At 69.8% G+C, this 364,951-nt stretch carries 327 protein-coding genes, 3 tRNA genes, 4 pseudogenes and 1 riboswitch; of the genes and pseudogenes, 145 read left to right on the top strand and 189 right to left on the bottom strand.

The genetic code is table 11. The features are described 5' to 3' along the window. Positions 1-302: 302 nt before the first annotated feature. The 23 genes from murA to argS form a co-directional block, all read right to left on the bottom strand. Positions 303-1,583 carry a UDP-N-acetylglucosamine 1-carboxyvinyltransferase gene (gene murA, locus QC180_RS24640; RefSeq protein WP_278265178.1) on the bottom strand — a complete coding sequence of 427 codons (1,281 nt, stop codon included), beginning with the start codon at positions 1,581-1,583 and terminating at the stop codon, positions 303-305. Between the two features lie 78 nt (positions 1,584-1,661). Next, positions 1,662-2,240 (bottom strand): cob(I)yrinic acid a,c-diamide adenosyltransferase, encoded by a 579-nt coding sequence (locus tag QC180_RS24635; RefSeq protein WP_278265177.1) that lies wholly within the window; start codon positions 2,238-2,240, stop codon positions 1,662-1,664. After that, positions 2,237-2,665 carry a DUF2550 domain-containing protein gene (locus QC180_RS24630; RefSeq protein WP_278265176.1) on the bottom strand — a complete coding sequence of 143 codons (429 nt, stop codon included), beginning with the start codon at positions 2,663-2,665 and terminating at the stop codon, positions 2,237-2,239. Before QC180_RS24630 ends, QC180_RS24635 begins: the two co-directional genes overlap by 4 nt. Before the next feature lie 175 nt (positions 2,666-2,840). Continuing rightward, complete coding sequence (locus QC180_RS24625; RefSeq protein WP_278265175.1) at positions 2,841-3,218, bottom strand: F0F1 ATP synthase subunit epsilon; 378 nt, start codon at positions 3,216-3,218, stop codon at positions 2,841-2,843. Between the two features lie 6 nt (positions 3,219-3,224). Beyond that, a complete protein-coding gene (gene atpD, locus QC180_RS24620) occupies positions 3,225-4,673 on the bottom strand; it encodes a F0F1 ATP synthase subunit beta (protein ID WP_278265174.1) in 1,449 nt (482 codons plus the stop codon). Between the two features lie 24 nt (positions 4,674-4,697). Beyond that, positions 4,698-5,669 carry a F0F1 ATP synthase subunit gamma gene (locus QC180_RS24615; RefSeq protein WP_278265173.1) on the bottom strand — a complete coding sequence of 324 codons (972 nt, stop codon included), beginning with the start codon at positions 5,667-5,669 and terminating at the stop codon, positions 4,698-4,700. A gap of 61 nt (positions 5,670-5,730) precedes the next feature. After that, entirely contained in the window at positions 5,731-7,371 is a 1,641-nt protein-coding gene (gene atpA, locus QC180_RS24610; protein ID WP_278265172.1) for a F0F1 ATP synthase subunit alpha, read from the bottom strand. A 56-nt stretch (positions 7,372-7,427) separates the two neighbouring features. After that, positions 7,428-8,240 (bottom strand): F0F1 ATP synthase subunit delta, encoded by an 813-nt coding sequence (locus QC180_RS24605; RefSeq protein ID WP_278265171.1) that lies wholly within the window; start codon positions 8,238-8,240, stop codon positions 7,428-7,430. A 19-nt stretch (positions 8,241-8,259) separates the two neighbouring features. Beyond that, positions 8,260-8,817 (bottom strand): F0F1 ATP synthase subunit B, encoded by a 558-nt coding sequence (locus QC180_RS24600; RefSeq protein WP_278265170.1) that lies wholly within the window; start codon positions 8,815-8,817, stop codon positions 8,260-8,262. Between the two features lie 5 nt (positions 8,818-8,822). Next, positions 8,823-9,071: an ATP synthase F0 subunit C gene (locus tag QC180_RS24595; RefSeq protein ID WP_278265169.1), complete on the bottom strand. Its 249-nt coding sequence runs from the start codon at positions 9,069-9,071 to the stop codon at positions 8,823-8,825. 78 nt (positions 9,072-9,149) lie between these two features. After that, entirely contained in the window at positions 9,150-10,004 is an 855-nt protein-coding gene (gene atpB / locus QC180_RS24590) for a F0F1 ATP synthase subunit A (RefSeq protein ID WP_474646526.1), read from the bottom strand. Between the two features lie 286 nt (positions 10,005-10,290). Next, positions 10,291-10,749 (bottom strand): Cg1360 family ATP-synthase-associated protein, encoded by a 459-nt coding sequence (locus tag QC180_RS24585; RefSeq protein ID WP_474646525.1) that lies wholly within the window; start codon positions 10,747-10,749, stop codon positions 10,291-10,293. A 28-nt stretch (positions 10,750-10,777) separates the two neighbouring features. Further along, on the bottom strand, positions 10,778-11,908 hold the full coding sequence (locus QC180_RS24580; RefSeq protein WP_278265166.1) for an MraY family glycosyltransferase: 1,131 nt from the start codon (positions 11,906-11,908) through the stop codon (positions 10,778-10,780). Between the two features lie 13 nt (positions 11,909-11,921). After that, a complete protein-coding gene (locus tag QC180_RS24575; RefSeq protein WP_278265165.1) occupies positions 11,922-12,584 on the bottom strand; it encodes an L-threonylcarbamoyladenylate synthase in 663 nt (220 codons plus the stop codon). Between the two features lie 201 nt (positions 12,585-12,785). After that, the gene (prmC, locus tag QC180_RS24570; RefSeq protein ID WP_474646524.1) at positions 12,786-13,682 is read right to left on the bottom strand and encodes a peptide chain release factor N(5)-glutamine methyltransferase; all 897 of its coding nucleotides are present in this window, start codon (positions 13,680-13,682) and stop codon (positions 12,786-12,788) included. Positions 13,683-13,721: 39 nt separating this feature from the next. After that, positions 13,722-14,801 carry a peptide chain release factor 1 gene (gene prfA, locus QC180_RS24565; RefSeq protein WP_278265164.1) on the bottom strand — a complete coding sequence of 360 codons (1,080 nt, stop codon included), beginning with the start codon at positions 14,799-14,801 and terminating at the stop codon, positions 13,722-13,724. Positions 14,802-15,018: 217 nt separating this feature from the next. Further along, positions 15,019-15,249 (bottom strand): 50S ribosomal protein L31, encoded by a 231-nt coding sequence (gene rpmE / locus QC180_RS24560; protein ID WP_022567395.1) that lies wholly within the window; start codon positions 15,247-15,249, stop codon positions 15,019-15,021. 205 nt (positions 15,250-15,454) lie between these two features. Beyond that, entirely contained in the window at positions 15,455-17,503 is a 2,049-nt protein-coding gene (gene rho / locus QC180_RS24555) for a transcription termination factor Rho (protein WP_474646523.1), read from the bottom strand. 264 nt (positions 17,504-17,767) lie between these two features. Beyond that, positions 17,768-18,697: a homoserine kinase gene (thrB, locus tag QC180_RS24550; RefSeq protein ID WP_278265162.1), complete on the bottom strand. Its 930-nt coding sequence runs from the start codon at positions 18,695-18,697 to the stop codon at positions 17,768-17,770. Between the two features lie 25 nt (positions 18,698-18,722). Further along, positions 18,723-19,817, bottom strand: a complete 1,095-nt coding sequence (thrC, locus tag QC180_RS24545) for a threonine synthase (protein ID WP_278265161.1) — start codon at positions 19,815-19,817, stop codon at positions 18,723-18,725. Further along, positions 19,814-21,214, bottom strand: coding sequence for a homoserine dehydrogenase (locus QC180_RS24540; RefSeq protein WP_474646522.1), 1,401 nt, complete (start codon positions 21,212-21,214; stop codon positions 19,814-19,816). The genes thrC and QC180_RS24540 overlap by 4 nt, the downstream gene beginning before the upstream one ends. Further along, a complete protein-coding gene (gene lysA / locus QC180_RS24535) occupies positions 21,211-22,632 on the bottom strand; it encodes a diaminopimelate decarboxylase (RefSeq protein ID WP_278265160.1) in 1,422 nt (473 codons plus the stop codon). The genes QC180_RS24540 and lysA overlap by 4 nt, the downstream gene beginning before the upstream one ends. Before the next feature lie 34 nt (positions 22,633-22,666). Further along, positions 22,667-24,328, bottom strand: coding sequence for an arginine--tRNA ligase (argS, locus tag QC180_RS24530; RefSeq protein ID WP_278265159.1), 1,662 nt, complete (start codon positions 24,326-24,328; stop codon positions 22,667-22,669). A gap of 89 nt (positions 24,329-24,417) precedes the next feature. Between argS and QC180_RS24525 the strand changes: the two genes are divergently transcribed. The 8 genes from QC180_RS24525 (at position 24,418) to QC180_RS24490 (ending at position 29,813) form a co-directional block, all read left to right on the top strand. Beyond that, entirely contained in the window at positions 24,418-25,302 is an 885-nt protein-coding gene (locus QC180_RS24525; protein WP_278265158.1) for a DUF3105 domain-containing protein, read from the top strand. Beyond that, a complete protein-coding gene (locus QC180_RS24520; RefSeq protein WP_278265157.1) occupies positions 25,302-26,006 on the top strand; it encodes a DUF305 domain-containing protein in 705 nt (234 codons plus the stop codon). The genes QC180_RS24525 and QC180_RS24520 overlap by 1 nt, the downstream gene beginning before the upstream one ends. Positions 26,007-26,118: 112 nt before the next feature. Further along, positions 26,119-26,191, top strand: a tRNA-Arg gene (locus tag QC180_RS24515). Between the two features lie 104 nt (positions 26,192-26,295). After that, a complete protein-coding gene (locus QC180_RS24510; RefSeq protein ID WP_278265156.1) occupies positions 26,296-26,895 on the top strand; it encodes an Rv0361 family membrane protein in 600 nt (199 codons plus the stop codon). 70 nt (positions 26,896-26,965) lie between these two features. Then, entirely contained in the window at positions 26,966-27,958 is a 993-nt protein-coding gene (locus QC180_RS24505; RefSeq protein WP_278265155.1) for an extracellular solute-binding protein, read from the top strand. Positions 27,959-28,027: 69 nt separating this feature from the next. Continuing rightward, positions 28,028-28,102: transfer RNA gene (locus tag QC180_RS24500), tRNA-Cys, on the top strand. Between the two features lie 38 nt (positions 28,103-28,140). Further along, positions 28,141-28,704 (top strand): MarR family winged helix-turn-helix transcriptional regulator, encoded by a 564-nt coding sequence (locus QC180_RS24495; protein ID WP_278265154.1) that lies wholly within the window; start codon positions 28,141-28,143, stop codon positions 28,702-28,704. Between the two features lie 50 nt (positions 28,705-28,754). Next, positions 28,755-29,813: an Hsp70 family protein gene (locus tag QC180_RS24490; protein ID WP_278265153.1), complete on the top strand. Its 1,059-nt coding sequence runs from the start codon at positions 28,755-28,757 to the stop codon at positions 29,811-29,813. Here the strand turns inward: QC180_RS24490 and QC180_RS24485 are convergent. Continuing rightward, positions 29,810-30,604 carry an enoyl-CoA hydratase gene (locus QC180_RS24485; RefSeq protein WP_278265152.1) on the bottom strand — a complete coding sequence of 265 codons (795 nt, stop codon included), beginning with the start codon at positions 30,602-30,604 and terminating at the stop codon, positions 29,810-29,812. The two genes, QC180_RS24490 and QC180_RS24485, sit on opposite strands and share 4 nt — an antisense overlap. Before the next feature lie 120 nt (positions 30,605-30,724). Between QC180_RS24485 and QC180_RS24480 the strand changes: the two genes are divergently transcribed. Continuing rightward, the gene (locus QC180_RS24480) at positions 30,725-31,273 is read left to right on the top strand and encodes a hypothetical protein (RefSeq protein WP_278265151.1); all 549 of its coding nucleotides are present in this window, start codon (positions 30,725-30,727) and stop codon (positions 31,271-31,273) included. Between the two features lies 1 nt (position 31,274). Here QC180_RS24480 and QC180_RS24475 read toward each other — a convergent pair whose 3' ends face one another. After that, positions 31,275-32,234 carry a DUF2157 domain-containing protein gene (locus QC180_RS24475; RefSeq protein ID WP_278265150.1) on the bottom strand — a complete coding sequence of 320 codons (960 nt, stop codon included), beginning with the start codon at positions 32,232-32,234 and terminating at the stop codon, positions 31,275-31,277. Positions 32,235-32,366: 132 nt separating this feature from the next. Between QC180_RS24475 and icmF the strand changes: the two genes are divergently transcribed. Continuing rightward, positions 32,367-35,588, top strand: coding sequence for a fused isobutyryl-CoA mutase/GTPase IcmF (gene icmF / locus QC180_RS24470; protein ID WP_347567347.1), 3,222 nt, complete (start codon positions 32,367-32,369; stop codon positions 35,586-35,588). On the opposite strand, the gene QC180_RS24465 is transcribed toward icmF, so the two are convergent. Next, entirely contained in the window at positions 35,585-36,235 is a 651-nt protein-coding gene (locus QC180_RS24465) for a TetR/AcrR family transcriptional regulator (protein ID WP_278265148.1), read from the bottom strand. The two genes, icmF and QC180_RS24465, sit on opposite strands and share 4 nt — an antisense overlap. 103 nt (positions 36,236-36,338) lie before the next feature. Here QC180_RS24465 and QC180_RS24460 point away from each other — a divergent pair, with 103 nt between their 5' ends. The 4 genes from QC180_RS24460 to QC180_RS24445 are packed head-to-tail and all read left to right on the top strand — an operon-like array spanning position 36,339 to position 40,181. Further along, complete coding sequence (locus tag QC180_RS24460; RefSeq protein ID WP_278265147.1) at positions 36,339-37,175, top strand: SDR family NAD(P)-dependent oxidoreductase; 837 nt, start codon at positions 36,339-36,341, stop codon at positions 37,173-37,175. 26 nt (positions 37,176-37,201) lie between these two features. Continuing rightward, complete coding sequence (locus QC180_RS24455; RefSeq protein WP_278265146.1) at positions 37,202-38,125, top strand: ferritin family protein; 924 nt, start codon at positions 37,202-37,204, stop codon at positions 38,123-38,125. Next, positions 38,122-38,673, top strand: coding sequence for an NAD(P)/FAD-dependent oxidoreductase (locus tag QC180_RS24450; protein ID WP_278265145.1), 552 nt, complete (start codon positions 38,122-38,124; stop codon positions 38,671-38,673). The genes QC180_RS24455 and QC180_RS24450 overlap by 4 nt, the downstream gene beginning before the upstream one ends. Then, on the top strand, positions 38,670-40,181 hold the full coding sequence (locus QC180_RS24445; protein ID WP_278265144.1) for a flavin-containing monooxygenase: 1,512 nt from the start codon (positions 38,670-38,672) through the stop codon (positions 40,179-40,181). The genes QC180_RS24450 and QC180_RS24445 overlap by 4 nt, the downstream gene beginning before the upstream one ends. Here the strand turns inward: QC180_RS24445 and QC180_RS24440 are convergent. After that, complete coding sequence (locus tag QC180_RS24440) at positions 40,165-40,668, bottom strand: hypothetical protein (protein WP_278265143.1); 504 nt, start codon at positions 40,666-40,668, stop codon at positions 40,165-40,167. The genes QC180_RS24445 and QC180_RS24440 overlap by 17 nt on opposite strands. A 248-nt stretch (positions 40,669-40,916) precedes the next feature. On the opposite strand from QC180_RS24440, the gene QC180_RS24435 reads away from it, so the two are divergent. Both QC180_RS24435 and QC180_RS24430 read left to right on the top strand, forming a co-directional pair. Beyond that, positions 40,917-41,981, top strand: coding sequence for an amidohydrolase family protein (locus QC180_RS24435; RefSeq protein WP_278265142.1), 1,065 nt, complete (start codon positions 40,917-40,919; stop codon positions 41,979-41,981). Between the two features lie 39 nt (positions 41,982-42,020). After that, complete coding sequence (locus tag QC180_RS24430; protein WP_278265141.1) at positions 42,021-42,428, top strand: DUF3224 domain-containing protein; 408 nt, start codon at positions 42,021-42,023, stop codon at positions 42,426-42,428. On the opposite strand, the gene QC180_RS24425 is transcribed toward QC180_RS24430, so the two are convergent. Both QC180_RS24425 and QC180_RS24420 read right to left on the bottom strand, forming a co-directional pair. Next, positions 42,425-43,174: an SWIM zinc finger family protein gene (locus tag QC180_RS24425; RefSeq protein ID WP_278265140.1), complete on the bottom strand. Its 750-nt coding sequence runs from the start codon at positions 43,172-43,174 to the stop codon at positions 42,425-42,427. The genes QC180_RS24430 and QC180_RS24425 overlap by 4 nt on opposite strands. Beyond that, positions 43,174-46,032 (bottom strand): DEAD/DEAH box helicase, encoded by a 2,859-nt coding sequence (locus tag QC180_RS24420; protein WP_278265139.1) that lies wholly within the window; start codon positions 46,030-46,032, stop codon positions 43,174-43,176. The genes QC180_RS24425 and QC180_RS24420 overlap by 1 nt, the downstream gene beginning before the upstream one ends. A gap of 154 nt (positions 46,033-46,186) precedes the next feature. On the opposite strand from QC180_RS24420, the gene QC180_RS24415 reads away from it, so the two are divergent. Further along, positions 46,187-46,549 carry a hypothetical protein gene (locus tag QC180_RS24415; protein WP_278265138.1) on the top strand — a complete coding sequence of 121 codons (363 nt, stop codon included), beginning with the start codon at positions 46,187-46,189 and terminating at the stop codon, positions 46,547-46,549. Positions 46,550-46,586: 37 nt separating this feature from the next. Beyond that, a complete protein-coding gene (locus QC180_RS24410) occupies positions 46,587-47,276 on the top strand; it encodes an HNH endonuclease family protein (RefSeq protein ID WP_278265137.1) in 690 nt (229 codons plus the stop codon). Between the two features lie 77 nt (positions 47,277-47,353). Here the strand turns inward: QC180_RS24410 and QC180_RS24405 are convergent, their stop codons facing one another. Further along, positions 47,354-48,160, bottom strand: a complete 807-nt coding sequence (locus QC180_RS24405) for a sulfurtransferase (protein ID WP_278265190.1) — start codon at positions 48,158-48,160, stop codon at positions 47,354-47,356. Positions 48,161-48,514: 354 nt separating this feature from the next. Between QC180_RS24405 and QC180_RS24400 the strand changes: the two genes are divergently transcribed. Further along, positions 48,515-49,717, top strand: a complete 1,203-nt coding sequence (locus QC180_RS24400) for a benzoate/H(+) symporter BenE family transporter (RefSeq protein WP_278265136.1) — start codon at positions 48,515-48,517, stop codon at positions 49,715-49,717. Between the two features lie 203 nt (positions 49,718-49,920). Here the strand turns inward: QC180_RS24400 and QC180_RS24395 are convergent, their stop codons facing one another. The 4 genes from QC180_RS24395 to pdhA all read right to left on the bottom strand — a co-directional run bounded on the left by QC180_RS24395 (position 49,921) and on the right by pdhA (position 54,162). Further along, positions 49,921-50,547, bottom strand: a complete 627-nt coding sequence (locus tag QC180_RS24395) for a hypothetical protein (protein WP_278265135.1) — start codon at positions 50,545-50,547, stop codon at positions 49,921-49,923. 225 nt (positions 50,548-50,772) lie between these two features. Further along, on the bottom strand, positions 50,773-52,095 hold the full coding sequence (locus QC180_RS24390) for a dihydrolipoamide acetyltransferase family protein (protein ID WP_278265134.1): 1,323 nt from the start codon (positions 52,093-52,095) through the stop codon (positions 50,773-50,775). Positions 52,096-52,111: 16 nt separating this feature from the next. Then, positions 52,112-53,083 carry an alpha-ketoacid dehydrogenase subunit beta gene (locus QC180_RS24385; protein ID WP_278265133.1) on the bottom strand — a complete coding sequence of 324 codons (972 nt, stop codon included), beginning with the start codon at positions 53,081-53,083 and terminating at the stop codon, positions 52,112-52,114. Further along, the gene (pdhA, locus tag QC180_RS24380; protein WP_278265132.1) at positions 53,080-54,162 is read right to left on the bottom strand and encodes a pyruvate dehydrogenase (acetyl-transferring) E1 component subunit alpha; all 1,083 of its coding nucleotides are present in this window, start codon (positions 54,160-54,162) and stop codon (positions 53,080-53,082) included. Before pdhA ends, QC180_RS24385 begins: the two co-directional genes overlap by 4 nt. Positions 54,163-54,333: 171 nt before the next feature. Between pdhA and QC180_RS24375 the strand changes: the two genes are divergently transcribed. Together QC180_RS24375 and QC180_RS24370 are read left to right on the top strand one after the other, a co-directional pair. Further along, positions 54,334-54,828 carry an Lrp/AsnC family transcriptional regulator gene (locus QC180_RS24375; protein ID WP_278265131.1) on the top strand — a complete coding sequence of 165 codons (495 nt, stop codon included), beginning with the start codon at positions 54,334-54,336 and terminating at the stop codon, positions 54,826-54,828. Positions 54,829-54,868: 40 nt separating this feature from the next. Continuing rightward, entirely contained in the window at positions 54,869-55,675 is an 807-nt protein-coding gene (locus tag QC180_RS24370) for an SDR family oxidoreductase (protein WP_278265130.1), read from the top strand. Here the strand turns inward: QC180_RS24370 and QC180_RS24365 are convergent. Next, on the bottom strand, positions 55,672-56,088 hold the full coding sequence (locus tag QC180_RS24365; RefSeq protein WP_278265129.1) for an acyl-CoA thioesterase: 417 nt from the start codon (positions 56,086-56,088) through the stop codon (positions 55,672-55,674). The two genes, QC180_RS24370 and QC180_RS24365, sit on opposite strands and share 4 nt — an antisense overlap. 32 nt (positions 56,089-56,120) lie before the next feature. Continuing rightward, positions 56,121-57,071 carry an AraC family transcriptional regulator gene (locus tag QC180_RS24360; RefSeq protein WP_278265128.1) on the bottom strand — a complete coding sequence of 317 codons (951 nt, stop codon included), beginning with the start codon at positions 57,069-57,071 and terminating at the stop codon, positions 56,121-56,123. Positions 57,072-57,211: 140 nt separating this feature from the next. Between QC180_RS24360 and QC180_RS24355 the strand changes: the two genes are divergently transcribed. After that, on the top strand, positions 57,212-58,045 hold the full coding sequence (locus QC180_RS24355) for an NAD(P)H-binding protein (protein ID WP_278265127.1): 834 nt from the start codon (positions 57,212-57,214) through the stop codon (positions 58,043-58,045). A 123-nt stretch (positions 58,046-58,168) separates the two neighbouring features. Further along, positions 58,169-59,563: an MFS transporter gene (locus tag QC180_RS24350; protein ID WP_278265126.1), complete on the top strand. Its 1,395-nt coding sequence runs from the start codon at positions 58,169-58,171 to the stop codon at positions 59,561-59,563. Positions 59,564-59,574: 11 nt separating this feature from the next. On the opposite strand, the gene QC180_RS24345 is transcribed toward QC180_RS24350, so the two are convergent. Further along, a complete protein-coding gene (locus QC180_RS24345) occupies positions 59,575-60,720 on the bottom strand; it encodes a DUF5925 domain-containing protein (RefSeq protein WP_278265125.1) in 1,146 nt (381 codons plus the stop codon). A 120-nt stretch (positions 60,721-60,840) separates the two neighbouring features. Here QC180_RS24345 and QC180_RS24340 point away from each other — a divergent pair, with 120 nt between their 5' ends. Beyond that, positions 60,841-62,403: an MFS transporter gene (locus QC180_RS24340; RefSeq protein WP_278265124.1), complete on the top strand. Its 1,563-nt coding sequence runs from the start codon at positions 60,841-60,843 to the stop codon at positions 62,401-62,403. Positions 62,404-62,506: 103 nt separating this feature from the next. On the opposite strand, the gene QC180_RS24335 is transcribed toward QC180_RS24340, so the two are convergent. Beyond that, positions 62,507-63,226, bottom strand: a complete 720-nt coding sequence (locus QC180_RS24335; RefSeq protein ID WP_278265123.1) for a DUF8020 domain-containing protein — start codon at positions 63,224-63,226, stop codon at positions 62,507-62,509. Positions 63,227-63,381: 155 nt separating this feature from the next. Here QC180_RS24335 and QC180_RS24330 point away from each other — a divergent pair, with 155 nt between their 5' ends. From QC180_RS24330 to QC180_RS24300, 7 genes are read left to right on the top strand one after another with little or no spacing between them, the layout of a single operon-like run. Then, complete coding sequence (locus QC180_RS24330) at positions 63,382-64,380, top strand: FecCD family ABC transporter permease (protein ID WP_278265122.1); 999 nt, start codon at positions 63,382-63,384, stop codon at positions 64,378-64,380. After that, positions 64,377-65,429 (top strand): FecCD family ABC transporter permease, encoded by a 1,053-nt coding sequence (locus QC180_RS24325; RefSeq protein WP_278265121.1) that lies wholly within the window; start codon positions 64,377-64,379, stop codon positions 65,427-65,429. Before QC180_RS24330 ends, QC180_RS24325 begins: the two co-directional genes overlap by 4 nt. A gap of 8 nt (positions 65,430-65,437) precedes the next feature. Beyond that, positions 65,438-66,250 (top strand): ABC transporter ATP-binding protein, encoded by an 813-nt coding sequence (locus QC180_RS24320; RefSeq protein WP_278265120.1) that lies wholly within the window; start codon positions 65,438-65,440, stop codon positions 66,248-66,250. A gap of 46 nt (positions 66,251-66,296) precedes the next feature. Continuing rightward, complete coding sequence (locus QC180_RS24315; RefSeq protein ID WP_278265119.1) at positions 66,297-67,292, top strand: ABC transporter substrate-binding protein; 996 nt, start codon at positions 66,297-66,299, stop codon at positions 67,290-67,292. Then, a complete protein-coding gene (entS, locus tag QC180_RS24310) occupies positions 67,289-68,515 on the top strand; it encodes an enterobactin transporter EntS (RefSeq protein WP_278265118.1) in 1,227 nt (408 codons plus the stop codon). The genes QC180_RS24315 and entS overlap by 4 nt, the downstream gene beginning before the upstream one ends. Further along, positions 68,512-69,351 (top strand): siderophore-interacting protein, encoded by an 840-nt coding sequence (locus QC180_RS24305; protein ID WP_278265117.1) that lies wholly within the window; start codon positions 68,512-68,514, stop codon positions 69,349-69,351. Before entS ends, QC180_RS24305 begins: the two co-directional genes overlap by 4 nt. 3 nt (positions 69,352-69,354) lie before the next feature. Next, positions 69,355-69,570, top strand: coding sequence for a phosphopantetheine-binding protein (locus QC180_RS24300; protein WP_278265116.1), 216 nt, complete (start codon positions 69,355-69,357; stop codon positions 69,568-69,570). A 40-nt stretch (positions 69,571-69,610) separates the two neighbouring features. Here QC180_RS24300 and QC180_RS24295 read toward each other — a convergent pair whose 3' ends face one another. Further along, a complete protein-coding gene (locus QC180_RS24295; RefSeq protein ID WP_278265115.1) occupies positions 69,611-71,266 on the bottom strand; it encodes a (2,3-dihydroxybenzoyl)adenylate synthase in 1,656 nt (551 codons plus the stop codon). Positions 71,267-71,353: 87 nt separating this feature from the next. Here QC180_RS24295 and QC180_RS24290 point away from each other — a divergent pair, with 87 nt between their 5' ends. From QC180_RS24290 to QC180_RS24265, 6 genes are all read left to right on the top strand, one after another. Then, complete coding sequence (locus QC180_RS24290; protein ID WP_278265114.1) at positions 71,354-72,226, top strand: SDR family oxidoreductase; 873 nt, start codon at positions 71,354-71,356, stop codon at positions 72,224-72,226. After that, on the top strand, positions 72,223-73,371 hold the full coding sequence (locus tag QC180_RS24285) for an isochorismate synthase (protein WP_278265113.1): 1,149 nt from the start codon (positions 72,223-72,225) through the stop codon (positions 73,369-73,371). The genes QC180_RS24290 and QC180_RS24285 overlap by 4 nt, the downstream gene beginning before the upstream one ends. Positions 73,372-73,402: 31 nt before the next feature. Then, complete coding sequence (locus tag QC180_RS24280; protein WP_278265112.1) at positions 73,403-74,059, top strand: isochorismatase family protein; 657 nt, start codon at positions 73,403-73,405, stop codon at positions 74,057-74,059. A 168-nt stretch (positions 74,060-74,227) separates the two neighbouring features. Then, positions 74,228-82,837, top strand: coding sequence for an amino acid adenylation domain-containing protein (locus QC180_RS24275; RefSeq protein ID WP_278265111.1), 8,610 nt, complete (start codon positions 74,228-74,230; stop codon positions 82,835-82,837). A 35-nt stretch (positions 82,838-82,872) separates the two neighbouring features. After that, the gene (locus tag QC180_RS24270) at positions 82,873-83,871 is read left to right on the top strand and encodes an ABC transporter substrate-binding protein (protein ID WP_278265110.1); all 999 of its coding nucleotides are present in this window, start codon (positions 82,873-82,875) and stop codon (positions 83,869-83,871) included. A 131-nt stretch (positions 83,872-84,002) separates the two neighbouring features. Beyond that, the gene (locus QC180_RS24265) at positions 84,003-84,203 is read left to right on the top strand and encodes a hypothetical protein (protein ID WP_278265109.1); all 201 of its coding nucleotides are present in this window, start codon (positions 84,003-84,005) and stop codon (positions 84,201-84,203) included. 187 nt (positions 84,204-84,390) lie between these two features. On the opposite strand, the gene QC180_RS24260 is transcribed toward QC180_RS24265, so the two are convergent. The 3 genes from QC180_RS24260 to QC180_RS24250 are packed head-to-tail and all read right to left on the bottom strand — an operon-like array spanning position 84,391 to position 87,247. Beyond that, a complete protein-coding gene (locus QC180_RS24260; RefSeq protein WP_278265189.1) occupies positions 84,391-85,809 on the bottom strand; it encodes an NAD(P)(+) transhydrogenase (Re/Si-specific) subunit beta in 1,419 nt (472 codons plus the stop codon). Between the two features lie 17 nt (positions 85,810-85,826). After that, the gene (locus tag QC180_RS24255) at positions 85,827-86,129 is read right to left on the bottom strand and encodes an NAD(P) transhydrogenase subunit alpha part 2 (protein WP_056818017.1); all 303 of its coding nucleotides are present in this window, start codon (positions 86,127-86,129) and stop codon (positions 85,827-85,829) included. Continuing rightward, positions 86,129-87,247: a Re/Si-specific NAD(P)(+) transhydrogenase subunit alpha gene (locus QC180_RS24250; protein ID WP_278265108.1), complete on the bottom strand. Its 1,119-nt coding sequence runs from the start codon at positions 87,245-87,247 to the stop codon at positions 86,129-86,131. Before QC180_RS24250 ends, QC180_RS24255 begins: the two co-directional genes overlap by 1 nt. 284 nt (positions 87,248-87,531) lie before the next feature. Here QC180_RS24250 and QC180_RS24245 point away from each other — a divergent pair, with 284 nt between their 5' ends. The 3 genes from QC180_RS24245 to QC180_RS24235 are packed head-to-tail and all read left to right on the top strand — an operon-like array spanning position 87,532 to position 89,488. Continuing rightward, complete coding sequence (locus tag QC180_RS24245; RefSeq protein ID WP_278265107.1) at positions 87,532-88,008, top strand: HIT family protein; 477 nt, start codon at positions 87,532-87,534, stop codon at positions 88,006-88,008. Continuing rightward, complete coding sequence (locus tag QC180_RS24240; protein WP_278265106.1) at positions 88,005-88,847, top strand: maleylpyruvate isomerase N-terminal domain-containing protein; 843 nt, start codon at positions 88,005-88,007, stop codon at positions 88,845-88,847. The genes QC180_RS24245 and QC180_RS24240 overlap by 4 nt, the downstream gene beginning before the upstream one ends. Next, complete coding sequence (locus tag QC180_RS24235; RefSeq protein WP_278265105.1) at positions 88,847-89,488, top strand: Type 1 glutamine amidotransferase-like domain-containing protein; 642 nt, start codon at positions 88,847-88,849, stop codon at positions 89,486-89,488. The genes QC180_RS24240 and QC180_RS24235 overlap by 1 nt, the downstream gene beginning before the upstream one ends. Positions 89,489-89,490: 2 nt before the next feature. On the opposite strand, the gene QC180_RS24230 is transcribed toward QC180_RS24235, so the two are convergent. After that, a complete protein-coding gene (locus tag QC180_RS24230; protein WP_278265104.1) occupies positions 89,491-89,778 on the bottom strand; it encodes a hypothetical protein in 288 nt (95 codons plus the stop codon). Here QC180_RS24230 and QC180_RS24225 point away from each other — a divergent pair. Then, positions 89,726-91,066, top strand: coding sequence for an MFS transporter (locus tag QC180_RS24225; protein WP_347567349.1), 1,341 nt, complete (start codon positions 89,726-89,728; stop codon positions 91,064-91,066). The genes QC180_RS24230 and QC180_RS24225 overlap by 53 nt on opposite strands. A 39-nt stretch (positions 91,067-91,105) precedes the next feature. On the opposite strand, the gene QC180_RS24220 is transcribed toward QC180_RS24225, so the two are convergent. Together QC180_RS24220 and QC180_RS24215 are read right to left on the bottom strand one after the other, a co-directional pair. Further along, complete coding sequence (locus QC180_RS24220) at positions 91,106-91,585, bottom strand: GtrA family protein (protein WP_278265103.1); 480 nt, start codon at positions 91,583-91,585, stop codon at positions 91,106-91,108. 63 nt (positions 91,586-91,648) lie between these two features. After that, positions 91,649-91,960: a hypothetical protein gene (locus QC180_RS24215; RefSeq protein WP_278265102.1), complete on the bottom strand. Its 312-nt coding sequence runs from the start codon at positions 91,958-91,960 to the stop codon at positions 91,649-91,651. 325 nt (positions 91,961-92,285) lie between these two features. Between QC180_RS24215 and QC180_RS24210 the strand changes: the two genes are divergently transcribed. Together QC180_RS24210 and QC180_RS24205 are read left to right on the top strand one after the other, a co-directional pair. Further along, positions 92,286-93,650 carry an FAD-binding oxidoreductase gene (locus tag QC180_RS24210; RefSeq protein ID WP_278265101.1) on the top strand — a complete coding sequence of 455 codons (1,365 nt, stop codon included), beginning with the start codon at positions 92,286-92,288 and terminating at the stop codon, positions 93,648-93,650. Positions 93,651-93,685: 35 nt separating this feature from the next. After that, complete coding sequence (locus tag QC180_RS24205) at positions 93,686-93,970, top strand: GNAT family N-acetyltransferase (RefSeq protein ID WP_278265100.1); 285 nt, start codon at positions 93,686-93,688, stop codon at positions 93,968-93,970. A 2-nt stretch (positions 93,971-93,972) separates the two neighbouring features. Here QC180_RS24205 and QC180_RS24200 read toward each other — a convergent pair whose 3' ends face one another. Then, a complete protein-coding gene (locus QC180_RS24200) occupies positions 93,973-94,692 on the bottom strand; it encodes a hypothetical protein (protein WP_278265099.1) in 720 nt (239 codons plus the stop codon). Between the two features lie 64 nt (positions 94,693-94,756). Between QC180_RS24200 and QC180_RS24195 the strand changes: the two genes are divergently transcribed. Further along, positions 94,757-95,704 carry a T6SS immunity protein Tdi1 domain-containing protein gene (locus tag QC180_RS24195; protein ID WP_278265098.1) on the top strand — a complete coding sequence of 316 codons (948 nt, stop codon included), beginning with the start codon at positions 94,757-94,759 and terminating at the stop codon, positions 95,702-95,704. A 65-nt stretch (positions 95,705-95,769) separates the two neighbouring features. Here QC180_RS24195 and QC180_RS24190 read toward each other — a convergent pair whose 3' ends face one another. Next, positions 95,770-96,927, bottom strand: a complete 1,158-nt coding sequence (locus QC180_RS24190; protein ID WP_278265097.1) for an acyl-CoA dehydrogenase — start codon at positions 96,925-96,927, stop codon at positions 95,770-95,772. A gap of 165 nt (positions 96,928-97,092) precedes the next feature. Further along, complete coding sequence (locus QC180_RS24185) at positions 97,093-97,752, bottom strand: TetR family transcriptional regulator (protein WP_278265096.1); 660 nt, start codon at positions 97,750-97,752, stop codon at positions 97,093-97,095. A 188-nt stretch (positions 97,753-97,940) separates the two neighbouring features. Here QC180_RS24185 and QC180_RS24180 point away from each other — a divergent pair, with 188 nt between their 5' ends. Both QC180_RS24180 and QC180_RS30405 read left to right on the top strand, forming a co-directional pair. After that, positions 97,941-98,399 (top strand): helix-turn-helix domain-containing protein, encoded by a 459-nt coding sequence (locus tag QC180_RS24180; RefSeq protein WP_278265095.1) that lies wholly within the window; start codon positions 97,941-97,943, stop codon positions 98,397-98,399. Further along, a pseudogene (locus QC180_RS30405) lies at positions 98,399-98,548 on the top strand (hypothetical protein); the annotation flags it as partial. The gene QC180_RS24180 and the pseudogene QC180_RS30405, both read left to right, overlap by 1 nt. A 32-nt stretch (positions 98,549-98,580) precedes the next feature. Here the strand turns inward: QC180_RS30405 and purE are convergent. Beyond that, complete coding sequence (purE, locus tag QC180_RS24175; protein WP_278265094.1) at positions 98,581-99,087, bottom strand: 5-(carboxyamino)imidazole ribonucleotide mutase; 507 nt, start codon at positions 99,085-99,087, stop codon at positions 98,581-98,583. A 153-nt stretch (positions 99,088-99,240) separates the two neighbouring features. Beyond that, positions 99,241-100,467 (bottom strand): 5-(carboxyamino)imidazole ribonucleotide synthase, encoded by a 1,227-nt coding sequence (locus QC180_RS24170; protein WP_278265093.1) that lies wholly within the window; start codon positions 100,465-100,467, stop codon positions 99,241-99,243. 39 nt (positions 100,468-100,506) lie between these two features. Here QC180_RS24170 and QC180_RS24165 point away from each other — a divergent pair, with 39 nt between their 5' ends. Then, positions 100,507-101,055 (top strand): GtrA family protein, encoded by a 549-nt coding sequence (locus QC180_RS24165; protein ID WP_278265092.1) that lies wholly within the window; start codon positions 100,507-100,509, stop codon positions 101,053-101,055. Here the strand turns inward: QC180_RS24165 and QC180_RS24160 are convergent. From QC180_RS24160 to QC180_RS24150, 3 genes are read right to left on the bottom strand one after another with little or no spacing between them, the layout of a single operon-like run. Continuing rightward, entirely contained in the window at positions 101,052-102,359 is a 1,308-nt protein-coding gene (locus QC180_RS24160; protein WP_278265091.1) for a sensor histidine kinase, read from the bottom strand. The two genes, QC180_RS24165 and QC180_RS24160, sit on opposite strands and share 4 nt — an antisense overlap. A gap of 6 nt (positions 102,360-102,365) precedes the next feature. Beyond that, positions 102,366-103,067, bottom strand: coding sequence for a response regulator transcription factor (locus QC180_RS24155; protein WP_278265090.1), 702 nt, complete (start codon positions 103,065-103,067; stop codon positions 102,366-102,368). A 41-nt stretch (positions 103,068-103,108) separates the two neighbouring features. Further along, positions 103,109-103,642: a PH domain-containing protein gene (locus tag QC180_RS24150; RefSeq protein ID WP_278265089.1), complete on the bottom strand. Its 534-nt coding sequence runs from the start codon at positions 103,640-103,642 to the stop codon at positions 103,109-103,111. 127 nt (positions 103,643-103,769) lie between these two features. Between QC180_RS24150 and QC180_RS24145 the strand changes: the two genes are divergently transcribed. Continuing rightward, positions 103,770-104,738 (top strand): acyl-ACP desaturase, encoded by a 969-nt coding sequence (locus QC180_RS24145; RefSeq protein WP_278265088.1) that lies wholly within the window; start codon positions 103,770-103,772, stop codon positions 104,736-104,738. A 161-nt stretch (positions 104,739-104,899) separates the two neighbouring features. Here QC180_RS24145 and QC180_RS24140 read toward each other — a convergent pair whose 3' ends face one another. Next, positions 104,900-105,697: a biotin--[acetyl-CoA-carboxylase] ligase gene (locus QC180_RS24140; protein WP_278265087.1), complete on the bottom strand. Its 798-nt coding sequence runs from the start codon at positions 105,695-105,697 to the stop codon at positions 104,900-104,902. Between the two features lie 124 nt (positions 105,698-105,821). Here QC180_RS24140 and QC180_RS24135 point away from each other — a divergent pair, with 124 nt between their 5' ends. From QC180_RS24135 to QC180_RS24125, 3 genes are all read left to right on the top strand, one after another. Further along, positions 105,822-107,462, top strand: a complete 1,641-nt coding sequence (locus QC180_RS24135) for an acyl-CoA carboxylase subunit beta (protein ID WP_278265086.1) — start codon at positions 105,822-105,824, stop codon at positions 107,460-107,462. A 163-nt stretch (positions 107,463-107,625) separates the two neighbouring features. Next, positions 107,626-107,955: an acyl-CoA carboxylase epsilon subunit gene (locus tag QC180_RS24130; protein WP_278265085.1), complete on the top strand. Its 330-nt coding sequence runs from the start codon at positions 107,626-107,628 to the stop codon at positions 107,953-107,955. Positions 107,956-107,960: 5 nt separating this feature from the next. Continuing rightward, positions 107,961-108,596 (top strand): Maf family protein, encoded by a 636-nt coding sequence (locus tag QC180_RS24125; protein ID WP_278265084.1) that lies wholly within the window; start codon positions 107,961-107,963, stop codon positions 108,594-108,596. Here the strand turns inward: QC180_RS24125 and QC180_RS24120 are convergent. Then, on the bottom strand, positions 108,522-109,277 hold the full coding sequence (locus QC180_RS24120; protein WP_278265083.1) for a helix-turn-helix transcriptional regulator: 756 nt from the start codon (positions 109,275-109,277) through the stop codon (positions 108,522-108,524). The two genes, QC180_RS24125 and QC180_RS24120, sit on opposite strands and share 75 nt — an antisense overlap. A gap of 148 nt (positions 109,278-109,425) precedes the next feature. Here QC180_RS24120 and QC180_RS24115 point away from each other — a divergent pair, with 148 nt between their 5' ends. From QC180_RS24115 to QC180_RS24100, 4 genes are all read left to right on the top strand, one after another. Next, positions 109,426-110,316: a sulfurtransferase gene (locus QC180_RS24115; RefSeq protein WP_278265082.1), complete on the top strand. Its 891-nt coding sequence runs from the start codon at positions 109,426-109,428 to the stop codon at positions 110,314-110,316. Between the two features lie 188 nt (positions 110,317-110,504). After that, positions 110,505-112,304 (top strand): acetyl/propionyl/methylcrotonyl-CoA carboxylase subunit alpha, encoded by a 1,800-nt coding sequence (locus tag QC180_RS24110; protein ID WP_278265081.1) that lies wholly within the window; start codon positions 110,505-110,507, stop codon positions 112,302-112,304. A 146-nt stretch (positions 112,305-112,450) separates the two neighbouring features. Continuing rightward, the gene (locus QC180_RS24105; protein WP_278265080.1) at positions 112,451-113,419 is read left to right on the top strand and encodes a patatin-like phospholipase family protein; all 969 of its coding nucleotides are present in this window, start codon (positions 112,451-112,453) and stop codon (positions 113,417-113,419) included. A 58-nt stretch (positions 113,420-113,477) separates the two neighbouring features. Then, complete coding sequence (locus QC180_RS24100; RefSeq protein WP_278265079.1) at positions 113,478-113,819, top strand: hypothetical protein; 342 nt, start codon at positions 113,478-113,480, stop codon at positions 113,817-113,819. Between the two features lies 1 nt (position 113,820). On the opposite strand, the gene lat is transcribed toward QC180_RS24100, so the two are convergent. Both lat and QC180_RS24090 read right to left on the bottom strand, forming a co-directional pair. After that, complete coding sequence (lat, locus tag QC180_RS24095) at positions 113,821-115,161, bottom strand: L-lysine 6-transaminase (RefSeq protein WP_278265078.1); 1,341 nt, start codon at positions 115,159-115,161, stop codon at positions 113,821-113,823. A gap of 65 nt (positions 115,162-115,226) precedes the next feature. Further along, positions 115,227-115,679 (bottom strand): Lrp/AsnC family transcriptional regulator, encoded by a 453-nt coding sequence (locus QC180_RS24090; RefSeq protein ID WP_278265077.1) that lies wholly within the window; start codon positions 115,677-115,679, stop codon positions 115,227-115,229. Positions 115,680-115,791: 112 nt separating this feature from the next. On the opposite strand from QC180_RS24090, the gene amaB reads away from it, so the two are divergent. Together amaB and QC180_RS24080 are read left to right on the top strand one after the other, a co-directional pair. Further along, positions 115,792-117,315: an L-piperidine-6-carboxylate dehydrogenase gene (gene amaB, locus QC180_RS24085; RefSeq protein WP_278265076.1), complete on the top strand. Its 1,524-nt coding sequence runs from the start codon at positions 115,792-115,794 to the stop codon at positions 117,313-117,315. A 53-nt stretch (positions 117,316-117,368) separates the two neighbouring features. Then, a tRNA-Met gene (locus QC180_RS24080) sits at positions 117,369-117,442 on the top strand. A 49-nt stretch (positions 117,443-117,491) separates the two neighbouring features. On the opposite strand, the gene QC180_RS24075 is transcribed toward QC180_RS24080, so the two are convergent. Then, positions 117,492-118,031 (bottom strand): histidine phosphatase family protein, encoded by a 540-nt coding sequence (locus tag QC180_RS24075; RefSeq protein WP_474646521.1) that lies wholly within the window; start codon positions 118,029-118,031, stop codon positions 117,492-117,494. A 137-nt stretch (positions 118,032-118,168) separates the two neighbouring features. On the opposite strand from QC180_RS24075, the pseudogene QC180_RS30400 reads away from it, so the two are divergent. The 3 genes and pseudogenes from QC180_RS30400 to QC180_RS24065 form a co-directional block, all read left to right on the top strand. Further along, positions 118,169-120,013: pseudogene (locus QC180_RS30400) on the top strand (DEAD/DEAH box helicase); the annotation flags it as partial. A 297-nt stretch (positions 120,014-120,310) separates the two neighbouring features. Continuing rightward, positions 120,311-123,283 (top strand): annotated as a pseudogene (locus QC180_RS30395) (Lhr family ATP-dependent helicase); the annotation flags it as partial. A gap of 4 nt (positions 123,284-123,287) precedes the next feature. Beyond that, positions 123,288-124,070 (top strand): Fpg/Nei family DNA glycosylase, encoded by a 783-nt coding sequence (locus QC180_RS24065; protein ID WP_278265073.1) that lies wholly within the window; start codon positions 123,288-123,290, stop codon positions 124,068-124,070. Between the two features lie 115 nt (positions 124,071-124,185). Here the strand turns inward: QC180_RS24065 and glpD (QC180_RS24060) are convergent, their stop codons facing one another. Next, positions 124,186-125,976, bottom strand: coding sequence for a glycerol-3-phosphate dehydrogenase (glpD, locus tag QC180_RS24060; RefSeq protein WP_278265072.1), 1,791 nt, complete (start codon positions 125,974-125,976; stop codon positions 124,186-124,188). 203 nt (positions 125,977-126,179) lie between these two features. Between glpD (QC180_RS24060) and glpK (QC180_RS24055) the strand changes: the two genes are divergently transcribed. After that, positions 126,180-127,676 carry a glycerol kinase GlpK gene (gene glpK / locus QC180_RS24055; protein ID WP_278265071.1) on the top strand — a complete coding sequence of 499 codons (1,497 nt, stop codon included), beginning with the start codon at positions 126,180-126,182 and terminating at the stop codon, positions 127,674-127,676. Between the two features lie 4 nt (positions 127,677-127,680). Here glpK (QC180_RS24055) and QC180_RS24050 read toward each other — a convergent pair whose 3' ends face one another. The 4 genes from QC180_RS24050 to QC180_RS24035 form a co-directional block, all read right to left on the bottom strand. Then, positions 127,681-128,856: an aminotransferase-like domain-containing protein gene (locus QC180_RS24050; protein WP_278265070.1), complete on the bottom strand. Its 1,176-nt coding sequence runs from the start codon at positions 128,854-128,856 to the stop codon at positions 127,681-127,683. A gap of 93 nt (positions 128,857-128,949) precedes the next feature. Further along, positions 128,950-130,194, bottom strand: a complete 1,245-nt coding sequence (locus QC180_RS24045) for a DUF8176 domain-containing protein (protein ID WP_278265069.1) — start codon at positions 130,192-130,194, stop codon at positions 128,950-128,952. Positions 130,195-130,266: 72 nt separating this feature from the next. After that, positions 130,267-131,259: a hypothetical protein gene (locus QC180_RS24040; protein WP_278265068.1), complete on the bottom strand. Its 993-nt coding sequence runs from the start codon at positions 131,257-131,259 to the stop codon at positions 130,267-130,269. Positions 131,260-131,552: 293 nt separating this feature from the next. Continuing rightward, the gene (locus tag QC180_RS24035) at positions 131,553-132,953 is read right to left on the bottom strand and encodes an NAD(P)H-quinone dehydrogenase (RefSeq protein WP_278265067.1); all 1,401 of its coding nucleotides are present in this window, start codon (positions 132,951-132,953) and stop codon (positions 131,553-131,555) included. Between the two features lie 249 nt (positions 132,954-133,202). On the opposite strand from QC180_RS24035, the gene QC180_RS24030 reads away from it, so the two are divergent. Further along, positions 133,203-133,664 (top strand): gamma-glutamylcyclotransferase family protein, encoded by a 462-nt coding sequence (locus QC180_RS24030; RefSeq protein ID WP_278265066.1) that lies wholly within the window; start codon positions 133,203-133,205, stop codon positions 133,662-133,664. Positions 133,665-133,668: 4 nt separating this feature from the next. Here QC180_RS24030 and QC180_RS24025 read toward each other — a convergent pair whose 3' ends face one another. The 3 genes from QC180_RS24025 to QC180_RS24015 form a co-directional block, all read right to left on the bottom strand. After that, positions 133,669-134,832 (bottom strand): M20 family metallopeptidase, encoded by a 1,164-nt coding sequence (locus tag QC180_RS24025; RefSeq protein WP_278265187.1) that lies wholly within the window; start codon positions 134,830-134,832, stop codon positions 133,669-133,671. Between the two features lie 125 nt (positions 134,833-134,957). Beyond that, positions 134,958-136,160 carry a M20 family metallopeptidase gene (locus QC180_RS24020; protein WP_278265065.1) on the bottom strand — a complete coding sequence of 401 codons (1,203 nt, stop codon included), beginning with the start codon at positions 136,158-136,160 and terminating at the stop codon, positions 134,958-134,960. Positions 136,161-136,209: 49 nt separating this feature from the next. Then, on the bottom strand, positions 136,210-136,911 hold the full coding sequence (locus QC180_RS24015; protein ID WP_278265064.1) for an enoyl-CoA hydratase-related protein: 702 nt from the start codon (positions 136,909-136,911) through the stop codon (positions 136,210-136,212). 95 nt (positions 136,912-137,006) lie between these two features. Between QC180_RS24015 and QC180_RS24010 the strand changes: the two genes are divergently transcribed. Continuing rightward, positions 137,007-137,786 (top strand): purine-nucleoside phosphorylase, encoded by a 780-nt coding sequence (locus tag QC180_RS24010; protein WP_278265063.1) that lies wholly within the window; start codon positions 137,007-137,009, stop codon positions 137,784-137,786. Then, entirely contained in the window at positions 137,787-139,289 is a 1,503-nt protein-coding gene (locus QC180_RS24005; RefSeq protein ID WP_278265062.1) for a phospho-sugar mutase, read from the top strand. 28 nt (positions 139,290-139,317) lie between these two features. Here QC180_RS24005 and upp read toward each other — a convergent pair whose 3' ends face one another. Further along, positions 139,318-139,941 carry a uracil phosphoribosyltransferase gene (upp, locus tag QC180_RS24000; protein ID WP_278265061.1) on the bottom strand — a complete coding sequence of 208 codons (624 nt, stop codon included), beginning with the start codon at positions 139,939-139,941 and terminating at the stop codon, positions 139,318-139,320. 144 nt (positions 139,942-140,085) lie between these two features. On the opposite strand from upp, the gene QC180_RS23995 reads away from it, so the two are divergent. From QC180_RS23995 to QC180_RS23975, 5 genes are read left to right on the top strand one after another with little or no spacing between them, the layout of a single operon-like run. Beyond that, the gene (locus QC180_RS23995; RefSeq protein WP_278265060.1) at positions 140,086-140,415 is read left to right on the top strand and encodes a hypothetical protein; all 330 of its coding nucleotides are present in this window, start codon (positions 140,086-140,088) and stop codon (positions 140,413-140,415) included. Next, positions 140,412-141,560, top strand: a complete 1,149-nt coding sequence (locus tag QC180_RS23990) for a C40 family peptidase (RefSeq protein WP_278265059.1) — start codon at positions 140,412-140,414, stop codon at positions 141,558-141,560. The genes QC180_RS23995 and QC180_RS23990 overlap by 4 nt, the downstream gene beginning before the upstream one ends. Beyond that, complete coding sequence (locus QC180_RS23985; RefSeq protein WP_278265058.1) at positions 141,557-141,910, top strand: hypothetical protein; 354 nt, start codon at positions 141,557-141,559, stop codon at positions 141,908-141,910. Before QC180_RS23990 ends, QC180_RS23985 begins: the two co-directional genes overlap by 4 nt. Next, the gene (locus QC180_RS23980) at positions 141,907-142,260 is read left to right on the top strand and encodes a YbaB/EbfC family nucleoid-associated protein (RefSeq protein ID WP_278265057.1); all 354 of its coding nucleotides are present in this window, start codon (positions 141,907-141,909) and stop codon (positions 142,258-142,260) included. Before QC180_RS23985 ends, QC180_RS23980 begins: the two co-directional genes overlap by 4 nt. A gap of 20 nt (positions 142,261-142,280) precedes the next feature. Then, a complete protein-coding gene (locus QC180_RS23975) occupies positions 142,281-143,519 on the top strand; it encodes a primosomal protein (protein WP_278265056.1) in 1,239 nt (412 codons plus the stop codon). Positions 143,520-143,574: 55 nt separating this feature from the next. On the opposite strand, the gene QC180_RS23970 is transcribed toward QC180_RS23975, so the two are convergent. From QC180_RS23970 to QC180_RS23960, 3 genes are all read right to left on the bottom strand, one after another. Continuing rightward, on the bottom strand, positions 143,575-144,672 hold the full coding sequence (locus tag QC180_RS23970; RefSeq protein WP_278265055.1) for an adenosine deaminase: 1,098 nt from the start codon (positions 144,670-144,672) through the stop codon (positions 143,575-143,577). Positions 144,673-144,864: 192 nt separating this feature from the next. Then, positions 144,865-146,151 (bottom strand): thymidine phosphorylase, encoded by a 1,287-nt coding sequence (locus QC180_RS23965; protein ID WP_278265054.1) that lies wholly within the window; start codon positions 146,149-146,151, stop codon positions 144,865-144,867. Positions 146,152-146,189: 38 nt separating this feature from the next. Next, positions 146,190-146,591 (bottom strand): cytidine deaminase, encoded by a 402-nt coding sequence (locus QC180_RS23960; protein WP_278265053.1) that lies wholly within the window; start codon positions 146,589-146,591, stop codon positions 146,190-146,192. A gap of 290 nt (positions 146,592-146,881) precedes the next feature. On the opposite strand from QC180_RS23960, the gene sdhC reads away from it, so the two are divergent. Genes sdhC through QC180_RS23940 form a run of 4 tightly spaced genes read left to right on the top strand, consistent with a single transcriptional unit; the run spans position 146,882 to position 150,278 of the window. Beyond that, positions 146,882-147,286 (top strand): succinate dehydrogenase, cytochrome b556 subunit, encoded by a 405-nt coding sequence (sdhC, locus tag QC180_RS23955; RefSeq protein ID WP_278265052.1) that lies wholly within the window; start codon positions 146,882-146,884, stop codon positions 147,284-147,286. A gap of 1 nt (position 147,287) precedes the next feature. Further along, the gene (locus tag QC180_RS23950) at positions 147,288-147,722 is read left to right on the top strand and encodes a succinate dehydrogenase hydrophobic membrane anchor subunit (RefSeq protein ID WP_278265051.1); all 435 of its coding nucleotides are present in this window, start codon (positions 147,288-147,290) and stop codon (positions 147,720-147,722) included. A 34-nt stretch (positions 147,723-147,756) separates the two neighbouring features. Next, positions 147,757-149,508, top strand: a complete 1,752-nt coding sequence (sdhA, locus tag QC180_RS23945; protein WP_278265186.1) for a succinate dehydrogenase flavoprotein subunit — start codon at positions 147,757-147,759, stop codon at positions 149,506-149,508. Continuing rightward, positions 149,508-150,278 carry a succinate dehydrogenase iron-sulfur subunit gene (locus QC180_RS23940; protein WP_278265050.1) on the top strand — a complete coding sequence of 257 codons (771 nt, stop codon included), beginning with the start codon at positions 149,508-149,510 and terminating at the stop codon, positions 150,276-150,278. The genes sdhA and QC180_RS23940 overlap by 1 nt, the downstream gene beginning before the upstream one ends. An 89-nt stretch (positions 150,279-150,367) precedes the next feature. On the opposite strand, the gene QC180_RS23935 is transcribed toward QC180_RS23940, so the two are convergent. Both QC180_RS23935 and QC180_RS23930 read right to left on the bottom strand, forming a co-directional pair. Further along, positions 150,368-150,763 (bottom strand): hypothetical protein, encoded by a 396-nt coding sequence (locus QC180_RS23935; protein WP_278265049.1) that lies wholly within the window; start codon positions 150,761-150,763, stop codon positions 150,368-150,370. Beyond that, a complete protein-coding gene (locus tag QC180_RS23930; RefSeq protein ID WP_278265048.1) occupies positions 150,760-151,776 on the bottom strand; it encodes a fructosamine kinase family protein in 1,017 nt (338 codons plus the stop codon). Before QC180_RS23930 ends, QC180_RS23935 begins: the two co-directional genes overlap by 4 nt. Positions 151,777-151,959: 183 nt before the next feature. Between QC180_RS23930 and QC180_RS23925 the strand changes: the two genes are divergently transcribed. From QC180_RS23925 to QC180_RS23915, 3 genes are all read left to right on the top strand, one after another. Further along, positions 151,960-153,189 carry a cytochrome P450 gene (locus QC180_RS23925; RefSeq protein WP_278265047.1) on the top strand — a complete coding sequence of 410 codons (1,230 nt, stop codon included), beginning with the start codon at positions 151,960-151,962 and terminating at the stop codon, positions 153,187-153,189. Between the two features lie 28 nt (positions 153,190-153,217). Continuing rightward, positions 153,218-153,952: a TetR/AcrR family transcriptional regulator gene (locus tag QC180_RS23920; RefSeq protein WP_278265046.1), complete on the top strand. Its 735-nt coding sequence runs from the start codon at positions 153,218-153,220 to the stop codon at positions 153,950-153,952. A 65-nt stretch (positions 153,953-154,017) separates the two neighbouring features. After that, on the top strand, positions 154,018-155,196 hold the full coding sequence (locus QC180_RS23915) for a DUF1444 domain-containing protein (protein ID WP_278265045.1): 1,179 nt from the start codon (positions 154,018-154,020) through the stop codon (positions 155,194-155,196). Here the strand turns inward: QC180_RS23915 and radC are convergent. Both radC and QC180_RS23905 read right to left on the bottom strand, forming a co-directional pair. Further along, entirely contained in the window at positions 155,193-155,864 is a 672-nt protein-coding gene (gene radC, locus QC180_RS23910) for a RadC family protein (RefSeq protein ID WP_278265044.1), read from the bottom strand. The two genes, QC180_RS23915 and radC, sit on opposite strands and share 4 nt — an antisense overlap. 81 nt (positions 155,865-155,945) lie before the next feature. Beyond that, the gene (locus QC180_RS23905; protein WP_278265043.1) at positions 155,946-156,131 is read right to left on the bottom strand and encodes a type II toxin-antitoxin system VapB family antitoxin; all 186 of its coding nucleotides are present in this window, start codon (positions 156,129-156,131) and stop codon (positions 155,946-155,948) included. Between the two features lie 258 nt (positions 156,132-156,389). Between QC180_RS23905 and QC180_RS23900 the strand changes: the two genes are divergently transcribed. Together QC180_RS23900 and QC180_RS23895 are read left to right on the top strand one after the other, a co-directional pair. Continuing rightward, positions 156,390-157,286 (top strand): phenylalanine 4-monooxygenase, encoded by an 897-nt coding sequence (locus tag QC180_RS23900; protein ID WP_278265042.1) that lies wholly within the window; start codon positions 156,390-156,392, stop codon positions 157,284-157,286. Positions 157,287-157,440: 154 nt separating this feature from the next. Beyond that, positions 157,441-158,124 (top strand): ester cyclase, encoded by a 684-nt coding sequence (locus QC180_RS23895; protein ID WP_278265041.1) that lies wholly within the window; start codon positions 157,441-157,443, stop codon positions 158,122-158,124. Here QC180_RS23895 and QC180_RS23890 read toward each other — a convergent pair. Beyond that, on the bottom strand, positions 158,121-158,729 hold the full coding sequence (locus tag QC180_RS23890) for a TetR family transcriptional regulator (RefSeq protein ID WP_278265040.1): 609 nt from the start codon (positions 158,727-158,729) through the stop codon (positions 158,121-158,123). The genes QC180_RS23895 and QC180_RS23890 overlap by 4 nt on opposite strands. Continuing rightward, a complete protein-coding gene (locus QC180_RS23885; RefSeq protein ID WP_278265039.1) occupies positions 158,719-160,227 on the bottom strand; it encodes an MFS transporter in 1,509 nt (502 codons plus the stop codon). The genes QC180_RS23890 and QC180_RS23885 overlap by 11 nt, the downstream gene beginning before the upstream one ends. A 108-nt stretch (positions 160,228-160,335) precedes the next feature. Between QC180_RS23885 and QC180_RS23880 the strand changes: the two genes are divergently transcribed. Continuing rightward, on the top strand, positions 160,336-161,649 hold the full coding sequence (locus QC180_RS23880) for a D-alanyl-D-alanine carboxypeptidase family protein (RefSeq protein WP_278265038.1): 1,314 nt from the start codon (positions 160,336-160,338) through the stop codon (positions 161,647-161,649). Between the two features lie 9 nt (positions 161,650-161,658). On the opposite strand, the gene yhjD is transcribed toward QC180_RS23880, so the two are convergent. From yhjD to QC180_RS23865, 3 genes are read right to left on the bottom strand one after another with little or no spacing between them, the layout of a single operon-like run. Next, the gene (yhjD, locus tag QC180_RS23875; RefSeq protein ID WP_278265037.1) at positions 161,659-162,681 is read right to left on the bottom strand and encodes an inner membrane protein YhjD; all 1,023 of its coding nucleotides are present in this window, start codon (positions 162,679-162,681) and stop codon (positions 161,659-161,661) included. A gap of 40 nt (positions 162,682-162,721) precedes the next feature. Then, entirely contained in the window at positions 162,722-163,753 is a 1,032-nt protein-coding gene (trpS, locus tag QC180_RS23870) for a tryptophan--tRNA ligase (protein ID WP_278265036.1), read from the bottom strand. A 22-nt stretch (positions 163,754-163,775) separates the two neighbouring features. Further along, positions 163,776-164,720, bottom strand: a complete 945-nt coding sequence (locus tag QC180_RS23865) for an oxygenase MpaB family protein (protein WP_278265035.1) — start codon at positions 164,718-164,720, stop codon at positions 163,776-163,778. Positions 164,721-164,823: 103 nt separating this feature from the next. Here QC180_RS23865 and QC180_RS23860 point away from each other — a divergent pair, with 103 nt between their 5' ends. Next, a complete protein-coding gene (locus QC180_RS23860; protein ID WP_278265034.1) occupies positions 164,824-165,462 on the top strand; it encodes a TetR/AcrR family transcriptional regulator in 639 nt (212 codons plus the stop codon). 9 nt (positions 165,463-165,471) lie between these two features. Here the strand turns inward: QC180_RS23860 and QC180_RS23855 are convergent, their stop codons facing one another. The 3 genes from QC180_RS23855 to QC180_RS23845 form a co-directional block, all read right to left on the bottom strand. Further along, positions 165,472-165,726 (bottom strand): hypothetical protein, encoded by a 255-nt coding sequence (locus QC180_RS23855; protein ID WP_278265033.1) that lies wholly within the window; start codon positions 165,724-165,726, stop codon positions 165,472-165,474. Between the two features lie 112 nt (positions 165,727-165,838). Next, positions 165,839-166,321 carry a barstar family protein gene (locus tag QC180_RS23850; protein WP_278265032.1) on the bottom strand — a complete coding sequence of 161 codons (483 nt, stop codon included), beginning with the start codon at positions 166,319-166,321 and terminating at the stop codon, positions 165,839-165,841. Continuing rightward, positions 166,321-166,818, bottom strand: coding sequence for a guanyl-specific ribonuclease (locus QC180_RS23845; RefSeq protein ID WP_278265031.1), 498 nt, complete (start codon positions 166,816-166,818; stop codon positions 166,321-166,323). Before QC180_RS23845 ends, QC180_RS23850 begins: the two co-directional genes overlap by 1 nt. A gap of 90 nt (positions 166,819-166,908) precedes the next feature. Between QC180_RS23845 and QC180_RS23840 the strand changes: the two genes are divergently transcribed. Then, positions 166,909-168,339: an ATP-binding protein gene (locus tag QC180_RS23840; protein ID WP_278265030.1), complete on the top strand. Its 1,431-nt coding sequence runs from the start codon at positions 166,909-166,911 to the stop codon at positions 168,337-168,339. A gap of 10 nt (positions 168,340-168,349) precedes the next feature. Here the strand turns inward: QC180_RS23840 and QC180_RS23835 are convergent, their stop codons facing one another. After that, positions 168,350-169,129 (bottom strand): exodeoxyribonuclease III, encoded by a 780-nt coding sequence (locus tag QC180_RS23835; RefSeq protein WP_278265029.1) that lies wholly within the window; start codon positions 169,127-169,129, stop codon positions 168,350-168,352. Positions 169,130-169,199: 70 nt separating this feature from the next. On the opposite strand from QC180_RS23835, the gene QC180_RS23830 reads away from it, so the two are divergent. Next, the gene (locus QC180_RS23830) at positions 169,200-170,054 is read left to right on the top strand and encodes an alpha/beta fold hydrolase (protein ID WP_278265028.1); all 855 of its coding nucleotides are present in this window, start codon (positions 169,200-169,202) and stop codon (positions 170,052-170,054) included. A 37-nt stretch (positions 170,055-170,091) separates the two neighbouring features. Here QC180_RS23830 and QC180_RS23825 read toward each other — a convergent pair whose 3' ends face one another. The 4 genes from QC180_RS23825 to glpK (QC180_RS23810) all read right to left on the bottom strand — a co-directional run bounded on the left by QC180_RS23825 (position 170,092) and on the right by glpK (QC180_RS23810) (position 174,879). Continuing rightward, entirely contained in the window at positions 170,092-170,613 is a 522-nt protein-coding gene (locus QC180_RS23825; protein ID WP_278265027.1) for a hypothetical protein, read from the bottom strand. A 113-nt stretch (positions 170,614-170,726) separates the two neighbouring features. Then, complete coding sequence (locus QC180_RS23820) at positions 170,727-171,491, bottom strand: SDR family oxidoreductase (protein ID WP_278265026.1); 765 nt, start codon at positions 171,489-171,491, stop codon at positions 170,727-170,729. 166 nt (positions 171,492-171,657) lie between these two features. Continuing rightward, on the bottom strand, positions 171,658-173,337 hold the full coding sequence (gene glpD / locus QC180_RS23815; RefSeq protein WP_278265025.1) for a glycerol-3-phosphate dehydrogenase: 1,680 nt from the start codon (positions 173,335-173,337) through the stop codon (positions 171,658-171,660). A 33-nt stretch (positions 173,338-173,370) separates the two neighbouring features. Beyond that, a complete protein-coding gene (gene glpK, locus QC180_RS23810; RefSeq protein ID WP_278265024.1) occupies positions 173,371-174,879 on the bottom strand; it encodes a glycerol kinase GlpK in 1,509 nt (502 codons plus the stop codon). 121 nt (positions 174,880-175,000) lie between these two features. Here glpK (QC180_RS23810) and QC180_RS23805 point away from each other — a divergent pair, with 121 nt between their 5' ends. Then, on the top strand, positions 175,001-175,828 hold the full coding sequence (locus tag QC180_RS23805) for an IclR family transcriptional regulator (protein WP_278265023.1): 828 nt from the start codon (positions 175,001-175,003) through the stop codon (positions 175,826-175,828). Between the two features lie 61 nt (positions 175,829-175,889). Further along, complete coding sequence (gene glpK / locus QC180_RS23800; protein ID WP_278265022.1) at positions 175,890-177,386, top strand: glycerol kinase GlpK; 1,497 nt, start codon at positions 175,890-175,892, stop codon at positions 177,384-177,386. Here glpK (QC180_RS23800) and QC180_RS23795 read toward each other — a convergent pair whose 3' ends face one another. The 3 genes from QC180_RS23795 to QC180_RS23785 form a co-directional block, all read right to left on the bottom strand. After that, a complete protein-coding gene (locus tag QC180_RS23795; protein ID WP_278265021.1) occupies positions 177,387-177,674 on the bottom strand; it encodes a hypothetical protein in 288 nt (95 codons plus the stop codon). It lies immediately after the preceding gene. Between the two features lie 187 nt (positions 177,675-177,861). Beyond that, positions 177,862-179,010: an MFS transporter gene (locus QC180_RS23790; protein WP_474646529.1), complete on the bottom strand. Its 1,149-nt coding sequence runs from the start codon at positions 179,008-179,010 to the stop codon at positions 177,862-177,864. A gap of 259 nt (positions 179,011-179,269) precedes the next feature. Then, positions 179,270-180,502 (bottom strand): NADP-dependent isocitrate dehydrogenase, encoded by a 1,233-nt coding sequence (locus QC180_RS23785; RefSeq protein WP_278265019.1) that lies wholly within the window; start codon positions 180,500-180,502, stop codon positions 179,270-179,272. A 258-nt stretch (positions 180,503-180,760) separates the two neighbouring features. Beyond that, positions 180,761-180,871: riboswitch (SAM riboswitch) on the top strand. 80 nt (positions 180,872-180,951) lie between these two features. On the opposite strand from QC180_RS23785, the gene QC180_RS23780 reads away from it, so the two are divergent. Both QC180_RS23780 and metX read left to right on the top strand, forming a co-directional pair. Continuing rightward, the gene (locus QC180_RS23780) at positions 180,952-182,268 is read left to right on the top strand and encodes a bifunctional o-acetylhomoserine/o-acetylserine sulfhydrylase (RefSeq protein ID WP_278265018.1); all 1,317 of its coding nucleotides are present in this window, start codon (positions 180,952-180,954) and stop codon (positions 182,266-182,268) included. Further along, positions 182,265-183,413 (top strand): homoserine O-acetyltransferase MetX, encoded by a 1,149-nt coding sequence (gene metX, locus QC180_RS23775; RefSeq protein ID WP_278265017.1) that lies wholly within the window; start codon positions 182,265-182,267, stop codon positions 183,411-183,413. Before QC180_RS23780 ends, metX begins: the two co-directional genes overlap by 4 nt. 13 nt (positions 183,414-183,426) lie before the next feature. Here the strand turns inward: metX and QC180_RS23770 are convergent, their stop codons facing one another. Continuing rightward, complete coding sequence (locus QC180_RS23770; protein ID WP_278265016.1) at positions 183,427-184,068, bottom strand: TetR/AcrR family transcriptional regulator; 642 nt, start codon at positions 184,066-184,068, stop codon at positions 183,427-183,429. Positions 184,069-184,213: 145 nt separating this feature from the next. Here QC180_RS23770 and QC180_RS23765 point away from each other — a divergent pair, with 145 nt between their 5' ends. Then, positions 184,214-185,167 (top strand): oxygenase MpaB family protein, encoded by a 954-nt coding sequence (locus tag QC180_RS23765; protein WP_278265015.1) that lies wholly within the window; start codon positions 184,214-184,216, stop codon positions 185,165-185,167. 47 nt (positions 185,168-185,214) lie between these two features. Here QC180_RS23765 and QC180_RS23760 read toward each other — a convergent pair whose 3' ends face one another. Beyond that, positions 185,215-185,541 (bottom strand): DUF3017 domain-containing protein, encoded by a 327-nt coding sequence (locus tag QC180_RS23760; RefSeq protein ID WP_278265014.1) that lies wholly within the window; start codon positions 185,539-185,541, stop codon positions 185,215-185,217. Between the two features lie 84 nt (positions 185,542-185,625). Between QC180_RS23760 and QC180_RS23755 the strand changes: the two genes are divergently transcribed. After that, positions 185,626-186,090 carry a tRNA (cytidine(34)-2'-O)-methyltransferase gene (locus tag QC180_RS23755; RefSeq protein ID WP_278265013.1) on the top strand — a complete coding sequence of 155 codons (465 nt, stop codon included), beginning with the start codon at positions 185,626-185,628 and terminating at the stop codon, positions 186,088-186,090. A gap of 4 nt (positions 186,091-186,094) precedes the next feature. Here the strand turns inward: QC180_RS23755 and QC180_RS23750 are convergent, their stop codons facing one another. The 4 genes from QC180_RS23750 to QC180_RS23735 are packed head-to-tail and all read right to left on the bottom strand — an operon-like array spanning position 186,095 to position 191,295. Continuing rightward, positions 186,095-186,319 carry a DUF167 domain-containing protein gene (locus tag QC180_RS23750; RefSeq protein ID WP_278265012.1) on the bottom strand — a complete coding sequence of 75 codons (225 nt, stop codon included), beginning with the start codon at positions 186,317-186,319 and terminating at the stop codon, positions 186,095-186,097. Next, positions 186,279-187,220 carry a DUF4349 domain-containing protein gene (locus tag QC180_RS23745; protein WP_278265011.1) on the bottom strand — a complete coding sequence of 314 codons (942 nt, stop codon included), beginning with the start codon at positions 187,218-187,220 and terminating at the stop codon, positions 186,279-186,281. The genes QC180_RS23750 and QC180_RS23745 overlap by 41 nt, the downstream gene beginning before the upstream one ends. A 44-nt stretch (positions 187,221-187,264) precedes the next feature. Continuing rightward, complete coding sequence (locus QC180_RS23740; protein ID WP_278265010.1) at positions 187,265-190,786, bottom strand: error-prone DNA polymerase; 3,522 nt, start codon at positions 190,784-190,786, stop codon at positions 187,265-187,267. A gap of 53 nt (positions 190,787-190,839) precedes the next feature. Beyond that, entirely contained in the window at positions 190,840-191,295 is a 456-nt protein-coding gene (locus QC180_RS23735) for a hypothetical protein (protein WP_278265009.1), read from the bottom strand. Between the two features lie 120 nt (positions 191,296-191,415). Here QC180_RS23735 and QC180_RS23730 point away from each other — a divergent pair, with 120 nt between their 5' ends. Beyond that, positions 191,416-192,372 carry an SDR family NAD(P)-dependent oxidoreductase gene (locus QC180_RS23730; protein ID WP_278265008.1) on the top strand — a complete coding sequence of 319 codons (957 nt, stop codon included), beginning with the start codon at positions 191,416-191,418 and terminating at the stop codon, positions 192,370-192,372. Between the two features lie 207 nt (positions 192,373-192,579). On the opposite strand, the gene QC180_RS23725 is transcribed toward QC180_RS23730, so the two are convergent. The 3 genes from QC180_RS23725 to QC180_RS23715 form a co-directional block, all read right to left on the bottom strand. Then, on the bottom strand, positions 192,580-193,515 hold the full coding sequence (locus QC180_RS23725; RefSeq protein ID WP_278265007.1) for a sucrase ferredoxin: 936 nt from the start codon (positions 193,513-193,515) through the stop codon (positions 192,580-192,582). Between the two features lie 64 nt (positions 193,516-193,579). Then, positions 193,580-195,148, bottom strand: coding sequence for a DNA polymerase Y family protein (locus QC180_RS23720; protein ID WP_278265006.1), 1,569 nt, complete (start codon positions 195,146-195,148; stop codon positions 193,580-193,582). Positions 195,149-195,304: 156 nt separating this feature from the next. Continuing rightward, on the bottom strand, positions 195,305-196,051 hold the full coding sequence (locus QC180_RS23715; protein ID WP_278265005.1) for a hypothetical protein: 747 nt from the start codon (positions 196,049-196,051) through the stop codon (positions 195,305-195,307). Positions 196,052-196,306: 255 nt separating this feature from the next. Here QC180_RS23715 and QC180_RS23710 point away from each other — a divergent pair, with 255 nt between their 5' ends. Further along, positions 196,307-197,443, top strand: a complete 1,137-nt coding sequence (locus QC180_RS23710) for a serine/threonine-protein kinase (protein WP_278265004.1) — start codon at positions 196,307-196,309, stop codon at positions 197,441-197,443. On the opposite strand, the gene QC180_RS23705 is transcribed toward QC180_RS23710, so the two are convergent. Both QC180_RS23705 and QC180_RS23700 read right to left on the bottom strand, forming a co-directional pair. Further along, entirely contained in the window at positions 197,444-198,121 is a 678-nt protein-coding gene (locus QC180_RS23705; protein WP_278265003.1) for a response regulator, read from the bottom strand. A gap of 84 nt (positions 198,122-198,205) precedes the next feature. Continuing rightward, entirely contained in the window at positions 198,206-199,531 is a 1,326-nt protein-coding gene (locus QC180_RS23700; RefSeq protein WP_474646528.1) for an ATP-binding protein, read from the bottom strand. 622 nt (positions 199,532-200,153) lie between these two features. On the opposite strand from QC180_RS23700, the gene QC180_RS23695 reads away from it, so the two are divergent. From QC180_RS23695 to QC180_RS23675, 5 genes are all read left to right on the top strand, one after another. Continuing rightward, positions 200,154-200,780, top strand: coding sequence for an MspA family porin (locus tag QC180_RS23695; RefSeq protein WP_278265002.1), 627 nt, complete (start codon positions 200,154-200,156; stop codon positions 200,778-200,780). Between the two features lie 84 nt (positions 200,781-200,864). Beyond that, entirely contained in the window at positions 200,865-204,713 is a 3,849-nt protein-coding gene (locus tag QC180_RS23690; RefSeq protein ID WP_278265001.1) for an nSTAND1 domain-containing NTPase, read from the top strand. Positions 204,714-204,780: 67 nt separating this feature from the next. Beyond that, on the top strand, positions 204,781-206,496 hold the full coding sequence (locus QC180_RS23685) for a PspC domain-containing protein (protein WP_278265000.1): 1,716 nt from the start codon (positions 204,781-204,783) through the stop codon (positions 206,494-206,496). Next, a complete protein-coding gene (locus QC180_RS23680) occupies positions 206,489-206,692 on the top strand; it encodes a hypothetical protein (RefSeq protein WP_278264999.1) in 204 nt (67 codons plus the stop codon). The genes QC180_RS23685 and QC180_RS23680 overlap by 8 nt, the downstream gene beginning before the upstream one ends. A 75-nt stretch (positions 206,693-206,767) precedes the next feature. Then, complete coding sequence (locus tag QC180_RS23675) at positions 206,768-206,932, top strand: hypothetical protein (protein ID WP_278264998.1); 165 nt, start codon at positions 206,768-206,770, stop codon at positions 206,930-206,932. A 57-nt stretch (positions 206,933-206,989) separates the two neighbouring features. Here the strand turns inward: QC180_RS23675 and guaA are convergent, their stop codons facing one another. Further along, positions 206,990-208,564: a glutamine-hydrolyzing GMP synthase gene (gene guaA / locus QC180_RS23670; RefSeq protein ID WP_474646520.1), complete on the bottom strand. Its 1,575-nt coding sequence runs from the start codon at positions 208,562-208,564 to the stop codon at positions 206,990-206,992. Between the two features lie 81 nt (positions 208,565-208,645). Here guaA and QC180_RS23665 point away from each other — a divergent pair, with 81 nt between their 5' ends. Beyond that, positions 208,646-209,446: an alpha/beta fold hydrolase gene (locus QC180_RS23665; RefSeq protein ID WP_278264996.1), complete on the top strand. Its 801-nt coding sequence runs from the start codon at positions 208,646-208,648 to the stop codon at positions 209,444-209,446. Here QC180_RS23665 and QC180_RS23660 read toward each other — a convergent pair. Together QC180_RS23660 and guaB are read right to left on the bottom strand one after the other, a co-directional pair. Next, positions 209,443-210,597 carry a GuaB3 family IMP dehydrogenase-related protein gene (locus QC180_RS23660; protein WP_278264995.1) on the bottom strand — a complete coding sequence of 385 codons (1,155 nt, stop codon included), beginning with the start codon at positions 210,595-210,597 and terminating at the stop codon, positions 209,443-209,445. The two genes, QC180_RS23665 and QC180_RS23660, sit on opposite strands and share 4 nt — an antisense overlap. A 310-nt stretch (positions 210,598-210,907) precedes the next feature. Then, positions 210,908-212,452: an IMP dehydrogenase gene (gene guaB, locus QC180_RS23655; RefSeq protein ID WP_278264994.1), complete on the bottom strand. Its 1,545-nt coding sequence runs from the start codon at positions 212,450-212,452 to the stop codon at positions 210,908-210,910. A gap of 219 nt (positions 212,453-212,671) precedes the next feature. On the opposite strand from guaB, the gene QC180_RS23650 reads away from it, so the two are divergent. After that, positions 212,672-213,085: a DUF5319 domain-containing protein gene (locus QC180_RS23650; protein ID WP_022567296.1), complete on the top strand. Its 414-nt coding sequence runs from the start codon at positions 212,672-212,674 to the stop codon at positions 213,083-213,085. A gap of 120 nt (positions 213,086-213,205) precedes the next feature. Here QC180_RS23650 and QC180_RS23645 read toward each other — a convergent pair whose 3' ends face one another. The 3 genes from QC180_RS23645 to QC180_RS23635 form a co-directional block, all read right to left on the bottom strand. Continuing rightward, complete coding sequence (locus QC180_RS23645) at positions 213,206-214,327, bottom strand: anti-sigma-D factor RsdA (protein ID WP_278264993.1); 1,122 nt, start codon at positions 214,325-214,327, stop codon at positions 213,206-213,208. Continuing rightward, a complete protein-coding gene (locus QC180_RS23640) occupies positions 214,320-214,898 on the bottom strand; it encodes a sigma-70 family RNA polymerase sigma factor (protein WP_278264992.1) in 579 nt (192 codons plus the stop codon). The genes QC180_RS23645 and QC180_RS23640 overlap by 8 nt, the downstream gene beginning before the upstream one ends. A gap of 157 nt (positions 214,899-215,055) precedes the next feature. After that, entirely contained in the window at positions 215,056-215,799 is a 744-nt protein-coding gene (locus QC180_RS23635; protein ID WP_278264991.1) for a hypothetical protein, read from the bottom strand. A gap of 712 nt (positions 215,800-216,511) precedes the next feature. Here QC180_RS23635 and QC180_RS23630 point away from each other — a divergent pair. The 3 genes from QC180_RS23630 to QC180_RS23620 all read left to right on the top strand — a co-directional run bounded on the left by QC180_RS23630 (position 216,512) and on the right by QC180_RS23620 (position 217,798). Then, positions 216,512-216,805, top strand: coding sequence for a WhiB family transcriptional regulator (locus tag QC180_RS23630; protein WP_278264990.1), 294 nt, complete (start codon positions 216,512-216,514; stop codon positions 216,803-216,805). Positions 216,806-216,930: 125 nt separating this feature from the next. Beyond that, positions 216,931-217,548, top strand: coding sequence for a sigma-70 family RNA polymerase sigma factor (locus tag QC180_RS23625; RefSeq protein WP_278264989.1), 618 nt, complete (start codon positions 216,931-216,933; stop codon positions 217,546-217,548). A 1-nt stretch (position 217,549) separates the two neighbouring features. Then, on the top strand, positions 217,550-217,798 hold the full coding sequence (locus QC180_RS23620) for an RskA family anti-sigma factor (RefSeq protein WP_278264988.1): 249 nt from the start codon (positions 217,550-217,552) through the stop codon (positions 217,796-217,798). A gap of 58 nt (positions 217,799-217,856) precedes the next feature. On the opposite strand, the gene groL is transcribed toward QC180_RS23620, so the two are convergent. After that, positions 217,857-219,467, bottom strand: a complete 1,611-nt coding sequence (groL, locus tag QC180_RS23615) for a chaperonin GroEL (protein WP_278264987.1) — start codon at positions 219,465-219,467, stop codon at positions 217,857-217,859. An 84-nt stretch (positions 219,468-219,551) separates the two neighbouring features. Further along, the gene (gene groES, locus QC180_RS23610; protein ID WP_278264986.1) at positions 219,552-219,851 is read right to left on the bottom strand and encodes a co-chaperone GroES; all 300 of its coding nucleotides are present in this window, start codon (positions 219,849-219,851) and stop codon (positions 219,552-219,554) included. A 363-nt stretch (positions 219,852-220,214) separates the two neighbouring features. On the opposite strand from groES, the gene QC180_RS23605 reads away from it, so the two are divergent. Next, a complete protein-coding gene (locus tag QC180_RS23605) occupies positions 220,215-221,768 on the top strand; it encodes a DUF7159 family protein (RefSeq protein ID WP_278264985.1) in 1,554 nt (517 codons plus the stop codon). Positions 221,769-221,869: 101 nt separating this feature from the next. Here QC180_RS23605 and tsaD read toward each other — a convergent pair whose 3' ends face one another. The 6 genes from tsaD to alr all read right to left on the bottom strand — a co-directional run bounded on the left by tsaD (position 221,870) and on the right by alr (position 226,884). Next, positions 221,870-222,916, bottom strand: a complete 1,047-nt coding sequence (tsaD, locus tag QC180_RS23600) for a tRNA (adenosine(37)-N6)-threonylcarbamoyltransferase complex transferase subunit TsaD (protein WP_278264984.1) — start codon at positions 222,914-222,916, stop codon at positions 221,870-221,872. 40 nt (positions 222,917-222,956) lie between these two features. Continuing rightward, positions 222,957-223,451, bottom strand: coding sequence for a ribosomal protein S18-alanine N-acetyltransferase (gene rimI / locus QC180_RS23595; protein ID WP_278265184.1), 495 nt, complete (start codon positions 223,449-223,451; stop codon positions 222,957-222,959). 29 nt (positions 223,452-223,480) lie between these two features. After that, positions 223,481-224,173 (bottom strand): tRNA (adenosine(37)-N6)-threonylcarbamoyltransferase complex dimerization subunit type 1 TsaB, encoded by a 693-nt coding sequence (gene tsaB / locus QC180_RS23590; protein WP_278264983.1) that lies wholly within the window; start codon positions 224,171-224,173, stop codon positions 223,481-223,483. A 65-nt stretch (positions 224,174-224,238) separates the two neighbouring features. Further along, the gene (gene tsaE, locus QC180_RS23585; protein ID WP_278264982.1) at positions 224,239-224,694 is read right to left on the bottom strand and encodes a tRNA (adenosine(37)-N6)-threonylcarbamoyltransferase complex ATPase subunit type 1 TsaE; all 456 of its coding nucleotides are present in this window, start codon (positions 224,692-224,694) and stop codon (positions 224,239-224,241) included. Next, on the bottom strand, positions 224,687-225,745 hold the full coding sequence (locus QC180_RS23580; RefSeq protein WP_278265183.1) for an alpha/beta fold hydrolase: 1,059 nt from the start codon (positions 225,743-225,745) through the stop codon (positions 224,687-224,689). The genes tsaE and QC180_RS23580 overlap by 8 nt, the downstream gene beginning before the upstream one ends. An 11-nt stretch (positions 225,746-225,756) precedes the next feature. After that, positions 225,757-226,884: an alanine racemase gene (alr, locus tag QC180_RS23575; RefSeq protein WP_278264981.1), complete on the bottom strand. Its 1,128-nt coding sequence runs from the start codon at positions 226,882-226,884 to the stop codon at positions 225,757-225,759. Between the two features lie 99 nt (positions 226,885-226,983). Between alr and QC180_RS23570 the strand changes: the two genes are divergently transcribed. The 3 genes from QC180_RS23570 to QC180_RS23560 are packed head-to-tail and all read left to right on the top strand — an operon-like array spanning position 226,984 to position 229,039. Beyond that, complete coding sequence (locus QC180_RS23570; protein ID WP_278264980.1) at positions 226,984-227,295, top strand: hypothetical protein; 312 nt, start codon at positions 226,984-226,986, stop codon at positions 227,293-227,295. Next, the gene (locus QC180_RS23565; RefSeq protein ID WP_278264979.1) at positions 227,292-228,488 is read left to right on the top strand and encodes a WXG100 family type VII secretion target; all 1,197 of its coding nucleotides are present in this window, start codon (positions 227,292-227,294) and stop codon (positions 228,486-228,488) included. The genes QC180_RS23570 and QC180_RS23565 overlap by 4 nt, the downstream gene beginning before the upstream one ends. Then, complete coding sequence (locus tag QC180_RS23560) at positions 228,485-229,039, top strand: hypothetical protein (protein WP_278264978.1); 555 nt, start codon at positions 228,485-228,487, stop codon at positions 229,037-229,039. Before QC180_RS23565 ends, QC180_RS23560 begins: the two co-directional genes overlap by 4 nt. 36 nt (positions 229,040-229,075) lie before the next feature. On the opposite strand, the gene QC180_RS23555 is transcribed toward QC180_RS23560, so the two are convergent. Further along, positions 229,076-230,599, bottom strand: coding sequence for an NAD(P)H-hydrate dehydratase (locus tag QC180_RS23555; RefSeq protein WP_278264977.1), 1,524 nt, complete (start codon positions 230,597-230,599; stop codon positions 229,076-229,078). A gap of 69 nt (positions 230,600-230,668) precedes the next feature. Between QC180_RS23555 and QC180_RS23550 the strand changes: the two genes are divergently transcribed. Next, a complete protein-coding gene (locus QC180_RS23550) occupies positions 230,669-231,094 on the top strand; it encodes a cupredoxin domain-containing protein (protein WP_278264976.1) in 426 nt (141 codons plus the stop codon). 47 nt (positions 231,095-231,141) lie between these two features. Here the strand turns inward: QC180_RS23550 and glmS are convergent, their stop codons facing one another. Then, positions 231,142-233,022 carry a glutamine--fructose-6-phosphate transaminase (isomerizing) gene (gene glmS / locus QC180_RS23545; RefSeq protein WP_278264975.1) on the bottom strand — a complete coding sequence of 627 codons (1,881 nt, stop codon included), beginning with the start codon at positions 233,020-233,022 and terminating at the stop codon, positions 231,142-231,144. Positions 233,023-233,058: 36 nt separating this feature from the next. Here glmS and QC180_RS23540 point away from each other — a divergent pair, with 36 nt between their 5' ends. Both QC180_RS23540 and QC180_RS23535 read left to right on the top strand, forming a co-directional pair. Continuing rightward, positions 233,059-233,913 carry a poly(ethylene terephthalate) hydrolase family protein gene (locus QC180_RS23540; RefSeq protein ID WP_278264974.1) on the top strand — a complete coding sequence of 285 codons (855 nt, stop codon included), beginning with the start codon at positions 233,059-233,061 and terminating at the stop codon, positions 233,911-233,913. A 3-nt stretch (positions 233,914-233,916) separates the two neighbouring features. Further along, on the top strand, positions 233,917-235,011 hold the full coding sequence (locus tag QC180_RS23535) for a hypothetical protein (RefSeq protein ID WP_278264973.1): 1,095 nt from the start codon (positions 233,917-233,919) through the stop codon (positions 235,009-235,011). 4 nt (positions 235,012-235,015) lie between these two features. On the opposite strand, the gene QC180_RS23530 is transcribed toward QC180_RS23535, so the two are convergent. The 4 genes from QC180_RS23530 to QC180_RS23515 form a co-directional block, all read right to left on the bottom strand. Beyond that, positions 235,016-235,381, bottom strand: a complete 366-nt coding sequence (locus QC180_RS23530; RefSeq protein ID WP_278264972.1) for a hypothetical protein — start codon at positions 235,379-235,381, stop codon at positions 235,016-235,018. 31 nt (positions 235,382-235,412) lie between these two features. Next, positions 235,413-236,819: a hypothetical protein gene (locus QC180_RS23525; protein WP_278264971.1), complete on the bottom strand. Its 1,407-nt coding sequence runs from the start codon at positions 236,817-236,819 to the stop codon at positions 235,413-235,415. Positions 236,820-237,027: 208 nt separating this feature from the next. Then, positions 237,028-237,408 carry a hypothetical protein gene (locus QC180_RS23520; RefSeq protein WP_278264970.1) on the bottom strand — a complete coding sequence of 127 codons (381 nt, stop codon included), beginning with the start codon at positions 237,406-237,408 and terminating at the stop codon, positions 237,028-237,030. A gap of 96 nt (positions 237,409-237,504) precedes the next feature. Further along, positions 237,505-237,813: a DUF6802 family protein gene (locus QC180_RS23515; protein WP_278264969.1), complete on the bottom strand. Its 309-nt coding sequence runs from the start codon at positions 237,811-237,813 to the stop codon at positions 237,505-237,507. A 157-nt stretch (positions 237,814-237,970) separates the two neighbouring features. Here QC180_RS23515 and QC180_RS23510 point away from each other — a divergent pair, with 157 nt between their 5' ends. Next, entirely contained in the window at positions 237,971-238,306 is a 336-nt protein-coding gene (locus QC180_RS23510; RefSeq protein ID WP_347567346.1) for an RNA-guided endonuclease InsQ/TnpB family protein, read from the top strand. A gap of 85 nt (positions 238,307-238,391) precedes the next feature. Here QC180_RS23510 and QC180_RS23505 read toward each other — a convergent pair whose 3' ends face one another. Then, complete coding sequence (locus QC180_RS23505; protein WP_278264968.1) at positions 238,392-238,583, bottom strand: PspC domain-containing protein; 192 nt, start codon at positions 238,581-238,583, stop codon at positions 238,392-238,394. A 145-nt stretch (positions 238,584-238,728) separates the two neighbouring features. Between QC180_RS23505 and QC180_RS23500 the strand changes: the two genes are divergently transcribed. After that, complete coding sequence (locus QC180_RS23500; RefSeq protein WP_278264967.1) at positions 238,729-240,369, top strand: ABC-F family ATP-binding cassette domain-containing protein; 1,641 nt, start codon at positions 238,729-238,731, stop codon at positions 240,367-240,369. Between the two features lie 4 nt (positions 240,370-240,373). Beyond that, positions 240,374-240,799, top strand: coding sequence for a hypothetical protein (locus QC180_RS23495; protein WP_278264966.1), 426 nt, complete (start codon positions 240,374-240,376; stop codon positions 240,797-240,799). Here the strand turns inward: QC180_RS23495 and QC180_RS23490 are convergent, their stop codons facing one another. The 6 genes from QC180_RS23490 to QC180_RS23465 all read right to left on the bottom strand — a co-directional run bounded on the left by QC180_RS23490 (position 240,800) and on the right by QC180_RS23465 (position 247,955). Then, positions 240,800-241,150: a hypothetical protein gene (locus QC180_RS23490; RefSeq protein ID WP_278264965.1), complete on the bottom strand. Its 351-nt coding sequence runs from the start codon at positions 241,148-241,150 to the stop codon at positions 240,800-240,802. A gap of 207 nt (positions 241,151-241,357) precedes the next feature. Next, on the bottom strand, positions 241,358-242,695 hold the full coding sequence (gene glmM / locus QC180_RS23485) for a phosphoglucosamine mutase (protein WP_278264964.1): 1,338 nt from the start codon (positions 242,693-242,695) through the stop codon (positions 241,358-241,360). 167 nt (positions 242,696-242,862) lie between these two features. Then, positions 242,863-243,381, bottom strand: a complete 519-nt coding sequence (rpsI, locus tag QC180_RS23480) for a 30S ribosomal protein S9 (RefSeq protein ID WP_278264963.1) — start codon at positions 243,379-243,381, stop codon at positions 242,863-242,865. Further along, on the bottom strand, positions 243,378-243,821 hold the full coding sequence (rplM, locus tag QC180_RS23475) for a 50S ribosomal protein L13 (RefSeq protein WP_022567307.1): 444 nt from the start codon (positions 243,819-243,821) through the stop codon (positions 243,378-243,380). The genes rpsI and rplM overlap by 4 nt, the downstream gene beginning before the upstream one ends. Before the next feature lie 176 nt (positions 243,822-243,997). After that, complete coding sequence (locus QC180_RS23470) at positions 243,998-245,314, bottom strand: hypothetical protein (protein WP_278264962.1); 1,317 nt, start codon at positions 245,312-245,314, stop codon at positions 243,998-244,000. Positions 245,315-245,396: 82 nt separating this feature from the next. Then, on the bottom strand, positions 245,397-247,955 hold the full coding sequence (locus QC180_RS23465) for an FHA domain-containing protein (RefSeq protein ID WP_278264961.1): 2,559 nt from the start codon (positions 247,953-247,955) through the stop codon (positions 245,397-245,399). A 107-nt stretch (positions 247,956-248,062) separates the two neighbouring features. Here QC180_RS23465 and QC180_RS23460 point away from each other — a divergent pair, with 107 nt between their 5' ends. Continuing rightward, positions 248,063-249,508, top strand: a complete 1,446-nt coding sequence (locus QC180_RS23460) for a neutral zinc metallopeptidase (RefSeq protein ID WP_278264960.1) — start codon at positions 248,063-248,065, stop codon at positions 249,506-249,508. A gap of 2 nt (positions 249,509-249,510) precedes the next feature. On the opposite strand, the gene QC180_RS23455 is transcribed toward QC180_RS23460, so the two are convergent. Further along, entirely contained in the window at positions 249,511-250,827 is a 1,317-nt protein-coding gene (locus QC180_RS23455) for an FHA domain-containing protein (RefSeq protein WP_278264959.1), read from the bottom strand. A gap of 145 nt (positions 250,828-250,972) precedes the next feature. Here QC180_RS23455 and QC180_RS23450 point away from each other — a divergent pair, with 145 nt between their 5' ends. The 13 genes from QC180_RS23450 (at position 250,973) to QC180_RS23390 (ending at position 264,520) form a co-directional block, all read left to right on the top strand. Next, positions 250,973-252,169, top strand: a complete 1,197-nt coding sequence (locus QC180_RS23450; protein ID WP_278264958.1) for a DUF7373 family lipoprotein — start codon at positions 250,973-250,975, stop codon at positions 252,167-252,169. A gap of 222 nt (positions 252,170-252,391) precedes the next feature. After that, the gene (locus tag QC180_RS23445; protein WP_278264957.1) at positions 252,392-253,597 is read left to right on the top strand and encodes a DUF7373 family lipoprotein; all 1,206 of its coding nucleotides are present in this window, start codon (positions 252,392-252,394) and stop codon (positions 253,595-253,597) included. After that, entirely contained in the window at positions 253,594-254,841 is a 1,248-nt protein-coding gene (locus tag QC180_RS23440) for a DUF7373 family lipoprotein (RefSeq protein WP_278264956.1), read from the top strand. Before QC180_RS23445 ends, QC180_RS23440 begins: the two co-directional genes overlap by 4 nt. Positions 254,842-254,929: 88 nt before the next feature. Further along, positions 254,930-256,453, top strand: coding sequence for a serine/threonine-protein kinase (locus tag QC180_RS23435; RefSeq protein ID WP_278264955.1), 1,524 nt, complete (start codon positions 254,930-254,932; stop codon positions 256,451-256,453). Positions 256,454-256,545: 92 nt separating this feature from the next. Then, the gene (locus QC180_RS23430) at positions 256,546-257,730 is read left to right on the top strand and encodes a DUF7373 family lipoprotein (RefSeq protein ID WP_278264954.1); all 1,185 of its coding nucleotides are present in this window, start codon (positions 256,546-256,548) and stop codon (positions 257,728-257,730) included. Between the two features lie 9 nt (positions 257,731-257,739). Beyond that, positions 257,740-258,984 (top strand): DUF7373 family lipoprotein, encoded by a 1,245-nt coding sequence (locus QC180_RS23425; protein ID WP_278264953.1) that lies wholly within the window; start codon positions 257,740-257,742, stop codon positions 258,982-258,984. A gap of 67 nt (positions 258,985-259,051) precedes the next feature. Next, entirely contained in the window at positions 259,052-260,302 is a 1,251-nt protein-coding gene (locus QC180_RS23420; RefSeq protein WP_278264952.1) for a DUF7373 family lipoprotein, read from the top strand. Between the two features lie 3 nt (positions 260,303-260,305). After that, entirely contained in the window at positions 260,306-261,565 is a 1,260-nt protein-coding gene (locus QC180_RS23415) for a DUF7373 family lipoprotein (RefSeq protein ID WP_278264951.1), read from the top strand. Between the two features lie 474 nt (positions 261,566-262,039). Further along, complete coding sequence (locus QC180_RS23410; protein ID WP_278264950.1) at positions 262,040-262,363, top strand: WXG100 family type VII secretion target; 324 nt, start codon at positions 262,040-262,042, stop codon at positions 262,361-262,363. Between the two features lie 36 nt (positions 262,364-262,399). Beyond that, positions 262,400-262,699, top strand: coding sequence for a WXG100 family type VII secretion target (locus QC180_RS23405; protein ID WP_278264949.1), 300 nt, complete (start codon positions 262,400-262,402; stop codon positions 262,697-262,699). A 618-nt stretch (positions 262,700-263,317) separates the two neighbouring features. Further along, positions 263,318-263,710 carry a hypothetical protein gene (locus tag QC180_RS23400; protein WP_278264948.1) on the top strand — a complete coding sequence of 131 codons (393 nt, stop codon included), beginning with the start codon at positions 263,318-263,320 and terminating at the stop codon, positions 263,708-263,710. A gap of 162 nt (positions 263,711-263,872) precedes the next feature. Then, positions 263,873-264,169, top strand: a complete 297-nt coding sequence (locus tag QC180_RS23395) for a helix-turn-helix domain-containing protein (protein ID WP_278264947.1) — start codon at positions 263,873-263,875, stop codon at positions 264,167-264,169. Positions 264,170-264,247: 78 nt separating this feature from the next. Further along, the gene (locus QC180_RS23390) at positions 264,248-264,520 is read left to right on the top strand and encodes a helix-turn-helix domain-containing protein (protein ID WP_278264946.1); all 273 of its coding nucleotides are present in this window, start codon (positions 264,248-264,250) and stop codon (positions 264,518-264,520) included. 9 nt (positions 264,521-264,529) lie between these two features. Here QC180_RS23390 and QC180_RS23385 read toward each other — a convergent pair whose 3' ends face one another. Both QC180_RS23385 and eccCa (QC180_RS23380) read right to left on the bottom strand, forming a co-directional pair. Further along, positions 264,530-265,972: a type VII secretion-associated protein gene (locus QC180_RS23385; protein ID WP_278264945.1), complete on the bottom strand. Its 1,443-nt coding sequence runs from the start codon at positions 265,970-265,972 to the stop codon at positions 264,530-264,532. Continuing rightward, positions 265,969-270,006 carry a type VII secretion protein EccCa gene (gene eccCa, locus QC180_RS23380; protein WP_278264944.1) on the bottom strand — a complete coding sequence of 1,346 codons (4,038 nt, stop codon included), beginning with the start codon at positions 270,004-270,006 and terminating at the stop codon, positions 265,969-265,971. Before eccCa (QC180_RS23380) ends, QC180_RS23385 begins: the two co-directional genes overlap by 4 nt. A gap of 210 nt (positions 270,007-270,216) precedes the next feature. Between eccCa (QC180_RS23380) and eccD (QC180_RS23375) the strand changes: the two genes are divergently transcribed. Together eccD (QC180_RS23375) and mycP (QC180_RS23370) are read left to right on the top strand one after the other, a co-directional pair. Then, a complete protein-coding gene (gene eccD, locus QC180_RS23375) occupies positions 270,217-271,659 on the top strand; it encodes a type VII secretion integral membrane protein EccD (protein ID WP_278264943.1) in 1,443 nt (480 codons plus the stop codon). Further along, the gene (gene mycP, locus QC180_RS23370; RefSeq protein WP_278264942.1) at positions 271,656-273,068 is read left to right on the top strand and encodes a type VII secretion-associated serine protease mycosin; all 1,413 of its coding nucleotides are present in this window, start codon (positions 271,656-271,658) and stop codon (positions 273,066-273,068) included. The genes eccD (QC180_RS23375) and mycP (QC180_RS23370) overlap by 4 nt, the downstream gene beginning before the upstream one ends. Before the next feature lie 196 nt (positions 273,069-273,264). On the opposite strand, the gene eccB (QC180_RS23365) is transcribed toward mycP (QC180_RS23370), so the two are convergent. After that, a complete protein-coding gene (gene eccB, locus QC180_RS23365; RefSeq protein WP_278264941.1) occupies positions 273,265-274,743 on the bottom strand; it encodes a type VII secretion protein EccB in 1,479 nt (492 codons plus the stop codon). Positions 274,744-274,856: 113 nt separating this feature from the next. On the opposite strand from eccB (QC180_RS23365), the gene eccE (QC180_RS23360) reads away from it, so the two are divergent. Next, complete coding sequence (gene eccE / locus QC180_RS23360; protein ID WP_278264940.1) at positions 274,857-276,500, top strand: type VII secretion protein EccE; 1,644 nt, start codon at positions 274,857-274,859, stop codon at positions 276,498-276,500. On the opposite strand, the gene QC180_RS23355 is transcribed toward eccE (QC180_RS23360), so the two are convergent. After that, positions 276,497-277,057 carry an NADPH-dependent FMN reductase gene (locus QC180_RS23355; protein ID WP_278264939.1) on the bottom strand — a complete coding sequence of 187 codons (561 nt, stop codon included), beginning with the start codon at positions 277,055-277,057 and terminating at the stop codon, positions 276,497-276,499. The two genes, eccE (QC180_RS23360) and QC180_RS23355, sit on opposite strands and share 4 nt — an antisense overlap. Positions 277,058-277,123: 66 nt before the next feature. On the opposite strand from QC180_RS23355, the gene QC180_RS23350 reads away from it, so the two are divergent. The 3 genes from QC180_RS23350 to QC180_RS23340 all read left to right on the top strand — a co-directional run bounded on the left by QC180_RS23350 (position 277,124) and on the right by QC180_RS23340 (position 279,617). Continuing rightward, positions 277,124-278,143: an NADP-dependent oxidoreductase gene (locus tag QC180_RS23350; protein ID WP_278264938.1), complete on the top strand. Its 1,020-nt coding sequence runs from the start codon at positions 277,124-277,126 to the stop codon at positions 278,141-278,143. 34 nt (positions 278,144-278,177) lie between these two features. After that, positions 278,178-278,558: a MerR family transcriptional regulator gene (locus tag QC180_RS23345; protein ID WP_278264937.1), complete on the top strand. Its 381-nt coding sequence runs from the start codon at positions 278,178-278,180 to the stop codon at positions 278,556-278,558. Between the two features lie 81 nt (positions 278,559-278,639). Further along, positions 278,640-279,617: a GAF domain-containing protein gene (locus tag QC180_RS23340; protein ID WP_278264936.1), complete on the top strand. Its 978-nt coding sequence runs from the start codon at positions 278,640-278,642 to the stop codon at positions 279,615-279,617. 1 nt (position 279,618) lies between these two features. On the opposite strand, the gene QC180_RS23335 is transcribed toward QC180_RS23340, so the two are convergent. Then, entirely contained in the window at positions 279,619-280,428 is an 810-nt protein-coding gene (locus QC180_RS23335) for an S-methyl-5'-thioadenosine phosphorylase (RefSeq protein ID WP_278264935.1), read from the bottom strand. Positions 280,429-280,558: 130 nt separating this feature from the next. On the opposite strand from QC180_RS23335, the gene QC180_RS23330 reads away from it, so the two are divergent. Continuing rightward, a complete protein-coding gene (locus QC180_RS23330) occupies positions 280,559-280,885 on the top strand; it encodes a metal-sensitive transcriptional regulator (protein ID WP_278264934.1) in 327 nt (108 codons plus the stop codon). Positions 280,886-280,888: 3 nt separating this feature from the next. Here QC180_RS23330 and QC180_RS23325 read toward each other — a convergent pair whose 3' ends face one another. The 12 genes from QC180_RS23325 to infA form a co-directional block, all read right to left on the bottom strand. Then, complete coding sequence (locus QC180_RS23325; protein ID WP_278265181.1) at positions 280,889-281,788, bottom strand: nitrilase-related carbon-nitrogen hydrolase; 900 nt, start codon at positions 281,786-281,788, stop codon at positions 280,889-280,891. A gap of 200 nt (positions 281,789-281,988) precedes the next feature. Beyond that, a complete protein-coding gene (locus QC180_RS23320; protein WP_278264933.1) occupies positions 281,989-282,951 on the bottom strand; it encodes a helix-turn-helix domain-containing protein in 963 nt (320 codons plus the stop codon). Between the two features lie 117 nt (positions 282,952-283,068). Beyond that, positions 283,069-284,031: an AraC family transcriptional regulator gene (locus tag QC180_RS23315; protein WP_278264932.1), complete on the bottom strand. Its 963-nt coding sequence runs from the start codon at positions 284,029-284,031 to the stop codon at positions 283,069-283,071. Between the two features lie 20 nt (positions 284,032-284,051). Then, positions 284,052-284,426, bottom strand: a complete 375-nt coding sequence (locus QC180_RS23310; protein ID WP_278265180.1) for an SHOCT domain-containing protein — start codon at positions 284,424-284,426, stop codon at positions 284,052-284,054. Positions 284,427-284,567: 141 nt separating this feature from the next. Continuing rightward, positions 284,568-285,407: a tRNA pseudouridine(38-40) synthase TruA gene (gene truA / locus QC180_RS23305; RefSeq protein WP_278264931.1), complete on the bottom strand. Its 840-nt coding sequence runs from the start codon at positions 285,405-285,407 to the stop codon at positions 284,568-284,570. A gap of 76 nt (positions 285,408-285,483) precedes the next feature. After that, positions 285,484-285,987 (bottom strand): 50S ribosomal protein L17, encoded by a 504-nt coding sequence (gene rplQ, locus QC180_RS23300; RefSeq protein ID WP_278264930.1) that lies wholly within the window; start codon positions 285,985-285,987, stop codon positions 285,484-285,486. Between the two features lie 44 nt (positions 285,988-286,031). Further along, entirely contained in the window at positions 286,032-287,090 is a 1,059-nt protein-coding gene (locus QC180_RS23295; RefSeq protein ID WP_022567324.1) for a DNA-directed RNA polymerase subunit alpha, read from the bottom strand. Positions 287,091-287,213: 123 nt separating this feature from the next. Continuing rightward, positions 287,214-287,819 carry a 30S ribosomal protein S4 gene (rpsD, locus tag QC180_RS23290; RefSeq protein WP_218717566.1) on the bottom strand — a complete coding sequence of 202 codons (606 nt, stop codon included), beginning with the start codon at positions 287,817-287,819 and terminating at the stop codon, positions 287,214-287,216. A 22-nt stretch (positions 287,820-287,841) separates the two neighbouring features. Then, the gene (gene rpsK / locus QC180_RS23285; protein WP_019045110.1) at positions 287,842-288,255 is read right to left on the bottom strand and encodes a 30S ribosomal protein S11; all 414 of its coding nucleotides are present in this window, start codon (positions 288,253-288,255) and stop codon (positions 287,842-287,844) included. Between the two features lie 9 nt (positions 288,256-288,264). Further along, complete coding sequence (rpsM, locus tag QC180_RS23280; protein WP_019045109.1) at positions 288,265-288,636, bottom strand: 30S ribosomal protein S13; 372 nt, start codon at positions 288,634-288,636, stop codon at positions 288,265-288,267. Positions 288,637-288,818: 182 nt separating this feature from the next. Next, complete coding sequence (gene rpmJ / locus QC180_RS23275; RefSeq protein WP_011207363.1) at positions 288,819-288,932, bottom strand: 50S ribosomal protein L36; 114 nt, start codon at positions 288,930-288,932, stop codon at positions 288,819-288,821. Positions 288,933-289,080: 148 nt separating this feature from the next. After that, positions 289,081-289,302 (bottom strand): translation initiation factor IF-1, encoded by a 222-nt coding sequence (infA, locus tag QC180_RS23270; protein ID WP_003418601.1) that lies wholly within the window; start codon positions 289,300-289,302, stop codon positions 289,081-289,083. A gap of 240 nt (positions 289,303-289,542) precedes the next feature. Here infA and QC180_RS23265 point away from each other — a divergent pair, with 240 nt between their 5' ends. After that, positions 289,543-293,919 carry a nucleotide-binding protein gene (locus QC180_RS23265; protein WP_278264929.1) on the top strand — a complete coding sequence of 1,459 codons (4,377 nt, stop codon included), beginning with the start codon at positions 289,543-289,545 and terminating at the stop codon, positions 293,917-293,919. Between the two features lie 15 nt (positions 293,920-293,934). Here QC180_RS23265 and QC180_RS23260 read toward each other — a convergent pair whose 3' ends face one another. Continuing rightward, positions 293,935-294,285, bottom strand: coding sequence for a DUF4254 domain-containing protein (locus tag QC180_RS23260; protein ID WP_278264928.1), 351 nt, complete (start codon positions 294,283-294,285; stop codon positions 293,935-293,937). A 323-nt stretch (positions 294,286-294,608) separates the two neighbouring features. On the opposite strand from QC180_RS23260, the gene QC180_RS23255 reads away from it, so the two are divergent. Together QC180_RS23255 and QC180_RS23250 are read left to right on the top strand one after the other, a co-directional pair. Continuing rightward, positions 294,609-295,418: a GntR family transcriptional regulator gene (locus QC180_RS23255; RefSeq protein ID WP_278264927.1), complete on the top strand. Its 810-nt coding sequence runs from the start codon at positions 294,609-294,611 to the stop codon at positions 295,416-295,418. Continuing rightward, positions 295,415-296,002: a GNAT family N-acetyltransferase gene (locus QC180_RS23250; protein ID WP_278264926.1), complete on the top strand. Its 588-nt coding sequence runs from the start codon at positions 295,415-295,417 to the stop codon at positions 296,000-296,002. Before QC180_RS23255 ends, QC180_RS23250 begins: the two co-directional genes overlap by 4 nt. 2 nt (positions 296,003-296,004) lie before the next feature. Here the strand turns inward: QC180_RS23250 and eccCa (QC180_RS23245) are convergent, their stop codons facing one another. The 3 genes from eccCa (QC180_RS23245) to eccD (QC180_RS23235) are packed head-to-tail and all read right to left on the bottom strand — an operon-like array spanning position 296,005 to position 302,938. After that, positions 296,005-300,060: a type VII secretion protein EccCa gene (gene eccCa / locus QC180_RS23245; protein ID WP_278264925.1), complete on the bottom strand. Its 4,056-nt coding sequence runs from the start codon at positions 300,058-300,060 to the stop codon at positions 296,005-296,007. Between the two features lie 11 nt (positions 300,061-300,071). Continuing rightward, on the bottom strand, positions 300,072-301,481 hold the full coding sequence (gene mycP / locus QC180_RS23240; RefSeq protein ID WP_278264924.1) for a type VII secretion-associated serine protease mycosin: 1,410 nt from the start codon (positions 301,479-301,481) through the stop codon (positions 300,072-300,074). Beyond that, positions 301,478-302,938 (bottom strand): type VII secretion integral membrane protein EccD, encoded by a 1,461-nt coding sequence (gene eccD / locus QC180_RS23235; RefSeq protein ID WP_474646519.1) that lies wholly within the window; start codon positions 302,936-302,938, stop codon positions 301,478-301,480. The genes mycP (QC180_RS23240) and eccD (QC180_RS23235) overlap by 4 nt, the downstream gene beginning before the upstream one ends. A gap of 158 nt (positions 302,939-303,096) precedes the next feature. Between eccD (QC180_RS23235) and eccA the strand changes: the two genes are divergently transcribed. After that, a complete protein-coding gene (eccA, locus tag QC180_RS23230; protein WP_278264922.1) occupies positions 303,097-304,929 on the top strand; it encodes a type VII secretion AAA-ATPase EccA in 1,833 nt (610 codons plus the stop codon). On the opposite strand, the gene eccB (QC180_RS23225) is transcribed toward eccA, so the two are convergent. Beyond that, complete coding sequence (eccB, locus tag QC180_RS23225) at positions 304,930-306,438, bottom strand: type VII secretion protein EccB (protein WP_278264921.1); 1,509 nt, start codon at positions 306,436-306,438, stop codon at positions 304,930-304,932. A gap of 117 nt (positions 306,439-306,555) precedes the next feature. Between eccB (QC180_RS23225) and eccE (QC180_RS23220) the strand changes: the two genes are divergently transcribed. After that, positions 306,556-308,292 (top strand): type VII secretion protein EccE, encoded by a 1,737-nt coding sequence (gene eccE, locus QC180_RS23220; protein WP_278264920.1) that lies wholly within the window; start codon positions 306,556-306,558, stop codon positions 308,290-308,292. A gap of 55 nt (positions 308,293-308,347) precedes the next feature. Here the strand turns inward: eccE (QC180_RS23220) and QC180_RS23215 are convergent, their stop codons facing one another. The 23 genes from QC180_RS23215 to QC180_RS23105 all read right to left on the bottom strand — a co-directional run bounded on the left by QC180_RS23215 (position 308,348) and on the right by QC180_RS23105 (position 342,842). Then, the gene (locus QC180_RS23215) at positions 308,348-308,641 is read right to left on the bottom strand and encodes a WXG100 family type VII secretion target (RefSeq protein WP_278264919.1); all 294 of its coding nucleotides are present in this window, start codon (positions 308,639-308,641) and stop codon (positions 308,348-308,350) included. Positions 308,642-308,690: 49 nt separating this feature from the next. Next, on the bottom strand, positions 308,691-309,029 hold the full coding sequence (locus tag QC180_RS23210; protein ID WP_278264918.1) for a WXG100 family type VII secretion target: 339 nt from the start codon (positions 309,027-309,029) through the stop codon (positions 308,691-308,693). A 43-nt stretch (positions 309,030-309,072) separates the two neighbouring features. Beyond that, on the bottom strand, positions 309,073-309,861 hold the full coding sequence (locus QC180_RS23205; protein WP_278264917.1) for an ESX secretion-associated protein EspG: 789 nt from the start codon (positions 309,859-309,861) through the stop codon (positions 309,073-309,075). Continuing rightward, entirely contained in the window at positions 309,858-310,838 is a 981-nt protein-coding gene (locus QC180_RS23200; RefSeq protein WP_278264916.1) for a PPE domain-containing protein, read from the bottom strand. Before QC180_RS23200 ends, QC180_RS23205 begins: the two co-directional genes overlap by 4 nt. Next, a complete protein-coding gene (locus QC180_RS23195) occupies positions 310,838-311,140 on the bottom strand; it encodes a PE family protein (RefSeq protein WP_278264915.1) in 303 nt (100 codons plus the stop codon). The genes QC180_RS23200 and QC180_RS23195 overlap by 1 nt, the downstream gene beginning before the upstream one ends. Positions 311,141-311,165: 25 nt before the next feature. Next, on the bottom strand, positions 311,166-312,506 hold the full coding sequence (locus QC180_RS23190; protein ID WP_278264914.1) for a hypothetical protein: 1,341 nt from the start codon (positions 312,504-312,506) through the stop codon (positions 311,166-311,168). Further along, the gene (locus QC180_RS23185) at positions 312,503-312,820 is read right to left on the bottom strand and encodes a type VII secretion target (protein WP_278264913.1); all 318 of its coding nucleotides are present in this window, start codon (positions 312,818-312,820) and stop codon (positions 312,503-312,505) included. The genes QC180_RS23190 and QC180_RS23185 overlap by 4 nt, the downstream gene beginning before the upstream one ends. Positions 312,821-312,887: 67 nt before the next feature. Next, positions 312,888-313,217 (bottom strand): YbaB/EbfC family nucleoid-associated protein, encoded by a 330-nt coding sequence (locus QC180_RS23180; protein ID WP_278264912.1) that lies wholly within the window; start codon positions 313,215-313,217, stop codon positions 312,888-312,890. A 59-nt stretch (positions 313,218-313,276) separates the two neighbouring features. Continuing rightward, a complete protein-coding gene (locus QC180_RS23175; protein ID WP_278264911.1) occupies positions 313,277-313,609 on the bottom strand; it encodes a hypothetical protein in 333 nt (110 codons plus the stop codon). Between the two features lie 10 nt (positions 313,610-313,619). After that, positions 313,620-314,399: an ESX secretion-associated protein EspG gene (locus QC180_RS23170; RefSeq protein WP_278264910.1), complete on the bottom strand. Its 780-nt coding sequence runs from the start codon at positions 314,397-314,399 to the stop codon at positions 313,620-313,622. Beyond that, positions 314,396-316,255, bottom strand: a complete 1,860-nt coding sequence (locus QC180_RS23165) for a hypothetical protein (protein ID WP_278264909.1) — start codon at positions 316,253-316,255, stop codon at positions 314,396-314,398. Before QC180_RS23165 ends, QC180_RS23170 begins: the two co-directional genes overlap by 4 nt. A gap of 163 nt (positions 316,256-316,418) precedes the next feature. Beyond that, positions 316,419-317,177, bottom strand: coding sequence for a toxin-antitoxin system YwqK family antitoxin (locus QC180_RS23160; RefSeq protein ID WP_278264908.1), 759 nt, complete (start codon positions 317,175-317,177; stop codon positions 316,419-316,421). Beyond that, positions 317,174-318,292, bottom strand: coding sequence for a hypothetical protein (locus tag QC180_RS23155; RefSeq protein WP_278264907.1), 1,119 nt, complete (start codon positions 318,290-318,292; stop codon positions 317,174-317,176). The genes QC180_RS23160 and QC180_RS23155 overlap by 4 nt, the downstream gene beginning before the upstream one ends. Beyond that, positions 318,285-319,727 carry a hypothetical protein gene (locus QC180_RS23150; RefSeq protein WP_278264906.1) on the bottom strand — a complete coding sequence of 481 codons (1,443 nt, stop codon included), beginning with the start codon at positions 319,725-319,727 and terminating at the stop codon, positions 318,285-318,287. Before QC180_RS23150 ends, QC180_RS23155 begins: the two co-directional genes overlap by 8 nt. A gap of 23 nt (positions 319,728-319,750) precedes the next feature. After that, a complete protein-coding gene (locus QC180_RS23145; RefSeq protein ID WP_278264905.1) occupies positions 319,751-320,191 on the bottom strand; it encodes a TY-Chap domain-containing protein in 441 nt (146 codons plus the stop codon). Then, positions 320,188-320,664, bottom strand: a complete 477-nt coding sequence (locus QC180_RS23140; RefSeq protein WP_278264904.1) for a DUF6301 family protein — start codon at positions 320,662-320,664, stop codon at positions 320,188-320,190. The genes QC180_RS23145 and QC180_RS23140 overlap by 4 nt, the downstream gene beginning before the upstream one ends. Then, positions 320,661-320,942 carry a hypothetical protein gene (locus QC180_RS23135; protein WP_278264903.1) on the bottom strand — a complete coding sequence of 94 codons (282 nt, stop codon included), beginning with the start codon at positions 320,940-320,942 and terminating at the stop codon, positions 320,661-320,663. Before QC180_RS23135 ends, QC180_RS23140 begins: the two co-directional genes overlap by 4 nt. 25 nt (positions 320,943-320,967) lie before the next feature. Continuing rightward, positions 320,968-340,320 (bottom strand): WXG100-like domain-containing protein, encoded by a 19,353-nt coding sequence (locus tag QC180_RS23130; RefSeq protein WP_278264902.1) that lies wholly within the window; start codon positions 340,318-340,320, stop codon positions 320,968-320,970. Positions 340,321-340,335: 15 nt separating this feature from the next. Continuing rightward, a complete protein-coding gene (locus QC180_RS23125; protein ID WP_278264901.1) occupies positions 340,336-340,815 on the bottom strand; it encodes a YbaB/EbfC family nucleoid-associated protein in 480 nt (159 codons plus the stop codon). Positions 340,816-340,833: 18 nt separating this feature from the next. Beyond that, positions 340,834-341,154: a hypothetical protein gene (locus QC180_RS23120; protein ID WP_278264900.1), complete on the bottom strand. Its 321-nt coding sequence runs from the start codon at positions 341,152-341,154 to the stop codon at positions 340,834-340,836. 66 nt (positions 341,155-341,220) lie between these two features. Further along, a complete protein-coding gene (locus tag QC180_RS23115; RefSeq protein ID WP_278264899.1) occupies positions 341,221-341,778 on the bottom strand; it encodes a hypothetical protein in 558 nt (185 codons plus the stop codon). Continuing rightward, a complete protein-coding gene (locus QC180_RS23110; protein WP_278264898.1) occupies positions 341,775-342,467 on the bottom strand; it encodes a hypothetical protein in 693 nt (230 codons plus the stop codon). Before QC180_RS23110 ends, QC180_RS23115 begins: the two co-directional genes overlap by 4 nt. A 24-nt stretch (positions 342,468-342,491) precedes the next feature. Continuing rightward, positions 342,492-342,842, bottom strand: coding sequence for a hypothetical protein (locus tag QC180_RS23105; protein WP_278264897.1), 351 nt, complete (start codon positions 342,840-342,842; stop codon positions 342,492-342,494). A 127-nt stretch (positions 342,843-342,969) separates the two neighbouring features. Here QC180_RS23105 and QC180_RS23100 point away from each other — a divergent pair, with 127 nt between their 5' ends. Genes QC180_RS23100 through QC180_RS23090 form a run of 3 tightly spaced genes read left to right on the top strand, consistent with a single transcriptional unit; the run spans position 342,970 to position 348,570 of the window. Continuing rightward, on the top strand, positions 342,970-343,284 hold the full coding sequence (locus QC180_RS23100) for a hypothetical protein (RefSeq protein ID WP_278264896.1): 315 nt from the start codon (positions 342,970-342,972) through the stop codon (positions 343,282-343,284). Between the two features lie 35 nt (positions 343,285-343,319). Beyond that, positions 343,320-343,802 carry a YbaB/EbfC family nucleoid-associated protein gene (locus QC180_RS23095; protein ID WP_278264895.1) on the top strand — a complete coding sequence of 161 codons (483 nt, stop codon included), beginning with the start codon at positions 343,320-343,322 and terminating at the stop codon, positions 343,800-343,802. A gap of 25 nt (positions 343,803-343,827) precedes the next feature. Then, on the top strand, positions 343,828-348,570 hold the full coding sequence (locus QC180_RS23090; protein WP_278264894.1) for a WXG100-like domain-containing protein: 4,743 nt from the start codon (positions 343,828-343,830) through the stop codon (positions 348,568-348,570). Here QC180_RS23090 and QC180_RS23085 read toward each other — a convergent pair. Genes QC180_RS23085 through QC180_RS23075 form a run of 3 tightly spaced genes read right to left on the bottom strand, consistent with a single transcriptional unit; the run spans position 348,542 to position 352,423 of the window. Next, positions 348,542-349,705, bottom strand: coding sequence for a hypothetical protein (locus QC180_RS23085; RefSeq protein ID WP_278264893.1), 1,164 nt, complete (start codon positions 349,703-349,705; stop codon positions 348,542-348,544). The two genes, QC180_RS23090 and QC180_RS23085, sit on opposite strands and share 29 nt — an antisense overlap. Next, positions 349,698-350,495: an ESX secretion-associated protein EspG gene (locus tag QC180_RS23080; protein ID WP_278264892.1), complete on the bottom strand. Its 798-nt coding sequence runs from the start codon at positions 350,493-350,495 to the stop codon at positions 349,698-349,700. The genes QC180_RS23085 and QC180_RS23080 overlap by 8 nt, the downstream gene beginning before the upstream one ends. Then, on the bottom strand, positions 350,492-352,423 hold the full coding sequence (locus QC180_RS23075) for a hypothetical protein (RefSeq protein WP_278264891.1): 1,932 nt from the start codon (positions 352,421-352,423) through the stop codon (positions 350,492-350,494). The genes QC180_RS23080 and QC180_RS23075 overlap by 4 nt, the downstream gene beginning before the upstream one ends. 155 nt (positions 352,424-352,578) lie before the next feature. Here QC180_RS23075 and QC180_RS23070 point away from each other — a divergent pair, with 155 nt between their 5' ends. Beyond that, complete coding sequence (locus tag QC180_RS23070) at positions 352,579-354,114, top strand: hypothetical protein (RefSeq protein WP_278264890.1); 1,536 nt, start codon at positions 352,579-352,581, stop codon at positions 354,112-354,114. 44 nt (positions 354,115-354,158) lie between these two features. Beyond that, positions 354,159-354,602, top strand: a complete 444-nt coding sequence (gene dtd, locus QC180_RS23065) for a D-aminoacyl-tRNA deacylase (protein WP_278264889.1) — start codon at positions 354,159-354,161, stop codon at positions 354,600-354,602. A 143-nt stretch (positions 354,603-354,745) separates the two neighbouring features. Here the strand turns inward: dtd and map are convergent, their stop codons facing one another. The 10 genes from map to QC180_RS23015 form a co-directional block, all read right to left on the bottom strand. Beyond that, on the bottom strand, positions 354,746-355,543 hold the full coding sequence (gene map / locus QC180_RS23060) for a type I methionyl aminopeptidase (RefSeq protein WP_278264888.1): 798 nt from the start codon (positions 355,541-355,543) through the stop codon (positions 354,746-354,748). Positions 355,544-355,564: 21 nt separating this feature from the next. After that, the gene (locus QC180_RS23055) at positions 355,565-356,110 is read right to left on the bottom strand and encodes an adenylate kinase (RefSeq protein WP_278264887.1); all 546 of its coding nucleotides are present in this window, start codon (positions 356,108-356,110) and stop codon (positions 355,565-355,567) included. Further along, complete coding sequence (gene secY, locus QC180_RS23050) at positions 356,107-357,429, bottom strand: preprotein translocase subunit SecY (protein ID WP_278264886.1); 1,323 nt, start codon at positions 357,427-357,429, stop codon at positions 356,107-356,109. The genes QC180_RS23055 and secY overlap by 4 nt, the downstream gene beginning before the upstream one ends. A gap of 134 nt (positions 357,430-357,563) precedes the next feature. After that, entirely contained in the window at positions 357,564-358,007 is a 444-nt protein-coding gene (gene rplO, locus QC180_RS23045; RefSeq protein WP_232996647.1) for a 50S ribosomal protein L15, read from the bottom strand. Position 358,008: 1 nt separating this feature from the next. After that, positions 358,009-358,188: a 50S ribosomal protein L30 gene (gene rpmD, locus QC180_RS23040; RefSeq protein ID WP_019045070.1), complete on the bottom strand. Its 180-nt coding sequence runs from the start codon at positions 358,186-358,188 to the stop codon at positions 358,009-358,011. A 2-nt stretch (positions 358,189-358,190) separates the two neighbouring features. Then, positions 358,191-358,841 (bottom strand): 30S ribosomal protein S5, encoded by a 651-nt coding sequence (rpsE, locus tag QC180_RS23035; RefSeq protein ID WP_278264885.1) that lies wholly within the window; start codon positions 358,839-358,841, stop codon positions 358,191-358,193. A 31-nt stretch (positions 358,842-358,872) separates the two neighbouring features. Further along, positions 358,873-359,280 carry a 50S ribosomal protein L18 gene (gene rplR / locus QC180_RS23030; protein WP_278264884.1) on the bottom strand — a complete coding sequence of 136 codons (408 nt, stop codon included), beginning with the start codon at positions 359,278-359,280 and terminating at the stop codon, positions 358,873-358,875. Positions 359,281-359,282: 2 nt separating this feature from the next. After that, the gene (gene rplF / locus QC180_RS23025) at positions 359,283-359,822 is read right to left on the bottom strand and encodes a 50S ribosomal protein L6 (RefSeq protein ID WP_278264883.1); all 540 of its coding nucleotides are present in this window, start codon (positions 359,820-359,822) and stop codon (positions 359,283-359,285) included. A gap of 15 nt (positions 359,823-359,837) precedes the next feature. After that, entirely contained in the window at positions 359,838-360,236 is a 399-nt protein-coding gene (gene rpsH / locus QC180_RS23020) for a 30S ribosomal protein S8 (protein ID WP_067491077.1), read from the bottom strand. Positions 360,237-360,483: 247 nt separating this feature from the next. After that, positions 360,484-361,152 (bottom strand): YoaK family protein, encoded by a 669-nt coding sequence (locus QC180_RS23015; RefSeq protein WP_474646527.1) that lies wholly within the window; start codon positions 361,150-361,152, stop codon positions 360,484-360,486. 327 nt (positions 361,153-361,479) lie between these two features. On the opposite strand from QC180_RS23015, the pseudogene QC180_RS30265 reads away from it, so the two are divergent. Both QC180_RS30265 and QC180_RS23005 read left to right on the top strand, forming a co-directional pair. Further along, positions 361,480-362,229 (top strand): annotated as a pseudogene (locus QC180_RS30265) (alpha/beta hydrolase); the annotation flags it as partial. A gap of 439 nt (positions 362,230-362,668) precedes the next feature. Beyond that, positions 362,669-363,100 (top strand): alpha/beta hydrolase, encoded by a 432-nt coding sequence (locus QC180_RS23005; protein ID WP_347567348.1) that lies wholly within the window; start codon positions 362,669-362,671, stop codon positions 363,098-363,100. 294 nt (positions 363,101-363,394) lie between these two features. Here the strand turns inward: QC180_RS23005 and QC180_RS23000 are convergent, their stop codons facing one another. Further along, on the bottom strand, positions 363,395-363,634 hold the full coding sequence (locus QC180_RS23000; protein WP_278264881.1) for a hypothetical protein: 240 nt from the start codon (positions 363,632-363,634) through the stop codon (positions 363,395-363,397). Positions 363,635-363,796: 162 nt separating this feature from the next. On the opposite strand from QC180_RS23000, the gene QC180_RS22995 reads away from it, so the two are divergent. Both QC180_RS22995 and QC180_RS22990 read left to right on the top strand, forming a co-directional pair. Then, a complete protein-coding gene (locus QC180_RS22995; RefSeq protein WP_278264880.1) occupies positions 363,797-364,030 on the top strand; it encodes a CopG family transcriptional regulator in 234 nt (77 codons plus the stop codon). Further along, positions 364,027-364,473 (top strand): PIN domain-containing protein, encoded by a 447-nt coding sequence (locus tag QC180_RS22990; RefSeq protein WP_278264879.1) that lies wholly within the window; start codon positions 364,027-364,029, stop codon positions 364,471-364,473. The genes QC180_RS22995 and QC180_RS22990 overlap by 4 nt, the downstream gene beginning before the upstream one ends. A gap of 5 nt (positions 364,474-364,478) precedes the next feature. Here QC180_RS22990 and QC180_RS22985 read toward each other — a convergent pair. Then, positions 364,479-364,951 (bottom strand): type II toxin-antitoxin system VapC family toxin (locus QC180_RS22985; RefSeq protein ID WP_278264878.1); only part of this gene is annotated, 473 nt, incomplete at its 5' end.

Below are 364,951 nucleotides of genomic sequence, written 5' to 3'. Positions count from 1 at the left end.
CCTCAACCGGGGGGTATGAGAAGCGGAACCAATATAATAATTGGCACTGACATTCATCGACACACTATTGAGTTCTCAAAGAACACACGCACAAGCTTCGACCCGCAACGTTTCGTAGGGGCTTCCGCAGGGCAACTGTTCCAACCTAACGCAGACAACCCAACCGAAGCAAGTTCGGAAGGAGTGAGTCTGGCTAGATGATCAATCAGGCGCTCAGCGTGACTCCGTGGGAGTCCGTGTCGCTCTGACTCGAATAAAGTTACGTGGCGACAAACGGGAAGTCAAATCGCCTGGTCAGGAGGCTATTTCGGCGCACCGACGCGTTCGACCCGGCCGCCCAGCGCCTGCATCTGCTCGACGAAGTTGGGGTAGCCGCGGTCGATGTGGAAGACGTCGTGCACCTCGGTGACACCGTCGGCGACGAGTCCGGCCAGCACCAGACCGGCGCCAGCGCGGATGTCGGAGGACCAGACCGGGGCGCTGGACAGGCGCGGGATGCCGCGGACCACGGCGTGGTGGCCGTCGGTGCGGGCGTCGGCGCCGAGCCGGATCATCTCCTCGACGAAGCGGAACCGCGCCTCGAAGACGTTCTCGGTGATCATCGAGGTGCCGTCGGCGATGGCGGCCAGGCCGATCGCCATGGGCTGCAGGTCGGTCGGGAAACCGGGGAACGGCAGGGTCGCGAAGTTCACCGCGCGCGGGCGCTCGGGCTGCACGACACGGAAACCGTTGGGCTCGTAGGAGATCCGCGCGCCCGCGGCACGCAGCTTGTCCAGCACCAGGGCCAGGTGTTTGGGGTTCACCCCGGTGACGCGCACGTCGCCGGTGGTCATCGCGGCCGCGATCCCCCAGGTCGCGGCGACGATGCGGTCGCCGATCACCCGGTGCGTGGTGGGCGAGAGGCTCTTGACGCCCTGCACCGTGAGCACCGAGGAACCGGCGCCCTCGATCCGGGCTCCCATCTGCACCAGCATCTGGCACAGGTCGACGATGTCGGGCTCGCGCGCGGCGTTGTCGATGACCGTCTCCCCCTCGGCCAGCACCGCGGCCATCAGGATGTTCTCGGTCGCGCCGACGGACGGGAAGTCCAGCCGGATGCGCGCGCCCTGCAACTCGTCGGCCTTGGCCACGACACAGCCGTGCTCGATCTCGCTGGTCGCGCCGAGCAGGCGCAGACCCTGCTGGTGCATGTCCAGCGGGCGCGAGCCGATGGCGTCGCCGCCGGGCAGCGCGACGACCGCGCGCTTACAGCGCGCCATCAGCGGACCGAGCACACACACCGAGGCGCGGAACTGGGTGACCGCCGGGAAGTCGGCGTGGTACTTGGGTTCGGGCGGGGTGACGATCGTGCAGACCGAGCGGTCGCCGCTCTCGTCGTCGGAGATTGTGACATCGCAGCCGAGACCACGCAGCACATCGGCCATCAGCGGGACATCGAGGATGTCCGGGCAGTTGGTGATGGTGGTCGTACCCTCGGCCAGCAAAGCGGCGGCCATCAGCTTCAGCACACTGTTCTTCGCGCCGCCGACCGCGACCTCGCCGACGAGCTGATTACCGCCGGAGACCAGAAACCGTTCGCTCACCCCGCCAGCTTATCGACCGTTGGGTGCCGACACGCCCCCGACGCCAAACCGACCGATACCGACGGTGGCGAATCGCGGTCAGCGCTCGCGTCCGCCGCCGGGCTGCCAGAGCACATCGCCCTCGGGATTGGTTGCCCGGCTGAGGATGAACAGCAGGTCCGAGAGCCGATTGAGGTACTTGGCCGGGAGCACGCTGGTGTCGTCGGGATGCGCCTCGACGGCGGCCCAGGCCGCGCGCTCGGCGCGTCGCACCACAGTGCGCGCGGTGTGCAACAGCGCGGCCAACGGGGTGCCGCCCGGCAGGATGAACGAATTCAGCGGTGCCAGACCATCATTGAACTCGTCGCACCACGCCTCGAGGCGGTCGATATAGGGCTGGGTGATCCGCAGCGGCGGATACTTCGGTTCGGCGACGACCGGGGTGGACAGGTCGGCGCCCGCGTCGAACAGGTCGTTCTGGATCTGGCGCAGTACCGCGAGCACGGCCGGTTCCGGCGCGCCCAGCGCCACCGCGACGCCGAGCGCGGCATTGGCCTCGTCGCAATCGGCGTAGGCGATCAGGCGTGGGTCGTTCTTGGGAACCCGGGAGAAATCGCTGAGACCGGTGGTGCCGTCGTCGCCGGTGCGGGTGTAGATCTTGGTCAGGTGGACGCTCACGCCGGGCCTCCTCGGGTACGGCGGGCCCGGTCCGAGGGACGAGACTCCATCCAGGACAGAAAAGCCGCCATCGATCCGCGGTCGAGCGCGAGCTCGAAACTGTTGTGCGGGTCGGTGACGGCTACGACGACCAGGTCCTCGGTCATGATGTCGAATTCATCGCCTCGCGGTGCGCGGCGTTCGACGATCTCGAGCCCCTGCCGGTGCACGGTGCTGTCGGGTCCGAACTTCAGACTCGTCAGCTTGAAGAAGACCAGTCGGTCCTCCTCGTAGCGGATGAGGCCGTGTCGCCAGCCCTGGCCCCCGCGCGCGGGCAATACCCGCAGCAGCGCGGCCGTCCCCCCACGGCGCAGCATGACCAGCCGATAGGTGGAAGCACCGGCGACGAACACGAGCGTCAGCACCAGAATGATCAGCAGAACCATCCCGGTTTGCAATGCCGTACGCCCTTTCGCTCTACCCGGTGCCGGAAGACACCCCCATCCGACATTCAATCACGCCGGAAACGGCTGCCTTCGCCGGGTTCGCGGATCCCGGCGGATACAGCACTGCCGGTGGCGAACCGAAGTTCGCCACCGGCAGTGGGCAGTGCGTGTGCGATCAGGCGGACGCGGTGGCCTCCACCGCGCGCACCTGGCCCTGCGCGACGCGCAGCTCCACCTCGGTGGCGCTGTCGTCGGAGAGGACCCGGCGGGCCTCCTCGATGTCGACCTCGCCCGCGAGATCCGCGGACTCGGCCAGCACCCGCACGGTGTCGGCGGTCACCGAGAAGAAGCCGCCGTGCACCGCGGCGACGATCGTCTCACCGTCGGTCGACACGATCTTGACCGTGCCACCCTCGACGAGCTGACCGAGCAGCGGCTCATGGCCCGCCATGATGCCGATCTGACCCTCGGTGGTCTGCGCGCTGACGAACTTGGCCTGGCCGGACCAGAGCTTGCGTTCGACTGCGACCAGATCAACTGTCATTTCCGCCATGGATGACTACTTTCCGGCGATCTTCTTGGCGGCCGCCTCGACGTCGTCGAGACCACCGCAGGAGTTGAACGCCTGCTCCGGGAAGTGGTCGAACTCGCCCTTGCAGACGCGATCGAAGTCGTCGATGGTCTGCTCCAGCGGCACGACCGAGCCCGGCTGACCGGTGAACTTCTCGGCCACGATGAAGTTCTGGCCGAGGAACTTCTCCAGACGACGGGCGCGACCGACGAGGACCTTGTCCTCTTCGGAGAGCTCGTCCATACCGAGGATGGCGATGATGTCCTGCAGTTCCTTGTACTTCTGCAGGATCCGCTTCACCTCGTTGGCCACGCGGAAGTGACGCTCGCCGACGATCGAGGCCTCGAGGATGCGCGAGGTCGAGGTCAGCGGGTCGACGGCCGGGTAGATGCCCTTCTGCGAGATCGGGCGGGAGAGCTCGGTCGTCGCGTCCAGGTGGGCGAAGGTGGTCGCCGGGGCCGGGTCGGTGTAGTCGTCGGCGGGGACGTAGATCGCCTGCAGCGAGGTGATCGAGCGACCACGGGTCGAGGTGATGCGCTCCTGGAGCTCACCCATCTCGTCCGCCAGCGTCGGCTGGTAACCCACGGCCGAGGGCATACGACCCAGCAGGGTCGAGACCTCGGAACCGGCCTGGGTGAAACGGAAGATGTTGTCGATGAACAGCAGCACGTCCTGGTGCTGCACATCGCGGAAGTACTCCGCCATGGTCAGCGCGGACAGGGCCACGCGCATACGCGTGCCCGGCGGCTCGTCCATCTGGCCGAAGACGAGGGCGGTGTCCTGGAGGACGCCCATCTCTTCCATTTCCAGGTGGAGGTCGGTGCCCTCACGGGTACGCTCACCGACGCCCGCGAACACCGAGGTGCCGGAGAACTCGCGAGCGATACGGGTGATCATCTCCTGGATCAGCACGGTCTTGCCGACACCGGCACCACCGAACAGACCGATCTTGCCGCCCTTGACGTACGGGGTCAGCAGGTCGATGACCTTGACGCCGGTCTCGAGCATCTCGGTCTTACCCTCGAGCTGGTCGAAGCTCGGGGGCTTGCGGTGGATGCCCCACTGCTCGCCGTCGCGGCCGAGGCCGGGCGAGTCGAGGCAGTCGCCCAGGGCGTTGAACACGTGGCCCTTGACGATGTCGCCGACGGGCACCGAGATCGGCTTGCCCGAGTCGGTGACGCTCGCGCCACGGACCAGGCCGTCGGTCGGCTGCATCGAGATGGTGCGCACGATGTTGTCGCCGAGGTGCTGGGCGACCTCGAGGGTCAGCGTCTTGGCCACCGACGCCAGCTTGATATCGGCGTGCAGAGCGTTGAACAGCTCGGGGATGGCGCCACGCGGGAACTCGACGTCCACGACGGGGCCGATGACACGGACGACGCGACCGGCGGTTGCGCCCGCCTTGCTCGCGGTGTCCTGAGTGACAGCTGCGGTCATTAGATTGGTTCTCTTCCTGCGCTTCTAGTCGCGGTCCGAGCTCGACGCCAGCGCGTTCACGCCGCCGACGATTTCGCTGATTTCCTGCGTGATCTGGGCCTGACGCACCGAGTTCGCCTCGCGCTGGAGCACACTGGCCAGCTCGTTGGCGTTGTCGGTGGCCGCCTTCATTGCGGTGCGCCGAGCCGCGGACTCGGATGCCGCTGCCTCGAGCAACGATGAGTAGATACGCGTGTTGATGTACTTGGGCAGCAGAGCGCCCAGCAGCACATCGGCGTCCGGCTCGAATTCGTACTGCGCCGTGACCACCGCGTTCGGCGAGTCCGACAGCATGTCGTCACCGAGTGCGAAGTTCTCGTCGACGAAGCTGACCTGGATCGGCGCCAGGCGGCGCACCTCCGGGTTCTGGGTCAGCATCGAGACGAACTTGGTGTACACGATGTGCAGCTCGTCGACGCCCGCGATGGTTCCGGTGCCGTCGAGCGAGGCGACCTCGCCGTCGGACCCGGCCATGAAGGCCTCGACCAGGTGGCCGCACGCCGCCGAGGCGTCGGTGTACTTCGGCTGCTGCGAGAAGCCGGTCCACGAGGCCTGGAACGGCCGGTTGCGGAACTTGTAGTACGTGAGGCCCTTGTTGCCCATCACGTACAGCACCGGCTCCTTGCCGTCGCCACGCAGGGTGGTCATGAGCTCCTCGGCGCGCTTGAGCACGTTGGAGTTGTAACCACCGCACATACCGCTGTCACTGGTAATGACCAGCACGGCGGCCCGCTTCGGGTTCGGACGCTCGTTGAGCAGCGGGTGCGCCAGGTTCTTCGACGCGCTCGCCAGCTCACCGAGGACCTTGGTGATCTCCTCGGCGTACGGCTTGGCCGCGGCGACCCTGGCCTGGGCCTTGGAAATTCGCGAGGTCGCGATCAGTTCCTGAGCCTTGGTGATCTTCTTGATCGAATTCACACCACGAATACGGGAGCGCAATTCGCGCAAACTTGCCACTAGCGGTTCACACTCCCTTCATTCGCCAGATCGGAAATTGCCGACATCAGTTCTGCCCGGCTTACTTCTCGACGTGCTTGCGGGTGACCGACAGCGACTCGACCTCTTCGTGCTCCAGGTCGCCAGCGGCGGCCTCGTTCACGACGCGGCTGCCGTCGGAAGCCAGGAAGCCCTGCTTGAACTTGTCGGTCTCGGACTTGATCGCGTCGGCGGCCTCGCCGTCGAGCGGCTTGCGGCCACCCTCGAGGGCGTCGAAGGACGACTGGGTCGAGCTGTGCAGGTACTCGAGCAGCTCGGCGGTGAAGCGACGCACGTCGCCGACCGGCACGGAGTCGTAGTAACCGGCGTCGACCAGGTAGATCGAGACGACCTGATCCTCGACGGCGACCGGGGAGTACTGGTTCTGCTTGAGCAGCTCCACCCAGCGGGCACCGCGCTCGAGCTGGGCCAGCGACGCGGCGTCCAGGTCGGAGGCGAAGGCGGAGAACGCCTCCAGCTCGCGGTACTGGGCCATTTCCAGACGCAGCGAACCGGCGACCTTCTTCATGGCCTTGGTCTGGGCGGCGCCACCGACACGGGAGACCGAGGTACCGACGTTGATCGCCGGGCGGACACCCTTGTTGAACAGGTCGGACTCGAGGAAGACCTGGCCGTCGGTGATGGAGATGACGTTGGTCGGGATGAACGCCGAGACGTCGTTGGCCTTGGTCTCGATGATCGGCAGACCGGTCATCGAGCCAGCGCCCATCTCGTCGGACAGCTTCGCGCAACGCTCCAGCAGACGGGAGTGCAGGTAGAAGACGTCACCGGGGTACGCCTCGCGGCCCGGCGGACGACGCAGCAGCAGCGAGATGGCGCGGTAGGCCTCGGCCTGCTTGGTCAGGTCGTCGAACACGATCAGGACGTGCTTGCCCTGGTACATCCAGTGCTGGCCGATGGCCGAACCGGTGTAGGGGGCCAGCCACTTGAAACCGGCGGAATCCGACGCGGGGGCCGCCACAATCGTGGTGTACTCCATCGCGCCGTGCTCCTCGAGCGCGGTCTTGACGCCCGCGATGGTGGAGCCCTTCTGGCCGATCGCGACGTAGATGCAGCGAACCTGCTTGCTGGGGTCGCCCGACTCCCAGTTCGCCTTCTGGTTCAGGATCGCGTCGACGGCGACGGCGGTCTTGCCGGTCTTACGGTCGCCGATGATCAGCTGACGCTGGCCGCGGCCGATGGCGGTCAGCGCGTCGATCGCGGTGATACCGGTGGCCAGCGGCTCCTCGACCGGCTGACGCTCCAGCACGGTCGCGGCCTGCAGCTCGAGCACGCGGCGGTCATCGGCCTCGATCTCGCCCAGGCCGTCGATCGGCTGGCCGAGCGGGTTGACGACGCGACCGAGGAACTTGTCGCCGACGGGAACCGACAGCACGTCGCCGGTGCGACGGACCTGCTGGCCCTCTTCCAGCGAGGCGTACTCGCCGAGGATGACGGCACCGATCTCGGTGTCCTCGAGGTTCAGCGCGACGCCCAGGACGCCGCCCGGGAACTCGAGCAGCTCGTTGGCCATCGCCGAAGGCAGACCGCTGACGTGCGCGATGCCGTCACCGGTGTCGGTCACGGTGCCGACTTCTTCGATGGAGGTTTCCGGGGTGTAGCTCTGGGTGTAGCTCTCGATCGCGCTACGGATCTCGTCGGAGGAGATCGTCAGCTCCGCCATGTTGTTCCTGCTCTCGCTGTGGTCTCGAATGTCGGGGGTTGGAGTAGAGCTGCTGGTCAGGACAGGGCCCGGCGCAGCTTCTCCAGTCGGCCGGTGGCGCTGCCGTCGATGACGTCGTCTCCGACGCGCACGACGACGCCGCTCAGCAGCGTCGGGTCGACCTGCACGTGCACGGTGACCGCCTTGCCGTAGATCCGCTGCAGGGAAGCGGCGAGCTTGCCCTTCTGCTGATCGGTGAGCTCGACCGCGGCGTGCGCGTGGGCGACGATCTGGTCACGACGGGCCGCCGCCAGATCGGACAGGGCGCCGAAGGCGACGCCGATGTTGTTGGTCCGCAGTCGGGTCACCGCCTGCTCGGCCAGCGTCAGGGTGATCGGCTCGGCCTTGCCGGTCAGCAGCCGCTCGATCAGCTCGCGCCGCGCCGTGGCGGGCTTGCTCTGATCGGACAGTGCCTGCTCCAGCTGCGGGTTGTCGGCGATGATGCGACCGAGCCGGAACAGCTCGTCCTCCACCGCGTCCAGCCTGCCCGCGTCGGCGGCCGACTCCAGCAGAGCCTCCTGCCCGAGCAGCACCAGGGTGTCGACCAGATCGCGGGTGCGCGACCAGTTCTGGGCCACCGCGGTGGTCAGCACTGCCTGCGTGGCAGCGCTGACCTTGCCGCCGAAGATCCGCTCACTGAGTTCAGCGCGCGCCGAACCCGGCACCGACACGTCCGCGAGCGCCACACGCAGCGAACGCTGGTCGTCCAGCACGGCGACAACGGCGAACAGTTCCGACCCCGTCGTGGCCGCAACAGTTTCGCTTCCGGTCAGAGCGGCCCGAAGCGCCTCCCGGGACCGGGAGCTGGCCTCGCGGCTCGCTGCGTACATGCTTCTCACTTTCGCGTCGTTACCTTCCGACCCCGATGGCGTCGGTGTCGTCGAGTTCGCTGAGGAACTTGTCGATCGACGCCGCCTGCTTGGCCTCGTCCGAGACCGACTGACCGATGATCTTCTCGGCCAGGTCGACGGCCGTACGGCCGACCTCGGAACGCAGCTCTGTCAGGATCTGCTGGCGCTGGGCTTCCAGCTGGGAGTGACCGGCGGCGACGATACGGTCGCTCTCGGCCTGGGCATCCGTGCGCATCTGCGCGAGGATCTGCTGACCCTGGGTGCGAGCATCCTCGCGGATCTTCGCGGCCTCGAGCCGGGCGTCGGCCAGCTGCTGCTGGTACTGCTGCAGCGTCTGCTGTGCTTCTTCCTGGGCTGCTTCGGCCCTGGCGATACCGCCTTCGATCTTGTCGGCACGCTCGTCGAGGGTCTTGGTCACACGTGGGATCACGTACTTCCAGAACAGCAGACCGATGACGGCGACGCAGACGATCGACCAGACGATGTCGTACGTTTCGGGGATGAGAGGATTCACATCCTCTCCCCCTTCGGCAGCGAGCGTGATGAGTTCGCGCATCGGAATCAGAAGATGAAGCCGGCGACGAGGCCGATCAGCGCCAGGGCCTCGGTGAACGCGATACCGAGGAACATGTTGGTACGGATCTGGCCGGCCAGCTCGGGCTGACGCGAGAAGCCCTCGATGGCCTTACCGACGACGATACCCACGCCGATGCCGGGGCCGATCGCGGCGAGACCGTAGCCGATGGCGCCGAAGCCCTTGAAGGTGCTCTCGGTGTTCGCGGCTTCCTGGGCCAGGTAAGCGAGGCTCATGAGTCTTCTTTCCCTTTCTGTTGCTCACCCGCCGGTCGGCGTGTGTAGCAGGTTTGGCAGTACTGGTGTGGAAACAGGTCAGTGGTCGGCAGCGTGCTGAGCGAGGCTGATGTACACCGCGGTCAGCAGGGCGAACACGTACGCCTGCAGGAAGATGACCAACAGTTCGAACAGCGTGAAGCCGATGCCCGCGAGCAGCGAGAAGGGCGAGAAGACCTTCATCCACGCGGTCGCATCGAAGAGGAAGTACCAGGTGGCGCTGAAGAACAGCACCAGCATGATGTGGCCCGCGAGCATGTTCGCCATGAGTCGCACGGTGAGCGTGAAGGGGCGCAGGATGAAGGTCGAGACGAACTCGATCGGGATCAGCAGCACGTGCAGGGCGGGCGGCACGTTCGGCACGACGATGCTCGAGCGCAGGTACTTGAAGAAGCCGTACTTCCGGATACCGACGAAGTTGAACGCGACGTAGGCGATCACCGCGAGCACCAGCGGCATGCCGACTCGCGCGTTCGAGGAGATGTTCAGGAACGGCACCACACTGGAGAAGTTCAGGAACAGCACCGTGAAGAAGATCGTCGCGATCAGCGGGAGGAACTTCTTACCGGTTTCCTTGCCGAGTACCTCGTCGCAGATCTGCTCCTTGACGAAAACCACCGCGGTTTCCATCAGGTTCTGCAGGCCGCGCGGCACGATCTTCGGCGAGCGGAAAGCCAGCACGAAGACGAGCACCACAACGGCGGTCATCAGCAGCCGGATCAGCATCAGGCGATCGAGTTCGAACGGCGTACCCTCGAACAGCACTGCTGGAGGGAAGAAGTCGGACAGCGATGGCGCGTGGAACTCGCCCGCCGCCAAAGTGATGACGCTCAGCGTTCTCTCCCGTGTTCGGGCCGCGGGTACGACGGTCATTCCCGCGGTTCGATCGGACATTGACGATCAATGGGGTCGACTCTGGTCGGCTCGAAATTCGACAGCTGCTCATACGGTGTAACCCATATCGCTGCTGTTCGGGCGTCGGCGACATCGTCGACATGCTTCAACCGGGCACATTCCACCCGGATCGGCAGTAAGCATAGCGGCACCGGGCAGGATCTGGGCGATCCCCCCTGGCAACCCGAGGCAATGCCCTGAGTCCTCCCGGGCAGCGCCTCCAGCTTGGGTGCTTGCTTACCAACACTTTACCAAGCTATCTACGACGTTGTGTAGCTGGGTGGGATTATTCCTGCTCGGAAGCCGTTTCGCCGTCCCCCGCGCGTGTCGTGACATACGGAACCTTCACGCTCACAACGCCATACGTCTCCGCGCCCAGCACCACCAGCAGGGCTCCCACCACGGTGAAGAACAGCGCGGGCCTGCTGTAGAAGTCGAACTGGTTGAGCACACCGACCACGACCAGCGCCACCAGCAGCTTTCCCACCCAGCTGACCAGCATGACCAGGCCCGCCGTGCTCGGCGGCAGCTTGGCGCCGAGCAGCACGGCGACCACGGTGGTGAGGATGAACCCACCGCCGATGGCCGAGCCGAGCAGGGCGCCCCACAGGCCGGGCGTCCCGGCGGCGAGGGTGGCGATCACCACCGAGGCGACCACGAGGACGCCCAGGCCGATCAGGCCGTAGCGCAGCGCGGCGCGCAGCGGGGCGTCGGGGCCGGGCACGGTTTCCGGTGTAAAGCTCACGGCCCGCACTTTACCTTGCGGCCGCGGGTCACCGGTTGGCCGACTCCACCCGGCGCATCGATGGGATCGCGGTCACTACCAGCGCGAACACCAATCCACCCGCCACCAGCAACACCACCAGCCGCCGGTCCATCAGCGAGGTGCCCACCGCGCCGAAGGCCAGCACGCCGACCCACAAATAGATGAGCAGAACCACGCGCCGCTGAGAATGTCCGATCTGCAGCAATCGGTGATGAAGATGCATTTTGTCCGGTGTGGAGAAACTCACTCCGGCGCGCACCCGGCGCACGATCGCGAGCAGAAGATCGAGCACCGGAATGAACATCACCGCGCCCACCAGCAACAGCGGCGAGAGCAAACCCACAATGTCGCGCGGGCCGTAGCCCTGCAGCGGAATTCGCCCGGAGGCGCCGGTGGAAACGGCGGCCAGCATCAAACCGATCATCATCGAACCGGTGTCGCCCATGAATATCCGGGCCGGTGAGAAATTATGGGGAAGAAATCCGAGGCAGGCACCGGCCAACGCGGCGGCCAGCAACGCGGGCGGATAGGTGTCCACCGAGCCGCCCTGGTCGTAGAGCAAACCGATGGAGAACGCGAAAACCGCGACCGCGCAGATCAAACCGAGCCCGGCGGCCAGGCCGTCGAGACCGTCCACGAAATTCATCGCGTTCACCAGGGTGACGGTGATTCCGACGGTCACCAGACCGCCCTGCAGCGCGTCGAGGACCACGGTGGTGTCGTTGAACGGGTCGTAGATGACGTACCAGCTCAGGCCCATCACGGCCATCACACCCGCCGCGGTGACCTGGCCGACGAATTTGGTGAGCGCGTCCAGGCCCCAGCGGTCGTCGACGATGCCGACCAGCACGATGATCGTCGCCGCGACCAGCACGGCCGGGATGTCGGGGGCGTAGTCGAAGCCGCGACGCAGCGCGGGCAACTGGTGCGCGAACAGCACCGCGGCCACCACGCCGACGTACATGCCCGCGCCGCCCATGCGTGGGATCGGCTTGACGTGCACGTCGCGTTCCCTCGGCACCGCGACGGCGCCGAAGCCGATCGCGAGCAACCGGACACCACCGGTCGCCAGGAAGGTGACGGTGGCCGAGACGAGCAGCACGAGCAGCAGCTCGCGCAGGGGAACGACCGTACTCATCGGATGCGTGCGATCACCGTTGCGGGGAGTTGGTCAACGCCTCGGGCATCATCCCGAGCACATCGGCGATGTCGGCCAGCGGCACCGCGCCCTCGCGCAGCACGCGCGGCTGGTCGGCGGTGAGGTCGACGATGGTGGAGGGCACCGCGTGGGTGGCCGGGCCGCCGTCGAGGTACACACCGGCCAGCGACCCGAGTTGCTCGCGGGCCTGTTCGACGGTGGTGGCGGGCGGCTGCCCCGAGACGTTGGCGCTCGACACCGCCAGCGGGCCGACCTCGCGCAACAACTCCAGCGCCACCGGGTGCAGCGGCATGCGCAGCATCACCGTGCCACGGGTGTCACCCAGGTCCCAGGCCAGCGACGGAGCGGCCTGCACGACCAGGCTCAGCGCGCCGGGCCAGAAGGCGCGGATCAGCTCACGCGCCTGCGGGCGCACCGAGAAGACCAGGCCGTCGATGGTGTTCCACGAGCCCACCAGCACCGGGACGGGCATATCGCGGCCGCGGCGCTTGGCGGCGAGCAGGTCGGCGACGGCCGAGGAGTCGAACGCGTCGGCGGCCAGGCCGTACACGGTGTCGGTCGGCATCACGACGAGCCGTCCGGACTTGAGCGAGCTGGTCGCGGCCGCGATCCCCGCAGTCCGAGACCCCGCATCCGCACAGTCGAAGACGCTCATGGTGTTCCGCCTCTCCGGGAATTTTTTCCGGTCGTTGGGTGCGCGGGAGAGTTTAGCCTCCGGATCCGAGGTCCTCGAGCCGGGGACTTTTGGGCGTACCCGCCGAGTTACCCGTGTTCTTCCGAGACCGGTTGGCTCGAACGGCGCTCGCGATATCCGCGCGGACCCCTCGACCGGATGACCACGCGATTCGGTCGACGCTCAGAGTTTGCCGGGCGCGGTGGCCACGACGAAGCGGGGCTTGCCCGCGAGGTCGGGATGTTCGGTGACGGCGGTGAAGCCGTGCTCGCGCAGCAGCGCCGCGACACCGGAGCCGTGGGAGTCGTCGTGTTCGATGCCGGTGGCGCCGCCGGGACGCAACAGCCGGGCGATGGCGGGGATCATCGCGCGGATGACGTCGAGACCGTCGGGCCCGCCGAAGAGGGCGCGGTGCGGGTCGTGGTCGGCGACCTCGGGCTCGAGGACGGCGGCGTCGGGGATGTAGGGCGGGTTGGAGACCACCAGGTCGACGCGGCCGGACAGGTCGGCGAGCAGGTCCGGGTCGGTGACGTCACCGGAGTGCAGGGTGATGGGGGTGTCGCCGTCGGCGATGCGCGCGTCGGCATTGCGCCGGGCCCAGGTCAGGGCCTCGGGATCGAGTTCGACGGCGTGCACGGCCGCGTCGGGGCGGGCGTGTGCCAGGGCCAGCGCCAGGGCGCCGGTGCCGGTGCACAGGTCGACCACGATCGGCGCGTGATCGTGCGGCAGCGTCTCGAGCTGGGCCAGTGCCCAGGCGAACAGCAGCTCGGTCTCCGGGCGCGGCACGAAGACACCGGGGCCGACGGCGAGCTCGATCTCCCCCATCGCCGCGGTTCCGGTCAAGTGCTGCAACGGGATTCGCGCGGCGCGCTGGGCGACGAGCTGTTCGAAGCGCTCGGCCTCGGCCGGTTCGATCATCGGCACCATCGCCAGGCGCATCCGGTCGGTGCCCAGGACGTGCGCGGCGAGGGTCTCCGCGTCGGGCAGGGGTGAGCCCACCCCCGCCGCCGCCAGCCGTTGCGCGGCCGCGACGATCAGGGGACGCAGGCGCGGACGTTCGGTCATCGCGTCATCCGGCATGCTCGACACTCTCCTCGGTCTCGTCGGCGCTCCCGGCCGTTACTCGGCGGCCATGCGCGCGTCGCGGTCGGCCTTGCCGAGCGCGTCGAGCAACGCGTCCATGTCCCCGTCGAGCACGGCGTCGAGATTGTGGGCCTTGAAGCCGATGCGATGATCGGCGATCCGGTTCTCCGGGAAGTTGTAGGTGCGGATGCGTTCGGAGCGGTCGACCGTGCGGATCTGGCTCGCGCGCCCGGCGGCGGCCTCCTGCTCGGCCTGCTCCTCGGCCAGCGCCTGCAACCGCGCCGCGAGCACCTGCATGGCGCGGGCCTTGTTCTGCAGCTGGGAGCGCTCGTTCTGGCAGGTCACCACGATGCCCGAGGGCAGGTGGGTGATGCGGACCGCGGAGTCGGTGGTGTTGACGCCCTGGCCACCCTTGCCGGAGGACCGGTAGACGTCGATGCGCAGGTCGGTCTCGTCGATCTGCACCTGCTCGACCTCGTCGGGCTCGGGGTAGATGAGCACGCCCGCCGCCGAGGTGTGGATGCGGCCCTGCGACTCGGTCACCGGCACGCGCTGTACCCGGTGCACGCCGCCCTCGAACTTGAAGCGCGACCACACGCCGTCGCGCGCGGCGTCGCGGCTCTTGATCGACAGCGTCGCGTCCTTGTAGCCGCCCAGGTCGGAGTACGTGACGTCGAGCGTCTCGACCTTCCACCCGTGCCGCTCGGCGTAGCGGATGTACATCCGCGCCAGGTCGGCGGCGAACAGCGCCGATTCCTCGCCGCCCTCGCCGGACTTCACTTCCAGGACCACGTCGTCGCCGTCGTGCGGGTCGCGCGGGGCCAGCAGGTCGGCCAGCGTCTGTTCCAGCTCCACCAGCTGGGCTTCCAGCCCGGGCACCTCGGCGGCGAAGGCGGAATCGTCGGCGGCCAGCTCGCGGGCAGCCTCGAGATCGTCACGCACCGTCTCGAGCTTGCGGTAGGTGCTCATCACCGGGGCCAACTCGGCGAAACGCTTGCCGACACGCCTGGCCGCACCGGCGTCGTTGTGCAACGCCGGATCCGCCAGCTGCGTCTCCAGGCCCTGATACTCGGCGAGGATGTCGTCGATGGCGGAGGGAGCCGTCTGATCGGCCATTGCGGTGAACTCCTACTAGGTAATGGCCGAGGAGTCTTTCCAGGGCCGTAGGCCCGTTCTCGGCCGCCTCGATTCTGGACTGACGGAGAGAAGGAGCGAAGCGACTGAACGGAGGAGGGAAGAATCGAGGCCCAAGGGGCCGAGAACCACGCGGCGCCCGCGCCGCCAATAAGCAACGCCCGGCCTGCTGAGCAGAACCGGGCGTCGGAGGAGGCAACTAGGAGGCGTCGGCCTTCTTGCCCGCGCGCTTGCCGTAGCGCGCCTCGAAGCGAGCGACGCGACCGCCGGTGTCGAGGATCTTCTGCTTGCCGGTGTAGAACGGGTGGCACTGCGAGCAGACCTCGACGGTGATCTGGCCGGACTCCTTGGTGGAGCGAGTCTGGAAGGTGTTGCCGCAACCACACACGACGGTGGTGTCGACATACGTGGGGTGGATTCCTGCCTTCATGGGCGTCCTCTCGATAATGGTCGCCGGGTCGCACACCGCTGGAGCGCGGGATACGTGAACCGGAACCGACTAGGCGGGATGTCTGCGAACGCGCAGACACACAGCGAGCCAGTATGCCAGATCTGCTCACTGCCTCCGAAAACGCCCCCGGCCCGGTATTTGTTCCGGAACGGAAAAGGCCCCGCCGGAGCGGGGCCTCTTCTCGTCACTCGTCCAGAGCGCCCGGTGCGGTCTTGGAGACCTGCATCAGGAATTCCAGGTTGTTCTTGGACTTCTTCAGGCGGTCGATCAGCAGATCGATGGCCTGATGCGAGTCCAGGCCCGAGAGCACCCGGCGCAGCTTGTGCAGCACCGCGGCCTCGTCCGGGGACATCAGCAGCTCGTCCTTGCGGGTGCTCGACAGGTTGACGTCGACCGCGGGGAACACCCGGCGCTCGGCGATCTTGCGATCGAGCTTGAGCTCGGCGTTACCCGTGCCCTTGAACTCCTCGAAGATCACCGTGTCACCGGTGGACCCGGTCTCCACCAGCGCCGTGGCGATGATGGTGAGCGAGCCGCCGTTCTCGATGTTGCGCGCCGCGCCGAGGAACCGCTTGGGCGGGTACAGCGCGGTCGAGTCGACACCACCGGAGAGGATGCGGCCCGAGGCGGGCGAGGAGTTGTTGTACGCGCGGCCCAATCGGGTGATCGAATCCAGCAGCACCACAACGTCTTTGCCCATCTCCACCAGGCGCTTGGCCCGCTCGATGGCGAGCTCGGCGACCGAGGTGTGGTCGGCCGGGGGCCGGTCGAAGGTGGAGGCGATGACCTCACCGCGCACCGAACGCTGCATGTCGGTGACTTCTTCGGGACGCTCGTCGACCAGCACCACCATCAGGTAGCACTCGGGGTTGTTGGTCGCGATCGCGTTGGCGATGTCCTGGACGACCGTGGTCTTACCCGCCTTGGGCGGGGACACGATCAGCGCACGCTGGCCCTTGCCGATCGGCATGATCAGGTCGATCACGCGGGTGCTCAGCTTGTTGGGCGTGGTCTCCAGGCGCAGGCGCTGGTTCGGGTACAGCGGGGTGAGCTTGGTGAAGTCGGGGCGGCGCTTGGCCGCGTCCACCTCGCCACCGTTGACCGTGTCCAGGCGCACCAGCGGGTCGAACTTCTGGCGCTGGTTGCTCTGCTCGCCGTCGCGCGGGGCGCGCACCGCGCCGGTGATCGCGTCACCGCGGCGCAGGCCGTTCTTGCGGACCAGGTTCATCGAGACGTACACGTCGTTCGGCCCGGCCAGGTAGCCGGAGGTGCGCACGAACGCGTAGTTGTCGAGGACATCGAGGATGCCCGCGACCGGCTGCAGGACGTCGTCCTCGCGGATCTCGAAGTCGCGGGCCTCGCCGCCACCGCCGCCGGTGCCACCGTCGCGGTCACGCCCACGACGACGCTCACGGAACCGGCGGCCACGGCGGCCACGGCCGCCTTCCTCGTCGTCACCACCACGGTCGTCGCGGGGGCCGCGATTGCCGTTCTGGTTCTGATTCTGGTTCTGGTTGCGCTCGGCACGGTCGCCGCCCTGACGCTCACCGCGCTCGCCACCCTGGCGGTCGCGACGGCGTTCGCCCTGCTCACCGGCCTCGGGCTTGTCGGCGGGAGCCTGCTTGGTCTCCTCGGCGCGGTTCTCGGCGGGAGCGTTGTCGCCACCACCGGAGCGAGCCTGGTCACGACCACGACGCTGCCGTCCACGCCCGCGCTGGCCGCCCTCGCGGGCGGTGTCCTCACCGGACTCGGCGGGCGCGTCGGCCTTGGCCTGCTCGGCCGGAGCCTGTTCGGCCGGGGCCTGCTCGGTCACGGCCTGCTTCGCGGCGGCCTTGTCGGCACGCGCGGCGCGCTCGGACTTGGCGGGCGCGTCACCCTGCGGAGCCTCGCTCTTGGCGGGGGCCTCACGCTTGGCCGGAGCCTCGGACTTCGCGGGCGCGTCGGCCGTCACGGCGGCGGCCTGGGCGGGCTTGTCCGCTTTCGCCGGAGCACCGGCCTGATTTTCCTTGATGGCGGCGATGAGATCGCCCTTACGCATGCCGGAGGTGCCTCGGATACCGAGTTCCCCCGCGAGTGCGCGCAGCTGCGGCAACAGCATTCCAGTCAGCCCCGATCGTGCGACGTCGGTGTGTTCGCTCATTGTCGAAATCTGTCCGGATTCACTTTCGCGGCCGCCCGAGTTCGTAGGGTCGGAATCCACCCCGGGTGTCGCGAGCAGGTCCGTTTCTGTCACGGAAGTCCTTTCCTTCCCTCGAATGCCGTGTGCTGAGTCGAGGGTTCGTTCCGTAGACCCGGCACCACATGCCGAGCTCGGATTACGCGTCCAGCAGGACGCCTGTGCCGTACTACCCGCCCCGCCGGACCGGAGGCTTCGCCACCAGAGGAAAGTGGTAAGGGGAGCGATTGCCCTGATGAAGCACCGGCGTCTGATGCGCACGATGTACGGACTTGCACAGAATAGCTGCCCATTGCGAACAACGGCAAGGCAGGCACGCCGTCAGTCGATCAGCACGCCGTCCGCGATACCCGGCTCGACGACCCGGAGCCCGTCGGATTCGGCCTCTTTGCGCAGGTCATCGGGGAAATCCTCGGTGGTCAGCGCGAGGATGGTCGGACCCGCGCCCGAGACCGTGGCCGGGATGCCCGCGGCGCGCAGCCGCTCGATCCAGGCGGTGGTCAGCGGTAGCGCGGGCGCACGCTGGGTCTGGTGCAGCCGGTCGGCGGTGGCCGCCATGAGCAGGTCGGGACGCTCGGTCAGGGCCACCACGGCCAGCGCCGCCCGGCTGACGTTGAACGCCGCGTCGCCGTGCGGCACCAGCTCGGGCAGCAGCCCTCGGGTGTGCGCGGTGGAGGAGCGTTCCTGCGGGATCAGCACCACCGGGCGCAGCGCGGCGGCGGGGTCCAGGCGCACGGCCCGGTAGGACCGGGTGAGGTCGGCGTCCTCGGTCTCGGTCCACGACACCACGATTCCACCGAGCACGCTGGCCGCGGCGTTGTCGGGATGACCCTCGAACTCCGAGGCCAGCTGCACCATGCGGTCGGCGTCCAGGCGCAGCTCGGGGTCGAACTTCGCGGCCAGACCCGCACCGGCGGCCAGGCCACCGACCACGGCCGAGGCACTGGACCCGAGCCCGCGCGAGTGCGGAATCACGTTGCGGCACACCACGTCGAGACCGTCGGCCCAGACGCCCAGCGACTCCAGTCCGCGCTCGATCGCGCGCACGACCAGATGCGTTGGGCCCCAGGGCACGTCGTCGGCGCCCTCGCCCTCGACCCGGATCTCGAGGCCCGATTCGGTCGTGCGCACCACGATCTCGTCGTAGAGGCCCAATGCCATTCCCAGGCAATCGAATCCAGGGCCGAGGTTGGCGGTGGACGCGGGAACACGCACGGTCACTTCGAGACCGGCGGGCAGGGTCGCTGTCATCAGCCTGCTCTCGCGTGCGCTCAACTCAGGCCAGCTCGAGTTCGCGGGCGATCGCCACGGAGTCGACGGCCACCGGCTTGACCTCGGGCATTCCGGCCAGCGCGTTGTCGGGGTCCTTGAGACCGTTGCCGGTCACGGTGCAGACCACGGTCAGGCCCGAATCCAGCCAGCCCTCCGCGCGGGCGGCCAGCAGACCGGCCACACTCGCGGCCGAGGCGGGCTCGACGAACACGCCCTCGGTGGCCGCGACCAGGCGGTACGCCGCCAGGATCTCCTCGTCGGTGGCCGCGCGGAAGGCGCCACCGGACTGATCCTTGGCCTCCATCGCGCCGTTCCAGGACGCCGGGGCGCCGATCCGGATGGCGGTGGCGACGGTCTCGGGGTCGCGCACCGGCGCGCCGTTGACCAGCGGCGCGGCACCGGCGGCCTGCACACCGAGCATGCGCGGCAGGCCCGAGGTGATGCCGTCGGCGTGGTATTCGCGGTAGCCGCGCCAGTAGGCGGTGATGTTGCCCGCGTTGCCCACCGGCAGCACGTGCACGTCGGGCGCCTTGCCCAGGACGTCGCAGATCTCGAACGACGCGGTCTTCTGGCCCTCGATGCGCGCCGGGTTCACCGAGTTCACCAGGCCGACCTCGGGGAAGTCGGAGGTGACCTTGCGGGCCAGCTCGAGACAGTCGTCGAAGTTGCCCTCGACCTGGATGATCTTCGCGCCGAGCATCACGGCCTGGGCCAGCTTGCCCATGGCGATCTTGCCCTGCGGGATCAGCACCGCGCACTCCATGCCCGCGCGGGTGGCGTAGGCGGCCGCCGAGGCCGAGGTGTTGCCGGTGGAGGCGCACAGCACGGCCTTCTGGCCGCGGTACTTGGCGTCGGTCATGGCCATGGTCATGCCGCGGTCCTTGAACGAACCGGTGGGGTTGGCGCCTTCGACCTTGAGGTAGACCTCGCAGCCGGTCAGCTCCGACAGGTGCGTCGCGGGGACCAGCGGGGTACCACCCTCGAACAGGGTGACCGGCTCCCAGTTCGCGGCACCTTCGAGTCGATCACGGTAGGCCGCGATCAGACCCGGCCAGCGCGAGTGCACGCCGAGCTGGGGGGCGATGCCAGTGGTACTCATGATTCTTCGGTGCCTTCCAGTCTGAGAACGCTGGTCACAGAGGTGACGGAATCCATCTCCGCCAGTACCGCGACAGTATCGGCCAGCGAGGACTCCACCGCATGGTGGGTCACGACCACGAGCCTGGCGCCTTCGCCATGACCCTGCTGACGCACGGTGGAGATGCTCACGCCGTGCTGGGCGAAGGTGTCGGCGACCGCGGCCAGCACGCCGGGACGGTCCGCGACCTGCAGGTTCACGTGGTAGCGGGTGGGGGTGTCGCCGATCGGGGCGATGGGCAGCTCGGCGTAGACCGATTCGCCCGGCGCCCGACCGCCGTAGAACTTGTTGCGCGCGGCCATCACGAGGTCGCCGAGCACGGCCGAGGCGGTCGGCGCGCCACCGGCGCCCTGCCCGTAGAACATCAGGCGACCGGCGTTGTCGGCCTCGACGACCACGGCGTTGAACGCGCCGTTGACCGAGGCCAGCGGGTGCTTGCGCGGGATGAGCGCCGGGTAGACGCGCACCGAGACGCGGTCCTTGCCGCCCTCGGCGGAGCCGGGCTCGCCCGGACCGGACGGGACGCGCTCGCAGATGGCGAGCAGCTTGACCGTGCAGCCCACTGCCGAGGCGGTCTCGAGATCCTCGGCGGTGATCTTGGAGATGCCCTCGCGGTACACATCGGCCGCGGTCACGCGGGTGTGGAAGGCCAGCGAGGCCAGGATGGCGGCCTTGGCGGCGGCGTCGAAGCCCTCGACGTCGGCGGTCGGGTCGGCCTCGGCGTAGCCCAGCGCGGTGGCCTCGGCGAGCACGTCGTCGTAGGCGGCGCCGGTCTCGTCCATGGCGGAGAGGATGAAGTTGGTGGTGCCGTTGACGATGCCGACGACTTTGTTCACCCGGTCACCCGAGAGCGACTGGATCAGCGGCCGGACCACCGGGATGGCCCCGGCGACGGCGGCCTCGAAGTACAGGTCGGCCCGGCTGGCCTCGGCGGCGGCGGCGAGCTCGCCGGTGTAGTCGGCCAGCAGCGCCTTGTTGGCGGTGACCACGGACTTGCCCGCGCTCAGCGCGGCGCCGATCAGCGCGCGGGCCGGGTCGATGCCGCCCATGACCTCGACGACCAGGTCGACGTCGTCACGGGTGACCAGCGCCTGCGCGTCGGTGGTGAGCAGCTCGGCGGGCAGGCCGCGGTCCTTGTCCAGATCGCGCACGGCCACTCCGCGCAGCACCAGCGGCGCGCCGACGCGCGAGCGCAGGTCCTCGCCGTTGTCGCGCAGCACGCGCACGACCTCGGTACCGACGGTGCCCATGCCGAGCACGGCCACACCCAGCGGACGTCCCCCGTCTCCGTTGTTCACGGTCAGCCCACCCGTCACCCGGCCGCCACCCCTCACGGAATCGCTGTGCGATGCGGTCATTGTTCTACCTCCAGGCTCAGCAGGTCCGCCACCGTTTCCCGGCGCAGTATCAGTCGCGACTCCCCGTCACGCACCACGACCACGGCGGGCCGGGTGAGCTGGTTGTAGCGGCTCGACATCGAGTAGCAGTACGCGCCGGTCGCCGCGACGGCCACCAGGTCGTCGGGGGCCACGTCGGCGGGCATCCAGGTGTCGCGGATGACGATATCGCCGCTCTCGCAATGCTTTCCGACCACGCGCGCGACGACCGCGTGCGCCTCGGAGGAGCGCGAGACCAGACGGCAATCGTAGTCGGCCTGGTAGAGCGCGGGGCGGATATTGTCGCTCATCCCGCCGTCGACACTGACGTAGCGGCGGCGCGCGCCCCCGTCGAGTTCGACGTCCTTGATGGTGCCCACCTCGTAGAGGGTGACGGTGCCGGGGCCCGCGATGGCGCGACCCGGCTCGACGGCGATGACCGGCTCGGGCAGCCCGGCGCGGGCGGCCTCGGCCGCGACCAGCTCACGCAGGCTGGCGGCGAACTCGTCCAGCGGCGGCGGGTTGTCGGCGGGCAGGTAGGAGATGCCGAGGCCGCCGCCCAGGTCCAGGGTGGCGATCTGGGCGGTGCGCTCGATGCCGAACTTGTCGATGGCCTCGCGCAGCAGGCCGAGCATGCGGCGCGCGGCGATCTCGAAGCCGTCGATCTCGAAGATCTGCGAGCCGATGTGGCTGTGCAGGCCGACCAGGCGCAGGTTGTCGGTCTCGAAGACCCGGGCCAGCGCCTCCATCGCGTCCCCACCCGCGATCGAGAAACCGAACTTCTGGTCCTCGTGGGCGGTGGAGATGTACTCGTGGGTGTGCGCCTCGACGCCGACGGTGACCCGGACCAGCACGTCCTGGACCACGCCCGCCGCACCGGCGACCGCCTCGAGCCGGTCGATCTCGTAGAGCGAGTCGACCACCACGTGCCCGACCCCGGCGGCGACCGCGGTCTCGAGCTCGGGCACCGACTTGTTGTTGCCGTGCAGAGCGATGCGCTCGGCCGGGAAACCGGCGTTGAGCGCCACGGCCAGCTCGCCACCGGAGCAGACGTCGAGCGAGAGGCCCTCGTCGCGGATCCAGCGCGCGATCTCACCACACAGGAACGCCTTGGAGGCGTAGTGCACGCGGGCGTTGGGGCCGAAGGCGGCCACCATGTCGCGGCAGCGGGTGCGGAAGTCGTCCTCGTCGATGACGAACAGCGGCGTGCCGTACTGCTGGGCCAGCTCGGTGACCGGCACTCCGGCCAGCCGGACCACGCCGTCGTCGCCACGAGTGGCGTTGCGCGGCCAGACGTTGGCGGGCAGGTCGATCATCTCCTGCGGGTCGCTGGGACGCTCGGCCAGGCTCGGCGCGTGCGGGATCTCAGCGTGCCGGGGACCGGCGGGGTGTGCACTCATCTCGGTGCGTCCTTCCTGGAAAGCTTGCCGGTGTTCACATGCGCTCCGGTGCGCTGACGCCGAGCAGGGCGAGGCCGTTGGCCAGAACCTGGCGGGTGGCCTTGACCAGTTCCAGCCGGGCGGCGTTGAGGGGGGTGACCGCGTCGTCGCCCTTGGGCAGCACGCGCATGTCGTCGTCGGACTGGAACGGGTGGTAGACCCCGGCCAGTTCCTCCAGGTAGCGGGCGATGCGGTGCGGTTCGCGGGTTTCGGCGGCGGTGGCGACCACGCGCGGGAAATCGCCGAGGGTGCGGATCAGGTCGCCCTCGCGGGCGGAGTTCAGCAGCGCGAAGTCGGGTTCGACGCTCGCGAACTCGGCGAACTTCGCGGCGTTGCCCAGGATGCTGTTGGTGCGCGAGTGGGCGTACTGCACGTAGTAGACCGGGTTCTCGCTGCTGGCCTTGGTCCACAGGTCCAGGTCGATGTCGATGCTCGAGTTCACCGAGGAACGCACCAGTGAGTAGCGGGCGGCGTCGACGCCGATCTGCTCGACCAGGTCGTTGAGGGTCACCACGGTGCCCGCGCGCTTGCTCATCTTCACGGCCTGGCCGTCGCGGACCAGGTTCACCATCTGGCCGATCAGCACCTCGACGGTGTCGGGGTCGTCACCGAAGGCCGCGGCGGCGGCCTTCAACCGGCCGATGTAGCCGTGGTGGTCGGCGCCGAGCATGTAGATGGCCAGGTCGAAGCCGCGGGCGCGCTTGTTCTGGAAGTAGGCGATGTCACCGGCGATGTAGGCGGCGTTGCCGTCGCTCTTGAGGACCACGCGGTCCTTGTCGTCGCCGAAATCGGTGGAGGCGATCCACCAGGCGCCGTCCTTCTCGTACAGGTTGCCGGAGTTCTTGAGCTGTTCGACGGCCCGTTCGACGGCACCGGAGGCGAACAGTTCGCTCTCGTTGAAGTACACGTCGAAGTCGGTGCCGAAGTCGTGCAGATCCCGCTTGATCTGGGCGAACATCTGCTGCACGCCCTCGCGCCGGAACAGCTCGTGGCGCTCGTCGGCGGGCAGGCTCAGCGCGTCGGGATGCGCGGCGACGATGCTGGCGCTGATCTCCTGGATGTATTCGCCCGCGTAGCCGTCCTCGGGGGTCGGCTCGCCCAGGGCGGCCGCGACCAGCGATTTGGCGAAGCGGTCGATCTGGGCGCCGTGGTCGTTGAAGTAGTACTCGCGCGTCACCTCGGCGCCCTGAGCGGCCAGGATGCGGCCCAGCGCGTCACCGACCGAGGCCCACCGGGTGCCACCGAGGTGCACCGGACCGGTGGGGTTGGCGGAGACGAACTCGAGGTTGATCTCGGTGCCCGCCAGCGCGGCGGCGGTGCCGTACTTCTCCCCCGCGGCCAGGATCTGGCTGACGATCGCGCCCTGCGCCGAGGCGGCGAGACGGATGTTCAGGAAGCCGGGGCCTGCGACATCGGCCACATCGATGGCGTCGGTCGCCGCGAGCGCCTCGGCCAGCCAGCCCGCCAGTTCGCGTGGATTGGTTCCGACCTTCTTGGCCACCTGCATCGCCACATTCGTGGCATAGTCGCCGTGTTCGGGGTTGCGCGGACGCTCCACTGTGACCTGCTTGGGCAGGACCGACGAGTCCAGTCCACGTTCGACAAGCACCTTCGCGGCGGTGGTGCGAAGGAGATCTGCAAGGTCAGCTGGAGTCACGAGTCTCTATCCTATTGGCTGGGCGCCTCGCAACCACGACCGCCCGGTACGAACGTCCCGATCCACACGTCGAAAGAGCACATCCAGCGATGCCGAGCAGGACCAGCGCCACCTCAGCCAAGGCCGTCCGCGCCGCGGGGAAATCGTCTCCGTCGCGCAAACCCGGTAAGGGAAAGCTTCCCGGGAAGAAGCGGGAAGTTCCGTGGGCGCTGCTCGGCGCGGGTGTCGCCATCGTGGCGCTGATCGGCCTGCTGGCCTACAGTCTGGTGCCCAAGTACCTGGACCAGGCCGCGATCCGCGAGGCCCAGACCGACCTCAAGGAATGGGTGCCCTCCAAGGACAACCAGGACCCGTCGGCCAAGATCGAGGGCGTCGTCAAGCAGGACTACCCGGCCGGTCTGCACGTCACCCCGGAGCAGCGGGTGGCCTATGACAAGTCCCCGGCCTTCGGCGGCCCGCACGACGGCGCCTGGGCCAACTGCACCGGCACCGTCTACGCCAAGCCGATCCGCATGGAGAACGCGGTGCACTCGCTCGAGCACGGCGCGGTCTGGATCGCCTACAACCCCGACAAGGTCGACAACGCCGGGGTGGAGAAGCTGTCGAACTTCGTCAAGGGTCGTCAGTTCAGCCTGATGTCGCCGTACCCGGGCCTGGACTCGGCCATCTCGCTGCAGTCGTGGGGCCACCAGCTCAAGCTGGAATCCGCCGACGACGCGCGCATCAAGCAGTTCATCTCCGCCCTGCGCGAGAACCCCTACGCCTACCCCGAGGTCGGCGCGAGCTGCTCGAACCCGATCTTCGACGCGAACAACCCGCCGCCGTTCGACTCCTCGCCCTACGGCCCCGAAGCGGTGCCGATGGACGGCGCGGGCCTGACCCAGGACCAGTCCGAGCTCGCCGGTGCGGGCGGCGGCGGCATCCCGGGCATTCCGAGCATCCCGATGCCCGGCGGCCTGCCCTCGGGTCAGTAGTGAGCACCGAGACCGAGGTCGAGCCCGAGGAGACCGGCACCCGCCGCCCCGCCGGGGCGGTGCTGGTGCTCGGCGCGATCGGCCTGCTGCTGCTCGGTGCGGTGGCCGGGGTGCTGCTGCGGATGCCGCTGGACAAGGCCGACGACCCCGCGCCCGGCCCGGTCGACATCGGCTTCAGCCAGGACATGGCCGCCCACCACGCCCAGGCCGTCGACATGGCGGGCGTGGCGCTGATCGCCTCGACCGACAACGACGTGCGCAGGCTCGCCTACGACATCCTCACCACCCAGCAGAACCAGATCGGCCGCATGCAGGCCTGGTTGCAGCTGTGGGGCGAGACCAACCAGAACGTCGACGGGTTCATGGGCTGGATGAGCGAGCACGGTGACGGCGCGCACGGCCACGGCGGCGCCACCGCGCACGAGATGTCGGGCCCGATGACCACCATGCCCGGCATGGCCAGCCAGGAGGAGATGACCGCCCTGCGCAAGGCCACCGGCCCGGCGCTGGACACCATGTTCCTGCAGCTCATGCTGCGCCACCACCAGGGCGGCGCGCCGATGGCCGAGTACGCGGCCGAACACGCCGACGTCGCGGCGGTCCGGCTGCTGGCCCAGCAGATGGCCAACGCCCAGGCCAGCGAATCCGCGCTGATGACGAGCATGCTCGCCGCCCGCGGCGCCACCCCGCTGCCGCTGAACTGACCCCGGTGCCGGACCGGGTCAACCACCCGGCCCGGCACCGTTTTTGGCGCACCGCACTCCATGCGATACGCTGTCGCTGCCCGATCGCCCCACAGCGACCGGCCACTATCCCGCCCTCGTAGCTCAGGGGATAGAGCGTCTGCCTCCGGAGCAGAAGGCCGCAGGTTCGAATCCTGCCGAGGGCACAGCAGTTCGAGGTCCCGTCCGTTCGGTCGGGGCCTCGTTTGCTTTGAGTTCGGTTCCACAGCGGTTGCGGGGGCCATGCCCCCGATGACATCAGGAGCGGGCCATGACCAATCCCCCCGAGGGACAGCAGCCACCGAACATTCCTTCCGGGCCGCCGGGATATCCGCACGCCGGATTCGAGCCGGGCGCCCATGCCGTGCCGGGAGCGCCGGGCGATCCCGATGTGTTCCCGCCGCCCCAGCCGCCGAAGAAGAAGCGAACCGGCCTGTTCGTAGGCCTGGGCATCCTCGCGCTGGTGGTGATCGGCGCGGTGATCACCGGCGTCGTGCTCACCCTGCAGGGCCGTACGCCGCTGTCCTCGGACGAGAAGAAGATCGAGGTCGCCATCCGCGACTTCTACGACACCCTCGACTCCGAGGGCTTCATCGCCGCCGCGGCCCTGGCCTGCACCGCCGACCGCACCGAGATCGACAACCTCTCCGACGAGCAGCGCAAACAGTTCGACGCGGCCACCGTCGCGGTGACCATCGACGACGTGAAAGACATCGTCGTCACCGGCGACACCGCCAAGGCCACCGTCACCGGCCAACTCACCCTCTCGGTGGAGGGCGAGGAACCCAACACCGAGAGCAGCACCGAGGAACACCTCGCCAAGGAAGACGGCACCTGGAAGATCTGCTCGGTCCCAGCCACCAAACACTGACCGAACCTCCTTGCCGCCCGGGGTATTTTGCTGGAGGAAGCCTCGATTCCCCGGGGCGGGAAGGGCGTTGATGATCGTGCGCGGCGGGTGGGTGCTGGCGGCGATGCTGGTGGTGGTGTTCGGGGTCGGGGGGTGTGGGTCCTCGGCGGGGCGCGATGAGATCACCGTGTACAGCGGGCAGGACGTGGGGCTCGTGGCGCAGTGGGCGGCGGCGTTCACGGCGCGGACCGGGATCGAGGTGATCGTGCGGTCCGGGGGTGATGCCGGGCTGGGTGAGCTGGTGCTCGCCGAAGGCGACGACTCCCCCGCCGATGTCTTTCTGAGCGCGAACGCGCCGGTGATGACCCTCGTCGAGCGCGCCGGGCTGTTCGCCGAACTCGACCGGGCCACCGTGGATCAGGTCCCGGAACGCTATCGACCCGCCTCCGACGACTGGGTCGGAACAACCGCGCGCACAACAGGTTTCGTCTACAACGTCACCAGCCTGCCGATCGCCGAACTGCCCGCCTCGATGCTGGATCTGGCCCAGCCCGCCTGGCGGGGCCGCTGGGCCGCGGCCACCGCGAGCTCGGATTTCCAGGCCATCGTGGCGGGTCTGCTGGCACAGCGCGGCGAGGACGCCACCCGGGCCTGGTTGCGCGGCGTGCGAGCGAACGCGGTGACGCTTCCCGACGGCGCCGCCGTCGTCGCGGCGGTGAGCACGGGCCGTCCCGAATCGGGGCTGGTCTTCGGGAGTTCCTGGGCGACCGAACGGCAGCCGAGCACCGCGCTGCGCGCGTATTCCGGACGCGATCCCGGCGCGTTCCTGAGTGTCGCGGGCGGGGCCGTGTTGCGCTCGAGCGCGAAACAGGAACAGGCGCGGCAGTTTCTCGCCTTCGTCACCGGAGGAGCGGGTCAGTACATTGTTCGCGACGGCGGTTCGATGCGGTATCCGGTGGCGGCCGATATCGACGCCGATCCCGCGCTGCCGCCGCTGACCGACCTGTCGGTGCCGGTCATCGATCCCGCCCGACTCGACGCCGTGCGGGCCGACGCGCTACTGACCGAGGCCGGGTTGCGCTGAGCGGAGTTCGGATCAAGCTGATCCCAACTCTCGTCCGCGAGACCCGAACCCGGCACTATCAATGGCGAGGCGGGCGTGGCTGAGTGGTTGAGGCAACGGTCTGCAAAGCCGTTAACGCGGGTTCAATTCCCGCCGCTCGCTCCAACGGGGAAAGCGGTCCCGGCCGTGAAATGATCGGATTCATGTCACGACCCGGACCGCTTTCCCAGGACCCCATCGCCGAGGCGTATCGACAGTGGATCGAACACGGCTGGGGTTCGGTGGCCGATGGCATGGCGCTGGTGACCTCTCTGGTGCGCGCCCAGCAGATCGTGATGGCCAGAGTCGACGTGGCACTCAAGCCCTCCGGACTCACTTTTTCCCGCTACGAGTTGCTGCAACTGCTCAGCTTCAGCAAGACCGGCGCCCTCCCGATGGCCAAGGCCAGCGCCCGATTGCAGGTGCATCCGACCAGCGTGACCAATACCGTCGACCGGCTCGAGGCCGCCGGGCTGGTGCACCGGGTGCCACATCCCACCGATCGCCGGGCCACCCTGATCGAGATCACCGATGCCGGAAGGGCCTCGGTGGCCGCGGCCACCGAGGCGCTCAACAGCCAGGTCTTCGCCGAACCCGGTCTGCCGCCCGAGCGCGGACGCGAGCTGCTGCATCTGCTGGCGCAGTTCCGTCACGACGCGGGCGACTTCGAGACCGACGATCCGGAAAACCTCGCATTCCACGCGAACTGGCCGTCTGACCAGGAATAACCTCGGGCCGCCCCTTGGCAGCGGGGGCAAAAAACGTCACCATGGACCGCATGGTGCTGGTCCTGGGGGTCTCGGCGGGTGCGGGCGGTGCGCGCGCTGTGCTGACCCACTCCGATCAGCCCCAGCTGCCGCCCCTGGACCGGATCAGGGTGCCGCGTCGGCCCGGCGCCGCGGTCGCGGAATCGGTGCTGACGGCGGTGCGCCGGATGCGGGTGGCCGCGCTGGCCCGCGACGAATGCGTCACCGACACCGTGGTCACCTGCCGGTCGGAACTGCACGCCGACGCGGTGCGCGCCGCCGCCGGACAGTCGCTGGCCATCGTCGACGAACCCCTCGCGCAGCTGCGCTACCTGCGCTTCACCGGTCAACTGCCCGCCGCCGACTCGGTGATCCTCTACGACCTCGGCGCCTCCGGCCTGACCATCACCCACGCCGACTGCCGCACCGACACCATCCTGGCCAGCCGACGCAGCACCGTGCTCAGTGGTGACGGCTACGACGCGCTGCTGCGCTGGCAGCTGGCCCGCGACGGCGTCGCCACCGACGCGCGCACCAGCCGCGCGCACCGCGAATCGCTGAGCGAGGAACGGGTGGTCACCGCCACCGACACGGCCACCGGCGAGCGCGCGGTGGTGACCCGCAGCGACCTGGCCGGACTGTGCGGGGAGGGGCTGCGGCATTCGGCCGGTTTCGTGCGACAGCTGATCGCCGAGACCGGGGTGACGCCCGGCGCGCTGGTCCTGGTGGGCGGGTGCACCCGCAATCCGACACTGCGCGCGGATCTGGCCGCTCTGGTGGGGCTGCCGGTGGTCTACGACCCGGAACCGGAGTACGTCTCGGCCAGGGGCGCGGTGCTGTTGGCCGCGCGACGGCCCTCGGCGCGCCTGCGGATGACTCGCCTGCGCGCGGGCGCGGCCGAGGCGGCGCGGGCCGGTCAGCAGCGCCCGGCCCGGCGCAGACTGCTCGCGGCGGTGGCGGTCACCGCCACCCTGGGCGGCGCGGTGGCCGGGTTGATCGGCACCGACAGCGCGCCGCGGTCCCCAGAGAAGGGGACCGCGCCGCCGACCGCGCAGTTCCTCGAAGGCTCGCCGCTGTGGAAGCCGAACTAGCTGTTGGTGAAGTTCGCCGGACGCTTCTCGACGAAGGCGGCCATGCCTTCCTTCTGATCGTCGGTGGCGAACAGCGAGTGGAACACCCGACGCTCGAACAGCAGGCCCTCGCCCAGGGTGGTCTCGAAGGAGCGGTTCACCGCCTCCTTGGCGATCATGGCCACCGGCAGCGACATCGAGGCGATGGTCTGGGCGGTCTCGAGCGCGGTGTCGAGCAGCTGGTCGGCGGGCACGACGCGCGAGACCAGACCGGCCCGCTCGGCTTCCTCGGCGCCCATGTTGCGGCCGGTCAGGATCAGGTCCATGGCCTTGGCCTTGCCGACCGCGCGGGTCAGCCGCTGTGAGCCGCCGATGCCGGGGATCACGCCGAGCTTGATCTCGGGCTGGCCGAACTTGGCGTTGTCGGCGGCGATCAGGATGTCGCACAGCATGGCCAGCTCACAGCCACCGCCGAGGGCGTACCCGGCGACGGCGGCGATGGTGGGCTTGCGGAAGTTGGCCAGGCGGTCCCAGCGGGCGAAGAAATCGGCCATGTACATGTCCATGTACGACTTGGGCGCCATCTCCTTGATGTCGGCGCCCGCCGCGAAGGCCTTCTCCGAGCCGGTGATCACCACGGCGCCGATCGAGTCGTCGGCCTCGAGCTCGTCGAGCGCGGCGACGACGTCGTCGAGGACCTGGGCGTTGAGGGCGTTGAGGGCCTTGGGCCGGTTCAGCGTGATCCAGCCGACCCCGCCCTTCCCGTCCGCGCCGCCCTTGCGCTCCAGCAGAATCGTCTCGAATTCGGTCACGACACCCTCTTGTTCCTCAGTGGTCACGGATGGTCCGAACGATACCGAGCCGCGACGACGCTCGCGGCACGCCCCGTTGCGCGACCTTCCGTTCGCCACCGGCTGCGGCACAATCGGGACATGGGCACCGACCACTTCGTGCGGATCAGCCGCCTGCGGGCACTCATCGACCACGAGAACACCGGCGCGGGCGAACGGGCCACCGCCCAGCGCATGCTCGACCGCCTCCTGCGCAAGTCGCCCGCCGGGCCCGCCGCCGCGCACCCCGATCGCGTCTACGGCGCCCGCCACGACCGGCCGGGCAGGCACGCGAGCACGTCCTCGATCGTGGAGTCGGTGCGCGAGGACATCACCTTCGCCCGGCTGTTCTCGATCGCGGGTGAGCCCGGTGAGCTGCGCGTGCACAGCCCGCTGGCGGCCGCGCCCGCCGAGGTCACCGTGTCGGTGAGCACGCCGTTCGCCGACCAGATCGTCGTCACCATCGACGACATCCCGCCGGAGTGGGGCTGGGAGTCCGACGAGTTCGAGCGCACCACCGCGACCGCCGACCTGCGCGGTTTCGCTGAGGAGCTGGCCGAGATCATCGACAGCTACAACCACGACGGCAGCGATGTGGGCCCGCGCTTCTTCCGCACGATCCGCGCCCAGCAGCGGACACTGCTGCGCTGAGCTACCCGGGCCCCGGACGCAACACCAGCACGATCAACCCCCCGGTGAGCACCACCGCGCCGATCGCCAGCACCAGACTCGCCACCGCCGGACCGCCCTGGGTGCGTTCGGCCACCAGCTGACCCACCGCGATCGCCACCGTCGCCGCCCCGCCGAGCACCAGCACCGGTTCGCGCCGCAGCGCGTAGAGCCCCAGGCACGTCAGCCCGATCAGTCCGGTGAGCGCGGGCGGCCACAGCGAGTCGCCGAAAGCCACCGACTGCGCGCCGACCACCGCGACCACCCCGCCGAGCACATACCCGGCCCACTCGGCGACCAGCAGCCGCGCCCAGGCCAGCCCGAACCACATCGCGCCGAACACCAGCAACGCGATGCCCTGCCACGGCGCGCGCACGCCGAAGACCGCATCGGTCACCTGGAACACCGCCGCGACCCCGAACACCACCACCGCGACCATCCCCAGCACGCTCGGCACCATCAGGTAGCCGAGCACCGCGACCAGCAGTCCGGCGAGCACGGCCGGACGCGCCGCGGCACCGTGCTCGTCGAAGGCCGCCGCCACGGCACCGGCCATCGCCCCGGCCGCCAGCACCAGCAGCACCGCCGCCAGCCGCACCCGCCCGGCCCCGGCGATCGGCACCCGCCGGAACACCCCGCGGCACCCGCCCGCCAGCACCACCGCCCCGCCGATCGCGCACCCGGCCACGACCGCCAGCAGCACCACCCGCCCCGACTGCGCCACCTCGTTCCACGCCTGCCCCAGGAACAGCGCCAACCCGGCCGCCACCAGCGCCGCCCCGACATAGGCGACGATCTCCGCCGCGATCCGCCCCGCCGGTGCCCGCCGGGCGCGTTCCTGCTCGTCCACCGCGCGCAGCACCGCCGCGCGCTGCTCACCGCTGATCACCCCCGACGCCACCAGCCGTTCCAGCGCCACACCCACCCTGTGCTCGCGAACCATCCGAGAAGTATGTCGATCCGCGCCACGAATCCGGGCCCATCGGGGCGGTTTCGGGGCACAGTGACCCCGCTCACACTAGAATTGGTTTGATGTCCGAGTATCGGGCGTGCGACCAGTCGGCGGAGGAATGCCATGGGCGAGTCCAGCGCACTGCATGTCCCTGTTCATCCGGTGCGATTCGTGACGTCGGCGGCGCTGTTCGACGGCCACGACGCCGCGATCAACATCATGCGCCGCATCCTGCAGAGCCAGGGCGCCGAGGTCATCCACCTGGGCCACAACCGCTCGGTCCGCGAGATCGTCGACGCGGTGCTCGAGGAGGACGTGCAGGGCGTCGCGGTGAGCTCGTATCAGGGCGGGCACCTCGAATTCTTCGAGTACCTGGCCCAGGCCCTGCGCGAGGCGGGCGCCGGTCACGTGCGGATCTTCGGCGGGGGCGGCGGCGTGATCGTCGCCGAGGAGATCGAGCGGCTGGCCCGCGCCGGGGTGCGCATCTTCTCCCCCGAGGACGGTCAGCGCCTCGGCCTGCCCGGCATGATCAACGAGCTCGTCCGCGCGTGCGATGTCGACCCGGCCGCCACCGGACCCGATCTGGACGCCCTCTACACCGGCGACCGCGCCGCCCTGGCCCGCACCCTCACCTGCCTGCAGCAGGGCGCGCTCACCGAGCCCGACCGCGCGGCGATCCTGGCAGCGGCGCAGCGGCGCCGCGTGCCCGTGCTCGGCATCACCGGCACCGGCGGCTCCGGAAAGTCCTCGCTCACCGACGAATTGGTGCGTCGGCTGCGCACCGACCAGCAGGACAAACTGCGCGTCGCGGTGCTCGCGGTGGACCCCACCCGCCGCCGCGCGGGTGGCGCGCTGCTCGGCGACCGCATCCGGATGAACGCCCTGGACGGCGCACACGTCTATTTCCGCTCGCTGGCCACCCGGGGCAATCACGAACTCCCCGACGACATCGACACCATGATCGCCGCGTGCAAGGCCGCCGGATACGACCTGGTCGTGCTGGAGACCCCGGGCATCGGCCAGGGCGACGCGGGCATCGTCGACCACGTCGACGTGGCGCTGTACGTGATGACCCCGGAGTTCGGCGCCGCCTCCCAACTCGAGAAGATCGACATGCTCGACTACGCCGATGTGGTCGCGGTCAACAAGTACGAGCGGCGCGGCGCGGCCGACGCGGTGCGCGACGTGGCCCGCCAATTGATCCGCAACCGCGCCGAATTCGGTGCGTCCCCCACCGACATGCCGGTCTTCGGTACCAGCGCCGCCACCTTCGACGACGACGGTGTCACCGCCCTCTACCAGCACCTGAGCGGCCTGCTCACCGAGCACGGCCTGCACCTCGAACCCGGCGCGCTGCCCCGCGTGGACACCAAGGTCTCCACCCGCTTCGCCCAGCTCGTTCCCCCGGCCCGCGTCCGCTACCTGGCCGAGATCGCCGAGACCGTCCGCGACTACCACGCCACGACCGCGACGGAAAGCGCGGCGGCTCAACGTGTTCAGCGGTTGCGCCTCGTGCACGACGAACTTCCCGACGACACCGCCGTCACCGAGCTGCTCGATCGGGCGCGCGCCGCCCTGGCGCCCGAATCCACCGCTCTGCTGGCGCAGTGGCCCGCCGTGGCCGAGAGCTATCGCGGTGACGAGCAGGTGGTCCGCGTGCGCGACCGCGAACTGCGCACGCCGCTGCGTCGCGAATCCCTGTCCGGCTCCAGCATTCCGCGCGTGGCCCTGCCGCACTACACCGACCACGGCGAACTCCTGCGCTTCCTGCGTGCCGAGCACCTGCCCGGCCGATTCCCTTTCACCGCAGGCGTTTTCCCGTTCAAGCGTGACAACGAGGACCCCGCGCGCATGTTCGCCGGTGAGGGCGACCCGGCGCGCACCAACCGCCGCTTCAAGGTCCTCAGCGCGCACGCCGAGGCCACCCGGCTCTCCACCGCCTTCGACTCGGTGACCCTCTACGGCCACGATCCCGACGAACGCCCCGACATCTACGGCAAGGTCGGCACCTCGGGTGTCTCGGTGGCCACCATCGAGGACATGCGCACTCTGTTCGACGGTTTCGACCTGTGCGCGCCCACCACCTCGGTGTCGATGACCATCAACGGCCCGGCCCCGACCATTCTCGCCTTCTTCCTCAACGCCGCGATCGACCAGGCGCTGGACCGCTTCACCGACACCGAGGGTCGCGCGCCCACCGCGCCGGAGGCCGCCGACATCCGGGCGCGCACCCTGTCGACCGTGCGCGGCACCGTGCAGGCCGACATCCTGAAGGAGGACCAGGGCCAGAACACCTGTCTGTTCTCCACCGAATTCAGCCTGCGCATGATGGCCGACGTCCAGGAATGGTTCGTGCGCAACGAGGTCCGCAATTTCTATTCGGTGTCCATTTCCGGCTATCACATCGCCGAGGCGGGCGCGAACCCGATCAGTCAACTCGCCTTCACCCTGGCGAACGGCTTCACCTATGTGGAGACCTATCTCGCGCGCGGCCTGGCGATCGACGATTTCGCCCCGAATCTGTCGTTCTTCTTCTCCAACGGCATGGACCCGGAATACACCGTGATCGGCCGGGTCGCGCGCCGGATCTGGGCGATCGCGCTGCGTGACCGCTACGGCGCGGGCGAACGAGCGCAGAAACTCAAGTATCACGTGCAGACCTCGGGCCGCTCGCTGCACGCCCAGGAAATGCAGTTCAACGACATCCGCACCACCCTGCAGGCACTCATCGCGGTCTACGACAACTGCAACAGCCTGCACACCAATGCCTTCGACGAGGCCGTCACCACCCCCACCGAGGATTCGGTGCGCCGCGCGCTGGCCATCCAGCTGATCATCGCCAAGGAATGGGGTCTGGCGATGAACGAGAATCCGCTCCAGGGCAGTTTCGTCATCGACGAACTCACCGATCTCGTCGAAGAGGCAGTGCTGCTGGAATTCGAGCGGATCAGCGAACGCGGCGGGGTGCTCGGCGCGATGGAGACCGGCTATCAGCGCGGCCGTATCCAGGACGAATCCCTGCGCTACGAACAGCGCAAACACGACGGCACGCTGCCGATCGTCGGGGTGAACACCTTCCGCGGCCGCGACGACGACGCCGCGCACGGCCCGCTGGAACTGGCGCGCGGCACCGAGGCCGAGCGGCAGTCCCAGCTGACCCGCCTGCGCGAATTCCGCGACGAACACAGCGAGGCGTCCCATCGCGCGCTGGCCCGGCTCACCGAGGTGGCCCATACCGACGGCAACATCTTCGAGGTACTCATGGACACCGCCCGGGTGTGCACCTTGCAGCAGGTCACCGACGCGTTCTTCGCGGTGGGCGGGCAGTACCGGCGCACCGTCTAGCCGCCGATGATCTCCGGCGGCAGGAAGGCGGCGCCGAGCTGCACGGCGATGGCGGTGGTGTGCTCGACCAGACGGTCGGCGTCGACGTCCAGCGCGCCGCTGCGCCAGGCGGTGAGCAGCTCGATGAAGCCGCCGATGCCCGCCAGGGTGCTCATCCGGAACGCCGTCTCGTCGACGCCGTCGCGCAGGTAGGGCCAGGCGACGGCGGTCAGCAGGTCGGTGGAGTCGGTGAGCATGCTCTGGCGGCGGCGTTCGAGTACGGCGCTGCCCGCGTGCTCGGCCAGCAGGATGCGGGCCCGGCCGCGCTGATCGGTCTGCAGGGCCACCGCCTTGGTGATGGCCGCGTGCAGGATCTCCAGCGGGGTGCGCTCAGTGTTCTCCGCGACCACCACCGCGAGCTCGGCGAACACCTCCGCGCAGACCTCGTCCCAGGCCACCCCGAGCAGTTCGTCGCGGTCGGCGAAGCTCTCGTAGAAGTACCGGTCGTTGAGCCCGACACGCTGGCACACCCCGCGCATGGTGACTGCGGCCCACCCGCTGTCGAGCCAGACGTCCAGCGCCGCGGACACCAGCGCTTCGCGCCGCTGGGCCCTGCGCTCGTCGGCGGTTCGCCCACCCCACGTCCGGGCCGGTGCACGTACATCCATGGTTGACAAAGTACTCCGTCACGCGCCTAATTGGTGTCAGGTGCGGCCAATGGTGGCAGACGCCACCAGTTGAGAACCGGCACCGGGCGAACCGGGAGTTGCCATGCGACTGTTTCCCTTCGGCGGTCCCCGCCGGACCACCCGCGCCGATGCCGTGGTCACCGGCGCGGGCAGCGGCATCGGGCGCGCCTTCGCGGTGGAACTGGGCAGGCGTGGCGGGCGGGTGCTCTGTTCCGACATCGATTCCGAACGCGCCGCCGACACCGCCGACCTGGTCGAGGCCGCAGGCGGCAAGGCGATCGGCGCTGGCTGCGATGTCACCGCGATCGCCGAGGTCAGCGGGCTGGCCGAGACCGCGCGGGACTGGTTCGGGGACGCACCGACGATCGTCATCAACAACGCCGGGATCGGAGCGGGCGGCCCGCCGGTCGGCGAGTTCGGCCTCGACGACTGGCAGCGCACGCTCGGAGTGAACCTGTGGGGTGTCATCCACGGCTGTCACGTCTTCGCGCCGATCCTGCGCGCGGCGGGCCGGGGCGCGCTGGTCAACGTGGCCTCGGCCGCGGCCTTCGGCGCCGCGCCACGCATGGCCGCCTACAACGTCAGCAAGGCGGGCGTGCTCGCCCTCTCGGAGACCATGGCGGCCGAACTCGCCGGAACCGGCGTCGGCGTCACGGTGCTGTGCCCCACGGGCGTGAAAACCGGCATCATGCAGGCGGATTCGCCGATGGACGAGACGGCCGAACGGCTCGGCGGTCTGCTGCTGCGCTGGACCGGCCGTTCCCCCGACACCATCGCCCGCGCCACCCTCGACGCCGTCGACCGCGGCGATCTCTACGTCGTTCCCCAGCTCGAGGCCAAGCTGCTCTGGCAGGCCAAACGCTGGATGCCCACCACCTACACCCGTACCGCGGGCCTGCTGGAGCGGGTCGTGCGCTGATCCACCATCGAAGAGGAGGTCGAACAATGACGTTCGCGTATCCCGACATGCTCGCCACCGTGCGAGCCCGGCAGTGGGCCCTGGCCGACATCGACTGGGACGCACCCGGTGCCGAGACCATCACCGACGAGCAACGTCCCCGGCTGGCCGCGTTCATGGCCGATCTGGTGTGGATCGAGCACGTGGGCGCGCGCGGTTTCGCGGCGCTGGTGCGGCAGGCGCCGCCGGGCGCGCTGCGCGAGATCTACCGGCACTTCCACGCCGAGGAACAGAAGCACGCCAATGCCGAGCTGGCGCTCATGCGCCGCTGGGGCATGCTCGACGGCGACGCGATGCCGGTGCCCAACAAGAACATCCGCCTGGTGATCAGCTGGCTGGACCGCTACGCCGAGGGCCTGAGCCTGCCGGTGCTCGGCACCGTCATCCCCTCGCTGGAGACCGCCCTGGACGGCGCGCTGGTGAAATTCCTGCTCGACGAGGTCCAGGACCCGGTGTGCCACCAGGTGTTCCGGCACATCAACAATGACGAATCCCGCCATCTGGCCGTCGGTTTCCAGGTGCTCGAACAGCTCGGCGCCGGACCGCTGCGCAAGATCGCCATCGAGACAGCGGGTTTCGCGGTGCGTCCGTCGTTCATGCTCGGCGCCCTGCTCTACGCGCCGCTGCTCTCGCGCATGTCGACCAATATCATCGCCCTCGGCCTCGACGAGGAGAAGCTGTGGCAGGCGGTGCGCCGCTACGAGAACGTGGGCGAGCGCAGCCCCGATATCCGCAGGCTGCCGCTGTATCACGTGGTGAAGATGCACGGGAAGGCCACGATTCACCGGCGCCAGCCGTTCCAGTTGCTCGCCGATGTGTCCAATGCCTGCATCGACCGGTTCCCCGTCCGGATTCTCGGGCACCGGCCGTCCTGGTCGAGGGAACTCACCTACGAACCGGTGGCGAAATGATCCCGCCGCACGCCGACACGTTCACCGGACGACAACGGCACCACACGGCGTTCCGGCCGCGCCACGAGTTCACCGGCCAGCGGGTCGCCGTCATCGGCTCCGGCGCGGCGGCCGCCCGGCTGCTGCCCGGCATCGCCGCCGAGGCCGCCCGGGTGACGGTGTTCCAGACCGACGCGGTCTGGATCCTGCCCCGCACCCCCGCACCGGCCCTGCTGCGCCGCCTGCCGCAACCACTTCTGCGCACGGCCGCCCGCGTGAATCTCCGTGTCCAGGTGCGTGATTCGTGGCTGCGCCATCGACTGACCCCCGACGACGACGCGGGCCTGGCCCTGCACAACAGCTACTACCGCACCCTGCGACAGCCGCACTGCACGCTGGTCACCTGGCCGATCGCCCGGCTGGCGCCGCGCGGCGTGCGCACCGTCGACGGGATCGAACACCGCGTGGACACCATCGTCTACGCCGACGACAACGGCCACGTCGTGCGCAGACTGGCCGCGCCCGGCCGCCTGCACGCCTCGGCCGACCGGGTGAAGGAGACGGCATGACCACCGGCATCGATCACGAGATCATCATCGTCGGCGCCGGGTTCTCCGGTATCGGCGCGGCCATCGAGCTGCGCAAGGCGGGGTTCGAGGATTTCCTGATCGTCGACGAGGCCGACGGCGTCGGCGGGACCTGGCACTGGAACACCTATCCCGGTGTCGCCGTGGACATCCCGTCGTTCAGCTACCAGTTCTCCTTCGAACAGCGCACCGACTGGTCACGCGTCTACGCGCCGGGCCGCGAGCTCGCGGCCTACGCCGAATCGTGCGTGGACAAGTACGGGCTGCGTCCACGCATCCGGTTCGGCACCACCGTGCTGTCGGCCGATTTCGACAAGACGGGCGAGCGCTGGGTGTTGCGCACCGGCGACGGCACGGAGCTGTCGGCACGGTTCGTGATCAGCGCGACCGGGGTGCTCACCCGACCCAAACTGCCCGAGATCGCGGGCATCGAGCAGTTCGCGGGCGTCACCATGCACACCTCGCGCTGGGATCACACCCAGGACCTGCGCGGCAAGAGGGTGGCGATCATCGGAACGGGCGCGTCGGCGGTGCAGGTCATCCCGGAGATCGCGCCGCGGGTGCAGCGGCTGACCGTCTTCCAGCGCACCCCCATCTGGTGCCTGCCCCGCCCCGACCTGCCCCTGCCCACGGCGGCCCGCCTGGCGCTGAAGGTGCCCGGTGGCCGCTTGCTGACCCGCCTGCTCAGCCAGGCCTATGTCGAGTTCACCTTCCCGCTGGCCGCGCACTACTACACCTCGCTGCCGACCGCGGCGATCGGCGAGCGCGCGGGCTTGGCGCACCTGAAACGGCAGGTCGAGGACCCGGCCGTCCGCGCCGCCCTCACCCCGGAGTACGCGCTGGGCTGCAAACGGCCGAGTTTCTCCAACGACTACCTGGCCACCTTCAACCGCTCGAATGTCGCCCTCGAGACCGACGCGATCGCCGAGGTCACCGCCACCGGTGTGCGCACGGCCGCGGGCGTGGAACACCCGGCGGAGGTCCTCATCCTGGCCACCGGCTTCAAGGTGATGGAGTCGGGCAATATGCCGACCTACGATCTGCGCGGCGTCGGCGGGCGTGACCTGGAGAAATGGTGGGACGAGAACCGCCTGCAAGCCTACGAGGGCGTGAGCGTGCCCGGTTTCCCCAACTATTTCTCCATCATCGGCCCCTACGGCTACAACGGCGCCTCGTACTTCACCCTGATCGAGAACCAGACCCGCCACATCCTGCGGGTCCTCCGGCACGCCCGCGAACGCGGCGCCGCCCGGGTGGAGGTCACCGAGCAGGCCAACGACCGCTTCTTCCGCGAAATGCTGGCCCGCCGCGGCGGCCAGGTGTTCTGGCAGGACAGCTGCACCCTGGCCAACAGCTACTACTTCGACGCCCACGGCGACGTCCCCCTCCGCCCCTCCTCCACCGTGGAGTCCACCTGGCGCAGCACCCACTTCCCCCTCGACGACTACCGCTTCACCGGCCGATCTGCCGAGGTCACCGGCCCCAGGTAGTTCGGGTGGACTTTCCGCGATGCGCAGGCGCGCCCTCAGGCGATACCGAGATCGTCGAGGGTGTCGGCCGACAACAGCCGACCGGTCCACGCGTCGAGCTGATCCTGACTCGCCGTGCGCATCGCGTCCACGACCCGAGCTGGGATCGGCCCGAACTTCTGGGCATCAATTGCATGAGCACCTCAACACGCCCCTCGGCGCGGCCCTGGGCGCGAAGCTGACTCGCAGTGGACATATAGGTCTCCTTCGCCTCGGGGCCGATGTCATCGACCAGGGTCTGCACGTCATCCGCGACAGTCTCGCCCTCACTGAGAATGCCGGGGACGAGTTTGAGCACGACCTGGAGAACGCGGGCCCCGGGGGCGCGGGCCGCGAGAGTCGGCGCGACGGCTTCCACGAGCGGCCGGGCGAGCGCGGCGGCGTTGTCGGGCTTACCCAGCATGTGCTTGACCAGACCGTCGTGAGGGTGGTGCAGCGAATCCGCCATAGCGACAAGCTATCTCAATGGTTCGACCGATCTGTCATCGGCGGAGATCGGCGCGGCCGGTTCCGTCCGCTGGCGCGCCCTGGCCGGAATCTGCTGGTGGGATCAGCGCTGTCGCGTTCCGGGCTCCCGGCTGATCGTGCTGGTCGCCGCTGTGGTTTGAATCCCCGGCGCGTCGGGTGAACGGGGACGGACCGGGTCGGGGCGTGTGACAATCGCCAGGAGGATTCGGCGGCGATGGGACGCACAGTATGGATTTGGCCGGGCTCGACATCATCGATGCGCACATCCACCAGTGGGATCCGCACGCGACTCCGCGCGAGTTCAGCGGGTTGGCCAAGCTCATGCGCAGGCTTCCGGTGCCGGTCGAGCTGGCGGCCAGGCTGGCGCCGCGGGCCGATCGTGAGTTCGTCGGTGATCCGCGCGCTTATCTCGCGCCGTATCTGCCCGCGAACTATCGGGCCGACCTGGGCACGACGGCGGTGGAGTCGATCGTGCACATCGAGGTCGAGTGGGCGGGCTGGAAGCCGGACGAGACGCGCTGGGTGGCGAGTCTGCCGTTCGGTGTCGACACCCCGGCGCTGGCGGCGGTGATCGGTGCGGCCGATCCCGCCGCCGTGGAGGTCGGCGCGGTCCTCGACGCGCACCAGACGGCCTCACCGCTGTTCCGCGGCATCCGCGCCATGGTCGCCCACCACCCCGATCCCGCCGTCAAGTCCTTCGCCGCCGACGGCGTCCTCACCGCCCGCGCCTTCCTGCACGGCTTCGCCCAGCTGGCCCAGCGCGGACTCTCGTTCGAGGCGTGGGTCTACTCGGGACAGTTGCCTGAGGTCACCGCGCTGGCCGCGCGCTTCCCCGAGGTGCCGATCGTGCTCGACCACCTGGGAACCCCGGCGGGCGCGTTCGGCCCGGTCGGCAAGCACACCGGCCACACCCCCGCGCGGCGCCGCGCCCTGCTGGACCGCTGGCGTGACGACCTCGCCGAACTGGCCACGCGACCGAATGTGGTGGCGAAGGTGAGCGGTCTGATGATGCCGGTCCTCGGCCATCCCCTACCCCCACGCGGCACGCCGACCCCGGTGCCCGACCTGGTCGACCGCACCGGACCGCTGCTGGCGCACGCGCTGACGGTCTTCGGCGCCGACCGGCTGATCTGGGGCTCCAACTTCCCGGTCGACAAGCCGTTCACGACCATCACCGGCGCGGTCGACACGGTGGCGACCGGACTCACCGCCGCCGGTGCCACGGCCGATGACCTGCGAAAAGTCTTCCGCGACAACGCCCTGCGCGTCTACCGGATCGACACGAGCGCCTGAGTCCGCGAGCTGTCGGTGCCCGGGTCTAGCATCGCGCCCATGAAGGCAACCGGCACATTCGAGATCACCGCGTTCGACCCCACCGATCTGCAAGCCCAGCCGACCGTCACGACCGGGCTGCCGGTGGGGGTGTCCACCATGACCAAGGCGTACGCGGGCGAGATCGAGGGGCAGTCCGCCACGCTGTTCACCGCCGCGTTCGACATCACCAGCGGCGCGGGCACCTATGTCGCGATGGAGTCGTTCGAGGGCGCGCTGCACGGCAAGGCGGGCGCGTTCAACTTCGTGCACTCGGCCACCACCGGCGGCACCGATCGCACCGACGAGTTCTTCCACATCGTCCCCGCCAGCGGCACCGGCGAACTCACCGGCATCACCGGCACGGGCGCGCTGTATGTCGATGAGCGCGGCGGCCACCACATCTGGTTCGAGTACGAGCTGGCCTAGCTGTCGAATTCCTGGTAGAGCGAACGCAATTCGCGTAAGCCGGTGGCCGCGAGCTGTTCGTCCTCGGCGGTCATCCGCAGGGCACGGCGCAGCGGCACCGGGTCGAGATCCTCGATCACGGCGTGGAATTCGACGCGGGGCAGCTCCGGCAGGGTGAGCGCGTCGCCGTAGGGGTCGCCGGAATCGGCGGTGCGCGCGGCCTTGGCCACACCGCCGATGAGGGTGTCGAGGTTCAGGCCGCGCAGGGTGAGGATCTCGCCGGGCTGCTCGTCGAGGCGTTCGGCGAGCAGATAGCAGACCGCGGCCACGTGCTTGCACGGCCAGCCCATGTCCGGGCAGCTACAGGAGAAGTCCAGCTCGGAGGCGGTGCTGGGCAGCAGGTGCGGGCCGAGCGCGGGTGGCAGCGCGCCGGAGGCGATCTCGGCGAGCATGCCGGGCGCCTCGCGGATGTCGGCCAGCAGCAGCTCGATTTCCTCGTCGCGCAGCGGCCGGATGCTCAGCACCGAGGTGAACGGGCTGGGCTGGCTGCCCTGCACCTCGGCGGTGACCGCGCCGCGCTCGATGCGGTAGTTCACCACCTGCCCCACCCGGGCGTAGGTGCGCCCGCGCGAGAGTCGGCCCGCGTCGGCCACCTGCTCTACCGCGTCCAGCAGGGCCTTGCCCCACCAGGTCCGGCCGAAGCCGCCGCGCGAGCGCGCACCGCCGGTCACCGGTCTGCGCGGCCCGAACTGACTGAAATCGGCCATCACTCCCCCACCGCCTCGGCACCCAGGATGAACAGATCGCGCAGTTCCTCGGTGCTCAGTTCGGTGATCCAGTTCTCCCCGGCGCCGACGGCCAATTCCGCCAATTGCCGCTTGCCGCTGATCATCTCGTCGATCCGCTCCTCGATGGTGTCGACGCACACCAGCTTGCGGACCTGCACCGCGCGCCGCTGCCCGATTCGGTAGGCGCGGTCGGTGGCCTGGTTCTCCACCGCCGGATTCCACCAGCGATCCAGGTGGACGACATGATTGGCGGCGGTGAGATTGAGTCCGGTGCCGCCCGCCTTGAGCGAGAGCAGCATCAGCGGTGGGCCGTCGACGCGCTGGAAGGCGGTGACCATGTCGTCGCGGCGCTGCTTGCTCACGCCGCCGTGCAGGAACGGGATCGGGCTGCCGAAGCGTTCGGTGAGATAGGGCAGCACCAGGTCGCCGAACTCGCGGAACTGGGTGAACAGCAGGGCCTTCTCGCCGTCGGCGAGGACGGACTCCAGGATGTCCTCGACCAGGGCGAGCTTGCCGGAGCGGTGACCGCCGCGGCGCAGGATCGGCGAGCCGTCGCCCAGGTAGTGGGCCGGGTGGTTGCAGACCTGTTTGAGCCTGGTCAACGCGCCGAGCACCGCGCCCTTGCGGGCCATGCCCTTGGCGTCTTTCAACTTCTCGAGCATGTCGTCCACCACCGCCTGGTACAGCGCGGCCTGTTCGACGGTGAGGTTGGCCCGCACCGTCATCTCCAGCTTCTCGGGCAGGTCGCTGATCACCGCCGGGTCGGTCTTGAGCCTGCGCAGCACGAACGGGTCGGTGATCAGGCGCAGACGGTCGATGGCGTGCTGGTCGCGTTCGCGTTCGATCGGCACCGCGAAGCGCGCCCGGAACGATTGCGGGCTGCCCAGCAGTTTCGGCATGGCGAAGTCGAACAGGGCACGCAGTTCCTCCAAGCGGTTCTCGACCGGAGTTCCGGTGAGCGCCAGACGATGTCGTGCCGGAACGGCCCTGGCGGCGCGGGCCTGCCGGGTGACGGCGTTCTTGATGTGCTGGGCCTCGTCGAGCACGATGCGTTCCCACCGCTGCTCGGCCAGCAGGGTGACATCGCGGGCCAGCAGCGCGTAGGTGGTGACCACGAGATCCGAATCCCGCACCGCCGCCGCGAATTCCGCGCCCTTGCGCCGGGCCGCGCCGTGATGGACCAGGACGCGCAGGTCCGGTGCGAAACGTTCCGCCTCACGCTGCCAGTTGCCGACCACCGACATCGGGCACACCAGCAGGGTCGGGCCGACCCGCCGCCCGTTCCGGCCTGACGCGACAGCAGCGGATGGTGTACCCGGCGCGGACTCGGCCTCGGTGTGGACCGTTTCGCGTTCGTGGACCAGCAGCGCCAAGACCTGCACGGTCTTGCCCAGGCCCATGTCGTCGGCCAGGACCGCACCGCAGTTCAGCCGGTTCATCGTCGCCAGCCAGCTCAGGCCGCGTTCCTGATACGGGCGCAGCTGCGCCTTCAGACCGACCGGCACCGGGACCGGCTCGGGTTCGCCCTCGCGCGCGAACAGTTCGGCGGCCCAGCCCACGGCGGTGACCTCGGTGACCGGCACATTGTCGACGCGTTCGGCCGCCAGCTGACCGATCATGTCGGCCAGCGTGATCGGCGAGTCGTCGGCGTGCAGCGCCACATAGCGCGCGGCCGCGGCCAGTGCCCGGTGATCGGCCTGCACCCACTCGCCGCGCAACTGCACCAGATCGGACTTGCCGCGCACCAGCCGTTCCATCTCGGCCGGGGTGAGGACCAGATCGCCCAGCGCCAATTCCCACCGGTAGGACAGCAATCCGCTCAATCCGACGGTGGATTCGGCGGCGGCCGGGCTGCTCACGCGCAGACGCATACTCGGTTCGGCGATGTTCCAGGCGCGCGGCAGCAGCAGGCGGATCCCGGCCTCCTGGAGGGCACCGGCACCGTGGGCGACCAGGTCGGCGACGACCTCGGTGGGCAGCAGCAGGTCGAGGCCGCGCGGGTCGGTGGGCAGGTCGCGCAGGCGGGGATACGCCTTGCGGGCCTGGGCCAGTTTCTCCGCGGCGGTACGGACCAGGACCGGGTCGTCGTCGAGGGCGACCGGCTTGGGCGCGTCGTCCACAGGGCGCAGGCAAACCTGCAACCGCCACAGCGCGACGGCTTCGTCGTCGGTGCCGAACTCACCGTCGGGTTCGCACAGTCGCAGCACGAGTTCGGGTTCGTCGGCAGCGTAGCCCTCGCGCCACTGGGTCAGGGTCTCGGCTAGGCGGTAGGAGCCCGCGTCCAGGGGGCTGTCCTCGATGAGGGCGGTGAGCAGCGGGTGGGTGAGGTTGCGGTGGGTGACGTACTCGCGGGCGATCGGGTCGGTGAGCTCGGTGATCAGGTCGTCCAGAACGGCCGCTGGCGCACCGGCCACCCGCAGTGCCGGGGGCATGGCGGCGGCCAGCTCGGCCAGCCAGGCGCGCTGGCGCTGCCCGCCGACCAGCCGCCAGCGCACCCACCACTGTCCGTCGGCGCGCTCGACCTGCGGCACCACCCGCCCGGCCCGGACCCAACGCTCGATCCCCCGGGCGACATGGGCGAGAAAGCGCAGGTCACCGGCGATGTTCTCGCGCGGCAGTCGGCTGCGCAGCACGACGGCCGCCGTGGGCGGCGCGAGCGCGTGCGCGCGCACCTCGGCGGTGTCGGACTGCCCCGCGGCGTCGACGACGAGCACCTGCGCGCGATGCCGGAACCGGGCCCGATCCAGGATGTCGCCCAGCACCGACCCCACCGCGACCGGTTCCCCGTCGTGCCACAGCAGCAGCCCCGAGCCGGGTGACCACAGAGCGTGCAGCATGGGGTCCATCCAAGCAGGCGGCACCGACACCTTCGGCGCGGGCCGGACCGCTGGATTTCTCACCGCGTCCGGAACATACTGGGATATCCCCTGGTCACGGGCCGGTCCACCGATCGGTGCCGAACCACCCCCAAGTACTGTGCGGAGGGCAGCGATGACGATTCTGCTCCAGGTACTCGAGCAGAGCTATACCCCGGCAACCCCGTGGGAGCGGCGCAAATTCACCTTCGTCGACGCCGGGAAGATCGTCGGCATGCGGCTGGACGGACAGTCCGGCGTCTGGCTCGATCTGTCCCGTCCCGGCGAGTCCCAGCGGTTGGCGCACACCGCCGACCCGGGTGAGTCCATCACCTTCCTGCTCACCGTCTTCGCCAAGATCGCCGAGTGCGAGGACCGTGGCGGCTCCTGGCTGATCGGCCACGACGGCACGCGCGTCGCCTCGATAGCGGCCACCCGTTTCCCGCCGCGTGCCAGCGAGGTCGCCGCCGACGACATCCTGGCCCGCGCCTGGCTGTAGCCGAACCTGTCGGTACCACCCGCTACAACCTGCGAGTATGGCGAAACTGACGTGGTTGCTCGTGACGGTGCTCGCGACCGCGGGTTGCGCCGTGCTCACGGCCGATCCGGTGCGTCCGGCGCCGGGCAATCCCACCCGCGCGGAACTCACCGCGCTACTCGACCAGGTGCGCGTCATCCCCAGTCGTCCACACCCCGGCGGCTACGAACGCGGCTGCAAGACCGGCCAGGGCTGCGTCTTCGGTCCCGCCTGGTCCGACGACACCGACGCGCCGGGCGGGCACGACGGCTGCGACACCCGCAACAATGTGCTGGCCGCGCAGCTGCGCGAGGTGGTGCTGCGCGGGCGGTGTGTGGTGATCGAGGGAACGCTGAACGATCCGTACACCGGGACCGAGGTCGTCTTCCGCAAGTCCGAGGGCGGCCGGATCCAGATCGACCACGTCTATCCGCTGGCCGCCGCATGGGACATGGGCGCCGCCGCATGGCCCGCCGACCTGCGTCAGCGGTTCGCCAACGACCTCACCGTCAACCTGCTGGCCACCGACGCCGCGGCCAACCAGGCCAAAGGTGACAGCACGCCGAGCACCTGGCTACCCCCTGCCGCCGCCAACCACTGCTTCTACGCCGCCAAGTATCTGACCGTCGCGGTGACCTACGCCTTGCCCGTCACCACGGCCGACCACACCGCCCTGACCACCATCGCCCATACCTGCCCCAGTGGATGAGGACGTGACCGCCACCGCCGTGGTCTCGCCGATCGCGCGTGGCGGGCCGCCCGGCACCACCGTGGTCGGGTTCGGAGCTACTCGCCGGTGGCGACCGGGCGTTTGGGGTTGTTGGACCACTGGGACCATGAGCCCGGGTAGAGGGCGGCCGGGATGTCGGCGAGGGCGAGGGCGGCGATCTGGTGGGCGGCGGTGACGCCGGAGCCGCAGTAGACGGCGACGGGGCCGGAGCCGAGGTCCGTGAAGCGGGCGCGGAGTTCGTCGGGAGTGCGGAAATGGCCGGTGGCGTCGAGGTTTTCGGCGGTGGGGGCGCTCACGGCGCCGGGGATGTGCCCGGCGCGCGGGTCGACCGGTTCCACGTCGCCGCGGAAGCGTTCGGCGGCTCTGGCGTCGAGGAGCAGGCCGGGCCAGGTCGCGGCGGCGTCGGCGTCGATGACGGGCAGGCCGCCGGGGCGCACGATCAGGTCGCCGGGTTCCGGGTCGGGTTCGGCGCCGGTGGCGAGTTCGCCGCCCGCGGCGGTCCAGGCGGGTAGGCCGCCGTCGAGGATGCGCACGTCGGACACTCCGGCCCAGCGCAGCAGCCACCAGGCGCGGGCCGCGGCCATGCCGCCGGTCGCGTCGTAGACGACCACCGCGTCGCCCTCCCCGAGTCCCCAACTGCGGGCGCACTTCTCGAAGGTGCCGGGGTCGGGCAGCGGATGGCGGCCGCGCGCCGGAGCGGGGGCGGCGGCCAGTTCGGTCTCCAGGTCGACGAACACCGCGCCCGGGATGTGACCGTCCAGATAGTGCTGCGGACCATCCGGGTCCCCTAGCGCCCAGCGCACATCGAGCAGATGAATCCTCTTGTCCGCCAGCTCTTCCCGCAGCTGTGCCGCCGAAACCACCACCGCGCCCACGCCCACTCCTCCTAGCCGGATCTAGCCCCCGTAGCGCCAGCCTACGCACCCCGCCCCACTCACCGGAACCGAATCCGCACCCACCGCCACGAGCATCAGTCATCAGGCACCGACACCAAGCACCGGGCACGAGGCACCAGACGTCGGGCACCAGGTACCAGGCACCGGACACCAGGCACCAGGCACCGGGCACCAGGCACCAGGCACCAGGCACCAGGCACCAGAGATCGGGCACTGGCATGGGGCGCCGGGCAGCGGGGCTTGCCGCGGTCAAAGGCGATCAGGCCAGTTTCGTGGCACTGGCCTGCGACGTCGGGGGCGGTGGGCGGCAGGATCTGGACAATGTCGCAGGTCTCCGCCACTGAACCCGAGGTCGCCGACGAGCGGGCGGGGGTCGCGCAACCGCTCGGGGCGGGGGCGATCACGGCGTTGGTGGGGTTCACCAGTTCGTTCGCGGTGGTGTTGAGCGGGTTGCGGGCGGTGGGGGCCAGTCCGGCGCAGGCGGCGTCGGGGCTGCTGGTGCTGTGTCTGACGCAGGGCATCGGCATTCTGCTGCTGAGTTTTCGGTATCGGATTCCGATCACGCTGGCCTGGTCGACGCCGGGTGCGGCGCTGCTGGCCAGTACCGGGCTGGTCGCGGGCGGCTGGGCGGGCGCGGTCGGGGCCTTCGTGGTGACCGGTGTGCTGATCGTGGTGACCGGGTTGTGGCAGCGGCTCGGGGCGCTGGTCGGCGCGATTCCGGTGCCGCTGGCCCAGGCCATGCTCGCGGGTGTGCTGGTGCCGTTGTGTCTGGCGCCGGTGCAGGCGCTGCGGACCTCACCCGCGGTGGTGGTGCCGGTGATCGTGATCTGGCTGGTGTTGCAGCGGTTCGCGCCCAAGTGGGCGGTGCTGGTCGCGTTCGCGACGGCCGCGATCGGCACGGGGATCGATATCGCCGTCAGCCATCGGCCTCTCGATCTCGCGGCGATGGTGCCGACGGTCGAATGGACCGTGCCGCACTGGCAGTGGCAGGCGGTGGTCGGCATCGCCGTGCCGCTCTACATCGTCACCATGGCCTCGCAGAACATTCCCGGTGTCGCGGTGATGCGCTCGTTCGACTTCCAGGTGCCGTGGCGCGCGTCGATGCTGGTCACCGGGATCGGCACCCTGGCCGGTGCGGCGGCCGGTGGCCACGCCATCAACCTCGCCGCCATCAGCGCCGCCCTCTCGGCCGCGCCCAGCGCGAGCCCCGACCCGAAGCGCCGCTGGATCGCCGCGGCCACCGCGGGCGCCACCTATCTCGTCCTCGGTCTGGCCTCCGCCGCCCTGGTCACCCTCATCGCCGCCGCCCCCGCGGGCACCCTCGAAACCGTCGCTGGCCTGGCACTGCTCGCCACCCTCGCCGCGGCCCTCTCCGGCGCCCTCACCGACCCCGACGACCGCCTCCCCGCCCTGGTCACTTTCCTCGTCGCCGCCTCCGGCACCACCCTGTTCGGCATCGGCGGCGCCTTCTGGGCCCTCCTCGCGGGCCTGGCCCTGCGCCGCTTCCTCCCCCGAGGCACCTGACCTTCCTCCACCGAGGCACCTGCCCCCACGCGCCCTGGCAACACCGCCCGCGCGGCAGTCATGAACCGCCCGCAGACGTGGGCGCAGGCGGAGGAGAAGACGCCGCCGAAGCCTTCGCGCCCAAGCCTCGACTGCGCGCTAGGAAGGTGCATCCACAGGCGTCGAACGGCGTGGTGCATGAGCTCTGGCGGTAGGGCCGCCGATCAATACCGCGGGTAGGGACCCTGCGGGTAGGCGGGCGTTCGGGCAGCCTGGATCCAGCGCCCGGTCGACGGTGCCGCCGCCAGGCACAACACCAGGACCGCGAACCCGGCCTGGGCCAGGGCGATGCCGAGCGTGGCACCCGAACCGACCGGAGCCGCCGCCAGGCTCAACAACGAGACGAGGCCGCCGACGGTGGCCAGCGCCGACAGGATGATGACGATCACCCGCCCCGCCGTCTTCCGGCGGAACAGCAGGATCGCGCCGAGTAACCACAGCAGACACGCCACCCCGCCGAGCGCGAGGCCCACCATGACCGCGCCGCTGAGCTCCACCGACTCCCGCGCGAACGATCCGTCCGGCTGTACCTCGAGTCGGCCGTTCTCCGAGTCGGACAGCACGCTGAAGGTGATCAGCGTCCCGATCCCCGCCGCCACCGAGATCAGCAGCGCGAGCGAGGCCGCGGCGATCCCGGTGCCACCGCTGACCGGACGCGCCGGATAGCCCTGCCCCGGCGCCGGGTACCCGCCGTACGCGTACCCCTGCTGACCCATCGGCGGATACCCGTACCCCTGCTGTCCGACCGGCGGATAACCCTGCCCCTGCTGCGGCCCATACGGATACCCCACCACACCCCCCTTGGTCCGATATCGACTCCGCTGACGCGACACCCTCGTCCAGCGACGAACGACCCGAACTATACGTCCGCCCACCGACAGACCCACGACCGCGCCGCCACCGCCTCGACCGGTCGCGAGATCGAACGCGACGATCGCGACGAGATCAGCACGGCAGCCGCGGCACGATCCGGTGACCGACGAGGGAACGGACGGCGCACAACAGCACCCGGTAGTTCACACTCGGCTGAGCAGAGTCAATGGGTCCTCGAGGAAACTCGCTGTCGTGGCGAGGAATCGGGCGCCGAGTTCCCCATCGATCATGCGGTGATCGAAGCTCAGGCCCAGGGTGGTGACCCAGCGGATGGCGAGTTCGTCGCGGAAGACCCACGGGCGCTTGCGAATCGACCCCAGGCACAGGATCGCGCCCTCGCCGGGATTCACCAGCGGAACACCGGAGTCCACACCGAAGACGCCCACATTGGTGATGGTGAAGGTGCCCCCGCGCAGGTCGGCGGGGGTGGCGTTGCCGGAGCGGGCGGTCTCGGCCGAATAGGTGATCTCCCGGCACAGCTCGCGCAGGCTGAGTGCCTGCGCCTCTTTGAGATTGGGCACCAGCAGACCACGTTCGGCGGCGACGGCGATGCCGAGGTTCACGTAGTGCTTGGTGACGATCTCCTGGTTGGCCTCGTCCCAGGCGGCGTTGATGGCGGGGTGTTCGGCGATGGCGGCGAGGGTGGCCTTGGCGACCAGAGCCAGCGGGGTGAGGGTGAGGCCCTCGAAGGACTTGGTGGTGCGCAGGTGGTCGAGCAGTTCCATCGACGCGGTGCAGTCGACGGTGACGAAGGTGCTGGCCTGCGGAATCGTGCGGGAACTGGCCTGCATGGCGGCGGCGGTGCGTTTGCGCACGCCGGAGATGGGAGTGCGTTCCTCGCGTGCGGTCGGCTCGATCAGGCCACCGTCGGTCTCGGTGACGCGGGTGTGCGGGGCGAGGGCGGCCTCGCCGTTGCGGGCGGGTGTGCGCGGTGTGGTGACCGGCACCGCCGCGCGGACGTCCTCGACGGTGACCGCGCCTTCGGGCCCCGACCCCGCGACGTACCAGAGGTCGATGTCGAGTTCCTTGGCCAGTTTCCGGGCGGCGGGTGTCGCGGCGGCGCGGTGCGTGCTCGGCGTACTGGCGGCCATCGCGGCGGGCGCGGTTCTCCTTCTGCGAGAAGTACTCTCGGCCTCGGGCCCGTAGCCGACGAGCACATCGTTACGGCTCACGCTTTCCGCCGTCGGCGGCGCCGCCACCTCGAGATCGTTGCGCACGCGGATCAGCGGCGCGCCCACCGGCACGGTGTCGCCCGGCTGGGCGAGCAGCTCGACGACGATCCCGGAGAACGGCGAGGGCAGCGCCACCACGGCCTTCGCGGTCTCCACCTCGGCGATGGTCTGGTTCAGTTCCACCCGGTCGCCGACCGCGACCGCCCACGACACCAGGTCACCGTCGGCAAGGCCCTCGCCCAGATCGGGCAGGCGGAATTCGAGAACATGACCGTCGTCGGCTTGTTCCGGCACTGGGGCACCTTTCTGGTCACGCGAGACAACGATCGACGGCCGCCAGAATGCGGTCCGGGTCGGGCAGGTGGTGCTTTTCGAGCTTAGCCGGGGGGTAGGGGATGTCGTAGCCACCGACGCGCAGCACCGGCGCCTCCAGGTGATAGAAGCAGCGCTCGGTGATCCGCGCGGCGATCTCGGCGCCCAGCCCGGCGAAGACCGGCGCCTCGTGCACCACGATCAGCCTGCCGGTCTTGTCCACCGAGTCGGCGATGGTGTCCACGTCCAGCGGCGAGAGGCTGCGCAGATCGATCACCTCGAGCGAATGTCCTTCCTCGGCGGCGATCTTCGCGGCGGTCAGTGCGGTGGCGACCGTGCCGCCGTAGGCGAGGACGGTGGCGTCGGTGCCGGGCACGCACACCCGCGCGCGATGCAGGGGCAGGTCCGGTTCGCCGTCGAAGTCGACCTCGGCCTTGTCCCAGTAGCGACGCTTCGGCTCGAAGAAGACCACCGGGTCGTCGAGCGCGATGGCCTGGCGCAGCATCGAATACGCGTCGGCGGGCGTGCTCGGCGAGACCACCCGCAGCCCGGCGGTGTGCGCGAAATACACCTCGGGTGATTCCGAATGATGCTCGACCGCACCGATCCCACCACCGAACGGAATGCGAATCGTCAAGGGCGCCTTCACCTTGCCACCGGTGCGGTAGTGGATCTTGGCGACCTGGGAGACGATCTGGTCGAAGGCCGGGTAGACGAAACCGTCGAACTGGATCTCCACGACCGGCCGGTACCCGCGCAGCGCCATCCCGAAAGCCGTTCCGACGATGCCGGATTCGGCCAGCGGGGTGTCGATGACCCGGTTGTCGCCGAAGTCCTTCTGCAAGGTGTCGGTGACCCGGAAGACCCCGCCGAGCCTGCCGATGTCCTCGCCCAGCAGCACGACCTTGGCGTCGTCTTCCATCGAACGGCGCAGCCCGGTGTTGAGCGCCGCGGCGAAGGTGGTGATCATGACTGCGCTCCTTCGGCGAGATACTCCGAGAAGCGCTGTGCCTCTTCGGTGATCAGCGGATGCTCGGTGGCGTAGACGTGGTCGAACATGCGCTCGGGGTCCGGGTCGGGGAACTCCAGCGTCGCCTTGCGGACCCGGCGGGCGACATCGTCGGCGGTCTCGGCGACCTGGCGGACGAACTCCGGATCGAGCAGGCCCTCGCGGTCGAGCAGCAGGCGCATCCGCTCGATGGGGTCGCGCTGGGACCAGTACTCGGCGTCGGCGGCGGTGCGGTAGCGGGTGGGGTCGTCGGCGGTGGTGTGCGGGCCCATCCGGTAGGTCATCGCCTCGATGAAGGTGGGGCCGCCGCCGGAGCGGGCGCGTTCGACCGCCTGCCGGGTGACCGCCAGCACCGCGAGCACGTCGTTGCCGTCGACCTGCACGCCCGCCATCCCGTACCCGTCGGCCCGGCGCACCAGCGGCACATGGCTCTGCACGGCGACCGGTTCGCTGATCGCCCACTGGTTGTTCTGGCAGAAGAAGACCACCGGCGCGGTCCAGGCCGACGCGAAGCCCAGCGCCTCGGCGATATCGCCCTGACTGGTCGCGCCGTCACCGAAGTAGGCGATGGTGGCGATGTCGGCGCCGTCGAGGTGGGCGGCGTAGGCGTAGCCGGTGGCGTGCAGGCCCTGCGAGCCGACCACGATATTGGCGTTGGTCATCCGCACCGACTCGGGGTCCCAGCAGTGGTGCGCGACGCCGCGCCAGAGTGCCGTCAGCTGCTCGGGCGGGACGCCGCGGCAGTAGGCCACCGCGGTCTCGCGGTAGGAGGCGAACACGTAGTCGTCGGGGTGCAGCGCGTGGGCCGAGCCGACCTGGGCGGCTTCCTGGCCCAGTAGTGGTGGCCACAGGCCGAGTTGGCCCTGCCGTTGCAGCGCGGTCGCCTCGACATCGATCCGGCGGGTCACCACCAGGTCTTCGTAGAGCGCGCGCAACTTTCCGGCATCCACGTCGGCGACGAGCGCGGCGTGTTCGCGATCGAACACGCGACGGCCGTCGGGCTGCACCAGCTGGACCGGGTAGGTCTGTTTCTCCGACATCGAGATCGCCTCCTCTCCATCGCGCCTTGTGGGCCCGATGCGGGTACGACAATCGCTGAGTGCGATGTGTATCACTCAGCATCCACGATTACGCCGACTGCGCAAGCGATCGACACGGGAATGAGCAGAATGCATGGTCTGGACGGGTCGGCCGCTGTCATACTGCGTTGTATGACCAGTCGCGAACCCGACGCCGTGACACTCGACGCCACCGACGCGCGGCTGCTGCGCGAACTGATCGCCAACCCCCGCGCCACCGGGGTGGAACTCGCCGCCCGGCTCGGTCTGTCGCGCAACACGGTGCAGGCCCGGCTGGCCCGCTGGGACAGCGGTGGCGTGCTGGGCAGTTTCGAGCGCCGGGTCGAGCCGCGAGCGCTCGGCTATCCCCTCTCGGCCTTCGTCGCGGTGGTCGTCGACCAACATCGGCTCGACACCGTCGTCGACGCGCTCGCCGAGGTGCCCGAGGTGACCGAGGTGTGCGGCACGACCGGTTCGGTCGACCTCACCGTGCGCGTGGTGGCCCGCGACGCCGACGATCTGTACCGCATCGCCGGGCAGATCCTCGAGATCCCCGGAGTCGAGCGCACGAACATGGCCCTGGTCATGCGCGAGCTGGTCGGCCCGCGCACGGGTCCGCTGCTGGATCGTCTGGCCGGTCCGTCCTGAACCCTTCCCCCGCCGAGACAGCCGCGGTTAGGGTGCGGGCATGGAGATAGAGGGCAAGGTCGCGATCGTCACCGGCGCGGGCGGGGGTATCGGCGCGGGGCTGGCGCGGCGGCTGGTGGCCGGTGGCGCGCGGGTGGTCGTGGCGGATCTGGACGCCGACACGGCGACGAAGGTGGCCGGTGAACTGGGCGAGCGGGCGATCGCGGTGGGCGGTGACGTGGCCGACCGGCAGGTCATCGCGGAACTGATCGCGACGGCCGAGCGTGAATTCGGGCCGGTGGACCTGTATTTCGCGAACGCGGGCATCGGCGGCGGTCCCGGGCTCGACAGCACCGAGGCCCAGTGGTCGGCCGCGCTCGAGGTGAACGTGCTGGCGCACGTGCGCGCCGCCGAGCTGCTGGTCCCCGGCTGGGTCGAGCGTGGCAGCGGATATTTCGTCTCGACCGCGTCGGCGGCGGGCCTGCTCACCCAGATCGGGTCGGCGCCCTACTCGGTGACCAAGCACGCCGCGGTCGGTTTCGCCGAGTGGCTCTCGGTCACCTACGGCGATCGGGGGGTGCGGGTGAGCTGCCTGTGCCCGATGGGCGTGGACACCCGGCTGCTCAGCGGCGACCTGATTCCCGAGGACCCCGAGGCCGCCGCGCTGGCGATCAAGGCGGTCAAGACCGCGGGCAAGATGCTCTCGACCGAGGAGGTCGCCGAGACGGTGGTCGAGGCGATGGCCGCCGAGCACTTCCTGATCCTGCCGCACCCGGAGGTGCTGCACATGTACCGCAACAAGGGCGCCGACTACGACCGCTGGATCGCCGGGATGCGCCGGTTCCAGTCGATGCTGACCGCGTCCTAGTCGGTCACCAGCTCCGCGGCCGCCGTGCGGATCACCTCGGGGATCGGCACCGGCTTGCGGGTCTGGGTGTCGACGTAGACGTGCACGAACTCGCCGGTGGCGGCCAGTTCGTCGCCCGCCTCGGTGACGCGGAAGATCGCCAGGTCGTAGGTGATGCTGGAGTTGCCCAGCCGCGCGATCCGCAGGCCGACGCGCAGCTCGTCGGGGAAGCTCACCGAGCCGTGGAACCGGCACGAGGTCTGGGCGACCACGCCCAGCGCGGGCAGCGCGGTGATGTCGGTGCCGGTGGCCCGCATGAGCCAGGCGTTGACCGCGGTGTCGAAGTAGGAGTAGTAGGTCACGTTGTTCACGTGACCGTACTGGTCGTTGTCGGCCCAGCGGGTCGGCATCGGCCACAGCACGGGGTAGGTCATGGTGTCATCTTGGCAGGCACGCCCCGGACCGCTCAGGCCGACGAGGACAGCGCGGCGGCGCCGCCCTGCCGGTGGTCGCGCGGGCTCACCCCGAAATGCCGCTTGAACGCGGTGCTCAGCGCGAAGGCGGTGCCGTAGCCGACCTGGTGGGCGATGGTTTCCACGGTCGCGTCGGACTCGGCGAGCAGGTCGGCGGCCAGCGACAGGCGCCATTCGGTCAGGAAGGTCATCGGGGGCTCGCCGACGAGGTCGGTGAACCGGCGGGCCAGCGCGGCCCTGGACATGCCGACCGCCTCGGCCAGCGCGACCACCGTCCACGGATGCGCCGGATTGTTCTGCAGCAGGCGCAGCGCCTTGCCGATGAGCGGGTCGCTGTAGGCGTGGTACCAGGCGGGGGCGTCGTCGCGGGCGAACCAGGCGCGCAGGGCGGCGATGAGCAGCAGGTCGAGCAGGCGGTCGAGGACGGCGCCCTGGGCGGGACGGTCACGGGTGGCCTCGTCGACGAGCAGGTCGAGCAGGCGGGTGTCGAGTTCGCCGCGCGGGAGCACCGCCACCTGCGGCAGGGCGCGCAGCAGGCGCCTGCTCACCGCCCCGGCGTGCTCGTAGGTGCCGGTGACCATCAGCGTCTCGCCCTCGGGGTCGGTGCCCCACTGCCGGACGCCCAGACTCAATGTCTCGCACAGGATCTCGCCGTCGGGTGTGGTGGTGACCTGGCCCGGCTGGATGATGATCTGCGGCGTGGTCGTCGGATCGTCGGCCACCGTGTACGGCCGCGGGCCACGGAATACCGCCACGTCACCGGCCACGAGTTGCCGCGGCGGCTCGGAATCGGTACTGACCCAGGCGTTTCCGCGAATGATCGCCAGCACGGTCAGCGGCGCCTCGTCCTGGATACGCAGCGACCACGGCGGGTTCAGCAGCGAGCACATGAGGAACGCGCCGCGCGCCCGCGGACCTTCGAGCAATCCGGCTAGGGCATCCACCTGTTCCACCCTAGACGCGGCGGACCACGAACGGCAGGGCCGATGCCGGTGCGGGCGGTAGACGACGGCGCATGTGCGTGAGCGGCACAGCGATGTTCGCGCCGCCGTCCGGCCGGTGTACTGGACACATGCCAGAGAACATGACTGACCAGCAGCTTTCCCTCATCACCGGCGGCACGGGCAAGACCGGTAGCCGCGTGGCCGCGCTCCTCGAGGCGGCGGGCCATCCGGTGCGCGTCGGCTCGCGGACCGCGCCGATCCCCTTCGACTGGACCGACCGGAGCACCTGGGCGCCCGCGCTCGCCGGGGTCGGCGCGGTCTACCTCGCCTATCAGCCCGACCTCGCCGTCCCCGGCGCCCCGGATGTGCTGCGCGCCTTCACCGCCGAAGCGGTGGCGGCGGGCGTGCGCTCGGTGGTGCTGCTGTCGGGTCGCGGCGAGCCCGAGGCGCTGGAATGCGAACAGCTCGTGCGGGATTCGGGCCTGCGCTGGACCATTGTGCGGTGCAGTTTCTTCGCGCAGAACTTCAGCGAGGGCGCGTTCCTGCCCGATGTGCTCGCCGGAGCCGTCGCCCTGCCCAACGGTGACGTGCCCGAGCCGTTCGTACACGCCGACGACATCGCCGAGGTGGCCGCCGCCGCCCTCACCGACCCCCGGCACGCGGGCGAACTCTACGAGCTGACCGGGCCCCGCGCGCTGACCTTCGCCGAGGCGGTCGGTGAGATCGCCGAGGCCAGTGGGCGCGAGATCGCCTTCATCCCGGTCGACCGTGCGCAGTTCGTCGGCGCCCTGACCGAATACCAGGTCCCCGGTGATGTGATCAGCCTGCTCGACTACCTGTTCGGCACCATTCTCGACGGCCGCAATTCCGCCACCGCCGACGGAGTCCGCCGGGCACTGGGGCGCGAAGCGCGCGATTTCGGCGAGTACGCGAAGGAAACCGCCGCCACGGGGATCTGGACGCCGTCGGCCTGAGGTCGAGTGCCCGGGCCGCTGAGCGGCGGCTCGATGCGGGGCGGACGCCGCTCGGGCGTGGCCGAGCTCGGGCGCCAGGTGATCTCCAGGGATGCTCGAATCGGGGCCGGTACCGTCGAGGTGGTGACTCCAGCGACGATCGATCGGCGCCTGCGGTCGGCCAGGACGGCCGTGTTCGGGGCGTTCACGCTCAACGGGTTCCTGCTGGCGATGTGGGTGGTGCACATTCCGGCGATCACCGACCGGACCGGGGTGTCGGCGTCGGTGCTCGGCATGCTCATCCTGTTGCTGGCGGGCACGGCGATCGTGGGGATGCGGCTGGCGGGACCGGCGGCCGACCGGTTCGGCAGCCGCACCCTGGTCGCCGTGGCCGCGACCGCGATCTCGGTGACGGCGGTGGGGCCCGGCCTCGCGACCGGGCCGCTCACCCTGGCGCTGGCCCTGGCCTGTTTCGGGCTGGGCAACGGCGCGCTCGACGTGTCGATGAACACCCAGGCGGTGCACGTCGAACGCGCCTACCACCGGCCGATCATGTCGGCCTTCCACGCCATGTTCTCCGGTGGGGGTTTCGCCGGATCGCTGCTCGGCGCGGCCGCCCAGCGCGCGGGCTGGGCCCCCGAATTCACCCTGACCTGCGCGGGCATCGCCGGACTCGTCGCCACCGCCCTGCTGGTCCCCCACCTCCTGCGCCACCCCACCACCGACACCACCTCCCGTCCCGAGCACTACGACCCCGAGCCGGTCTCGGCCCCCGGCAATGCGAACAGTTCGGCCACTGCGCCGAGCCACACGACCAAGCCGGTCTCGCCCCACGACGATGCGAGCAGTCCGACCACCGCGCCGAGCCACACGGCCGATCCGATTCTCGCCCAGGGCGATACCAGCCGCCCCGCCGAAGAATCGACTCACGAGGCCGAGGCTGTCGGTGGTACCGGAAAGCCCGCGGCTGGCTCACACAGCCGACAACCCGGTAGGGCTCGGACTCGTCGGGTCTACTCGCTGGGTGTGATCGCGTTCGTGCTGTTGCTCGCGGAGGGGGTGGCCGGGGACTGGAGTGCGTTGCAGGTGCGCGAGCGTCTGGGTGCCACGGAGGCCGACGCGGCGCTGGCGTTCGGGGCCTTCTCGGCGACCATGACGCTGGGGCGGTTCCTCGCGGACCGGGTCGCGGGGGCGTTCGGGCCGGTGGCCATCGTGCGGTACGGCAGTCTGCTCGCGGCGGCCGGGTTCGCGGTCGTCATCGTCTCGCCGTGGCTACCGCTGACGCTGGTGGGCTGGGCGATGTGCGGACTCGGGCTCTCCGGTGGGGTGCCCCAGATCTTCAGTACCGCGGGCAATCTCGGGGGCAGCACGGCGGCCACCGACATGTCGCGGGTGTTCACCGTCGGCTATCTGGGCCTGCTCGCCGGGCCCGCCATGATCGGCTGGCTCACCGCCCTGATCCCGCTCACCGCGGCGCTGCTCGTTCCGCTCGTCCTCACCCTGGCCTGCGCGGCCGCCGCGTCCGTCGTCAGCCGCTGAGTGCCCGGGACTCAGAGGTACATGCCCACGTCCGGGGTGCGGTCGACGGTGGACCGGATGTGGCTCTCGCCGTCGCGGTGGGCGACGAGTTCGGCGAGGGTGGCGCCGTCGGTGAAAGTCCGGTCGCCGTCGTGGTTCTGACGGGTCAGCCAGTCGTGGGCCTCGGCGGCGGTGAGGCGGCCGACCTCGAGCTGGGCCAGGCAGCGCCCGGGGCGGACGACGGCGGGGTGCAGGCGGGAGAGGTCCTCGTTGGTGGTGATGGCGATGAGGACCTTGCGACCCTGGCCGAGCATGCCGTCGGTGAGGTTGAGCAGACGTGAGAGTTTCTGTCCCGCCGCCTCTTTCGCCTCGCCGCGAATGAGTTCATCGCAGTCCTCGAGCACGAGCAGGCGCCAGCGGCCGTCCTCGTCGTCGCCGTCGGCGCCCGCGGCGACCTCCATCAGGTACCCGGGATTGCTGAAGAGTTCTTCCGGGTCGACCACACAGTCGACCTGACACCACGGCGCCCACGCGCGCGCCAGCGCCCGCAAGGCGGTGGTCTTGCCGGTTCCGGGTTCGCCGTGCAGCAACACGAGCCTGCCGCGCACCTCGGTGACGGCCAACCCCATCAGGCGGTCGAGTCCCGCCGCGACATCGGCGGAGTAGTTGTCGCGGATCTCCGGCCAGGCCGGGGCGACGATCCGGCGACGCCGCCGCGCGGGCCTGCGCACATCCATGTGCCAGAAGCCCATCTCCACCGTCGACTCGGTGTCACGTGACTGGGCGGCGCCCTCGGTCGCCTCGGCCAGCACCGCGACGGCGAGTTCGTCACTGACCGCGGTCACCTCGACCGTGGCCGAACCGCCCGCCCAGCGCACCGCCCGCAGCGACCAGCCGTCCCCGGCGGCCAGCAGCGCGCTGCTGTCGTCGTCGGCGACCGACCGCACGATGCGCGACCCGGCGGGACGCAGGGCGGCCTCGGGCCTGGCCCGATCCAGGTGGGCCTGGCGGGCGAAGGGCTGATCGCCGCGTAGGAACGGCGCCAGCGCCAGCGCGTCGACGGCGTCGCGGGTGGAGTAGGTGGAATCGATGGCCGCCGACCACGGGAACGGCTCGCCCGGTTCCTGCGGCAGACGCGGCGGATCGACGAGCCGGAGCGGTTCATTACGTGTGGACATTGCGCCCATCCTCGCGGGCCCGTGCCCGGAATGTCCAGTGAGTTCCGCGCGGGCCGCGCCCGCGGTGCCCCCGAAAATTCCGCTGGCACGCACACGCGACTCGTCGGTAACGTCGAGGGCGTGACTGCCACCCAGAGCCCGCGCGACGCCGCTGGCACCGCCCCCTCGGCCGGGCTCAAGGAGTGGATCGGGCTGGCCGTGCTGGCGCTGCCCACGCTGCTGATCTCGATGGATCTGAGCGTGCTCTACCTGGCCATCCCACACATCAGCGAGGCGTTGCGACCCAGCAGTTCACAGCTGCTGTGGATTCTCGACATCTACGGCTTCTTGGTCGCCGGATTCCTGATCACCATGGGCACCGTCGGTGACCGGATCGGCAGGCGAAAACTGTTGATGATCGGGGCTTTCGCGTTCGGTGTCGCCTCGATCGTCGCGGCCTACTCCACCAGTGCGAGCATGCTGATCGGCACCCGCGCGCTGCTGGGCATCGCGGGCGCGACCCTCATGCCGTCCACGCTGGCGCTGATCCGCAACATGTTCCACGACGACCGGCAGCGCACCACCGCGATCAGCGTGTGGATGACCAGTTTCATGATCGGCATGGTGATCGGCCCGCTGGTGGGTGGCGCGATGCTGGAGAACTTCTGGTGGGGCTCGGTGTTCCTGGTCGCGGTGCCCGCGATGGTGCTGCTGCTGGTGAGCGGGCCGCTGCTGCTGCCCGAGTACAAGGACCCGCACCCGGGCAAGCTCGACCTGCTCAGCGCGCTGCTGTCGCTGCTGTCGGTGATGGCCGTCATCTACGGCATCAAGGAACTGGCCAAGGACGGGCTGGCCGTCGACGCATTGGCGGTGCTGGCGGCCGGGCTGGTGCTCGGCGCGGTGTTCGTGCTGCGCCAGCGCAGGCTCACCGATCCGCTGATCGACCTCGGCCTGTTCGGCAATGTGCGCTTCAGCGGGTCGCTGGTGGCGCTGATGGTCGCCATGCTCGCGATGGGCGGGCTGTTCCTGCTGCTGGCGCAGTATCTGCAACTGGTGCTCGGCCTCTCGGCGTTCGAGGCGGGCCTGTGGACGGTGCCGCAGGCGGCGGCCATGGTGGTGGCGGCCGGGGTGGTGAGCGCGCTCGCGCCCCGGGTGCGGCCCGCCTACCTGATGACCGGCGGCCTGCTGATCGCCATGGTGGGGTACGCGATCTTCACCCAGCTCTCCGGCGCCGACGATCTCGCGCTGATCGTCACCGGCATGGTGGTGTTCTCGCTCGGCCTGAGCCCGATGTTCGTGCTCGGTCTCGACCTCATCGTCGGCGCGGTCGACCCGGCCCGCGCCGGTGCCGCGTCGGCCATTTCGGAGACCGGACAGGAACTCTCGGCCGCGCTCGGTGTCGCGGTGATCGGCAGCATCGGTACCGCGGTCTATCGCGGGCGGATGGCCGAACAGCTGCCCGACGGTCTGCCCGCCGAGGTCGCGCACGCCGCCGAGGACACCCTCGCCGGTGCGCTGCACGTGGCCGCGCTGCTGCCCGAGGCGCTCGGCGCCGAACTCACCACGGTCGCCCGGCAGGCGTACACCCATGCGCTACAGGTGAATTCGGTGGTGGCGATCGGACTCACCGCCGTCGCCGCCGGGCTGGTCATCGTGCTGCTGCGCCGGATCCCGGCACCGAACGAGACCCGCGACGCGAGCTAGTCGCGGCCCGTGTGCCCGGAGACGACGAAATCCCGCCCGGTGTGCACCGGGCGGGATACGTCAGCTCGTCGAGTTGTCCCCTCCACGAGCGTCCTCGCGCGACCTACTTGGCGGGCGCGGGGTTGTTCGGCATCGGGGAGTTGATGGTGGTGAAGTACTGCACCGCGGCCATGATCGCGACCGGGGCGGCGATGAACAGCTGACCGGCGAGGGCGCCGAGCGAGCCCATCGCCATGATGCCACCGATACAACCGATCGCGGCGGCCGGGATGAACGGACCGAACATGCCGACGATGGTCGCCGCGGCGACGGTGGCGCCAGCGATACCGCCGAACACACAACCCACAGCCGCGCCACCGAGGCCACCGACCAGCGCGCCGACAGCGGCACCCAGCGAGATGGTGCTACCCAGACGGCTCCACGCGGCCTGCTCGCGGTCGTACTCGGACTTCCACGGCGCCTTGTCCTCGTAGGGCAGCGCGACCGGCTTGTAGACGGCGTGCGCGGCGTCGAACTTCGGGGTCAGCGTCGCGGTGTTGCCAGCGATCTCGGCGGCGATCGGGAACTCGAAGTCGTCGACGCGGAAGGCCAGTTCGGTGCCAGCGACGGTGGTGCCGTCGGCGGCCTTGATCTTGAACACACCGTCTTCGACGACCATCGAGCCCGCGTCGGTGCCGATGATGGTGCTGGTCTCATTGGTGGTGGAGGTGAAGTTGATCGGCGCGCTCGCATCCACGGCAGGAGCTGCGTGGCTGGTACCGGCAACGATGCCCAGGGCAACGCTGACGGTGGAAGCCAGCAGGGCGAACTTGGTGATTTTCACGGGGGTGAGCCTTTCGTGTTCCTCGTGTGAACTGCGCGGCGCAACAAGCTGCGGACCGAACGCATCGAGACCATAGCCAGGTAAGCCTCACCTATCAATACCTTGCTTGCGCTAATCTTCGAGGCGAACTGTCCGATCTGAGAGAGATTTTCCTGATGAGAAGTCCGCGCTGGTGCGGCTGGTTGCTGACGGTCGCCTTGCTGATCGCGGCCTGTTTGCTGAGCCTGCTGGTCGGTACGAAATCGATCCCGGCCGGTGAGGTCTGGGCGGCGCTGACCGGGCCCGTGACCACGCCCGACCACGTCACCGTCACCGAGTACCGACTGCCGCGAACCGTTCTCGGACTGCTGTGCGGACTCGCTCTCGGCGTCGCGGGCTGCCTGATGCAGGGGCTGACTCGTAACCCGCTCGCCGACCCGGGTTTGCTGGGCGTGAACGCGGGCGCGGCATTCGCCATCACGGTAGCCGTGGGCATCCTCGGGGTGAGTGAAATCACATCCTATGTGTGGTTCGGTTTCCTCGGCGCGGCACTGGTTTCGGTGGTCGTGTACCGCCTCGGCACCGCGGGTCACACCGGCACCGATCCGATCCGGCTGACGCTGGCCGGAGTCGCGGCCACCGCGGTGCTCGGTGGCCTCACACGCGGACTGATGCTGATCGATCCCAAGGCGTTCGACGAGATGCGGCGCTGGGACGCGGGTTCGCTCACCGGTCGCGGGTTCGACATCATCGTGGGCGCCGCGCCGTTCATCCTCACCGGGCTGATCATCGCGGCGGTGTGCGCGCGCTCACTCAACGCTGTTGCCCTCGGCGACGATCTGGCCCGTTCGCTGGGCGTGCACGTCACCCGCACGCGGCTGCTGACCGCGCTGGCGCTGGTGCTGCTGTGCGGCACCGCGACCGCGGCCGTCGGCCCGATCGCCTTCGTCGGCCTGGCCGTGCCGCACATCGCGCGCTGGCTGGTCGGGCCCGATCAGCGCTGGATCTTCGCCTACTCGCTGATCCTGGCGCCGCTGCTGGTACTCACCGCGGATGTCCTGGGCCGCGTCATCATCCGTCCCGACGAGGTACCCGCCGGTCTGGTCACGGCGTTCCTCGGTGCGCCGATGCTCATCTGGCTGGCGCGCCGTTCGCGAGTGGGAGCCACCACATGAGCAAGATCGATTTCGGCCGCACCACGCTGGTGGTGCGTCCACCGCGGCTCGGGTTCACCGCCAGGGTCGGGGTGCGCACCGTGGTGGTGTGCGCGATCCTGCTCGTGATCGCGCTGGTCACCGCTGTTTTCGCGCTGGGCACCGGGGATTTCCAGATTCCCGCTGGCCGCGTGCTGCAAGCGCTGTTCGTCGGCGACGAGCGTTTCGACCGGCTGGTGGTCTGGGACTGGCGGCTGCCGCGCATCCTGATGGCGCTGGCGCTGGGCGCGGCGCTGGGCGTCAGCGGCGCGATCCTGCAGTCGGTGACCCGCAACCCGCTGGGCAGTCCCGACATCATCGGCTTCAGCACCGGCGCCTACACCGGCGCGCTGCTGGTGATCCTGATCATCGGCGGCGGCAGCTTCCAGACCGCGGCGGGCGCGATGGTCGGTGGCCTCGGCGCCGCGTTGGTGATCCACCTGCTCGCCTTCCGGCACAACGTGACCGGGTTCCGGCTGATCATCGTGGGTATCGGCGTGAGCGCGATGCTCGCCTCGGTCAACACCTGGCTGATCATGCGGGCCGACCTGGACGCGGCCATGTCGGCGGCGGCCTGGGGCGCTGGCTCGCTCAACGGGTTGTCCTGGGCGCAGGTCGCGCCGACCATGATCGTGCTGGCCGTGCTGGCGGTGGCGCTCATCCCGGCCGCGCCGCGGCTGCAGATCCTCGAACTCGGAGACGACACCGCGCGCGCCCTTGGCCTGAACGCGAGCAAGGCCACCGGCTGGCTGATCGCGCTCAGCGTGGGCTTCACCTCGCTGGCCACCGCCGTGGCCGGGCCGATCGCCTTCGTGGCGCTGGCCGCACCGCACCTGGCGCGCAAGCTCACCCGCACGCCATCGATCGCGCTGCTGCCCGCCGCCGCGATGGGCGCGACCCTGCTGATCACCTGTGACTGGATCGCCCAGCACGCCTTCGCGCCCACCACGATCCCGGTCGGCGTCGTCACCGGCTCCATCGGTGGTCTGTACCTGGCGTATCTGCTCGTCGCCGAAGCGCGACGGAAATAGGAAGCGACATGAACGACTCTCACACCGCGCGGTTGCGCGCGGAAAAGGTACGCCTGGGCTACAAGGGCAACACCATCAGTGATCAGCTCTCCGTGGACATCCCGGACGGCAAGTTCACCGTGATCATCGGGCCGAACGCCTGTGGCAAGTCCACCCTGCTGCGCGCCTTGGCCCGGCTGCTGCCGCCGGACTCGGGGCAGGTGCTGCTCGACGACAAGCCGGTGACCGACTATCCGGCCAAGGAACTGGCCCGCCAGGTGGGCCTGCTGCCGCAGACCTCGACCGCGCCCGACGGCATCCGCGTCGCCGATCTCGTGGCGCGCGGGCGCTATCCGCATCAGACCCTGCTGCGCCAGTGGTCGCGCGCCGACGAGGAGGCCGTCGCCGAGGCGATGGCGGCCACCGGTGTCTCCGAACTGTCGGCGCGCCCGGTCGAGGAACTCTCCGGCGGTCAGCGGCAGCGGGTGTGGATCTCGATGGTGCTGGCCCAGCAGACGCCGATCATCCTGCTCGACGAACCGACGACCTACCTCGACATCGCCTACCAGATCCAGTTGCTGGATCTGTGCCGCTCGCTGCAACGCGATTCGGGACGCACGGTCGTGGCGGTACTGCACGATCTCAACCACGCCTTCCGCTACGCCGATCACCTGATCGCCATGCGTGACGGTCGGGTGGTGGCCTCCGGGCTGCCGTCCGAGATCGTCACCGCGGAGCTGGTCCAAGAGGTGTTCTCGCTGCGGTGCCGCATCGTCGACGACCCCGAAACCGGTACCCCCCTGGTGATTCCACTGGCGGAAAACGCCGCCCAGGTGCATTGATCTCGGCCCAGTGCCGCCCCTGTCAGAAATGAGGATTTCCCCTTCCATGTCCACCCACCGTTCTCCGGGCAGGCTGCGCGCCGCCCTCGCCCTGCTGGTTCTCGCGCTGGTCGCGATGCTCACCGCGTGCGGCACCTCCACCGACGACACCGCCGACGCGGGCCCGCGTGAGGTGCCCTCGGCCAAGGGCCCGATCAAGGTGCCCGCCGACCCGCAGCGCGTCGTCGTGCTCAACGGCAACCTGGCCGGGTACCTCTACGACCTCGAGGCCACCGTCGTCGCGGCCGACCCGCGCCTGCTGGGCGTGCCGAACAAGCCGGGCGAGTTCCCGGTCGGCTGGGCCGAGGACGCCAAGAAGCAGGGCACCCAGGCCGTGCCGTCGGGCGAGAACATCAACCTGGAGTTCATCGCCGCCCAGCGCCCCGATCTGATCATCGGTGGCGGCCAGGGCTACCCGGGCCAGCAGTCGGTCAACGCCTACGACCAGCTCAGCGCGATCGCCCCGACCGTGCTGATGCCGACCGAGACCACCAACTGGCAGGACCAGCTGCGCTTCATCGCCGAGACGGTCAACAAGCCCGCCAATGTCGACACCCTGATCGCGAACTACCAGGCCAAGCTCACCGAGGCCAAGAACAAGATCAAGCCGCCCGCCGGGGCGACCGTGGTGATGCAGTCGATCAAGAGCCAGAAGCCGACGCTGTTCGTGCCCACCGCCGCGCTGCCCGCGCTGCTGTCCGAGATCGGCTTCACCCTCGACACCCAGATCGAGGCCAAGGCGGGTAACCCGGCCAAGGAGCAGAGCGCCGACTTCATCAGCTTCAGCCCGGAGCTGCTCAACACCGTCGTCGACGCGCCGGTGCTGTTCACCATCCCGCTCAGCGGCGGCCGTTCGCTCGAGGAGCTGCGCGCCGACCCGATGTACGCCTCGCTGCCCGCGTTCAAGGCCGACAAGGTCTTCGAACTGCCCGCCACCAGCTCGCGTCCCGACTACCGCACCGTGATGACCACCCTCGACCTGCTCGTGGAGCGCTTCGGATGACCGCTCCCGGCGGCTTGCTCCTCGACCTCAGCCCGCTGCGGGCCTCGCGCCCGTTCCGGTGCGCGTTCGCGGCGCGGCTGGTGTCGGTGCTCGGAATCGGCCTGCTCATGGTGGCGCTGCCGCTGCAGGTCTACCAGCTGACCAACTCGAGCGTGCACGTCGCGGGCGTGGCCACCACGACCGCGGCGGCACTGTTCTTCGGCAGTCTGGCCGGTGGCGTGGTCGCCGACCGGTACGACCGCCGCACGGTGATCCAGTGGTCGCGCAGCGCGGCCGGGATCGGCTTCCTGATCCTGGGCGTGAACGCGATCCTGCCGGACCCGTTCCTGTCGGCCATCTACCTCGCCGCCGTCATCGACGGTCTCGCGGGCGGGGTGAGCGGTTCGGCGCTGATGGCGATGGTGCCGGTGCTCGTGGGCCAGGAGAAGGTGGCGGCCGCCGGTGCGCTGGTCTCGCTGACCACCGACCTGGGCACCATGCTGACCCCGGCGGTCGCCGGTCTGCTCGTCGCGAAAACCGGTGTGGCCACGGCCTATTTCCTCTGCGCGTTGGCCACCACGGCGACCGTCGGACTGATCACCGCGATCGGGCCGTCGCCGCCGCCGGAGCGCGAGTTGCAGAATCCGCTGCGCGAGCTGGCGGCCGGGATCGGTTTCGCGGTGCGCCACGAATCCATCCGGCTCATCCTGCTCACCGGCCTGATCGGCATGCTCGTCAGCGGCCCGCTGGTGCTGCTGCCCGCCTTCGCCGACGTCGAATTGGGCGCGGGCGCGGGCACCTTGGGCCTGCTCTACGCCGCGCCCGGCGCGGGTGCGGTGCTCGGCACGCTCACCAGCGGCTGGATGAGCCGCGTCCACACCGGACGCGCGCTGCTGCTCACCCTGGCGCTCATGCCGATCGGCGTGATCGCGGCGGGTCTGTGGTCGCACGCGGCGCTGGTGTTCCTCGGACTGGCCGGGTTCGGTCTGGCCAGGGCCGTGAACATGGTGCTGCGCTACGCCATGCTGCAGCAGAACACCCCCGACCACATGCGGGGTCGGATGTCGGGTCTGCTGATGGTGCAGTCGGTGGCCGGTACCGCGGTCGGTTCCATGGTGGCCGGTGTCGTCGGCCAGATGTTCGCTCCCGGACAGGCACTCGTGCTCTACGGCGTGGCCGTCCTGATCCTCACCGCCCTGATGGCGCTGGTCGCCGGGCCGCTGCACAGAAAGGAACAATCGTGAAAGATCGCACCGCCTACGCCGACAACATCGCCGAGGTACTGGCTGGCGAGCACTACGCCAAGGTGCCGTACCCGATCGGGCTGCAGGAGGTCGAGGTGCTGCGGGTCGCGCCCGTGGGCGCGGCGCTGCGGCGGATCACCTTCGGCGGCCCCGACATCGCGAAGTTCCACAGCTACGTGCCCGACGAGCACGTGCGCCTGATCTTCCCGGGCGAGGACGGCGTGCTGCGCCTGCCCAAGCTCGACGGCAGCATGCTCGAATGGGGCAACCCGCGCCCGATCTCGCGCGAGTACACCGTGCGCCGCCACAGCGTCGAAGACGGCGAACTCGACATCGATTTCGTCATCCATCCCGGTGGCCTGGCCTCGGACTGGGCCGCCTCGGTCACCCCGGGCACCAAGGTCCACATCGCCGGTCCGCCCGGTGGCGTGGTCATCCCGGAGACCTACGACGACTACCTGCTCGTCGGTGACATCACCGCCGTGCCCGCCATCGCCCGCTGGCTCGAGCGCATGCCGCGCGAGACCACCGGCTGGGCGCTGATCGAGGTGGCCGGACCCGAGGAGGAGATCCCGCTGGACGGGCCCGCCGGGGTCCAGGTGCGCTGGCTGCACCGCGGCGAGGCCGCGCCGGGCACCAGCGACATCCTCGAGCAGGGCGTGCGCGCGCTGGAGGTGCCCACCGGACGTCGCGTCTACGCGTGGGTGGCCGGGGAGGCGGGCTGCCTGCGCGGGGTCCGCAAGATCATCCGCAACGACCTGGGCATCGGCCCCAAGGACTCGCTGATCGCCGGGTATTGGAAGCGCGGCGTCGCCGACTTCGATCGAGAGGAATGACACATGACCGAGGAACAGGTGATCGGTGACGTGGCCGCCGTGCTGGGTGTGGACCCGAGCGAGCTGACCGCGCAGACCGATCTGCTCGACGCCGGGCTCGATTCGGTGCGCATCATGTCGCTGGTGGAGAAATGGCGGTCGGCCGGGCATGAGGACATCGACTTCCCCACGCTCGCGGGCGATCCCGTGCTCGGCTCCTGGTTCGAGCTGCTGGCCTGAACCACGGGGTGGCGTGCGCGGCACGCCACCCCGGACGGGATCACTTCCCGTGCGCGCCCTCGGCCAGCAGCTGGCGCAGTTCCTTGCGGCTGGTCTTGCCGACGCCGGTCTCGGGGAACTCCTCCACCACGACCACCGCGTCGGGCATCTTCCAGGCCGCCACGCCACGGCCGCGCACGAACGAGCGCACCGTGGTCAGGGTGGGCCGCCGCTGGGGGTCGGCGGGCTGGACGAACGCGCAGATGCGCTGTCCGAGAACCGGATCGGGTGTGCCGATGATCACCGCGTCACGCACGTCGGGATGTTCGAGCAGGTGCGCCTCGAGCTCCTCGGCCGAGACCTTCTCGCCGCCGCGGTTGACCCAGTCACCGGCGCGTCCGGCGACCACCAGATTGCCGTCGGGCCGCACCGCGACGATGTCGCCGGTGCGGTACCAGCCCTCGGGGGTGAAGCTGCGGGCGTCCGCCTCGGGATTGTCGTAGTAGCCGCGAATCGTGTACGGGCCCTGGGTGATCAGATTGCCCTGGCCGCCCGGCGCCACCTCGACGCCGTTGTCGTCGACGACGGCGATCTGGTCGAACTCCGACATCGGCCGCCCCTGGGTGCTCACCACCACGTCGATCGGGTCGTCGAGGCGGGTGTAGCAGACCAGTCCCTCGGCCATGCCGAACACCTGCTGCAGGGTGACCCCCAGCGCGGGCCCGATCCGGCGCGCCAGCTCGTCCTGGCAGCGCGCGCCACCCACCTGGACCACCCGCAGGCTCGACAGATCGGGCGTGTCGCCCGCTTCGGCCCGCTCGGTCCACAACCGCGCCAGCGGCGGCACCAGGCCGGTGATGGTGACCCCGAACCGCTCGATCAGCGGGAAGGCCGTGGCGGGGGTGGGATCGGGCGTCATGGCCACCGCGCCACCGGCCCACAGCGCGCCCAGGATGCCCGGCGAGCTCATCGGGAAGTTGTGCGCCACCGGCAGGGTCGCGAGGTAGACCGTGTCGCTGTCGAGTGCGCAGATCTCGGCGCTGCGGCGCACGCTGTAGAGGTAGTCGTCGTGGGTGCGCGCGATCAGCTTCGGAATGCCGGTGCTGCCGCCGGAGAGCTGCAGGAACGCGACGTCACCGGCGTTCGGTCCGGGCAGATCGCTCGGCTCGTCGCGGAATTCGGCCAGATCGCTGGTTCCCTCCGGCGCGGTCTGCCCCTCGTCGAGGACGAGCAGCACCTGCCGCAACCCGGGCACCTCCGCGCGCACCGAGGCGGCCAGGGCGGCGTAGTCGAAGCGCTGGTGCACACCGCTGGTGATCATCGCGGTCGCCTTCGCCGCCTTCGCGATCGGCACCAGTTCGGCGGCGCGGTGCGCGGGCAGGCAGAACACCGGCAGCGCGCCGAGTTCGAACAGCGCGAAGATCACCTCGACGAATTCGGCGCGGTTGGGCAACTGCACCAGCACCCGGTCGCCGGGGGTGATCCCGAGGCGGGCCAGGCCGGTCGCGAGCGAGCGCGCGCGGTGGTGCAGCTCGGCGTAGGTCCAGCGGGTGGACGTGTCGAGGACCGCGATCCGCTCCGGCGTGGCGCTCGCGCGCGCGGCGAGAACGGCACCGAATGTCTCTCCGGTCCAGAGATTTTCGTCACGGTAGCGTTCGGCCAGGTCAGCGGGCCATGGGGTGAAGCCGGGCAGTACGGGATCGGTCAAGTCGAGCACCTCTTTCCAGCGGATATTCCGGTGTTGCGGTCGGAGGTTATGAGGGAAGCTAACCAACCGACGTTACATTCAGGTTAGGCTAACCTCATGTCTAATGGTGATTCCAGTGGGCGGATCGTCGTCGTCACCGGCGCGGCCGGGGGCATCGGCGCCGCGATCGCCGCGCGTTTCGCGGCCCAGGACCGGGTGGTGTCGCTGTGGGACCTCGATCCGGCGGTGCACGATACCGCCGCCACGATCGCGAGCGCGACGCACACCCGTCGATCCGATGATGCCATCCACGACCCCGGAAACGGAAGTGTAAGGGCCGCAACAGCTACCGCGCGGACCGCCGCGGTGCACGGCGTCACGGTCGACATCACCGACCCCGACGCGGTGCGCGCGGCCTTCGACCGGCTCACCGCCGAGCACGGCACCGTCGAGGTGCTGGTGCACGCCGCGGGCATCCTGGCCGGTGGCACTCCGCTCGATCTCGACCCGGCCGACTGGACCCGCTGTCTCACCGTGAACGCCACCGGAACCATGCTGGTCACCCAGCGCGCCGCCGCCGACATGGCCGCCGCGGGCACCGGCGCCATCGTCGTGGTCTCCTCCAACGCCGCGACCACGCCCCGCGTCGGCATGGCCGCCTACGGCGCCGCCAAGGCCGCCGCCACCGCGTTCACCCGGTCGCTGGCCCTGCAGGTCGCGCCGCTGGGCGTGCGCGTCAATGTGGTGTCCCCCGGGTCCACCGACACCGCCATGTTGCGCGGCATGTTCGGCGGCACCCCCCTCGACGATGTCGCCGAGACCGCGCTGCTCGACGGCGATCCGGCCGTCTACCGGCTCGGTATCCCGCTGCGCCGCATCGCCGCTCCCGACGACATCGCGTCGGCCGTCCACTTCCTGGCGTCCGACGGCGCCCGCCACATCACCATGCATGACCTGCGGGTCGACGGTGGCGCAACGCTAGATATGTGACCGAAAGGGTGATCACCATCAGTACCGACAGTTCAGACCCCGCTTTCGTCCTGTCCCGTCCGCATCGGACCGTCTCCGCGTCCGCGGGCGGGACGGTCTTCCGGTCGGCGCACGACGCCGTGACCGCACTGCGCAGCGGGCGGATCAGCCATATCGTCGGCGCGTTGCCCTTCACCCCCGGCGCGCCGACCGCGCTGTGGGCGCCGGATTCGGTCACCGTCACCGACTCGCCGCACCTGCCCCGCCCGCACGTCGCGGTGCCCGGCTTCGAACTCGACGAGGCGATCCCGGCTCCGGCCGAACACCAGCGTCGCGTCGCGGCCGCCGTCGAACTGCTCGCCAGCCCGGCGCATCCGGTGCGCAAGGTGGTGCTGGCCCGCGCCCTGCGCGCGGTGTCCCCGACCCCGGTGCGCGCGCTGGACATCCTGGACCTGATGGTCGCCTCGGACCCGCACTCCAACGGCTTCCTGGTCGACCTGTCCGCCGCCGGTGGCCGATATCCGGGCCGTCATCTCGTGGGCGCCAGCCCGGAGATCCTGGTGCGCCGCACCGGCAACGAGGTGCTGAGTCATCCGCTGGCCGGGTCCACCCGCCGCATCCTCGACGACGCCGTGGCCGACCGCGACGCCGCCGACGCGCTGCTCACCTCGCCCAAGGACCTGGCCGAACACCGCTACGTCGTGGACCAGGTCTCGGCCGTGCTCAGCGACCGCTGCGCCGAGGTGGTCACCCCCGCACCGGAACTCACCTCCACCCCGGCGATGTGGCATCTGGGCACGCCGATCTCGGCGACCGTCCCGCTGGCCGGGCCCTCCGCGCTGGAACTCGCGGTGGCCCTGCACCCCACACCCGCCATCTGCGGCACCCCGACCGGTGCCGCCGCGCGCCTGATCGCCGAACTCGAAGGCGAACGCGGCTTCTACGCGGGCGCGGTCGGCTGGTGCGACGCCGACGGCAACGGCGAGTGGATGGTGAGCATCCGCTGCGCCGAGCTCTCCGACGACGGCACCACCCTGCTCGCGCACGCGGGCGGCGGGATCGTCGCCGCCTCCGATCCGGCCGCCGAACTGGCCGAGACCACCGGCAAATTCCAGCGCATCCTCGGTCCGCTCGGTATCTCGGACCTGCCCGTCACCGTCGGCTGACACCGACTTTCCATCCGAACGAGAGAACGTCATGCCTATCCCCCCGATCGCGCCCTATCCCATGCCCGGTGCCGACGAGTTCACCGCCGACCAAGTCGACTGGACCGCCGAACCCGGGCGCTGCGCGCTGCTGATCCACGACATGCAGCAGTACTTCCTCGACGCCTACGACCTGAATCGCGATCCCGCCCGCACCCTGATCGCGAACATCGCCCGGCTGCGCGATCGCTGCCACGAACTCGACATCCCGGTGATCTACACGATGCAGCCGGGCGATCAGCACCCCTCCCGGCGCGGCATCCTGGCCGATTTCTGGGGCACCGGCATGTCCGAGGGCGCCGACACCGAGGTGATCAACGCCCTGGCGCCCGAACCGCAGGACATCCAGGTCACCAAGTGGCGCTACTCGGCGTTCCAGCGCACCGACCTGCGTGAACTGCTCGGCTACTACCAGCGCGATCAGCTGCTGGTCACCGGCGTCTACACGCACATGGGCTGCATGCTCAGTGCCGCCGAGGCGTTCATGGGCGATGTGCGCCCGTTCCTGGTGCACGACGCGACCGCGGACTTCAGCCGCGACGAGCACGTGATGGCGCTGAACTACGTCGCCCGGCGCTGCGGCGCGGTGACCGGCACCGACGACGTGCTGCGTCAACTGGACTCGGCGCGCGTCGAAGCCGACGCCTGACCGGCCCCGCGGCACCGGCGTCCACGTGTGTCGGACGCCGGTGACGCGGACCACAATCCGCATTTCGATTCAAACTTAGGCTAACCTACCTCGACCTACGTGCTGCCGGGCCCAGATGGCGCCCGGCATCCGCGTGGGAGGGGTGAGAACGTTGATGGAGGAGTTGCTGTGAGCTCGGTGGAACGGGACGACGTGAGCGCCGAACATCCCGAATTGCCGCTCACCGGAGCACAATCGGGCATCTGGAACGCCCAGCGCCTCGACCCCGATTCGCTCAGCTACATGGTCGGTGAGGTCCTCGAGATCGCCGGACCGGAGCCGATCGACGTGGACCTGCTCGACATCGCGATCCGCCGCACCGTCGCCGAAACCGACACCATGCGCCTGCGATTCACCGAGACGCCCGACGGCCCGCGCCAGCGCATCACCGACCACGAGCCCGAACTGCGCCCGCTGGTCGATCTGCGCGGCGAGGCCGACCCGTTCGCCGCCGCGCACCGGCTCGTCGCCGCCGAACGCGAGCGCTCGGCCACCTACTGCCGCGCCATGGTCGACCGACAGCTCTACACCTACACCCTGCTGCGCCTCACCGACAACGACGTGTGGTGCATCCAGCTCTACCACCACCTGATCATCGACGGCTACAGCGCGGCCATGGTCTCGCGCCGGGTCGCCGCCCACTACACCGCGCTGCGCCGCGACGCCGACGCGCCGCGCCTGCGCTGGGGCTCGATCGAGACCCTGGTCGCCGAAGACCTCGAATACCGTGCCAGCGAGGCACATCAGCACGACCGCGACTACTGGCGCGACCGGCTCACCCCGCTGCCCCCGCTGGACGGACGAGGCCGCGCGCCCGAGGGCGTGGTCGAGCGGACCCACGAGGTGCGCGCCGTGCTCGACGCCGCGCAGGTGGCCCGCGTGAAGGAGGCGGCCACGGCGGCGGGCATCACCTGGGCCGACGTGCTGGTCGCCGGGTATGTCGGCTTCATCCACCGGGTGCTGGGCGAGACCGATGTGGTCATCGCGCTGCCGGTGATGGCGCGCGTCGGCAAGACCGCGCTCACCACCCCGTCGATGGCGGTCAACGTGCTGCCGCTGCGAGTGGCCGTGTCGAGCCAGGATCGCCTGGGCGACCTGGGCAAGCGAGTGGCCGACGCGCTGCGGGAGATGCGCTCGCACCAGCGTTTCCGCGGTGAGGACCTGGCCCGCGAGTTCGGTGGCGCGCAGACCGGCGCGCTGCTGCACGGCATCGGCATCAACCTCAAGGCCTTCGACTTCGCCCTCGATTTCGACGGCGCGACCGGCACCCTGCGCAATGTCGCCGGTGGCCCGCCCGAGGATCTGGGTCTGACCGTCACCCCGCTGTCGGAGGACCGCATCCAGCTCGGCTTCGAGGTCGACGCCCGTTCGCTGGACGCGGCGACGGTGCGGCGCCGGATGGACGCGCTGGTCACCCTGATCACCGAACTCGTCGACGCGGCGGACAAGCCCATCGGCGCGATCACCCTGTACCCGAACGAGACCGCCGCCGACCGCGCCGGTGCCGCCCTGCCCGGCGTCCCCGAGGACGCGGTCGCGGTCTTCGACGCCATGGTCGCCGCGCGCCCCGACGACGTCGTCCTCGTCGACGGCGCCCACCGCCTCACCGCCGCCGAACTCGGCGCCCGGGTACACCGCCTGGCCCGCTACCTGCGCGGACGCGGTGTCGGCCCCGAGGACATCGTGGGCATCGCGCTGCCGCGCACCGTCGACCTCGTCGTGGCCCTGCTGGCCGTACGGCACGCGGGCGCGGCGTTCCTGATCCTCGACATCAACCACCCCGCGCAGCGTCTGGCCGACATCATCGACGACGCCGCCCCAGCGCTGATCCTCACCGATGACGTGGTGGCGAGCACGGTGTTCGCCGAGACGACGGCGCCCAGCGCGGGTTCCGCGGCGGGCACGGACCCGGCGACGCACGTCGAACCGGGAACCGTCGACCGTCCGGAAACCGGTACCGCGAGCGCGCCCGCGTTGATCCGCCTGTCGGACAGCGATACCCGCGCGGCGATCGCGACGCTCGCCGACGGCCCGCTGACCACCGCCGACCTGGCGGCCCCGCGCTCCCCCGCGCACCTGGCCTACCTCGTGTACACCTCCGGCTCCACCGGCAAGCCCAAGGGCGTGCAGATCTCGGCCGGGGCGATGGCCCAGCTGCTGCACCACCACCGCTCGACCGTCTACGCCGAGACCGCCGCCCGCGCGGGCGAGCGGCAGCTGCACGTCGCGCACACCTACTCCTTCGCCTTCGACGCGGCGCTGGACCAGTTGCTGTGGCTGTGGTGCGGACACCGGGTCCACCTCTACGACACCGACATCCAGAAGGACGCCGCCGCGCAGATCGCCGCACTGGTGGCCGATCGCATCGATGTCGTCGACACCACCCCGTCGATGGCGACCGCCCTGATCGACAACGGCCTGCTCGGCGACGCGCACCGCCCGGAGTTGCTGCTGCTCGGTGGCGAGGCGACACCGCCCGCGCTGTGGTCGGTCATCGTGGCCTCCGGGGTGGCCGCCCGCAACATGTACGGCCCGACCGAGGCGACCGTGGACGCGCTCAGCGCGCCGGTCACCGGGGAACTCCCGCACGTCGGCCCGCCGCTGGACGGCACCCGCGCCTACCTGCTCGACGGTGCGCTGCAACTGGTCCCGGACGGCGAGATCGGCGAACTGTATCTGGCCGGACCGCAATTGGCGCGCGGCTATCTCGGCCGCGTCGCGGTGACCGCCGACCGGTTCGTCGCCGATCCGTTCGCCGAGGGCGAGCGCATGTACCGCACCGGTGACCGGGCGCGCTGGCTGCCCGGGCGCGGCTACGACTACCTCGGCCGCGCCGATCAGCAGATCAAGGTGCGCGGCTACCGCGTGGAGCTGGGCGAGGTGGAGGCCGCGCTCGGCGCCCTGCCCGGCGTTGCCGCCACCGCCGCCACCATCCGCAAGTCCGGCGACAGCACCCGTCTGGTCGGCTACCTGGTCCCCGAGGCGGGCCGCGTCCTCGACGCCGATCAGCTGCGTCAGCGTCTGACCACCCTGGTCCCCGACCACCTGGTCCCCTCGGCGCTCGTCGTACTCGACGCCCTGCCGACCACCGTCAACGGCAAGCTCGACCGCGCGGCCCTGCCCGCGCCCCAGTTCACCTCCACCGGGCGCCCGCCGCGCACCGAGCAGGAGCGGGCACTGTGCGGGGTGGTCGCCGAGGTGCTCGGCCTGGCCCAGGTCAGCGCCACCGACGACTTCTTCGGTCTCGGCGGTGACAGCATCACCGCCATCGGCGTGAGCAGCCGCCTGCGCGCCCTCGGCTGGGAGGTGCAGCCGAAAACGCTGCTGGCCCAGCGTGATCTGGCCGCCATCGCGGCGGCCGCCGAGGTCGCCGACCAGGGGATCGGCACGCCGGTCCCGGACGAGGCGACCGGTGTCGTCCCGATCCCGCCCATGGTGGGCGCCCTGCTCGCGGCCAACGAGAACCGCGCGGCCATCGCCGGTTACGCCCAGTGGACGGCACTGACCCTGCACGAGGACGTGGCTCTCGACGACCTGACCACCGGCCTGCAAACCCTGCTCGACCGTCACGACGCCCTGCGCCTGATCCTCGACGACACCGACACCGGGCCCCGGCTCGAGGTCGCGGGCGTCGGCACGGTGCGCGCCTCGGAACTGGTGCTCGAAACGTCGGGCGCCGCGTCCGCGGCCGAGGTCGACGCGCTGATCGCGTCGGTGAGCGGCGAGCTCGCGGCACGCCTGGACCCCGCGACGGGCGTCCAGATCCGCGCGGCCCTGGTCCGGACGGCGGCGGGTGTCCCCGACCGGCTGGTGCTGGTGGGCAATCACCTCGTGGTCGACGGTGTCTCGTGGCGCATCCTCGTGCCCGAGCTGTACGAGGCGTGCGCGGCCGCGCGCGACGGGCGTCCGGCGCGGATGTCGGCGAAGGGCAGTTCGTGGCGGCGCTATGCCACCCTGCTCGCCGAGGCGGGCACCGAGGGCGAACATCGCGGCGAACTGGCGCACTGGGAACACGCCCTCGGCGACGACACCGTCGCCACCCTCGGTGACCGGCCGCTGGACACGACCACCGACCGCGTCGAGACCGCCGAGCGGACCCGGACTTTCGCCACCCCCGAGATCTCCGACGCCCTGCTCACCACCCTGCCCACCGCTTACCGCGCCAAGACCGACGACGTGCTGCTCGCAGCGCTCATGCTGGCCATCAACGCCTGGCGCCACGAGTCCGGCGACGCGCTCGAGCCGGGCAGGCCGGTCGCGGTCGAGGGACACGGCCGCGAAGCCCTGCGCCCCGACACCGATTTCGCGGGCACCATCGGCTGGTTCACCAGCGAGTTCCCGGTCTGGACCCCCGCCACCGGCATCGACACCCCCGACGGCCTCGCCGAGGCGCTGTCCGGCGGCGCGGCGGCCGGGCGGCTGCTGCGCGCGGTCAAGGAGGCCAAGCGGGCGGTCCCCGGCAACGGCGTCGGCTACGGCGTGCTGCGCCGCCTCGACCCCGAGACCGCGCCGCGCTTGGCCGATCGCCGCTCCCCCGAGGTGCTGCTCAACTACCTCGGCCGCTTCGGCGGCGGCGCGGCCCAGGCCTGGGCCCTGCCCGAACACGACGCGTTCGCGGTGACCGAGCCGCCGGAGAAGGCCCTCACCGAGGTGCTCGCGCTCAATGTCTTCGTGCACGAATCCGCCGGTCAGCCTCGACTGGCCGTGGAATGGACCGCGGCGGGCCGGATTCTGGACGCGGACGAGGTCGCGGCCATCCAGCGCCACTTCGAACTCGCGCTGGAGGCGTTCGCCGCACACGCGCGACTGTTCCCCGGTGGCCTCACCCCGTCGGACTGCCCCGGGCTGTCCGTCGACCAGGACACCGTCGACACCCTCGAGGCCGTCCACGGCCCGCTGGCCGAACTGCTGCCGCTCTCGCCGCTGCAGGAAGGCTTGCTGTTCCACGCGATTCGCGACGGTGCCGACGACGTCTACACCCTCAGCGCCCGCGTCGACCTGCACGGACCGCTCGACGGCCCCCGCCTCTCGGCCGCCTTCGACGCCGTCGTGAACCGGCATCCCACCATGGCCGCGGCCTTCCACTACGCCGGGCTGGACCAGCCGGTGCAGGCGATTCCGCGCGCGGTCGGGATGCCGTGGCGCGAGGTCGACCTGTCCGGCCTGCCGCAGCGGACGGCCGAGGCCGCCGCCGACCGGCTCGAGGTCGAGGCGACCCGGCACCGGTTCGACGTCGACCGCTCACCGATGCTGCGCGCCACCCTGATCCGCATGCCCGGTGACGCGCACCGCCTGGTGCTCAACACCCACCACCTGGTGATCGACGGCTGGTCCACCCCCATCGTCCTGCGCGAGGTGCTGGCCACCTACCACGGCGACGAGCTGCCCTCGCCCGCCTCCTACCGCGACTACCTGGCCTGGATCGGCACGCGTGACCGCGCGGCGGTCCGTACGGCCTGGTCGCGGCGGCTGGCCGGATTGTCCGGGCCGACGCTGGTGCGTACCGACACCGGCCGGGAGCGCGAGGTCCGCCAGTGGCAGGTGCCGCTGTCGGCCGAACTGTCCACGGCGCTGGCCGAACTGGGCCGTCGTCGCGGCCTGACCATGAACACGCTGGTGCAGGGCACCTGGGCGCTGGTGCTCGCCGCGCTCACCGAACGCACCGATGTCGTGTTCGGCGCCACCGTCTCCGGCAGGCCCGCCGAACTGCCGGGTGTGGCGGGCATGGTCGGCCTGTTCGCCAACACCGTCCCCGTGCGCTGCGCCTTCGACACCGAACGCGCGCTGCTCGACCAGTGGGCCGAGTTGCAGGCCGCCCAGTTCGCCATGCAGGACTTCGACTACGCCGGGCTGGCGGAGATCGAACGGATCGCGGGCCTGGGCACCCTCTTCGACACCCTGGTGGCCTTCGAGAACTTCCCGAACGCCGGTGCCGGACAGCCGGAATCGCACGAACTGCGTCGCGGCGAGTTCCACAACCACGGCAACACGCACTACCCGATGACCCTCATCGCCCCGCCGGGTGAGCAGCTCAGCCTGGTCATCTGGTACGACCGCGCCGCCGTGCCCGACACCACCCTCGCCCGGATCTCCGAGCGGATCGGCGCGATCCTCACCGCGGTCACCGGCGCCGAGAACCCCTCGGCCACACCATTCCTGGCCCCACTCGCCTCGCCCACCGGCACCACGACTGTCACCGGCGCGGCGGACGCGAGCGTGGCCGACGGGAAACGACGCCGCGATACCGACACGCTGGTCGCCGATCAGCCCGACCCGCAGGGCGACACCCTCGCCGTCTGGGGCACTTCCGTCGATCCGTCGTCGCACGCCATCACGGCCGAAGACGTCACCATCGACTTCGGTGAGTTCGAGGCCCGCGCCAATCGCCTGGCCCGCTGGCTCGTCGCACGCGGCATCGGCCCCGAAACCGTGGTGGCCGTGGCCATCCCGCGTTCGATCGACTCGGTCGTCACCGCGCACGCCGTCTGCCGAGCCGGTGGCGTCTACCTGCCGATCGACCCCGAACAGCCCGCCCAGCGCATCGAGAAGATCCTCGACACCGCCGCGCCCACCCTGGTGCTGCACTCGCTCGACGACGCCGACACCAGCGGATTCGCCGACACCGCGCTCACCGACGCCGACCGGCTCGCCCCGCTGCGCCCGTCGAACATCGCCTGCCTGCTGTTCACCTCCGGCTCCACCGGCGTGCCCAAGGGCGTGAGCCTGTCGCACGCCGCGATCATCTCCACCTTCGAATGGCTGCAGCGCGAACGCCGATTCGGCCCCGGCGACACCATGCTCTACCGCACGCCGCCGATCTTCGACGCCTCGCTCATGGAGATGTTCCTGCCGCTGCACGTCGGCGCGCGCATCGTGCTGACCCGCCCCGGCGGGCACCGCGACCCCTACTACCAGGCCCAGCTCATGAGCAGCGAGCGCGTGACCGCGATGTGGATGACCACCTCGATGCTCACCGTGCTCGCCGAAGAGGCCGACCTGTCCGGCTGCGCCGACCTGCGCTGCGTCCTCACCGGCGGCGAGGTACTGCCGCCCGCCACGGCACAGCGCATGCGCGCGCTCACCGGGACCGCCGTCTACAACTTCTACGGTCCCACCGAGGCCGCGATCGGCTTCACCTTCCACGAGACCGTCGACGCCGACACCGCCTCGGTGCCGGTCGGCGCCCCGGCCGACCCCGTGCGCATCCTCGACGACCAGCTGCGCCCGGTCCCCGAGGGCAGCATCGGCGAGCTGTACATGACCGGTGTCCGGCTGGCGCGCGGCTACCTGGCCCGCCCCGACCTGACCGCCGCCGCCTTCGTCGCCGATCCGTTCGGCACCGGCGCACGCATGTACCGCACCGGCGATCTGGTGAAGCGCAACCCCCAGGGCGAGCTCGAGTACGTCGGCCGCACCGACAGCCAGGTGAAGCTGCGCGGTCAGCGCATCGAACTCGGTGACATCGAATCGGCCCTGCTCGGCTGCCCCGGCGTCGCCCAGGCGGTCGTGCTGCTGCGCGAGGACACCCCCGGTGACCAGCGTCTGGTCGCCTACCTCATCGCCCGCTCCGGCGTCGTCCTCGACACCGACGCGGTGCGCGAGCAGCTGCGAACGGCCCTGCCCGCGTACATGATCCCGTCGGCCTTCCTGGTCCTGGACCACATTCCGCGCACCGCGACGGAGAAGATCGCCCGTCAGGAACTGCCCGCGCCGGAGTCCGCTCCGGTCGTCACCGCGGTGGCCGAACCCGCCGTGGTCGCGGACGACGGGCTGGTCGGCACCGTCCGGCAGGCCATGGCGGCGGTGCTGTCGCTGTCCGAGGTCGACGCCGACGACGACTTCTTCGAACTCGGCGGACACTCGTTGCTGGCGGTGCGGCTGGTCGGCCGTCTGACCAGGGCCGAACTGCCGGTGGTCCTCGACGACGTCTTCTCCGCGCCGACCGCACGCGCGCTCGCCGCGCGGATCGGCGCGGTCGATCCCGGCCTCCAGCGACCGGTCGACGGCCTGGCCAGCCTGGGCAGCCGTCTCGAGCCGGTGCTGGAACTGCGCGCCGAAGGCACGGTCGCGCCGCTGTTCTGCGTCCACCAGATCGGCGGCACCGCTTGGAAATACGCGCCGCTGGCCCGCCTGCTGCGCGCCGACCGTCCGGTCATCGGTCTGCAGATGCCCCAGCTCACCGACCCCGACAAGCAGATCCCGACGCTCGACGACCTCGCGCGGTTCTACCTGGAACAGGTCCGCCGCATCCAGCCGCACGGCCCCTACCACCTGCTCGGCTACTCCCTCGGTGGCAATCTCGCGCACGCGATGGCCGCCATCCTCGAGGCCGAGGGCGAGCAGGTGGCCTACGTGGGTCTGCTCGACTCGCATCCGCTGTCGAACCTGACCGAGCGGGCCGCCGCGACCCTGGCCGACCCGTCCGGCATGGAAGCGCTCGTGCCCGAGATCGGCGAGTACCCGGCCGAATTGGCGGCGGTGGTGGTCCACGCCGCGACCGAGCTGCTGCGCATGGTCACCCTGTCCGAATCGCCGAACTACAGCGGCCCGATGGCCCTGTACTGCGCGGACAACGGCCTGGAACCCGAACGCGTGCACGCCCAGCTCACCGGCTGGCAGGCAGCGGGCGCGCAGCTGGTGATCCGACGACTGCCCTACACCCACAACGAGATCGCGATGCCGACCGGCTGGATCGAGGTCGCCGCGCTCATCGATGCGGATCCCGCGATCCGCACCTGAACTCTCCACCTGGATAGAAAGAAGGAAAACACTCCATGTCAAGGCACCGAATGACGGCGCGCATGCGCGCCGCCGCCGCACTCCTCATCGTCGCGGTCACCGCGACGGCCGTGGGCTGCAGCAGCTCCAACTCCGATGAAGCCGCCGGTGGCGGTACCCGCCAGGTGGACACCCCCAAGGGCCAGGTCACCGTCCCCGCCGACCCGCAGCGCATCGTGGTCCTCAACGGCGCCCTCGCCGGGTACCTCTACGACCTCGACGCCAAGGTGACCGCCGCGGATCCGCGCATCCTGGGTGTCACCCTCGCCCCCGGCGAGTTCCCGGCCGCCTGGGCCGCGGACGCCAAGGAGCAGGGCACCGTGGCGGTGCCCTCCGGTGACGACCTGAACCTGGAGTTCATCGCCGCCCAGAAGCCCGACCTGATCATCGGTGGCGGCCCCGGCTGGCCCGGTCAGCAGACCATCAAGAACTACGACAAGCTCGCCGCTGTCGCCCCCACCGCCCTGGTGCCCTCCGACGCCGCCAACTGGCAGGACCAGCTGAAGTCGGTGGCCAACTACGTGAACCGTCCCGAGAAGGTGGACGGCATGATCACCGCCTACACCGACAAGGTCGCGCAGGTGAAGAAGGGCCTCAAGCTGCCCCAGGGCGCGGCGGCGGTCTACCAGTCGCAGGCCGACGCCAAGCCGATCCTGTTGGCCCCCAAGACCCCGCTGGCCAACCTGCTCACCGATGTCGGCATCACCATCGACGACAAGATCGAGGCCAAGGCGGGCAACCCGGAACGCGCCCAGGCCGGTGACTGGGTCACCTTCAGCCCCGAACTGCTGAGCACCGTCGTCGACGCCCCCGTGCTGTTCGTCATCAAGCTCGACGGCGGCCGCGACATCGCCCAGCTGAAGCAGGACCCGGCCCTGGCCATGCTCCCCGCCTTCCAGAAGGGCCAGCTCTACGAGCTCCCCGCCACCGCCAAGCGCCCCGACTACCGCGAGGCCATGGCCACCCTGGACCTCCTGGCCCAGCGCTTCAAGTAAGCCCCCAGGCGGGCTGATCAGTTCGCCGCCCCATCACCCCGTCCGCCGGATCTCCAGCGGGCGGGGTGATTCGCGTTTCCGGGTCCGCACCCGATTCCGCAGTCGCGTTCGCAGATCACTCCCACGGATCGATGACCCCGACACCGGTCGCGCGGAACGCGGTGTCGCGCGTGGCCACGCTCATTCCGGCGGCCTTGGCCGTGGCCGCGATGATGTACCCGTCGTACCGGCCGATCGCGATTCCCGCCGCCCTGGCGGTCGCCAGGAGGTCGGCGTATTCCGCGGCGTCGGCCGGGCCGAAAGCAGCACACGACCGGCGAACAACGGCATGATCCTGCTCTCGAAGCGTTCCAGCATCCGGTCCCGGCGGGCACCCTGCGGCATGGCGGCCAGGCCGTAGCGGATCTCGGCGACGGTGATGGTCGAGAGGTGTCATCTCGGCAGGAGCGCGGGACCAGACCGGACGCAAGAGGCCCCCGCCGTTCACGGGGAACGGCGGGGGCCTCTGTGACGTGCGACTTACAGCGCCTTCAGTTCCTCGGTGACCGCACCGACGGACTTCTTGGCGTCGCCGAACAGCATGGAGGTGTGGTCGGCGTAGAACAGCGGGTTGTCGATGCCCGCGAAGCCGGAGTTCATCGAGCGCTTGAGCACGATGACGCTCTTGGCCTGGTCGACGTTGAGGACCGGCATGCCGTAGATCGGGCTGGACTTGTCCTCGCGCGCCGCCGGGTTGGTGACGTCGTTGGCGCCGATCACCAGGACCACATCGGTGCGGTTGAACTCGCCGTTGATGTCGTCCATTTCCTTCATGGCGTCGTAGGAGACCTCGGCCTCGGCCAGCAGCACGTTCATGTGGCCGGGCATACGACCGGCGACCGGGTGGATCGCGTACTTGACCTCGACACCCTTGCCCTCGAGCAGCGAGGCCATCTCCTTGACCGCGTGCTGAGCCTGGGCCACGGCCATACCGTAACCGGGCACCACGATGACCTGGTTGGCGTAGGCCATCTGGATCGCGGCGTCGGCCGCGGAGGTGGCCTTGGCCGACTTGGCCTCGCCGCTGCCACCGGCGGCCGCGCCGCCACCGCCACCGAAACCACCGGCGACGATGGCCGGGATGGAGCGGTTCATGGCCTTGGCCATGAGGTTGGTCAGGATGGTGCCGGACGCGCCGACGATCATGCCCGCGACGATCATCGCGGTGTTGTTCAGCGCCAGACCCGCGGCCGCGGCCGACAGACCGGTCAGGGCGTTGAGCAGCGAGATGACGACCGGCATATCGGCGCCACCGATGGGCAGCACGACCATCAGGCCGAGGATGCCCGCGAGCACCAGCAGCGCGATCATCCACAGCTGCGAGACGCCACCGTTGTCGGCGCCGAGGCCGATCACCACGGCGCACACGATCGCGCCGACGAGCAGCAGCAGGTTCAGCGGCTGCTGCAGCTTGCCGATGCCGATCGGCTTGCCGGACAGGATCTCCTGCAGCTTGGCGAAGGCGATGATCGAGCCCCAGAAGGAGATCGAACCGATCACCGCGGCGAACAGCGAGCCGATGATGATGTGGATGTTCGGCTCGTCGTGCAGCTGGGAGAAGCCGGTGCTGTCGATGAACTCGGCCCACGCGATGAGCGCGACCGTGCCACCACCGACGCCGTTGAACGCGGCGACCAGCTGCGGCATCTCGGTCATCTTGGTGCGCACGGCGGGCGGCACACCCAGCGCCACACCGACGACCAGACCGGCGCCGATGAGGATCCAGTTCAGCAGTTCGGCGTGGCGGATGGAGATCAGCGTCGCCACGACCGCCAGGCCCATGCCGACGGCGGCGATCTGGTTACCGCGCACCGCGGTCTTCGGGCCGGTCAGGCCCATCAGACCGTAGATGAACATGGAGAAGGCCACGATGTAGAGGCCGTTGACCAGGTAGGTCATGTTGTCGACTGCGTGCATCACTCGGCCGCCTTCTTCTTACCCTTGAACATGCCGAGCATGCGGTCGGTGACCACGAAGCCACCGATGACGTTCAAGGTTCCGAACACCACGGCGACGAACAGGATCACCTGCACCAGCAGCGAGGGGTCCTTGACGTTGCCCAGCGTCACCAGCGCGCCGAGCACCACGATGCCGTGGATGGCGTTGGTGCCCGACATCAGCGGGGTGTGCAGGGTGTTGGGAACCTTGGAGATGACCGCGAAGCCGACGAACCCGGACAGGACCAGGATCGCGATGTTCGCGAGGAGTTCGGTGTACATCAGGCTTCCACCTCACGGGTGACACAGGAATCGGCGAGCACCTGATCCTCGAAATCGGGCGCGAGCTTGCCGTCGACCAGCATCAGTTCCAGCAGCGCCGCGATGTTCTTGGAGTACAGCTCGCTGGCGTGCTCGGGCATGGTGGCGGGCAGGTTCAGCGGCGAGGCGATGGTGACCTCGTGCTTGACCACGATCTCGCCGGGCTCGGTGAGTTCGCAGTTGCCGCCGGTCTCCCCGGCCAGGTCGACGATCACGCTGCCGGGCTTCATGCCCTCGACAGCGGCGGCGGTGACCAGGCGCGGCGCGGGACGGCCCGGCACCAGCGCGGTGGTGATCACCACGTCGAAACCCTTGATCGCGTCTTCGAGCGCCTTCTGCTGCTGGGCCTTCTCCTCGTCGGTGAGCTCGCGGGCGTAGCCACCCTCACCGGCGGCGTCGATGCCCAGGTCGAGCCACTGGGCGCCGACCGAGCGCACCTGATCGGCGACCTCGGGACGCACGTCGTAGCCGGTGGTGCGACCACCGAGACGCTTGGCCGTGGCCAGCGCCTGCAGACCGGCCACACCGACGCCGAGCACCAGCACGGTCGCGGGCTTCACGGTGCCCGCGGCGGTGGTGAGCATCGGGAAGAAGCGGGTCGACTCCGAGGCGGCGAGCAGCACGGCCTTGTAGCCCGCCACGTTGGCCTGCGACGACAGCGCGTCCATCACCTGGGCACGCGAGATACGCGGGATCGCCTCGACGGCGAAGGCCTGCACACCCGCGGCCTTGAGGGCGCCGATCTGGTTGTCGGCGTTACGCGGGGCGAGGAACCCGATCAGCGTCTGCCCGGAGCTCAGCTTGCCCACCTCGGCATCGCTGGGCGGGGCGACCTTGACCACGACATCGGCCGACCACGGATCACCGATGGTCGCGCCTGCCTCTACATAGGCCGCGTCGGGAATGAGCGCGCCGAGGCCCGCACCGGCTTCCACGACCACCTCGACGCCCTGCTTGGACAGGGCGGGGATGATCTTGGGCACCACTGCGACTCGCCGCTCACCCGGGCCGGACTCGCGAACGACTCCGACACGCGCTCCGCGCGGCGATTCCTCGCCCACGTTGTGCGTTGTCTCCACTAGTCAGACTTCCTTTTCGTGCTGGCTTCGAGCCGGGGAACAACGGGATCAGCCGAATGTTACCTACGAGTAGGTTCAGCTGAAATCCTCGCAACTGTACTCGGCTGGCGGTGAGCCTAGCGGAGATGCCTGTCACAGCGGATAGTTGGACAAGCGTCCAGTACATGAACGGTCAAATCGGACCAGCTCGACGCCAGGATACGGGTCCGCGGACGTGACGCGCGTCATGCCCGCACCGGGTTCGGGCTGTTGCGCGGGCCACACCACACCGTAGGGTCGAGACCGTGAACGACTGCGTCTTCTGCCGGATCGTTGCGGGGACCGCACCGGCCACCAAGGTCTACGAGGACGACGCGGTCTGCGCGTTCCTCGACATCCGCCCCATCACCCGCGGACACACCCTGATCGTCCCCCGGGCGCACGCCACCGAGCTCGACGATCTGCCCGCCGACGCGGGCGCCGATCTCTTCCGCACCGGCCATCGCCTCGCCCGCGCCCTGCGCCGCGGCGGCCTGGCCAGCGACGGCGCCAACCTCATCCTCAACGACGGCACCGCCGCCTTCCAGACCGTCGGCCACGTCCACCTGCACGTCGTGCCGCGCAAGCACGGCGACAAGCTGGCCTTCGCCAAGGGCTTCCTGCTGCGCCGCCCCTACGACACCACCTCCACGGCCGCCGCCATCCGCGCCGGTCTGACCGCGCTGGACGCGCAGCGACCGGCGGATCCGTCGGCGAACGCCCCCGAAGGAGCCCAGGGATGACCGACCGCACGCCGGAACGCGAGCACCTCACCGATCTGCTCGCCCAGCAGTGGGAGGCCATCGCCGCCCTGGTCGCCGACCTCGACGAGAACGCCTGGCGCAGGCCATCGCCACTGCCCGGCTGGACGATCTTCGACGTGGTCGCACACGTGATCGGCACCGAGTCCTGGCTGCTGGGCGAGACCCCGCCGCCGCACGACCCGCTGCGCCCCAAGACCGATGTGCGCACCCTGCCGCACGTGCGCAACGAGGTCGCGGTGCTCAACGAGATCTGGGTCGACCGGCTGCGCCCGCTCTCGGGCAAGCGCCTGCTCGCACTGTTCGACGAGGTCACCGAACGCCGCCGCGCCGCGCTGGTCGCGATGGACGACGACGCCTGGGCCGAGCCCACCGTCTCGCCGGTCGGCCAGGTCCCCTACGGCCGCTTCATGCGGGTGCGGCTGTTCGACTGTTGGATGCACGAGCTCGACCTCGCCGACGGCATCGGCCGCAGCGTGCCCGAGGGCGGCGACCGCGCGGAGACCGCCTTCACCGAACTCACCCTCGGCCTGGGCCGCGCGGTGGTGAAGGGCGCCGAGGCACCCGAGGGCGCGCACATCACCCTGGAGCTCACCGGTCCGGTGACCAGGCAGGTGCACGTGGCGGTGGTGGACGGACGCGGCGTCCTGCTCGACACCGCCGAAGGCACCCCGACCACGGTGATCCGTCTGGACTCGGGCCTGTTCGCGCGCCTGCGCGGCGGCCGGATCACCGTCGACGAGCACCTCGGCGCGATCGACATCGACGGCGACACCGACCTCGGCGCCCGCCTGGTGCGGAACCTGGCCTTCACGATCTGATGCGACTGTTCCTGTCCTCCTACCGATTCGGCGCCTTCGCCGACCGACTCACCGCCCTCGCCGGGCCGCCGGGCCGGGTCGCGGTGATCCCGAACGCGTGCGACGCCTGGCCCGCCGCCTGGTCGGCGGCCGTCACCAGCGACGTGACACCGCTTGCGGCCCTGGGCTATTCCCCCGAGGTCCTGGATCTGCGCGACTACGTCGGACAGCCCGCGCAGCTGGAGAAGACGCTGCGCTCCTATCCTCTCGTATGGGTACGTGGCGGCAACACCTTCGTCCTGCGCGCCCAATTCGCCCGCAGCGGAGCCGATTCCGTCCTCCCCGCCCTGCTCGCCGAGGACGCCCTGGTCTACGCCGGATACAGCGCGGGCGCCTGCCTGCTCGGCCCCGACCTGCACGGACTGGAAACGATGGACGACCCCGGCGAGGTCCTGCCCGCCACCGGCATCGCCCCCCGCTGGGACGGCCTCGGCCTGGTTGACCGCCACCTCGTCGTCCACCTGGACTCCCCCACCGACCCCGACGGCGAATCGGCGAAACTCCTGGCCGGATACCGAGCCGAGAACACCCCCCACTGGGCACTCACCGACGCCGACGTCCTGCTCGTCGACGGCGATCGCACCGAACTCCTGCGCCCCTGACCTCAGGAAGTCGGCGCCGCGATCCGGCGCACGGCGACCTTGGTCCAGGCGCGCAGGTCCTCCTGATCCAGCTCGTTCCCGAAGACCAGCTTGCCCACCTGCGGCATCACATCGGGGTAGTTGATCAGGCCCATCAGGAGCATGAGCAGCGCCGGGGGTGGCAGGTCGGGACGGACCACACCGCGCTCCTGAGCGTCGGCGATCTTGTCCTGCTTGAGCTGGTAGCGCTCGGCCCGCATCCCCGTCTCGTCCACACCCTCGGCACCCAGTTCCAGCGCCTCCCACATCATCAGCCGCAGGAATTCCGGGTGCGAACTGATCGTCGGCGGCTACGGATTCGCCTATGCCGCAGGACTTGTCACCGGTGGGCGGCTCGGCGACCTGTACGGTCACCGCACCCTGTTCGTGCTGGGCATGGTGGCGTTCACCGCCGCCTCCCTGCTGTGCGGTCTGGCGACCGGCCCCTGGCAGCTCGTCGCCTTCCGCGTCCTGCAGGGCGCGACGGCGGCGCTGATGGTGCCGCAGATGCTGGCCCTGATCAACACCCTGTTCCCGCCCGCCGAGCGCGCCACCGCGATGGCCGCGTTCGGGGCGACGGTCGGGCTCGGCGCGGTCGCGGGCCAGGTCCTGGGCGGAATCCTGCTGGAACTGGACCTGTTCGGCTGGGGCTGGCGCACGATCTTCTTCATCAATGTGCCGGTGGGGCTGGTCGCGGCGGCGCTGGCGGCGCGCTGGCTGCCGGGCCACCGGCGCACGGCGAACCCGCGGCTCGATCCGGTCGGCGCGCTCGGTCTCGCGGCCGCGATCGCGTTGATCCTGGTGCCGATCACCCTCGGCAGGCCCGCCGGATGGCCGCTGTGGACGTGGGTCTCGATGGCCGCCGCGCCGCTGGTCGCCGTGCTGACCCTGCGCTACGAACGTCGCCTCACCGCCGCCGGTGGCGACCCGGTGTTCGACCCGAACCTGGTGCGCGACAGGGTGTTCGGCGCGGGCATGGTGATCTCGGGCGGCTACCTCGCCTACTTCGCCGGATTCATGCTGTGCCTGACGCTGCTGCTCCAGGACGGGCTCGGACTGAGCCCACTGCAGGCGGGGTTCACCTTCGCCCCGCTCGGCGTGGCCTTCGCGGCCAGCTCGTTCCTGCTGGCCAGGCGGGTCAGCGCGCGCATCGGCAACCGGGTGATGTCATTGGGGACCGTCTTCAGCATGACCGGGCTACTGCTCACGGTGGCGGTGCTGGAGTACGCGGGCGGCGAGGGGTCGGCGCCGATGCTGGTGCCCGGCATGCTGCTCGCCGGGATCGGCAACGGACTGACCATCCCCACGGCACTGGGCGCGGTGCTGTCCGGCATCGCACCCCAGCAGGCCGGAGTCGCGGCCGGATTACTCACCAGCACACAGCAATTCGGCAACGCGATCGGCGCGACGGTGCTGGCCACGGTGTTCTTCGCCGCGCTCGGCACACACACCGGACCCGCGTCCTACGGTTCGGCGATGCAGGTGGCGGCGCTCGTCGGGCTCGGGTTGCTCGCGGTGGTGCTGGCGGCGACGTTCGTGCTGCCGCGCTCGGCGCGCTGAGGGTTTCTCGCGCGGGGCCGTCCCGGACGACCCCGCGCGTCAGCGCACGGGAACGGGTGTGCCGCGGAAGACGATCCAGCGCAGCGCGCAGTACATATAGACGCCTTCGCAGGCACCGGCCACGAGGCGGGCCAGGTGGTATTCCAGGCCCAGGGCGGTCAGCCCCGAACCGACGCCGAGGATGAACGCCAGATAGTTCACCAGCACGACCACCGCGTAGACCGCGGCCTGCCTGCCGACCGGGGCGTGCGAATGGAAGTTGAAGGTGCGGTTGAGGACGAAGCTCAGTCCGAACGCGATGATGTAGGCGACGGTGATCGAGAGCCAGATCGGCAGTCCGGCCGCGCCGTGTAGCAGCGTGAGCAGCACCAGGTCGACGCCGAAGGTGAAGCTGTTGATCAGGGCGAAGCCGAGGAAGGTGGCGGGGACGTAGCGCGCGAGCCCCCAGGGCAACCGGTCGACCACCACCGCGCACCAGCGGCTGAACCGATCGGCCACCGACTCCGTGAGCTGCTCCACGCGGCCACCCTGCCAGCGGCAGGTGTCGCGCAGATGAGCGGACGGCAAACGCGAGCGGCTGGGTCAGCCGCCGATCGCGGTGGCCGGGCGGGCCTGCGGCGCCGCCCACGCGGCCAGGCAGCGGCGGCGGGTGAACTCGTCGGCCTCGACGAGCAGGGCGTCGCGCAGCAGTTCGGGATCGCGAGCCCAGGCGAGGGCGATCTCGTTGAGCGCGGTGTGGCCGAACAGGCCGGTCGCCTCCAGTGCCGCGAGCCATTCGCCGTGCTCACCGGCCCGCACAGCCCGCATGGCGTCGACATCGATCCCCGCGTCGGCGTACTCGGCCGCCAGCAGGGCGCCGACGAGCTCGCTTCGGTCTTGCGATTCCTGCATCATCCGGTCCTCCCTGCGAAAAACGATGCGGCACAAGGGCACCGCGTGGTCAATGCGCACCGGCGCACCGTGGAGCAGAACGCGAAACACGGGATCGACCGGCAACCCACCCGCCGGAATCTCCGTCTCGAGCATTGTGACCGCTCGGACGGCGTAAACACCAACCGGGCGCGCCGAATCACAACCATGCCGACTGCGCATCGTTATGGCGCACACCCATCTGGTCAGCGGATCAGTACGCGCTGGTCGCGGCCGTCTCCCGATATTCACGCGCACCGGCGCGCGGTGATCGCCTGACCGGCGGGGCGGTGGCGGCTAGCGTTGAAGGGTGGACGCGAAACTGGGTGCGCTGGTGGATTCGCTCTCGGCGGGGGCGGTGGTGGTCGATCCGGATGTGCTGGCGGGGTATCGGCAGGACTGGGCGCGCGACCCCGACGCCGGAACACCGTTGGCCGTGGTGCGGGCTCGCGGCACCGACGACGTGGCCGCCACGCTGCGCTGGGCGCACGCGAACCGGGTGCCGGTGGTGCCGCGCGGGGCGGGCTCGGGGCTCTCCGGCGGGGCCACGGCCGTGGACGGCGGGATCGTGCTGAGTACCGAGTTGATGCGCGAGATCAGCGTCGACCCGGTGACGCGGACCACGGTGGTGCAGCCGGGGCTGCTCAACGCCGAGGTGAAGCGGGCCGTCGCGGCGGAGGGGCTGTGGTATCCGCCGGACCCGTCCTCGTTCGAGATGTGCTCGATCGGCGGCAACGCGGCGACCAACGCGGGCGGGCTGTGCTGTGTGAAATACGGCGTGACCACCGACTACGTGCTGGGCATGGAGGTGGTGCTGGCCGACGGGACGCCCGTGCGCCTGGGCGGGCCGCGCCTGAAGGACTCGGCGGGGCTGTCGCTGACCAAGTTGTTCGTCGGCAGCGAGGGCACCCTCGGCGTGATCACCGAACTCACCCTGCGTCTGCTGCCCGCCCAGCCACCGCAGGCGACCGTCGTCGCGAGTTTCGGTTCACTCACCGCCGCCACCGACGCGATCCTGGCCATCACCTCGACCCTGCGTCCCGCCATGCTCGAATTCATGGACACCGTGGCCATCAATGCCGTCGAGGACGAGATGCGCATGGGTCTGGACCGCACCGCGGCCGCGCTGCTGGTCGCCCGCTCCGACGCGCCGGGCGAATTCGCCGGGCACGAGGCACAGGTGATGGTGACGCTGTGCGAGAAGGCGGGCGCCACCGAGGTCTTCCACACCGAGGACGCCACCGAAGGCGAAGCCTTCACCGCCGCACGGCGATTCGCCATCCCGGCGGTGGAGCGCATCGGCCCGCTGCTGCTCGAGGACGTCGGCGTGCCGCTGCCCCGCCTCGGTGAGCTGATCACCGGCATCACCACCATCAGCGAACGCAACGACGTGCTGGTCTCGGTGATCGCGCACGCGGGCGACGGCAACACCCACCCGCTGATCGTGCACGACCCCACCGACCCCGACAACACCGCCCGCGCCCACCGCGCCTTCGGCGAGATCATGGACCTGGCCATCAGCCTGGGCGGCACCATCACCGGCGAACACGGCGTCGGCAGGCTCAAGAAGGGCTGGCTGCCCGACCAGGTCGGTCCCGAGGTGATGGAGCTGACCCGCCGCGTCAAGCACGCCCTGGACCCCGAGGGCATCCTCAACCCCGGCGCGATCCTGTAGGAACATCGCGCCCCGGCCCCGGGTTAGCATCCGGTATGACCACCAGGCTCGAACACAACGTCGCCGACACCCGCTACGAGATCTACCACGACGACGTCCTCGCGGGCTACGCCGACTACGCCGAACGCGAAGACACCAAGGTCCGCGATTTCCACCACACCATGACCTTCCCCGAATACCGGGGCCGCGGCGTGGCCGCCGCCGTGGTCGAGTTCGGCCTCGACGACTCCCGAGCCTCCGGCTACCACGTCATCCCCACCTGCTGGTACGTCGAGAAATACATCACCGAACACCCGGAGTACGCCGACCTGGTGGCCTGAGGTCAATCGACGACGAAGATCAGCAGCCGGGCCGCGTGCGACCGGGAGAAGAAGACGAAATCCGTGGCCGCGCACACGCCGTAGTCGTCGGGTGACAGCTCGACATGGACAGCCATCCGCACATCGCCGAGCGCCGTTTCGATGACGCCGACCACCGTGCTCAACTGGTCGGCGACATCGGCCCGCCGCCTGCCGAGCGCGGCCATCCCCGTCACCGCCGCACCGAACACCGTGACCCACCTGGTCACCGGCATGATCGGCCGCACGACACGGACCGGGCCGCCGGTGATCGACCGCACCACCTGTGGCAGCGGTTCCCGCAGCGGCAAGCCGTCGGCAAGCTCGATCACCGGGCCGAACTCGAGGATCACCTGGTGATCGGCGCCGCTGAGTGCGTCCGCCAGCGCCTCGAAGGCCGCCGCCGAACCACCAGCAACCTCGGCGCCGGTGCCGACCTCGATGGTCGCGGACCAGCCGTCCGCCGCGGAGCGCCAATGCAGCCTGACAACGGAGCCGTCCTCGACAAGGAACTCGATCATCTCCCGCACAGCCGCGCGCACCGTCTCCGGATCGGCAGTGGAGGGGAGACCAGGCAATCGCCCGCAGAGACGCCCGCCGTCGACGAATACCACCGAGTGCCGCCAGCCGCGCGGGGTCGGATAGACGTACACCGATTCCGGCGTACCCCACCGCCGATGCGCGGCACTCTTTCTGCGACCCATGCTCGTCAAGGTAGCGGGTAGGAGCCCATGTGTACGAAAGTCTCTGTGCTGCTTTGATATATCGATGAGCACCGAGTCCTTCCGACTGATCCGACCTGTCCGTGCCGCCGAAGCGGCCCCGGGCTGGGCCGCACAGTTTCCACAGTTCGAAGCGATCGTCGGCTATTCCGATCTCGGGCACGTCTTCCTGGCCGAGTCCGGGGGTGAGTTCGCCGTGCTGCATCCGTTCACGGCGGCCGCCAAGAGCTACGGCAGGTTCCCGAGCATCGAGGAATTCGCCGACACCGTGCTCCGCGACCCGGGATTCGCGGCCTATGTGCTGCTCCCTGACCATGTCGCCGAAATCCGCGCGCTGCTCGGACCACTCGGCGAGGATCAGGTCTACATCCCTACGCCGTACCCGTTCCTCGGCGGCTCGATGGAGCCCGACACGTATACCACCGGCGACATCTGGACCTTCCTCGACTTGGTCGCCCAGTTCCACGGCGTCGACCCGACACCGCGCGAAGCACCATCTCGCATCGCCCAGTTCGGCGACGAACAATTCGCCGCCGCGCTGGCCGACTGGGAGTGGATCGGGCTCGAGGGCAAACAGCCGGTCTTCACTTCGTTGTTCGGTGACGTCTTCCTCACCAGTGCGGACGGCGTCTGGCTGCTCGACATCGTCGAAGGCTCACTGACTCGAGCATGGGCGACTTCGGACGGATGCGAAGCCGCTCTCAACGACCCGGAACAACAGTCACGCCTGCTGCGTACCGAACTGATCACCGAGCTCGCGGCACGCGGCACGGTGCCCGCGCCCGACCAGATCTACGATTTCACCCATCCACCCGTCCTCGGTGGCGAGCTGAGGGCGGACAATGTGGAGGTGATGGATTTCGTCACCGCGGTCGGCATGGCAGGTCAGATCCACAACCAGGCCCGATTCATCCCCGAAGGCGCCCAGGTATCGATTGTCACCGGTGAGCCGCCACGCCGCTCCGGCTGGCGAAAACTACCCGGCCGCAAGTAGACCGGACAGCCGTGGCCCCCGGCGGGAGATCCGCCGAGGGCCACAGGCGCGCGCTCAGAGTGTGATCAGCGCAGGATCTGGCGGGACATGACCAGGCGCTGGATCTGGTTGGTGCCCTCGTAGATCTGGGTGATCTTGGCGTCGCGCATCATGCGCTCGACCGGGAAGTCGGTGGTGTAGCCCGCGCCGCCGAAGAGCTGGACGGCGTTGGTGGTGACCTCCATGGCCACGTCGGAGGCGAAGCACTTGGCGGCGGCGGAGATGAAGCCGAGGTTCTTCTCGCCGCGCTCGGCGCGGGCCGCGGAGGTGTAGACCATGAGGCGGGCGGCCTCGACCTTCATCGCCATGTCGGCGAGCATGAACTGGGTGTTCTGGAAGTCGGCGATGGCCTTGCCGAACTGCTTGCGGTCCTTGGTGTAGGCGATCGCGGCGTCCAGGGCACCCTGGGCCAGGCCGACGGCCTGCGCGCCGATGGTCGGGCGGGTGTGGTCGAGGGTCTGCAGCGCGGTCTTGAAACCGGTGCCGGGCTCGCCGACGATGCGGTCACCGGGGATGCGGCAGTTCTCGAAGTACAGCTCGGCCGTCGGCGAACCCTTGATGCCCAGCTTGTGCTCGAGCGGGCCGACGACGAAGCCCTCGTCGTCCTTGTGGACCATGAACGAGGAGATGCCGTTGGCGCCCTTCTCGGCGTCGGTCACGGCCATCACGGTGTACCACTCGGACTTGCCGCCGTTGGTGATCCAGCACTTGGAGCCGTTGAGGATCCAGCCGTCGCCGTCGGCCTTGGCGCGGGTGCGCATGGAGGCGGCGTCGGAACCGGCCTCGCGCTCGGACAGCGCGTAGGAGGCCATCTTGCCGTTCACCAGGTCGCCGAGGACCTTCTGCTTCAGCTCCTCGGAGCCGTTGAGGATCAGGCCCATGGTGCCGAGCTTGTTGACGGCCGGGATCAGCGAGGCCGAGCCGCAGACGCGGGCGACTTCCTCGATGACGATACAGGTGGCGACCGAGTCGGCGCCCTGGCCGCCGTAGGCCTCGGGCACGTGCACGGCGTTGAAACCGGCGGCGTTGAGGGCGGTCAGCGCCTCCTCGGGGAAGCGGGCGTTGCCGTCGACGTCCTTGGCGTAGGGAGCGATCTCCTTCTCGCACAGACCACGGATGGCACCGCGGAGCTCATCGTGGAAGTCCTCGAGCTGGAACAGGTTGAAGTCGGGGTTTCCCGCCATCGGGCACACTCCTGGTCGTGGTGGTGATCGCTGTGGTCGACAGCGCGTCTTCGTCGGCACTGAGTGCCAGTCCACTGAGGATTATACGCGCGGCACTCTGTCACTACATGGGGATATACCTGTGGCACTCAGTGCCGCACATGGGCCGCTACGGCGTGCTCGCGTTCACAGATTATCGAGCCGGGTGGTGAGCAGGTCGGCGACCTGACGCGGCGGCATGTCGCGCGGGAACACCGCAAGGACCAGTTCCTCGGGCCCGGGGACCGCCCGCCTGCCGCGCGGGATAGCGGCCAGCTCGGCGCGCAGATCGCCCACCTCGGCGCCCGGCTCGCCGCGCACCATCCGGCGCAGCAGATAGTTGTGGGTGGCGGTCACCGCGGCGGTGAACTGCACCCGCACCAGATCCGGCACCTCCGGCAGGCGCTCGCGCAGGAACTCGGTGAACAGCCGCTCGTAGCGAAACACCGTCACGATCTCACGCTCGCGCAGCGCGGGCACCCGACGCACCACCTGATACCGGCGCGCGGCGATGTCACGCCACTGGGTGAACCGCTCGAACACCCCGATCACGGCCTCACACACCGCGTCCCACGGATCCCCCACCGCCCCTTCCAGGAACTCCTGCGCGGTCGCCAGCTGGAATTCGTGATCGGCGAAGATCACGTCCTCCTTGGACCGGAACTGCCGGAAGAACGTCCGCCGCGAGATCCCCGCCGCCACCGCGATCTCATCCACCGCCGTCGCCTCGTACCCCCGCTCGGCGAACAACCGCAACGCCTGATCCACCACCGTGAGCCTGAACTGCGCCGCGTCGTCGTGTGCCACGGGGGTCAACGTTAGCCATCGGCCCGCGAGCCGATTCAGCCAGGCGAGCGACACAAGTCACCTCGATCGCGACCGATCGCGCGATTTGTCTACTTCGTTTATTTCGTTTGTTGCGTTTACTGCGTACACATCAATCATCGATGCCGCCGGTGTCCGAACGACGCCCCGAGCCGAGCGGGGAGGCACCCATGTCGACACTTCGTTCAGTCAAGCGCGCCGAACCCGGAGCGATCGACGCAGCGGTCGCAGACCGGGCCATGCGCCGGATCAAGGACTACCTCATGCACCACCCGGATGAGGAGATCATTCCGGTCACCGGCGAGATCGGCAGCGATGAGGCCCTGGCATTGCCCCGGGAGGCCGTCAGTTTGCTCGCATTCATCCTGGCTCAAGCAGCAGAAGGACGCGGCGTCTCGGTCGTTCCATCGAATGCCGAGATGACGACCCAGCAGGCGGCCGACATGCTGAATGTTTCGCGGCCCTATGTCGTCGGCCTCCTGGACGCAGGTGAGATCCCCCACCGCTTGGTCGGCAGGCATCGCCGCATCCGGTTCGACGATTTGAAGGCGTACGCGCAGCGCAGTGAGACCGCCAGCAGGGAGGCCGCCGATGAACTGACCCGCCTCGGCCAGGAACTCGAACTCTGATGGCATTCATCGTCGTATACGACGCGAACGTTCTCTACGGGAACGCCGTCCGCGACCTGTTCATCCGGTTGGCCCGCGCGAAAAGCCCGGACGATTTTCTGCTCGACCTGATCGACCTCGATGACCGGGTTGTCTGGGCGTGCGTCCAGGAGATCGCCTACTCACGTGGGGTGGGTCAGCGTCAGCCCAGGAGCTTGGTGCGGAGGGCTTCGTCTTTGGCGAGGACCATCTGTTCGAGGCCGGACTGGAACTGTTCCATGCGGGTGCGCAGGGACGGGTCGTGGGCGGCGAGGATGCGGACGGCGAGCAGGCCCGCGTTGCGGGCGCCGCCGATGGAGACGGTGGCTACGGGGACGCCCGCGGGCATCTGGACGATGGAGAGCAGGGAGTCCATGCCGTCGAGGTACTTCAGGGGGACGGGGACGCCGATGACGGGCAGGGGGGTGGCCGAGGCGACCATGCCGGGCAGGTGGGCGGCGCCGCCCGCACCGGCGATGACGACCTGCAGGCCGCGACCCGCGGCGTCGCGGGCGTAGTCGAGCATGCGCTGGGGGGTGCGGTGCGCGGAGACGACGCCGACCTCGAAGCGGACGCCGAATTCGGCCAGCGCCTCGGCGGCGGCCTCCATGGTGGGCCAGTCGGAGTCGCTGCCCATGATCAGGCCGACCTGGGGACCGTTGGTGCTCATGCTGTGCTGTGCCTTTCTGCGGCTGGCGCCGCGGGGGTTTCGGCCCTGGGGGCCTCGCCGCCGAGGGGCGATACTTCGCCTTCGGCGGTACGTCTCGCCCCTCGGCGGCGAGGCGGCCGAAACCCCGTGGTGGTCGGGTGGGTGGGTGGGTGGTTATTCGCCGCCGTGCGGGTCCCAGCCATCGGTCCAGACGGCGTGTGACATCCAGTGCGCCGCCCGCTCGGCCTTCTCGCGGACCTGGGCGACATCGTCGCCGAGGATGTTGATGTGGCCGATCTTGCGGTCGGGGCGCTCGCCCTTGCCGTAGAGGTGGACCTTGGCCTCGGGCAGGCGGGCGTAGAGGTGGTGCAGGCGCTCGTCCATGGGCATCTCGGGGGCCTGGGCGGCGCCGAGGATGTTGGCCATCACGGTCACCGGCGCCAGCGGGGTGGTGTCGCCGAGGGGGTAGTCCAGGACCGCGCGCAGGTGCTGTTCGAACTGGCCGGTGCAGGCGCCGTCCATGCCCCAGTGGCCGGAGTTGTGCGGACGCATGGCCAGCTCGTTGACGAGGATCTCGCCGTCGTGGGTCTCGAACAGCTCCACGGCCATCACGCCGACGACGCCGAGTCCGGCGGCCAGCTCGAGGGCCATGGTCTCGGCGCGGGCGCCGAGGTCCTCGGGCAGGTCGGGGGCGGGGGCGATCACCACGGCGCACTGGCCGTTGCGCTGCACGGTCTCCACCACCGGCCAGGTGGCGGCCTGCCCGAACGGCGAGCGGGCCACCATGGCCGACAGCTCACGCTTCAGGTCGACCTTGGCCTCGGCCAGCAGCTGCACGCCGTGCGCGAGCTGCTCGGTGACCAACCGCTCGGCCTCGGCGGCGTCGGCGGGCATCCACACGCCGCGACCGTCGTAGCCGCCGCGCACGGCCTTGAGGACGAAGGGCCACCCGTGCTCGTCACCGAAGGCGATGGCGTCGGCGGGCGCGGTCACCTCGACGAAGGCCGGGACCGGCAGGCCCAGCGCGGAGAGCTTGGTGCGCATGGCCAGCTTGTCCTGGGCGAAGATCAGGGCCTGCGGCGGCGGGGCGACGTTCACCCCCTCGGCGACCAGCACGTCGAGGTGCTCGGTCGGCACGTGCTCGTGGTCGAAGGTCAGCGCGTGCGAGCCGACCGCGGCCGCGCGTAGCGCCTCGAGGTCGTCGTGGCTGCCGTAGACGACATCGGGCGTGACCTGGGCCGCGGGGTCACCGGGCGCGGTCGCCAGCACCCGCAGACGCTGGCCGAGGGCGACCGCGGCCTGGTGCGTCATGCGCGCGAGCTGGCCACCACCGACCATGGTGACGGTGGGCATGGCAGACGGATCGAACGAACGTGCACTCACGTCGTGCAATGTTGTCATGTCGAAAGCGAATCTTTGCTACCGGTACACTCGGAACTCGTGTCAATCGTCGACGACGTGGTCAGCGTCCTTCCCCCGCGCCTACGCGAATCCGCGTACCGGCACCGTGAGCTGATCAAGTTCGCCATCGTCGGAGCGACCACGTTCGTGATCGACAGCGGCCTGTTCTACCTCCTGAAATGGACCGTTCTGGCCGAGAAACCGGTCACCGCCAAGATCATCTCCGGAGTGGTCGCGGTGATCGCGTCCTACATCCTGAACCGGGAATGGTCGTTCAAGAATCGCGGCGGCCGCGAGAAACATCACGAGGCGCTGCTGTTCTTCGGAGTCAGCGGCATCGGCGTGGTGCTGAGCAATATCCCGCTGTGGATCTCGAGTTACATGCTCGATCTGCGGCAGCCGAACGTGAGCTTCCTGACCGAGAACATCGCCGACTTCGTCAGCGCGTTCGTGATCGGCAACTTCCTGCAGATGGCGTTCCGTTTCTGGGCCATGCGCCGGTGGGTGTTCCCCGACGAGATGAACGAGATCGTCGCCGAGTTGGAAGACCTGATCGAAGAGGAACAGGAACCGCTCGGCCGCAGCTAGCGCGGCTCGGTCAGGGTCGCGTTGGGCGACCGGTTGACCTTCGAGTTCAGGAACACCGCGAACAGCGCCGGACGGCGTCGCTGCAGTTCCAGACGGCCCCCGTCGGCCTCCACCAGCGCGCGGGCCAGCGCCAGGCCCACACCGGTCGAGCCGCCTGCCGAGAAACCTCGGTCGAAGATGTGCGGGGCGAGCTCGTCGCGGATGCCCTCGCCCTCGTCGGCGACCTCCACGCAGATCAGCGGATCGCGTGAGCTCATGGTCGGGACGGTGCGCACCGAGACGGTGCAGGTGCCGCCGCCGTGCATGAGGGCGTTGTCGACCAGGACCGCGACGGCCTCGCGCAGACGGGAACCGGTGATCGGGGCCCGCAGCGACTCGTCGCCGGTCAGGCGCAGCTCGCGGCCCTCCTCGGTGAACGGGTGGGCCCATTCGGCGACCACGCCGCGCAGCTCGGCCATCACCGGGACCGGGTCGCGATCGGCGGCGTCCTCGTCGCGGGAGGCGCGCACCAGTTCGTCGATGGCGTCGGTGAGCCGGTCGACCTGGGCCATCGCCTCCTCGGCCTCGTGCACCACCTCGGGGTCGGCGTGGGTGGACAGCTCGTCCAGGCGCAGGCGCACCGCGGTCAGGCGGCTGCGCAGCTGATGCGAGACGTCGGCGACCAGCGCGTGCTCGCGTTGCAGGCGGCCCGCGATCTCGACGGTGGCCGAGTCGAGCACGTCGGAGACCCGGTCCAGTTCGGCGATGCCGTGGCGACGCGGGTCGGGCCGGAAATCGCCCATGGCCAGGCGGGCGGCGCGGGCGGCCACATCGCGCAGCGGGTCCGCGACCCGGCGCGCGGTCACGACCGCCACCGAGAAGGCGGCGCCGAGCGAGGCGAGCACGGCCAGCGCGACCGCGGCCACGGCCTGTTCCTGACGCGAGTGCATGGGCCCGGCGGGGACCTCGAGTCGCAGCGACCCGGAGGTACCCATGGACAGCGATTCCACCAGCGGATCATCGACGTGGTCGACGCCGATGTCGGTGCGCGCCGCGTTGTCGTGCGGCGCCGGATAGACGATGGTGAGCTTGCCGCCCTCGGGCACCAGCGCCCGCATCGCGCGCACGTCGAGCCCGTCCTGGACGGTGCCGTCACCGCCCTCCTGGGCGATCACCTCGGCGGCTACCCGGTCCAGGCGGCTCTGCAGGTCGTTGCGGGTGATGTCCTCGACCCACAGCCAGGCGGTGTAGATGAGCGGGACGCCGAGCACGACCGTGGTGATGGTGAGCACGGTCAGGATCGAACGCAGGATGCGGCGGCGCACCGCCGGTCAGCCTCGGCTCGCGCCCGAGGGCGCGTCGGTGTTGAGCCGGAAGCCGACGCCGCGCACGGTGACGATGCGGCGTTCGGCCATCGGCCCCTCGTCGCCGATCTTGCGGCGCAACCAGGACATGTGCATGTCGAGGGTCTTGGAACCGCGCAGATCGGCGTCGCCCCAGACCTCGCGCAGGATGGTCTCGCGCGGCACCACCTGTCCGGCCCGGTCGATGAGCACTTTGAGCAGCTCGTACTCCTTGTTGGCCAGGTTCACCTCGGCCCCGTTGACCAGCACGCGCCGGGCCGCGGGCTCGAGCCGGATCCCGCCGACCTCCACCGCGTCGTCGCCGATTCCGCTGCGCCGCAACAGCGCTCGCACCCGGGCCAGCAGTTCGGCCAGGCGGAACGGCTTGCCGACGTAGTCGTCGGCCCCCGCGTCCAGGCCGACCACGAAGTCGACCTCGTCGGTGCGGGCGGTGAGCATCAGCACCGCCAGATCGGCGCCGGAGGCACGCACCTGCCTGCACACCTCGAGACCGTCCATGCCGGGCAGGCCGAGGTCGAGGATGAGCAGGTCGTGGTCGCCTTCGAGGGCCCGGCGCAGCACGGCGGGGCCGAACCGTTCGACGGTGACGGTGTAGCCCTCACGCCCCAGCGCCCGCGACAGGGGTGCGGCGATGGCCTCGTCGTCTTCGGCCAGCAGTACGGCGGTCATGTGCCCAGGTTAAGTGGTCTGGACTCCGGCGCGCGGTCAGCTCACCGATACCCGGTGCCCCAGGGCTGGTCGCCGTGGGCGCAGTCGGCCTCGAAGACCTGGTGGTAGAGCAGCGAATGCACCTGCTGCACCTGCGGGATGTCGTCGTATTCCAGCGGTTCCTCCGAGGAGGAGCCGATGATCAGCGTGCCGGTGCCCAGCAGCCGGTCGAAGACGCCGTGCCGGAACTGCACGCTGGAGATGCGGCTGAGCGGGATGTCGATACCGGTGTGGGTGATGACGCCCTGACGCACCAGCACCCGCCGACCGGTGACGATGAAATGCGTCGACTTCCAGGCGATCACCCGCGCCACCACCCGCCAGGCCAGCACGCCCAGCCAGGCCAGCCCGATCAGCAGCAACAGCACCGTGCGCACATGACCCTCGGTGTTGCGCCAGGCCAGCCCACCGAGGAAACCGGCGAGCGCGGTCGCGACGATGAGGGTGATGATCGGCCACACCAGCATCTTCCAGTGCGGGTGACGGTGCAGGATCAGCTGCTCGTCGGGCGCGAGGACATCCTCCGGGTAACCCATGGACGCACAGTACCGCGCTGTGACGGCGCATTTCTCGAAGCCACGGCCGAACCGATACTGTGGATTCCACGCTAGCTGCCAGGTTTTGCCCATATCTGCTTGCTCGACACCGACAGTGGAGGCACGCGTGACCAAAGATCTGACCCAGCTCGAAATCCTGACGGCCCTCGAACCCGTGGCCGAACAGAATCTGAACCGGCACCTCTCCATCGCCAAGGACTGGAATCCGCACGACTACGTCCCGTGGGACGAGGGCCGCAATTTCGCCGCCATGGGCGGAAACGATTGGGAGCCCGGACAATCCCGGCTCACCGATGTCGCCAAGGCGGCGATGATCACCAATCTGCTCACCGAGGACAATCTGCCCTCCTATCACCGCGAGATCGCCGAGAACTTCTCCCAGGACGGCGCGTGGGGAACCTGGGTGGGCCGGTGGACGGCCGAGGAGAACCGGCACGGGATCGTCCTGCGTGACTACCTGGTCGTCACGCGTGGCGTCGATCCGGTGGCGCTCGAGGAAGCCAGGATGATCCACATGACCCAGGGCGCGCACGCCCCGGCGAACTGGGGCGGGTTCCTGGTGAACGTCGCGTACGTGACGTTCCAGGAGCTGGCCACCCGGGTCAGCCACCGCAATACCGGCCGCGTCTGCGACGACCCGGTCGCCGACCGCATGCTCGCGCGGGTGGCCACCGACGAGAACCTGCACATGATCTTCTACCGCAACCTGTGCGGCGCGGCGATCGACCTGGTACCCGATCAGGCGATGCCCGCGATCACCAAGGTGCTCACCAACTTCCAGATGCCCGGCGCGGGCATGCCGAACTGGCGACGCAACGGCGTACTGATGGCCAAGCACGGCATCTACGACCTGCGCCAGCACCTCGACGAGGTGGTCCGCCCGGTGCTCAAACAATGGAATGTCTTCGGGCGCGACGATTTCGGCCCCCGCGCCGAAGCCGCCCGCGACGACCTGGCCCAGTTCCTCGACAAGCTGGAGAAGGACGTCCTCAAGTTCGAGGAACAGCGAGACCGACTCCTCGCGCGCGAACGCGAGGTAGCCGAACGCCAGAGCACGGCAGCCGCCGCCCGCTGAGAAGGCCGACCCCTGGGCCCGCTGAGAAGGCCGACCCCTAGGGAGGCCGTTCGCGGCCCGGCCCGCCGGTCAGGTGCCGCGGCGTACGCGACGAAGGAGCAAGCCGCGGTACCTGACCGGCGGGCCCCCAGGGGGCCGCGAACCCGCGGCACCAGCCGCCATCAATACTGCCCGCGCAGGTGACTCACATCGCCCGCCGAGACCGCCCGCTCGCCGATGAACAGCCGACCGCTGTCGTCGACGCCGGTGGCCGTGCCGGTGATCACGTCACCGCCGGGCAGTTCCGCGCGCACCTCGAGACCGATGGTGGTGCAGCGTTCGCGGTAGGCGGCGGCGAGTTCGGTGGTGTCCCAACCCGCCCGCTGCCAGGCGGTGACCCGGCGGGCGAACTCGGTGAGGATGGCCGCGGCCAGCGCGGTGCGGTCGGCCTCGGGCAGTCCGGCCAGGCGCAGCGAGGTGGCGTGCGAGACCGGTAGCTCGTCCTCGGTGAGGTCGACATTGAGGCCGATCCCGGTGACCACGCCGGGGGTGTCCCCCGCCGCGACCACCTCGGCGAGGATGCCCGCCAGTTTGCGCCCGCGCAGCAGCACGTCGTTGGGCCATTTCAGTTCCGGGTCCAGACCGGTCGCCGTGCGCAGCGCGTCGACCACCGCGACCCCGGCCAGCAGCGGCAGCCAGCCCAGCTTCGCGGGCACCACGCCGGGCAGCCGCACCAGGATCGACAGCGAGATCTGCGCGCGCGGCGGGCTGACCCACTCCCTGGTGTGCCTGCCGCGCCCGCTCACCTGCTCCTCGGCCAGCAGTGCCTGGCGATCGATGGACCGGTCGACCGCGCGCAGGACCAGATCGGCATTGGTGGAACCGGTCGAGTCCACCACGTCGATCCGGTCGTAGAACGACGGCGCCGTCTCGGCGACGGAGCTGCGCAGACGGGGGGTATCGATCGGTGCCCTGTTCATTCCCGGCACGCTACTAGGCCACGACCGTGAACCATCACGACCGCAACCACCTGCGGTTTCTCTACTGACCGGTAGCCGAGACTGCCGTAGTGCGTGGACGTGTCGGTGGCTACACTCGCAACCCATGACGAGTGTCCAGCAGCAGCCCGCATCGGATTCGGCGGGCGCCCCCGATATCCACACCACCGCCGGGAAGCTGGCTGACCTGCGGAATCGGCTGGAAGAAGCGCAACACCCGATGGGTGAGGCCGCGGTCGACAAGGTGCATGCCAAGGGCAAGATGACCGCCCGCGAACGCATCCTGGCCCTGCTCGACGAAGGCTCCTTCGTCGAACTCGACGCCCTCGCCAAGCATCGCAGCGTGAATTTCGGCCTGGAGAACAACCGCCCGCTCGGTGACGGCGTGGTGACCGGTTACGGCACCATCGACGGCCGCGACGTATGCATCTTCTCCCAGGACGTCACCGTGTTCGGTGGCTCCCTCGGCGAGGTCTACGGCGAGAAGATCGTCAAGGTCATGGACCTGGCGCTCAAGACGGGCCGTCCGCTGGTCGGCATCAACGAGGGCGCGGGCGCGCGCATCCAGGAGGGCGTCGTCTCCCTGGGCCTCTACGGCGAGATCTTCCACCGCAATGTGCAGGCCTCCGGCGTGATCCCGCAGATCTCGCTGATCATGGGCCCCGCCGCGGGCGGCCACGTGTACTCCCCCGCGCTCACCGACTTCGTGGTGATGGTCGACCAGACCTCGCAGATGTTCGTCACCGGCCCCGACGTGATCAAGACCGTCACCGGTGAAGAGGTCACCATGGAGGACCTCGGTGGCGCGCACACCCACATGACCAAGTCCGGTGTGGCCCACTACGTGGCCTCCGGCGAGCAGGACGCCCTCGACTACGTCAAGGACCTGCTCGGCTACCTGCCCAGCAACAACCGCGCCGAGGCCCCGCGCCACGAGCCCAGCGACCCGATCACCGGCGCGATCGAGGAGTCCCTCACCGACGAGGACCTCGAGCTCGACACGATCATCCCGGACTCGCCCAACCAGCCCTACGACATGCACGAGGTCATCCGCCGTCTGCTCGACGACGACGAGTTCCTCGAGGTGCAGGCCGAGCGCGCGATGAACATCATCTGCGGTTTCGGTCGCGTGGACGGCCGCAGCGTCGGCATCGTGGCCAACCAGCCGACCCAGTTCGCCGGATGCCTCGACATCGACGCCTCGGAGAAGGCCGCGCGCTTCGTGCGCACCTGCGACGCCTTCAACGTCCCGATCATCACCCTGGTGGACGTGCCCGGCTTCCTGCCCGGCACCGGCCAGGAATACAACGGCATCATCCGCCGGGGCGCGAAGCTGCTCTACGCCTACGGCGAGGCCACTGTGGGCAAGATCACCATCATCACTCGCAAGGCCTACGGCGGGGCTTACGACGTGATGGGTTCCAAGCACATGGGTGCCGATGTGAACCTCGCGTGGCCGACCGCGCAGATCGCCGTCATGGGTGCTTCCGGCGCCGTCGGATTCGTCTACCGCAAGCAGCTCAAGGAAGCCGCCGCCAACGGCGCCGATGTCGACGCGCTGCGCCTCGAGCTGCAGAACGAGTACGAGGACACCCTCGTGAACCCGTACGTCGCCGCCGAGCGCGGATACGTCGACGCGGTCATCCCGCCCTCGCACACGCGAGGCCAGATCGTGTCGGCGCTGCGACTGCTCGAACGCAAGATGGTGAGCCTGCCGCCGAAGAAACACGGCAACATTCCGCTCTGAAAACGCGATATCCCGGATAGGCCGCGCACACTGGTTGCCAGGACGCAACTATTGATCGGCGCGCGCCTACCGGGAATGATCGCGGTTACCGCGCTGTGACATCGAAGCATCACGCTTCGTCCCGGGGCAGATCTCCCGGACGAGGCAGGAAGGATCTGGCACTGTGACAACTGTGGCAGAAGAGGACGTGTTGACCGCCGCCGAGCTCGAGCTCGCCGTCGAACCGCTCGTCGAAGAGGTCGAACTGTCTGTGAGCGCGGTAGCCGAGGTTCCCGCGGACGCCATCGGCGAGCCGATGTTCCGCATCCTCAAGGGCGCGCCCACCGATCAGGACATCGCCGCGCTCGTGGCGGTGCTCGCCGCGGCCGCCGCCTCGGCACCCTCGGGTGGCCAGGACGGCCCGCGTGACAGCTGGGGCACCGCGACGCTGATGCACCGGGGTACCTCCCCGTTCTCGCCGTACGCGTACCCGATGCTGTCGCACCTGCGCTGACGCGGGTGACCCGACTGGTTCTGGCGTCGGCGTCCCCCGCCCGGCTCGGAGTACTGCGCACGGCGGGCATCGATCCCGTCGTGCGGGTCTCCGGGGTGGACGAGGACGCCGTCGCCGCGGCGCTGCCCGCCGGTACGTCTCCGGAGGGCATCGTCGTCGCCTTGGCACGGGCCAAGGCGCTCGACGTCGCCGCCACGATTCCCGAGCTCGCCGACGACTGTGTGGTCGTCGGCTGTGATTCCATGCTGCTCGTCGACGGGCAGCTGCAGGGCAAACCGCACACCCCCGAGGTGGCGCGCGAGCGCTGGAAGGGCATGGCCGGACGCAGTGCCGACCTGCTGACCGGCCACTGCGTGCTGCGTCTGCGCGACGGCGAGATCGTCGCCGAGGCGGCCGAGTGCAGCGGTACCACCGTGCATTTCGCCGAACCGGGCCCCGACGAGCTCGACGCCTATATCGCCACCGGCGAGCCACTACAGGTCGCGGGCGCGTTCACCCTCGACGGGCTGGGTGGCTGGTTCGTCGACCGGATCGACGGTGACCCCTCCAGCGTGATCGGGATCGGCCTACCGCTGCTGCGCGGGCTGCTCGAAGACGTCGGCGTCGGTGTCACACAGCTGTGGCGGGACGCGCGGGCCTGAGGGCGCGATCACCCGCTCCTCGGTGGCCTGCGCGGCCACCTCGTCGCCGTAGGTGAGTTCCAGCCGGGCCGTGCACAGTTCCGGCTCGACGAACGGGTGCAGCTGCACGTCGACCCGGCCGCGGGCCCCGTTACGCTCGAGCACCTCCCGCATGAGTCCCACGTGCACGCCGCACACCACCTCCGAGTGCGAGCGGGCCAGTTCGCGCAGCGGACAGGCGGTGAGATTGATCCCCACGTGCTCGGTGGTCTCCCCGACCGGGTCCTTCTCGGGCGCGAAGCCCAGTTCCGACATCAGCGACATGGTGATGTCGCGCGCGTCGGCCAGTGATTCCACCTGCTGGGCGCCGATGTCCATGCGGGCACCCCAGGCCCGGCCCGCCGCGACGGCGGCCGCCGAACGGGTGATCGGATCGGGGCCGAGATGGTCGGCCAGCACCTGGGCCAGTTCCTGGTATCCCACCGATCGCTGGACCGCGCGATAGCCGATGCGCGGGCGGCCGCGACCACGCGGCGGTTGCTGGAACTGGCGCACCAGCGATTCGCGGGTGAGGACGTCGAGATGGAAACGAACGGTGGTGACGTGCTGTCCGGTGATCCTGGCCAGTTCCTGGGCGTCGAGGGGCTCGGTGGCGCCACGTAGGATCGCGAGCAGTCGCCGCCGCGGCCAAGAATCGGACATAGCTCACCCCTCCTCTCCAGAGACTTTATCGGACGCAAGTGCGCTTTATTCGTCCATTGTGTCGATTCGTGATGCGCCACCACACACTTACCACCGGCCGCAGCCCAGCTACAGCCGCACCCACCCAACTCGCGTGAAGGACCACACCGTGCCTGTCGCCCCGGATCCGCACCCCGCCTTCGGTTCCTACGCAGCCCCGCATCGATTGGTAACCACAGAATGGCTGTCCGCAAACATCGGCGTGCCGGGTTTGAAGATCATCGAGTCCAACGATGACATCCTGCTCTATGACATCGGGCATGTCCCCGGCGCGGTCAAGATCGACTGGCGTGGCGACCTGTCCGACCCGGTGACCCGCGATTACATCGACGGCCCGCGCTTCACCGCGCTGATGCGCGCCAAGGGCATCGCCCGCGACGACACCGTGGTCGTCTACGGCGACCGGGGCAACGCCCAGGCCGCGCACACCGCCTGGATCTTCACCCTCTTCGGCCACGAGGACGTGCGCCTGCTCGACGGCGGCCGCGACGCGTGGATCTCCGAGGAACGCGACACCACCTTCGACCTGCCGTACCTGGTCGCGGGCGACTACCCGGACGTCGAGCGCGACGACAGCACCGCGCGCGCCTTCCGCGAGCAGGTGCTCGACCGCCTCGGCGCCCCGCTGGTGGACGTGCGCTCGGCCCAGGAGTACTCCGGCGAGTCCGAGGACAAGCCACCGCACCAGGAGTACGCGGCGGTGCGCGGCGGGCACGTGCCCACCGCGGTCAACATCCCCTGGACACTGGCGGCCGGTCCCGACGGGCGATTCCGCTCGCGCGCCGAGCTCGACGAGGTCTACGGGGCGCTGGCAGCCGAGGATCTGGTGGTCTACAGCCGGGTCGGCGAGCGGTCCAGCCACACCTGGTTCGTCCTGACTTTCCTGCTCGGCCGCAGGTCAGTGCGCAATTACGACGGTTCCTGGATCGAGTGGGGCAACTCGGTGCGGCTGCCCGTGGCCCAAGGCGCCGAGCCCGGCGTGGCGAATCAGTTGATTTGAAACATGTTCACATCACAGCCCGGCGCGTAGTGTGACCTGCGACCTACTCGACGGTAGGGCTAGCCGAGTTCGAGCTGGGTTGGCACACTGCCTACACTCGCCCGAGACGAAAGTTGTCGATCCCGGGCACGGGGCCTGTACGGCGACCCGTCCCCCGAAGCGACCAAAGAATGCACACAGGAGGCTCAGTGCCCAGCCATGCCAGCGCACGGATCACGAAGGTACTCGTAGCTAACCGCGGCGAGATCGCGGTCCGCGTGATCCGGGCTGCCAAAGACGCGGGAATCACCAGTGTCGCGGTCTACGCCGAGCCCGATGCCGACGCTCCCTTCGTGAAGCTCGCCGACGAGGCCTTCGCCCTCGGCGGCCAGACCTCGGCCGAGTCGTACCTCGTGTTCGACAAGATCCTCGACGCCGCGGCCAAGTCCGGCGCCGACGCGATCCACCCGGGTTACGGCTTCCTCTCCGAGAACGCCGACTTCGCCCAGGCCGTCCTCGACGCCGGGCTCATCTGGATCGGCCCCTCGCCGCAGTCCATCCGCGACCTGGGCGACAAGGTCACCGCGCGCCACATCGCCGAGCGCGCGAAGGCGCCGATGGCCGCCGGTACCAAGGACCCGGTCAAGAACGCCGACGAGGTCGTCGCGTTCGCCAAGGAGTACGGCGTTCCCGTCGCCATCAAGGCGGCGTTCGGTGGCGGTGGCCGCGGCATGAAGGTCGCCCACACCATCGAGGAGATCCCCGAGCTGTTCGAGTCGGCCACCCGTGAGGCCATCGCCGCCTTCGGCCGCGGCGAGTGCTTCGTGGAGCAGTACCTGGACAAGGCCCGCCACGTCGAGGCCCAGGTCATCGCCGACCAGCACGGCAACGTGGTCGTCGCCGGTACCCGCGACTGCTCGCTGCAGCGCCGCTTCCAGAAGCTCGTCGAGGAGGCGCCAGCGCCGTTCCTGTCCGACGAGGTCCGCGCCAAGATCCACGACTCGGCCAAGCGCATCTGCCGCGAGGCGGGCTACTACGGCGCGGGCACCGTGGAGTACCTGGTGCAGGGCGAGACCGTCTCCTTCCTCGAGGTGAACACCCGCCTGCAGGTGGAGCACCCGGTCACCGAGGAGACCGCGGGCATCGACCTGGTGCGTCAGCAGTTCGCCATCGCCAACGGCGAAGAGCTCTCGATCAAGGAAGACCCCACCCCGCGCGGTCACTCCTTCGAGTTCCGGATCAACGGTGAGGACGCCGGTCGCGGCTTCCTGCCCGCCCCCGGCCCGGTCACCGTCTACTCCGAGCCCACCGGCCCCGGCGTGCGCGTCGACTCCGGCGTGGTGCAGGGCAGCGTCATCGGCGGTCAGTTCGACTCCATGCTGGCCAAGCTGATCGTCACCGGCGAGAACCGCATGCAGGCGCTGCAGCGGGCTCGTCGCGCGCTGGCCGAGTTCCACGTCGACGGTCTGGCCACGGTCATCCCGTTCCACCGCGCGGTCATCGAGGATCCGGCCTTCGTCGGCAACGGTGAGACCTTCGAGGTCTACACCAAGTGGATCGAGAACGAGTGGAAGAACACCGTCGAGCCGTTCACCCCCGGTGGCGCGCCCGCCGAGGACGACGAGGATCTGCCCCGGCAGAAGGTCGTCGTCGAGGTCGGTGGCCGTCGCGTCGAGGTGTCGCTGCCCGGTCAGTTCACCCTCGGTGGCGGGGCCGCCGGTTCGGCCGGTAACGGTGTCGTCCGCAAGAAGCCGAAGGCGCGCAAGCGCGGCGGCGCGGGTGGCGGCGCGGCCTCCGGAGACGCGGTCACCGCGCCCATGCAGGGCACCGTGGTCAAGGTCGCCGTCGAAGAGGGTCAGTCCGTCGAGGCGGGCGACCTGATCGTGGTGCTCGAGGCCATGAAGATGGAGAACCCGGTCAACGCGCACAAGGCCGGTGTGGTCACCGGGCTGTCCGTCGAGGCGGGCGCGGCGATCACCCAGGGCACCGTCCTGGCGGAGATCAAGTAAGAGACAGTTCCACGAAGGGCGCCGGTTTCCGACCGGCGCCCTTCGCTGTTTCCCGGCCGCGACAGCACCGGGGTCCTTCGGTGAACAGCGGTCGAAGACCACCGGCCCGCGCGCGCGGCCACCTGGTTCCGGCCTATCGTGAACGGGTGTCCAGCACCGCGTCGAACGATCAGGGCCCGTCGACACCCGCGACATCGGCCACCGTCACCGAGGTGATCCAGGCGCGGCGCGCGTCGAGTCAGCGAGACGACGGGCATCGCCTCGCGCTCGTCATCGAGGGCGGCGGCAGTCGCGGGGTGTACTCCAGCGGGATGGTGCAGGCGCTCGAGGAACTCGGTCTGGCGGGGGTCTTCGACGCGGTCTACGGCACCTCGGCGGGCGCGATCAACGGCGCCTGGCTGCTGTGCGGGCGCGCGGCCACGGGGATGCGGTCGTGGACCGATCCGGCGATCATGCGCCGGGTGGTCGACCCGGTACGGGTGCTGCGCGGGCGGCCGGTCTTCGATCTGCACTACCTCGTGCACCGGGTCTACGACGGCATCGAGCCGATGGACTTCCCGGCGATCCTGGCCAACCCGACCACCCTGCACCCGATCGCGACGGACATCCACACCGGACAGTCGGTGGACCTCGCACCCCACATCGTCGACAAAACCACGCTCATGACCGCGCTACGGGCCTCCGCGGGCCTGCCCCTGCTGGCCGGACCACCCGTCGCGCTCGGCGGCGGCAGCTACTTCGACGGCGGCCTCACCGAAACCGTTCCGATCCGCACGGCCGTGCGCGCGGGCGCCACCCACGCCCTGGTCCTGCGCACCCGCCGCACCGACGAACTCCGCCCACCCGCGCCCCTGCTGCATCGCGTGGTCGGCGGCGGCTACATGCGCGCCATCGCGCCCGGCGCCTACCGGGCCTGGTCGCAACGCCCGGGTCAGCAGGCCGTCGAAGACCGCTACCTGGCCGACCTCGGCGCCCGCGTCCTCCAGATCCACCCGCCCGCCGCGGCCCCACCCGTCGACAGCGCCGCTCGCGACACCGACCTGCTCGCCCGCGCCCTCGACCTCGGCCGCACCGCCGTCCACACCCTGCTGGGCACAGCCATCCACCCCGCCTGAACCACACCACCCACACAGGGGCGAACGAGGTGGCGGGACCCGTCGCTAAGCTGCTGGCGTGGAACCGATCGAGATCAATGCGGGCGCCTGGTATCTGCGGGCGCTGCGGGCCGACGAGCGCATCGACGACCGACCCGCGCTGGCCGACGGTGGCATCACCGATCCGGACTACGTGACGACCCGCTCGGCCCAGTGGGCCGACGAGACGCACTTCTCCTGGGCGGTGTGCGTGCCGACCACCGCGGAACTGGTCGCCGAGATCGGCGTGACGCCCGGCCCGGACGACACCGCGACCATCACCGGCTGGGCCCTGCCCGGCGAGGACGACGCCCTCGCCGCCGGACTCACCTCGGTCCACCGATTCGTCGAGGGCGCCCTCGGCCTCACACCCACCGCCTGAGCTAGACCTTCTCCCGCAGCAGCACCGCGTCCAGCGCGTCCACCGCGCGCTCCAACTCTTCCTCGGTGACCGTCAGCGGCGGCCGGAACCGGATCCCGCGATCACCGGACCCGAGCAGCAGCACATGCTGACGTTCCCGCATCGCCGTCACCACCCGCTCGCGCAGATCGTGGTCGGCGAGGGTGATCGCGCACATCAGCCCGCGCCCACGCACCTCGCTCACCTTGTCCGGATGCGCGGCGGCGAGCTGGCCGAGCTGGTCGAGCAGGAACGCGCCGAGCGGGCCGACCCGCTGGATCACCCGATACTGTTCCAGCACTTCGAGAATGCGGCGCGTACGCACCATGTCGGTGAGATTGCCGCCCCAGGTGGAGTTGAGCCGCGAACTCACCCGGAAGACATTGTCGACGACCTCGTCCACCCGTCCACCGGCCATGATCCCGCAGACCTGGGTCTTCTTGCCGAAGGCAACCACGTCGGGTTCCACGCCGAGCTGCTGATAAGCCCACGTGGTGCCGGTCATGCCGACACCGGTCTGCACCTCGTCGAGAACGAACAGCGCGTCGTTGGCGTGACACAGCCGCTGCATGGCGCCGAGGAACTGCGGACGCAGATGCCGGTCACCGCCCTCGCCCTGGATGGGTTCGGCGATGAAGCAGGCGATGTCGTGCGGATGCTCCGCGAACGCCCGCTCGGCCTGGGCCAGTGACACGGCCTCGAGTGCCGCGATGTCGGGCCCGGCGAAGGTGTGCGGGGTGTCGATACGCGGCCAGTCGAACTTCGGGAAGCGCGCGGTCTTGACCGGGTCGGTGTTGGTGAGCGACATCGTGTAGCCGCTGCGACCGTGGAAGGCGCCGGTCAGGTGCAGCACCTTGGTGCCCAGTTCCGGTGCGCGGCCGTGCAGTTCGTTGTGCCGGGACTTCCAGTCGAAGGCCACCTTCAGCGCGTTCTCCACCGCCAGCGCCCCGCCGTCGACGAAGAACAGGTGCGGAAGCCGGGGATCACCGATCACGCGCGCGAAGGTCTCCACGAAGCGGGCCATCGCGACGGTGTAGATGTCGGAGTTGCTGGGTTTGTTCATGGCGGCGGTGGCCAGCTCCACGCGGAACCGCTCGTCGCCCGCCAGCGCGGGATGGTTCATCCCCAGGGCATTGGAGGCGAAGAAGCCGAACATGTCCAGGTAGGCGGTGCCGTCACGTTCGTCGATCAGCGTGCGACCGTGGGACTTGTGCAGGTCGAGCACAAGATCGAAGCCGTCCGCGAGGATGTGCGAGGACAGGATTTCTCGGACCCGGTTGGCGGGGGTGACCGCCGCGCCGGGGCGCTCCAGTTCGATGGTCACACTGCCGAGGGTACGCAAATATTTACGGAACCTCTACGCAATGGCGGAACAATTACGAAGAATCGTTACCTGTCGTAGAATGTCTGCAGAATGATGGTGCTGCGCGTGCGCACATTGGCGGTGGCCCTGATCTCGGCGAGCAACTGCTCGAGATGCCGCGGCGAGGCCACCCGCACCAGCAGGACGTAACTCTCCTCGCCCGCCACCGAGTGGCACGCCTCGATGCCGGGGATGTGCTGCAACAATGCGGGCGCGTCATCGGGCTGGGAGGGGTCGAGAGGAGTGATCGCGACGAACGCCGACAACAGGTGCCCGAGCGCCTCGGGATCGACATGGGCCGCGTATCCGCGGATCACCCCGCGCGCTTCGAGCCTGCGCACCCGCGACTGCACCGCCGACACCGAGAGGCTGGCCTTCTCCGCCAGATTCGACAACGTGGCGCGGCCATCGGTCATCAGTTCCCTGATCAATAGTCGGTCGATGTCGTCGAGCTGGGGTCTAGCCGGTGAATCCGCCATCAGCGAAGGCTAACCCAGCGCGGGGGTTGCGCGGGGAAAACTTCTTTCTGTTCCCCACCGAAATTCGCCGAACTTTTCCGTGAGTCGTACCAACCAGCAGAAGGTGAGCAAGATGATCGACACCGTGACCGAGCACTTCTCCGAACAGCTGGCACTGCGGGCCAGGGCTCTGCTGCACGGACTCGGCGCGACCGTCCCCGAACCCGGTGTGCTGCGGGCGCGTACGCCGATCTCCGGCGGCGTCCTGCTCCCCCTCACCCCGGACACGCCGACCACCGTCGACACCGCCATCACGCGGGCGGCCGGGGCGTTCCAGTCCTGGCGCACGGTCCCCGCGCCGGTGCGGGCGGCGGTGGTGCGCGAGCTGGCCGCGCTGCTCGTGACCCATCGCGGCGAGCTGGCCGAGCTGGTGACGCTGGAGGCGGGCAAGATCGGCGCCGAAGCGCTCGGCGAGGTGCAGGAGATGATCGACGTCTGCGAGTTCGCCATCGGCCTGTCGCGTCAGCTCTACGGTGCCACCATGCCGTCGGAGCGGCCCGGCCACCGACTCATGGAGACCTGGCATCCGCTCGGCGTGGTCGGGGTGATCTCGGCGTTCAACTTCCCGGTGGCGGTCTGGGCGTGGAACACCGCGATCGCGCTGGTGTGCGGCGACACGGTGGTGTGGAAGCCCTCGGACACCACCCCGCTGACCGCACTGGCCTGCCACACGCTGCTGCGTCGCGCGGCCGCCGAGGTGGGCGCGGATCCCGAAGTGCACCAGCTGGTTCTGGGTGGCGCGGAGGTGGGCGCGGCGCTGGTCGACGACCCGCGCGTCGCCCTGCTCAGCGCCACCGGTTCGGTGCCGATGGGCGCCGCCGTGGCACCCCGGGTGGCCGCCCGCTTCGGCCGCTGCCTGCTGGAACTCGGCGGCAACAACGCCGCGATCGTCACGCCCAGCGCCGATCTGGACCTGGCGGTGCGCGGCATCGTCTTCGCGGCGGCGGGGACGGCGGGTCAGCGGTGCACCACGCTGCGCCGACTGATCGCGCACCGCTCGATCGTCGACGAACTGGTCGACCGGCTCGTCGCCGCGTACAACCAACTGCCCGTGGGCAATCCGCTCGACGACGGTGTGCTGGTCGGGCCACTGATCGACGAGCGGTCCTACACCGCGATGCAGGAGGCGCTGACCCGTGCCGAGGCCGACGGCGGCGAGAACCGCTGCGGCGGCGAACGTGTCGAGATCATCGGCCCCGACGCCTACTACGTGCGCCCCGCCGTGGTGCGCATGCCCGCCCAGACCGAACTCGTGCGCGAGGAGACCTTCGCACCGATCCTCTACGTCCTCACCTACGACGATCTCGACACCGCCATCGCGCTGAACAACGATGTGACACAGGGTCTGTCCTCCGCGATCTTCACCCGCGACCAGCGCGAGGCCGAGCTGTTCCTGGCCGAATCCGACTGCGGCATCGCCAATGTCAACATCGGCACCTCCGGCGCGGAGATCGGCGGGGCGTTCGGCGGCGAGAAGCACACCGGCGGCGGGCGCGAATCCGGGTCCGACGCGTGGAAGGCGTACATGCGCCGGGCCACCAACACCGTCAACTACTCGACCGAGCTGCCGCTGGCCCAGGGCATCCATTTCGGCTGATCGGCCAGCCGATTTCGCCATTCCGGGCACCGCGTGTACAGTGGTGTTTACGACGCGGGATGGAGCAGCTCGGTAGCTCGCTGGGCTCATAACCCAGAGGTCGCAGGTTCAAATCCTGTTCCCGCTACTACGACGAAGGCCCCGGAGTTTCGACTCCGGGGCCTTCGTCGTTTCCGCTACCCGGCGCCCAGGCGCAGCGTCCAGTTGCCGCGGTGGTGCAGGCGGGTGATGCCCGCGGGCGGAACGTCGATGCGCCAGAACGAGGTCGGGGGCGCGTCGAGCACCACCAGCAGCGCGGCGCGGATCACCGCGGGATGGGTCACCGCGACGGTGTCGTGGCCCGCCGAGGCGATCTCGGCCAGCCAGAACCGGACCCGTTCCACCAGGTCGGTCACCGATTCACCGCCGTGCCCGCGGAATTCCGGGTCGGTCAGCCAGGCGAAGAGCTGATCCTGGGCCAGCGCGCCCATCTCACTGCCCCGCCACGATCCGGCGTCGAGGTCTCGTAATCGTTCGTCCTGCTCGCCGGTGAGTCCCAGCGCCTCGGCGGTCGCGCGGACGCGCCGCTCCGGGCCGGTGCGCACCCGCGCGCCGGTCAGCGGCGAACAGCCGCGCAACGCGGCCAGCCCCGACTCGTCCAGGGGTTCGTCAACAGGGAATCGCGCCTTACGTACCGCCTCGGTAAGGCCATGGCCGACCAGGTCGACTCTCAGCACCGTTTGCACGAGAGTTCAGCGTAGCTGCGACGCGGATCATAGTGTGACCCCGCACACCCTTCGTGTCGACCGACGACCGTGACCAGCGCTTTCGCGGTTCACCGGATCTGTCGGTGGGCCGGTGCACACTGGAACCCATGGATCGCTTCTCCCCCGCCACCGCGCAGTGGTTCGACGGCGCCTTCGCCGGGCCCACCGCCGCGCAGCTCGGCGCGTGGGAGTCGATCGCGGCCGGAGAGCACACCCTGGTCATCGCGCCGACCGGCTCGGGCAAGACGCTGTCGGCGTTCCTGTGGGCGATCGACCAGCTGGCCACCAGCGAGCCCACCGAGGCGCGAGGCACCTCGGTGCTCTACGTGTCGCCGTTGAAGGCGCTGGCGGTGGATGTGGAGCGCAATCTGCGGGCGCCGCTGGTGGGTGTCACCCAGACGGCCAAGCGGCTCGGTCTGGAGCCACCGGAGATCTCGGTGGGTGTGCGCTCGGGCGACACCACCCCCGCCCAGCGCCGGGCCATGCAGCGCACGCCACCGGACATTCTCATCACCACGCCCGAGTCGCTGTTCCTCATGCTGACCTCCGCCGCGCGGGAGACCCTCGCCCAGGTGCACACGGTGATCGTCGACGAGGTGCACGCCATCGCGGGCACCAAGCGCGGCGCGCATCTGGCGCTGTCGCTGGCCAGGCTCGACCAGCTCACCGAACGCCCCGCCCAGCGCATCGGGCTGTCGGCCACCGTGCGGCCCGCCGAGGAGGTCGGGCGGTTCCTGGTCGGCTCGGCGCCCATCACCATCGTGCGCCCACCCGCGCCCAAGACCTTCGACCTGTCGGTGCGGGTGCCGGTGGCGGATATGACCGCGCCCGAGGAGTCCGATCAGCCCGGCTCCATCTGGCCGCATGTCGACGAGGCGATTGTCGACCTGGTGCTCGACCACCGGTCCTCGATCGTGTTCGCGAACTCCCGGCGGCTGGCCGAGCGGCTCACCGCCCGGCTCAACGAGGCGTACGCGACCCGGCTGGGCGAGCCGGTGGAGACCGAGCACGCACCACCCGCGCAGCTGGGACCGTCCACCGAGGTCATCCACGGTGCCGATCATCTGCTGGCCAGGGCCCACCACGGGTCGGTCAGCAAGGAACAGCGCGCCATCATCGAGGACGATCTCAAGAGCGGGCGACTGCGCTGCGTGGTCGCCACCAGCAGTCTCGAGCTCGGTATCGACATGGGCGCGGTGGATCTGGTGGTGCAGGTCGAGGCGCCGCCGTCGGTGGCCAGTGGCTTGCAGCGGGTGGGGCGGGCCGGTCATCAGGTGGGTGAGGTGTCGCGGGGCGTGCTGTTCCCCAAGCACCGCACCGATGTCATCCACTGCACCGTGGCCGCCCAGCGCATGCTCACCGGCGAGATCGAACTCCTCCAGATCCCCGCCCACCCGCTCGACATCCTGGCCCAGCAGACCGTCGCCGCCTGCGCGCTGGAACCCCTCGACGTGGACGGCTGGTTCGACACCGTCCGCGCCACCGGCAGCTACGCCGCCCTCCCCCGCTCCGCCTACGAGTCCGTCCTCGACCTGCTCGCCGGGCGCTACCCCTCCGACGAGTTCGCCGAACTGCGCCCGCGCGTGGTGTGGGACCGCGACGCGGGCACCCTCACCGGCCGCCCGGGCGCCCAACGCCTCGCCGTCACCTCCGGCGGCGCCATCCCCGACCGCGGCATGTTCGCGGTCTTCATGGTCGGCGAGAAGGCTTCACGGGTGGGCGAACTCGACGAGGAGATGGTCTACGAATCACGCGTCGGCGATGTGTTCGCCCTCGGTGCCACCAGCTGGCGGATCGAGGAGATCACCTTCGACCGCGTCCTGGTTTCCCCCGCCTTCGGCCTGCCCGGACGCCTACCGTTCTGGCACGGTGACGGACTCGGCCGCCCGGCCGAATTGGGCGCCGCGCTGGGCGAATTCGTGCGGTCGGCGGGTCAGGTGTCGGCCGATGACCTTACTCGGATCGTCGAGGGGATGGGGGTCGACCGGTCCGCGAATGGAGCCAGCGAGGAGCGGATCGGGGTGTCGTCGGGCGGATCGGGACCGAAAGGCGGTTCAGGCGCGGCAGGTAGCTCAGGCTCACCGGGTGGATCAGGCTCGACCAGCAGCGCAGGCTCGTCCGGCAGCGCGGAGTCGTCGGGCGGCTCGGGGTCGGCTGAGGGCGGTGTCTCGGGGCGGCGGGGTCGGGGTGGGGTGAAGGCGGCTGTGGCCGCGTTGAGCAAATCGGCGGTGCGGCTGGATCAGATGGTGCGTGCTGCCGGGCTGGATCAGAACGCGACGGCGAATCTGGTGGGGCTGCTGGAAGAGCAGCGGGGGGCGACCGGGCAGTTGCCTACCGACCGCACGCTGATCGTGGAGCGGTTCCGTGACGAGCTCGGGGACTGGCGGTTGGTGCTGCACTCGCCGTTCGGTACTCCGGTACACGCGCCGTGGGCGTTGGCCGTGGGGGCGCGGTTGCAGGAGCGGTTCGGGGTGGATGCCGCGCCCACGGCCTCCGACGACGGGATCGTGGTGCGCCTGCCGGACACCACCGACGAACCGCCCGGCGCGGAACTGTTCGTCTTCGAGCCCGACGAGATCGATGACATCGTCACCGAACAGGTCGGTGGTTCGGCGCTGTTCGCCTCTCGTTTCCGCGAGTGCGCGGCCAGGGCACTCCTCCTGCCGCGTCGCGACCCCGGCAAACGCGCGCCCCTGTGGCAGCAGCGGCAGCGCTCGGCCCAATTGCTGGACGTGGCACGCAAATTCCCGCAGTTCCCGATCCTGCTGGAGACCGTGCGCGAATGCCTGCGCGACGTCTACGACCTGCCCTCCCTGCGCGACCTGCTGACCAAACTGGCCCGCCGCGAGATCCGCCTCGTCGACGTCGAGACCGCCACCCCCTCCCCCTTCGCCAATGCCCTGCTGTTCTCCTACATCGGCCAGTTCCTCTACGACGGCGACAGCCCCCTGGCCGAACGCCGCGCCGCCGCCCTCGCCCTGGACTCCAGCCTGCTCGCCGAACTCCTCGGCCGCGTGGAACTGCGCGAACTCCTCGACCCCGCCGTCCTCACCCTCACCGAACGCGAACTCCAACGCCTCACCCCCGAACGCCACGCCCGCGACGCCGAGGGCCTGGCCGACCTCCTCCGCCTCCTCGGCCCCCTCACCCCCACCGAAGCCGCCGCCCGCTGCGTCCCCCGCACGCCCGCGCCGCCAACAGACCCCACCGACGAGGCACACCCCGACCACACCCCCGCCGCCGACAACGCACCCATGGCCACCGACACAGCGCTCGCCGACTCCGACGCGCCCGCGTGGTTCGCGGAGTTGCGGGATTCCCGGCGGGCACTGGAGGTTTCATTCGCGGGGCGCACGTGGTGGGTGGCGATCGAGGACGCGGCGCGACTCCGCGACGCGCTCGGGGTGCCGCTGCCGATCGGGGTGCCGCAGGCGTTCATCGAGCCGGTCCCCGATCCGCTCGGTGATCTCGTGGGCCGCTATGCCCGTACACACGCGCCTTTCACCACCGCCGACGTGGCCGCCCGATTCGGCCTCGGCACGGCGGTGGCGACCACCGCACTGCACCGGCTGCTGGCCGAGAAGCGCGTGGTGGAAGGCGAATTCACCCCCGACACCGCGGGCACCGAGTGGTGCGACGCCCAGATCCTGCGCCGCCTGCGTCGCCGCTCGCTGGCCGCGGCCCGGCACGAGGTGGAACCCGTCGCCACCGCCGCCTTCGCCCGTTTCCTCCCCGCCTGGCAGCACGTCGGTTCCGGCGAGCTACGCGGCCTGGACGGCGTGGCCACGGTGGTGGAACAGCTCGCGGGCGTACCGATCCCGGCCTCGGCCTGGGAATCGCTCATCCTCCCGATGCGCGTGCGCGACTACACCCCCGCCCTCCTCGACGAGCTCATGGCCACCGGCGAGGTGATCTGGTCCGGCCACGGCGCCATCACCGCCCGCGACGGCTGGATCGCCCTGCACCTGGCCGACCAGGCCCCCTTCACCCTCCCCCCACCCGACCCGATCGACCCCACCGACATTCAGCTCTCCCTACTGGCAGCCATGGGCGCCCAGCTCGAACCCCGCCCCCGCACGACCCCGCCCATAGACCTCGACAGTCCGACGCCGGTCACCGAGGCCACCCCGCGCGGAGTTCGCCGCACCGACGAGTCGGCCAACACCGAGACCACGAGCCGGACACACAGCCGCTCGGCGAACATCGCTGGTCCACGTGGTGAGGAGAGCGGCCTCGAATCGAACCGGACCGACGATGCCGGTTCGGTGGCCGCGGAGGCGGTCTCCTTGCCGCCCACCCTCAGCGGCGGCGGCGCGTACTTCTTCCGGCAGCTCTCCGATGCCACCGGCCTGCTCGACGACAAAGCCGCCGGTGACGCGCTCTGGCAGCTGGTCTGGGCGGGATACGTCTCCGGTGACACCTTCGCCCCGGTGCGCGCCCTGCTCGCCGGGACCTCCCGTTCCACCACCGCGCACCGCGCACCCCGCCGTGCCCCACGCGGTCGCGCCTACCTGCCGCGCGCCGCGATGCCGACCCGCTCCGGCCCGCCCACGATGGCCGGACGCTGGTCGATCCTGCCGGAACGCGTGCAGGACAACACCGTGCGCGCCCACGCCACCGCCGACCAGTTGCTCGAACGCTACGGCGTGCTCACGCGCGGTGCCGTGCAGAACGAGGGAGTGCCCGGCGGGTTCGCCCTGATGTACCGGGTACTCACCGAGTTCGAGGACAGGGGCCGCTGCCGTCGCGGCTATTTCGTCGACACGCTCGGCGGCGCCCAGTTCTCCACCACCGACACCGTCGACCGCCTGCGCTCCTTCGACACCGACCGCAGCGCGGTCCGCACCGAGGTCGCGCTGGCGCTGGCGGCCTGCGATCCCGCGAACCCGTACGGTGCCGCGCTGCCCTGGCCCAAGAGCGAGGCCGAGGGCGGGCATCGACCGGGTCGCAAGGCGGGCGCGCTGGTGGTGCTGGTCGGTGGCGAACTCGTGCTCTATCTCGAGCGTGGCGGCAAGACCCTGCTCACCTTCACCGAGGACCCCGGCCTGCGCCGGGCGGGGGCGAGCGCGCTGGCCGGGCTGGTGCACGAGCGGCGGGTGGACTCGCTGGTGATCGACAAGGTCAACGGTGACACCGTGCACGGCAACACCTTCGCCGACTTCCTGGTCGAGGCCGGTTTCGCGGTGACACCGCGCGGCCTGCGGCTGCGCAGGCAGGTGTAGCCGAATGCCCGAGGGCGACACCGTCTTCCGCACCGCAGAGCGGCTGCGCACGGCCCTGGCCGGAACCACCCTGACCCGCAGTGATTTCCGCGTGCCGCGCTTCGCGACCGTCGATCTGGTCGGCGAACTGGTCACCGAGGTCGGCAGCTACGGCAAGCACCTGTTCATCCGCACCGACCGGGCCAGCATCCACAGCCACCTCAAGATGGAGGGCGAGTGGCGGATATTCCACTGCGGCCAGCGCTGGACCAAGCCGCGCGTCACCGCCCGCGCGGTGCTGTCCAATGACGAGGTCGAGGCGGTCGGCTTCGCTCTCGGCATCCTCCAGGTGCTCCCGCGCGCCGAGGAGCACACCGTCATCGACCATCTCGGCCCCGACCTGCTCGGCGCGAACTGGGACCCCGCCGAAGCCCTCCGTCGCCTCACCGAATACCCGCGCCGCGCAATCGGTCTCGCCCTCCTGGATCAGCGAAACCTCGCTGGCATCGGCAATATCTACCGCAGCGAGATCTGCTTCCTGCGTCGCGTGCACCCGGCCACCCCGGTCGGCGACATCCCGGATCTGCCCGCCCTGGTCGACGAATCCCACCGCGTCCTCACCAAAGCCGCCCACCAACCGCCCTGGCGCCCGATGGTCTACGGCCGCACCCGCCGTCCCTGTCCCCGCTGCGGCACCACCATCGTCTCCCGACTGCTCGGCGAAGACGACCCCGCCGACCGCATCACCCAGCGCGAACGCGGCATCTACTTCTGCCCCCGCTGCCAACCCGAACCCGCCGCGCGCTGATCCGCACAACCCACACCGACACCGGTCGAGCGCGGCCACACGGACGTCACCGGGGCCGCAGCAAGACCCTGCCGACCGGCCACCCCACGCGCACACGGCTCCGGCGATCCGAATCTCACCGGTCCTGGGGTACCGGTTCGAGCAATTGCGGCCGCGGTTCCGGCGCTGCCGCCCGCAGCGCGTCGGCCGAGATGTCGTCGGGCTGGGTCTGCGACTCGATCTCGGCCCGCACCCGCGCCTGGTACGTGGTCACCTCGCGATCGACATCCTCGGTGTCCCAGCCGAGCACCGGCGCGACGAGATGGGCGACCTGCTCGGCGCAGTGCGCACCCCGATCGGCGTACTCGATCGAGATGCGGGTGCGCCGGGCCAGGATGTCGTCGAGGTGCAGGGCGCCTTCGGCGGCGGCCGCGTAGACGGCCTCGACCTGCAGGTAGGACGGCGCGTCGGTGATCGGTTGCAGCAGTTCGGGTTTGCCCGCCGCGTAGGCGAGGACCTCGTCGACCAGGGAGCCGTAGCGGTCGAGCAGGTGTGTCATCCGGTAGGGGTGCACACCGTACTGTTCGGCCAGTTGCACGGTCTGGTTGACCAGCGCGAAGTAGCCGTCGGCACCGAGCAGCGCCACCTTCTCGGTGATCGACGGAGAGACGCGGGCCGGAATGTCCTGTGCCGCTTCGTCCATCGCGTCGGCGGCCATCACCCGGTAGGTGGTGTACTTGCCGCCCGCGATGCTCACCAAGCCGGGCGCGACCCGGGCGACGGCGTGCTCACGCGAGAGCTTGGAGGTCTCGTCGCTCTCCCCGGCCAGCAGCGGGCGCAACCCCGCGTAGACACCGTCGATGTCGGCATGGGTGAGCGGGGTGACGAGCACCTCGTTGACCCGGGTGAGCAGATAGTCGATGTCGGCCTTGGTGGCGGCCGGATGCGCGAGGTCGAGGTTCCAGTCGGTGTCGGTGGTGCCGATGATCCAGTGCGCGCCCCACGGGATGAGGAACAGCACCGAGGTGGCGGTGCGCAGGATGACGGCGGCATCGCTGACGATCCGGTCGCGCGGCACCACGATGTGCACGCCCTTGGACGCGCGCACATGGAAGCGCCCGCGTTGATGCGACAGGCCCTGCACCTCGTCGGTCCACACGCCGGTCGCGTTGATCACCACATTCGCGCGCGCCTCGCCGGTGCGCCCGTCCTCGGTATCACGCAGCTTCACCCCGACCACCCGGTCGGCCTCGCGTAACAGCCCGACGACCTGGGTGGAGGTGCGGATGACCGCGCCGTAGTGCGCGGCGGTGCGGGCCACGGTCATGGTGTGGCGGGCGTCGTCGACCACGGTGTCGTAGTAGGTGACGCCGCCGATCATCGAGTCGCGGCGCAGGCCCGGCGCCAACCGCATGGCACCGTGCCTGGTCAGATGATGCTGTCCAGGAACGGATTTCGCGCCGCCCATGGTGTCGTAGAGGGTGAGTCCGGCGGCGACATACGGCCGCTCCCAGACGCGGTGGGTCAGCGGGTAGAGGAAGCGCAGCGGCTTGACCAGGTGCGGGGCCAGCGTCGACAGGGCCAGCTCGCGCTCCTTCAGCGCCTCCCGGACCAGGCCGAACTCGAGCTGTTCGAGATAGCGCAGACCGCCGTGGAACATCTTCGACGAGCGGCTGGAGGTGCCCGAGGCGAGATCGCGGGCCTCGACCAGCGCCACCGACAGGCCGCGCGTGGCCGCGTCCAGCGCGATGCCCGCGCCGACCACGCCGCCGCCGATGACCAGCACGTCGAACTGTTCTTTCCCCAGCCGCTCCCAGGCCGCGCGACGATGCTCGGGACCGAGCTGCCCCGGACCACGTCGGTCACGTTTCGCGCCTGCCACCAGCTCGCCGGGATGCAGGAACGGGAACTCCGGTGTCTGCGCCATGCTCGACTCCTCGCCACCGACCCGGGGCCGGTTCCAGTCGACAGTGTGGGGGCACGACGCGGTCGGGCGCCGCTGGGTACAGGCTAAACGTAGTGCCCGACAGGTGCCGGATGCCGCAGCGCGGGCCGCCGACCCCGCACGCGTCGCGACCGGGCCCGCCGTAGTCGGCCACCGCTCCGTGCGCGGTTTAGTAACCTGCGGGGATGCGTCGCTATGTGGCCGCCATCGATCAGGGCACGACTTCGAGTCGGTGCATCGTCTTCGACCGGCACGGCCGGATCGTGGGAACCGCACAGCGGGAGCACCGGCAGATCTTCCCGAAACCCGGTTGGGTGGAACACGATCCGGTCGAGGTGTGGCGCAATACCGAGTGGGTGCTCGGCGCCGCGCTGGGCAACAGCGGCTGCTCGGCGGGCGACCTCGCCGCCATCGGCATCACCAATCAGCGCGAGACGACCGTGGTCTGGGACCGGGCCACCGGCGAGCCGGTCCACAACGCCATCGTCTGGCAGGACACCCGCACCGACCAGCTGTGCACCGAACTGGCCGGTGACCAGGGCCCGCAGCGCTACGCCGAACGCACCGGGCTGCCGCTGTCGACCTATTTCGCCGGGCCGAAGCTGCGCTGGATCCTGGACAATGTCGAGGGTGCGCGGGCCCGCGCCGAGGCGGGTGACCTCTGTTTCGGCACCATGGACAGCTGGGTGCTGTGGAAACTCACCGGCGAGCACCTCACCGATGTCACCAACGCCTCGCGCACCATGCTCATGGACCTGCGCACGCTGCGGTGGGACGAGCGGATCTGCGCCGAATTCGACATCCCGATGTCGCTGCTGCCCGACATCCGCAGCTCCTCGGAGGTCTACGCCGAGATCACCGCGGGGCCGTTCGCCGGTGCGCCGGTGGCGGGCATCCTGGGTGACCAGCAGGCGGCCACCTTCGGGCAGGCGTGCCTGTCGCCCGGTGAGGCCAAGAACACTTACGGCACAGGCAATTTCATGCTGCTCAACACCGGCACCACCCCGGTGATCAGCAAGCACGGGCTGCTCACCACCGTCTGCTATCAGCTCGGTGACCAGCCCGCGGTCTACGCGCTGGAGGGCTCGATCGCCGTCACCGGCTCGCTGGTGCAGTGGCTGCGCGACAATCTGGGCATCATTGCCTCGGCCGAGGAGGTGGAACCGCTGGCCCGCAGCGTCGACGACAACGGTGGCGCCTACTTCGTGCCCGCCTTCTCCGGCCTGTTCGCCCCACGCTGGCGGCCGGACGCGCGCGGGGTGATCGCCGGGCTCACCCGCTTCGTCACCAAGGCCCATCTGGCCAGGGCCGCACTGGAATCCACCGCGTTCCAGACCCGCGAGGTGGTCGACGCCATGCGCGCCGACGCCGCCGCCCAACACCTCGACCTGGAACTGACCACCCTCAAGGTCGACGGCGGCATGACCGGCAACGACCTGCTCATGCAATTCCAGTCCGACATCCTCGACGTCCCCGTGGTCCGCCCCGTCGTCCGCGAGACCACCGCCCTCGGCGCCGCCTACGCCGCGGGCCTGGCCGTCGGCTACTGGACCGGCCTCGACGACCTCCGCGCCAACTGGACAGCCGACCACACCTGGACCCCCACCATGCCCGCCGCCGACCGCGAAGCCCGCTACACCGCATGGAACAAGGCCGTGGAACGCACCTACAACTGGGCGTGACGGGTCAGCGCGCTGCCGCGGCCAGGCGGGTGATGGCGGTGGTGAGGGTGGGTTCGTCGGTGGTGGTGAAGCACATGCGCAGCGCGGAGCGGTAGGCGTCGGAGACGGCGAAGGCGGCACCGGGGACGTAGGCGACGCCCGCTTCCAGGGCTGCGGGGAGCAGGGCGGTGGTGTCGGTGCCGTCGGTGAAGTCGGCCCAGACGAACATGCCGCCGGTGGCGTCGGTGCAGTGGACGCGGTCGCCGAAGGTGGTGCGGGTGGCGGTGACCAGGGCTTTCGCGCGGGCGGCGTAGGTGGTGCGGACCGTGGTGATGTGGGCGTCGAGCCAGTCGGTGTCGGTGAGCAGGGTGGCCGCGATCTGGTGGGTGAGGGCGGAGCCGCACAGGTCGGCGCCCTGCTTGAGCAGTTCCACGGCGCGACAGACCTGGCGCGGGGCGGTCATCCAGCCCACGCGCAGGGTGGGGGCGAGGATCTTGGAGACGCTGGACAGGCGGATCACCTGCGGCGAGTAGGCGGCGACGGGGGCCGGGGCGGGCCGGTCGAACCACAGTTCGCCGTAGGGGTCGTCCTCGATCACCCAGAAGCCGTGCGCCTCGGCCAGTTCCGCGAGACGCTGACGCCGCTGCGGCGAGAGGGTGACACCGCCGGGGTTGTGGAAGTTGGACACGGTGTGCACGACGGCGGGGCGTTCACCGGCGGCGAGAAGGCCCTCCAGGACGTCCAGGCGCAGGCCGTCGGCGTCGAGCGGCACCGCGACGATGCGCGCCCCGGCGGCCCGGAACACTTGCAGCGCACCGACATACGCGGGGTCCTCCACGATCACCAGCGCGCCGGGATCGAGCAGCACCTCGGCCAGCAGCGACAGCGCCTGCTGCGAACCGTGGGTGACGAACACGTCCTCGACCGGCACCGACCGCCCGATCCGCGCCGACTCCCGAGCCGCGAGCACCTCGCGCAGCGCGGGCCAGCCCGGCGACTCGGTGTACTGCAGCACCGCCGGGTCGGCGAGCGCGGACTGCGCCGCCGCGGCGATGCGCTCGCGCGGCATCAGCGCCGCGTCGGGCAGCCCACCGGCCAGGCTGATGACATCGGCACGCGCGGTGAGCTTGAGCAGGTCACGAATCGCCGAGCTCTGCAGACCGGCGAGCTTGCCCGCCAGGGCGGGAGTGGTCGGCGACATGAGAACCTCCGGGTACGCCAGGGGACGCGATGTCCACCCACCATCGCATACCGCTAACCAGAATGTGAAATTCTCATCCCGTTATTTGAGACGCTATCGGGTCAGGATGTGTTTGACCTGCCACTTCCCATCGATGTTGGAGGTGATGATCACCTGCGGGTAGGTGATCACCTCACCATCGGGATGCCATTCGCTCAGATCCACGTCGTATTGCCCCGGCAGCGTCTCGCGGATCTTGACGCAGTGCTTGGCGCCGACCGGGATCTTGGAGTCGATCGCGCGCTGCAGCCGGTCGGCCTGGGAGATGTCGCCGTCGGGTGAGGCGAAATCGCGCACCTTCGTGCCGGAACGCTCGACGTAGAAGGCGTATTGGAAGCCGAGGATCGCCCTGGCACCGGAGGTCGTGTCGCCGGGACCGTTGCTCACCGTCACCGCCGGATCGGTGGACGCCGGGCATTCGAAGCCGGGGATCTGCGCCGCGGTGGTCGGGGCCGCGGTGGGCCCCGGGTCCTCGCCGCCACCGCGCTTGACCAGGCCGATCGTCGCGACCAGCGCGACCACGATGAGCACCGCCGCCACCGCGCCGCCGATGAGCCACGGCAGTCGCTTGTCGGTCTCCTTCTCCTCGCTGACCGGCGCGACCGGGGTCTTCGGCGCGAGACGGCGGGCGATCGGGTCGTCGGCCCAGGACAGGCCGGGCTCGGCGGGCGGCTTGGGGACGCCGCCGTCGTCGTCCGGGCTGTTCCACCACGCCTTGTCCTCGTCCTTGCGCTCCACGGCGGGCAGCGGCGGACGCGGCGTCTCCGGGGCCGACATCCGGACGGTCTCCGGTGCGGGCTGACGCACGATGTCGGCGTCGGGTTCCTGGCGCGGCGCGGGCCGATCGCGGCGGATCACCTCGGTGAGTTCGCGGCCGGAGGCCACCGGTACCGAGTCACCGAACGGCGAGGCGTCGCGCTGCGGCGGCGCGGGCGGCGGGGTCGCGACGGCGTCACCGAAGACCGAGGTGGGCGCCGAACGCGCCGGGCCGGGCGGCACCGGACCACGCGGCGGCGCGGTGGGCGGGCCCGGCGGCGGGGCGGCCACCGGCGGCGCGACCGGCGGACCCGGCGGCGGCGCGACGGGCGGCGGAGCCGACACGGGCGCGCCGAACGGATTCGGCGCACCGGCGGGCGGACCGAACGGACCGGGCGCGGCGGCGGGTTGCCAACCACGCTCGGGTAGCGCACCGGGCGCGGGCGGCGGTGTCGCGGCCACCGGCCCGCCGAATCCGGCGTTCACGTCATCGACCGGTGGGCCGAATTCCCCGAAATCGTTCTCGTCACCCTCGGTGCCCAAGACCAATCCTTTCCCCAGGACACACGTGTGGGGCGGTCGTCAGCCGACCGCCCCACACGTCGTAGGTGTGTGTCAGTACTGGAGCGAGCCACCCCACTGAGTGGTGACACCAGCGACGTTCACCGTCTGAAGCAGCTCCCCCGGCACCGGCAGTGTAGCCTTCGCCGCCGCCTCGAGCGCGGCGGTGCCGCCCGGCTGCGCCTTGATCCAGTTCTCGACCGCCGCCTTGGCCAGGTTGGCCTGGGTGGTGTCGAGAACGGTCACGGTGGTGTTGTCGGAGCGGCCGTCGCCACCGTTGAAGGTGGTGACCTTGACCGAGTTCTCGCCGATGTACTCCACCGAGACACCGGCGTCACCGAAGCCGCCACCGGGCGCCCGGTAGCCGATGGTGCCGACGTAGCCGTGCTCGTTGTTGTAGTGGTGCGTGTTGGCCAGCAGACCGGGCACCAGACCACCGGCGTCGACGGTGGCGCCGACTTCCTGGTGCGGGCCTTCCATCTCGACGACCGGCGCGGCGGGCGCGTTCTCCAGACGCGGCGCCTGCCACGTCGGTTCCTGCGGCTCCTGCACCAGCGTCTCGCGCGACTCGCCTTCGGCGTCGTCGCCCGCGACGCCCTGATCGGACGGCACGCTCGGCTGGGTCTGCGACGGCTGCGCGGGCGTGGTGGTGCCCGGCTTCTCCGGCGTGGTGGTCTTCTCCTCGCCCGGGGTGGTGGCGCCCGTCTCCGGGTGCACCGCGGGCTGGGCCTGATTGCCCTGGGACTGACCGGGAACCGGCAGCGGCGCGACGCGCGGGGTGGTGACACCCGGCTGCGACGGCGTGACCTTGGCCGGAGTGTCCTCCGGCTCGCCCGGTCCGGGGGTGGTGACACCCGGCTGGGCGGGCGTCGGCTTGGTCTGACCCGGCTTGGCCTTCTCCGGGGTCTCCGTGGCCTCTTCCTCGGGAGCGCCGTTCTCCGGCGTCTCCTGGCTTTCGGTGCCCGGCTGCGCAGGCGCCGGGGTGGCGGGCGTGGACGGCTGGTCGCTGGGGACCGCACCGGCCGGAGCCGCAAGAAGAGTTGCCACAGCGGCCGCAGCGGCCAGGGGCAACGAGGTGCTGGCAATCGCTCGCTGCGCCCGACTCGGCTTACGATGCTTCACTTTTCGCTTATCCCTTTCCCGGAGGGAATCCCCCACTACTCCACCACGCGACCTGAACAGATCGCGCCTCGGCCGTGAGTCAACCACATGAGCGCGGGACAGGCAACGCGGCAGTAGCTTTCCCGACACAGCGATTCGAGCCGACGAGGAACCTTGTCGAACAAGACAATTCGAAACCCGGCGAGTCAGTGATACGTCTCACATTCCGGCTGGTCGGCTCAGTCCAGGTCGTCGTGACGCATGAGCAGACGACCCGCCTCGGTGACCGAACCGGTCAGCGACGGATACACCGAGAAGGTCTGCGCCAGATCGGTGACGGTGAGGTTGTTCTGCACCGCCAACGCGATCGGCAGGATCAGTTCCGAGGCGATCGGCGCGACCACCACACCACCGATCACCACGCCGGTCGCCGGGCGGCAGAAGATCTTGACGAAGCCGCGCCGCAGCCCCGACATCTTCGCGCGCGGATTGGTGTTCAGCGGCAGCATCACCGTGCGCGCGGGCACCTCGCCGTTGTCGATGGCGGTCTGGCTGACGCCGACCGTCGCGATCTCGGGCCGGGTGAACACCGCCGAGGCCACCGTCTTGAGCCGGATCGGGCTCACGCCCTCGCCCAGCGCGTGATACATCGCGATGCGGCCCTGCATGGCCGCCACCGAGGCCAGCGGCAGCAGGCCGGTGCAGTCGCCCGCGGCGTAGACGCCGGGCACGGAGGTGCGCGAAACCCGGTCGACGCGAAGGTATCCGCCGCGATCGAGTTCGATGCCGACCCGGTCCAAGCCCAGCGCGTCGGTGTTCGGGGTGGAGCCGACGGTCATCAGCGCGTGCGAACCGGTGACGGTGCGCCCGTCCGACAGCTTCACCACGATGCCCTCGGCGGTGCGCTCCACCGCGTCGGCGCGCGCGTGCTTGACCAGCTCGACACCGCGCTCGGCCAGGGCTTCCTCGAGCACCAGGGCGGCGTCGGCGTCCTCGCCGGGCAGCACGCGGTCGCGGCTCGAGACCAGCTTCACCCGCACGCCCATCTCGGTGTAGGCGGAGACGAATTCGGCGCCGGTGACACCGGAACCGACCACCACCAGGGTCTCGGGCAGCTCGCTCAGGTCGTAGAGCTGGCGCCAGTTCAGGATGCGCTCGCCGTCGGGTTCGGCGCCGGGCAGCACGCGCGGGCTGGCGCCGGTGGCGATGAGTACCACCTCGGCCTCGAACTCCTCGGTGCTGCCGTCGGCCAGCGTGGCGCGCACCAGGTGCGCCGAACCGGCGGCGGGCCCGGTCAATTCGCCGCGACCCGCGAGCAGCCGCACGCCCGCGGCCTGCAACTTGGCGCGGATGTCGGAGGACTGGGCCAGCGCGAGCGCCTTGACGCGCCCGTTGACCTCGGGCAGATGCACCTGCGCCTGGCTGGCGTCGATGGTGATGCCCAGATCGCGGGCGCGACGCAGATCGGTGCGCAGCCCGGTCGAGGCGATGAAGGTCTTGGACGGCACGCAATCCCACAGCACACAGGCGCCACCGATGCCGTCGGCGTCGACCAGGGTCACCGTGGCCCCGTGCTGCGCGGCCACCAGCGCCGCCTCGTATCCCGCGGGTCCGCCACCGATGATCGCAATCCTGGCCACAGTCCACGCTCCTGTGTCTATTGGCGGCGCGGGCGCCGCGGGGTCGCGACCCCCTAGGGGCCGCGAAGGCTCGTCGGGCTCGCCCTTGTCGGGGTCACCCTGGGGTGTCGATGTCCATCCTTTCAGGTGCGCTGTGTCGGAATCGCGTCGGCTCGGTGAACAAGTTCGGCGTGTTCGGCGAATGTGACCGTCAGCCGATCTGGGTGGGAGACGGGGATTCCGCTGCTGTTATTGGCTACAGTTCGTCAGGTGCCGATCTATGCCGCTTACGGGTCCAACATGGACTCGACGCAGATGCTGGAGCGCTGCCCGCATTCGCCCATGTCCGGGACCGGGTGGCTGGAAGGTTGGCGCCTGACCTTCGCCGGTGACGACATCGGCTGGGAAGGGCCGTTGGCCACCGTGGTCGAGGATCCGGGCTCCCGGGTGTTCGTCGTGCTCTACGACGTCTCTCCCGAGGACGAGGAGAGCCTGGACCGCTGGGAGGGCTCGGACTTCGGCATCCACAAGAAGATCCGGATCCGCGTCACCGGCACCCAGGGCGAATCGCGGCTGGCCTGGCTCTACGTCCTCGACGCCTACGAGGGCGGCCTGCCCTCGGCCCGCTACCTCGGCGTGATCGCCGACGCGGCCGAAAAGGCGGGCGCCCCCGAGGACTACGTCCACGCGCTGCGCACCCGCAACAGCAAGAACGTGGGCCCGGGGGCGTAAGCGCCTAGGCCTGCAGGACGATGTTGGTCAGCGTCCTGACGCCCACCGCCAGGGCGCGCTCGTCGATGTCGAAGGTCGGCTGGTGCAGGTCGAGCTGCTCGCCGGTGCCCGACCACACGCCCAGCCGACCCATGGCGCCCGGGGCTTCCTCCAGGTACCAGGAGAAGTCCTCGCCGCCGCCGGACTGCGGGGTGTCGGCCAGCGCGTCGGGGCCCAGCGCCAGGACGGCGTTCTCGAACATCAGCGCCGAGGTGGGGTCGTTGACCACCGGCGGCACGCCGCGCTTGTAGTTGAGCTGGTAGCGCACGCCGGTGGGGGCCAGCAGGCCGTCGATGATCTCGCGGACCAGCGGTTCGAGCAGCAGCCAGGTGGCGTGGTCACCGGTGCGGACGGTGCCGGTGAGCATGCCGGTCTGCGGAATCGCGTTGGGCGCCTTGCCCGCGCTCACCGCGCCCCACACCATGATCGTGCTGGTCCTCGGGTCGACACGGCGGCTCAGCAGCCCCGGCAGCCCGGTGATGACCGTGCCGATGGCATAGACCAGATCGCTGGTCAGATGCGGGCGCGAGGTGTGCCCGCCGGGCGAGTCCAGCACCAGTTCGACGGTGTCGGCGGCCGAGGTGATCGCGCCGGTCCGTAAACCCACCTTGCCGACTTCGAGCCGGGGATCGCAGTGCAGCGCGAAGATCCGGTCGACGCCCTCCATGCCGCCCGCGGCGACCACGTCGAGCGCGCCGCCGGGCATGACCTCCTCGGCGGGCTGGAACACCAACCGCACGCCGACCGGCAGGTACGCCTCGGCTTCGGCCAGCGCCAGCGCGGTGCCCAGCAGCACGGTGGTGTGCGCGTCGTGACCGCAGGCGTGCGAGACGCCGGGCACGGTGGAGGCGAAGGTCAGGCCGGTGAACTCCTGCATCGGCAGCGCGTCCATGTCGGCGCGCAGCGCGATACGCGGGGCGTCGGTGGGGCCCAGATCGCAGAGCAGACCGGTGCCGCCGGGCAGCGTCCGCCAGGTCAGGCCCGCCTTGCCGAGCCAACCGGCGACGAACTCGGTCGTGGCGAACTCCGCGCGCGACAGTTCGGGGTTGGCGTGGATGTGTCTGCGCCATTGCACCAGGTCACCGGTGTGTTCGGCCAGCCACGCGTCGACTATCTCGGTTCCCGGCATCCCGTCTAGTTCGGCGTCCGGCACGGTCGGGACCACCGCGTTCGCGCGCGTCGCCGCGGCGGGGGTGACGCCGAGCGGCACCGCGTCCGCCTCGGCGTGGGTGGTGCCCGGATGGCCGGAGATGCTCACCGAATGTCCTCCTGTCGTTCGACCAGAGTGTGCAACAACCTGTCCCTGTGTACTTCATCGCGTGCCGCCGCGACAGCGGTACGCGCCAGTGCGAGCGCGCCGTCGAGCACCGCGCGGTCGGCCGAGGCGTTCACCGCGGCGGCGGCGAACTCCGGCTGATGGGTCACCGCGCCGCCCGCGTCGATGCCGATCACCGGGTGGATACCGGGGATGACATTGGTGACGTTGCCCATGTCGGTGCTCCCGAGCGGCCGCAGCACCTCGAGTTCGGGCGCGATCGGCGCCCGCCCCAGCTCGGTGATCCGCGCGCGATACAGCTGCGACAGGGCCGGGTCGGGGGTGAGCTCGGTGTAGGTGGGCGCGAGCGTCCGTATGTCGTGGGTGCAGCCGGTGGCCAGGGCGCCCGCCTCGAAGCACGCCTTCGCCCGGCGCATCAGGTCGTCGAGGGAAGCGGCGTCGGTCGCGCGGAGGTAGTAGAGCAGTTCCGCCCGTCCGGGCACGATGTTGGGGGCTACGCCACCGTCGGCGACTATACCGTGCACCTGCTGACCGGGACGCAGGTGCTGGCGCAGCAGACCCAGCGCGACCTGCGTCAGCGTCACCGCGTCGCCCGCGTTGCGGCCCAGTTCGGGCGCGGCGCTGGCGTGCGCTTCGCGGCCGTGGAAGGTGATGGCCAGATCGGCCAGGGCCAGCGACCGCGCGCCGACGATGTCGCTGGGCCCGGGATGCACCATCAAGGCCATGGCGATGTCGTCGAAGGCGCCCGCCTCCAGCATGAGCACCTTGCCGCCGCCGCTCTCCTCGGCCGGGGTGCCGAGCACGACGACGGTGAGACCGAGCTGGTCGGCGACCTCGGCGAGCCCGAGCGCGGCGCCGACGGCGGTCGCGGCGATGATGTTGTGCCCGCAGGCGTGCCCGATCTCGGGCAGCGCGTCGTATTCGGCGCAGAGGCCGACGGTGAGCGGGCCGCTGCCGTAGACGGCGCGGAACGCGGTCGGCAGCCCGGCCACGCCGGTGGTGACGGCGAAACCCCGCGCGGTCAGCGGCTCGAGGATCTTGGCGACGCTGCGGGTCTCGGCGAAGGCCAGCTCCGGTTCGGCGTGGATCGCGTGCGAGAGCGCGATCAGCTCGTCGGAGGCCGCGCGGATCGCGGTATCGGCCGCGGTGGCCGAGAATTCGCCGGTGCGCGAGGGTGCCATACCAACCAGTCTCGCATCAGTGCTGGTTCCGGGCGCACCGGCGAGGCGCTCAGTTGCCGAAGGGCAGGTTCTCCGGGGTGACCGGGGTGGCCAGCGCGGCCAGGGCCTCGGCGTGCAGATCGGTCTTGATGATCGGGGTGATCGGCTTGCGCAGGCTGGTCAGCGCGGCGGCCTGGGCGATCGCGGTGGACAGCACCTGCTCGGCCTCGGCCTTGGCGTCGACGATGCCCGCGGCGATCGCCTCGTCGGCGGCGAAACGGTGACCGGTGGTCATCGCCCGCACACACACCTGGTTGCTCAGACGGCCCTTGAGCAGGCCGTTCATGCCGACGGTGAAGGGCATGCCCAGGTGCACCTCGGGCAGCGACCAGAAGCCGCGGTCCCCGCGCATCACCCGGAAGTCGTGCGAGCTGGCCAGCATGGCACCGGCGCCGAAGGCGTGGCCGTTGATGGCGGCGACGGTCGGCATCGGGAAGGTCAGCAGGCGGGTGTAGAGGGTGTGCACCCGGTCGAGGTAGCCGTGGATCTTGTCCAGGTTGCCGAAGACCCAGTCGGTGTCGAGGCCGTTGCTGTAGAACTTGCCGGTCGCCACCGTCACCAGGGCGGCCGGGCCCTCGGACGCCTCGACCTCGTCGAGGGCGGCGTGGAAGGCGTCGATCCAGCCCGGCGAGAAACGGTTCTCGTTGTCGGTCTCCCCCTCGTTCCCGAGGTACAGGACGAACACATCACCAGAGCGCTCCAAATACGGCATGCAGGGAAGAATAAACGCCGCTGGCAGCCACCCCTTACTCGCGGGTAGCAAGCGCGGGGGCGACAGGGCGCGCCGCCCGCCCATAGACTTCCCCCATGCTTGCCGAACAGGCCGCTCAGGCGATCGCCGAACGTACGGGAGTGCCGCGTCATCGCGTGGCCGTGGTGCTGGGATCGGGGTGGCAGGAGGCGGCGGCCGAGATCGGCTCGCCGCGCGCCTCGATCGCCATGCCGGAGTTACCGGGTTTCGGCAAGCCCAGCGCGCAGGGCCACGGCGGCATGGTCCATTCGATCCAGGTCGACGACACCGACGTGCTGCTGCTGATGGGCCGCCAGCACCTCTACGAGGGCTACACACCCCAGCAGGTGGTCCACCCGGTGACCTCCGCGATCGCCGCGGGCGCCGAGATTGTGCTGCTCACCAATGCCGCGGGCGGGATCAGGCCCGGTCTGCGGGTGGGCGAACCGGTGCTCATCGCCGATCACCTCAACCTCACCGCGCGCACCCCGCTGGAGGGCGCGCGCTTCGTCGACCTGGTCGACGCCTGGGACCCCGAGCTGCGCGCGCTGGCCAGGGAACTCGACCCGAGCCTCACCGACGGCGTCTACGCCGGACTCACCGGCCCGCAGTACGAGACGCCCGCCGAGATCCGCATGCTGGCCACCGTCGGCGCCGATCTGGTCGGCATGTCGACGGTGCTCGAGGCGATCGAGGCGCGCTCGCGCGGGGCTCGGGTGCTGGGTATCTCGCTGGTCACCAATCTGGCGGCGGGCGTCACCGGCGAGCACCTCTCCCACGCCGAGGTGCTGGCCGAGGGCCAGGCCGCCGCGCCTCGGCTGGGCAAGCTGCTGCGCGGAATCCTGGAGCGGGTGTAGATGCTGCGGTTCGGGACGGCGGGCCTGCGCGGTCCGCTGCGTGAGGGTCCGGACGGCATGAACGTGGACACGGTCTCGCGCGCCACCGCCGGACTGGCCGCCTGGCTGCGGGAGCGCTGCCTGGGTGGCGGCGCGGTGGTGGTCGGGCGCGATGCCAGGCACGGCTCGGCCGACTTCGCCACGGCCACCGCCGAGATCTTCGCCGCCGCGGGCTTTCCGGTGACGCTGCTGCCCGAACCGGTCCCCACCCCGGTGGTGGCCTTCGCGGTCCGCGAGCTCGGCGCGGTGGCGGGCGTGCAGATCACCGCCTCGCACAATCCGCCCGCCGACAACGGCTACAAGGTCTACCTCGACGGTGGTTCCCAGCTCATCGCCCCCGCCGACGCCGAGATCGAGCGGTGCATCGAGCAGGTCACCGGGCCGATCGCCCGGGAGCCCGTCGCGGTGTCCGGTGCCGAGCTGGTCGACCGCTACCTGGCCCGCGTCGCCGCGCTGCCCCGACTGCTCGGCGGCCCGGGTGAGCGCGCCGACGTGCGGATCGCGCTCACCGCGCTGCACGGTGTCGGCGGCGAACTCGCGGTGCGCGCGCTGGCCGCGGCCGGGTTCACCGATGTGCACGTGGTCGACGAGCAGTACGCGCCCGACCCCGACTTCCCCACCGTCGCCTTCCCCAATCCCGAGGAGCCCGGCGCCGCCGACCTGCTGCTCGCGCTGGCCGCCCGCGTCGACGCCGATCTGGCCATCGCCCTCGACCCCGACGCCGACCGCTGCGCGCTGGGCGTCCCCGGCCCCGACGGCTGGCGCATGCTGCGCGGCGACGAGACCGGCGTGCTGCTGGCCGACTACGTCCTGCGCACCCGGCCCGCCGACCCGCTGGTGGCCACCACGCTGGTGTCCTCGCGGATGCTGAGCAAGCTGGCGGCGGCCCGCTCGGCCCGCTACGCCGAGACGCTGACCGGCTTCAAATGGCTGGCCAGGGCGGGCGAAGGGCTGGTGTACGCCTACGAGGAGGCGATCGGTCACTGCGTCGACCCGTCGACGGTCCGCGACAAGGACGGCATCTCCGCCGCCGTCGCCGCCGCCGACCTGGTCGCGCTGCTCACCGCCGAGGAAGGCTCGCTGCTCGACGAACTCGACTCCTACGCCGTGGAATTCGGCCTGCACACCGGCGGCCAGGTCTCCCTGCGCCTGCCCGACCAGGCCACCGCGACCGCCCTCACCGCCGCCCTGCGCGCCACCCCACCCAGCGAGATCGCGGGCACCCCGGTGAAATTCACCGACCAGGCCCAGATCCGCGGCCGCATGCGCACCGACGCGCTGATCTTCGAGGCCGACGACTTCCGCCTCGTCGTCCGCCCCTCGGGCACCGAACCCAAACTCAAGTGCTACCTGGAGGTCTTCACCCCGGTCCCCGACCGCGCCGCCCTGCCTGGAGCGAGAGACCGTGCCGCGCGGCGCCTCGCCGAACTCGACGCGTTCTGCCTGACCTTGGCGAACGGATAGGGACGGGCGAGGCGGTACGGACGCCGGGTCAGCGGGGGCCGAATTGACGGTCGCCCGCGTCGCCGAGACCGGGGACGATATAGGCGTTCTCGTTGAGTCTCTCGTCGACGGCGGCGGTGACCAGACGCACCGGCAGGCCCGAGTCGGCCAGGGCGGCAATGCCTTCGGGTGCGGCGACCACGCAGACGGCGGTGATGTCGGTGGCGCCGCGGGCGACCAGGAGTTCGAGGGTGTGGCGCATGGAGCCGCCGGTGGCCAGCATCGGGTCCAGGACGAACACGGGCAGGTCGGTCAGGTCCTCGGGCAGCGATTCCAGGTAGGGCACCGGCTGATGGGTCCGCTCGTCGCGGGCGATGCCCACGAACCCGACCCGGGCCTGCGGCACCAGATCGGCGGCCGCGTAGACCATGCCAAGGCCCGCGCGCAGCACCGGCACCAGCAGCGGCGGGGCGGCCAGGCGCACCCCCTCGGTCACCGCGACCGGCGTGTCGATGGGCTCGCGCAGCACGGGCGCGTCGCGCAGCGCCTCGTACATCAGGATGCCGGTGAGATCGCCCAGAGCATTGCGGAAGGTGGCGTTGTCGGTGCGCGCGTCGCGCATGGTGCTGAGCAGCGTCGCGGCGAGGGGATGGTCGACAGTGTCGGTGCGCATGAAAAAACGATAGGGTCGCCAGGCGTTGCCGGTGCGGCCGCTGGGGAAAATTTTCGGGTCCGAGGGAACCGAATGCGGCGTCGGCGCGTCCAAACTGATGAATGACGTACTCTGCCCGGAAACTCGAGGATTGGGGGAAGTTCGATGCGGAAGATGTCGGCCGATGCCGAGGGCATCGTCGCCTACAGCGCACAAGCCGGAACGATGTCCACGGAACTGGCGACGGCGGCGGCCGGTGCGGTGGCCTCCGATCCCACCCTGCTCGGCCCGATCATGGGCCTGATCGGCGGTGATTTCGTGACCGCCTACTCCGCGGCGCACGCGGGCCACGTCGCCTCGATCGCCCAGCTGTCGGCGGTCATGGCGAGCATGGGCGCGGCCACCGCCAGCGCGGCCACCACCCTCGTCGACACCGACCTCAACAACGCCGCTCCGCTCACCGCGGCCGCGGGCGATCTGGGTGCGGGCGCATGATCGATCTCTCCGGCCTGGCCCAGCCGCTGGCCGACCTGCTGTCGAGCTTCGGCACCGGTGTCCTGGGCAACGGCGGCGCCTCCGACGGCCTGCGCGCGACCTCCACCAATCTCGACCAGATCTATCAGCTCGGTCGCAACAGCATCAACAACGTGAACACCGCCTGGGACGGTCAGGCCGTCGACGCGGCCACCGCCAAGGCGCTGCGGGTGCAGAACTCCTCGGCCAACCTGTCCGACAACGGCACCGGCATGGCGACCGTGCTCGACCAGGCCGCCGCCTACGTGCAGACCGGCCAGAAGGAACTCGACACCATCGTCCAGTCCTTCCTCACCGACGTCTCCGCGCTCAGCCCCACCCTGGGCACCCCGGTCGGCCTGGCCGCGGTGGTGAGTTCGGCGATCGACCACATCGGCCAGGGCCTCGGCGTCGTCGGCCGGGTGCAGGACGAGCTGGGCACCCAGACCGCCGCCATCCAGGAACTCACCCCGGCCCCGTCGAGCACCTCGCTGGCGAGCGTGTCCAGCGGCGCGACCAACCTCGCGTCCACGGCGAGCTCGAGCCTGCTGTCCACTGCGGCCAGCACCGGCGGTTCGCTGCTCAGCACGGTCGGTTCGTCGCTGTCGTCAGTGATGAGCTCCTCCTCGACCACCAACGGCTCGAAGACCACCACCCAGGGCACCACCACCAACGGTTCCAAGACCACGACCACGCCCGGCACCACCACCGGTTCGGCGGGCGACGGTACCGGCGTCAAGATCACCCTGCCCGACGGCAGCGTGGTCGAGGCGCCCAACGAGAAGGCCGCCACCGCGGTCCGCTCGGCCATCAGCGCCTGCGGCACCCCGTATGTCTGGGGCGGCAACGATCCGAACTCCGGCATCGACTGCAGTGGTCTCACCAAGTACGCCTACGGCGAGGCGGGCGTCGAACTGCCCCGCCTGGCCCAGGAACAGCACATCGGACACCCCCAGGTTTCCCCCGGTGACCTGCAACCGGGCGACCTCGCCGTGTGGGACGGCCACGTCGCCATGGTCGTCGGCAACGGGCAGCTCGTCGAGGCGGGCGACCCGGTCTCGATCAGTTCCATCCGAACGGAGAACAGTGGTATGGAGTTCTACGGCTTCTACAGGCCGACCGAATGACCGGCGCGCCGATGCCCGAGGTCCCCAATGTGGAGACCGCGGTCAGCAGCAACCGGTCGGGCACCATCTCGGTCCGCGCGACCAGCATGGGCCTGCCGATCGCGATCAAGTTCGAGCGCAGCGAGTACCAGTACGGCGCGCAGGCGCTGGCCGATGAGATCCTGCGCCTGACCAAGCGCTCGACCATCGCCGCCGCCGCGCGCCTGCGCGAGGTCTACAGCGAGCAGGCCGGTATCCCCGATCAGCTGCTGGACAAGATGAACCTGCCGACCAGGCGTCAGGCGGTCGAGGAACTCGACCGCATCGACGACGCCGACACCGGCCAGACGAGTTGGATGAGGCCGCTGTGAGCGCGGAAATGGACGCCCTGGTCGCCGGGGTCACCGGAAAACTCGAGGCGCTCGAGGCCGCGCTGTACGGCCTCAAGCAGGTCAACGGGCGTTTCACCACCGAGGACGGGCTGGTGACCGCCGAGGTGAACAGCGACGGCGCGCTGGTCGCGTTGTCGCTGGACGAGGGCATCACCGCGCTGGCCCCCACCGAGGCCGCGCAGCTGATCCTGTCGGCCTGCAAGCAGGCCACCGAGACCGCCGGTGCCGAGCGTTCCAACATCATTGCGACACTGAACGAATCGCTCACCGGAGGCGCCGCGCAGCCCGCGCAGCAATTAGCACCCGGGCCGGATAGTGCCCAGCGCTGAAGCTCGATAGGCTTCGCGTCATGGCTTCTGGAGACATCGTCCCGATCGAGCTCGGTCTGACCGATGGCGATCTCGTCACCCTGTGGGCTCCGCGCTGGCGCGACGGTGACGACGAGTGGGAGGCGTTCCTCGGTCACGAGGACGACCTCTACGGTTTCGAGTCGGTGGCGGAGCTGGCGGCGTTCATCCGCACCAACTCCGACAACGACCTCGTCGAGCATCCGTCGTGGGCGGTGATCGCCGGGCTCTCGGCGGCCGAACTGGAGCCGGAGGAGAACTTCAGCTTCGATCTGGTGGCCGTGCCCGAGCTGGCCGCGGGCGATCCGGACGTCGAGGTCGTCGGCGAGCTCGAGGACACCCTGGCGATGGTGCGCAATATCGGCGAGGTGTGCGAGCTCGACGTGGTCACCAAGTTCTTCGGTGACAACCCGGTGCTCGAGACCCTGGCCGGGGGCGTGCACACCTACGCGGGCCGCGACGGCGAGGAGCTGTGGGATCAGCTCGGCGCCGCCATCGTCAAGGGCTGGGACGACGTGCTCGACGCGATCGACGGCGTGGTCACCACCCCCGAGGTCGACGCGGCCGCGGTCGCCGTCGCCGAGGCGGAGCTGTTGGCCGCCGAGGAGAACGAGGTCGACGCCGACGATGTCGCCGAGGAGGACGAGGAGTTCGAGGCCGTCGACCTCACCGCCGACGACGAAGACGAGGACGAGTCGTTCTGGCACGAGGTCGGCATCGACCCGGTCAAGATCGTCAACTCCGACGGCGAGCACTACACCCTGCGCTGCTACCTCGACGACGAGCCGATCTTCCTCGGCGACGGCCGCTCGATCACCGTCTTCGGCTCCGAGCGCGCGCTGGCCCGCTACCTGGCCGACGATCACGAGCACGAGCTGGCCCGGGTCTCCACCTTCGCCGAGGTGCAGACCGCCGCGGTCGACGGGTCGCTCGAAATCGAGGTGACCGACGAGAACGTCTACGTGCTCACCGGTCTGGTCGAGGACCTGGCCGAGGGCCCCGAGGCGGTCGACATCGAACAGCTCGACCTCGCCGTGGAGCTCATCACCGACGCGGCCGACTACGCCGGTGACGACTCCGTCGAACAGGCGCTGGCCGCGTCGAACCCGCTGGGCTGGTACGTCTCCTACCTGCTCAACCCGGACCCGAACCGGATGGCGCCGAACCCGCCGTTCGCCAGCGAGGCCCAGTCCTTCCGCGATCTGCTGCGCGTCTTCGAGACTCGCCTGGTCAGCGAGTAGGACCCGACGAACCACCAGGGGCGGTGCCGATCCGGCACCGTCCCTGGTCGCGTTCTCAGCCGAGCAGCACGGCGTACCCGGGCTTGATCACCTCGTCGATGATCTTCAACCGGTCCGGGAACGGGATGAACGCCGACTTCATGGCGTTGATGGTGAAGCGCTCCAGATCGCTCCAGCCGTAGCCGAAGGTATCGACCAGCTTAAGCATCTCCTGGCTCATGGTGGTGTCGCTCATCAGCCGGTTGTCGGTGTTGACGGTGACGCGGAACCGCAGCCGGGCCAGCAGGTCGAAGGGATGCTTGTCCAGCGAGGGCACCGCCCCGGTCTGCACATTCGACGACGGACACAACTCCAGCGGCACCCGCATGTCGCGCACGTAGTTCGCGACCAGTCCCAGCCGCGCGTCCTCGACGGCGCCGGGGACGCTGATGTCGTCGGTGATGCGGACTCCGTGCCCGAGGCGGTCACAGCCGCAGAAGGCCAGCGCCTCGTGGATCGAGGGCAGCCCGAACGCCTCGCCCGCGTGGATCGTGAAGTGCGCGTGGTTGGCCCGCAGGTACTCGAAGGCGTCGAGGTGGCGGGTGGGCGGGAACCCGGCCTCGGCGCCCGCGATGTCGAATCCGCCCACGCCCGCGTCCCGGAATCGCACCGTGAGCTCGGCGATCTCGCGCGAGCGGGCCGCGTGCCGCATGGCGGTGAGCAGACAGGTCACCCGGATGGCATTGCCCTGTTCGGCCGCGATCGCCTCGCCCTCGCGGAAACCGGCGAGGGTGTGCTCGACGACCTCGTCGAGCGTGAGGCCCTTCTCCAGGTGCTGTTCGGGTGCGAATCGCACCTCCGCGTAGACCACCCCGTCGGCGGCCAGGTCGATCGCGCACTCCCTGGCCACCCGGCGCAACCCCTCCGGGGTCTGCATCACGGCGACGGTGTGGGCGAAGGTCTCCAGGTACCGCTCCAGCGAGCCGCTGTCGGCGGCGTCACGGAACCAGGCGCCCAGGCTCGCGGCGTCGTGGGCGGGTAGCTGGTCGTAGCCGCAGTCCGCGGCGAGCTCGAGCACCGTCGCCGGGCGCAGACCACCGTCGAGGTGATCGTGCAGCAGGGCCTTCGGTGCTTGTCGGATCGAAGCGAGGTCGAGGGGCATCGGTCCAGTCATACGGAAACGTTAGCGGGGAGTCCGCCTCCCCGCGACGCATCCGCGGCTACCCGATGCGCTCGAGTACCAGCGCGCCCGGTTGTCGTCCGGGTCGACCTCGATCGCCGTCGTGCCGTCGAGCACGCGCAGCGCGTCGGCGGCGAGCGGTGGGGCGCACAGCCCCTCCGTGCGAGATCAGCCGAGCGGTGTGCGTCAGCCGATGCGGTCGAGAACCAGCTCGCCAGGTTTGCTGTCCGGGTTCGTTTCGATCGTGACCGTGTCATCCAGCAACCGCAGCGCCTCGGCGAAGGCGTCGGGGGTGTCGGTGTGCAGGGTGAGCAGCGGCTGACCGGCGCGCACGGTGTCCCCCGGCTTGGCGTGCATCTCGATCCCGGCGCCCGCCTGCACGGCCTCGCCCTGCCGGGCCCGACCCGCGCCGAGCCGCCACGCGGCCAGCCCGACACCCATCGCGTCCAGGCGCGTGAGCACCCCGTCCGCGTCGGCCCGCACGATCTCGGTGTGCCGGGCCACCGGCAGCGGCGCGTCCGGATCGCCGCCCTGGGCCGCGACCATCGCCCGCCAGTGATCCATGGCGCGGCCGTCGGCCAGCACGTCGGCCGGGTCCACGTCGAGCCCCGCCAGCTCGACCATCTCGCGGGCGAGCGTCAGCGTCAGCTCGACCACGTCGGCCGGTCCGCCACCGGCCAGCACCTCGACCGATTCGGCGACTTCGAGCGCGTTGCCCGCCGTGCGCCCGAGCGGGGTGTCCATGGCGGTGAGCAGCGCGACCGTGCGCGTCCCGGCGTCGCGGCCGAGTTCGACCATGGCGGTGGCGAGTTCCCTGGCCTCCTCGATGGTCTTCAGAAAAGCCCCGCAACCCACCTTGACATCGAGGACCAGCGCCGCGGTCCCCTCGGCGATCTTCTTGCTCATGATCGAGCTGGCGATGAGCGGGATCGACTCGACCGTCCCGGTGACATCGCGCAGCGCGTAGAGCCGCTTGTCGGCGGGCGCCAGATCGGCACCGGCCGCACAGACCACCGCCCCGATCGCCGGGTCGGCCAGGATCTCGCGCATCCTCGGCACACTGACGTCGGCGCGCCAGCCGGGGATCGCCTCGAGTTTGTCCAGCGTGCCGCCGGTGTGCCCGAGTCCGCGCCCGGACAGCTGCGGCACCGCCGCCCCGCAGGCCGCCACCAGCGGGGCCAGCGGCAGGGTGATCTTGTCGCCGACCCCGCCGGTCGAATGCTTGTCGACGGTGGGTCGGGGCAGGTCGGTGAAGTCCATCCGGCTGCCGGAGGCGATCATCGCCGCGGTCCACCGGGCCGTCTCGCGCCGGGACATCCCGCGCCAGAGAATCGCCATGGCCAGCGCCGACATCTGCTCGTCGGCCACGATCCCCCGAGTGAACCCGTCCACCACCCAGTCGATCTGCTGGTCGGTGAGCTCCCCACCGTCGCGCTTGCTCCTGATGACCGAAACCGCGTTGAGTGCCGTCACCGGGCCAGTCTGGCACGGGCACCACCGGGATTCCGGACTCAGCGCCGTCCCGCCGCCAGATCGTCGGGTCCGAAGGCGTACGGCAGCAGCTCGCCCAGCGTCAGCGGGCCCTCACCGTGCGCCACGAGCAGCTCGGCGCCCCCGTGCTCGAACAGCAGCTGACGACACCGCCCACACGGCATGAGGATTTCCCCCCGGGAATCGGTCACCGACACCGCGATGAGACGGCCGCCACCCGTCGCAAATAAGTTACCGACGAGTACACATTCGGCACACAGCGTTAGTCCGTATGAGACATTTTCCACATTGCATCCGCTCACAATTCGCCCGTCCGCGGTGAGAGCAGCAGCGCCGACGGGGAATCCCGAGTACGGCGCATACGCCTGACGCATAACTTGAATTGCCTTGTCATGCAAGGTATTCCACTCGATTTCGGGCATCACGAACCTCCAGCGGATCCCGTCGAACGCGTCGACGAACGGGCCTGCGCACCAGTATCCGGCAAGGAGAAAGGTAAACCTAACTCGGCCGTTTCGCACGCAACGCGCGGCACGCCGAATTAGTTCCGCGAAACAGAGAGGATTAGAGTTCACCGAAGATCGGTTCAGGTTCCCGGCGGCGGGCCAGCGCTCGAGAACACAGCGCAGCCACCTGGGCATTTGCCTCTCCACGCATGCCGGCGTCGGATCTGTGACCGGGTCCATCAACGACGTTGGAGGCACCGCACTCTATGAGCACGATAGAAGCTCCGGCTCCGGCCCAGCCGAAGCGCAAGACGCTGTACCGCGGCGACCCGGGCATGTGGTCGTGGGCGCTGCACCGGATCACCGGTGTCATGCTGTTCTTCTTCCTCTTCGTCCATGTGCTGGACACCGCGCTGGTCCGGGTCAGCCCCGAAACCTACGACCACGCGATCGAGCTCTACAAGACGCCGCTGGTCGCCCTCATGGAGATGGGCCTCGTCGTCGCGGTGCTCTACCACGCGCTCAACGGCGTCCGCCTGATCCTGGTCGACTTCTGGGCGCAGGGCCCGCGCTTCCAGAAGCAGATGCTGTGGGTCGTGCTGACCATCTGGGTTCTGGTCTCCGCCGCCGGCGTCGGCCGCCAGTTCTTCTACCTGCTGACGGAGCACTGATATGTCTGCACCTGTCCTCGGCAAGTCCTACGACCGCCCGGCCAGCCTGGACGCCCCCCGCTCCCCCCGGGGCACGACCAACGGCAACTTCGAGAAGTACGCGTGGCTGTTCATGCGCTTCTCCGGCCTGCTGCTGATCGTGCTGGTGATCGGCCACATGTTCATCATGCTGATGATCGACGGTGGCGTGAACCGGCTGAACTTCGCGTTCATCGCCGGTCGCTGGTCCAGCCCGTTCTGGCAGTTCTGGGACCTGACCATGCTCTGGTTGGCCCAGCTGCACGGCGGCAACGGTCTGCGGACCGTCATCGATGACTACTCCCGCAAGGACTCCACCCGGTTCTGGCTCAAGACCGTCCTCGCGGTCTCGATGATCCTGGTGATGAGCGTCGGCACCTACGTCATCTTCACCTTCGACCCCAACATCACCGGTTAGGAACAGGCCACCTCGCATGAGTGAATCCCGTCCGATTCAGGAGCATCGCTACGACGTCGTCATCGTCGGCGCCGGTGGCGCGGGCATGCGCGCGGCGATCGAGGCGGGCCCCCGGGCTCGCACCGCGGTCCTGACCAAGCTCTACCCGACCCGCAGCCACACCGGCGCGGCGCAGGGTGGCATGTGCGCCGCGCTGGCCAACGTCGAAGAAGACAACTGGGAATGGCACACCTTCGACACCGTCAAGGGTGGCGACTACCTCGTCGACCAGGACGCCGCGGAGATCATGGCCAAGGAGGCCATCGACGCGGTGATGGACCTGGAGAAGATGGGTCTGCCGTTCAACCGCACGCCCGAGGGCAAGATCGACCAGCGCCGTTTCGGTGGCCACACCCGTGACCACGGCAAGGCGCCCGTGCGTCGCGCGTGTTATGCCGCCGACCGCACCGGTCACATGATCCTGCAGACGCTCTACCAGAACTGCGTCAAGCACGACGTCGAGTTCTACAACGAGTTCTACGTGCTCGACCTGGTGATGACCGAGTCCGAGCGGGGCCCCGTCGCCACCGGCGTCGTCGCCTACGAGCTGGCCACCGGCGAGATCCACGTCTTCCACGCGAAGTCGATCGTGTTCGCCACCGGCGGCTCGGGTCGCATGTACAAGACCACCTCGAACGCGCACACGCTGACCGGTGACGGCATGGCGATCGTGTTCCGCAAGGGCCTGCCGCTCGAGGACATGGAGTTCCACCAGTTCCACCCGACAGGTCTGGCGGGCCTGGGCATCCTCATCTCCGAGGCCGTCCGTGGTGAGGGTGGCATCCTGCGCAACTCCTCCGGCGAGCGCTTCATGGAGCGCTACGCCCCCACCATCAAGGACCTCGCCCCGCGTGACATCGTCGCCCGTTCGATGGTGCTCGAGGTGCTCGAGGGCCGCGGCGCCGGGCCGAACAAGGACTACGTCTACATCGACGTGACCCACCTCGGCGAGGACGTGCTCGAGGAGAAGCTGCCCGACATCACCGAGTTCGCGCGCACCTACCTGGGCGTCGACCCGGTCAAGGAGCTCGTTCCGGTCATGCCGACCTGCCACTACGTGATGGGCGGTATCCCCACCCGCATCCGTGGCGAGGTGCTGCGCAACAACACCGACGTGGTCCCCGGCCTCTACGCCGCCGGTGAGTGCGCGTGCGTGTCCGTGCACGGCGCGAACCGTCTCGGCACCAACTCGCTGCTCGACATCAACGTCTTCGGTCGTCGCGCCGGTATCGCCGCCGCGGAGTACGCCAACCGCACCGAGTTCGTCGAGATGCCGGAGAACCCGGCGCTGATGGTGCAGGACTGGCTGGCGCTGATCCTGTCCGACCACGGCAACGAGCGCGTGGCCGACATCCGCACCGAACTGCAGTACACGATGGACATGAACGCCGCCGTGTTCCGCACCGAGGACACCCTCAAGCAGGCCCTCACCGATATCCACGCGCTCAAGGAGCGCTATACCCGGATCACGGTGCAGGACAAGGGCAAGCGCTACAACAGCGACCTGCTCGAGGCCGTCGAGCTGGGCTTCCTGCTCGAGCTGGCCGAGGTCACCGTCGTCGGCGCGCTCAACCGCAAGGAATCGCGTGGCGGTCACGCCCGCGAGGACTACCCGGATCGCGACGACGTGAACTTCATGCGGCACACCATGGCCTACAAGGAGGGCCCGGAGCTCATCTCCGAGATCCGCCTCGACTTCAAGCCGGTGGTGCAGACCCGCTACGAGCCGATGGAGCGTAAGTACTGATGACTGCTGTAGCCGAACCCGTCACCCAGAAGCCCGCGCCCGTGCCCGAGGGCTCGGTCATGGTCACCGTCAAGGTGGCCCGGTTCAGCACCGAGGACGACAAGGGCGCCTACTGGGATTCGTTCCAGGTGCCGGTCCTGCCGACCGACCGCTTCCTCAACGTCCTGATCTACATCAAGTCCTACCTGGACGGCACCCTCACCTTCCGGCGCTCCTGCGCCCACGGTGTGTGCGGTTCGGACGCGATGCGGATCAACGGTGTGAACCGGCTGGCCTGCAAGGTGCTGATGAAGGACCTGCTGCCCAAGGGCGACAAGACCCTCACCATGACCGTCGAGCCCATCCGCGGCCTGCCCGTGGAGAAGGACCTCATCGTCGACATGGAGCCGTTCTTCGACGCGTTCCGTGCCGTGAAGCCGTACCTGATCACCTCGGGTAACGAGCCCACCCGCGAGCGCATCCAGTCCCAGCACGACCGCGCCCGCTTCGACGACACCACCAAGTGCATCCTGTGCGCCTGCTGCACCACCTCCTGCCCCGTGTACTGGAGCGACGGCAGCTACTTCGGCCCGGCCGCGATCGTGAACGCCCACCGCTTCATCTTCGACAGCCGCGACGAAGCCGCCCGCGAGCGCCTCGACATCCTCAATGACGTCGAAGGCGTCTGGCGCTGCCGCACCACCTTCAACTGCACCGACGCGTGCCCCCGCGGCATCGAGGTCACCAAGGCCATCCAGGAAGTCAAGCGAGCCCTCCTCTTCGCCCGCTGACCTCCCAGGTCCCCCGAAGGCCGCCCCCATCCAAGGATGCGGGCGGCCTTCGTCGTTCGTGTCGAGCATCGCGGGTGGTGGAGAGCTGTTCACCGCGGGAGTGCCAGCGTTCCGATCACCAGCACCGGCAGGGTGATCAGGTAGGCGGTCGCGCTGTATCGGAACACCTTGTCGGACAACGGCCCGCCGCCTCGTCCGGTGAGTACTTCCAGTGGGCTGGTGGACGTGTTGTCGCCGCCGTCCTCGAAGGTCGACGCGCACGTCAGCAGGAGGAGGTCGGCGGTGACGAGCAGCGGCCACATCGGCGGTGCGGCGGCGAATCCGGCGAAGATCAACGGGCCGAACAGGAGTGCGGGGAGCAGGCCGAGGGAGATGGCGCTGAGGATCAGACCGACCATGGCGAACCAGCCGAATGCGGTGAGTCGCAGGAATAGTGCGAGTGCGACGACGCCGATCTGTACGAAGCCCATCGACACGGTGGTCACCGAGGTGCGGGTCGAGATCGGGAGGCACCCCGGTAGGGGGACGCCGCGTCCAGGACGGCCGAGCGGTAGGAGCGGCCGAAGAGGATGGCGTGAACCAGCATGATGGGGAGCTGGTGCAAGGGGATGCGGGTACGCCAGTCGGGGGCGAGAGGGTGGATATCGTTGTAGGCGGCGAGGATTCGATCCAGGTAGGGTGCGCCGCCGAAGAGGAGCAGGGTGGCGAGGTCGGTTTCGCGGTGGCCCGCGTGGGCGGCGGGGTCGATGAGCCAGGGGGTGTCGGCGGGGCCCCAGAGGATATTGCCGGGCCAGAGGTCGCCGTGGATGCGGGACGGGGGTTCGGTGGGGGCTTCGATGGAGATGGATTCCACGAGGGTGGCGTCGGCGGGGTCGAGTGCGCCCGCGTCGACGGCGAGTTTCAGGTACGGGAGGATGCGGCGCTCGCGGAACCACGTTGGCCAGTCGTCGCCGGGGGTGTTGTCGAGAGGCAGGCCCGCGAGGAATCCGGTCGGCGGCGAGATACCCCCCACACCGGAAGTAGGCAGTGGGTCGGCGGCGGGCTGCGTACCAACGGCGATAGCAGGCCCGGCACCGGCGGTGGGCGGCGCTGCCCCGCCGAAGCGGGCCGCACCGGCCTGGTGGGTGACGGCGAGGGTGGCGCCGAACCGTTCGGCGGCGACGACGGTCGGTTCGGCGTGGTCGATCCAGGCCATGAGCAGCAGGTCGTCGGTGGCCGCGTAGACCTCGGGGACCGCGACCCCACCGGGCACCCGCAACCAGTCGAGTCCGGCGGCCTCGGCCGCGAACAATCCACGGGGAGCGGGCTCGGGCTCACCGGTGGGTGCCGCCGAGACCCCGCCCGGCCAGGTCTTGAGGAACAGGTGGGTCCCGTCGTCGAGGACGATCCGCTCGGCGACGCTGATCGAACCGCCGGAGACCGGCGTGGTGCGCAAGCGCTGATGGGCCAGGAAGGTCGGCAGCAGGTGCGGGTGCGCACGCAGGAACGGCAGGTCCACCCGGCCATCTTGCCCACAACACGAACAGACCGGCATCGAACGTGCCGAATCAGCACCTCGAGCACTTTGGTTAACGGGTATTACTAAACACTGTTCACCAGATGGCTCCGCGTGGTTTCATGGACCCGGAACGTGTTCTACATCACTCGGTGAGCGCCGCGTGACGGACCGGAGGAGACACCCGTGATCAGCCCGAACATCCCGGCAGGATTCGATTTCACCGATCCCGATCTGCTGGCCGCCCGACTGCCCGTCGAGGAATTCGCCGAGCTGCGGCGCACCGCGCCGGTCTGGTGGTGCGCCCAGCCCGACCGGGCCAGCGGCTTCGACGACGGCGGCTACTGGGTGGTCTCCAAGCTGGCCGACATCAAGGAGATCTCCAAGAATCCCGAGGACTTCTCCTCGCACGAGAACACCGCCATCATCCGGTTCAACGAGGAGACCACCCGCGAACAGATCGACATGCTCGGCAATATGCTCATGCTGAACCTGGACCCGCCGCAGCACACCAAGATCCGGCGCATCGTGTCCAAGGGCTTCACCCCGCGCGCGGTGGAGAATCTGCGCGCCGCCCTCACCGAGCGGGCCGAGCGCATCGTCTTCGACGCCAAGCGCGAGGGCCGCGGCGACTTCGTCGAACAGGTGGCCGTCGAACTGCCGCTGCAAGCCATCGCCGAACTGCTCGGCGTGCCGCAGGAGGACCGCCGCAAGATCTTCGACTGGACCAATCAGATGATCTCCTACGACGATCCGGAGTTCGAGGGCAATCACCACACCGCCACCGCCGAGGTGATGGGCTACGCCTGGAACATGGCCGAGCAGCGACGCGGCTGCCCGGCCGCCGATATCGTCACCCAACTGGTGAACGCCGATGTCGACGGCGAGCATCTCGGCTCCGACGAGTTCGCCTTCTTCGTCATCCTGCTCGCGGTCGCGGGCAACGAGACCACCCGCAACTCCATCACCCACGGTATGAAGGCCTTCGTCGACAACCCCGAGCAATGGGAGCTCTACAAGGACCAGCGCCCGCGCACCGCGCCCGACGAGATCGTGCGCTGGGCCACCCCGGTGACGGCCTTCCAGCGCACCGCCACCCGCGATCTGGAACTGGGCGGACAGCAGGTCAGGAAGGGTCAGCGGGTCGGCTTGTTTTACAGCTCGGCCAATTTCGACGAGGACGCCTTCGTCGACCCGTTCCGCTTCGACGTGCTGCGCAACCCGAACCCGCACGTCGGCTTCGGCGGCACCGGCACGCACTACTGTGTCGGCGCCAATCTGGCCCGGTTGGAGATCGATCTGATGTTCAATGCCATCGCCGACGCGATGCCGAATCTGCGCCAGGTGTCCGATCCGGTGCGGCTGCGCACCGGCTGGCTCAACGGCATCAAACGCTGGGAAGTCGAATACGCTTGAGCCACAGGGCGATCGAGGAAGGGGCGGGGTGACCGACGAGCGAGCGCGCACCAGGGGCCGGACACCGACGGTGACCGATGCCGATATCCGGCGCGTCGCGCGGGCACTGCTGACCGCGCACGGCCCCGACGGCGTCACCCTGCGCGCGATCGCCCGCGAACTCGGCATCACCGCCCCCGCCCTCTACCGGCACTACGCCTCCCGCGACGAGCTGGTCGAGCGGCTGCGGCTGGAGTTCTGTGCCGAACTGGCCGCGCACCTGTCCGCCGAGATCGACCAGCTCCCCGACGACGGCGCGGTGCAGTTCCTCGCCATCTGTCGGGGTTTCCGCCGCTGGTCGCTGGCGCACTCACGCGAGTTCACCCTGGTCTTCGCCACCCCGTCGGACCAGCGCACCATGATGCGCCGCTTCGACGAACCCTTCGGCCGCATCTTCCTCGCCGCCGCAGGCCGCCTGCTGGCCGGTTTCGAGATCGCGACCCCACCCGGTGACACCATTCCCGCCGAACTCCGTGACGACCTGCTCGATTTCCAGACCGAACTGCTGGCCGTGCTCTCCGAGACCGGCCAGAAGTTCCCCGCCGAGAAACTCGACCTCGGCACCACCTACCTCATGGTCCAGACCTGGGCCCGCCTCTTCGGCCACGTCACCCTGGAAGTCTTCGGCAACTACCCCATCCCGCTGGCCTCCCCCGAGATCATGTTCGACGCCATGCTCGCCGACCTGGCCCGCACCGCCGGATTCGACCGCCGTCCCGGCTGAGGCGAGCTTCTCGGTGGCCTGCGAAAGTATCGAACGACACCGACACGAAACGGGGGAGCCCAGTGATGGAACGCGAGCAGTTCGGGCAGGAGGCGCTGGCCATTGTGCGGGCGCAATGGGGCGGCGAGGCCGAGTATTCGGCAGCGGATTTCAGCGTCGGGATCGACGACGGCCGGGTTATCTATCTGGGCAACATCTTTCGCGAATGCGCCGAGGTCGAACCCAGCGAGCGCGCGGCGAGCCTCGCGGCTTTCGTCTCCGCGATGATCTTCGACGACGAGGTGCCCGCCGACTGGCGGTCGGTGCGTCCGATGCTGCGATCGGTCCTGCGGCCGGTCACACTCGGAGCCGACCTTCCGGGCGCGCTGTCGCGGCCCGCGTTCCCGTTCGTCACCGAGTCGGTGGTCATCGATCGGCCACGGACCCGGGCCTTTGTCCACGAAAACCACGCGCGCGACTGGGGAGTCGAGCCGGACGAGGTCTTCGCCACGGCACGCGAGAACCTCGCGACCCTCGCCCGGCCCAGTTCAGCGGAAAAATTGCAGGTCACCCGGTTCATCGACGACGGCAGCTCCTACGCCGCGTCCTGGCTGCTGGTGCCCGGCTGGCTGGCCGGTCATGCCGATGGGACGCATCGGCCGGTGGTCTTCATCGCCGAGAACGATTCCCTGCTGCTCGTTCCCGATGAACCGGATCTGCTCGCGCAGACCTTCGAGATGATCGAGCAGCAATACCGGGAGGCCGCACGGCCGATCTCGCCACAGGGGTACACGGTCGACGCCGACGGCACTGTCGTCCCGTTCGACGAGGTGGGCGAGCACCCCTGCCGACGACTGGCACTGCGTGCCCGCGCGGGTCTCGCCTTGACCGAGTACTCGATCCAGTTGAACCACCTCACCAAGACTTTCGAGGAGTTCCTGGAACTGCCCGGCCTCGACATCGAACCCGCCTACGTCGCCGCGGTGAACTACGAGGAATCCGACCACGGCGCCTTCACCTCCGTGGTCTGGGGTGAGGACGTGGACTACCTGCTGCCGGAGGCCGACGTCGTCCACTTTCTCCGCCGTGACAACGATGACGTCGAATTGGTCTGCACCGTCCCCTTTCCCGCGGTGATCGAGATACTCGGCCTGGTCCCGGTTCCAGGCCTGTCCCCGACCCGATTCGAAGTGCGCGGCTGGCCCGATCCCACCGCCATGGCCCGCCTCCGCGTCGCCGCCATCGATCCTCGTACTGCCCGCTAGAGCAATGGTGGTGCGGTGGCCCAGGATTCACCGGCGATGACGATGTGGTCGAGGTAGCGCAGGCCGACGGTGGCGGCGGCGTGGTGGAGCAGGGTGCTGGCGCGGCGGTCGTCGGGACTGGGATGCGGGTCGCCGGAGGGATGGTTGTGGACGACGGCGAAGGCGCGGCCGTCGTGGCGCAGGACGGTATTGAGGATTTCGCGCACGGGCACGGCGACGTGGTCGATAGCGCCCTCGGCGACGAAGGCGCGGTGTCGCAGGCGGTGCTGGGTGTCGCAGATGAGCACCAGCAGGCGTTCGACCCTGGCACCGGCGAACAGCGGGATGGCCACCCGCGCCACGTCCTCGGGCGTGCTCAGGCGGGGCACGGTGTCGGTGCTCGTGCGCGAGCGGGTGCCCAGGTGGAAGGCGGCGATGACGGTGGCGGCCTTGGCCGGGCCGATCCCCGCGCTGCGCGCGAGTTCCTCCGGTCTGGCCGCGGACAACTCGGCGAGGCCGCCGTACTCACCGAGCAGGTGGGCGGCGAGTTCGAGCGCGGACAGTCCGCGCGTGCCCTGACCGAGCAGCAGCGCGAGCAGTTCGCTGTCGCTGAGCGCGTGCGGGCCGAGCATGAGCAGTCGCTCGCGCGGACGCTGGGCGACGGGCAGATCGGCGATCGGTACCGACATCGGTTCCCCCCTGCGGATCGGTGACGCCACCGATACTCCCAGCACCCACCGACAGATTCGGGCTACCTCCCAGCCACCTCGCTACGTGGTGGGTTCCGCGGTGAAGATCGAATCCGCCATCAACCGCTCCAGATTGCGTAATTGGCGCTCGTGCACCACGATGCGGCGCAACGCCTCGTTGACAGTCGCGTTGCTGTCACCCGTGCCCATGATGTCGGCAGCAGCGGCCAGCAGTCGCTGGTCCAGATCGATCCGCAGAGTTCGCACATATCCTCCTCGCCTACGAACGCAATCTTGCGTGATGGACGGGCCACGCGTGCGCGGATTCACCGCGTCGTTACCGAATCCGGTATTCGCAACGACACACAGCAAATCGACCGCACCCACCGTGATCCGCGCGGAAAAGTGACGCGAATTCGCTGGTGACCGCCAGAATCAGCGACCCCATCGAGCCGGAACTGTGCAGTTTGCGCAGTTGTGCGCGTCGGTGTTGTCGCCGACGCCGGGCGGTGCTTGCCTGGAGACATGTTCACCGAGGCACAGCTGTACTCGCCGGTCACCCGCGAGCGTGACGGCGATGTGACGGTGCACCTGAGCGCCGACCATCCCGGCGTCGGCGACCAGGAGTACCGCGCGCGCCGCAACGCCATCGCCGCGCTGGCCCTCGACCACGTCCCCGGCGGGCCCACCCCGCACATCGACTACACCGACGACGAACAGCGGGTCTGGCGCATCGCCTCGGCCGAACTGGCCGCCAAGCACGCCGTCTACGCGTGCGCCGAGGTGCGCGAGGCGGCGGCGCGGCTGGCCCTGCCGCGCGATCACATCCCCCAGCTCGACGAGGTCTCGGGCCTGCTCGCCCCGCTGACCGGCTTCCGCTACGTGCCCGCCGCCGGACTGGTCCCGCTGCGCGAGTTCTTCGGCTCCTTCGCCGAGCGCACCTTCCACTCCACCCAGTACATCCGCCATCATTCGGCGCCGCTCTACACCCCCGAGCCCGACGCGATCCACGAGATCATCGGCCACGCCACCCAGATCGCCAGCCCGCGCTTCGCCGCGCTCTACGAAACGGTCGGCGCCGCGGTGGCCCGGCTAGCCACCGACACCGCGCTGAAATTCCTGGCCGACGTGTTCTGGTTCTCGCTGGAATTCGGTGTCGTGCGCGAGGCCGGGGAAATTCGCTGCTACGGCGCGGGACTGCTGTCCTCCTACGGCGAGATCGACGAATTCCGGCACGCGCAGCTACGTCCGCTCGACGTGGCCGCGATGAGCACCATCAGCTACGACATCACCCATTACCAGCCGGTGCTGTTCTGCGCGGATTCGGTGGACCAACTCGTGGACGTGCTGGGCGAATTCTTCGCGACAATGGACGACGAGACCCCGGCCCGGCTCGGCCACCATCCGCACGCGGTCTCATAGCAAACTCCGAATACCTTGGTACAGAACACAGTTCATCAATTTTCGTTTCTCACATGATGAGACCCGACAGGCAGAGCGGGCCGCCCGGCTGTTACTTTCGACCGGTTCTTCAAGCTTTGCGAAAGGGTCGGGTAGACCGAAAATGACTGTGGACGTGACCGATACGCATGCCTCCGAGCCTGCCCCGGAGCCCGAGGCTCCGCTGTGGCTGCAGGGCCGGGAAGCGGTGATCGCGGCGGCGACACCGGACCAGTGGCGCGGCAACGTTCCCGACTACGAACTCAGCCACGAGGTGATTCCGCGCGAGCGCGTCGCCCAGCACGCGCCCGGTTCGCTCGAGGCCATCGTCGAGGATCTGGTGAAGGTCTTCGAGATGGAGGTCTCGCACAAGGCCGATCCGGCCACCTGGCTCTCGGTGGTGGCCGAGCAGTATCGCGGCCGGGTCAACGGCGGGGTGTGGCAGGACGCCGAGGAGTTCGCGCGGATCGGCAGCTACAACATCCTCATCGGCGACAACCCCTACTACGAGTCGGCCAACGAGACCTTCGAGTCCTCGCACAAGATCTTCCACACCGCCTTCCCCGGCGGCTTCTTCTGGGAGGTCCTCGAGGTGCTCTCGGGCCCGCCGACGGTGAGCTTCCGCTGGCGGCACTGGGGCAAGTACGACGGTGAGTACAAGGGCCACCAGCCCACCGGCGAGCAGATCGAGATGTACGGCGTGACGATCGCGCGCGTCAGCGAGGACCTGCGCATCGTCGAACTCGAGCACTTCTACGACAACAACCAGCTGCTCGGCCCGCTGGCCCACGGCTGCCCGGTGCAGCACGGCAAGAACTAGCCGTCGGTGCCGTTCGGTGCGTCGGCGGGCGCATCGAACGGCAGGCCCGCGTGCAGCAGCTCCAGCGCCCGGCTGACGTTGTCCGCGTTGATCGGCGTGGTGGTGGCCACCGCCAGCATGGCGCCGATCATCGCCCCCGCCGCCACCCGCACCTCGAAATCGTCGGCCGGACGGCCGGTGTAGTCGGCCAGCAGCCCGGCCGCGAGTTCGATGCTGCGCTGGAATTCCAGGCCGATCGCCGAGCGCAGCTCCGGCACGTGATAGAGCAGCGCCTGACGTTCCTGCTCGAAGGCCATCTCCTGCGGGGACAGCCCGGTGAAGACCTGTTCGGCCGCCTCGCGGAAGGCGGTGAGCGGGTGCTGGCCGCGCGGTTGTGCCGCCAGCGCCTCGATCATCAGCGGGTCCTGGTCCTCGGCGAGGACCAGCTGCTCCTTGGTCGGGAAGTACCGGAAGAAGGTGCTCGGGGAGACCTCGGCGGCCGCGGCGATCTGCTCCACGGTGGTCTCGGTGTAGCCCTGTTCGCGGAAGAGCCGGAACGCCTCGAGCCGGAGCGTTCGGCGGGTGCGTTCCTTCTTCCGCGCGCGCAGTGACATGTCAACGGGCATGTATCGATTCTGCCGCATCCTCGGCGATCACCGGTGCGCTCGTGCCCCGCCGGATCACGAACACCGCGACCAGCGCCGCGGCCACACACAGCGCCGCGCACACGCCCAGCATGGTGTCCATGCCCGCGACGAACGCGTGTCGCACGTGCGTCAGCTGGGCCGGGTCGCCCTGGGTGGCCGCCACGCCCGCGTTGACCCCGTCGGCGATCGGCGCCCGATCCAGCGGACCGAGTTCGGCCCGGTACCGGGTGGCCAGGACCGTCCCGAGCACGGCGACGCCGATGGTGCCGCCCGCCTGCCGAAGTGCTTGCAGCAGAGCCGAACCCGCACCCGCCCGGTTCGCGTCCAGCTCCCCCATCGCCAAACCCATCGCGGCGGGCATGACCAGGCCCATCCCCGTGCCGAGCACCGTGATCCACAGGGCGGTGGGTCCGTATCCGGTGTCGACGGTGGTCAGCGCGCCCAGGCCCAGTCCGACGGCCAGGATCAGGAACCCGCCCACCAGCACCGCGCGCACGCCCACGCGGGGCAGCAGCACGTCCACGAGCCTGCTACCGAGCACCACACCACCGATCATCGGCAGCAATCGCAGCCCGCTGCCCAGCGCGTCGACCCCGAGCACCGCCTGGAAGTACTGCGGCACGGTGAAGAACATGCCGAACATCGCGAAGTTCACCAGGATGGAAAACGCCGTGCCCCAGCGGAATCCGGGCGCGCGGAACAGTCCGACATCGATCAGCGGATGCGCGACCCGGCGCTGCCACGCCAGGAACGCCGCCAGCAGTGCCACGCCCGCGCCCACACACAACCAGGCCAGCGGTTCGTCCCAGCCCTGCTCGCCGATCCGGATGAAGCCGTAGGTGAGGCCGAGCATGCCCACCGCCGAGAGGACCGCGCCGGTCAGGTCGATGCGGAAACCGTTGTCGCCGTGGGATTCCGGGACCAGCGTCGCGACCGCGAGCGCGCCGATCACCACCAGCGGCACATTGATCAGGAACACCGAACCCCACCAGTAGTGCTGCAGCAGCCAGCCGCCGACGATCGGCCCCAGCGGCAGACCGATGGCGGTCGAGGTGACCCAGATCGTCAGCGCGCGTTGCCGCTGCCCCGGATCGGTGAACAGCACCGGCAACACCGCCATCGACAGCGGCATCATCGCGGCCGCGGCGACGCCGAGCACCACGCGACCCGCGATCAGCTGACCGGCCGAACCGGCGAAGGCGCAGGCCACCGAGGCCGCGCCGAACAGCACCAGCGCGCCGAGCAGGACCTTCTTGCGGCCGTACCGGTCACCGAGCGCGCCCGCGGGCAGCATCAGCGCGGCCAGGGCCAGGGTGTAGGCGCCGGTGAACCATTGCAGCGCCGCGGTATTCGCGTGCAGGTCCACCGCCAGGGTCGGCAGGGCGACGGTGAGCACGGTGACGTCGAGCCCGATGGTGAGCATCGCCAGGGCGAGCGCGCCGAGCGCCAACCAGCGTCGAGTGTCCTCGGATCGCATGTCTCCTCCAAAATGATAGCTACTACTTTTTGATAGTAACTCTCATTTACAAGTTGGTGTCAATACCCCGCGTTGCCGCGCCGCGCGGGCTCGCTAGGCTGCGAGGTGATGAAGATCCGTGAACTCGGCGTGCGCGCCGCCTGCACGCTCGGCGCGTTCGCCGCGGTCGCCGCCCTCGCCGCGGCTCCCGCCCTCGCCATCCCGCCCGTCGAGCCGTACGACCCACCCACCACCGGGCCGAGCACCAGCACCACACCCCCGTTCACCACCCCGAACACCGACAGCTGCCCGCAGCGCACGCTGCCGCCCGCGCCGATCGACACCTCCGAGGTGCCCGCGCCGGGCGAGTCGACACCGAGTCCGCTGCCGGTGCCCTCCCCCGTCATCGGTGGCGAGCGTCTCGGCGAATGCGGGGTGGTACTGCCACAGGGCGCGGCGTCGCTGCCCGCCGACATCTCCGCGACCTCGTGGATGGTCTCCGACCTAGACACCGGCCGCGTGCTGGCCGCCAAGGACCCGCACGGCCGCTACCGCCCCGCCTCGACCATCAAGGTGGCGCTGGCCATCGTCGCGCTGCGTGAGCTGGACCTGGACAAAGTGGTGGTCGGCACCCAGGCCGACGCCGACGTCGACGGCACCCGCGTGGGCATCGGACCCGGCGGGCGCTACACCAACCGCCAACTCATGCAGGCACTGATCATGTGCTCGGGCAACGACGCCGCGCACGCCATCGCCGCCCAGCTCGGTGGCGACGCGGCCACCGTGGCGAAGATGAACGCGGTGGCGAAGTCGTTGCGCGCCATGGACACTCGTGCCGCCACCCCGTCGGGCCTGGACGGTCCCGGCATGAGCACCTCGGCCTACGACCTGTCGGTGCTGTTCCGCGAGGCCATGCACATCCCGCTGTTCGCCGAGCTGATCCACACCGAACAGGTCGACTTCCCCGGCTTCCCCGCCGACCCGAAGATCCCCGACGACAAGGATCACCCCGGCTTCCCCATCGCCAACGACAATCAGCTGCTCTACAACTACCCGGGCGCGATCGGCGGCAAGACCGGCTTCACCGACGACGCCCGCCAGACCTTCGTCGCCGCCGCCGAACGCGACGGCCACCGCCTCGTGGTGACGCTGCTCAAGGCCGACGTGCTGCCGGTGCGCCCGTGGGTGCAGGCGGCCCGACTGCTGGACTACGGCTTCGCCCTCGACACCGACGCCCGCGTCGGCAAGCTGCCCGAAACCGGCAGCGAGGCAGTGCAACCCACCGTGCCGCTGGCCTCACCGCCGCCGCGCGCCGACGGCACCCGGGCCGCGCCCGAACAACCGGCGCACCAGGGCGCGCGGGTGGCGACCCTGCTCGCGATCCCGCTGGTGGTCGTCGGCTTGCTGCTGTGGGGCCGACGGGTGCTGCGCCGCGGCCGCTGAGACCGGCGACTAGCGGCGCTTACCGACCAGCATCAGCGCCAGCGCGGCCACCGCGCCCGCCCCGAAGTAGGCCGCGCCCGCCCCGGTCGACACCCCGTGCTCGACCACGCGCGGCTTGATCACCACCGGATTCGGCGGCGCGACGGTGGCGGCGCGCTCGTTGTCCGACGAGGTCGCCGCCCACGCGGTGGCGAACAGCAGGATCCGGTAGGTGATGTAGCTGAACACCATCAGACCGATGATCGAGCCGAAGGTGGCGCCCGCCGGGCTCGACATCACCATCCGCAGGTAGATCGCCGCGACCAGCTTGAACACCTCGAACGCGATGGCCGCCAGCGCCGCCGCGCGCGCCGCGCTGCGCAGCGAGACCGGTTCGCGCGGCAGCCGGGCGATCATCCAGGCGAACACCGCCCAGGACGCCAGCCAGCCGAGCGCGAGCGAGATCAGCCACAGCACCACCGTCGCACCGGGCACCTGATCCAGGCCGACACTCTCCAGCAGTCGTCGGCCCAGCCCGCTGGCCCCCACCGCCGACAACCCCAGCGACACCACGAACGCCAACCCCAGACCGATCAGTGAGCCCAGATCCGACAGCTTGGCCAGCCACCACGGCTTGTCCGGGCTCTTGCTGGCCCATTGCTCGGTGAGCGCGGCCCGCAGATTCGAGATCCAGCCGAGGCCGGTGTAGAGACCCACCAGCAGACCGATCACACCGACGGTGCCGCGCGACTTGATCGCCTGATCGATCAGGTCGTTGATCTGGTCGCCGAAGGAACCCGGCACGGTCTCGACGACCTTCTCCTGCAACTCGGCCAGCCACTCCGGATGCCCGGCCAGCACGAAACCGGCCGCCGAGAACGCCACCATGAGCAGCGGAAACAGCGACAACACAGTGAAATACGTGATCCCGGCGGCGAAGAAATCACCCCGACTGTCCTGGAAACGACCACCGGCCCTGACCAGATGATCCAGCCAGGGCCTGCGCCCGATCTGCTTCTCGACAGCGGCCGAGATGTTGTCGACGATCTGCATGCCACGCGCCCCTTCAGCCGAAAACCCCAGGGGCGCCGGGTCAGCGAGCCAGGAAGCCCACCCGGTCGTACACCTGAGCCAGTGTGTTGCCTGCGATCTCGCGTGCCCGCTCGGCACCCGCGGCGAGAATCCGGTCCAGTTCGGCCTGGTCGGCCAGGTACTCCTGCACCTTCTTCTGCACGGGCGTCACGAATTCGACCAGCGCGTCGGCCACCTCGGCCTTGAGATCACCGTAACCCTTCCCCACGAAATTCTCCTCGAGGTTCACGATCGGGGTGGCGGTCAGCGAGCTCAGGATCACCAGCAGGTTGCTCACGCCCGGCTTGGTCTCCGGGTCGTAGCGGATCTCACGCTCGGTGTCGGTGACCGCCGAACGCACCTTCTTGGCGGTGACCTTCGGGTCGTCGAGCAGGTTGATCAGGCCCGCGTCGGTGGCGGCCGACTTGCTCATCTTGGCGGTCGGGTCCTGCAGGTCGAAGATCTTGGCCGTGCCCTTGACGATGTGCGGCTCGGGCACGACGAAGGTCTTCTTGAAGCGGGTGTTGAAGCGCTGGGCCAGGTTTCGGGTCAGCTCCAGGTGCTGGCGCTGGTCCTCGCCGACCGGCACCTGGTGCGGGCGGTAGAGCAGGATGTCGGCGGCCATCAGCACCGGGTAGGTGAACAGGCCGACGGTCGCGTTCTCGGCACCCTGCTTGACCGACTTGTCCTTGAACTGGGTCATCCGGCTGGCCTCGCCGAAACCGGTGATGCAGCTGAGCACCCACGACAGCTCCGCGTGCTCGGGCACCTGGCTCTGCACGAACAGCGTGGACTTGGCCGGGTCGATGCCGAGCGCGAGCAGCTGGGCGGCGGCGGACTTGGTGCGCGCGCGCAGCGCCTTGGGGTCCTGGCTGACGGTGATCGCGTGCATGTCCGGGATGAAATACAGCGCGTCGTACTCGTCCTGCATGGTCACCCAGTACTGCAGCGCACCCAGGTAGTTGCCGAGGTGGAAGGAGTCGCTGGTGGGCTGGATGCCCGACAGCACCCGCTGCTTGCGTTCGGCCGTCGCGGCCGGGGCAGGACTGGACATGGACCCGATCTTTCCATGCCCATCAAGCGGAATTTCGCTGCACCCAGTTGCGCGGATCGACGCCCGGCATGCTCGCCTTGCCCGCCCGCACGTTGCGCTGTTCACGCCGGGCCAGCAGCTGATAGGACGGCGTGGAGGGCCCGGCCAGCGCCCCGGCGAGCACGCGCGGCGCCAGCGGCGGGGTGCGGTGCGCGGTGCGCAGACTCCGGCACAGCGCGCGGTGGGCGAGCTCGTCGGTAAGGCCCCACTCGATCCCGTACATCCGGCGGATACGCGGCGGCAGACTGCCCTGGACCAGCGAATACAGTGCCGTACCGACCTGTTCGGCGGGCGGGGCCAAGCGGTAGGCCTTGCGACTGCCCGCGAGATAGGAGCCGACCAGGCGCGCCTCGTCGGTGAGAAACAGTTCGTCGGAGGCCAGGTAGCCGTCGAAGAACTTCCGGAAGGCCGGATAGTCGCCGGGGGCGGCCTCGCGCCGCATCCCGAACAGCTCGCCCCAGCGGACGTAGTCCTGGTAGAGGTCCTCGCGCTCGGTGGCGGTCAGCTCGCGCACCAGCCGGTCGTACATGGCCTCGGCCGAGTCGAAGGTGAAGGCCATGGTCATGAACATCAGGTGCGGGTCGTGGGCGGCGTAGGCGGTACCCGCCGGGTGGTGGGCGCCCGCGTCCTCGGGCAGGGTGCCGACCACCGGCTGGTGCTTGCGGCGGGTGAAGGCCAGCGCCCGGTCGGCCTCGGCCTTGCTGCCGAGGAACACCGCTTCGAACATCGCGCCGGTGATCGCCAGGCGGGTGTAGGGCGTGGCCCGGTGGGCGGTGTTCTCGCTGGTCCCGACGAACAGCAGCGGATGGACCGCGCCGATCACCAGTGCCCGCACGCCGTAGGTGAGTCCCACCGCCCGCTTGCTCATCACCCTGCGGATCATCGAATCGTCGGCGAAATATCCGGGTTCGCCCTGCCGTGCGGCCATGCTGCGCCTCCTCGTCGAGTGCATCTGGCAATAGAATCCTCCAGAATTGGTAATCTGGCAAGAGTCTCTACCAGAAAACCCTCGGGCGGCGAGAGGACGCAGAATGGATGCCGTGACCGCACAACGGACCTATGGCGGCGTCTCGGCGGCCGAGCGCAAGGCGCAGCGCCGCACCGCACTGCTGGACGCGGCGCTCGAGATCGTCGGCGAGGACGGGCAGGCCAAGCTGACCGTCGCCGGGTTGTGCGCCCGTGCCGGGCTCAACGAGCGCTACTACTACGAGAATTTCGAGCATCGCGACGGCGTGCTCGAGGCGGTCCTGGACCGGATCGCCGAGGAACTCACCACCGCGATCGCGACGGCGCTGGCCGAGGCTCCCCCCGAGACCCGGGCCCAGGCCCACGCCGCCATCCACGCGGGCACCTCGGTACTCATCGACGATCCGCGCAAGGCGCGCGCCGCGCTGATCGCGGGCATGGCGACCCCGGAGCTGCGAGCCAGGACCGCGCGCACCGTGCGCGCGTTCGCCCGGCTGATCGCGGCCGAGGGCAGCGGTTTCTATCAGGTGGACATCGCGCCGAACCTCATCGACTTCCGCGCGCTCTACCTCGTCGGCGGCCTCACCCAGACCCTGACGACCTGGCTCGCGGGCGACCTCGACCTCACCCGCGAACAACTCGTCGACCAGATCACCGACGTCTTCGTGCTCCTCGGCGACGACCTGGCGGGCCGCCACCGCTGAGCCCGATCGTTACTGCTGCACGGGCGGGTCCGGAATGCAGACGTCCATCTGGATTCCGTCGCACGGCTGGGCCGAACCGGAGGCGAGCGCGGCCAGCAGGAGCAGGATCTGCGCCTTGACCTGATCGCTCGAGCCCGTGGACGCGTCGGCGACCTGGGCGATCCGCGCCTGCTGCGGTGCCTGTTCGACGGTCGCCGCCGCCAGCCCGCTGCCCGTCGTGATGATCCCGGCGGCGATCGCCGCGCCCGCCAGTACTCGCTTCATCGCTGTCTCTCTCCTACTCCGACGGCCTGGACCGGCCGCACCGGCGACGACGTTAGGAGACCGCCGCGCGCCCGGGCAGACGCGAATTCCGGTGGCAACAGAGGTGTCGGCGCTAGGACCCGGGCCGGTCGGACAGCGCGACGGCGCCGAAGGCATCCGGCCGACCCTGCAAGACGACCCGGAAGGCCACCTCACGGCGGGCCCAGTAGGCCGCGCAGTCGCGCACCGCGTCGGCGAACCAGTCGCGTTCGTCGGGCTGCTCGGCCAGCAGGTCGTCGGCGGTGCGGATCACCGCGACGTAGCCGGGGCCGTCACCGACGAAATCGTCCAGGTCACGCAGGCATTCGTCGAAGGCGTCCTTGTTGGCACCGAAGTAGTACGGGAACTGGAAGGCGGCGGCGAACTCGTCGAACAGCGCCGCCACCGTGCGCATCTTGGGACCGCGCAGTTCGCGCACCCGGTAGTCGGCCGGTGCGTCGTAGCGCACGCCACTGAACCGCGCGGCGTCCACCGCCAGCGCGCCGAACACCGGACCGGCCGGGGTCTCGGCGGTGGGTCGAGCAAGGAACCGCGACAGCGGCATTCGCGACGTCATCAGCGCATCCTCGTGAAGGTCTCGTAGTGGTCCCCGGTGTACCAGGCCGACCCGTCGCTCCCGGTGACGATGCGCTCGGCATCACGAGACCGGTTGCGCTGCTTGGGATTGACGTCCCACTCCTGATACGTCACCGGAGCACCCGCCGAATCCTTCGGCGGCAGCTTGGTCCCCCGATTCATCCACTGCTCCCCGCCCTTGGTCCCCACCGCGTTCGCCGACCCCGGCCACCGCCCCGCATCGATCTCCACGAGCGTGGCGTACGCCCGATCCGGCACCCCCGCCACCTTGCTCACCGGCGCCGCCGAACTCCCCCCTGGCTTGGTCGCCGGTGGACCGGGCTTGGGCGCGGTGGTGGTAGCCCCGGCGACAACCGAGGTACTGCTCGCCGTGGTCGTACCGTTGTCCCCGGCCTTACCGAAGACCGAGAGTCCGAGGGCGGCGAGAACGAGAACGAGTCCGGCGAGCAATCCGAGCGTCTTACGTGAGAAGTTCACCGTGAAGAACCTACGTCACCAGGCGGGTCACCTACATACCACTCGTTAGTATCATGCATGTTACTAACATCGATGATACCAAGGGGAGCGATGGACTTCGTCGGGCGATGGCGCGAACTGCGGGCCTTGGATACCACGCTGAGCGGCGTTCGATCCGCGATCGGCACCACGAAGCCCGGCTGCTGCCTGATCCTGCGTGGCCGTCGGCGCATCGGCAAGTCCGCGTTGATCGAGGAGTTCACCCAGCGCAGCGGGGTGCCGAATGTCTTCTACACCAGTGAGATCGGGCTCGGCATCGATCCTCTGATCGAATTCGCCGACACGGTCGCACATTCCTCCCTACCGGACGCCGACGTCTTCGCCGACGCGCTTCCGGCCAACTGGACCGCGGCTCTGCGCCAACTCGCCGGAATCCTGCCCGACGACGAGCCGAGTGTCGTCGTCCTCGACGAGCTGCCCTACCTCATGGACGAGGCCGGTGCGTTCGAAAGCGTGCTGCAGCGCGCGTGGGACCGCGAGCTGTGCCGCAAACCGGTTCTGTTGATCCTGATCGGCTCCGATCTCGCCATGATGGCCGCCCTCACCTCCCACAGCCGTCCGTTTCACCAGAGAGGAACGGAGATGCGGTTGGGTCCGCTGAACCCCGCCGACGTCGCGGCGATGACCGGCGCCGATGCCGCGACGGCCTTCGATGCCACGATGGTCACCGGCGGGCTGCCCATCGTCTGCGCGCGCTGGCGGGCCGGGGACGATGTGTGGACTTTCCTGGCCAGGGAACTGTCGGATCCGGTCAGCCCACTGATCGTCTCCGCGCAGCTGTCGCTGGCCGCCGAGTTCCCCGAGCAGACCTTGGCGCGACAGGTCCTGTCCGCGATCGGCAGCGGCGAGCGGACGTTCACCAAGATCGCGCGTGCGGCGGGCGGACTGGCCAACACCAGCCTGTCACGTGCCTTGAACCTGTTGACGGACAAGGGAATCGTGGCCGGTGAGCTACCGATCTCGCTGACTCCGTCGAAAGACCGCCGGTACCGCATCACCGACTCGTACCTGCGATTCTGGCTCACCTTCCTGGGCCCCCATCTCCCCGAACTGGATCGCCTGCGTGCCGATCTGACACTCGCCCGGATCCGTCGCGGCTGGACCAGCTGGCGCGGCCGCGCGGTGGAGCCCCTGATCCGCGAATCCCTGGCACGGCTCCTCCCGGTCGCGGGCATCCCCGCGGTTCCGGCGATCGGCGGCTACTGGACCCGCACCAACGACGTGGAGATCGACATCGTCGGCGCCGACCGCGAACCCGTCGCCAAGGAACTGGCCTTCCTCGGTTCCATCAAGTGGCTGGAGAACTCACCATTCGACACCCACGACCTCACGGCCCTGCAGAATCACCGCTTCCGCCTCACCGACGAGCCTGTCCCCCTGATCGCGGTCACCCGCTCCGGCACCACCACCGACCACCTGGCCGCCACCTTCACCCCCGACGACCTCCTCCGCGCCTGGCAACCCCACCCCCCTCGCTCCTGAGCGGCCGTCGCTATCGGTATTGCACCGTGACCGGGGCGTGGTCGGACCAGCGCTGGTCGTAGGTGGGGGCGCGTTCGACGACGGCTTGTTTGGCTCGGGTGGGGAGGTCGCCGAGGGCGAGGTGGTAGTCGATGCGCCAGCCGGAGTCGTTGTCGAAGGCGCGGCCTCGGTAGGACCACCAGCTGTAGGGGCCCGCGATGTCGGGGTGGAGGGTGCGGACGACGTCGACGTAGCCGGAGACGAGGAGGTCGGCGATCCAGGCGCGTTCCTCGGGGAGGAAGCCCGCGGACTTCTGGTTGGCCTTCCAGTTCTTCAGGTCGGCCTCGGTGGGGGCGATGTTCCAGTCGCCGCTGACGACGAAATCGCCGGTGCGGGTCTTCAGGTAGGCGCCGAGTTCGGCCATGAAGCGGTATTTCTCGTCCTGTTTGGGGGTGTTCTCCTCGCCGGAGTGCACATAGACGCTGGCAACGGTGAGCTCGCCGAAATCGGCCTCGAGGTAGCGGCCGGACGCGGCGAACTCGGTGCTGCCGAAGCCGACGCGCACCGCGTCGGGCGCGCGGCGCGACAGGATGCCGACCCCGGCGCGGCCCTTGGATTCGGGTTCGGCGTGCGAGAGGACCCAGCCCGCGTCGAGCGCGGGGGCCAGCGCGGTCGCGACCTGCGCGTCGGTCGCGCGGGTCTCCTGCAGGCATACGATGTCGGCTTCGGTGGCGGCGAGCCAGGCCAACATGCCCTTGCCCGCCGCCGCGCGAACACCGTTCACATTCACTGTTGAGAGGATCGTCGGCACGGTACGACCGTACAATGACAGGTCAGGAATGCTCCCCGGGACACCGCTGTCCAGGAAGGGGTGAATGACGATGACGTCACGCACCGCCAAGTCCACCGCCCGTCCCGCGCCCGTCGCGGCGCTGCATCTCGGGTCGGGTGACCCGGTGCTGCTGCTGCACGGGTTCATGCTCTCGCCGCACTGCTGGGAACAGGTGGCGCGGCGGATGTCGGCACACTGCGAGGTGTACGCACCCGCCTTCGCGGGGCACTGGGGTGGCCCGAAGGTGGAGGGCTGGTCGCTGGACGTGTACGCGCTGGCCGATCAGATCGAGAACGAACTCGACGAATTGGGTTGGCGTGACTGCCATATCGCGGGCAACTCGCTCGGCGGCTGGGTGGGGTTGGAGCTGGCGCGGCGCGGCCGGGCGCGCACCCTCACCGCCATCGCGCCCGCGGGCGGCTGGACCCAGCCCTCGATCACCCAGTTACGGATCGGGGCCAAGTTCGCCTCGCTCATCCCGTTCGTCGAGATCGGCAAGCGGCTCGGGTCGTTCGCGGTCGACAACGCGCTGGTCCAGCAGGTGGCCGGGTTCCTGGTCGCCAAGCGCGTGAGCGCGATCCCGCGCCGCGACCTGGCGACACTGGTCACCGCCGTGCTGCACTGCGAGGTGATCGTCCCGATGCTGCTGGGCAGCCTGCGCGCCCCGTCGATGACCGACCTCGACACCATCGCCACCCCGGTGCGGATGCTGCTGGCCGAGTACGACCGGATCATCCCCAACAGCGTCTACGCCACCCGCTACCTGCGCGAACTGCCCGAATCGGCGGACCGCATCGTGGTGCACGGGGTGGGTCACGTGCCGATGCTGGAGGCACCGGACCGCATCGCGACTCTCATCGCCGAACACATCTACGCCAGCCGCGGGCACCTGCGGGCGGTGTGAACCGTGTGGGCGACCCGGTCGCCCACACGGCCGGATCTCAGCGCTTGTAGTTGCTGAAGTCGCCGCGCCAGATCAGCTCCTCGGAGGTGACGACCGCGGGCTTCAGCTTGTCGACCGGGACCGCGTAGGCGATCTTGATGGTCTGCTTGGAGCCGGGCGGCAGCTTGCCCTCCAGGCCGTACTTGTAATTCTTGTCCAGCGACAGCACCGACTCGGCGGCGGTCCCGTCCTCGCCGTAGACCAGCGACGGCGAGGACCAGCGGTCCAGCGCCTTGGACGAGGTGTTGTTGAGCTGGAAGGTGAACACCGAGACGGCGCCCTCACGCTCGACCTGATCGGCCTCGACCTTCAGGATCGACAGCTCGACGCCGGATTCGAGCTTGCCGGTGTCACCCGGGTTCAGCACGCCGTCGGCGTTCGGGGTGGCCGGGGCCGCGGAGGTGGTCTTGGTCGACGACGGCGTGACCGGCGCACCACCGGGCGGCAGCTCCTCCTGGCACGCGGACAGCAGCAAGGCGGCGGCGGCCACGGTGGCGGACAGCACGATACGGGTTCTCACGGATTCCCCTCCTCATCGGGACGCGCGGGGTCTCCCTGCGAGATCTTCCCCCCGAGCACAGCGCAAGCATCATATACATGCCTGTGCCACGGTGTTTTTCCGTGAACGACCGCTCAGAGGAGTTTGCGGGCGAGCGGCGCGGGCAGGACGCGCAGGGCGTAGCCGAACGGAACCCACGGCCAGGCGGGCACATACGCCTTGGCGCGGCGCTTCTCGATGGCGGCGACCATGGCGCGCACGCCGGTGGCGGTGTCCACCATGAACTTCGGCTCGTGCTTGATCCGGTCGTTCATCTCCGAGCGGATGTAGCCGGGGTAGATCACCGAAACATCCACGCCGGGAATGTTTTCCGTGCGCACGCCGTCGGCGAGCGCGGCCACCCCCGCCTTGGTGGCGGCGTAGGTGGTGAGGGTCTTGGGCATGCCGCGCAGTGCCGAGATCGAGGAGATCATCACCAGGTGGCCGTGGCCCTGGGCGCGGAACAGGGTGAGCGCGGCCTCGCTCTGGGTCAGGGCGGCGAGGAAGTTGACCGTGGCGGTCTCGCGATTGGCGTCGTGGCGGCCGGTACCCAGCGGGGCGCCCTTGCCCAGGCCCGCGTTCACCACCACGCGGTCGATGGTGCCGAATTCGGCGGCGAACTCCTCGAAGACGCGGAAGACGGCCGCGTCGTCGACGACATCGAGCGCCTTCACCGAGACCACCCGATCCGGGTGCTCGGCCAGGATCTCGGCCCGCAGCTCGTCGAGGCGCTCGGTGCGGCGCGCGCACAGGGCGAGGTCGTAGCCGAGGGCGGCGAACTGGCGGGCCATCTCGGCGCCGAGGCCCGAGCTGGCGCCGGTGATGAGAACGGTGCCCCGGCGGTCACTGCGCGAATTCATGAGTCCACGGTAATCACCGCCCGAACTCCGGGTGGCGCTTCAGCCGCCGCTGCTCCCGAACCGGCGTCGGCGAACCGCCCGTGAGGAGTGGTCCACCGCCGCCGGGGTGTCGTGTCAGCACACCGCGACCAGCGGACGGCGTCGCGCCCGATGCCTGGTGTCGCCCTCAGCGCACGGCGACCAGTCGGGCGGTGTTGGCGGCCTCGTCGTCGGCAGCCTCGTTGGCGGCGAGTTCGGCGTGCACCCGGTCGTAGTAGCGGTTGATCTCGGCGTCGGTGGTCTCCTCGTCCCAGCCGAGCAGCGGGGCCATGAGCCGGGCGATGTCGGGCGCGGCGGCCAGACCGCGGTCGGGCAGTTCGATGGAGATGCGGGTGCGGCGGGTGAGGACGTCGTCGAGGTGCAGGGCGCCCTCGTGGGTCACCGCGTAGACGATCTCGGCGGCGATGTGCTCGGGGGCGCCCGGAACCCGTTGCCGCAGCGTGTGATCGGTGCTGACGAGGTCGAGGAGCTCGCGGGTCAGCGAGCCGTAGCGGCCCAGCAGGTGCTCCACGGTGTCGGCGGGCAGGCCGACCGAGGCGGCCAGGGTCGCGGCCTCGGCGAGCATCTCGGGGTAGCCGGTCGCGCCGAGGATCGGCAGGGTGTCGGTGGTCGAGGCGGGGATGTCGCCGCCGAGGCGGGCGGCGACGGCGTCGACCACGTCGGCGGCCATCACCCGGTAGGTGGTGTACTTGCCACCCGCGATGACGAACAGGCCCGGCGCGGGCTCGGCGACGGCGTGCTCGCGCGAGAGCTTGGCCGTCTCCTTGGACGCGCCGGTCATCAGCGGCCGCAGCCCCGCGTAGGTGCCGACGATGTCGGCCCTGGTCAGCGGCTCACGCAGCAGGCCGTTGACGTGGTCGAGGATGTAGCGCACGTCGGCGGCGGTGGCGGTGGGGTGGTTCTTGTCCAGCGACCAGTCGGTGTCGGTGGTGCCGATGATCCAGTGTTCGGCCCACGGGATGACGAACAGCACCGACTTCTCGGTGCGCATGATCAGGCCGGTGTGCAGGTCGAGTCGGTCGCGCGGGACCAGGATGTGCACGCCCTTGGACATGCGCACGTGGAACGGGAACTCGACACCGGTCAGCTTGATCATGTCGTCGGTCCACACGCCGGTCGCGCTGATCACCGCGCGGGCGCGGATGCTGTGCACCGCACCGGTTTCCAGATCCAGGACGCGCGCGCCGACGACGCGCTCACCGTCGCGTTCCAGCCCGACCACCTTGGTGCGGGTGAGCACGGTGGCGCCCTGCTCGGCGGCGGTGCGGGCGATCATCATGGTGTGGCGGGCGTCGTCGACCTGGGCGTCGTAGTAGCGGATGGCGCCGGTCATGGCGTCCTCGCGCAGCGCGGGCGCGAGTTCCAGTGCGCCGGTGCGGGTCAGGTGCTTGTGCATGGGCACGGTGCGCGCACCGCCGAGGGTGTCGTAGAGGGCGATACCCGCGCCGATGTAGGCGCGCTCCCACACCCGGTGCTGGAGCGGGAACAGGAACGGCACCGGATGCACCAGGTGCGGGGCGAGGGTGTTCAGCAGCAGCCCACGCTCTTTGAGCGCCTCGCGGACCAGGGCGAAGTCCATCTGCTCGAGGTAGCGCAGGCCGCCGTGGATGAGTTTGGACGAGCGGCTCGAGGTTCCCGCGGCGAAATCGCGGGCCTCGACCAGCGTCACCGACAGGCCACGCGCGGCCGCGTCCAGCGCGGCGCCCGCACCGGTCACCCCGCCGCCGATGACCAGCACGTCGATCTCCTCGGCGCCGAGCCCGGCGATCGCCTGCTCACGGTAGCTGCGATCCAGTTGTACAGACATGCGGTCCTCCTTGGACGAAGGGATTGTCGGAGTTCAGATCTCGGCCCAGTCGAGGGTGCGCGAGACGGCCTTGCACCAGCGGGCGTAGCCGTGTTCGCGCTGCTCGTCGGACCAGGTGGGATACCAGCGGACGTCTTCGGCCCAGTTGTCGAGCAGGTCGTCGGTGGAGGCCCAGAAGCCCACCGCCAGCCCGGCGGCGTAGGCGGCGCCCAGCGCGGTGGTCTCGGCGACGACCGGTCGCGAGACCGGCACGCCGAGCAGGTCGGCCTGGATCCGCATGGCCAGCTGGTTGACGGTGACGCCGCCGTCGACCCGCAGCGTCTCGAGCCGCACGCCCGCGTCGCGCTGCATGGCCTCGACCACGTCGCGGGTCTGGTAGGCGATGGATTCCAGGGTGGCCCTGGCCAGGTGCGCGTTGTTGCTGTAGCGCGACAGGCCCACGACGGCGCCGCGTGCGTCGGGCCGCCAGTACGGGGCGAACAGGCCGGAGAAGGCGGGCACGAAGTACACCCCGCCGGAGTCGGTCACCTGCCCGGCCAGGTCCTCGATCTGCGCGGCACCGGCGATGATGCCGAGCTGGTCGCGCAACCACTGCACGGCCGAGCCGGTGACCGCGATCGAGCCCTCCAGCGCGTAGGCCGGTTCGTCGTCGCCGAAGCGGTAGGCGACCGTGGTGAGCAGGCCGTGCCGGGAGCGCACGATCTCGGTGCCGGTGTTGAGCATGAGGAAATTGCCGGTGCCGTAGGTGTTCTTGGCCTCGCCGGGGCGGAAGCACACCTGGCCGACGGCGGCGGCCTGCTGGTCGCCGAGCACCCCCGCGATGGGCACGACGCCCTTGAACGGGCCGTCGGGGTTGGTACTGCCGAAGCCCGCCGGGTTCGCGGAGGGGGCGATGGCGGGGAGCATGGCGCGCGGGATGTCGAAGACGGTGAGGAGTTCGTCGTCCCAGTCCAGGGTCTCGAGGTCCATGAGCATGGTGCGCGAGGCGTTGGTGGGATCGGTGACGTGCACGCCGCCGCGGATTCCGCCGGTCAGGTTCCAGATGAGCCAGGTGTCCATGGTGCCGAACAAGGCGTCACCGCGTTCGGCGTCGGCGCGCACACCCGGCACCGTGTCGAGGATCCAGCGCAGTTTGCCGCCGGAGAAGTAGGGGGCGGGCGGCAGGCCGGTGCGGGCGCGCACGAGTTCGCTGTGTCCGGCGGCGTCGAGGTCGGCGATGATCCGGTCGGTGCGGGTGTCCTGCCAGACGATGGCATTGCCGTAGGGGCGGCCGGTGTGGCGGTTCCAGACGACGGTGGTCTCGCGCTGGTTGGTGACGCCGATGGCGGCCAGATCGGCGGCGGTCAGATCCGCTTGCGCCAGTGCGGTTTTGACGACCGTGCGGGTGCGCTCCCAGATCTCGTCGGGATTGTGTTCGACCCAGCCCGCGCGCGGCATGATCTGCTCGTGTTCGAGCTGATGGCGCGCGACCACGGCTCCGTGCCGGTCGAAGACCATGAAGCGGGTCGATGTGGTGCCCTGGTCGATCGCACCCACATACATCGGTTGTCCTTTCACCGGACTCCGCCATGAGTCCGCCCTGCCGCACCCACGCTAGGAAGGGGGTCGGGCGCCCGCCATCGGCACCGTTCGACAATGCCGAACGGCCTGGTAGGTTCGAGATGTGCCCGGCCCGATCCAGTCGATCGAACGCGCCGCCGCCGTGCTGCGCCTGCTCGCGCGCGCCCCGGGCCCGCTGGCGGTCGGCGAGATCGCCGGTGCCCTCGACCTGGCCAAACCCACCGCGCACGGCATCCTGCGCACGCTGGTCGGCGTCGGGTTCGTCGACCAGGACGACGCGACCGGCCGCTATCTGCTCGGGCCCGCGCTCGGCAAACTCGGCACCGATCGACTCGATGTGAACGAGCTGCGGTCGCGGGCGATCCACCGGGCCGACGCGCTGGCGGCGCGCACCGGGGAGTCGGTGCGGATCGCGGTGGGGCGCGCGGACGGGGTCACCGTGATCCACCACGTCTTCCGGCCCGACAACAGCGCCCAGCAGCTGGCCGTCGGAGAAGTGCTGCCCGCACACGCCACCGCGCTGGGCAAGGTGCTGCTGGCCTATGAGGCTGCGAGTCTGCGCGTGGCGCCCAGCTCCGGTACCGCCGGGGCCTCCGGGCTCGCGGCCGCCCGGCCGGAGGCAGCGCTCGCCTCCGGCACGCCCTTGCCCAGCTTCACTCGTCGCACGATCGTCGATCCAGGTGAGCTCGACCGGGTGATCGCCGGGGTGCGCAGGGCGGGGTGGGCCGGGGAAGTCGGCGAGTTCCGCAGCGGGGAGGCGGGCGTCGCCGCGCCGATCCGTGATCGTGGCGGACTGGTGGTCGCCGCGCTCGGGATCACCGGGCCGGTGGAACGACTGTGCGACAACCGATCCGAGATCCGGGCGACCGCGATCGAGCAGGTTCGTGTGGCGGCGCGGGCGGTGCACCGGGATCTGCGGGTGGCACAGTGAACGCACCGGGCCGCCGGTCTCCGGGCGACCGGCGGGTGTGGACCGATGAAAGGTGGGCTCGATGACGCGACGTTTCGTGCTGGCCATCGACCAGGGCACCACTTCCAGCCGGTGCCTGGTCTTCGATCGGCACGCGCGGCTGGCCGGGATGGCGCAGCGGGCGCACCGTCAGCATTATCCCAGCTCGGGATGGGTGGAGCAGGACGCGCTGGAGATCTGGCGAACGGTCGAGAAGGTGGTGCCCGCCGCGCTGCGGGACGCCGGGATCACCGCCGAGGACGTGGCGGCCATCGGGATCGCCAACCAGCGCGAGACGACCGTGGTGTGGGATCGGCACACCGGACAGCCGGTGCGGCGGGCGATCGTCTGGCAGGACGTGCGCACCGAGGCGCTGGTCGATCGGTTACGGAAAGCGCCTGGTGCCGAACGCATTACGGAGCTGAGCGGGCTGCCGCTGGCGACCTATTTCGCCGCACCCCGACTGCGGTGGCTGCTCGACGAGGTCGATGGGCTGCGCGAGCGGGCCGAACGCGGTGACGTGCTGTTCGGGACCATGGAGTCCTGGCTGATCTGGAATCTCACCGGCGGTACGCATGTCACCGATGTGACCAACGCGGGCCGCACGCTGCTGATGAACCTCGCCACGCGGCAGTGGGACGAGGAACTGTTGCGGTTCTTCGATATTCCGCGCGCCATGCTCCCCCGCATCGAATCCTCGACCGGCGATTTCGGGACCGCCCGGGTCGTCGCGCCGGGCGTGCGGATCGGCGCCGCGCTCGGCGATCAGCACGCGGCGCTGTTCGGGCAGACCTGCTTCGCGCCCGGTGAGACCGAATGTACTTACGGCACCGGCGGATTCCTGATGATGAACACCGGGCCCGAGCTGATCCGCTCCGAGCACGGGCTGCTCACCACCATCGGCTACCAGGTGGGTCCGGAGCCGGTGTACGCGCTGGAAGGGCCGATCGCGGTCACCGGTTCACTGGTGCAGTGGCTGCGCGACATCGTCGGTCTGATCGCCACCGCGCCCGAGATCGAAACGCTCGCGAGCACGGTCACCGACAACGGCGGCTGCTACCTGGTCCCCGCCTTCTCCGGCCTCTACGCCCCGCACTGGCGCAGCGACGCCCGCGGCCTGCTCATCGGCCTCACCTCGTACGTCACCAAGGGTCATCTCGCCCGCGCGGTCCTCGAGGCCACCGCCTGGCAGACCCGCGATGTGGTCGAGGCGATGAACGCCGACGCGGGCCTGCGCGCCACCTCCCTGCGCGTCGCGGGCGGGATGGCGACCAACAACCTGCTCATGCAGACCATCGCCGACGTCCTCGACATCCCCGTCGTGCGTCCCCTGGTCACCGAAACCGTCTCCCTCGGCGCCGCCTACGCGGCAGGCCTGTCGGTCGGCTTCTGGCCGGACCTCCAGGGCCTACGCCACAACTGGAAGGTCGCCGCCCAATGGCGCCCCTCCCCCGACCGCCACTCCCGCGACACCGAATACGAAATGTGGCAACGCGCCGTCCACCTCAGCTTCGGCTGGGCCCGCCCACCCGCGACCTGATCAACCGAAGAGTTCGTCGGTACTGGTGGCGGTGACGGCCTGCGTCAACCAGGAGTTGAGCTGATCGAGATCGGTGCACTCACCGAGCACGGCGCGCTGCGCGGCCGACAACTCGAGCCCCCGTGCGGTCAGCACGGTGAGCACAGCGTGCGCGGCCTCTTCCGTACGACCTTTCGCCACGTACTTGGTGGCGATGCGACCGCGGTATTCGGGAGTGCGTTCCATCATTTCCTCCAGACGTCGACTTGCCGCGGTGGTCAACGCCTCGTCGACCAGGTCAAGATACATTTTCGCATGTTCGTCATCGGTTTCCTCAGGACGGACAGGAACGCGACCAGGACTCGCCACGGAACTCGTCGACCAGGAGCGAGAACGCCAGGGACCCATTCGTTGCGGAACAGGTCTAGCAAAGCTTCGTGAAGGTAGCTCGGCATGTGCTGCAACGTATTTCGAGGCGGGCGAGGTGTCGAATCGGTTACGGCGTGTCGGGGGCGGGGCGGCGGGCGAGCCAGACGGTGGTGGTGAAGAGGAGGACGCCTGCGATGGCTAGGGCGGCGCCTACGGCGGCGGGGGCGGTGTAGCCGAGGCCAGCGGCGATGACGAGGCCGCCGAGCCAGGCGCCTGCGGCGTTGGCGATGTTGAGGGCGGCGTGGTTGAGGGCGGCGGCGAGGGTTTGGGCGTCGGCGGCGACGTCCATGAGGCGGGTTTGCAGGCCGGGAGCCAGGGCCGCGCCGGAGGCGCCGACGAGGAAGGCGCCGAGGGCGGCGGTGACGGGGTGGTGGGCGGCCAGGACGAAACCGGCCAGGATGACGACCATGGCGAGCAGGGCGGCGAAGATGGAGCGGTCGACGCCGCGGTCGGCGAGGATGCCGCCGAGGACATTGCCCGCGATCATGCCGAGGCCGAACAGGGCGAGCACGATCGGGACGGCGCCGACGGACAGACCGGCGACGTCGGTCATGGTGGTGGCGATGTAGGTGTACACGGCGAACATGCCGCCGAAGCCGATCGCGCCGACGGCGAGGGTGAGCAGCACTTGGGGGCGGCGCAGCGCGCCGAGTTCGGTGCGCGGGTCGGTGATGGTCATGGTGGTCAGCGGCGGCACGAACCGCCACAGCGCGGCCACCGTCGCCACGCCGATGATCGCGACCACCACGTAGGCGTCGCGCCAACCGAGGTGCTGACCGAGCCAGGTCGCGCCGGGCACACCGACCACATTGGCCACGCTCAACCCGAGCATCACCGCGGCCACCGCCTTGGCCCGCTGACCGACGGGCGCGAGGGTGGCGGCCGCCAGCGAGGCGACACCGAAGTAGGCGCCGTGTGGCAGTCCGGAGACGAATCGCGCCGCGACGAGCGACCCGAAGGTCGGGGCGAGCACGGTCGCGGCATTGCCGACGGTGAACGCGGCCATCAACGCGATGAGCAGCTTCTTCCTGGGCACCCGGGCGCACAGCGCGGCGATCAGCGGCGCCCCGACGACCACGCCCAGCGCGTACGCCGACACCGCGTGCCCGGCCGTCGGCTCGCTGATCCGGAAGTCGGCCGCGATATCGGGCAGCAGCCCCATGGTCACGAACTCGGTGGTGCCGATCCCGAACCCACCCAGCGCCAACGCCAGCATCGCGGGAACGTGCCAGCTGGTGCGTGGCGCCACACGGTCGGCGGCGGAGAGGGAAGAAGTCACGCCTCCATGCAACGGCCCCACCCACCCACACGCATCCCGAGACGACCGTGAGTTACCCCACCCGGCAAGAACAGCAGTACCCGGTGAGAAGCCCACTGATCTCGAGAGAACATGGGTAACTCACCGGGTACGGACCAACTTCACCACGATGCCAGAGCTTGCCGCCCGCCTAGGGCGCGCCGCACCTGAATCTGGCCTAAATACGCGGAGAGGCGGACAGCGCGCGGGCCAGGTTGGCGTCCAAGGCGCCGAGGAATTCCTCGGTGCTCAGGTAGCCCTGATCGCCGCCGACGAGCAGCGCCAGATCCTTGGTCATCTGCCCACCCTCGACGGTCTTGATGACCACGTCCTCGAGCGCCTGCGCGAAGCCGATCACCTCGGGGGTGTTGTCCAGCTTGCCGCGGTGCTCGAGCCCACGGGTCCAGGCGAAGATCGACGCGATCGGGTTGGTCGAGGTCGGCTTGCCCTGCTGGTGCTGACGGTAGTGCCGGGTGACGGTGCCGTGTGCGGCCTCCGCCTCGCAGGTCTTGCCGTCCGGGGTGAGCAGCACCGAGGTCATCAGGCCGAGCGAGCCGAAGCCCTGGGCCACGGTGTCGGACTGCACGTCGCCGTCGTAGTTCTTGCAGGCCCAGACGTAACCGCCCTCCCACTTCATGGAGGAGGCGACCATGTCGTCGATGAGGCGGTGCTCGTAGGTCAGGCCCGCCGCGTCGAACTCGGCCTTGAACTCGGCGTCGAAGACTTCCTGGAAGGTGTCCTTGAACATGCCGTCGTAGGCCTTGAGGATGGTGTTCTTGGTGGAGAGGTACACCGGGTAGTTCTGCTGCAGGCCGTAGTTGAACGAGGCGCGCGCGAAGTCCTCGATGGACTTCTTGAAGTTGTACATGCCCATGACGACGCCGCCGTCTTCCGGCATCTTCACGACCTCGTGCACGATCGGCTCGCCGCCGTCCTCCGGGGTGAAGGTCAGCGTGACGGTGCCCGCCTCGAAGACCTTGAAGTCGGTGGCGCGGTACTGGTCGCCGAAGGCGTGGCGGCCGATGATGATCGGCTTGGTCCAGCCGGGCACCAGGCGGGGCACGTTGGAGATGATGATCGGCGCGCGGAAGATGGTGCCACCCAGGATGTTACGGATGGTGCCGTTGGGCGAGCGCCACATCTTCTTGAGGCCGAACTCCTTCACCCGCGCTTCGTCGGGGGTGATGGTGGCGCACTTGACGCCGACGCCGTGCTTCTTGATGGCGTTCGCGGCGTCGACGGTGACCTGGTCGTCTGTCTTGTCGCGATACTCGATGCCGAGGTCGTAGTACTCGAGGTTCACGTCGAGATACGGGTGGATCAGCTTGTCCTTGATGAACTGCCAGATGATCCGGGTCATCTCGTCGCCGTCGAGTTCTACGACGGTACCTTCAACCTTGATCTTGGACATGGATCTTCGTGTCCTCCTAGGATGGTGCCCTCATTGCACGGCCAGGCGAACACGCTTGTGAGCGGACCCCAGCTGTTCCAACAGACAACGTATATGCCCCGCGTTGTCGGCGGGACGTGTGGTGCAAACAAGACAAGCGTACTGCTGCCACGGACCTCACCGCGATGGGAGGGCCCGCTGTGCGGGACTGCGTGATCCAGGCTACGTTTTCCGGGGAAGTTTCCGTGTGGCACGTCGCTCCGGTTAACATGTCGGCAAGGTCATGAGTACCAGCGTCAAGCCCCGGCTCGCTGGTCGGCAACCCTCCAGTTGCGGTGGGGTGCTCCGGGTGATGACCGGGCTCTCGAAGGTCGAGGGCAAGCGCGCATCCCAGGAGGCCCCCATGTGTTGTTGTCCGTCGATCCGACCCAGTTGACGAATCCCCCGGCGCACAACCCTGGAGCACTTTCATGACCGACTCTGCCCTGCCCGAGAACTGGACCTTCGAGACCAAGCAGATCCACGCGGGTCAGGCCCCCGACGCGAGCACCAACGCGCGGGCGCTGCCGATCTACCAGACCACGTCCTACACCTTCCGCGACACCGATCACGCCGCGGCGCTGTTCGGGCTCGCCGAACCGGGCAACATCTACACCCGGATCATGAACCCCACCCAGGACGCGGTGGAGCAGCGCATCGCCGCGCTCGAGGGTGGTGTCGCCGCGCTGCTGCTGGCCTCGGGCCAGGCCGCGGAGACCTACGCGATCCTGAACCTGGCGGGCGCCGGTGACCACATCGTGTCCAGCCCGCACCTCTACGGCGGCACCTACAACCTGTTCCACTACTCGCTGCCCAAGCTGGGCATCGAGGTCTCCTTCGTCGAGGACCCCGACGACCTGGCCCAGTGGCAGGCCGCCATCCGGCCCAACACCAAGGCCTTCTACGGCGAGACCATCGCCAACCCGAGCAGCGCGGTCTTCGACATCCCCGGCATCGCCGCCGTCGCGCACGCCGCGGGTCTGCCGCTGATCGTCGACAACACCGTCGCCACCCCGTACCTGATCCAGCCGCTGGCCCACGGCGCCGACATCGTCGTGCACTCGGCCACCAAGTACCTGGGCGGGCACGGCGCGGCGATCGCCGGGGTGATCGTCGACGGTGGCACCTTCGACTGGACCGTGCGCGACGCCGAGGGCAACGCCCGTTTCCCCGGCTTCACCGAGCCGGACCCGAGCTACCACGGCGCGGTCTTCGCCGACCTGGGCGCCCCGGCCTTCGCGCTCAAGGCCCGCGTGCAGCTGCTGCGCGACCTGGGCGCGGCGGTCTCGCCGTTCAACGCCTTCCTCATCGCCCAGGGCATCGAGACGCTGAGCCTGCGGGTCGAGCGGCACGTGTCCAACGCCGAGGCCGTGGCGAAGTTCGTCGCCGAGCAGCCCGGCGTGGAGACGGTGTACTACGCGGGCCTCGAGTCCTCGCCCTGGCACGCGCGGATCAAGCAGCTCGCGCCGAAGGGCGCCGGGGCGATCGTGGCCTTCGAGCTGGCCGGTGGCGTCGACGCGGGCAAGAAGTTCGTGGACGCTCTCAGCCTCCACAGCCATGTCGCTAACATCGGTGATGTGCGTTCTCTCGTGATCCATCCGGCGTCGACCACGCACTCGCAGTTGACGCCGCAGGAGCAGCTGGCGGCCGGGGTGACTCCGGGGCTGGTGCGGCTCGCGGTGGGCATCGAGGGCATCGACGACATCCTGGCCGATCTGCGGGCCGGTTTCGCGGCGGCGACGACGTGACTGTGAGCACCGAATCGCCGATCGCCCGACCCGGTTCCGGGGTGGCCCTGCTGCCACCCCCGGACGGGCGACTCGGCGTGGTCGCCATCGGGGACGTGACGCTGGAGAACGGCGCCGTGGTCCCCGATGTGCGGCTCGCGGTGCAACGCTGGGGCGAGCTCTCGCCCACCCTGGACAATGTGGTGCTGGTCGAGCACGCGCTCACCGGTGACTCCGCCGTCATCGCCAGCCCGGACAATGCCGCGCCGGGCTGGTGGGAGGGCATGGTCGGCCCCGGTGCGCCGATCGACACCGACGAATGGTGTGTGATCGCCACCAATGTGCTCGGTGGCTGCAAGGGCAGCACCGGCCCGGCCAGCATCGCCCCCGACGGAAACCCGTGGGGCACGCGCTTTCCCGATCTGACCATCCGCGACCAGGTGACCGCCGAGGCGCAGCTGCTCGACCTGCTGGGCATCGAGCGTCTCGGCGCGGTGGTCGGCGGGTCGATGGGCGGCATGCGGGTGCTGGAATGGATGATCGGCAGCCCCGAGCGGGTGGCCGCCGCGCTGGTGCTGGCCGTCGGGGCCAGGGCCACCGCCGACCAGATCGGCACCCAGACCACCCAGATGGCCGTCATCAAGGCCGACCCGGACTGGCAGGACGGCGACTACCACGGCACCGGCCGCGCGCCGATGACCGGCATGGGCCTGGCCCGCCGCATCGCGCACCTGACCTACCGCACCGAGGGCGAACTCGATCACCGCTTCGCGAACCGGGCCCAGGGCGACGAGGACCCGTGGACCGGCGGCCGCTACGCGGTGCAGTCCTACCTCGAACATCAGGCCGACAAGCTGTGTCAGCGGTTCGATCCGGCCACCTATGTGCTGCTCAGCGAGGCGATGAACCGCCACGACATCGGTCGCGGACGCGGCGGGGTCGCCGCCGCGCTGGCGTCGACTCCGGTGCCGTGTGTGGTGGGCGGAGTCGACTCGGATCGCCTGTATCCCTTGCACACCCAGGCCGAGCTGGCCGAAGGTCTGCCCGGCTGTGCGGGTCTGGAGATCGTGCACTCCCGCGACGGGCACGACGGGTTCCTCACCGAGGCCGCCGCCGTCGCCAAGCTGCTCACCGAGACCATCCGGATGGCGCGCGAGAACCGCTGAGCCGCAGCCGTTCTCAGTTCGGTAGGCCGGACAGCAAGGTCACCACCGAGCGGACGAAATCCTGGAGCCGTTCGCGCGGATACTCCTGTGGCTCGCTCACGGCCAGGCGGCCGAGCATCTCGGCCACGGTGAGCGTCGCGTTCGCCAGCAGCGCCGCGTCCATGTTCGACCAGCGCGGCGACAGCGCGATGCCGACCTCGACCAGCGCCTGGGCCCTGGCGAGGATGTCGGCGCGCGAGGCGCGCAGCGCGGCCCGGTATTCGTCGGGGGCACTGGCCGGGGTGGCCAGGATGAGCCGCCAGCGCGTCGGATTCGCCAGCGCCAGGCCGACGAACGCCTCCACCGTCGCCGAGGCGGCGGCGACCGGATCGGCGCCGATCAGGTCGGCGGGCAGGGTGTCGGCGATCTGCGCCTGACCGCGCTCGCTCTCCCGTTCCAGCAGCGCCTCGACCAGCTCGGCCCTGGTCTTGAAGACCGTGTAGAGCACCGGTTTGCCGACCCCGGCCTCCTGGGCGACCGCCTCCATGCTCAGCTCGTGCAGTTCGGCCCGGCTCAGGACGGCGAAGGCGGCGTCGAGCAGCTGGGCGCGGCGTTCGTGCGGCGGCAGCCGCGGGGCATAGCGACGCCGGGGACGCTGCTCGTGCGTTGCGGTCACGCGGGACCTCCCTTCACCCACCGAAGGTTACCGGCCACCGGTGCCAGCAAATCCTACATAACCGTTGTATTCACTCCGCGCAATTGCTACGGTGGCGTTGTATTCACCTGCGAGGTTCGCCTCGGCACTGCAAAGGAGCATGTGCATGGCCTTCGATCCGACTTCCCTGCGCCGCGACGACTACGGCTTCTTCGGTCCGGACTCCCCCAGCTGGAAGGTGTGGTCCTCGCCGACCTCGCTGATCGGCTTCCAGCGCGCGGTCACCCTCGAGCACTTCGACCCGTACCTGACCGCCGCCGTCGCCGACTCGCACGGCATCTACGACAACCCCGCTACCCGCCTCGACCACACGCTGGCCTACTTCGTGCTGGTCGCCCTGGGTGACGGCCGCACCGCCATCCAGGCCGCCGAGCACCTGATGACCGTGCACGCCCCGATGACCGGCATCGAACCGATCAGCGGCAAGCGCTACAGCGCCAACAATCCGGACAGTCAGCTGTGGATCCACATCACCGGCTGGCACTCGGTGCTCAAGACCTACGAGACCTACGGCCCCGGTCTCACCGCCGAGGAGGAGGATCGCTACTGGGCCGAATGCGCGATCGCCGCCGAGTTGCAGACCTGCAAGCCCAGCGACATCCCGCGCTCACGCGCCGAGGTGCACGCCTACTTCGAGCGGGTCCGCCCGCGGCTGTGCGTGTCCGAACGGGCCATCGAGGGCATGCACTATCTGATGTGGACCCCGCCCAGCAAGGGCTGGCTGTTCGCGATCGGCTCGCGGCTGCTGTCGCTGGCCAGCATCCCGACCCTGCCGCTGTGGATGCGCAAGCTCGGCAGGCTGAAGGTGCCGCGCGTGGTGGATCCGCTGGTCAGGATTCCGGCGACGGTGCTGTCGTGGTTGGCGGCCCGACGCGGCAACTGGATGATCGTGCGGTTCGCGCCCTACATCGCGCCGATCACGGGCACGATCTTCGCCGCGCACGCCGCCGCGCCGGTCCCGGCGAACCCGACCACGATCACCCCGCGCGCGGCTCGCGAACTCTACGGCAGTCAGGGGCAGCGCAGTCTGTGGGACGCGACGGTGGTCGAAACCGTCTGAACCGCCGCGCGATGGGCCGGTCACGTCGTTGACGTGACCGGCCTTCGTCAGCTGACGCCCAGGGTGTTGATGGTGGCAGCCAGGAAGACGATGGCGCTGCCCAGTGCCGTCAGCGCGGCCACGTCGAAGGGCTTGCTGCGCACCGCGAGCAGCCCGACCTGCACCGTCGGCAGACACAGCCGGAAGGCCGCCGCCACCAGTGCGGCGCTGCCGAAGATGAGCGCGCCACGGCGCCAGCGATCCCAGGCCACGAACCCGACGGCGACGATGATCAGCGCGGTCACCACGGTCATCGGCAGGTGACTGCGCAGATACTGCTGCCCCGCGCTCAACCGCACCACCCGGTGCTTGCCGGTCGTCTCCGCCTTGTTCACGCCCCGATTGTTCCAGTGTCGGGCAACACCCGCACACCGGCCCTGGCTCGCCCCCGCGCGCTTCGACGGCAGTAGCCTGCTGCGGTGTTCAATGTGATGTTCCATCAGCCTGTGATTCCGCCGAACACGGGCAACGCGATTCGGCTGGTGGCGGGCACGGGCTGCGCGCTGCACCTGATCGAGCCGCTCGGCTTCGATCTGTCGGAGTCCAAGCTGCGGCGGGCCGGACTGGACTACCACGACCTGGCCTCGGTCACCGTGCACCCCGATCTGGAGACGGCCTGGGCGGCGATCGGCCCGCAGCGCGTGTTCGCCTTCACCACGCAGGCGAGCACCCGCTACACCGATATCGCCTACCAGTCCGGCGACGTGCTGCTCTTCGGCACCGAACCCACCGGTCTACCCCCCGAGGTACTCGCCGACCCCCACATCACCGACCAGGTGCGAGTGCCGATGCTGCCGGGACGCCGCTCGATGAACCTGTCCAACACGGCGGCGGTCGCGGTATACGAGGCCTGGCGCCAGCACGGCTTCCCCGACGCGGTGTAGCCCCTCAGCCGATCTCGAAGCGTTTGAAGCGGGAGGTGGCGCCCGCGGTGAGGCGGACCGCCGACTTGGCTACGCCGAAGTGGGTGGCCAGGAGTTCGATGGCGGCCTTGTTGGCCTTGCCCTCGACGGCGGGGGCGCGGACGTAGAGGGTGAGGGTGCCGTCGGCGGCGGTTTCGACGAGGGGGCCTTTACGGCTGTTGGGTTTGATCGTCGCCCGGACCGTCGGCACTGTCGGCTCCCTTCGTGCTGGTCGGTTCCGCGGGCGTGGCGGGGGCGGGCTTCGATCGGCGGCGGAAGATCGCGCGCAGCACGGCCCACAGCACCGCGCCGATGATCACGAGGAAGCCGAGCCAGGGCAGGGCCTTGCCGAGGAAGACGATCGCGTCGTGCAGCCAGTCGAGCAGCGAGTGCCAGCCCGCGACGACACCGTCCCAGAAGTTGTCGGCCTCGCCGGGGGTGCGCTCGTCGTCGGCGGTGAGGGTGATGGTCAGGGTGGACAGGGCCACCTGGTCGTCGAGGGAGCGTTTCTGCGCGGTGAGGCTGTCGAGTTCGCCCTGCCTGCTCGACAGCGCCTCCTCGGCGGCGATCAGGTCGGCGGTGTTGGTGGCGCCCGCCATGAGCGCGCGCAGCCGGTCGACGGAGGCCTGCAGGGCGCGGATGCGGGCGTCGAGGTCCTGCCACTGCATGGTGACGTCGTCGCGGTTGGTGCTCACCCGGGTGACCGTGCCGATGCCGTCGAGTCCGCTGACGAAGGCGTCGGTCTTGTCGGCGGGCACCCGCACACTGAGCACCGCACGGGCGTTGCGCTTGTCGGTGCCGGGTTGTTCGGTGCGGCTGTCGATGCGCCCGTCCACGGCGCGCACCTGGTCGGTGACGGTGGCCGCCCCGGCGATCGGATCACCGGTGGTGATGTCGACCGAGCCGGTGATCACCTCCTTGCGCGTGGGATCAGCCGGTGCCGGACTGTCTTTGGCTGGCGCGCTCTCCCGGTAGCCGGGGGCGACCGCCGCGGCGGGACCCGACACGGTCGGGGTGGCCCCACCGGAGGACTCGTCGTCCCCGCCGCCACCGCACCCCACCAGGAACAGCAGCCCGAGCAACCCGATCAGTACCACGGCAAGCTTGCGCATGGTCGCAGCGTAGTGCGTGCGGAGGCGTCGGTGGCGGGAGAATCTCAGCGGAAGTCGCGGGAGCGGGCGACGATGCGCAGGTCGAGGTGTTCGAGGTGGTCGGCGACGAGACTGGCCGCGCCCTCGGCGTTCTGGATGCGGCCGCGTACGAGCAGGGCGGTGGCGTTCTGGGCGAGGCGGCGGTAGCGCGTCCACAGGCCGACCGAGCAGACCACGTTGACCATGCCGGTCTCGTCCTCGAGATTGAGGAAGGTGACACCCGCGGCGGTGGCCGGGCGCTGCCGGTGGGTGACCGCGCCCGCGACCAGGATGCGGGCGCCGTCCTCGACCAGCAGCAGCTCCGAGGCCGGGACCGCCCCGAGCGAGTTCAGGTGCTCGCGCAGGAATTCGGTGGGATAGCTGCCGGGCGAGATGCCGGTGGCCCACACATCGGCGGCGGCGATCTCGAGCGCGCTCATGCCGGGCAGGGCCGGAGCGGCGGTGACCGGGCCGGTGCCGGGCAGCAGGTCCGCGCGCTCCCGCGCCGCCGCGCCCGCCGCCCACAACGCCGCCCGCCGGGCACTGTGCGCGTTCTCGCCGGGCCGGTCCTCCGTACGAGCGTGCCCGGTTCGACGCTGGTCGACCAGGGTGTCCAGAGCGCCTGCGGTGGCGAGGGATTCGACCTGGGCGACGGAGAGTTCGATTCGGCCGGTGAGGTCGAGCAGGGAGGTGAAGGGGCCGTGGGTGGTGCGTTCGGTGACGATGCGGTCGGCGAGGTCGGTGCCGAGGTGGCGGATGCCGGACAGGCCGAGGCGGACCTCGGTGCCCACGTTCTCCAGGGTGGGTTCGGCGCGGCTGGCATTGATGTCGGGGCCGTGCACGCGCACCCCGTGGCGGCGGGCGTCGGCCACCAGCGACTGCGGGGAGTAGAAACCCATCGGCTGGGCGCGCAGCAGCCCGGCGCAGAAGGCGGCCGGGTGGTGCAGCTTGAACCACGAGGAATAGAACACGATCGAGGCGAAGCTCTGCGAATGGCTTTCCGGGAAACCGAAATTGGCGAAGGCGTAGAGCTTCTCGTAGATGCGGTCGGCGACCTCGCCGGTGATGCCGTGCAACTCGCGCATGCCCCGATAGAGGCGCTCCTTGAGCTGCTCCATCTTCTCCGGTGAGCGTTTGGAGCCCATGGCGCGGCGCAACTGGTCGGCCTCGGCGGCGCTGAAACCGGCCACATCGATGGCCATCTGCATGAGCTGTTCCTGGAACAGCGGCACCCCGAGCGTGCGGGCGAGCGAGTGTTCCAGTGCGGGATGGTCGCAGACGGGGTCCTCCAGCCCGTTGCGCCTGCGGATGTAGGGGTGCACCGAGCCGCCCTGGATGGGGCCGGGCCGGATCAGCGCCACCTCCACCACCAGGTCGTAGAACTCGCGCGGTTTCAGCCGGGGCAGCGTCGCCATCTGCGCGCGCGATTCCACCTGGAACACCCCGATCGAATCGGCCCGCTGCAACATCTCGTAGACGGCGGGTTCGGCGAGGTCGAGCGCGTGCAGTTCGACCTTCTCGCCCTTGTGCTCGTGGACCAGGTCCATCATGTAGTGCAGCGCCGAGAGCATGCCGAGGCCGAGCAGGTCGAACTTCACCAAACCCACGACGGCGCAATCGTCCTTGTCCCACTGGAGCACGCTGCGTCCGGCCATGCGCGCCCATTCCACCGGGCACACGTCGGCGATCGGCCGGTCGCAGATCACCATGCCGCCGGAGTGGATGCCCAGATGCCGTGGCAGACCGTCGAGTTCACCGGCCAGTTCCAGGACGGGCGCGGGGATGTCGGTGCCGGTCTCGGCGGCGACCCCCGACCAGCGGCTCACCTGCTTGCTCCACGCGTCCTGCTGTCCAGGCGAAAAGCCCAGTGCGCGCGCGGCATCGCGCACCGCCGACTTGCCGCGGTAGGTGATCACGTTCGCCACCTGCGCGGCGTAGTCGCGGCCGTACTTGGTGTAGACGTGCTGGATGGCCTCCTCGCGGCGGTCGGACTCGATGTCGACATCGATGTCGGGCGGGCCGTCGCGCTCGGTGGACAGGAACCGCTCGAACAGCAGCTTGTTGGCCACCGGGTCGACATGGGTGATGCCGATGGCGTAGCAGACCGCGGAGTTGGCCGCCGAGCCCCGGCCCTGGCACAGGATGTCGTTGTCCCGGCAGAACCGGACGATGTCGTGCACCACCAGGAAGTAGCCGGGGAAGGTCATCTGCTCGATCACCGCGAGCTCGTGCTCGATCTGCCGGTACGCGGCGGGATTACGCTCCGGCGGGCCGTACCGTTCGGCGGCACCCGTCAGCGCGAGATGACGCAGCCACGAGTCCTCGTCGTGCCCGTCCGGAACCTGGAACGGAGGTAGCTTCGGCGCGATCAGTCGCAGGTCGAACGCGCACTCGCCCGCCAGGTCCACCGCGTGCGACACCGCCCGCGGATACTCGGCGAACAGTCGCGCCATCTCCGCGCCCGAACGCAGGTGCGCGCCCCCGGTGGACGGCAGCCAGCCCGCCATCTCGTCGAGACTGCCGCGCGCGCGGATCGCGGCCAGTGCCATGGCGCGACGGCGCTGCGCGGGCGCGGCGAAATGCGCGCCCGTGGTGGCCAGGACCGGGATGCCGACCCGGTCGGCCACCGCGACCAGGTGGGCATTGCGTTCGTCGTCGGTGGCGATGCCGTGGTGGGTGAGTTCGACGCTCACCCGGTCGTCGCCGAAGCGTTCGACCAGATCACGCAGGGCCGCTTCGGCTTTCGGCAGACGGGTGTCGTCGGCCGCCAGGTCCTGTTCGAGGGCGGTGCGCAGATGGCCTTTGCGGCAGCCGGTGAGCACGTGCCAGTGTCCGTCCGCCGCGGCGGTGAGGGTGTCGAGGTCGTAGCGCAGGATGCCCTTCTCACCCGCTGCCATGTGCGCGTCCGCCATCTGTCGGGACAGTCGGCGGTAGCCTTCCTGCCCGCGCGCCAGGATCAGCAGATGCGGACCGGCGGGGTCGGGAAAGCCGGTGCGCGGCATGGAGTCCGGCGCGTTCCGATGCCCGGCGCCCGGCGCGGAATCGCCCAGTGGGCGCCCGCCCGCCGACACCCCGGTTCCCGAGGTGACCCGCACTCCCCCGCGTGGAACAGAACGGCGCCGGACCGCATCCCCTCGGCCCGGCGCCGCCTCCGCATCGGTTCCCAGTGACAGTTCGGCACCGAAAACCGTGGGCATTCCCCATTCCCTGGCCGCCTCGGCGAACCGGACGGTCCCGTAGAAACCGTTGTGATCGGTGAGCGCGAGGGCGTTCAGGCCCAGCCGCACCGCCTCCTCCACCAGTTCCTCGGGCTGGCTCGCGCCGTCGAGGAAGCTGTAGGCGGAGTGGGCGTGCAGTTCGGCGTAGGGCACCGTGGGGCCGCTGGGCCGGTCCAGCGCGGCGGCACGGTACTCGCCGCGCTTGCGCGACCAGGCCGGGCTGTCGCCGCCGTCGCCGGGGTGCATGTCCTCGGCCGGGCGGGCGCTCGGCTTGCCCGAGAGCACTCGCTCCAGCTCCGACCAGGTCGGCGGACCATTGCTCCAGCCCACGCGCCCACTCCTCTCACGACCCCCGCCGCACCCCGCATCAGGCGTGGTCGCCGTCAGCTCGCGGGCAGGCGCTCCATCGAGCACGTCTCCAGCGCCGCCTCCACGTGCGCCAAACCCGAGCGGATCACCGCGCCGTAGGCATCGTTGGCGAGCACGTCGAGATGCCCGCGCGCGATGGCCAGCTGCATCCGCGCCATGTCGAAATCACCGACGCGGCGGTGACTGTCGGCCAGGTTCAGATACAGCGAGGGCAGGAAGCCGCGCAGGCCCTCGTCGAGCGGGATGCCCGGCCCGAACACCGCGGCCAGCGCCCGCTGATCCCACAGCAGCGCACCCTCCGGCAACTCCTGCACATCGGCCAGGTGATGCGCGATCACGCAGCGATGCAACGGGTCGCCGCCTTCCCCTATCTCCTCCCAGAGCCTGGTCAGCGCCGCACGCGCCGCCGCCTGGTCGAAACCGCCGAGCCGCACCGCGGCATAGATATCCGCCATCCGATCGTCCGCCATGCGAACAGTATCGCACATACGTTCGAATATTGGCGAGAGGCTCTCGAACATATTTTCGAGTCTGGCCAGGGAACTTACTTTGGAGTAAGTTAGGAGGGAACGAGCTGCAAAGGAGCAGTGATGTCCCAGGTTTCTCCAGGTGCACAGGGCCGTAGGCGGCAGCGTGAGCTGACCGACCGGCATGTCGTCATCACCGGCGCGTCGTCCGGGATCGGGCGGGCCGCCGCGCTCGCGGTCGCGAACAAGGGCGCCGTGGTCTTCCTCCTCGCCCGGCGCGGCGACGAACTCGCCGAGGTGGTCACCGAGATCACCGACGCGGGTGGGCGCGCCTACGGCTACCAGTGCGATGTCACCGACGCCGCGTCGGTCGAGGCGGCCGTGAAGGCCATTCTCGACCAGCACGGTCACGTCGACATGCTGGTCAACAACGCGGGCCGGTCCATCCGCCGCGCCATCCACCGGTCCACCGACCGGATGCACGACTTCGAGCGCACCATGGCGGTCAACTACTTCGGCGCCGTCCGGATGACCCTCGCCCTGCTGCCCCAGATGCGCGAGCGCGGGTTCGGCCACATCGTCAACATCTCCAGTGCCGGAGTACAGGTGGCCACGCCGCGCTTCGCCGCGTATCTGGCCAGCAAGGCCGCGCTGGACAAGTTCGCCGAGGTGGCCGCGGTCGAAACCCTCGCCGACGGAGTCGGTTTCACCACCATCCACATGCCGCTGGTACGCACCCCGATGATCGCGCCCAGCGGCGATCAGGGCCCGTCCGAATCCCCCGAGTGGGCGGCGGGCACCATCGTGCGCGCCCTCTCCGAACGCCCCAAGCGCATCGATGTCCCGCTCGGCACGCTGGCCGAATACGGCGGCATCATCACCCCGCGCCTGCGCGACCGCATGCTGCACCGCTACTACCGCGCACTGCCGGATTCGCCTGCGGCCAAGGGGGAATCGGTCGATGACGTGCCCGCCGAGGTACCGCCACCGCCCGCGCCCAAGCCGCGCTCGGCGGTCCGCAAAGCCACCGGTACCGCGCTGCGCCGGGCGGCACGGTGGGTACCAGGGACACACTGGTGAATCGGTCGATGACGAGCCCGCCGAGGTGCCGCCCACCCGCGCCCAAGCCGCGTTCGGCCGTTCGCAAGGCCACCGGTACCGCGCTGCGCCGGGTACCGGGGACGCACTGGTGATTCGAGCCGCTTCCGGCGCCGAGTGATCGACGGTCGGGACAAGGTGCCACGGCGCAGCGCAGGGGGCCGCGTGCGTGGCACCAGGGTCGTGCGGCTACGCCGTAGATGGCGGATCGACCTGTGCCGCAACGAGTTCCTGGACGGACACCGCCTCCAGGTAGGTGGCCGGTTTGGGGGCGGCGTGGCAGCTGGCCTGGCGGGGTGCGGCGGGGGCGGTGCGGGCGGTGACGTGCCAGCGGCGGCCGTCGCGGTGGGTGACGATGGCGGCGCCCGCGAGGGTGGGGTCGTCGGTGGGGGCCGGGTCGAGGTGGACGGTGAGGTCGTCGACGGTGGCCGGGATCTGTTCGCGGACAGCGATTTCGGCGAGCTGGGCGAGGGGCGGGTAGCAGCTGCGGCCGCGCAGGCCGGTGCACGAGACCTCGCCCGCGTCAGCGGCGGCGAGCAGGGCCCGCGCGGCGGGGACGTCGACGCGGCCGTAGGTGAGGCCGGTCGGCAGCACCACGACGGCGGGGGCGAAGCGGTGACCGCCGGTGTGCGAGGCCTCCCAGACACGGCCGGGATGTTCGGCCGACAGCGCCGCCGCGATCGGGCGGCCCAGCAGCGCGCAGCACTGGTCACGTTTGCCGTGCGCGCAGACCAGCACGAGCGGATCGTCCACGGGCGCACCGATTCCCGGGGCCGGACCGGCGGTGAGCCGCAGGTCGATATCGAAGAGTTCGCGCAGGTCGGTGATCTCGAATCGCTCGCACCAGGAACCCTCCCGTCGCGAGGCCGCCAGCAGCACGGTGCGCTTTCCGGTGAACTCGTTGCGGCCGGGTCGGCGGATCAGCGTCGGGCGGACCTTCGCGGCCGAGGTGCGCGCGGCCAGTTCGGCGGTGATCTCGGGGCCGAGCACCTGATCGCCGAGCACATCGCGCCCCCACGCCCCGGGATGCTCGACGCACAGCCAGCCGGTGACGTGCACGGCGGTGCCGGGCAACGGGAGATCGGCGGCGGCCGCCGAGCACAGCATCCCCTCGAACGGGTTCATGGCGCTCCTCTCCGCGACCGGCCGTCCAGCCGGTCGGGACGGGCACCCCAACTCTAGAACCGCGCTATTCGTAGACGCCCTCGGCGTGCCAGGCGGTGGCGTCGTGGACGAGCAGGACCGCGCGGATCTCGGTGGCGGCGGCGTCGAGTTGCACCTGGACGCGGACGGCGGGCGCGGCGGGGTCGGCCGACCACCAGCGTTCGACGACCGCCCACGGCCCCGCCCAGCCGAGCAGCGCCCATTCCTTGCGGCCCCAGCGCAGGCGGGCGGGGTCGGCGGTGAACAGGCCACGGTCGGTGATCAGCACGGCCAGGCCGTCGGCGTCGGTCAGCTGCACGACCGGGCGGTGCAGCAGGAGCAGGGTGGGGGCGGGTTCGGGGAGCACGCCCGGCCAGGGGTGGGTGGGGTCGGCGGCGGGGGTGAGTTCGTCGCCGAGCGCGATGGTGGTGACGCGTTCGGCGGGGCCGCGACCGCCGCTGAGCACACCGATGCGCACCGCCTCGCCACCGAGCAGGCCCTGCACCCGGACCAGGGCGCGGCGGGCCCGTTCGGTCTCCTCGCCCTCACCGCCCCACAGGCCCAGTTGCAGGGCGCCCGCGGCGACCACCTCGACCGGTTCCAGGGTGAGCGCGACGATGGGCGCGGTGGGGCGGGCGCGGTGGGTGAGCCAGCCGTCGAGCTGCCAGCGGACGCGGTCGGCGGTGTCGGCGGGGGTGAGCGGGCGGGCGCAGCGCCAGATGCGGGTGAGTTCCTCGCCCGCCTCGGTGCGCGCGGTCACCGCGAGGCGGGTGCAGGCGACCCCGGCCGCGGTGAGCGCGGCGTGCAGGTTGGTGGCGAGCTGGCGGCCCGCGAAAGCGGCCGCGTCGACCCGGTCGACGGGCGGGTCGCAGGCCAGCTCCACGGTCAGTTCCGGGGCGGGGGGACGCGCCGAGGGTGGGCGTTCGGGCAGGGCCCGCGCGGTGCGGTGCGCGAGGACGGCGTCGGTGCCGAAGCGCGAGGCCACCTCGGCGGGTGACAGGCGCGCGAAATCACCGATGCGGCGTAAGCCCAAGCGGCGCAACAGGTCGACCAGGTCGGCGCGTTCCGGCGCGGCCAGGCTCGGCTCGCTCGCGAGTTCGGCGACCGGCAGCGCGGCCAGATAGCGCGCGCCCTCCCCCGGTTCCACGATCGCGCCGCGCCGTGCCGCGATCACCGCCGTCGACACCGCGTCGGCGATCCCGATCTGCGCCTCGGCGCCCACCGCCGCGACGGCGTCGATCAGTCGCTCCGCCGCCGCCTCCTCCGACCCGAAATACCGTGCGGCGCCGCGTGCTCCGAGCACCACGAGGCCAGGACGCAGCACCTCCACGCCCGGCACTGTGGCGTCGACGACCTCGACCACCGGCTCGAACAGGCGCGCGTCGCGGTCCGGGTCATCGGGCACGACGACGAGTTCCGGGCAGCGGCCCTGGGCGTCGCGTCGCCGCATCCCGCGCCGCACCCCGTCGGCCCGCGCGATGGCCGAGCACGCCACCACCCGGCTGCCCCGCAGCACCGCCACCGGGCGGTCCGCCGCCACTCCCGCCACCGCCGCGGCGGCCACGGCGGGCCAGTCCGGACACCACACCGCGAGCACCCGATCACGCCCGGTCACGATGACACCACCGAATGATCCCGTGAGACACCGTGTTCCGCGCGGAATCTCTTCGCCACCCGCTCGGGATCCGGCCGCCGCGCTGTCGACGAATCCGATGCCCGGTAGCGGTCATGCGTGGCGATCGAGTTCATGCCCACGGTCGCGCGCCGGTGCTCATGACACCGCTTCGTGAAGGGCGGTGACGTCGGTCGGCTGGATGACGGAGTCGCGGGTCTGCCATTCGGTGCGGCCCGCGTGGGCGCACAGGTCCATGCGGCCGTGGCGGGGTGGGCCCGCCTTGGCGCTGACGCGGACGTCGAGGCAGACCGAGCGCAGGCGGCCGCGGCCGGTGCCGAGGCCGCGGTAGCCGGTGACGCGGGAGTCCAGGCGCAGGGTCGGGTCGGTCCAGGTGCCGCCCGCGGCGATCAGGGTGGCGCCACGGTTGCGGGCGCGGGCGGCCAGCACCCGGCACCGGGCGGGCGGCACGGCGAAGCCGTCGAGACCGAGGACCACCAGGTCGAGCCCGTCGAGCAGGACGGCGGCGACCTCGGCCGGGTCGGGGCCGGGATCGGGGATGACGGCCAGCCGGGACAGCTGGGCACCCATCTCGGCGGCCGCCAGCAAACCGAGCCGGGGCAGCCCGACGACCGCCGCGTGCCCGCCCGCGCCGGTCACCGCGGCGAGCAGACCGGTCAGCAGCGAATGCGCGCCGGAGTAGGCGACGACCGACCCCTTGGGCAATCCACCCTCGGGCAACAGCTCGGCCAGCGGCGCGGGCACTGGCAGCATCTCCCGACGAAACGGCTGGTCACGCGGGGCGCGCACGGTCGCGGACTCGCCCCGCCCCGGCACCGCGGCCATCCGCCTGCGCAACTCGTCGAGCGTGCGCTCCCGCGCACCCCGCTCCGGCGACGAACCCATCAACACCACCTACTTCCACGATGGACCCGCACCCGGGAACCACCCGGCACCGAAACTCCAGCACCGTTCCAGCTATCGATCATATTCGAATATACGTTCGATAGCGACCAGGGTGACATGCGCCCGTGCCGGGGTCTCCGGCGGGTCCGCACGGCCGGATCCGGGTGTCCGACCCCGGTGCCACAGGCCCTCGTCGGGATACCCGGGAGGGGAGATAGCGGCCAGTCAGCGGCATATTCGGCTACCCTCGCACCCGTGACCGAACGTGCTCGCCCCCATATCGGCCCCGACTATCTGGTCGCGGGTCGCTACCGCCTGCAGTCGAAGCTGGGCGGGGGTGGCATGGGTGCGGTGTGGCTCGCGACCGATCGGTTGCTGAACCGGGATGTCGCGATCAAGCAGGTGCTGTCCACGGCGGGGCTCAGCGAGGCCGAGGCCGAGCGGCTGCGCAGCGCCATGGTGCACGAGGGCCGGGTGGCGGCCAAGCTGTCGCACGAGCACGCCATCGCCGTCTACGACGTGGTGCTCGAGGCGGGCGAGCCGTGGCTGGTGATGGAGCACTTACCCTCGCGCAGCGTGGCCAAGGCGCTGGCCATGGTCGACACGCTGCCCGCGGTCGAGGTCGCCCAGATCGGCGCGCAGGTGGCCGACGCGCTCGCCGCCGCGCACGCCGCGGGCATCGTGCACCGCGACATCAAGCCGGGCAACATCCTGGTCGCCGACCGCGGCACCAGCGTCGGCCTGGCCAAGCTCAGCGACTTCGGTATCTCCCGTGGCGCGGGCGACACCGGCGACGAACCCGACGGCGTGATCACCGGCACCCCCGCCTACCTCCCGCCCGAGGTCGCGCGCGGTGCCACCCCCACGCCCGCCAGCGATGTGTTCTCCCTCGGCGCCACCCTCTACACCGCGCTGGAGGGTCAGCCGCCGTTCGGTTTCGACGACGACGAGAACGATGTCGTCACCCGGGCCGCGATGGGCCAGATCATCCCGCCCACCAGCAGCGGCATCCTCACCCAGGCGCTGCTGCACATGCTCGAGCCCGCCCCCCAGCGCCGCCCGACCATGGCCGAGGCCCGCGACGAGATCCTCACCGCCGCTTTCGGTCCCGGCACCGGCGCCTACATCCTCGGCGCCCCCCTGCGCACCGAGGACGGGACCATCCCGTCCTGGGCCGCCCGCAACTCCGCCAGCGGCCTGCGCAGCCCCCATGCCGCCCCGCTGCCGCGCCCCCAGCGCACCCCGATGACCGCGGCCGCCCCCACGGCCCCCCGCCAGCACACCGGCGGCAGCTTCATCGACAACCTCCCCAACGGCGCCCCCCTCGCCATCGGCGCGGGCGTCCTCATCGGCCTGGTGCTGCTCATCGCGATCATCATCGCGGTGATGTGATCACTCGATCCTTCGCCGGTGGGCCCAGCGGGTCAGGGCGTTGCGGTTGGACTGCTGGGTCTTGCGCAGGACGTTCGAGGCGTGGGTTTCCACCGTCTTCACCGAGATGAACAGGGTTTCGGCGATCTCGCGATAGGTGTAGCCGCGCGCGAGCAGACGCAGGACTTCCAGTTCGCGCGGGGTGAGCGAGTCCAGTTCCGGGTCGAGGGGCGGCTCGGGGACCGGGGAACGGCCGGTGAAGGAGTCCAGGACGAAACCGGCCAGGCGCGGGCTGAACACCGCGTCGCCCCCGGCCACCCGGCGGATGCCGTCGGCGAGTTCGGCGCCGGAGATGGTCTTGGTGACGTACCCGCGCGCGCCCGCCCGGATCACCGCGATCACGTCCTCGGCGGCATCGGAGACGCTCAGCGCCAGACACACCGGCCCGGCGGCGATCCCGCTCAGCACCGCGACCCCGCCGCCGTCGGGCATGTGCACGTCCAGCAGCACCACATCGGGGCGCGCGGCGTCGATCCCGGCCACCGCCTCGGCCACCGCGCCCGCCTCGCCGACGATCTCCATATCGGTTTCCCGGCTCAGCTCCGCGCGCACTCCCGAGCGGAAGACCGCGTGATCGTCGACCAGAAACACCCGCACACTCACTGACAGCTCTCCCTCATCCCGGCGACTTGCCCTCATCGGTACCACACCGACATCCCGTCGGCCCGGACCACGGTCCCCTTCCGAACCGGCTCAGCGGCATCGGGTTCCGTGGCGCACGGCTCACGCGTCGGCGGGTGGGTGCGCGGCCACCGGGTCGGGCTCGGTGGCCGCCGTGGGCTCGGCCGGATCGTCGAGGTCGGTGGTGCCCGAGTCCGAGCGCGGCAGCACGATGCGGACCTCGGTGCCGCGCCCGAGGGTCGAGTCGATCTCGGCGGTGCCGCCGCGCCGTTCGATCCTGGCGCGGATCGACTTGGCCAGGCCGCGCCGGTCGTCGGGGACGGCGGCGACGTCGAAACCGCTGCCGCGGTCGCGCACGAAGATGCTCACCTGATGCGGTTCGGTCTCGGCGAACAGGTCGATCTCGGGGACGCCCGCGTGCTTGGCGGCGTTGACCAGTGCCTCGCGGCTGGCGCCGAGCAGGGCGGTGAAGTGTTCCTTGGGCAGTCCGGCGCCGGTGTCGCCGGGGTCCATGGCGACATCGCCGACGGTGACCGGGGTGACCTTCACGCCGTGCTGGTCCTCCACCTCCCCGGCGATGGTGCGCAGCGCGGCGGCCAGGCTGGACTGGGCGGGGGCGGTGTCGTCGAAGAGCCATTTGCGCAGTTCGCGTTCCTGACTGCGGGCCAGGCGCAGCACTTCCTGCGGGTCCTCGGCCTGGCGCTGGATCAGCGCGAGGGTCTGCAGCACCGAATCGTGCAGGTGCGAGGCGATCTCCTCGCGTTCCTCGTTGCGGATGCGGGCGCCGCGTTCGGCGTCGAGGGCGCGCACCATGCGCAGCCACAGCGGCACCGTCAGCAGCCCGGCGCCGATCAGGGTGACCGCCACCGCGATCAGCGCCGAACCGAGCGAGCTCAGATCGATCCGGGCCAGCACCACCACGCCGAGGCCGACCACGATCAGCGTCGCCCCGGCCACGATGCGCGACCACGTCACCACCGACGGCCGCGCGGGCAACCCGAACAGGGCGCGCGGGCCCGGCGCGGCGGCGTCGTATTCGCGCCACACCAGCGCCGCGCCGATCGCTACCACCACGATCGGCGCGATGACCCGCGCCGCGGTGCCCTGGAACAGCCACGACACCGTGGCGGTGAGGCCGAGGCCGAGCAGGGCCAGACCGATCGCCTGCCTGCGCTCGTCGCCGGTGGGCTTGGCCGCGTCGGCGCCACCCGGGGTGAAGATCCACAGCAGCCCGTAGGCCACGAGCCCGGCGCCGACCAGCGCGGACAGCAGCACGAACGCTATCCGCACCTTGAACACGTCGACGCCGAGATGATCGGCCAGCCCGCCCGCGACCCCGCCGACCACCCGGCCACCGTTGCGCCGGACCAGCCGGGGCATCTCGGGCACCGGACGATTCACCGGCGGCGGTCCCGGCACCGGCAGCATCCCGGGCCGATAACCGCGCGGCACGCCATAGCTGGTCGGGTACCCCGGCACGGGGCGATACGCCGCCGCCCGGGGGTACTGCTGCGTCGCGTAGGGCGCCGGGGTGCCGTAGACGACCTGCCCACCGGTGCCCCGCTGCGTCACGGCCCGCCCGATCAGCGCCGAGGGCCAGTTGACCCTCGGGTTCCCACCGAAGCGCGCGGCGCCGGGCCCCTCCGGCGGCACCGCCCCCGGAGCGACGTTCCCGGGGACGCCACGGAACCCGTGGTGCCCTTGGGCGGCCTCGCGGGCGGGAACAGACGGATCCATGCTTTCGATACTGGCACGCGCGAGCGGGTGCCGACATCAGGAAAGTCCCTGATCTGTCCCCCGAGACCGGCGATCCGGCGCTGAGCTGGGACATCGCTGTCCGGTCCGGCCAGAAATTCCTACTGACCTGGACATTCACCGAGCGCGTCCGGGGCGGCGACCGGACCACCGGCGACCGGACCGGAAAACCGTTCACAGCCTTCTCACCTGCGACTCTCAGCCTTTTCGAGGCTCGGCCGCCAACCGGAACCCAGCCCGGATTCCTACCTTGATGTCGGGCCGGAAATCACGGCCGTCACTTCGGGGAGGAACGTTGAACATCATCACCACCGTGCTGGGGTCCGCCGCGATCGCGCTGAGCACTCTGGGAATCACGCCCATGGCCTCGGCCACGCCGATGGCACCGCACGAGACGACCTATCACGGGCCCGACGGCTTCGAGTTGACCATCGGGCACACCGACGAGTCCTACCGGCGGGTGCCCGCGCTCAACGCCATGCCGACCAATCGGGAAGTGTTCCTCGACAACACCGTCTACGTCACCGCGCCCGGCGCGACCGGCGAGGTCAGCTCCGGCTACTTCGTGGCCTGCGCGGTGGACCTGACCCTGACCGTCGGCCTGGACGGCGGCGTCTCGGTCGGGGCCGGGGGTTCGATCGGCTTCGGGTCATCGGGACCGGACGCCTCGGTCGACATCGGTCCGTCGATCTCGGCGGGGATGGATCTGAGCCTGTCGCTGGCGCCGGGCGAGATCGAGAAGATCGACGTCGGCGAGCGGGTGCTGGATCCCGGCACCACCTATCTGGTGAACCGCGACTTCCATCTGATGGTCAACGACTGCGCCGGTCCGCTCAACATCTACTCGTGGGCGACCGTCACGGCCACCTCCGGCTCGGTGACGGCGACCAACTCGGTCTTCGGCGACACCATGTTCCTCTGAGCGCACCGGGCCCCGGCCGCGTGCCGGGGTCCCGGTCGACCAAATATCATTCCCTTCGGTCGTTTTCATCGAACGGGGGGTTCCTTGACCAACATCGATCCTGAGAGTTCCTCACCGCGCGCGGTTTTCGCCCAGCGGTTCACCGAACTCTATGCCGCGGCGGGCAATCCGACCCTGCGGCGCGTCGCCGCGGCCACCGAGCGGCGTATGCGCGGCACCCAGGTGAGCACGCCGTCGGCGCAGCGGATCAGCGACTGGAAGGCAGGGCGCAACGTGCCCGCTCGCTTCGAATCCCTGCTCCCGGTGGTGCTGACCCTGGCCGAGCTGGCGAACAAGGCCCAGCGCGAACTGCCGCGCAGGCTGGCCGACCCGCACGAATGGCGGCGCCTGTGGCAGGAATCGGTGACCTGGACCGCCGCGGCCGGGGCGGGTGACACCTGCCCGTTCCCCGGTCTGCGCGCCTTCAGCGCCGAGGAACGCGCGCTGTTCTTCGGCCGCGAGCAGGCCACCGCCGAGTTCGTCGAGCTGGTCCGCGCCACCACCGGCATCGTGGTGCTGATCGGGGCATCCGGGGCGGGCAAGTCCTCGCTGCTGGCGGCGGGCCTGCGCCCCGCCCTGGAGGTGCCGACGGCCGCGATGACGCCCGGCACCACGCCGACGGCCGCCCTCACCACCGCCCTCGCCGAGGACCCGCGCGTGCTGATCGTCGACCAGTTCGAGGAACTGTTCACCCTCTGCGCCGACGACACCGAACGCACCGACTTCCTGGCCGAACTGGCCGCGCTGACCACCCGCGACGAACATCCGGTCACCGTCGTCGCCGCCCTGCGCGCCGATTTCTACGAACGCTGCCTACACCACCCCGTGCTGCGGGAGAGCTTGCGGCGCAACGACTATCTGCTCGGCCCGATGTCGATGGAAGAGATCTCGCGCGCCGTCACCGGTCCGGCCGCCGCCGCCGGACTGTCCCTCGAGCAGGGCCTCGAGGAACTGGTCCGCACCGAACTGCGCGGGCTCGGCGGCCACATCGGCGCCGACGGCTACGACCCCGGCGCGCTGCCGCTGCTCTCGCACGTGATGGCGGCGACCTGGCAGCAGCGCGAGGGCCGCAAACTCACCGTCGCCGGGTATCGCAAGGCCGGTGGGGTGGCCGGGTCGGTCGCCGAGACGGCCGAGCTGGCCTGGAGCGAGCTCACCCCCGCCCAGCAGGACGCCGCCCACGAACTGCTCGGCGCGCTGGTCACCGTCGGCGAGGACTCGCGCGACACCCGTCGCACCGTCGCCCGGGCCGACCTGCTCGCCCACAGCGGCGATCCCGCCGCCACCGCCGAGGTGCTCGAGATCCTCGCCGCCGCCCGCCTGCTGGCCCTCGACGCCGAGTCCGTGCAGTTCGCGCACGAGATCGTGCTCACCGCCTGGCCCCGGCTGCGCGGATGGATCGAGACCGACCGGGTGGGGCATCTGGTGCGTCAGCGGCTGGAACGCGACGCGGCGGAATGGGACGCGGCCGGACGGGATTCGGGCCTGCTCTACCGGGGCACGCGCCTGGACAACGCCAGCGAGCACACCGGCAAGGCGACGCTCAGCCCGCGCGTGGAGACCTTCCTGCACGCCTCGCGGCGGGCCGCGCGGATCGGCGGGCGGTGGCGGATCGGAGTGGCGGCGGTGGTGCTCGCCCTGCTGGGGACCGGGGTGGTCGCCGTCGACCGGAGCAGGTTGGCCGATCAGCGGACGGCGGATCGGGACTACATCGAACTGGTGGCGGCGGCGCAGCGCAATCGTGCGACGGACCCGTCGTTGTCGGCGCAGTTGCTGTTGGCGGCCTATCGGATGCGGCCGGATGAGGCGACTCGGACGCAGTTGTTGAACAGTCAGGACATGCCGCTGGCCGGTACGGTCGCGGCGCACAGCTGGAGCGTCCAGGAACTCGCACTCCGCGATTCCGACAAGCTCCTCGCCTCGATCGACCAGCGCGGCGAGACCGCCTTCTGGGACCTCGACGAACCCACCCGCCCCCGGCGGATCCCCACCGGCGACCGGTTCCCCGCCGACGAACTGGTATTCGTTCCCGGCAGTTCCGACGCGATCACCCAGGGTGCGGGTGGAGTCCAGATCTGGGACCTCGCCGACCCGCGATCACCTCGACTGTCGCACACGCTCGACCTCGTCCAGGGGCAGTCCATCGCGGTGGACCCGACCGGAACACTGCTGGCCGTCGCCGACGGCTTCGGGCTCACACTCTGGGACATCAGCGACCGGTCCCGGCCGACTCGGACGTTCACCAGCGCGATGGCAGGCGACATCCACCGCGTCCAGTTCGCCGCGCGGGGCGCGATGCTGGTGGTCGGGACCGTCACCGCGCAGCCCGACGAACCCGACACGGTCCAGCTGTGGAACATCCGGAATCGGGCGAACGCGAGCCCGGCCGGACCGCCGATGTCCGCGCCCGCGGGTCACGTCCTCCACGAATTCGCGCTCAGCCCGGACGCCACCCTGCTGGCCGTAGCGAGCAGCGAGGTACAGAAGACCGCCAGTTCCCCGTCGAGCCGAGTCCACCTCTGGCAGCTCGCTGATCCGACGCACCCACAGGTGCAGGAGACACCCATCCGGGTCGACAACGAGGTGGTCTCCGCGCTGTCGTTCAGCCACGACGGCAACCTGCTGGCCGTCGGCTCCGCCCGCGCCGGACAGCTGTGGAGTGTCACCGCCCCGGCACGGCCGGTCCCCGCCGGTCCCGCCCTGTCGGTGAACCCGACCACGTGCTCGATCGCGCGGGTCGCGCCCTGTCGCGGCGGCCCGAACTCGCTGCTGTTCCTGCCGGACGAACCGATCGTGTTCGGTGGGAGCGCCGACGGTCTGCTTCGAGGCTGGTCGCTCCCGCTCACGACGGTGGACACCGTGTCGGGGACATCGGTGACGGGGATGCCGGTCTTCGATCGGCTCGGCGACCGGATGGCGATCCTGACGATCACCGGTGATGTGGTGGTCTGGGATACCAGCGGCAGCGTCCCCGTCCGGCTGACCACGGTCGCGGGTGGTCCGACCTGGCTGGCACCCGCGCTCAGCACCGACGGCCGCACCCTGTCGGTCCACGACCGAGCCGGTGACCGGCGGCTGGTGTTCGACCTCACCGATCCCCGGATTCCCCGGCCGTTGCCGCCGTGGCCCACCACCGGCGCGAGCTATTCGACGGTCCGTGGGAACCGGATGCTGGTCGTCTCCGAAGAATCGGTGCGACTGTGGGACATCACCGACCGCTCCGCGCCCACCCCGACCGGTCCCCCGATCACGGCGCCCATCGGGCGCCTCTACTCCGGCACGCTCAGCCCCGACGGCACCCGAGCCTCACTGATCTACTACGAGCAGGGCGACAACTGGACATCACACGTCGTCCGCCAGATCTGGGCACTGGACGAGCCCCGGCACCCGCGCCTGGTCGCACAGTCCGACGTCGACGGCAACGATCCCTTCCAGCCCGCGGAGTTCCTTCCCGACAACCGAACCCTCGCCAACGCCCGGACCGACGAATTCGTCCTGTGGGACACCGACACACCCGATACCTTCACCCCACTCGTCGATTCCACGCGCTCGGAGATCGCACCGCTGTCCTCGGTGTCGGCCACGACCGACGGCCGCACGGTCGCCGTCTCGGGGCTCGACGGGACGACCGGCCTGTGGGATATCACCGACCTCCACGCACCACGCCGTCGCGGCGGCGCGATCGGACCGTCCGACGGGCGAAGTCGCCAGGTGATCCTGCATCCCCGCGGCGAGCAGTTGATCATGGTCACCGACGACGGCCAGGTCGGCGTGTGGGAGCTCGACGCCGAGCGGGTGGCCGAACGGATATGCGCGCGGACCTCGGGGGTGCTCACCCAGGCCCTCTGGCGGGGGCAGGTGCCCAATGTCGAATATCGGCCGCCGTGTTCCTGAGACCCGGGGCAATTCTCAGGGTTCACCCCGATGTGCGAAAGGGCTGGTCGGGCCCACCATGGAGGACATGACCAGAGCGAGCTTCGGCGACCAGATCCAGCAGATGTGGCACACGCGGCCCGTCCGGCTGCCGCAGCAGGGGCCGATCGCGGGCGTGGCGGCGGGGTTCGGGCTGCGCTACGGCGTCGACCCGGTACTGCTGCGGGTGGCCTTCGTGGTGTCGACGATCTTCGGCGGGGCGGGCATCGTGCTCTATCTGCTGGCCTGGCTGGTGCTCAGTTCGGCGGGCAACGAGGCGTCGGCGGCGCAGGCGCTGTCGGAGCACCATTCGCACGGCTCGCACGCGCAGACCAAGACGATCGTGCTGATCGTCGCGCTGGTCATCGCGGTGTCGACCATGGGCCCGATCGGGTTCGGCATGGGTGGTTCCGGGGTGCTCAGCATGGGCCTGATGCTCGCGGGCTGGTGGATGCTCTACCTGCGGCATCCGCAACTCCCCGCCGGATTCGACGCCTACCGATCCGTCCCCCCCGCCCCCTACCCGGCCGCGGGCTACCCGACCGGCGCCCCGCTCGGCGGCTACCCCTACCGCCCGGATGTGGCGACCGGGATGTACACGCCGTACACCAAACTCCCCGACACCTACGTCCCCGAGGCCGCCGCGAACGAGTCCGCACCGCTGCTCCGGGTCGAGCACACGGAAACCGTCGTCCTGCACAAGGACTCCCCCACAGCGGATTCCGAGACCGTCGAATCACCCAGCGTCGCAACCACTTCTGCGCCGTCAGACCTGAATATCGGCGAGGAACCCGTAACGCCACCGGGCGAAACCATCGACTCCACCCCGGATTCGACGACTACACCGTCGGACACGAAGCCGAGCACCCCTCCCGAATCACTCAGCACCGCAGCCGATTCACGTCCAGCCGACATCGCAGACCCGGCCGAGGTATCGGAGCAGGACAGGGCCGCGAGCGGTGACGTCCCGGTCGACCTCGGTAAGCGCGACACAGAACCGGCGCAATCAGAGAATCCCGAATCCGACGGCCCCACTACGGTTCTGCGCAAGGAATCCCCCACCCCCCGGCTCGCCGCGCAGGTCCCCCGGGGCTGGGATCCGCTGGCCATCGCCCCGCTCGCCTGGGAGCTGCCCGAGCCAGCGCCGAGGGGGTACGCGCCGGTGGTGCCGGTGCCGCCCGCGCCCAAACGGCCGCGCTCCCGGCTCACCCCGGTCACCATCGGTCTGGCCATCCTGGCCGCCGCCGTCGCCGGGTCCGCCGCGGCGTCCGGCGCGGAGTGGATGACCCCGGCGCGAATCGCCGCCGTCGCACTGGCGGTGGTGGGGCTCGGGCTCATCGTCGGCGCGTTCCTGCGCCGGGGGTACGGGTTGCTGGTGCTCGCCGCGCCGCTGGCCGGATTCGTGCTACTGGCCTCGCTGATCGGGCCGATCGAGTTCGACGGGGCCACCATGGGCGAACGCACCTGGGCGCCCACCTCGGTCACCGAGCTCGAGCCGAGCTACGCGGTGAATATGGGTTCGGGCACACTGGATCTGCGGGGCATGACGCTCACCGAGAACCGGAGCGTCGAGGTCTCGGTGAACATGGGCGAGGCAATCGTGCTGCTGCCCGAGGCGATGGCGGTGCGGACGACCTGTGAGGTCCGGGCCGGTGACGCCTCCAGCTGTGTCGACGGGCTGTCCGGGCCCCAGATCCCGAACGCACCGGTCCTCGACCTGAAGGTCGACGTGCGGATGGGCAGTGCGGAGGTGCATCGTGGCTGAACCGACCGAAACCCGGCGCCGACCGGCCTTCTCCCTGCTGTGCACGGGCCTGCTGGCCCTGGCCGTGAGCATCTGGGCCCTGCTCGGCGCACCCACCCCCGACAACGGCGTCCTGCCCATCGGTTGGGGCGTGGTGATCGCCGCCAGCGTCCTCGGCCTGCTGCTGGTGCTCTCCCCCCGACGCAAACAACACTGACCGAGCGACCACCGACCCATGACCCGACAATGGCCCGTCTCCCCGACGGGCCATTGCTGTTGGAGGACAACGGTAATGACCCATCCCCGCCCGACCCCCGCCAGTCCGCTCGCCCACCTCGTCACCGACGCGGGAAACCGACCGGTTACCGGCGGTCTGTCGCTGGGCAGGCTGCTGCTCGCCCACAGTCACGGCAGACCCGTACCCGCACAACCGGATTCGGACCAGGGCGCCGCCTGACCCGGAAACCACGGAGGCGGTGCCGACCCGCTGGTCGGCACCGCCTCCGCGATCAATCTATTCCCACTCGATGGTGCCCGGGGGCTTGCTCGTCACGTCGAGCACCACGCGGTTGACATCGGCCACCTCGTTGGTGATGCGGGTGGAGATGCGTTCGAGCACCTCGTAGGGCAGGCGCGTCCAGTCCGCGGTCATCGCGTCCTCGCTGGAGACCGGGCGCAGCACGATCGGGTGACCGTAGGTGCGGCCGTCGCCCTGCACACCGACCGAGCGGACGTCGGCCAGCAGCACCACGGGGCACTGCCAGATCTGCTTGTCCAGGTCGGCGGCGGTGAGTTCCTCGCGGGCGATGGCGTCGGCCTGGCGCAGCAGGTCGAGGCGGTCGGCGGTCACCTCGCCGACGATGCGGATGGCGAGGCCGGGGCCCGGGAAGGGCTGGCGGGCAACGATTTCCTCGGGCAGGCCCAGTTCGCGGCCGACGGCGCGGACCTCGTCCTTGAACAGCAGGCGCAGCGGCTCGACCAGGTCGAACTCGAGGTCGTCGGGCAGGCCGCCGACATTGTGGTGGCTCTTGATGTTGGCGGTGCCGGTGCCGCCGCCGGACTCGACCACATCGGGGTAGAGGGTGCCCTGCACCAGGAACTCGACCTTGGGCGCGGTGCCGTCGCCCTGTTCGAGCACGATGCCCGAGACCGCGTCCTCGAAGGAGCGGATGAACTCGCGACCGATGATCTTGCGCTTCTCCTCCGGGTCGGAGACGCCCTTCAGTTCGCCGAGGAACTTGTCGACCGCGTCGACGGTGACCAGCTTGGCGCCGGTCGCGGCGACGAAGTCCTGCTGGACCTGCTCGCGCTCACCGGCGCGCAGCAGACCGTGGTCGACGAACACACAGGTGAGCCGGTCGCCGATGGCGCGCTGTACCAGCGCGGCGGCGACGGCGGAGTCGACACCGCCGGACAGACCGCAGATCGCGTGGCCGTCGCCGATCTGCTCGCGCACGCTGGCGATCAGCGATTCGGCGATATTGGCGGGGGTCCACTGCGGCGGGATACCGGCCAGGTCGTGCAGGAAGCGGCTGAGCACCTGCTGGCCGTGCGGGGAGTGCAGCACCTCGGGGTGGTACTGGACACCGGCCAGGCGACGCGCGCGGTCCTCGAACGCGGCGACCGGGGCACCGGCGGTGGTGCCGGTGACCTCGAAGCCGGAGGGGGCGTCGGTGACGGCGTCGCCGTGGCTCATCCACACCGGCTGGATGGTCGGCAGGCCGCCGTGCAGCACGCCACCGTCGATATTGAGCTCGGTGCGGCCGTATTCGCGGGTGCCGGTGTGGGCGACGGTGCCGCCCAGGGCCTGCGCCATGGCCTGGAATCCGTAGCAGATGCCGAAGACGGGCACGTCCAGCTCGAAGAGCCGGGCGTCGAGTTGCGGTGCGCCCTCGGCGTACACGCTCGACGGACCACCCGACAGGATGACGGCCAGCGGCTGCTTCTCGGCGATCTCCTCGACCGTCATGGTGTGCGGAACGACCTCGGAGAACACCCGCGCCTCGCGCACCCGACGGGCGATCAGCTGGGCGTACTGTGCGCCGAAGTCGACAACGAGGACCGGTCTCTGAGTTTCTGCCACCCGCACAGTTTAGTGACGGCGTGCGACCACCGAGCTGGCGGGCCATTCCTTGCGCACGGGCCGGTGGGGCTGGCTATCCTCGTGCACGTGCCATTCGCCCGCGCGATCGATGCCGACATCTACTACGAGGACAGCGGTGGCACGGGACCGGTGGTGTTGCTGGCCCACGAATTCTTCATGGACCGCACGATGTTCGCCTCGCAGCAGGCCGCGCTGGCACCGGAATTCCGCATCGTCGCCTGGGACGCGCGCGGGCACGGACGCACCAAGGACCAGCGGCTGCCGTTCACCTATTGGACCGCCGCGCGCGACGCGCTGACCGTCCTGGACACCCTCGGGGTGGAACGCGCCGTCGTCGGCGGCACCGCGCAGGGTGGGTTCACCGCGCTGCGCACCGCGCTGGTCGCGCCCGAACGTGTCGCCGCGCTCATCCTGATCAGCACCGAGGCGCACGGACCCACCCGTGAGCAGTCCCGCGCCACCCAGCGCTTCCTCGACGAATGGCACGACCGCGGCTCCCGTGCCGAGGCGGCGGGCAGGCTCGCCGACTGGCTGATCGGCGACGACGACTGGTATCGCGGCATCTGGACGCGTCGCTGGGTCGGCGACGCCCACAACGGCCTCGACGCCGCCGTGGGCTGCCTGCTCGGGCGCGATTCGGTGCTCGACCGGCTGCGCGAGATCACCTGCCCCGCGCTGATCATCCACGCCACCCACAGCGGCATCACCGGTGCCAGGGCGCGCACGCTGGCCGACGGGCTCACCGCCTCCACCTACGTGGAGATCGATGGCGCCCGGCTGGCCGTCACGATGACGCACCCGGAACCGGTGAACACCGCGATCGCCCGGTTCCTGCGGGACCGGGTCTCGCTGAGCCCCGCCCGCTAGCGGACGCTGAGCCCGACCTTCTGGAACTCCTTGAGGTCGGAGTAGCCCGCCTTGGCCATCGACCGGCGCAGGCCGCCGACCAGGTTCAGCGAACCGAACGGGTCGTCGGAGGGGCCGTAGAGCACGCGCTCGAGGCTCGGGCGCGCGGCGGCGCCGTCGGGGCCGTCCAGCCAGGACTCGTCGACCGGCAGGAACGAGCCGCGCGGCACCGAGGGATGCGCGGTGGCCGAGGGCCAGTACCAGCCGCGACCGGGCGCCTCGGCGGCGGCCGAGAGCGGCACGCCCAGCATCACGGCGTCGGCGCCGCAGGCGATGGCCTTGGCCAGCTGGCCGGAGGTGGCCACGTCACCGTCGGCGATGACGTGCACGTAGCGGCCGCCGGTCTCGTCGAGGTAGTCGCGGCGCGCGGCGGCGGCGTCGGCGATGGCGGTGGCCATGGGCACGCCGATGCCGAGCACCTCACCGGTGGTGGTGGCGCCGGGGAACGAGCCGTAGCCCACGATGACGCCCGCCGCGCCGGTGCGCATCAGGTGCAGCGCGGTGCGGTGGTCGCTGACGCCACCGGCCACGACCGGCACGTCCAGCTCGGCGATGAAGGTCTTGAGGTTGAGCGGCTCGCCGTCGCCCACGTGCTCGGCGGAGATGATGGTGCCCTGCACCACCAGCAGGTCCACGCCCGCCTGCACCAGCGCGGGAGTCAGGGCGCGCGCGTTCTGCGGGCTCACCCGCACGGCGGTGGTGACCCCGGCCGCACGCACCTCGGCGACGGCGGCGGCCAGCAGATCGGGCTGCATCGGCGCGGCGTGCAGTTCCTGCAGCAGCGAGATGGCCTTTTCGTAACCCCCCTTGTCGACCAGATCGATGAGCTGGTCGATCTTGGACTGCACGTCGGCGTGCCGGGCCCACAGGCCCTCGCCGTTGATCACGCCCAGACCACCGCGGCGGCCCAGCTCGATGGCGAACTGCGGGGAGACGAGCGCGTCGGTGGGGTGCGCGAGCACCGGGATCTCGAAGCGGTAGGCGTCGAGCTGCCAGGCCAGCGAGACCTGCTTGGACGAGCGAGTCCGCCGCGAGGGGACGATGTCGACGTCGTCGAGCTCATAGGTCCGCCGAGCGACCCTACCCATACCGATTTCCACCATGTCACGCACAGTTACGCTCTGCTTTCTGCGCGCTGGCGCGCGCGTGTTCGCGGCCCCGAGGGGTCGCCGGTCAGTCACCGCGGCTTGCTCCTGCGTCGCCTACGCCGCGGCGCCTGACCGGCGACCCGGCCGCGAACCGGCCACTGCGTGGCCGCCGCTCCTCGAGGTCGCGGGTGCGGGGGGACGTTGGTTTCGAAGGTCACCTCTTCGGTCAGCCTTCGCTGTTGCCCCGTGGACCGCAAGCGCAGGCAGGCCGCGAGTCGTCCACGTGACTGTGCGCCGGAGGTTGCCCTCCGGCGCACAAACGCACCTATTGTACTCAGCCGCGCCCGGTGTAGTTCGGGGCCTCGACGGTCATGGTGATGTCGTGCGGGTGGCTCTCCTTGAGGCCCGCGGCGGTGATCTGCACGAACTGGGCGTTCTGCAAGTGCTCGATGTTCTGCGAGCCGGTGTAGCCCATGGCCGCGCGCAGGCCGCCGACGAGCTGGTGGATCACCTGGTTGACCGGGCCGCGGAACGGGACGCGGCCTTCGATGCCCTCGGGGACGAGCTTGTCCTCGGCGAGCACGTCGTCCTGGAAGTAGCGGTCCTTGGAGTAGGACTTGGCCTGGCCGCGACCCTGCATGGCGCCGAGGGAGCCCATGCCGCGGTAGCTCTTGAACTGCTTGCCGTTGACCAGGATCAGGTCGCCGGGGGCCTCGGCGGTGCCCGCGAGCAGCGAGCCGAGCATGACGGTGGAGGCACCGGCGGCGATGGCCTTGGCCACGTCACCGGAGTACTGCACACCACCGTCGGCGATCACCGGCACCCCGGCGGGCTTGCACGCCGCCACGGCCTCGAGGATCGCGGTGATCTGCGGCGCGCCGACACCGGCGACGACGCGGGTGGTGCAGATGGAGCCGGGACCGACACCCACCTTGACAGCGTCCACGCCCGCCTCGACGAGCGCCGCGGCGCCCGCGCGGGTGGCGACATTGCCGCCGACGATCTGGATGCGGTCGCCGACCTCGGCCTTGACCTTGGACACCATCTGCAGCACCTGCGACTGGTGGCCGTGCGCGGTGTCGACGATCAGCACGTCGACCCCGGCGTCGGCCAGCGTCATCGCGCGCGACCAGGAGTCCTCGCCGACGCCGATCGCGGCACCGACCAGCAGGCGGCCGTCGCGGTCCTTGGTGGCGTTGGGGTACTGATCGGTCTTGACGAAGTCCTTGACGGTGATCAGGCCGCGCAGGCGACCGTTGCCGTCGACGATCGGCAGCTTCTCGATCTTGTGGCGGCGCAGCAGACCGAGCGCGGCCTCGGCGGTGACGCCCTCCTGGGCGGTGATCAGCGGCGCCTTGGTCATCACCTCGTCGACGCGGCGGTCCTGGTCGACCTCGAACCGCATGTCGCGGTTGGTGATGATGCCGACCAGCGCGCCGGTCTCGTCCACCACGGGCAGGCCCGAGATGCGGAAGCGCGCGCACATGGCGTCGACCTCGGCGAGGGTGTCGGTGGGACGACAGGTGACCGGGTCGGTCACCATGCCCGCCTCGGAGCGCTTGACCGTCTCCACCTGGGCGGCCTGATCGGCACCCGAGAGGTTGCGGTGCAGCACGCCCATGCCGCCCGCGCGGGCCATGGCGATGGCCATGCGCGCCTCGGTGACGGTGTCCATCGCCGAACTCACCAGCGGGGTGCGCAGGGTGATGTCGCGGGTGAGCCTGCTCGAGGTCTCGACAGAACTGGGGATGAGATCCGAGGCCGCGGGCAGCAGCAGCACGTCGTCGAACGTGAGGCCCAGCATGGCGATCTTGGTCGGATCGTCGCCACCCGTCGGAGGGCGCACCGCGATTCGTTCGCCCGGCACGGGATTACTCATTCGGATCGACCCCTCCTGGTCGTCGGAGCCACCGACGCTGGAGATGCAACGCGACGACAGCTGGAACGGGAACACGTGGATGGTCGGTGAGAACAAAGTCGCCGACGCCTGCATTCCATGGTATCCGGCGGGTAATTCGCGCTGCGAAGTGAGCCCTTCCGCAAAACTTGCCCGGTGCATCGCTGGCGCAGACCACCGAGTACTGCGTACCGTGGGGATGTGCGTGACCATCTACCACCTGGCCTGCCGCCGGATCCCTTCGCCGGAGACCCCTCCGACCCGTCCGCCGCGCTCGATGCGATCGAGCCCGGTGAGCCGCTGGATCCTCATGAGCGCCTCGCGGTCGAGGAAGATCTCGCCGACCTCGCCGTCTACGAAGCCCTGCTGGCCCATCGCGGGATCCGCGGGCTCGTCGTGAGCTGTGAGGATTGTAGGCAAGATCACTACCACGACTGGGACATGCTGCGGGCGAACCTGCTGCAGCTACTCGTCGACGGCACCGTCCGTCCGCACGAGCCCGCCTACGATCCCACCCCCGAGGCGTACGTCACGTGGGACTACTGCCGAGGCTACGCGGACGCGTCCATGAACGAGGCGTTCCACGGCGACGGATTCGACGGCTTCGACAACTGAGCAGCCGCCCCGCGGCATCGCTCCCCCGCTCCGGTCACGCGTGCGCGGGGGACGATGCGCCGGGCACCCGGACACACGAGAAAGGCCCCGAACCACTGGTTCGGGGCCTTTCTCGTGTGCTCAGGAAACCGGGACCGAGGGCGGCGGCACCGGCAGATTGGTCACCGCGGGCGGTGTCTGCAGGGTCGGCGGCACCGTGGGCGGCAACGGCTTCGAGGTCGGGACCACGGTGGGCACCGTGACCGGCGGCTCGACGATGGTCGTCTGCGGGTTGGTCGTCGCCGGGGCGGTCGGCTCGACCGTGACCGGTGGCGGGGTGGTCACCGGGGGCTGCGTCGTCTCGACCGGCGGAACGACCGGCTTGGTCTCCGGGCCGGGCGTCTGCATGATCACCGGCGGCTCCGGATCGGTGGTGCCGGGTTCCGGGGAGGTACCCGGACCGGTCGGCGCGACCGGGGCCGTGGTGGCCGGGTTGGGCGAGGGTTGCGGCTGCGCCGGGGACGGTGAGGTCGGCTTGGTCTCGCCGGGGCTCGACGGCATCGTGGGCGGCAGTTGCGCGCCGATCTCCGGGGCCATCCGGACCAGCTGATCACGCAGCACGTTCCAGAGCGCGATCATCTCGTCGCGCTTGGCCTTGTCGTCGATCTGGCCCGCGGTGGCCGAAGCCTGCTCGAGCCGGGCCCGCGCCTGTTCCGGATTGCCCGCGTCCAGCAGGCTCTGCGCGGCGACCAGGTCGTCACCGGCGTACTTCACGACCGTCGACTGGGCCTGCTCGCTGAACACGACCTCCTTGACCCGCCACAGCGGATCACCGGGAGCGGCGTTGTAGGAGAACGCCGTGATACCGCCGAAGACCACGGCCAGCGCCGCGGCGGCTCCGAGGAGCGGGCGTACCAGACGTAGACGTCCGCGCGAGGATGCACCGACTCGAACCTGCCGCGCGCCGATCTCCTGGTTGACCGCCGCGAAGACGGTGTCCAGATCAGGGCCCGCGGGCATCGGCTCGGCCAACAGGTCGGCCCGCCAATCCGCGAGCAGCGACGCCAGCTGGAACTCCTCGGGGCTGTCGGTACGCACCGGTCCGTCGCTCGCGATCGCGTCGATCAGCGCGTCGTCGCTGCGCACCGCCGCGATGTCGACCGGACCGGAATCACCGGCTTCCTCGGCGGCTGAGGGACCGCTGTCGTGCGACCCACGCCAAACCTTCCGGTCGCCTCGACCGCGCTCGCCATCCCTAGCCATACATTTCACCTGCCCTCGCCACTTGTGACTTCAGTTTCGCGAGTGCCCTGTGCTGGGCTACTCGTATCGCCCCCGCCGTGCTGCCCACAGCGGTCGCGGTTTCTTCTGCCGACAGACCCATGACCAAGCGCAGGATCAGGATTTCCCGATGTTTCTCGGGGAGCGTGGCCAGCAGAGTGTTCATCTGCCTGCTCGTCTCCGAGTCGAGAGCTCGCTGCTCCGGTCCCTGGTCGGTGGATATGACATCTGGTACTTCGGCCATCGCCTCCGCCTTGTTACGGGCGGCGTTGCGGTGGGCGTCGGCGACCTTGTGCGAAGCGATGCCGTACACGAAGGCCATGAAGGGCCGACCCTGATCCTGATAGCGGGGCAGGGCGGTCATCACAGCCAGACAGACCTCTTGCGCAACATCATCCGCGGAGAGCTGGCCGCGCTCCGCGGCACCGATCCGAGCACGGCAGTAGCGAACCACCAACGGCCGGATCAGTTCCAGTACCTGAGCTAAAGCGGCCCTGTCGCCCTGCGCAGCCGCAGCGACGGCGAGGTCCAACTCTTCGCCCATATGCGTCATCGTCAGAGATTTTCCTGGCGTTACGAGTGGCGCGGTCAGATGTGACCGAGCTTCCACCGAAGTGGCGGAACGGAACTAACAATAGCGACCCTTCGATCGCTCGCCAGCCACCCTGCACCCTTCTGCGAAACCTCTCAGCAAGATCACCGGCGACCGATCAGCGAGTCGGCAGGATGAAATCCCCGCCGAGCTCGCGGATTCGTGCCGCATGATCAGCGGCTTCGGCCGCGGCGGCCGCCGCGACGGCCGGTTCGGCGACACCGGCGCGCAGCATCGCGCAGGCCCAACGCAGGGGCAGCAGGCCGTGGGCGGCGCAGTCGCGGTCGACCCGCGCGGCCTGCTCCGCCGCGGCGGCGAGGTCACCGGAGGCGGCGGTGGAGGCGGCGAGCAGCAGGGCCGACTTCACCCGGTGCCGCACCGAGGGCAGCGCGTCGGCGAGGTCGACGGCCCGCGCGGCGTCGCGGAGCGCGGGAGCGGCGGCGCCCCCGGCGAGCGCGGTCTCGGCGCGCACCCAGTGCCAGCGCACCTCCGCGCGCGGCGGCGCGTCGGCGAGCAGGGGTTCGACGCGGCCGAGCAGGCGGTGGGCCAGGGCGAGTCTGCCGGTGCCGAGCGCGTCGGCGGCAAGGCCGGTATACGCGTCGGCCAGTGCCTCGGCGCGGGCGGAGCCGGTGGCGCCGAGCGCGAGGGTGGCGGCCCGGCCGTCGAAGGCGGCGGCCGCGGCGTGTCCACCGAGTTGGCGCAGCAGCGAGCCGCGGGTGCTCTCGACCAGCGAGCGCAGGCCGGGGTCGAGGGGGACGCGCGCGAGCCGCTGGAGTTCGGCCCTGGCCGCGGCGTAGTGTCCCCGCGCGCCGAGCGCGACGGCGCGGTGCCAGCGCGCGAGCGGGTCGGGCGGATCCGGCAACTCCGCAGCGGCGCGACCGGGAGTGGCCCCGAAAGCTGTCGCAGCGAGTATTTCGGATCCGATATCCCCGGGTGAAGCCGTTGTCCGCACGCCGAGACTCTAGCCGCCACCCCCGGCCGGGCGTTCCCGTGATATGCCACGACGGCCGCCGATCAGCAACCGGTCAGCTTTTCTTTCGCGGTGCGATGTTGCCATCAGGTAAATCTCCGCCGGTGGCCGCCGCTACCGCAAAGTCTCGAATTCACATGCGTTTCGCGCAATTAACCTCGGCGCCCCGTTTCGGCCATGTCGGCGGACCCCGCGCGGCGACCCCACTGTGACTCGAGCCACTGGCCGCCGCCGTGCCGTCACGGGCCGAACCCGGCCCTGACCGGCACGACCTGGGGAAACGTCAGATTTCGCGGCCCGCCGAGCGCGACCGATCCATAGCCAACCGAACAGTATGGACGGAGTGAGTGTGAAATGTAAACAGTGCGCAGGTTAAATTTCAGCGATGCCGATTTGTGGAACCAATGCGCCGAACTATTGACGGAAATTCCCGCGTGCACCTAACGTAGCTCACCGTCACGGTAGGCGCCGCGCGAAATTGCAGCGACCCACGCCGGGTGACACCGTCAGGCACCGTCGAGCAGACCACCGCCGAGGTGGCACCGAGACCTGCCGCACCACTCGCTCGACAACGCTGACGAGCTCGCACCACAAGGAGTTCACCATGCCCATGCCCACTCACCTTCCCGGCCCGAACGCCGACGTCTGGGATTGGCAGATGCGAGGCTCGTGCCGCGGCCAGGACTCCGCCGTCTTCTTCCATCCCGACGGCGAACGGGGCCGCGCCCGCACCGCGCGCGAGATGCGCGCCAAGGAGATCTGCCGGGCCTGCCCGGTGCTCATGCAGTGCCGCGCGCACGCCCTCAAAGTCAGCGAGCCCTACGGCATCTGGGGCGGGATGTCGGAGACCGAACGCGAGATGCACGCGCGCCGCAACCGGCGTCGTATGGCCGTCTAGATACTTCGGCAAATCAACTCCCATCCGCCCGGCCCGGCGCGCCGAATCTCTAGCAAACAGCTGGCACGCGTTCAAAGGCACCCCGGGCGAAGGGAGGTCATAGCCGCGGGCTAGATTCGTGACCGATGACACAGAATGGGTTCCGAAGCGAAGCCTTCCCACCGAGCGTGGATTCTGCGGTTACCGCACGCGCGGCCGAAGGAGTCGAGCTAGCTGCACTGTTGGAACGATGCGGCCTTGCCGACCAGCAAGCGTTCGCCGAACTGTACGACCGGACGTCGGCGCGCGTCTTCGGCCTTGTCCTGAGGGTGCTCCACGACCCCGGGTACGCGGAGGAGACCACGCAGGAGGTCTATCTCCAGATCTGGCGCACCGCAACGAGTTTCGACCCCACGAAGGGGTCGGCGGTGACCTGGCTGATGACGCTGGCGCACCGGCGCGCGGTCGATCGGGTCCGTGCCGAACAAGCCCACACCCAGCGCGAAGTCGCCTACGGGATCCGGGTCCTCGGCAACGAATTCGACGAGGTCACCGAGGAGGTGGAACGCAGACTCGAACAACAGGCCGTCCAGCGCGGGCTCTCGACTTTGACCGAGACCCAACGCGAGGCGATCTCGCTCGCCTACTACGGCGGGCGGACCTACGCGGAGGTGGCACAGTACCTCGGCATAGGGTTACCGACCGTTAAGTCCCGAATTCGGGACGGATTGACACGACTGAAGAAAAGTTTGGGGGTGACGTGAGATGAACGAAGCCCAGATCGATCTCGCGCACACCGTCGCGCTCGGATTGATCGACGACGAAGACCATCACGCGATCCAGACCATCATCGATACCGACGACCCGGCACTCTGTACCGAGTTCCTGCGCGAGGTCCGCGACACCCGCGGCACCCTCGCGCTCCTCGCCGAACTCACCGCCACCGCCCCACCCCCGACCCTGCGCACGCGTTTACTCACCGCGCTGGCCGAGGAACCCCCGGTAGCCAGCTAGCCGCGTACGAGAAAGGCCCCCAGACCATCCGGTCCAGGGGCCTTCGTCGTCAGCTCACTCAGTGGGCGTGACCGTGGTGGCCGTGGTCGTCTTCTTCCTCGACCGGCTTCTCCACGATGGCGCTCTCGGTGGTGAGGATCATCCGCGCGACCGAGGCGGCGTTCACCACGGCGGAGCGGGTCACCTTGACCGGGTCGACGACACCGTCGGTGAGCAGGTCACCGTAGGTGAGGGTGGCGGCGTTGAAGCCGTCCTTGCCCTCGGCGACCTTGCTGACCACCACGGCGCCGTCGAGGCCCGCGTTGGTGGCGATCCAGAACAGCGGCGCCTCGAGGCCCTTGCGGACCACCTCGACGCCGACGGCCTGGTCACCGGTCAGCGAATCGCGCAGCTCGACCAGCGCGGTCGCGGCCTGCACCAGCGCCGAACCACCGCCGGGCACGATGCCCTCCTCGACCGCGGCCTTGGCCGCCGCCACCGCGTCGTCGACGCGGTACTTGCGCTCCTTGAGCGCGGTCTCGGTGGCCGCGCCGACCTTGATCACCGCGACGCCACCGGCCAGCTTGGCCAGGCGCTCCTCGAGCTTCTCGCGGTCCCAGTCGGAGTCGGTGGCCTCGATCTCGCGACGCAGCTGCGCGCCGCGCGCGGCGATGTCGTCCTCGGTGCCCGCGCCGTCGATGAGCACGGTCTCGTCCTTGGTGACGACGACGCGACGCGCCTGACCGAGCTGCTCGATGGTGGCCTCGCGCAGCGTGATCCCCAGATCCGGGTTGATCACGGTGCCACCGGTGACCACGGCCAGGTCGTCGAGGAACGCCTTGCGACGGTCACCGAAGAACGGCGCCTTGACCGCGACGGCCTTGATCGTCTTGCGGATGGAGTTGACCACCAGGGTCGACAGCGCCTCGCCCTCGACGTCCTCGGCGATGATCAGCACGGCCTTGCCGGACTCGGCGATCTTCTCCAGCAGCGGCAGCAGATCGGGCAGCGAGCTGATCTTGTCGCGGTGCAGCAGGATGTAGGCGTCCTCGAGGACGGCCTGCTGGGTCTCCGGGTCGGTCTGGAAGTAGGGCGAGAGGTAGCCCTTGTCGAACTGCACGCCCTCGGTGATGACGAGCTCGGTGTGGGTGGTCGAGGACTCCTCGACGGTGACCACGCCGTCCTTGCCGACGGTGGTCAGGGCCTTGCCGACCATCTCGCCGATCTCCTCGTCACGCGAGGAGACGGTGGCGACCTGGGCGATGGCCTGCTCGCCGGAGACCGGGGTGGCCGCGGCCAGCAGCACCTCCGACACCTTCTCGGCGGCCAGCGCGATGCCCTGACCGAGCGAGATCGGGTTGGCACCGGCGGCGACGTTCTTCAGACCGCCGCGCACCAGCGCCTGGGCCAGCACGGTGGCGGTGGTGGTGCCGTCACCGGCGACGTCGTTGGTCTTGGTGGCGACGCTCTTGACGAGCTGGGCGCCGAGGTTCTCGAAGGGGTCCTCGAGGTCGATGTCACGCGCGATGGTGACACCGTCGTTGGTCACGGTCGGGCCACCGAAGGCCTTGGCCAGCACCACGTGGCGACCACGCGGGCCGAGGGTCACCTTGACGGCGTCGGCCAGCTTGTCGACACCGCGTTCGAGCGCCCGACGAGCCTTCTCGTCGAACTCGATCTGCTTGGGCATAGGGAAATTCGCTCCTGTGTGAGAACGCGATCCGCCCCGGGTCGGTTGACGACGCCGGGGCGGAACGCGAATGCGGCGTTGGCCTTACTTGGTGACGACGGCCAGGATGTCGCGAGCCGAGAGGATGAGGTACTCCCCACCCTGGTACTTGATCTCGGTGCCGCCGTACTTGCTGTAGATGACGACGTCGCCTTCCTTGACGTCGACGGGGACGCGGTCACCCTTGTCGGTGATCCGGCCCTCGCCGACGGCGATGACGGTGCCCTCCTGCGGCTTCTCCTTGGCCGTGTCCGGGATGACCAGGCCGGAGGCCGTCGTCGTCTCGGCCTCGTTGGCCTGGACGAGGATCTTGTCCTCGAGCGGCTTGATGTTCACGCTCGCCACGTTGAGCCCTCCACTTTCAGGGGAATTCGGTCGTCCGGGACTGGTGCCCCGGACCGGGTTTCGGTCAGCTTGCGACTCTGCGCATCAGCCCCGTCGTCGCGGGTGCCGGGACCCCTGCCCAGTAGTCGGCGTGGCACAAGTACAGCTACACAGTGCCGACTAGCACTCTATATGTGAGAGTGCCAGCGCTCAAGGCCGGGTTCTGCCAATGTCGCATTTTCGACACGCCCACACTCGCCAGTGATCTTCACATCGGTTGCAACAATCTGTAACGTTCGCATAACAGGCTGTGACAGAGTATGCATAACGTTCCATTCGAGATGGTCGGCCACTGCGGAACCATCCGCTCGAAGGGAGGTGAACATGCGAACATCCCTCGGCATCTCGGCCGGGAACGAGGTGGTGTGCTCCGCACTGGTCGCCACCGGACCATCCGGCGAACAGCACTTCGACTACCGCGTCGTCTCCGCCGACGCGGCCCATTCCGATCTCGGCGACCTGGTGTCGTCCTCGATCGAGTTGATGACCACCCAGTTACCGGTCTCGGAGACGGCCGGTCTCATCGGCGAACCGCTCGGGCGCTACTCCTCGGGCGTGCACCGGCGTGCCGAGTCGACCCGCACCCGTCCGCCGACCAGCGTCGCCGTGGCCTACCGCAACAAGGAACAGGCCCAAGCGATCCGGGCCGCCACCACCCGGCGCCGCGATCTGCGCCTGGTCCCCGAGGGCACCGCCGCGCTGTCCTACTTACGCGAGACCGGCCTGCTCGACCGCTACGCCACCGTCGCCGTGATCGACCTCGGCGCCACCGGACTCAGCGTCACCGTGGCCGACTACGCCGACGGCTCAGTGCTGCACAGCGAGCGCACGCCCACGCTGTCGGGCAACGCCATCGACGAGCTCATCTACCACCACCTCGTCGACCTGCACTACGCCCGGCGCGGGGCCAGGCCCAACCGCGCCACCCTCACCAATCGCGGCCGCGCGGCCAAGGAACACCTCTCGATCGCGCCCGCGGTGACCATCGACCACGTGGCTGGTCAGCCGCTCAAACTCACCCGCTCCGATTTCGAGGAGCTCATCGGCGGGCTGCTGCGCAATATCGTGCTGTTCTCCGCGTCGGTGTTCAGCCGGGCGCCCAAGTACCCGGAGGCGGTCGCGGTGATCGGCGGCTGCGCCAACATCCCCGCGGTGGTCGACACCCTCAGCGCCCGCCTGGACATGCCGGTGCTCACGGTCCCCGACCCGGAGGCCGTGATCGCCAAGGGCGCCGCGCTGGTCGCCGACGCGGCGGCACCGTCGGCCTTACCCGCGGCCTTACAGGGCGCCTCGCTGACCGATGTGCCCAGCGGCACCGTCACCAAGGTGGTCGGCACCCTGGCGGGCGCGGTCGTGGTGGTCGGCCTGGTGATCGGCTACGGCGTGCAGGCCATCGCGCCGGACAGCACCGATGTCACCCCGGCGGGTACCAGCAGCTCCGTGCGCCAGTCTCCGCCGTCGCCGGTGCCAGCGCCCGTCCCCAGCCCGCAGGACGAGGGGAGCACCGACCGGCCCGGCACCGCGCCCGTACCGCCGGTCACCGGCACGCCCGGCACCACGGCGCCCACCACCACGGTGCCCGCGCCGACCACGGCCCCGTCGACCCCCGGTCCGTCCGGTGCGCCGTCGAGCACCGCGCCCACCCTGCGCCCCGACCCGAACCTGCCGCAGATCCCCTACCCGGAGTCCCCGCTGGGCCCGATCGACAGCGGCTCGTCCCGCCCCGGCCAGCAGCGACCCTCCACACCCAACACTCAGTCGCCCGCCCGGAGCGTCCTCCCGATCCCGCCCGAGGTGGCACCCAGCGGGGTCGTACCCAGCGAGGTAGTACCCCGCGAGGCCGTACCGAGCGAGCCGATCCTGCAGACAGTCGGCTGAGCGACTCTCGGCGACGCCGACCGATCGCACCCGGCCCTCGACGAGCCGATGTCCCGGCGACGATCGAGAAGCCGATACCGGCGAGGCCACGCCGATCCGTGTCAGCCGCGCAGCGCGCTCACCGACACCGGTAGACCCGGATCGGTCGCCACCGTCAGCTCGGCGGGCTCGGCGCCCGCCGCGATCACATGCGCGCCCAGCGCCGCGATCATCACCCCGTTGTCCGTGCACAGCCGCGGCTTCGGCACGCGCAGCGTGAGACCCGCCGCCGCGCAACGCTCTTCGGCCAGCGAGCGGATGCGGGAATTGGCCGTGGCGCCACCGCCGAGCACGATCGTGTCGACACCCTCGTCGGTGGCCGCGCGGACCGCCTTCATGGTGAGCACATCGGCGACCGCCTCCTGGAAGGACGCGGCGATATCCGGAATCGGCAGCTGATCAGCGGTGATGCCCTGGCGCTGCGCGGCCTCGACGTAGCGGGCGACCGCGGTCTTGAGGCCGGAGAAGGAGAAGTCGTAGCGGGCGTCGCGCGGGCCGGTCATGCCGCGCGGGAAGGCGATGGCGTTCGGGTCGCCGTCGCGGGCGGCCGCGTCGAGGAAGGGGCCGCCGGGGTAGCCGAGACCGAGCAGGCGGGCGACCTTGTCGAAGGCCTCGCCCGCGGCGTCGTCGACGGTGCTGCCGAGTTCGGTGATCGGCGCACCCAGATCGGTGACCCGCAGCAGGTGGGTGTGCCCGCCGGAGACCAGCAGCGCCACCGCGGGCGGCAGCGGGCCGTGCTCGAGGGTGTCCACGGCGACGTGGCCACCGAGGTGGTTGAGCGCGTAGAACGGCACGTCCCAGGCCGCCGCGTACGCCTTGGCCGCCGCCACCCCGACCAGCAGCGCACCGGCCAGGCCGGGTCCGATGGTGACGGCGAGCGCGTCGGGCTTGCTGACCCCGGCCGCGGCCAGCGCCCGGCGCATGGCGGGCACGATCGCCTCGAGATGCGCCCGCGAGGCGATCTCGGGCACCACGCCGCCGAAGCGCGCGTGCTGGTCGACGCTGGAGGCCACCTCGTCGGCGAGCAGCTCGAGCGACCCGTCGGGGTGGCGCCGGACGATACCGACTCCCGTTTCGTCGCAGGAGCTCTCGATACCCATGACGATCACGCCGACGCCTCGTTCCGCTGTCCTCGCACTGCCGATCCGGTCACGACAGCACCTCGTCCTGCCGTCCGCGCGCGGCCCATTCGTCGGCCGCGGCCGTGAGTTCCGGGCGGCGCATCGTGTACGCGTCGGCGCCGCTGGGGTGGTAGTAGTTCTTGCGCAGGCCGATGATGTGGAAGCCGTGCTTGGCGTAGAGCGCGATGGCGGGCGCGTTGTCGGTGCGGACCTCCAGGAACACCGGGCCGCCGCGTTCGGCCGCGGTCGCCAGCAGCGCCTCCAGCAGCAGGGTGCCGATGCCGCCCCGATGACACCCCGGGTCGACGCCGATGGTGTGCACCTCGGCCTCGGGATGGGCGGCGTCACCGAGCAGCGCGATGCCCGCGTAGCCGACCATGGCGCCGGTCGCGTCGCGCGCGGTGATGTAGCGGTTGTGCGCGGCGGCCAGCTCGGAGCGGAACGAGACGGCCTGCCACGGGTCGTCCTCGGGGAACAGCAGGTGTTCGAGTTCGACGCAGCGATCGATGTCGTGCACCGTCATCGGCTGGATCCGGAACTCGGACACGGCGCTCACGCCCCGGTCCGGTCGAGGGTGCGGAAGGCGTTCTCCACCGCGTCGGGCCTGCGCAGATACAGCGGTACCAGCGCCTCGGGCGCGGTCCCGGCCAGCAGCGCCTCGGCCGCCACGGTGACCAGCCCGGCGGGCGAGGGGGTCTCCACGGGCAGCACCGGCAGATCGAAGTAGTCCACGTGCGCGGCCGACCCGGCGACCACGCCCGCCTCGGGCACCGGCACGTCGACCGGCTTGCCCACCTCGGGCCCGGCCACACGCGCCCCGTCCAGATACCGCGCCCAGTACACCTCGCGCCGACGCGCGTCGGTCACCACCAGCAGCTCGCCCCGGCCACGCTGCTCGTCCGCGGCGTCGGCGGCGATGGCGTCGAGACTGCACACCCCGTGCACCGGCAGGCCCAGCGCGTCACCGAAGGCGGCGGCGGTGGCCATGCCCACCCGGAGCCCGGTGAACGGCCCCGGCCCGATACCGACGACGACCGCGTCCAGCTCGGCGCGGCTCACCCCCGCTTCGGCCAGGCATTCCAGGATCTGCGGGGTGAGGACCTCGGCGTGGGCGCGCGCGTCGACCTTCACGCGGGCGGACAGCGTCGCCACGGCGGGCCGGGTGTCCGCGTCGGCGGCAGGTGACAGGTGCACCAATCCCGCTGTAACGGCGGGTGTCGCGGTGTCGACTGCTAGTACGAGCATGATTGTCTCAACAATACCGGGTGGTATCCGCGCTCGGCGCGCACCTGGCCACGCCGGTGCGCGAGTTATCCGATCCACTCCCAGATGGCCGTGCGCACATCGGATTCCGGTTCCCGGGCGAGTTGCACCCGCAGATGCCGTTCGGACAGGTGCTCGACCACGCCCTTGCCCCATTCCACGACGACGACCGCGTGGTGCAGATCGGTGTCGAGATCGAGCGCGTCGAGTTCGTCGAGGTCACCGGCGAGGCGGTAGGCGTCCACGTGCACCAGCGGCACGCCGGGCGAACCGTCGGGGCGCTGTCCGGCCTTGTGCGCGCGAGCGATGATGAACGTCGGCGAGCTGACCCGGCCCGCCACGCCTAGCCCGGCGGCGATACCCCTGGTCAGGGCGGTTTTCCCGGCGCCGAGCGGGCCGTCGAGGACGACGAGGTCGCCCGCGCGCAGGTTCTCGGCGAGTTCGCGACCGAAGGCCTCGGTGTCCTCGACGGTGGTCAGGGTGCGCTGCTGGGGGTCAGCCACCGACGGCCTCCTCGTTGTGTCCGCCGCTCACGCCCGCGGCGGTGAGCAGCCGGTCGAGTGCGGCGAGGGTCACCTCGGGGAACTGCAGGTGGGGCATGTGCGCCGCCTCACGCACCCGCACCAGCTCGCTGTCGGCGATCGCCGCGGCGAGCACCCGCGAGTTGCGGAACGGGATCACCAGGTCGTGCGCGCCACCCAGCACCAGCACGGGCTTGCCCGCCAGCACCGGCAGCGCGGCCGATTCGTCGTGCAATTCAATCGCTTTCAGGAATTTCTCGATGGTGGCGACCGGCGTGCGGTCGATCATCATGGTGGTGAACCGCGACAGGGTCGGGCTCACCGGCCCGTGGAACGAGCTCACATGCAGGATCGGCGTGATCAGCTGCTTGCTCGCGGTCCGACTCACCTGCACCAGCGCGGGCGCCGTGCGCACCGCCATCCGGAAGCCACCGACCGCGGGATGACGCAGTAACTGCGGGATCCCGGTGGAGGTCACCTCGGCGGCGGCCGTGCACCACAGGCCCACCCCGATCACCCGGGCGGCGAACAGCTCCGGGAACTGCGCGGCCGCGGCCAGCACCGACATCCCGCCCAGCGAATGCCCGATCAGCACCACCGGCCCGTTGGGCGCGCACTCGCGCACCACCGCGGCCAGGTCGCGGCCGAGTTGTTCCACGGTGCAGCTGTCGGTGGTCGGGGTGCCGGAGCGGCCGTGTCCGCGCAGATCGAAGAACACCATCCGGACCCGGCTGCCCCACTGCCGCGCCAGATCCCGGCGCTGGAAGTGGAAGGACTCCATGCTGTTGCAGAAGCCGTGCACGAACACGATCGTCACCGCGGCCGAGTCGTCGCCATAGGTGCGGGTGGCCAGCGAGACCCCGTCGTCGGCCAGGACCGAGCCGGGCTCGTCGGAATCGATGAGGGCGAAGTTCTCGTCGCGGTACTCGTCGCGTTCGGCGGGCCAGCGCACCCGCGCCCCGATCCGGCGCAGGGTGTGCGCGACGGCGAGCGCGCCGAGTAGTCCGGCCGTGGCCAGACCGCCGCGCAGCATCACCCGCCTGCTCACGAGCCCGCCCCCACATAGCGGCGCACGGCCCGCCCGCGCGGGGCGCACACCACCTCGTAGTCGATGGTGTCGAGGGCTCTGGCCCAGTCGAGCGCGTGCGGATGCCCCGCGCCGCCGCCGAAGAGCACCGCCGTGTCGCCCGCCCGTACCTCGCCCGGGTTCTCCCCCAGGTCGACCATGAACTGGTCCATGCACACCCGCCCGACATTACGGTGCAGCGCCCCGCCGAGCCACACCTCGAAACGCCCGCTCAGCGAACGGAACACCCCGTCGGCGTAGCCCGCGGGCACCAGCGCGACGGTGGTGTCACGCGGGGCGATCCAGCGGTGGCCGTAGGACACGCCCTCCCCCGCGGCCACCCGCTTGACCAGCGTCACCTGGGCTTGCAGCGTCATCGCCGGTTTCAGCCCAAAGTCACCCAGCTCGGGAATCGGGGACAGACCGTAGACCGAGATACCCGGACGCACGAGGTCGAAGTGCAGATCGGGCCGGGTCAGCGTGGCCGCCGAGTTGGCCAGATGCACCTGTTCAGGCTCGAGTCCCTGTTCCTTGGCCTGCGCGATCGCGGTGACGAAGCGTTCGCGCTGCTCGTCGATCACCGGATGACCGGGTTCGTCGGCATGGGCGAGATGGGAGAAGATCCCCCGCAGCCGCAGCGTGCCCTGCTCCACCATCGTCCGCAACGCGGCGAGGACCTGCGGATACTCCGCCACCGACACCCCGTTGCGATTGAGCCCGGTATCGACCTTGAGACTGACGACCCCCGCGCGTCCCACCGCCTGTGCCGCTCGCTCCACCGCGCGCAACTGCGTCAGCGAGGACACCCCGATCTCGACCTCGGCCGCGATCGCCGCGCCGTAGTCGGCGTCGATGGTGTTGAGCCAGCACAGAATCGGCGCCGTGATGCCCGCCTCCCGCAGCACCAGCGCCTCGGCGACCGTGGTCACCCCCAACTCCGCGGCGCCCGCCCCCAGCGCGGCCCGAGCCACCGCCACCGCGCCATGGTTGTAGCCATCGGCCTTGACCACCACCATCACGGCGGCCCCCCGCGCGTACTCGCGCAGCACCCGCACGTTGTGGGCAATGGCATCCAGGTCGATAACCGTCTCCACTTGCGCATTCACAACCCCTCATCCTGCCAGGACGACCCCCGTTCCCATTGCGCGGGCCGGTCGCCGCCGTTAGCGTTGCCGCCGAAGGGACCTATGGGGAAATGGGGAATCATGGCTGGCACTTCGGATTTGGATCTCGATCCGACACGGACCAAGGAGCTCGCGACCACGCTCGGCACAGCCGAGTCGGAGATGGCCGCGGTGTTCGGCGCGGACACCGGTAGCGCGTCGGTGACCCTGGACGGGACGAAAGTCCCGGACGCGGTGACGGCGGCGATCGCCAAGGTCGCCAAGGCGTCGAAGACGCTGGTCACCGACTACGAGGCGCTGTCGAAGGCGACCTCGACCGCGGTGACGGAATTCCAGGCCAAGGACACGCAGAACGCGGGTGCGCTCGACAACCAGCAGGCGGCCCTGGCATGAGCACGCTCGGAACCGACGAGTCCGAGGCGGTCGCGAAGGCGACACTCGGCAGCCTCACCAAGACACAGGTGCTCGCCTGGCAGCCGACGACCTTGAACGCCCTGGGCGACGCGTGGTCGGCGCAGGCACAGAAACTGACGACCTTCGACGACACCGAATACCGCGCGGTCGACTCCAGCCGGGACTTCTGGACCGGCAGCGCCGCGGAGGCGATGCGGACCAAGCACGAGCAGATCCGCACCACCACCAAGACGTTCATCGCCGCGTTGCAGGACGGCGCGTCGGCCGCGCAGTCGGGGGCGAGCACCCTGGACGCGGCGAAGACGGCGGTGGCGAACGCGGTGCGGCAGGCCGAGGCCAACGGCTACGAGGTCGACGACGACGGCACCGTCAAGATCTCGACCAGCACCCACCAGACGCTGCTGTCGCAGCTGCCGGACGCGGCGTCGTACACGACGGCGGCCGGTGCGCTGCAGGTCGACGCCGACGCCTCGACCACGGCGACCAAGCAGGCCCTCGAGAACGCGCGCACGGCGGCGGCGTCGGTCGAGGCGGCGATCGAGATGGCGTTCTCCGGTCTGCCCGAGGGCGATCCCGGCATTCTCACCGAGACCGCGCCGAGCCCGTCCTCGACGTTGCAGGACAAGTACGGGGCCGACGCCGCCGCGCTGATCGAGAAATCGCCGACACTGAAATCCCAGCTCGAGTCGCTCACCGCGAACGGTGTGAACGTCACCTTCGGTGAACCCGGAGCCGGCAGTTACACCCAGTACAACGGTGACAACAAGTCGATCGTGCTGGACGGCAACCTGAAGGACAACCCCCAGGCGCTCGTGCAGACCCTCGCGCACGAGGCCGGGCACGCCACCTACAACGGGAGCCTCAGCGGTGCGACCGTCGAGGATTGCGTGAACGCGCGACTCACCAACGAAGGCGCGGCGACGCTGAACAACATGGTCGTCCAGCGTGAGATCACCGCCAACGGTGGCGCCGATATCGGCGTCGCAGGCTACACCGATACCACCGGTCCGCAGTGGGAGCAGACCTACACCGAGTACATGAAGACCACCGGCTCGCCGGAGGGCTACCAGAAGGCGATCTATCAGATCGGCCAGACCTATGGTGACAATCTGCGCCCGTCGACCGCGCCGAACATGACCTACCGCGAGTACTACACCCAGCAGTGCCGATGAGGCGGGCGACGCACTGGGTGCTCGCGGCCCTGTCACTGATCCTGCTGACCACCGCCTGCGCATCCGGCGACGACGAACGCGCGGACAACTCCCGGGAGGGGACGACCATGACCGATCGACCGACCGATCTCTGGCAGCTGATCAGTGCCGTCACGGCACAGGCGCCATTGACCAACGACAAACTCAACACGCTGCTCGGCACCCGTTTCGAGGGCACCGGACGGCACGACTCGGGCCCGACGACCGTCACCGACGGCCTCGAGCTGCCCAATGTCACCAATTTCAGCCGGGACAACGGCGACTGGGTGTTCTCCAGTCTCGACATCGGCACCGAGCCGTGCGTGGGGCTCGACGAGGTAAAGGCGCACTACGGCGACGTCGAGATGACGGCGGCGCCCACCGGCCACTCCCTCGAGGAGCGGTACCTGTGGACCTCCCAGCAGCCGTGGGGCGCACTGAATTTCGCCATCAGGGAGCGGGATCGCTGCCTGGTCGGGGTGAGCCTGTACACGGCCGGGGAGTACAAGAACAAGCCGTTCCCGAAGGGCTGACGGCTCGCTGGCGCCCGTCCTCGGGCGGGCGCCACGCTACCGCTGATCCCCCATCTCCCGCACCACACGAATCGCGGGCCGGATATGACCGAGCAGCGGTGAAGCCGAGACGGGGGCCGCGGCGGGCTGATCGTCGTAGGCGGCCAGGTTCGCCGCGAGCGCGTGCACCCGAGCGGCCGCCGCGGCCGCCCACGCCGGTGACCGGCCCGCCGCCAGCAGCGCCCCCGAGATTCCCGAGAGCACATCGCCCGCGCCCGCTGTCGCCGCCCACGACCCGCCCGCTTCGTTGACGGCGGTCGGGGCGCCCGGCGACGCGATGATCGTCGCCCGGCCCTTGAGCAGCACCGTCAGCTGCCAGTCCTCGGCCAGCCGCCGCACCGCCGCCACCCGGTCGGCGCCGGGAGCCGCGCCGGTCAGTCGCGCGAACTCCCCGGCGTGCGGGGTGAGCACCGTCGGCGCCGTCCGGTTCCGCACGAGCCGCGGTTCCTCCGCGAGGAGGGTCAACCCGTCCGCGTCGACGAGCACCGGCAGGTCGCTCGCCAATACCTCGGCCAGTCGATCCCGGGCCGCGCCATCGGTACCCGCACCGGGGCCGAACACCCACGCCTGCACCCGCCCGGCTTCAGCCACGGTCTTACTGGCGATCACTTCCGGGAACCGGGCCAATACTTCGTCGTCGTCACCGACATACCGCACCAACCCCGACGTGGCCGCCACCGCGGCGCCCGCGCACAAGACACCCGCCCCCGGATACTTCGCGCTCCCCGCGCACACCCCCACCACACCCTGGCTGTACTTGTCGTCCGCCGCCCCCGGCACCGGCCAGCTCGCACCGATCGCCGCCGGTTCCCACTGCACCAGGTCGGGTTCCGGGAGTCGTAAACCGATGGGCACCAAGATGATTCGTCCACACTGCGGCGCCGCGAGCACATGCACCGGCTTGTAGGCGCCGAAGGTCACCGTCACGTCCGCGCGCACGGCGGGCCCGTCGACGGCACCGGTATCCGGATCGACGCCACTGGGCAGATCCACCGCGACGATCGGAACACGCAGCGCGCCCACGATTTCCGCCGCGCGCGGCCGCAGCGACCCACGCCCGGAGATCCCGACGATCCCGTCGAGTACTAGATCGGTCTCACCGAGTCGCCCCACGACATCGATGCTCGTGGCCTGCCCGTCGACAGCGCCCGACCGCGCCGCACGCCCGCCGACCGTCGCACCCTGCCCGTCGACCACGCGCCCACCGGCGGCCCGCAGCGCCGCCAGCCCTTCCCGGTGCGCCCGTTCGGGATTCAGCAACACCGCCACCACGGCCACCCCACGCCGACGCAGGAACGCCCCCGCCCACAGCGCGTCGCCACCGTTGTCCCCCGAGCCGACCAGCAGCCCTACCTTCCGCCCCGCGATCCCACCGGTCCGCGCACGCAATTCCTCGGCAACCACCGTGGCCAGCCCGTAGGCCGCCCGCCGCATGGGCATTCCCGCAGGCACCCGCGCGAACAGCTCCGCCTCCGCCGCCCGGACCTGGTCGGCGGTGAAATAGCCACGCCGATCCGTCATCGTCGCCTCCCGGTCGCCCGCACGGGCCAGGCCGGGCCCGCGATCGTTCGCAGACTACGCTCCGAAACCATGTCGATGGTTCGTCACCGCGCCGCGTCCGTCCGGATCCTCACCGGAGTCCTCGCGGCCACCACCCTGTTCACCGCCGGTTGCTCCGGCTCCGACGACGACTCGGCCAAGCCGACGCGCACCCCCCGCCCGGTGAACACCACCACCACGACCACCCACAGCGGCCCCACCGCCCTCACCGTCGACGTCTCCGGCATGAAGTACTCCCCCGCCGAGGCCACCATCAAGGTCGGCGAAACCGTCACCTGGAAGTTCTCCGACAAGGCCCCCCACAACGTCCAGGGCATCGGCGACAAGGCGATGGGCATCAACAGCCCCATCATCGACAAGGGCGAATGGTCCTACACCTTCACCCAACCCGGCACCTACCGCTACCTCTGCACCCTCCACCCAGACATGCGCGGCACCATCACGGTGTCTGATTGAGCGCTGGCGCGCTCGAGTGCGGGGCCGGTGATGGTGGTCCGGCTTGCCTACTCGACGGTGACCGACTTGGCCAGGTTGCGGGGCTTGTCGACGTCGTAGCCGCGGGCCTGGGCGATTTCGGCGGCGAAGACCTGTAGCGGCACCGTGGAGAGCAGGGGCTGGAACAGGGTCGGGGCGGCGGGGATCTCGATGAGGTCGTCGGCGAACGGGCGCACGGTGTCGTCGCCCTCCTCCGCGATGACGATGGTGCGGGCACCGCGCGCCTGGATCTCGCGGATATTGCTCAGCAGCTTCGAGTGCAGCACCGCGCGGCCCTTGGGTGAGGGCATCACGATGATCACCGGCAGGCCGTCTTCGATCAGCGCGATCGGGCCGTGCTTGAGCTCACCGGCCGCGAAACCCTCCGCGTGCATGTAGGCGAGTTCCTTGAGCTTGAGCGCGCCCTCCAGCGCCACCGGGTAGCCCACGTGGCGGCCCAGGAACAGCACCGTCGGCACGTGCGCGAGGTCGCGGGCGATGGCGCGCACCTGCGGGGCGGTCTCGAGCACCCGGGCGATCAGCTTGGGCATGGCCTCGAGCTCGGCGAACTCGCGGGCGACCTCGTCGGGGTACTTGGTGCCGCGCGCCTGCGCCAGCGCCAGACCGACCAGGTAGTTGGCCGCGACCTGCGCCAGGAACGCCTTGGTCGATGCGACCCCGATCTCGGGCCCGGTGCGGGTGTAGATCACCGCGTCGGACTCGCGCGGGATCTGCGCGCCGTTGGTGTTGCAGATGGCCAGCACGCGCGCCTTCTGCTCCTTGGCGTGGCGCACCGCCTCGAGCGTGTCGGCGGTCTCGCCGGACTGCGAGATGGCCACGACCAGCGTCGACCGGTCCAGTACCGGGTCGCGGTAGCGGAACTCGCTGGCCAGCTCGACCTCCACCGGCACCCGGGTCCAGTGCTCGATCGCGTACTTGGCCAGCAGGCCAGCGTGGTAGGAACTACCGCACGCGACGACGAACACCTTGTCGAACTCGCGCAGTTCCTGATCGGCGAGGCGCTGCTCGTCCAGGACGACCCGCCCGCCGTGCTCGTCGATGACGAAGTGCCCGATCAGCGTGTCGGCGACCGCGGTCGGCTGCTCCTCGATCTCCTTGAGCATGAAGTAGTCGTGGCCGCCCTTCTCGGCGGCGGCCAGATCCCAGTCGATGGTGAACGGCCTGCTGACCACACCCTCGGTGTTGCCCGCGAAGTCGGTGACCGCGTAGCTGTCCTTGGTGATCACCACTGCCTGGTCCTGCCCGAGCTCGACCGCCTCGCGGGTGTGCTCGATGAACGCGGTGACATCGGAGGCGATGAACATCTCGCCCTCACCGACACCGACGACCAGCGGCGTCGACCGGCGCGCCGCCACGATCGTGTCGGGGTGATCGGCGTGGGTGAACACCAGCGTGAACGCGCCTTCCAGCCGCTGCAGCACGGCCAGCGCGCTCGCGGTGAAGTCACCGGCGGTGGGGCCCTCGGCGTAGGCGCGGGCCACCAGGTGCACCGCGACCTCGGTGTCGGTGTCGCTGAGCAGCTCGACCCCGGCGTTCTCCAGCTCCCGCCGCAGCGGCGCGAAGTTCTCGATGATGCCGTTGTGCACCACGGCCAGCTTGCCGCTGACATCCCGATGCGGGTGGGCGTTGCGGTCGGTCGGCGCGCCGTGCGTGGCCCAGCGGGTGTGTCCCATGCCACTGGTCCCGCCGAACCGCTCGGCGCCCGCCTCGTCGAGCTCGGCCTCCAGATTGGCCAGCCGCCCGGCCTTGCGCTCGACGGCGATCGCGCCCTGACCGTCGAGGATCGCCACCCCCGCCGAGTCGTACCCGCGATACTCCATGCGTCGCAACGCGTCGACGACAACGCCGAGCGCATCCCGGTACCCCACGTAGCCCACGATTCCGCACATGGTTCTCCACCCTACTGATCGGATACCCTTCTCGCCGTGTCGGTGTCTGTGAAGTCGCTCCTGAGCACCCTGTCCGCGCGTGGCCCCCACCGGGTGTTGCGGGGAAATCTGGGGATCGCGGGCCAGCCGGGTGTGGTGTACACGCCCGAGTCCGGGCTGAACCTGCCCGCTGTCGCGTTCGCGCACGGCTGGCTGACCAGCGCCGAGAACTACAAGGGCCTGCTCGAGCACGTCGCGTCCTGGGGTTTCGTGGTCGCCGCGCCCGACACCGAGCGCGGCCCGATCCCGTCACATCTGGATCTGGGCACCGACCTGCTCACCACGCTCGACATCGTCAGCAAGGTGCGTCTCGGTGACGGCACCATCAGCGTGCGCCCCGACCGCCTGGCGCTGGCCGGGCACGGCATGGGTGCCGGTGCGGCCGTCATCGCCGCCGCCCAGCGCCGCATCGCCGCCGTCGCGGCCCTGTTCCCCGCGCCGACCTCCCCCGCCGCCCAGAACATCGCCCCCGACCTCGACACGCCCGGCCTCATCCTGACCGGCGACGACCTCGACTCGGTCAGCTCCGACGCCCGCGCCCTCGCCGCCGCCTGGGCGGGCCCGTCACTGCTGCGCCGCATCGACGGCGCCTCGCACAACGGCATCGTCGAGGGCCGCCGCCTCTTCGCCGCCCTCGGCGCGGGCCGCCACGAGCACAAAACCGACAAGACCACCCGAGCCCTGCTCACCGGCTACCTCCTCAACACCCTCCTCGGCGACAAGACCTACGCCCCCTTCGCCGACCCCACCGCCGAGATCCCGCACACCACCGTCATCGACCCCACCGCCGAGGTCGAGGTGGAAGCCCCCAAACTCTCCATCGGAACGGTCGCCAAACTCATCCGCGGCTGACCCGTGGACGCGTGGTACGGCACAGTCCAGCGGATTCTCTACACCATCCAGTTCGACGCCGAATTGAACCAGGCGGTGGTCGATCGGGTGGCCGACCGTCTGGTCACCCACCCCTTCGACTACGTGACCGCCGAGGACGAATACACGGCACTCACCGACGGCCTCCGCCACCAGGCACCGATGCCGAGCCTGATCTCGATCCTGCGCCAGAGCCCCGCCGAGGTCCGCGACTTCCTGACGCGAGTCGTCGCCGAAATGGACGCGATGCGCCCGTGGCCGGTCCTGCCGTTCACCCCGCTCCGACCGGACCGCCTGCCCGAATTCCGGGACAGCCGTCCACTCGCCCGAATCGGCCTCCCCGTCAACGACATCGAGGGCCGGTTCGCCCGGGTCTTCCATCGCGACAACGACGAAGGCGAATTCCTCCTCCTGCGCTTACGCTCCGGCGCGACCATCGGATTCTTCGCCTCGATCTGGAACGACAGCTACGACGTCCTGCTCACCTGCGCGTCCCCCGAGCACGACCCGCGAGCCGTCCTCCACGAACTCACCGACACCGGCTGCCTACACCCCGACCACCTCTTCGACCTCGACGAAGACGCCCTGCACCCCGACGCCACCCGCTACGCGACCACCCCCCTGCGCCCCGAATTCCACGGCGAACACCTCCCGGGCAACGCCATCTGGCCCGGCAGCCAGGTCGAATACCTCGACCACGACACCCGCCAGACCTTCCGCCTGCACGGCTACAACGGCCTCCTCCACGACCACAGAGGCGCCCCCTTCGACACCACCGAAGCCCACACCCTCTGGACCCCCACCGGCGGCCGCGCGATCTTCGTCATGGACCACAACGGCACCCTCTACTCCGCCCCCTCCCACACCCTCGGCCGCTTCCACCCCTCCAGCCTCCTGGCCGGAGCCCCCGTAGCCGCCGCGGGCGAGATCGCGGCATCAGCGGGCCGCGTTCTCCTGATCAGCGACCACGGCCGCCACTACCGCCCCCGCCGGACGTACACCCGTCAGGTCCTGGACAGCCTGCGTCGACAAAGCCTGCCGACGGCCGACATCCAGCTCGAATTCCACTGGCCCGAATGAAAACTCAGACCAGCCAGCTCTTGCGCCGGTAGTACTCCGATTCCGGATCGTCGTCGTCATCGTCGTAGGGCGAGACCGTGTTCTGGGAGCGGCGCGCGGCCGCCGCCCGGGCGATGGCGTCGCGCTGCTCCTGCGCCTCGGCCTCCAGACGGGCCTTCTCGGCCTGCTCCTGTTCGGCCTCCAGACGCAGGCGCTCGGCCTCCGCCTCGGCCTCTTGGCGCAGCTCTTCCAGCCGGGGCAGCGTCTCCTCGTCGTGTAAGCGGTCGCGTTCGGCGGTGACGTAGTTGATCTCGTCGAGCTCGTGACGCAGCAGCGAGGCCCGCCGATCGTGCTCGTCGAAGATCTGCTCGAGGTCGCGCAGGACACTCATCGGCACAACTCCTCAACTGCTGCGCGGGCGATCACAGCGGGCCCGCCTCGGCCAGTTCCGCACCCGTGTCGACCGGCTCCTCGGGTGTGTCGGTCTGCAGGTTCCGCGGACGGTGCTCACTGTCTTCACCCTGCTTGGTCCCCCCTGGCACGCTCGGCATCGCCGTGGACGAGGAGTTGGCGGGGGTCCCCGTGCCCGCTCCGCTGTTGGGCGTGCCCGCCTCGCTGGTGCCGTCGGAGGATTCCGCGTCGGTCGTGGTGTCCGGGGTGTCCGTGGTGGTGACCGGCTCGCCGTCGGACGTGGTGATCACCGGCTGGCCGTCGGCGCCGATGGTCATGCCGTATTCCTTCGTCTGACCGTCGGCGTCGGTGACGACCATCTTCAGATTGCCGTCCTCGCCCATCTCGACCTTCACATTGTTGCCCGCGAGGTCGAACTCCGCCGAGGCGTTCTGCAGAGCCTGCACCGCGTCGAGCTGACCATCCCCGTCGGCGTCGACCAGCGACTCCAGCTGGTCGACGGCGTTCTCGATGCCGTCGGTGATGGTGGAGGTGATGGTGTCCATGTTCTCGCTGATGGTCTCGGCGATCGTGGACACCACCTCCTCGGCCGTGTCGGCGAGGGTGCTGACGATGCTGGTGAGCGTGTCGTCGTCATCGTCGTCATCGTCAGTCGTGGTTTTGGACGGATCCGTCGTGGTGGGCTGAGTGGTCGTCGGGTTGGTCGTGGTCGGATTCGTCGAGGTATCTCCGTTACCGCCCGGATCGGTGGTGGTGCCGCCGGGATCCTTGGTGGTTCCCGGATCGGCCGTCACCGTGCCCGCCGGACGCGGGTAGGGATTGCTGTCGAGCGCCTCGACGGCCGTCTTCAGCGCCGCGTAGGTCTGTTGGGCAGTGGTATGAGTGTTCGTGCACATCGACTGGAAATTGGCGAGCTTGCCTTCGAAATCCGGCTTGAAGGTCTCATCGAGCCATTTCTGAGCCTGCTCCTTCTGGTACACCGCGTACCCGCCGTAGACAACAGCGCCCGCGCCAAAGGTCGCCACGCCCCAGAACCCGGCTTTTCCAGCTTTTTCCCAGGTTGTCAGATCGCACGCTTCGATCAGCTCATCGATCTCGCCGACGGTCTTGCCGCCGACTTTGACCTCCGTACCGCTGACCAACGCCTTCACATGATCAGCCTTCTTCGACACCGCGTCACGCAAATGCACTGTGGCGGTAGCGAATGCCGTGACGGCCGTGTGTAGTTTGGTCCGGTCCTCGGCGGCCAGCGTGAGCTGCTGCCCGAGCATCGTGGACGCTGCCTCCGCACCCGCGCCGCTACTCCATACCTGCGACATCTTCTGCGAAAGTCCCTGCTGAACAGCGATTTCAGCATCGGTCGTCTGCAGCGCGGCGTACAGCGCCTCAGTGGTGTTGGCCAGCTTGTCCAGATTCATCTCGCGTTGCTGGTCGTACTTGGCGCAGATCGAGTCCTCGGTCTCACTGCACTTGCCGCCGACCTCCAGATACCGCGGGAGCAACTGGATGAAGTACTGCAGCCCGGGCGCGCCACCGTCGAGGAGAGCGTCGGCGTTCGTTCCGTGCAAGGTCGGCTGTGCTGCCCCGGCCATCAGAGGGCGCCTGTTCCGTTGTGCATCAGCTCGCTCACTTCAGCGCCGTACCTGCGGCTTTGGTCTTCTTGGCGTTCTCGTCGTCGGTATTGGAGTAGGCCAGGTCGGCCGCACCGACACCGTCGCCGATAGCAATGGTCGCCGAACTCCAATTGTTCAGCCACGCGGTCACCACTTCCAGGCCCCGCCCGACAGCTGTACCCTCAGCTCGGTACTCGCGACCGGCATCATTCGCGCCGAACGAATTGTCGGTGATCCGTTTCACCGAATTGGCCACCGTGTTGCCTGAAATCTTCAGGTCGTTGCCCAACTGGCCGAGCGCACCGGTCTGCACGCCGAGCGTGTTCGAATACCCCATCGCCTGTCCCCTCCATTCGCCGATCCCGTCGCGGTCCTCCACCGCCGAGAAGACCACCTGTCTTCTTGGACGCGCGACAGCCCGGATCGGTTCCCTTCATCGCGCGACGAATACCGCTGTGCTCGGATTCGATCACAGCGGCCGCCGTCCGCGCTACTCGCCGAGGTTGCCCTGGTCGGTTCGGCGCCACTCCGAGGTGCCGTCGGGGTGGCGGTGGTACTCCCAGGCCGCGTAGTCGCCGTCGCCCTCGACGACGGTGACGTGGTCGGCGAAGCCGTCGTGGTCATAGTCGGACCAGACGCTCGTCGAGTCGGGGGTGGTCTCGGTGTAGGAGTCGACGATGCCGTCGCTGTCGAGGTCCTGGGTCGGGCTGTGTAGTTCGACGGGGCCCAGGTCTTGCAGGGGTGTGTGGGCATCGATATCTGGCAGGCCGAGGCCCGGGATGTCGCCCGAGGTGACCATGACTCCTCCTCCAACGGAAAACTCGCGGATGACAGCGGCGGGTTGGCCTCCATCCTGTCATCCGCGAGCAACCTGCGGGGCGGTCGGGGCTGCCAAGAGGTGCGTCAGCGCTCCGTCGTTCACTGCGGAGGTGAAGGTGCACACGGGCCCGTAAGCGGTGTTCGTGGAGGACCTGTGCGTCTCGGGTTTGGCGCGGACCAGGTTGGCGAAGTCGGTACATAACGCGGGCTGGGCACAGTTCGTGGGGATGCTCGAATACAAGGCCGTACGGTATGGCCGGGTGTTCGGCAAGGTGGGCCGCTGGTTCCCGTCGAGTCAACTCTGCTCGACGTGCGGGGTGCAAGACGGCCCGAAACCGCTGTCGACCCGAGAGTGGCAGTGTACGGCGTGCGGAGCGGTCCACCACCGCGACCTGAACGCCGCTGAGAATATCCACGCGGCGGGGCACGCCGAGTGGCTAAACGCCTGCGGAGGGACTGTAAGACTCTCCTAGGAGAGCGCGCCCTGGTGAAACAGGAACCCGCCGAGAGCGCCAGCGGCGCTGGTAGGAATCCCCGGCTTTCGGACCGGGGAGGTTGTCAATTCTTGGGCATGATCACCCACAGCAGCAGGTACAGCAGGAACTGCGGGCCGGGGAGCAGGCAGGACAGGACGAAGAGCAGGCGGACGACGTTGGCGTTCCAGCCGAAGTACTCCGCGATCCCACCGCAGACGCCTGCGATCCAGGAGTCGCTGGTCGAACGGGTGAAGCGGCGGGCGGGGGCGGTCATGGTGGGCGCCTTCCTGTGGGGCGGTTGATGACTCCACTGTGCCGTGCGGCCGGTGGTAACCGCATCGGTAGCAGGACCGATACGCACCCTGATTTCCGCACGCCCCGGCCTCAGGGTCGGACCCCGAGAAGGGCAGAATCAGGGGGTGAGTGCCACCTTGCAAGCGACCGGTCTGTCCGCGGGCCATGCCGAGCGAACCCTGTTCGCCGACCTCGACTTCACCCTCGCGCCCGGTGATGTGATCGGGCTGGTCGGAGTGAACGGCGCGGGCAAGTCGACCTTGCTGCGGATGCTGGCGCAGAGCGCGCCCGGCGAGGGCTCGATCACGGTGAGCCCGCCGGACGCGACGGTCGGGTATCTGGCGCAGGAGCCCGAGCGCATCGAGGGTGAGACGGTGCTGGAGTTCCTGGCCCGGCGCACGGGGGTGGCGCACGCGCAGCGGGTGATGGACGACGCGGCCGAGCGGCTCGGCGAGGGCGGGGACGACGACTACTCCCCCGCGCTCGAGCACTGGCTGGCTCTGGGCGGCGCCGATCTGGACCAGCGGGCCGAGGAGGTGGCCGCCGATCTCGGGCTCACCGACGGGCTGGCGAGCGGGCTGGCCACGCCGATGACGGGACTGTCCGGTGGGCAGGCCGCGCGGGCGGGGCTGGCCTCGGTGTTGTTGTCGCGCTTCGACATCCTGCTGCTCGACGAGCCGACCAACGACCTCGATCTGGACGGTCTGGATCGACTGGAGCGCTTCGTCACGGGGGTCAGGGTGCCGCTGATGGTGATCAGCCACGATCGGGAGTTCTTGGCGCGCACCGTGAACCAGGTGCTGGAGCTGGATCTGGCCCAGCAGCAGGTGGGGCTCTACGACGGCGGCTACGAGGCGTATCTGGCCGAGCGCGAGATCGCGCGCAGGCACGCCCGCGAGGCCTACGACGAATTCGCCGACACCAAGGCGGGTTTGGAGGCGCGCGCGCAGATGCAGCGCAACTGGCTCGAGCACGGGGTGCGCAATGCGCGCCGCAAGGGCAAGAACGACTCGGACAAGATGGGCCGTAAGACCCGCGCCGAGTCCACCGAGAAGCAGGCCGCCAAGGCCCGTCAGACCCAGCGCCGGATCGAGCGCCTCGATGTGGTCGAGGAGCCGCGCAAGGAGTGGGAGCTGCGGATGGAGATCGCCACCGCGCCCCGCAGCGGCGCCGTGGTGGCCACGGCCGCGAACGCGGTGGTGCGCCGCGGCGAGTTCACCCTCGGACCGATCACCACCCAGATCGACTGGGCCGACCGGATCGTGCTCACCGGCGTCAACGGCTCGGGCAAGTCGACGCTGCTCGGTTTGCTGCTCGGCAAAATCGCGCCTGATTCCGGAAGTGCCGCACTGGGTTCCGGGGTGCGGATCGGCGAGGTCGACCAGGCCCGTGGGCTGTTCCGCGGCCAGGAGTCGCTGGCCGACACCTTCGGCGCGGCCATGCCCGACTGGCCCGACGCCGACGTGCGCACCCTGCTCGCGAAGTTCGGGCTGCGTGGTCCGCACGTCACCCGCGCCTGCGACACCCTGTCCCCCGGCGAACGCACCCGCGCCGCGCTGGCCCTGCTGCAAGCGCGCGGGGTGAACCTGCTCGTCCTGGACGAGCCGACCAACCATCTGGACCTGCCCGCCATCGAGCAGCTCGAACAGGCCGTCGAATCCTTCACCGGCACCCTGATTCTGGTGACGCACGACCGCCGCATGCTGGATTCTGTTCGCGCGACCCGCCGCTGGCACATGGCGGCGGGCACGCTCACCGAAGGATAGAACGATGGACCTGGGGCTCGATACCCGTCTCACCCTGCTCGTCACGGGCCTGATCTTCCTGAGCGCGTTGCTGCTCGGGGTGTGGAAGTACCACGGCATCCGCACCTCGCCCACCGGCGCCGCGCACGTGTATGTCGACATCGCGCACCGCGCGGCTCTGATGTATGCCTTCGCGGGCGTGCTGCTGGCGGTGTTCACCGAGCTCAGCGCCTGGCCGACGGCGGTGAACCTGATCGCGGATCTGGTGGTGCTGGGGTTCTTCGTCGGCGCGATCGCCAGTTACGCGCTGCACGGCCTGCGCCGCGACACCACCAACCAGTTCGCGGGATCGGTGCCGGTGCTGCTGCGGCTGTCGATGTACGGGCTGATCGTGGGCGAGATCGGCGGATTCCTGGTGCTGTTCACCGGGTTCCTGGTCGGGCAGTTCTGATCAGAACCGCTGCACCACCGCCGTTTCCGGCGCGCCGAACAGATCGATGTCGGAGCCGAGCTTGGCGCCGATCAGCCCGGCCAGACCGGTGATCAGCAGCACCGCGGTGACCGTGATCAGCGAGCGCGAGCGCGGCACCCGGGGCACGGCGGCGGGGGCGCGACGCGGTGGCGCCGGAACGGGGTCGTAGGCGGGCTGGCCGTAGCCCTCGTCACGGATCGGCACGGTGTGCGAATAGCCCTGGGGTACGTCCCGGCAGCCGGGGCGCCCGCACGCACCGCCGCAGCGGTGCGGCTGGTCGGCCTCGCCGTACTCGTAGTATTGATCACGGTAATCCCGAGCAGGCAGCATGACGGCCCCCCTTCGAATCGTGCCGCGCGCCAAACCATCCGGTGCGCCGAGCAGCACACGCGCCACGGGCACACAGGTCCATTGGCGTATGCCGATAGTAGATGGGCCGGGCGCGACACGCCACCGGCCGCTCCCGGGCAACCGGCGCGAACCCCGCACACGCCATCCGACTGCGCTTCGCGAGTGCCGCGCAGGCCGTCCGGCGCGTCAGACCGCGGCGACCCGCTTGGCCAGATCGTCGGCGAGCTGATGCGCCTGCTCGGGATCGGTGGCCTCCACCATCACCCGCACCAGCTGCTCGGTTCCGCTGGGCCGCAACAGGACTCGACCCGTCTCACCGAGCATCCGTTCGGCCTCGGCGACCGCCTCGCGCACCTCGGGCGCGGCGGCCACGGCGGCCTTGTCGCTGACCGGCACGTTCACCAGCACCTGCGGCACGGTGGTCATGACCGAGGCCAGTTCGGCCAGGGTCCGGCGGGTCTGGGCCATCCGCGCCATCAGTCGCAGGCCGGTGAGCACGCCGTCACCGGTGGTGCCGTAGCGCGGGAACACCACGTGTCCGGACTGTTCGCCACCGAGGCTGTAGCCGCCGCGGCGGAGTTCCTCGAGCACGTAGCGGTCACCGACCGCGGCGGTGACCACGCGGATCCCGGCGGCACGCATGGCGATGTGCAGGCCGAGGTTGCTCATCACGGTGGCGACGAGGGTGTCGCCCACCAGCTCGCCGGATTCGCGCATGGCCAGGGCCAGCACGGCCATGATGGCGTCACCGTCGACGATCTCGCCCGCGGCGTCGACCGCCAGGCAGCGGTCGGCGTCACCGTCGAGGGCGATACCCAGGTCGGCGCCGTGCTCGCGGACCGCGCGCTGCACCGCGTCCAGATGGGTGGAACCGCAGCCGTCGTTGATGTTGAGACCGGTGGGTTCGGCGTTGATCGCGATGACATTCGCGCCCGCCTCCCGGTAGACCTGCGGGGCCACCTCGGCGGCCGCGCCGTGCGCGCAGTCGACCACGACGGTGAGCCCGGACAGATCCTGGCCGGTGGATTCGAGCAGATGCTCGACATAGCGTTCGTGGGTGCCCTCGACGGTGTAGTCACCGCGCACCCGGCCGATGCCCGCACCGGTGGGGCGCACGGTGACACCCTCGGTGATCAGGGCTTCGATGCGCTGTTCCACCGCGTCGTCGAGCTTGTGCCCGCCCGCGGCGAAGATCTTGATCCCGTTGTCGGGCATGGGGTTGTGCGAGGCGGAGATCATCACGCCGAAGCACGCGTCGTAGAGGCCGGTCAGGTAGGCCACGGCCGGGGTGGGCAGCACGCCCACCGAGAGCACGTCGACACCGGCCGAGGTCAGGCCCGCGGTCACCGCCGCTTCGAGCATCTCGCCGCTGGCCCGCGGATCGCGGCCGAGGACGGCCACCGCGCGCTTCTTGCCCCGCGAGAGCACCTGCGCCGCCGCACCGGCGACACGCATCGCCAGTTCCGGGCTCAACGAATCGTTGGCGAGTCCACGAACACCGTCGGTGCCGAACAGCCGTCCCATAAAACCCTCTACTGGTAGTAGGTCCCCGAATACAGCACGAGAGCAGGCGACCAGCCGTGCTGGAAGCCTGCTCTCGCACACGTGCTCCGCCGACCTGTGGTCTCGTCCCCGCTCGCGCGGGGAGCATACCTAGCGTAAGCGAACGACCGTGGTCGGCAGTGCGTAAATCAGCGCTTCGAGTACTGAGGCGCCTTACGGGCCTTCTTGAGGCCGTACTTCTTGCGCTCGGTGGCACGCGGGTCACGAGTCAGGAAGCCAGCGCGCTTGAGCGCGGGGCGATCCTCGGGGGTGACCTCGATCAGCGCGCGGGCGATGGCCAGACGCAGGGCGCCAGCCTGACCCGACGGGCCGCCACCGACCAGGCGAGCGTAGATGTCGAAGGACTCGACACGCTCGACGGTGACCAGCGGGGACTTCACGAGCTGCTGGTGCACCTTGTTCGGGAAGTAGTCCTCGATGGAGCGGCCGTTGAGCTCGAAGTTGCCCGAACCGGGCACCAGGCGCACGCGGACGACGGCTTCCTTACGGCGGCCGACGGTCTGCACCGGGCGATCGATCACGATCGGCGCGAACTCGGTCTCTTCGACGTACTCGGCTTCGTAGCCTTCGCCGTCTTCCACGACCTCGACGACGGCCTCATCGGTCACGTCGAACTCTTCGTTGGCGAACTCTTCAGGAGCGGTCACTGGGCCACCTGCTTGATCTCGAACGGCACCGGCTGCTGCGCGGCGTGGGGGTGATTCGGGCCCGCGTAGACCTTCAGCTTGCCCGCGATCGCGTTGCCCAGCTTGTTCTTCGGGATCATGCCCTTGACGGCCTTCTCCACGAGACGATCGGGACGGGTCGCCAACACCTCGCCGACAGTGCGCGACTTGAGGCCGCCCGGGTGTCCGCTGTGGTGGTGGATGAGCTTGTCCTGCTTCTTGTTGCCGGAGATGGCAACCTTGTCCGCGTTGATGATGATGACGAAGTCGCCACCATCGACGTGCGGGGCGTAGGTCGGCTTGCCCTTGCCGCGCAGCAGGCCAGCGGCCTGCACGGCAAGACGGCCGAGGACTACGTCAGTGGCGTCGATGACGTACCACTTACGGGTCACGTCACCCGCCTTGGGGCTGTACGTAGGCACAGTCGTTCCCTGTCTGTCGTCGGTGTTGCCAGCCACGGGTGTGGTTCGAGCTGCTCCGGCGGCTGGTGGAGACCCGGAGCTTCGAGGAGCCGCCGGACCGCGAACGGTTCGACGTTCCACACGCCAGCGAGCCACGATACCAGCCACGCATCACCGACCCACAATCGGGCGAGCGGCTAGATGACCACCGGCGGTCCGGGGTCGGTCGCGGCCGCGGTGCCCGGGATCAGGTAGCGCAGGGTGTCGATGCCGGGGGTGACGCAGGCGCGGTCGTCGATCAGGGTGGCGCCTGCGGTGGCGATGCCCTCCGGCGGGACGGTGTTGGCGTACGGGGTGAACGCGCAGGCGCTCGCGTCGGCGGCGGTCACCACCTCGGCCTGCCAGCCGGTGGCGGCCAGCGCGAGCGCGCCCGCCACGGCCGGGGCGCCGAAGAAGCCCTTCTTCACCTTGCCGATGAGCTTGCCGCGGCGGTCGTCCTCGTCGTCGAGGGCGTGCCGGGGCGCGCTGTGCGGCGGCTGCGCGGGCGGACCGGCGACGAAACCCGCCGGGCCCGGCGGTTGCGCGGCGGGCGGGGCCGAGGGCTGCGCGCCCCAGCCCACCTGGGCGGCGTAGGCCGCGCCGGGGTGCTGGGGTTCCTCGTACTCGTCCTCGTCGAACGGCTCGTTGACCAGCAGGTGCGCGGCGCCGAGCACCAGCGCGTGCATCGGGTGGTCGGCCACGTGCAGGCGCTGGCCGAGGTGGTTCTGGAAGGCCAACCGCAGCGCGTCGTTGAAGCAGACATTGCCCGCCAGCAGCACCGTCGAGGTGTCGGCGCCGATGGAGCGGGCCGCGGCCATGGCCTCGATCACCACATTGTCGGCCGAGCGGGCATCGCGCAGCGCCTCGGCGCTCACGGTGACCTCCACCGACTCGGTGGGCTGCTCGTCGTCGCCGTGCACCGCCACGACCAGCAGCGTGCGGCCGTCGGAGTACACGCCGGTGGCGCCGACGCCGGTCCGATGCCGCTCGCTCGGCGGCTGCACCAGCCCCAGCGCCCGCACGTAACCCGACAGCGCGACGCTCTCCGGCAGTGGCTCGACAGTGACGTCGAGCTGCTCGACCAGCGCCGCGTACACCTCCACCTTCTCCTCCGGCCAGCTGTCCGGATACGGCAGCGCGACCAGCTGCGGCTTGCCGCGCAGGTACTTGCCGATCGCGGCCAGCGGGTTGTAGAGCCTGGCCCGGAACACCAGTTCGGCGGGCCAGGTCGCCCCGGCGATCACGATCTGCGGGTGCCCGAGGATGTCGCGCACGTCGGCGATCGCCATCCCCAGGTCGGGTCGCTGCCGGTCGACACCGGCGGTGTGCAGCCTGCCCGCCGCGTCGGCGAGCAGATAGGCAGGCGGGGTATAGGTGCCCTCGACCTGAACCGGGCGGATCGGCGTGTCTCCGCCACCGGCGGCGACGGACACCACATCCCACCCCAGGTGCAGGGCGCCAACTCGAACGGTCACAGGCTCAAGTGTGCCCGGTCGGCGCACGACACGCGCAGCGTGCCCACGGATAGGGCTCTGACCTGGCTCATGCCCGCCTCGCTCATGCCTGGGACTTCTTCAGCCGCAGGCGCGTCCAGGTGATCGCCGCCAGCACCGCGGTGATCACGATGACCATCACGACGTCGAGGGCCCAGATACCGATGGTGTGCTTCCAGAGCGGATCGTCCTGGGCGCCGTAGAAGATCTTCGTCAGGTCGACGGTCGAGGCACCGGCGGCGTATCCCCAGCGGGCCGGGAACAGGTAGGACACCTGCTCTAGCCCGACGCGGTCGGTCACCGGGATCAGGCCACCGGCCATCACCAGCTGCACCATGATCATCACCACGAGCATCGGCATGACCTGCTCGTTGGACTTGGCCAGACTCGACATCAGCAGGCCGAACACCACACAGCACACCGCGGTCATCGCGATGTCGATGTAGAGCTCGATGCTGCCGTTCGGGATCAGCGCGCCCTCACCCGGCGGCTTCTTGCCGACCAGGGTGATGCCGATCAGCACCGCCGACTGCAGGAACGCGACCACGCTGAACACCGCGATCTTGGCCAGCAGATACGCCGACGGCATCAGCCCGACGGCGCGTTCGCGCTGGAAGATCGACCGCTCACCGACCAGATCACGCACGCTCAGCGTGGCGCCCATGAAGCAGGCCCCCAGGATGAGCACCACCAGCAGCTGCTGGGTCTCGCTGCCGCCCGAGCGCGCGAACGACCCGTCGGCCTGGGCCACCAGCGCGCCCGCGGCGAAACCGTTCTTGCCCGGCACCACCAGCGACAGCGCGCCGAGGATGAACGGCAGCACCACCAGGAACACCAGGTAGCCGCGGTCGGCGAAGATCAACCGCAGCTGCCTGCGCGCCAGCGTGGAGAACTGCCGCATGGCATTGGACTGCGGGGGCGCGCCCATGCTGCCGCGTTGCGGTGGCGCGGGCGGTGGCGGTGGCACATACGCCTGGCGGGAGCGATAGGCCGCGAAGGCCTGGTCCGGATTGGCCGCGACATTCGCGAAGATCTCGGCCCAGTCGCTGGTGCCCAGGGCCGCGCCGACGCCACCGGGGTGACCGGCGAACGCGGTCTTGCCGCCGGGGGCCAGCAGCACCACCTGGTCGCACATGTCCAGGCAGGCCACCGAGTGGGTCACCACGATCACGACGCGACCGGCGTCGGCCAGCTCGCGCAGCATCTGCATGACCTGGCGGTCCAGCGCCGGGTCCAGACCCGAGGTGGGCTCGTCGAGGATCAGCAGCGAGGGACCGGTGAGCAGCTCCATCGCCACCGACGCGCGCTTGCGCTGACCACCGGAGAGCCGGTCGACGCGGGTGTCGGCGTGCTGGGTGAGCGAGAGTTCCTGGAGCACGCCGTCGATCACCTGCTGCCGGTCGGCCTTGGTGGTATCGGGCGGCAGCCGCAGTTCGGCGGCGAAGCCGAGCGCCTGGCGCACGGTCAGCTGACGGTGCAGCACGTCGTCCTGCGGGACCATGCCGATACGCGAACGCAGCGCCTCGTACTCGGCGTGCAGATTGCGGCCCTCGAAGGTGACCACACCGCCGGAGGGCTGGGTATTGCCCGCGATGAGCTTGGACAGCGTCGACTTGCCCGCGCCCGAGGGCCCGATCAGCGCGGTGAGCGTGCCGCGCCCCGCCTGCATGTTGACGTCGACGAGCAGCTGCTTGTTGCCCTCGACCGTGAACCCGACCCCGTGCACCGTCAGGCCCAGCTCGGCGACCGGCTTCTGCCGGTGCGTCAGCGCGCCCTGGTTGACGACGAAGTCGATATTGCCGATGGTGACGATGTCGCGTTCGCGCAGCACCGTGCGCTGCTGGCGATGACCGTTGACGAAGGTGCCGTTGGCCGACCCGAGGTCCTCGATCGTCAGGCCCTCCGCGGAGGACACCAGGCGCGCGTGCCGACGCGAGGCCAGCGGATCGTTGACCACGATCTGGTTGTCGGAGGTACGACCGATACTCAGGCCACCGGCGGGAATGCGGTCACCGCGCGCGACCGGTTCGGTCGAGGCCGACTTGCGCACCGGCGGCAGCATCGAGGAGTCGGCGCGGCGGGTCATGTTGATGTTGTCCTGCGGCGCCACCGGCTGCGCGGGCAGCTGCGAGGTCGGGACGTACTGCGGCGGTTGGTGCGGGCGCTGGGCCTGCGGATTCGGTCTGGACGGCGGCGGGAACTGCGGACGTTGCGGCGGGCGGGGCTGATGCTGCTGTGGCGGTGATTGCGGCGGCGAGGATTGCGGCTGCGACGGCGGCGCGAGCACGGTGGCAGCGTGCCGCGACCCCACCGCGGCAGGGACCAGGTGCAGCAGCGGGCCGCTGATCGCGTCGCCCAGGCGGACCTGGGTGGGCCGGTCGATCGACACGGGCTGGTTCAGCCTGCGCGCGTCGACGAAGACGCCGTTGGTGCTGCCGTTGTCGGCGAGTACCCACGCGCCGTTCTGGAAACGCAGGGTGGCGTGCACGCGCGAGACCAGCGGACTGTCCACGAACAGGGTGACCTCGGGCGCACGGCCCATGGTGATCTGCTGGCTCGCTTCGAAGACTCGTTCGGTTCCATCATGGCGCACGGTGATGGTCTGCGCCCCCGGTGAAGACATGGAGCGGATACTATGCCATCGCCCGGACATCGGCGGTGCCCCCGAGACGGCTTCTGCGCCGATCCGGTGATCGACCTGCACACGGATCCGGCCGACCAGGGGGATAGATGCCGAAAGGCCAAGTGTTCGTTGTGATCACCGCCGTGCTGTGCGCGCTGGCGGGTGTGGGGTGCACGCGAGCGGTCGACGGCCACGGGGTCTCGATCTACGACGACCCCTTCCAGGTCGCCGGTCTGCCGACCACCGGCGGACCCAACGGCCCACGTCCCGGCGTCCCCGACGCCGATCTCACCGCCACCAACGGCGACGACGGTGACGTCGACCAGCTGGCCCTCAACGCGATCGCCGACATCCAGTCCTACTGGCAGTCGGTCTTCGGCGCCGAATTCCGCGACCAGACCTTCGACCCGGTGCGCAAACTCATCTCCTGGAACGCGCGCGCCCCGCGCAGCCAGGCGGTCGAATTCTGCAAGGAGACCACCTACCACCTGGTCAACGCGGCCTACTGCCGCAGCGACAACTCCATCGGCTGGGACCGCACCATGCTGCTGCCCACCATGAGCGAGACCTTCGGCCCGATGTCGGTGGTGATGGTGCTCGCCCACGAGTACGGGCACGCCATCCAGACCATGGCCGGGCTGGTCACCAAGAAGACACCGGTGCTGGTCAAGGAACAGCAGGCCGACTGCTTCGCGGGCGCCTTCATGCGCCACGTCGCCGAGGGCAAGTCCGAGCACTTCACCATCAACACCTCCGACGGCCTCAATTCCGTGCTGGCCGCGACGGTTTCGATCCGCGACTCCGATCCCGACGACCCGGAGAGCGTGCACGGCTCGGCCTTCGAACGGGTCACCGCCGTGCAGGTCGGCTTCACCGACGGCCCCCGCGGCTGCAAGGGCATCGACGAGGACGAGATCGACCAGCGCCGCGGCAATCTGCCGCAGAGTTTCTCCGGCGACAGCGGTCGCGGCGAGTACCCGATCTCCAAGGACAACCTGGTCGAGCTGAGCAAGGCGCTGCAGGCGATCCTGCCGGTGGACGACAGCCCCAGCTACGACTACTCCGGTGCCCGGATCGAATGCGCCGACGGCGCCCCCACCGAACCGGTCACCTACTGCCCCGCCACCAATGTGATCGCCACCGACGTCAGCGGCCTGGCGCAGCGCGGCGCGGTCGACACCGACGACGACGGCCCGCTCCCGGTGAAGGTCAGCGGCGACTACAACGGCTACGTCGTGTTCATCTCCCGCTACACCCTGGCCGTGCAGCAGAGCCACGGCCAGGCGCTGACCGGCGCGAAGACCGGTCTGCGCGCGGCGTGCCTGTCCGGGGTGGTCACCGGCAAACTCGCCGAACCGAACCGCCCGGTCAGCCAGGGCGACATCCAACTCTCCGCGGGCGACCTCGACGAAGCCGTCTCCGGCCTGCTCACCGACGGCCTGGCCGCCAGCGACGCCGAGGGCAACACGGTCCCCAGCGGCTTCTCCCGCGTGGACGCCTTCCGCGCGGGCGTCCTCAACGGCGAGACCACCTGCCTGTCCCGCTACAGCTAGCCTCAGCCGAAGGGCGGTGGGGCGGCGGGTTCGTAGCGTAGGACGCGGTTGCCGATCATCACCTCGGTGCCCGGGACCAGGATCATCGGCTGGTTCGGGGTGAGGCGGATCCAGTCGCGGTAGCCGGGCAGGCGTGAGCGGGTGCCGTTGGTGGAACCTCGGTCGAGCAGCTGCACGTCCCAATTCACCAGGTGCACTTCGGCATGCGCGCGCGACATGCCGCCGGAGGTGTCGTCCACGCGCAGCGGGATGAGTCCGCGCTGGGCGGCCTCGGAGTTCTCCGGGTCGCGGCCGATCACCGCGTCGGCGGCCAGCAGGAAGGTCATGCCGTCGTCGAGGACGAGCATGCCCAGCGGGGGCCGCACGACCTCGGCGAGTGCCTGGGTCTGGTCGACCGGCATCCCGCACACCGTGCAGAACGCCGCGCGCGGATCGCTGGGATGCGCACGCGCGCACTTGAATCCCATCACCTTGACCGCGAGCACGGTCGAGCGCGCGGTGGCTTCCAGCCTGCGCTGCAGGTCCGGGTCGGGTTCCGGGGCCGGGTTGGTGCCCGCCTGCCGGGTCTCGGCGTGGTGCGGGTCGACGGTGGCGTGCGCGGGTCCGGTCGCGCTGGTGACCGCGTCCATCATCGAGGTCGCGGGCTGCATGCCGGTCGCGGGCGCCTCGGCCGGTCGCGAATCCTGCTGCGGCGCGGGCGGTTCCCGGTCGATGCGCGCGGTGGGCGGCGGTGGCCGACGGCCCGCGCTCGCGGGGTCGGCGGGGCGCACCCGGCTGCGCACGTCGTTGGACCACACCACGGCCCCGCCCGCCTGGGCGATGCCCTCGACCAGCCAGCCGATCCCCCGCTCCGGCGGCAGATCGGGGATACGACCCTTGGCGTCGTCGATGAACAGCGCGACGCCCCTGGCCGGTTCCGAGGCCACCCGGTCGACGGTGAAGGCCGCGTCACTACCCCGGTAGTACTCGGGTCCGTGTTCCCCGGCGAGCACGGCCGTCACCGCGCCGTGCAGGAAGATCGCGATGCCGCCGTTCTCGGCCGCCGAGAGCACGCCGAAATCGATCGGCACCCCCGGCGAGATCTGCTCGGCGTACTTCATCAACCAGCGCGTGGCCTCGCGCGCCACCACCGAACCGGGACCGCCGGGTGCCTCCTCGGCCGCCCCGCGCACCAGCTCCGCCAGCGATTCCAGCGCGAGGGCGGCGGTGTCGCCCTGGCCGGGTCTGCCCTGCCCCCGGTGCGCCACCACGATCACCGCGCCCGCGACGTGCGCGACCGCGTGACTTCCGGGCACCACTTCGACCTGCCGATCCCTCACAGGTATCGGCCTCCACCGGAACCACACAGCAGGGTCGTCGCCATAGCTCCCAGACTATGGCAAAGCTCCACACATAGGTCCCCCTGGGCGGGATTCCTCCGGTAACTTCACAGGTATCGCGCGAGAACGTCGAGGGGGCGCTGTGATGAGCTGTTCGACCAGGATCCGGCTCGCGGCCGCGCTGTGCGGTGCCGCGCTGCTCACTCTCACCGGCTGCGCGATCGAGGGCTCCGCGGTACCGGGAGAAGCCGACGTGCGCGGCCTGGAGACCGGCACCTACGCCGTCGACCGGCACCATTTCGACGACACGGCGGGCGCCAAAGGCGCACTCGTGGAGGGCATGCGGATGTCGGCGGCCGTCGCGCCCGCGGTGCGCATCGATTCCTCGCTGACCTACGGGCGCGGCGGTGCCGTCGTCGGGGATGTCACGCGCGCACTGGATTTCGTCGCCAATGTGTCCAGACCCGTGCTGGAGAAACGCAAGTACGTCACCGGCTACGCCGCGCTCGGCGCCGACAAGCCCGACCCGGCCGACTCCAAACGCCCGTCCGCCGACGCCACCGCCGTCAGCGTCTTCGTGCTGCGCTTTCCCGACGCCACGGCCGCCACCCTGGCCGCGCGGGAACTCGAGGACGCCGACCTGGCGGTGTCCCCCGACAACCGCAAGCTCACCTCCACCCGCTACCCCGAGGCCTACCTGCACTGGCGCCCCGGCGTCGCGACCATCGGCGCGTTCCACGCCCACGAGCAGTTCGTCATCTCCCTGTTCATCCAGCGCCCCCGCGCCGAGGCCACCGACCTCACCGACTGGGCCGACCGGGCGTTGACCGCCGAACTCGCCCAGCTGGCCCGGTTCACCGCCACCCCGGCCGACAAACTCGCCGACCTGCCCGTCGACCCCGACCGCCTGCTCTCCCGCGCGGTCGTCGAGGACCGCCGCGGCCTGCGCCCCGACCAGAACGTCTTCGGTGTCTACAGCACCGCGCACCTGGTCAACCGCGCCTACGACCAGACCGCCCGCCAGGAACTCGTCGACGCCACCGGCGCCGACCAGATCGCCGTGGTCGACGGCGGCTCGATCACCCGCACCCGCGACCAGTCCGCCTCCGAGGCCCTGATGAAGGGCCTCATCGACTCCTCCGACGGCTTCGACACCCTCCCCGCCCCCAACGACATCCCCGGCGCCCAGTGCCTCAAACTGCGCACCCCGGCTGACGACACCTACAACTACCGCTGCTACGTCCCCTACAAGCGCTACCTGGGCATCGTCAGCGCCGAACGCGAACCCGAAGTCCGCCAAAAGGTCTCCGCCCAATACGCCCTCCTCGCCAACAGCCTGTGACCTGTTCCTCCTGGGCGCCGGTATCCACCACTGGTACGCCCTCGTGAGCGGCAACCAGTTCATCGACGCGCGTCAGGGCACCGCGGCCCAGTCCGTGATCTCCGCGGACACCCGGTAGCCGAGGCCGGTCCGCGAAGGGGGCCGTCACCGAGCGACCCACGCCTTCGTCGGACCCGTGCCGTACGATTCGGCCGACGACCGATTCCGGGGAGGGAGATCGACGTGGGAATTCCTGTACCAGCCAGGGCCGCGTGCGCCCTGCTCGCGGCTGTGCTCGTGACGGGGGCGATCGCCGGTTGCGATTCCGGGCCCGAAGCCCAGGGCGCCACCGATCCGCCGGTCGACCTCACCACCCTCGACGTCGGCAACTACGCCACCGAGCCCCGCGAGGTCGGTGTGGTCGCCAATCAGGACCAGGCCCGCTTCATCGAGGCCGAACGGCTCGGCGACCACGTGCCCACCCCCGCCGACATCGACCCGCGATTCGTCCACACCAATCCCACGATCGCCTCGGTGTTCCTCGATCCGGAGGCCGCGCTCGGCAAGATCATGGCGGTCGACCGGTTCGCCGAGGCCGCGCCCGACTTCATCGGCGGATTCGTCAGCTCCGCCCAGACCGAGCCCAACAACCAGGGCATCGACATGGTCAACGCGGTGATGATCTTCCCCGACGACCAGAAAGCCGCCACCGCCGCGACCGAACTCGAACGTCTCGACTTCGGCTACGCCCCCGGCAACCAGCCGATCGAGATCCCCGGCTACCCCGGTGCCAAGGCGCACTGGCAGCCCGACCAGCAGTCGATCGGTTCGTGGTTCGCCGTCGGCCACCTGGTGGTCTACACCTGGCTCTACGACTACCTCAAGATCTACCTCGAGAAGGTCGACAAGCAAGCCCTGCTCGACCTCACCCGCAAGAGCCTCGACACGCTCGTCCCCGAACTGAGGAAATTCACCCCCACCCCCACCGACCAGCTGATGACCTTGCCGCGCGACCGCGACGGCATGCTCGGCCGCACCGCCCCGCGCCCCCGCGAGGACTCCTGGATCAATCCGCCCGGCGTCTACGCGGGCCGCACCGCGCGGCATTTCACCTCCGATCCGGTGGCGATCGCGCAGGTCATCGAGGAGGCGGGCGTCGACCTGTACGCCTCCGACGGCGCCGATGTCTACCGCGCCCGCGATATCGCCGGTGCCCAGGCCGTGCGCGACGAACTCGGCGGACTCACCCGCAAGTTCACCGCCTCCGAGCCGCCCGAGAATCTGCCCTTCGCCCAGTGCAAGGAGTACATCGGCAGGCAGCGCTTCGCGATCCGCTTCTACTGCGCGGTCTCCTACGACCGCTACGCCGCCTATGTCTGGTCGCATCAGTTGCTCGACGCCCAGCAGCGCATCGCCGCCCAGTACGCCCTGTTGGTGAACGCCGCATGAGCACCTCGACGCGTTTCGCGAGCGCCCTGATCGCCGTCGCCCTGACCGCCGTGCTCACCGCCTGCGGTTCCACCATGGCGGGCACCGCCCTGCCCGCGGAAACCGATTTCCGCACCCTGGACACCGGTTCCTATCCCACCGAACCGCTCAACGCCCACGACGACGACCCGGTCCTGCCGTTCTACGAGATGTACGAGGTGGCCGCGATGCGGATCGCCGACCACGTGATCACCGCCACCGACATCGACCCGCAGATGGGTTTCGGCAAACGCGCGCGCACCGCGTCCGCGGGCGTCATGCCCTGGGCGCTGGGCGACGACACGGTGATGTCGGGGATCGCGAAGAAGCACAAGATGCTCTACGGCTTCGAATCCAACGGCGCGTCCAGGGACACCAGCGTCAACACCCTCGGCGGCTGGCCGTCCAAACAGGCCAACAACCGGTTCACCGCCACCACGATGGTCTTCCAGTTCCCCGATGCCGAGCGCGCGAACGCGGCCGCCCGCGAGTTCCACGACGCCGACTTCGCCGCCCAGGAGGGCAAGAACCAGCCGGTCTCCCTGCCCGGATACCCTGCGGCACTGTCACATTGGCGCCCCGACTCGCCGTTCCTGCGCACCCTGCTCCCGCACGGACCGTTCGTCATCGCCTTCCTGCTCTCGGTCGACAAACCCGACCAGCAGGCCCTGACCACCCTCGCCGAGACCGCGTACGCCAAACAGATCGACGCGCTGGACAAGACCACGCCGCTCACCGACGAAGAGGCAATGACCCTGCCCTGGGACCCCGACCACGTGCTCATGCGCGCCCTCAATCCCGAGCAGCTGTCCAGCCCCGAGGGCTCGGGCCAGTATCTGCTCGTCGGCAAGCAGGGCATCCTGCACTACTCCGGTGACCCGCTGCCCAGCGACCGTCAGTACGTCGACGAGCAGTTCACCGAGATGAACGCCGAACAGGTCGCCGTCTCGTGGGGTTCCTATGTCATCCGCACTCCCGACGACGAGAGCGCCCGGCGCGCGGTCACCGAGAAACTGTTCCCGTGGCGCACCGAAACGGAGGCCGCCGCCCCGCCCAATGTTCCCGATTCCGCCTGCGTCGAGAACAAACAGCAACTCGACGGTCGGAAACGCTTCAGCTGCGTCCTCGCTTACCACCAGTTCGTCGGAATAGTAAGCAGCAACCAGCTTTTGGATGCCCAGCAACGCGCGGCGGCGCAGTATGCGGTTTTCGCCAACACCAGATAATCCCGCACCTGCCCTTCCCCGCCGAGTCCGATATGCTCCAGCCGGGAAAAGCGGCAGGGTGCGGCACCGAGTCAGGAGATCGTGAAAGATGGCGATGAGCCCCGGCACCATCGTCGGCGGGTACCGCGTGCAGCGTGTGCTGGGCGCCGGCGGTATGGGCACCGTATACCTGGCCAAGCACCCGAGTCTGCCGCGCATGGACGCCCTGAAGGTACTCAGCGCCGAACTCAGCCGCGACCCGGAGTTCCGCGCCCGCTTCGAGCGTGAGGCCAACCTCGCCGCCGGTCTGGACCACCCCAATATCGTCTCCGTCTACAACCGCGGCGAGGAACACGGCCAGCTCTGGATCGCCATGCAGTACGTCGACGGCACCGACGCCGCCGCCGAACTCGCCCGCGACCGCCACGCCATGACCCCGCTGCGCGCCCTGCGCATCACCACCGAGGTCGGCAAGGGCCTGGACTACGCGCACCGCCGCGGCCTGCTGCACCGCGACGTCAAACCCGCCAACTTCCTGCTGTCGAGCACCGACGGCGACAACGAGGACGAACGCGTCTTCCTCACCGACTTCGGCGTCGCCAAGTCCACCGACGACGCCACCGAACTCACCCAGACCGGCAGCTTCCTGGCCACCATCGCCTATGCCCCACCGGAGCAGCTCAGCGGCGCCCCCCTCGACCACCGCGCCGACATCTACAGCCTCGCCTGCGCCTTCTACAAACTCCTCACCGGCCAGAACCCCTACCCCGCGGCGCAACCCGCCATGGTCATGATGGGCCACCTGCACGAACCCCCACCCCTGGCCACCAAGGTCAACCCCGGCCTCCCCCACGCCATCGACCACGTCTTCGCCCGCGCCCTGGCGAAGAACCCCGCCGAACGCTTCGCCACCTGCCGAGAATTCACCGACGCCGCCGCCAACGCCCTGGTCCCCGGCTTCAACCCCACCGGCCACAACACCTCCCCCACCTACCCGATCCAGGTGATGCCGCCCCGGGAGACCACCGGTCCCCGCATGGCGACCGCCACCGGCTCCATCGACCTGACCCCGCCCAAGACCAGAAACCCCAAGCGCATCGCGGCCATCGCGGGTGTCGGTGTGCTGGTCGTCGCGCTCGGTGTCGGCGCCGGTGTGTGGGCCACCAGCGGCGGCTCGGACCCCACCACCCCGACCGGCGCTCCGACCACCTCGGTCAGTGCCCAGAATCCCGCTTTCCAGGGCAAGACCGTCACCCTGCTGGATGTGACCCAGCCCAACAGGTTCTCGATCTACCTCACCGGCAGCCCGCAGACCCAGTTCATGGAAAAGCTCGGCTTCGTCTACAACTTCGAATACACCAACACCGAGGGAGAGCCCTCCCCCAAACAGGTCACCGACGGCTACAACTCGCTCGAAGCACCCGACGACAGCTACGTCGTCGTCCTGCGCAGCGACGAAAAAGCCGGGGGCGGTGGCCTTCTCGGACTGCCGTACGGCATCACCAGCACCCGCGCCATCGTCATCCCGATCGACGATCCGAGCACGGTCGCCGCGATGCGCAATTGGACGCCGGAATCCGAGACGGTGCTGCGCGAAAAGCTGGTGCCGACACTGCAGTCGAAGATTCGCTAGACACCATCCTTGGGGGGATTTCTTTGCGTTCCGTACCGCGGCGCCGACGTGCGCCCAGCTCGCCTCTGTTCAGGGGACCACTCGGCGTCGCCGTGGTCGTCGCCTGCCTGCTGACCACGGCCTGCGGTGATGAGCGCGAAGCCTCTGCGCCCACGCCCCGGATCGATCGAAACGCACTGGACGTCGGCAATTACCCGACAACTCCGGTGCCCCTCGGGAAAGCCACGACCGACGAGCAGGCGGCGCTGGTCGAGGCCCAGCGCCTGGCCGAAGTCGTGCCGCTACCCCACGAAATCGACCCGGCGTTGAAATATGCGCGAATGTTCAACGCCAGCCGCACATTCACCGATATCTCGGCTCCACCCCTTTCCCGGGAACTCCTGATGAGCCGCGAGAATTTCGATGCCGTCGCGCCCGGCTTCATTTCCGGACACTTTTCTCAGGGACGTACGCACGAGAACGCGAATCTGTCCTGGGAAATGGCGAACTACGTCCTCCTGTATTCGGACGCCGACTCGGCGAAACGGGCAGTATCCGCGGTAGCAGCCGAACACCGCCGGGAACTCGGCGACGACTACACCGAGGCCAGGATCGACAAGTATCCGGATGCGCGCGCGACCTGGACATCGAAGTACGACGCCCTCTACGTCTGGCATTCGACCGGCCGCTTCCTCGTACTGACCGTCGTCAACGATCATCTCGGCAATCAGATCGGTGCCGACGACCTGCCCGGCTCGACCGCCCATGCGACAAAAATCATGGACGCGCTGCCCGCCGGCCTGGAGAAATTCGCTCCGACGCCGCGCGACCAGTGGAACACCCTGGACCGCGATATCGACGGACTGCTGGCTTCGGCCGTCCCCGCCGCCAACGACGGAGCAGCCACCGGCACCACCGTTCCAGCCGTCTACCGCAGGCACGGCGCGCTACACGTCGCACAGAATACCGAAGTGGACGAAGCGCTGTTCGACGAGACAGGCGTCGACTTGGTCGCCTTCAACGGCGGCGCCCTGTATCGCGCCGAAAACCCGGCCGCCGCGCAACTCCTGGCCGATCGGCGCGCGCAGCTCGGCCGCCTCTACGTGGTGGCGCCCAGTCCGGCTGGTCTCCCGTCGGCGAACTGCCATGAAAGCCGCGAGGAGTTCCGGGGTTCGACACCGCGGTTCCACTGTTCCCTCGCGGTCGGGCGCTACGCGGCCGAAATCGGTGCCAACCAGCTCGCGGACGCACACCAACGTATCTCCGCTCAGTACGCGCTGCTGGCCGAAGCCGAGTAGGAGCCGACGATGCAACGAAAAGCCCTACGCAAATATCTCCTCGGCGCGGCCGCGATCGGTCTCGTGACGGCAGTGCTGGCATCGAGCTGCGGTTCCCGGATCGACGGCACCGCGACAGCAGGCGAAATCGACGTCCGCACCCTCGACGTCGGCAAGTACCCCGTACTTCCGGTGAGCGCCTACTACCAATACCGCCACAATTTCAGCTACGGACAGCGACTCGCGTCGATGCGACTGGCCGACGCGTTGATTCTCGGCACCGACGTCGACCCCACACTGAAGTACGGCGACTGGGATTCGTTCACCGCCGACACACTGTTGAGCTCGTTCAGCGACAACGTCCATCCGGCCTTGACAGAGCACAAGCTGCTCTACGGATTCGCCACCGGCAGTACGGATATCGAAACCTTCGGAGCCTTCGTCCTGTCCCCCGGAGACGACGCCATCGCCGACTACCAACGGCAGTACCGCCCGACCCATTTCGGAATGTCGGTCATGCAATTCCCCGACGCGACCGCCGCCGCCAAAGCCGCCGAGGCCATCGAACGACTCGACTTCGAGGTAGCACCCGACCAGAACCAGCGCGTGGGTCTGGACAAGTACCCGTCCGCGCGGTCCCATTGGCGACCCGGTGTCCCGACCCTGGGCACCGTCGTCGCGCACGGCAGCTACGTCGTCAACCTCCAGGTCGGCAAGCCCGATCCCGATCTACCCGCGTTGACCGCGCTGGCCACCCGTGTACTCGATGCCCAACTCCCCTGGCTCGACCAGCTACCACCGCTGTCGCCGACCGAGGTGCTGATGCTGAACAACGACCCGAGTGGCGTCCTGGAACGCGCACTGAACACCAACCGACTCGGCGGCCCGGAACCCGAACACTCGGCGTCCTACGGCCTCCAGGGCTTCTTCCACGTCCGGCGCGACAGCTTCGCCCAACGAGACCTCTACCAGCAGAGCGGAATCGAAAAAATCGGCATCGGCTGGGACGCCATCGTCTTCCGAGCCCGCGACACCACCGGCGCCGAGAAATTCCAATCCGCAATGTTCGACGGCCCAGCCTTCGCCCCCGCGGACAGCCCGACCACAGTCCCCGACACAACCTGCACCGAGAACAAAACCACCACCACCCACACCAAGCGCTTCACCTGCGCCGTCCGCTACCGCCACTTCGTAGCCTCGATCGACAGCCACCAACTGCACGACGCACACCAACGCGCCGCCGCCCAATACGCGACCTTCGCCAATGCGCAGTAGACCGCGGCGGCAAACCGATCCCGGTTCCAACCACCTGCCGTATCCCGAACTATCGAAGGGGGCCACCGTGCAATCCGGACCATCTCGCCCGAGAACCACCAGAACTCGACGCTTCCGGGTACCCCTCGCGGCAGCACTCACCGTAGCTTGCCTGCTCGCAACAGCGTGTGGGAGCGGTGACGAGGTTGCTGCGCCGGCCTCGCCGGAGATCGATCTCAGCGCTCTGAACGTCGGGAACTATCCGCGCGAACCCGAAGTCCTGGGGACGGTACGGAACGAAGACGAGGCACGCTATGCGGAGGCGATGCGGCTGGCGGAGGTGGTTCCGCTACCGTCGGATATCGATCCAGACCTGAAGTTCACCCGGAACAGGGACACAACCAGGACATTCATCCGAGCCGAGGACGTCATCGTCGAAGAGGTGATGAACATTCACCCTGACGACTTCAATGCCAGCACAGCCGGGTTCATCGGTGGCTTTTACTCCAATGCGGAATCAAATCGCCACAAGAGTCTTTCGTATAAATTGGAGAACTTCGTTCTTCTCTTTTCCGACGAGGAATCGGCCCGCCACGCCGCGATCGCACTGGGGGAAGCGAACCGCAGATATTACGCAGACGAGTACCAGAGTGTCGACATTCCGGGCGTGTCCGATGAGATCGCATACTGGAACCCGGAATGGTCGATGATAAACGCGTGGTTCGCCCACAAGAATTTTGTGATTCTCACATCGGTATCCGACTACCTGGCCAACGAGATCAAAACTCCAGACCTGCCCTCCCTGATCTCACGTACGGAGGGCTCCTACTCCAAGGTTGCCAGCGCAGTCGACAAGTTCACGCCAACCCCCCGCGACAATTGGATGACTCTCCAGCGAGACGTCGATGGCATGATCGGAAGAACCGTTTCCGGTACATACGGCATGAATGCCGAGGACATCGTCCCGGCCGTCTACACGGGCAGGTCAGTACTGCACGGATCACGCGATGCCGAGCGCGACGGCCCCTCCGTCGATGAATTCGGGGTCGACCGCGCATCGTTCAACGGCGGCGCACTGTACAGGGCACGAGATTCAGAGTCTGCGCAGACCCTTGCCGATAAACTGGCCAAGTTGGGAAAACTATTCAAACCGCTGGATCCACCAAAAGGCCTCCCGTTTGCCCAGTGCTTTGAAGCTAGGGGCAAATATCATTCCGGAGCCAGGTTCCGTTGCATTGTTGCAGCCGATAGATACGCTGCAGAGATTCCGGCCGACCAACTGGAAGATGCCTATCAGCGCATTTCTTCTCAGTATTCGATGCTGATCAATAGCAAGTAGGAGATGGTCAGATTGATTCAAAAAGAAGCCTGCCGACGCCACAGCCGGTACCTGATAGCTGTTGCCATCGCATCACTTACCCTCACCTCCTCGGGCTGCGGGTCAACAGCTCCAGGAACACCGACTGCCGGCGAAATGGATGTACGAACCCTGGCCGTCGGAAAATACCCGACAATACCGGTTGACTTCTTGGATGAATACTCACCCAACTACAACGACGGAAAAACTCTCGCAGCCCTTCGGCTCGCCGATACTTTGATCTTGGGTACCGATATCGATCCGAAATTGAAATACGGCCATTGGGATGCCATAGAACGCCCGCCTCTGGCAAACAGCGTCAGCAAGCAGGTGCAACCGGTTCTGGAAGCGAATAACATGCTCTACGGATTCGGCACAGCAAGCAGCGACAACACCGGCTACACCATCTTCGCCCTCGCTCCCGGCGACGAGGCTCTCGCCGACATCCAACGTGGCCTGAAGCCGACATACTTCGGACTTACAGTTTTTCAATTTCCAAATGCAGATGCCGCAGCAAAAGCTGCTTCCGATATCGAAAATGCCGACTTCGATGTGGATCAAGCTGCAAATCAGCGAGTTTCCATCGAAAAGTATCCAGATGCACACTCGCACTGGCGCCCCGGCATTCCGACCATGCTGACAACTGTCGCACGAGGAAGCTACGTGATCCACCTCCTGACAGGGTCTGCAGAGCCGGAACTCCCACAGCTGACCGTTCTTGCTGAAAAGATCCTGGATGCACAGCTTCCCAAGCTCGATGAGCTTTCGCCGCTGTCGCCAATGGAAATACTCATGCTCAGCAACGACCCCGACCAGATACTCCGACGCGCATTGAATCCGGAACAGCTAAATTTGCCGGACTCCGACCACTACGCAACATTAGGCATGCAAGGGTTCTTCCACACAAGACGAGATCAGGCGGAACGTCGGGCAATGTACGAAAAGGTTGGCGCCGATCGCTTCGGCATCGTATGGGGTACACAGGTTATCCGCACCCGCGATGCCGAAGGAGCCGAGTCTCTTACATCGACCGTGCTAGACGGTCCGAATACGACCCCTGCCGATCCACCTCCGAATCTCCCGATATCCAAATGTGTGGAGAACAAGGAAACAAGCCTTACTCTCAAACGCTTCTCCTGCGCGGTCGCGTACCGCCAATACGTCGAGATAGTCCAAAGCCACCAGCTGGGCGACGCACATCAAAGAGCAGCGGCGACGTACGCGGTGATGGCCAACAGCCAATAGCCCTGTGCTCTCCGTCACCTTCGACGTTCGGCGACCACCCCTTCGGTACTGAACCTTGGGTGCATCTGCGGAGAGTGCGTGTACGAGTCACCGTTCCAACGGTCGCAACGACCCCGCCGACAGCGTGTTAGGGCTCCCAACTTGCACTAGGGGATCGCGGAGAGGTCGGGTCATTAGGTAGGGTGACCGAGGAGCCAGCCCACTCACCGTCGATCGGTCAGAACAGTGGGAGGAGGGGACCAGGGGGTTGGCCATCTGCATTCGGAGCATGTTCGGTCCTTCCATACGACCCGTGCCCGATCATCGACCAGGGGGAATCTACGCGCGAGTCGGGCTGGGAGATCGGATGCGGCCCGATCCAAGAATTTTGAAACTTGATGGAACCGATCGCCATCGGTCGGCGTCCAAGTATATGAGCTGGGAGTACCAGTCCCAGACCAGACGATCAGCAGGTCGAACCTGAAAGGAACCACCATGGCAGGACAGCTCTCCGCCGACCACACACAGATCGCCGACTTCGCGAAGGACATCGAGAAGCGGCACAGCGACCTGATCCTCGCGATCCGGGCCCTCAAGCAGAAGGAGGACACCACCACCGCGACCTGGAGTGGCGCCGCGCGTATCGCCTTCGACTCGTTCATGGAGCGGTACTACTACCAGGCCGACAAGCTCAACGACAAGCTGCTGGAGACCTCGGAGAAGTTGGTCAAGGCAGGGTCGGACTACGAGGCGAAGGATACCGAGTTCGCGGATCGAGTGAAGAACTCGGTGTCCAGCCTCGACCTCCCCGCTCTCTGATTCGTACACAACCGCAACTCTTTACAAGGAGCTCAGATGGCCACCGATCCCTCACGGATTTCCGCGAATTTCGGCGAAGTCGAGTCCGGCGCCGCTGGCATCATCTCGGAAGCCCGCAACGTCATGACCATGTTGGAGGACTTCCACAAGACAGTCACAGACTTCGTGACCAACAACTGGCAGGGTGACGCGAACGACGCGTTCGCGCAGATGCAGGGCCAGTGGAACACCCACGTCCAGCAGCTGAACACCACCCTCGAGGGTGCCGGTCAGCTCGTCAGCTCCGGTAACTCGGACCTGCAGGGCACCGATACCGCGCTCGCGGGTCTGTTCTGATCCCAGCGGTACTCCAGTCAGGCCCCGGCTGAGCCGGGGCCTGACTTGTTTTCTGGGTGGATCGGGGGGCGTGACGATGTGCTTCGGCCCGTTTGTGTCGGATTGCGGTGGCATACTGGCGAATTGAAGTCGGGCGGTGCTATCGGCGAGGGGGTTCGAGTGGGGACGGCTGGGCAGCGATTGTTGGGGGCGGTGGGGACTGTCGGGGTGGCGGCGGCGGTGAATGCTGGGACGTGGGTGGTCACCGACCATCGGAGTGTTGCGTGGTGGGTGTCGGGGGCGGTGTTGCTGGCGGTGGGGGTGCTCGTGCAGTGGTGGTTGCCGGCTGGGGGTGGGGGTTCGCGGCGGAGTTCGCAGGTGGTGGAGGACGTGCGGGTCGGGGGTGGGGTGCGGCTCAGCAGTGCTGGGGCGAGTGATCAGGTGGTGAGGCGGGCGCGGGTTCGGGGCGATGTGGTTCACGAGTCCGGTGACGCCTAGATGTTCGGCCGGGGATCGCGGACGTCGATCGAGAACTCGCACGTCGGGGGCAGTGTCAACCACACCCATGTCCACAATGTTCATCATCACTACGGCGCGCGGCGTGGCGGTTACCGTCGGCCGAGTCGGCGGCGTTCACGGATGCCGTCGACGCAGGTGCTCAGCTGGCTGTTGGTGATCGGCTGCGTGGGTGCGGTGGTACTCCATGCCTGGCTGGCCGGACAGGTCGACCCGGCCGCGGCAGCGCCGAGCGCCACCATTCATGCCTGGACGCACACTCCCAGTGCGCTCTCGCAGCAGATTCTGCTCGGTGGCTGTGCCGCAGCACTTCTCGTAGTCGCGGCTCTCACACACGGGTTCTCGGACACCGGTGGGTGGCGACTGGGGCTCTACGTGGTCACCGTCGTCGTGTCGGTGATCGCGCTGGCACCGGTGGTGGTGGCTCTGGCGCTGTTGGGGATCACGATCGTCATCGGTCTGATGGCGCCTATCATCGCCGTCGCGGTTGCGGTGTCGGCGCTGAAGCGTCGCTGACCGCTGGACACGACGAAGTCGGCGGGGTGCCACCGACCCGTTGGCGTAGGCCGGGAGCATGTTCGCTGGCCCCTTGCGCGCCCGGGTGACGAAGACGATCGCTCGATACGGGTCCACGCGAGAGCGAATGCCATCTATAGATGGTCGACGTGGGCGTCGGAAGTGGCGAATCTCGGTGGCGTGCCAGAATCCGCCGTCGAGAAGGAGCTCGTGGCGATTTTGGGGCAGCATTTGGCGGCGCTGCGCACCGCCAGGGGGCTGACGCAGGAAGAAGTCGCGCTGGCGGCGGGGATCAGTCGGCAGCATTATCAGTTGCTCGAGATCGGGTTGCGGGCTCGTAACCCGAAGAAGCCTGCGAATCCGACGTTTTCGACGCTGGTCGCGTTGAGCGAGGTGCTGGGGACGCCGCTGCCGATTCTCCTCGATGAGGTATTCAGTCGGGCGGGATCTGACGCATAGCCGCCATAACACAGCGGTGCGCGTGATGCCATCTATAGATGGTCGACGTGGGCGGAGCGTCTGGGAAGCCTCATTGAGGTGTCCGAATCCGCCGTCGAGAAGCAGCTCGTGGCGATTCTGGGACAGCGGCTGGCCACCCTTCGTGAGGCCAGGGGTCTCAGTCAGGAAGAGGTCGCGCACGCCGCGGGGATCAGCCGTCAGCACTACCAGCTGCTGGAGCACGGCTGGGGGGTTCGCAGCACGAAGGCCCCAGCGAACCCGCGTCTGTCGACACTGATTGCCCTGAGCAAGGTGTTGGGCACGACGGTGCCCGATCTCGTGGACGAGATGTTCGGGCGCACCGCCAGCTGAGGCGGCGTCCTACAACCCCACCCGCACACCGCTCACGACCTGTTCGCAGGCGGATCGGACGGCCTCCCACCCGTTTTCGGCGTATTGGCAGCCGACGCTGACCTGGACGCCTCGGTCGACGATGACCTGCCAGCGGACCGTGGAGCCGTCGGCGGGGCGTTCCTCGTAGGACAGGCCGGGGCGTCCGGCGAAGACCACGTCGCGGCGGACTTCGGTGACGGTGCCCGCGGGCTTCTTCTTGATCTGGGCGTCGAGGTCGGCGGCGATCTCGTCGTAGCCCGCGCCCGCGTTGACCGGTTTCTGGGCGACGGTGATGCGGCGGCGGGCGCCGTCGTCGGGGACCAGGTCGGCGCGCAGGGCGGGGTCGGCGGCGGCGGAGCGGTGCCAGCCCGCGGGGACGTCGATGACGACGCGGCCGACGGTGACGGTGGTCGGCACCGCTGTGGTCGTCGTGGTCGAGGGCCGGGCGAGGCTGGTGGTCGGTGCGGCGGTGGTGGAGGTGGTCGCGGTGGCGGCCGTGGCCTCCTTGTCGCCGGAGCCGCCGAACAGGAAGAAGCCGCCGACCGCCGCTGCGGCGATGACGACGGCCAGGGCCGCGGCGCCGTAGTAGAGCGGGCGGTTGTCGACCGGGTTGGTGGCGGCGGCACGCTCGCGCAGCGGTTGCATCCACTCGGCGGCGGGCGGGATGGTCGGGGTGTAGGCGGGGCCCTGGGGCGCCGGACGGGACAGGTCGGTGCCGGTCAGTGGGCTGACCGTGGTCTTCGCGCCGCAGACGCTCTCGGCCACGCTGGTGATCGCGGCCAGGACGGTCGGGTCGGTGGTGCCGAAGACCTGGACCACGTCGGCGGGGCGGTCGATGAGCAGTCGGCTGAGCAGGGCCTCGAGCCGGTGCCAGCCGTCCTCGGTGTCGAGTTCGGCGGCCGACAGGGTGGGTTCGGCTTCGACGGCCTCGATGATGGTGCCGTTGGTCTCGTAGCCGACCGCGGTGGCGGTGGTGGAGAGCAGACCGAATTCGATGACCGCGGTGCGGCGGCTGCGGCGGGTCGCGTCGTCGACGTCGGAGGCGCGCACCGCGCAGGACTCGAACACCACCTCGTGCGCGAATTGCTGTGCGACGGAACCGAACAGGTCGAGGGCACGGGTGCCCCAGACCGTCGGGTGGATGACGACGATACGGTCGCACGGGCCCGCGACACCGAGGTTGTCCATGATCGCGCCGAGCACGGCGGTCAGGGCCTGCGCGATGCTCGGCATGCCGGGTGGCATGGCGATACGGTCGGCACCGAGGTACTGGATCGCCGACACCACCTGGGTGGGTGGGGTCAGCGGCTCCCCCACGACGAGATCGGAACCGTTGCTGCCCAACACCACCGACGGTGGACCGTCCCAGTGCGTGGTGGTGCCCCGGGCCCAGACTTTGGCTTCGCTGACGACCAGCTCGACGGTGGTCATTCCGGCTGCGGCATCCAGGCGGTCTGGACCAGGCCCTCGCTGTTGCGCGTGACGTAGGTGCCACGGCCCGGCGGCTTGGGGCCGGGGCGGGTGGTGCCGACCATCACGCCCTCGTCCTTGCTGCAGCTCATGACGAGCGCGGCCGAGCCGAGGTCCTTCATCCGCGCCAGCGTCGCCTCGTACATGGCGCGGCTGGCGCCACCGGAACGGCGGGCGATGATCAGGTGGAAACCGAGGTCGCGCGCGTGCGGGAGGTGTTCGACCAGCGCGGCGACCGGGTTGCCCTGCGAGGTGGCGACCAGATCGTAGTCGTCGACGATCACGTACAGCTCCGGACCGCTCCACCACGACCGCTCACGCAGCTGCTGCGGCGTCACCTCCGGGCCGGGGGTGCGCTTGGCGACGTAGGCGGCCAGGTCATTCATGTTGGTGGTGAATTGCGGTGCGGTGGAACCGTATCCGGCCTGGTAGCCCTCGGGGATCAGGCCGAGCATGGTGCGGCGGTAGTCACCGACGATGAAGCGGGCCTCGTTCGGGGTGTTCGAGGCGGCGATGCCGTCGATGATCGAGCGCAGCAGCGTTGTCTTACCGGACTCGGAGTCACCGATGATGATGAAGTGCGGGCTCTCCGCGAAATCGATGTAGACCGGGGCGAGCTCGGCCTCGTTGATACCGATCGGGATGCGCAGGCACTTGGTGGCCGGGTCGACCCGCGAGGGCCAGTTGCCCGCCAGGTAGAGCAGCTGCTCGCGCGGCAGCTGATCGGGCAACATGCGGACCTGCGGGGCCGGACGGCCCGGGGTCATCCTGGCGATGGTCTCGACCGCGGCGGTGACCGCCTGACCCAGGTTCGACTGATCCGAGGAACCGTCGATGCGGGGCAGACCGGTGAGCATGTGCAGGCACTCGGCGGTCATACCGCGACCGGGGCGACCCTGCGGGACCAGCGAGGCGAACTTGCGGCCCAGGTCGGAGTCCATCGGGTCACCGAGGCGGAGCTCGATGCGGGTGCCGATCTGGTCCTTGAGCGCGGGCCTTGCCTCGGCCCAGCGGTTCAGCGCGATCACCACGTGCACGCCGTAGGACAGACCCTGCACGGCGAGGTTCATGATGGTCTGCTCGAGCGCGTCGAAGTCCTGGCGGATCGAGCCGAAGCCGTCGATCACCAGGAAGACATCGCCGAACGGGTCCTCGTGGGCGCCCGCCGCGGCCGGGCTGGACGCGGGATCGGTGGCGCGCAGCCGACGGAACTCGGTCATCGACTCGATGCCGAGCTGGCGGAACCGGGCCTCGCGGGTGCGGACGATGGTGGTCATCTCGGAGACGGTGCGGCGCACCAGGTCTTCGTCGAGACGGCTGGCCACCGAGCCCACGTGCGGCAGACCCTGCAGGCTGGCCAGGGTGCCACCACCGAAGTCGAGGCAGTAGAACTGCACCTGCTCGGCGGTGTGGGTGAGCGACATCGCCATGATCATGGTGCGCAGCGCGGTGGACTTACCCGACTGCGGACCGCCGACCACGGCCACGTTGCCGCGCGAACCCGAGAGGTCGACGACGAACGGGTCGCGGCGCTGATCGTAGGGACGGTCGACGATGCCCATCGGGGCGCGCAGGGTGGACACCGGCAGCACCTCGCCGGTGAGGATCGAGCGCGGGACCAGCTGGTCCAGGGTGGGCGCCTCGTCCAGCGGCGGCAGCCAGATCTCGTGGGCGGGGCGGCCGTGACCGGCGATGCGGGCGACGAGCATGTTCAGGTTCGACATCTGCTCGCCCTCCTCGCTCGTCGGCTCGGGCTCGTAGCTCGACTCCACCGGCACCGGCACCCGGTCGGAGGTGCGGAAGCCGACGTGAGAGGCGTTGAACGGGCGGGCGTTGACATCGATCTCGCCGCCGACGATGCCCGCGCTGGTGACCTCGCGCGCCGATCCACCACCGACGTAGGGACCGGAGACGTAGGACGCCTGGAAGCGCTGGATCTCGCCGGAGTCGGACTTGAGGTAACCGCCACCGGGCGAGCTGGGCAGGTTGTAGGCGTCGGGGACACCGAGGACCTGGCGGGATTCGTTGGCGGAGAAGGTCTTCAGACCGATCCGGTAGGACAGGTGGCTTTCCAGGCCCTTGAGCTTGCCCTCTTCGAGGCGCTGCGAGGCCAGCAGCAGGTGGACCTGCAGCGAGCGGCCCAGACGGCCGATCATCACGAACAGCTCGGCGAAGTCGGGGTGCTGGGTGAGCAGTTCGGAGAACTCGTCGAGCACCACGAACAGCGCGGGCAGCGGGTCGAGGTCGGCGCCCGCCGCGCGGGCCTTCTCGTACTCGGAGACGTTGGCGAAGTTGCCCGCCTGACGCAGGACCTCCTGGCGGCGGTTCATCTCACCGGCCAGGGCGTCCTTCATACGGTCGACGAGGTCGGCCTCGTCCTCGAGGTTGGTGATGACCGCGGCGACGTGCGGGACGCCGTCGAGGCCGAGGAAGGTCGCACCACCCTTGAAGTCGACCAGGACCAGGTTGAGCTGGTCGGGCGAGTGGGTGGCCAGGAGACTGAGCACCAGGGTGCGCAGGAACTCGGACTTACCGGAACCGGTGGCGCCGATGCACAGGCCGTGCGGGCCCATGCCGTTCTCGGCGGCTTCCTTGATGTCGAGCTCGACCGGGGCGCCGTCGGCACCGAGGCCGAAGGGGACGCGCAGGCGCTCGCGGCCGTAGCGGGGACGCCAGGCGCTGGCCGGGTTGAAGTTGCCGATGTCGCCGAGGTTCATCAGCTGTGCCCAGCTGGAGATCGTCTCGGTTTCCTCGGTCTCGATATCGCTGCTGCGCTGGCTGGCCGCGCGATACGGGGCGAGCCTGCGGGCGGCCTGCTGGGCCTGTTCGGCGCTGACGCGGTCGATGGTGGCGAAGCGTTCCTGGTTGCCGGTGGCGCCGCGGCCGAGGCACTCGCCGTCCTCGACGACCATCTTGATGCCACGCGAAACCGCCAGGCGCGGTGCGTAATTGCACAGGTCGATGATGGTGACGCCCTCGAAGCCGGACTCACGCAGCTGGTCGTCCTCGGCCTCGAGCAGGCCGCCGTCGACCACGATCACCACGTGCACGAGGTTCGGGTTGTTGGGCTGGTTGCGCGAGTAGCGCACGCGGTTGCCCAGCAGCGGGTGCAGGCTGCTCAGGGCCTCGCGGATGGAGCCGTAGAACATGCGCTGGGTGCCGATGCCGTCGGTCACCTCGGGGTGCTGGGTGTGCGGGAGCCACTTGGTCCACTCCCACTCGCGCGCGGTGTCGGGGCCACAGACCACGGCGACGAGTACCTGGTCGGGCGCCTGGAACATGCACAGCTGCAACAACATCGCGCGCGTCATGTCGCGTGCCTGGGCGCGGTCGCCGTCCAGGGCGATGGTGCCGAAGCCCTTCACCGCGATGGCGGTGGGCAGATCGGGGACGGTGGAGTGGGCGCGCACGAAGCGGCGCAGCGACACCGCGGCGATGGGCTCGAGTTCTTCGACCGGGCCGGTCTCGGGGGCGACCAGGCGGGTCGCCAGGCGCTGACCACCCAGGCCGATGCGGGCGTGGCAGAAGTCCTTGTCGCCGGAGCGGCGCTCCCACATGCGGCTGGTGCCCGCGAGCATCCAGATCAGGCCGGGCTCGGGGTGGCTCCACTCGACGGCGGCGCGCTGCTGGGTGGCGGTCTCGTCGACGTCCTTGCGGACCTGGTCGAGGTAGCGCAGGTAGTCCTTGCGGTCCTCGTTGGCCTCGGCGGCCTTGGCGCCCTTGCCGTTGCCCTGGCCGAACATGGTGACCATCGACATGATCATCATCAGCGGGAACATCATCGACATGGGGTTGGACAGCATGCCGCTGCCCTGGGTGAACATCAGCGCCATCATGCCGACCATGCCGACCACCATGACCACGGGCATCAGCTTCATCAGCAGGTTGCCGGGGGTGATCCGGGGGATCTCGGGCGGCGGCTGCAGGGTGACCTCGCCACCGGGCGTGCGCGGCATCTCGCGCCGGGCACGGCGCTGGAACCGAACTGTGCTCATGGTCGAAGACTCCCCCTGCTTGACTACTCGCTGTCTGTCCGCACGACGGGCTCAGTGTAGAGGTAGCGGCCGACATGTCGTATGGTTCGTCAGGCATTCTGCTGTCCGAGCGGTGGGTTCCGCAAACTGTCGACCATCTCCAGTGGTCGAGCGGAAACACGAGGTAGAGACGGAGTTGGGGGAGTTTTGACGCACGCGCGACTCGATCATGTGGATGAAGACTCCGCGCGCGGTATCGTTCGCGCGCCGGACCTCGCCCGGGTGACCATTCTGGCCAAGCACACGCAGGTCGACATGGCTATTCCGGTCGATGTCCCGGTGGCGCTGGTGATTCCGAGCGTGGTCGACATGGTCGCTCAGCACAGCCGATCGAATACGTTCGACAACGAGGGCGAACGCTACGAGCCCGCCGAATGGGTGCTGGCCCGCATCGGTCATCCCCCGTTCTCCAACTCGCTGAGCCTGGGCGAGCAGGGCGTGCGCGACGGCGAACTGCTCATGCTGGAGAGCGCCTCGCACGCCGCGCCCACCCCGCTGTTCGACGACATCATGTACAACGTCGCGATCGCCGACGCCGAGCACTACCGCAGCTGGACGCCGAAGACCGCGCGGATCACCGGTTCGGTGCTGGCCGCGGTCACCATGCTCGTCGGCTGCTTCGGTCTGCTGGCCGCGCCGGACGCGCTGCCCTCCTGGATCACCGGCTCGATCGCGCTGTTCGTCGCCATCCTGTGCGTGGTCGCGGGCACCGTGCTCAGCCGCATGTACGGCGACACCTCCGCCGCGCTGGTCCTCGGCGGCTGCGCGCTGCCGACCGCGTTCACCGGCGGCATGCTGCTGGTCCCCGATCACTACGGCTGGGCGCACCTGCTGCTCGGCGGTGCCCTGCTCGGCGCGACGGCGGTGCTCGCCTGGCGCGTGACCGGTGTGGGCCTGGCCCTGTTCATCGGCACGGCGACCATCTCGGTGTTCATCGTGCCCGCCGCGCTGGTCGGGTTGCTCACCGATCAGCCGGTCAAGGCGGTCGGCGCGGTCGTGGCCGCGCTGGGACTGGCCGCGCTGTCGCTGGCGCCGCGGGTCTCGATGGCGCTGGCGAAGCTGCCGCTGCCGCCGGTCCCCTCCCCCGGCACCCCGATCGACCCGACCGAGGACGATCCCGACGACCACCGCGCCCTGCCCACCCTCGACGCCCTGCGCGCGCGGTCGGAGCGGGCGCGCAACTACCTGGCCGGACTGGTCGGCGCGACCACACTGGTCACCGTCGCCGGTGCGCTGCTGTCCACCGACGCGGGCGCCGACGACCCGTTCTGGCCCGGGATCGCGCTGGCGCTGGTGTGCTCGGTGGTGCTGATGTTCCGCAGCCGCACCTACGCGGGCGCCGAACAGGCCATCGTGCTCATCGCGGGCGGCGCGGCGATCGTGCTGCTCATGCTGGTCGGTGTCTCGGTCGCGATGGAACAGCCGCTGCTGGTTTTCGGCGCGGCCGTGACCATCCTGATCGCCGCCCTGGTGATCGGCCTGATCGTGCCGAACAAGTCGGCTACCCCGCCGATGCGCCGGGCCGCCGAACTGCTGGAATACGCATTCGTCGCCGCGGTGCTGCCGCTGGTGTTCTGGGTCGCTGATCTCTACTCGCTGGTCCGCGGGCTGTGAGGCTGGGCCTTCGGCTGACGGCGGTCGCGCTGGCCGTCGGCCTCAGTGCCGGGGTCGGTCTCTGCGGAACCGCATCGGCCGACCGACCACCCGCGATCAATCCCGCCCTGCGACCCGCAGGCGATCCAGCCGCGCCGCCGGACAAGACCGAGCAGGGTAGCGGCACCAACGGTATGTGCTACCGCACCCAGCCGACCACCGAGGTGGCCGTGCCGACCAGCCAGCGTTCGCTCGATCTGGACCGCGCGTGGGAGTTCTCCCGTGGTGCGGGACAGCTTGTCGCGGTGATCGATACCGGCGTCGCGCCACATCCTCGGCTACCGGATCTGTGGCACGGCGGTGACTATGTCGCAGCGGGCGGGGACGGAACCGACGACTGCGATGTGCACGGCACGGTCGTCGCCGGGATCATCGGTGCGACCAAGATCGACGGCCAGGGTTTCGCGGGGGTCGCGCCGGAATCGCGGATCCTCAGCATCCGCCAGACGAGCTCGCTGTGGCAGGCAGAGGGTGCCGGGCGGACGAAATCACCCGATGACTTTCCCGACGGCTACGGCAAGGTGTCCACGCTGGCCTCGGCCATCGTGCGAGCCGCCGACTTCGGCGCCACCGTGATCAACATCTCGCTGGTCGCCTGCCCTTCCGCGTCACCGGCGAGCGAGCACGTCTACGGAGTACTCGGCGCGGCGCTGCACTACGCGGCCGTCGAGAAGAACGCCGTCATCGTGAGTTCGGCGGGCAACTCCGACAACTGCAAGTCGGGCAATCCGACGCCCGACCCGCTCAAACCGGCACAGGACCTGTGGGAGTCCATCCGGACCTATGTGAGCCCGGCCTGGTTCGACGAGTACGTGCTCTCGGTCGGCTCGGTCGACAACAATGGCGCGCCCTCAGCGTTCACTGTGCCTGGCCCCTGGGTCGGCATCGCCGCCCCCGGTGAAGGCATCACTTCTCTGGACGCGCGCACGACCGGGATCTCCAACGGCAAGTACGACAGCCAGGGCAAGTACCTCGCCTACAGCGGAACGAGTTTTGCCTCGCCGTACGTCGCGGGTGTAGCCGCCCTGGTCCGCGCCCGGTTCCCCGAGCTGTCCGCCAAGCAGGTCATCGAACGGCTCGAGGCCACCGCGCACGCGCCCGCCGAAGGCTGGAACCCCTACATCGGTTACGGGACAGTCGATCCCATCGCCGCCCTGACCAACGAGGTCCCGGCCGAACTGCCACCCAAGCAGTCCTCGCCGCCGCGCAGTGTGCAGCTCGCGGTCCCCGCGCCCGAGCCCGCTCCGGACCACCTGGCCAGGAACGTGGCACTGATCGGCACCGGGGCGATCGCGCTGATCCTCGTCCTCGGTGTGCTGGCGTCCTTCCCGATCCGCCGCAAGTTCGGGATGACCTCGGACGACCTGTAAGACACCAGAACCCGAATCGGGCTGTGCTCCTGTGGGGCACAGCCCGATTCACGTTTCAGCGGCGCCGAGGTTTCGGCACGCCGCTGACGACCGACCCGTCGACCACAAGAGCGGCGGAGTTCGCCTCATCCACCGCCGATACGAAAAAGCCCGCAGCCGGTCGGGTGACCGGCTGCGGGCTGTCCCCCGACAGGATTCAGTTGACCTGGGCGACAGGCTTTTTCGCGGGTGACGGGTCGGGGGCGATGCCGTCGTGGGCGACCATGGCGTCTTCGCGGCCGAGGCTGGGGCCACCGGCCAGTAGGCCGATGATGGGCCAGGGGGCCGGTTCGGCGGTGACGTTCTCCAGGCCGAGGGCCTTGACCGCGTCGGTGTTCTTGATGCCGAAGCGGACGCCGGTGTCGGCGATGTAGAACAGGCTGTCCTTGCGGCGGCTGTCCGGTTCGATGCCGGTGGCCTGCACGTAGGCGCCGGAGGCGGGCGGGATGTAGACGGAGTCGGCGTTGGGACCGGCGCCGTCGGCCTGGGCGAGGTCGACGAGCTTGGCCTTGTCCGGGATCGGCAGGTCGATGCCGGTGAGCAGGGAGAGCTCGGCGCGGGCGGTGCCGTCGGCATTGTCGGTGGCACCGGCGATCGGCTTCCAGGACATGCAGCTGACGGGCTTGTCCTTGTCGGCGATCAGGGTCGGCCGGTCGACCGGGTAGTTGTGCACCTTCAACGTGTTCGACGTCGGCGCGTAGGTGCGATCGGTCGACTGGATGGTGGTGCCGTTCATGATCGTCGGATAGAAGTTGCGGATGATCTGCGCGGTCAGCGCCGAGATCGGCTGCAACCCGTCCTGGAGCACCACGTAGTTCTGGTTGGACTCGTTGAAGACCTGCACGACGTCACCGATCCGGTGGCCGCTCACGTTGTAAGTCGGTGTGCCGCCGGGGTTGTCGATGGTCGGGGTGATGATCGGCAGCACCTCGGGGATGGCGTTGAGCAGACCCTCGCTGATGGTGCGCGGGGTCGCGCCGCTGATACCGAGCGCCTGCACGACGGGCGCGTCGTCCATCTTCACCCGCGCACGCTTGTTGTCGTAGACCAGGTAGACCGCGTCCTTGCCCTTGACCAGCATCGCCTTGCCCGCCTCCAGCTCGGACGCCTTCGCGCCCAGATCCGGCGAACCGGCGAGCACAGAGGTGGTCAGGTCGGCACTACCGTCGGCCTTGAGCCGATCGCACACCGTCCACGTCCGACCCTTGCCGTCCTTATCGTAGAGGATCGACGACGGCGCCCCGGGAATACCGATGAGCTGACCGCGCGGCTTCTTGCTCAGCTCGGATTCCTTGACCACCGCCGCCTTCGACGCCTCACCGGCGGCCAGGCGGGCCGAGGCGAGGTTGAGCGCGGGGTGCACGACATTGTCGATGACCACGTAGACGCCGCCGGATTCCTTGGCGATCAGGATCTTGTTGTCGCCGATCTTGTCCTGGGGCTTGAGCAGCGCGAGCACGCCACAACCGGCCAGCACGACGATGCCGAGCACCAATCCGACCACGTAGGCACGGGTCTGGGCGCGCATCGGATCGTGCAGCATGCGCACGTCCCGGCGCACCAGGGCGTGCTCCATCCGCCGCACCAGGAAGCGGTAACCGCTGACCTGCCAGCGCGTTGTGGGTTTTGAAGGCATGGTTCCTCCCCCGAACAGTGCTCTCGTCCGGGCAACACAGTACAGTTCCCCGCAGCACTTGTTCGCATTCGGCCATCGGCCGATCGACAATCGGGTACCTGGGGGAGGAACGAATGGCCGAGTTCACCGGTACGGGACCGCGCCCGCTGTTCGGTCGGATCACATTGCCGCACCTGCTGACAGCGCAGGTCATCGGCCTGATCGTCGGGGTGGTCGCGCTGGTGTGCGGGCTGAATCCGTGGATCGCGCTCGGCATCGCCGTGGTCGTCGCCCTGGTCCCGCTGATCCCGCTCGGCAAGCGTCCGCTGCTCGACTGGATCACCACGCTGCGTCGTTATCTGGGCAAGCGCGAGTACACCCTCGGTGACACCGTCGACTTCCGCGACACCGACGGCCGCTCCCTCGGCCTGTACTGGGACGGCAGCCGCGTGGTCACCGTGGTGGAGGTGCTGCCGCCGCGCGGCGGGCTGACCCGCATCGCCCGCACCACCGTGCACGCCTCCCACCTGCTCCCCCTGCCCGAGCTGGCCGCCTGCCTCAACCAGCACGACATCCTGCTCAGCGGCATCGACATCATCAGCCACGGTCACCGCAGCCGCGCGGGCACTCCGGCGGGCGCGATCTACGAATCGCTGCTGGGCCCGCTGCCCGCCACCGCGCATCGCACGGTCTGGCTGGCGATCAGCTTCGACGCGGTGCGCTGCCCGGACGCGGCCGAGCGGCGCGGCGGTGGCACCGATGGCGCCTCGCGCGCGGTCACCATCGCCACCCAGCGCATCATGCGCACGCTCGAGGACGCCGACTGCAACGCCCGTATCCTCACCGCCCCCGAGATCCGCAAGGCCGTGCAGCAGATCACCACCGGCCTCGACCCGCGCACGCTCAGCCAACGCTGGAAGTACGCCGAGATCGGCAACGCGGTCAATATCGGCAGCGCGGTCGACCCCAAGCAGCTCGGCAGTGATCTGCTCGCCCAGCTGTGGGTGGCCCCCTCGCGCGGCACCACGGTCTCGGTGCGGCTGCGTCCCGGCAGCGACGCCGAGTCGGTGAGCGTGGGCGCGGCCTGGCGGCTGACCGCGCGTGAGCTGCCGGAGAAGACCAAGACCAAGGGCACGGTGTCGATGAACGGGCGCCATCGCGACGCCCTGCTCGCGCACCTGCCGATCGCGGTGCCCGGCCTCGACGACACCATCCCGACCACCGAGTACCCGATCGACGTGATCGGCGCGCTGCACCTGCCCTCGGCGGGCTGCGGGCAGCTGCTCGGTTCCGACGACGAGGGCAACGGCGTCGCGGCCAGGATCATCGGCTCGGGTATCTCCACGGTCTATGTGGCGGGCGAGCTGTATCTGGCCCAGCAGCTGGTGTTCCGCGCGCTGGCCGTGGGCGAGCGGGTGCTGGTACGTACCGACCGGGCGCAGGCCTGGGAGCACCTGGTCAACACCGTCGGCAATCCCGAGCGGCTGACCATCGCGGTCGAAACCCACCAGTCCGACGCGGGATTCACCGCCACCATCGTCGACGGTGTGCTCGCCCCCGCCCCGCACGCGGGTGTCACCACCATCTACCTCACCGGTGATCCCAACGGCTGGCCCGCCTCACGGCCCGACCTGGAGATCTACCAGCCGGGCGCGGTCGGCAACCGGGTGGTGCTGCGCACCGGCACCACGCGGGTGAACCTGAGCCTGGTGTCCATCCCGCGCGAGGCGACCTACATCGGTCAGCCGCGCGGGCAGCGGCAGATGGCCAACGCCTAGCCCGGATACGGATCGGCGGCCCGCGCGGCGCGCAGGGACCGCCCCCACCAGGCCAGTTGGCCGAGCATGCGAGCCGAGGCATCGATCGCGGCGCGGTCGTCGGTGCTGCCGTCGGCGGCGAAGCGGCGCTTGGCCTGGGCGAAGCTCACCGACTCGCGCACCGAGACCATGTGCAGTTCGGCGACCACCTGACGCAGCTGTTCGACCGCGCGCAGGCCGCCGGAGAGCCCGCCGTAGGACACGAAGCCGATCGGCTTGGTCCGCCACTCGTGTTTGACGCTGTCGAGCGCCGTTTTCAACGATGCCGGGTAGCCGTGGTTGTACTCCGAGGTCACCGCCACGAAGGTGTCGGCGGCACCGATCCTGGCCCGGAACTGCTCCACCGCAGGCGTTTCCGCCAGATCCGACGGCAGCGCGAGCTCGCGCAGATCCAGCACCCCGATCTCGAACTCGGGTCGCTCGGCCGCCGCCGCGAGGAACCAGTCCGCCACCACCGGGGCGAACCGCTCGGGACGGGTACTGGCGACGATGACCTCCAACCGCAACGGTATCCGCATGCGCTGAGCCTATCCGCGCGCGTCGGGCTTGACCTTCACGCATACGTGAAGCTTTAGCGTCGGGCCATGATCGAGACCATTGCCCGCACCACCGGTGCGATCCAGTTGATCTCCCGTCCCGTCGGCTTCCCCGACCCGGCCGATTTCGCCCTCGTCGACCTGCCCGTCGCCGCGCCCGCGCCCGGCCAGGTGCTGATCCGCAATCTGTTCACCTCCCTCGATCCCGGCCTGCTCATGCGCATCGGCGACTATCCGGGAATCCCGATGCCGCCCTTGGGGATCGGTGAGCCGCTGTCCGGCGACGCGATCGGCGAGGTCGTGCTGTCCGAGGACGCGGCGCTGCCGCCGGGGACGCTGGTGACGCACCGGCTGGGTTGGCGCGACTACGCGGTGGCCGACGCCGAGACGGTGCGCGCGGTCGACGCGGACGCCTACGACTCGCCCTCGACCCATCTCGGTGTCGGCCTGGTGGCCTATGCCGGACTCACCGCGGTGGCCGAATTGCGCCCCGGCGACACGGTTTTCGTCTCCAGCGCCGCCGGGGCCACCGGCGGACTGGCCGGTCAGCTCGCCCGGCTGCTCGGCGCGGGACGGGTCGTCGGGAGCGCCGGGTCACCGGCGAAAGTGGCCTACGCGGTCGAGGAGCTGGGCTTCGACGCCGCCTTCGACCATCACGACGGTCCGGCCGTCGACCGGCTGCGCGAGCTCGCCCCCGACGGGATCGACGTCTACTTCGACACCGTCGGCGGCGAGCAGCTGCGCGCGGCCATCGAGGTGATGAACCCCGGCGGGCGCATCGCCCTGTGCGGCGCGCTGGCCCGGCAGCGCGCGGGCGGCACCCCCGACGCCGGACCCGGCGATCTGCTGCCGGTGATCGGCAAGCGCCTCACGCTGCGCGGCTTCACCGCCTTCGACCATCTGCACCTGGCCCCGGAATACGGCCGCCGCCTGCGGAATTGGCTCGCCACCGACGCGATCGTGCAGACCGAGACGGTGGTCGACGGCTTGGCCGATGCCCCGGCCGCCCTGCTGGATCTGGTGCGCGGGCGCTATCGCGGGAAGGTTGTCGTGCGCCACACGCGTTGACCTGACCACACAGCGGCGAAGGGATGATCCAGACATGCTCATCGGGGAACTTGCTGCGCGCACCGGCATCACGCGGCGGGCACTGCGCTTCTACGAGGAACTGGGCCTGCTCACCAGCGAGCGCACGTCCGCGGGCTACCGGACCTACGGCGAGGAGGCCGTCGCCCGGGTGCGCAATATCCGCGAACTGCTCGAGATCGGTTTCACCGTCGAGGACGTGCGCGCCTTCCAGCCGTATCTGGATCGCGCTCTGCCGGAACGGTTTCCGGACGAGCCGCGCTGCGCCGACGGCTACGCGGCCATCGGGCGTCCGCGTGTGGCTGAGCTCGAACGGCGCATCGCGCGGCTCACCGAGTTGCGCGACCGGATGGTCGAGCGGATGCCGTGGCTGGCCCAGGACGATCCGGCCCGCTGACCTGCCCCACACCGCGCGTGATCGATCGGGCACGATGGTCCGGGTCATGTCGTAGGCGGGGTGGTGACAAAGGGGGCAGTGGTGATCATCGGGCGATGGCAACTGGTGGAGACACTCGGCGCGCCGGAGAACTGGTCGATGTTGACGGCGGGGACGACGCCCAGGGAGTGGACGTCGTATCAGCGCGCGATCCCGACCCGGCTGCAACCCCTGGTCGCGACCGCGCACGCCTCCGGTGAGCGGATCGAACGGACCCTGCCCCGATCACGGAACCCCTGGTCGGAGTTGTTGTTCCGAGCCGACCCGGTGTGCTGGGCCGATGCCGGGGTGCACGGGGTGCGGGTGTGGGTGGGCCAACGGGCCCCGGAGCAGGACCTCGGCGCGGCACCGTTCCAGGTCGACGCGCGCACCCGGGTCGTGCGCACCATGCCCTCGGGGCTCGGCCCGCACTTCGGCGCCACGCCGGTCGAATACACCGGGGCCGAACAGTTCCAGCGCATCGACCGCTTCGACGGCGCGCTCGATGTCGTCGCGGCGCTGACCCGTTCGGAGCCGGGTAGCCGATGGTCGGCCGTCGCGACGGTACGCTCGGGTTCGGGTCCGCGTTCGCTGCTGCTCGCGGCCCGCAACAGCGACACCGATCGCTTCGCCTGGCGCGGTCTCGCCGTCGACGTCACCGACAGCGTTGTCCCGCAACCCAAGTCGTTCGAGGCGGCGACCCTGGAACTGCTGCGCGATACTCAGCCGGGCCTGTATCTGGTCATCCTCGACACCGCGCAGGTGCGCATGGTGCGCTGGGTGACCGAGCCCGTCCCCGGCCTGCGCTGGCGCGGCACCGACGAACGCACCGTGCCCCATCCCGACGACCGGGTCAGGATCACCGCCGCGCGCGCGGAGATCATGGCGGGCGCCACCAGGGCCGCGCTGCCCGCGCTGCGGTTGGCCGCCGAGAACGGCGGTTGGCTGACCGCCGACGTCGAGGTGTCGCCGCTGCCCGGCAGCGACGTGGTGCCCGCCTTCGTGCTGGCTCAGCTGCAGGTCACCGCGCCGCCGCGGTGAGTCAGGGCAGTTCGAAGGGCAGCGAGACCCCGGCGTGCACGCGGCAGCGCTCGCAGGTGTCGGTGCCGTCGACGGCCGAGACCGCGCGGCGCAGCAGCTCCTTGAACGGGCCCAGGTTCTTCTTGAACTCGGCGAACACGTCCACCGCGTGCACGCCGTCGCCCTCCTCGAGACCGGCGTCGAGGTCGGTGATCAGCGCGACCGCGGCGTAGCACATCTCGAGTTCGCGGGCGAGGACCGCTTCGGGGTGCCCGGTCATGTTCACCAGGTCCCAGCCCTGCCCGGCGAACCAGCGGCTCTCGGCGCGGGTGGAGAAGCGCGGGCCCTGCACCACGACCATGGTGCCGGAGTCCTCCACGCGCAGGTCGTCACCGGCCGACTTCACCGCGGCCGCGCGCAGGTCGTCGCAGTAGGGGTCGGCGAAGGAGACGTGCACGCCGCCGCCGTCGAAGTAGGTCTGCGGGCGACCCGAGGTCCGGTCGACGAGCTGGTCGGGCACGGCGACGGTGCCCGGCCCCCAGTCGGCGCGCAGGCTGCCGACCGCGCACGGCGCGAACACCCGGCGCACGCCGAGCGAGCGCAGCGCCCACAGATTGGCCTGATAGGGCAGGGTGTGCGGGGCGAATTCGTGCTGCTTGCCGTGGCGCGGCAGGAAGGCCACCGCCCGTCCGTCGACCTCGCCGATCGCGACGGGCGCGCTGGGGGCGCCGTACGGGGTGTCGACCTCGACGTGCGTGGCGTCGTTGTCGAAGAAGTCATAGAAACCGCTGCCGCCGATGACGGCGAGGGCGGGCCGGGGAAGCGAACTCATACACTGATTCTCCCGGCAACCCCGCCGGGGCGCAGCACCGGGACCCGACCTGACAACACACCCCCGATTCTGTACCCTAGGGGGGTATTAAGCTCGCGTCGCGAGCGCCCAGGCAGGCGAGGAGACCCCGGTGACCGCACCCACCCCCGAGACCGACCCGAGCTGCGACCACGCCTCGCACGGTTACATCACCGCCAAGGACGACTACCTCAAGCGCCTGCGTCGCATCGAGGGACAGTCCCGTGGCCTGCAACGCATGGTCGAGGAGGAGAAGTACTGCATCGACATCCTCACCCAGGTCTCGGCCATGACCAAGGCCCTGCAGGCCGTCGCGATGGGGCTGCTCGAGGACCACATCAGTCACTGCGTGGTCGACGCCGCCGTCGCCGGTGGACCCGAGGCCGAGGCCAAGATCAAGGAAGCCACCGACGCGATCGCGCGCCTCGTCCGCTCCTGATCCTCAGGTGCGGGCCGGTTCGCGCCGGGCGATCCGGCCGCTGGGTGTGCGGCAGGAGGCCGGGCGCGGCGAACGGCTGATGTCCAGGTCGGCGAAGATGACGCCCTCCTCGCCCTCGGCCAGCGGCTGCGCGAGTTCCAGGCCGCCGGGGCCGAAGATCCGCGAGACGCCCCCGCCGCCGTGCAGTAGCCGACGATCGGGCCTGCGCGCGTCGACCACCTCCCAGCCCGCCACCGGCACCACCGCGACCGGGGCGATCACGTGCGTCCCGCCGTCCATGGCGTAGCGCACGCTGGCGGCGGTATTGAGTTCGGGCCCCCATTCCTTGCCCTCGCCGTAGTACACCGTGAAGCCCGACCACGCGGCCACGTGGATCTGTTCGCGCTGCTCGTGCATGCGCCCGCGCAGTTCCGAGCGCAGATGGTCGGCGCCGCCGAGCACGCCGACGCGGCCGCATTCGATGTCGCGCACCAGCAGACCGCCGTCGGACGGGCTGAACACCGTGCGTTCCAGGCCGGTCGGTTCGGCCTTGCGGACCACCGCGATGTCACCGTCGCTGTCGATCAGCGCCTGCGCCATGAACACCTCGCGCCCGGCCCGCTCGGCGAAACCGATCGAGACGTGAATGCCTTTGCGACGCGCGGCGTAGCCGATCGCTCGCAGTTCGGGACCGTCGGCGGTCAGGGCGTTGGACAGGTACCGGGCCAGGAACTCCTCGCCCCAGTCGACCGAGTTCAGCCACATCCACCACGGGAAGCCGGGCAGGAATGTCTCCGGAAAGGCGACCAGTCGCGCACCCCCGTCGGCGGCCGTATCGATGTATTCGATGGCCTGCTCGACCCCAGCAGACAAGTTCAACCACTTCGGCTCGGCTTGCACCGCAGCCACGCGTACTCGGCTCATCCCGTGACCCCTGTCGCTCATCCCTGAAAAGTGTTCGATTCACTCTCTCTCAGATAGGCGCGCGCCAAACTGTCATACCGTGCCAGGCGACTGACCGTCCGTGCCAACCCGGGGAAATGCGACCGTCGCGAATTCGGCACGAGAACAGTATTCGCCCCGATCGTTTTCCAGGCAATCCCGCGACAATTCCGCGTGTGCGCTCACGCGGTGACGCCGCGCGGCCTGCTGGCCGCCGCGAGCAATCGGTACTCCCCCGGCGTCATCCCCATCTCCAGCCGGAACGCGCGGAAGAAGTGCCGCTCGGAGGCGAACCCCGCCGACAGCGCGACCGAGGACGCCGAACGCCCCGGTTCGCGGGTGAGCAGCGCGCGGGCCGCGTCGACCCGCATGCGCCTCAGCACGGCGCTGAGGCTCTCGCCCACGTCGTCGAAGAGCCGGTAGAGCGTGCGCCGCGAGACCAGGCAGGACCGGGCGATCTCGTCGACGGTCAGCGCCGGATCGGCGCAGCGGCCGCGCATGAACGCCAGCACCTGCTCGCGGGTGAGCGTCTGGGCGGGCTGCCCGGCGGGCAGTTCGCCCGCGGCCAGGCGCACGGCCGAGGCCAGCAGGCCGACCGCGTTGTTCGCCAGCACCGCGGCCTGACCGGGCGATTCGCTCTGGATCCTGGCCAGATCGCGGAAGAATCCGGCGACCACCCCGCCCGCGCTGTCGGCGGCCACCCGCACCGCGGTCGGCAGGTGCGCGCGATCGGTGCCGAACCGCTCCTCGACCACGGCCATCGGCATCCGGATGACCACCTGCGTCCAGTCGGCGGCCCGCAGATCCCACTGATAGGGGCGAGAGGTGTCGTAGAAGACCATGTCACCGGGGGTGACCTGGGCGACGCGCCCGTCCTGGTGCAGCGCGCCGACCCCCTCGGTCAGGATCGAGACCAGCAGGTATTCCTCGTCGGAACGCCCGATACAGCGCGGGGTGCGTCGGACGATCTGCCCGCTCGAGCCGAGGGTGGACAGGTCGAAATCCGGCATGGTCGCGCGCTCGATCCAGCCGTGGAAACCGCCGCGGCGCTCGGCGTCCACCGCCAGCGGCACGTAACTCGCCGAGAGCATCGACTCCCACCGCGCGAACGAGTCGTTCGCGCCGCGAGGCCCCGCCGCCACCACGCCGACCACCTCGTTCCCTCTCCGCGTCGATCAGCAAACTGTGGGCGTCCGAACATCAGGGACGCTCCTGTTCGCCGAGCCTGCCAGATCAGCCGGAACCTTTCCACCGAAACCACGTCATCCGGGCCGAGCAACAATCCGGTATTCCCCCGGCGTCATCCCGGTCGCCGCGCGGAACACGCGGTAGAACTGCCGCTCGGTGCCGAAGCCCGACGCCGCCGCCACGGCCGCGATCGACCTCTCCTCGCCCGAGGCCAGCAGCGTCCTGGCCCGCTCCACCCGCAACCGGCGCACCAGCGCCCCGAGGCCGCCGTCGAGGTCGTCGACGAGCCGGTACAGCGACCGCCGCGACACCCGGCAGCCCGTCGCGATCCGATCGATCGACAGGCCGGGATCGGTGAAATGGGCGTGCACGAAGTCCAGTACCTGCTGACGGGTCACGGCCTCGATCTGAGCCCGCCCTGGTCGCTCGCCCGCCGCGATGGTGGCGGCCGCGCCGACCAGATCGATCCCGGCGGCGGCGAGGACCGCGGCCGCGACCGGATCGGTGGCGTGCAGGTCGGCGACCCGCCGGAAGTACCTGGCCAGCGCGAACCCGACCGCGCCGCCCCCGATCACCCGGCCCGCGGGCAGCGCCTCGGCGCGCACCCCGAGGAAGTCCACCACGCGCTGGCGGGGCACCCGGATGGTCAGATCCTCGATCGGGCCGTCGGAACGCCAGCTGATGGGCTGGGTTGTGTCGTAGAAGATCATCGAGCCCGGGGTGAGCTCGACCCGGTGGCCCGCGTGTTCCACCCGGGCCGAGCCGCCGAGCACGACACTGCCGATGACGTGGAACTCCTCGGCCCTGGCGATATGGCGCCGGTGCCGCCGCAGCTCGTGCCCCTCGACCGCCACCGTGCCGACGGCCACCTCACCGAAGTCGGCCGACCTGATCCGGCCCGCGAACGAGCGCGGCACCGTCGGGGCGATCGCCACCTCGGTCAGCGCGCCGGTGACCAGGTGCTCCCAGTACCCGAACGCGTCCGGCGCCGCGATCTGCCCGGTCAAGCAGACCTCCGGGAATCCCTCGAACGCCATGGCGAGATCATGGCATGCATTCAGCCCAGCGCTTTCGCCTTCAGGTGGTCGAATTCGGCCTGGGTGATGGCGCCGGAATCGAGCAGTTTCTTGGCGTCGGCGATCTGCGCGGCCGGGCTGGTACCCGCGGTCTCGCGAATGTAGTCGTCCTGCGCGGCCTTCACCTGTTTCGCCTCGACCTCGGCGCGCTCGGACATCCCGCCGCCGCGCACGATCAGATAAACCAGCGCGGTGAGCAGGGGCAGGATGAACAGGAACACCACCCAGATCGCCTTCACCCAGCCGGAGGTCTTCTTGTCGCGGAAAAGGTCGGAAATGATCATGAAGAGCAGCAGCAGATACGCGATGAATGCGAAGCTCATGATGATGAGCCAGACAACGTCCCAGAACGACATGGTGTTCCCCTGAATCGTTATATCCGGCAATGATTTACCGGGCGATTGCCGATGCACCCGCCTTTCGATGCCGAAGTTAGCACCGAATTGTTTGTGCGACCAAGGGGAACCGCCGCAAAGCTCTCATCCGCGATACCGGGGTCAGTCGCCGCAGCATCCTTCGCCCGCCACGGGCACCGTGCGCACCTCGCGGGTCTCGGCGTTGCGGGCGGCCAGGTCGGCGTCGGCGGGGTAGTCCACGGCGATCAGGCTCAGCCCGTGCGCGGGCGCCACGGTGACCGAGCTCGACCGTTCGGTCGCGGTCAGCAGGCCGCCCACCCAGTCCGGCGTGCGCCTGCCCTCGCCGACGGCGAGCACCGCGCCGACCAGGCTGCGCACCATCGACCAGCAGAAAGCGTCGGCGCTGACGTAGGCCGTCAGCAGTTCACCTTCGCACACCCAGTCGAAACGCTGGAGTTCGCGCACGGTGGTCGCGCCCTCGCGGCGGCGGCAGAAGGCGGCGAAGTCGTGCAGGCCGAGCAGGTTCCGCGAGGCCGCGCGCATGGCGTCGAGATCGACACCGGGCTTGCAGGCCACCACGCTGCGGGCGCGCAGCGGCTCGGCGCCGTAGGGCGCGGTGGTCAGGCGGTAGGCGTAGTGGCGGCGCATCGCGGAGAAGCGCGCGTCGAATTCCGCGGGCGCGGGGCGCGCGTCGGTGATGCGCACGTCCTTGGGCAGGAAGCGGGCCATCCGGTGCAGGAGTTTGGGGGCGTCGAGGTCGGCGGTGGTGTCGAAGTGCGCGACCTGGCCCTCGGCGTGCACCCCGGCGTCGGTGCGCCCGGCGACGGTGAGCTGGATCGGCTCGCGGAACACCTTCGACAGCGAGTCCTCCAGCACGCCCTGCACCGTGCGCAGGCCGGGTTGACGCGCCCAGCCGGTGAAATCGGTGCCGTCGTAACTGATCCCGAGCCGCACCCGAGTGGTCTCGCCGGTCTCCTGCATCGCTTCCTCTCCGCGTGAAAAGAACCGAGCCCGTCACCCACGCGGGGTGACGGGCTCGGCCCGGACTACCTGAAAATCAGGCGTCCTTCTTGTCCTCGGTGGCCTCGTCGGCGGCCTCGGCGACGACCTCTTCGGTCTTCTCCTCGGCGACCTCGGCGGCGGGCGCCTCGGTCTTCTGCGACGCGGCGACGCGACGGGCCCGGTCGGCCTCGTTGGTCACGGTCTTCTCGCGGACGAGCTCGATGACGGCCATCGGCGCGTTGTCACCCTTGCGCGGCAGCGCCTTGGTGATGCGGGTGTAGCCACCCTCGCGACCCTCGAACGAGGGGCCGATCTCCGCGAACAGGGCGTGCACGACGTCCTTGTTGCGGATGACCTTCAGCACCTCGCGACGGTCGGCCAGGGTGCCGCCCTTCGCCTTGGTGATGATCTTCTCGGCGTACGGACGCACCGCCTTGGCCTTGGCCTCGGTGGTCGTGATCCGACCGTGCTCGAAAAGCGCCGTGGCCAGATTGGCGAAGATCGCCTTCTGGTGCGACGCCGACCCGCCGAAGCGGGCACCCTTCTTGGGCTTGGGCATTGGATTCTCCTTGGGAAAGGTCGACCGGGGTGCCCCCCGATGACCTAGAGCTGTTCGGTCTCGGCGTAGTCCTGCTCGCCGCCGTCGGTGTCACTGAAGGTGCCGGAATCGCTCCAGGTGCCGGTGCTCGCGTCGTAACCCACCACCGAGGACGGGTCGAACGAGGCGGGCGAGTCCTTCAGCGAGAGGCCGAGCGCGTGCAGCTTGACCTTGACCTCGTCGATGGACTTCTGGCCGAAGTTGCGGATGTCCAGCAGGTCCGACTCGGTGCGGGCCACGAGCTCGCCCACCGTGTGCACACCCTCGCGCTTGAGGCAGTTGTAGGACCGGACGGTGAGGTCCAGGTCCTCGATCGGCAGACCGAAGGAGGCGATGTGATCCGCCTCGGCCGGGCTGGGGCCGATCTCGATGCCCTCGGCTTCGACGTTGAGCTCACGGGCCAGCCCGAAGAGCTCGACCAGGGTCTTACCGGCCGAAGCCAGCGCGTCCCGGGCCGTGATGGAGTTCTTGGTCTCCACGTCGAGGATGAGACGGTCGAAGTCGGTGCGCTGCTCGACACGGGTGGCCTCGACCTTGTAGGTCACCTTGAGCACCGGGGAGTAGATCGAATCCACCGGGATCCGGCCGATTTCCGCACCGGTCGCCTTGTTCTGCACGGCGGGCACGTAACCACGGCCCCGCTCGACGACGAGCTCGATCTCGAGCTTGCCCTTGTCGTTCAGGGTGGCGATGTGCATGTCCGGGTTGTGCACGACGACACCGGCGGGCGGGACGATGTCACCGGCGGTGACGGTGCCCGGGCCCTGCTTGCGGACGTACATGGTGACCGGCTCGTCCTCTTCGGAGGACACGACCAGACCCTTGAGGTTCAGGATGATGTCGGTGACGTCTTCCTTCACACCGGGAACGGTGGTGAACTCGTGCAGGACACCGTCGATGCGGATGCTCGTGACCGCGGCCCCCGGGATGGAGGACAGCAGGGTACGACGCAGCGAGTTGCCGAGGGTGTAACCGAAGCCCGGCTCGAGGGGTTCGATGGTGAACTTCGAGCGGTTCTCCGCCACAACCTCTTCGGTCAGTGTCGGACGCTGGGAAATCAGCATGAGGATCTACTTCCTGTCAGGGCGTCCGCTATTTGACGCCTCATCAGTGATGCGGATGGTCGTATTCGGGACGGCCATCCACCGTGTGGTGAGCCGCCCGAAAGCGGCTCACCAGCAGTGGCATTACTTCGAGTAGTACTCGACGATGAGCTGTTCCTGCAGCGGCACATCGATCTGGGCACGCTCGGGGAGCTGGTGCACCAGGATGCGCAGGCGGCCGGGGACGACCTGCAGCCAACCGGGAACGGGACGCTCGCCGACGGTCTCACGCGCGACCTGGAACGGCAGGGTCGGCAGCGACTTCTCCTTGACATCGATGATGTCGTACTGGGAGACCTGGTAGCTGGGCACGTTCACCTTGACGCCGTTGACGACGAAGTGGCCGTGGCTGACCAGCTGGCGAGCCTGGCGACGGGTACGCGCCAGACCGGCGCGGTACACGACGTTGTCCAGACGCGACTCGAGCAGACGCAGCAGGTTGTCGCCGGTCTTGCCCTTGAGGCGGTTGGCCTCTTCGTAGTAGCGACGGAACTGCTTCTCCATGACGCCGTAGGAGAAGCGAGCCTTCTGCTTCTCCTGCAGCTGCATCAGGTACTCGGATTCCTTGATCCGCGCGCGGCCGTGCTGGCCGGGCGGGTAAGGACGACGCTCGAACGCCTGGTCGCCTCCGACGAGGTCGACGCGCAGACGACGCGACTTGCGGGTGATGGGGCCTGTATAACGAGCCATTTTTTAACTGTTTCCTTTCCCGCTAGACGCGACGACGCTTGGGCGGACGGCAGCCGTTGTGCGGCTGGGGGGTGACATCGGAGATCGAACCGACCTCGAGCCCCGCGGCCTGCAGCGAACGGATCGCGGTCTCGCGGCCCGAACCCGGGCCCTTCACGAACACGTCGACCTTCTTGACGCCGTTCTCCTGCGCCTTGCGGGCAGCGTTCTCGGCGGCGAGCTGCGCGGCGAACGGGGTGCTCTTACGCGAACCCTTGAAGCCGACGTGGCCCGACGACGCCCACGAGATGACATTGCCCTCGGGGTCGGTGATCGAGACGATCGTGTTGTTGAACGTGCTCTTGATGTGCGCGTGGCCGTGCGGGATGTTCTTCTTATCCCGGCGACGCGACTTCTGAGTCTTCTTCGGGCCAGCGGCCCGGCTCTTCGGAGGCATACGCTATCCCTACTTCTTCTTGCCGGCGACGGTCTTCTTCGGACCCTTGCGCGTACGCGCGTTGGTCTTGGTGCGCTGACCACGAACGGGCAGGCCACGACGGTGGCGGATGCCCTGGTAGCAGCCGATCTCGATCTTGCGGCGAATATCGGCCTGGACCTCGCGGCGCAGGTCACCTTCGACCTTGAACTCCGACGCCTCGATGTAGTCGCGGAGCTTGGTCAGGTCGTCGTCGCTGAGATCCTTCGAGCGCAGGTCCGGGCTGACGCCGGTCTGAGCCAGGATCTCGGTGGCGCGGGTGCGCCCGATTCCGAAAATGTAGGTCAACGCGATCTCCATGCGCTTTTCGCGCGGGAGATCGACGCCCATCAGACGTGCCATGTGGCAGGTTCCTTCTGGTTGCGGAGGTCTGCTCCCTGTCCGTCCCCCCGTCTTTGCAGTGGGGGCACCGGCCTCCGTACCGGTGGTTGGCGCGTGCGAAACCTCGTGCACGTGCTGGAGCTGGGAGTTCTTCTTTTTCGGTCAGTCCGATCAGACGATCGGTGCCCGGCGGTGCTGCTGGATCAGCCCTGGCGCTGCTTGTGGCGCAGGTTGTCGCAGATCACCATGACCCGGCCGTGACGGCGGATCACCTTGCACTTCTCGCAGATCTTCTTGACGCTCGGCTGAACCTTCACGTCCGTCCAATCTTTTCTTGGTCCACAAGGGTCTGTGAACACAGTTTTTCCCCAGCCGACGACTGGGGAAGTCTGTTGCGCGCTCCGACCGGGGCCGGAACACCATGCGACGCCGCGTGCCGGTCAGGCTCGCGGCGTCGAGCGGGTCTCACTTGTAGCGGTAGACAATCCGGCCACGCGAGAGGTCGTAGGGCGACAGCTCGACGACCACGCGGTCCTCCGGAAGGATGCGAATGTAGTGCTGCCGCATCTTTCCGCTGATGTGCGCGAGAACCTTGTGACCGTTCTCGAGCTCGATCCGGAACATCGCATTGGGCAGCGGCTCGACAACTCGACCCTCGACCTCGATGGCCCCGTCTTTCTTCGCCATATCCTCCGCGATCCCGGTTATGCTTCTAACCTGAGTTTGGATTGCCTCGTAGCTGCTCGCTGACACGCGAGCAGTCGGCGCATGGGTGCACCGCCGCTCAAGCTTACCGGTCCGGGTGTCCAGAGGCAAAAATGCCCCGCCCGGACCGCCCGCCACGAGCGTCGGGGTTGTCGCGTAAACTCGGCGCCGTCCAGATGTGGGTCGAGCAGATCGGGGGACCCTGGTGAGCGAGGCGCGCCGGTGAGCCGCAACAACGACAGTCTCCCCATGCTGCCGCCGTGGCTGTCGGAGAGCGACGTCACACAGGTCGGTTACGAGGCTCCGGTCGAGAACCTGCCCCAGGACGACCTGATCGAGGAGGCCCCCAAACGCCGCCGCTTCATGAGCCGCGGCGACGATTCGGGCCGCAAGGACAAGCGCCGCCGTCGCAAGGACCGCGAGCCGGAAGACGCCACTCCCGACGCTCAGCCCACCCCGAACGCGGCCCAGGGCCAGCAGGGATGGGCCACCGGCCCCCACGGCTCCGCCGACCCCCAAGCCACGTCCGGCGACCCCCGCTCCGCGCAGGATGGTCCCGACGCCGCGCACGGCCGAACCTCGCCGACACCCCAGTCCGCCCAACCGGGCTGGGACGCGAACCCTCTGATCCCGAACGGTCAGCCCCCGTTCCCGCAGTCCCCCGAGCAGTCCGCCCCGCAGGGCGCGCCGACCTCGGGACCCGGCCAGCCCTGGCCCCCCACCGACCAGCCACCGTGGACCGCCCAGCCGACACCCGGCCCCGGACCCGACCAGGCACCGTGGAACTCCGGCTCTCCCACCGTTCCCGCGCCCGGCCCTGGTGCCGACCAGGGACCGTGGAACACCGGCTCTCGCGCCGTCCCCAGCGCGTCTGACCAGGGACAGTCCGGCCCGCTCTCTGCCCCCGGACCCGGCACGCCGGAACAGGCACCGTGGAACACCGGCCAGCCGCCCACATCCGGCCCCGGCGCCGCCGACCAGGCATCCCGGAGTACCGGACAGCCGTCTGCTGGCGGCCCTGGAACCGGCGCCGCGAGTCAGGCACCTTGGAACGCCGGGCAGCCCTCGAACCCGACGCCCGGAGCGAATGCGTCCGGCCAGGCACCGTGGAACACCGGCCAGCCGTCGGCAGCGACGACTCCGCAGGGCGCGACTCCCAGCACCGCCGACCAGGCGCCATGGACCACCGGTCAGCCCGCCACCCCGGCCCCCGGCCCCACCGCCTCCGATCAGGTGCCGTGGAACACGGGCCAGCCCCCGGCCGCCACCACTCCGCCGAGCGCGGCTCCCACCACGGGCGCCGCAGACCAGGCCCCGTGGAACGCCGGGCAGCCTTCGACGCCCAGCACTCCCGCCCAGTCGAGCCTGCCGACCCGCACCCCTGCTCCACCGTCGAACGGCTTCACTCCCCTGGGCCCGTCCGCCCAGCGCCAGCGCCCCGATCTGCCCCCACCACCCCCACTGCCGGACCCCCCTGCCCGCCCCACCGAGGCCCCGCCACGCCTGACGGCCCCCGCCACTCCGCCCCAGCCGTCGACCGGCTCGACGGGTGTCTCCGATGGCGTTCACGGCCCGGACGCGGCATCCGCAGTGGCCTCCACGGCATCGACCGGCAACGCCACACCACCTGCCCCCGACGCGGCGTCGGCGACAGGAGCGGCGTCGGCGACCGGCAGCCTCGCCCCGAGCACCGGTGCCCCGACTGACGCGTCGCCCGATGACGCCCGTGCCGCCGACCGCGCAGCGAACACCGACTCCGCTCCCCAGCGCCTGACCACCCCCTCGGCCCCCGCCGAGTCCTCACCTCGCGTCGCCGCAGCGGAGGCCGCCCTGGCCGCCGCGACCCAGGCGCCCCAACGCCTCACCGACCCCTCGGCCACCGCTGAATCATCACCACGCATCGCCGCAGCCGAAGCAGCGCTGGCCGCCGCAGCACAGACACCCCAACGCCTGACCGACCCCTCCGCCACCGCTGAATCATCACCGCGCGTCGCCGCAGCCGAAGCAGCCCTGGCCGCCGCAGCGCAGGCACCTCAGCAAACCAGCGATCCGTCGCCCACTTCTGACTCGAGCTCCACCGCCGCGCCCGACTCGGCCCCGGCCGCCCAGACGGAACCCGGTCAGCAGACCGGCGAAGCGGCCCTCGCGGCAGCAGCAGCCGCAGACCAGCAGACCAGCGAACCCTCAACCACCCGCGACGCGAACCCGCACATCGCCACAGCCGAAGCGGCGCTCGCGGCGGCAGCGGCCGCAGGCCAGCGAACCAGCGAACCGTCGGCCACTCGCGACGCGAATCCGCACATCGCCACCGCCGAAGCAGCCCTCGCGGCAGCAGCGGCCGCAGGCCAGCAGACCAGCGAACCCTCCACCGCTCGTGAAGCCAACCCGCACATCGCCACCGCCGAAGCAGCCCTCGCGGCGGCAGCGGCAGCGGGCCAGCGGAGCAGCGAGCAGTCCACGGCTCGTGAAGCCAACCCGCATATCGCCATCGCTGAAGCCGCGCTGGCGGCGGCAGCGGCGGCTGGGCAGCGGGCCGCTACCGGCGACGGTGGTGTGGCGGGTGACGACGCGGCCGAAGCCACGCGGGCGCCGCGGCGGCTCACTGATCCGACGGCCGGGCGGCACAGTGCCAGGGAGTCCGGTGTCGGGGAAGGCGGAGCCGAGGAAGCCGCGGATGGTTCGCGGATTCCGGGGGTTCCCACGCAGTCGGCGAATGCGTTCCGGCAGGCGGGGAGCGATGTTCCGGACCCGGTGACCTCGCCCGCCGATACCAAGGCCACCGAGGTGCATCCGACGGCCTCGGCGGATCCGCGTCACGCCGACGCGGAGCAGGTCGGCTCGGCGGCCGCCACCAGCGGCACCCAGCCCTCGGCGGCTGCCACCGGTGGTGCCCAGCCCCCGGCAGCCGACGATGCTCGCACCTCCGGGCCGGGCGCGCCCGTGCAGTCCGCCGACGCACCCTCGGCCGCTCCCGCGGACCGGACGCAGGTCATCCGGAGCGCCCCGACGAATTCCGTCCCTGCCCCTTACAGCTCCGGCACGGAAACATCGCAGCCCCAACAGCACTCGCCCTACAGCTCCGCTCCCCAGCGCGCTCCGGGCCCCGACGAACAGTCCCCCTACGCCTCCGGGCAGACTCCGTCTTACGCTGCGACGCAATACAATTCGATTCCCGGCGACCCCACGCACGACGTGCAGGCCTCGCCGGACGCGCAGACCCAGATGTTCCGCACCGACGACCCGCGCCTGCAGCCGAACCTGAATCAAGCACCGGGCGACGGCCAGTGGCAGGGCACCCCGGGACAGCACGGCCAGGCACCCCAATCCGACTACAACGCAGCCGGTTACGCCCAGCACGGCGGACCTGCGCAGAGCGCGGACCAGGGATTCAACGGCGCGCAGCCGTGGCAGGGGCAGGCACCCCGACCGGCCCACGGTTCCGGCGAGTTCGCGATGCCCGAGGGCGCACAGCCGTGGCAAGCCCAGGGCGAGCCCGACGGCGCACCGCAGCCCTACCAGCACGGCGCTCCCCAGCAGGCCCCGGACGGTCAACCCCCGTATCAGGGCTACCCGCCCAACAACCCGGCCCAGCCCTATCAGCAGTACCAGCAGCCGGGTCAGTACCAGCAGCCGCAGCAGGGCTGGGGTGGCAACCAGCAGCAGCCGAATTTCCAGGCCCCGTCCCTGGACAATGTCCCGGTCAAACGGGCGAAGAAGGCCCCGGGTAGCGGTTGGCGTAAAGCGGTGCACCATGTTTCGGGGGGTGCGATCAACCCGGGCATGTCCGCCGAGGAGATGCGGCTCCAGGAACTGGTGGCGCGTATCCGCCAGCCCGTGCGCGGTGACTACCGGATCGCGGTGCTCTCACTCAAGGGCGGTGTCGGCAAGACGACGACCACCACCGGGCTGGGTTCGATCTTCGCCTCGATCCGTGGTGACCGCGTGATCGCCGTCGACGCCAACCCGGACTTCGGCACCCTGTCGCAGCGCGTGGCCCTGCAGACCCGCTCGACCGTGCGCGACCTGCTGCTCGATCCCTCGATCGAGCGCTACTCCGATGTCCGCAGGCACACCTCGCAGAGTTCGAGTCGCCTGGAAGTGCTTGCCAGCGAACGGGATCCGGCCGCGTCGGAGTCGTTCAACGACGAGGAGTACCGGGCGGTGGCGCGCATCCTGCAGCGCTTCTACAACATCATCCTCACCGACTGCGGCACCGGCCTGATGCACTCGGCGATGACCGGTGTGCTGGATCTGGCGCACTCCCTGGTGCTGATCTCCTCGGCCGCCATCGACGGTGCCCGCAGCGCCGCGGCGACCCTGGACTGGCTGTCGCTGCACGGGCACGATCACCTGGTCCGCAACGCGGTGGTGGTGATCAACCTGCCGCGTGAGGGTTCGCCGAACGTCGGTGTCCAGCAGCTGCGGGAGTACTTCCTGTCGCGGTGCCGTGCCGTGCACATCATCCCGTTCGACGAGCATCTGTCCGAGGGCGCCGAGATCGATCTGCACCGCCTGCACAAGACGACCAAGCGCGCCTACGTGGAACTGGCGGCGACCGTCGCCGACGAGTTCGGCGTCAGCCACCACCGCTTCGGCTGAGGCGCGGCTGCCGGATCACCACTCCGGCAGCCTGCGCCGTCCTGCCAGCACATCGCGGACCAGGTCGTCGTAGGCGTCGGCCAGTTCGGCCAGGTGGTGCCAGGCGGAGTGCAGCATCTCGTCGTGGGCGGCCAGGGTCATCAGCGCGTGGTGCGCGCGCACCGACGACTCGGCCAGCCGGTCGATCACCGCGCCGATCGTCTCGGTGTGCAGTGTCGCGCCGAGCCGGTGCTGCGGAACTCCGCGCAGCACCCAGTCGTCGATCGCCAGGACCAGTTCGCTTCGGCGGCAGTCGATCTCACGCATGACCTGCGGATCGGTGTCGACGAAGCCACCCCGGCCGACGACCCGTTTCTCGTGCAGCACAGCGAGATCGCGCGCGAACCACAGCAGCGGACCCCCGACGACCCGATGTCCGCGACACGCCCGGACGAGAAGATCGGAGAGCGGGAGCAGACCGGTACTCGCGGGCGGCCCGGCGGTATCGACACACCGGAGTGTGTCGGGGAAAGCCATTACGACCGTAGAACTCTCCGAACCAGCCACGTTGCCTCGCCGTCATCGCCGCACAGCACCGGATCAGGACGTTCATTACAATAAACCTCGCAAGCTTCCTGTCAAGCATTACTCGGCCGTAGGTAACCCAGACGAGTACACTTCGTTACCTGCACGACCTACCGAGGAGCACGATGGCGGACGGTCCTACCTACCTCCGGATCGCGAACCTCCTCCGTGAGGAGATCCGCGCGGGCACGTGGAAACCGGGCGACCGGCTGCCCAGCCATTCCGAACTCGCCGAGCAGATGCAGGTCTCGATCACCACCGCGCGCAACGCGATTCAGGTGCTGGTCGCCGAAAACCTGGTCTACACAGCGACTTCCCGTGGCACCATCGTGCGCAACCAGCAGGTGCTCGAATCCGTGGTCACCGACCACATCCGGCGCGATCGACCCAAGTCCTCGCACGACATCTTCTCCGAGATCGCGCGCGCGGCCAATCGGGAACCGTCCAAGGAATTCAGTACCAGGATGGAACCGGCCGACGCGCAGGTGGCCCAGTGGCTCGGCGTGCCCGTGGACTCCTGGGTACTCGCCCGCACCGTCGTACAACACCTCGATAACGAACCGTGGTCGTGGGAGGTGAGTTTCTACCCACGCGATCTGGCCGAGGCGGCCGGTCTCGACTCCCCGCGCGACATCCCCGAGGGCACCACCCGCCGCCTGGCCGACCGCGGCTACGGCGAGACCGCCCATCGCGACACCGTGCTGGCCCGTCCGGCGACCGCCGAGGAGGCCGCGGTCCTCGGTGTCGCCACCGGCACCGTCCTGCTCGATCACCTGCGCATCGGCGCCAACCACGAGCGGGTCACCCGGGCGACCCGGCATCGTTCCCAGGCGGGCCGCAACCGGCTGGCCTACCAACTCGGCGACGCGGCGGGCACCGACGTCATCGCCCGGACCCTCGGCATCGCACCCGGGCCTGCCGTCGCCCTGCCATGACCGTGGGCATGCGCCCGGCCATCCTGGGCGACCTGCCGCTGATCTGCCGCCTGCGCGTGCAACGCACCGCCTGGCTCACCGCCCGTGGCTCCGACCAGTGGACGGTCGCCGGGCGCGGGCGCCCGATCGAGATCTTCGCCGGTGCGGTGGGGCGCTCCCTGGACGCGGGTGAGACGTGGATCGCCGAGGTCGACGGGGAGGCGGCGGGCACGATCACCGTCAACCACCGGGCCGACCCGGGACTGTGGTCGCCGTGGGAGCTGGCCGAGTCGGTGATCGTGCACTTCATGATCGTCGACCTGCGTTTCGCGGGCCGCCGGGTGGGCCACCACATGCTCACCCACGCCGCCCATCTCGCCCAGCACGAGCGCCGCCCGTGGGTGCGCCTCGACGCCTGGACCACCAATACCGAATTGCACGACTACTACCGCCGCGCCGGTTTCGTGCTGGCGCGCATCGCGGGACCGGCGACCACCGGCCCGTCGCGGGCGCTGTTCGAGCGCCGCGTCGAGCCGTGTCCGCCGCGTCGGGGGCGCGCCCCCAGCACGCGGCTACCGTTCTCGGCGGCCACCGTGCTGGACTGAGTTCACAGCTGCGGTAGGTCGGCGACCTGGACCATCTCGATACCCTGGCTGCGCGAGACCAGCGTGCCGCGCCCGGGCGGCATCTTGCTCGGGCGGATCTCGCCGACGAGTTTGCCCTCTTCCCGGGAGCCGCTCATGATCAGCGTCTGCACGGACAGGTTCTTCATGGCGCCGAGGATCGGGTCGTAGAGGGCGCGCGAGACCCCGCCCATCCGCCGGGTGACGACCAGGTGCAGGCCCACATCGCGAGCCTGGGGCAGGTATTCGAGCAGCGGTGCGAACGGGTTGATCGAGCCGGTGGCGACCATGTCGTAGTCGTCGACGAGGACATAGAGTTCCGGCCCGCTCCACCAGCTGCGGTCGCGCAACTGCTGCTGGGTGATGTCGGCGCCGGGAATCCGCTTGGACAGGTAGGTGGCGACCTCGGAGATCATCTGGCCGCAGGTCTGCGAGGAGGTGGAGTACCCGGCCAGCACGTCGCCCTCGAGCACGCCGAGCATGGTGCGGCGGTAGTCGATGAGGATCACCCTGGCGCCGTCGGACCCGGACTGTTCGGCGATGCTCATCGCGATATTGCGCAGCAGCGTGGTCTTGCCGCATTCCACGTCGGCGAAGGCCATGAAGTGCGGCTCGATCCCGAAATCCAGGACCAGCGGCTGCAATTCGGATTCGCCGAGTCCCACGACGACGCGGGTGTTGTCGAGTTCGATGCCCTGTTCGCGCGCGGTGGCCAGCAGTTGTTCGCGCGGGAAGCTCAGCGGCAGCATCCTGACCTCGGGCGCGCGGCGGCCCGGGTAGAGCGCGGTGAGCCCTTCGCGCGCCCTGGTCACGCCGTCGGCGACGGTGCTCGGGTCGGAGTCGGAGTCCAGGCGCGGCAGCGCGATCAGCATGTGCAGGTGTTCGGCGGTGAGGCCACGTCCCGGCTTGCCGACCGGCACCTGATGGGCCACGCGGCGGCCCATCTCCGAATCGCTGGGGTCACCGAGGCGCAGTTCGATCCTGGTGCCGATCTGGTCCTTGACCACCGGGCGGATCTCGGCCCAGCGGGAGGCGCCGATCATCAGGTGGATGCCGAAGGACAGACCCTGCGCCGCGATGGCGTTGATCTGGCCCTCGAGCAGGTCGAATTCCTCGCGGATGGCCGACCAGCCGTCGATGACCAGGAAGACGTCACCGAACAGGTCCGCCGCGAGCGGATCGCCGGGAGCCGCAGTGGTGCCGTTGATCTGGCGGGCCTCCAGCGCGGAGAACTTGCGGCGGCGGAACTCGGCCATGGATTCGATGCCGAGTTCGGCGAAGCGTTCCTCGCGCTGGCGCAGCAGGGTGGTCAGCTCGGCGATGGTGCGGCGCACCCGGTCACCGTCGAGTCGGCCCGCGACCGAACCCACGTGCGGCACACCGACCAGGCCCGCCATGCTGCCGCCACCGAAGTCGAGGCAGTAGAACTGCACCTGTTCGGGGGTGTGGGTGGCCGCGGCGGCCATGATGATGGTGCGCAGCGTGGTCGACTTGCCCGACTGCGGACCACCGACGACGGCCACATTGCCCAGCGCGCCAGCCAGATTGATGGTGAGCACGTCGCGCCGCTGCTCGTAGGGCTTGTCGATGACACCGATCGGCATCCACAGCTGGCCGTGCCGGTTGACCGGCGAGCGCCAGTCCGGATCGGGCAGCAGCATGTCGGCGGTCGGGGATTCCTCCAGCGGCGGCAGCCAGACCTCGTGCGCCGGGCGGCCATGACCGGTGAGGCGCTTGACCACCACGTCCAGCAGCGAGTCCGGAATGCCTTCCTCGGCGGCGGGACCCGACGGCGGGGGCGGCGGGAGTTCGGGCAGGCCACGCAGCGGGGCGTCCTCGGGCTCGTCGACCTCGGTCACCTCGACCGGGGCCGCGGTGAACACCACGGGGCGCTGACCTGCGACGGGCGCGCCGTCGTCACCGGTGACGGTCCCCGCGGGCGCCACGTAGGGCCCGGAGACGTAGCTGGCGTTGAAGCGCAACGGTTCGGAGGCGTCGCTCTTGAGGTAGCCCGCGCCGGGCACGCTGGGCAGGTGGTAGGCGTCGGTGATGCCCAGGACCGCGCGGGATTCGTTGGCGGAGAAGGTGCGTAGGCCGATGCGGTAGGACAGGTGTGATTCCAGCCCGCGCAGCTTGTTCTCCTCGAGCCGCTGTGAGGCCAGCAGCAGATGCACGTGCAGCGAGCGGCCGAGTCGGCCGATCATCACGAACAGTTCGGCGAAATCGGGCTTCTGCGAGAGCAGTTCGGAGAACTCGTCGACGACGACGAACAGCGCGGGTAGCGGGTCGAGCGGAACGCCCGCGGCCCTGGCCTTCTCGTAGTCGGTGACATTGGCGTAGTTGCCCGCCGAGCGCAGCAGTTCCTGGCGGCGGTTCATCTCACCGGCGAGCGCGTCCTTCATGCGGTCGACCAGCGACAGTTCCTCTTCCAGGTTGGTGATCACCGCCGCGACGTGCGGCAGCGAGTCCAGTCCGAGGAAGGTCGCGCCGCCCTTGAAGTCGACCAGGACCAGGTTCAGCGCGTCCGGGGAGTGCGTGGTGACCATCGACAACACCAGCGTGCGCAGGAATTCCGACTTGCCCGAGCCGGTGGCGCCGATGCACAGCCCGTGCGGGCCCATGCCGTTCTCGGCCGATTCCTTGATGTCGATCTCGACCGGGGTGCCGTCGGGGGTGATGCCGATCGGGACCCGCAGCCGTTCGCGCGCGGTCCGCGGCCGCCACACCCGGGCCGGATCGATCTGGGCGGCGTCGGGGATGCGCAGCAGGGCCATGAGGCCGGGATCGGCGGTGGTGCCCTCCCCCAGGTTGACGATCTGCGCCGCCGTCGCGAGCCGGTAGCGGGCCAGGTCGCGGGCGAAGGATTCCGCCTCGGCCACGCTCACCCGGTCGGCCGAGGCGAAGCGCTCGACCCCGGCCGCGCTGCGCGCCGAGACCTCGCCCTCGCCGACGACCAGTTGCAGACCGCGCCGGGCGGCCAGGCCGTGCTCGGGCGCGGTGAGGTCGAGCACGGTCACCGAGTCCAGGCCGGACTCGTTGATGACGCGTTCGTTGCCGCTGATGTAGCCGTCGTCGATGACGATCACCAGGTGCAGGCGGCCCTGGGTCGGCTGCGGATTGCGCATGAACCGGCCGCGTTCGAGCAGTTCGGTCTGTAGGGCCGACTCGAGTTCGCCGAGGGAGGTGTACATCATCCGCGCCGAGCCGAGCCCGTCACGCTGAGTCGGATGTTGCAGGTGCGGTAGCCATTTCGCCCACGCCCAGTGGGTGTCGGGATCGGCGCACACGATCGCGACGGCGAGATGGTCGGGGCCGTGGAAGGTGGTCAGTTCCATCAGCATCGCGCGCACCAGTTCCCTGGCGTCGGCGTCGGGGCCGCCGATGTTGATGGCGGGGAACGCGCGCAGCGACACCGCGGTCGGCAGGCCGTGCACGACGGAGTGGGTGCGCACGAATCGGCGCAGCGCCACGGTGGACACCGGTTCCAGGTCCTCGAGCGGGCCGGTCTCCGGGCGGGCCAGCTTGGTGGCCAGGCGGTGGCTGCCGACGCCGACGCGCACGTGTCCGAAGTCGGGATCGTTGGGCCTGCGCTCCCACATCCGCCTGCTGCCGACGAGCGAGGCGAGGTCGGCGGGCTCGGGATGACTCCAGCCCAGCGTCTCGAGCTGCTTGGAACCGGTGGTGCGCACGTCCTTGCGCACCTGGTCCAGGTAGCGGAAGTAGTCCTTGCGTTCCTCGTTGAGCTCGACCGCGCGCTTGGGGCCGCCGCCGCGCATGCCCGCCATCATGCCGACCATCGACATGAGCATCATCATCGGGAACATCATCGACATCGGGTTCGACAGCAGGCTGCGACCCATCGACGCCATCATGGCGATCATGCCGACCACCGCGACGACCATGATGACGGGCATCAGCTTCATCATCAGCGGTGCCGGGAGCGCGCGCTGGATCTCCGGCGGCGGGGTGAGCGCGACTTCACCACCCGGCGCGCGCGGCGGCGCGATACGGGGACGTCGGACGAAACCTTCGGTAGCCATCGTTGCCTCTACTACTCGAATTCCGAATTCAGGTCGGCGCGCCGCGTGCGGAACGGAAAGCTCAGCGCGGCACCGACTCCGAGCATCGTGAGCAGGGCCAGCGAGCCGATGATCGCGACCTGCCGTGGCCGTGGGTCCGGTGCCGGGGGCGCGACCGGCGCCGCGATGACGTGGCCCTCGTCGGCGCCCGCGCTCACCGGTTCGGCGGGCAGCGGGGCGGTGAGCGCGGCCAGCGGGTCGATCAGCCCGGCGCCGATGGCGTCATCGCGGCCACGGCCGGGCGCGTGCGCGGTGCGGGTGATGCGGTCCATCACCTGCTGGGCGCTCAGTTCGGGGAACTTCGCCCGGACCAGGGCGGCCAGTCCGGCCACATAGGGTGCGGCGAAACTGGTTCCGTCGACCGGTTGCACACCCTGGGTGGTCTGCACGCCGTCGACCAGGCCGGTGCCGCCCGGCTTGCTGTCGAGCGAGACGATATTCCGGCCGATCGCGGCGACACCGACCCACGGCCCGCGCAGCGACAGCGCCGAGGGCTTGCCGTCGGCGTCGATCGAGGCGACCGCGAGGACGTACGGGGCGAACCAGGCCGGGGTGGGAACGGTCGCCACCGAACTCCAGCCGGAGCCCTCGTTCTGGGTCTGGCAGGCGCCGCCGGACTCCACATTGCCCGCCGCGGCGACCACGACCACATTGCGTTCGTAGGCGTATTTCACGGCGGCGCCGAGCGAGCTGTCGGCGGTGTCGCCCCCGGCCGCCGTGCAGGCGACCTCGGAGATGTTGACGACGGTCGCGCCCAGGTCGACCGCGCGCACGACCGCGGCGGCCAGGGTGAGGACGCTGCCGTACCCGTCGCTGCGCAGTTCGCCGGGCGGACGCTGCGCGCCCCGGCGGTCCTTGGCCTCGTAGGCCAGGCTCAACTGCCGGATGCTCAGGATCTCCGCGTCGGGCGCGACACCGGCGAAGGCGTCGTCGGGCGAGGGCTGGGCGGCGATGATGCCCGCGACCAGGGTGCCGTGGCCGTCGCAGTCGACGGTGCCGTCGCTGTCGCTGACGTAGTCGCCGCCGGGTTGCAGCGCGGGCAGCCGGGGATGCCGGTTCACCCCGGTGTCGATGACGGCCACCTTCTGACCGGCACCGCGACTGAACTGCCAGGCCGAGGGCAGATCGAGCACCTGCTGGGCGATCGGCGCCTCGCTGGGCGGCCCGCCGCGCAGCAGGGGTTCGGCGCACAGCTCACGCTGCTCGGTGGGTTCCAGCGGCGCTGGCCGCGTACTGAGCACCTGGGCCGCCACGAGCGCGCCGGGATCGATGGTGGGCGGGCCGAGCGCGAGGGCGGGTGAGGGGATTCCGGCCACCGCGGACAGGATCGCGGCGACGGTGGTCAGTCGCGCGGTGGTCCGCCGTCGGGGTAGCCGGGTCATATGTTGCGAGCGGTCGAGTACACGTCCATCACCCACAGCGCCAACGGGATCAGCGCGATGATGAGCAGGTATTCGAAGATCTCGATCATGCGCCGGGTCACCGGCGTCACCTCGATGTGCGGCCCGATCACCCCGAAGGCGACCACCCCGAGGGCGGTGAGCAGCAGCAGGGCGACCGCGCCGTATTCCAGTCCGCCGTGGCCGAGTCCGAGCCCGGTCAGCACCGCCAGCAGGGTGAGCGCGCCGCCGCTGATCAGGATCGCGGCCTGGGCGAGGTCGGCGTAGGAGCGACCGCGCAGGCACAGGATGACGGCGGTGATCACGGCCAGCGCCACCCCGCCGGAGTGGTACGCGCCGAACGGATCGGCCGCGCCGATGGCCCCCAGGCCCGCGCTCACCGCGCAGGCGACGACCAGTCCGGTCTGGATCTGGTTGGCCACCCGGGCGCGTTCGCCGAGTCCGGCGGCCGAGGGCAGCGCGATCGCCCCGATCGCGCCGATGCCCTCGATGGTCGGGCGCTGCTCGTGGTCGGCCGGGTCGATGGCGCCACCGGCGGTGGGCACCGGCGGAATGGGCAGCCGGGCGGCGACCGCGGCCAGTCGCGGGACCGAGGACAGCAGGACGATTCCGGCGATGAGGATGCCGGAGAACAGTTTCGGCGTCGCCGGGTGCCAGATCAGCGACACGGTGGCCGACCCGGCGGCGATCACGCTCATCGCGATGGCGGCGGCGAACAGCCCGGCCCCGGAACCGGTGATCCGGTATCCGGCGATGGCGGCGACGAGCACGACGACGCCGCCGAGCAGGATGTGCGCGGCACCCAGCGGGCCGGGTACCAGCAGCGCGCCACCGCCGAGCAGCAACAGCAACGCGTGCAGCGACAACCAGTTGCCGGTGATGGTGTCGAGGTATTTGCGGGCCGCGATGCCCGCGGCGGCCGAGGCCACGATGCCGGTGCCGAGCAGCGCGAAGGCCGGGGCGAGCGGATCGCCGTCGGCGCGGGAGTCGATCAGCAGCACGAGCGCGGCGAGTATGGCGACGGTCGCCAGGACCAGACCGGTCCAGCGCGCGGCCGAGCCGGACCAGCCCCGGAATTCGCCTGCGGTGAGCCGGGATACGGCATCGATGACATCGTCGAAGAGGGCCGGTGCCTCCTTGCGGGTCACCGGGCTGAGCACCAGCAGTTCACCGTCGTAGACCTCGGCCTCGGTGAGGGTTCGGCTGGGCGCCAACGGGTCCTGGCCGAGCCGGGCCAGGGTCCAGTGCTGGGCGCGGACGGGGGCGGTGTCCTCGTCGCCGTCGGGCAGGCGCGGATCGCGTGAGCGGATGAGGGAAACCAGGTCTCCGATGAATCCCGCGATCGGTACCGTGGCGGGCAGACCGATGTCGAGTTGGGTGTCACCCCCGATCACCGAGACCCGGCACAGTTCGGGCTCATTGCCTAACAACGTTGACACCAGTGATGAACTCTCAGTCGTAGCTGACTACTTCCGTTGCGACCACCCGGCAGCGTTACCTAATCTAACGGACAGGGCAAGTCGGCGCGATCGCAGCGTGGGTCGCCGGGTTGAACGTAATGCATACACCAGACGAAGATTTCGGGGTTCGACACCACATGCCAGACATTCGCCAAGCCCAGCGAGCCTTCGACGCGGGTGTCCTGTCGCTCGGCCTGCCCATCGACGGCCAGGAGTCCGCCCCCGACGGCGAGTACGCCAAACTGGCCTTCCAGCGCGCCACCGAGTGGGACCCGGGCATGTGCGACGCGTGGCTCGGCCGCGCCGCGGCGGGCGAGGTGACCAAGGAGGTGCTGTTCAATCTGCACCGCACCAGCCTGGATTCGCTGGGCCGCGAACAGCGCAGGCTCGGGCTGGCACCGCGCGCGATGGCCGGTCGCTTCCTGCCCGGCCTCTACATCGACTACCCGCTGGCCGGTCTCACCGAGATCTGGCTGGCCTGGGTCGCCCAGCTGATCGCCGACCAGGACTACGACCAGGCGGAGAAGGTCCTCGACGAGCTGGCGGCGTTGCGCCGGGCCCGCCCCGACGACCCGGACAAGCAGATCGACGACCGCATCTGCACCTACGTGCGCGGCATCCTGCACTACAACACCCAGCGCTGGCCGGATGTGATGACCGTGCTGGCCGGGTCGGCCGACTGGCAGGACCCCTACCTGGCCACCGGCGCGCACGTGATGGTCGGCACCGCCTGCGCCCAGCTCGGTCTGTTCGGCGAGGCGGTCCGGCGGATGGAAGCGGCCGAGGCGGGCCCGATCCCGGCCGCCCGGTTCACCGCCATGTACAACCGCGGCCTGTGCCTGCGTGAGGCGGGCAACGAGGCCGAGGCCCAAGCGCTGTTCGAGCAGGTGTACTCGCAGCTGCCCGACTTCGCCGCCAACACGACGGCCATGCGCGACCGCACCTTCCGCATCGTGGTCACCAGCCGCGAATCCATCGACGCCAGAACGAACAAGTGGGACCCGGCCTCGGCACCCACCCTGGCCCAGCTCAACCAGGCCGACGCCGAGGACCGCGCGAAGAACGTCCTGGCCCAGGCCAGGGCCGAACTCGACAAGCAGGTCGGCCTGGCCTCGGTGAAGACCCAGGTCGCCAAGCTCCAGTCCTCCGCGCAGCTGGCCAAGATCAGGGCGGAGAAGGGCTTGTCGAGCCAGTCGCGCGGCCAGCACCTGGCGTTCACCGGTCCGCCCGGCACCGGCAAGACCACGATCGCGCGCGTGGTCGCCAAGATCTACTGCGGGGTCGGGCTGTTGAAGACCGACAAGGTCGTCGAGGCCAAGCGCGTCGACTTCGTGAGCCAGAATCTCGGTGGCACCGCGATCAAGACCGAGAAGCTCATCGACAGCGCGATGGACGGGGTGCTGTTCATCGACGAGGCCTACACCCTGATCCAGACCGGCCTGTCCGGCGGTGACGCGTTCGGCCGCGAGGCCGTCGACACCCTGCTGGCCCGGATGGAGAACGATCGCGACCGGCTGGTGGTGATCATCGCGGGCTACGACGGCGAGATCGACCGGCTGCTGACCGCCAACGACGGCCTGGCCTCGCGCTTCTCCAAGCGCTTGCAGTTCCCCTCCTACACCCCGGAGGAACTCGGCCGGATCGGCGAGATCATCGCGGGCAGCCGCGATTCGCAGCTCTCCGAGGCCGCGCTGGCCGCCCTGGTCGAATCCTGCACGTTCCTCTACGACCTGGAGAGCACCGATCAGAGCGGGCAGCCGCGCCGCGGGGTCGACCTGGCGGGCAACGGTCGCTTCATCCGCAATGTGATCGAGGCGGCCGAGGAGGAGCGCGAGTTCCGGCTGGCCAACGACGCCGAGGTCGACCTGTCCGCCGTGGACGACGACGTGCTCATGCGGATCGAGGAGTCGGACATGCGCACCGCGCTGACCAGCATCATCGCCACACTCAATGTCGGGCGTCAGCCCTGATCACTTGGCGGCGGGCAGCGAATCGAAGCTGGTGAGCGCGTCCTTGGCGGACAGGGTCGGGCCGGGCACCAGCTGGCCGACGATCGACCAGGGGGCCAGCCGCGGGGTGTCCCCCAGCCCGAGGACGGCGGCGGTCTTGGTGTCCGGGATGCCGTAGCGCACCCCATTGTCGGCCACATAGAACAGGGATTCGCGGCGCGGGCTGCCCGGCTCGGTCCCGGTGACCTGCACGTACTCGCCCGAGGTCGGCGGCAGGTACACCGCGTCGACCCGGTCGCCGGTGCCGTCGGCGGTCGAGAGCGCCACCGGCGCGGCCGAATCCGCCAGCGGCAGCGCGGTTCCGGTGAGCAGGGTCAGCGCGGCCCGCTCCCCCGGACCGTCGACGGAGGTACCCGGCGTCGAGGCCGCGCCCGGGTTCTTCGACCAGCTCAGGCAGGCCACCGGCGAGTCCTCGGCGGCGAGCACGCGCGGGGCGCGCTCGGGGAAGTCGTCGATCGGCAGGCTGTGCAGCACCGGAACGCGGTCCAGCGCGTCGGGGGCGACGACCGCGATGTCACGCATGTCGTGCGAGTCGGCGTTGCGCAGCAGGGTGGCGGTGAATTCCGAGACCGCCTGCACGCCGTCGGCCAGGACCACGTACAGCGTCTCCTCGCCGTCGCGTTGCGGGCCGGACACCGAGATGATCCCGCCCACCGGCACATTCGCCAGCTTGCCCGGGCCGGGCTTACCGGCCTCCGGGATCACCGGCACCGCCAGCGGCCTGCCCTCGGTGGTGGCGCCGAGGAAACCCGACCCCATCGGGCGCGGCTTCTGGGCGGTGTCGAGGCCGAGGGTGCGGGTGACGACCGAGTCGGCGGGGTCGAGCTGGGCGCGATGACCCTGGTACACGAGGTAGGTCTTGTCGTCGTGGCGCACCAGCAGCGCGTCGTCGGGGCCCGCCGCCGCGATCCGGTCACCGAGCGCGGGCTTTCCCACGAGGGCGGTGGTGAGACCGCCGGTGGCGCCGGACGCGCTGCCGGTGGCCGAGAGCTGGATGGTCTCGCACAGCGTCCAGTCCGAACTCGCGCCCTGCTTCGATCCGGGCAGCGCCACCGGGGCGCCGGGAATGCCGAGCAGCGGGCCGCGCGGCAGCGAACTCAACTTGTCGTCCTTGACCGCGTTCGGCGATTCGGCGGTGCCCGCGATCAATCGAGCCGAGGCCAGATTCAATACCGGGTGCAGGGTTTTCGAGCCGTCCTTGGCCGCGACCACGACATACATCGCGCCGCTCTGTTTACCGGTGACGATCAGCGAATCACCGATCGCGCCCTGTGGTTTCAGGAATCCCAGGATGGCCGCGCCCGCGACGACGATCAGACCGAGAACGGCGCCGACCATCAGCGAACGGCTCTGCGAACGCATCGGATCGTGCAGCATGCGCACATCCCTGCGGATCAGCGCGTGGTCGAGTCTGCGGAGCAGGAACCGATAACCGTTGACCTGGGCCTTGGTTGTCAGCTGTGCGGGCACACGGTCTCCATTGCTGCGGTGATCACGTTCTCGTTCGACACGGTACCGTAATTCCGGAATTGCCTTTCACCATGATTCGACGTATGCCAGCCGGGGACAACGATTTTGAACAATGGGATGAACGCCGGGCGAACCGGCGGCGACAACGTTTACGACACCTTACGTGATCCGGAATTCTGGCTGTTCCGCGTCTTTCCGCTGTGGGCGTGCGTGCCCGTCGCGGTACTGGCCGCCGTCACCGCCTGGGTGGTGCTGGCGAGCTCCGACTCGATCCCCGGCGCGATCGGCGCCGCGGTGGCGGTACTGCTGATCGGTCTGGTGCCCATCCGGCGCCGCAACGCGGCCGTGCGCCTGGGTGGCTGGCTCGCGCGCAGAGTGCGCGGCCGCACCGACCCGTTCGACCGGGCACCCGCCTTCGACGTGCCACTGCCCGAAGGTGGCGGCTGCGGTGTGCGCTGGGACGGCGACCTGCTGCTGACCATGTTGCGCATCGACCCGCCGCCGGACACCCTCACCCTGCTGCGGCGCGGCACGCTCAGCGCCGATCAGCTGCTGCCGCTCACCGAGATCGCCCGCTGCCTGGATCAATTCGATGTCCACCTGGTGAGCATCGACGTGATCGCGACCGGCGCGCGCACCGCGGGCACCGGCGCCGCCGCGCACCTCTACGACCGCATCCTGGGCCCGCTGCCCGCCATCGCGCACCGCACCTGCTGGCTGGTGCTGCGGCTGGACCCGGTCGCCAACGCCGCGGCCGTGGACAAGCGCGGCGGCGGGGCCGAGGGCGCGCTGCGCACGGTGATCATCGCGACCCGCCGCGTCGCCAACCGGCTGGCCGCCCGCGACATCGACGCGGCCGTGCTCACCGCGACCGAGATGAACAGCGCGGTGCGCGAGCTCACCCACGGCTTCGATCCGCTGCGTCTCACCGAGTCGGCCTACGGCCTGTCCACCGAGCACCGGCACCTGACCCACTACCAGCTGACCGCGCCGATGATCGGCGCCGACGGGCTGGGCGAGATCTGGGCGACGCCGAGCCTGTCCACCACGGTGACGATGCGGCTGCATCCCGGCGCGCGGGGCGCGGGCCGTCGCGACGACCGCACGGACACGGTCGTGCTCAACGCCGTCGTCCGGTTCGACACCGCCGCCCCGCTCGACGCGGCACCGCTGCCCGGCCTGCGCGAACTGCCCGGCAGTCAGCGCCGCATCCTGTTCGACACCCTGCCGATCTGCGCCGCCGACGATCTGGGCGGTCGTGACGGGTACCGGGGCACCCTCACCGCGCTGGCCGACATCGCCGTGCCGACCACCGGGTGCGGTCAGCTGATCGGGGCCGACGAGCGGGGCCAGGGCATCGCGGTCCCGCTGATCGGGGCGGGCACCCGCCACGTCGACGTGATCGGCAACCTCGACCTCGCCCAGCAGGTGGTGCTGCGGGCCACCGCGCTCGGCGCGCACGCGGTGGTGCACACCCGCAGGCCGCAGGCCTGGCAGTCGATGGTCGCGAATCTGGCCACGCCGCAGCTGCTCTCGATCGCGCCGCGCGCCGCCGGGGCGACCCCGCAACCACAACCGGGGCCCCCGCCGGTGCCTGCGGCGCCGTTTCCGACCACGACCGTGCTCGTCTACGACGGCATCGCCCCGACGACCCATCTCGGCGGCGCGACGATCGTGGAGGTGCGCGCCACCGAACGCGAGGCCGACGCCGTCGAACCGGACGTCACGCTGGTGCAGGACCCGTACGCGCCCAACCGGATCACCGTGCGGACCAGCACCGGCAGCGCGACGGTGACCATGGTGACCACCCCCGACGAGATGCACTACATCGGCGAGTCACTCGCGGCCCGCTGACGAGGAAGGCCGACCGGGGACGAATCCCGGTCGGCCTTCCTCGATTCCGGCGTGCTCAGAAGTCGGCGAAACCGTCGCCGACCTTGCCGTCGGCCTCGAGGGCGCGGTTGAGCGCCGACTCGACCTGTCCGGCCAGCCTGTCGAGACGGGTGAGGGTGTCCTTGAGCTCCTCGGTCACGCTCTTGTGCGCGGCGTCGAAGCTCTGGTGCGCGTTGTCACCCTGCAGGTTGGCGCGGAAGTTGGTGGCCGCGGTCTCCAGCTCGGAGATCTCGCCCTGCATCTTGCCGCCGTAGGTCTGCAGGTCGCTGAACAGCTCGTTCATCGCCGCGGGGTCATAGAGAATGGTCATGCGCTGATTCCTTTGTCGTGTCTGTGCCGAGGGCGATCGGGCGAACCGATCAGACGCCGAGGGTGGTGGCCGGGCCGCTCGGCGCGCTGCTCGCGCCGCCACCGGACAGGCCGCCCTGGTCCATGTTGACGATGGTGGACTTGCCGGAGTTGATGGCCTCGTTGAACCGGTCGAACTTCTGGTTCAGCGCGACGGACTCCTCGTGCCACGCGTTGGCGATGGTCACGAACTCGTCGTGCGCGTCGCCCTTCCAGCCACGAACCACGGCCTGGGCCGCACCGTCGATCTCGTTGATCGACCGGCGCAGGTTGCTGATCGACTCCTCGAGCGCGGAGACGACATTGTCTACGCCACCGGCTTCTACACCAACTGATCCCTGAGGGGGCATTGTCGAACCTTTCCTTCTTGATGGGTGACACGGAAGATGGCTGTCAGGACTGCCACCTCCCACCGGGAAGCCCCTCGAGGAGCGCACCGATCGCCTGGGTGAGGCGGTGGTCGGTGCCCGGCGTGATGGTGGACCACACCTGCCCGTCGGGCGCCGTCATCGGCGCGACGACGATCCGGCCGCGCGCGGTGTCGTACACCGCGACCGCGCCGGGGGCCCGGGTGGTCAGCCCGTCGTGGTGGACGGAGGCGGTGATCTCGGTGTAGCCGTGGCAGGAGCCGAAGGCCGCACCGAGCACCGTCGCTTCGTGCGCGTCGATACCGAGCGCATACATCGCGTCCACGTGATCGGAGGTGGTGGTGGCGTCGTCGAGGCGTCGGGCCAGGTCGTCGGCCGCGACACTGACCGTGCCGATCTCGGCCGCCGGACAGGGGTCGAGCGCGGTGAGCAGCAGCCGGGCGAGTTCCCGCTCGGAACCGTCGATGCCGGGGGTGGACAGCTCGAAGGTCGCGCCGCGTCCGGCGGCGACGGCGTGGCGGGAGCCCCTGCGCGCCAGGCAGATCCGACGCGGTTCGCCCGCGCCGTAGCCACGGACGGCCAGTTCGGCGTCGGGCATGGTGAGGGTGAACAGCGCCTCGGCCAGGCCCGGTTCGACATCGCCGTATCCGTCGAGCACGCCGCGCGCGGTGAGTTCGGCGACCGCCGCGTCCCGCGCGGCCCGCCACGCCTCGACGGTGTCCTGGCGCGGACCGACGCCGAGTACCAGCGGCAGGGTCTGCACGCCGAGCCGTTCGGCGACCGCGAGCAGCGAGTCGTTGGTCAGGGTGGTCACGCGGCACCGCCCTGCTGAGTCGTGGTCGGCGGCGGCGCGGCCCGTTCGGCGACGCCGAGAACCGCCGGAGCGGCCTGGATCTCGCCTTCGGGCACCAACCGGTCGGATTCCTCGTAGGCGATTCCGGCACGCGGGAACCGCGCCGCGTCCTGCGCCGCCGTGGCCGCGACGGGCGCACCGGGGACGACCGGCGCGTGCGCGGCCGGGGTCGCGGCGACCGGCGTCGGCTGCGGGGTCGGCGCGACGGTCGTGCCCGCCTGCGCGAACACCGGAGCGCGATAAGCGGTCTGCACCGGCGCGGGCAGGACGGGCAGTGCGCCCATCCCCCCGACCATGCCCATGCCGGGAACGGCGGAGGTGGCCGCGCCCGGTGCGGCCGAGGACGTCCCGGCCTGCTCGGCGATCAGCGCCGCCTCCGGCACGATCGGCGGCGGCGGGACGTGCAGCCACGGCTCGGCCAGCGGCTCGGTGGCGGCCTCGTAGCTGCGCATCACCCGGGAGGCCACGGCCTTGGCGGCGTCGGCCTGGGTGTCGGTCTCGGCGGCGATCGCCTTGATCGGCGCGCCGAGCATGGTGCCGACCTGTTCGAGCGCGCGTTGCGCGGCGGTGATCGCGGCGATGTCACCGGAGTCGGGCATCGCCAGCGCGGCCACCTCGTAGGCCAGCACCTGGGCCTGCATCCTGGCCGCGTTGGCCGTCGCGGCGGCCGCGGTCTCGAGCAGCCATTCGCGCAGCGTCGAGATCCGTTCCCACACTTCGTCGCTGCGCCCGGACTGCCAGGACCCGCGCAGTGTCCGCAGCACCTGCTCGTAGTCGAGCACGGCCGCGCCGAAGGCCGCGGCGAGCCGCGTCCAGGCGGCGGCCGCGTCGGCCATCGGCATCGGTCCGGGACCGGTGGTGAGTTCGGTGGCCAGCCGTTGCGGCTCGCGCGCCTCCCACACCACACCGGTGAACCCGGGCTGCGGAGGTTCGATCATCAGGCGTGCAGGCCGCTCGTGTTGTCGGTCTCCATGCGGTCGAACTCGGTGACCTGCGCGCGCAGCGTCGCGGCGAGCTTGCTCATCTCGCGCGCGCCCGCCTCGGCCCCGGCGACGTAGTCCTCGGCGACACCGTTGGCGGTGGACGCCGCCCTGGTCGACACCTCGTCGGTGCCCGCCGGAGCCACCCGCAGGGCCGGGGCGACGGCGCTCAGCTCGGTGCCGAGCCGGTCGACGATGGCGTCCAGCGCCGCGGCGGCCTCGGTCGCCGCGGCCGCGTCGAATTCGAAGGTGTTCGTCATTGCCACTCCTGTCGTGGTACCCGCGTCACAGTGTGAGTTCCTTGTCCGGCGGTGCCTCGGTGGTCGCCGGTTCGGCCGCGCCGACCACCGGCATCGACACGCCGTCGAGCTGGCCGACCACCTCGTCGCCGTGGTGGCCGGTGACCAGCTGGGTGTGCACCGCCTCGTTGCCGCCGCCGTCGACGGCCCTGGCCAGCGGTGCGCCGCCCGCCGCCCCACCCATCGGCATGTAGCCCGGGGCGGTCGAACTGGTCGTCGTGGTGCCCGAGGCCGGGGCCGAACCGGCGACGCCGAGCGGCCCGACGGCCGACAGCCCGCCACCACGACTGCCCTGCCAGGGATTCAGCGGAGCCGCCGCCGCGGCCGCGACGCCACCGAGCGCGCCACCGATACCGCCGACACCTCCACCGCCGCCGAGGCCCCCGGTCGTCGCGCTGTCGCCCGCGGCGAGGGCCTCACCGTCGAGCGCGGGATCGGTCGTGGTCGTGGTGTCGGCCGTGTTCGTCGTCGACAGCGAACTGACCTGTTCGGTCAGCGAACCCAGCGAGGAGGCGGCCGTGGTCGCGGTGCTGATCAGTGGCGTGATCATGCTCATCAGCTGCGACAGCGACTCCGAGGAGGAGTCGACCCCGGTCGGCGCGTTGGTCACCGGGACCTTCTCGCCCGCCTTGGTCATCTCGGCGCTGTGCCCGAGCAGTTCGACCTTGGTCTCGGTGGTGATCGCCAGCGCCTCGGTCATCGCCTCGACCGTGGCCGCCACCAGCACGCCCTGACCCACCGGGGTCATCGCGTAGAGCGGGGCCAGCGCCACCGTCGCCGAATAGCGCGCGATCACCGCGCCGATCTTGGCCGCGCCCACCGCGACGGTGCCCGCCGCGCCGGTGAGCACCGTCTTCTCCTGGGTGCTCTGGGTGGCCAGTTTGGCGCCGTCGCTCTGCGCCGCGGTCGCCTTGGTCGTCGCCTCCGAAGCGGCGGCGCTCTGCCACAACGACATCACCGTCTGCAATGCCGTCGAGCCGAGCGACATCACCGTGCTCAGCACCGAATTGACGTTGGACAGCATCTCCGTCGGGTCGACCGAGGTGTCGGTCCCGGAGCTCGTCGCGCCGAGCTGACCGGTCCCGAACGCGGAGGCCAGCTGAGTCAGCGGCTGCATCAGCGCCGTCAGGTCGAGCGCGGGCAGCGGCGGCATCTCCGGCAGCTGCACGAACTGGGGCAGCTGTGGCAACTGCGGCAGGCCCATCGAGCTCAGCGCCTGGCTCACTGGCTGATCCAGCATCGGGGCCAGCGCGCTGCCACGCAGCAGTTCCAGCACGGTCGGATCCACGGCCGCCCCGCTCGACGCCGCTCCCCCGGGAAATGTCATAGCCGCGCGTTCACCGTGGACAGCCCGGCCTTGCCCGCCGCGTCCGCGCCCTCGTAGGTCGTCGCCGCCTGCGCCGCGGTGAGCGCGGTGCCCGCGTGCACGGCGGCCAGCTCGGCCACCGAGGTCAGGTGATTGGCCTGCGCGTAGGCGAAGGAGAGCAGGAACTCCTGCCCGATCAGGCCGAACACCGGCACCGCCGCGGCCACGGTCGCGGCCTGGTCGACGGCTCCGGCCTGCGCGACACCGGCCGCCATCGTGGCCGAAGCACCCGCGTAGGCACGAACTGCATCGGGAACTACCGCAACGTGATTCATCACCATCGTCCAATCTCGAAACAGCCCATGGTGTTTCGTTACCTTATCTACCCGTTCCGGACCAGCGCTATGTATCTCGCCGGTGAAGATCAGTTGAATCTCCCGTACCCGCCTCGTTGAACGCGGTGATCAGCCCCGCTCTTTCGCCGTAGGCCCGGTAGGCGGCGGCCCGCGCGGTGTCGACCAGCACGTGCTCGAAGTCGGCCGGGCCCAGCTTGCCGATCGCCGCCGAGAACTCCAGCTCGACCAGCGCGCCGGTGCCATCGACGGTGGCCGTCACCGCACCGTCCGGTGAGGTCTCCCGCGCGCGGATGCGCTGGGTCGCCTCGCCCAGATCCTGCAGCCGATACAGCTGTCCTTGCACGCGCGCGATGAGTTCGTCCATGGTCTCGACCATCGACTGCGCTCCCTCCTGCTCGACCGATTCCTGCCCGCCGACCGCCGCGAACGGCGGTCTCACACCGAGCGCAACCAGCTCTCCGGTTCGGTGTCGTAGTCCTGCTCCTCGGCGATCTCGGCCGCCGCGACCTGTGCCTCGGTGGGCAGACCGGTGGCGGCCAGCAGCCCGGGATCGAATCCGGCCTCGGCCAGCTGGGTGCGTCGCGCCAGCCCGGCCCGCTCGGCGGACTGCTTGCACAGCCGTAAGATCTCGGCGGCCAACGCGTCCGGGTCACCGCGCAGCTGGTCGCCGTCGATGGTGATACCCACCGGCAGACCCCGCTCGGTGGTGCGCACCTCGATCGCGCCGGTGCGTGACGACGCCGTGAATTCGACCGGAAACTCGTCCATTTCGCCCTCCCTAGGCCCGATCATCCCTGATGGCTCTGACAATTTCGGCGATCTGGGAGTTGAGCAGCGAGACCAGCCCGCGCCGATCCACCGGCACCACCCGGGCGGGTGTGCCGGGCACGATCACATAGCGGCCGTCATCGATCACATCGCGCCACACCAGGTGCAGGCGCAGCACGCCGCGCGGGCCGAACCGCGACCAGCCCTGTTCGATCTCGATCGATCCGGCCAGCTCGTCGGGCTCGTTCGCGAATTCCCGGCTGCGCGTGGCGGTGTCGTCGCCGTCCTCGTGCACGAGCGAGCGCCCGTAGGAGAAGTCCAGGTCGGTCTGGGTGGCGTCGTGGAGTCCGAATTCGCGGCGCCTGCCCGCCGTGGCCGCCGGGAACACCGCGGCCACGGCGTCACCCATGGACACCGCGTCGTGCCGGGTGACGGTGAAACCCGCCGCGTCGCTGAGTGTTTCCCCCGGCCGCTGCACGACGACGAACGAGTCCTCGCCCTTGCGCACGGCCAGTACCCGCAGCGAGCGCTTCGGGTTCTGCGGTTCGCGACCGTCGATGCCGCGCGCGACCACCCGGATGTCCGGCTCGGTCAGCGCGGCCACCAGCTGGTCGAGCGCACCGCCCGCGCCGCGGCGCAGTTCCTGCCAGGCGGCACGTTCGACGCGGCGGCTCTCGTCGAAGGACTGCTCGGGCCCCCGGTAGGTCAGTGGCGCGGGCAGCCCCACCTCCTTGAGTTCGCGCCACATCGCCGCGAACTCCACCGGGGTGAACTCCAGGAACGCCGTCACTGCTCGACGACCGGTCGTGCCACGATCGGCGCCTCGCCGATCGCCTCGTCCAGGTGGTCCACCGAGTCCAGGTAGTCGGCGCGCTTGTGCTCGCGCTGCTGCTGACCACCGGCCCCGCCTCCGGCGCCACCCATGGGCGCCATCGGCATGCCGCCCATCGGCGAACCGGCGGCACCGGCGATTCCGGCGCGGCTGGCCATCGCCTCGAGCCCGGTCGCGGTGACCGCGGCGCGCGGGAACAGGCTCGACGCGTTCTGCAGGGTGGCGCCGGGCACCCCGCCTCCGGCACCACCACCGGCGCCGCCGCCCGCGCCACCTCCGGCCTTGGCCGCGGAGGTCATCTTCTTGGCCTGTTCCTCGAGCGCGGAGTTGATCCCGGCCAGGCCGGGCACCGAGGACAGCGCGCTCTGGTCGGCGGCCGAACTGGCCTGCTCCAGCGCGGACTGCGCCGCCGAACTCGCCTGCTCCAGACCGGAACTCAGCGCCGAGCTGGCCTGTTCGAGCCCCGAGGACGCCGCGGAACTCGCCTGCTCGGCGGCCGCGGCGGCCTGCTCGGCGGCCTTCTGCGCCGCGGCTTTTGCGGCCGCCTTGGTCGCGTCGTCGGCCGCGGCCTGCGACGCGGCCTGGGCCGCGGAGGTGAGCGCGGACATCCCGCTCTGGAACGCCGAGGACAGTCCCTGCGAGCCGCCGCCCGCCCCGGCGCCGGAACCCGAACCGCCCCCCGCGCCGCCGGTGCCGCCGCCGCCGGGGTTGTACCCGGTGGGCTGGGCGCCGGTGGTCGGCGGGATGGGGTCGGGCAGCACGGCGACCACGTCGGCGGTGTGGTCGACGCCCGGGATGTAGACGCGTTCCATGTCGGCGATGTAGGCCTTGCGGTAGTTCTCCTTCGCCCGCTCCTTGTACGCGTCGTTGTTCTCACCGGAGAACTGCTTGTACTCGACCATGCTGTCGTTCTGTAGCTCGACCGAGGTCGTGTAGAGCCATTCGGAGACGTACTCGAGGCCGTCACCGAGGGCCTTCATGCTGCTGACGAGGGTTTCGTTGCCCGACCCGTAGGCGGTGATCGCCGCGCGGGCGCGGTCGGCGCCGCCGGACTTGCCCGGGCTGCGCCAGTTCTTCTCGCTGGCGACCATCGCGTTCGACAACGCGTCGAACGGGCCCTGCAACCGGCTCGCCAGCCAGTGCCAGTCGGCCGCGGTCTGCGCGACCTTGACCGGCATGCCGGACTTCAGCGTCTGGATGATCTGCTGGAAATCCTCGTAGCTGTACGGGCTGACGCTCTCGGACTTGGCCTTCATCGGATCGAACTTGACGCCCTGCGGCGTCACCAGGCTCGACGGCAGACCCCAGTCCGACTCCTTGAGCGTTCCGACTTCCTTCCAGTCGGGCGAAGCCTGCCGCTTGTCCTGCGGATTGAAGCGGTCGTTGTTGACGCTGAGTCCGGCCGGATCGGGCCGCTCGCCCAACCGATCGGTCTGCGTCTTGAAGGAGTCGTACTTCTGCCGCATCATGCCCAGATCCACCTTGTTACCGGTATCGGTGTCGGTGTAGGCCTTGCCCGCGGCGAGGAAGGTGTCGCACATGTCGTCGAGGATTTTCGCGTGATCGTCGAGGACGTTCCCGAGATCGCGACCCTTGGCGGCGAAGCGCTCGGCCAGCGCGCGGCCCGAGGGCAGGACGGGCACGAACGGGTCGAGCTGGTCGACCTTGCCCAGTTCCTTCTTCACCGAGTTCACTCGGACCCGCGCGTCGATCGCCGCGTTCACCAGTCCTTCGATGACACCGGGCTGCAGTTCCAGGGTGCCGCTGAGCGATTCGCTGCGCAGCCCACTCCACGGATTGGGTGTCTCACCCATACGCGACCGTCCTCCTCATCACCACACGGGCGCCCTGCGACGAGAGACCCTGTCTGCGATCGATTCTTTCGTCGTAGCAACGATTCTAATGTCGTGGAAATGAATCACGCATGTACAGCGTGGATCTCGACGGTGGCGCGGCAACGACAATCGGTTGCCGGTCTCAGCGGTGGCGCGTCACCGCGTCCTGGAATACAGGGTCGGCGAGATCGAAACCCGCTGGCCGATAGCCGTTCTCCCGCACGTGCTCGACGAACTCGACGGGCAGCGTGAGCGGTTGCCGGGCGTAGTACTCGACCAGTTCGGCGCGCCAGATCCATTCGCCGTCCGAGCACAGCGAGGCGCCGCCGGGCAGCCAGCCGTCCTCGGCGAGCAGATCGGGGACCGCGGTCATGCGGTCGAAGACCACCGGCGCCGCCCGCAGATAGGCGAGCAGCCGCGCGCGCTCGGGATGCTCGGCGTCGCCGAGCGCGTCCCGGATGGATGGCAGGTCGTCGCGGTCGCCGTCGAACATCTCGCGGTGGTACCCGAGCGGGCGCAGGTCGATCGGGTCACCGGGCGGGCCGGTCAGCAGGCGGTTCTCCAGCAGCACACCGTGTTCGTCCCACCGCTTGCGCAGGCGCAGGTAGCCGGGGCTGGAGTAGACCTCCAGGCTCGCCCGCGTCCCGTCGCGGTGCCATTCCCGCCACTCCCCCGCCGCCAGTCCGCGCCGCATCAACCCCACCGAGGCGGGGGTGCCGTCGGCGTACCACGCCTCGCTGGGTCCGTCGTCGTAGCCGTCGAGGAAGGACCATCGGCCGATCAGCGTGCCGTCGGGAGCACGCTCGACGGCCTGGCCGGTGTAGGGCGTGCCACGGTAGGTGGTCGGGTCGCCGTCGGCGCCGAGATGGAAGTCCGGGTCGGTGATGTCGAGTGCGGTCATGCGCTGCTGTGCCTTTCGGTCGCGCCCGCCAGCGTGAGTTCGAGGAACGCGCTGTCGATGGCGGAGGTCCCGTCGTCGTCGAACACCGCGGCGAGCATCGGTCGGGTGACCGCGCCCGCCTCGGCCGCCGCGACCAGTGTCGTGACGGCCGCGTGCCGGTCGCCGCTCGCGCCGACCAGTTCGGTGATCACCTCGATGACGGTGTCGGTGGTCCAGATCCCGGGCACGGCCGGGGCGAGTTCGGCCGAGGCGGGTGATTCGCCGCGGTACCAGGCGCCGTCGCGCCACCAGTAGCAGAACGACAGCAGTCCGTCGGCCGCGCGGGCGTTGAGCGTCGCCTCGCACACCCACGACGGCGCGCCACGGAATAATTCGGGCATCGCGGCGCCGTCGAGATAGGTGGCGCGCAAGCGGGGCGCGTCCCATATTCCGCCGGAGAGCACCGCGCGTTCGCCGGGCAGCCACACCAGGCTCGAACCGCTGCGTCCCACGCCCTCGAACACGCAGGTGCCCGGCGAGATCCGTGGTCCCAGCGGCGAACCCACCGCGACGAAGGCGGCGGCCAGCACCGCCCACCGGCGGGCGATCAGCGGGAAGGCGGGGAATTCCGCGTCCGGTGCGGTGCGGGTCGCCACGCGGCCGTGGACTCGGTCGAGCAACTGCTGTTCGGCGGCGCGCCCGGCCGGGCGAATCTGTCGGTCGCCGTGGCCGAGGTAGGCGGCCAACCACACCGGCAGCTCCGGACGCGGATAGACCTCGAGGTCGCCGCGGTAGGCCGCGGGCGCGAAGAGCTGGCCGGGTGGAAAGGGTTGCGCGCCGTGGTCGTAGTCGACTTCCATCTGCCCGTCGCCGGTGAGGTCGAGCAGATACCGCCACCACGGTGCCCCGTCGCGCTCGGCCGCGAGCTGCCGATGCGCGCGCACGAGTGCGAGCACGTCCTCGGCGGGGTAGACGCGCACCGCGCGGTTCTGGTCGTCGGTGAACAGCACCACGGCGGCTTCGGCGCTCACGGTCATCGCGAACGAGGCGGTCAGCCGCCACCAGCCGGGCGGGCCGAGTTCGGCGAGTTCCAGCCCGATCCGGTAGCTGAGCTCGGCCATCTGCTGCTCAGTCATTGCGCTCCCGGAATCGCCGTTCGAAGTCGTCGAGGAAGACCGATGGGGGCACCGCCGAGGACGACTGTTCCAGGACGCCGTCGTCGGCGACGTAGTAGAGGGACCGCTCGACCGCGATGTCCCCCGGTTCGACCGGCAGGTACACCAGCCACCCCGTCGAGAGCCGGTCGGCGCGCAGCCGAGCGCGGGCGGCGGTGTCGGTCAGTCGCGTGCCGACCAGGGCGAGGGCATCGCGCCGTGGCATGGGCGCGATCCCGGGGAGCAGCACGCCCGCCGCGTCGAGCGGGAACAGCGCGCTGTCCACGGCGAAGAAGCCTTCGTCGCCGAAGAGTTCGACCAGGGTTTCGCGGGTGACGATGCCCGCCTCGGCCGCGGCGACGAGGGTCGCGGCGGCGGCGCGCAGCAGGGGCGGTGGGGTGCGGTCGACCACGCGGGCGAGTGTGTCGGCGGTGTCCTCGGCCGAGAACACCGCGGGCAGTGCCGAGGCCACCTCGTCGGGCGGCGGTGATTCGCCCTGATACCAGGCGCCGTCGTGCCACCAGTAGCAGAACGAGAGCAGTCCGCCCGCCGCGCGACGATCGATCGTCGGGGTGGCCACCCAGCCCGGCGCGCCCGCGTACAACGCCGGGAGATCGGTATCACCGAGGTAGGCCGACCGCAGCGCGGGCGCGTCCCAGACACCGCCGGAGAGCACCGCGCGGTCGTCCGGCAGCAGACAGAGCGCACCACCGTGTCGCGCGGCGGTATCGAAACGGCCCAGGGAGGGCAGGAATCGTGGGCCCCACTCGTCCTCGGCCGCCACGCTCGCCGCCGCCAGCACCGCCCATCGCGCCACGAGTTGGGGCAAGGGTGGAAGTCCTTCCACCGGAATCGGTGTCGTGGGCTGCGGGCGTGCGGCGACGGCCGGGTCGCGGAGTTGACGGTCGCCGTGCGCGAGGTAGGCGGCCAGCCAGAACGGCACCGTGGCGCGCGGATGGACCTCCAGGTCCGCGCGGTAGGCCGCCGGGGGGAACAGGTGGTCGGCCGGGAAGGGTTCGTCGCCGTAGTCGTAGTCGACCTGGATGCGGCCCTCCGGGCTGAGCCCGAGCATCATCCGCCACCACGGTCCGTCACCGAGTTCGGCCGAGAGCAGCCGATGTTCCCTGATCAGTTCGAGCACGTCGGCCGACGGGCGCAGGCGCGTCACCCGCTGGTCGGCGTCGGAGTAGACCGCGAGCACGATCTCGGCGGCGACGGTCATGGTGAAGACCGCGTCCAGGCGGCGCCAGCCCTGCGGTCCCTGCGTCGCGAGTGCCCGTGCCGCCCGGTGCAGCAGCTTCCTGGTCTCCTCGGCCACGTCCCTGACCACCGGCTCCGGCGCGAGGGTGAAGCTGACGTCGACCTCGTCCTCGGTGGCCGGGGGTGGGGTGGCCGGATCGTCGGTGGGGGTGGTCACGGTCGAGAATCTCCTGGCGAGGGTCAGGCTCGCGCTAGGCCGAGCAGGGGTAGGTCCAGGGCACGGGTGCCGGTGGCTTCGTTCCAGGCGCGGTAGGTCAGCGCCTCGGGCGCGGGGATACCGAAGGCGTCGCGCAGGCCGGTGACGACCATCTCGGCCACCGCGCGATGACGCGCGCGGGACGCGGGCTCCGGTGTGTCGATCCACCAGTTGCCGGGCAGCCCGTCCTCGGGGGCTTGCCAGCCCGCCTCGGCGATCACCCGCAGCCCCGCCTCGCCCGCCCGCAGCGACTCGTCCAGCGCCGACTCACAGACCAGTTCGGCACTCGACGCGTGGTCGAGCCGCCGGAACTGCGCGTATCTCGGTGAGCGCGCGCGGGACTCGGCGACGATCAGCACCGAACCCGGCGTGAGCATCGCGAGCTGCGCGGCCAGCGCGGCGCCGAAGGTGTCCCAGGTGCTCATGAGACGTCCTGTCCGGCCGCGACATTGCGGTCGTCCTGGGCCAGCCGGTCGTTGGTCACCAGCGACAACACCACCGAGACCGGTGACAGCGCGAGCACCACGGTCGTCGTCGGGCCCGGCCAGCGCAGCTGCGTCGGTCGGCCGGTCGGTGCGCCCAAAGCCGCGATGAGCACGGCGGACAGTTCGGCGAAGGCGGTGCCGATCCGCTCCGCGCCCTCGGCGTCCTCGGTGGCGAATTCGGTCAGCCTGGTCTCGATGCGCACGGCCCTGCCGTCCGCGCCGTGCACCTTGCCGCTGCTGGTGCCGAGTCCGGTGTCGAGCATGACCCAGTTCGGTCGGGCGAGCACCACCTGCCAGCCGAAGCGCGCCGCGAGCGCGGGGACGTCGGCCAGCTGCCAGGACCAATCCAGCTCGCGCAGGGCGGTCGCCAGGTCGGTCAGCTCGGTGGTCGTCAGTTCGCGGTGTTCGCTCACCGGCCCGCCTTCCGATCGAGTTCCTCGCTGAGCCGGGCCAGTGCCTCTCGGCGGGCCCGCCGGTGCGAGCCGTCGAGCTGGGCGGCGAATTCGGCGCGGGCCGCGCGCACCAGATCCTCGGTCACGCGCGGGTGGGCGCGGGCGATGGCCCACAGCGCGTCGGCGGTCTCGGTGTCCAGACCGGTGTCGGTGCGGAGTCCGCCGCCGCCGCACACCGAGTCGAGCATCTGCTCGAACTCGGCGCGGATCTCGTCCTCGGTCGGATGGTCCGTGCGCATGCCGCCTCCTCGTTGTCTGCGCGATTCATGGTCGATCGGCGAAGATTCCGGTGCGTCGAACCGGGTCGGCCAGCACGTCGTACACGTGCGCGCCCAGGTCCATCTCCCGCGGCAGCGACCGGTAGAACAGCTCGCAGATCAGCCCGCCGCCCGCGGTGACCGCGAACCGCGTGTGCCGAGGATCGATCGGACCGTGTTCGATACCGACCGGACCGTCGAGCTCGATCATACGATCGCCGACCCGCAAGGCCAGCCCCGCCCGATCCCGATAGAACACCACCGACACCCCACCGAGATCCCCATACACCCCGTTCGCCCCCGTCGCCCCCGGCATCGCCCGCAACGCCCCACTCACCGGATCGAACTCGGCCCGCACCCCATACCCGGCAAACGGCCGCACACTGATCTCCCCCTCCACCACCGCGGGCGGCGCCACATACCCGGCCCCCACCGCCCGCCTGGCCCCCTCCCCACCACCGGCACCGGCACCGGCACCGGGCGGCACCATCGGCACATACGGCATCCCCGCCCCACCATCAGCCGCGTTCGACACCGCCCCTGCCCGCACCGGCTCCACCGGCGCTCCCTGCTGCTCCGAAACCGGCAACGTCCACGGCCTCAGCACAGACGGCTCCCGCGCCGACACGTGCCCACCCGGTGTGGAGGGCGCCACCGGCGTCGACGCGGGCCCACCCGGCGTCGAAGGCGACACCGGGGACGACTCCGACGTCCACGGCGGAACGGGAACCTGCGGTGGTGTCGGCGGCGACGGCACCTCAGGTAGCCACGGCGGCAACGTCACTCCAGGCGGAATCGGCAATGGCGCTGGCGCGGAACCGATGGGCGGCGGCGGGGGCAGCTCAGGTGGCCACGGCAACGGGGGTGTCGCCGAGTCTCCCGGACGCGTCGGCAGCGACGGTGGCTGAGGCGGCCATGGGTTGGCCGGGGGCGTGGGTGGGAGCGGCGGCTCGGTCGGGGTCGGTGGAACCGGAGGCTGCGGCGGGGCCGGGGGCACGGGCGGGTACGGGTCGGGCTCAATCGGCGGCACAGGAGGCACCGGTGGCTTCGGGGGCTCGGGGCGCGTCGGAGGCAGCGGCAGCTCAGGGCGTGTCGGTGGTTCAGGCTGGGGCGGCTGCGGCGGCTCAGGGAGCGTCGGCGGCGCAGGCCGCGGCGGCGGCTGGGGCGGTTCAGGGCGCGTCGGAGGTTCAGGTCGTGATGGCGGATGCGGCGGCTCCGGCCGGGTCGGCGGCTCGCGTCGGGTCGGGGGTTCAGGGTGCGTTGGTGGGGTTGGGGGGAGGTCCATGTCCGGCCAGTGGGTTGGAGGGACGTTGAGGGGGTCGGGGAATTCGGGGTCGAATTCTCTTGGGGGGTGGGGGATGTGGGAGCGGAATGTTGGGGACCACGGGCGGCGAGGGGTGGTGGGTTCGTTGTCGGGGGTGTTGGGCGGTGGTGGGGTGTCGTCTTCGGAGGTGTTGCTCGGCGTCGATGTTTCGTCGCCTTCGGGGGTGGTTCGTGGTGGTGTGGTGTTGCCGTCCAGCGGTGTGGTGTTGCTGTCGGGAGTGGTGCTCGGCGCGGTGGTGTCGGGGTTGGGTGCGGTGTCGAATGCGGACAGCGCTTCTTCGCGCGCTCGTTCCGAATTGACCACGGCGCGCACATATTCGGTGTGGGCTTCGATGTCGATGGCGACCTGATCCAGATCGTCGGCGACTCGCTCGTGGTCTGCGGCTGAGCGGTCGTCGGCGGCGGTGAAAGCCTTGTCTACCGCGGCGGACTCGCGCCGGTGTGCTGCTTCGATCCGGGCCGAGGGGTCCGGCGTCGTAGCTGGGTTCGGTTGGCGCGGAGCATGGTTCGCATTGGTTTCGGTACTGGTTCGCTGCGCCTTGTCGAACGCGGACAGCGCTCCCTCGCGCGCTCGCTCCAAATCGCCCACCGCACGCACATACTCGGTATGCGCCTCGATATCTATGGCGGTCCGATCCAGGTTGTCGATGACACGCTCGTGCTCATCCGACGATCGCTCCTCGGCGCGGTCGAATGCGTCATCCAAGGCCGCCGACTCCCGCTCCGACGCGGCATCGATCCGTGCAGCCGGGTCGGGTTGCACCTCGTCCTGTGCCCGCTGCGCCGATTCAAGCGCGGACGGGCCCGCCTCATCCAACGCACGCTGCGCCAATTCAAGCGCGGACGGGCCCGCCTCACCCAACGCACGCTGCGCCAATTCAAGCGCGGACGGGCCCGCCTCACCCAACGCACGCTGCGCCAATTCAGGCGCGGACGGGTCCGCCTCACCCGGCGCACGCCGCGACGACTCAAGCGCGGACGGGCCCGCCTCACCCAGCGCACGCCGCGACGACTCCGGCACGGACGGGTCCGCCTCACCCGGCGCACGCTCCGCCAATTCAGGTGCGGACAGACCCTCCTCATCCGGCACCCGCAGCGCCGAGTCGCCCGATGGCCGTATCGGACCGGAAGGCTGCCTGCCTTCAGGAGGCACCGACCCACCCGGCAACCGCCCCGGATCTTCCTGGGCGACATCCCCCGCTCGCCAGGCCGCATCGAGTTCGGCGAGAAGGCGTTCGAGGGTGTCGATCTGGTCGGCGCGGAGGCGGATCTCGCCGCGTAGGGCGGTGAGTTCGGCGGTCAGTTGGGTGGGGGTCAGGCCCTCGTGGCGTTCGATGCGGCCGTCGCGGTAGGCCTCGTAGACCTTGCGGAAGGTGGCGTCGTCGGCGTCGGTGATGTCGACGCCGACGATGCGGGCCCAGTCGCGGCTCGCGGTGGGGCGGTGGGCCGGATCGCCGGGCAGCGGCCCGCTGTCGGGGCGGGCCGCCGCCTCGGCGACGGCCTGCGCGAAATCGGTGCCGTCGCGCCCACGCATGGCCGCGGCGACGACATCGCGCAAGTGGTGGACCGCTGCCGCATCGTGCATCGGCAACCGGCCGTCGACGACGCGCGGATCGGCGGATTCGTCGCCACGCGGCACCTCCGAGTACGCGTCGATCGCGTGCAGCGCGTCCGCGTATTCGCGCAGGGCCGCGCGCACCGCCTCGTGCTGACCGTCCCGCTCCAGCATCCGCAGCAGTTTGCGCAGCTTCTTGGGCGACAGCCCGCTCGTGCTCACCGCGTAGACCCGCTTGCCGTCGGGCCCGTCGGTGTAGCCGGGCGGCAACAGCGCCATGATCCGCGGGTCGACCTCGACGCGGGCGACGAACCGCCGCGGCACCATGCGACGCGCGATGTCGTCGGAGACCAGCCGCAGCGCCAGTCGATCGCGCGCGGCGTCCACCGCGGCGGAGTCGAGCTCACGCAGTTGCTTGGCGTAGGCGACGAGGTCGGAAAGCTGCTGTGTGCGTAGCGCGTTCGGCGTCTCGGGGTCGGTGAGCGCGTCGACCAGGGTCGCGGGCGTCAGGTCGGACTGGGCGAGGCCGAGGCGGGTCGCGAGGTGGCTGCGCGCGTCGCTGACATCGTGGAAGGTCTGGATGTCGTTGGCGGAGCGGGTGAAATCGCTGAGCGCCTCGATCTGGGTGGCGCGCACCGCGTTGTCGAGCCGCAGGTCCGGGATCAGGTCGGCGAGCCGGGCTGGTGGCAGATCGAGCGGGCTCAGCCCCAGCTCGCCCATCACGCGCGCCAGGTCGCGCAGCACGGCGGCGGGTGAGCGCGGGGGCGCGGCGGGATCGGTGGGTGCGGCGGGCGCGACCTCGTCGGCGGTGTGGACCGGACGCCACGGCCCGTCACCGTCGCGCAGCAGCGTGACGGTCAACTCCCGACCGTCGACGACCGTGCGCACGTGCCGCACCTCGGGCGTCGCGACGGGCTCGACCCGCACATTCCCGGACCAATCCGTCTGCGCCACACCGTAATCGAGCACGAGTTCACCCCGCGCCAACTGCCCGGCGAGGTCGGGATCGGCGGCGAGCAGACCGGCGAGCACGTGGTCGCGCGGCGCGAGTCCGTCGACGACGATCAACCGATCCGGCCCGTGCGCGAACGGCACCCGCGCCGCCTGGTCACCGAGCCTGGCACCGATCGGCGCGGTGTCGTCGGCGTCGGGGTGGAACAGGCGTTCGGCCGCCGCGGCGAACTCGGCGACCCGCGCCATCCTGGCCGTGCTCTCGGCGCGCAGGCGTGCCAGCAGCGCGTCGGCCGCCTCGCGGGTGGCCACCTGGTCGATGCCGACATCGCGGCTGGCCGCCCAGGTGGCGAGCTCGTCGCGCAGCTGGTCGCGGCGCAGGGCGTGTTCGAAGAACTTGCGCAGCCCGTCGTCGCGGCCGAGTTCGTCGGCGTCGCCCCATTCCGGCAGCGGCTCGGCGCCGTTGCCGATCGGGACGGTGTGCAGCAAGCCCGGATCGTGGCCGAAGGCGCGCAGGAACTCGTCGCGCAGCCGCCCGAGCGGGTTCTGGTCGATGAAGCTGACCTCCCCACCGATCGGCACCGGGCGACCGGTCGGGTCGGGATCGTCGTATCTGCTGGGCCGCCGTCGCGGCGCCTCGACCTCGTCGTCCTCGTCGCGGAAGTCGTCGCGGCGGGTGCCGTCGTCGACGGCGGCGGGCTCGGGCCTGCCGGGCAGCCCGGCCGAATCCGGCTGGGGCGCGGTGGGATCGATGCGACCGTACGGCATGGTCTGTTCGTCGAGGAAGCGCCGCACCGCCGCGGACAACCCCTCGATCGACCCGACCATCCGCATGGCGCGGTACTGCTGCTCGTCGATGACGCGCTGCACGACCGGCAGCGTTTCCTCGGTCAGCTCGAGGCCGAGCAGTCGCCGAGCCGCCTCGGTGAGCGTCTCCCCGTCCGGTCGCGGACCGACCGGTTCGGGCGACGGGTCGGCGGCAGGTGGTTCGGCGGCTAGGCGCTCGGCCTCGGCCGGGGTGACCAGGTCGTGGTCGAGCAGCGCGTCGACGATCCGGGACCGCTGTCCCGCATCGGCTTCGGCGAAGGCGAGCAGCAGCGCCTCGCGGGCCGCCTCGGGGGTGGTGCGCTCGACCGTGAGATCGGCGGTGACCTGGGTCCGCACATCGTCGGCGTTCACATCCGTGTACCAGGGCTGGTATTCGGTGCCGTCGGGCAGCCGCATCGGCAGGTGTTCGCCCGCGGCATCCCGCAGCCGCGCGGACAATCGGCCCAGCAGCGGGATCTTCTCGCGGTTGGCGATCCAGATCGGCAACTGCTGCGCGATGCGCAGGAAGGTGGGGTCGGGCCCACCGGCGTCCGGCGGCGCCTGGATGACCGGGTGATCCGGCGTCGGCGGCGGCGCGGCCGGTGCCGAGGGCGGGGTCGCGGAGACGAGATCGGCGATGCCGCTGATGCCGTCGGCGATGGCGGCCTGTCCCTTGCTGTCGCCCACGGGCGAACCGGAGGGGTATTTGATCTGCTCGACGTGCTGCGGCCACGACTCCCGGATGAACTGCCATTCGCGACGCCACCGCGAGGTCGGTGCGGCCTCGGCCAACGGCGCGTTCTCGGCCACGACCACCCAGCGATCGTCCCCCTCGGCCCGCACGTGCAGGGTGAGCTGTTCGCCGTCGACCTCGATGCGCACCTGCGGCGGGCGGCCGACCGAGGTCGGCTCGATCGGGGTGTTCCGGTCACCCGGTTCGTCGGGCTCGCCGAGCCGGTCGAACGCGACCTCGGCGTCCTCACGCCGGACCCCCGGACGTCCGTCGGCGCTACGGTCGTGCCCCGCACCCGCGTCCACGGGCGGGGCGGCATGGGTCGTCAGCAGCTCGTACAGCGCGCGCACGGGATCGCCGACTCCGTCGAGGCCGCGCATGCGCACCAGCGCGAACGCCTCGGCCAGCGCCTCGCCGGGGTCGAGCATGCCGTCGTCGAGGCTGTAGCGGCTGAGTTCGTCGAGCCATTCGCCGTAGCCGCGGCGCGGATCGGATCTGCTCTCGGTGAGCAGGTGCGCTTCGGCGGTGCGCTGGGCGGTGAAGGCACCGGTGGCGTCGAGCACGTGCCCGAACTCGTGCAGCGTGAGGTAGTAGACCGGCCTGGTCACCGACTCCGGATAGAAATGGCCCTTGTCGGCGGCCTCGCGCACCCGCTGGGTCACGCCCTCGGCGCTGGCGGTCTGGTCGTAGCTGAAGATGATCTCGCTGTGGTAGCCGCCGGAGTCGCGCAGGCGGCTCTCGGTGCGGGCGAGCACGGTCATCGGCAGCTCGCCGATTCGGACCGCGCGCAGGTCGACGTGCGGGTGGGCGGTCGCCATGTCCACCACGCCCCTGGCGAACTCCTGGACGACCTGCCAGTTCAGGCCGGGCAGGTCGAAGCCGCTCGTCGTCATCTCGGGGCGGTCGAGGACGCGGGCGAGTTCGTCACGCAGCCGGGCCCCGACCTGCTCCGGGCTCAGCCCGCTCCACTCGTCCGGTCCGGGGACGCCGAGGAGTTGTTCGTTGTGCTGGACGTGGGTGTCGACGTCCTCCCACGGTGGCCGCAGCACGAAACGCGGTTCCCCGGCGTCGGAGTCCACCGCGATCGGCTGGACGACGGAGTCGGAGCCGGGCGACAACCGGGCGACGAATCGGCCCAACCGCCCCCGCGGCCTGCCGTGGTCGTCCAGGTCGGCCGTCGGGTCGGCGAGCATCCGCGCGATCCGGTCGACCAGCCGCGCGGGATCGCTGTCGGACATGCCGTGGAATCGGGCGGCGAGCGCGTCGGCCAACGAGGCGTCCCCGCGCGGCGTCGGCACCCGCCAGCCGCCGTAGCCGTCGGGCTCGAGTTGGGCGTCGACCCGGAACGGGCCGAGGGTGAAGGTCTCCCGGCGGATGTGCGCGGGATGGTCTGCGGCCGGTGGCAGCAGCGGCAGGGCGCGGGTCGCCACACGATGCACCACCTCGGCCGGATGCGGCGGCGCGGGCGGTGGCCCGGCGATGGCGTCACGCACGCCCTGGAAGTGCAGGTCCCCGTTGAAGCGCGCCACCGGCGTGCGCTCCCCCGGGCGCTGCTGGAGTCGCAACTGCTCGATGGTGGACTCGGAGCGGAAGTACTCGGGGCCGAGTTGCTCGGTCCAGTCGCCGAAGCCGAGGGTGGTCTGTCCGTCGGCGCGGTAGCGCAGATAGTGGTCGAGCAGCAGCGCCGCGGATTCGTCGGCGGTCGGGCGCCGCAGCGGTCCCATGGCCTGCTGTTCGGTGAGGTAGCGCAGCACCGTTTCGCCGCCGGGACCGCGTTCGGGCACCGCGAATTTCAGGTCGTGGGTGCCGCTGTCCCACACCACCCGCTCGTATTCGGGCCGAAGGGCGGCCAGTTCGAGCAGGGCGGCGAGATGACCACCCGGCTCGGCGACGACGTGCAGGCTGCGCCACGTGAACAACCCCGGATACCGGAAATCGGCGATCCGCGGGGTGAGCATCATCCCGTCGGGGTCGGTGGCGGCCGCCTCGGCCAGCGCCCGCTCGGCCAGCACGGCGGGCACCGGCTCCCCCGCGACCGGCAGCGCGGGCGCGTCGGCCAGGGCGGGCATACCCCAGTGCGGATTCGCCGCGTCCCCGGCGGCACGGACCACATCGAGCACGAGCTCGGCGGTCTCGGGACCGACCCGGTTCAGATACCGCCGCAATGCCGCACGCCCCGCCTCGGCGGCGACCTCTCGCGGCGGCGGCGCGCCGGGATCGCGTCGCTGGGCGCGCTCGGCCTTGGCGTGCGCCTTGTCGTAGGCGTCGGTGTACGCGCGCTCGGCGGGGCTCACCGGCACGTAGGCACCACCCTCGCGCAGCATCCGCAGGGTCTCGATCTCGAGCGCGAGATACGGTGCGCGCGCGTCCGGTCGCGGGCTCCCGGCCGGAGCGGGCACGCTGTCGCCGGGTGGCGGTGTGATGCCCCTGGCCCGGTCCCAGTCGGCGCCGAAGTGGTCGGGATACGCGCGCCCGTCGACGCGCGGTCCGTGCGCGACGAGGGCCGCGCGCACCGCCCGCACCCCGGCCCGATGCGCGGCGGCCTGGAACAGTTCGTCGGTGGTGACGCTGCCGAGCTTGGCGTAGACCTTGGTCGCGGTCCGCAGCCCGTGCTCGTAGGCCGCGTCGTAGGCGCGCCGCAGCGGCGAGCGGTCCTGGAGATGGACACTGATGCTCTCGGCGCGCTCGGCGTCGAACCGGAACGCCAGCGCGAGCGCGTCGGCCACCCGGTCGGTCATCAGGTCGACGTACTCGTCGCGGATGTGGGTGAACCGTTCGGGCAGTCCGTCGGTGGCGAGCAGATCGGCCATGCGCGCGGCGAAGATCAGCTGCCCGGCGTGCTGGTCGGCGGTGCCGTCGGGGTCGAGGACGAGGGTGTTGGTGACCGGGTCGTAGGCGGGCGCGGTCCCCGGATCGGTGATCGACGGACGCCTGATCCGGTATTCGGGGTCGTGGCTGTAGCGCACCGACACCCCGAGCTCGGACAGCTGCCGCGCCGCCCACCGACCGGGTCGCGCCCACGGCGCCACGCGATGGGCTTCGAGCACACCCAGCGATCGCAGATACTGCCGGTCGACCCGATCGACCAGCGCCGCGTGCTCGACCCCGCCCTGCGTGAGCGCCTCCCGGACCCGGACCGGGTCCGACAACCACGACGCGGGCGCGAGCCCGGCGGGCCCCTGCGCGTCGGTGATCAGGTGCAGCACACCGGATTCGTCGCCGTGCACCCGCACGTGGCTGACATCGACGGATACCTCCGGCTGCCGGGCGAGATCGGCGCGGACCAGGTCGGTGATCTCGTCGACGAGGCGGGCCCGGTCCACTGCGGCCCTCGTATGCCGGGCGGTGAGGTCCGACAGCAGCGTGGCGTTGTCCATGCCGTGCCAGATGTTGATGTCCATCGCCCGCCGTAGCAGCAGGTCGGCGATCTCGCGGCGGGTGCCCGGCAGCTCGTCGACGGGCAGGTTGAAGCCGCGTACGAGCCTGTCACAGACCAGATCCCAGTCCGCTTCGATGCGGGCCGAGGTGCGGGCGGCGGCCGCTTGGGCGCGCATCAGGCGTTCGAGTTCGCGCGCGGTCTCGCGATCGGAGGGCGCGTACTCCGTGAGTCCGGGCAGTCGCGCCGGGTCGCGATGCGCGTCCCAGTCGGCGGCGGCGTCGTCACGGTGAGCGAAACCGTCTGCGGCGTCGAACAACTCGTGCTCGAGCAGCCGCGCGACCCCCGCCTCGCGACCGATCCGACGCAGCTGCTCGGGGGTCCGCGTCGCGTCGGACGCCTCGGCGATCGCGGCGTCGTGGGCGGCGAGGTAGACGTCATCGAGTGTGCGGCGGACGGCGGCGTCGACCGGATCACGACCACCGAGCGGATCATGGCCCGCCGCACCGACTTCGCGATGGAACTCGGCCTGCCTGCCGAAAGCCTCGGCTTCGGCGCGCACGCGGGCGGCGATGTGTTCGGCGCGGTCGAGCGCGCGAATGCGCGCCGGTGTCGTCTCGACCCGGCCGTCGAGCACCGCGTCCGCGAGCGCGGCGGCCCGCACCACCTCAGACGCCCGCGCCACCGGACCGTCCGCGCCGACGAAGACCTCCATCGTGCGGCCGTCGAACGCGGTGGGCGCCGGATCGTCGAGCGCGCCGAAGCGCAGGTGCGCGTCGACGGCATCGAGCACGGCCAGTGCCTCGCGCCCGATGGTGGTGCGCGACAGCAGCTCTCGTGTCTCCACCGCGGCCCGATCGGGTGCGCTGAGCTGCCAACCGTACGGCTGCCCGTCGAGATCGGGCGGGAGTTCGTCGCCGGAGTCACCGAGCCGGTGGATCACCAGATCGTCGGACCCCATGATGTCGAGTTCGGCCAGCGGCAGCGGCACGTCGGCCAGGATGTTCACGCCGTCGCGTTCGAGCAGCAGGTCGGTGACCGTCACCTCGCCGCGCGCCGACGCGTGCACGAGGTGGTATTCCACCCGCAGGGTGCCGTCGCGCTGGGCGGTGCGCAGCTCGGCGACCGCGTCGCCGAGCGCGCGCCCGGCGGCGCCGTTCGGGTCGAGACCACGGGCACTCCGCTGCTCGGGCGACTCGTTCAGCACGACCGCGAGATTGCGATCCATGGCCAATGTCCGACGCAGGTACTCCGGCGAACCCTGTTCGGCCCGTGCGGTCTTCGAGCCGCCCAGCGTCGAGCCGACACCCTTGGCCTCGACGACGACCAGCGTCGGCGCCCCATCACCCACGCCCGGCACCAGCGCCGCGATATCGACCGTGCCCGCGCCGTCGAAGGCGCCGTCGAACGGCGAGAGCAGCACCGCGCCGGGCCGCGCCTGCTGATCGAGCGCGAAGGCCAGACCGGCCAGTTCGCCGAGCTGTTTCGACGCCTCGACCAGCTGGGGTCCCAGGTCGTTGTAGGCGGTCGCCAGGTCTTCCAGGTCGGCGAGCGCGGCGAGCTTGTCCACCATCTCGGCCGGGTCCAGGGTGGGATCGGCTTCGATCCTGGCCTGCTGCCGCTGGATCTCCCCGCCGAGCCGCTCGGTCGCCAGATCCGCGACGCGTTCGATGTCGAACTGGGCCATGAGCCGCTTGACCTGCGCCGCGATCGGATCGCGCTCGGCCTGCAACGCCAGGCGCAGGGCGGAGGCGTCGCGCAGTTCCTGAGCGGCGACCGGGTCGATGACGTCGTAGGCGCGCGACTCCCCCTTCATCGCCAGGTACTCGTATTCGGTGGCCGACAGGTGATCGTCGATGAACCAGTGCGTCACCGCGTCGTGATAGCCGAAGTTCTTGTCGCGGTATGTGTTCGGCGCGTCATCGTGATGATGCAGACGCCCGTCCGGATCGCGGTAGGAGTCCACGCGGTCGCCAGGCCGGTGCAGCAGCCCGTCATCGTCGCGGAACATCCCCGGCGGGACGGGGTCCCGATCGGTGCCACGCGAATCGGGTTCTGTGGCATCGCGGTTCGGTTCGTCGCCCATCCGGTCGAAAGACTCGTCCGGGTCCGGTCCGGCTCGACCCGGCGCGGCCGGTGGTCGGGAGGGTGGATCGCCCGCCGGACGACCACCCACCGCCTCCGGACCGTCCTCGTCCGGACCGTCCGTGTTCCGGTCGGGCGGCGGCTCGAGGGCGGCCGGGTTGTCCACGGTGCCCGTGACCGGCGGTTCGTAGGCGATCCCGGCCCGCCATTCGGTGAGCGGGGTCCGGTGGTCGGCCCAGTGGTCGCCGGGCAGGCTCGCCACCTGGTTCTGCAGGTCCTCCCAGGTGAGGATGGTGAAGCGGCGCTGGTTGGGCGTCACCTCGGCGTCGTCGGACCGCGCGATGTGATCCTGGAATTCCTCCCAGGTGCGGGTGAAGTCGTTGTCGCCGTAGCTCTCGCGCACCCGCTGCGACCATTCCCAGGCGTCCCGGACCAGCAGGAGGTCACCGGGTTCCGGCTCGCCTCGCGACAACCGATGCCAGGCCTCGGCGACGTGGGCCAGCCGGTCCAGCCGACGCCAGCGGCGTTCCCCGGAATCCGGGTCGTTCATCAACAGCGAGTCCCGCATGAGCAGGTGTTTGACCTGATCGACCTGCTGCGGCGTCAGCTCCGGCACGTGGGTGGTGAACTGGTGGGCGATCGCGTCGGCGATCACATCGCGCGGCACGTCGGCGTCGAGCCAGTCCAGGATTCGCCGCACGTGGTCGCGGCGCGCCTCGGAGTCGGTGTCGTTGCGGGTGAACCGGACCTCCGGATCGGCGAGCCGGGCGTTGAGCTGGTCGATCAGCGCGCGGCGGCGGGTAGCGGCGTCACCGTCGGGGAGGCGGGCTGCGGCCTCGTCGAGCACGCTGCGGATGCGGTCGACCATGTCGCGGGCCTGCGCGCGCTGGGCATCGGAGTGCTGCTGCCGCAGGGTTTCCGCGATGGCGGTGAGATCGCTGTCGTCGCGCAGGAACGCGTCGTACTGCTCGTCGGCCCAGCGCTGGACCCGCGCCCACTCGGCGCGTCGTTGCGCACGCGCCGCCGCGTTGCGGATGGCCTCGGTCGGATCGGTGCGACCGACCGTCGTCCGGTCCGGGGCCGGGGGCACGAACGGTTGCTGTTCGGCGGTGAACCGGCGGAACAGGCGTTTGCGTTTGAAGCCCGGCCGGATCTGCTCCGGGTTTTCCGGGTCCTGGAACCACGACCAGCCCGCGAACTTCATCGTCTCCAGGATCATCCGCATCAGGTTCGACGCGGCGTCGGGCACATCGTTGACATGGCTTTCCAGACCGGGATTCGCCGGTGCCAGACCACCGGGCAGCTTCGGCAGGAACGCCTCGTTCACCCCGTCACCCGAGGAGCCGACGACCGCGTCGACGATGGCCGCCTGCGTCGGCGTGACACCGACGCTGCTCACCCCTTCCGGCAGCATCCGGCCCTCGAACGGTTTCCTGACCTCGGAAGTCCCGGTGCGGTTCTCCCATCGGGTCGGTCGGTCGTCGACGTCGTGCCAGGTGCCGTCGGCCGAGCGCCACCGGGCGATCTCGAGGCGGACCTCGCCGCCGTGCGGATCGGAGATCGTGTAGTCGATGGTCCGGCGCTGGATCGGCGGGGTGTCCTCGGGCATCGGGTCGACGCGCGCGTTGCCCACGCGATCGGCGGTGATCCGGCGGAACTCCACACTCGCGTGGTCGCGGACGAACGCGCGCACCACGTCGTCGGCGGTGCTCAGCGCGTGCCGCAGGGCGAATTCGTGATCGGTGAGCCCGTCCGGACGCGGCTGGTATCCCAGCTGGTCGCGCGGACCGTAGACGACCAGGCGCGGTGGATCACCGTCGATGACACCGATGTCCCTGGTCAACATCCGGCCGCCCGCGCCCTCGATGTCGGTGCGAGCCGCCCCCGCCACCAGTGCCATCTGGTCCTGGAGACGGCCGATCCGGTTGTGCGCCTCGTTCACATCGCGCGCCGCCTCGGCGAGCGCGTCGATCTCGGCGCGCCGGTCCGCGGGCAGGGTGTCGCGCAGTCCGTCGATCGTCGCGGCCAGATTCTCCGGCGACAGCGCGGATTCGGCGATGCCGCCGTCCGGGTCGATCAGGCCGAGCCGCTGGGCCAGATCGTCACGCATGGCCCGGCGCGGCTTGATCCGCAGCAGTTCGTCGGCGCGCTGTTTGGCCAGCCGGTCCAGTTCGGCGGCGGTGTCGGCGGAGGCGGGTCTGCCGTCGAGCGCGCCGCTGGCCGCGAGCTCGTCGATCCGGCGATCGAGCGCGACCAGTTCCTCGCGCATCCGGATGACCCGACGCGCGGCCTCTTCGAGTTTGGCGGCCGTGCGGCGCCGATGCGCGGCATCCGCCTCGGACCGCCGCTCGTCGACCTGCCCGCCCGCTTCCTCACCGACCGGCGCGACCGGCGTCGACCGCGAGTCCGCGTCGTCGGCCAGCCGCCGCATCGTGTCGGCCAGCGCGTCCGGCGACCCGACCGCACCCTCCACATCGGCGATCCCCATCAACCGGGTCACCCGATCGTCCCGCTTGGCCCGCCAGAACTCCATCTCCCGCGCCAACCGCTGACGCTCCGCCATCAACCGGTCGTACTCACCCCTGGCCCACGCATCGGCCGCGGCCATATCCGGCCCGTCCATCATGTAGGCGACCCGCGGATCCGTCGGCGCACGCGGCGGTTCCGCCACCCCGGAATCCGCCCGGTCCACCATGGCCCCGGCCTGCGGATCCACCCCAGCCCGTGGCGGCTCGGCGGCCACGGAATCGGTGGGGTCCATCGAGTAGGCCACGCGCGGATCCGTAGCCGTGGAATCCGATCGGTCCGCCATGTATCCGACTCGCGGATCCGTAGCCGCACGCGGCGGTTCCGCTACTTCGGAGTCGGCGCGGTCGGTCATGTACGCAACGCGCGGGTCCGTAGCCGCATGCGGCGGCGTGGACTCGGAGTCCGCCCGGTCCATCATGTACGCCACGCGGGGGTCCGGCACCGCTGAATCCGACCGGTCCGCCATGGAGGGCGCGCGTGGATCTGTAGCCGCCTGCTGCGGATCCGTGGACTCGGAGTCCGTGCGGTCCATCATGTAGGCGAGGCGTGGGTCTGGTGCTGACGGGTCCGGGCGGACCGTGCGGGCCGGGTCCGGGTGGTTCGGGGAAGTGTCTGTCGGGTCTGTTTTCCGGGCGGTTCGGGGGTCGGGTGTCGGTGTGGGGGTGTCCGGGCGGCCGCCTGCGGAGTTCCACAGGAGGTCGGCGTCGGCGGTGTGTTGGCGGGCGTTCCAGTCCGCTTGCTCGGCGCGGGCGCGGATCGACTCGGGTGATTCGCCTTCGCGGGTGCGGGGGTCGGAGTCGGCCGTGGAGTCGGCCAGGTCGTGGAGGAACTCGGCTCGGTTCGCCTCGACCTGGGCGCGCAGGTCGGCGAGTTCGGCCCGGATACGCGCCGCCCGCTGGGAGGGGGTCTCGTCGTCGTCCCCACGGGCCGTGCGGTCGTCGGGCGGCGGGGTGCGCCCGGAGTCACCGTCGTCGGGGCTGTGCCTTAGGTCGTCGGGCGGCGGCGTGCGATCGGAGTCGCCGTCCTCTGGGCTGCTCATGCGGTCGAAGCCGTCGGGGGGCGGGGTGTGGCGGAGGTGGGGGTTGTCGGGGTCGACGCCTGCGGCGGGGAGGGCGCGGCGCACCTCGGTCTGGAAGTCGGCGAAGGTTCCGCCGTTGTCGCGCACCGTGTCGAGTGCCTGGAGGATGGCTTCCGCGCGCACCTGGCCGAAGCTCTTGCCCGGCGGGTGGGCGCCGACACCGACACCGTCGAGTACCTGGTCCGTCATCGGTGGCGCGTCGAAGAGGAAGACGTCACCAGAGCGGTCCCGGTAGTCGCGCAGCCACTGCGTCACCTGGTGCACATCGTCGAGATCGCGCACGTAGATGACGACGGCGTCGGCGCGTTCGGCCGTGGGTGAGGTGATCTTCGCGGTCCGCACGCCAGGGAAGGCGTCGGGACGATCGATGATGTCGCGCACCAGGTCTCGCATGAGAGAGGGCGCCGCGTCGATCCTCGGGTTCACATACACCCGGTAGCCCACTGGAATCCGGCCCGCGTCACCGGTGCGCTGGAAATGCACGAAATGCCAAGGGATATCGCGGAGTACCGCGCTCTGTCCGGGCTCCATCGGCAGGTTCATGCCTGCCTGCAACATCATCCGGTGGGTATCGGACCGACCGTCGATGACCTCGCCGAGCTCCCGCAGATACGCGTCGACATCACTGACCGTATTCGGCTCGGGCGCCCGGGAATACAGGTCGTAGACATCCACCATGTCGCGCACCGAATCCCGATCCGCCCACACCTGCTCGAGCAGCGCGTCCAGACTCTCCCGCGACAGCGGCGGTGCGTCGATCCCCGCCTCCCGATACGCCGCCTCCCGCAGCGCCATCAGTTCGTCGAACGACCGCGCCGGATTCGCCCGCCGCAGCTCCTCGAGCGACCGAGGCGTACCGCCGTCGGGCTGCATGGATCCGGTCCCGTCGACAGCGGGTCCGAACGGAGCATCACGCGGCAGACTGGGATCCCGCCCCGCCTCGTACGCCTCCTCGGGATCGTAGAACCGGACGGGCGGCTCCGACGGATCGAGACGTTGCCGTGGATCGGGGTGTTGCTGCGGGTCAGGCTGGTGCCGCGGATCAGGCCGCTGCTGCGGGTCAGGCTGCTGCCGCGGATCAGGCCGCTGCTGCGGGTCAGGCTGCTGCCGCGGATCAGGCCGCTGCTGCGGGTCAGGCTGCTGCCGCGGATCAGGCCGTTGCTGCGGGTCAGGCTGCTGCCGCGGATCAGGCCGCTGCTGCGGGTCAGGCTGCTGCCGCAGATCGGGCCGCTGCTGCGGATCGGACTGTTGCTGCGGGTCAGGCTGCTGCCGCAGATCGGATCGCTGCTGCGGATCGGGCTGCTGGCGTGGATCGGGCTGCTGTTGCCACTGGTGGCGGGGATCGAGGGCTCGCGGGGGGACGACATTGCCCTGGGAGTCCATGAGGATCGCGGAGACCGTGTGCAGGTCGCGTGGTGTGGGCGCCGGGTGGGGGTGGCGGGTGCCGGTGTCGGGGTCGATGATCTCGACGCGGTGCTGTCCAGTGGCGGGGTCTAGCCCGACCACCATGGCGTAGGGCTTTCCGCCGCCGACGAGATCACCGGTGGGGGTGGCGTATTGATCGACGACGAACGCGCGCGGTCCGGCACCTCGGGCCAGATCGCGGGGATCGGCGTCGGCGGCGATGCGCAGCAGTTCATCCACGATGCCCTGGTGCCGTGGACGGTTCCCGCCGGGGTCGGGGTAGGTGTGCAGCGGCCCGCCGAGAGCGGCCTCGAGCTCGGACCTGGACCGGCCCCGCTCCCCCATGCGGTCGCCATCGAGCAGCGCGCCGGGATCTCGGGGCGGGATGCCCGGATCGGCGGGGAGGCCGGGATCGACGCTGTCCGGCCCGAAGGTCTCCCAGCGTCCGCCGACCAGTTCGGCGGGCTGATCGGGCAGGTTCCTGGCACCGACCTCCCTGGTCGGCGCCGTCACCGGCGCGTCGATCAGGATCGCCAACTGACGTGCCCAACCACCGTCGGCCCCCGCGTAGCAGGACATCAGCCGCACCGGAGTGCCGCGCGTGTAGTACGGGTTGTCGAGCAGGGCCCGCGCGATGTCGGCCGGATCGACCCGGCCCTGATGACCCGGCGTCGGGTGACCGGCCCGGTTGCCGTGCACGACGAGGTCGTGCCGTCCGTCGTTGCGCAGGTTGTCGCGCACATTGGCGGTGCTGGCGTCGTTGCCGATGGCGGTGCCCGTCGGCGTGTAGACGACCCGCTGACCGTTCGACAGCGGATCGCCGTAGATCGGCGCGCCGTCGGCGATCGCGGCGTCGCGGTCGATGTCCGGATCATGTCGATCGGCGACCTCGCTCCGGTCGGCATCGGGACGGATATCGGCGCGGGCGGGCTCGTTGACGCGGGTGGGCTCGTTGAGCGGGATGCCCGCCCGGCGACGCGGCCCGGCCTGCGGCGTCGCCCCGTCCCCGGGGACGATCGGCAGGATCGGCGCCACCGCGACATCCGGCGCGTCGTGCGAGGTCGTCGTGCGGGATTCCCCGGACTCTCCGACCACCCGCTCAGGCACCACGCTGTCCGCGTGGTCGGCCCGCACCGTCGAGGCGCTGTCCGCCGCCCGGCCCGTGTCGGCCAGTCCGGCCCGACTCTCGCCGACGCGCGGCGAGGTGGCGTCACCGTCGACCACACCGGCGCGTCCGGCTCCGGAATCACCGTCGGCGAGCCCGTCCACACCGGCCTGGCGATCGGCGGTCCCCAGCGGACCCACCGCCGAATCACCGTCAGCGAGCCCGTCCACCCGACCATCGGCGGCCACCCGCGGACCCACCGCCGAATCACCATCGGCGAGCCCGTCCACCCGACCATCGGCGGCCACCCGCGGACCCACCGCCGAACCACCATCGGCGAGCCCGTCAACCCGACCATCGGCGGCCACCAGCGGACCCACTGCCGAATCCCCGTCAGCGTCCACCGTTCGATCGACTGTCGAGTCATCGGTGGTCGGCATGGAATCGGTGACACCCTCGCCCGATCGCGCGGGCAGCGACGAATCACTCACCGGCACAGCACCATTACGCAGGTCGGCCGCACCGCGCGCGGGTGTCGACGCCGCCGGGCCACCACGCATTTCACCCGGCGCCTGCGCGGCGGGCGCGGAATTCGCCGCGGCGGGTGCCGCGTGTGCAACCACCGGCGTGGCATTGTGTGCGGCACCGGCATCGGCCGTATTCGTCACCTGCGTAGAGGAATCCGCCTCACCACGCAGTCCGAGATCAGCACCGCCTAGCGGTCCGTCCGCACCGACCGGAACACCCGCCCGCTGACCAGCATTCGTCTCCATACCTGGCGACAGCATCGAATCACCTGGCCCCGCAGCATGATCACCGACCAGGCCGGAAGCTCGGTCACCAGCGCCCGCCCGACCCTGATCACCGCCCGACTCACCAGTCTGCGCGTCCGGGTCGGCACCCGACTCAGCAGTCTGCAAGTCCCGGTCCGCACCGGTCTGCGCACCCCGATCGGCACCCGACTCACCCGCCCGCCGCGAGTCACCGGCATCGCCCGCGCGCCGCTCCCCCTCGCCCTCGGCACTCTTGTCCGCGCCCCCAGCGGATTCGGCCCGCGAACCGGAATCACCGTGCCCACCACCGGAAGTCGCGGCCGGACGCATCGTCGACCCGTCACCACCCCCGGTACCGAGCCCCGCCCCACCGCCGGAACGCGCCGGACCACCCTCGCCGCCGACACCGGCATTCGCCCCGTCCCCGGTGCCGTCGCCCGCCCGATGCTCACCGACACCGACCTCGTCCTCGGAACGGCTTCGTGTCGAGCCGGGCCCGTCGTCGGAGTCGCCGCGCGCGCCGGGGCCGTCGTCGGTGCGGGTCGTGTCGTCGTCCCTGCTGGCACCACCGCCCTCGGACCGGTCGATGCCGACAATGGCGTCGACCTGCTGACCCAGGGTCGGCGCGCGCACCGCGTCTGGGGTGGCGATCGGCGCGTGACGGTTCTTGAACGTGTGCGCGCCGGTGCCGCTCAGACTGGAGAGCAGGCCGTTGGACGCACCGGCGGTGAACATCAGCGGATCGTGGTTGAGGAACGACTTGGTCGCGTTGTCCCACGCCTTGTCGAAACTTCCGGTGTCGTGCCAGTCGATGCCGAGTTGGGTGGCGATCGCGGCGAGATTGCCCGCCTCCGCGCCCATCAGGCCCGCCGCGGGCCCGGTGATCGCGGCCTTGAGCCACTTGTTCATCCGGTCCTTGATGAGCTTGTCCCCGAGCAGCCCCGCGAACGGACCGGCCGCCGCGCCACCGGCGGCCGAGCTGACCATGGTGACGAGCAGCTGCCGGTCGTTGATCTCGTCGCGGTGGCCCTGGCTGACCTGCCACGCCTGCGTGCCGAGTTCCTGCAGGGTGCCCAGGGCGAAGTCGATGGCCACGTGCCTGGCCAGGAACTTGATCGTGGCCTTGACGGCGGCCTGGCTGGCGATGCGGACCAGCGCCCGCGCCAACGTCTGTCCGAGGACCCGGACCGCGACCCTGGTCAGCCCGATCGCGGTGGCTTGCAGGACGGGCGAGGCGGGCGTCGGCGGCACCCAGCACAGCGCGATCTCGGCCGCCAGCAGCGCCAGCGACGAGACGAACATGATCTTCGTGTATTCGATCTCGGTCCCGGCCTCGAAGACCGATTTCGCGACGTCATCGAAGACTTCGGCGAGCTTCTCCAGTGACTGGTCGTCCTTGCCGCCGTCGCCGGAGCGCATGGAGTCGAAGTCCTTGATCATCTGCTCGACACCCTGGCCGGACGGGTAGGCGGCCAGCGAGGCCGCCTTGGCGGTGTCGATGTCGTCGAGGATCGCGCGCAGGTCGGCGGCGGCCTGCTTCCAGTCGTCGGACAGACCCCAGAGCTGGTCTTCCTCGCCCTCGGGCCATTCCATGCCCGCCGGGTATTTCAGCCAGGCCAGCGATGCCGGGAGTTCTGCCATCCGAAGCTACTCGGGTCACCAGCTCGAGTCGGTAGCCGAACCCGGTCGGGTCGGTGCCTCGTACTGCGCGGCCTCGGGTGCGTCGACCTGCCGCTCCGGCGCGTGGGGCGGCGCCATGGACGCCTCCACCGGCTGCGGCACCATCAGGTCCGGCATGTCCTCGACCATGTCGGTGATCTTGGGCAGCCGCGCGTGATTGTCCTGCAACGGCGACATCATCGCCGCGGTGCGACGGGTGATCTCGGCGCACGCCTGCTGCGCGGCCTCGGTCACCGCGCGGGCGATCTCGGGATAGGTCAGGTCACCGATATCGGCACCGAACTTCGTCTCGATCACCTTGAAATCGGCGTTCACCGAGACCGTGACCCGCTTGCGCACCGTCGCGGTGGCGACGATTCTGGCCCGTTCCTGCTGGACCTGCGCGATCGCCCGCATCTGCGCCTGCACCCCGTCGAGGATGTCGGCGAGCTGGGCTTTGGCGTGTTCGTTGGTCATGCCGCCACGGACCGCCGCTCAGCGCATGCCGTCATAGTTGCCCTTTTCCATCTTCTCCAGCAGCCGGGCGCTGTCGAGCTGCCCGGTGGCGAAGGAGTTCATGTTCTTGGCGATGACCCGCGCGCTGCCGATCGAGCCCTTCTTGGACGCGCCGTACCCGTTGTCGGCGTCGCCGTTGTGGAAGTTGGTGCCGAAGGTGTCGTTGCCCCAGCAGGCCCCACGCGCCGCGGCCGCGGCCTCGAGCCGATCGATGACACCGGTGATCTGGTCACGCACCGAACCGGTCTTGGCGGCGGCCCGCCGGAACAGCAACGGGTCGTACTGGAACTTGTCCGCCATCGGGTTCCTCCACTCCGCAACTCGTTTGCCTGCGCAACAGAATGGCAGCGATGAGCGAATGATTCGTTACGGCAACATGAATGGTGGGTTCTGCACAGCGGACCAGCGCGCGAGCAGCGCGCGGTAGTGGGCGGACACGGCGTCGAGCCGATCGCGATCGAAACTGCCCGGCTCGGCGGCGAACAGCGCGAGCCCCTCGGGGGCGAAGAACGCCGTCGCGGGCACGGAGTCGGCGCCGGGGGGAAGGAACTTCAACACCTCGGCGACGGCCGCGACCGCCGTGGCGACGGCGTGGCGCCCCGCCGCCGTGTCGGGTCCGCCCTGCTCCGCGCAGATGCGGGAATAGCTCAGCCACTCACCGGGATCGAGCAATTCCGAGGATTCGTCACCACCGAATCGCACCGCGTCGGCCGGGGGCGGCAACACCCGATCGGGCAGCCGGAAGACGTATTCGCGTGGCGCACCGCAGGATTCGCACTCACCCCGATACCGGGCGGCCGGTCCGTCGGTGTCGACGACCGAGCTGCGGAACGCGCAGTTCCGCGCACCGCACTGCGCGCACGGCCGCAGGCGCAGGAACAGGCGCGCTTCGGCATTGGTGCGGGCCAGGGGAAGATTCGTCATGCCTCGTCCTGTCCCACCGGCCCGTCGGCCAGCTCCGGGTAGAAGGCGCGTTCGGTGTCACGCAGCCTCGCGATCTGGAGTTGCCCGGCGCCACGGCAGATCGGGCAGACCCGCTGTTGGTGGCACTCGGGGCAGAGACGGCGGTGGCCCCGTTCGTCGAGCACCCAGCCGTTGCCGCCACAGGCCGGGCACCAGCCGAGACCGTCGCACTCGTAGCACAGGACATGCCCCGGCTCGGCGACGGTGCGGACCGGCTCGGGCAGTTCGGCGGCGCGCGGCGGGCCCAGCGCGAGCGTCGGGGTGAGACCCGCGTAGACGACATCGCCGGTGGCGGGCCACACCCGCACCTCGATCCGGAAACCGTCCCCGGTGCCGGTCACCACGATCCTGGCGGCGACGGTTCCGGCCCGATGTTCCTCGGCGATCTCGAATCCGGCGGCCGAAAGGGCTTCGGCGCCACGGCGAACGGCGTCCTCGGGGGCGGCACCGGAGGCGAGCGCGGTCTGGGCGCGCAGACGGAACCGGTAGCGCGGTGGGTCGGTCCATTCGGCGACCTCGGGGGCGTCGGGCAGCGCGGAGTCGGGGATCGGCGCGTCCGGGGTCACCCGCGCGGCCACCGCCCGCACCTGCGCCAGCAGCGTGCGTCCGAGCGCGCGCAACTCCTGTTCGGCTCCGGGCACCTCAGCCATTCGTCCTCCGCCCACGCGTGCTGGTCACTCGATGCTGGACTCCGGACCGATCGCCGCACCGTCGGCGTCGGCCTCGGCGTAGTCGATGGAGCAGGCCAGCCCGGCGGCCCGGCACGCGGTCGCGAGCCCGGCCAGGCGCTGGGCCGCCGCGGCCGGGTCGGCCTCGACGACGCCCTCGATCAGGAAGAAGGAGTCTCCCCCACCGTTGGCCTCGTAGCAGTACACCTCGATGGTGTCGTCGGCGAAGGTCGTCTCGTAGCCGGTCCGCCGCAGCGTCATCGTCAGCTCGGGCCGCCCGAGCCACGCGCGCACGAGGTCGAGCACCAGCTCGTGGCTGGGGGACTCGAGGTCGCCGGTGAACGTTGTGCGGGCCATGCAGCGAGCATGCCATGCCGTCACCACCCGCCGCAGCCACCCACCATTCAGATTCCGTTAGCGTTGGCATGGTTCAGAATTCATGTCATGATCGACTCGGATTCACCCAGACGAGCCGAGGTGCGACATGACTCAACCGGTCGAGGTCTTCATCAGCGAACTGCGCGGCACGGGTGGCGATCTCGAGCTGCTGGCCGGTCGGATCGACCAGATCCTCGGCACTGTGTCCTCGGCGTCCTCGGCGCACTGGGGTAGTTGGGGCGCGGACGAATTCGGCGAGAACTTCGCCGACGGCGAGCAGGGCTACACCGCCTCCGACACCAATCTCCAGGCGGTGGTCTCCTCCAAAGCGCAACTGCTGCGATCGTATTCGACCGCGCTGCGCGAGGCGGCCGATCGATTCCGCGGCGCCGAACGCGCCAACGAGGAAGGTCTGCGCTGACAGCGCGACGGCGAACGGGCAGGTAGGAGGCACCGATGGCGAACGAAGCGGCCCGCGCGCAGCTCGAAGACCTCGCCGACACCGTGCGCGAGGGCATGACCGCCATCGCCCGCGCCCAGCGGGAGCAGGCACAGCTCACCGCCACGGCCACCGCGGCGGCGGGTCGGGTGAGCGTGGTGGTGAACGCGGAGAACGTCGTCATCCAGGTTCGCTTCTCCGACAACATCTCCGACCTCGACCACTCCGCCATCGCCAAGGCGATCACCACCGCTGCCCAGGACGCGGCGGCGGTCATGCGGCGCCAGACCAAAGACGTGCTCGACACCCTGCGCGCCGACACCGCGCGCATCCCCCGGCTGTCGGACTTCGTGCCCGGCATGCCCGATGTCCAGGACATGATCCCGGAACCGCCGCGCGCGCCGCTCACCCCGCCGAGCGCGCGCCGTCGTGACGACGAACCCGCCGACGGCACCGTGCGATTCACCGCCCTCACCGACGCCGCCGAGTCCGCCTGGTGATCGACCGCTGGCACGGAGGTGACCGGTGTCGGGTCTAGCCTCGGTCTTCGATCTGGTTCCCGGCTGGATCCTGCAGGCGCTCAACTTCGGTCAGGCCTATCCCAAGGGCGACGAAGACGATCTGTTCACCCTCGGTGACGCCTGGAAACAGGCGGCGGCGGACCTGCGCGAGCTCGAACCGGACCTGCGCTCGGTCACCGACGCCACCGCCAAGTTCTACAGCGGTGACGGCGCGGTCGCGGTCAAGCGCGAATTCGACAAGCTGTTCGCCGGTGAGCATTCGATCGACGAGCTGGCCAAGGCGCTGGAGGAACTGGGCGACTACACCCGCAACGGCGGTACCCAGCTCGAATACACCAAGATCATGGAGGGCAGCTTCGCCCTCATCACCGCCTACGCCGTCTACGCGTTGATCGCGGCCTGGCCGTGGGGTTCGGCGGGCGTGCCGCTCGCGCTGGCGGCCGGACGGACCACGATCGGCACTGTCGCCACCCGTGGGTTGGAACAGCTCGCGCTGGAGGCAGGCCGGGTCGGTCTGCGTAACCTGCTCAAGCCGTATCTGAAGCAGATCGCCATCGCCGGGTTGAAGGCGGGCGGGATGGGCCTGGGTCTGGACGGCGGCATCCAGGCCTATCAGATGGGCATGGGTCACCGCGATACCTTCGATCTCGGTCAGAACCTGCGCACCGGATTCGAGTGGGGCGCGGGCGGTCTGCTCGGCGCGCCCGTCGGCATGGGCATGAACAAGCTACTCGGGCGCACCGCGCTGAGTCCGGCCATGCGCGGACTGGTCAGCGGTGTCACCGGCGGCAGCGCGGCCGGGCTCGGCATGTACGGCGGCGGGTTGGTCTGGCAGGTCGGTGACCAGCTCAGGCAGGGCTATTTCGACGCGAGCAAGATCGACACCACCTTCGACCCGAAACTGGTGGTCGTCGGCGCCGCCCTCGGTGGTGCGCACGGGGTGCGCCACGGCGCCGGGCTCGGCAACGCGCCGAAGATGGACTCGCCGCGCATGTCCCCCGCCGGGACGACCGGCAAGGCACCCGTCGTCACCGAGGCATCCGTGCGTGACGGCAAGGCGCTCTACCACGACCTGGCCAAACAGACCCACCCCGACCGTTTCGCGGCGGGACCGGAACAGAACCGCGCCCGCGAGGTGTTCCAGCAGGTCAACGACGTCAAGATCGAATCCAAGGGCCAGTACAGCGATCAGCACGTGGCCCGGCTAGAACAGTTGCGCTCGGACTGGAACAACGCGGCCGCGACGCCACGTGACGGCAGCGCGGTGCGCCCCGCGGACGCCACGATGCGCACCGACTCCGGGGCGCGCGCCGAGACCGGCACCACGCGGGCACCCGAGACCGGCGCCAGGGCGGAGAGCGGGACCACCCGACCCGCCGAAACCGGTGTCCGCACACCGGATTCGGGAGCACGCGTCGCCGAACGGCCGGGCGGCACTCCGGCCGAGACGCGTTCCGCTGACCGCCCGGCCGCCAGGGACGCCGCGGGCGAGACCGCCAAGAACAACACCGCCCCCTCGCGCGCCGGAGTCGCCGAACAGAGCACCCCCAGATCCAACCTCGCGGCGACCTCGAAAGAGGGACCCGCCGCGGTCACCGGCGAGAGCCGGACGGGGACCGGCGGGCAGACCGTGCGCGCCACGGCCGAGCCGCCGACCACGGTCGAACACGGTGGCCCGAAGGACCCCGCCGCGCCGTCCACCGGTGCGGGCGAACCCGGAGTCCGCGGCGAGACGCGGGTTTCGAGCCCGGCTGACTCCGTTCCCGAGGCGGGCCGCGCCGAATCGGGCCGAGCCGACGTCGCCGTCCCCGAGGCTGGTCGCGCCGAGACGAGCCGAGCCGACGTCGCCGTTCCCGAGCCGGGTCGCACCGAGACGAGCCGAGCCGACGTCGCCGTCCCCGAGGCGGGTCGTGCCGAGACGGCCGTCGCGGAGCCGGGGCGGGCCGAGACTTCGACCGTCGACCCCGTCCAGAACGTCACCGAGAACGTGCGGGCGTGGATCGCCGAGCGGCCGAGCAAGTTCGAACTCACCTACACCGACGCTGAATTGGCGAGCATCGTCGGCGAGGGCCGCAGACTCGGGCTCGATCAGCGGACCATCGAAGACCTGGTGCAGATCGGTTCGCGCACCGCCAAGCCCATCACCGCACCCGAACTCACCCAGCAGATGCACAACTGGGTCGAGGTCGTCGCCGAGCGCGGCTTTCCCTACAAGTTCGCCGACGCCGCCGAATTCCGGCAGTTCAGCGGTGATCTCGTCGGCGGCCTGCGCGAGGCCGGGCTTCCGGTGGCCGATGTCGTCGTGCAGGGGTCCTCGCTGCGCACGCCGCGCGCCAACGATGTCGACCTCGCGGTCTTCATCGACCAGGCCACTTTCGACCGCATGCTGGTCGACCGGTTCGACGGCAAGGCCGCGCTCAATCCCGTCGGCGACGGCCCGCGCACCGTCCTCGGGTTGCGCGAGCTGTCCCACCCGCAGCTGGTCGAACTCGCCGAGCGCATCATGGCGAACCGACCGCTGTACAACAACCAGGCCAAGACCTTCGCCAACGCCGTCCTCAACGAGATCATCAGCTCCAAGTCCGATATCAGCCTGCCGTTGAAATCGGTGAGCAAATCCATCCAGGGGCAGTACCCGGGCCAGAACATCGAGTCGATCTCACTTCTGGTGCGGGAGGGCATCTTCGACACCCGGCCCGCACTGCCGGTCGTCGAACCGGGGGCACGCTCGGGTGTCGAACCGCATCGTGGTGCGGCGGCGAGCGTCGGGGAATTCCACGCCGACGCGCGTCCAACGGGTCAACCGGATCTGACCACCCTCGAGGTGGTCCGCGTGGTCGAGGACAATCTCGCGCTGGTCACCCCCGAGGACATGGCCTGGAATCGCGACACCCGGCGCTTCCTGCTCCCCGACGGACGCGATATCCAGATCCGCGTCGAGCCGACCAACGACGGTGCGGTGGCCGAATTCCGGGAGCGGCCCGACGGCACCGGCTACGACGTGCGGGTCGCGCCGCGCGCCAGGGACCAGGACGTGATCCGCGGCATCGCCCACGAGGTCGCCGAGATCCGGCTCGCGCAGGAACCCGAGATCGTCATCGACCCGGTGCGCGAGCGTCCCGACCGGATGACCGATCACCTCGGCGGTCGCTTCGCCGAGGTGCGGGTGCTGCTCGACAAGATCGATGCCGCCGCCGTCGACCCGGCCAGGGGCGGCCAGCTCCCCGGCCTGCGCCGCGACCTCGCCGACCTCGCCGAACGCGTCGACCTGCGGCCCGGCAGCACCACCGAGGGGCTGCTCGCCACCCACGATCCGCTGCTGGCCCACCGCTACGCGCTCGAACGCGCCGGTCTCACCGAGCAGCGCCCGATCTTCGGCACCTCGCTCACCCCGACCGAATTCGACCGCGCCAGTGCCGCGCACCTGGCGTCCCTGGGCGAACTGGCGGTGGGCGAACACGTCCGCGACCTGGTCACCAACGAGAGTCACGGCCTCGACGCGCGCATGCGCGAAGAGCTCGCCCGCCGCATCTTCGACCCGATCTTCGAGAATCCGACATTCGCCGACGCGCGCCAGCACGTGCCGACCAAACACCTGATGTCGTCGCTGGACCCGCTCAACGTGGCCATCAACGATCCGAACACCGTTGGGCCACAACGGGTTCGCGACCTCCACGAGGCCATCGACCGCTTCCACAGCGCGATGCCGGAACCGTTCCGCCAGGCGCTGGGACCGGAGGCGTTCCAGCGCATGTACGACGCCGCCGACGCACTCGCCGCGACGCCGAACCGCTTCGCCGGAGTCCTCGAATCACGCACCGGGCAGCTGACCGTCGACGGTGCTCCGAGCTCGATGAGTGAGCTGCTGCACGGTGTCGACCGGGCGAACCGGGCGGCCACCGCGAACGGGATCAATATCGAGTACACGGTGATGATCCACGATCCGGTGCACGGGGTCTCGGCCGTGGAGGTCGTTCCCCGCCCGCGCCCGCTGCACCGGCTGCCGCTCGAGCAGATCCGTTTCGGCGAGTACAACGAGCCGCTGCCGCTGGCGCACCGTCCGCCGACGGGAGTACCGAACGGGCACACCATCGATGTCGGTGTCGGGCGCAGCGCCTTCGCCGTCGAGATGACACCGCCCGCCGATCGCACCGGCGGCGGCCTGGTCGTCAAGACCGAGTTGGCCGAGTCGTTCGCGATTCCCAGTCAGCGCAGGCGCGGGCTCGGCATCCTCGATCCCGGTCCGCTCACCGAGGCCGGGACGGTGCTGGTGTTCGGCGACATGCTCGGCGGCGGCCACATCCTGGGCGACGGCGGCACCGGCGGGGTGGGCCGGATCTTCGTCAACAATGTCAGCGCCAAACTGCCGCCCGAGGCGTACCTCGACATCGCCGCCAACCTGGAACACACCCTCGCGCCCGGCGGTCGGATCGAGCTGCAGTGGGACATGAAGTCCGAATCGGCCGATCCGAGCAAGGGTTACCCCGGCGACCGCGGCCACATCGACGGCGACCATCTCTGGGCCGCCCTGCTCGACCTCTACGACAACCGGCCGCCGTTCCGCGTCGAGGAGTACACCGAATTCCCCGGCGCGGGCAACACCGACTACGACTACACCATCGACGCGGGCGCGAGCAATGTCCTGAACAAGGACAAGATGGAGGGCTTCTCCGCGCCGCGGCCCGACCACCGGATGGTCATCGTCTTCGACCCCTCGCTCAGAGGTCAGCTGCCTCCGCCGCGGTGACACCGGCCAGCGTCAGCTGGTACAGCGCCGCGTCGGCGGCGTCCTCGCCGAAGACGGCGGCGACGTCGGCGCGGGTCGCCAGACCGCGTTCGGCGGCCTCGACCAGGGCGGTCGCCGCGTGTCGGTCGGCGCCGTCGAGCAGACCGAGCACCACCCGGACCGTGGTCTCGGCGGTCCAGATCCCCGGTACCGCCTCGGCGAGATGATCGGCGGCGGGCGAGTCGCCGCGATACCAGGTGCCGTCGTCCCACCAGTAGCAGAACGACAGCAGCCCGGCCCCGGCCCTGGTGTTCAGCACCGGGTCGGCCACCCACGCGGGCGCCCCGGCGTACAGCGCGGGCATGGCGGCGTTCTCGTTGTAGGCGGCGTCGAGCGCGGGCGCGTTCCACACGCCGCCGGAGAGCACCGCGCGCCCGCCCGGCACCTCGTAGACCGTCGATCCGCTGTGTGAACCGCCCTCGAACCAGCACAGCGCGGGCAGCATGCGCGGCCCCCGCGTCGAGCCCGTGGCGACGAACGCGGCCGCGATCACCGCCCAGCGGGCCCGCAGCAGCGGATACGGCGGGAAGTCGAACTCCGACACCGTCGCTCGCACGTCGTCGGCGATGTCCGCGCGGGCCTGTCGGGCCGCGGCCTCGGGGGATCGTGACTGTCGCCCGTCGTGGCGCAGGTAGGCCGCCAGCCACACCGGCAACCGCTCGCGGGGATAGATCGCGAGGTCGGCCAGGTAGGCGCGCGGATCGAACAGCTGGTCCTCGGGGAAGGGCTCGTCGCCGTAGTCGTGGTCGACCTCGAGCTCGCCGGTGCTGGCCATCGCCACCACCAGGCGCCACCAGGGTCCGTCGCCGTAGCCCGCCGACAGCTTCCGGTGCTCGCGGACGGTCTCGAGGATCTCCTCGGTGGGCGCCACCCGCACCGTCGCGCCGCGCGCGTCGTCGAACAGCAGGTGCGCGACCTCGGCGCCGACGGTCAGCGCGAACACCGCGGTCAGCTCGCGCCAGCCCGCGGGGCCGAGCGCCGCGCACTGCCGGGCGATCCGGTACGCCAGCTCGTTGATCGCGTCCGGCGCGGACGCGGGTTCGGTGACCGTCGCCCCGAGCGAGAAGGGCAGGTCGGGCTCGATCTCGCTAGGCACGGGCCTCCCACTGTGATTCGACGCGGGCCAGCATCCGCTGGACGGAAGTGTCGATGGCGGCGAGCAGATCGGGCCGGGCCATCGGCACCGCGGCGGGCTCCTCCGACGGCAGCGCGATCACATAGCGGCCGTCGTCGGGCAGGTCGCGCCAGACCAGGATGTCGCGCAGCATTCCGCGCGAACCGAACATGGATTGGTTCTGCAGGATCTCCACCAGGCCGGTCCGCTCGGCCACCGTCTCGAAGAAGGCGGCACCACTCGCGGCGACCCCGGTATCGGCCTCCTCGAAGATGAGCGAGGGGCGCGGCGCGAACTCGGCGTGTTCCTCGGGCTGCCCACCGGCCAGCGCGATGATGCCCGATCGGCCCGCCCCCACCTCCGGCATATGCCCGACGATCGCCTCGGCCAACCCGTGCGGACCGCAGTCGACCACGATGTAACCCGCGCTGTGCCACGGTGTCCGGCCCGGCTTCTGATACACCGCGTAGCCCCGCGCCCCGACGCGCGCGGCCCGCGCCTTGATCGCGTATCGCGGATCGTCGGTCGCCCGGTCGTGCCATCCGCGCAACCGGACGTAGACGTGCGGCCGAGCCAATACCTCGATGGCGGAACGCAATTCACCGTCGAGGCTGTCCCGCAGACCGCGCCACGCCTGATGCTCGAGCTGCTCGAACTCCAGCGCGTCCTCGACCTCGGTCACGAACGACAGCGGGCGCGGCATGGTCGTGCCGACCAGCCGCTGCCAGAGCACCTGGAACTCGATATCGGTGAATTCCCAGGTCCGCGTCACGGCCTGCTCTCCGCGTGCGCGGCGTCGGTGTCGGTGATCTGCTCGAGCACGGGCGCGGCCACCCCGGCACTCGCGGCGACGATGGGCGTGACCAGGTCGGACAGGGAGGCCAGATTGCTGAAGTCCGGCAGGGCGGCGCGCGGGAAGGCCGCCGCGGACACCGACGCCGTCGCCGGTTCGCCCGTCACCGACCCGGCGGCCGGGGCCACCGCGGCGGGCTCGTCGACCGTCAGTCCGATCGTCTGGGCGGCCGTGGTCAGCTCCGGATGCTCGGCCAACAGCGCCGCGAACTCCGGCGAATCCGAGATCGCCGCCCGCAGATCCGGGAACTGGCTCAGCGCGTCGGTCAGCGAGGTGAGATCCGGTGTGAGCGCGCTGGTATCGATCGAGGACAGCGCCTCGATGAGTGAGGGCAGCGCCTGCGTGACCGAGGAGACGACCCCGGAAATCGCGGACACCAGCGACGAGATCCCGTCGGAGCCGCTGCTCGAGCCGGTCCCGGAACTCACCGCTCCCAGGCTCCCGGTGGTTCCCGATCCCTTGCCGCCACCGCTCGCGCCACCACCCGAACCGGTGCCGGTCTGGTACTGCCCGGCGGCGGTCTGGAGCTGGTTGGACTGATCGGTGAGCTGCTGTTTCTGCTTGTCGAGTTCCTTCTGCTGGTCGGCCATGGCCGCGCGCTGCTCCTGCAACGTGCCCTGCTGCTGAGCGGCGGCCTGCTGCCCGCCACCCTGGCTTCCGCCACCGCCTTGATTTCCCGCGCCGCCCTGATTCCCGGCGCCACCCTGGTTACCGGCACCACCCTGATTCCCGGCGCCCCCTTGGTTTCCGGCGCCACCCTGGTTTCCGGCGCCGGTGTCGCGCTTGCCGGGGTCCTCGTCCTTCTTCGCCGGTGGGGGCGTCGGACCGAGCATGCCCTGGGGCACCTTGGGTTCGGCGGCCACCGGGAACATGGTCTGCACGTCCTCGAAGCCCACGTAGTAGTGCTTGCGGTACAGCTCCTGGATCTCGCCGACGTCGTCGCAGGTCTCACCATTGGCCGGAACCGGCATCGAGGCCGCGGTCGCGTGCAGGAAGTCGGCGGTGTACTGCAGGGCGGAGTGCATCATCTGGAAGCTGTCGCGCAGCGTGCCCAGCGATCCCACGAACCCCTGCACCGCCGCGAAGGCGGCGTCACCGCCCTTGCTCTCCCAGTTCGTGGTGGTGATCGTGCGGACCGCGGTCTGGAAGGTGCGCCCCGACGATTCCACCTGGTCGGCCAGCACCTTCCAGGTCGACAACTCGGCCGCCACATGCGACCACTGGATGCGCCTACCCAGGTCCTGGAGGTCCTTCCACCCCATGCTCTTGGGCTCGCGCGCGTGGAACTTGAACACGTCGGCGCCCTCGGCCTGGGCCAGCGGCGTCTTGACGCCGGGCCGCTTGGCGACCTCGATGTCGTCGTCGTGCACGGTGTAGTTGCCGCCCGGCACCTGGTAGTGCGGCGGCAGATAGCCGGGTTCCTTGGCGACCACGCCCTTCAGGTCGACCGCGCCCGGCGAGATCGACACATCGCTGAGGTCCTTCTTCTTCGCCTTCAGCGCGGCGATCTCGGCCTCGGAGAGCTTGTCGCTGCCGGTGTACTCCGCGCCCGCGTCCTTGAACATGTCGCCCATGTCGTGCAGCGCGTCGATGAACCGGCCGACCGAGTCGAACGCCTGCGAGGTCTCATCGATGAACTTCGCGCGCAGACTCTCGGCCTTCACCTCGGTGCCACCGAGGTGCTCGACCGTGTAGTTGTTGAGGTTGGCGGGCGCGAGGAGGGTCTGGCAGCCCTTCAGTACGGCGATCACATCGCGGCAGGCGCCCGCGGCCTGGAGCGCGGCGCCGGTCTCGACCCGGATACTCGCCTTGCCCGCCGCGCCGTCCCATGGAGTCTTCTCTCCCACTCCCGAAGCTTAGCCATCGCAAGGGAAATCCGCACAGCCACAGCACCCTTCGGCAACCGGACCTTTCACTCGCGGTCACCTGGGCGGGCAGGCGCGATCTGTGACAGACTCGATCGAAGCGCAAGGGCCGTTCGGCGGCCGGATACCGACGAGTGATGAGGCCGGAGATTGACGTCGCGATGGAACTGCTCATGCCCGATCTGAGTAGCCTCGAGCGGCGCGTGGCGGTCGACCGCACCCAGACCCGTAATCAGCGGCCGGAGGACTACCTGCAGCTCGCGGGGTCGCTCACGGAACTGGCCCAGGGGCTGCTGGCCACCCGGGAGGACCCCAGCGGCCGCGACCGGACGGCCGAGGCGCTCGAGCCCGCCCAGGAGGCGGTGGCGATTCGGCTGCACTGGCTGGTCGAGGGCTGGGTGTCCTACGAGTACGCGGGGGCGTTGCAGGACGCGCTGCGACTGTTCGAGCAGGCCACCCGGTTGGTCGGGCACCGGCAGCTGGCCACCAACACCATCCGCAGCGCGTGCTCGGCGTATCGCCAGGTCGCGCAGGACTATCCCGAGGTGTCGGCCATGTGCGCCGACGGGCTGTCCAAGTGCGGTGTGTGGCTGATGCGCCTGGACCACGACGCGGCCGTGGCGGCTACGGAGTCCGCAGTGCGCATCCGCGCGGCCATGTACGCCCGCGCGCCCGAACAGCCGGGCAAGTACCTGGCCAGCCTGAGCACGCTGCTGCGCACGATGATGGTCGGACGCTCCCGCAAACAGGCCATCGCGAGCTACCGCACCCTCTACTCCGAGCTCACCTCCCCCGCCGCCACCGCGCGACTACGCGAGACCCGCGTCGAGGAGCTCGATCTCACCCTCAAGACCACCCAGGCGCTGGTGAAGCTGGGCGCCACCACGCTGGAGAAGGCCGGACGGCTCACCCAGCAGCAGATCCTCTACCAATCGGGTGGCGACCTGGCCACCATCGACGAGATCAACTGGCGCCTGGCGCTGGTCGGGCTCAAGCCGCTGGCCGCGGGCGCCATGCCCGAACCGCCCTCGCGCCCGGTGGAGATCTCGGCGACCTACGGCGCGCTGGCCGTGCGCTGCTCGGCACCCGACGCGCTCGACCAGGTGCGCGCCGCCATCGTGGCCGCCTACGCCGCCGACGGTGCCACCCCGGTGGACGCGGGCCGCTTCGCCGGTGTCCACGAAAAGCACTGGGGTGTCAAGGAACCGGTGACCAACTCGGCGACCGAACTCGCCGCCGATGTGGTGCTGGTCGAAAAAGCCTCGGGCAGCTGGATTTCGGTGAAGAGCCTGAACTGGGAGATCGGCGCGCTGGCCAGGCATCCGCTGGCGGTGCGACTTTCGGAGAAGTGGCCGGTGCTCACCGTCGCCACCATCGAGAACATCTCCTACGAGCTGTGCCTCTACGACAACGGCGTGGCCACCCAGTACGCCGCGCTCGGCAGGCCGTCCGGCCAGGCCCCGCTCGACGCGCCGCTGGCCCCGCTGGACTTCGCCACCCTGGCCGACTACGGCGCCGACTACGCCTCCGAGACCCAGGTCCGCGCGGCCTTCGGCAACGCCCCGATGTTCGCCAAGGTGACCGAACTGCCCGGCAGCGGCATCCGACAAGCCGCCGAGAAGGGCCCGCTCACCGACTTCGGCCCGAACATCCTGTTCTTCGGCAAGGACTGACCCGCCAGGCGCACGCGCGCCGTCACCCGGCATGATCGGTGGCTGTGCGAGTACTGCTGCAGCGGGTGACCAGTGCCCAGGTGAGCGTCGACGGGCAGATCGTCGGAAAGATCGAGCCCACCGCCGAATCCGGCGGACACGGCCTGCTCGCCCTGGTCGGCGCCACCCACACCGACACCGAGGCCACCGCGCGTGCCCTGGCCGACAAGACCTGGCGCCTGCGCATCCTCGACGGCGAACGCTCCGCCGCCGATCTGAACGCACCGATCCTGGTGGTCAGCCAGTTCACCCTCTACGCCAACACCGCCAAGGGCAGGCGACCGTCCTGGAACGCCGCCGCACCGGGCCCGATCGCCGAACCCCTCGTCGACACCTTCGCCGCCACCCTGCGCGAACTCGGCGCCACGGTGGAAACCGGCCACTTCGGCGCGCACATGCAGATCCAGCTGACGAACGACGGCCCGGTCACCATCCTGCTGGAAGGCTGATCCCACAGACCAGCTCGGCCGCAGTCGGCTGACGCGGCCGCGTCAGCCGAGGCCGTCAGCTGCGGCCTGAGACCAGATCTCCTCTTCACCGGAGGATTCCCAATCGTCCCAGGCGGCCGCGTAGTCGTCCTCGAGCAAAAGCGCTACTCCGGGCGGAGGGTGAGGATGCGGGGGCCGTCCTCGGTGACGGCGACGCTGTGTTCCCAGTGGGCGGCGCGGGAGCCGTCGGTGGTGACCACGGTCCAGTCGTCGTCGAGGGTCTTGGTCTCGGTGGTGCCCAGGGTGAGCATGGGCTCGATGGCGAGCACCGAACCGACCACCAGGCGCGGGCCCTTGCCGGGCGCGCCCTCGTTGGGCAGGAACGGGTCCATGTGCATCTCGCGGCCGATGGCGTGGCCGCCGTAGCCGTCGACGATGCCGTAGGCACGACCGTGCGCCTGCTCGGCGGCACGGGTGCCCAGTTCGATGGCGTGCGAGACATCGGTGAGACGGTTGCCGGGCAGCATCGCCGCGATGCCGGTCTCCATCGAGAGGCGGGTGGCCTCGCTCAGCAGTTCGTCGGCCTCGATGATGGTGCCGATACCGAAGGTCCAGGCCGAATCGCCGTGCCAGCCGTCGAGGATGGCGCCGCAGTCGATGGACACCAGATCACCCTCGGCGAGAATGTCACTCGCCGAGGGGATCCCGTGCACGACCCGGTCGTTGACCGAAGAGCAGATCGAGCCGGGGAAGCCGTGGTAGCCCTTGAACGACGGGACCGCGCCCGCGTCCCGGATGGTGGCCTCGGCCACCTGATCCAGCTCCAGGGTGGACACGCCGGGCTTGGCCGCGTCCCGCACGGCGACCAGCGCCCGCCCGACGATCGCACCGGCCGCCGCCATGGCGTCCAGTTCGCCCGCCGTGCGGAACGGCACGACCTTCTTCTTCCGGTTGAAGACCATCCGGCCTCAGTACTCCGATCGCTACTTGCCGAGAGCGGACAGCGCCCGCGCGTTGACCTCGTCGACCTCGCCGATGCCGTCGACGGTCACGACGAGACCGTCGTAGTACGCGAGCAGCGGCTCGGTCTCCTCGCGGTAGACCCGCAGCCGGTTGCGGATGACGTCCTCGGTGTCGTCGGCGCGGCCACGGGCGAGCATGCGCTCGACCACGGTGTCCTCGGCGACCACGAAGCACAGCACGGCGTCGAGCTCGGAGCCGTTGTGCTCGAGGATCTTCTTCAGCGCGTCGGCCTGGTCGACCGTGCGCGGGTAGCCGTCGAGCACGAAGCCGTTGGCGGCGTCGGGCTCGGCCACACGCGCCTCGACCATGCGGTTGGTGACATCGCTGGGGACGAGGTCGCCCGCGTCCATGTACTTCTGCGCTTCGCGCCCGAGGGCGGTCTGCTGGCTGATGTTCGCGCGGAAGAGGTCTCCGGTGGAGATGTGCGGAACGCCCAGCTTTTCCGACAGCAGGACGGCCTGAGTACCTTTACCGGCACCCGGCGGACCGAGCAGAACAACTCTCACTTGAGGAACCCTTCGTAATTTCGATTCATCAGCTGGCTCTCGATCTGCTTGACCGTGTCGAGACCCACGCTGACCATGATGAGAACCGCGGTACCGCCGAACGGCAGGTTCGCCGCTCCGCCGGTAGCGCCCATATCCAGGAACAAGTTCGGGAGGACGGCGACCAGACCGAGGTAGATCGAGCCAGGCAGGGTGATGCGGCTCAGAACGTAGTTCAGGTAGTCGGCGGTCGGCTTGCCGGGCCGGTAGCCGGGAATGAAGCCGCCGAACTTCTTCATCTCGTCGGCGCGTTCCTCCGGGTTGAAGGTGATCGCCACATAGAAGTAGGTGAAGAACACGATCAGGCCGAAGTAGATCGCGATGTAGACCGGGTTGCCCGGGTTCACCAGGTACTTCTGGATGATCTCCTGCCACCAGCTCGGATCCGTGGCCGTGTTCGACCCGGTCAGCTGCGCGATGAGGTTGGGCAGGTAGAGCAGCGAGGACGCGAAGATCACCGGGATGACACCGGCCTGGTTGACCTTCAGCGGCAGATAGGTCGAGGACCCGCCGTACATCTTGCGGCCGACGACGCGCTTGGCGTACTGCACCGGAATCCGGCGCTGGCCCTGCTCGACGAAGATCACGGCCACGATGATCACCAGTACGGCGGCGCACACGAGACCGAAGATCAGGCCACCGTCGGTGTCCAGGATCCGCTTGCCGTCGAGGGGCAGGCGCGCGGCGATACCGGCGAAGATCAGCAGCGACATGCCGTTACCGACACCACGCTCGGTGATCTGCTCGCCGAACCACATGACCAGCGCGGCACCGGCGGTCATCACCAGGACGATGATGATCATGCCGAAGATGCTGGTGTCGGCGAGGATGGGCTCGTTGCAGCCCTGCAGCAGCTGACCGCGCGCGGCGAGCGCGACGAGACCGGTGGCCTGCAGGACCGCCAAGGCGACCGAGAGGTACCGGGTGTACTGCGTCATCTTGGTCTGGCCCGCTTGGCCTTCCTTGCGCAGTTCCTCGAACCGCGGGATGACGACGGTCAGCAGCTGGATGATGATGCTCGCGGTGATGTACGGCATGATGCCGATCGCGAACACGGACAGCTGTAGCAGCGCTCCACCGGAGAAGAGATTGATGAGCTGGTAGATACCGGCGGATTCACCACCGGAGACGACCTTCACGCACTCTTGAACGTTCTGGTAATCGACACCGGGGGACGGCAGCGCGGCACCCAATCGGTACAGCGCGATCAACCCCAGCGTGAAGAGAATCTTCCGCCGTAAGTCCGGAGTCCGGAAGGCCGATACGAAGGCGGAAAGCACAAATCCTCCTGGCGAACGACATGGTCAGGCCATCAGCCGATGACGGTCTTGGCAGACAAAGCTTGTTGAGACTCTAACAGTGGCACCGGACGAGCTCTCGACTCGTCCGGTGCCAGCTGTCGACTAGCCTACCGTCAGGCCAGCTCGGTGACAGTGCCACCGGCAGCGGTGATCTTCTCCTTGGCGGAGCCGGTCACCTTGTCGGCGGTCACCTGGACCGCCACGCCGATCTCACCGTCGCCGAGGACCTTCACCAGCTCGTTCTTGCGAACGGCACCGGCGGCGACCAGCTCGGCCTTGCCGACCGTGCCCCCCTCGGGGAACAGCTCGGCGATGCGGCCCACGTTCACAACCTGGTACTCCACGCGGAAGCGGTTGGTGAAGCCCTTGAGCTTCGGCAGGCGCATGTGCAGCGGCATCTGGCCACCCTCGAACGCCGGGGAGACGTTCTTGCGGGCCTTGGTGCCCTTGGTACCACGACCGGCGGTCTTGCCCTTGGAACCCTCACCGCGACCCACACGGGTCTTCTCGGTCTTGGAACCCGGGGCGGGACGCAGGTGGTGCAATTTGATGGTCATGTCAGACCTCCTCAACGGTTACGAGGTGGCGCACGACGTTGATCAGGCCGCGGTTCTGAGCGTTGTCCTCACGGACCACGCTCTGACGGATCTTGCGAAGGCCCAGCGTACGCAGGGAGTCCTTCTGATTCGCCTTGGCGCCGATGGTGCTCTTGATCTGGGTCACCTTGAGATCAGCCATGGTCAGGCTCCCTGTCCCGCACGCGCACGCAGCATGCCCGCCGGAGCGACGTCCTCGATCGGCAGACCGCGACGCGCGGCAACCTCTTCGGGACGCTGGAGCATCTTGAGCGCGGCAACCGTCGCGTGAACGACGTTGATCGCATTGTCGCTACCGAGCGACTTGGCCAGAATGTCGTGAATGCCAGCGCATTCGAGCACGGCACGCGCCGCGCCACCGGCGATCACACCGGTACCGGGCGAAGCCGGACGCAGCATGACCACACCGGCCGCCGCCTCACCCTGCACCGGGTGGGTGATGGTCGAGCCGATCATCGGGACGCGGAAGAAGCCCTTGCGAGCCTCCTCGACACCCTTCTGGATGGCCGCGGGAACTTCCTTGGCCTTGCCGTAGCCGACGCCGACCAGACCGTTGCCGTCACCGACGATCACGAGGGCGGTGAAGCTGAAGCGACGACCACCCTTCACGACCTTGGAGACGCGGTTGATCGCGACCACGCGCTCGAGCTGGTTCTTCTCGGCAGCGTTGTCCCGACGGTCGCCGCCACCGCGACGATCGCCGCCACCGCGACGGTTGTCGCGGTTGCCCTCGGGGCCATTGCTGTTCTGTCCGGCGGGTCCGTTGCCGCCGTCACGCCGCTGACGTCCCGGCATCAGACGTTCCTTCCGTTCGAAATAACAGTCATCAGAACTTCAACCCGCCTTCACGAGCGGCATCGGCCAGCGCCGCGATACGGCCGTGGTAGTCGTGACCACCACGGTCGAACACGACCGCCTCGATACCGGCAGCCTTGGCACGCTCGGCGATCAGCTGACCGACCTTGGCGCCCTTGGCGGACTTGTCGCCCTCCAGCGCGCGCACGTCGGCCTCGATCGAGGACGCGGCGGCGATGGTCTTGCCGACCGAATCGTCGACGAGCTGGGCGTGCAGGTGCCGCGAGGAGCGGTTGACCACCAGGCGCGGACGCTCGGTGGTGCCGACGACCTTCTTGCGCAGACGGAAGTGACGACGGGTCTTGGACAGCCGACGCTTGGTCGAGACGTCCTTGCCCAGCGGAATCCGCTTGGCCTTCTGGTTAGCAGTTTGCGCCATGATCACTTACCCGTCTTTCCGACCTTGCGGCGAACGACCTCGCCGGCGTAGCGGATGCCCTTGCCCTTGTACGGGTCGGGCTTACGCAGTCCGTGGATGACAGCGGAGATCTGGCCGACCTTCTGCTTGTCGATGCCGGACACAGAGAACTTGGTGGGCGATTCCACCGCGAAGGTGATGCCTTCCGGGGCCTCGATCGGGACCGGGTGGCTGTAACCCAGGGCGAACTCCAGGTTCGAGCCCTTGGCGGCCACACGGTAACCGACGCCGAAGATTTCCATCTTCTTCTCGTAGCCCTTGGTGACGCCCTCGATCATGTTGGCGATCAGGGTGCGGGAAAGGCCGTGCAGCGAACGGTTGGCGCGCTCGTCGTTGGGACGGGCGACCTCGAGCTCGTTACCCTCACCCTTGGTGACGGTGATCGGCTCGGCGACGGTGTGCGACAGGGTGCCCTTGGGCCCCTTCACCGTGATGACCTGGCCATCGATGGTGATGTCGACGCCAGCCGGAATCTCGATGGGCTTCTTACCAATACGCGACATTAGTCCTGACCTCCCTTACCAGACGTAGGCGAGGACTTCGCCGCCCACGCCCTGCTTGGCCGCCTGACGGTCGGTGAGCAGACCGGTCGACGTGGAAATGATCGCCACGCCGAGGCCGCCGAGGACCTTGGGCAGGTTGGTGGACTTCGCGTACACACGCAGACCCGGCTTCGAGACGCGACGCAGGCCCTGCAGGCTGCGCTCACGGCTGGGGCCGTACTTCAGATCGACGACGAGGGCCTTGCCCACCGGCGCGTCTTCGGTGCGGTAATCGGCGATGTAACCCTCGCGCTTCAGGATCTCGGCGATGTTCGCCTTGAGCTTGGAGTGCGGAGCCTTCACCTGATCGTGGTACGCCGAGTTGGCGTTGCGCAGACGCGTCAAGAAGTCTGCGATCGGATCAGTCATGGTCATGGTTAGACCTCGACACCTTTCTCGCTGCGGTTCCCATGCAGCATCTCCGCGCTCTCACGCGGCGACCGTGGGCCTACAACAATTCGGCTGGTCCGGGCGGCACTTGCCGACCGGATGAGTACTCTTCACGAGTGCTCGGCGCCCGGCAACGATCCGCCAACGCCGAGCGTGTAGCGGACACAGATCTGCCCAGGCAACCGCTCTAGTGTAGGCAACGCCGTGGTCAGGACCAAATCCGGGGGGCCGGTCAGGTGGCCGGGATCGGGTCGCGACTCGCGCGGGCGGTGAACATGACGCCGACACCGGAGACGACGGCCGCGACCAGCAGCATCTGATCGCCGCCCACGATCTCCCCGAGCACCCCGCCGAGCAGCGCGCCCACCGCGAAGGACCCGTACTGCAGCGCGTAGCCGAGCCAGTCGCGCACGCTGCCGCCGCTGACGTGGCTCTCGATGCCCTGCCCGAGCTTCACCACGGTGCCGGTGACATAGCTGAGCGGGACGCTGACCTCGCCGTTCTTGACGAAGGCGGTATTGAGCGCGCCCACGGCGAAGGCCACGAAGGCGATCGGGATGAACCCGACCTCCTGCCCGCCGGAGCGGTCCATCGCCCAGTCGACGGCGGCGGCCACGCTCAGGGCGACGGTCGCCACCACGGTGGCGCCGTGCCGACTGTCGCGCCACACCCGCCTGCGCAGCAGCGAGGCGACGAACACGCCGAGCCCGAAGGACAACAGCAGCGTGATGGCGCCGGTGGCGAGCAATTGATCGTTATCGAACCAGCCGAGCACCGCCCGCTCGGTATTTCCGGTCATGAACGTGACGAAATATCCGGCGGAATGCGTATAGGCGGCCGCGCCGATGAATCCGGCCAATATCGAAAGAAAGGCGACCATCGGCATCGCACCCTCCGGCATGCCCCTGAGCGGGGGCCGGTGGGCCAGGTCACGGCCCGTTTCCTCTGTGGTTGCAGTCACAATCCCACTTCCTCTGTTGTCATCGGAAATTAGGGATCGTCATTGACACCCGTTCTCGCCGCATTTCGTGCGGCGATTTCGACAGTAGTGGCAGCGGCACCGGTCGACCACCGCCCGATACGAATTATCGGGAAGAACACAGAATTACCAGAATTGCGTAACCTCGCGTTTACCGAACAATGTGAAACAAATACCCGACGACATGCGCCGATGCGCGCGCCCCGGCCGAATTCCGTTCGACGCCAACTAGTTTCCTGAAGTAAGCACGTGATAGCTTCAGCGGGTTCGTCCGATTCGCAGGAGGCTCGGCAGGTGTATTCGCGCGTCGCGCGCCGTGGAACTCGCCGGGGCTGGACCAGCGTTTTCGCTGTTCTCCTCGGAATCGGCGCGCTCACCGTCCCCGCCCCCGCGCACGCGGCCGATCCGTACGTCGACCAGCTCGCCGAGGCCGCCGCCACGCCGGAACTGGCCTGGTCGGACTGCGCGGACGGGTTCTCCTGCACCTGGGCCCAGGTCCCCCTGGACTACCACGACCCGCACGGCGAGCAGATCGACCTGGCGGTCATCAAACTGCCCGCCACGGACCCCACCCGCCGCATCGGCACCCTGTTCGTGAACTTCGGCGGACCCGGCCCGTCGGGCGTCGACCGGCTGCGCGAGCGCGCGCACTGGCCCTGGCTGTTCTCCGACGAACTGCGGGCCCGCTTCGACCTGGTGTCCTGGGACCCACGTTCGGTCGCCCGCAGCGCCGGGACCAGCTGTTTCTCCTCGATCGAGGAACAGCAGCAGTACTTCGCCACCTTCCCCGGCACCCCGACCGGCCCCGCCGAGGAACCGGAGTTCCTCGCCCGCTCGGCCGATATCGCGGCCCGCTGTGCGGCCACGGCGGGCCCGATCCTCGCGCACGCCGCCACCACGAACACCGCCCGCGACCTGGACCTGCTGCGCCGCGCGGTGGGCGATACCGCGCTGACCTATCACGGCATCTCCTACGGCACCCAGGTCGGTGCCGTCTACGCCAATCTGTTTCCCGGCCGGGTGCGGGCGATGGCGCTGGACGGCTCACTCGACTTCGAGGGCAGCGCCAACGGCCACGGCGCCGACGGCGCGAACCTGCCACTGGACACCCGTCAGGGTGTGGCCGACGCCATGGCCGAGACCTTCGACGCCTTCCTGCGCGACTGCGTGGCGGCGGGCCCGGACTGCGCCTTCTCGGCAGGCGACCCGAAACTGAAGTGGATCGCGCTGGCCGAGCGGGCCCGGCTCGCGCCCATCGTCGTCGACGGCACGGAGTGGACCTACGGTCAGATCGTCACCGCCGCGGGCAGCCTGGCCCGCCCCGACACCTACGCCGACCTGGCGACACTGTTGCAACAGCTCTTCGACGCGGGCACCACGCTGCTGCCCGCCGTGACCCACGACGCGATCTTCGAGCGGGAACACCCGGGGCAATCGGGTGGAGGCGTTCTATTCGATCCAGTGCGCCGACAGCGCGGTACCGACCGATCCGGCGGTCTACCAGCGGATCGGCGTGATCGAGGACCTGCGCGTCCCGTATTTCGGCCGCACCGCCGTCTTCAACGCCACGCCCTGCGCCTACTGGCAGGTCCGCGACGCCGACCGCTACACCGGTCCGTGGAATCGCGAGACCGCCGCCCCGATCCTGGTGCTGAACAGCCGTTTCGATCCGGCGACGCCGCTACGCGGGGCGATGGCCGGTGCCGGTCAGCTGGCGCGGGCGCAGGTGGTGGTGTTGGAAGGCGCTGGTCACAGCAGCATGTACGTCGCCAGCACCTGCGCCGAACACGTCAAGCGCGACTACCTGTTCACCGGTCAGCTGCCCCCGGCGGGACTGAGCTGCGGGATCGACCGCTCACCCTTCAGCTGACGCACGGCAGACGAGTCAGCGCATCGCACATGCGGGACCGAGCAGCGGACCGGCATGGTTCTCGGCGCTACCCAGGAGCACCAGAAGCCCGCCCACCGGGCTGCACAGCACATCCAGACTCGACGACCCGCTATCGGCGACGGGTTCCCCCGCCTCCGCGGTAGCCGCGGTGGCGATCGGCGCGAACACGAAAAGGGCGAGAGCGGAGGACAAGGCGAGCTTCTTCATAGCCTCACCCTGCCCGCTCGCCCTCGCCCCCCGCACGCCCCGACTTGCGGGGGCACGCACCGAGAACTACGAGAACAGGCAGAGCAGATCGTAGAGCGGCGGCTTCTCCACACTCCCGGTGGAGAACAGGAACTGCGCGATCGGCGAGCAGATCAACTGCGTCTCCGACGACCCCGACCCCTTCGACGACCCTTGCGAGGACCCGGAGTCGGCAACCGGAACGGGCTGAGCGGGAGCAGCCGACGCGACAGCGGGCGCGGCGAGAATCGCGCAGGATACTGCGGCGACGGTGACGAGCTTGTTCATCCGCCCAGCGAACACCACCCGACCGTTTTCCGGAGTGAAACGCAAACATTTCAGCACCGAGCCCGCTGGGCGGCCCGAATACCCGCCGAGGACGGACTTCGGCAGGAATACCGCAACCAGCGCACGTCGACGGCGCGGTGACACATATGCGACAATACACATATGCCACTCAAGCGAACGATGGTCTACGCCGAAGCCGACGATCTCGCGGTCATCAAGGACGCCGCGGCGAACTCGGATGCCAGCGAAGCCGAGATCATCCGTGAGGCGATCCACCTCGCCGCGATGCGACTGCGTCGTCGATCCGAGCCGCTGCGTCTGCGCCGATTCGCCAGCGGTGACCCGACACTGGCTTCCCGGACCGAGGAGATTCTCGCCGAAGACGGCGCCGCGTGACCGGTACCGGCATCGTCATCGCCGACACCTCCGGCCTGATCGCGGCCTTCGACACCTCGGCGCCGGAAAGTGACGCGGCGTTCGCGGCGCTGGAACGGGCGGGGTTGGTCGTCCTCTCCCCCCTCGGATTCGCCGAACTCGATCACGTCGGACGGCGTGAACTCGGACGCGACCACGCGAAGACGATGATCGAAGACCTCAGCGCCCAGGCACGCACCGACGAATTCGAAATCGCCGTCCTGACCCCCGACATCCTCGACCAGGCGAACGCCGTCCGCACCCTCTATCCCAGCCTGAATCTCGACCTCGCCGACGCCGTCTGCGTGGCCCTCGCCGCCGAATACGAAACGGCGACCATCCTCACCCTGGACCACCGCGACTTCCGCGCGCTGACCCCACTGACCACACACCCATCCTTCCGCCTCCTCCCGGCAGACCTCTGAGCGCGCTACAAACGCCACAAGGGGACGACCGGAACTACCGTCAGCATCGACTCCAGGCCCGCGAAGTCCTTGGGATTCGTCGTGAACAATGGCAGCCCGTTACTCGCCGCGGTGGCCACGATCATCAAGTCCGAGCTTCGGCGACGTGGACTGCGACCTACGGCATAGACCTGAGCGCAGAGCACACCGAATACGCGAGCGGCGCGAGAGTCGTAGGGCAAAGCCTCGCCGAACTCCGCCTCGACCCGCTGTAATACGGCGATTCGGTTGGCTCGTTCGATGTCGTCATCAGTCGCGTGCGGCCCACGGGACAACTCACCCAACGTGACAGCCGTGATCGCCGACTCCACCGGGAGATCACCGATATCGAACAGGCCGAGAGCTGCGACGATGTTGTCTCCGGGACCGCAGTTCATACCCGTCAACGCACGAAGACACGGACTTCCGTCGGAAGTCCGTGTCTTCGTTCGATATTCGC

Origin of the sequence: Nocardia anocheti (genome assembly GCF_029675105.1) — a bacterium.
GTDB lineage: Bacteria > Actinomycetota > Actinomycetes > Mycobacteriales > Mycobacteriaceae > Nocardia.
The sequence above is the reverse complement of the archived record's forward strand: the minus strand, read 5'-3'. Positions and strand labels throughout refer to the sequence as shown.

Coding starts and splice junctions, on each gene's coding strand:
- yhjD (WP_278265037.1), bottom strand. CDS start 162,681: ATGCAGATCGTCGACAACATCTCGGCCGCTGTCGAGAAGCAGATCGGG.
- QC180_RS23685 (WP_278265000.1), top strand. CDS start 204,781: ATGACCAGAGCGAGCTTCGGCGACCAGATCCAGCAGATGTGGCACACG.
- QC180_RS24190 (WP_278265097.1), bottom strand. CDS start 96,927: ATGGCGGGAAACCCCGACTTCAACCTGTTCCAGCTCGAGGACTTCCAC.
- QC180_RS24265 (WP_278265109.1), top strand. CDS start 84,003: ATGACCCCGACACCGGTCGCGCGGAACGCGGTGTCGCGCGTGGCCACG.
- QC180_RS23860 (WP_278265034.1), top strand. CDS start 164,824: ATGGATGCCGTGACCGCACAACGGACCTATGGCGGCGTCTCGGCGGCC.
- map (WP_278264888.1), bottom strand. CDS start 355,543: ATGGTCTTCAACCGGAAGAAGAAGGTCGTGCCGTTCCGCACGGCGGGC.
- QC180_RS24400 (WP_278265136.1), top strand. CDS start 48,515: ATGTCGCAGGTCTCCGCCACTGAACCCGAGGTCGCCGACGAGCGGGCG.
- QC180_RS23095 (WP_278264895.1), top strand. CDS start 343,320: ATGGCGAACGAAGCGGCCCGCGCGCAGCTCGAAGACCTCGCCGACACC.
- QC180_RS24170 (WP_278265093.1), bottom strand. CDS start 100,467: ATGACAACATTGCACGACGTGAGTGCACGTTCGTTCGATCCGTCTGCC.
- QC180_RS23465 (WP_278264961.1), bottom strand. CDS start 247,955: ATGTCTTCACCGGGGGCGCAGACCATCACCGTGCGCCATGATGGAACC.
- prfA (WP_278265164.1), bottom strand. CDS start 14,801: ATGGCCGATCAGACGGCTCCCTCCGCCATCGACGACATCCTCGCCGAG.
- QC180_RS23405 (WP_278264949.1), top strand. CDS start 262,400: ATGGCCACCGATCCCTCACGGATTTCCGCGAATTTCGGCGAAGTCGAG.
- QC180_RS23185 (WP_278264913.1), bottom strand. CDS start 312,820: ATGAATCACGTTGCGGTAGTTCCCGATGCAGTTCGTGCCTACGCGGGT.
- QC180_RS23820 (WP_278265026.1), bottom strand. CDS start 171,491: ATGAATTCGCGCAGTGACCGCCGGGGCACCGTTCTCATCACCGGCGCC.
- QC180_RS23310 (WP_278265180.1), bottom strand. CDS start 284,426: ATGTCGTTCTGGGACGTTGTCTGGCTCATCATCATGAGCTTCGCATTC.
- QC180_RS23135 (WP_278264903.1), bottom strand. CDS start 320,942: ATGCGCACGGACCATCCGACCGAGGACGAGATCCGCGCCGAGTTCGAG.
- QC180_RS23885 (WP_278265039.1), bottom strand. CDS start 160,227: ATGCGATCCGAGGACACTCGACGCTGGTTGGCGCTCGGCGCGCTCGCC.
- QC180_RS24065 (WP_278265073.1), top strand. CDS start 123,288: ATGCCCGAGGGCGACACCGTCTTCCGCACCGCAGAGCGGCTGCGCACG.
- QC180_RS24415 (WP_278265138.1), top strand. CDS start 46,187: ATGACGATTCTGCTCCAGGTACTCGAGCAGAGCTATACCCCGGCAACC.
- infA (WP_003418601.1), bottom strand. CDS start 289,302: ATGGCGAAGAAAGACGGGGCCATCGAGGTCGAGGGTCGAGTTGTCGAG.
- QC180_RS23175 (WP_278264911.1), bottom strand. CDS start 313,609: ATGGACGAGTTTCCGGTCGAATTCACGGCGTCGTCACGCACCGGCGCG.
- eccE (WP_278264920.1), top strand. CDS start 306,556: ATGAACGCCGGGCGAACCGGCGGCGACAACGTTTACGACACCTTACGT.
- QC180_RS23985 (WP_278265058.1), top strand. CDS start 141,557: ATGACCGGCGCGCCGATGCCCGAGGTCCCCAATGTGGAGACCGCGGTC.
- QC180_RS24490 (WP_278265153.1), top strand. CDS start 28,755: ATGGTGCTGGTCCTGGGGGTCTCGGCGGGTGCGGGCGGTGCGCGCGCT.
- QC180_RS24005 (WP_278265062.1), top strand. CDS start 137,787: ATGCTGCGGTTCGGGACGGCGGGCCTGCGCGGTCCGCTGCGTGAGGGT.
- QC180_RS23700 (WP_474646528.1), bottom strand. CDS start 199,531: ATGCTGCCGGTGCCGGGACCGCCGCCGGTGAATCGTCCGGTGCCCGAG.
- glpD (WP_278265072.1), bottom strand. CDS start 125,976: ATGGCGCAGACACCGGAGTTCCCGTTCCTGCATCCCGGCGAGCTGGTG.
- truA (WP_278264931.1), bottom strand. CDS start 285,407: ATGCAGGAGACCGGCGAGACCACTCGGGTGCGGCTCGGGATCAGTTAC.
- QC180_RS23890 (WP_278265040.1), bottom strand. CDS start 158,729: ATGCCCGTTGACATGTCACTGCGCGCGCGGAAGAAGGAACGCACCCGC.
- QC180_RS24420 (WP_278265139.1), bottom strand. CDS start 46,032: ATGCTGCACGCTCTGTGGTCACCCGGCTCGGGGCTGCTGCTGTGGCAC.
- glpK (WP_278265071.1), top strand. CDS start 126,180: ATGCGTCGCTATGTGGCCGCCATCGATCAGGGCACGACTTCGAGTCGG.
- QC180_RS23560 (WP_278264978.1), top strand. CDS start 228,485: ATGAGGCGGGCGACGCACTGGGTGCTCGCGGCCCTGTCACTGATCCTG.
- QC180_RS23555 (WP_278264977.1), bottom strand. CDS start 230,599: ATGACGGATCGGCGTGGCTATTTCACCGCCGACCAGGTCCGGGCGGCG.
- glpD (WP_278265025.1), bottom strand. CDS start 173,337: ATGTCTGTACAACTGGATCGCAGCTACCGTGAGCAGGCGATCGCCGGG.
- QC180_RS23015 (WP_474646527.1), bottom strand. CDS start 361,152: ATGCCGGAGGGTGCGATGCCGATGGTCGCCTTTCTTTCGATATTGGCC.
- QC180_RS23215 (WP_278264919.1), bottom strand. CDS start 308,641: ATGACCATTCTCTATGACCCCGCGGCGATGAACGAGCTGTTCAGCGAC.
- groL (WP_278264987.1), bottom strand. CDS start 219,467: ATGCCCAAGCAGATCGAGTTCGACGAGAAGGCTCGTCGGGCGCTCGAA.
- QC180_RS23970 (WP_278265055.1), bottom strand. CDS start 144,672: ATGACTGGACCGATGCCCCTCGACCTCGCTTCGATCCGACAAGCACCG.
- QC180_RS23145 (WP_278264905.1), bottom strand. CDS start 320,191: ATGAGCACCTGGGACACCTTCGGCGCCGCGCTGGCCGCGCAGCTCGCG.
- QC180_RS23345 (WP_278264937.1), top strand. CDS start 278,178: ATGCTCATCGGGGAACTTGCTGCGCGCACCGGCATCACGCGGCGGGCA.
- QC180_RS24135 (WP_278265086.1), top strand. CDS start 105,822: ATGACGAGTGTCCAGCAGCAGCCCGCATCGGATTCGGCGGGCGCCCCC.
- QC180_RS24325 (WP_278265121.1), top strand. CDS start 64,377: ATGAGCAAGATCGATTTCGGCCGCACCACGCTGGTGGTGCGTCCACCG.
- QC180_RS24120 (WP_278265083.1), bottom strand. CDS start 109,277: ATGTCCGATTCTTGGCCGCGGCGGCGACTGCTCGCGATCCTACGTGGC.
- QC180_RS24200 (WP_278265099.1), bottom strand. CDS start 94,692: ATGGGTCGCAGAAAGAGTGCCGCGCATCGGCGGTGGGGTACGCCGGAA.
- glpK (WP_278265024.1), bottom strand. CDS start 174,879: ATGTATGTGGGTGCGATCGACCAGGGCACCACATCGACCCGCTTCATG.
- QC180_RS23450 (WP_278264958.1), top strand. CDS start 250,973: ATGAGCTGTTCGACCAGGATCCGGCTCGCGGCCGCGCTGTGCGGTGCC.
- QC180_RS23765 (WP_278265015.1), top strand. CDS start 184,214: ATGGCCTTCGATCCGACTTCCCTGCGCCGCGACGACTACGGCTTCTTC.
- QC180_RS23250 (WP_278264926.1), top strand. CDS start 295,415: ATGACCGTGGGCATGCGCCCGGCCATCCTGGGCGACCTGCCGCTGATC.
- QC180_RS24345 (WP_278265125.1), bottom strand. CDS start 60,720: ATGTCCACACGTAATGAACCGCTCCGGCTCGTCGATCCGCCGCGTCTG.
- QC180_RS24495 (WP_278265154.1), top strand. CDS start 28,141: ATGTCACGACCCGGACCGCTTTCCCAGGACCCCATCGCCGAGGCGTAT.
- radC (WP_278265044.1), bottom strand. CDS start 155,864: ATGTCGGTACCGATCGCCGATCTGCCCGTCGCCCAGCGTCCGCGCGAG.
- glmS (WP_278264975.1), bottom strand. CDS start 233,022: ATGTGCGGAATCGTGGGCTACGTGGGGTACCGGGATGCGCTCGGCGTT.
- QC180_RS23315 (WP_278264932.1), bottom strand. CDS start 284,031: ATGGCGTTCGAGGGATTCCCGGAGGTCTGCTTGACCGGGCAGATCGCG.
- QC180_RS23400 (WP_278264948.1), top strand. CDS start 263,318: ATGCCGTCGACGCAGGTGCTCAGCTGGCTGTTGGTGATCGGCTGCGTG.
- QC180_RS23355 (WP_278264939.1), bottom strand. CDS start 277,057: ATGCGGATACCGTTGCGGTTGGAGGTCATCGTCGCCAGTACCCGTCCC.
- QC180_RS24505 (WP_278265155.1), top strand. CDS start 26,966: ATGATCGTGCGCGGCGGGTGGGTGCTGGCGGCGATGCTGGTGGTGGTG.
- glmM (WP_278264964.1), bottom strand. CDS start 242,695: ATGGGACGGCTGTTCGGCACCGACGGTGTTCGTGGACTCGCCAACGAT.
- lysA (WP_278265160.1), bottom strand. CDS start 22,632: ATGAGTGCACACCCCGCCGGTCCCCGGCACGCTGAGATCCCGCACGCG.
- QC180_RS23580 (WP_278265183.1), bottom strand. CDS start 225,745: ATGCTGCGCGGCGGTCTGGCCACGGCCGGACTACTCGGCGCGCTCGCC.
- QC180_RS23725 (WP_278265007.1), bottom strand. CDS start 193,515: ATGAACCCGTTCGAGGGGATGCTGTGCTCGGCGGCCGCCGCCGATCTC.
- QC180_RS23605 (WP_278264985.1), top strand. CDS start 220,215: ATGCGAACATCCCTCGGCATCTCGGCCGGGAACGAGGTGGTGTGCTCC.
- eccCa (WP_278264944.1), bottom strand. CDS start 270,006: ATGAGCACAGTTCGGTTCCAGCGCCGTGCCCGGCGCGAGATGCCGCGC.
- QC180_RS23715 (WP_278265005.1), bottom strand. CDS start 196,051: ATGGGTTCGTCGCCGGAGCGGGGTGCGCGGGAGCGCACGCTCGACGAG.
- rplR (WP_278264884.1), bottom strand. CDS start 359,280: ATGGCGCAAACTGCTAACCAGAAGGCCAAGCGGATTCCGCTGGGCAAG.
- QC180_RS24595 (WP_278265169.1), bottom strand. CDS start 9,071: ATGAGCCTCGCTTACCTGGCCCAGGAAGCCGCGAACACCGAGAGCACC.
- QC180_RS23975 (WP_278265056.1), top strand. CDS start 142,281: ATGGCTTCTGGAGACATCGTCCCGATCGAGCTCGGTCTGACCGATGGC.
- QC180_RS22995 (WP_278264880.1), top strand. CDS start 363,797: ATGCCACTCAAGCGAACGATGGTCTACGCCGAAGCCGACGATCTCGCG.
- QC180_RS23880 (WP_278265038.1), top strand. CDS start 160,336: ATGAAGATCCGTGAACTCGGCGTGCGCGCCGCCTGCACGCTCGGCGCG.
- QC180_RS23425 (WP_278264953.1), top strand. CDS start 257,740: ATGCAACGAAAAGCCCTACGCAAATATCTCCTCGGCGCGGCCGCGATC.
- QC180_RS24425 (WP_278265140.1), bottom strand. CDS start 43,174: ATGGCCGATTTCAGTCAGTTCGGGCCGCGCAGACCGGTGACCGGCGGT.
- QC180_RS23795 (WP_278265021.1), bottom strand. CDS start 177,674: ATGTATCTTGACCTGGTCGACGAGGCGTTGACCACCGCGGCAAGTCGA.
- QC180_RS23735 (WP_278265009.1), bottom strand. CDS start 191,295: ATGGCGGACGATCGGATGGCGGATATCTATGCCGCGGTGCGGCTCGGC.
- QC180_RS24440 (WP_278265143.1), bottom strand. CDS start 40,668: ATGGCGGATTCGCTGCACCACCCTCACGACGGTCTGGTCAAGCACATG.
- QC180_RS24580 (WP_278265166.1), bottom strand. CDS start 11,908: ATGAGTACGGTCGTTCCCCTGCGCGAGCTGCTGCTCGTGCTGCTCGTC.
- QC180_RS23705 (WP_278265003.1), bottom strand. CDS start 198,121: ATGAGGGCAAGTCGCCGGGATGAGGGAGAGCTGTCAGTGAGTGTGCGG.
- QC180_RS23990 (WP_278265059.1), top strand. CDS start 140,412: ATGATCGATCTCTCCGGCCTGGCCCAGCCGCTGGCCGACCTGCTGTCG.
- QC180_RS23940 (WP_278265050.1), top strand. CDS start 149,508: ATGACTGCTGTAGCCGAACCCGTCACCCAGAAGCCCGCGCCCGTGCCC.
- QC180_RS24355 (WP_278265127.1), top strand. CDS start 57,212: ATGACTGACCAGCAGCTTTCCCTCATCACCGGCGGCACGGGCAAGACC.
- QC180_RS24460 (WP_278265147.1), top strand. CDS start 36,339: ATGCGACTGTTTCCCTTCGGCGGTCCCCGCCGGACCACCCGCGCCGAT.
- prmC (WP_474646524.1), bottom strand. CDS start 13,682: ATGCCGGATGACGCGATGACCGAACGTCCGCGCCTGCGTCCCCTGATC.
- QC180_RS24280 (WP_278265112.1), top strand. CDS start 73,403: ATGCCTATCCCCCCGATCGCGCCCTATCCCATGCCCGGTGCCGACGAG.
- QC180_RS23865 (WP_278265035.1), bottom strand. CDS start 164,720: ATGGCCGCACGGCAGGGCGAACCCGGATATTTCGCCGACGATTCGATG.
- rplO (WP_232996647.1), bottom strand. CDS start 358,007: ATGACCATCAAATTGCACCACCTGCGTCCCGCCCCGGGTTCCAAGACC.
- QC180_RS24510 (WP_278265156.1), top strand. CDS start 26,296: ATGACCAATCCCCCCGAGGGACAGCAGCCACCGAACATTCCTTCCGGG.
- QC180_RS24180 (WP_278265095.1), top strand. CDS start 97,941: ATGTCGACACTTCGTTCAGTCAAGCGCGCCGAACCCGGAGCGATCGAC.
- QC180_RS24525 (WP_278265158.1), top strand. CDS start 24,418: ATGCCGAGCAGGACCAGCGCCACCTCAGCCAAGGCCGTCCGCGCCGCG.
- glpK (WP_278265022.1), top strand. CDS start 175,890: ATGACGCGACGTTTCGTGCTGGCCATCGACCAGGGCACCACTTCCAGC.
- QC180_RS23200 (WP_278264916.1), bottom strand. CDS start 310,838: ATGATCGAACCTCCGCAGCCCGGGTTCACCGGTGTGGTGTGGGAGGCG.
- QC180_RS23730 (WP_278265008.1), top strand. CDS start 191,416: ATGTCCCAGGTTTCTCCAGGTGCACAGGGCCGTAGGCGGCAGCGTGAG.
- QC180_RS23850 (WP_278265032.1), bottom strand. CDS start 166,321: ATGACGTCGCGAATGCCGCTGTCGCGGTTCCTTGCTCGACCCACCGCC.
- QC180_RS23995 (WP_278265060.1), top strand. CDS start 140,086: ATGCGGAAGATGTCGGCCGATGCCGAGGGCATCGTCGCCTACAGCGCA.
- QC180_RS23530 (WP_278264972.1), bottom strand. CDS start 235,381: ATGAGTGTCCTGCGCGACCTCGAGCAGATCTTCGACGAGCACGATCGG.
- rplQ (WP_278264930.1), bottom strand. CDS start 285,987: ATGCCCAAGCCCAAGAAGGGTGCCCGCTTCGGCGGGTCGGCGTCGCAC.
- eccE (WP_278264940.1), top strand. CDS start 274,857: ATGGCCGAGTTCACCGGTACGGGACCGCGCCCGCTGTTCGGTCGGATC.
- thrB (WP_278265162.1), bottom strand. CDS start 18,697: ATGACAGCGACCCTGCCCGCCGGTCTCGAAGTGACCGTGCGTGTTCCC.
- QC180_RS23915 (WP_278265045.1), top strand. CDS start 154,018: ATGGAACGCGAGCAGTTCGGGCAGGAGGCGCTGGCCATTGTGCGGGCG.
- QC180_RS24575 (WP_278265165.1), bottom strand. CDS start 12,584: ATGAGCGTCTTCGACTGTGCGGATGCGGGGTCTCGGACTGCGGGGATC.
- QC180_RS23490 (WP_278264965.1), bottom strand. CDS start 241,150: ATGCTGCCTGCTCGGGATTACCGTGATCAATACTACGAGTACGGCGAG.
- QC180_RS24150 (WP_278265089.1), bottom strand. CDS start 103,642: ATGGGTTACCCGGAGGATGTCCTCGCGCCCGACGAGCAGCTGATCCTG.
- QC180_RS24330 (WP_278265122.1), top strand. CDS start 63,382: ATGAGAAGTCCGCGCTGGTGCGGCTGGTTGCTGACGGTCGCCTTGCTG.
- QC180_RS23335 (WP_278264935.1), bottom strand. CDS start 280,428: ATGAGTTCGCTTCCCCGGCCCGCCCTCGCCGTCATCGGCGGCAGCGGT.
- QC180_RS24050 (WP_278265070.1), bottom strand. CDS start 128,856: ATGTCGCCGACCACTCCCGCCCTGGCGGGCAAGCTCGCCGGTCTGCAG.
- QC180_RS23415 (WP_278264951.1), top strand. CDS start 260,306: ATGGTCAGATTGATTCAAAAAGAAGCCTGCCGACGCCACAGCCGGTAC.
- QC180_RS23385 (WP_278264945.1), bottom strand. CDS start 265,972: ATGACCACCGTCGAGCTGGTCGTCAGCGAAGCCAAAGTCTGGGCCCGG.
- QC180_RS24320 (WP_278265120.1), top strand. CDS start 65,438: ATGAACGACTCTCACACCGCGCGGTTGCGCGCGGAAAAGGTACGCCTG.
- QC180_RS23780 (WP_278265018.1), top strand. CDS start 180,952: ATGACCGACTCTGCCCTGCCCGAGAACTGGACCTTCGAGACCAAGCAG.
- QC180_RS23460 (WP_278264960.1), top strand. CDS start 248,063: ATGCCGAAAGGCCAAGTGTTCGTTGTGATCACCGCCGTGCTGTGCGCG.
- QC180_RS24195 (WP_278265098.1), top strand. CDS start 94,757: ATGAGCACCGAGTCCTTCCGACTGATCCGACCTGTCCGTGCCGCCGAA.
- QC180_RS24205 (WP_278265100.1), top strand. CDS start 93,686: ATGACCACCAGGCTCGAACACAACGTCGCCGACACCCGCTACGAGATC.
- QC180_RS23675 (WP_278264998.1), top strand. CDS start 206,768: ATGACCCATCCCCGCCCGACCCCCGCCAGTCCGCTCGCCCACCTCGTC.
- QC180_RS24410 (WP_278265137.1), top strand. CDS start 46,587: ATGGCGAAACTGACGTGGTTGCTCGTGACGGTGCTCGCGACCGCGGGT.
- pdhA (WP_278265132.1), bottom strand. CDS start 54,162: ATGTCGGAGAAACAGACCTACCCGGTCCAGCTGGTGCAGCCCGACGGC.
- rpmD (WP_019045070.1), bottom strand. CDS start 358,188: ATGGCTGATCTCAAGGTGACCCAGATCAAGAGCACCATCGGCGCCAAG.
- QC180_RS24300 (WP_278265116.1), top strand. CDS start 69,355: ATGACCGAGGAACAGGTGATCGGTGACGTGGCCGCCGTGCTGGGTGTG.
- QC180_RS23115 (WP_278264899.1), bottom strand. CDS start 341,778: ATGACGAATCTTCCCCTGGCCCGCACCAATGCCGAAGCGCGCCTGTTC.
- QC180_RS23210 (WP_278264918.1), bottom strand. CDS start 309,029: ATGCCCCCTCAGGGATCAGTTGGTGTAGAAGCCGGTGGCGTAGACAAT.
- QC180_RS24375 (WP_278265131.1), top strand. CDS start 54,334: ATGACCAGTCGCGAACCCGACGCCGTGACACTCGACGCCACCGACGCG.
- QC180_RS23960 (WP_278265053.1), bottom strand. CDS start 146,591: ATGCCCGAAATCGAGTGGAATACCTTGCATGACAAGGCAATTCAAGTT.
- QC180_RS23515 (WP_278264969.1), bottom strand. CDS start 237,813: ATGGTCACCTCGGGCGACATCCCGGGCCTCGGCCTGCCAGATATCGAT.
- QC180_RS23640 (WP_278264992.1), bottom strand. CDS start 214,898: ATGACGCATATGGGCGAAGAGTTGGACCTCGCCGTCGCTGCGGCTGCG.
- QC180_RS23840 (WP_278265030.1), top strand. CDS start 166,909: ATGGACTTCGTCGGGCGATGGCGCGAACTGCGGGCCTTGGATACCACG.
- trpS (WP_278265036.1), bottom strand. CDS start 163,753: ATGTCCAGTCCTGCCCCGGCCGCGACGGCCGAACGCAAGCAGCGGGTG.
- QC180_RS23505 (WP_278264968.1), bottom strand. CDS start 238,583: ATGACCGCCCCCGCCCGCCGCTTCACCCGTTCGACCAGCGACTCCTGG.
- rplF (WP_278264883.1), bottom strand. CDS start 359,822: ATGTCGCGTATTGGTAAGAAGCCCATCGAGATTCCGGCTGGCGTCGAC.
- atpD (WP_278265174.1), bottom strand. CDS start 4,673: ATGACCGCAGCTGTCACTCAGGACACCGCGAGCAAGGCGGGCGCAACC.
- QC180_RS23160 (WP_278264908.1), bottom strand. CDS start 317,177: ATGACCGCACTCGACATCACCGACCCGGACTTCCATCTCGGCGCCGAC.
- QC180_RS23570 (WP_278264980.1), top strand. CDS start 226,984: ATGGCTGGCACTTCGGATTTGGATCTCGATCCGACACGGACCAAGGAG.
- rpmE (WP_022567395.1), bottom strand. CDS start 15,249: ATGAAGGCAGGAATCCACCCCACGTATGTCGACACCACCGTCGTGTGT.
- QC180_RS24155 (WP_278265090.1), bottom strand. CDS start 103,067: ATGACCGCCGTACTGCTGGCCGAAGACGACGAGGCCATCGCCGCACCC.
- QC180_RS24445 (WP_278265144.1), top strand. CDS start 38,670: ATGACCACCGGCATCGATCACGAGATCATCATCGTCGGCGCCGGGTTC.
- QC180_RS24465 (WP_278265148.1), bottom strand. CDS start 36,235: ATGGATGTACGTGCACCGGCCCGGACGTGGGGTGGGCGAACCGCCGAC.
- QC180_RS24025 (WP_278265187.1), bottom strand. CDS start 134,832: ATGCCGGGAACCGAGATAGTCGACGCGTGGCTGGCCGAACACACCGGT.
- QC180_RS24215 (WP_278265102.1), bottom strand. CDS start 91,960: ATGATGCAGGAATCGCAAGACCGAAGCGAGCTCGTCGGCGCCCTGCTG.
- eccB (WP_278264941.1), bottom strand. CDS start 274,743: ATGCCTTCAAAACCCACAACGCGCTGGCAGGTCAGCGGTTACCGCTTC.
- entS (WP_278265118.1), top strand. CDS start 67,289: ATGACCGCTCCCGGCGGCTTGCTCCTCGACCTCAGCCCGCTGCGGGCC.
- QC180_RS24240 (WP_278265106.1), top strand. CDS start 88,005: ATGACCGACCGCACGCCGGAACGCGAGCACCTCACCGATCTGCTCGCC.
- QC180_RS23525 (WP_278264971.1), bottom strand. CDS start 236,819: ATGAATCTGGACAAGCTGGCCAACACCACTGAGGCGCTGTACGCCGCG.
- QC180_RS24290 (WP_278265114.1), top strand. CDS start 71,354: ATGTCTAATGGTGATTCCAGTGGGCGGATCGTCGTCGTCACCGGCGCG.
- QC180_RS23155 (WP_278264907.1), bottom strand. CDS start 318,292: ATGACTGAGCAGCAGATGGCCGAGCTCAGCTACCGGATCGGGCTGGAA.
- QC180_RS23255 (WP_278264927.1), top strand. CDS start 294,609: ATGGCGGACGGTCCTACCTACCTCCGGATCGCGAACCTCCTCCGTGAG.
- guaB (WP_278264994.1), bottom strand. CDS start 212,452: ATGAGTAATCCCGTGCCGGGCGAACGAATCGCGGTGCGCCCTCCGACG.
- QC180_RS23120 (WP_278264900.1), bottom strand. CDS start 341,154: ATGGCGGACAAGTTCCAGTACGACCCGTTGCTGTTCCGGCGGGCCGCC.
- thrC (WP_278265161.1), bottom strand. CDS start 19,817: ATGAGTACCACTGGCATCGCCCCCCAGCTCGGCGTGCACTCGCGCTGG.
- QC180_RS24140 (WP_278265087.1), bottom strand. CDS start 105,697: ATGAACAGGGCACCGATCGATACCCCCCGTCTGCGCAGCTCCGTCGCC.
- mycP (WP_278264924.1), bottom strand. CDS start 301,481: ATGACCCGGCTACCCCGACGGCGGACCACCGCGCGACTGACCACCGTC.
- QC180_RS23190 (WP_278264914.1), bottom strand. CDS start 312,506: ATGACATTTCCCGGGGGAGCGGCGTCGAGCGGGGCGGCCGTGGATCCG.
- QC180_RS23625 (WP_278264989.1), top strand. CDS start 216,931: ATGACACAGAATGGGTTCCGAAGCGAAGCCTTCCCACCGAGCGTGGAT.
- QC180_RS23410 (WP_278264950.1), top strand. CDS start 262,040: ATGGCAGGACAGCTCTCCGCCGACCACACACAGATCGCCGACTTCGCG.
- QC180_RS23000 (WP_278264881.1), bottom strand. CDS start 363,634: ATGAACAAGCTCGTCACCGTCGCCGCAGTATCCTGCGCGATTCTCGCC.
- QC180_RS23645 (WP_278264993.1), bottom strand. CDS start 214,327: ATGGCTAGGGATGGCGAGCGCGGTCGAGGCGACCGGAAGGTTTGGCGT.
- QC180_RS24385 (WP_278265133.1), bottom strand. CDS start 53,083: ATGATCACCACCTTCGCCGCGGCGCTCAACACCGGGCTGCGCCGTTCG.
- QC180_RS23180 (WP_278264912.1), bottom strand. CDS start 313,217: ATGGTCGAGACCATGGACGAACTCATCGCGCGCGTGCAAGGACAGCTG.
- QC180_RS23620 (WP_278264988.1), top strand. CDS start 217,550: ATGAACGAAGCCCAGATCGATCTCGCGCACACCGTCGCGCTCGGATTG.
- upp (WP_278265061.1), bottom strand. CDS start 139,941: ATGCGCACCGACACTGTCGACCATCCCCTCGCCGCGACGCTGCTCAGC.
- QC180_RS23745 (WP_278265011.1), bottom strand. CDS start 187,220: ATGCGCAAGCTTGCCGTGGTACTGATCGGGTTGCTCGGGCTGCTGTTC.
- QC180_RS23830 (WP_278265028.1), top strand. CDS start 169,200: ATGACGTCACGCACCGCCAAGTCCACCGCCCGTCCCGCGCCCGTCGCG.
- QC180_RS23900 (WP_278265042.1), top strand. CDS start 156,390: ATGTTCACCGAGGCACAGCTGTACTCGCCGGTCACCCGCGAGCGTGAC.
- QC180_RS24270 (WP_278265110.1), top strand. CDS start 82,873: ATGTCAAGGCACCGAATGACGGCGCGCATGCGCGCCGCCGCCGCACTC.
- QC180_RS23100 (WP_278264896.1), top strand. CDS start 342,970: ATGACTCAACCGGTCGAGGTCTTCATCAGCGAACTGCGCGGCACGGGT.
- QC180_RS23435 (WP_278264955.1), top strand. CDS start 254,930: ATGGCGATGAGCCCCGGCACCATCGTCGGCGGGTACCGCGTGCAGCGT.
- QC180_RS24605 (WP_278265171.1), bottom strand. CDS start 8,240: ATGTACGCAGCGAGCCGCGAGGCCAGCTCCCGGTCCCGGGAGGCGCTT.
- QC180_RS23125 (WP_278264901.1), bottom strand. CDS start 340,815: ATGACCAACGAACACGCCAAAGCCCAGCTCGCCGACATCCTCGACGGG.
- QC180_RS23550 (WP_278264976.1), top strand. CDS start 230,669: ATGTCGATGGTTCGTCACCGCGCCGCGTCCGTCCGGATCCTCACCGGA.
- QC180_RS24455 (WP_278265146.1), top strand. CDS start 37,202: ATGACGTTCGCGTATCCCGACATGCTCGCCACCGTGCGAGCCCGGCAG.
- QC180_RS23130 (WP_278264902.1), bottom strand. CDS start 340,320: ATGGCAGAACTCCCGGCATCGCTGGCCTGGCTGAAATACCCGGCGGGC.
- QC180_RS24230 (WP_278265104.1), bottom strand. CDS start 89,778: ATGATGTGGGAGGCGCTGGAACTGGGTGCCGAGGGTGTGGACGAGACG.
- rimI (WP_278265184.1), bottom strand. CDS start 223,451: ATGACGGTGCACGACATCGATCGCTGCGTCGAACTCGAACACCTGCTG.
- rpsK (WP_019045110.1), bottom strand. CDS start 288,255: ATGCCTCCGAAGAGCCGGGCCGCTGGCCCGAAGAAGACTCAGAAGTCG.
- atpB (WP_474646526.1), bottom strand. CDS start 10,004: ATGTCCGATCGAACCGCGGGAATGACCGTCGTACCCGCGGCCCGAACA.
- atpA (WP_278265172.1), bottom strand. CDS start 7,371: ATGGCGGAGCTGACGATCTCCTCCGACGAGATCCGTAGCGCGATCGAG.
- QC180_RS24625 (WP_278265175.1), bottom strand. CDS start 3,218: ATGGCGGAAATGACAGTTGATCTGGTCGCAGTCGAACGCAAGCTCTGG.
- QC180_RS23325 (WP_278265181.1), bottom strand. CDS start 281,788: ATGAGCCGAGTACGCGTGGCTGCGGTGCAAGCCGAGCCGAAGTGGTTG.
- amaB (WP_278265076.1), top strand. CDS start 115,792: ATGATCGACACCGTGACCGAGCACTTCTCCGAACAGCTGGCACTGCGG.
- rpsM (WP_019045109.1), bottom strand. CDS start 288,636: ATGGCACGTCTGATGGGCGTCGATCTCCCGCGCGAAAAGCGCATGGAG.
- QC180_RS23295 (WP_022567324.1), bottom strand. CDS start 287,090: ATGCTGATTTCCCAGCGTCCGACACTGACCGAAGAGGTTGTGGCGGAG.
- QC180_RS24480 (WP_278265151.1), top strand. CDS start 30,725: ATGGGCACCGACCACTTCGTGCGGATCAGCCGCCTGCGGGCACTCATC.
- QC180_RS23070 (WP_278264890.1), top strand. CDS start 352,579: ATGAGGCCGGAGATTGACGTCGCGATGGAACTGCTCATGCCCGATCTG.
- QC180_RS23950 (WP_278265051.1), top strand. CDS start 147,288: ATGTCTGCACCTGTCCTCGGCAAGTCCTACGACCGCCCGGCCAGCCTG.
- rpsH (WP_067491077.1), bottom strand. CDS start 360,236: ATGACCATGACTGATCCGATCGCAGACTTCTTGACGCGTCTGCGCAAC.
- QC180_RS23630 (WP_278264990.1), top strand. CDS start 216,512: ATGCCCATGCCCACTCACCTTCCCGGCCCGAACGCCGACGTCTGGGAT.
- QC180_RS24370 (WP_278265130.1), top strand. CDS start 54,869: ATGGAGATAGAGGGCAAGGTCGCGATCGTCACCGGCGCGGGCGGGGGT.
- QC180_RS23785 (WP_278265019.1), bottom strand. CDS start 180,502: ATGTCCAAGATCAAGGTTGAAGGTACCGTCGTAGAACTCGACGGCGAC.
- sdhC (WP_278265052.1), top strand. CDS start 146,882: ATGAGCACGATAGAAGCTCCGGCTCCGGCCCAGCCGAAGCGCAAGACG.
- rpsD (WP_218717566.1), bottom strand. CDS start 287,819: ATGGCTCGTTATACAGGCCCCATCACCCGCAAGTCGCGTCGTCTGCGC.
- eccA (WP_278264922.1), top strand. CDS start 303,097: ATGCCAGACATTCGCCAAGCCCAGCGAGCCTTCGACGCGGGTGTCCTG.
- QC180_RS24430 (WP_278265141.1), top strand. CDS start 42,021: ATGAAGGCAACCGGCACATTCGAGATCACCGCGTTCGACCCCACCGAT.
- QC180_RS24600 (WP_278265170.1), bottom strand. CDS start 8,817: ATGCGCGAACTCATCACGCTCGCTGCCGAAGGGGGAGAGGATGTGAAT.
- QC180_RS24365 (WP_278265129.1), bottom strand. CDS start 56,088: ATGACCTACCCCGTGCTGTGGCCGATGCCGACCCGCTGGGCCGACAAC.
- QC180_RS24090 (WP_278265077.1), bottom strand. CDS start 115,679: ATGGCGGATTCACCGGCTAGACCCCAGCTCGACGACATCGACCGACTA.
- QC180_RS23495 (WP_278264966.1), top strand. CDS start 240,374: ATGGACCTGGGGCTCGATACCCGTCTCACCCTGCTCGTCACGGGCCTG.
- QC180_RS24475 (WP_278265150.1), bottom strand. CDS start 32,234: ATGGTTCGCGAGCACAGGGTGGGTGTGGCGCTGGAACGGCTGGTGGCG.
- QC180_RS23565 (WP_278264979.1), top strand. CDS start 227,292: ATGAGCACGCTCGGAACCGACGAGTCCGAGGCGGTCGCGAAGGCGACA.
- icmF (WP_347567347.1), top strand. CDS start 32,367: ATGGGCGAGTCCAGCGCACTGCATGTCCCTGTTCATCCGGTGCGATTC.
- purE (WP_278265094.1), bottom strand. CDS start 99,087: ATGAGCACCAACGGTCCCCAGGTCGGCCTGATCATGGGCAGCGACTCC.
- QC180_RS24315 (WP_278265119.1), top strand. CDS start 66,297: ATGTCCACCCACCGTTCTCCGGGCAGGCTGCGCGCCGCCCTCGCCCTG.
- QC180_RS24450 (WP_278265145.1), top strand. CDS start 38,122: ATGATCCCGCCGCACGCCGACACGTTCACCGGACGACAACGGCACCAC.
- eccCa (WP_278264925.1), bottom strand. CDS start 300,060: ATGGCTACCGAAGGTTTCGTCCGACGTCCCCGTATCGCGCCGCCGCGC.
- QC180_RS23855 (WP_278265033.1), bottom strand. CDS start 165,726: ATGAAGCGAGTACTGGCGGGCGCGGCGATCGCCGCCGGGATCATCACG.
- QC180_RS24015 (WP_278265064.1), bottom strand. CDS start 136,911: ATGCCGTATTTGGAGCGCTCTGGTGATGTGTTCGTCCTGTACCTCGGG.
- QC180_RS23110 (WP_278264898.1), bottom strand. CDS start 342,467: ATGGCTGAGGTGCCCGGAGCCGAACAGGAGTTGCGCGCGCTCGGACGC.
- QC180_RS24255 (WP_056818017.1), bottom strand. CDS start 86,129: ATGTACACCGAACTCCTCGCGAACATCGCGATCCTGGTCCTGTCCGGG.
- QC180_RS24010 (WP_278265063.1), top strand. CDS start 137,007: ATGCTTGCCGAACAGGCCGCTCAGGCGATCGCCGAACGTACGGGAGTG.
- QC180_RS23790 (WP_474646529.1), bottom strand. CDS start 179,010: ATGCTGGCGTTGGCGCTGGGTGGGTTCGGGATCGGCACCACCGAGTTC.
- rpsE (WP_278264885.1), bottom strand. CDS start 358,841: ATGCCGGGACGTCAGCGGCGTGACGGCGGCAACGGACCCGCCGGACAG.
- QC180_RS23105 (WP_278264897.1), bottom strand. CDS start 342,842: ATGGCCCGCACAACGTTCACCGGCGACCTCGAGTCCCCCAGCCACGAG.
- QC180_RS24435 (WP_278265142.1), top strand. CDS start 40,917: ATGGATTTGGCCGGGCTCGACATCATCGATGCGCACATCCACCAGTGG.
- QC180_RS24630 (WP_278265176.1), bottom strand. CDS start 2,665: ATGGTTCTGCTGATCATTCTGGTGCTGACGCTCGTGTTCGTCGCCGGT.
- QC180_RS24260 (WP_278265189.1), bottom strand. CDS start 85,809: ATGACCTACCTGGTCAACGGCCTCTACATCGTGGCCTTCTCCATGTTC.
- QC180_RS24540 (WP_474646522.1), bottom strand. CDS start 21,214: ATGACCGCATCGCACAGCGATTCCGTGAGGGGTGGCGGCCGGGTGACG.
- QC180_RS23350 (WP_278264938.1), top strand. CDS start 277,124: ATGATCGAGACCATTGCCCGCACCACCGGTGCGATCCAGTTGATCTCC.
- tsaB (WP_278264983.1), bottom strand. CDS start 224,173: ATGCTCGTACTAGCAGTCGACACCGCGACACCCGCCGTTACAGCGGGA.
- QC180_RS24020 (WP_278265065.1), bottom strand. CDS start 136,160: ATGGCACCCTCGCGCACCGGCGAATTCTCGGCCACCGCGGCCGATACC.
- QC180_RS23440 (WP_278264956.1), top strand. CDS start 253,594: ATGAGCACCTCGACGCGTTTCGCGAGCGCCCTGATCGCCGTCGCCCTG.
- QC180_RS23165 (WP_278264909.1), bottom strand. CDS start 316,255: ATGGGTGAGACACCCAATCCGTGGAGTGGGCTGCGCAGCGAATCGCTC.
- QC180_RS23195 (WP_278264915.1), bottom strand. CDS start 311,140: ATGACGAACACCTTCGAATTCGACGCGGCCGCGGCGACCGAGGCCGCC.
- QC180_RS24235 (WP_278265105.1), top strand. CDS start 88,847: ATGCGACTGTTCCTGTCCTCCTACCGATTCGGCGCCTTCGCCGACCGA.